This window comes from Catalinimonas alkaloidigena (assembly GCF_029504655.1).
Taxonomy (GTDB): domain Bacteria; phylum Bacteroidota; class Bacteroidia; order Cytophagales; family Cyclobacteriaceae; genus Catalinimonas; species Catalinimonas alkaloidigena.
In genome coordinates, this window is the sequence record NZ_JAQFIL010000001.1 from 1,965,828 (window position 1) to 2,427,200 (window position 461,373).

The window sequence follows — 461,373 nt, forward strand, 5'->3', positions numbered from 1 at the left end:
GTCATGAGTTGTGCGTATGGCCTTACCAGGGTGGTGTTTCTGCACTGCTGATTACGGATGGACCGGAAAGGAACACCATACAGTGGGCTTCCGACGGGATCAATTTTAATATCAAGTCGCACATAAAGTGGGGACCACCTGCCGCAGGACTGGATCAGTCAGTAGATAATGACAAAAGTCCGGTAGAAGCGCTGAAATGGGGACTTACCCACGAGTATGTGAGTAGAGACTGGCAGGTGATCAAAAGGTTTGAAGGTTTTCAGCCGTTCAGTCCCTGATTATTAACCATAAACTAATGCTAAGTATGAAAGCAGCCTATTACAAAGAAAAAGGCAAATTTGAATTGGGCGAAAGCCAGATAAAAAAACCTGCCAAAGGCGAAGTGCGCCTGGAGGTAGCCTACTGTGGTGTCTGTGGTACAGACATTCATATCTACCACGGGGTGATGGATCAGCGAGTGGCCCGACCTCAGGTGGTAGGCCACGAAGCTTCGGCTGTAGTCGCAGAAGTAGGAGAGGGAGTTTCCAACGTAAAAGTTGGTGACAACGTAGCGGTGAGGCCCCTACAGTTTGGCGAGCCTCATCCCTTTGACAAAGGTTACGCTCATGTAGGCAAAAATCTGAAATTTATCGGTATAGATGCGCCTGGAGCATTTCAGCAAAGCTGGACAGTACCTGCTTATTGTCTTCATCAGCTACCCGCAGATCTTTCTTTAAAACATGGAGCATTTATAGAGCCGCTCTCAGTTGCCTGCCATGATGTAAAGATTGGTAGGGTAAAAGAAGGAGAACGCTGCCTGGTAATAGGTGGAGGGCCTATTGGTACGCTCATCGCCTATGTGCTAAAAACTAAAAAGGCCGAAGTCATTATTTCAGAAGTGAATGAGAAACGGGTGAATATGCTACGTGAACTAGGCTTTACAGTAGTCAACCCCATTCAGGAAAATCTGAAAGAACGCATCAGCGAGCTCACCAATGAAGCTATGATAGACTGTGCCTTTGAAGTTTCCGGTTCGGCTGCAGGTGTAGATGCCATGACCGAAGTAGTGAACGTAAGAGGGCGTATCGTGATGGTGGCTATCCATGGTGGAGAAAAGAAAAAGGTAGATCTGTTTAAGTTTTTCTGGTCAGAGATCGAGCTTTTGGGCGCCAGACTCTATGAAGAAGAGGATTATGAAGAGGCAATTCAAATAGCTTCCTCAGCACAAATTCCCTTTGACAAATTAATTACCCAGGTGGATAGCCTGGATAACATACAATCCATTTTTGAAACGATAGACAATAATCCGGCAGGCATGAAATATCTGGTAGACTGTCAGGTTTAAAAAACTAATTATGAGCATAATAGATCAATTCAAACTGGAAGGAAAAACTGCACTGGTCACGGGCTGTAAGCGTGGCATCGGTAAAGCGATGGCAGTAGCCCTGGCTGAGGCCGGAGCAGATATTATAGGAGTTAGTGCCTCACTGGAAACAGAGGGCAGCGCAGTAGAAAAAGAAGTAAAAGCATTAGGCAAAAACTTCAAAGCCTATACCTGTGACTTCTCAGACCGAGATGCTCTCTACACCTTTATCAAAGCAGTAAAAGCGGATTTTCCGGCCATAGATATACTGGTGAACAACGCAGGTACCATATTACGGGCCCCCGCGGCAGAACATCCTGATGAATACTGGGATAAAGTAGTAGAGGTGAACCAGAATGCACAGTTTATCCTCAGCAGAGAACTGGGTAAAGAGATGGTAGCCCGTGGCAGTGGTAAAATTGTGTTTACCGCTTCATTGCTTACTTTTCAGGGAGGAATCACCGTTCCCGGCTATGCGGCGAGTAAAGGGGCTATCGGTCAGCTTACCATGGCTTTTGCCAATGAGTGGGCCGGTAAAGGTGTCAATGTAAATGCTATCGCGCCCGGCTATATCAGCACCGATAATACCGAAGCCTTAAGAAATAATCCTGAAAGAGCTAATGCCATCCTTTCGCGTATACCTGCAGGTCGCTGGGGAGAGGCAGAAGACTTTAAAGGACCTATTGTTTTCTTATGTTCAGAAGCATCAGCCTATATGCACGGGAGTGTAATGTTGGTTGATGGAGGTTGGATGGGGCGCTAATTAGCATCCCTCCCTATCCTTTAATCTTTTCCTAACCTAAATACCCATGTCAGATACCAAGAACTATCAGTTATATATTGATGGACAGTGGCATAGTGCCACCTCCCAAAAAAGTGAGCAGATTTTTAGCCCCAGTGATGAGTCTGTAGTAGGCTCAGTACAGGTAGCAGACGAAAGGGATGCACAACTGGCGCTGCAAGCCGCAGAAAAAGCGCAAAAAAGTTGGAAGAAGGTCCCCGCCATTGAACGGGCACGTTTGCTACGTAGCTTTGCCGCTGAGATACGTAACCAAAAAGATATGCTGGCTCGCCTGCTGGTAAGAGAGCAAGGTAAATTGCTAAAAGTAGCCCGTATGGAGGTGGAAGTTACAGCCACTTTTATAGAATATGCCTGCGACTGGGCACGCCAGATAGAAGGAGATATATTGCCTTCGGATAATTCCGGTGAGCAGATTTTGATACAGAAAATTCCTCGTGGCGTGGTGGTAGCCATTACTGCATGGAATTTTCCCCTCGCCCTGGCCGGAAGAAAAATAGGTCCCGCCCTGGTAGCTGGTAATACGGTGGTACTCAAACCTACCCAGGAAACACCACTAGCCAGTCTGGAACTGGGCAATATAGCAAGCAAGGTAGGGCTGCCCAAGGGAGTACTCAATATACTTACCGGTAAAGGTAGCGTGCTGGGCAACGCCCTGGTAGCCAACCCACTTACTAAAATGGTAACCATGACTGGTAGCACGCCTGCCGGACAACAGATTTTTCGTACTGCTGCTGAACATCTGATTCATGTACAATTAGAGTTAGGAGGTAAAGCCCCCTTTATTGTATTTGAAGATGCGGATCTGGATGCGGCAGTAGAAGGTGCATTGCATTCACGCTTTGATAATTGCGGCCAGGTTTGTACCTGCAATGAGCGCATGTATCTACACCACAGCATTTATGATGCTTTTATGGAAAAGTTTATGGCCAAGGTAAAGGCGATGAAAATTGGTGACCCTATGCAGGAGGATACTGACCTCGGCCCTAAGGTCAGCGCTAAGGAATTGCAACATATGGAAAACTTAGTAGCTCAGGCTTTAGAAGAGGGTGCTACGCTGGCATATGGTGGTAAAAAACCTCAGGGGCCACAATTTGATAAAGGGCATTGGTTTGAGCCAACTATTTTTACCGATGTAAAGCAGGAGATGACCATCGTTCATGAAGAGTCTTTCGGACCTATTCTGCCAGTCATTAAGTTCAGCAGCTTTGAAGAAGTGATGGGCTATGCCAACGACTGCGAGTACGGACTGGCTGCTATGGTGTATACCAATGACATGAACAAAATCATGCGCTGTAATGATGAGCTGGAGTTCGGTGAAATCTACATTAATCGTGGACATGGGGAGCAGCATCAGGGATTCCATAATGGCTACAAACTAAGTGGTACCGGTGGAGAAGATGGTAAATATGGTTTTGAGCAATATCTGGAAAAGAAAACTTTCTACCTCAAATACAAGACCTCATGAGCAAAATAGCTACAGTACATACCCGTTTGTTTCAGGTACCTCTGGCGGAGGTGCTAAACGATGCCAAGCATGGTGACCATACCCACTTTGAGCTGGTGACTACTACTATTACATTAGAAGATGGTAGTGAAGGTACTGGCTATACCTATACAGGAGGTAAAGGAGGACATTCCATCAAAGCCATGCTGGATTATGATATTGCTCCTGCAATTATTGGTAAAGAGGGAACGGATGTAGAAGGTATCTATGATTTTCTGGAATGGCATATCCACTATGTAGGTCGTGGAGGAATTAGCTCTTTCGCAATTTCAACAGTAGATATTGCGCTTTGGGATATCCGCTGCAAAAAAGCCAACAGCCCCCTCTGGAAAATGGCAGGAGGAGCAAATAATAGTTGCAAAGCCTATTGTGGGGGAATAGACCTTCAGTTTCCACTGGAAAAACTACTGCACAATATTCAGGGCTATCTGGATAGAGGTTTTAATGCAGTCAAAATAAAAATAGGAAGGGAAAAGCTGGAAGAAGATCTGGAAAGAATAAAAGCCGTACGCAAATTGGTAGGAGATGACATCATCTTTATGGTAGATGCCAACTACTCTATGTCGGTAGAGCAGGCTATTAAAGCTGCGCAGGCTTTTAAGCCTTATGATATTTACTGGTTTGAAGAACCCACCATCCCTGATAACTATCTGGGCTATGCCAGAATTGCAGAGGAAGGTGGCGTCTCCCTGGCAATGGGGGAGAATCTGCATACCATTTATGAATTTGGCTATGCGTTTGAACAGGCTAAGTTGTCATTTATTCAACCTGACGCTTCCAACTGTGGTGGCATTACGGGCTGGCTGAAGGTAGCTGAACTGTCTCGTAAATATAAGCTCCCCGTATGTTCACACGGCATGCAGGAGCTGCACGTAAGCCTGGTGTCTGCACAAAGCAACGCTGGTTGGCTGGAAGTGCATAGTTTCCCTATTGATGAATACACCAAACAACCGCTTCAGGTAGCTAACTACAGAGCGCAGGCTCCGGACACAGCGGGTATAGGTGTGGAGTTTGACTGGGATAAGCTGCTACCCTACGAAACAGGGCTGGGGAGTATCGGCAAAAACTTCAATGCACTTCATGTTTGATAAACCATAAGAACAAGCTAAAACTACTCACATGAAAATTGAAAAGAAGCCTTTCGGACAAATAGATGGACAAACTATAGATCAATATATACTTAGCAACAACAATGGTCTGGTGCTTGGCATAATCAATTATGGGGCTACTATCAGCTCCATCATTGTACCCTCAGCAAGGCAGGGTAGGGCAGACGTAGTATGCGGATTTAACCAAATTGATGGCTATTTATCTGAAGCATATCAAAATAATGCCCCTTATTTTGGGGCTACAGTTGGCCGCTATGCAGGGCGTATCAAAGATGCTCAGTTTGTATTGGGTGGAGAGCTTTATCAGTTGGAAGCCAACGATGGTGATAACCACCTGCATGGGGGTAAACTGGGCTTTGACAAACGCATCTGGAAGTCAGAAACTTTGGAAGAAGATGATGCTGTAGGGGTAAAAATGAGCTTAATTAGTCAGCATATGGAAGAGGGATACCCCGGACAGGTAGAGGTAAACATCTATTTTCGTATGAATGACAATAACGAAATCTCTATACGCTATCAGGCAAATACAGATAGAGTTACTCCGATTTCTTTAACCAACCACACCTATTTTAATCTGTCCGGTTTTAAAGACAATATCATGAGCCACCTGGCCTGTATAGTTTCTGATAGCTATTTACAGCCGGATGCCAGTAACGTACCAGATGGGAGTATCAGCAAAGTTGAAAATACGCCTGCTGATTTAAGAAAGCCAAAGCCGCTGGGAGTCTGCATAGATAAAATGGAGATGGGGTTTGAGCACTATTTCTTGTTTGAAAAGGACAGCAGACTGAGAGAAGTGGCCAGCTTTACAGAAGAAAAAAGTGGTAGAGGGATAAAGGTCTTTACTACAGAACCAGGTATGCTTTTTTATACCGGATACTACACCTCCGATCAGCTTCAGAGAGAGAATGGTGATCAATATGGGCAGTTTCGTGCTTTTTGCTGCGAAACATCTCGCTACATCAACGGACCAAATATAGCAAGTTCGCCAGGTTCAGTCACAACACCGGATGAGCCCTATGAGAGCGAGACAGTTTTAGCATTTGAGTGGTAAGTCATCGTTCGTGAAGATGTAAGCAGTACGATAGTCAACAATACAGAAAACTAGATTTTAAGAATAAACTAAAGATAAACAAGCATGACTCAAGGTGTAATTTGGGCAATATTTGCCGGTTTAATGCTGGGGCTTTATGCCCTGCCAGAAAAGTTTACTAAAGACTTCAAATATGAGAATACCTGGAGCCTTTTCTTTCTGCTTACCATGTTTGTAGTTCCGCTTATCGCTTCAGTAGCCTTAATAGATGGCTTCGGCGAAGTATTTGGGGCTATACCTGTAGACGTATTGCTAAACATGTCGATAGCCAGCTTCCTATGGGGTGCCGGAGTAATGATGTGGGGCAAGGCCATTAACCATATAGGGCTTTCTCTGGGCTTCTCTTTGTTCATCGGGACTATCATATTAATAGGTTCACTTTTACCCTTCTTGGTAGATGGCCTGCCGCCAGCTAATGCTTTGCTATTTATTCTCCTGGGCTTGCTTGTAGTTCTCCTGGGCATCGTAGCCAATGGCAAAGCAGGACTGATCAGAGAGCAGGATGAATTGAAAAATGCTGAACACACCAAAAGTTCTGATGGCAAAGGCTCTATGGCAACAGGTATTTTTATCGCTGTTTTTGGTGGGCTGTTGGCTACCGGCTTTAGCTATGCGAATGCGGTAGGTCGCCCATTCCTGCATGAAGCCAGTCAGGCTCAAGGCAATGCCGACTGGATTACTGCCGTAGTGGTGATGTTTCCCATATTTATCAGTGGAGGCATAGCGATGACCGCCTACTTTGCCTGGCAACTGTCACAAAAAAGAGCATGGAAATATTTCAAATCTTCTCACCTCTCCAAAAATGTGTCGCTGATACTCATTATGGCTGTTTTTCATTATGCGGCCTCCGCACTTTTTGCCTATGCGGCCTTTAGACTGGGTGAAGCCGGCAATACGGTAGGCTATGCTATTTTCAATACCGCAAGTGTGATCACTGCAATACTCAGTGGCATCATTACCAAAGAGTGGGCAAGGGCATCAAATAAGGCTAGAAGAATGCTCTATACAGGACTTTTCTGCATGGTAGTAGGGGTGGTTTTGATTGCTTATGGCAATAGTTTAATATGAAGAAAATAGCATTGAATATCGCTTCCATGTTCAGAGGAATAAAAACTGTACCAGTGGGTGGTATAGGGTTTTTTCTGGCTTTGCTATGCTATACAGATCCGGTTCTGGCACAGCATGCCAAAATCAGACCTTCACAGCCCAACATCATTTTACTGTATGCTGACGATGCGGGCTATCGTGACTTTGGCTTTCAGGGGAGTACACTTTTCAAAACGCCTAATCTGGATAAGCTGGCCAGCGAAGGAGTGAAATTTAGCCAGGCTTATATGACAGCGGCTGTCTGCGGTCCTTCCCGTGCAGGTATGATTACCGGTAGGTACCAGCAGCGCTTTGGTTTTGAAGAAAATAATGTGCCGGGCTATATGAGTGAATCTGGCCCTGATAGCCTGGAAATGGGATTGCCTACCCATCTTCCTACCATAGCGGATCATCTGAAAAGCCTGGGTTACCAAACCGCTATTTTTGGCAAATGGCATCTTGGGGGAGCAGACCGTTTTCATCCACTACGTAGAGGGTTTGATCATTTTTATGGGTTTAGAGGGGGTGCCCGAAGTTATTATGCTTATGATGAAGCCCCTGAAGATCCACAGAACAGGTTAGAAGAAGACTTTGGCAATTATGGAGAGCATGAAGGCTATCTGACTGATGTTTTGGCAGATAAAGCCAGTGAATTTATTAACACAAATAAAGAGCGTCCATTCTTTATATTTCTCTCTTTTAATGCGGTACATACACCCCTGCATGCTGAGCACTCAGATCTGGAACGCTTTCCCCAGCTTAAAGGAAAGAGAAAAGAACTGGCTGCCATGACTTATGCCCTTGACCGGGCTTGTGGTAAAGTCTTGGATACACTGAAATCACTGGGGCTGGAGGAAAATACCATAGTGGTGTTCACCAATGACAATGGAGGTCCTACAGATGCCAGCGAAGCCAATAACTACCCTCTCAGCGGCACTAAAGCCAATCACCTGGAAGGAGGCATTCGTGTACCTTGTTTGATAAAGTGGCCCGGTCAGTTGGAAAAGGGTAGTACATACGGTTACCCAGTATCCTCCCTGGATTTTCTACCCACTTTTGTGGAAGCTGCCGGGGGTAGTGCTGACACAATAGTAGGACTGGATGGGGTCAACCTGCTGCCCTATTTGCAGGCCAAAAAAGATGATAGACCTCATCAGACTTTATACTGGAAAAAAGAAAATCGTGGAGCTATCAGGGAAGCTGACTGGAAGCTGCTACGTTTTCCCGATCGGCCGGCAGAGCTGTACAATATAGCAGAAGACCCACAGGAGCAGAACAATCTGGCATACCAGTACCCGGAAAAGGTAAAAGCACTTTACAAAAAGCTGTTTGCCTGGGAGCTGGAACTGGAAAGACCTCTGTGGCAACTCAAAAGAAAGTACGAAGGCATGGCAGCCGATAGAATGGATAAATACCGAGCACCCAAAGAGTAAACGATTTAACACAATGAATATGACAATAACCTAAACACTAAAGCATATGGATGCTTACGCGCAATCTCAAAGCTACACCCTGGAGCCTCCCAGGTCTTTCTGGAAAAGACTAAAACATCTGGGTCCATCGCTTATACTCACAGCCAACATTGTGGGTTCCGGAGAGCTAATTATGACTACCTCTCTGGGCGCCAAAGCAGGCTTTGTCACCCTTTGGGTAGTGATCATCAGTTGCCTGGTAAAAGTGACAATACAGTTGGAGTTTGGTAAGCATGCTATCAGTAGTGGAGAAACTACCCTGACATCCTTCAATAAACTGCCAGGTCCGCACTGGAAGCAAGCCAGCTGGAGCATCTGGACTTGGCTCCTGATTAAAACCTTCCAGTTTATTCAGTATGGCGGTATCATAGGAGGAGTGGCATTGGCACTGAATATTGCTTTTCCTTCAATAGCAGTATGGATTTGGGCAGTAGTGGCTGGTTTGGCCACCGCTATACTAACAGCTCAGGGTAAATATGCTTTTTTTGAGAAGTTTTCCATTTTTCTGGTTGCCTCCTTTAGCCTCTACACCCTTTACTGTGTGTTTGCCCTCCAATACACCTCCTACGAACTAAGCATACTTAAGATAGCAGAAGGTTTAGAGTTTCAACTACCGCCTGAAACCATAGGCTATGCTTTAGCGGTGTTTGGCATTACCGGAGTAGGAGCCGATGAAATTATCTCTTACCCTTACTGGTGCCTGGAAAAAGGCTATGCCCGATATACCGGCCCCAATGATCATTCTCCGGAGTGGGAGAAAAGAGCCAAAGGCTGGATCAAGGTCATGTACCTGGATGGTTTGCTATCCATGTGTATCTATACCATCACTACTGCAGCTTTTTATGCGCTGGGTGCGGCAATCCTGCATGAACAGGGACAGGTACCCGAAGGTTACCAGATGATTGCGACCATATCACAAATCTATACCGAAGCACTAGGGCCGGCAGCGATGAACATATTTTTGATAGGAGCGGTGGTAACGCTATTCTCCACGCTTTTTGTAGCCAGTGCCTCGGGTACACGTATGTTTACTGATGGACTAGCTCAAATAGGCGTACTGGACTTTTATAATCCCGAACAAAGAAATCGTTGGTTCAAGATTTTAGCCTGGTTTATCCCTATCGCCTGGACGATGCTTTTTTTACTGATGAATGTCCCGCTCTTTATGATTATGGCCGGGGCTATCTCACTCACCTTGCTATTACTTTTGGTAGTTTACGCTGCCATTGTTTTCAGGTACAGAAGGTTAGATAAGGCGCTACATCCAGGTATTGTCTATGATATTTTTCTGTGGATCAGTATGCTATCTATCCTGGCAGTAGGGGTAAAATCCCTACTGAATGTATATTAAAAAAGAAATCTGATCATAACCTATTGGCTCTAAACTAAACTTGATGAAAATACAAACCTCACAAAAAACAACCTACAAGCGTTACCATATGCTGGCTCTGGTTTTTATCAGTGTCGTAATCAACTACATGGATCGTAGCAACATCTCAATAGCTGCGTTCGCCATGAGCGAAGAGTTAGGTTTTAGTTCTGTACAGATGGGGCTGGTATTTTCAGCTTTTGCATGGACTTACGCAGCGCTACAGATTCCCGGTGGTATTTTGGTAGATATGGTGAGGCCTAGAATATTATATACACTGATGCTGTCCCTCTGGTCGGCTGCTACGCTGCTTCAGGGGTTTGCCAATTCTTTTCTCAGTGTAATAGGCTTTCGTGCCAGTATAGGTGTATTTGAAGCACCGGCCTATCCGGCCAATAACAGAATTGTCACTTCCTGGTTTCCCGAAAGCGAAAGAGCTTCTGCTATCGCGATGTACACCTCCGGGCAATACATAGGATTGGCGTTTCTTACCCCAAGCCTCGTAGCTATACAAAACTACATGGGATGGAGAGGTTTGTTTGTCGTATCCGGCCTTATCGGTATGGGTTGGGCTATAGTCTGGTATCTCTTTTACCGCGACCCTCAATCCCATGCTAAAATCAGTGAGCAGGAGATGACCTATATCGCAGAAGGTGGAGGGTTAATTGATAAGAGGGAGGAGAAAAAGTTCAGGGTTAAGTTTAACTGGGCAGATTTTAAACAGGCTTTTATTTACCGAAAACTGTGGGGTATCTATCTGGGCCAATTTGCCATTGGCTCAATCTTTATTTTCTTCCTGACCTGGTTTCCGACTTATCTGGTAAAATACCGAGGCATGGACTTTCTGGAGTCAGGATTTTTAGCTTCTATCCCTTTTCTGGCAGCATTTGTTGGTGTGTTGCTGGCAGGTTTTACCTCTGACTTCCTGCTGAAAAAAGGCTACTCAAACGAAGTAGCCAGAAAACTACCCGTGCTTAGTGGTATGCTTTTATCTGTATCTATCATAGGGGCCAACTATGTAGATTCTACCTTTCTGGTGATTAGCTTTCTGGCGCTGGCTTTTTTTGGCAACGGCTTTTCTGCGATTACCTGGGTTTTTGTCTCCACAGTTGCACCAAAGCAGCTAATTGGCCTGATCGGTGGCGTATTTAACTTTATCGGAGGTTTGTCAGCAGTAATTGTCCCTATCGTCATAGGTTTTCTGGTAGAAGATGGAGACTTCAGGCCCGCGCTTTTCTTTATCGGCACCATGGCGCTGATGGGCTTTTTTAGCTATATCTTTCTGGTAGGTAAAGTAGAGAGGATTGAATTAGAAGATGATCTGTAATTAGAAGGAACCTATAAAACTACCGTGTTTTTTGAAGCACCTAAACCTAAGCATATGAAAATTACCGATATTAAAACTTATCAAACTTTTATTGGTCAAGGCAACCAACTTATTGTAAAGGTAGAAACAAGTTCAGGAATACATGGTTGGGGAGCCTCAGGGCTTACGGGCCGTGAACTGGCCGTGGTAGGAGCTATTGCACATTACAAAAACTTTTTGATAGGTAAAGACCCAAGACGAATAGGAGCTATCTGGCAGGAGCTATACCGTAGCCAGTATTTTGAAGGAGGGAGAGTATTGACTGCTGCTATCTCAGCAATTGATATAGCACTTCACGACATTAAAGGAAAAACCTTAGGCGTACCAGTTTATGAACTCTTAGGAGGGAAGCAGCGAGACTATGTAGACTGCTTTGCTTCACTCAGATTTACCAATCGCCAGCAGCTGATGGAGAAGGCCGAACTGCTGCTGAGCCAGGGCTGGAAGGTGCTTCGTCTGGCACCAGCAGAATATGAAGAAAATGAAGAGCCAGGTGTTTTTGACCCCAGAGAATCGCTGGCTACACTGGCAGAATGGCTCACAGAGCTAAGGCAAAAATCAGGAAGCAAAGTAGTAATCGGGCTGGACTATCACCATCGTCTTACAGTGGCAGAGACTGTTTCTTTCCTTCAACATATGCCTGAAGCTACGCTGGATTTTATTGAAGAACCCATTCGCGATGAAAATCCCGGGGCATACGAAAATCTGAGGACAATGGTCAGGGTGCCCTTCGCTATAGGTGAGGAGTTTTCCAGCAAATGGCAGTTTATGCCCTACCTGGAGCGCAATATCACACAGTTTGCCCGTGTAGACGTTTGCAATGTAGGTGGCATAACCGAAGCTATGAAAGTAGCTGCCCTGGCGGAGATGCACTACATAGACCTGATGCCGCATAATCCCTTAGGGCCTATTTGTACGGCTGCTTCACTTCACCTTGCTGCTGCATGTCCGAATATGAGCTGGTTGGAGGAGATTAATACACCGGCAGAAGCTGCTGGTACTAACTCTGCAGAATTTTATCCGGAACAGCCGAAGCTGGAAGGTGCACGCTATAAAGTGCCAGACCTACCGGGTTTAGGGGTAGAGTTCAATGAAGACTTGGCCGCCAAACAATCATTTGAAATGAAAGAAACTCCTCGCCTGAGAAGAAGCGATGGCTCATTTACCAATTGGTAATTTCGTATTCAATTGGGCTGGAGTTTGGAATGCCAGATCAAAGCTTTGCCTTGTGCACTTCATCAATTGTTTGTTAATTCAATTTCAGTATTGTCACTAAGCTATAAACAACCGCCTAAACACCTAATCAGATGCGAAATGTGCTTTTCATTGCCTTCATGCTGATGAACTTAAATCAGGTTTTTGCTCAAAACTCATCTATTAAGATAGAAGGAGAGTTAAAGAAGTGGCATAAGGTCACCCTGGTCTGCGAAGGCCCTGAAACCTCAGAAGATGCAGAAGAGAACCCCTTTCTTCATTATCGTTTGAATGTTCTTTTCAAGCATGCTACAAGCGGTAAAGAATATCTTATTCCTGGCTACTATGCTGCTGATGGCCATGCGGCAAATAGTGGAGCTACAGAGGGAAATAGCTGGAAAGTACATTTTGCCCCTGACGAAACGGGTGAGTGGACCTATGAAGTTTCTTTCCTCAAAGGAAAATGGGTGGCGGTAAGAGAAAAAGAAGAAGTAGGAGAAAGTGCCGGATATGTAGATCAGGCAAAAGGTACATTGAGCATTGCTGATACCGATAAAAATGGTAGAGACTTCAGAGGAAAAGGCCGGCTTAGCTATGTGGGAGAAAGGTATTTGAAGTTTGCTGAAACGGGAGAGTACTTCCTGAAATGTGGTGCCGATGCTCCTGAAAACTTTCTGGCCTATGATGGCTTTGATGGGGACTTTAAGACTGACGGACATAAAGATAATCTGGTAAAAAGTTGGGAGGCTCATCTGCAGGACTGGAATGAAGATGATCCCAGCTGGGGAGAAGATAAACGAGGGAAAGAGATTATTGGGGCACTAAACTACCTGGCTAACAAGGGCATGAATGCTGTTTCTTTCCTCACCATGAACATAGAAGGTGATGATCAGAATGTTTTTCCCTTTGTTGACTATGATACCTGGGACAGATTTGACTGCTCCAAATTAGACCAGTGGGAAATACTTTTTGAACATGCAGATCAGATAGGGCTTTTCCTGCACTTTAAAACGATGGAAGCAGAAAATCAGGGACTTCTGGACAATGGCGGTATAGGCATGTATACCAAGCTTTATTATCGTGAGCTGATCGCTCGCTTTGGGCATCATCTGGCACTAAACTGGAACCTCTGCGAAGAAACCGGCGACTGGGTAAAGTCCCCCCAAACTTTTCCTTTTTATCCTCGTGAGCGGCTGGCGCTGGCAGATTACGTAAGTTCTATAGACCCCTATCAGCATCATCTGGTTATTCATAATGGCAATTGGTTTACCCCACTTTACGGACCCGATAGTAAGTTCACCGGGGCCTCCTTACAAACCAATCGTGAAGATTTCAGAAATGTTCATACCTCTACCCTAAAAGTACTTCAGGATGCTGAAGCAGAAGGTAAAATCTGGGCAGTCGCTTGTGACGAGCCGGGTGATGCCCAGCACTCACTGCTGCCCGATGCTGAAGATCCCGTACACAATGATGCCCGCAAAAACGGATTATGGGGGGCAATGATGGCAGGTGCCTGGGGTACAGAGTGGTATTTCGGTTATGCCCATGCACACTCTGACCTCACTTGTCAGGACTATAGGTCAAGAGATCTCTTTTGGGATCAGGGCAAAGTATGCCTTGACTTTTTTAATAATAATAACATACAGGTCAACTTGATGCAATCTGCCGATGAACTGCTCAGTAGTGAAGGAGATTACTGTCTGGCTCAGCCGGGTGAAAAGTATGTTGTCTATCTCAAAAATGGAGGAGAAGCCAAACTAAATCTGGAAGATCATGAAGGGGAATACACAGTGATGTGGTACAATCCTCGTGAGGGAGGCAAAATGCTTAAAGGAAGTAAGAAGAAAATAAAAGGAGGAAGTGTGCATTCTTTAGGCCTACCGCCCAATGAGTCTGAGCAGGACTGGGCGGTGTTGATTACAAAAGATTAGAAACTGTGTGTAGTTATTCGCAAAGCACAAATAAGAAAGAGCTTATCTATAATAGTTTAGGCTGATTTATTTGAAATCCCTATCAATCTGAATTATGTAGGGAGGTGCATTTATAAGGTTTAGATACAAGGCTAACTATCCTCCTGATGAACAAACCTATCGTACATCTTCCCTCTTTCATCACTTTCCCTATGGTAAACTTTACGGAACACTAAGGGAGAATAGCCTTTTATTTTCTTGAACTGTTTGTAAAAATAAGGCAGGCTTTCATATCCACAGGAAAAGCCTATTTCAGCGACACTGGCGTTTGTTTCTATCAATAGCTTGCTTGCTCTGTTTACCCGGTATTCATTAATAAAGCTAAAAAATGGTTTTTTCATGACCCTACTGAAAAATCTGGAAAAGGAGGATTCAGTCAGGCTTACAAGTTCGGCTACATCACTAAGCGTAATCTTTTCAGTGTAGTGTGCCTCAATATAATGCTGGATAATGTCCAATCGGTGTCCTGTCTCCCATGACAAATCTGGTGAAAAATCATCACCAGATAGATGCTGATAATTACTCACCAGGCTAAGCCTCTGTAATAGCTTAAGTAATTGAATGTATTTGTTGCCCTCAGGCTTTAACATCTTCTGCATCAAGGGTAAAATTTCCTGAGCTACTACTTTGCCAAAGAAAATGCCCTTTTTAGCATTTGCCATCATCATTTGTATCCCTTGAAGATCAACCACTTCCGGAACAATGTCATGACTCCACTGTATCACTAAAGCACTAGCCTTGGAAGTACTATCATCTGAATTTTTCCATCTGTGTGGAAGGTTCTCACCTAAAAGCACCAAATCCATCGGCTGATACTCAGAGATATGATTTCCAATATACCTTATACCTTCACTTTCTAAAATGCAGGTAAGCTCACACTCAGGATGATAATGCCAGGGGGCAGAAAAATGATCTTCTTTATAGCTAAATGCAGTAACCGTACTGGCCTGGGGGTTACTGATTTTTTCAAATACCGCTTTCATAAATCATTCAAATTGTTCCATATATTAACCTGAATACATAAAGTAAGACAAAATAGAATACTTTTCTATCATAATAGCAGAAGAATGCTGTTGAGTATCTATTTATTTTTGAAATAGAAAAGACGGTCTGTAGAATTTTTTTTCATGTTTAACACTAAAGAACCAGTATATGTCAATTTTTTGTAAAGCGGCTGTTGCCAAAGGAAATGGTGATTTTAGTTTAGAAACCATAGAAGTAAAAGAGCCAGCAGAAGATGAAGTCTTGGTAAAAGTAAAAGCGGCGGGCATTTGCCATACCGATTATGATTCATTGTCCTGGGGCAAACACGTAGTAATGGGACATGAAGGTGCCGGACTGGTAATGAAAGTGGGCAATAAAGTGAAAGGTTTTGAAGAGGGTGATGCGGTCATCTTTAACTGGGCCACGCCCTGTGGTGAATGTTTCCAGTGCAGGATCAACAATTTTCATATCTGTGAACAGAATTCTCCGGTAGCCGCCGGGGCAAACGGTTATACACCAGGGCATGCCCATTTGGAGGGCACTTTATGGAATGACAAACCCATAGAGCGCTCATTTAACCTGGGTACGCTTTCGGAATATGCTTTGGTAAAGAAATCTGCTCTGGTAAAGTTTTCCAGCCAAAATATGCCTTTTCACTCAGCAAGTATTATCAGTTGTGGCGTAATGACCGGTTATGGCTCAGTAGTAAATAGCGCACAGGTGAAGGCAGGCTCAAGTGTGGTAGTTTTAGGTGCGGGAGGAGTAGGGCTTAACGTAATACAGGCAGCAAAAATTTCTGGTGCAGCCAGCATCATAGCCATTGATGTAAATCCGGCAAAGCTGGTGATGGCTGAAGAATTTGGTGCCACCAACACTATACTTGCCAATAAAGAAGATAAGAATTTGAGTGAGGCTGCTGATAAAGTAAAAGCGATGACCGAGGGAAGAGGCGCTGATTATGCTTTTGAGTGTACCGCCATCCCTGCTTTGGGCGCTGCTCCCCTGGCAATGATAAGAAATGCCGGTACAGCAGTGCAGGTAAGTGGTATAGAGCAGGAGATTACTATTGATATGAACCTGTTTGAATGGGATAAAATCTATATCAACCCTCTATACGGCAAGTGTAATCCTTTTATTGACTTTCCTAAACTGATCAAACTGTACGAAAAGGGAGATTTGCAATTAGACAAATTAGTGACCCGCCAGTATGCTATAGAGGATTTGCGGCAAGCTTTTGACGATATGCTTAGTGGCAAAAACGCAAAAGGAGTAATTACTTTCAACTGATATGTCAATCTTTAGAACTACAGAAATCTCAGATGCTGCTTATGAAAGTAATGGGCTGCGTTTCATTACCGTTAAATCACAACATCTGAAGGGGAGGGGTGATATCTGTGTTTTTGTGCCGGAGCAGACATCTCATTTGAAAAACCTCCCCCTTGTTCTGCTGCTGCATGGTGTATACGGAAGCGCATGGGTATGGACGCATAAGGGGGCAGCTCATATGACTACCCAGCAACTTATCCGAATGCAGAAAATTAGGCCTATGGTACTGGCTATGCCCTCGGATGGACTTTGGGGAGATGGGACAGCTTATCAATTGCTGGCTTCTGGTGATTATGAAAAATGGATAGTGGAAGATGTGCCTGCTGCTGTAAAAGAAAATATAGCATGCGTTTCAGATGCTTCACCTCTCTGCATTTCGGGACTTTCTATGGGAGGATTTGGTGCTTTAAGGTTAGGAGCTGCTTATCCTGATATTTTTAAAGCGATTTCTGCTCACAGTGCCATCACCGCTATAGAGCAAATGCCGCTCTTTGTGGAAGAGCCGCTTGATCTTTATCAGGAGGCAGGCCAGCAGGCAAGTAGTGTATACTTAAGCATGGAAGCTAATCAAGGCAAGCTGCCCCCCATCCGATTTGACTGTGGAAAAGATGATCTGTTGATAGAATACAATAGAGAACTGCATGCCAAGCTGACGAAGTCAGGTATTTCTCATGTGTATGAAGAGTTTGAGGGGGGGCATAGCTGGAGTTATTGGAAGCAACACCTGTCTGATACGCTCCTTTTCTTTGATCATCACCTCAATGATTAATCAGTATGCTAAAATAGCTTTGATGAGGCTAAAATAATAAAAGAGGCTCGTGCCCTTAGTTTGGGCGCCAAATGAAGACTTAGTGTTCAAAACTACGCTTAAAAGTAAATAAGATCAAGATGAAAAAAAGTGAGTTAGCTGATCCATTTAAAAGTGCCCGTCAGGAGAAGGGGTACGGAAAAATGAACGATCAGATTGATCCAGTAACCATGGTGCTGCGACTAAAAGATGTCCGCAAAACAGCGCATGATTGGAAGAAATTTACATCCGGTGCAGTACCGGGCCGTATCGTAGTGCCTTCAGAAGTAAATATTCGCGACACCCGTCAGATTCCTTTTGAAGTGGACCCTCCCATGCATGGAGCATATCGGTCTATTATTGAGCGCTGGTTTAAGCGGCCACTGGAACCTGAATATGAGGAAAAATTGAGCCAACAAATTCAAGCCATTATCAATGAAGCACTGGCAAAAGAAACTATAGAGGTAGTCAGTGAGTTTTCTCTTCCTTTACAGTCTCGTGCCTTAACCTTATTGCTCAATATTCCTTACGAAGAAGCAGAGACCTGGATTGGGTGGGGCACACATGTATTCAGAAGCGAAGGTGTAGCGCTGGATGCATCAAAAGCAAATATCCTTTATGAATACATAGACCGTCAGCTTGAGAAAGCAAGTCAGAATCCGGGAGATGATTTGTACTCCGTACTGCTCAATTCAGAAGTGGAGGGTAGGAAATTAACTGCTGAGGAAGCAAAAGGGGTGATGGTCCTGACCTTTGCCGGTGGTAGAGATACGGTGATCAATGCAGTAACTAATTCAATAGCATATTTTGCTGAGCACCCTGAGGCACTGCAGCGCCTACGTAATGAGCCGGAGATTATTGGTAAAGCTGTGGAAGAGTTGATACGTTACTTTTCTCCCTTGACTCATATGGGACGTGTGGTAACAGAAGATACACAAGTATGTGAACATGCTGTAAAGGCAGACTCCAGAGTTTCACTATGCTGGGCCTCGGCTAACCGTGACGAATCTGTTTTTGAAGACGCTGATAAAGTGGTTTTAGATCGTAAGTTAAATCCGCATGTAGGTTTTGGTTTCGGGCATCATAAATGTCTGGGGGCCACGCACACCCGGCAGATGATGAAAATATTTTTAAAAAACCTGGCCGAGAAGGTAGAGCGCATTGATATTCTTGATCTGAAAGAAAATATTGAGGATCTGGATGAATTCAAACGCAAAGTAGGCTACGATCAGATTAGTGTCAGCTTCAAAGCCCGTTAATAAAATTTGTTTTCCTTTCTGGTCATATGCTTCTGCGACCAAATAAACCAAAAGCAGGCATAATTACATTTCACTTTTTTGAACGGGTACGGATAGTACGCTAAGGTTCAATTATTCAATTAACAAATAAAGAAGTCAATCATGGCAAAAATAACTTTTATCACCAGCGATAACGAAACGATTACAGTAGAAGGAACCTCCGGCTCGGTCATGGAACTGGCAGTGCAACATGGTATACACGGTATTGATGGTGACTGCGGAGGAGTCTGCTCCTGTGCCACATGTCATGTGCATGTAGCACAGGAGCATATGCATAAAACCGGAGCAGCCAACGAAATAGAAAGAGATATGCTGGAGTTGGATGATGATGCAGACGAATACAGCAGGCTGGCTTGTCAGTTGCAGCTTGATGAAGCGCTGGATAATATAGTTTTGAGAGTTGCTAAGTGATTAGCAATACTGGAGGAGAATTATGTTGAGTAGCTAAGGATGCCATAATGTCAATAAATCCAATAGATAACAAAGTATGTGTAGTCATAGGAGCGAGTCATGCCGGTATTAACTTCGCGTTTCATTTGCGAAGAGAAGGCTGGCAGGGCGATATCATTGTTTACGATAAAGATCCTAATTTCCCATATCACAAACCTCCCTTGTCCAAAGCCTATCTGGCAAATGACGAAAGTATAGACAAGCATCTGCTCAAACCAGTAGAAAGCTATGAAAGAGACAACATCACTTTGCGACTTGGAAAGAAAGTTCGTGCCATCAATCGGGATGAAAAGCGAATTGTATTGAGCGATGGCAATAGCCAGCAATACAATAAACTGGTGATTGCTACCGGAGCAAGGCCTTTGATTCCTCCCATTGAGGGTATCAATGATGCTAACAAGGTTTTTCCATTACGAAGCATTGAAGATGTTACGCATATTCGTGAAACCCTGTCTTCAGGTAAAAGTAAACGGGTAGTGATTATTGGCGGAGGCTATATTGGCCTGGAGACTGCGGCCTCTCTAAGCAAACTTGGAGCGAAGGTAACAGTGGTCGAGCGAGAGGATCGTGTGCTGGCACGTGTCACTGCCCCTTGCATGTCAGCGTTTTTTCATGCATTGCATGCAGATAACGGGGTCAATATAGTATGCGGTAAAAAAGTGGTTTCACTACAATCTATTGATGGTGTGAAGCAAATCAATTGTGCTGACGGCTCACAGTTTGAAGCTGATATGGTCGTCATAGGGGTTGGAATACAGCTAAACCTTGAACTTGCCCAGAAGGCAGGCTTGGTAATTGAAAATGGCATAAGGGTAGATCAGTCCGCATGTACAAATGATGCAAATATATATGCGATAGGGGACTGTAGCTTTCATTATAATCCGCACTACGACCGCTTTATCCGATTGGAGTCTGTACAAAACGCTATTGATCAGGCAAAAGTAGCTGCCTCGGCTATCTGTGGAAAAGATACTGCCTATGATACCATACCCTGGTTTTGGTCAGATCAGTATGATGTTAAACTTCAATTGGTCGGACTCTCTACGGGTTATGATCAGGTGCTGGTCCGTCATGAAAATGGTGATAGTAAACGTTTCTCGGTTTGGTATTTCAAAGGTGACACGCTTTTAGCTGTTGATGCGGTAAACAATGCAAAAGCCTATGTTTTAGGAACCAAGTTTATCAAAAGTGGTCAAAAACTAGATAAGGTTAAGCTAGCCAATCCGTCAGTAGCGCTAAAACCAGCTAATATTTTGAGAGCATAATAACCTTTACTACCTGGATGCTTTTCTCAAAATCAATAGTGCATCGCCATACCTATGGATAATAATAATGCATTTCCAACCACCATCCTCTAATTTGCAGCGCAAAGCTTTGACTTGAATAATTGGCTGATAATCATCTGTTTACCTATAGTAATATATCAGGATGGGGCATTTTTTACCGTGTTTTAGCAGAGCGGTAGGAAACTAAGGATGCCTCAGTATAAACTTTTAATATATGGACAAGATAAAAAAGGGCTTATTTTTTTCTATTCTTTGCTTTCTTCTTTGCCAGGAAGGTTTTTCTCAAAAATATGAACCCAACTGGGAGTCACTGGCACAGTACCAGACCCCTGAATGGTTTGCTGACGCTAAGTTTGGCATTTTCATCCACTGGGGGCCTTATGCGGTACCAGCTTTTGGCAGTGAGTGGTATGGTTTTCATATGTACAGGTCTACGCTTACTTCGCATGTCACAGGTATACCGTCTGACAAACCCAATCCTACTTATGAATATCATAAAGAGCACTATGGTAAACCGGGTAAATTTGGCTACAAAGATTTTATTCCCCTGTTCAAAGGTGAAAAGTTTGATGCTGCCGAGTGGATTGAGCTTTTTTACAAAGCCGGAGCTAAATACGTGGTTCCGGTAGGGGAACATTGCGATGGTTTTGCCATGTACGAATCTAGCCATACCCGCTGGAATGCGGTAGACATGGGACCCAAACGTGACATCCTGGGCGAACTCGCAAAAGAAGCTCGGGCCAGAAATATGAAAATAGGCAGCTCATCTCACCTCGCTTTTGGCTGGTACTGGTGGCATTATGCCAAAGGTTATGATACGGTAGACCCTGACTATCGTGACCTGTACAATGAGCCGCATGCTTACAATGAAAAACCTACCAAAGCTTTTAAAGACCTGTGGTACAAAAGAGCTATAGAGATGATTGATAAATATCAGTTGGATCTGATGTGGTTTGATTTCGGCTTTTGCACACCAGAATATGAAGAGTATCGTAAAGAACTGCTGGCACATTATTACAATCGTGCGGAAGAGTGGAATAAGGGCGTAGTGCTGAACTATAAAAGAATACAGTATGACCCCATACCTGATGGTGTAGCCGTACTAGACCTGGAAAGGGGCAAGTTGGACAGGGTCAGGGATTTGCCCTGGCAGACAGATACCTCTATTGGCAGAAACAGTTGGTCTTATGTAGAAGACTGGGAAAACAAACCTGCCAGCGAACTGGTAGATGAGCTGGTGGATATTGTAAGTAAAAATGGAAACCTACTACTCAATATCGGGCCTAAAGCTGATGGAAGTATCCCTGAAGATCAGCAACAGACCTTACTGGACATAGGTGCCTGGCTAAAAGTGAATGGTGAAGGTATATACGGCACCCGACCCTGGCACTATTACGGTGAGGGACCCTCTCGCTCAAAATTAGGAGACCATACCGAATACAATCAAAGCGAAATGTCTGAAAAAGACATACGCTTTACGACCAAAGAAAACTTTATCTACGCATTTGTCATGGATGTACCGAAGGAGGAGATTCTGATCAGGTCAATGTCTACTGCCATAGCCTCACTACCAGATAAGATTGTTAACATCAGCCTGATGGGTACGGAAGAAAAAGTAGACTGGGAGCAGACTCATGAAGGGCTGAGCATCGCACCACCAAAAAGTGTATTGGATAAAGATTATGCTTACGGCTATAAAATTGAACTGGAAAAAGCACCCGACGGCATTTACCGTGCAGAAGAAAAAGGGGCGAATCAGTAAGCTTAAAAGTGAGTGCGGAATGAATCAAGCTGTATTCTTCATACTTTTTAATGCAAAAAACTGTATAATAGCTTTAACATCTAATCTTAACCTAAAACTATGAAACCTGTTTTTCTGACGATTCTGATTCTATTAATAAACCAGTTGGGTTATGCACAACAGCCCAATATATTGTGGATTACCATTGAAGACACATCTCCGCAGTTTATTGCTTGCTATGGCAATGAAGATGCCAGCACACCGGTCATAGATCAGTTAGCAGAAGAAGGGGTGCGATTTACCAATGCATTCTCTACTGGTACGGTTTGCTCACCGAGCCGCTCTACCATCATTACAGGTGCAAGGACCTATGCCATGGGTACCGGCAATCATAGAAGCAACTATCCCGTGCCGGATTTCATCAAAGGCTTTCCGTACTATTTAAAACAGGCGCACTATTATGTGACTAACAATAGTAAAACAGACTATAATGTAGCAAATGAAAAAGCTTTTATAGAGGAAGCCTGGCACGAAAGCTCTAATCAGGCAGGTTGGTGGAACAGAGAGCCAGGGCAGGCTTTCTTTTCTATCTTCAATTACAATGAATCACATCAGTCTCGTACCATGACCAATCCTTATGAATGGTATCGTAAGGAAGTATATGAGCAGTTGCCTGCTCAGGAAAGGATAGAGGAAGATGAATTTGACATGCCTCCCTTTTACCATGATAGCCCGGAAATGCGTAAACAGTTTGCCCGTGTATATAATAGTATTAAGCTGACTGACAACAGAGTTGGTGAGCTTTTAGACCGCTTGCGGGAAGACCAGCTGATGGACAGTACCATTATCTTTTTTTATGCAGATCACGGAGAGGGCATACCCCGGGGAAAAACGAACGGTATCAATCTAGGCTATCGGGTCCCCTTCATCGTATGGTTTCCTCCTATGTATGAGCATCTGTCACCCTGGGGCACAGGAACGGTTACCGATGAACTGGTCAGCTTTGAAGATCTGGCACCCACCATCATCAGCCTGGCAGGGGCTGAAGTTCCTGAACATATGAAAGGAAGGGTGCTTATTGGCGAAGACAGAGATGAGCCAGTAGATCAATTATTTCTCTCTTCAGACCGATCAGATAATGGTATTGATATGGTGAGAACCGTTACGGACGGCCGTTATGTGTACTCTCGTAATTATATGCCCTATATGCCACAGGCCCGCTACATCAGGTATATGGAAATTGGAGATATTAAACAGCAAATGCGAGCAGACTTAAAAGCCAATAAGCTGAATGAGCTTCAGCAAAGTTTGTTTGAAGAACGCCCTGCGGAGTTTCTATACGATATTGAAAGCGATCTGTGGGAAACTGATAATCTGGTAGAAGAAACAGAACATCAATTACGCATACGGGAGATGCGACAGGCTTTGGAAGCCAATATTCTGGCCCAGAAAGATGTGTTGTTTCTACCCGAATACGAAATCGGTCTCATCTCCCAAAGTACTACTCCCTACACCTTCAGACAGTCAGCATCAGACTATCCTTTAAAAGAAATTTATGCTGCCGCAAGTTTGTCTGGTCAGAGGGGTGAAAGTATTATGAAGCAACAGCTGGAATTGCTGAAGCATCCCAATAAAATTGTTCGCTACTGGGCAGCAATAGGCCTCAGGTCTCAGAACAAGGGAATGCTCAAAGATTGTGAAACCCAGCTCACTGAAGCTATGCAGGATGATTACCCACCTGTAGCCCTTACTGCTGCCGCCATAGTTTACGATAATTTCTCTAGTCCGGAGGCTACTGAAAAATTGAAAAGCTACTGTAAACATAAAAACAATGATCTGGCCCTGATGGCGATTAACTACTTATTATATGTTCAGAAGCCCGAGCCCTTTGTGCAGACTGTGCGCGAGGTGAAAGATAATGTAGCTATTAACTATAATGTCTCTGCTGCCAGTAAGGACTTTTTAGGTCGTCTTGGCCTCATTCCTAATACTTTTGAATATAAATAAGGTAGGTTTAGAAATAATGAGCAGCCAGCGAATCATCGCTGGCTGTTTTCTATATCTCTCAATTGAATCCAGCCTGTAAGTGGACAAAGATGCGAATAAGCGCAAACCTTTGTTCTCCAAACAAATTTTATGGTCATATGTGTTTTATACTGAAAATATTACAAATGACCGGTCTATATTCTTTATATGAAAAAATATCAGGCAGTTTATTTTGAAAATTGATCAATTGCTATGGAGTGGCTATGTGCCTTTAAATTAAAGGAGCAGTTTTGCGTTTATGATTTATTATTAACAATTTAATATTTAATAACTATGTAAAGCACCAAATTTTAAAACCTATTCTTGATTTGTAGGTATTTTATGAAATTCATCAAAACTATACTATCAGCCTACTTACTATCTTATACGCTACCTCTGTTAGCTCATGACGCATCATTGCAGTTTGAGCACCTTACCTCCGAGCAAGGCTTATCTCAAAATGATGTCAATTGTATTTTGCAGGATCAGCAGGGTTTTATGTGGTTTGGCACCCATGACGGACTAAATAAATATGACGGCTACAATATTAAGGTTTATCAAAATGATCCGGAAAATAAGCATAGCATTAGCAGCAATCTTATCTTTAGCCTTGCCGAAGACCAGTGTGGGAATATCTGGATAGGTACTACCGGTGGTGGGTTAAATAAGTTTGACTCTAACACGGAGCAGTTTACTCGTTTTAACCACAACCCTTCAGATGATAGCAGTTTATCCAGCGATTTGGTGCTGACTACCTATCATGATAGCCAGGGAAGGATTTGGGTGGGCACTCAAAACGGTTTAAACTTATACCATCAAGGAGAGGGAGACCATGAAGGCAGTTTTATCAGACTTTACCCTCACCCGGTCAATAAAACAATAAACTCTGCCAATCGTATCACTTCCATTTTTGAAGATAAATGCGGTGCCCTCTGGGTGGGCACACAGTATGGTTTAAGCAAGCTGACAGAAAACGGGAGGTGAATATAGGTTTGAAAATTATTTACCCGGCGGTTATCAATCAGGTGTAAAATCTATACAGCAGGGCAAAAATAGTAAACTGCTGGTAAGTACCGCAAACGGCCTGTATACCCTGGATACGCAGGATAATAATGGCCGATTTAAACTTGTTACTGAAGAAAGTTTTGTGACTCTCATTGAAGGAAATTATGGCGAAATGTGGGGTGGAAATGCTCATGGCGTTTACAATCTGACTTATGATGCGGAGAATGACATCCATAAAATTGACGGCCATTATGCCAATGATATTACCCGTCCGGGAAGCCTGAGCAAAAATAATGTTCGTTGCCTTTACAAAGACAAATCGGGTATCATCTGGATTGGTACTAACGGGGGAGGCGTAGATAAGCTTAATCCTTCTAAAAAAGACTTTTTGCATTTCAGTAAAAACCTCAATTCTGGCAGTCTGAGTTATAATAAGATTCGCTCAATATTTGAAGACAGCAGAGGCAACCTCTGGATTGGTACAGAAGGCGGAGGAGTAAACTACCTGGCAGCAGCCGGGCAAAGCCCCGACTATAATCAGTTTAAACATATCAATACGGTAAGCAATGTATTTGCTATTGCCGAAACTGATATTGAAAAAGAACAAAGCACCATCTGGTTTGGCTCAGAAGGTAACAATCTGAGCAGACTCAGCCGTAAAGGAAGAAGTCAGATTCTTGATATTGATTTTGGAAAAAAGTTGGGCATTAAAAACTCAGTTTTTGCCATACATCATGATCATACAGGTTCTCTATGGGTAGGCACTTACAATGGAGGCTTGTACCGTTTGGATCAGGATGAAGCTGGGGACTACCGCCTCAGCCATTTCCGTCATAGGAGTGGTAAGCAAAACAGCCTTGCTAATAACATCATTCGTTCGCTTGAGCAGGATGCTCAAGGTAACCTTTGGATAGGTACTGCCAATGGGCTAAGCATGATAAGAGAAAATGAACTGGATGCCCGGCAGCCTGACTTTATCAATTACCGCGATGTAAATAGCCAGACCCCAGGCCTTAGCCATAATTATATACTGAGTATACACGAAAGTAAAAATGGAGACCTTTGGATAGGTACTTTTGGAGGCGGACTCAACAAGCTTATCAAAAGCTCGGACGGTAATGTTCATTTTAAGGTGTACCGCGAAAAGGATGGTTTACCCAATAATGTGATCAAAAGTATACTGGAGGATGAATCGGGTAAGTTGTGGATTGCTACCAATAAGGGGCTAAGCCACTTTGATCCCCGGCAGGAGACATTTAAAAATTATGATGTTAGCGATGGTCTGCAAAGCAATGAGTTTAGTGAGCTGGCCTCATTCAAAAGAAAAGATGGACAAATGCTATTTGGAGGAGTAAATGGCTTCAATGCCTTCTATCCTGATAGTATCACCGACAACCCTTATCTACCCCAGCTGGCCATTACTGACTTTCGTATTTTTAACCGAAGTATTTTGCCGGGGGATGAAATGAATGGAAGAGTTATCCTGGATAAAACGATATCTAAAAGTACTGAACTTAACCTCAAACATGCGGAGAACAATATCTCTTTTGAGTTTTCAGCTTTGCACTTTGCTGCGCCTACCAAAAATCAATTTGCTTACAAACTGGAAGGCTTTGACGAAGACTGGACCTATACTAACTCAAGTAGACGTTTTGCCTCTTACACTAACCTGAAGCACGGAGAGTATGTACTCAAGGTGAAAGCCGCCAATAATGATGGCGTCTGGAACATAACACCACTTACACTTAAAATTAGAATTGCTCCACCATTTTGGCTGAGCTGGTGGGCTTATATCATTTACGCCATTCTGTTTGTTACCGTCATACTGTTCATCCGAAAATATACCCTGATAGGCATTAAAGAAAAACATCAGCTGGAGCTGGAGCATCTGGAAAAAGAAAAGACAGAAGAGCTACACCAGATGAAGATGCGCTTTTTCACCAATATTTCTCATGAATTTCGCACACCGCTTACGCTGATTCTTGGCCCTCTGGAGTATCTGCTAAAAGATAACCATAGTGTTAGCAAAGAGGATCAGCAGAGGCATTATACACTGATGCAAAAAAATGCCAAATTTCTTCTTCGTCTGGTTAATCAGCTGATGGATTTCAGAAAGCTGGACCAGGGCAAAATGAAACTCAAGCTGCAAAAAGAAAGTGTGAATACAGTATTAGGAGAGATTACGGAACCCTTCCAGTTTATAGCACAAAGGAAAAATATTGACTATTCCGTTAACCAGGCCAGGGAGGAGATTGAAGCCTGGGTAGATACTGATAAAGTAGAGAAAATGCTGTATAACCTGCTTTCAAACGCATTTAAATTTACACCGGAAGGGGGGAAGGTAGAAGTTAAGCTATACAGGGAGGAACCCTCCTTTAAATCTAATCTGGGCTATTATGCGATAGAGGTAAAGGATAGTGGTAGCGGTATTCCTGACGATCAGGTAAAACATATCTTTGAAAGGTTTTATCAGGTGCACGGACGCGAAAAAGCTAAACATGAGGGTAGTGGTATCGGCTTGTCATTTGTAAAAAGTCTGGTTGAGCTTCACCAGGGAAAAATATCTTTCCATACACAATGCGGACAGGGTAGCTGCTTCAAAATTTTGCTTCCTTTAGGGAAATCAGCTTTCCATAAAAGTGATTTTCTTCATAATGATGTAGAAGTTCAGGCAAATCTGCCAGTAGAAGCCTGGATTGATATAGAAGATGAGACCCGGAGGGAAGAGAGTAAGCACAAGAAAAAGCTACTCACTCTGCTTATCGTAGATGATCATGCTGATATCAGAAGGTTTGTAAGGCAGAGCTTTGCCGATGAGTTTAACATTCTGGAAGCAGAGAATGGACTGCTAGGCTTAGAAAAAGCGCGTAATTCTCATCCGGATATTGTTGTGGCAGATGTTATGATGCCTGAAATGAATGGAATAGAAATGTGCCAGACACTAAAATCAGAAACGGCTACCAGTCACATTCCTGTCATTCTGCTTACCGCCAAAAATACTGAAGACAATGAGATACAAGGTTTAAGAAATGGCGCAGACCTGTACATTGCCAAACCCTTTAATATGGAAAAGTTACAGATAACTGTAGCCAACCTGGTAAGAGGAAGAGAAGAATTAAAGAAAAAATTTACCAGGGAAGTACTGATACAGCCTTCTGAAGTTACAGTTACACCGGCCGATGAAACCTTCTTAAAGAGTGCGATAAGCCTGGTGGAAGAAAACATGGAAGACCCCGAATTTAATGTTGAGCAATTGGTAAAAGAGCTGGGCATGAGTAGAAGTAAGCTGCACCTGAAAATGAAAGCCGTTACCGGGCAGTCGTGCAGTGAGTTTATACGTACCATCCGCCTGAAACGTGCCGTTCAGCTTTTAGAAAAAAGTGAGATGTCAGTAAAAGAAGTGATGTCTTACACTGGTTTTAGTACAGCTTCCTATTTCTCAAAATGTTTTAGGAAACAGTTTGGTGTTATACCCAGCGAATATGTTAAAAGACACCTAAACAGTGAAGAAGTAGAATAATACTTGTACTCAGAATTTCATAATTTCTCACTCACACCTACCCATCTGATGTATGCCACGGATGGGTTTTTTTGATATGACTCACCTAAGTGAAGCTAAATGTATGCCTTGAAAGTCTCTAAAGGCACTTTAAACATATGTCTCCTATTTATAAACATTTGTGATATTCTGATTGCAAGTAATGATACACATTTGATAAGGCTACCGGGATTTTTCCAGGCGCCATGTGCAGTAGTAAGATGCAACAACTTAAAAACTTTTCAGTATTATGAGAAAAAAACTACGCAAACTTTGCACCCTAAAGTGGCTAAAGGTAATCATAGCTGTAGTGCTGCTGATGTGGGTACAATCATCACATGATGCTTACGCACAAAGCAGAACCGTTTCCGGTCAGGTAAAATCACTGGACGAAGGGGAGACGCTGCCGGGCGTGAACGTGCTCATCAAGGGCACTTCCAAAGGTACGGTTACAGATATAGACGGAAACTACAAAATAGAAGTAAGCGGATCAGATGCCATACTGGTATTTAGCTCAGTAGGATACGCTTCAGAAGAGGTGACAGTAGAAGCCCAAAGTACTGTCAACGTTTCACTTTCGCCAGACATTCAGTCTTTAAGTGAAGTAGTGGTAGTAGGCTACGGTACCCAGAAGAAAAAAGAAGTGACCGGTGCTGTAGGTCAGGTAGATGCGGAAACACTTAATAAAACGGCTACCTCAGATGTAGGTGCAGCCCTTCAGGGACAAATCGCTGGAGTAAATGTTCAGGCCAGTTCAGGTCAGCCCGGCTCGTCAGCCAATATCCTGATCAGGGGTTTGAGCTCAGTGACCGGAAGCAGCTCTCCCCTCTATGTAGTAGATGGTATCCCTTACAGTGGCGACCCCAATCTGAGTATCAACGAGATTGAGTCTATAGATGTACTTAAAGATGCAGCATCGGCGGCGGTTTACGGTACGCGTGGTTCAGGTGGCGTTATCCTGATTACGACTAAGAGAGGTCGTCCTGGACTTATGAATATCAGCGTAGACAGCTATTATGGCGTGCAGCGGATTACATCTGGTGTTCCCCTGCTAAATTTTGAAGAAGATTTATACGTACGCTTTTTAAACGCTTACCATAATAACGGAACAAACTTTGGTAATACCTGGACTCCGCTAGAGAATACCCCTACCGGACTTTCTAACCGTACAGACCTCACGAATGTATTGCAAAATAATGATGCACCTATTCAGAATCATAGTTTGAGCATTAGCGGGGGTAAAGAGGGGCTCAACTACAATGTGGTAGCCAGCTACTTCAGTCAGGAGGGTTTGCTTATCAACTCCGGCTATGATCGTTTCAATCTTCGCGCCAATACCAATTATGAGAAAGGCAGATGGAATGTAACGACCGGTCTTGGTTTCAGAATAGACGAGCAGGCATATGAGCCGTGGCAGTTGCTGCTGGAAGCATACAAATATCATCCTTTTCAGCAGGCTATAGACCCTGACATGGGCACAATAGAAGATGCGGGGGGCAATGGAAGTAACGAGGCTATTGGTTTGAGCAATCTGGCTGCTAAACTAAAGCAATCGGATGTTCGCAACGGTCATCATTTAAATGCTAATCTTCAGGCGGTTTATAAAATCCATGAAAACCTCAACTATACAGCTCGTGTAGGCGGTAACTTTACAGATAACACCCGGGTAAGGGTTAATCCTCTCTTCAAAGTCTATGATAGTAATGGTGATCTGGTACCCATGACGCAGCGTTCTGGGGTGTATAATTATAGTGATGAGTCTAACAGCTTCACTTTTGAAAACGCTCTAAACTTTAATAAGCAATTTGGAGATCATCAGCTGAAAATTCTGGGTGTGTACTCTATGGAGAGATATGCGTTCAGCTCCTTCTTCGCGCAGAAGTTTGACCTGGTCAGCAATGATATAGTAGTGCTCAACGGAGCTACGCTGGATCCCAATGTAGGCTCAGGAAATGGATGGAATCAGGATAGAGTAAACTCCCTGATAGGGGTATTAGGCCGTATTCAGTACGACTATAAAAGTCGCTACCTGTTAAGTGTTAGTGCTCGTCATGATGGGTCTTCCAGGTTTTCGGAAAATTACAGATGGGGTACTTTCCCTTCTGTTTCTGTAGGCTGGAATATCTCTGAAGAAAACTTCTGGACACCCCTGCAGAATGTAGCCAATGCTTTCAAGATCAGAGGTAGTTATGGTACTACAGGTAATCAAAGCTTCCTGGATTACAGCAACGCAGCTACAATCACACTCGCCAGAGATTATGTGTTTGGACCAGAGAGTGGAGATGTACTGACACTGGGAGCTATACAAACTGCTTTTGCTAACGAAAATGTAAAGTGGGAAACAACAGTACAGACCAACCTTGGGTTTGACCTCGCCTTCTTACAAAACAAACTGACCTTTACTGGGGATTTTTATAACACTGACAAAAGAGACATGCTCTTTCCGGTACTGCTTCCACCCTCTACCGGTGCAGGACAGAACGCCACTGTGGTGCTGAACGTGGGTGACATGAACAACAAAGGAATGGAGTTTTCTACCAACTATCGTCATAACGGAAAATTCTCCTGGACACTGGGCGGTACTTTTGCCAAAAACCAGAACAAAATTACCAGAATGAGCGGCGCCAATAAGACTGCGTATCTCTCTGGTAGTACAGTGGTAGATGGCGTGCCTAACGAAGACCTGATTACTGTGCTGAAAGAAGGATATGAGGCAGGATCATTCTTTGTACTGGAAACAGATGGAGTAATCAGCTCAGAAGAAGAACTGGCAGCCTATCAGGAACTGATGCCTACCGCTAAAATGGGTGATCTTAAATATATAGACGCGCTTACGGTAGACACGGATGGAGATGGTATACCAGATGCTGGAGATGGCGTTATCAACAATGATGACCGACAGTACGCTGGTAGTGGTATGCCAGAGTTTGAGCTAGGGCTAAATTTTACAGCAAACTATCGCAACTTTGATTTTTCCATGCAGTGGTATGGAGCCTTCGGGGGCGAAATTGTTAATGGAACCCGTGCTTACACATACAAATTTGGTACACACAAAGACCTGCTTTACCAGTGGTCACCTCAAAACCCAGAGTCAGAAATTCCAGCTTTTCGGGGCAGAGATCATGAGAACTACCGTGGCTATACTGACTACTGGATAGAAGATGGCACTTTTGTACGTCTGAGAACGGTATCTCTGGGTTACAACATACCTTCCAGCCTTACCGAAAGAGTAGGTATTTCAAAATTCAGAGTGTACCTGGCAGCGCAAAATCCGCTTACTATCAGCAAGTATGGTGGTTTTGATCCCGAAGTAGGCAATGACGGTCTGCAAACCCGAGGAATTGATAAGGGTAACTATCCTATCAGCACGCAATACAGAGCAGGTGTACAATTTGACTTCTAACAACACGTATTATGAGAACACTACTTCATAAAATATTGATTTTTGGCTTGTTTATAGCACTTCCTATATCTTCCTGTACCGATTTTCTGGAAGAAAGCAATCCTAACGAAATGTCTACGGATAGCTTCTGGAAAACACTTGATGATCTGGATGCAGGGCTTATAGGCGTCTACAACGCCTTTAAAAATGGTAATATACTTTCTATCGTGCCTGAATATAATCGTAGCGATATGACCTGGCCAGGATTCGGTAGACCAAATACTTCTGATCCTTATTACATTCAGGATTTTAATGCATCATCGGGTGCGCCAAATGGTAAATGGGATGCACTCTATAAGGGGATTTTCAGAGCCAATCAGGTGATCAAAGCTACCGAAGCGCTTATGCCCACCTTTGATGAAGAAGAGCAAAAAAGCCGTGCTAACATTATACTCGCGCAGGCAAAATTCTTCAGAGGGCTGTTTTACTTTTACCTGCACAACTCTTTCAATAACGGCGAAGTAATCATCTATGATTTTGTGCCACAGGATGAGTCTGAGTTCTATCAGGAGTTGAGCTCCGCAGAAGAGGTAAGAACATTCTTCGTACAGGACCTTGAGTTTGCCTATCAGAACCTTCCTCCCAAATGGACAGAAACCAAGAATCTGGGTAGAGTTACCGCTGGTTCTGCAGCTGCGGTTTTAGGTAAAAGCTATCTCTATGCGGAAGATTATAATAAAGCGGCAGAATACTTTAAAGATGTCATTGAAAACCCTGAGTATGGCTATAAACTTACAGAGAATATCGGAGACAACTTTACCACTATGAACGAACTTAATACTGAGTCCATTCTAGAGTTAAACTACTCGCTTAACTACAAAGCAGAGGTAAGCCCCTGGGCAGAAGATCAGGTCTCAAATACCTTAAACTTCAGTTTTAGTCCGGTAGGTGGCTGGAGAAGTGCCTACCCTAGCAGCTGGCTGATTATGGCCTATAAAGAAGATCCACTGGATGTAAATGATCCACGTAACTATGTAACTGACGAAGATGGTACTACGCGCCTAAGAAAGTATTCGCTACGTACCTCGTACTCAATTGCCTTGGTAGATGATCCTGACCTGGAGTATTATGGCAAAACAACCGCACAGGCGACAGCCTTTAACAATCAGGAAACCGCATATTTCCGAAAGTATACCAATTGGGATATCGTAACAAACGAAAAAGACATAGTGCCCAACCTAAGATCTGGTGTAAACGTACGTGTCATTCGCCTTGCCGATGTATATCTGATGTATGCAGAGTGTCTTATCAAAGGTATGTCAGATATAGAGGGAGCACTCACCTATATCAACCGTGTAAGGCATCGCTCGGCTCTTCAGTTATTGGGTATGGATGGTACTGGTGAGTTTCCTGCTGCTGCACATGATAACAAAACCTATAATGCGCAATCGCTGATGGATCACCTAATGTATGTGGAACGCCCACTGGAACTATCGGTAGAAGGTAATGCCATCCGCCATTTGGATATGAGAAGATGGGGCATTACAAAACAACGCTTTGAAGACCTCTCGCAGCTTAAGTACTACACAGATAATTATGAATTTGAAGATGTAGATGGGTCAACCAAAACACGATGGGGCTCTGTGTTGCAGGAGGAGTTCATAGAAACGTCCAAAGTGCTGGTAGACTACCAGCAGGCAGCGCAAAACTATGTGGAGGCAGCGCATGCCTACTGGCCCATACCTAATAGTGAATCTATCGCTAACCCTAATATTGAATAAGCAAATGCAGCTTATGCACTTATTAGCAAACAATCATCAAGAATAAAATTACGATTATGCATAAAATTATATTTGTCATATTCACTTCTTTACTCATGGCTCTGATGATGAGCTGTGAGGAAGAAGAATATGTAGAGCCTAACGATTTTTCGGACGTGGCATTCTACACCAGCCAGTTTAGAAATGAGGAGTTTGTGATTGGGGTAAACGATTATATCTCCTTTGCAGACTTATCCTACAATGCTATTGACCATAGCTGGAGTATTTCTTCTGGAAATTATTTTCTGGAAGGACCAATATCTAATTCCGATACCTTATTGCAGAAGCTAATTGTGAATGAAGGCGATACAGTCTCGTTAGAAAAAACGGTACATGTACTCTTCTCAAAAACTGGTTTACAGACCGTAAGGCTGTACAATACCTTTAAAGATTCTGTGGCCTATCGGGGTACAGATACGCTGAGTGCGAAAAAAGCAGGTGAAGTCTGGGTACTGGATACTACCTTTGTAATAGATGTGTATGATACCATAGCCCCGCTAGCATCTGTAAAACAGGAGGGTGCGGAAATAGCGATTAGTGAAGATACCATTTATGTAGAGGCAGGTACCGAACTGGAGTTTACAGATCTCACCACACAAGGGCGCCCGGATACGCGCAGCTGGAACGTGAGAGACATAGAAAACGGACAGAGTATTGCCTCTAGCAGCGATTCTGTAGCAACCCTGGTATTCAAGAAACTGGGTGTTTACAAAGCTACCTTAAACTCCAGCCGTACAGGACAGAATATACCTGCTGGCTTTGCTAGCCTCACTATCACTAATCCTATTAAAGTGATTCCTTCCAGCAAGCCTTTTGTGCTGAATGGCAATATCTACGAAGGAGAAGACCAGACTATTTATGTGCCTTACAATGGAGAGTTTCAGCCTTTCGCAGGTGAACCTTCAGACTTTACGGTAATGGTCAATGGTGCGGCTTTCAATATATCTTCAGTAAGCCTTAATAGTGATGATGCTACACTTATAGAAATTAAATTATCTGATCAGATTTATCGCTCAGATAGTATCACAGTCTCTTATGTGGGCGGTACTATTAAATCTACCGATGAACGTCTGGCACAGGCATTTTCAGATGTGCCGGTAGTGATGCATGATGTAAACCTCTTACCTGCCGGCTACGGATTTGAAGATGGCGGTGCAGCCTGGGCAGCCATGTGGGACAATGGTGCAGACTTTGAGTTTACAACCGACAAAGCTGCCAGCGGTCAGTACAGCCTCAAAATTGTTAAATCGGAAGGGCAGGCAGCCGGCAAGATAGAAAGTATCAATTCGCTTTTTAGTCTGGAAGCTGGCAAAACCTACGAAATACGTTATAAAATCTGGATGCCAGAGAGTAATACTGCTGCCAGCATGGGGATATGGCTGCTACCCAACTGGAAACAGTTTTGGGATAATCTGGCGGATAAGCCAAGAGGTGAATGGGTTACGGTAACCAAAGAATACGCACCGGCTGCTGCTGAAGACGGTCGTCGCCTGATGATTCAGATTACGGCGGATGGAGAGTATTACTTTGACGACTTCTACCTCTCCGAAAAGGATGTAAGGCCCTAATTAGTTTAGATTGTGATTGGGTTGATTATGTAGTGAAAATGAATACAGCCCTCTTCTGTAGCTGGAGAGGGTTGTTTCACTACTTATTTAGCCAGCTCACTATAAAGCAAACAGTCTTTAACTTATGATCCACCACTTTCTTAAGTTCCTTTTACTTTTATTAGTTACTGTACTAAAAACCCATGCTCAGGATCGCCCAAATTTTGTCTTTATACTAACAGATGATCAGTCTTACGGCTATATGGGCTGTACTGGTAATCCGATTGTGCAAACGCCTAATTTAGATGAATTGGCTGCTGATGGTACCTTATTTTCCAATGCGCATATCACCAGTGCGATCTGTACGCCAAGCCGGGCCAGTATTCTGTTGAGCCAGTTTGAACGTAAGCATGGAATCAACTTTAATTCCGGTACTAGTATGTCACCCGAAGCCTGGCAAAAAAGCTATCCTATGGTGATGCGTGAAAACGGATACTACACGGGCTGGATAGGCAAAAACCATGTGCCCATAGGCATAGGTGGGTACCAAAGTGGCATGATGGAACAGAGCTTTGATTTCTGGTATGCCGGTCATGGTCATCTGTCTTTTTACCCTAAAGAAAGGCATAAGATTTTTAAAAACGCACAAGCCAATACGCAGCTAGAGATAATTACCGAAGGAGTAGGGGCTTTTTTAAGTAATGAAGAAAAGCTGGATGGTGCGCTAAGTTTTGTGGAATCCAGGCCAAAAGACCAGCCCTTTATGCTGTCGGTTTGCTTTAACTTACCGCATGGAGCCAGTACCTCTACAATGCAGCAAAGAAACAGCGACGATGAAATTTACAAATCGCTTTACCGTGATGTGGATATTGCTCTTCCCAAACATTATGTAGCCAAAGAAGACATTAATACTCCTAAACTCCCTCCCTCAATCCACCATGCAGAAGACCGGCAGGAAGGTTACGATTATGTTGATAAGCCAGAGACTTTAAAAGAAAGATACATACGGCAGCTTCAGGCCATGACCGGAATAGACCGTATGCTTGGTAAGTTAAGGGAGAAATTGAAAGAAGAAGGGCTTGATAAAAATACTGTGATCATTTTTACCTCTGACCATGGTCTTTTTATGGGTCAGTTTGGTTTGGGTGGTAAGGCCTTATGCTACGAGTATACTACGCATGTGCCTATGATTATCTATGATCCTGCTATAAAGCAAAAGAACAAAGTCAATCAATCTGATGCTTTGGTCCAAAGTATAGACCTGGCACCAAGTATCATGTGTCGTGTCGGCATTCAGATCCCTGAAAGTTTTCAGGGTAAAGACCTTTACCCTCTACTGACCGGAGAGAAACAGAAGGTACGGGAGTATCTTTTTACCGAAAACCTCTGGTCCACTCAATTTGGCAACCCCCGTTGCGAATCGGTTCAGGATAAAGAATGGAAGTACATCCGGTATTATGAAAACAAAAATTTCTCAGCCAACAAAAAGATTGAGACTGCCCGACAAATGGGTATAAATATGACAAGCATGCTCTACAAAGTGCACGACCCTGATATTGCGGTTTATCGTGATTTTGTGGAAGCGCCATTGAAGGGTGAGCTACCCGTTTACGAAGAACTATTTCACCTCGCTAAGGATCCTGATGAAACTACCAATCTGGCAGATCAGCCTCAGTACCAGCAAAAGCTGGAGAGTATGAGAGCGATTTGGCAAAGAGCTATACAAGAGGCCAGAGGAGAAGGCGACCCGAAAGTATTGCGCTATACCGCTGATAGTGAAGCAGAGCGAGGCCTGAGCATTCAACCAGAATAAATGAATAATCTACATGAAGAAGCCATTAAAACTAATACTGGTGTTAATAAGTCTAACACATTTTGCTTACGCCCAAACCCCACCTCCCCCAGAAGGCTATAAGTGGGTCAAAAATGAAAAGTTCTCCGATGAATTTAACGGCGATCATTTAGATACAACAAAATGGTATGCTCGCTCCCCCTATTGGAAACATGGTAGGCCGCCTGCTACTTTCAGAGCATATGCGGTGTCTGTAAAGGATGGCAATATGCAGATTAAAAACAGTGTGCTGGAAGGAGATGACAAATATAATATCGCCGGAGGAGCAGTAGCTTCCAGAGCTAAAGATGCATATTTCGGCTATTACGAAGCACGTATGAAAGCCTCCAGCATTTCTATGTCATCTACCTTCTGGATGAAAAATAAGCCGGAAAGTAATGAGTGTCCTCGCGAGCAGCTGGAACTGGATATTGTAGAAATAGTAGGAAAGCAGAAGACAGGTGGAGACTTTCGGAATGTAATGCACTCCAACACACATATTTTTCATACGCCGTGTGAGGGTGATCAAATAGTAAAATCTAAGGGAGGGCAGTGTGCCATATCGCCCGCTGCCAACGAAGCCTACCATGTGTACGGCTGTTGGTGGATAGATGAAAATACACTGAAATTCTACCTGGATGGAGAGCATAAGTTTACGGTAAATCCCAGTACTCACTTTAGAGATAAACCATTTAACCGACCTATGTACATGCATATGGTTACGGAAACCTATAATTGGGAAACACCACCTACACCGGAAGAACTAAATAACGATGACATTAATAAGACCTATTATGATTGGGTGCGTGCCTACAAGCTGGTAAAAGAATAGTAGAGTACTGTCATGCTATGGTTTTGGATGAATGCTGTAATAGTGATCTTAAGTCACTGCCGCTTAAGATGAGGGGTCATTTCCAATAGGAGCAGTGGACATAAGTGTGGGAGAATTGAGTCAGCAAATTATATAGAGCATCTGCTCAATTTTAGAAGCAAGGCTTGAAAAGTAGAGATTTTAGTCAATACAACAATATGAGAGAACAAATACGATTTTTTAGCCTGAGTAGAACAAGTTTACTACTCCTGCTGCTTAGTCTGTACTCCTGTGCGGAAGTAGAAAACTCCAACAGTACGCAAGGCGAAACTGCTCAAAAAGCTTTTCCCTGGGATATACCCCAGCAGAAACCTGACAGACCACTTAGTAAAGCCATGGAACGTTTGTATACCAATTACCTGACGCCAAGGCCTCAGGATAATGAACTCTTTTCCAGCTTCAAATATACCCGGCTTCAGGGCTTTGATTACAATGGCGGAGATGGTACTATCTCCCGCCGAGACCCTTCCAAAATCATTAAAGAAAATGGCAAGTACTATGTTTGGTATACCCGAAGAGAAACCTCTACTCCCCCTCAGGGAGCTAAAAACGCTAATGATACCATCCCTTCTACAGATTGGGATTTGAGTGAGATTTGGTACGCAACCAGTGATGATGGTTTTCACTGGGAGGAACAGGGCGTAGCCGTACCCCGTCCTCCCAAGCCAGAAGTAGGCTGGCGTTCAGTTACCACTACAGACATCTTAAAATGGGAAGGGAAATATTATCTATACTATCAGGGTTTTATGGAGGCCAGTGGCACCAAAGGTGACCATTGTCCGGTGACCCTATCCTATGCAGATTCACCAGATGGGCCCTGGACTCCGGCTAACAAAATTATTATTCCCAACGGTGAGCCGGGCACCTGGGACCAGTATTCTATTCATGACCCATTTCCTTTAGTGTATAAGGGTAAAATCTACATCTACTACAAGGCTGCTTTTGGAGATCGCCCTGACTATCTGGTAGGAAATGGACTTGCCATGGCTGACCATCCGATGGGGCCCTTTAGTAAGCATCCTCTTAATCCTCTTTTTAATTCCGGGCATGAGACTTCTCTTTTTCCTTTCCAAGAAGGAATAGCAGCTCTGGTAATTCGTGATGGAAACGAAAACAACACCATACAGTATGCACCGGATGGGATCAACTTTGAGATTGCTGCGGTAAGCTCTTTATTGCCCGCAGCTGCAGGGCCTTACCTGCCAGATGCATTTGATTCTCAGGGAAATGGGCGAGGTATCAGTTGGGGCTTATCACATTTTACCGGTATGGGTGAGGCACAGAAAAAATACAGCATACTGGCTCGCTTTGACTGTGACCTGAGTCTGGATGTGGATGATCCGGCCATGAAAAACACCCAGATCTGGTTAGATCCAGAAGTATATTTTTCGCAGGGACTCAGTGAAAAGCAGAAAGCAGAACGAATACAATAAAGCCTTAATGATGAAGAATTAATTTTCAACCAATAGAAAAACTGTTGATAAAATAACTGACAAGTTTCATAACAAACAGACCTATGCTAAGAAAAACGTATATCATTTTTTCATTTATTCTGATTTCAGGTATTAGTATAGCCCAGAAGCTACCCAATGTCATCGTAGTCTTAGCAGATGATATTGGCTCAGGTGATTTGTCTTACTACCGCCGTATGCATTCACAGGAGGTAGCTTTGGAAACGCCTCATCTGGATGCGCTGGCCAAAAGTGGTATGGCCTTTACCAATGCCCATTCTCCAGCAGCACTGTGTGCCCCCTCCCGTTATGCTATCATGACAGGAAACAGCTGTTACCGCAGCCCTTCACCTTGGGGGGTATGGTCAGCTTATGCCAAGTCGCCTATACAAAAGGATCAGCTTACCCTGGGCAGACTTATGAAACAGGCCAATTATCATACAGCCTTTTTGGGAAAGTGGCACTTAGGAGGGAGGTACTATCGTAAGGGAAGTAATGAGCTGCTATATGAGCCAGTGGGCAAAGATCCCCAGCTGGATGTAGACATAAGCAAAATTGTAGACGACGGCCCCCAGCAGATGGGCTTTGACTATAGTATTACCTTACCAGCGGGGATACAGAACGTGCCCTACGCCGTGTACGAGAATGGAGAGTGGATGCCTTTAGAAGACTCAAGAATAGATTTGATTACACATGAGTCTATGACAAAAATTAATGCCAGCCTGGATAAGTCTGAAGGTCTGGGAGATGCTAACTGGGACCCACATATCATGGGACCATTACTGGCGGGCAAAGCAGTTAATTATATCTCCACCCATGCCAATCAGTCCCAGCCCTTCTTTATGTACTACTGCTCCCAGGCAGTACACCTGCCCCATACCCCTCCTGCTGAGCTAAATGGAGTGAAGATAGCAGGCACTACCCCTTCAGCTCACATGGATATGATTAGAGAGCTGGACGAGCAAATTGGTATGATGATCGCTGAGCTGAAAAAGCGGGGAGTGTACGAAAATACAATCTTCATTTTCACTTCAGATAACGGCGGTCTGCATGTAGATAAAAAGACTCTGGCTTCAGGGCATAAACCTAACAGTATATACCGTGGTAGCAAAAACACCCCTTACGAAGGTGGTCATCGTGTGCCCTTTATCATTTCATGGCCTGCTCAGATTAAGGCTGAACAGCAGTCATCTCAGACAGTACTTGGTCTGGATATTATGGCTACCCTGGCTGCTATTAGTGGGCAGAAAATAGAAGAAGGCCAAGCTATGGATTCTTATAACCTACTTCCAATTCTTAAAAACGACATAAATGCAGAAACGCATCCTTATCTTATGGTGCAGGGAGGCTCGCATCGGGAGGTTATGATCATTGAAAATGGCTGGAAGCTGATCATTCAGGTAGATAAAAAAGACAAAAGCGATCAGACACGTACGCCGGTAGCGCTATTTAACCTCAATGATAATCTTATAGAAGATGAGCGATATAACCTGATCAATAATAATAAATATATGAAAAAGGTGGAAGCACTTTTTGATAAGTACAATAGTACCCGTGAAAGTAAAGTATTTACCGGCAACCACTTGTAATCACTTTGGTATATGAAAAGGACATTACTTATAGACACCGACTGTCAAGTAGCAAGCAATGTTCAGCTAAATACATTTTAAGAATCATCAAACCTAATCATAAAGCAATGCAATTAAATTTATTAAAGTATCTCTCTCTGACATTTGCCCTGATAGTTGCAGGGGAAGAGGCTTTTGCCCAACAGCCAGAAAAATATGAGGAAAGTTGGGAGTCTTTGAGCAAAGTAACGCCTGCCCCGGAATGGTTTCAGGATGCTAAATTTGGAATTTACGCCCACTGGGGACCGGTATCAGCAGCTTTTGAAGGTGCAGATACTTCCAAACACTATGCGGGCTGGCATGGTATGAGAATGTATGACAATGGTCAGCTGGATAAAAACAATCCGGGCAAGCCCTCCAACAACTACATCCATCATAAGCAAAAATATGGAGACCCTACCAAATACGGCTACAAATACCTGATAGAACAGTTTGACCCTTCCGGTTTTGATGCTGCTGAGTGGGCAGAGCTTTTCAAGCAATCAGGAGCTAAATTTGCTGGCCCGGTAGCGATGCATCATGATAATTTTGCCATGTGGGATAGCAAAGCTACGCGCTGGAACGCTATGAACTACGGTGGTATAGACCCTTCTGCTGAACTCAAGACAGAAATAGAAGCCAGGGACATGAAGTTCATGGGCTCTTTCCACCATGCATTTACCTGGCAATATTTTGCCCCGGCCCACGCTTATGGAGGAGTAAGCCCTGAAGACTATGATTTATATACCGAGCCTCACCCCCTGGATTCTGATGTTACTTCCGAGCGCTTTAATAATGAGTGGTGGGCTAAGATCAAAGAGTATATGGACCTTTATCAGCCGGATTTGATCTGGTTTGACTGGTGGCTGGAAAACCTCCCTGAAGATCTGCGTCAAAAGTTTTTAGCCTATTACTACAACAAAGGCCTGGAGTGGAACAAAGAGGTAGTCGTATGTTATAAAGAAAAGACTTTTCCTGAACCTACTGCGGTGAAAGATTATGAGCGAGGAAGGCCCAACCAGCCTAAAGAACAATTTTGGCTAACAGATACCTCTCCCGGTGCCTGGTTCTATCGCTCAAATGCAAAGTTTAAATCTCCTAATGAACTGATAGATATACTGGTGGACATCGTGTCCAAAAATGGTTTAATGTTACTGAATGTACCTCCAGATCCAGATGGTAGTATTCCTCAGGAGATGAAAGACTTACTGAAAGACATGGGCAGGTGGCTGGCAGTGAATGGAGAGGCCATATATGCTACACGTCCTTATACCATTTTTGGAGAAGGGCCTACCCGTCTGCCGGAAGGAGGGCATAAGGTAGAGAAGATTGATATTAAGTATACCAATAAAGACATACGCTTCACTAAAAAATCAGATAAGGAATTCTATGCTATCATTATGGATAAGCCCTCTGGTGATATAGTCATAAAATCTTTAAGTACTCAGATTGGTGTGCTTAACTCCAAAATTGAGAAGATTGAATTAGTCGGCAGTGACGAAAAAATAGCGTGGGAAAGAAACGATGAAGGTTTAATAATCCGGTCGCCAAACAAACTCCCTTCAGACTATGCCCATGCTTTTAAAATCACGCTGGAAGGCTATACCGAAAATGATATAGGAGGAACGGTAGAAGCACATCAGTAGAGTTTCAATTTTCATCATGGTTTAACACAGATAAAGGCTGCGTCCATATAGATGCAGTCTTTTTTTGTTGCTTGCCAAAAGCACCAGGCGTTTGTTGTCATAAGCTTACATACTTTGATAATGAATAACATACTATCACAATTTAGCCGTACAAATAGGTTTTTGGCCCATTGCCTTGTGACTAAATGCTACTAAAACATATGTGATATGATAATGAACATTTGTCGTATCGTTCTACAGCAGAGTTAGTGACCTTTAGGCCTATGAAAACAAAGAATATGTGAGGTACACAATTAACGAATTCAATACATGAAACACTTTGGAATTTTAACGATAGTAGTATCTCTGGCGCTTTGGGGATGTAATGTGAAAGGCCATAAGCAGACTGAAGAACCTCTAAAATCTATGGGGTACGAGGAAAACTGGGAGTCTCTTAAGAAATACGAAGCCCCTGATTGGTTTAAAGACGCTAAGCTTGGAATTTTTATACACTGGGGACCATACGCAGTGCCGGCATTTGGTTCAGAATGGTATCCGCGCCTGATGTATCAGGATTCGGTAGTATGGAGCCCTCAGGGAGAAGTCAAAAGCACTGAGCCTTCTCATGTGTACAAGCATCATGTAGAGTATTGGGGGCATCCTTCTGAGTTTGGCTATAAAGACTTCATCCCTTTGTTCAAAGCAGAAAACTTTGATGCCGATGCATGGGTAGACCTTTTTGAAAAAGCCGGTGCTAAATATATAGTACCGGTAGCTGAGCATCATGATGCATTTGCCATGTACGACTCCAAGAATACCAAATGGAATAGCGTAAACATGGGGCCCAAAAGAGATATTCTAGGTGAACTTGCTAAAGCCAGCAAAGCCAAAGGGCTCAAATTTGGAGCTTCCTCTCACCTGGCTTTTAACTACAACTACTTCAACAAAAAGAAAGAATTTGATACTGCCAATCCGGAGTACGCTGACCTTTACAATGAAAATATGGAACCTTACTCAGAGGTGAGCAAAGAGTTTCAGAAAGTGTGGTGGAACCGTACCAAAGATATCATAGACAATTATCAGCCAGATATACTGTGGTTTGACTTCTATCTGGACAGACCGGAATTTGCAGAATACCATCCAAAACTGGCTGCCTATTATTATAACAAAGGGCTGGACTGGAACAAAGAAGTAGTATTGCAGGACAAAAATTTTGACTACCCTTCTTTTCCGGAAGGTACCATTGTACTAGATCTGGAAAGAGGAAAAATGTCAGACATTAATAAAGAACCCTGGCAGACAGATACCTCTATCGGCAAAAACTCTTGGGGTTATGTAACTAACTGGATCAGCAAAACTCCCAATACGCTGATAGATGACCTTATTGATATTGTAAGTAAAAATGGTTGTCTGCTACTCAACGTAGGCCCCAAAGCGGATGGCACTATTCCTGAAGATCAGCAGCAGGTGCTTTTAGAAATTGGCAAATGGTTAAATACGAATGGAGATGCTATCTATGGTACGCGTCCGTGGAAAATATACGGAGAAGGGCCTACCGAAGTGGCTACAGGGCACCATACCGAAGGTAAAAATCAGGAGCTGACCGCAAATGACTTCCGCTTTACCACCAAAAACGGCAAGCTATATGCCATCGCTATGGACTGGCCGGAAAATGGTGAATTGCTCATTACATCTTTGGCTGAAGGTGCTGAGCATGCAGAAAAGGTAAGCGGAACCAAACTTCTTGGAAGTAATGATAAACTTCAGTGGGAACAAACTGAAGATGGCCTGATGGTCAGGCTTCCTGAGAATAAGCCGGGTGAGCATGCATTTGCCGTTGAAGTTAGTTTTTAAATTAGGATTGTATTAGTCAAAAAAAATCTTGACAGGAAAAAATAACAAACACAATCTTTGAAGCTACTGAGATCAATCATTGTGTTATTCATCTGTTTGCATAGCCCGGGCTTGGTAAGCCTGACCCGGGCACATGCTCGCTCTTCCTAAGTACATTTATATCACTAAAATTTTACCTAAATACGATCAATAAACTCTTTAAGGTTATCCTGCTTTTCCAGTCCTAATCTTTTTCTGAGGCGGTAACGCGAGGTATTAGCACTTTCCGGAGTAATGCCCAGCAACTGTGCCATCTCTTTACCAGAAAAGTCCAGCTTAATCAAAGCGCAAATTTTAAGATCGTAAGGCTTAAGCTTAGGAAACTTCTCTTTTAATCTTTCAAAGAAGTCATTGTTCACGGAATTAAAGCGGTTTTCAAAGGCAAGCCAGTTTTGCTCTTTGTTGAGTTTAATATTAGTAATCACTCTTTTGAGCTCCGGCTCTTTACTTTCTTTATGCATATCAATTAGCTCAGTTTTTATCTCATTGAGCAATTCATCTTTGGCAATTAATTGGAGTGTAGAATTGGTTAACTCTTTATTTTTGATTTGCAGTATCTCTTTGTTCTTCTGAGTTTCCTGTTCCCTCTTTTGTTCCAGCAGGGCCTGCTTAAGTTTGTGCTTTTTTCTCATCCTGTAAATCAAGCTGACAGCGGCAAACCCTACAAAAATCAGGGAGATGATAAGTATAAGGGTTTTCAGGTACCAGATATATTCTGCCTGTTCCAGTTGTTGAACCCGCTGCGCCTGTATCAGGCTGGCCTGAGCTTCCTGAGAGGCTCGGTACTTATCCTTAATCTCTACCAGAAAACGATTGTTAGGACTTTTTATACTGTACAGCCACTCTTCCAGTTCATAAGCGGACCTTAAAAATAGCTGTGCTTCCTTCTCTTTTTCAAGTCTGCTAGTAATATCGGATAACTGCCGGTAGATGATAGGAATAAAATTCAGATGACTCAGATTTTCTTTAGCATATGCCAGGGCCTGATAATAGTGTGAAACTGCAAGTTCATGTTCCTGCATACCTGCATATAATTCACCCAGCATGCTATGGTAGACGACCAGATAAGAAGGAACGATTTCAGAAAAATCATTTTTGAGGGGCAGTAGTTGCTCCTCTGCAGTATCGTAGTTTCCGCGCATGATTTCCTGGTACCCACTTTCAGCCGCGTCAAGTTTAGCTGCAATAAGGTTAGTTGTACTAATCGCTTTACAACTGTCCAGGTAGGCTGAGGCCAAATCTAAATTCTCTTCATACCGGTAGTGTACAGCCAGTGAAAAGTAGATCTTTCGAATAAATGTGCTATCTGCCTCCTGCTTACGGACCAGTGATTTACAGATCTGTAGAGCCTTTCTGTAGTTCTCATGCGCTTTAATAGGGCGTTCGTAAATGCTATATAAAATGCCCAGACCTTCGTATACCCAGGCCTGTGAGCTTAAATGATTGGCTTCTTCGGCGAGCAGCAGGGCATCCCAGTAATTATCATAAGCACTATTAAAGTCTACTCTGTTACTATACAATTGAGAGAGCTTGATCATTTGCTGGATCGCCTGAATGGTATCCCCATCACTAAGTAGACTTTCTATGTTATCCTTCATATTTTTGATAATGCTATCCTCCAAACTTTCTTTAATAAAAGAGAGGCTGATGACATAATCTTCAGCATTTATTGGCTGTTCTTCGTCTGGAGATAATGCACTACTCAGTTGTGGGCATGCGATCAGAATAAGAGAGACCCAAAGTCTATAAATGAACTTGCGGTACATAAATGACGGTTGTTATAAAAGTAGCTTCAATTTGCTGTAAACAAAGTATTCATACAAGTCAGTCTACATGTTTTTGAACTCCGGTCTATATAGAGTCTATAGCTAAAATTAGCTGTTTTCCAGTCTTATTAATTAAGTTGGCTTTGCAAAAAATCTAATGCCAACCTATGAAGAGATTAAAAAAAAGTAGAGCACTGCTGGGCTCCATATTTTTTATCATACTCAGTATTTGCCAGCAGGCATGTGGTCCGGATCTACCCGATGAGGTAGCCATAGCTTATGAGAACTTACCGGAAAAGCTGGATTTTAATATACACGTCAAGCCTATACTATCCGATAAATGTTTTGCCTGCCACGGGCCGGACAAAGGTAAAATAGAAGCAGGTTTACAGTTGCATGCCTCCCAGACCGCTTTTGCTGAACTACCAGAAAATGAAGGTAAATATGCGATAGTACCTGGCAATTTAACAAAAAGTGAAGCTTTCCATAGAATTACCAGCGAGGAGGAAGACTTGATCATGCCGCCAAAGGACTCTAACCTCAAGCTTACGCCTACCGAAAAGGCAACGCTCATCCGCTGGATAGAAGAAGGGGCAGAATATAAACCTCACTGGTCATTTGTAAAACCTGAGAAGCCTGAAGTACCAGAGGTTAAGGAAAAAGAAAAGGTGGCTAACCCAATTGATAATTTTGTATTGGCAAGATTAGAAGCGGAAGGCCTTAACTTGTCGCCCCCAGCAGATAAATCAGTCTTGTTACGACGTTTATCTCTAGATCTTACAGGTTTACCACCTAGCCCTGCCGAGATCAAAGCGTTTATGGAAGATAAGTCGGCAAACGCTTATGAAAAACAGGTAGATCGTCTTTTGGCTTCTCCACATTATGGTGAAAAAATGGCGACCGACTGGATGGATCTTGCCCGTTATGCAGACACTTATGGCTATCAAGTAGATAGATACCGCGATATGAGTCCCTGGCGCGATTGGGTGATCAAGTCTTTTAACAAAAACTTGCCTTATGATGAGTTTGCAAGCTGGCAGATTGCTGGCGACCTGATGCCCAATCCTACACGGGAGCAAATGATAGCTACCGGTTTCAATCGCCTACATCCCCAGAACATGGAAGGTGGAATAGTAGATGAAGAATTTAGGGTAGAATATGTGGCTGACCGTACCAATGTAGTAGGGCAGGGGCTGATGGCTTTAACTTTAGGTTGTGCGAAATGCCATGACCACAAGTACGACCCTATCTCTCAGAAGAATTATTTTGAGCTCTATAGCTTTTTCAATAACCAGAATGAGACCGGACAGATCTCCTGGGACCCTAAAGACATACCAGTTCCTAATATGCTGCTACCGAGCGAAGAGGAAGAAAAGATTATTGCTTTTTTAGAAGAGCAGGAGCAAAAACAATTTGAAAAAACAAAATCGCTTGAAGATAAACTTACCCCATCTTTTGAGAAATGGCTGAGCCAGGGCAATTATAAAAATGTAAGCGCTGGCATACCTCGCAGGGGTTTGTTAGCAAAATTTGACTTTAACCAAAACCTGAAAAATGCCGCTCAGGCTTCTCACACTGCCAGGATGGATCGCCAGTTTTCTAATGATGAAATGCCTGAGTTTGGCGAAGGGAAATATGGTCAGAGTTTAAAGCTCAATGGCGATGCCTGGATGGATGCTGAACCGATAGGCGTTTTTAAACGCAATGATCCTTTTAGTATTGGCGTGTGGGTCAAAATTCCTAAAAACCTAAATGAGGGTGTGATATTTCATAAAAATCAAGGCACCAGGTTACACTCCTACAAAGGCTATCATCTTAATATCAGAGATAACAAACTGGAAGCTATGCTGGCCCATACCTGGCCGGATAATGCGATCGTAAAAGTCTCTGAACTGGAAATACCTAAAGAGGAATGGACGCATGTAATGATGACTTACGATGGCTCCAGTAAAGCATCAGGATTACAGATTTATACAAATGGCCGGCAACTAGATTGCAAAACTGAAGTTGATAACCTTTATAAAGATATTGTCTTCAATCAGCTGGAAGATCAGATTTATAAAAATCCGATAGAACCGGCGCTTCAGTTAGGAGCTCGCTGGAGAGGTAAAGGAATTGGCGGTGCTTTTGCGGATGAACTGCTGGTCTATGATCGTGAACTCTCTGCGCTGGAAGTAATGATGATCGCCAAAGATGATCAGCTGATTCAACTTGCAAAGAAAGCACCTACTCAGCTGGTGCAGGAAGAAAAAGACCAACTCAAAGAGTACTATCTCAGTAGCCGTGCTACTAAATACCAGGCAGAAGTGAAAAAGCTTGCTCAGATACGTCGTGCATTGGTAGATAGTGTGGAAAAGGTGAAAGAAGTTATGATTATGAAGGAAATGGACTCACCCAGGCAGGCCTACATTCTGGAAAGAGGAGTCTATGATGCGCATGGCGAGGAAGTGTTTCCCAATACACCTGAAAAGATATTTGCCTGGAAAGATGAGTATCCTAAAAACAGGCTTGGCCTTGCCCAATGGCTGTTTGATGAGGATCATCCCCTTACAGCCCGGGTAGCTGTAAACCGCTACTGGCAAAACTATTTTGGCCGCGGGATAGTCCGCACCACCGAAGATTTTGGTAATCAGGGAGAGCTACCTTCTCACCCGGAACTGCTGGACTGGCTGGCCGTCACTTTTAAAGAGTCTGGCTGGGATGTAAAAGCATTACAAAAGCTTATCGCCATGTCTAATACCTACCGGCAAAGTTCTGTTAGTTCGCAGGAGCTGAGAGAAAAAGATCCTCTCAATATTCTTCTGGCCCGCGGGCCCAGGGGAAGGTTGACGAGTGAAATGCTAAGGGACAATGCCTTACTGGCCAGCGGCTTATTGAATGATTCTATAGGCGGAAAAAGTGTGAAACCCTATCAGCCGGAAGGCCTTTGGACGATGAATTCTGATACCTATGTGCAGGATCATGGGGATGACCTGTATCGCCGCAGCCTGTATGTGTACTGGAAACGTACGGTGCCTCTACCTACACTGGCCACCTTTGATCAGCCTGAGCGTGTAGAATGTGCGGTACGTCGGCAAAAAACCAACACGCCTTTGCAGGCATTGGTACTGCTCAATGACCCTGCTTTTCTGGAAACGGCTAAAGTGCTGGGAGAAATCATCTGCCAGCATGAAGAACCAGCCATAGGAATTACGGAAGCGTATCAGCGACTGACCGGGAAGAAGCCACCCCAGGATGAACTTGAGCTGCTACTTGATTTGCAGGAAAAAGAGCACCGGAAATTTACAGATCACCCTGAAAAAATTAAAGGCTGGGTAGAAGCTGGGGAGTATCAGCTAAGTGATTCCCTAGACCTGAAAATGCTGGCGGCCAATGCCGTAGTCGCCAGCGTTATCTTGAACTCAGACGCAACCATAACAAAAAGATAAGTACTATGGGACACCATCATGATATTATCAGATCTAATAATCCTGAACTACAAAAGGAAGAGAACAAAATAGATCGCCGTCAGTTTCTCAACAAAACCTCTTTGGGTCTGGGGGCTTTAGCTTTAGGCTCATTGTTTAACCCTACAAGCCTGGGGGCCACAGCACAAAAAAGTTCTTTGGCTCCTATGAGTGGAGGATTAGCCGATATTCCGCACTTTGCTCCTAAGGCCAAGAAAGTTGTCTTTTTGTTTCAGAGTGGCGGCCCTTCTCAGTTTGAAACCTTTGACTACAAGCCCAGGCTGAACGAGATGTTTGGCAAAGAGCTTCCCGATAGCGTAAGGCAGGGACAAAGGCTTACGGGCATGAGTGCCAGCCAATCTTCTTTACCCATAGCGCCTTCCATCTATAAGTTTGACCAATACGGTGAGAGCCGGGCCTGGGTAAGCGAGCTGCTACCGCATACTGCCAAAGTGGTGGATGATCTGTGTTTTATTAAGTCTATGTTTACCGAGCAGATTAACCACGATCCGGCTATCACCTTTATGCAGACCGGACACCAGTTGGCTGGTCGCCCCTCCATAGGTTCCTGGCTAAGTTATGGGCTGGGTTCTATCAATCAGGATTTACCTACCTTTATCGTATTGGTGTCCAACAACTCGGGAGGACAGCCTTTGTATGCAAGGCTTTGGGGTAATGGATTTTTGCCTACCGAACATCAAGGGGTACAGTTTAGGTCGGGTAAAGATCCGGTGCTTTACCTTAACAATCCGGAAAACTATGATCATGAAGATAGAGGCCGAATGCTGGAATACCTGAAGCAGATTAACCAGCTACAGAATAGCGCCTACGGCGACCCTGAAGTGGATGCCCGTATTTCTCAGTACGAAATGGCCTATCGTATGCAGACCTCAGTGCCGGAAGTGACTGACCTGACGGATGAGCCGGATGAAGTTTTTGAAATGTACGGCAAAGACAGCAGAACGCCAGGCACCTATGCTGCCAATTGTTTGCTGGCACGTAAACTGCTGGAGAAAGACGTACGCTTCGTTCAGCTCTATCATCGGGGCTGGGACCAGCATACATTTCTACCCGGAGGCATACAGGCCAACTGCCAAAAAACAGATCAGCCTACTGCTGCTCTCATCACTGACCTCAAAAGGAGAGGACTGCTGGAAGATACGCTGGTGATATGGGGAGGAGAGTTTGGACGAACCGTCTACTCCCAGGGAAAACTTACCAAGACCAATTACGGTCGCGATCATCATCCCAAATGCTTTACCATATGGATGGCAGGTGCAGGGGTAAAATCGGGAATAAGCTACGGAGCTACTGATGACTTTAGTTATAATGTTACCGAAAACCCGGTGCACGTGCACGACTTTCATGCTACACTGCTTCACCTAATGGGCATAGATCATGAACGCTTAACCTATAAAAGTCAGGGCAGACGCTTCCGCCTGACCGATGTGCATGGGCATGTAGTTAACGATATACTAAGCTAAACCTAAACGCATGAACACAAGAAGAAACTTCCTGAAAAGGAGTAGTATAGCCGCAGGTATAGGACTGGGTATACCTATGGATTTTAACATTATCACACAAACACTACGCCCCCGTGAGGAAGAAACCATTTTGGGTCATGGTGATTATCGCTATAAAATGCAAAAAGACTGGGCACAGCTAAGCTCGGTACGCACCCCTTTACTCAACTGCCATGAGATGGTTATGGATAGCAAAGGCCGCCTGATCATGATTGGCGATCATACTGATAATAATATCCTGATTTTTGATAAGTCTGGTAAACTGCTGGACTATTGGGGTACGGCTTATCCGGGGGGACATGGCATCTGTCTTTCGGAAGAAGGTGAAGAAGATTTTCTCTTTATTACCGATTCAGGCTGGTACCTGGATAAAAACGGAAAATGGGTTAAGCATAATGGAAGAGTAAGTAAAACTACGCTGGACGGGAAAGTAGTGTTTGACATTGGACACCCTCAAACCATTGGGATTTATGAGCCTGGAGATAATTTTTGCCCCACTGAAGTTGCTATAGGTCCGCAGGGTGATATCTACATAGCCGATGGCTATGGACAGGATTATATCATACAATACTCTTCCAAAGGGGAGTACATACGCCATTGGGGAGGCCATGATAACGCCAATCCTGACCATAATCTACATAATGCGCACGGTATTGCGGTAGACTATCGTAATCCGAATCAACCTATGCTTATTTGTACCTCCAGAAGTGAAAATGCTTTCAAATTCTTTAGTCTGGAGGGTGAATACCACCATAGCATTCACCTACCCAATATGTACGTTTGCCGTGCAGTGCTGGATGATGATAATCTGTATGCTGGTGTTTGCTGGTCAAAACCCAAAGACAAAGAATTTCATTGGAAGGATCATACAGGATTTGTAACCATACTGGAAGGAGAAAAGGTAGTCTCTAACCCAGGAGGTACACTCCCTGAGTATAAGGAAGGAAAACTCTTGCCCAGCTATCAGTTAGATAGCAAACCAATATGGCATGGGCATGATGTATGCGTGGACGATGACAAAAACCTCTATATCTGCCAGTGGAATGCTAACCATACTGCACCCATCAAACTAGAAAGAGTCTGACAGCACATCATTTATTTATGTAGTTTAGGGAAAAAGCGTAGTATTATACATATGTCTTACTCTTATAAACATATGTCATGATTATTTTCACTGCAAAATTCTAGCTTTGTGAATACTCTGACAAGCGCTATGCTAAATATTGAAACAACCTAAAACTACTCATGATTTTGATTAGATTGTTTGGCCTGCTCGTAGCCTTTCTGCTTTGCAGAGAGCTTACAGCCCAGGCATCCAAACCAAACATCATTATTGTCGTCACTGATGACCAGGGCTGGTCAGATGTAGGCTTCAATGGTGCCAAAGACATTAAAACTCCTCATCTGGACCGTCTGGCAGCTGAGGGAATCATATTTTCTCAGGGCTATGTTTCTCACCCTTATTGCAGTCCTTCCCGCGCTGGCTTACTTACCGGTAGGTATCAGGCACGCTTTGGGCATGACTGTAATCCTCCGTATATAGAAAATGATGCTACTGTAGGCACACCCCTTACCGAAACCATGCTCTCTGAGGCCTTGAAAGAAAATGACTACCGTACCTGCGCCATCGGCAAGTGGCATCTGGGCGATCACTCTTCCCTACTTCCTCCCCAGAGAGGATTTGACCACTGGTTTGGATTTTCAGCAGGAGGCATGAATTACTGGGGAAGGCCTCAGGGTAAGCACAGAACCATTTACAGAAATGACAAGCCTGTAGAACCCACAGAGCTAAGCTATCTTACCGATGACTTTAGTGAAGAAGCAGTAAACTTTATTATTGAAAATAAAGAAGAGCCATTCTTCATGTATCTGGCTTATAATGCTCCTCATGCCCCTGACCAGGCTACGCAAGAGTATCTGGAGAAGACCAGGCATATTGAGTACGGGGGCAGAAGCGTGTATGCGGCGATGGTGGCAGCGGTAGATGCTGGAATAGGTAAAATTGATTCCACCTTGCAAGCACATCAGATCAAAGAAAATACGATTGTAGTCTTTTTGAGTGATAATGGGGGAAGGGCAGAGCATGCGAATAATATGCCTTATCGTGGACATAAAGGGATGCTCTTTGAAGGTGGTATCAGGGTACCTTTTTTCATCAGCTGGCCAAAGGGTATCAAAAAGACCGGGATATTTGACAAACCCGTCATCTCTCTGGATCTCTTTCCTACTTTGTTAGCAGCCAGTAATAGTCAGCCTAAGAAAGAACTGGCTCTGGATGGAGTTAATCTCTTGCCCTTCCTAAAAGATACAGACAAAGAGGCTCCCCATGATATACTCTTTTGGCGTTCAGTAGGTGGATTTGAATATGCAGTAAGGCAGGGAAAATACAAACTTTATATGAGCAGCTACAAAGACCGCACACTATTGTATAATCTGGATCAGGACCCTTTTGAGCATCAGGATGTTGCCAGCCAGCATCCCGAGATCATAGCTGAACTGGAAAAGAAATATGAGGCCTGGAATAGTGAGATGCTAGCCCCTCAGTGGTTAGACCCTCATCCGGAAAATGTGGAGAAAGAAGCGGAGCGCTGGAGACAAACCAGAGAAAAGGCCTTACCTCCTTCACCCAGAAAATAGCAAGAAGTAACAGTTTATCTGCTGCGCAAAGCTTTGACTGGAATGTGATGGCAGACTGCATTATGTTAGAACAATAATCACAACTCATCAATACACATAGAACTACTCAAACACACATGTCAACCTACATCAATTACAAACTGGGCAACTTACTACTTAGCCTGGGCTTCGTCCTTTGTTTATTCTCTTGCCAGACGCCGGAGAAAACGAGTATGGAACAAGCATCTGCTAAACCCAATGTTCTGTTCATCATGTCGGATGACCATACCACCCAGGCATTTGGTGTGTATGGCAGCCGTCTGGCTTCACTCAACCCCACCCCTGTGCTGGACGAGTTAGGAAAGCAGGGGATGGTATTTGATCAGGTATTTTGTAATAACTCTATCTGTACGCCCAGCCGCGCCAGCATCATGACCGGCCAGTATCCGCAAACCAATGGTGTATTGGATCTGGATGGCAGCCTGCCCGTAGAAAAGCAGTATCTACCCACTGAGATGAAAAAGCTGGGTTACCAAACGGCTATCATCGGTAAATGGCACCTTAAGGAAGAACCCGCCGCTTTTGACCATTATGAAGTACTGCCGGTACAGGGCAAGTATTTTGATCCTGAGTTCAGAAAACAGGGAGAAGGTAGCTGGCCCGATAACCTGGTGCAGTATGAAGGACATTCTTCCGATATCATTACCGACCTGAGCATAGAATGGCTTAAGAACCAACGCAAGGCAGATCAGCCCTTTTTTCTGATGCATCACTACAAAGCTCCGCATGATGATTTTGAGTTTGCTCCGCGCTATGCGGACTATCTGGAAGATACGCAAATTCCTGAGCCTGGCAGCCTGTACGAGCAGCCTGATTTCGGGTCTGAGGCTACCCGGGGGAAGAATGATAGTCTAATTCACCGTATAGGAACTTCAGTTTCCAACCGCCACCCTTATCGTAGTTATGTAGAACAATATGAAATTAGTAATCCCGAGACGAAGGAGGCGACCAGCAAAGCCTATCAGGAGTACCTCAAACGCTATTTACGCTGTGTGAAGGGTGTAGATGATAACCTGGGAAGATTATTTGACTATCTCAAAGAAAATGGCCTTTGGGAGAATACCATCATCATTTATACCGGGGACCAGGGCTTTATGCTGGGCGAACATGATTATATGGATAAGCGCTGGATGTACGATGAATCTATGCGTATGCCTTTTATCATGCACTATCCTCCTATGATTGAAGCTGGTAGTCGTAGTCAGGCTATCATCAATAACACTGATTTTGCCCCTACCATGCTTGCCCTTGCCGGAGGAGAGAAGCCCGGCTATATGCAGGGTAATAGTTTTGCCAGTGTGCTGGAAGGTAATGATGAGGGATTTGATCAGCAATCCACCTATTATCGCTACTGGATGCACCTGATGCACCATGATGTGCCGGCAAATTTTGGCATCAGAACAAAAGACTATAAGCTCATATTTTACTATGGTCTGCCAAGTGATATGAACACCATAGGCAAAAAAGCTATGGGCTGGCAAGACGAATCCTATACAATAGAACAGACCCCTGCGGCCTGGGAGTTTTACGATTTAAGCAAAGATCCAGAAGAGCTACACAACCGTTACAATGACCCTGCCTATCAGGAGACTATAGCAAAATTGAAAGAACAGTTACGCCAGAAGCGTGAAGCGCTGAACGAAACAGATGAAAACTTTCCTCACATTCAGGAAGTCATAGAGGCGCATTTGAACGACTAACCATATTTTTGAAAGTAGAATTGAAGCGCAAAGCTTAGGCTGGAAAGTGGAATTAAGCTTTGCTAAAATTGCATAACAGTATAAGATGGCTACAGAAACAATACAAAGACCGAAATACCAGACAGACATCAACTTTAGAAATCCTTTGTTTGACAAAGGTAGCCGGTTGGTATATGGTACTTCCGGCCTGGGTGGTGTTTGGGGGAAAGTAGATGAAGAAGAAAGTATAGCCTGTTTGCACTATGCCTTTGAACACGGCATCAGTGCATTGGACACTTCCCCTTCTTACAATAAAAGTGAAGAGTTTGTGGGTAAAGCGCTCAGCAGATGGCAGGGCGAGCACCCCTTCGTCAGTACCAAAGTAGGACGGCTACCGGCAGAAAAAGCGGATGAATGCTATGTAGACTACTCCGCGGAAAGTATGAAGAACAGCCTGATGCGTAGCCTGGACCGATTAGGTGTAGGGCAGCTTGACCTGCTTTTTCTTCATGAGCCGCATCTGGTGCCGCTGGAAAAAATAGACGAGATTTTAGATACACTCAAAGCTTTCCAGGCTGAGGGCTATACCAAACTTCTGGGTGTGGGCGGCAATCCTACCGATGCTTTTCGTCCCTATATCACCAAAGATAATTTCCAGGTAGTTTCCGGTTTTTTGAAGATGGACGCCTGTAATCTATCAGCATTTGCTAAAGACATAGCCCACTTCCGGAAGGAAGGTGTAGCCTACTATGCAGCTTCAGCCCTGCACATGGCACTGCTGGGTACCCGTTTTGAAACTTACAAAGCAGACCCTCCTAACAATGAGTGGATCACTAATCTGGATATTGAAACAGCGAAGGCAGTACATAAAATTGCTGAGCAGCATCATATGCCCTTGGCAAGTTTAGCGCAACGCTATCTCTTTTCAATTAACGAAGCCGACAGAATAGTAATGGGAGCAAGAAAGATTAGTCAGATACAGTCTACCGTAGAAGATTGGGAGCAGGGACTTTTATCTCAGGAACTTTTTGAAGAGATTACCAAAACCATTTTACACACTAGAAAAGAAGTAGCAGAAGTATGAAAACCCTGGTATTAGAAGAACCCGGACATTTTAAATATACAGAAACCTCTTTAGAAGAAAGCCTGAAGCCTGATGAAGCCCTGGTAAAAGTACACCGAATAGGCGTATGCGGAACAGATTTTCATGCCTACGGAGGCAATCAGCCTTTTTTCAGCTATCCCAGAATATTAGGTCACGAGCTGGGGGTAGAAGTGCTCAAGGTAGGTGAAGATGTAAAACATGTATCAACCGGAGATAAGTGTTCAGTAGAACCTTATATGAACAAAACACAGGATCAGGCGGTACGACGAGGGTTCACCAATTGTGGCGAAAATATTTCTGTTTTGGGCGTGCATCAGGATGGAGGCATGCGAGAGCAGTTTGTATTACCTGCCAGGTACCTACATAGTTCAAAACAGCTTTCCTACGAACAGCTAGCTGTCATTGAGCCCCTGGGTATCGGCTGCCATGCCGTCAATCGTGCTCAGGTACAACCCGAAGATTTAGTGTTGGTGGTTGGTTCAGGGCCTATTGGGCTGGCTACCACTATTTTTGCCACGGCTGCCGGAGCGAAAACGGTAGTGATGGACCTCAACGAAAGCCGGCTTAAGTTTGCTGCTGAAACAACAGATATTCACGGAACGGTAGTGGCAGGCAGAGAAGATACGCTGGATAAGCTGAGAGAACAGTTTGATGGTGATTTGCCTACCGTGGTGCTGGACGCTACCGGAAACAAGCATTCTATGGCCAAAGCCCTGGAATATGCAGCCCCTGCCGGCAAAATAGTGTTTATCGGCCTTTTTCAGGGAGATTTTTCTTTTCACGATCCTTACTTCCATAAGAAAGAACTCACGCTAATGGCAAGCCGAAATGCTTTGGCTTCTGACTTCAAACAGATTATCAGCATGATGGAAGAAGGAAAGATTAATATAGACCGCTGGATAACACACCGCAGCTCGTTTGAAGAGATGGTGGATCAGTTTGAAACCTGGCTGAAGCCCGAATCTCAGGTCATCAAAGCAGTAGTATCATTATAAGTGTACGATAAGTATCATGCAAAAAGCCCTTAAGCCCTACAAAAGATATTGCAAAACTTTAAAGCTGGTGGACGACCCACAACTAATTGAAGCGTATAAAGCGGTGCATGCTCCCGGTGCAGCCTGGCCGGAAATTACTGCAGGCATGAAGGCGGTAGGTATATTGGATATGGAAATTTACCTGCATGGCAATGTGCTTTTTATGATCATGGACACGGTGCCCGACTTTGAGCATGAGCGTGCCATGGCAGCCCTCTCCAAGATGTCCAGACAGGCGGAGTGGGAAGCTTTTGTCTCAAAATTTCAGCATAGTGAGCCCAACTCTGCGGCAAAAGATAAATGGCAGCTTATGGAAAGAATCTATGAGCTGGACCAGCAGGAAGTTTTCTTAGCAGAGAACGGACAAGTCAAAGTGTAAATTCTCATTGAGTGTACCAGTAAATCAGACACAGTAGTATGACTGTGTCTGATTTTCTCTTTAGATAAGCTGAGGCAAATCCTTCTCTATCTGTACCCATAGTTGAGGGGCAAACAGTCTGGCTGCACCCACTAATGCTGCCTCCTCCATGCTTTCTGAAATGACAACTTTTGTACTTATACCTGCCTGCTGAAGCTGTGCACCGAACTTAGGCAAAAACAGATGTGAAGCTTTAGAAATATTACCTCCTAATATTAAAGCATCAGGCATAAAGTTTTTCAGATAGGGAGTTAAAAAATCGGAGAGGTTTTGGCCAAACTCTTCAAATAAGCTCTGGCTTATAGGATTCTTTAAATCTGCAATCTCTTTTACTCCTTTTACTAACTCTCCACTCAGCTCCTGATACCTTTTTACAAACCAGCGCGTAGAAAAGTATTCGTCAGCAATTCCATTTTTATAGGGTTTGTCCCACAAAAAAGGCCCTTCATATGCATTATCGCTGCATAAGCGAGGAATAGCATTTGTAAGAAAAGCAGAGCCAAAGCCGGTACCCAAAGTAATCGCAAGCACTTTTTTGCCTTCGGCAGCATATTCCAGCCCGGCTACCCCTATGCCAAAAGCCATGGCATCATTGATAAAACGGTAGCGGCAATGAGTATACTGTAAGCTTTGGTTTAACTCCTCGGGGATGGATACTTCATACAACTGCTCATATTTTTCGTTACGTTCAAACATAGCTATACCTTTATGGTATATGAAAGGACCGGGCATAGCAAAGCCAATATTTATCTCCTCTTCTACCTCATTTTGAATCGCTTCTATGCTTTGTGCAATGGTATTACTCCATTGCTGCATAAGCACCTCTTTAGGGGCACTATTATCAAGCTTAGTGGAATAATACGTTTGTGGTATAATTTGTAGTGTGTTCAGGTCTACAGCTGCACTACAGATATGGCTACCTCCTACGTCTACCCCTATGGCAATACTTCTCTTCATACAGTTTTCATCATTAAATAAATGTGCAAAGCCGGGGTATCAGTTTGAATCACAACTACTAAATTTCTCTTCTAATGTCTATATCATACGAGAAATAGTCGGTATGATAATAGACGATATTGTACTCCACGGGTCTTTCTCCCATGTCACAAACCAGGCGCTCTCTCCTTAAAATAGGTGTGTCCGGGCTTAGCTCAAGCATCTCGCTAATTTTCTTGTCTGGACGAATAGCCCTAAGTTTTTCTTTGGAAACAGAGACTACTACATCATGTTCATTTTCCAGCAGCTCGTACAAAGGACGAGTAAAATCCTCCTTGCCATTCAGGCCCACTCTGGGATGGAAGTACGAAACCGAATAAAGAAACTTAGCCTCTTTAGAACCACGGATCTTCTCCAGGCACCAGATCTTTTTAGTGTTTGGTGCTCCCAAAGCATTATACACCTCTTTATCGGCTTCAATCTGAGAAATCTTAACCAGGTAGTTAACGACTTCAATACCCTGGTTGCGCATCTCCTTAGTAAAACTTATCCAGTTATCCAGTCGGGTGGAGATTTTCTGATTAACAACTTTAGAGCCTACTCCTTTTTTTCTTTCTACTATACCTTCCAGCACCAGCTTGTTAATAGCCTGCCTGATCGTATTTCTGGATACCCCCAGCTTTTTGGCAAGAGCAGTTTCTTTGGGTAGAAACTGCTTGCCTTTATTATACTCTTCTTTAGATACTAATTCTCTCAGGTATTTTTCTATCTGTGCGTGTAAGGGTACAGGACTTTTTGTGTCTAGCTTAAAATCCATCTTCTATTGATTGTCAAAAGTTCGGTCTGTAATAACTCCCGAAGATAGAACAATATAGTTTTATAGCCATCTGCTCCAGCACATAGAAAAATATCTATCAGTTTTATTGTTGATCTTTAGCCCATTTTTCCATCATCTGGATAGCAATGTACAATACGCCGGCAGAGCCACGAAAAGTACCTGACCCCTCTGGTTTGTTATCTATGGTATACCACTCATAAAAGCCGTCGTTTTTAACTACTCTTTCGGTCATGGGCTGAATTTGCTCGTAGGCTTCCTCTACAAAGCCATGTTTTACCAGCTGCTGAATCATTCTGCCTCCGAACCAGGTCCAGTCTCCACCATTTTGGTAACTATATACCGGATTCATAATCTGATTTGCGAAATAGCCTTCGGGGTAGGGAGGGTAAAGCGTAAGCCCGATAGAGGGTGCTCCCGCTTCTTTTACACGTTTAATCATTTCGTTTAATGAGGCTTTAATTTCCTCTTTAGAAAGAAGGCCTGCCTCAATAGCAATGGCTGTTCCGCCAAAGTAGTAGATTTCATCTTCATTAAAATCTTCCGGAAAGGGTGATCCTTCCAGATAGATATGAGGGATAAACTTCTGATCTTTTTCATCCCACAAATGCTTACGAGCGTTAGCGGCTATTTGATCACGTATGGGTTGCCACTTCTCTTTGGTCTCAGGTAAAATTTCCATAAGGTTGTCCAAGGCGATAATGAACATGGCATTATCATAAATGTCAATAGCCCGGTGGGTGTTATCGTCTATATCTACGCCCCAGCCATGTTCGGGCTGCACGTCTCCCCAGTCAGCAGTAGTAGCTCCCCAAATGAGGCCGTACTCTTCAGAATAGCGATGATTCATTAAGAAATTCATAGCTTCTTCCATTCTTTCAGCCACAGTCTGCTCTCCAATTTGCTCCTGCAAAATGCCTGTATCATCCGTAGCTATTATGTATTTGTAGACCGACTGAATCAGCGAAGTCTCCTGGTCTGTTTCTACTGTGTTTTTGTGTCCTGCATAGCGAGGTTCCAGATCAAAATAGCTAAAATCTGTTTCTTCAGCACCTACTTCCTCGGCAGGAGTGAAGCCGTCTAAAATATTACCATCATCGCCCTGCATACGGAAGAATACGAGCAGGTTTTCACGTAGTACACTGTCTGGATGTACTTTAGCGGCAAGCTCTACAAAGGTATTGTAATCTCTGATCCACACTTCACGATATCCATCACCCGCATTAAAACCCGACGCTACTATGTCCAACGCTCTTTGCTTAACATACTGAAAGTCTTTGTTTTGTAATATTTGGGTAGCCAGTGAATTACTTTCTTCCTGTTTCTTCTCTTGCGAACTACAGGCCCACATCAACAGGACCATGATGATAATACTAAACTTCTTCATGTGTTATTTTTGGTTAGACATAGAGGGGGGAATATTACTTACTCCCCAGTTTTTATTAGGCTGCTCACCCAGTGTAAAGCTCAATGTGCCACCTTCCATTAATTGGTCGCGGTAAATCCAGTTTTTATCAATCGCCTCCCCGTTCCAGCTTACCGATTGTATGTACATATTGGCATCACTCAGGTTTTTGGTTTCAATAATCAACTCCTTACCGGTGTAGTAGTCTTCATCCAGTTGTATAGTAATTTTTTCAAACATTGGACTGCCAAACTGGAAAGAGGGACGATCGGCAGTATGACCCTGCACATCAAAAAGGCCCATACTTGCTAAAACGTACCAGGAACCTAACTGCCCCTGGTCTTCATCCTGACCTACTCCGTAGCCGCGAAGAGGTTCGGTACCGTAAAAGGTGTTGCAGATTTCTCTTACCCATTTTTGAGTAAGCCAGGGCTTTCCAGAGTAGTTAAATAGCCAGGCATTGTGTAGCGAAGGCTGGTTACCATGATTATACAATTTCTCTATGCCTGAGAAACTATCTATCTCATCACTGCCACCGCCAAACTGATTTTTCTCTGCATCCAGAAACATACTTTGTAGCCGCTCATTAAAGGTCTCTTTGCCCATAAGCTCAATCAGACCTACAGGGTCATGGGGCACGTACCAGGTATATTGGTAGGCATTACCTTCCTGAAAACCCTCCCATGCTTTTAAGGGATCAAAGTCTTTGATAAACGAACCGTTTTTAAGCTTGGGACGGATGTATTTAGTTTCCTGATCAAAGAGGTTACGGTAATAGTCTGCCTGAGCCATCAGTTTTTGATAGTTGGCGCTATCACCTCTTTGCTTTGCCATCTGTGCCACAGCATAAGAGCTGAAGCTATACTCCATAGTATGTGAACCACCAAAGTTGAATACCCAACCATTAGATATCAGCGTATCCTGATAAGGGACAAAATGATCTTTTACAAAGTAGCTGAGGTCATATTTGCCATTACCTAAATCTCTGCCCCGATAATCTAACTCATTTTTGATGGCAGCTTCGTAGCCGGTTTCTACATCAAAATCACGAATTCCTACATTATAGGCCGAAGCGATGAGCAAGCCCTGAAAGTTGGTAGATACACCATTGGTAAATGTGCCTGCTGCTGCACCATCGTGTAACCATCCACGGTCTTTATAGAAGTCTATATTGGATTGGAGGTACTCACTAAAATACTTGGGATAGGCAAGCGCCCAAAGCTGACTCAAATTCCAGAAGCCGCCCCACATGCCATCGGTATTATAATGATGGTATTCCGGGTTTCCATTCTTGTCTAGCGGGGTCTTACCAATTTTATCATCAACCTGAGGAAAATCCCCATTTACGTCGCTGGAAAGGCCCCTGCCAAGCAGCGCATGATAGAGACCAGTATAAAATTTAATGCGATCTTCTTCTTTACCTCCTTCAAGGACAATTTTGTTCAACTTTTGATTCCAGGCATCTTGAGCGGCCAGCCTGGCTGCATCAAAATCTTTTCCTTCTGTCTCTGTACGTAAGTTGAGGCGAGCATTTTCTATGGAGGTGAAGCTTAAACCGGTTTGTACTTCAATAATTTCACCTTCTGTAGTATTGAAGCTGAGGTATAAGCCATTATTTACCCCTTCGGTACTGGTTTCGCCTTCAGTTTGTACAGTATCTACAAAGGTCCCTACGTTTGCAGGTTTTTTGCTGAGCCTGGCCACAAAATACATACTTACACGCTTGCCGGTATCACCAAACTTTACATACTCAGGATAGGTTACGATAGAGCCCTCAACCTCATGATCGTTAACCAGTCGGGCAGTAGCATTTATCACATCACTACTTTCGCCCTGCTTATGTCCTATATCTATAATTACATGTGCCTGCTCAGACTGCGGAAAAGTAAAGCGCTGATAGCCTACTCTTTCGGTAGCGGTGAGCTCTGCCCTGATGCCATAGTCTGAAAGTGTAACCGCATAATATCCGGGAGCAGAGGTTTCACTCGCTTTATCAAAGCGGGAGCGATAGCCAGCATCTGGATCTTCCAATGTGCCGGGTACCGTTTGTAAGTCACCTACGGTGGGCATATATACAAGTCCACCAATCTGAAACTCATGAAAATGTCCAAAACCTTCAATTGACGTATGGCGATCGTCGTAGCCATTAGGTCCCCAGCCGCCCTGGCTGTTGTAAGCATTGGTGTGCGGAGCCAGCTTTGCCATTCCAAAGGGTAAGGCAGCTGGTGTATAAAAAAACCAGCGACCGTGGACTGAACCTATCTGGGGGTCTACATACTGTGTAAGGTCAGTAGGTACATTTTCCTCTTCAGGAATTTGCTGAGAGGTACAGGCAGCCATGACTAAAACTGCCAGTACCCATAGTGAGTTGGTGATCTGCTTAAGCATATTGATTTTACTTATTTCTGGGGTAAGCTCTGAGTTCCCCAGTTTTTGTTTGGTTCTGCGCCCATCTCCAGCTCCAGCGTACCTCCTTTCAGAAGCTCTTCTGCCGGGAACCAGAAGTTGTTTAGTACTTTGCCATTGAGTTTGGCTTGTTGTACGTACTTATTCAGGCGCGAAGCATTTTTTGCTTCAATGACAAATGTATTACCTCTGCCATATCTACCACCAAGATTAATGCGTGTTTTTTCAAAAAGTGGGCTGCCGATCTCATAAATGGGATTTGCAGAGGTGCCCCCATCGGTCTGAAATAGGCCTAACGCACTCATAACAAACCACGCGCTCATCTGTCCCTGATCTTCATCTCCCAGATAGGCATTGGAAACGCCAAAGCCATAATACTTGTCTACGATATCACGGTTCCACTTTTGCGTAAGCCAGGGGCTGCCTGCCCAGTTAAACAAAAAAGAGAAATGCATAGACTGCTGGTTGCCCTGAGTTACCGGGAAGTCCCAGTAAAGTTCGTTGGGCGCATTGTAGCGCCAGCTGCTACTTTCATTAAAACCCCACTTCAGGCGATCAACAAGTTTGTCATTACCACCTACAGCTTTAGCTAATGCTGGTATATCCTGCGGTACAAAGAACGTAAGCTGCCAGGCATTACCCTCCACGTACTGGTAGTTACCAGCCGATTTGATAGGGTCAAAGTCAGGATACCAGCTTCCATCGGAATGACGTAGGCGAGCGAAACCAGAGGTGCTGTCTATGGCATTTTTCCACCAGTAGCCTCTTTCTTTAAATTCTTCGTAAATCTTTTGCTTGCCCAGACTTTTAGCCAGTTGAGAAACGGCGTAGTCATCAAAGGAATATTCCAGAGTATTAGAAAACCTGCCTTTGTTATACGGAACATACTGATGCTCTATATAGGCTGGTAGATCACGATTGCCGGCATAGCCATTGCCTACCTGCTCACCAGGCGTTGTCTGCATCTTATAAACGGCCTGTAGTGCTTTTTCTGCATCAAAATCTCGTATACCCATCTGATAAGCACCTACGATGAGCGGTATTTCATGCTCAGCTACCATTACAGGGATGTACTCCATACCTGCTGGCCCTTTGGCTAACCAGCCATTAGCATCGTACATAGCCAACTGAGATTTTACCCACTGAGAGGACCATTCGGGAGTCACCAGGTTCCAGAACTGGTTAAGGTTCCAGAAAGTATTCCAGAAGGCATCACAGCCAAGGGCTACAGCATTAGGGTCTGCTAACTTTTGAATGTTTTCGCTGGCATCTACCCAACTTCCATCTACATCACTGAAGATATTCCTGCTTACCAAGGCCCGATACATATTAGAATAGAATCTGGTTTTTTCGCGACGATCATCGGTAGTGATGACTACCCTTTCAAATAACTGATTCCATTCATTGACGTGATATGCTCGTACAGCATCAAAATCCCAGCCGAAAGCTTGAGTAATCTCAGTGTCCAGGTTGAGCTGTGCATTTTCTATGCTGACGTAAGATATGGCTGTGCGAGTTTGTACTATCTGATTCTGTTGAGTGTCAAACTCTACATAGGCAACTATATCCTGAGGATTTTGAACGTGTAACTCATCGCGGTTGGCATAGCTAACTGGAATACTGTCTTCGCTCTCTGTAACTACTACACCAAAATCTCTAATGTCCTGATCAAACTCCATAGCGAAGTGAACAGTGTATTCCTGAGCGATGTCGTCCCAGGTTTCTTGCTCCCCACCGCCTTCAATGTATTTACCACGGTAGTGTTGTTCGCCCCAGATATGTGGAGACCGCTGTTTGCTAAAACCTACTAGTTTATTTTTACCGATCACTTTAAAATAGGCTTCTTCAATATCATAACCGTACTCGGCAGGAATTTGTAGATCTACAAGAATTCTGGAGTGCTCGCTGTTTTCAGGATATGTATATCGCTGAAAACTTGCTCGGGTGGTAGAGGTTAGTTCCGCTTTGATGTTGTAATCGGTAAGCAGCACTGAATAATAGCCTAATGGAGTCTGTTCAGTAGATTTGTCTACTCGTGAACGATAGCCACTATCAGGGTCTTCAGGTGTGCCTATCTCAGTAATTAATGGGCCATTGGTAGGAAAAGTACCCAGGCCTGCCATGGTCCATTCGTGAATATGGCTGAAAGTACCTACACTTTCAAAAGTTGGCTGATACCCAGACTGCCACCCTCCCCGCTGATTGTCGGGGCTTATTTTTACCATGCTAAATGGCATCCAGGGGCCGGGCGCTATCATCCAGCGAGAGTGGCCAGTCCCTATTTTAGTATCTACATAATCTGCTAAGCTACTTGCCTGCTGAGGACTTCTTTCTATACTCCCCCGGGCTACCTCATCACCATCTAAAAAAACTGTGTAAGCACTTTCTTTTGCTTTCTTTATGACAGGCATGGGTACTTCCAGCTCGTATCTGCCTTGCTCCAGTACTTTCTCATAGATTGGTTTGTCATCCAGTTCTACACTTAGGGTAGGGGTGTTTTGTAAGTGCTGAACGTCAATTAGCAATGGTTGAATATCATTTCTCCCTTGTTTGAGTGTATAGTCAGCCGGAGCAATATTGCGAATGAAAGCATCCTTGGCTTCAACTAAGTTCGCATCCTGAGGTCCTTCCAACTTTAGTTGATCAAAGAGCAGCCAGCTTCCTTCTAAAGTGGTTATTTCTATCTCGTTACCTCCCTCACGAAGTACTTCCGAGGGTATAGGAATCTGGATTAACTGTTCCTGGGGGCTTTCAGTAATCTCTTTATAGCCCTCTTTATTAGTACCTGCTTCCAAACGGAATTTCCATGAGCGCTCATTTACACTCACTTTTAGCAGTGGTGGATTTTCCGGACTGACATCAAGCACGTCTATGAACAGCTTCCAGTCGTCTGGTGATTTACCCTTTTCCAACTCAAAAAGTATGTTAATCTCATGAGGACGAATGCCAGCCAGGACAGATGTGCCGCCCCAATAATCTATGGAGCCGGGAAGCACGTAGGGAAAGTCCTTTTTGATATCGGAGTGGGTAATGACAAAAAATTTATCTTCCCAGCCAAAATCGTTTTTAAGAAAATCCTGATAGCCAGAAGGAGAAAGGGCAAACTCATGGTGTTGGTTATCTGCTTCACCCAGACTCCAGACCACTTTATTTTGAGCAAAAGAAAAGTTAGAAATGCACAAAGTGGCTAATATGGTGTATATAATTTTATGAATCATAACGTATTGCGGACAGATATTAACATGCTTCTTCTTTCACAAATGAGACTACTACTTTGGCCGTTTGGTCACCAAGGTTGCGCAGCGTGTAGCGTTTGGCGGCAGCAGGTATAGCAAATGTCTCCGCATACTGATATGCTGCGGGATTGGCGTTTTCAACCTCCAGGCGCACCCCCTCACCTTCTACCAGCATCAGCAAGTGACATTGGCCCTGGGTTTCAATCTCCATCTCACTATCAAATTCGTAGCGGTAGATATCATAAAAGTGATCAGAGTGGGTAGGTAGATGTATTTTTTTCCAGTCACTTCCGTCTTCTACTACACTTGGTTTAGAAATTAAATTTTGCTGTACTTTTTCTCCCTGATGCTCAAAGTTAAGATTTTCAAAAGCTCGTTCTATATTGAGAGGGCGTGGGTTTCCGTCCAGGTCCAGACGCTGCCAGTCGTACATTTTAAAGGTGTAGATATAGGGTGTAGCACTTATCTCCAGCACCAGATTATCTTTACCCGAGCAGTGGATGGTTCCATGAGGAATCAGGAAGAGATCATGCTTTTTAGCCGGTAATTTCTGCACGTATTTTTCTACATTCAGTTCTTCTTTAGTCTGGTAGCTATGCTCCAGAGCAGCTTTAAATTCAGTGGATTCTATGCCTTCCTGAAATCCGAGATAAACATCTGCATTTTCTTCGGCATCCAGTATGTAGTAGGTCTCGTCCTGTGTAAAATTTTCACCAAAGTGCTTTTTGATGTAGTCAGGTTTAGGGTGGCACTGAACAGAAAGGTTGCCTCCGTCAAAGGTGTCCAGAAAGTCAAAACGGATTGGAAATTCGTCTTTAAAACGCGCTGCTGCTTTGCCCAATACATGATTTCGCTGATGAAACATCAGCATATCAAATGACACTTCTAATAGTTTGCCTTCATCCTCAAGCAGTAGACCATTTTCAGGCACAATCATTTCAAAAGACCAGGCATAATTGGGTACCTCGGAGTTCAGTCCCTTAATCTTTTCTTTTATCCACTGACCGCCCCATACACCTGGTTCAAACCAGGGGCGTACTCTAAAGTGTGTGGAAGATATATAGTCCAGACTAGCCCTAAGAGCTTTACCGCTCGTCCAACTTGGTTGGGCGGGGCGCTGCTGATCAACGATGATGTCAATATGGGGCAGCAGCTCTTTTTTTGCTTGGTTTAGCACTACCCAGTCTACAAAATAGAAATGCTTGTATGCCTGCTTGGCTGCTTTAGGTCTTGACAAACCCAGGTTAGTGATTTCTCCAGCACGCATGCGGTACTGGAGTTCGTTTTTAGGTAAGTCAAAATAGAGAAGTCGGCCTTCCAATGACGAAAGAGAGGCGCCACTTCCATAAATCAGGTTAACATTTGTGTTTTCCTTTGTCTTAAGTTGTTGTAGTTGGCTTTCATCAAACCAGTCTTTGAGTTGCAGCTTAGTTTTGAATCCGAAAATAGGATCGTCACCACCCAGATAGGGTTCTACTAGCTTTAGTATTTCGGCCTCTGGCTTCATGCAATCCTGTATGTTCATGCTATGTACCGTTTTGCCCAGCGCCTGCAATTCTTCTGTTAATGATGAAACCACTTCATTCCAGTCTACACCAGCGTAGCCTTCAAGTATTATGATGGGGTCCTTACTAATTTCTTGAGCTAGAGAATCGTATCCTATTTCAATCTTTCCATTTTTTAAAGGATGAGAGGGGTACAGATCATAAGTATCTACTGCTTTATCTTTTATCAGGGGTATTAAATGTTGGCTGGTTGCTCTCTTCATATCTCGGTGTAATTGTGTTGCATTACAAAGGTAATCATATGTTTTAAATGTCCATATGTTTAAACATATAAAATTAATAATTTATTGCTTTCTGTTCATTTCTCAGTCAAAATTTGATACGTAATAATAGGCAGATTGGCGCACTGCTTATATAATTGAGACTCAAACGACTTAGATGAAGTATAAGTCAAGCAAAGGTATGATTAAGATAAAATGAAGCTGAAAGTTAAATCAGCCTACCCTAAGCTCTGAAATAAGTTGTCATTCTCGCTTATCAATATTTTAGGTTTGTCAGCCGGGCTGACTGGACAATAGTGCCAGGTCGCTTTGTTTTACAGATCGCTGCAGATTAGATGCTGAAGAAATTCAATAAATAGAATACAAAGGGTTTGCGGGAGTCAATGGTGAATCTCGTAGAAACAATTAAATCATATAATTGCTCCTAAACTGGCTTTCATGAAAGGATTGGGATTCTCCATTTCAAATATCCTCACCACATCGTTTCTGGAAGTCAAAGCCATGAGATAACAGCTTACTATTGAATAGTGTATGTGCTTCATTGGTTACAGTCAGGGTGCAATCTGTCGTACCAGCAAGCAGGGTAGAACTGATTATCATTGAACCTTCTACCTTATGCATGGTAGAGAGAATACCCTGAATAGGGTAGATAAAACACCATTAGGAAGGTATTAAGACCATGCTTAGATATACAGAAATTTGCAAAAATCAAAATTGAAAATATTTGTACTAGTCGCAAAAGATTAACTCAATCAATATAAAATTAAACCATGAAAAATGTAATTATCTACACCTTGGCAATGGCAGCAATAGTAGCTTTTCTAAATGCCTGCCAAGAATCCACTTCAAAGGAATCCGCAGTAACTCCATCATCACTGGAAGACTCGGTAAGTTTCAAACAGCAGCAGGTCCTCAGAGGAGGCTATTTAGTAAGTGTAGGTGGCTGTAGCGATTGTCATACGCCTAAAATATTTACCGCAGAAGGCATGCAGTTTGATACCACCAGGCTTTTGTCGGGTCATCCCAATGGGGCACCGCTACCGGAGGTTGATATGAGAGCGTTGCAGCCTGGCTACTGGGTTCTTTTCAATGATCATCTGACCGCCGCAGTAGGTCCCTGGGGGCTTACATTCTCAAGAAATCTTACTCCGCACGGTACCGGGATCAAAGGTTGGAAAGAAGAAATTTTCATCAAAGCTTTGCGTACAGGCAAACATATGGGAATGGAACAAGGAAGACCTATCATGCCGCCCATGCCCTGGTTTAATGTTGCAACAGCCACAGATGAAGACTTAAAAGCTATTTATGCCTATTTGCAGTCCCTAAAGCCAATTGATAACCATGTGCCAGAGCCAATGTCTCCGGAAGAAGTAATGAAGATGACTTCTGCAAAAGCTTTGTAAACACTGAACACAGAGCTATATTCTTCACCATTGATCCTCAGATAAAATATAACGCATACATATTGTTAAACTTAAAAAAGCGCAGTCAGCGAAAATTCATTAGCCTCAATATGTATTCCTGAGTGGCGATTAATGATAGTGACTTTAGCCTGAGAGGGACAGCTATTATTCATGCAACCTCCCTATTGAGGCTTTAAAAAAGTTAACAGTAAACTAAGAGTAGCGAACTTCTGATACAGCGCTGCTGCAAAGGCTGCACAAAGAAGCAGTTTTAATACTGAATCCAAAGGGCATAGCAGGAATACAATACTGCTTACGTTGCCTACAGACGAAACACAGCAAGCTGATTTGAGAACATGCTAACAAAAGTAGTTGCGGCACAATTTGTATGCCCCTCAAATCCGTATAAGAGTGTTCCTTTTCTTTTTTCTTTATTGGGTGCATGCATCAATTTCCTTTAGCTCTCATAAATCAGGCTTCTGATTTTCTAGCATAGGGGGCTTTACGATACCATTACGAATTACAAAGTCACCGAAATGCTCCGCCTCTTCTCTTTGCTCGGCATACTGTTTAATGATGGGTTCTAATTCTTCCAGAATAGTCTTTTCATCTGCCATCTCTTTATACAAAGTATTAAGTCTGTCGCCATTGTGACTGGCACCCAGATACAGATTGTAATGTCCGGGCGCTCTGCCTACAAAGCCTATTTCACCCAGGTAGGAGCGAGCACAGCCATTAGGACAACCTGTCATACGAATATTGATGGCATCTTTTTCCAGACCGTACTTTTCCATGATCTGGTCCAGCTTATCAACCAGTGAAGGTAAATAGCGTTCTGATTCGGCAAATGCCAGTCCACAGGTGTTTAGAGCCACACATGCCATAGAGTGAAGTCTTAATCCGGTGAGTTTGGGGTGATTGAGCACGCCATATTCTGTCAGAATTTTTTCTATTTTTCTTTTATCCGCCTGGCTGACATTGCCAATGATTAAATTCTGATTACCCGTCAGACGGAAATCCCCTCTATGAATTTTAGCGATTTCTCTCAAAGCAGTTTTGAGCTGGTAGTTTTTCTCGTCGCGTACCCTGCCATGTTCCACAAAAAGCGTATAAAACCACTTGCCATTGGTCCCTTTCAGCCAGCCGTATGCATCTCCATTGGTGGTAAATTCGAATCTTCTGGCTTTTTCAAGCTTCCATCCCAACCAACGATGCAGTTTTTGCTTAAACACTTCCAACCCCATATTGTCAATGGTGTATTTCAAACGAGCGTTTTTCCTGTCCACCCGGTTCCCGTGGTCCCGTTGTAAAGTGATAACACCCTCTGCCAGCTGAATCACCTGCTCAGGCCTGACAAAGCCAATCACACTTGCCAATCTGGGATAGGTAGCATCATCACCCAAAGTATTGCCTAATCCTCCACCCACACATACATTATATCCTGTCAGCTTTCCCTCTTCCTCTATGGCTATCAAGCCAAGATCATTGGCAAAGACATCCACATCATTCCGTGGCGGGATAGCCAGTGCAATTTTAAACTTCCTGGGTAAATATGTCTCTTTGTATAGAGGCTCACGGTCTGGCGTATTTTCCACTTTCTCCCCATCCAGCCAGATTTCATAATAAGCCTTGGTTTTAGGTTTGAAATGCTCACTCAGCTTTTCTGCCTGTTCATACACCTCATCATGTGCCTGGGAGTGATACGGATTGGGGTTGCACATCACATTTCTGTTCACATCCCCACAGGTAGCGATGGTAGTCATCAGCGCCTCATTGATAGCGCTGATGGTAGACTGAAGGTTTCTTTTCAGGATGCCGTGAAACTGAAAGGACTGGCGGGTGGTAAGCTTAAGCGTATTATTGGCATATTTCTCTGCCAGCTCATCCAGGATCAGCCACTGCTGTGGCTGCGTAATCCCACCGGCTGCTCTTACCCTCACCATAAACTGGTAAAGTGGTTCCAGCTTTTGTTTTTTTCGCTCATGTTCAAGGTCGCGGTCATGTTGCTGATAAGAGCCATGAAACTTGATGAGTTTGATGTCTTCAGGAGCCAATGCGCCGGTCAAAGGGGCTTTCAGGCTATCCTGAATGGTGCCTCTCAGGTAGTTACTGTTTTTCTTAATCTGTTCTTCCTGGGAAAGATGATCTTGTTCAGCCATATCTATGACGATTGTTGTTTCTAATATTAGAAAAAGTGGAGGTGGTGCTTAGTAGACATCCGTCTGGTATCTGCCGGACAGTTGCAGGTACTTTACATATTCATCAGCCTGTTCTGAGCTTTGATGCCCATGTGTTTTGATAATGTCTTTCAGTGTTTTTTCAACATCTTTAGCCATTCTGATCGCATCCCCGCAGACATAAAAATGAGCGCCGCTTTCCAGCCAGTCGTACAACCCTTTGCCATTCTCCCACATCTTGTGCTGCACATATACCTTCTCATGCGAATCTCTGGAAAAGGCGACATCTACTTTGGTCAGCAGACCATCTTTAAGGTACTGCAGCCACTCTGTCTGGTAGAGAAAATCCGTGGTAAAATTACGGTCTCCGAAAAACAGCCATGCTTTACCGGGATTATCATTCATTTCTCTTTGTTGCATAAATGCCCTGAAAGGTGCTACGCCTGTACCAGGCCCTACCATGATGATAGGCGTTTGCTCATCTTCGGGAAGCCGGAATTTGTTGTTTTCTTCTACAAACAGTTTGACCTTATCATCTTCAAGGGTAAGCTGGTCAGCCAGGTAAGTAGAGCATAAGCCTTCTTTGGCCCTTCCGTGAGAGTGATAGCGGATTACTGAGACTAAAGCGTGTACCTCATCTTCATAGGCTTCCTGACAGGAAGCAATAGAGTACATCCGCGCCGTATTTTTCCTGAGTACCGAGATCAGTTCCTGTGGACTGAGCCTGGAGGGCGTTTCCTTAAACAGATCTATAATGTCTCTGCCATAAAGATAGTCTGAGACGCGTGAAGCTTCAGCTAAAGTATTTTCAAGTTTGCTACTCCCGGTCAGTTCAGCATATTTATTTAAAGTGAGAGCGGTTAAGGGAGTTAGCTCATAATCGTAAGTCAATGCATTTCTCAGGCTGCTCGTACCCTGGTGAGTTTCCACTTCTTCCGTACCTGAGAATTGCAAAGTCTCTAAAATGCTGTCTACCAAACGTTCGGAATTGTGAGCGTAAATGCCCAGCGCATCTCCCGGTTGATAGGTGATTCCTGAGCCTTCCAGACCAATTTCCAGATGAATGGTTTCTTTGCTTGACCCTCTGCCATTCAGCTTTACCTTATCCAAAAGCGGAGCTTCAAAAGGATTCTTCCGGTTATACTGTGGCTTCTGCTGGTGGCCACTACCATTTTGTTGAAAATTTACAGATGGAGTAGGGGAGCCGGTAGACACACTTTTTTGCAATGTCTTTAGCACAGAGTCAATCCAGGCTGAGGCATCATCTTCATAATCAATGTCACAGTCTACTCTTTTACAAATTCGCTCTGCCCCGAGCTTTTCCAGCACATGATCAAAATCTTTTCCGGTCTGGCAGAACTGTGCGTAGCCGGTATCGCCAAGTGCCAGCACAGTATACCTGAGATGGTCAAGCTTTGGCGCTCTTTTGCTGTGGAGAAAATTGTACAGTTCTTCAGCCTGCACAGGGGGCTCACCAATGCCCTGCGTGCTTACAATGATGGCGAGATTAGTGACTTTTTTGAGGTCTTTACCCTTAAACTCTGCCATGCTTTTTGTTGTAACCTTTAAAGCAGTGGATTGGGCACACTTTTCCATATGCAAGGCAAGTTTTTCTGAATTGCCAGTTTGCGTGCCATAAAGTATCAATAAGGGAACTTCATCGGAAGTGGACTTGTCTGCAAAGGCGTTTTGCTCCTGTTGCGATGCTGATTGCTGAATTGAGGCATTACTCCTTCCTGCCAGATATCCGCTTAACCATTGTATCTGCTCAGAAGATAAGCCAGAAAACGCGCTGATGAGCTTATCAAGCTGGTCCGGGCTAAATGGCCCTCCCTTAATTCCGTCTTTCCAATCCATCTTGTATGTGCTGTGTTGTTTTCATGAAGTTGATCCATCCTGAAAAGGATAATATTTTGCATATCCTATTCAGATTGGAGATGAAATAAATTTACTTATTTGGCTGAGGGGTAAATCTTAAATAGGATTTGATTTTTCTGTGCCCTTTAGGAAATTTGGCCGGAATATCCTCATCCCTGATAGCCGGGGCAATCACCACATCTTCGCCCTCTTTCCAGTCGGCAGGTGTAGCCACACTAAAGCCGGCGGTTAATTGTAAGGAGTCTATTACCCTGAGTATCTCATGGAAATTTCTACCTGTAGAAGCCGGATAGGTGATCGTAGCTTTAATTTTCTTGTCCGGTCCTATAAAGAATACTGACCTTACTGTAAGCGTTGCAGATGCATTCTCGTGTATCATACTGTAAAGTTGTGCCACATTTCTATCGGCATCTGCGATGATAGGAAAGTTGACTGTACAATGCTGAGTTTCATTGATGTCATTAATCCATGTATTATGCGAATCAAGATCGTCTACACTTACGGCCAGGACTTTGGTATTTCTCTTCTCAAACTCGCTTTTGAGCTGAGCTGTCCTTCCCAGCTCTGTGGTACAAACAGGCGTGAAATCAGCGGGATGTGAATAAAGCACGCCCCAGCCCTGACCGAGCCAGTTGTGGAAATTGATTTCTCCTTCAGTCGTTTGTGCGGTAAAATTAGGTGCTTCGTCGCCAATTTTTAAACTCATTGTATAAAGGTTTATGGTTAAAAAAATAATGATCAGCTATTCTCCTCATTGTCATCAAATCTGATTTCCTCTCTGAGAAACTTGATGAAATAATCAAAATAGGCAGGAAATTCCCGGTCTTCCATTCTTGCCAGATACTGCTGGCGGAAAAAGCCATGTTTGTTGATCTTAATGGCTTTAATATCCTGATTTTTATAGGGAGTAAGTGCCCAGTTGGCCATGACAATCACCCCCATATTGGCCTTTACCAGTTCAATGGAAGCCTCTGTCAGGGGCAGTATGATGAGGTCTTTAGGTTGTATGCCTTTGGGCGTAAGTAAGTTTCTGAAAATAGAGACGGTCTCCAGGGGCAGGGAATGAATGATCAGTTTGACATCCTCAAAATCTTCAGCTTCCACATAATTTAGCTCCGCCCAGTGGTGCTGAGATGATACCACGGCGAACATTTCGTCAGAGAAAAGTTCAGTATACTCCACTTTGTCCTTTGATTCAGGATTAGAGGTAATGGCGAGGTCCAGCTCTCCCTCCATCAATTTTTCAATGGGACGGTGAGTTGCTTCAAAAACAATTTGTACCTCAACATTAGGGAATTCATTTTTAAATTTTTTGAGTACAGCAGGCAGCCAGTGATAACTGGTGTAGCATTCTGTACTGATGCGGATCACCCCCGTCTCCCCTGAGATCAGTTTTTTAATCTCTGATTCTGTTGAGTCAATCTCCTTTAATACATGAATCGCTGTATTATACAGTTTCTTGCCTACCGGAGTCAGGATCAGCTTTTTATTACGACGGTAGAAGATAGGAGTGCCCAACTGTACTTCAGCTTCCTTCAGCTGGTAGCTGAGCGCACTTTGCGACAGGTGGAGCTTATCAATAGCACGGGTAATGCTTCCTTCTTCCACGATGGCTTTAATCAGACGTAAATACCTTATCTCCATTTCTTTTATTTGTTCAAAATTATATGCGGAACTGTTAGCAGCCTAATTTTATTGATGAAAAGCTTTCATGCTTATCATCAAGTATTTTAATACCAACTACATTTTGCACATACATTAAGTAAAGTTATTAAAAGACTTTTTTGTCTCTTTTTCAATTTATTATATTTTTGGGGGAAATTCTAATGAAAATTAAATGAGCGATAGGACTATTAAGCTTAAGGCATTAATGAAAGCGATGAATAAGCTATTCATCATTGTATTTGCCATCTGCATATTTTGCTTACCAGCCTGTAATCAAAATGAAGAAAGTCAACAGAAAAGAAAGGCGAAAGAGAAAACTGCTCTTACTTTCATCAGAAATGACGATTGTCTCAACTGTCATAATATAGAAGATAAATCTGTGGGGCCTACCTATGTGCAAATCTCGCAAAAGTACGAGGCAGACTTTAGCACTGTCAGTCGGCTGGCCAACAAAATTATTGAGGGTGGGGGAGGTATCTGGGGAAGTGAGCAGATGACCAGGCATCCATTTCTGGAGAAAAAAGATGCTAAGAAAATAGTGAGATGGATATTCTCCCTGAATGATTCTACATTGAATAAGAGTCCTGTCAGGTATCAGTCAACACTTAGGTTTTCTGAGGTTTTCAGGGATAAGAGCCAGAAGTCAAATTTAACCAATGGATTGGAGATAAATGTTTTTGCCCCTGGCGAGGGTAAAGCGTTTGACCTCGCTTATCTCAATCCGGAGGCGTTATCAGAAGATGCGGTAGCATATTCCGGAAAGGCAAGTGTCATTCATTTTACTGAGCAATTATCTTTTCAGCCGGTCTCAGCAGGTTCTTTAATTCGTGCTACTGGATATTTACATATTAAGGAAAAAGGAAAATATTTTTTTAAATTGGTTAAGGCAGGTCAGGGCAGAGTTTTTATTGATGGAGATAAAATCATTAACGAAAACGATTCTGATACCGAAGTATTAAAAGAAATATTGCCCGGCACATATCCTATCATCGTAGAATACGTGTTGCGGGAGGACAATAACATATGGTCGTTACAATGGATTACACCTGATGATGAATATTATGAAGTCATTCCCACGGAAGTGTTTTCTGTTGACATTAAATGATAGTAGGTAGAAATTTGTTGTTTAATTTGCCTACACATTATACAAACTAAAATTTATGTTTTCTAAAGCGTGTGAATACGGTATAAGGGCGGTCATTTATGTTGTAGCGAAAAGCCAGGAAGGAAAAAAAGTTGGAATTCGTGATATCAGTCAAGAAATTGACGTTCCTGAGCATTTTACCGGTAAGATACTGCAAAACCTCAGTCGTATGGACCTGATCAGTTCTGTGAAAGGCCCACACGGTGGCTTCTATATTGAAGAAGGGAAAAAAGATATCAGACTCATTGAGATAGTAAGGGCTATTGATGGGAACAAATTATTTACGGGTTGTGGGTTAGGAATAAAAGCGTGTTCAGCGCGGAGGCCCTGCCCCATTCATGATGAGTTTAAGCAAATCAGAGATTCTTTAAAAGAAATGTTGGAAAGGACTACTGTACAGGAGGTAACCGAAGATTTAGAAAAAGGCCTGGTGTTTTTGAAAAAATGACAATTTGATTTAGAAAGCAAGTGGTTCCTTACTGCTAGTCTCTTTATTGTTTAAACAACTCAACTAGCATTTACCCAAAGACTAATGTGATGCCTTAATATTTCACCTTGGCAAAAGATGAAGTCTTCTATAGCTGATTGAAGCCAAAGTAAAATGTCCATTACAGTTTAGCTTGATACCACCTTTAGTCCAACAATGGAAGATATGAGCGTTGTAAGAAATAAAAGTCTCCAAAAAGAAACGGGTTCTTTAAAAAATATAATACCTACTACAACTGTTCCGACCGCTCCAATACCGGTCCAGACAGCATAGGCAGTGCCTATGGGTAAGACCTGAGATACTTTTACAAGCAGAAACATGCTTATTCCTAAGCAAATAATAAATCCCAGGTACCAATATGTCATTTCTGCTCCTTCGCTTTCTTTGGCCTTTCCTAAACATGCAGCAAAACCTACTTCAAATAGTCCAGCTACAATCAACAAAATCCAGTTCATCTTCTACTCAATTTTTATACAGTCTTGAAGAATACGTGAATCCTGCTGAGATAGTTTGATCTATATGACTGATTTCATTATCAAAACTTCTCCCAATTTTTATTTTCACCTTCAACCCCTGGCGAAGGAAAAACCTTTTTTATTGATAGTTGGATGTAGATATCTTCTTCATTTACCAATAGATAACATCTTTAGTAGTTGATAAACTTTTCAATGTATCAATATCATCATCTAAAGTCTGATTATTTTGATGCCGAATATGAATAGGCTAATTACCTTGCAAACTTCAGCGACGATATAGTAAATATGGAGATCTGAAGGTGGTACCGCCAATCCCTGTATGTACATCTCAGCCCTGACATCCAGGCCAGGCAGCAACCAGAATGTCTGTATTACCAATAAAATGAGTGGAATTATTAAAAATATTAAGCTTGCCTGAAGAGTACCACCTGCTGAAAACATGCTGGTGATTATTGCAAAGGCAAGTACCCATTCTACCTTATTCAAAACATTAAACACCAGGCGGCCGATGCCCAGGCCGATAGGCAGACTCACTCCTGGAGCTTTAAACTTAAGCCAGGCTTCCATAAAGCTGATGGCGCAAACAAAACCTATCCAGAGATAAACTGAAGCAATTGCAAGCGGGTATTTCATGGCTGTGTTCATAGTATCGGTTTTTTTGGATTGTCCCTGTAATACTCAATTTTAAACAGAAACATCTCAGCCATTTTACCAGCCCGCCATTTAGCCTCCTCTGCTTTTTCTCCCTTAAAATGCTCATCAACAGTTTGTTCAAAAAGAGTGAGCCAACGCTTAAAGTGAGTTTTGTCAACTTCTAAGCGAGCATGGGGTACAAACGGACTACCAAAATAGGTATGCTCAGACAGCAAGACAGTCTGCCAGAATTTATACATCTTTTCCAGATGTTCCGGCCATCGGTCACCAATACGCTCATTAAAAACTGGTGCGAGTAGCATGTCATCCCGGACTTTAGCATAAAAACTATCTACCAGTTGTTTTATGTCCGTCAGTTGTGCTATTGAATTTTTTGTATCCATTAGAAAAATGATTTATAAAAATCAGGGGTCCAGTACATGATGAAATAAAATATGGCAAAACCAATAAACCCAATTACGATAGCCCACACCCAGGCAGGAATACCCTTGGGCGTTTCAGAACCAGTTACCACGAACTGATCTCTACGTTCGCTACCATAGGCATTGACCGTAATGGAGACTTTTTCGTCAACTACCTCGTTGGGCCGTAAGCCTAACACTGCTATCTCCGGGCCATTGCGTACCTCAAAGGGTATAACCTTTATCCCTTCCACATTATTGGATGATTTGGCGATAATTTTCAAGTGGTGTTTTCCATCCGGAATTTTTGTCGTATCCATCATAAACTTCACCGGAGGTTTAAATTCCGCGAAGGGAACATCCTCATCATCCAGAAATATCTTAATGACACGCTTATTTTCCAGGGTTTCAGTAAGTTTCATCTACTACAATATTTTTAATATGCCCGGGGTTCTTTTCTCCGGGTTTGATAAGAAATTTGAGACTATAAAAAAGCGTAAACGAGACGATGACAATACCTACAATGATGATCACAAAGTCCCAATCACTCTGCGGTCCTGCGCCATGCGTAATGTTCTGTAAAGGCTTAGGCTGATTCTGCTTGCATACCTCACAGGCGAGTGCCATTTGTATAGGTAGTGTAAGTATCAAAAAAAGAAATAGAATAAGCTTTCTCATTTGATTTTGTTTTTACTTTCTCCAATAATTGTTCGCTGCCGCAATGGTCTGAAACTCTATGGCAATTACCTGGGCAGAAGCGATAAGCTGAGCGGTATCTTCAGCATAGGCGGGTCTGAGTTTTTTCCTGGTTTCAGCATCTGTTTGTATAGCGGCCACAGACTTTCTGGCAAGCTTGATTGCTAACTCACGGCCTTCCATCGGTGTAGAGGTAATTAAACTCGGCAAATAATTTTCAGCATTTTCCATTGTAATTAAGGGATTTGGTTCATGACTAATTCACGGATTTTTTTCACATCGTCGGCGGTAAGCGCTGGTGCGTTATTACCCCAGCTTGAGCGTTCATGATTGGCAATGGCAGCAATTTCTTCATCACTTAGCTGATCAGCAAAGCCCGGCATTTGCGCGTACTCAGGCCTTGCGTCATAGCCTTGCAATATGATGCGTACCAACAACTCAGGGTCTTCTTTATTTACCACTGAACTGCCTGCCAAAGGAGGAAAAGCGCCGGATAAGCCGGTACCCTCAGCCTGATGGCAAGTCGCACAGGTCGACATATATAGCGATTGCCCATCGGGCAGTGTACTAGCCTGTCCTCCATCACTTGTGCCTCCAACATCTTTTAGTTTTTTGCGGGTAGAAGGGATAAAATCAACTTCCTGTTCAGTGGTTAGTGGCGCTTGTTTCAGAGATCGCAGGTAAGCGACCAGGTCCAGAGCCATTTGTGTAGGCACGATTTTTACTCCTTTTTTTGAGAACTCTTCAGGGATCGCCAAAACCTGATCATTATTGCTGGCCTCAGCTTTTTCTTCAAATAACCAGGGGTAAGATGGCATGATGGATTCCTTGACTACAATGCGAGGATTATATAAGTGCAAAAGATGCCAGTCCTCGCTGGGCTGTCGTTTCCCTATGTTGGTGAGGTCAGGTCCGGTTCTTTCACTTCCTAGTACGGAAGGTGACTGGCGCCACAGACTCATCCGTTGCTTGCTATAGTAATAATCCGAAGGAATGGAAGGCCTGTCACCCCAACTTTCATCCATCTCAATACTCCTTACCTGTTGGGTATGACAAGCCACACAACCTTCCTTAACAAAGATGTGAAGTCCATTGGTCTCGGCTTCCGACATGGGGTCCATCGTAGGTAATGGCTGCGTGTTTTCTTGTGACTGGTAAGCAGGCAATACAGCTACGCCCATACTTAAGGTTAGAAAACCCAAAAAAGATACTAATACTAAACTTCTATGATCTTTATGAAAATTAAACATATGCTTTTGGTTCAGCTTGCTTCGGTTCTTTTTTTGTTGTTACTATGGGTTTTATACCCCTTCCTTTGCTAACCATATAGTAGAAATTGTAGGCAAACAGAAGGTGGGAGATGAACATGAGTGTTCCACCTATTGCTCTCCATACCCAATACTGTCTCATCATAATCACTGATTCAATAAAGGGAGCGTTTTCTACCCAGCTCAATCCTTTGAGTGTACCACCAGCCATCAGTGAGATCATGTAGGCAAGCAAGCCAATAAGCGCAAGCCAAAAATGCGCGCCTACCAATAGCTGGGGAGGTTCTTTCGCTGTTAGTCTTGGTAAAATGGCGTATATACATGCCCACAGAATAAACGCGATAATACCGTACATGGTCATGTGAGAATGGGCTACATTAAAATCAGTAAAGTGCCAGATGTAGTTGGTAAAGCGAAATGCCTGGAAACTGCCCTGGGCAGAACCCACAAAATAGAAGATCACGCCTATTAGGAAGAAAGGGAGTACATAGCTTTTGGATATGTGGTTCCAGCTTCCCCTCATGGTCATCAGAAAATTGGTAGTTCCGGCAATGACCGGAATAAACATACCCGCACTAAATACGATGGCTACAGTCTGTAACCACCAGGGTAGTGGACTGAACACGAAGTGGTGCGTACCGATCATGGTATAAAACAGCATCTGTGTCCAGAATGCCAATACCCCCAATGAATAGGAATAAATAGGTTTGTTGAGTGCGGAGGGAAGGTAATAATAAATAAGTCCGAGAGTAAAAGTCATAAACCACATGCCCACACCCTGATGCATATAGTATCCCTGGATCACGGTTTCTCCCAGTCCATTTTGATAAATGGGTAAATATCCGATGATCACCAGTACAATTGTCCAGACCATCGCTCCCAGTATGTACCAGTTGGAAATATAAATTTCTGATATCTTTCTGGTAGCTACCGTTTTGTAGAAGTTCCAGAAATTGATGACTAGACCAAGTGCAAAAAGTGACATTACCGGCCATACGTATTCTCTATATTCCCCACCTCCATTATTGATACCTGCCATCAGGCAAATGTTCCCGATAATGACTGCAAGGTTTATGAATGCTAAAGCATACCAACCCACTGTGTGATTATATATTTTAACATTGGAGGTTCTGGATACTACAAAGTATCCCAAACCAAACATGCTAAGGGAAGTCCATCCCCAGAACACTGTATTGGTGTGCACAGGACGTAATCTTCCGAATGAAAGCCATGACATACTATCCAGTTCCGGCCAGATGAACTTCATCCCTAAGTACTGGCCTACCAATGTGCCAAATACCAGCCAAAAAACAGCTGATCCTAGATAGTAGATGATAAGCTTTTTTTGTTGCGAAGGAGTGTCAATGGCTTCGGATGCTTGCTTCTTCTCATCTACAATAGGGTTATCAGGCTTGTGGGTTACTTTATAGATTAAGCCTTTATTGTCAGCTATCTTATCATTACTACCTAACTCATCGCCTTTCAATTGATATTTCAGGGCTTTTTTTCTCTTTTCCAGTATAATATCTATTTCGTCTTGGTTGAGGTTTGCCAACTGCTCTTGCATCTGGCTTTTCTCAAACTGCTGATGTCTATTTTTTTGCCTGCTAATAAAACTATTGAGCCTTGTAAGCAGAATAAGTATGCCTACAATTATCACAATGACTACCAGCACTAAGGTCCCAATGACTCCAGGGCTGGTCATCCAATTCTCAGTATCAATGGTGTTGGCTTGCGCTAATAAATTTATTGGACTGAATGACGCAAAGATGAATGTGAAAAAACAATGCATTATTAAATATATTAAGACCTTTTTATCTTTTATAAGTTTAAATTTTTACCTTCTCAATAATGTTAAGCCAGTATGTAAGCCTGTAGTTAGTTCAAATAAACTTGTATGATTCAGCATGTATTGAAGCTCATTTCTGATGCTGGCAAATTTGTCATGTACCGGACAGGACTTAGCGACATTACATGTGACTAAGCCTAAACCACAGCCTTTACATAGCGTTTCCATCAATAGCATCTACGATTTGACTAAGACTGATTTGATTAATTTGCTTTTTTTCAATTTGAAACCCTCCACTTGGCCCCATGGCTGAATGCATAATTTTATGCTTTACCAAATGTTGAAGTATTTTAGCAGTAAACGCCAGTGGCGACCCTATTTCATGAGCAATCGCCATCAGGCTTACTCTTTTATCGTCAAGAGATTGTTCAGCAACATATATTGTTGCTCTGATACCATATTCACAAGCTTTAGGGAACATACACTCTCAAATTTGAGCCTAAGCTAAAGTTCTTATCTATATCGGACAAATTTATCCGATATTATTTTTAATGATATAAACCCACCCTGTTCTTTTTACATACAATCGTTTCAGTGGATTACTATTACCCCATCTTTTCATAGAAGGCTTTCGTTTTATATTCAATGAATTTAACCGGCTTATCTCTGAGATACTTACTTTTTTCCTGGAGCCTGAAATAAATATAGATAAAACAAAGTCCGTAAAATATGGTAAAAATGGCAAGCTCATAGGTGGGAACAATCATATTTAATGAGTTATTTGCCAGCATACTGGCACCAAAGATTACGGCAAGATTGCCTAAGCCTACCATAACCTTCCACTCCTTGATAATATGCTTGATTCTGCTAAAAATGAGAATTTGAAAAACGCCTGTTGTAATGATCCAAAACGCAATCAGTTCCCAAAGAAGATTAATTTGTACAACAGCGGTGAAAAGACTTATACTACCAATAATTACTTCTATCGCTCCTTTTCCAATAGGTGAGAATATGCTAGCTGATTTGTTAATTCTAAGGCTTAAATACCTGATGATATTGATCAATCCACTGATAAGCAGGAGTACGCCAAATGGAAATGCTAATGCATAAATTTCATCTCCCGGATAACGTAAGGCTACCAGTCCAAAGGTGATAGCGCCAACTCCTCTGTATATAAGGCCGCTTTTGTTTTTTATGAATTGTCTTTCCAGTGTCATATGATTCACCTTTAATGTTGGTTCATGAAAAAGGTTATTTGTAATCTCCAAAGAAGAATTTTGCATATTAAGGCAACGTTCTATTTCACAATTTAGTAATGCGTGGCCTGATGTAAAACGATAGATATCATACGAAAATGATGACTTTTGTCACTGGAAAACACTACTTATCTACGAATGATATAAGCCAAATAATCAGGAAGTGGTACAGCAGGTATGGTATGGAAAATTTGGCAATTTGGTATTTGATCATCTGTTGTTCATGAATTTTTTCCCCAGACAAAATAGGAAGCTGATTATAGTCTTTCATGTACGAGTGATAAATATCAATGGCAAAGGTATGCGCAAGTGTCTAAGGTTAATCAAGGAAACAACACAGCTTTGTATGTATCCGGCGATTTCAAAACAGTGCCTATACCTTTGATTACAGCATGTAGAGCATCAGTATGATGATGCACATGAAGCCTGGTTTTGCCTTCCAGCCTTTGCTTAAGACCTCTGAGCAGTGAGCCTCCACCCGTCAGGTGAATTCCATTGCCATAAATGTCACCTGCAAGTTCCGGCTCACACTCCTCTAGTGCCTGTAGGATAGCGTCTTCTATCTTGACAATGGTTCCATTCAAAATGTCTGCTACCTCAGTGTGGTTTATCCGTATGCTCACCGGAAGCCCACTCATCAGATTTTTTCCTATTACGTTACAGGCATCGGGAACATCATCTGGTACGTCTATTGCAGCACCTACATTGATCTTGAGTTGTTCCGCTACCTTGCTCCCGATAGACATATTATATTGCTTTCTGAAGTAATTTTGAATATCCTCGTCAAAAGTGTCCCCTGCTATTTTGGTAGATTGATGAGAGACTACACCAGACAGGGAGATGACCGCAATTTCAGTTACTCCCGCCCCCAATGTCTACCAAAAATTTACCATCAGCCTCCTGAATGTCCAGCCCCATGCCGATGGCAGCAGCGATGGGTTCAAAGATAAGGTATTTCCGATGAGCCTTGAATTGCTCTAATACATCACGTAGCGCCCTTCGTTCCACTTCAGTAGTATCATACGGAATCCCTGCTACCACATTATCTAAGCCATAAAAAAAGGAAGGTCTCAAATAGAGATTTTTGATGAATGACTTTACCATGCAATTGGCCGAATCGTAATCCATGATCACCCCGCCTTTTAGAGGCTTTACAATTTTAAACTGCTCACTGGCTTTGCCCAGCATATCATAGGCTTCCTGGCCCACCGCTTTCACTGCTTTGTTATTTTTATGCAATGCAATGAAGGAAGGGTGAGAGAAATATTGTTCCTCTTTCTCAGTAAAAATCGTATTACTGTTCCCTAAGTCTATTCCCAGACTATTTCCCCTTTTTAAGCTGCTGATGTTAAACATATATGTGGTAATTGATATTAAAAAACCTGTACGTCAGTAGAATGAGCACTGCAGGAGATATAATACAGTTCATGTTAATCTTACTTAACGCTATGCGTTATTTCCGGGATTAATGACCTCTAGCACCTGATACTTCCTTACTGTTCCGTGCACTTCCCATTCCACCACGTCTCCTTCATGATATCCAATTAGCGCTACGCCCAATGGGGAGAAAATTGAAATCATATTGTTTTTAGGGTTCACTTTGCTGGGTACTACTAAAGTTATCTTAACCTCTTTCCCAAGCGTGTTCTCATACAATGTAACTTCCGAATTCAGCCCAATTACACCTTCCGGTATTTTATCGCCGGCGACAATATTGGCTTCTTTCAGTTCTTCCAGAAGTCTTGAATACGAATAACTGGATAGATTTTTAGGATGGTAATTGACAAATTTTGAGATCAAATCATAATCTCTTTCGGTGACTACAATCTTTTTTGACATCTTATACACTATTTTCTTTGTAATAAATCTGTTGTGGAATGCGGAGGGCTGCTTGGGTACAAGCCTTTGCCTGGGGCTATTCTCTTAAATGAAGTTTCTCTAATTATTTGTCGGCTCCGGCTGAAATAAAACGGTTATGGTTATTCAAGAGAGAAGCGTATTCCCATCCGATAACTACCAGCTTACCATTGCGCAACTGCTCCAGATAGTAGGCGGTTTTTTTATGGCTCAAGCCATAACCATTTAGGATTCCTGTTAGGCCTCCTTCCAATGATCCCAGGGCTTTGCCATCAATTTTTTCTAATAAAAGAGAAGATAAAGAACCCGCAACGAAAATTTCTCCGATACCTGAAATATCCAGGATATGAATTTTTGCAGACGTCAGATGAGCAAAGCATGCCGAAGCCTGTCGGAAATCCATTGCTGTAAAACCGCCCACTTTACCCATGACTGAAAGGTGCTCCAGGGGAGGATGACGGTTTTTCAGCTTTCTGGTGGACTCTTCACCTTCAGCAAGCGTATTGCACACCCTGAGGTACAGATGTATCTTCCACTTATGCGCCAGACGATCATTTGAAAGCTCCTTATTCATCTTTAGTGTTTACAAAAAAACTTTTGATGGGATAAAGAAAAAGCTAATTAAGCTGAGCTAAAATGATCTATGTTTGAAGAAAGAGATGATTAATGTCACCAAAAGCCAATCGGCGAACCAGCTGGGCTGGTGGTAAAAATGGATGATTATGTTTTTACTTTTGTTAAGCGATCCTTGTCCAGAATGGTAATCTTTTTGCGATCAATAGCAATAAGCCCCTCCTCTTTGAAGTCTGCCAGTGTTCTGATCACTGTTTCTTTCACCGTTCCGATCAGTCCGGCAAGATCTTCTCTGGTTAAAGTAACTTCGGGCAAGGTGTTAGCTTGCTTGGAGGATGGTTCACTTACTCTTAAGAGTACTTCGGCCACCCTTTGCCTTACTGAAAAGTAAGATACTTGTAGCAGTTGCTCCTCTCTTTCCATCAGATTGTTGGAAAGCATTTTGATAAATTTGTTGGCTACGCTACGGTTGCTATAGAGAAACTTGAAGAAATCCTCCTGAGGAATGAGACAAACTTCAGCCTCTTCCATAGCTACGGCAGTTTCGGTATAGGTTTCTATTTCGCTCAGCAAAGGCATAAGCCCAAAGAAGTCACCTTCCTGAAAGATGCCGGTAATGAACTCCTTACCATCTTCAGTAGTCTTGAAAGTCTTGATCTTCCCTTTGCTTAAGAAATAGAGTGCTTCTGCCTTACTGCCTTCCTGAAAAATATTCTTTTTCTTTTTGTAGGCCTTGATCTTCCTTTTTTTTGAAAGGTCTTTCAGTTCTTTAAACTCACTGGCTTCCGTGTAAAACTCATTAAGCCCATGGATATTCTTAGAATACTCTTTTTTAAGCACTTCGTTTTTACGTAGCCGGCTTTCTACAGCATTAAGCAATTCCATTTCCTCAAAAGGCTTGGTCAGATAGTCATCTGCTCCCAGGTTCATTCCTTTGCGCACATCATCTTTTTCTGCCTTGGCAGTGAGGAAAATAAAAGGAATACTGGCAGTTTCCGGTTTTTTGCTGAGGATGTGCAATACACCATAACCATCCAGGCCGGGCATCATAATATCGCAGATGATCAGGTCAGGTTGATGCTCGGTGGCCTTTTCTATGCCTAGCTTTCCGCTTTCAGCAGTGATTACCTCATAGTTCGCCAATTCAAGAATATCGGCGGTGGTTTCTCTGACATCAGCATTATCTTCTATCAGTACTATTTTATGCATTTTCTTCCTGGTCTAAAGGTAGTGTTATTGTAAAAGTTGAGCCCTGCTCTATTTTGCTATCAAAAGTAATTTCACCCTTCATAAGCTCTATGTATTTCTTCACGATAGGTAAGCCTAATCCTGTGCCTTCTATATTGGTGACATTACGTGCCCTGAAAAAAAGGTTGAACAAATTCTGTTGTTCGTCTTCCGGGATACCTATTCCCTGATCCTTGATCTTCACAGTAAGCGATGTATCTTTTGTGCTGATCATCAAATCCACGGGTTTATTTTGGGGAGAATATTTAAGGGCATTGGACAAAAGGTTAAGAAAAACATTCCGGGTAAACTGCTTATCCAGATTGACATGTATGCTCTCCTGGTCAGAGGTGAGCCTCACTTCCTGTCCCGGCTTTTGTACATGTTGCAATTCCTGAACAATAATTTCCATAAACTCCATAAGGTCAAAGACTTCTTTCTTCATCTGCAGGGCTCCCTCTTCCAGCCTTCCTAAAGACAGGAACTCGTTGAGGATATCTATCAGGTTTTTTACACTGGATTTAATACGTTCTACATTTTTTAGCCTCTTTTCTTCCTTTCCAGGCTCATTCAGGCGGGCGATCAGGTTAGCAGAAGACAAAATGGTGCTCAAAGGTGTTCTGAACTCATGAGAAGCCATGGAAACAAAGCGGGATTTCAGCTCACTCAGTTCTTTTTCCTTCTTCAGCGCTTTCAGCATTTTTTTTTCCGTACTCTTCTGCTCGGAAACATTGGTAAACACGAACATCACCAGATTAACATCCGCCTGCCCTTCATCCAAGGGCATAGTGTTGACCTTATAGCTATTGGTCTTATGTTTGATCTCGTAAGAATGATGTCCTCCCTCAAAGGTTTTTTGTGCATAGCTTATCATTTGTTTCTTCCATTCAGAAGAAAAATTCTCAACCTCTTTTACAGAAAGCCCTTCCACCTTCTCTTTATTCAAAGCTATCTTTCGTAATTCTTCCCCGTCCAGAAATACGATCCGATAATCACGATTGATGACCACTATCATCACCTTGGGAAAGTAGCGGGCAATGGCCACGTATAAAGCATAGTTTTTCTTCGCCTGTGCATCCGCCTGCCGGGTTTCATGGATCTGATATTGCAGGGATAAGTTGGTTTCTACCAGCTTTTTGACCATAGCGGTTAATTCCCGGGTACGCTCCTTTACCTTTCGTTCCAGCTCTTCGGTATACGATTGCTGTTTGACTTCGGGAGAGAGAATCGCATCTACTGACATTTTTTGCTCAATTACGGTAGCTGCCCAGTCCACCCCGTTGATGATCAGTGAAATCTCATTCGTTTTCGGTGATCTGTAATCTTTGAAAAATAACAGGAACGCGCCTAAGAGTTTTCCGTTCATCCGGGAATGAATAGGCGTGACCCACCAGCCATTAGGAGAGGGATGTTTACTGTCTTTCCAGATAATTTTTTTGCTGATCGGCTCAAAAGATGAATTACTCTTGATTTCAGGCAATTGCTTGAATACAACAAGCTTGATAAGCTCTACCAAATCAGATGATAATGAAGGAGCAGCAGCGATTTGCCATTGATCGTTAGCATGATTTGCTACGAGTATGGAAAGCACAAACTCATCAGATTGCTTTTCTATCCATTTGATGATCTGTGTCAGTAACTCCTCTACAGGGGTATGCTGAGATATATTTTTCTGAAGGTTATTTTTCACAATTTCAAAGTCAGACTTAAGGTGCATTCATTTAAATGTTAAAGTGATAGAATAACTACAGACCGATGAGAATAAAATGATTTTAATCATAAAAAATGAGCGACTTACATCATTGTATGTTGTATAGTAGCCTGTTTACTTTGTAAGTAATGCTATTCATATTTTTTCTATAACCAGTTTACGTACAAAATGTACCTACTTTAATAATTTTTTACTATGGTAGAATCAATCACAACCCATAGGGATGACATCATTGGCTTTCGGATAGATGGAACAGTCAGTGAAGTGGATTTAAAACCTGTACTTATTGAATTAAGAGAAAAACTGAAGTCTTATGCAAAAGTAAGGCTTTATGTAGAATATGTTGATGCCTACGGCTTTTCTCTGGATACATTGATTGAAGAACTGGAATATAATTTTGGAGATTTGGAATGCTTTGAAAAAGCAGTAATCATAACCATAAAAGACTGGCTTAAACAGGCCGCTCAATACAGCAGTATAGTCAGTACGATACAATTGAAGAGCTTTCATTTTTCAGAAAAAGATAAGGCTGGTAGATGGATAGAGGAGTGATGCTTTTAATCCAGGTTTAGTTAGTGAGTTGCAGTATGAAGAACAATGATTCAACTTATTGCAAATGATATTTTTTGTAGTTCCTTCATCAGCTAGCTGAAAAAACCCGAAGTAATTTCGGGTTTTCTTATTTTTAAAAAAGGTATTAAAAGACTTCCTATCGTAAAGCATAATTTGTAAAGACCCAGGTGCAATTTTAATTTTTACTGTCTAAAGCGCATTAATTAGGCTCTCCAGCGGAAAGGGGTGGCAGGTGGAAGCGAAAGGCGTTAAGTATTCAAGTATTTTCCCTATCGTATCATAAGCCCCAAAGCCATCGCCTACGGATACTGGAGTAATCATCCCATACAAGAACAGACACTAAAAAAAATTAGCTGAGTAAATACGATACTAAGCATAACAAAAACTTATGACATGTTTAAGTTGATAGCTTTCGTTTGGCATACCGATAAATACTTATGTTTGGGTATTTACATTGTAAGGAGAAATGAAGAATTTTTATGACATAATACATAGCATTTGTAAACATCATGGAACAGCGGATAAAGGATATTGACTTTGGTACCTTGCTCAATAAAAAGTTTTTTCCTTCCCCCAATGCCTGGGAAGATGAAGTGCTTTATTTTATGATGCTGGACAGATTCTCTGACAAAAATGAGAAAGGTTATCTGGATAACGACGGACAATTGGTAAATCCAGGGACTACTCCTTTATTTCAGCCGGAAGATAGAGGAAATGCCACACGGACAGATGAAGACAGAAAAGCATGGGTGGAGGCAGGAAGTAAATTTGTCGGAGGCACACTGAGGGGGCTTGAGTCAAAAATAGGTTATCTTAAGCGGCTTGGAGTCACTGCTATCTGGATCAGCCCCATTTTTAAACAGCTGGTCTCTCAGCACACCTACCATGGCTATGGCATACAAAACTTCCTGGATGTAGATCCCCGTTTCGGCACTCGTGAAGATTTGATTTCTATGGTGAAAACCGCACATACACATGGGATACGCGTTATCCTGGATATTATTCTGAACCATAGCGGAGATGTGTTTGCCTATCGCCCCGAATCGTTTCGCTGTGAGATCAAAGATGATCATGACAATGTCATCGGAAAAGAAGCCTGCTGGCAAATAGATGGTACTACCTATGAGGTGGAAGGTTTTAAAGACCGTGACGGGAATCTCACATTACCGTTTGGACCTGTGCCAGCCTCAGAATTTCCCGACGGAGCCATCTGGCCGCTTGAGTTTCAGGAGCCGGCCACATTTAGTCGCCGTGGGGTGATTCGTAACTTTGACTTTGATCCTGAGTTTCGCGAAGGAGATTTTTTCACGCTCAAAGATATCAGGCTAGGGCAGGGGCCAGTAGACTATTATCAGGAATCTGCTGCATTGCTCAATCTGTGTGAGGTTTACAAGTTCTGGATTGCGCTGGCAGATATTGATGGGTTTCGTGTGGATACTGTAAAGCATATGGATGATGGGGCAAGCCGCCTTTTCACCTCAGCCATACATGAATTTACCCAAAGTATCGGAAAAGAAAATTTTTACCTTATTGCCGAAATTACCGGCGGACGGGTGAATGCATTCAGAACGCTGGAAGAAGTAGGGATGAATGCGGCCCTGGGAATTAACGATATCCCCGATAAACTGGAATACCTGGTGAAAGGCTTTCGTAACCCTGATGATTATTTCAAATTATTTCGTAACTCTTTACTGGTACAAAAAGAATCTCACGTATGGTTTAGAGATAAAGTGGTGACCTCCTTTGATGATCATGACCAGGTGCGGAAAGGACAAAACAAGGCCCGTTTCTGCTATGATGAAGGCCCCGGGCAGCACGAAAATTTCCGGATGATATTAAACGCTCTGGCTTTTAATGCGATGACTATGGGCATTCCCTGCATCTACTATGGCTCCGAGCAGGCCTTTGACGGGCACGGACGCAATGATCGCTTTATCAGAGAGTCTATGTTTGGGGGTGATTTCGGCGCTTTTCAGACTAAGGGACGGCATTTCTTCAATGAGCAAAGTCATACCTATCAGGAGCTGGCGAAAATTCTCACAATACGCAAAGAAAGTATAGTGATCAGGCGTGGGCGCCAGTTTTTACGGCCTATCTCAGGAGATGGCATCAACTTTGGCCTTCCTCAGATGGTCGGCAAAGAAATTCGTTCCGTCGTCCCCTGGTCACGTATCTTTAATAAACAAGAGGTGCTGATGGCTATCAACACAGACTATTTCCAGGCTAAAACCGCCTGGGTTACCATTGACAATGGCTTGCATGCGGAAGGAGATATGCTAACATGTATCTACTCCACCGACGCAAACCAGATTGGTTCTCAACTAAATATTGAAGCACGCAATGGTAAGGCGGTTTTGCTCACCGTTCCGGCCGCAGGCTTTGTCATTTATCAGTGATCGCAGCAGAAAGCCAGATAAATGCTGTCAGGAGTTAAGCACGTATTTTTAAGCAGCTTTTTGCATATGATAATGGTGATGCTATAAGTAATTCTGAGTTATTTTACACTGGCTGAGGCCTTTAATGCGAGCATTTTAGCAGCCTTGCCTATACGGCGATGACCAACTTTCCGGCAGCTTGTCCTCTGCCTATGATCCGTAATGCCTCTGGTACATCATCTAGTGTAAAGGACTTGTCAATCACCGGCCTCAGCTTTTCTTCCTCTACCAGTTTGCTGATCCGTTGGAGGCTCGCAGGATTAGTGCTGGCCAGTAGGTTGATCATTTTTTTCCTTTCAGTCAAATATTTCCATGGTCCCAACAAGAGTGCGCCCAGGGAGAAAGCACAGCTAACGTAAGTGCCTCCTGGTTTAAGTACCCGCTCAATCTCTTTAGGAGAACGGTTTCCTACGACATCAAAGATCAGGTCGTACTGCTTGCTGTCTTTGATAAAATCATGGAGCTTATAATCAATGACCTCGTCTGCTCCCAATTGATAGGCAATTTCCACTTTGGCAGTACTGCTCACAGCGGTAACGTGCGCACCATATGCTTTGGCAAGCTGAATGGCGTAGCTGCCCACACCACCTGAGGCACCATTGATCAGTACTTCCTGGCCTTCCTCTACCCTTCCCTGGTCGAGAAGTCCTTGTAGGGCAGTTACAGCCGCCATGGGCAATGCCGCTGATTCTTCGTAGCTAAGTTTTGATGGCTTTTTTGCCAAGCACTTTTCATCAGTGCTCACATACTCGGCAAAACTTCCGAACCCACTTCCTGACAAATCCCCAAAAACTTCATCCCCCGGACGAAAGTGAGTAATTTTACTGCCCACTCTCTCCACGATGCCGGCAACATCAGCGCCAGGTATTTTATGCTTTGGCTTGAATAAACCGGCCATCAAACGTATCGGTAAAGGTTCACCTCTCAGCAAATGCCAGTCCGCTTTATTGACAGCGGCGGCCAGTACCTTGATGAGTACCTCATGGGGGCGGGGCTCCGGACGCTTTACTTCTCTTAATTCAAGCAGGTCAGGAGAGCCATACTTTTCATAAACAATCGCTTTCATGAGGTAGTAATTTTGACGTTATTATTATACGACTTTGCCTTTCCTTTCAGTAGTAAGTACAAGCTAAGGCTAACTTCTCCCACTGCTGCAGTGATTCCAACCACCAGTACCAGCCAGGCTTCATTTCCTGGAAAGCTAAAGTCACCGAAAGTTTCCATCAGATAACCCGCTGCAGAGCCGATCAGTAATCCACCAAGCAAATTGGGAATTATGTCAGCTTGATAGATTAACACGCCCAGCAAAAAGCAATGCACGCCAAAAAATGCCCCGGCAATCAGGTAGCCATACTGATGGGCCTCCATGAAAAACAGACTCATAGCGTGAAGTTGCGGGGTAGTGAAAACTTCTAGAAAGGCTTCTCCTCCCAGGACTTCCAGCGCCAGGTAATGGTTGAGTAAGTTCAGGCTGGCGATCGCCGGATGCGCCAGTAAGCGGAATGTGGATGAGACCATCGCCAGGGTTTTGTTGTAAGGCTTGAAAATCTGATAAAGCAATACAGAGATAACCCCATCCAGCAGGAAGGCAAGCAGATCAGTTAGCAAACCCAAACGGAATAATCCCTCATTGGACAAGATGTTGGTAGCAGTAGCCCCTGCATCCGAGGGAACTACCACTGTGCCTCGTACATAGCCCTGGCTGAATCCGGCACAAATGATCACCAGTAAGTACAACAGGCCAGTTAATCTTAGCAGATTTTTGTGCTCCGGTCTTGATATTTGATTTTTCATAATCAGGTTGGTTTAGAAGATTTAATGGCTTATTCAGTAAACTCAATGAGCCTGGCACTTACCGTCACGGTTCGCTTATAGTAAAATGGAGGTACACCGCCTATGTGTTCTTCGGTAAGCACATTCGTGAGCGATCTTGAACCTGCATTCAGCTCCGCGTTTTTCAGCATGTCTGCATAGGCAGTGGCATACAATTGTTTCTTGTTTGCACTTCCAAAAATCAATACATAACTGACTTCAGCGCTTCCGCTAACCTGGCTTACCTGCTTGAAGTTGTTTCTGCCTAGTTGTACTTGTGTCGTGTTCTGGTTCTGGTTGAAAACCCAGGCTTTGTTCACTCCGCATGAGCTCAGCCCGACGATAAGTATCAGGCTCATGATTATTTTTGTTGTCTTTTTCATTTTACTACTGTGTTTTGTTCAGGAGTAAAATTGCGAGGCTGGATTAGCAATTGCTTGACCGTCTGTGCCAAAGGTTTGACATTTGAGGCCAGAAAGGATATCTCAGAGGTTTTTCCGGTAATCTGCCGGAGATTGCCCCAGCCAGCGCTTGAACGCGCGATTAAACGCACTTTGTTCTGAGAAGCCAGTCAGGAAGGCTATTTCACTTATGGATTGTCTGGAGTTCCTCAACAGGGCTACAGCCACTTCCCGCTGAATATTCTGTACCAACTCTCTAAACGACAGGCCTTTCTCCGCCAGCCTTCTTTTGAGCGTTCTGGCACTCATCCCCAGGTATTCAGCCATTTGAATAACACTGGGGATTCCACTGGGAAGTGCCTCTTCAATGAGCTTGTACAACTCACCCAATAGCCGGTCAGCGTTCGCATAAATTCCTTTTTTTTCTTCATCCAGACGTTCAAGTAAAAAACGATGAATACTCTTGTCGGCTTTTACTGTAGGGATATCGATAGCTGAGGTACTAAACTGAATGGCGTTTTCTTCCTGTCCGAAGCGAACAGGACATCTGAAAAAATCAACAAATGGCTTAGCCTCTTCAATCGTATGTTTAAAGCAAACTCCTACAGGATAGATTTCCTTATTGGTCACTTCTCTCATGATGCCACTAAGCATTACAAAGGTAGCTTCATTGGCTGTCTCTATTCCCTTACGTTGAGCATCTCTGATTAACTTGAGTTTTGTAGTACCATTCGCTTCTTCTATGCGTGCTTCTCCATGATCTGTAACGAGTATCATATATCTTTCAGCCCGGTCCAGTACGTCTTTTGCCCGCCAGCAAGTTTTCCAGGAAAGCCCCAAAGTACCGTAATCATCTGCAGTGAGCTGCTTACCCTGTCTTAAGCCAAATGCAGGTTTCAAGTGCTGATCCGCCAATTCATATACTTCAAGAAGCAATTCCATGGGGATATATTTATCTCCACACATAATTTCTTTTCTTCTCAGCTGGTGTTTGAGTAGATTCGGAGATAAGCCTTCCTCCTGACTTAAGTGGATGGCTTTTTGATAAATACTTAGTGAAACAAAAGACATTGCACGGATTTGGAGTTTATAATTTACGAATAATTGAAAATAGTAAGAATGTTTATCCGAAAAAGAAGGAAGAGGGGATAGGATCTCAATATGTGCTTTGCGTTATCCAGGCTTTCAGGGCAGCAATTTTAATGAAACAAAACACTGGTGGTGAATTCAAATCTGATGTTAAAAGTATTCCCTGCTTCATCAGCGTATCTGTTTATCCTGCTGCATAAAAATATTGAATGTTAGCCACTCAAAGTGTTTTTAGCAGTTCAATAAACTTTCCAAAACACCTATACTCAGGACTGTCTCTGTATGATGAAATTAGTGCACCAGACGTGTAAGGGGGAGTGTTCATCAAAAATACAAATCTACCATACGCTTGATTAATTTTAATAATAACGAGATAAAGAGGAGGTTTTTTTAACACATTTTGATTACATTAATTATTATTTGAAATATATATATCGGGAAGTTCCGTTAGCATTAAAAATTGGGGCCGATGATTACTATCCAAAGGGTAAGTTTTCAGTTCTTTCATTTCATTTCAGAACCAACTACTTATGAGCTGTTCCCCTTTCAGAGATTTAGGATAAATGTTGTTAAAGTCTATTTTGAACGCTTAACATCCATTTCTATTTTATTATTGCCAGGTCAGAAAATACGTAAAGCTATTCATTCAAAAATGAATGCGAGGAAACAATTAATTCACATTTTCTTAAAATAAAGATAACTTTCTGACTTGCTCAATCCAGGAAGCTATAGAGTAATATTGCCTCATTATTTGCACGCTAACTAAGCAGGTATTCACTGGTAAACCAGAATAAATTTGACTGTTGCTCACAACGCAATGATTGAATAAAAATGATGCTGGTTTTTGCTTTTTAGACAACACAGATTCTATACTTCTTAACTAAACTATACCATGAATCTTAATCTCAAAAAATCCTTATGTCTGGGTTTTTTCATAACGTCTATTTGTTATGAAGCTTTCTCAGCACCTGCTTTTGCTTGGCCAATAGGTATCTACGAAGACTCTCCTCCCGGGAGAGTTTCCAGCCTGAACTCTACTCCTGAAATCGCGGAAATTAATGGTATTGTCACCGACGAAAGCGGTGAGCCACTTGTGGGCGCAACAGTGAGCATTGAGGGCACCACCATGGGTACGATCACTAATGTGGATGGTGAATTCACTATCAATGCCAGCGAAGGTGAAGTCCTGGTAATCTCCTTTGTAGGTTATGTCACCAAAGAAGTGGTTCTAAGCAATCAGACGAACATTAGCATACAATTAGCAGCAGATGCCCGGCAGCTGGAGGATATTGTAGTGATCGCCTATGGGGAGAAAAAGAAGTCGGACATCACTGGCGCCATTTCATCAGTTGATGAGGAAGAATTCAACAAAGGCGTTGTAGTCAATCCGGGAGAGTTATTGCAGGGAAAAGTGGCCGGTGTAAACGTTTCTAATGCCAGCGGTGAGCCGGGTGCTTCCCAAAATATCGTCATCCGTGGGGTAGGCAGTTTACGCTCAGGAACAACCCCCCTCTATGTGGTGGATGGCTTTGTGCTTGACAACTCGTCTACTGGCGTTGCCAATAATCCATTGAACTTTATCAATCCTGCCGATATAGAGAGTATGGAGGTGCTCAAAGATGCTTCCGCTACCGCGCTCTATGGGTCAAGAGCATCCAACGGTGTGGTGGTAATCACTACCAAAAAGGGTAAAGTGGGTAATACAAAGATTGATTTATCCGCATCTACGGCATGGTCATCTGTTGCCAATAAAATTGATGTATTCAGTACAGATAGGTTTCGTAGGGAGGTGCCGGCCGTAGGAGGTAGTCTTGAGGATTTTGGCGCAAGCACTGACTGGCAGGATGAATTGACTCGGACAGGCCTGTCCCAGAACATTAACCTATCCCTAAGTGGAGCGGCAAGTGAGCAATTTTCATATTTTGCTTCTATAGGTTATCAGGATCAGGAAGGTGTACTCAAAAACAGTAACCTGACACGTTACTCCGCCCGACTGAATATGAACCAGCAAGCCCTGAACGGCCGCTTGAATATCGCCTATAAATTCACTGGTGCGCAAACCAACAACCTGAGGCCAGATATGACACCAATGGTGACTGATATGCTGCAACTGAATCCTACACTACCGGTTTACTCCGATGGAGAACCTACCCAGATAGAAGACATGCTCAATCCTGTGGTGCGCTATGACATCTATAAAGATGAATCCGTTAACAATCGCATCCTGGCGAATATTACCCCCTCTATTGAGATCATTGAAGGGCTTACCTACAAGATGAATTTAGGCCTGGATTACTCTACCACTACCCGCGATATCCAAAGAGAACCATATGCACAATTAGAAGGTAGTGAATTAGGAGAATTAACATCCATTAGCAAGCGAAACGAAAATAAGCTGATAGAAAATACGCTGACCTACAATCTGGATGTAGGCGGTCATAACATGAATATCCTGGCTGGTCATTCGTACCAAAAGCTGTTTGAGCATCAAAAAAGCTTCAATCTGACTGGCTTTGCTGACAATGATATTGAACCCATATACCAGGACCAGATTAGCACCCAAGAGCAACCTACGACTTTGAACTCATTTGCTACCGAAAACGAACTCCAATCTTTCTTTGGTAGGTTTGATTATAATTACCAAAGCAAATATTTACTGACAGCAACCATGCGTGCCGATGGTTCTTCTAAGTTTGGAGAAAACAATAAATACGGCTACTTCCCTTCCTTTGCTGTAGGGTGGAATATTATAGAAGAAGGCTTTTTTACTAGTCGGATTATTGATAACCTGAAGCTGCGTGCCAGTTGGGGGCAAACAGGAAATCAGGAGATACCCTCTAAGATTACCCAGGAAAGTTATACCGAGAGCCGAGTTGAAAATGATACTTACCCGCTGGACCCTAACGCTAATACGCTGGACGATTATCCTTATGGGATTATCTATACGCGCTTCGCGAATCCCGATTTGCAATGGGAGGTCTCCACACAAACTGATATAGGACTTGACTTCACACTGTTTAATTTCCGCTTAAGCGGTACGATAGATTACTTTAACAAGGTTTCAGAAAATATCCTTTTGGAAGTTGTTCCTGCCGACCCGATCCAGCCAACAGATACTTACTGGACAAACATCCCGGATATGCAGATCAAGAACTCTGGTCTGGAACTGACCCTTGATTATTACAGCGATCCTGGAAGTGATTTTACTTTCAATATCGGAGGAAACTTCTCCTACATCAACAATGAAGTAGTCAACTCTCCCTACACGGTTCTGACCAGTGGGGCCGCACAGGGGGCCGGACAGACAGGGGCTACGATCAATGGCTACATTAATAATGAACCCATAGGTGCATTTTATATGAAAGAGTTCATCGGTATAGGAGAGGATGGCCTCAACGAATTTGTAGATGTAGTGGAAGATGGTCAAAGTTTGGAGAATGACAGAAAGGTCGTGGGAACTGCCCTGGCAGATATCAACTATGGTTTTCACTTAGACTTTAAGTACAGAGGCTTTAACCTGGGACTGAACTTCAATGGTGTCGCTGGTAATAAGATATACAATCATACAGCCATGTCCCTGTTCAACAAAGGACGGTTGTCTTCAAATTTTAATGCTACTGATTTCGCGGTACAATACCCAAATGAAATCATTTCCAATTCCAATGAGGTATCTACCCGCTATCTGGAAACTGGTGACTTCTTAAGGTTAAATAACGCGACTTTGTCTTATTCGCTTACACCGGCAAATCTTGGGCTGGGAGACGCGATTAATAATATTCGCCTTTCATTGACCGGCCAAAACCTGTTCGTGATTACAGATTATACCGGCTTTGATCCTGAGGTTAATACGGGTAGTGCGATTAGTGATGTGCAGACCTTCGGCATTGACTATTTCACTTACCCCCGGGCAAGGACAATCTTAATTGGACTAAACGTATCATTCTAGAAAATCAAATGATGTGCGCTGCATTTTCATCAATCATGCCGTACTCATGCATTCAATGGCTTAGAAACTCCAAAAACATGAAAAATCAATATTTTATAAAAATACTTCTTAGTCTTTTCTTTCTCACCAGTTGGGGATGTACCTCGCTGGAAGAAGAAGTGCTTGACGAATCTTTGACCGGTTCCGGTAATGCGGAAGCGATTAGCGGAACCATTGCACCCGCATATGGCCAGATCTCATGGACATGGCGACATACAAATTACTATGGCCTGCAGCTTATCGCTTCCGATGAGGCGATCCTTCCTTATCGCGGAGGTACTGACTGGTACGATGGAGGAAAGTTTTTAGCGACTCATCAACATGAGATTACGCCGGGTAATGATCTGGTGAGTTCATCATGGAATGAGCTAACCAAAAATATCTCAAGAACGGTGGCTGCCATAGAGGTATTAAGACCTCTCTCACAAGCAGGGGACAGTGAGGCTGCCGGTGCTTTATATGAAATGATAGCCCTAAGGGCCTATCTGAATATGCTGGCGCTGGATAGCTGGGGGATCGTCTTTAAAAAGGAAAACTCTGATGAATTTTCTGATATTCTCAGAACACAGGATGCTATTGATTATATCCAAAGTGATCTGTTGTCAGTTGTAGATGTGATTAACACCGACAAAGGACCCGGTAGGTTTACGCAAAGTGCTGTATGGGGATTATTGGCTCGGCTCCATCTTAATGCCGCCGTATACCGTGATCCTTATGGAACACCTAACTTTACGCAGGAAGACATGAATAAGGTCATTGAGTATACAGATAACATTATCAATACTGGTAAATTTTCGTTGTCGCCCGAATACTTTGACTTGTTCAATGATGAAAATCATAGCAACCCTGAGCTTATATTCGCGCTTGACCAAAGAGGTGTATTAAACAGAGAGCACAGCCGCTGGGCGTATTGGTCAATTGCCGGTTCTATGTTTCCCAGACCAGAACACCCCAGTGCGGATGGTACTGATGGTCCGGCTATCACATCCGATTTTTACCAGACGTGGGTAGAGGCTTATGGGGAGGACCCTGCAGAGGCGGATGCCAGATTTTATAAGAAAAACACGGTCATTCCTGAAGAGCTGCAAGACCTTAGTGGCTTATCTCCTGAGAATGATTCAACACACTATTTCTGTGTGATGGATGTGGAGTTTGAGATGGACAGGGGTATCTTGCGTGGTGTACAGTGGGGGCCTAGAAAAGGTAACGACGGGGCGTTTTTTACTTGCGGTGAGGAGGGAATGGTGAGAATCTACCCGGTAGAACAGACCAAAGGTAACAACCCTACCGGCTATGTCATTCACACTGAAACCGTAGATTTCACCAATGAAGGCAGGCTGCATAATACTGGCTACCGGGCCTCAAAATATCAGTTTAGCCGCACCTCTCCTAATGGCAACAACTTTAGTAGTGTAGACCTGGTGATGATGCGTTTGGCAGAAATCTACCTGATGCGGGCTGAAGCGAAGCTGAGAAACGGAGATAACGCAGGTGCCCTGGCAGATGTCAATACAGTCAGGACCTCAAGAAATGCCCGTCCTGAGCAAACTCCAGCACCACTTGAGGCTATTGACCTGGACATCCTGTTTCGGGAACGGGGTTTTGAGTTGTACTGGGAAGGGTTCAGAAGAGGAGATCAGATACGTTTTGGTAAATACGAAGATACCTGGACAGAAAAAACCAACTCAGATGTTAATAAAAGGTTATTTCCAATTCCACAGAGTGCTATTGACGGCTCTTCCAATGTAGAGGGCTTTTTAGAGCAGAATCAGGGGTATTAGATAATTCATCCAGAATAAAGGGCGGTAAATCAATGATTTTACCGTCCTTTTTTGCGCTTAATAAGCTGACTGTGGAGTTAAGAAGCAGTGCTTTACAAGCTCAGGCAGGGTGAAGGGAAAGAAAAAAAAAGCGGCTGATAAACCATTGCTTGAAGGTAGAAAAACTACTATTTTTTAGAGCATTTATTTTTGTTAGTGATATTCATCTTTCTGAAAAACCTACTTTAGCTCTGGTATTCACCTTTACAAGCCAACCAATATGAAGTCCTCCCGACGAAACTTTATCAAACAAAACGCTAAACTTGGATTGAGTGCCGCATTTTCTCTGTCGGCTGGCTCCTCAGCTTTAGAGAAATTTTCAACCCAATACCCACCATTAGAAAATGAGCCAATCATTGACATCCACCAGCACGCCAATTACAGTGGGCGGGCTCATGATCAATTCATTGCTCACCAGAGGAAAATGGGAATCAGTAAAACCCTATTGCTTCCCTCCGGTCGTCCCGTAGTTACCGCTTCTACCCATGAAGGCTTTGCCAATGGGCTTCAGGCCAAAGCGGGGGGCAATGAAGTTTGTTATGCATTAACTCAGCAGTATCCCAATGAATTTTACTTTGGTGCAAACGAAGTACCCGACATCCCTGAAGCTATTGGTGAAATTGAAAAATATTTGAAACTGGGTGCCAAAGTCATAGCGGAGTCAAAATTTGGCGTGGAATGCGACGCTCCTGAAATGCAGGAGATTTATAGTTTAGCGCAGGAGTATGATGTTCCGGTACTGATGCACTGGCAGCATGAAATGTATAACTATGGATTTGACCGTTTTTATAAGATGCTGGAAAAATATCCCAGGGTTAATTTCATTGGACATGCGCAAAGCTGGTGGGCCAATATAGATAAAAATCATCGTGACCAAAGTATTTTATATCCCAAAGGAAAAGTTACCGCGGGTGGCATCACCGATAGCTTACTCAGCGACTATCCGAATATGTATGGAGATATGTCGGCAGGTTCGGGTTTGAATGCTTTACTGAGAGATGAAGAACATGCCCAAATCTTTCTCAAAAGGCATCAGGATAAGCTTCTTTACGGAAGTGACTGTAACGATGGAGTAGGGGAGGGAAAAGAATGTCAGGGCGCGCAAACTATTGCGGCCATTAAGCGACTTTCAGCCAGTAAAAGCATTGAAAGAAAGCTGCTGTATGAAAACGCCAAAAAGTTGTTTAAGCTTTGAGTCGTTTGTATATCAACCAAAGCAGATAAATACGGCGAATTTGTACTGATATTTGAATTAGCCCTTATCAAAGGCGTTGTTAGTAGTGCTAACTTTTTTTGGAACTGCCCCCTGAAGAAACGCTTGTTAAAGTCATGAATAACCTGATTTTCAGCTCATTGACGATGTGCGTAATCCCGGTCTACAGTTACCTGCCAAAGGATGGAGTACGACGTATATCATCTTCACGGATGAACATGTAGAGCATTGGGTGAATGGAGGATAAGGGATGAGCTATGTAAAAGGAGGTCAGGACTTCCTTGAAAGCGTCATGCGTACCGAGTTAGGATATATCTCTGGAGCGTTAGCACCAGGCCTTTGGACGAGTTTTAATAAGCATTCGGTCTGCTTGCTTTTTACTTTCAAAATATAGTTGTAAAATGGAAAACAAATGTATTGACTAATCATACGCTAGCATTTTACAACCTATGAAGCTTAAGAATTTTTATTTACTACTTATTTTCCTCGCAATTCATTCAACTGCCTTCTCTCAGCAGCAGGAACCAGATAAAAAACCTAACATTATATTTATTCTCACCGATGACCAGCGCTGGGACGCTCTGGGCTATGCCGGTAACGAACTGGCAAGTACACATGCTATGGACCAGTTGGCCAAAGAGGGTACTTACTTCAAAAACGCCATGGTGACTACTCCGATTTGTGCTGCCAGCCGAGCGACTTTGCTGACGGGATTGTACGAGCGTGCCCACGGCTATAATTTTCAGACCAGTACTCTAAAAGATGAATTCATGCAGCTGTCTTACCCCAAAATCTTGCGTAAGGCAGGTTACTACACCGGCTTTTATGGAAAGCTGGGCGTACGGACTGATTTGGAAGATGAGTTATTTGATACCTATGAAAGTTATGACAGAGATGTCGCTTACAAAGACAGGCGAGGCTACTATTACAAAACGCTTGGTACTGATACCGTACATCTGACCCGTTATACCGGACAACAAGCACTGGACTTTATTGAAAACGCCCCTGATCAGCCTTTTTCACTGAGCCTTAGCTTTAGCGCTCCTCATGCCCACGACCCGGCTGAAGATCAATATTTCTGGCAGGAAGAAGTGGATGACTTACTAGCAAGGACTACTATACCCCAACCTGCACTCGGTGAGGATCAGTATTTTGAAAAACTTCCTCAGGAAGTAAGAGAAGGTTTTAACCGCACAAGATGGTACTGGCGCTATGATACCCCTGAAAAATACCAACACAGTGTCAAGGGGTATTACCGCATGATTGCGGGTGTTGATCTGGAAGTAGCTAAAATCCGTGAAAAGCTGGAAGAAAAAGGGATTGCGGATAATACAATTATTATTTTGATGGGTGATAACGGTTATTTCCTGGGTGAGCGCCAACTAGCCGGCAAGTGGCTCATGTATGACAATTCTGTCCGGGTTCCCCTCATCATCTATGATCCACGTAACAAACTACATCAGGAAACTGAAGAGATGGCAATGAATGTGGATGTGCCCGCCACTATACTGGATGCGGCCGGAGTAGATGTTCCTGATTCCTGGCAGGGAAAGACGCTCTTACCCTTGGTGAATGGCGAAGCCCAAAGTCTCGGAAGAGATACCGCGCTCATTGAGCATTTGTGGGAGTTTGATAACATTCCCCCCAGTGAAGGGGTGAGGACATCCGGTTGGAAGTACTTCAGGTATGTGAATGACCAATCTATTGAGGAGCTGTATGACCTCCGTAATGACCCACAGGAAACAAAAAATCTTGCCGGAGAGAGAAAGCATCAGGATGTATTAGAAAAGCTGCGGGCTCAGTGCGATGCGTTGATCAATGAGTACCGGGATCCCACAATGGGCAAACCTGATGGGCTTACGGTAGAATTCATACGACAGCCTGAAGCGGTGGCTGTCATTGATCAGCACCCTGAATACCAATGGCAAGTGCCCGATGGGGCGGTAAAACAGTTAGGCTATCAGCTTCTGGTAGCTTCTTCTGAACAAAACATTAAAGACAATATAGGAGATATCTGGGATAGCGGTCAGGTAAGATCAAGCAAGTCATTTGATATAGAACATGGCGGAAAGCCCCTGGAAGCAGGAAAGACCTATTACTGGAAAGTCAGAATCTGGAGTGAGTTTAACCGTCTGGGCGCCTATTCAGATCCACAGCCCTTTACGTATTCCGGCAATGAACAGTCCTGGATCTCCAGCCCGAATACTTTTCAGCTGGACCGCATCAAGCCGCAAAAGATTACTTCCCTGAGCGGTGGAGGGTATCTGCTGGATTTTGGCAAAGATGCCTTTGCTACACTGGAACTGGAATATGCTGCCAGGCAGGCAGAAACCCTGAGCATACGCCTGGGTGAAGAGCTTAAAAACGGAAGAATCAACACCGAACCACAAGGAAATATCAGGTATCAGGAGGCAAAGCTTGCCGTTGACCCTAAAAAACGACACTATCAAATTGAGCTGAAAGCTGATGAGAGAAATACTAAGCCGGGTGCGGTGGCTTTGCCCGACTCTTTTCCTGTACTTCTGCCTTTCAGATATGCTGAAATTCACGATGCCAGCACCGAAATTGATGCTGAAGATGTGACCCAGCTGGCTTACCATACTTATTTTGAAGATGACCTGAGTCATTTTACGAGTTCTGATACGATCCTTAACCAGGTATGGGACCTGTGTAAATATTCTATCAAAGCGACATCTTTCGCCGGCTTGTACGTAGATGGCGATCGGGAACGTATTCCCTATGAGGCGGATGCCTACATTAATCAATTGAGTCATTACGCGGTGGACCGGGAATATCCTATCGCTCGCCGAACCATTGAGTACTTCATGGAGCATCCTACCTGGCCTACTGAGTGGCAGTTGCATGTGGCCCTGATGTTTTATCAGGATTATATGTATACTGGCAATACCGAGCTGATAGAAAAATACTATGAGGAACTTAAACATAAGACCCTGATAGAATTAGCCCGGCCTGATGGATTGATCAGTTCGGAAAAAGCTACTCCTGAGTTTATGCAAAAGCTCGGTTTCAAAGATCCGGAAATAGAAATGCGGGATATTGTAGACTGGCCACCGGCCCAGAAAGATACCGGATGGGAACTGGCAACTGAAGAGGGTGAAAGAGACGGCTTTGTCTTCATGCCTATCAATACGGTGATCAACAGCCTGTTTTACCAGAATATGCTGATCATGACGGAATTTGCTGCGTTGTTAGGAAAGACAGATGAAGCTTTGGAGTTTGAGCTCATGGCGTCAAAAGTCAAAAAGGCGGTAAACGAAAAGTTGTTTGACAAAGAAAAGGGAAGATATGTAGATGGCGAAGGTACCCCCCATGCATCGCTCCATGCCAATATGATGCCTCTGGCTTTCAATATGGTGCCTGAAGCGTACATACCTTCGGTAGTAGAATTTATCAAAAGCAGAGGTATGGCCTGTAGTGTATATGGCGCGCAATATCTGATGGATGGACTTTATCATGCTGGTGCGGAAGACTATGCGCTGGAGCTGATGACTGCTACCCACGACCGCAGCTGGTGGAATATGATCGCTATTGGCTCTACCATCACGCTGGAAGCCTGGGATATGAAGTACAAGCCCAATGCTGACTGGAACCATGCCTGGGGGGCGGTGCCCGGAAATATCATAGCCAGGAAAATGTGGGGCATTGAGCCCAAAACTCCCGGAGCGTCCATTGTGAGCATTCAGCCACAGCTCTCCAGCCTGATATCTTCTGAAATCGCAGTTCCTTTCCTGAATGGCGTGGTAAAGGCATCTTATCAAAAGCAAAACGCTCGTTTGCAGCGCTACGTGTTTGAGCTGCCTGCCAATGTCTCTGCTGAATTGATGCTGGATTATGCACCGGATGATGCGATCACCTTAAATGGAGAACCGGTAGATACTTCTTTTGGAAGCATCAGATTATCACCGGGAGTCAATACGCTGGAGTTAAGGGTTAGCTCTTTTTAAAAGATTTTCTCAGGAAAGGTAATACTGTGGAAGCTGGTCGCCTTGATGTACGTATCTCATCGGCCCTTGCGACCAGCATTCGCTTTTATTTTCTCATGATGTCAGTAAAACAGCAGCCTTTACGATTGGGATGGAACATACTGGCTATGGCCCCCGGATGACCTTCAAAAAATACAGGAAAAAGGATTGAAACTTTTGAGCACTAATGTATTGCTAATTTTAATCCTCCTGGATTCCTTGCAACAGCAATAAAGGTGTACATGCTTCAGCCTGCTTAGTGAATAATTAATGTTAGATATCAGAAGGCTTAAGTAAATACCCATCAGAGCTAACACAATTATACAGCCAGCATTTCACATCAAATTTTGGCCGTCCCTAACAAACCGTAATCAATTATTTTTTAAGGCGGAATTGGCAAGATTACGATTTTTGTCAAATTCCATCCTCAGCGTTTCAAGGACTTTCCGGTAAGCAGGGGCATCGGCTAAGTTCTGCTTTTCTTCCGGATCATTCTGATGATCATACAGTTCCTCATTATTAGGTTTAATCTGCTTGTCCCAGCGTGTATACTTCCATCTTTCCGTGGTGACAGCACCGGCATTACCTCCGTAGCTTACCGTGTAGGCAGTTGTATCACTGGCTTCTGTAGTATGATCTCTTATGATTGGTAATAAACTGTTCCCCTGAAGAATAGCAGGCTTTTGCTCAGATAAATTGCACAAATCTGCCAGGCTAGGGTAAAGGTCAATCAGCTCTACAATGGACTCAGAGGTGCTGCCATAATTATCTTCATATCCCGGAGCGGAGATAATCATAGGCACACGTACACTTCCTTCCCACAAGCTCACTTTTGACCAGCATGCATGTTCACCCAGATTGTAACCGTGATCGGAGATAAAGACCACAATAGTTTCATCGCGAATTTCTAAACGATCCAGGGTGTTTAGCAGCCTGCCCACCTGTTCGTCCATAAAACGTACACTTGCCATATAAGCTCCTATGGTTTGTTTTTGTTGGCTTTCATTCATTCCCCATATTTTTTCATTCTGTCTTCTCAGGGCTCCTTCGGGCACATTGTCCGCAACTTTTGGTGATGGTAGCTGCACCTCATCCTCCGGGTAATGTTCAAAGCAATACTCCGGTGCGATCAGGGGTACATGAGGACGGACCAGACCTACTGCCAGAAAGAATGGTGAGTCTGGCTTAAGCTTTTGCTTGTTGGTCCCGTTTTCGGCTGGTTTTGCGGCCCGGTTTTCCAGGATGGCGATGGCCTGACTGCTTGCCACATAATCAGTTTGTGTATGTTCCAGTCCGTTAGGAAGAATCATTCTGGCAAAATTAGAACCATAGTGAAGGTTATCGGGAGAGAGTAGTTCCAGCTTACCATCACTCAAAGTTTCTGGCCCCATCACATTATAAGCATAATCCCAGGAGTCAGGTTCGTCGCCTCCGGCATCACCACGTTCAATGCCTCCCGGAACACCCATATGAAAAATCTTGGATACTCTGGCGGTATAATAGCCATGCTCACGAAAGAATCCTGCAAGGGAAGGGTGGTCAGCCAGGTCGGGAGTTTCTACTTTATAACTGCCCGGCTGATCATTGTTACTAAGTACGCCATTGGTTTCCGGATAAAGGCCGCTCATCAAAGACGCTCTGGAAGGGCCACATACAGGATATTGGCAGTATGCTCTCTCAAAACGCACCCCTTCTCTGGCCAATCGGTCAAGGTTAGGCGTATGCTGATTGATGTTCATGTAGGGGCCGATACTAGTGTTTAAGTCATCCGATATGATGAAAAGCACATTGGGAGATTGAGCATAGCTTTGCAGGGCAAATAGTAGTATGAGAAAAGTGGTACCTAGCCTGGAAACCTGGTTTTTTTGGAATAGAGTAGAATTTAAGCGCATTGTCAAGCTTGTAGTTAAAAGGTGTTTGCGCAGAAAAGTATCTGAAAATGATCTTTTTTCCAAAGCTTGACCTCAACCTTTACTTCATGCATACCATTTTCAAAACCTAGGATATCACATTGCTTGGTGTAGAAAATAAATATTTGCTTTAGAAGTGTCCTTCAAGCAACCCTCACCCCAGATAGTGCTGTATTGATCATACTGTTGCTTAATATTTTTTGACCATCAATTTCCGGCACAAATTCATCCGACATATAATCTTTTATCAAACTGTTACAACCATGAGAACTCAAATGAAACTACTCAATTTCCTTCTTTTTTTATCTTTGCTATTTCTGTTCACACTGTGCAAGGATGAGGATAGAGACGATCCCACACCTGATGCATCCGGAGAGGTCAATCTGGGGTCAGCCCCTTCTCTGGGAGAATTTCTGATAGATGGAAATGGAAATACCCTGTATTATTTTACCAGGGATGTCAGTGGAGAAAGTGCCTGCGCAGGAGGTTGTGTTGATGCCTGGCCCATCTACTATTCAGAAAATCTGGAAGTAGGCTCCGGCCTGGACCAAGCTGACTTCGGTACTATCAGCAGGTCGGACGGAAGTATGCAAACCACTTATAACGGATGGCCGCTTTATTATTACTCTCCTACTGCCGACGGAAACCTGGAAGCTGCCGGGGAAACCAGTGGCGAAGGGCGCAATAATGTGTGGTTTGTGGTAAAGCCTGACTACTCTCTGATGCTGGCCAATGCGCAACTGGTGGGGCATGACGGAATAAACTACAACAGTGCGTATGCTGAGGGTGATGAAGTGACTCAATATTTTACCGATGCAGAGGGGCGCACACTTTACATATTTGTCAACGACACACGTAATACCAATAATTTCACCAATGAAGACTTTAGTAATGATCCAGTATGGCCTATTTTCTATGTGGATATTGAAGCGCTTCCCAGTACCTTAGATGAGGCTGATTTTGGTGTGATTTCGGTTTTTGGTCGTGATCAGCTTACCTACCGAGGATGGCCACTCTATTACTTTGGTCAGGATGCAGAAAGAGGAGAAAACAAAGGCGTAAGTTTTCCCCGGCCCGGAATCTGGCCTATTGCTAATCTGGACACTCCTGAAGCTGAAGAGTGATCACAGGACGAACTTATAAAATAGACCAGGCAATATCTGATCAATAAATTTGTCATAAAAGGTCTGTAGCCCTTAAACCTGTTCCGGACTACAGACTTTCTTTTCTTATTTTGACTTATCAGACACAGCCAAAGGGAGTACGGGATAAGCAGTGATCAAAGTAAATTTTTAACGATTAGAAAAAAAACGATATTTCTGCAAAGCCGTTCCTCCTGGATCATAAGTCAATGAATTTGGATAGTAATTATAAAATTAAAGACTCCTAAATAGAGCTCAGCCTTTGCTTAGTAGTCCAGCACTATTCTTAGGGTTTGTACTGCATCAGGGCTTACTATTTTTAAATAGTAAATTCCTTTCGGATATGTACTCAGGTCTATTTGTTCTGTATTGAACCTATTTATAGGTTGCCGAAGGAGAAGAATTCCCCTGGCATTAAACACTCTCCACTCCGCCTGACTGACATCATTTTCATGAACGATATTAATGATCCCCTGCGATGGAATGGGGTACACACTGACTTTCAGATGATGCTCTGCTGAAGGTAAGCTGTTGCTTTCTTTTACTTCAAAAGCGATGGAATAAGGCTGGCCCTGCTTGTCTGAAGAATATGGGGTAGCAGTAAGTGAATAACTGCCTTCCTGCCATTCTATTCCATCATAACTTCTTGAACCATCGGCTTTTCCTGTATCACCAAATAGCGCGTAAGGATATTTTCTCTCCACACTTGAATGCGTTAAAGCACCCGATAGCTCAAAATTGACTTGCTCTATATGTTGCGGTTCAGTATCCGCTCTGATGGTCAGCAGGTGATTATTGTAAGTCGATAAGTCAAGAACCTGACCATCTTTAAGTTCACAAATTTCCTGATCCAGGCTGGCGTCAATGAGGGTAAAGCGAGTGATAGAGAATTCCGGGCTGAGGGTAAAGCTTAGGCAAAATGTAGGCCCGGCAAAACCTTTTTGATAGGGTGTTATCGCAATAGTATACTGGCCAGCAGCCCAGTTTTTTCCTCGGTAATTACCTGCTGGACTATCCCCGAAGAGCGCGTAAGGAAGCTGCTTCTCTGTTTGCAAATGGCTGAGCGGACCTTGTAATTGCATCAATACAGAATCAACCTTTTGAGGAAGCGTATTGGCTCGTACACTAAGGAAAGCAGCGCTTATGTCAGTAAAGGAAATCATATCATCAGGTTGTAGCTCCTGCAGGTCACGATCGTTTTTTGAATCTAGCAATGTAAGACTTTTGAGCTGAGGAAGCGGAATACCCTCACCTTCAATTTTGACGATCCAGAAGTCAAAGAAGCCTTTGGTATTTTCACTTTTGTCGCCTGACATATCAGATCTGGAACTACCCGCCAATAGATAATTACCGTGTAGCGTACGAATCACACCCCATAGATAGTCATCGTCACTTCCTCCCAGGGTTTTGTCCCATATTTTATTTCCCTGAACATCAACTTTGACCAGCCAGTAATCTCTGCCCCCTCTGCTGTCCTCACTTTTGTCGCCGGAAGCGGCCGAAATGGAATAGCCTCCCAGCACAAAACTTCCATCCGGAGCAGGAATAGCACTCAGCAGCTCGTCCAGGGCATTTCCACCCAGGGTTTTATCCCAAAGAATATTTCCCTCCTCATTGATTTTGACCAGCCAATAATCACTCCCTCCTTTGCTGTTTTCACTTTTGTCTCCTGAGATGTCAGATGAAGAATTACCAGCCAGCAGGTATTCTCCCTGCCGATATGAATTGACAATCTCCAGCAGGTTTTCATGTCCACTTCCACCCAGGGTTTTATCCCAGATTTTATTCCCATGAGCGTCTATTTTGACCAGCCAGAAATCACTCAAACCGTTGCTATCCTCACTTTTGTCTCCTGAAGCATCAGAAATTGATTGACCGCCCAACAGATAGCTACCCTTGGCGGTAGGAACTATGCTCCACAGATATTCTTCATCGTTTCCTCCGAAGGTTTTGTCCCATATTTTGTTGCCATGCAAGTCTACCTTAACAATCCAGTAGTCCCAAATTCCTCTGCTGTTCTCACTTTTATCGCCTGAAGAATTGGAGGCTGACTGTCCGGCCAATACATATCCCGTCTTATCAGGCGAAACGCAGATATGGCGAAGCTCATCATCGCTACTACCTCCCAGTGTTTTGTCCCACTGCTTATTACCCTCTTTATCCACTTTGACGATCCAGTAGTCAACGCCACCCTTACTGTTCTCACTTTTATCTTCTGAAGCAGGGCCATCAGACGTTCCTGCCAGCAAATACCCACCATCAGTAGTGGCAATGGTTTGGTAAAGGCCATCTGACCCACTGCTACTGAAACTCTTATCCCATAATTTATTGCCATTGGCATCTGTCTTTATGAGCCAGAAACCTTGCTTATCAGTACTTTTATCGCCTGAAACCGGTGAGTCAGAGGTGCCGGTAAGTAAGTATCCGCCATCAGCGGTAGCGATGGCACTGGCAGGTGTTTCAAAGCCGCTTCCCCCCAGTGTTTTCTCCCAGACAAGGGCAGGAGCAGACATACTGTTGGTAATGCTGAATGCAAGTGCGAGGGTGTTGTATGGCTCTCCCCCATAATAGGAAGTCACGGTTATGGAATAATCCCCTGTAGGAAATATCTGACCGTAATAATCATACTGATTATCGCCAAACAAAACATAAGGAAATTTTTTCTCGCTTTGCACATGCTGTAAGGGGCCATGTAGCTTCATCACTACGGAATCCAGCTGACCGGATATATGGGCCTGTATGCTGAATTTTGCGCTGCTGATATCGGTAATGTCAATCACATCTCCTTCTTTTAGTTCATCGATAAGCTGGTCAGTTTGAGCGTTGATTAGTGACAGGCTGGTGAGGATAGGAGGCGTCTCATCCAGTAGCCTAATCACACAGAAGTCTCCGTAAAATGGCTCCTGATCATAATCAATGTTAAAGCCACCTAAAATATATCCTTCATCAGATGCTTTGGTGAGGCTGCTCAGATATTCATAGATTTCACTACCCAATGATTTATCCCAGATCTTATTGCCATGGGTGTCTAGTTTGACCACCCAGAAGTCCGTGTTCCCTTTGTTTAGCCCGGTTTTGTCACCTGAAATGGAAGATTTTGAGGAGCCTCCCAGCAGATATTCACCTTCAGGCGTGAGGAGCACATCCCTTAGTTGATCTGAGCTGTTTCCTCCCAGGGTTTTATCCCAGTTTGTTTGCCCGTTTTGATCAATGTGAACTAGCCAGAAGTCATAATCACCTTTACTATCTTCAGTCTTATCAGATGAAGCAGAAGAGTTGGAATACCCTCCCAGCAGGTATCCACCCTTTTGGTTGGATTTAATACTTGTAAGGCGGTCATCCTCACTGCCACCCAAAGTTTTATCCCATAATTTATTGCCATTCGCATCAATGTGAACTAGCCAGAAGTCATAATCACCTTTGCTATCTTCAGTCTTATCAGATGAAGCAGAAGAATTGGAATACCCTCCCAGCAGGTATCCACCAATTGAACTGGTTAAAATGCATGTCATAAGATCATTATCACTTCCACCAAATGTTTTATCCCAGATTTTATTGCCATTTGCATCAACCTTCAAAATCCAGAAATCAATACCTCCTTTATTGTTTTCGGATTTATCACCACTGGCTGATGCGCTTGAATTTCCTCCAATCAAGTACCCTCCATCAGTTGCCTGCGCCATGCTACTAAAGCCGTCAAACCCTTCACTGCCAAAGGTTTTATCCCATTCTTTATTGCCAGACTGGTCAATTTTTATGATCCAGAAATCTGATGGGCCCTTGTTGGCTTCACTTTTATCTCCTCCGGCAGCCGATTCCGAGGTGCCTCCCAGGAGAAAGCCTCCATCAGATGTGGCGATGGCTGTTTTCAGATCATCATATTCATTTCCATTAAAGATTTTGTCCCACAATGGGTTTCCCTTGCTATCAATGCGCACTATCCAATATTCAGATTCAAATCTTCCGTAGCCTAACTGATAATTATAAGTACCAGCCAATAAGTAACCGCCATCACTTGTAGCTACAACTTTGTGTAGCTCATCAGTATTTCTTCCATCGTATTTTTTTTCCCATAAAGCTGTAAGCCCTGGCATAGTGGCAATGAGTTGAAAGGCTATACTTTTTGTTTCTCCGGCTTTACCTTCCGAATAGGGAGTCACCTTGAGGTTATATGGTCCCGGGAGTAGGTTTCTGCCATTTAAGTCTCCCTGATTATCTCCAAAAAGGGCGTAAGGTAGTTTTTTTTCAGTTTGAATGTGGGTTATCTCGCCCTGCAAAACCAGCAGAACGCTATCTACTTTTTCAGGTGTAGTTGACGCAGTTATATTGAAATTACTTTCCTGCAATGCACTGATCTCAACCTCAGCACCATCCACCAATTTTGTAATCAATTTGTCTTTGTCGGCATCAAACAAGCTTAGCTCAGCTACTTTGGCATCAGCGTATGTTCCGGGAATGCTTACATTAAGGGGGGTGGAAACACTTTGATTGCCTCCCGGATCAGTGACTTTAAGCTTTACATAATAATTTCCGGGAGCGGGATACTGAAAAGGCGTTTTCATTTCCGCCACTGGGTCCAGGTCATATATACCATCGTTATCCACGTCCCATTCAAAAATCAAGGTGAGAGGAGCATTATCTGGATCGTATGATTTGCTGGCATTCAATGTCACTGCTTCATTGATATCCGGTACTGCCGGGTCAATGCGAACGAAAGGACGTGGTGCCTGATTCCCACCCCCCTGGACAAATACGGATACATTTTGGTAGGCAATATTCCCCTGCACATCGTACACTGCTATGGTGTATTCATTTTCGGTTCCGGGTGAATAATAGGAAGTTTCAAAATTTGAAGAGGCATTTTCACCATCTAACAAAACTTCAGCCACCACATTACCTTCATATCTGAGATGCGCAAAACTGAGCCCGTCATTATCTTCAGCTGCAAAAGATATATGTAGCAGACCTTTTTGCGGAACAACTGTAGCAGGAATTGAAATATGAATCGTTGGACTTGAAGTTACACTTTGATTGCGGTTAAAGTAATGGTTTACATTAAGTATCAATGATGATGAATAAGACAGCCTGGTGTAATCCTCGGGGTAAAGGTTTGGAAACAAGCTTCCTCTTATTCCTCTAAGCCCATTATATAGCAGGTTGCCGTGGAAGTTATTGTCATTGCGATAATCGTGGGGAAGGCCGAAAGCATGTCCCATTTCATGGAAAAGAGCACCCAACGCGCTTGAAGCCACCGAGCTCAGTGTATTACCTTCAAACCAGGGGAAGGTAACATCCTGCTGCATAGGATATAGCCCCAAATTAGGCAAAATCTTTCCGTGATATGGGCGATCATCAGTTATTATTGTTTTTGTAAATAATGCCAAAGCATTACTCCCTAACACTACTACCCCCGGGCTGTTACCGGTTGCATGGCTAGCCCCCAGGGCTACACTACCCACCATTGAACCATCAGGTTGCATCAGGTGTGCTTCCGGAAGCAGTATCCAAACTTCACCGGCTGTCCATACACTAATTCCTTTATTAAAGGCAGTTTGTATAGACCTATTCCATAGGTCTTCTCTGAGGTAATCATCAGTCACGTCCAGTGAAACCACATGAATTAAGGGAGTAACGCCATCAGCTTCAGTCTCTATTTCAAATGTTTTTGAACCGAAACCGTTTTTTTGCATCTGATCTTTATAATACTGCTGCCCTGTTTTTAGGGCGTACTGAAGTGCTTCAACTCCATTGTCCTGAGGGCTACGGTTAGATGGAATGAGATAAGCGATTCTAACGATAGGGTGGGCAAATTCACTGGCACTTACTTCATTAGAAATTGAGAAACTGTTGGATGTTGAATTACAGCTGGTATCCGCTGAATAGAAGGCAGGTATCTCCTGCGCAATGGTTTCCAAGGAAAATACATATGATAACATCACGCTTATCATAAGCATTGTGCTTAAATTTTTCATCACTTCAATGGGTTAAGAATTGGCTAAGCAATAGCCTAAAACTGCTATTGCTTAGTCATATGAAAACATATACTCTATTCTTTGACGACTCTTAAGGTTTGCGTACACTCATTGCTGGTAATCTTAATAAAGTACACCCCTTTAGGAAAACTACTCAAATCCATCTGATGGAACGGCTGCTCAGACAGTTGCTGAAGTAGGGTATTACCTAGCTTATCCAGCAGTTTGATTTCCAACCTGCCCTCCATGGATTCAATCCTGATGTTGAGCGTAGAGGAAGTAGGCACAGGAAAGACCCTCAAATTGCTTTCAGTCACATTATTGGCAAGCCCATCATCAGTGACAAAGAAACTGACGGTTTTGGTGACCCATGCTGCTCCCCGGGCATTGGCTTCTTCATAAGCAGTGGCAGAAAGAGTATAAGCCCCGGGAGGAAAGTTTCTGCCGAAATAGTCGTTCCCCCTGTTTCTGAAGAGAGCGTAGGGGATGGTATTCTCAATGTGTGAATAGTTGATAGGGCCACTGAGTACGGCTTTGACACTACCCACCACTTCAGGCATGGTATTCATGAGTACGGTAAGTTGGTGATTGGCAATGCTGTTGAGGTCAAATGTAGCTCCATTCTCCAGGGTAAACAGCTTAGTATCCGTTACTGCGTCATAGAGATCCAGGCTGATATCGTAAAGAGGCTGGTCACTGTCAATGAGGGTAAAGTTGACCGTTTTGGGCGTACCAGGAATACCTTCCAGTGATTCATAAGAATAGGGCGTAGCTGTGATCTGGTACTGACCAGGTAACAGTTCCTGTCCATTGTAGTTTCCTCTGGGGTCATCTCCGAAGAGGGCATAGGGATGGATATTTTCTGTCTGCCGGTATGACATGCTACCACTAAGTTGAAACGAAATGCTGCCCAGCAAAGCAGAATTAGGTATTGCTATTATCGTTAATGAGCTTGTGGATAAGTCGTTCAGGTTAATCACATCTCCCTCTTGAATTTCCTGAATCACGGTATTATTCTGAGCATTTACCAGCAGCAGTTGATCAATGGAGAGAATAGTTTCTAAATCCGGTATTTTGACGATCCAGTAGTCAGTAACTCCTTTCCTATCCTCTGATTTATCTCCTGACTTATCAGAACTTGAATTGCCGGAAAGTAGGTAACCGCCATCCGGAATATATAAAAAGTTTAATAACCTGTCACCACCATTGCCACCAATAGTAGTATCCCATTTGCGGTTACCCCTTTCGTCTATTACTACCATCCAATAGGCATTATACCCAGGGGTGTCATCACTTTTATCACCGGATACGTCTGATGTGGAAGTGCCTGCCAGCGCGTAGGTATCTTTACCAATGCGGATAATATTCCTTATATCATCATACCCATTTCCCCCAATCGTTTTGTCCCAGATTTTATTTCCCTGAGCATCAATTTTTACAACCCAATAATCATAGCTTCCTTTGCTGTCCTCGCTTTTATCTGCACCAGCGTTGGATTTGGAGTGACCTGCTAACAGAAAGCCTTCGTCAGATGTACGAACAGCACTTCTCAATACTTCGTCTATTGTTCCCCCAATCGTTTTATCCCAGATTTTATTGCCCTGTTCATCCGTTTTGACTATCCAATAGTTTGAAGAAGTATTATAATTATTTTCACTTTTATCACCGGAAGCAGGGGAATAAGAATAGCCCGCCAAAAGATATCCACCCCCGTAGGCAGGGATGGTAGTAATAAGGTTATCTGAAGAATTGCCCCCAAAAGCTTTGTCCCATATGATATTGCCACTGGCATCGGTTTTGACAAGCCAAAAGTCAGTACCCCCTTTGCTGTTCTCTTGCTTATCACCGGATATATTTGAACTGGAAACTCCAGATAAAAGATATTCCCCATTATCGGTTACGAATATGTCTCTAAGACTTTCACCAGCATCTCCACCAATGGTCTTGTCCCATAGTTTATTTCCTAATGAGTCAATTTTGATAATCCAGAAATCATAGCTTCCTTTACTGTCTTCGCTTTTATCCCCGGATACAGGGGAGTTGGAATTGCCTCCTAAGAGAAACCCTCCATCGCTAGTGGATATCAAACTTCTAAGAAAATCATCACCACTTCCTCCTAATGTTTTATCCCAGACCTTATGTCCTTCAGCATCGATTTTGACTATCCAATAATCAAAACCTTCACTGCCACCTTTACTGTCCTCACTTTTATCTCCTGAAACATCAGAGTCAGAGTACCCACCTACTAGGAAGCCACCATCAGGAGTAGGTATAGTTTCAGAAACCTCATTTCTGTTATTTCCCCCTAAAGTTCTATCCCAAATGACTTTCTGCTTAGTAGGGATTGCATTATGTTTTAGTTGAAATGTAATGCTAACAGAATCTTTCTTTTTTTCAGATGAATTTAAGTAGGCAATAGTAGTAAAAGTATATTCACCTTCAGGCCATTCCTTGCTTATGATATTGCCGTTATTATCGCCAAAGAGAACATAAGGTAATTTAGATTCGTACTGTTCGTGATTAATTGGCCCACTAATCTCTAATTTGACATTATCAACGATTTCAGGGGTGGTTTGTACCTGAATGCTTAAGAAATTACTACTTCCTAATGCTTCAAGATCAACGACATCCCCATCTTTAAGGTTATGAATTACCTGATGCTTTCCGGCATTCACCAAGCTTATACTCTTTATGAGGGGAATTTCTTCTTCTGAAAGCCTAACAGCCCAGTAGTCATTACCTCCCTTTCTATTTTCACTTTTGTCACCCGAAATATTGGAATCAGAACGACCGGCCAGCAGATACACGCCTTCTTTCACCAGCAAGCCATCATATATCCTGTCATTACCACTACCTCCTATGGTCTTGTCCCAAAGAATGTTGCCATTGCTATCAATTCTGACAGCCCAAAAATCATTACTTCCTTTGGAATTTTCGCTTTTATCACCTGACTGACTGGAATTGGAGCTTCCAGCCAGTAAGTTTCCACCATCGGGCGTAGCAATGCTGGTGTTAAGTCCATCCCTGTGATTTCCACCTATGGTACGGTCCCAGATTTTGTTGCCCTATGCATCAATTTTTACTGCCCAAAAGTCGGTTTCTCCTTTACTGTTTTCACTTTTATCACCCGAAGCAGAGGAAGAGGACCAGCCAGCCAGCATATAGCTTCCGTCAGTTTGCAAAGATGCCGCTTCCAGCCAGTCATCCTGATTCCCGCCTAATGTTTTATCCCATTGCTTATTACCCAGTGCGTCTATCTTTACTACCCAGTAGTCTCTTCCACCCCGGCTATTCTCACTTTTGTCGCCAGAAATATTAGAACTTGAGATTCCTGGTAATAAGTAGCCACCATCACTGGTAGTAAAGATCTTGATCAAGGTCTCATCACTACTGCCCCCAATGGTTTTGTCCCATTGCTTATTACCCTCACTATCTAGTTTTACCAGCCAGTAATCAAACCCCAAGCTGTTTTCACTTTTATCTCCTGAAATACCAGAGCTTGATGTGCCTCCTAAGAGATAAGAGCCGTCAGCATTCTGAGCAGCATGGTATAGATAGTCACTATTACTGCTTCCCAAAGTTCTGTCCCACTCTTTATTACCCTGAGCGTCAATTTTGATAACCCAATAATCTGCCCCGCCTTTACTGTTTTCACTTTTGTCACCTGAAGCATCAGACCTGGAATGACCTAGAATCAGATAGCCCTCATCCATTGTAGGAATCGCATTACGAAGTTCATCAAAGCCACTTCCACCATAGGTTTTGTCCCAAAGCTTGTTTCCCTGAGCATCAATATTAATAATCCAGTAATCATCTCCTCCTTTGCTGCCCTCACTTTTATCTCTCGATGCAGGCGAAGAAGACCAGCCTGCTAGTAGGAATCCCCCATCAGCTGAGGGAGCAAGTCTCATAAATTCATCATTATAACTTCCTCCCAGTGTTTTATCCCATTCAACAATAGGTTGGGCATTTACAGCAAAGGTGCCCATACTTAAGAAAATGCTAAGCGTAATTATAGTGGAGTATGCAGTGTATTTCATGATGGCTAGGTTTAAAAAAATAAATGTGGTTTGCTATGTGATACGCATCCATATGAAAACATATGATCTATTCTTTGACGACTCTTAAGGTTTTTGAATCCTTACTATCAGTGATCTTAATAAAGTACACTCCTTTAGGGAAGCTGCTCAAGTCCAACTGATGCAGTGGCTGCTCAGACACCTGCTGAAGCAGGGTATTACCCATCTTATCCAGCAGCTTGATTTCCAACCTGCCCTCCATGGATTCAATCCTGATGTTGAGCGTAGAGGAAGTAGGCACAGGAAAGACCCTCAAATTGCTTTCAGTCACATTATTGGCAAGCCCATCATCAGTGACAAAGAAACTGACAACTTTGGTGACCCATGCTGCTCCCTGGGCATTGGCTTCTTCATAAGCAGTGGCAGAAAGGGTGTAAGCCCCGGGAGGGAAGCTTCTGCCAAAGTAGTCATCCCCACTATTTCTGAAGAGGGCATAAGGTGCGGTATTCTCAATGTGTGAATAGTTGATAGGTCCACTCAGTACCGCTTTGACACTACCCACCACTTCAGGCATGGTATTCATGAGTACGGTAAGTTGGTGATTGGCAATGCTGTTGAGGTCAACTGTAGCTCCATTCTCCAGGGTAAACAGCTTAGTATCCGTTACTGCGTCATAGAGATCCAGGCTGATATCGTAAAGAGGCTGGTCATTGTCAATGAGGGTGAAGTTGACCGTTTTGGGCGTACCAGCCACCCCACCCAGCAGTTTATCGGAATAGGGTGTAGCGGTGATCTGGTACTGACCGGGTAGCAGTTCCTGCCCATTATAGATTCCCCTCGGATTATCCCCGAAGAGGGCATAAGGGGCAAGGTTTTCAGTCTGCTGGTGGTCCATTGAACCACTGAGTTCAATGTAAATACTACCGACAGTAGCAGGATAGGGGTGGGCTTCAAAATTTAAGAGTGTGGTAGGCAGCTCTTTGAGGTTAATGATATCTCCTTCGTTAATGATCTGAATCTCCTGATTGGCTTCAGCATTGATGAGGGTAATATTGCTGACAGAGAGGGGAGAGCGGTTACCTTCTAATTTGACAACCCAAAAGTCATTGCCTCCCTGGCTGTCTTCGGATTTATCTCCGGAAGCATCAGAATTTGAGTTGCCTGAGATCAGCAAGCCCCCATCATGGGTCATGGTGATATGACGGGGTTCATCATAGGCAGCTCCACCGATGGTCTTGTTCCACTGGATGTTGCCCTCCGCATTAATCTTGACCAGCCAGTAATCAAATTTACCTACCACAGCCTCGGTTTTGTCTCCATCCTTGGAGTTTGAATGTCCTGCCAAAATAAAACCACCATCATCAGTGGCAATGGAAATATTAAGAAAATCATCGTCTTCACCTCCATAAGTTTTCCTCCAAAGCTCATTGCCAAATTCATCTACTTTTATGCCTAGATAGTCTCTTGAAATATAACGACCATCAGGGTAGTCACCATCCCAGCCTCCCTCGTCCAGTCCCAGAAAAAATCCACCATTAGTAGTGACAGTGATGCTAATCATGTGAGGTAATCTCCCACCTGGGCCTCTGATCGCTTTATCCCATTCTTTATTGCCCTCAGCATCAATTTTTGAAAGCCAGAAGTCTTGATTACTATATTCACCAGGATAGATATAACCACCCATGATAAAACCACCGTCAGGAGTAGGTATAATGCTTTCAGGATAAATAATAAAATAATTGTCATAATTGGTAAACTCAAAAGCTTTGCTCCATGCAACTTCCCCCCCTTCATTGATCTTGGTAAGTACTTGAGTAAAATATCCTGCCACCAGTAAATATCCCCCATCATCAGCAGCGCTGATGAGCAGGAAAGGATCACCTTCAATGTTTTTATCCCATATTTTATTTCCCTGATTGTCTATTTTGACCAGCCAGTTACCAGTTTGCGTCGCTGATTTATTTCCTGAAGCGCCTGAGGAAGAATGTCCGGCAAGCAGGGAGCCACCATCTTCAGTGAGGAAAGCTTCCTTGAGTTCTTCTTTTTCAGTACCCCCAAAAGTTTTATCCCACAGCTTATTTCCCCGGGCATCGGTTTTGACAACCCAGTAATCTGTATCTCCTTTGCTGTCCTCACTTTTCTCCCCTGAGCGATTAGAGTCAGAAGTACCCGCGATCAGATAGCCCCCATCGGGCGTAGGAATAGCCTTTGCAGGAATATCATCCAGCATTCCACCCAGCGTTTTATCCCATTCAATATCAGGCTGGGCGATAGCAACATTCTGAATGAGTTGGAAAGAAAGAGTGGTAGGAATACTGGCTTTATCCATGAGGAAGGGCGTAGCGCTAATGGTATATTCACCTGTGGGCCATTCCCTCCCGCTGATGTTGCCATTGTCATCCCCGAAGAGGGCATAGGGTAATCTTCGTTCGGTCTGCTGATGGTTGATAGGGCCAGTGATTTCAAACTCAACCCTGTCCACGGTTTGAGGCAGGGTGTGGGCTTCTATACTGAATGCATTACTACTAAGCTCTGCCAGGTTGATGACATCACCATCTTTCAGGGCTTGAATTTCAGTATCGGACTGGGCGTCTATCAAACTCAGTTGTTTAATGAAGGTATTATCCTCACCGATGGCTTTGACTGCCCAAAAGTCATTACCCCCCCGGCTATCCTCACTTTTGTCCCCTGAAGCATTGCCTATAGAAGTACCTGCCAGGACAAAGCTACCATCCTGACTTTGGGTCATACTCTGGAAGAGGTCAGTACCCTGACTGCCGATGGTCTTATCCCATGTGGGATTACCGTTACTATCCACAATAACTGCCCAGAAGTCCATCTCTCCTTTGCTGTCCTCACTTTTATCCCCGGAAGTATCAGAGTCAGAAGTGCCACCTAGCAGGTAGCTATCCCCATTGAAAGGCAGCATGTCATAGAGTTGGTCAGCAGCATTACCTCCAATGGTCTTGTCCCAGAGGACGTTGCCACTGGCATCGGTTTTCACGAGCCAGAAGTCAGTACCCCCTTTGCTATCCTCACTTTTATCACTGGAGGCATCAGACTCAGAGTAGCCTCCCAGGAGGTAGCCCCCGTCAGGGGTAGGCAGTATACTATGTAACTCATCATCCCCACTGCCCCCGATGGTCTTGTCCCAGAGCACATTGCCCTCAGCGTCTATTTTGATGAGCCAGTAGTCATAGCCTCCTTTACTGTCTTCACTCTTGTCACCTGATGCATTGGAATTAGAGTAGCCTCCTAGTAGGAAACAGCCATCAGATGTAACAATAATATTTCCAAGATTAGAATCTCCGTTTCCTAAAAATATTTTAGTCCAAATCAAACTTCCATCACTATCCAGCTTGTTTAGTCTAATAGATGAATCAGAATCACCCCCTATTAAAAAATCACCTTCAGAAGTAGTGACAATATTCGCTATTTGATAGTAATCCACATCTAAACCTCCTATCCTAGTGTCCCAAACCAGATTACCCTCCGCGTCTGCCCGGATAATCCATAATTTATAGTTGTAAATCCCACCTAATAAAAAGCCACCATTATTAATAGCGAATAATGTTTCTAAATAATCATCTTCAATATATGATTGGTCTCTAGATGGAATTGTCCCATAAGACTGATCCCAGACTTTGTTACCAAGTGCATCTGCTTTGATAATCCAATAATCAGTTCCTCCATAGTGAATAGCATCTTTATCCCCACTAGGACCTGAGTCAGATGTTCCGCCTAACAAATATCCTCCATCAGCAGTAGGTACCACACTATGAAGTTCATCGGAGCCACTACCACCTAAGGTTCTATCCCATTGAAGAATAAGTTGAGCGTTTGCCGCAAAAGGACATAGAATCAGACTGAATATAATTATTGAATAAGCAGCGTATTTCATGATAGATAGGGTTAATTAGAGTTTATTACGGTTAGTTTTTTATGTAGCCCAGCGCTGACATCTGAGGTTGTGCAATCCACAGGCGATATACATCATCCTATCCCTTTTCTGCCATCCGTGTATTCTGACCTGATTCCTAATAATTTTTAGTCTTTTTACTCCAGCAATAGCATGCTCCACCTTAACCCTAATACTTGCAATGAGTGTATTCAGCTCTTTTTGGAAGTTGGAAAGTTCTTTTCCTTTGGGCTTCTTCTCAGGCATGTAAACTTCTACGCCTTCTGCCTTAAGGCCCAGGAAACCCAAGTCCACCCATAGACTATGCCATCGCTCGGCGATCCGATGGTCAGGAAACTTAAGTTCTGCCTGATCATACATGGATTTATCATGTACGCTACCTTCAAAAGTTTCTCCTAAGTAAATAAGCTCTCCTTCAAGGTTGGCAATCAACAGATTTTTCAAAGTATGGCACCCTTTTTTTCCGCTATAGTGATCTTTCTGAACTTGGTAATCTGGTGAACGGCCTATCCTGCGTTCCACTACATCCATAAACATAACCAATTCAACGTAGGCATAGAGGAAATTATAGAACTTATTCACTTCACGATGGGGCATTTTACCCATTTTCTTTAAAGCTTCTTCAAGTAAAAAAGATAGCTGATTTACCCATAAACTAACTTTTCCCTGACTCATAGAGAACATCACTCCATGGTATGCTTGGTTGGGATTTTCTTTCATGTAGCTAAGAATAAAAAGTAACTTATTGACCGGACCGGTCAAACTACTGTCACTTCGTTCCTGATAGCGTACCATCTTGCGACGTTGCCCTTTCATATCGTGATGACGATAATGTTCTTCAACTATTGGCGCAAAATGGTATAATAAATCCATGAATTCCTTTTGGCTTAAGCCAGTTATTGCGTTAAATTGTATAGGGCTGTTCAGTAAGCTGTTTGTTTTTGTCATAATTAATTGACAGCGAATAGCCCTTTTTCATTCCCCTGTAAAATCAACCGTAATATTCTCTAATAAATAAATGTGGTTTGCTATGTGATACTCATCCATATGAAAACATATAATCTATTCTTTGACGACTCTTAAGATTTGTGTACGCTTACTATCGGTGACTTTTATAAAGTACACCCCTTTAGGGAAGCTGCTCAAATCCAACTGCTGAAATGGCTGCTCAGACAGTTGCTGAAGCAGGGTATTACCTAGCTTATCCAGCAGCTTGATTTCCGATCTACCCTCCATGGATTCAATCCTGATGTTGAGCGTAGAGGAAGCAGGTACAGGAAAGACCCTCAAATTGCTTTCAGTCACATTATTGGCAAGCCCATCATCAGTGACAAAGAAACTGACGGTTTTGGTGACCCATGCTGCTCCCTGGGCATTGGCTTCTTCATAAGCAGTGGCAGAAAGAGTATAAGCCCCGGGAGGAAAGTTTCTGCCGAAATAGTCGTTCCCCCTATTTCTGAAGAGGGCGTAGGGGATGGTATTCTCAATGTGTGAATAGTTGATAGGTCCACTCAGTACCGCTTTCACACTACCCACCACTTCAGGCATGGTGTTGATGAGCACCGTAAGCTGGTGATTGTCAATGCTCTTAAGCTCAACCACAGCACCATTCTCCAGGGTAAATAGCCTGGTATCGGTAACCGCGTCATAGAGGTCTAAGCTGATATCGTAAAGAGGCTGGTCACTGTCAATGAGGGTAAAGCTGACCGTTTTGGGCGTACCTTCAACCCCACCCAGAAATTTATCAGCATAGGGGGTAGCTATGATCTGGTACTGACCGGCCAGCAGTCCCTGCCCATTATAGTTTCCCCTGGGGTTATCACCAAATAGGGCATAAGGGGCAATGTTTTCGGTTTGTTCGTGAGTAACCGAGCCTGATAAAGACAATTTCACACTACCGACAGTGGCAGGGTAGGTGTGGGCTTCAATATTGAAGAGGGTGGTAGTAGGTAAGTCACTGAGGTTAATGATATCTCCCTCTTTGAGGATCTGGATTTCCTGATTGGTTTCAGCATTGATGAGGGTGATGTTGCTGACAGAGAGGGGAGGGCGGTTACCTTCCAGCTTAACGACCCAGAAGTCATCGCCACCCCGGCTGTCTTCGGACTTATCTCCGGAGGCATCAGAGTTAGAGACTCCTGAGATAAGCAAGCCACCATCCCGGGTCATGGTGATATGATAAGGTTCATCATGGTCAGTTCCTCCGATGGTCTTGTCCCACAGAATGTTACCCTCAGCATCAATCTTGAGCAGCCAGTAATCGTTTGCACCTGCACTAGGCTCAGTTTTATCACCATCAGCGGAGCCGGAATGTCCTGCCAGTATAAATCCACCGTCATCAGTGGCAATAGTATTGGCCAAATTATCAGGTCCTCTACCTCCATACTCTTTTCTCCAAAGTTCATTGCCCAACTCATCTGTTTTTATGACAAAATAATCTGCCAAGGGTTTTACTGGAAAATCGTAACCATAAAAATACTCTTCAGCTCCAAGTAAGTACTCACCATCTTTGGAGATATTTATGCTGATCTTACCATAATCCCAGCTTCCGACACTATACACTTTACTCCATGCTTTGTTTCCATCAGCATCCATCTTTGCCAGCCATAAGTCATCAGGGAAATTAGTAACAAAACCTCCCAGGGCGAAACCTCCGTCTGGAGTAAGAATGATACTTTCTAAACCCATATGGATAAATGAGTTGAATTCTGGAAACTCCAGCGCTTTGCTCCAGAGCACATCACCATCCTTATCAATTTTGGTGAGCTCATATGTAAAATAGCCAGCGACAAGTAAATACCCTCCATCGTTAGCAGTGCTGATGAGCAGGAAGGGATCACCTTCAATGTTTTTATCCCAGATTTTATTTCCCTGACTGTCTATTTCGATCAGCCAGTTACCAGTTTGCGTAGCTGATTTATTTCCTGAAGCGCCTGAGGAAGAATGTCCGGCAAGCAGGGAGCCACCATCTTCAGTGAGGAAAGCTTCCTTGAGTTCTTCTTTTTCAGTACCCCCAAAAGTTTTATCCCACAGCTTATTACCCCGGGCATCGGTTTTGACAACCCAGTAATCTGTATCTCCTTTGCTGTCCTCACTTTTCTCCCCTGAGCGATTAGAGTCAGAAGTACCCGCGATCAGATAGCCCCCATCGGGCGTAGGAATAGCCTTTGCAGGAATATCATCCAGCATTCCACCCAGCGTTTTATCCCATTCAATATCAGGCTGGGCGATAGCAACATTCTGAATGAGTTGGAAAGAAAGAGTGGTAGGAATACTGGCTTTATCCATGAGGAAGGGCGTAGCGCTAATGGTATATTCACCTGTGGGCCATTCCCTTCCGCTGATGTTGCCATTGTCATCCCCGAAGAGGGCATAGGGTAATCTTCGTTCGGTCTGCTGATGGTTGATAGGGCCAGTGATTTCAAACTCAACCCTGTCCACGGTTTGAGGCAGGGTGTGGGCTTCTATACTGAATGCATTACTACTAAGCTCTGCCAGGTTGATGACATCACCATCTTTCAGGGCTTGAATTTCAGTATCGGACTGGGCGTCTATCAAACTCAGTTGTTTAATGAAGGTATTATCCTCACCGATGGCTTTGACTGCCCAAAAGTCATTACCCCCCCGGCTATCCTCACTTTTGTCCCCTGAAGCATTGCCTATAGAAGTACCTGCCAGGACAAAGCTACCGTCCTGACTTTGGGTCATACTCTGGAAGAGGTCAGTACCCTGACTGCCGATGGTCTTGTCCCATGTGGGATTACCGTTACTATCCACAATAACTGCCCAGAAGTCCATCTCTCCTTTGCTGTCCTCACTTTTATCCCCGGAAGTATCAGAGTCAGAAGTGCCACCTAGCAGGTAGCTATCCCCATTGAAAGGCAGTATTTCGTAGAGCTGATCAGTAGCACTCCCTCCAATGGTCTTGTCCCAGAGGACATTGCCACTGGCATCGGTTTTTACGAGCCAGAAGTCAGTCCCTCCTTTGCTGTCTTCAGATTTATCACTGGAGGCATCAGAGTTGGAGTATCCTCCCAGGAGGTAACCACCATCAGGAGTAGATAAGATACTATGCAGTTCATCATCCTCATTGCCACCGATGGTCTTGTCCCAGAGCACATTGCCCTCAGCGTCTGTTTTGATGAGCCAGTAGTCATAGCCCCCCTTGCTGTCTTCACTCTTATCGCCTGAGGCATCAGCGCTAGATGATAAAGCAACCAAAAAACCACCATCATCAGTTTGCAGCGCGCTACTCATTTTATTACTACGTAAACCAGCAATTGATTTAGTCCATATAGCATTACCTTCACTATCTATTTTGTATACAACTGCTCCATATTCATGACTTTCTGCAAACGCTACGAAGCTACCATCTGATAATGCAATGACTTTGTCCAATCTCTCACCATAAAAACCTGATTCCCATAAGGTATTTCCAGCTTCATCTGTTCTAATAATCTTTAAGCTATATTGGCTAAAGCCTCCAAATAAGAAGCCTCCATCATCCAGGGCTATTGCTGTATGCAAAAAATCCGAGTCACTATCCCTGTAATCGGCAGGAATATGACCATATGACTGATCCCATAGCTTATTGCCGAACGCATCAACTTTGACAATCCAGTAATCAGGCCCTCCGAGGTTTACCGCATCTTTATCACCACTGGGGCTGGAATAAGAGGTGCCCGCCAATAAATAACCTCCATCAGAAGTGGATACAACACTACTCAGTTCGTCGGTGCTACCCCCTCCTAAGGTTCTATCCCATTGAAGAATAAGTTGGGCGTTTGTAGTGAAAGGACTTAGAATCAGCATAAGACTGAATAAAACTATTGTGGCGTAGACATAATTTTTCATGAAAGGTGGGTGTTTAAATGAAAAGGTGAAAGTAATAGGGTGAGCATTACTGGTTCATCTTTTCAGGTATGGGTTGATAGTAAACAATTAGCAGGCATAGCCTGAAGATAACGAACTCCAGGGGAGCTAAGCCTGCTAAACACTTTGTTTATTGTATGCTAATCTCTTTTTTAGGGGCCTTCTTGACTTCTTCTTTTTTAGGAATGTTTAGTTTGAGAAGTCCATCTTCGTACCTGGCTTGAATATCCTCAGCTTTTACGGTTTCAGGCAAGGAAAAAGAACGGGAGAAAGCGCGGTAGTTATACTCTCTTCTGCGATAATGCTTTTTATCTTCATTACTTTCATCCTCTTTTTCCGTACTCACCGTGAGCACACCATTTTCAACATTGATATGAAAATCTTTTTTGCTCATACCGGGGACAGCCATTTCAATCATAAAAGCATCCTGTTTTTCCTTGATATTGGTAGCTGGAACGCGGGAAAGCCACCGGCTATCAGCATCAAACCAATCGTCATCAAAGAAACTGGAAAACAGTGCGGGAAAATCGCTCATGATTCTTTTAGGTTTTGTGAGCAGTTTCATGACTTTGTGATTATTTGTGAAACAAAAAATATATACCGAAAATACTAATGTTTACCACTCATTTCAATGATTTAGGTTAGGCTGTAAGGTGATTTATGTCATTGATAATGATAAAAAAATCATGAGGTTTATGAATAAGCGAAGGATCAGAATGAAAAACTCACTATGCTTTTCTAGCTGACAAAAAGTCTCATATCGAGAAGCAGGGCTGTATTATCAGCTTATTCACTTTTTTCAAACCTTCCGCTTTTCTCATGAATGCGGATACGGAAGATTACTTCTGAACTTTGAGCTTTGGTAGCTAATTTTTTGGTCTGAATGTCCCAGAGAAACAGGCTGTATACACTAATCTGGTAAGGGGAAAGGCGGTTTTTTAGTATAAGCATTCCTTCTTCGGCCTCTTCTCCATTAAGTTCTTCAAATTCGCCCTGTACAATTACACTTCTCCAGTTTGCCATATTATCAATCTCATCAACTTCAAAGCATATATTGGGGTTTCTGCGCATAATATCTACTTTGGCACCTTCCCGGGTATGGCTGTATATGTAGCCTTGATAAAAGGCATAGGCTATGGGTACAACATAGGGCTGGTCGGCTGCACAGCAACCCAGTTTACCCGATAAATTAGTGGTAAGTAGCGTGTCTATCTGATGGTCTGTAAGCTGTCCTGTCATAGGAGAAGTACTTATATTAAAATCTATAGAGTATTAGTATGTGAATATGAAGTTTGTCAGCTAAGGATACAATGACTTATATCATAATATTAAAATGCCTGATAAATATATTCTTATAAAAACACTATTGTCAAAATTACGCAAAGTGCTTATAAAAGATAGAAGGTGCTGTGAACAACATCCAGTCAACCAATAGGATAAACCCTTATAAAAATATTGTGTCAACTTAACCCTTTAAAACTTAAATTTTCAGAACCGCCGCCCCCTGTACATTGCCTGCGCGTAGGTCATTGAGTGCCTGATTTGCCTGTTTTAATGAGTATGTCTGGATTTCGGTACGTACAGGCACCTGAGGTGCTAGTTTGAGATACTCCTGCCCATCTTTTCTGCTTAAGTTGGCTACAGAGCGTATTTGCCGTTCTTCCCACAACAAGCGGTAGGGAAATGATGGTATGTCACTCATATGAATGCCTCCGCTTACCACAATGCCTCCTTTATCAATCGCCTTTAAGGCTTCTACAAGCAAAGCTCCTACCGGAGCAAAAAGTATGGCTGCATCCAGGGGTTTGGGAGGGAGAGTCTCTGAAGTTCCTGCCCACACAGCCCCGAGCTTTTTGGCAAAATCCTGCCCTTCTGTGTCACCGGGGCGGGTAAAAGCATAAACTTCCTTGCCCTGTGAAACTGCAAGTTGAGCAATAAGGTGGGCGGCGGCACCAAAGCCATAAATCCCTAGTCTCTTAAAATGATCTCCACACATGCGGTACGAACGATACCCAATCAGTCCGGCACACATCAGCGGCGCGGCATGTAAGTCGTCATAGGTCTCAGATATAGGGAAACAATATTGTTCATATGCTACCATATATTCTGCATAGCCACCGTTGATCGTATATCCGGTAAAAAGAGCGTTCTCACACAGGTTCTCTTTATCCTGCATACAATAGCGGCAATGCCCACAGGTAAACCCAAGCCAGGGAATGCCTACCCGATCTCCTTTTGCAAAGTGTATAACGTTTTCCCCGAGTGCCACCACTGTTCCTATCACTTCATGACCGGGGATCAGAGGAAGTGCGGGTTGGTTTAGTTCACCGTCTACAATATGCAGGTCGGTGCGGCAAACACCACAGGCATGAACTTTTATCAGCAGCTGAGCTGCTTTTGGCTGAGGGATAGGAAGTGTAGTAAGCTTAAGCGCTTCGCCGGCTTTTTCAAGCACCATGGCCTGCATTTGAGTAGGTAGCGGTGACATGACAGGAAAATTGATTTATATAAAAAATATACATATAAGAATTCAACTTCAACCTCAGGAAACTTCCATTTATGTAAGTGCAAAAAAGGAAGATTATCCCAGTGAAAGACTTACCTATGTCATGCGTAATGATGATCTATATCATTGATTATCTGTAGTCAATCCATGTAATTTATTTTCATAACCAAAATCTCCACGCATGAAAGCTTTATTTCTGGCGAGTCTTATGCTGTTTGCCCTATGGGTTGAAAATCCTTTGATGGAAAAATTTCAGGCGAAAGAAGAAGTTTCCATTGATAACAGGATATCACATGACCTGTATCTGGCGGGAAGCAGTATTAAGATAAATGCCCCGGTGGAGGGAGATGTGATGGCAGCCGGGGGCACAGTAATGATAAGCGATAGTATTGAACGTGATTTGGTATTGGCAGGGGGGGAGCTTATCATAGAGGGAGCAATCGGTGAGGATTTGCTGGTGATGGGAGGTAATGTGACTATTCAGCAGTCAATCATGGGTGACCTGATCGTAATGGGTGGAAATGTTAGCATCGATGAAAGTGTAAGTATTGGTCAGGACCTGATCGTAATGGCAGGGCAGGTACGTTCTGAAGCCAATGTATCGGGAAACATCCTGGCAAGGGGAGGTACACTATACTTAGGTGGCGCTTGCAAAAAAATGCTTGATGTGCAGGGAGGAAATATTGATATCAATGGAACAGTCAGGGGGGAGGCGAAACTTGCTTCCGAAACCATCAGCATAGGCAATGAAGCAAAATTCTATAGTAATGTATACTACTGGGCGGAAGATGCGGAGCATGTAGATTTCGGGCCAAGCCTGATGAATGGAGTACAGGCACAGTATGATGTTGGTCTGGAGTTGAGTGAAGAGGCTTTCTGGACCAGCAGTCCCTGGAGTTGGATCCCGCTTATGCTTGTTTACTTTGGTTCTGTGCTGCTGCTGATTTTTCTTATGCATATGTTGCTTCCCAAAGTCATGGAAAAGAGCGGTAATATCCTGCTTGCTGAGACAGCAAGGAGTTTTGGATACGGAGTACTTTACTATATCGGAGCGCCTCTGGCTATCATACTGCTGATGATGACTGTGATAGGCATCCCTTTGGGCTTGTTCTCATTATTTCTGTATATATTTAGTGTGTTGTTTAGTCTAACATTGAGTGCGGTGATCATTGCCTACTTGATTAAAGAGCATTACCATTATGCATGGAGAAGAGCCATGCTGATTGCTGTTTCCTTTGTCATTTTTATATTACTTAGAGCGCTTAGTCTGATACCTTTCTTAGGCTTTGTGATAGTGGGATTGATAGTCGGAGCAGCAGTAGGAGCGCTAATTTTATCGTTCTTCCCAGGAAAGCAAACGTCACTTACACCATCAGTTTAATACTAAAGCGAATGAATACAAAGAAAATATTAATTCTCGTTGATTTTAGCGAAGTTTCCATGTCATTGATGCGGTATGGCCTGGCCCTGTCCCGGCATCTTGGCGCTGAAGTATGGATACAATACGTATATTACATTCCCCCCAATTTTGCGGGCGAAGTTTACATACCGGTGGATGCATTAGAGAATTATAAGAAAAAAGTGCATAAACAGTTTGAAAATCTCCGCAAGGAACACGCTGAGTTTAAAAATGTGAATTTTGTCATGAACTACGGTGATTTGCTTACTGAAACCAACCGCCTGATAGAGCAGGAAGATATTGGTCTGGTGGTCATGGGAAAAAAGGGAGGAGGCTTTCTGACCAATGTCCTGGGAAGTAATACCCTAAAGATGATTGAACATGCCCGTTGTCCGGTATTGTCGGTACCCGAAGATATTGAATTTGAAGTCTTTCACCATCTTGCCCTTGCTATTGATTTAAAGGATACCAAGAGTGAAATTTTTCATTTTCTGGTAGATTTCGCCCAGGCTTTTTCTTCAAAGGTAGATATCATCCATGTGAGTGAAGCACCGGTGGCCATAGACGCGACCAAGCTACAGCCTGCTATTGAAACGGCTTTTAGCGATGTGCCCCACCAGTTTTTTCACATTCACGCGGTAGATGTAGAAAAAAGCATTGAAAAGCATATGGTAGGCAACAGTGTGGATTTACTGGTACTGCTGCCCAGGTCACACTCCTTTTTTGACAGATTATTTCAGAAGCGGATTACACGGCAGGCAGCATTTCAGAGCAAAGTGCCTCTTTTGAGCATTCATATATGAGTACAGCAGGTTACTTAATAGCATACTGTAAGATGGAAGATAAGATCGTTTACGCGAATAGCTTCACCACAAGGTATAGATGCAATATCGTAAAACCATGGCCTATCAGCATGTTCACTCCGCTGAAGGTAAGTGGCTGTTCAAGTTTTAATTAGGTAGTGCGCCCATAGGTTTATCGGTGCAATATTAAGCTGATATCATGATCCAGAAACACATCAATGCGTTGATGAGCACTTTTCTTTCGGAAAAGCAACCGCAGCATTTTTATCAGAACTTTTCTCACTTTCCTAACCTAAAGATTTTCGCCAAAAACGATGTGATTTTTAGAGAAGGAGAAGAGGCCAGATCTTCCTTTTTGCTGTGCAAAGGAGAAGTGTTTATAGTGAAACAAAAGCAAGGCGATCAGTATAGACTTATAGAAACATTAAATAGCCGGGAAATCCTGGGCTTACCTCCGATTTTGTCAAATGATGCATATACCTCTACGGCCATCGTTAAAAGCAAGGCTTACACTTTTAAAGTGCTGAAAGAAGAATTAACCCAATTTTTAGCAGAATACCCTATGTATCATCTTAAGCTGGCCAAATGCTTAAGCAAAAAAATCCTTCATTATGAGCGTATGATAGTAAGCTGATCTTTTTTTTATATCTTACTATTACATACAGCCCGAAAGACAAATGGAAAAATTTTCCTCACATAAGAAACTTCTCAATGCCTTATTTCAGTCTGCTTCAGAAGGGATTATCGTGGTGGATGAATGGGGTGACATTGTAATGGCAAATCCTACCTGCCTGCAAATGTTTGGATATACAGACACTGAGTTGATTGGTAAACCTTTAGAAATTTTAATTTCTGCAGAGCTTAAGCATGTACATTCCAGGCATAGAACGGGCTTTTTCAAGGAGCCCAAAAACAGGCCTATGGGAGAAGGAAGAATGCTACATGGCGAAAGCGCTGCCGGAAATATTTTCCCGGTAGAGGTAAGTCTGAGTCATATGGAGGTTGAAGGTGAAAAATTTGCCATTGGCTTTGTCGTAGACATCAGCGAGCGCAAAAAATCTGAATTGGCCCTGCAACAGGAAAAGGCAGTTGCTCAACGGTACCTGGATGTGGCGGCCTCCATTTTTTTGGTACTGGATACAGCAGGTAAAGTAGTGCAGATCAATCGCAAGGGCACACAGATCATGGGCTATAGTGAAGGTGAGATGAGAGGGAAAGAGTGGTTTGAGCATTTTTTGCCCGATACTGAAAAAGAAAGAGTGCGAGAAGTATTCAATAAATTGATTCATGAAAATCTGATGGTAGTAGAAAACTTTGTAAATCCGGTATTGACAAGAGACAGAGGAGAGAGGTTGATTGAGTGGCAAAACGCGCTGATACAGGATGAACAAGGCCGTGCTGTAACAATATTGAGTTCAGGAGTAGATATTACCGAAAAAAGGAAGGCTGAAAAAGATCTCATGCAAGCTTTGATTGAAGGACAGGAGGTGGAAAGAGAACGCATAGCCAAAGAACTGCATGATGGCCTAGGTCAGTCACTCACAGCCATGCGATTGAACCTGAATGCACTTGATATCCACTGTACAGAAGTGGGGCCGGATGCAAGGGCGTTATTTGAACAGCTCAAAATATTGGTATACAACACAACGCAGGATGTAAAGTCCATCGCGAAAAATCTGATGCCGGGCGTACTCAGGAATTCGGGACTGGTAGAGGGTCTGACATATCTGTGTAATTCCCTCAGCGACTTAAATGCGGTCAAAGTATACTTCCAGGCTTACCAAATGGACAAAAAGCTTGATAGCACACAAAGCATAGGCCTGTACAGGATCGCACAGGAGTTGCTCAACAATGCACTGAAACATGGTAAAGCTTCAGAGATCAATGTGCAACTGATAGGACACCAGAATAGTATCGTGTTAATGGTAGAGGACAATGGAGTAGGTTTTGAAAAAAATACTTCTTCAAAGGGGAATGGATTGGGTTTAAAGAATATTGAAACCCGGGTTAATGCTTTGAATGGCTGCTCATTGATAGACACTCATGCCAGTAAGGGCACATCAGTTACAGTAGAAATTCCGCTTTAAGAAATGAAAAAGTTATGGATAAAATCAAGATACTGCTTGTAGATGATCACAAAATGATCAGAGATGGCATCAGAGCATCATTGGCAGGGACTGCTGATATCAGTGTGGTAGAAGAAGCTGCTTCAGCCCGAGAAGCCTTGAAAAAAATTGCGCAACATCCCTCCATTGATGTAGTGGTTATGGATATTAGCCTGGGGGAGGGTGAAGATGGAATTAGCGTAACCAAGACAATTACGGAAAAATATCAGGGCGTAAATATCCTTGCCATGTCCATGCACGACGAGGAGACGCATGTAATCAAAATGCTACAGGCAGGGGCTATTGGTTATATGCTCAAAGATCAGGGAATGAGTGATCTGGTAGAAGCCATCAGAACAGTTGCTGGTGGTGAGAGTTTTTTCAGCAAAGATGTATCTGAATTATTGATGAGCCATTTTGTGCGCAAAAAGACAAAGCCCAATGCAAAAAAAGATATGGTAAACCTTACCAGGAGAGAGATAGAAGTACTAAAAAAGATCGCGGAAGAATATACAAATCAGGAGATTGCCGAAGCGTTGTTTATTAGTCCCAGAACGGTTGATACCCACAGAAGAAATCTGATACTCAAACTCAACGTAAAAAATACGGCTGGCCTCGTAAAGTACGCGATCAGCCAACAATTAATAGATATGTAAATATTGTTTTTCAGTCAAGCTTTGTTGTGCATGGACGCAGGAGGCTTTTTCTTAGGATGTGAAGTTTTTCCGTGATTGTATTTCTTAAGGTCCTGCGTAGTGCCCAGCAGTATGGCAAGTGCCCGTAACTGACTTACCTTTTCAGCAAGCAGTTTGAGTATCGCCAGAAACGGAATAAAAAGTATCATGCCACTTGCTCCCCAGAGAATTCCTCCGGCCACGATGGCTACCATAGTTACAAATGTATTGATGCGTAGTTTAAAGCTAACCGCCACCGGAAAGATAATGTTAGCTTCCAGAATCTGTACGATGACAAACACCACGATTACACCGATGGGATATAATACAGAATCATAGGTAAGCCAGGCAACAGTAATAGGAAGCAAAGCCCCCACAGTAATACCTACATATGGAATAAAAGTAAGAATGGAGGCTACAAACCCAAAGAAAAATGCCTGAGGTATGCCTATCAGCATAAGGCCTATACTATTCAACAGGCCAACGATCAAATACACCAGGGTCATTCCTTTGATGAAAGAAAAATAGGTTTGCAGTACTTCTTTGAGCACACTTTGGTAGTCTACTTTCCAGCGCTTGGGGATGATCCGTAAAACAAAAGCTACCAGCAGGTCACGGTAGTAGAGTATGAGCCCGCTAAAGACGGGTACCAGTAGTACTAATAAAGTAGATACAGAGGTATTAAGTAATGTTTTAGGTAGTTGTTGCAAAATACTTTGAGAAGCAGTAGTGAAGAAGTTACGCCACCAGTCCTGGTCCAGGGCAAAAAACTCCTCTGTGGTGACTAACAGCCTATCTAGTTGAACCCTTATTTTTCCCGATAGCTCGGGCCATTGTTCCAGAAATCCATAAAACTGCTGTACCAGCAATGCCAGTAACAATGAGAGCAGAATACAAAAAATGATCATTACAATGGTGATGGATAAAAACCGAGGTACCCGGTGGTTCTCCAACCAGTGACACGAAGGATATAGCACAAAACTAAGCAACATGGCAAAGCTTAAGGTGACCCAAAGCGCCTGCCCTACATACAGGATGACTGCTGCGAAAAATGTTATTTGAAGGATTTTTAATGATTGGTTCATTCTTATGTATCCATACCTATTAAATATAAACAAAAGCATTGAAAATGGAATGACTTATATCATCTCCGTTGCTAATTCATATCATCGTTTTAGCTGATGCAAGTGCTTAGATTGTTTCTTTAACATTCTGTGAATATGAAGAAAAAAGATACTTTACTTAATACGGCATTAGCGCAGCTTGCTAATCTCTACCAGGCAGAACTGCTGATACGGGATTTCTTAAAAGTACTTCAACATTATGCCAGCACTGATGATCTCAAATGGCAAATTTTTGGACAGCGACACCAGGTTGAAGCCAGGAATAAACGGCTTAGGGTGTTGCTTGCTTCTTTTGATCACCAAAAAAATTCAGCCAGTGGTGAGGAGGTTCATGGAATACTCCGCCATGGTTTGAAAATGATCAAACAGTTCCCACATGATGAAGACAAAGATCTGCCTGTCATTCATGTTTTAATGTTGGTTCATCATTATATGAGGTCTGCTTACAGCATCCTGGGAAGCTATTTTCTAAAATGTGGATATCCTATGGAAGCAAAGCAGGTGCAGAAATATGCCCGGGAAGAGGAAAGTGCGATTGAAGAAGATATGCGTGTACACGAGGCGATTCTACTTGATTAGCCCTTAGGTTTGAAGACTTCCAGTCAAAAGTTTAATGCTATGAAAAATATACTTATACCTACCGATTTTTCTGATTGCGCAAATGAAGCAGCGAAGGTTGCTATTAAACTTGCCGCTCAGAGTGGTGCGACACTGCGCTTTATACATCTTATGGAAACACCTTTCAACTGGCTGAGCCAGGGGGTGGATCTGGAGAAAAGGTATCCTGATGTGAGTAAGAAAGTGAGGCTTGCAAGAAACGAATTGAATAAACTGCTAGATCAGGCAGAAAAATCTTCAGTATTAGCCAAAGTAGACATAGAATACAATCAGGATTATTCTATGATCATAAAATATATTGAGATGCATGCGATTGATCTGGTCGTAATGGGCTCTCATGGGGTTAAAGGTATCAAGGAATTATTCATTGGGTCCAATACGCAGAAAATTGTGCGCCTTTCTCCCGTTCCGGTTTTGGTGATCAAACATGCTCAGCAGTCGTCTGAACTGAAACGGATTGTATTTGTCTACGACTTTGAAGAAACAGCCCATCAACATTTTCTGACCCTGGCGGATTTCGCAGCGCTTGTGGGAGCTGAAGTTGATCTGTTATTTATCAATACACCTCTTAATTTTAAAGAAAGCAAAGAGATAGAGCTTAAGCTGGAAGAGTATGCCCAGCTTAAACCCTCACAGATCGGAAATAAACGTGTTTACAATAGCTTCAGCTTTGAGAAAGGGCTGCTGGCATACTGTGCGGAAAATAGTGTGGATATGGTGGCTATGCTTACTCACGGACGAAAAGGCATTAACCGGCTGATGAACAGCAGCATTACCGAAAGAGTAATTAACCACATTAATATTCCGGTTTGGAGTTTCAATATCCAATCCGCTCATAGTTAGAAGTTACTTAGAAGTAAGCGCTGTTCAGAAATTGATGACAGGCTTGCTCATTGATCATACCAAATAGTAAGAAAATGAAACGTGTAAATAAAAAAGTTGCCCTGGTAACCGGTGGCGCATCAGGATTGGGCCGTTCCAGCGCTATCCTTCTTGCCAGAGAAGGTGCCAGGGTTGTGATAAGCGACCTTGATGATGCTGAGGGTCATAAGGTGGTGAAGCAAATACAGGAAGAAGGGGGGGAGGCAATTTTTTTTAAACAGGATGTAGCCTCCGAAGCCTCGTGGAAAGATATTATGAACGCAATCACCAGTACCTACGGTAAGCTGCACATTGTGGCCAATTCAGCCGGTATAGGAGTGGGGGGTAATGTTGAAGAGGTGAGCCTGGAAGACTGGAAAAGACTGATGAGCATCAACCTTGACGGTGTGTTTTTAGGTACCAAATATGGTATCCAAGCCATGAGAAAGCATGGGGAAGGTGGATCTATCATCAATTTTTCATCTATTGAAGGTATTATCGGTGACCCTAATTTACCGGCTTACAATGCCAGTAAAGGGGGAGTTACTTTATTCTCCAAGTCCGCAGCGCTTCACTGCGCCAAAGCGGGCTACCGCATTCGTGTCAATACTATTCATCCCGGCTATATCTGGACCCCTATGGTAGAAAATTACCTGAAAGCTCAGGGAAGTGTGGAAGAAGGGCGTAAGTTTCTTGACAGCCTGCATCCGGTAGGCCATGTAGGGGAACCGGATGACATCGGCTACGGCGTAGTTTATCTTGCCTCAGATGAATCAAAATTTGTCACTGGGTCAGCGCTGGTGATTGACGGCGGTTATACTGCGCAATAAGTAAATTGATATGGGAAAGCTTATAAAATATTTTAGAGAGATTGACCTGGACTGCCTTTCCGAGGTAGGTGGAAAAAATGCTTCCCTGGGTGAAATGTACCAAAAATTAAGTCCGAAGGGAATAGCCGTTCCCGATGGATTTGCTACAACATCAGAAGCATACTGGTATTTTATCAAAGAAAACCATCTTCAGGAACAAATCGCAGAGCTTCTAAGTGAATTAGATCATAAGACCTATTCAAACCTAAGCTTTATTGGTAAACAAATTCGCACTACGATACTGAGCGTCGGCATCCCCTCTATGCTTGAAAAGGAGATAAGGGATGGTTATGATTACCTGACCCAAAAATACGGAGCTGATGTTTCCTTCGCGGTAAGGAGTAGCGCTACGGCTGAAGATTTGCCGGAAGCGAGTTTTGCCGGACAGCAGGAATCTTACCTTAATGTAAAAGGATATGAAGCTTTGACCGATGCCTGCCAAAAATGTTATGCTTCCCTATATACAGACCGTGCCATCAAATACCGTGAGGATAACGGCTTTGCCCACGATCAGGTGGCCTTATCTGTGGGAGTACAACTGATGGTACGTGCTGATAAGTCGGCCTCCGGAGTGAATTTCACCCTGGACCCTGACTCAGGATTCCAAGAGCTTGTATTGGTAAGCGGTGCATGGGGGCTGGGTGAGAACATTGTGCAGGGCACAATTAACCCCGATGAATTTTATGTGTTTAAGCCCAGCCTGAAAAAGGGAAAGCAGCCTATTATTTCACGGAAACTAGGTAGTAAAGCTAAGACAATGGTCTACGCAAAAGGGGGAAATGGTACGGTCAACCTCTCTACTCCACCAGAAAAGCGGGAGCAGTTCGTGCTTAGTGATGCGGAAGTAATTACCCTGGCCCAATGGTCAGTTCAAATTGAGGAGCATTATGGCAGGCCCATGGACATTGAATGGGCAAAAGATGGGGTAAACGGTAAACTTTTTATCGTGCAGGCCAGACCGGAAACTGTTTTCAGCAGAGATAAGCATCTGAAGATAACTACCTATAAGCTCAAGCAAAAAGGAAAAGAACTTTGTCGCGGAATAGGACTGGGCGATAAGATAGCTGCTGGCAAGGCAAAGATACTGCATTCTCCCGCTGAAATTGACAAACTTCAGGAAGGAGAAATCCTGGTCACCAGTAAAACAAATCCCGATTGGGACCCGATACTGAAAAAGGCAGCAGGGATCATCACAGATCAGGGAGGGCGTACCAGTCATGCGGCCATTGTGGCTCGTGAAGTAGGTGCGGTAGCCGTAGTAGGAAGTGGCAACGCAACCCAGGTAATCAGGGAAGGGCAGCAAGTTACCATATCATGTGCAGAGGGTGAAACAGGGGTTATCTATGAAGGTAAACTGGAATGGGAAGAGCATGAGACTTTGATTGATGATATTGAGCTACCCCAAACCCAGGCCATGATGATACTCGGTGACCCGGATCAGGCTTTCCGTCTGTCATTTTATCCTAACCACGGTATCGGCCTCATGAGGCTGGAGTTTATCATCAACAATGCGATACAGATTCATCCGATGGCGCTGATTCAGTTTGACAAAGTGCGGGATCCTAAGGTAAGAGAAAAGATAGAAAAGCTTACGCATCATTATCCTGATAAGGCGGAATACTTTGTGCGCAGGCTTGCGGAGGCAGTGGCTGTCATTGCGGCAGCTTTCTCTCCAAAGGATGTCATTGTACGTATGTCTGACTTCAAATCAAATGAATATGCTAACCTGATTGGCGGGCAATATTTTGAGCAGCAGGAGACAAACCCCATGCTGGGATTCAGGGGAGCTTCGCGCTACTACCACCCTAACTACCAGCCTGGATTTGAACTGGAGTGCCAGGCCCTGAAAATGGTGAGGGAAAATATGGGCTTAGAAAATGTCAAGGTGATGATACCATTCTGTCGCTCTTTAGAGGAAGCAGAAAAAGTGATTGCGGTGATGGAAAGTCAGGGCTTGAAGAGGGGTGAGTTCGGACTTGAGCTGTATATGATGACAGAGATCCCAAGTAATGTGATACTGGCTGAAGAATTTGCGCACTACTTTGATGGCTTTTCTATCGGTTCCAATGATCTTACCCAACTTACGCTGGGCATAGACCGGGATTCTGATCTGCTGAGTGGCATGTTCAGTGCCAGTGACCCTGCGGTAAAGAAAATGATCAGTATGGTCATAACTTCAGCGCATAAAACCAAAACCAAGATTGGCTTATGCGGGCAGGCACCCAGCGATGACCCTACTTTTGCCCAGTTTCTGGTAGATGCAGGTATTCATAGTATTTCTTTCAATCCGGACGCGCTGATCAATGGGGTCAAAAACATGTTAGAGGCAGAAAAGAAACATAAACGATAAGCGATATATGAGCGCCTGGTTTATAAACAATTAAATATCCACTGTATCATGAGACAGATCATACGCATACTTTTCCTTTTGATTATCTTGCTGGTAATCATTGCCTTTATCTACATATATTCATGATAAAACATTATCTGTCTAGCATGTAGGAGGGGAAAATATTGGAAGCAACGCTTGGCAACAAATGAAATGCCTCCACTTCTGATAATGCTTACCCATTTATTTTTTTCTAGTTTTATGCTTGCGAAGACTCATTGTAAGAATGGGAAATTTCGCGTGATTAACGATGTCTTCCGCCAAACTCCCTTCCAGCAGGTGTAATATTCCACGCCTTCCATGCGTAGCCAATGCTATGAGTTCCGCTCCTTTTTGTTTGGCAAAATGGATGATACCTTCTTCCTCCCCGATATCACTGAAAGTATTGAGCGTATAATCTTTCAAATGATGGTCTTTGGCAAACTTCTGCAGCATATCCATCACATAGGGGTCATCCAGAAAATTACTGATCGTGTTTATTCTAACCACATGCAACTGGGCTTCAAAAGCAGTCTGAAGCTTACTCAGCGCTTTCGTAACTACACTTTCTTCGTCCAACAAAGCAGTCGCATAAACGATGTTTTTGATTTTGGAAAGGTCAACTTTGTCTTTAATTACCAGCACCGGGCAGTGGGCAAAACGAACCATTCGCTCAGCATTAGACCCCAACAAAATCTCCTTGCTGCCACTGGCCCCTTTGGAGCCCATGACTACCAAATCTGCTTCTTTTGCCAGTAATGCATTATTGATGCTGCGGTAGGGGTTTCCTACCCTGACTTCGTAAGTAATCGTTAGTCCATCCTGCTGTTTAGCAGCGGCCACTTCTCGTAAATGCTCTTCGCTTTCACGCTTTATTTTACGCAAGTATTCTACAGGTAAAACTGCTACATGGGTGACGACCGTCTCTTCATCTGTCATCGGAAATTCAAGTACATATACCAGATGAATAGTAGCGCCAAGTTTTCCTGAGAGCTGACAGGCTGCATCTAAGGCGTTGGCTGCCTGAGGAGAAAAATCAGTGGGGACGAGGATGGTTCTCATGATGATAAATGTTAAGAGATCAGAAACTTTTTCGGCTGGGCCTGATGGCCATGCTTGGCAACGATTTGTTGGACTGTAGCATCGTTTACTTCCTCATCAGAATAAATGGTCATTTCACAGGGTGTGACCTGATTGTTAAAGCTTACATCTTCTACCTCTTCAAGCGTGAGCAAGTCTGACTTGATGCTTTCAAAAGTCATTAAGGCGTTGAGGTTGATGGTAAAAACTTTTTCGTACTTTCCGGGAATATCAGGATTAGTTTTCATAGCTATTTTGAATGATGAAGTGAAATTAATGGAACAGAGGTTTGTGAAGCCAGATATTTACTTACACTCTTATGAAATATGCTTTCCAGGCCGCTATGCTTACGCGGAATAATGGCCAGTAAGTCTACCTCATGTTCTTGTAAATAATGGTTTAAGCCCTGTGCCGGGTCCTGATCTTCGGGAAATTCGTAAGTATGAGGTACATCATGAAAGAAGTGTTCCAGACTCAGCGCTTCCTCCGCATGCGCGATACCAATTTTAGAGGGCTGGGGATGTACATGTATTACCTTTAATTCAGCCTTCCATAACTTGAGCAGTTCTTTAAAGAAAAGCAATGAAGGGTGATCCTCATCAGATTGTTTCAGGTCAGTGGCAAAGGCTACCAGATGGGGCATCGGTTTTATGGTAGCTTGAGGTATTGCTAATACAGGGCAGGGCAGATGTTTCATCATTTCTAATGTGGTACTACCCAGCCAGTTAGACAACGACTCATCTATTCCATGTTTTCCCATGACTACCAACTGAATGTCTTTTTCTTTGACAATTTGTCGGATACCATCATTCGGCAAAGCCATCTTGGTGATCAAACGAAAATGTAGAGACTGAATCTCGGGGATCTTACTAATCATGTGCTGAATTTTGTTTTGCACATGTACTTCCTCTCTTTCCAACATGGCATTATCAATAAAAAAGGTAGCATCCCCCCCAATGGGCAGATGAAAAGCATGAAAAACAATAAGCTCAGGGCTTTCATCCCTGCCTGCCTTCCACTGATGGGCAAGTTTGACCGCATAACGCAGCGCCTCAAAAGCATCAGCTGAGAAATCAATGGGTGTTAAAATTTTCATAGCCTTGGTTTTTTTTAGTCTTAATCAAGTCATTAATCACTACTTAAACAATGATACAAGTCACCTCTGAATATGACTTTTAACAATCATGTAGTATTTGGTAAGCTATAACTTTAGGCATGACAAGCTATGTTGACATTTGGCAATTACTGGCTGGATTGGGCCTGTTTCTTTTCGCCATGCAGCAGTTAGAAGAAGCTCTTTCTGCGCTTGCGGGCAGGTCGTTCAAAATTTTTCTCAAAACCAGCACCAAGCACCCGCTGAAGGGTCTGTTTAGCGGAGTAATACTAACAGCGGTACTTCAGAGCAGTTCGGCAGTTTCACTCTTGTTACTGGCATTTGTAGGGGCAGGAATATTGAGTATGAATCAGGCTTTACCTGTTATTTTTGGCTCAAATTTAGGGACAACAGCTACAGGATGGCTGGTTGTCAGCCTGGGGTTTAAATTACCGGTAGAGGATATTGCATTACCCTTGATTGGTTTGGGTGGCATTGTACTGTTTTTTTTCCGCAACCAATCCGCTTACTTTAATAGCGGCAGGTTTTTACTAAGCTTTGGTGTCATTTTCTTAGGCCTGGAAATGATGAAGGTAAGCGTTGAAGTATTGGCACAAAACCTCAACTTGTCAGCCTTTGCTCAGTATGGTCACCTTGTATTTTTATTTGTAGGGGCGCTACTTACTGCCTTGATTCAATCCAGTTCAGCTACCATGGTGATAGCGCTGAGTGTACTTCATACGGGTTTACTTCCACTTTCTGCTGCCATGGCCATTGTAATCGGCTCAAATGTGGGCACGACCACTACTGTTTTTCTGGGATCTCTGGGAGGTGTGCCCGCAAAAAAACAGGTAGCTTTCGCCCACTTTCTGTTTAACCTCATTACTGCCGGCCTGGCATTACTGATATTAACCTATCTGCAGGTTCTGATTACTGATGTACTAAGCATAGAGGACCCGCTGGTAGCGCTGGTTATTTTTCATTCCTTTTTCAACCTCCTGGGGATACTGTTGTTTTTACCATTCACCCGTCCGCTAAGCCATTTCCTAGATAAAATATTTGTCGTCAAAAAAGTCAGTATCAATCAACATCTTCATCTGGTAACCGCAGAAGTACCGGAGGCTGCCATTGAAGCTTTACAAAAAGAAACATTTCGCTTGTTGAATATTGCTCTGTTCCTGAACCTTAAAGCTTTGAGAGTAACCAATGAAAAAATAAGTCATTACTTGGTAGAAAGTGAGCAAAGTCAGGCGGTGAGGATTCGTCGGCTTTCTTACCCCAAAGCCTATTTGCTGGTAAAACAACTGGAAGGAGAGATGCTGCGCTTTTACGCAGAAATCCAAAAGCAAACGCTTGATCCTGAAGAATCACAAAACCTGAGTAAACTCATGACAGTCATTCAGAATACGATGCACTCGGTGAAAGGCCTGAAAGATATAGCGCACAACATTTTGGAATTTGAAAGCAGAACATCTGAAGATTATCAGCACTTGCTGCATAATTTTCGCGATAGCACTCAGCAGTTCTATGAAGCACTTTCTGACCAGATACATGCAGAAGAGGGGAGAGCTACTTTTGAAGAACAGAGCAAGCTGATGGTGATGATACAGCAAAATTATGAGCAGCTGCTGGTTAAAATAAACGCAATTACAAATAGAAGAACATTGAACGAGGTAAGTATTTCAACCTTCTTTAATGTTAATCGGGAACTCTACTCATCGCATAAAGCAATACTGATGGGAGCAAGTGATATGATAAGCTTTCTCAGGGAAAGTGCCTTAGCTGAAAAAGATTTGTAGGAACTTAAATCTTAAACTCCTGATCCCTGGGAAGTGCAGCTCAATTTCTACGTAATTCTCGCAGATATCTGCGAGCGTTGCGTATTTCTGTAATTACGTCTTTTACGTCTGCCCTTTGTTTGAAATGATGGATATATTAAAGTACCATATTTTCATCAGCAAAAAACAACAGTGCCATGAACCCAATCTTGTCTACCCTCCCCCTCATGTATGAAACTACATTTACAAAGAGTGAAAATTTTCCCAGTATAGCTTTGTCTAAGCTTAAGAATCATTACGAGCTTACTGTGTATTCCAAAGGCCAGAAGATTTTTCATGAAGGCCATACTCCATTAGGGCTATATTATATTCAGGAAGGAAAAGTTAAACTCTACAAATACGGAAGTGATGGTAAAGTGCAAATTATTCGTATTGCCGGACAAAATGAATTTATTGGCTATACAGCATTGCTTAACCAAATGAAGTACCATATCACTGCTTCTGTAATTGAAGAAGCCACTATAGCCTTCATACCCAGCAAAGATTTTTTTGATATCATGGGCACCGACACTTCAATCGTCGGCTATTTTACCCAACTATTGTGTAATGACCTGGTGAATGTGGAGAAAAGGCTGGTAGCACAAGCTTATCAGCCGGTGCGGGGTAGGCTGGCAGAAGCATTGCTATCACTGGATAACTTATATGAAAAAGAAGATAGTGATGAAGAAAGTTTTATCAAGATCAGTCGCAGCGACCTGGCAAGCTTATTAGGTACTGCCAAAGAAACGGTCATCCGACTACTTTCTGAGTTTAAGTCAGATCAGTTGATCACCACCAATGGACGAATCATATCAGTACTCAACCCAAAAGGACTGTTACGCATCAGTCATATGTACGACTGATTAAAGTAGAGTGCCACGTTTTCATACTATTCAATGTGATTACGCATTAAGAAGCGATCACTTTTTCCTTGGTTTTCTTTACTGAGGAAACCACATCTTCCAGTATCATGTACAGACAGGGCACGAGAATAAGAATGATGGAAGTCGCGAAAACGATTCCAAACCCTAGTGATATTGCCATAGGAATCAGGTTTCTGGCCTGGCGAGAAGTTTCCAGTATGATTGGAGTAAGGCCCCCGAAAGTTGTGAGCGTGGTAAGCATAATCGGTCTGAAGCGACGTATACCGGCTTCAAAAATAGCGTCAAACACCGACTCTTCTTTGCTTTTTTTATTCGCATAATCTACCATAATCAGGGAGTCGTTCACTACCACCCCGGATAGTGCGATCACACCCATCAAGCTCACCAGTGAAAGATCATAACCCAAAAGAATATGACCAATGACGGCACCCACAATACCAAAAGGTATGGCTATCATGACGATAAGGGGTTGTATATAATTGTTAAAAGCAATTGCCAGCAGGGCGTAAATGATCATCATCGCCAATGCGAAACCACCCCAGAGGGTCTGGGTTGACTCTCTCATATCCGCCTGGCTTCCCTCAAAACTCCAGGTGATGCCCGGATAATCAGCTCTCAGTTGAGGAAGTACTTCCTGATTCAGTGATTCCAACACCTGGGTCACCGCACTGGCAGGCTCGGCATCCATGCCCACGGTAACTACCCTGCGTCCATTTCTCCTATTGATAGACGTGAACGCTTCGCGCCTCTCTACGGTCACCACATCCAATAAAGGTACTTCGGTGCTGTCCGGTGTGCGAATCAAAAAGTCTTCCAGGTTATAGATATCTCTCCGTTCTGATAGGGGAAGCTTTACCCTTACCTCCACCTCGTTATTGCCTCTCAGTTGGCGCATGGCCAGGGCACCGAAGAAGGCATTCCTGATCTGTTGCCCTACCTCAGTGGAGGTCAACCCCAGGTTACGGCCTTCAGGCAGGAGTTTAAAGTCAAGCTGTATTTTTCCTTTGTTATAGTTATCATTGACATCACGGGTGTTTGTAAACCTCTTAACTTCCGCTACAAAAGCCTGGCTGGCTTTTTCCAGCACATTGATATCTGAATGGCTGAGGTCCACACTGATGTCCTGGGCGGCACCTCCCGGTCCACGCTCTGCTTCAAAGGTGATCTGATCAACCCCGGCGATGTCACCAATTTCGTCCCTCCAAAGCTCAATGACCTGCTGAGCTGTCATATCCCGCTGGTCGGGGGGCTTCATCACAATTTCTATATCAATAAAGTTTTGTCCTCTCACATTGGTTTTAACGCCCTCTGCCACTTTATAAAGCTGATGTTCTTCAAACATCTGAAGGGTAGATCGGGTGATCTGATGGGCTACTTCGGCGGCCTGTACAGGGGTAGTACTTACCGGAAGCCTCACCGCGCCTTCTATTTCATCGGCTGCTACTTCGGGCATCAGGATGATACCCATATGGTCACTGTAACCATAACCTCCTATCACCACCAGGAGCGTAACGGCAGAGCAGAGAGTAATGTATCGGTTGGCCAGACAAACCTTAAGCAGCGGACGGTAATATTTGTCTACATATTCTTCAAAGCGTGAAGAAAAGTACCGCTGCCAGCGTCCCAGGTATTTTCCTATTTTAAAACGGTCTTTTTTTACGCTATGGGCAAGGTGGGAGGGTAAGATAAATAAAGCTTCCAGCAATGAAACTGCAAGTACCATAATGACTACCGCGGGGAGTGGCCACCAGAATTTACCCGTGGTGCCGGGAAGGAAAAGCAGAGGGACAAAAGCAATAATAGTGGTAAGAATACTGAAAACCACCGGCTTGGCAATGTCGCGCGTTCCTTTGATGGCGGCATCCATAAAACTATAACCTTGTTGCCGGTATTCATAAATATTTTCGCCTACAACGATGGCATCATCAACTACGATACCCAGCACGACCAGAAAGCCAAACATGGAAATCATATTGATGCTTACCCCGATCAGCGGTAAGAGTACCATACCCCCGATAAAGGAAATTGCCATGCCCATCATCACCCAGAAGGCAAGTTTATATTCCAGAAAAAGGGTGAGAATAAAGAGTACGATTACGATGGCAAGCAGGCCATTCTCAGTAAGTAAGCCCAAACGCTCACGATAGTCTTCTGCCCGGTTGCCTTCAATACGGTACTGAACGCCGGGAGGGAGTGAACTTTCATAATCAGCTAAAATTTGCTTAACGGTTTCCTCTATGTCCAGCGGAGACTGATCGCCTATACGATAGATAGACAACTCTATGGAAGGTTGCTGGTTAAACTGAGAGTGAAAATTTGTCTCTTCAAAGCCATCCTTGATTGCAGCAATATCTCCCAATGTAACGGTAGCCCCGGATTCAGCGGAGATGATTTCAATCTTGCTAAACTCTTCAGCCCACTGCTTACGCTCCTTCATGCGCAGCAGTATTTCTCCGCTATTAGTGGATACATCTCCGGCAGGCACATCTTCGCTGGACTGACGAATGATATTAGCAACCTGTCCCAGCGTAATGTTGTATTCACGCAAGCGGTGACGCGGAATCTCTATATGAGTCACATATTCAGGTACATTTCCAAGCTCCACCTGGGTGATATTCTCCTCATTGAGCAGGCGGTCACGGAGACGCTCGCCCAGTTTTCTCAGCGTCCAGATATCAACCTCTCCGAACAGGCCAATTTCCATGACATCTCTCTGGTTGGCCTGCAGGCGAACTTCCGGTTCTTCTATTTCATCGGGAAAAGTGACGATCCTACTAATGGCCTGATCAATGTCCTGAAAGACGTTCATTCGCTCAGCACCGGCTACCAGTTCAATCATGACCTCCCCTGAACCTTCGTTGGCGGTAGAAACGATCTCTTTAATGCCCTGTATGCCTCTTACAGCTTCTTCTACCGGCATAAGAATTCCCTGTTCAACCTCAGCCGGAGCAGCGCCCGGGTATACTACGCTTACCTCCACCATGTCCAGCTGAAACTGGGGAAATACCTCTTTCTGAATATTAGACATGGTCCAGAAGCCTCCGCCCAATAAAATAAGCATCAGTAAGTTGGCGACCAATGAGTTTTGCGCCATGTAGGCGATAGGACCACTAAACTTTTTCTCGTCTTTCTGCTTTGCGTCTTCCATCTAATGCAACCCTCCTGATTGCGATTGAGCCTGATTTTCCATGGTAGTATCGGTATTCGTCTCTTGAACAGATTCGGTTCCTGAGTCTTCAAGTCTCAGGTCTACACCTTCCGATACCGTTGCAAGATTAGTCTTTACGACCTGCTCGTTCTCACGAATCCCATCCCGGATGTAAGCGTAATTAGCATCGCTGAAAAGAATGTCTACATCACGTATCTGGAGCTTGTCTTCCTCCATTACCCATACGGTTTCTTCATCCCGTACATAATCCCGGCTGAGCCGGATTACATCTTCTATCTGCTCGGCATCAATTTGTACTTCTACAAAAGCGTTGATCATCAGCGTAGGTAGTGAGTCATTCTGGTAGGCGAGTGGATCAGGAACAGAAATTAAAACACGCGCCAGGCGGGTCTGTCCTTCTAGTGCTCCTATAAGCCGGTAAAGGTAACCGGTACGGTATTCATTCTCTCCCCAGGCTTTGCGGTCTCTTATCTTTACCATTGAGCCTCTTTCGTCTCCTGAATCGGCAAAAGTAAGCCAGCGGAGGTTAGAAACGGGGACATTCGCGACAACCCAGTATTCAACCATGCCTACCAGGCGACCTAGGTTATCGCCCATAGCCACCTGTGAGCCTTCATTTACATTTCTGCTGAGGATGTGTGCATCAAAAGGGGCTCTGATTCTGGTCCTTTGTAAATTAAGCTCAGCCTGTTTTACAGAAGCACGGGCAGCTTCAACCCTTGCTTTTACAGCATTAAGCTGAGGTTCGCGCAGTACCAGATTTTTGTTCATTTCAGCCAGTTCCTCATCTACCAGTTGATAGCCTTTTTGTGCTACATCCTGACGTCCCATTTCTATGTTTAGCTCCGAAATGGCTTGTTGCAGATCACTTTCTCTCAGCTCAAGCGTATTCCGGTAATCAGCAGGGTCAATCTGAAGCAGCATTTCACCTTTGCGAACAAACCCACCGGGAGTAAAAGCAGGCGAACGGCTGATGATCTCTCCACTTACCCTGGGGCTAAGCGTGATATCTTTAGAGGGCTGTACTGTGCCCGTAGCTACAATATTAGGTTTGAATGTGCCTTTCCTAACTTTGGTTACCTCAACCAGCATGGCTGTCTCTTTGGTAGCGCCGCTGCGTTGCGCAGTAGGTTCTGTAAGGAAAATCAAGCTGGTTACGACTCCTCCAGATATCAAGATAATCAGACAGATGAGTAGTATTTTTTTGTTGCTCATTCTTTTAAGATTCGGTTTCAAGCTCCCTTTCTGTTGTAAAGCCTCCGGCCAAAGCTCTGTAAAGCGCGATACGGTATTCCAGCAGCAAAGAGTTGGCGGTGATGAGGTCTCTGCGTAGCTGTTGTTCCTGGTTCAAAGCAGTAAGGACAGCCAGGTAATCACTTAATCCATTAAAATATTCAATTTCAAGTTGTTGGTAAGCGCGTGTGGCAAGTTCAACCTGTACCTTCAAAACTTCAATACTTTCAAGTTGTTTCCTCTCCTGTATCAAAGCGTCCTCTACTTCCTGAAAAGCCACCAGAACGGTTTGTCCGTATTCGTAGAGCCGTTGGTTCTTGACGGCCTGTGTTCTATCTACTTCAGCATTTAGTCTGCCTCCATAAAAAAGCGGAGCTACCAGATTTCCTCCCAGTGAATAGGCCCAGTCTTCCAGGAGATTATCAAAATTATTGGCCCTTAACTGTGCAGATGTTGATATGCTTAATCGGGGATATCGATTGCTGATCGCGGAGGCTACTTCCCGGTCTGATGCCTGTAACAGCTTAAACGCGCTTTGTACATCAGGACGCCTTGCCAGTAGTTCTGAGGGTATACCTGTATCGGGGAGCGGAGGTAAATCTGGTAGGCTGTCAGGTACATATTCAATTTCGTTTTGGGCAGGCATACCCAGTAAAACAGCCAACTGATGCTCCAGCACTTCTATCCTGGATTCTGTCTGGATTTTCTGTTCCCGGCTCGCTTCAACCAGCTGCTGCTGACGTAAGATGTCCACACTTCTGATCTGTCCGCTACCAAACTGTGCTTTGATAAAATCCAGTATTTTTTGATTGGTATTGATCTGTTCATCAATAAGTTCCAGTTGCTGCCATTCCGCCATGAGCTGATACCAGGTACTGGTGATTTCTGCGGAGAGTGAAATAGACGCTGCCTGATAATCGGCGAATGTAGCCTCGGCTCTGAATTTTTCCGCCTTAATTAAAGCGCTGATCCTTCCCCAGAGATCTACTTCGTAAAAGGCGGAAAGTCCTAACTGCACATTTTCACCACCCACGAAGTCTGGCTGAGGACGGTTCAGGCTGCTGCGGATTGACGCTTCAACATCGGGTAGCAGGAATGACGACTGTCGGTCCACCACCGCCTGCGCCTCTTTAAAACGAAACCAAACAGCTGTCAGATTCATGTTGGTGCCTATGGCCTGTTCTACCAGTGTATTGAGCCGCTGATCATTAAAGCTGGTCCACCATGCATCAGTTGGGACTTCTTTTCCGGTATAGGTAAAAGGTTGGGGTGTTTCTACTGGAAGTTTGGCCTGGGTCGTTTTAGGTGAACAGGCAGAAAAAAAAACTATACTCACTAAAAACATAAAAAATAATAATAAACCTGAAGTGTCAGTACGTAAAAAATGACATACTACTTTGTCAAGCTTCAGCTGTGTACTAGGTTCTATTTTCATAGTGCTTATTCAAATCATATGTCAGGCAATAGTAAATCTAACCCCTGAACACAAATGATGTTCATAATTTTGGTTGCTGATTGATAATCCTTTTTGCCTGAGCTTCTTCTGAAAATGTTTTCACTAATGTATAAACTGGATTACTCTATGTCCACAAATTGTTTATTTATAGTGATACATAAAGTAATGATATGTAAAAAACTGATTATCAAAATGTTAAACCAAATATATAAAGGAGTACTTTAACATAACTTTGAATCTGTGTTCATCTTCCAGTGTTTGCACTCACCATTATTTGAAAAAAAAATTTCAGAATAGATTTAAACATTATCATATAATTAATTAAAAGTTTTAAATTTTAATGTATAATAATGAGTTGAAATTACCAATTACACATTGGCTATGATTTTTTGCTTGAACCTATAGTACGTAAAATTTGCAGGAACCAAACTTAGAAATAAAGCAGGTATCAAAGACATTTCCTGGAGTGAGAGCTTTGGATAAAGTAAGCCTGAATATCATGAAGGGAGAAGTCCATGCCCTGTGCGGTGAGAATGGTGCCGGGAAAAGTACCTTGATGAATATTTTGTCAGGAAATCTCAAGCCTGATAGTGGTCAAATTTTGGTATCGGGTAAGGAGGTACAAATCTCAAATCAGCTGGATGCACAGGAACTGGGTATAGCCATCGTGTATCAGGAAAGAAGCCTGGTGGACTCAATCAGTGTTGCTGAAAACATATTTACGAATAATAAGCCCAGGAATCGTTATGGACTGATCAGTTACCGTAAGCTATACCAGCAAACCCAGGCGTTGTTAAGCAGCCTTAATTTATCCGACATCAGACCGGAAATGCAGGTAGGTCATTTGTCTGCTGCTATGCAGCAGATGGTTGAAATTGCCAAAGCTCTTTCACAAAACCCTTCCATACTTATCCTGGATGAGCCTACAGCCTCTATTACAGAAAATGAAACTACCATTCTATTTAAAATCATTCGCAAGCTGAGGGCGCAGGGAGTTTCGGTGATTTATATTTCGCACCGCATGGCAGAGATTTTTGAGGTTGCCGATCGGGTAAGTGTGCTTAAGGATGGAAAATACCAGGGTACAAGGCTTGTAAGTGAAACCTACATAGATGAAATCATTCGCATGATGGTGGGGCGAAAGCTGGAAAAGCAGGAGTTCCTCTCGGATGCCAAGCAGGATATTGTTTTAGAGGTGAACAGGCTGAGCAGCGCTCGCTTCAGAAATATCAGTTTCCATTTGAAGAAAGGGGAAATCCTTGCCCTCTCGGGATTAGTGGGTGCCGGAAGAACTGAAGTAGCCCGTACAATCATGGGCGCTGACCCTCTCATCGCTGGAGAAATAGTACTAGAGGGCAAAAAAGTAAAAATAGATCACCCAAAAACAGCTACAAAACTGGGTATAGGTTACCTGCCGGAAGAAAGAAAGTCCAACGGCCTGTTTCTGGACATGAGCGTAGAGGACAACATTATTTCCGCTTACTTACCTTTTGCTGCTGAAAAAGGATTCATCCAAGAGGCAAAAGTGAAAAGGACGGCTGAGGATTACATCAAAAAGCTTCGCATCATCACCCCCTCTACGCATCAGAAAGTAATGAACCTAAGTGGCGGAAATCAGCAGAAGATCGTGCTGGCCAAATGGCTTTTGCGTCAGCCCAAAGTGTTTATGGTAGATGAGCCTACACACGGTGTGGACGTGGGTGCCAAAGCGGAGATTTATGCTATCCTCAAAGAACTTACTCGTCAGGGAGTAGCCATACTCTTAATCTCTTCGGAATTATCTGAAGTACTGGCGATCAGTGATCGCATCCTGGTGATGTGGAATGGTCAGCTTACTGCTGAGCTAAGCCGTGAAGAAGCCACCGAAGAAGAGATTATGCATTATGCCTCAGGAACTAAAACGATGTTTGTCTGATCTATGAACAGAGATAAAATAACCCGACTGCTACAGGACAGAGTGTTTACCCTCTCAGTGACCATCGCCATATTATTCATTGTGTGCAGTATCATCTGGCCTGCTACCTTTCCCACCTTTGACAATATCTCACTAGTGCTGCTCAATCTTTCCATAGAATCAATTGTGGCGGTGGGAATGATGCTGTTGCTCATTTCCGGTATGTTTGACCTTTCAGTAGGCTCAGTCGTAGCATTTGCCGGAAGCATAGCCGCCTATTTAATGTATTGGTACGGCATGTATGTATCCGTAGCGATTCTGGTCGGCTTAGGTTTGGCCGGTCTGATAGGGCTGATCAATGGTTTTTTTGTAGCCAAAGTCGGGATTAACCCGCTGATACAGACATTGGCCATGATGGGTATCGTGCGGGGTTTGGCACTTATGGTGGCTGGTGCAGGAATCCAGAATCTACCTGAAGCATTCAACGCCATAGGGCAATCCAAACTCCTGGGTTTGCAAACACCTGTATGGTTTATGATAATCGTAGTTGCCATATTTAGTCTGCTGGTATCTCGCACAGTCTTTTTCCGGCAATATTATTATATCGGAGGCAATGAAAAAGCCGCCCGCCTTTCCGGTATCAGAGTAGAGAGGGTTAAGATCATTGGTTTTGTACTGATCTCCTTACTGGCTGGTTTGGCGGGTATTCTCCTGGCCTCACGCCTGGGGGCGGCATTGGCTACTTCGGGTAGAGGCATGGAATTACGCGTCATTACGGCTGTCATTCTGGGAGGGGCGAGTTTGTTGGGTGGCCAGGGTAAGATCATCGGAGCCTTATTGGGTACCATCTTTATGGGGTTAGTGAGTAACATCATGATATTGGCAAGGGTATCGGGTTATTGGCAGGAAATTGTATTGGGCCTTATCCTGATCCTGGCAGTAGCGGTAGATGTGCTGGCTCAGCGAAGAGCAGGCACTACCCCTCGTGAATATGTGAAAAGGGCCTCTGAAGTTACACCTCCAAAAGTAGAAGCATGAAAATAATACTAAGGTCAATACTCCTGCTGTTTGTTATCCTGTCGGCCTGCGATCCTAAAAAGGGGGCGCTTTATAAGCAACGTCAGCTGGAAAAGCAACAAACACCGGCAGTGGAGATCAACGAGGATGAAGAGTATGTAATGGTTACTACCATCGTCAATTTTCCGATGTATGTAAACCATGACCAGGCTGCTTTCCAGAGGTGGGGCAGAGCAAGAGGCGTAAAAACATCCATACTTGGCCCTTCCGAATGGGACGTGCAGGCGCAAATTGCTACCATAGAGCAGGTGATTGGTACAAGGCCAACTGGCTTGCTCATCAATGGCACAGACCCTGCCATTGCCGGTGCGATCAATAAGGCTGTGGAAGCCGGAATTCCTACTGTGGTGTACGATTCAGATATCCCCAACAGTGAGCGGCACGCCTTTCTGGGTACCGACTGGTATCAGATCGGTAAACTACAGGGAGAGGCCATGGTAGAACTGATAGGGGGAAAAGGGAAGGTCGCTTATATGGGTATACTGGGGATGACCAATATGGAAGCAGGCTTTCAGGGACTGCTGGATGTCCTGAAAAATTATCCTGAAATTGAAGTGGTAGGCAAATACGATGATGGTTCTGATGTTGAAGAGGCCGCACGTATCACTTCAGACCTGCTCAGCGCACATCCCGATCTGGCGGGAATCTGTGGTTTTGACGCCATGAGCGGTCCCGGTATCGGCTTATCCATAAAGGAAGCAGGGAAGGCAGGTAAGGTAAAAGTGACCACTGTGGACTGGGAACCTGAGCACATTAAGCTGGTGCAGGAGGGCGTAATAGACGTTCTGATTGGACAGAAGCGGGAGTTATTCACCTGGTACGGCGCACAGTTTCTTTTTGACATGGTGCACGATACCAATCCGCTTTCCAGCAATGATGACAAAGCAGGAATCACCAATATTCCTTATTCCGTAAATACCGGACTACTCAAAATCACCCAGGATAATATTCACCTTTTCATGGAAGATCATAGTTGAGCTTAAAATGAACAGATGTCTAGCTTACATATCGCTTTTGCTGCTGTGCTGGAATTGTAATCCGGAAAATGAAGGGCACAACAAGCAAAAGCAGGGGCCTCAGCAGTCAGGGGAAAATTACGCTGACGAAGAGTATGTGATGGTGACCACCATCGTTAATTTTCCGATGTACGTAAATCACGATCAGCATGCGTTTACCCGTTGGGGGCAGCACAGAGGGGTCAGGACTTCTATTCTAGGTCCTTCCGAATGGGATATTCAGGCGCAGATTGCGACTATTGAACAGGTAATCGGCACCCGGCCTACGGGTTTACTGATCAATGGCACTGATCCTGCCATCGCCGGCGCTATTGACAGGGCAGTTGAGGCAGGCATACCTACGGTTGTCTATGATTCAGATGTGCCGCAGAGCAAAAGGCATAGCTTTTTGGGCACCAACTGGTATGATATGGGCACACTGATGGGAGAGGAGATCGTCAGCCTGACAGGCGGCAAAGGGAAAATCGTGTATCTGGGCATATTCGGGCTTACCAATATGGAAGATGGTTACCGTGGGCTAATGGATGTAATCAGTGACTACCCGGACATCAAACTTGTGGGCCGCTACGATGATAAGGCGAATACGGAGATAGCCGCAAAACTTGCTTCAGATATTCTGGCGGCCCATCCTGACCTGTCAGCTTTTTGCGCATTTACCCCAATGAGCGGATTTGGCTGTGCCCAGACAGTAAAAGAGGCGGGGAGGGTAGGAGAAGTGAAAGTTACAACCGTAAACTATGAGCCGGAACTTCTGAAATTACTGGAAGAAGGGGTGATCCAGCAGTTGGTCTGCCAGAAGCGGGAGTTATTCACCTGGTACGGCGCGCAGTTTCTTTTTGATATGGTGCATGATACCAATCCGCTTTCTGTAAATGATGATGTAGCGGGCATCACCAACGTCCCTTATGCTGTGAACACGGGTACTTTTGCCCTGACAAAGGAAAACATGAGTGTATTTTTAGAAAAGCCTGCGGCATTCCTAAATTTTCCGGACGCACTACTTGTATATAATAAAGCCTATGAATAAGACCAAAAGATTTGCCGTAATCGGCTGTGGATTTTGGGCGCAATACCAGATTGCTGCCTGGAAAGAACTTCCTGAAGCTGAACTGATAGCCGTTTGCGATCAGGATTGCAGGAAAGCAATACAGACCGCCGAGAAGTTTGGCGCAAAAAGGTATTATACTGATGCCCGGCAACTGTTTGAAAACGAATACCTGGACTATGTAGATATCATTACCAATGTGGAAACACATGCTGAGTTCGTAAAAATGGCCGCTGAATTTGGGGTGGCCGCGATTTGCCAGAAACCCCTGGCTCCGGACTTAGAAACTGCCAAAGCGATGGTGCAGGCCTGTAATAAAGCGGAGGTGCCCTTATTTGTCCATGAGAATTTCCGCTGGCAGGCTCCCATTCGTAAGGTCAAAGAGATCATGCAAAGTGGAAAGGTAGGTGAGGTGTTTAAAGGAAAAGTGGCTTTTGTTTCGGCCTTCCCAGTCTTTGATAATCAGCCCTTTTTGGCTGAAATTGATAAGTTTATCATTGCTGACATTGGCTCCCACGTGCTGGATATCGCAAGATACCTGATGGGGGAAGTAGATAATTTGCGCTGCCTGACCAGAAGAGTAAATCCGAAAATCAAAGGAGAAGATGTAGCGACCCTGCTCATGGAAATGAGAAGTGGAGCTCATTGTTTGGTGGAAATGTCTTACGCTTCTATTTTGGAGAAGGAAGCTTTCCCGCAAACCCTCATTCTGCTTGAAGGAAGTAAAGGTTCTATCAGGCTTGAACATGATTATGTGATCAAGGTATCCTCAGAAAAAGAAGTGGAGATGATCAGAGTAGCGCCTCCGGTATATGATTGGGTCAATCTGGATTACAATCTGGTGCAATCCTGTATGGTGGAGCTCAATGGTGATTTTCTGAAGGCCTTTCAGGAAGGCAGGCTAGCTGAAATCACGGGAACGGATAACTACCGGACGATGCAGTTGGTCTATGCCGGATATGAGTCGGCAAAAAGTGGAAAGGTGGTAAAAATAAACGAGCCGGAATTTTAAAATGTGTTTCAGCGAAGGTGCTAAGCCTTCACAAATCACGACTGAACTTAATCGCTCACTCCAAATCAATAATACGCAATGCCTACAGCAAGATCATTAAAAGCCAGGTACCTGATAGAAACCGCCCATCCCCTAGAAAAAGCTGCTGAGATGATGGCAGGAGAGCAGTCTTCAGGCACCTTTGTTAAGACGCCAGGCGAAACAGAAATGCTTAAGGAGAAACATGCTGCCACCATTGAAGGCATAGAGGTATTAGAAGAGTTAGAAGAACCCGCTCTGCCCGGCAGCAGGCCCCCGCGAGGACTATTATCGCCAGTGTATCGCAGAGCCCATGTAGACCTGGCCTGGCCACTGGATAATGTAGGGGTTAATTTGTCCAACCTGATGGCTACAGTGGCAGGTAATCTGTTTGAACTATCCCCTTTTTCCGCACTTAAATTATTAGACATTACCGTTCCTGAAGCCTATAAAGAAAAATACCCAGGACCAAAATTTGGTGTCTCAGGGACGAGAAAGCTGTGTGGTGTGGAGAAGCGACCGATCATCGGCACCATTATTAAACCCAGCGTAGGCCTCAGTCCGGCAGAAACAGCTCAGCAGGTAAAGGTTTTGATAGAGGCAGGACTGGATTTTATCAAAGATGATGAGCTGATGGGGGACTCACCTCACTCACCCTTTACCAAAAGAGTAGATGCTGTAATGGAGGTTATCAATCAATACACTGAGCTTAGAGGGAAGAAACCAATGTTCGCCTTCAACCTCAGTGGAGATATAGATGATATGCTTCGTCGCCATGACTATGTGCTTGAAAAAGGGGGGACATGTGTAATGGCCAGCCTCAATTGGGTGGGTATCAGTGGAATGCATAAATTGTGTCAGCATACCCAGCTACCTATTCATGGGCATCGCAATGGTTGGGGTTTGTTTTACCGTTCAGAAGACATAGGCATAAGCTTTAAGGTTTTTCATAAAATCTTCAGTATGGCAGGTGTAGACCATATCCATACCAATGGCATCCGGAATAAATTCTGCGAGTCAGACGCATCGGTGCTTACTTCCATTCGCGCTTGTCTTGATCCCAAGGGAGGGGGCTACCCGGTGATGCCGGTGGTATCTTCCGGGCAGTGGGCAGAGCAGGCTTATGATACATATCGGCAGATACAGAGCACAGAGCTGATGTACCTCTGTGGCGGAGGAATTACCGCACATCCCGGCGGTATGGCTGCCGGAGTGAAAAGCATACAGTTGGCCTGGGAAGGTGCTACCCAGGGGAAAACCATTTATGACATGCAGGACCAAAAGGAGATTCAAGAGGCAATAGCGTTTTACGGAGAGTAATCATGACTAAAGCAGCACTTCAAAAAGGAGAGATTTTTTTAAGTTATTACGGTGATGACTTTACCGGCTCTACTGATGTAATGGAGTCTTTGGCATTAAATGGCATACCTACTGCACTATTTCTAAAAGCACCGAGTCAGGAAGAAGTAGCGTCTTTTCGGTTAAAGAATCAGATTAGCGGGTCAGCAGAGCGCCTGCAAGCGTTTGGTGTGGCGGGAATCAGTCGCAGCCTTACTCCCCTAGAGATGGATCATGAATTGCCTGGCATTTTTGAGCATATAAGTAAAGTCCCATCGCGCTTTTTTCATTACAAAACCTGTTCTACTTTTGACTCATCCCCCGGCATTGGCAATATAGGCCATGCCATTGACATTGCCTTTCGGTACTTTCCCTCGGGCATCATACCTCTCTTGATTGGTGCACCATCCCTCAACCGCTTTTGTATATTCGGAAACCTTTTTGCCAGGGTAGATGGGGTTACCTATCGCCTGGACCGTCATCCTACCATGTCACGCCATCCGGTAACACCCATGGATGAGAGTGATATCCGCCGGCACTTAGCCAAGCAGACCAAACGTAAAATCCATCATATTGACCTGCTGGCGCTTGAAAAGAGTGAGCATCTCCAAATAGACTTCATAAAAAAACTGTCCATCGAAGAAGGCGAGTATTTATTATTTGATACGTATACCGAAAAGCATTTGAGAAATGTAGGAAAGCTAATCAATCGTTTCAGCCTTGAGCAGCGTCAATTGTTGGTGGGATCTTCAGGGATTGAGTATGCACTATGCCACTATCTTCAGGAAAACGGACAATTGGAATTACCTCCCTCGCCCAAATCACCCGCTAAAGTACAGGAGCTGATCGTAGTGGGAGGAAGCTGCTCACCACCTACCAAAATACAAGTGGAATGGGCCATAGCTCAAGGCTTTGCTGATATCCGTCTAAATACTGTGAAGCTGGTCAATCCGGAGCAGGCGGAATCCGAGATAAATAGGGCAAAGCAGTTGATGTTTGAGGCGCTGGAAAGAAAACAAAGCTTAGCACTCTATACTGCCTTAGGTCCTGACGACCCTTCAATAGATGCGACAAATAAAGAAATGAGCAGGCTACAGAGAAAAGGGATTCCCAGTAGTGCGGTGCTGGCGGGAACACAGGGAAGGTTGCTCCGAGAGGTAATGGAAAAAACTGGTAAAAGAAGAGTGGTGGTAGCGGGTGGTGATACCTCCGGTTATGTTTCCAGAGCATTAGGGATTTACGCTTTGGAAACGCTTATGCCCATAGCTCCGGGGGCTCCATTGTGTACCGCTCATTCACACCATCCAGACTTTGATGGACTTGAAATCTGTCTCAAAGGGGGGCAAAACGGTAAGCAGAACTTCTTCGGATCAATTTTACATGGAAAAGGTATCAGTTAAAATATTACTCAATCAAAATTTATTAACATGAAAAAAGTAGCACTTATTGGCGCAGGAGGAAAAATGGGTTGGAGAACTACCGCTAATTTGCGGGATAACCCTGAATATGAAATGTTTTACCTGGAAGTGAGCCAGCAGGGCATTGACCGCCTGAAAGAAATCGGTATTCAGGTTTCAATACCTTCAGAAGTACTTCCCGAAGTAGATGTTGTGATACTGGCAGTACCCGATGTGGCGATCAAGAAAATTGCTGCCGACGTAGTGCCACAGCTAAAATCAGACGCTATGCTGGTTACGCTGGATCCGGCCGCTCCCTGTGCGGGCCATCTGCCGGAAAGAGAGGATGTAACCTATTTTGCTGCTCACCCATCCCATCCATCTGTATTCAACTGGGAGCCTAGTGAAAAGTCTCACTATGACTACTTTGGTGGCATAGCCGCTAAGCAGAGTATTGTATGCGCACTTATACAGGGGCCGGAAGATCAGTATGCAGTAGGTGAAAAATTATCCAGAGATATGTACAGGCCAGTGGTAAGGGCCCATCGGGTAACCATTGAACAGATGGGTATATTGGAGCCCGCCTTATCAGAGACTTTTGCCGCCGCAGTAATCACGGTGATGAAAGAAGCCGTAGACACTGTAGTTGAAAAAGGTGTGCCCAAGGAAGCTGCCTACGATTTTTTCCTGGGACATATTAATATTGAGTTAGCACTGCTGTTTGGTCAGTTGCCGGGTGGGCAGTTTTCTGATGCTGCCATGAAAGCCATTGAGCTGGGAAAGCCATTGCTATTTAAGGAAAATTGGAAAGATGTATTTGAGTGGGATAATGTGATGAAGCAGATAAAAGCAATCACGTAAATCAATGTGTTTCATAATGATTTTCTGGGCCTAACTTTTTGAGCATGTCAAATCTGAATTTTTCCAAAGAACAGAAATATTACGGAGGGAAAGAGCACCGTCCTCCTAAAATTATCCGGTTGAAAGCGGGACCCGTAAGCTGTCAGTATGAAAGTGGATATTTACGATATCTGAACGCAGGAGGAACAGAGCTACTGAGGATGATATATCCGGCGGTGAGGGATCATAATTGGGGTACAATCGCTCCCCAAATCAGTGATGAAAAGATTGTCGTTAATGAAGATCATTTTGAAATCAGCTACGATTGTCTTTACGAGGGTGGAGAGGTAGCATTTCAGGCTAAATACAGCATTAAAGGTTCAGCAGATGGAGAAGTAAGTTTTCAGATGGATGGGAGTTGTCTTCAGCCTTTCCGCAAAAACCGGATTGGCTTCAACCTGCTGCATCCGCCCGAAGCAGCCGGAGCTAAGGTGATTATCGGCCATACCAATGGAGAAGAAGATGAAGGAACATTTCCGCTACATATCAGCCCGCATCAGCCTTTTATGGATATACGGTTTATTCGCTGGCTGCAAAGTGGCTTATGGGCGAAAGTGAATTTTGAGGGGGATATTTTTGAGATGGAAGACCAGCGCAACTGGACCGATGCTTCGTTTAAAACCTACTCTACACCCTTGGCCATACCTTTTCCGGTGCGCTTAGAGAAAGGAGACAAAATAATTCAGTCCGTTAAGCTTAGCCTTGAAAGCACTGACTTTAGTAAGCATAACAGCCATGATAAGTCTGTATCCCTGAGCCTGGAAAATGAAAGGTATCCACTTCCTCAAATAGGTATCGGACAGTCATCAGAAATTAAAGCACTGACAGATAAAGACATTGCTTATTTCAATGAACTTAACTTGTCACATTACAGAGTAGACCTGCATTTGAGTCAGGCTGATCTGGAGAAAAACTGGCTGCGTGCGCTGAACGAATCCCGGCAGTTAAATTTACCATTAGCGCTGGCTTTGTATTTCAAAAAAAATACAGTGAGAGAATTGGGTGAGCTCAAGGATTTCACGGAAGACCATAAACCCGCAGTTAAACAGCTACTGGTATTTTCAGAAGATCATAAGTCCTCCCCCTCATCTATGCTAGAACAGGTTCTGCCTGACCTGAGGGACATGTTTCCGGAAGCACAAATAGGGGCAGGGACAGACTGTTTTTTCACCGAGCTGAATCGGGAAAGAGTCAATCCTGAAGGGCTTGACTTCTTAACTTACTCCATCAATCCACAGGTGCATCAGTTTGACAACCAATCCCTGGTTGAAACGCTGCAGGCACAAAGCTATACCGTGGAAAGCGCGCGCCAGTTTGCTGGTGGATTACCGATACATATTTCTCCCATAAGCCTGAAAATGCGTTTTAACCCCAATGCAACCGGCCCGGAGCCGGAATCACCAGAAGGAGAACTTCCTCTCCAGGCAGACAACCGTCAGATGTCACTATTTGCTGCGGGCTGGACTATCGGAAGTATCAAGTACCTCACAGAAAGCCGGGTATCAGCAGTAACTTATTATGAAACGCTTGGCAGAAGAGGAGTGATGCAAGGTGATCATCATGCCCTGCTACCTGAGAAATTTGCTGCTGTAAAAGGGATGGTCTTCCCAATATATTGGGTGTTCTACAAACTCTTAAAGGAAAAAGGAATCCAGATCATAAAAACACAAAGTAGTCATCCTCATCAGGTGGATGGATTAGCCTGGGAGGTCGGGAATGAGCAGTATATTCTCTTGGCAAATTATCAGGCTTTCGTGATCAGTGTGTCAATTGATAATTGGCCTGATCATTTTGAGCAAAAGGTATTAGATGAAGAAAATTTTGAAAAGATGGCGCTTCACTTTGATGATTTCATTTCCGGCGCATGGGCAGAATCAAAGCAGTTACTTAAGTTACGTCCCTATAGTATATTTCTTTTAAGAATTAATAGAAATGGTGGCTAGCGTTATTTACACCTATAAGCTCAATTGGTCCTGTGAAGGCTGTTGCTGTAGTAAACATAAAATCAACTTATACGTGGCGCTAAGAAGATGATCATTCCATTAGCGGTGAATATCTAGATTTTTTTAGCCTTTCTGATCAGCATATCTGCTACTTTAAAAAAACATTCTATTGTATATTAAGTAAGCATTAGTAGATGTTTCATTTTTTAATCAAACAAATAAATGCAAAACCTGGAAAATAAAACAGCACTGATTACCGGAGGAAGTAAAGGAATTGGCTATGGTATCGCAGCTGCCTTGATGGACAAAGGTATGAAAGTAGCCATCACCAGCCGATCACAATCGAAAGCTGATGAAGCCGCATCTGCGCTAAACAAAGCCGGTAAAGGAGAAGCTATGGGTATCGCTGCCGATGTGCGTGACCTAGCGTCGCAGCAAAAGGCGGTAGACCAACTTTTACAAAAATGGGAAAAACTGGATCTGCTGGTGGCTAATGCCGGCTTAGGTCATTTTGCCTCTATTGAGGAGATGACGGCCGAGCAGTGGAATGAAACCATAGATACTAATCTCACCGGGGTATTCTATACCATCAAGGCAGGTTTAGATGCGTTGAAGTCGTCAAAAGGATATTTTATTACGATTTCAAGCCTGGCAGGAACCAATTTTTTTCCCAACGGCTCAGCCTATAATGCCAGTAAGTTTGGGCTAACCGGCTTTACCCAATCCGTAATGCTTGACTTACGACAACATGGCATCAAGGTAACGACCATCATGCCGGGTTCAGTGGCGACTTATTTTAACAACCATCAACCCAATGAGCAGGATGCCTGGAAAATTCAGAGTGAAGATTTGGGGCAAATGGTTGTTGACTTGATGGAGATGCACCCCCGCACGCTGCCCAGTAAAGTAGAGGTACGCCCTACACAGCCGCCTAAGAAGTAAATTTCACAAGCTTAAACACCAGGGAAAGTGTGTTGACAATCATGCTTTCCCTTTTTTTGTTGAATATCAGGCTTTATAAGTTGGTTTTTCCCGACATTTTTGAGGCAGTATTAAGATAGTTACAAACAAAAAGGTGCTGTAGACAAGCACCTTTTTGTTTGTATGATCTAGATAAAACAATCAATTTTATTTACGCCCGATGCTCTGGGGTTTGGTTGGAAGCCTGCAATTCCTGAAGCTTTTTCTTGCCATAGGCCAGGCGGGTGATGGCTACGTAGAGCACTGGTACTGCAAAGATAGCTAAAAAAGTAGCTGCCAGCATCCCACCAATCACCGTCCATCCGATGGTTTGGCGAGCTACCGCACCAGCGCCACTGGCAAGAACCAGCGGAACCACCCCTAAAATAAATGCCATAGATGTCATGATAATGGGGCGAAGTCTCAACTTGACAGCCTCCAGGGTTGCCGCAATCAGCTCCATACCTGCCTCAACTCTTTCTTTAGCGAATTCCACGATCAGAATGGCATTTTTAGCCGCCAAGCCAATCAACGTGATCATCCCTATCTGTGCGTAGACGTTGTTATCCAGTTTAGGCAAAAATGTAAGCGCCAGTATTGCTCCGAAAAGGCCTAAGGGTATGGCGAAGAGTATAGAAAAAGGGACAGACCAGCTTTCGTATAATGCTGCCAGAAGTAATAGTACCAATACAATGGATATTCCGAAAATGATGATGGTACTGTTACCGGCTTTCTTTTCCTCTCTGCTGAGCCCGGAGAAATCGTAGCCAAAACCTGCCGGAAGCACTTCAGCAGCTACCTCTTCTAAAGCCTGTAGTGCCTGTCCACTGCTATAACCGGGAGCTGCACTTCCATTGATATCGGTAGAGCGGAAAAGATTGTAGTGGTTGATTACGGGTGCGTTCTCCACGATCTCATATTTGACCAGCGCGCTCAAAGGAATTGCTTTTCCCTGATGGTTCATCACATAAAACTGCTCCATATCACGGATGTCATTTCTGTATGAAGTATCAGCCTGAGCCACTACCCTGAAGTTACGTCCGTAGCGGGTGAAGTCATTGATATACTGGCTACCCATATAAGATGACATGGTATTAAAAACCTCACCCAGACCTACCCCTAACTTTTTGGCTTTTTCACGGTCTACCTCTACATGATAGCCGGGGGTTTGGGAGGTAAAGAAACTGTAGGCCATCGCTATTTCCGGCCGTTGGTTGGCAGCAGCTAAAAACTGGTCAAGCACCTGCCCGAATTCATCAATATCTCCCTCTTTTCGCTGTTCCAGAACAAAGCTAAAACCACCTGACTGTCCGAGCCCGGGGATCGCGGGAGGAGATACTACTACAATATCAGCTTCTTCTATGGAAGCAAACTTTTGCCTGAGCCTGCTCATGACCCCCTGTAGTTGTTCTGAGGGCTCAGTCCGTTCACTCCAGGGCTTCATCTGGGTAAAGAAGGTCGCACTGTTAGGCTTGAAAGAGAAATTAATACCATTCAGTCCGCCGATGGCGTTGTAATGCTCTATGGCTGGCATCTCATCTATGATCTTGGCCACCTCTTCCATGACCTCATTGGTACGTGTGGATGACGCACCTTCGGGAAGCTCTAGTGAGATAAATACCCTTCCTTCATCTTCGGTAGGAATAAAGCCGGTGGGCTTGGTCTGAAATAAGCTAAAAGCACCTACATAAATGCAGATCAGTATGATTAATACCAGTGGAGTAGCCTTGATACTTTTTTGTACGCCCACCGAATATCTTTCCGTGGTTTTATTAAACCAGCGGTTGAAGCGAAGGAAGAATTTAGCCAGACCTTTCGCCTCTTTTTCCGGTTTTGAAGGCTTAAGGATAAGCGTACAAAGAGCAGGAGTGAGGGTGAGTGCCACAAATGCGGAGATCAATACTGAAATGGCTATGGTGATGGCGAATTGCTGATACAGTCTGCCCACGATACCGGGGATAAAACCCACCGGAATAAAAACCGCTGCCAATATTAAAGCAATCGCGATAACCGGAGCGGTGATCTCCTTCATTGCCTTACGCGTGGCTTCCATAGGGGAAAGCTTTTCCTCATCAATGTTATGCTGTACAGCTTCCACCACTACTATAGCGTCATCTACCACGATACCTATCGCCAGCACAAAGCCAAAAAGCGTAAGGGTATTGATGGTAAAATCCAGTGGGATAAAAAAGATGAATGTCCCGATAATGGAAACAGGAATGGCAAGTATAGGAATCAAGGTAGCTCTCCAGCTTTGGAGGAACAGAAATACGACCAGGATTACCAGTACCAAAGCTTCCAAAAGTGTATTTACCACCTCTTCAATGGAGGTCTCTACCACAGTAGCAGTTTCCATGGAGACCACTGAATTTACGTCGGCAGGAAAGCCGGCCTCTAACTCATCTAAGGCCTGATACACGCCTTCCGCTGTTTCCAGCGCATTACTTCCCGGGGCCTGGTAGATCAGTAAGATGGAAGCGGGATTACCATCCACTATGGTTGTCCTTCCGTAGTCAAATCTGCCGAAGTCAATGCGGGCAACATCTTTCAGGTAAACAATTGAGCCATCAGAGGGGGAGGTACGGACGATGATATTTTCAAACTCTTCCTGGGTAGACAGTCGTCCGTTCACCGTAATGGGGTATTCAAATGACTGGGTGGCGAACTGTGGCATGGCGCCGACCGTTCCGGCTGCAACCTGCACATTTTGTTCCTGTATGGCAGCATTAACCTCTCTTGCGCTGATGTTATATTGTGCCAGTTTATCTGGCTTAAGCCAAAGGCGCATGCTGAAGTCCTGACCAATAGCGGTGATATCGCCTACACCGGGAACACGTAAAAGCGCGTCCCTGACGAAGATATTGGTATAATTATCCAGAAATTTGATGTCGTGCGTCCCTTTGGGGGAGTAGATGCCTACGATCATCATGATGCTGGGATTTCTTTTTCGTACTGTCAAACCTAGCCTTCTCACTGCTTCCGGCAGGCGGGGTTCAGCAATACTCACCCGGTTTTGAACATCCATGGTAGCGATGTCCACATCTGTACCAACCTCAAAGGTCACGTTCATCTGCATCTGACCGGTACTGGTATTGGTAGAGCTCACATAAGCCATTCCGGGGGTTCCGTTTATTTGCGTCTCTACAGGAGTGGCAACCGTTTGCTCCACGGTTTCCGCGTCGGCACCGGTATAAATGCCAGATACCGAAACTACCGGCGGGGTAATATCCGGATATTGCGTGACGGCAAGGTTGAGCATGGCAATGAGGCCTACCAAAACAATTACTATGGAAATAACCATGGAGGTAACAGGCCTCCTGATAAATACATCTGAAATCATATTATGCTAATCAGAAAAAGTCTTAGTCAAAAAATTACTTGCTGGCTGCTGATGAAGAAGCAGTCTCTTCTTGTTTATTGGCTATCTGTATTCTAGCGCCCTGTCGCAGGCGCTGAATTCCATCTACGACAATCTCCTGTCCTTCAAAAAGCCCTTCCCGTACGACGATAGATCTCCCAAAACGAGTCCCCAGCATTAGGTTTTGCTGCCTTACAGAGTCACTTTCAATGACCCACACATACCTTTCACCCATTTGTTCGGTTACTGCTTTGTAGGGAATCACAAGTTGCTGTCCAATGTCCTGGTTCATCACTTTGACTGTAACGGTCATGCCGGCGATCAGCTGTCGTTCAGGGTTAGGAAAGCTAAGGCGTAAATTGATGGTTCCACTTTGACGGTCCACAGCCCGGTCAATGGTGCTCAGTGTTCCCGGATAGGGGTATGTGCTACCATCACTAAGTTCTATGGTAAAGAGTGAGTCAGGCTGATCGCTTTTATTTTGCATAAGCCGGTTGAAACGCGGAATCTCTTTCTCGTTGATTACAAAATCTACGGAAATGGGATCGTCGGATGAAAGCGTATTAAGTAAAGGTTGCCCGGGAGATACCTGGGCTCCAACTCTGACTTGGGAGATACCGACGGTTCCTGAAAAAGGAGCGTTGATCACTGAATAGGTAAGGTCAGTGGAAGCACTTTCAAGCTGAGCTTTGGCAGAAGCTACCTGTGACCTGGCTGTTTCGAGGTCGGTACGGGCATAATCTAACCTTTGTGTAGCAATAGCTTCCTGCTCATTCAGCCTTTCGTACCTTTCCAGGTCTTTTTTTACTTTCTCAAGATTGGCCTTGCTGCTCTCCAGATTAGCCTGAGCCTGTTGGTATGAGGCCTGGTATTTCCTTCGGTCAATTTCGTAAAGTCTTTCCCCTTTTTTTACCTCCTGGCCATCTTCTACATAAATATTGGTGATATAGCCTGCGACCTGAGGCCGCAATTCTACCTCATTCAGAGGCACCACGGTTCCGGGATAGGTATCCGTACCAGTCACATCTTCTGAGTTTACGGTATAAGCATTGACCGAAATGGCTTGTAGATCAGCATTTTGTTGCTGTGCGCCACTTGAGTCACCACATGAGGATAATAAAACAGGAGCAGAAAAGGCTGCGATCAGCCAGTATAAGCTTCTCTTGGTTAAAATGTACATCTTAAAAATTAATTGAAGTCAATATTTCCCAATGCTTTTTGTAAGTCCAGTTTACTTGCAAGCACGTTGTATAGAGCGTTGTAATAATTGAGCTGCGCAGTTCTCAGGTCAGTCTCTGCCAGCACCAGATCCAGATAGGCTTTGATACCTTCGTCATATTGCAGCTTGATGATATCATATACCTCTTCCGCTACCTGCATATTTTCCCTGAGCGTCTGCCATTCGATGTAGTCACTCTTATAGCTTGCCAGTGCAGCCTGATAGTCAGTGTGAATCGCACTTTTTACATCCGATACATTCACTTCCAAACGCTCTTCCTGTAATTGGGCGATCTGCAGTTCCTGTATTCTTCTTGTCCCCTGGAAGATGGGAAGGCTAAGTTGCAGACCGGCAGCAGAAGTAGGATATGCCTGCTGATAGAGTTGTGACATCTCATCATTCAAATAAATCCAGTTGTAATTGGCAAATGCAGAAATGGTGGGCAGGAAGCTCCAGCGGTAATAACTTGTATTGAGCTGTAACAACTGTCTTTGTGTTTGAAGCTGCTGATATTCTACTCGCTTACTGTATTCAAGCAGCTGTGTGGTATCTATTGCGATATCCTGTGCCATAAGCTCGTAGTCATAAACAAGCTCCAGTTCTTTGTCAATAGGATAACCCATCAACTCTTTGAGGTAAGCAAATTTAACTCCCAGAGATTCCTGCGCTCTTTTCAGGTCTGCCCGGGTATTGGCCAGGGTGATGCTGGCCCTCTGGTAATCTGTCTTATCTACCAGTCCGCTACGGTATTGGCTGAGGGCATCATTGTACTGTTTTTCCTGACGGACAATGTTTTCGTCCAGAATCTGGAGTTGTTGCCTGGTAAGCAAAATATCGTAGAAGGCCTTACTGACATTTACTACAGTATTGATTTTGCTTTCCTTGGTATTTTGGTCCAACTGATCACGTGTGTAGCTGGCCGCTTTTGAAGCCAATAACACATCTCTGCTGTAAATAGTCTGATCGGCTTGCAGAATAATGTTGGAATTGTTTTTTCTTCCGATGGTGATCAGCTGATCTCCGAAGGCAGTGGTTTGTAACTTAAAATTATGCGAAGCATTATAGCGGGCTGAAATTTGAGGTAGCCAGGCAGAAAGACTTGCCTTAATTTCTCTTTCCCCGATAGCTTCATCAATGAGTGCCTGCTTTACTGCTGGTTTATGAGATAGGGCATAGTCTACACAGTACGCAAGACTGAACTCCCCGGCTACGGTATCCGCATTGATCTGAGCTTTTAAAGGAAACATTATACTCAGGAAACCCAACAGAAGTGGTACAAGATCAAAAAAAGTTTTCATGTACGATGATATTGTCAATGATTGATGCTACTGATTGGTTATTGCCTTAATACGTAGCGCTTTGAAGTCACAATGAACGGTCCCACATATCTCCTCTAACGCAGACCGAATGAATGAACAGGGGCTCATTATGATTAATCTATTGCCTAAGTAATACAAAAAGCAGCTATTCAAAATAGTATGTAAAAAGCACACATTATTGATGGGTTTACGGTATCATTCGCTTTAGGTTAATGAGTTTTTCAAAAAAAACGATCATTTTTTTAAAATAACACCAATGGCGCAGAAGAATCTATTTGATCCAATTTAAGCCTGAGTATTAATCGTTAAGCAAGTAGAATTTTACCTATGAAAAATAGCAGATAAACAGCGCAGGCCAGTCCTCAGCTAACGCTCTCTATCAGTCAAGGATTCATCTTTTTTTCAGGAGGCTGTCGCCGCCATGGTTCAATAGATGATGCTCTTGATCAGCGTGGCGATTAGACATCCTTCTTTTTATTGAGCCGGGTAGAGCGGGCATGTGCAGAGATACATCCGAATAAATATGGCTTTGATGAAAAATCACAAACCTCTGGCCTCATTGTCAAGGGGGGGGTAACCAACTCAATTAGGTTGCAACATATATCAGAAAAAAGTAGTGGCCAATACTGCCGGTGTTGAGGCTGGTCGCCAGGTTGTAACTCTGTCTCAAATCAATATTCAATCATTGTAAAGCCTCCCATGTTTGCTGAAAACCGAACGAAGAAACACTGTGTGAACTCAATTTGCTTAAAAAGTACTTAAAATGGTCATGTAACTTAAAGAGTACTTGTCTTTATATGATTTTGTGAGAAAAAGCAGTAAATACTCAAATATTCACAATATTAAGTGATAGATTTTTAATATTGTTGCAAAATAATTAAGTTGTTGAAATACTACTACAAAATCATTTTTTATAACACTACCTATACTACTTCATCAATTTGGAAGACAAACACTCAAATAATGAGCAGGAAATCATAAAAAAAATTGCTGAAGGAGATCACCATGCTTTCAGAGAAATTTATGACTGCTACAAAGATTTGCTTTACGGCTACAGTTTCAAGCTTACCAAGTCAAAATTGATGGCTGAAGAAGCGGTTCAGGAAATATTCATGAAAGTCTGGAATAACAGAAGAAAGCTTAATCCTGAGCTATCTATTAAAGCTTACCTTTACAAAATTACGCAAAACCATATCTACAATGTCTTAAGAAACGCAGCCTATAGTGACAAACTCAGAGAGCAAATTTTTTACCATCGGCTCAATTCACATTTCAGCACTGAAGATCAGGTGATCTATAATGAGCTGGAAGCTTTTAAAGACCAAGCTATTGCCTGCTTACCTGCCAGAAGGCAGATGATCTTCCGGATGAGCCGGGTACAGGGACTCAGCCATGAAGAAATTGCCGGTCAACTGGGTATTTCTCAACATACGGTCAAAGATCAGATTGTCAAGTCTCTTAAATCTATCAAAGAATACCTGAAAATACATGCGGATATTGCTGTTAGCATTACGCTCTTGGCTCAGCTTTCTTGGTAAGCTTCTGCTGACTTTATTATGCAATTGTCCATACTTTCCCCGGCCTGTGACCTTCTCAAAGGTACATGCATAAATTTTTAGTATTCTCATTATCAAATAATTGCCATAAAATAGCAGCGTTTGTTCTGGTTTTCTTTTATGAAACGGATGGAAGATGTATTGCATGAACCATTCATTCCGAAGTCAGGAGCCAGCGGGATCAGGTAACGCCAGTCCTGTTCATTTCGCCAGAGATGCAGATACTTAGCATCCCGGGGTGGAACATCCCGTGTGGAACACATAACCCTCTTGGAAATCATAGATTTTAACATTGCCAAGCATCTTTCGTCAGTTGCCACTAGGGGATGACTTGATGGCTTATTTTTCCATGACTTGTGAATATACGCTAGCTGGCTTTACTGAACGGGATCAAGAAACAAAAGAAGTCTCTAGAGTAACTGACCCTTGGGCATAATAAAAAAAAATAAAAAAATTCTCTGCCCGATCGTCCCTCCATCCTACTCATGTGTAATAGGGGTATACTTCAATCATTAAACCCCGGAGCCTTGGCTAACCCTCAATATATCAAATCATTATTCTACAAATTTCTGGAGGATAGCTGTACTCCTGATGAAATAGAGACCATCATCTACTACCTGAAAAACTCGGATGATGCCGCAGGCTTCCCTCGGATAGAGGAAGTGAGGGCAAGGTTGGGGGAGCTTCCCAGAATGAATGCTGACCGTGCTGACGAAATATTTGGTCGGATTGTTAGCAGTGAGGCTTTGTTTGCCCCATCTATTGCCGGAAAACCCAAGCCTGACTACCGTTGGCGCTACTGGAGCATTGCCGCCACTTTCCTGGGCTTTGTATTGCTATCAGGCATGTTTTATTGGTTTTATGCCTCTTCTGACTCCTTACAATATGCTACCACATTCGGGGAAACCAGAAAGATCAGTCTGCCCGATGGTACAGAAGTGATGCTCAATGCAAATTCAGAGCTTCGTCTATCTGAGTCCTGGCAGGAGCAAGACATCCGCGAAGTATGGCTGGAGGGTGAAGCTTTCTTCTCGGTAGTGCATACCCAAGATAACAGAAGGTTTCTGGTACATACTGCGGATAATTTTACAGTAGAAGTATTGGGTACACAATTTAACGTCAATAGCAGGGATGAGAAAGCAACAGTGGTACTGAACTCGGGCAAGGTAAAAGTGAAGACACAAGGGCAGGAAGGTAAGGCCCAATGGGTGATGCAACCTGGTGATCTGGTAGAATACGAACGTGAAAGCCGGCAAATCAACCAAAAAACTGTGGATACCACCCTCTATACCTCCTGGAAAGATAACCTGTTGCTATTCAAGGATACTCCTCTTGAAAAAATAGCAGGGCTGATCAAGGATAATTATGGATATGAGGTTGGGTTTGAAAACGACAGCCTGGCACATTTATATTTTACTGGTTCAAACCCTGCGGATCAACCGGAGCTATTACTCAAAACACTGGCGCGCTCTTTTGACCTCAATATAAAGAGGGAGAATGGGCGTATCACATTGGAAGAAAAGCAGAAGAACGCCCCTTAAGCCGGTATTTGCCGGAAAGCGAATAATAATACATACAACTTAAAAACTACTCAGACTATGAAACACTTTCACCGATGTATCATGTGCATCCTTTTTTTGAGTATGCTCTCCTTTGATCTTCATGCGCAGCAACTGGCATCGGCAGCGAAGCTTAACAAGGGGGATGAGCCTCAGCAAAAAGACAAGAAAGCGCTCTCAGGAGTTATCTTATCTCTGGAGTCGCGTTATAATGTACGTTTCAACTTCAACAGTCAGATTGTCAAAGATAAGTTTGTGGATACTGAATTGATGAACAGCCTTCCACATGACAGCCTGCACGTAGTATTAGATCGGCTGCTATCGCCTTTGTCCCTCGACTACGAGAAGATCAGCTCTGAGCACTATGTGATTTTTGCTGAACAGAAAGAGGAAACCGGGCTTATGCCCTTACAAAAACAACAGCTGAAGCTACTGGCAGATGGTGGAAAAATACCCAGGCAGGCACTGGTAGCTGCCCTGGACGATAGGCCCAGTCTTAGTCATGAACGGATGATGGATAAAACCATCAGCGGAAAAATTACTGACGAAGAGAGTGGTGAAGGACTTCCCGGTGTAAATGTACTGGTAAAGGAGTCCACCGTAGGTACAGTTACAGATATTGACGGTAATTACAAGCTCACCATTGACGATGATGCTAACACCCTTATATTCTCATCCATCGGCTATACTACGCAGGAAATTGATATTCAGGGACGCTCAGTGATCAATGTGCAGCTCACTCCAGACATCAAGTCCTTGGAAGAAGTAGTAGTTATCGGTTACGGTGAGCAGAAGAAGGAAAGCGTGGTAGGTTCAATTGTACAGACCTCCGGCGAAGTATTGCAGCAGTCAGGTGGGGTAAGTACCGTTGGCCAGGCCCTGACGGGTAGAGTACCTGGCGTAATCACGGTTAGTAATACCGGGATGCCTGGAGAGGAAAATCCCGAAATCTACATCCGTGGTAAGAGTACCTGGAACGGCAGCGGACAGCCTCTGGTACTGGTAGATGGGGTGGAGCGGAGCATGAACGATATCAACATCAATGATATTGAAAAGTTATCGGTACTTAAAGATGCTTCCGCTACCGCGGTATTTGGGGTAAAAGGTGCTAATGGTGTAATCCTGATTACCACCAAAAGAGGAAAAAAAGGAAAGCCTCAGCTTTCACTATCAGCAAACGCTACGGTAAAAACACCCTCTAAAATTCCTCAGAAACTGGATGCCTACCGGGCTCTGGGTGTGGTCAACGATGCCATAGAGCGTGAGGTGACAGGCATAGAAGAGTCATGGGCGGATTACACCCCCCGGGCTGTTATGGATATTTACCGCAATCCGGCGAATCAATACGAGAGAGAGCGCTATCCCGATGTAGATTGGGCTGATGTGGTGATGAAAGATTTCGCGATGGACTATAATGTCAATCTTTCCGTACGCGGAGGATCTGACTTTGCCAAGTATTTTGGTGCCATCGCCTATCAGCGGGTAGGTGATATATTTGATGGCTCCGGCTACGACAACGGAAGGAGCTATCAGCCAAATTTCAGCTACGACCGTTTCAACTACCGCAGCAACATAGATTTTGACATTACCAGTACCACCCGAGTGTCTGTAAATCTCTCTGGTCATTATGGCATACAGCGCACAATAGGTAACGGAGATATGCGACTGGTGTATTCCAGCCTTTACGGTATGGCACCCAGCCTGTTCTATCCTATTCACGAAGACGGAACTTACGGTAAAGACCCGGCAAACATCTGGGATACTACCAATCCTCTTATGATCATGACCAGTAAAGGTTCGGTACAGGAGCATAGGATACAGGTGAATACGGATTTTATTCTGGAACAAAGGTTAGACATGCTGCTTCCCGGCCTTATGTTCAGAGGGCGTCTGGCTTATGACAATAACTTTAGTGGCCAGGGTGGAGTAAGGGAAAACAATCCCGCAGGCATGGATAATGTGATCTATAAGCGTTACCTGGATAATGGTGAAGAATTATTCATCACACCTCCCGGCGATAACCAGTTTGACTATGTGATTCAGCCCTGGTACTATGATCCGCTAGAAATCTGGGCACCCAGCCGCAGGTTATTTTATCAGCTTTCACTCAACTATGACCAGACCTTCGCTGAAAAGCATAATACGACAGTACTGCTGCTCATGAACCGTGAAGAATATGCTGAGGGGTCCATGTTTCCCCGCTACCGTGAAGACTGGGTAGCCCGGGCTACTTACAATTATGACGAAAGGTACTTTCTGGATGTAAATGGAGCCTATAATGGTACCGAAAGGTTTGGACCAGGCTACCGCTTTGAGCTCTTCCCTTCCGTAGCCCTGGGCTGGATGGTTTCCAATGAAGCTTTTATGCAGTCGGCCGGATGGCTGGATATGTTCAAAATCCGTGGCTCTTATGGCGAGGTGGGGGACGATAATGTCTCTGGTCGCTGGGGGTATATTTCCCAGTGGGCTTCCGGAGGTGCGGCTTATATGAATAATTCCAACCCCTGGGGGCAGCGTTCACCCTATACATTCTATCAGGAAGATGTGATTGGCAATCCCGACCTCCACTGGGAGACCGCTACCAAAGCCAACCTGGGTTTTGACCTTACCCTCATGAACAATCTGTTTACAGCAAATTTTGACGTCTTCAAAGAAGAGCGTAACGACATTATCGTGGTTGGAGATGACAGAAGCGTACCTTCTTTCCTGGGTTTTAAAGCACCTGACCTGAACGTGGGACGCACCCGGGTACAGGGCTTTGAGCTGGCGCTGGGATTTAACCACTATGTCAATCCGGAGCTGAAGCTTTGGTCCAATGTAGCCTTTACACAGGCAAGGAGCAAAATACTTTACAGGGAAGAACCTGAGCTCAAAGACGACCACCTCAAAACAGAAGGCTTTCCCATTGGCCTCTATAAAAGACCTATCAATGGAGAACTGATGAGCAGTTGGGATGATGTGTATATGTCGGTGCCCCTGGCAAACGATATGCAGTATCGACGTCCGGGCTACTATGACATGCTAGACTTTAATGCCGATGGCCGTCATGATGGTAATACAGACAGTGCGCCTTATGGCTATCCCCAGCAGCCCATTAATACCTGGAACTGGACCCTGGGGGCCAACTACCATAATCTATCGGTGATGGTACAATTCTACGGTTCCTATAATGCTACCAAGCAGCATACTGTATGGGATTTTCACAAATTTACCCCCCTCTATTTTGAGCATAATACGGATTACTGGACGGTAGACAATCCTAATGCCGAAACGGTTTTGCCCAGTTGGAAAGGGGGAGCGGCTACCGATGGCTACCGTAATTTTTTTGACGCTTCCTATGTCCGGCTGAAAAACGCTGAGGTCGCTTACACCTTCACCGGTGGTTCAGCTAATTACAAAGTATTTGTAAATGGTAACAACCTGTTTTTGTGGTCACACCTTCCGGATGACAGGGAGAGCAACAGAAGTGGAGATAGCTATGTAAGGGGTGAATACCCCACCTTCAGGCGTTTTAATGTCGGCGTTAATGTAAACTTTTAAATAAGAGCGGTTATGAAAAACTATATAAAATTATTGAGCATGATGTGCCTCTTGTTTATGGTATCCTCATGCGAAGAATATTTGGACAAAACCATAGAGACTAATCTTGACCAGGGAGAGGTGTTTAAGAATTTTAACAATGCCCAGGGCTTTGTGGAAGAGATGTACGCGATGGTGGTCAACTACGGTACGGGCACTCACTGGCAGGCCTATATGTGCTATGGCGACGATGCAATCGGGACCCAAAACTGGCAGTTTGACTACCGCATTGACCAGGGCATGTACTGGAACTGGATCAGAACCGGAGGCAATGGAATCGGCACTTTTTTCTATAATGATAATGCCAATACCAATGATAATTACCCTTTTAACCGTGCTGGTATCTGGCAGAGTAGCTGGGCGGGTATACGCAAAGCCAATATCGCGATTCAGAATGTTGAGCTGATGGTAGACGCTACCCAGGAAGAGAAAGATGTGATTCTGGGACAGGCCTACTTTTTTCGGGGCTTTTTCCATCATGAAATCATGAAGTTCTGGGGTCGTATCCCTTACATTGACGAGCCCCTGGGTTCTGAAAAATGGCAGCTACCCCGTCCTGAAACTTTCCAGGAGACTGCCCTGGCTATTGATAAGGATTTTGAAATGGCCGCTCAACTTTTGCCGGAAGACTGGGATGAACATCCTGCCGGACAGAAAACCAAAGGTGCTAACCAGTTTCGGGCAACCAAAGCGGCTGCCTGGGCTTTTAAGGGGAAAAATCTGCTCTTTGCTGCCAGCCCTTTGATGATAGAGTCCACCGATCCTTACGAATACGATCAGGAGCTGAGCCGGATGGCAGTAGATGCATTTGCCGAGGTTCTGAGATTAGAAGATGCAGGATACCTTGCACTAGCTGATTGGGAAAACTATCAGGATGTGTTTTATTCTTATAGTGGTACTACCGGCTATGTTTATCCCGGCAGCACTGAATTTATTTTCAGCCAGTCGGGAGATGTGGGTTGGTTTCCCAGATTTCTTTCCCAGGCTTTTCAGATCGGAAGCCATTGCGAGCAGCGGGATACACAATTTCCTACACACAACTATATCCACCATAATTTCGGTATGGCCGATGGCTTATCTACCGAAGATAGTCCCAATTATGATCCTGCAAACCCCTGGGAAGGACGTGACCCCCGCCTTTACAAATGGGTAGTGTTAGACGGAGACCAGATGGTAGAAAACCTGGGCGCTGCCAGTGGCGAAAATGAAGTGCATCGCTATGCTAAGTTTTATGAAGGCGGAGCACATCGCTATCCTGCGGTAGACCTGGGTACTCGTACCGGCTATCTAAGCAAAAAGTGGTACGCCAGGTCTTTCAACTGGTTTGACAATCAGATTGGTAACTACCTTCCATTCAGGCTGCATATGCGGCTTACCGATGTCTACCTTATGTATGCCGAGGCAGCCCATGCAGCTTATGGAGCCACGCAAGCTCCATCATCATACCCTCTGACTGCCGAGCAGGCAATCAATACACTAAGAAATAGGGCAGGGGTAGCGCCGGTACAATTTACCAGCGATGCTCAGAAGTTTATGGATGAAGTTCGTCGTGAGCGTGCCGTAGAGCTGAGCTGGGAAGGCCATCGCTGGATGGATCTGAGGCGCTGGCGCCTGGGTGAGCAGGAAAAATACAAGAAAAAGACAGGGCTACGCTTTGATGAAGGACATACTTACTTTATTGAAGAAGTGCTACGTACCAAAGTATTTGACGAAAAGCACTACTGGCTGCCTTTTCCTCAGAACGATACCGAATTGTATCCGGGCTTTGAACAAAATCCGGGATGGTAATGCCCGGGATAGTAATGCCCGGTATGGAATGTCCCGTATGGAATACCCCGGATGGAATACCAAAATACAACCTAATTTATATTCAATCACTTAGTGCAAAACGACCATGATATATTCAAAAGTTTTTACCAAAACATTGTTGAGCGGATGCTTATGTATGTTTTGCCTTGCATACCAGGCATACGGACAGGCAAGCGATAATGAAGGTAAAGTGGAGAAAGTGATAGTGGAAAACAATAGCACCTCAGTCATCGCAAACGATACAATAGACCTGGGATTTACCAAGAAGGGTAGAAAGGAAATCGTAGGCGCGGTTTCTGCCATACGCCCTGAATCTTACTTGAACTATGACAATACCCAGTGGGTGAGAAATGCCCTGCTGGGACGTATCACCGGCCTGTACGGAAGTGATAATATTCGCGGCCTGGGCGACGCCATGATCGTAGTTGACGGCATACCCGGCCGATCTATTGACTTGCTTAACTCCGAAGAAATTGAGCAAATTACCGTGCTCAAAGATGCTAATGCAGTAGCCCAGTACGGTGCTATGGGCAGAAACGGCGTCATCGTAGTAACCACCAAACGGGGAAGCTCTCAATTTCGCAGGGCTAATGTAATCGTCAACTACGGGGTGCAAGCACCTGTTTCTTTGCCCAGCTACCTGGGGTCTGCTGACTACATGGGGCTTTTTAATGAAGCCCGGCTCAACGATGGACTGGATTCAGTGTTTTCACAGCAGCAGATTGATAATTTCCGCAGCGGGGAGAATCCTTATCAGTACCCTGATGTAGATTTTTATTCTGACCAGTATCTGAGGCCTCGTACCCAGTATGCCAATGTGCTGGCCGAGTTTTCCGGGGGTAGTGAGAATACCCAATATTACATTAACCTGGGTTACAACAATTCAGGTTCGCTGGTCAGACTCAACCCTGATGCCAATGCAGGATCTCATCGCTTTAACGTGAGGGGGAATATTGATTTCAAAGTCAATGATTTTATTTCCAGTAGCCTGGATGTGGTTTCAGTTGTCAGTAGCACCAAAACCGCTAAGGCTAATCTCCTGCAAGAAGGAATGACCCGTAAGCCGCATATTTTCTCACCCTTGTTGCCGGTTTCTTTAATTGATACAACCCTCAATGAGGAGCTGAGCGGGCAAGTGGAGGCTGCCAATATTTACAGTGGAAGCTTGCTGGGTGGTTCTCAGGCTTATCAGGACAACACCCCGGTAGCTGATGTGCTGGCAGGAGGTTATAATGAATATATCTCGCGCATTACCCAGGTCAATAATGCCATAGACTTTGATTTGAGCCAGCTAGCGCAGGGGTTATCGGCCAAGACCTATATCAGCTTTGACTTTTATAATACCTATGCTTTGTCGGTCAACAATACCTACTCTATCTACGAACCTACCTGGAGTAATGAAACCGGGTCTCCTCAGAGCATTGTGGCCCTCAACCGCCTGGGAGATCAGGACAGGAAAGACCTCACCGAGAATGCGAGTACCCAGAATTTTATTACCCGCTATGGTTTCTACGGCATGCTTACATACGATAAGCAGATTGGAGAAAAGCACAGCTTAAATACTTCTCTGATCGGCTTTGCCAACAATATGTACATCAGAAACCAGGCACAGCCACAAAAAAACACGCATGTGGCATTTCAGGCAGCTTACAGCTATGACAATAAACTGCTGCTTGATTTTAGCGCTGCCTACGTCAACTCAGTTAAACTTCCGGAAGGTAATCGGGGCAAGTTTTCTCCAACCCTCGGGCTGGCTTATGTAGTGTCTGAGGAGAACTTTCTGGAAAACTCAGCATGGCTCAACTATCTGAAGCTAAAAGCTTCTGCAGGAACGATCAACACCGACTACGGGATTGAAGATTATTTTTTGTACCGCGAAATTTATGAACAGAACGGGGGGGGATACAGCTGGGCTGATGGCTTTAACAATGAGTCTACCCGAATACTACAGGGCCGCAACGATAATTTTGGTTTTGAGCAGCGCAAAGATCTTAATTTAGGTTTTGAGACTATACTCTTTAACAGTCTTTGGATGGAAATGAATGCCTTCCAATCAGACATAGACAAGCAGGTGACCCGACTAAACAATCAGTATCCATCATACTATGTAGATTTTATGCCGTACAGCAATTATAACCTTGACCGCTATCAGGGTATGGAACTGGGACTCAACTACGCTGACTATCTTGGTCAGGTGAGGGTAGACATAGGTGCCAGGGGCATGTATGCCAATTCTGAAAGGATTAGGGTAGATGAGAAATATGATGACGTTTACCAGAACAGGGAAGGGCAGTCTATTGATGCTTACTGGGGCCTGGAAGACCAGGGCTTTTATGGTGCAGAGGATTTTAATGAAGAGGGCATGCTAAGAGATGGCCTGCCTATGCCGGCCTATGGCGATGTACAAGCGGGGGACATACGTTATATTGATCAGAACAAGGATGGTGTCGTCAACGACCAGGATCAGGTCAATATCGGAAGATGGAGAGCGCCCTGGACCTACAGTACCAATATGCGTCTTGAGTACAAAGGCTTCAGCCTCTTTGTATTGGGGATAGGAGAAACCGGCCATCAGAATATACTTGAAGGTGATTATTTCTGGGTAGATGGCGACGATAAATATTCAGATGTAGTGCTGAATCGTTGGACGCCTGAGACTGCCCGGACCGCTACTTTTCCCCGCCTTTCTTCACAGCAAAACAATAACAACTTCAGGAACTCTACCTTCTGGATGTATGATAATTCCTACTTCAGAATTCAGAGGGCACAGCTTACCTATAAGCTGCCGCGGGCTTGGGTGAACAATATCAACATGGAACATATCAGTGTGTATGTAGCTGGTTCTAATCTGGTAGAGTTTGCCAGACATAAGGAGAAAAGGCAACTGGCTGGCCTTAGCTCCGGGTTTTTTAGTACAATGTACCGTAGCTTTTCCGTAGGTCTGAGAGCTAAGTTTTAATCATAAATACAGCAGCAATGAAACTATTTAAATACATATTTATCATAAGCCTGGCGGGAAGTATAGCTTGCGAAGAGCTCATTGAGCCGGTAGATGAAAATGCCCTGGGTGAAGATCGTCTCAATTATGACCCCGCATTCGCAGAGGGGGTATTGATGAATGCCTATAACGATCTTATTAACCAGTATACGTTTACCGGAGTAGGCACTGATGACGCTGTAACTAATGATCTGAGCAGCGGTTTTCGCCGCATCGCGGTAGGGGAGTGGACAGCACAGTACAGCCCACCCAGCCGCTGGGGTAAGTATGAGTCCATATTTTACATCAACAAATTTATCCCTACCATTGAAAATGTGCAGTGGAAGCGTGACCCCGAGATCAACGAACTCTTTAAGCAGCGCCTCCTGGGTGAGGCGCTGGCGCTGAGAGGCTTACATCATTTATACATCCTTCGGGCGCATGCCGGAAAAGGGCGTTCAGGTGAGTTGCTGGGCATTCCTTACTTTACCGAATTTGTAGCATCAGACGGAGATTTTAATGTGCCCCGTCTTGGTTTTGAGGAGACGGTCAACGCGATTAACGCGGATTTCAATGGCGCTCTGGAGTTGCTGCCCATGGACTATACCGATGATATCGCTGGTCCACCGCCTCCATATGAAGCTTATGATCCTGATGCCTATAAATTTGTATTTGGTTCTAATAACAACCTCCGCATCAGCGGAAGGCACATCAAAGCCTATCAGGCAAAGCTTGCTCTGCTGGCTGCCAGCCCCGCTTTCCTCAACGGTGGTGGCGATTATTACCAGCAGGCTGCAAGCCAGGCCGCTGAACTTATCAATGACATCGGTGGTATCGCCGGACTGGACCCCGAGGGGCTGGAGTTTTATGATGATGATGGAGACAAGAATCTTAGCGAACTTCTCTGGAGAAGCTCGGTATACAGATCCTCCTGGTTGGAAGAAAATCAACTTCCCCCCTCGCTAAATGGTGATGGCAGGGTAAACCCTTCTCAAAGCCTGGTAGATGCCTTTCCTATGGAAAATGGCTACCCCATCACTGATCCCGCTTCAGGCTACAATGCAAGTAATCCTTACGAAGGCAGGGACCCCCGTTTGGCTAAATATATTCTCTATAATGGAAATGAGATCGGAGGTAATACCATTTATACCGGTAGAAGAGCGGGTATAGATCGTGTTGACTCTATCGCCCAGAAATCTACCCGCTCAGGTTATTACCTCAAAAAGCTGTTGAGGCCAGACGTGGTGATCAGTTCTGACGGCTCAACCACCGACCAGGAGCGTTACAATATCTTTCTGCGCTATACCGATATCTTCCTGGTATTTGCCGAGGCTGCCAATGAGTTGGGTGGGCCTGATTTTATGGTAGAGGGCATGAGTGCCCGGCAGGTGATTTCTGCTATTCGTCAGCGGGCGGGTATTGCTCAACCAGATGCTCATTTACAATCAGTCAATTCAACAGAGGCCATGCGTGCACTCATTCGTAATGAGCGAAGGTTGGAACTTTGTTTTGAAGGACACCGCTTCTGGGACATGCGGCGCTGGAAACTTGACCTTAATGAAGACATAAGCGGAGCTTTCTATAATGGCAACCAGTACGTTCCTATCGCAGTGGAGCCCCGCCAGTTTGGTGAACGAGCTTTTTACGGACCAATCCCCCAGTTTGAAACTGTGAAATTTAGCAATCTGGAACAAAACGAAGGTTGGTAATGCACTGCAAATGAAATCATATAACTTAAAACTACTTACCATGAGCTATAAAAATATCATCGCAGCATTATTGATCCTGTTGCTTGCCTCTTGTAATAACCAGGAAATCATCTATCCGGATTATGCTACCAAGGCAGGTTATTTTCCTTACCAGACCCCCATCCGTACCCTTATCCTGGGCAAGTACGAACAGGGTATCAATGAGAATGACAATGAGCAGCGTTTTGAAATCGGTATGACCATGAGTGGTGTATATGAAAATAATGAGGACCGGAGGGTACATTTTGAGCTGGATAACAGCCTTTTGGATAATGTAGCCAACGTACAGGCTTTGTCTCAGGAGTACTATACCATAGAAACCGAAAGCCCACTTACCATTCCTGCCGGCGATACCAAAGGAAGGATCACAGTCCAGTTAAACAATGCTTTTTTTAACGATTCGCTCTCCTTTGCCCCTCAGGGAGAAGTAAACTACGTGGTTCCAATACGGCTTACTCAGTTAGAAAACCTGGACACTTTACTTTCAGGTGAAAGCGTAGTGGAAAATCCTGATCCCGTTGACCCCTCACACTGGAATGTGCTGCCTCAGGACTATACGCTTTACGGCATTAAGTTCATCAACAAATACCACGGACATTATCTGCGCAGAGGTGTGGATGTGATGACAGATGCTTCTGGAAATGTAGTGGAAAACGAATATCATAGTGAGTATGTAGTAAAAGATGAAGTAGTAATGGTAAGCACTTCTGGTCATCAGTCGGTAACACTGGAAAATACAGTGAGAAGAGGTGAAAAGTCAAGTCCCGGTAACCTTCTTTTGGAATTGGTGTTTGGCAATGATGATCAGTGCAGTATTCGCAGTGCTGAAGGTGACCCTTATAATATCAGCGGCAGCGGTACATTTGTGGAAGAAGCCGATGAATGGGGCGGTAAAGCCAGGGATGTAATCTACCTGGATTATAACTATACCGATGCTGCCAACAACGAAACCCATGCGGTAAAAGATACGCTGGTCATACGTGACCGGGCAGTAACCTTTGAGGAATTTGCCATTGAACTAAACGAAAATGAGTGAATTAGCATATTCTTTGGTCCTGAAGGCTGGTAAGTACAATGGACAGCTTACTTCTAGTAGCCGGATGAATAGCTTGGCTGGTTTGACAAGTGGTTTTTCAATTTGTGTACATTCTCACTACCAGGCGGAGAAGTAATCATACCTATCAAATAAAATTCAGTTATGTTCTCTTTGGTAAAATACTAAAGTGAACATAACTTTTTATTACCAGCACTTTCTTCTTTTTACTTACATCGATGACGGCGTCTTTTTCACCTGTCAAAGAGCTTGAAAGTTTCATATGAGTATTGATCAAGCTTACCAAAAGCATACACTAGCCCCCGAGATAGGTCAGTATAACTTCAGGGAAAAAGATAAGCTTAGCGTCCCGATTCAAAAATAGCTTTTCCTAAGTCTTATACTTTTGCCCACGAATGATAAGCTTATGGCGAAAATCCCCTCCAATAATCACTAAGCGCCTCTTTACTTATTTTAATAAGAGCAGAACCAATCATGTTTGTCTCTTCTGCATCACAGGCTTTGCTTTGTGAGCTGCTTATGCTTAAATTGCTGAAGGTCAGAGATTTATTTTCGCTACCGATGGGGTGTTAATAATCACTCTTCCCGCAAATGGCTAGTCCCGGAAAAAGTGAGTGCCTGTAGATTTACAAAAGTATTATTCGGCCCCTGAGGGGGATGCGCGTAATTTTAAGTGATGGATACAGGAAAAGGTCCATACGTCTTTAAAGCCGTTAAAATGGCAGCATACCCATACTGAAAAGCAAGTTTTTTAGCTGTCAAAGGGTAGGAAGGTGGCGAAAGTATGCATCTGATCGGCGAAGTCAGCGATGAGGGGCAAGCTTCTCCTATTATTAAAGAGTGGTCATTAAGGCAGGCTAATATTTGGCCAGACAATGAATTTGATGAGGAAAGTATGATCATTCTTGTCCTGCGATAGCAAAACTTACATATACAAATAAAAATTTGATAATGTGTTTTGAATATTTACCCTTATTTTTTTAAGATTATAAAATTATTGCTTTTTAATCTGATTGAACCTCAATGAAAGACCAAACTAAGCAGGAAATTCTCGATAATTATAGCTTGGTAAAACGTTTGCGGAAGGGAGAAAGATCTGCTTTTGAAGAGGTGTTCTATAACTTTTGTACCCCACTGAAACACTTCGCTGTCCAGGAGCTTAAAAGTGAGGAACTGGCTGAAGACGCGGTACAAGAGATTTTTTGTAAACTATGGATAAAAAGAGAAAGTCTGGAGCCAACGCTTTCTATTAAAGGTTTTCTCTTCACCTGTCTTAAAAATCATATCTTAAACATTATCAGAACCCGTAAAAACGAAATTCTGAAAAACTACAGTTTTGCTAAAGCTCAACCACAGAGCTTCAATAGCACAGAGGATACTGTGATCAGCCAGGAAATTCAATCCAGGATCAACCAGGAAGTTAGCCAGCTTTCTGAGCTCAAAAAAAATATTCTTGAGTTAAGTATTTATAAAGGCCTGTCCAACGAGCAGATTGCCAACGAACTGGATGTATCTATCAATACTGTAAAAATGTATCTTAGCCAGTCATCTCGCAGGCTTCGCCAGTTGATTAGCTTACATGGCATCAAGCTGTTATTTTTTTCTCTTCTTGATATTATGCTCTAATCGGTTTTTTTAAAGCGCAAATTTTTTTTCAAATTCTTATATACGATTAAGGATTTGCTGTGTAGTATATAATAAAAAGCAAAATACTACACATGAGAAGGCCCTCATCCGATATCCTTGAACGCTATTTTGAGAATCTCTGCAGCCCTGAAGAGGCAAAACGAGTCCTTGAATGGCTGGCTACTCCTGAGGGGCAGACATATTATGCTCATCGACTGGACGAAAAAATACAATCATATGCCCAGAACTCTGATTTCCATGTCGGAAGTCAAAATGATACTTATCTGCTGAACAAAATATATCAGAAGATAGGCAGGGAAGAAAAAACGGATTCCAAGAAACCACTACTCAGATACTGGGTCGCCGCGGCTATCAGTATGTTGCTGATGAGTTCCTTGCTATTGCTTCTGCTTCAGCCAAATACGGTAGAGGTAGAAACTGCTTTTGGCGAAACCAGAGAAGTTGAACTGGGTGACGGCTCTATCGTTTTTCTGAATGCCAATTCCACTCTTAGCTACTTTCCGGATCAGCCCCGAGAAATCTGGTTGGAGGGCGAAGGTTTTTTTGAGGTACAGCATACCAGAGATGATGCTCCTTTTAAAGTGCACACAGCGGATCTGGTCGTAAGTGTGTTGGGCACTAAGTTCAATGTAAATACCCGAAGAAAAAAAACGGATGTAGTCTTAAGCACCGGTAAAGTAAGGCTGGAACTGCCCGAAAATAAGAAAGAGAAAAGTATGCTGATGGAGCCGGGGGATAAGGTAAGCTATTCGCTTGAGGAAGATAAAATTGAGAAAAAAGTTGTCAACCCTGAGTTCTATAGCTCCTGGAGAAAAGGAACAGTTGTCTTTGATCATACGCCTTTAAGAGAAGTGTTTCAGCTTATGGAAGACACCTACGGAATTAGTATTGAAATCCAGGATCAAACACTACTTAATAAGGAAATGAATGCGCAGGATGTAATAAGAGATCTGGAGGTGATGATGACCCTTGTTGAAAAGACCTTTGACATCAATTTAATCAAAGAGGATAATAAAATTTATTTGGAATAAAAAAAACTGCCAACCCAATCATATTGACCCTGAATTCGCCTTGCATTCATTTTCAGAAATCAAAGCGAACATAGTAGACATGCCAGGGTGAATAGTCAGATTGGTAGTTTAGGGATATACTGTGTTTAATTAATTCTAAAACTATGCAAATCAAACCTAAAAACAAACCTCCCCAATCCGGGAGGAGCAAATGGCTAAGTATGTTGTGTTTACTCAGCTTGGGATATATGATTTTTGTATCCAACAGTCTGGAAGCGCAAAACCTTGCTTTTAGCACTTTCAAAAATAATAATCCGAGTGAACAACGATCCAAAAAGCTTTCTGAATTTTTAAATGAGCTTGGCGACACCTATCAGATAAAATTTGTCTATGAAAGTGGACTGGTAGATGACAAAGTGGTTCTGGAGTCAGTAGGTGCTGAAGCCAGTGAAGAAAAGCAGAATAAAAGTTTAGAGGAACGTCTGGCTGAAGTACTGAAGCCTTATCAGCTAACTTACGAAAAGGTGTACGATAATTACTACATCATTCAGCGTATAAAAGATAAGGAAGAAGCTAACAACCTGATCCAGAAAATCATTGATTCTCAGGCAGAAGAAAGCGGCAAGCCTGATAACTTAGCAGTACAGCAAATTTCCCCTCAGCTAAACGCTCAGATCAAGGTATTAGAGCAGACGATTTCCGGTAAAGTAACCGACGAAAATAACGAAGGAATACCTGGAGTTAATATCGTGGTGAAAAATACAAGTAAAGGTACAGTTACTGATATTAGCGGAAACTATAGGTTAACAGTTAGCGACGATGCCAGCACTTTAGTGTTTTCTTCAGTGGGCTATTCTTCGGAAGAAGTAGAAATTGGCGGACGTTCGGTAATCAATGTTCAGATGTTACCGGATATTCAGTCTTTGTCGGAAGTAGTGGTAATCGGGTACGGTACGCAAGATAAAAGAGATGTAACCGGTGCAATCAGCTCGGTAGAAGCTAGCGAATTTGAAGGAGAACCCATCTCTAACATCACCCAGGGCTTGCAGGGAAAAGTAGCTGGTGTAAACATTACTTCTGGTAGCGGCGCACCCGGAGGAAATATGCTGGTACGTATCCGTGGTAATAGTTCTGTACTGGGTAGCAACGACCCTCTGTATGTAATAGATGGAGTGCCAATTCAGGCGAGCACAGAAGGAAGTACTAATTTGCTCTCTACGCTCAACTCAGGAGATATTGCTTCAATAGAAGTGCTTAAAGATGCATCTGCCACCTCTATTTACGGTTCTCGTGGTAGCAATGGGGTAATCCTGATCACTACCAAGCAAGGTAAAAGTGGAAAAAACCTTATAGAGTTTGAGACCTCAATGGGTGTCAGAGAGATTACCAGGCAGCTGGAAATGCTGAATAGTCGTGAGTTTGCCCAAATTGCCAATGATCGTAATATTAATGATGGACTTGATCCTATCTTTAACGAAATAGATACCCTGGCTAATATAAATACGGATTGGCAGGATGAAATCTTCCGTTCAGGTATCATTCAAAACCATACCCTGAGGTTTTCCGGTGGTAATGAAAAAACAAAGTTCTCAGTGTCTGGTAACTACTTTGACGAAGAAGGAATTATCATAGGGTCTGACTTCAAGAGAGGATCTTTACGGATGAACTTAGATCAGGAACTGACTGATAAATTCAACTTATCGTCTCGTTTGTTTATTTCACGTTCAGTAAACAATGAGGTAAGTGACAACAGCATCTTACAAAGCGCGCTCCAAGCTCCTCCATTTTTCCCTGTAAAATACGAAGACGGAACTTATGTAAGTGGCCCTACGCTCAAACAGTTTCCTTTTAGCCCAAGTACCAGTGACAACCCTGTAGCTGAAGCGGTAGAGCAACTGAATAAAAGAAGGTTTGACCGTGTACTTGGTAATGTAACTGGTAGTTATGAGCTGATGGAAGGGCTTAATTTTAATGTGTTGTTAGGAGTGGACCATGTGGGAACAAAAAGAGACCTGTACACGCCACGTATACTGGAAGCCGGCCTTCCCTCGGGTAACGGGACTAAAGGGTACTTTTCAAATACTTCTTTCCTGAATGAGAATACCATAAACTATGACAAGCAGATCGGCGAGAATGATAATTTAAACATAACAGCAGGATTTACCTGGCAAACAGAAGCCAGAGAATCACTAGTAAGTTCATCTAGCGGCTTTGTAAATGACGACTTGCAAAATGAAATACTAGGTGCCGGAGAGTCCTTTTCTGCTCCCGAAACCGAATATTCTGACTGGACTCTAATTTCATGGCTGGCTAGAGTAAACTACTCGCTTAACGATAAATATTTGTTTACAATTTCTGGTAGAGCGGATGGTTCTTCAAGATTTGGAGAGAATAATAAATGGGGGTATTTTCCTTCTGGTGCCTTTGCCTGGAGAGCTTCTGATGAAAATTTCATCAGGGATAACTTCAGCCAGATTTCTAATCTGAAATTAAGAACCAGCTACGGCTTCTCCGGTAACCAGGCTATTACGCCTTACCAGACGCTACAACAGTTCCAAGATGTTAATATGACTTTTGGTGAAGCACCAGCTACTGGCTTTGCTGCCACTAACCTTGGTAATCCCGACTTAAAATGGGAAACCACGCGTGAATTCAACGTAGGCCTGGAGTTAGGATTGTGGGAACATCGTCTGTGGCTTAATGCTGACTACTATGTAAAAAATACGGATGACCTCCTGGCAATAGTTAACATACCGCCTACTTCTGGTTTTACTTCTAGTATTCAGAATATTGGATCAACACGTAATGAAGGGGTAGAGCTACAAATCGGCGCGGACCTGATCAGAGGAACCAACCTGAACTGGGATCTGAGTGTAAATGCTTCTCATAATAGTAATACTGTTACAGAAACTGCTGGTGGTCAGGACATTATTGTGAGAGCAGTAGACATTAACGGTTCTGCTAATATTGTACGCGAAGGAGAGCCTCTTGGCGCATTCTACGGGTTAAAAACGGATGGCCTTACCGAAGATGGTATGTTCAATTATGTGGATGATAATGGTGATGGAGAGGTTAATGGAGAAGATCGTGTTATTTTGGGAAGCCCTTATGCCGACCTGTTCTATGGTATGTCTACTAATGTAAGTTATAAGAACCTTTCATTACGTGTGTCATTACAGGGAGAATTAGGCAAAACTCTTTGGAATAACAACAGGTACCTATTTATGAATTCATTCCACAGAGGTGCCAACCAGCTTAAGGAGGTATTCTATGAAAGATGGACACCTCAAAACCCTGATCCCAATGCTCCATATCCTAAGTCTACCTCCGGGCTGAATCAGGAGCCATCTGACTGGTACCTGGAAGATGCAAGTTACCTTCGTGTTCAGAACATCATGCTAAATTACAGCCTGCCTGTCTCCAGACTTAATATATCTGCATTGAGTTCTGCCAGTGTTTATTTAAGCGCTCAGAATCTGATTACAATTACAGGTTACAGCTGGTATACCCCTGACGTGAACAACTTTGGCACTGGTGATCTGAGAATTGGTATTGACCAGAGAACATATCCGGCAGCAAGAACGATTACACTAGGTTTAAAAATAGGGCTTTGATGAATAAGGCTTACAAAACTTCAATGACCATGAAAATACATACTGATATATATAAGCTCTGCTCAGTGTTTCTGCTGACAGTACTATTGTCTTCATGCGGAGAAGAACTTCTGCAGGAAGACCCGCGAACCTTTCTTTCTAAAGAAACTATATTTACTTCCAGAGAGGGAGCAATAGCAGCTACCACTGGTGTTTATAGCCCACTCAAGGGACAGAACCTTTATGGGTGGTGGCTGTTAGGCAATCTGGAAATGTTTTCTGACTATATTTACGGCAGAGGGAGCCAGTCACCTGCCGGAACCTATCAGCTGGATGCTACCAGTGTTATTCGTATAGGTAATATCTGGCGAGGAGGCTATAATGTGATCAATCGTGCCAATACCGTTATTTATGAGCTGGAAGGCAATGATATTGAAAATGTAGATGAAGAGCTCAAAAATCGTTTGATAGGTGAATCCAAATTTTTAAGAGCACTCGCCTATTTCCACCTGGTACGTCTGTTCGGCGATGTGCCGATACGTGTCACTCCAGAGACACAGGACTTTGCCATTGGTCGTTCTCCCGAATCAGAAGTATATGATCTGATTATAGAAGATTTACAATTTGGAGAGCAGAATCTGCCGGCAAGTTACTCTGCTTCAGAAATAGGCAGAGCTACCAAATGGGCGGCAAGTGGACTGCTGGCTAAAGTCTATCTTACCCGTGGACAGTGGAGTGAGGCAGCTGCTAAAGCTAAAGAAATCATGGACTCCAATGAGTTCAGCCTGGTAGAGGTTGAAGTGCCTGAAGATTTTCAGCAAATCTTTGGCCCGAGTGTACTTACGCATTCAGAGGAGATATTTTCTTTAAAGCACGATAATATTGACAATTATGACTTTCAGCCTCTTTGGTTAATGCATCGTTCAGGCTCAGGCTATTCGGTAGGAAGAAATGCACATGCCTGGTACGGTAATCTGGACTCCTGGTTAGGCGGATGGGTAGATGAGCTGGATGGCACTGACCTCAGAGCAAAAGACTGGTTGTATAACGGCCCGGAGGATGAGAAGTACCTGAGTCCTGAAATTCCTATGCTCTTTAAGAAGTTCAGAGACACTGAGTCTGAGTTTCCCAGCAATGACTTTCCGGTACTTCGCTATGCAGAAATTCTTTTAATTTATGCGGAAGCTGAAACTTTGGCCAATGGCGCACCTACCGCTGCTGCTTACGAGGCTGCTAACCAAATCAGAAGAAGAGCACATGGCAGAGACCTGAATACCGCTGATGCTGAGATAGACTTTGCAGCAGGCTTAAATGCTGAGCAGTTTCAGGAAGAACTATTGCTGGAGAGAGCTAAGGAGTTTGTGATGGAGGGTAAAAGATGGTATGACCTGCTGCGTACTGGTAAAGCGCTGGAAGTAATTGGTAATGCAGGGGCCATAAAAGCCAATATTGAGGAAAGACACCTGAAATGGCCTATCCCGGCAGAAGAGATTGACAATAATGAAGCCATGAGTCAGGATAACCAGAATCCCGGATGGTAATCCAATAATATAAAATCAGGCAATATGTCTGCAACAGCGCATACTGCCTGATTTTCATTTTTTCTGATTAAGATTTCTGAAAATATGATTTGCATGAACAACTTTCTGAAGCTAAAAGCACCATCTTTAGGATGGCTGACAGCACTTATCCTGATTTTTTGCATACACTTACCTTCCAAAGCACAGAAAAGTTCTAAGCCCAATGTGCTGATCATTTTAGCAGATGACATGGGGTATGGCGATTTGCAATCATTCAATGATGAATCTTTAGTGCCTACCCCCAATCTGGATCAACTGGCCTCAGAAGGTATTCGCCTTACCGATGCCTATTGCCCGGTATCTGTATGTTCACCCTCTCGCTATGCCCTCATGACGGGTACCTACCCCTGGAGAAGCAGAAAGAAAAAAGGGGTGATGGCCAACTATGAACCTTCCATGATAGAATCCAGCCAGCTTACTTTACCCGAGATGCTTCAGCAGGCAGGTTATCATACGGCAGGTTTTGGCAAATGGCATCTGGGTACATCATTTCCTACCCTGGACGGAGAAAAACCTGCTGGCTACGGTAAGTTTAAGGCAGAAAATAATGGAGCAAACTTAGATCTGAGCAAACCGGTACACGATGGTCCACTGGATCATGGCTTTGACCGTTGGTTAGGTTTTAGCTGTGCCAGTGAATGCTGGATACTGGACGATAACGAAATTATGGGAGCTATCGGACACGATTTGTACACCATTGAGTCTACCCCAAATAAAGATCACATTAAAGAAATACCCTTAGAAGATTACCTGCCCTACATTACTGAGCATTCTATCTCATACCTGGAAGATTACGCAAAAAGTGAGCAGGACAAGCCTTTCTTTCTTTATTATGCGCCCTATGTGCCGCATATACCCTTATCAGTTAGTCAGGAGTTCAGAGGCAAAACACCAGCCGGTTTATATGGAGACTATGTGCATGAGTTGGATCACTATGTAGGTAAGGTCTTGAAGCAACTGGATGATCTGGATCTTTCCGACAATACCATTATCATATTTGCCAGTGACAATGGCTCACAGTTTAAAGGTACCAGCAAAAAAATGGATATGACTTCTGCCAGCAATAGCCCGGCAGATAACAAAGGAGAAGTTGAAGACAAAGACGCCCATCAGCCGAATGGTAAACTCAGAGGCACCAAATGGACCCCCTGGGAAGGTGGGGTAAGAACACCTGTAATCGCTCGCTGGCCCGGTCAGTTTCCTGAAGGTGCGGTAAGCTCCGAGCTTTTTGCTCTCAATGATGTAATCGCTACACTGGCAGCTATTATTGAATACCCTTTGTCATCAGATCAGGCAGTGGATAGTTATGATCTATTGCCCGTGCTGAAAGGAGAAAAAAAACAACTTAGAAAAGAGGTAGTAATTCAAGCCAGCGATGGTACACTGGGCCTCCGGTCAGGAGACTGGAAATATATTGGAGATGGTAGGTTCAAAACCCGCTCTAAGCAAAATACGAAAGGAGAGCTTTACAATTTGTCGGAAGATATATCAGAAGCTAACAACTTATACAAAGAACAGTCAGCACTAGCAAAACAACTTGAAGAACGACTTGGCGAAATTATCAGAAGCCAGAATAGCAATCGTTAAAAAAATAACCTGCTACTCTTACGATGACCATACTGCTCAATCATTATATCTTTATTATCTTTATAAGCACTACTAAATCACTTCCTAAGTATGATACACTCAGCACTTAAGCAAATCTTATGTTTTGCACTATTCATAACGGCATTATATGCCTGCAATAGCCCTACCGCAGAAAAACAGGAGGAAAAAGGTGAAACTTACAATGCAGACGTCATCGTTTATGGTGGTACGTCTGCGGCAGTAACAGCAGCGGTACAGGTAGCTCGTATGGGCAAATCAGTAATTATGGTTTCACCGGATACCCATCTGGGAGGTTTGTCTTCGGGTGGCCTGGGATTTACTGATACCGGTAAAAAAGAGGTGATAGGGGGGTTATCCCGTGAGTTTTATCACAGAGTTTACCAGGAGTACCAGAAAGAGGACAGCTGGAAGTGGCAGAAGAAAGAAGAGTATGGAAATGTAGGTCAGGGTACGCCAGCCATTGATGGTGAAAACAGAACCATGTGGATTTTCGAGCCGCACGTAGCTGAAAAAGTATTTGAAGATTTTGTAAAAGAGTATGACATTCAGGTTTATCGTGATGAATGGCTCAACCGTGAAGGAGGGGTAACTAAAGAGACTGGAAGAATTACCAGCTTTGAAACCCTGAGCGGAAAACTATTTCAGGGCGATATGTTTATTGACGCTACCTACGAGGGCGACCTAATGGCAGAAGCTGATGTAAGCTATCATGTAGGTAGAGAAGCAAACAGTATGTATGATGAAGAATGGAATGGCGTGCAGACAAACGTCTTTCATCATGGACATCATTTTAAGTCTGACATAGATCCTTATGTAGTTCCCGGTGATTCTACTTCTGGCCTGCTGCCTTATATCTCTTCTGAGGCTCCCGGTGAAAAAGGCTCAGGCGATGACAAAATACAGGCATATTGCTTTCGTATGTGCTTATCCAACCATCCTGATAATAGAGTTCCTTTCCCCCAGCCTGAAGGTTATGATCCGGCCAACTACGAATTACTGGCCAGAGTATATGATGCGGGCTGGAACGAAACATTCAATAAGTTTGATGCCATCCCTAATCGTAAAACAGATACTAACAATCATGGTCCCTTTAGTACGGACTTTATTGGTATGAACTACGATTATCCTGAGGCTTCATACGAAAGAAGAAAAGAAATTATCAAAGAGCATGAAGATTACCAAAAAGGCTTAATGTACTACCTGGCCAATAATGAAAATGTGCCTGAAGATGTAAGGGAAGAAATGAGCCAATGGGGTCTTGCTAAAGATGAGTTTACTGATAATGGCAACTGGCCGCATCAAATCTATGTGCGGGAAGCCAGAAGAATGCAGGGTGCTTACGTAATGAGCGAGCAAGATGTGTTAATAAAAAAGGAAGTCCCTAAACCTGTAGGTATGGGCTCATATGCTTTAGATTCACATAATACCCAACGTTATATAACTGAAGAAGGCTATGTACAGAATGAAGGAGATATAGGCGTAAAGCCTCCTGAGCCATACAGCATTGCCTATGAGTCATTAGTACCTAAGAAAGAAGAGTGTGAAAACCTGCTGGTACCTGTTTGTGTTTCCAGCTCTCATATTGCTTTTGGTTCTATTCGTATGGAGCCTGTGTTTATGATTTTGGGTCAGAGCGCAGCTGCTGCGGCAGTACTGGCACTGGAGAATGAGGTAGCGGTGCAGGAGCTGGACTATGAAATACTGAAAAAGCAGTTATTAGAGGACGAACAAAAGCTTACTTTAGAAGACAGTCAACTTGCCAGTAAATAATGAAATTGGTCAAAATATTTTTTCTTTCCTTATTAGGTGTACTTACGCTAGCCTGTAATACACCTCAGAAAGCGCAGGAGAACACTGCTCAAACTTATGATATTGTCATCTATGGGGCTACTTCCGGAGGTATAGCTGCCGCTATTCAGGCTTCCCGCATGGATAAATCGGTCATTTTAATTGAGCCATACTTAAGAATAGGAGGAATGACTACCGGTGGTTTGGGACAAACCGATATCGGAAATAAAAGTGCCATTGGAGGTATTTCCCGAGAGTTTTACCAGAACATCCGCAAGTATTACGAGGACCCGGCAAACTGGGAATGGCAGGACAGGCAGGCTTATCAGGACGGCGGACAAACCCGCACCGAGGAAGGAGAAAATGCCATGTGGACTTTTGAGCCTTCGGCGGCCCTTGATGTGTATGAAGAAATGATCGCAGCTGAAAATATTGAGCTGGTAAAAGGCAAAAAGCTGAACCGGGAAGATGGCGTGACTAAAGAAGGTGCCCGCATTACTGCCATTGAAATGGAAGACGGGACGACTTACAGCGGAAAAATGTTTATTGACGCTACTTATGAAGGCGATCTGATGGCTGCTGCCGGACTGAGTTATTATGTAGGACGTGAGCCAAACAGCATGTACGGAGAGACTTATAATGGAGTCCAGATGCTGGAAGGGCATCAATTTCCGGATGGCGTTGATCCCTATGTCACTCCCGGGGATCCGGATAGTGGCTTGCTTTGGGGCATCAGCGATGCATCGCTGGCAGCGCAGGGAAGTGGTGACGATCTGGTACAAGCCTACAATTTCCGCATCTGCCTGACCAATGATGAGGAAAACAGGATTCCTGTCACCAAGCCTGAAAATTATGATAGCAGCCACTATGAGTTGCTGGCTCGTCTTTTTGAAGCACAGCCCGATATGAGGCGTATCAACCAGTACTTTATCTGGAGCCTGATGCCCAATGACAAAACGGATATTAACAACCGGGGAGGCTTCTCCACTGATATGATCAACTGGAGCCATGACTATCCTGAAGCCACCTATGCCGAGCGTGATTCCATCATCAAAGCACATGAGGATTATACCAAAGGCTTACTCTATTTTTACGCCACTGACCCTCGTGTTCCCGCTGTACTGCAGGAAGAAGTAAGTCAGTGGGGATACCCTAAAGATGAGTATCAGGAAAATGGCAACTGGTCGCCACAGCTCTATGTGCGGGAAGCCCGCAGGTTAATCGGTGAATATGTGATGACCCAGGCCAACTGCGTTGGCGAAGAAGAAATTGATGATCCGGTAGGTTTGGCAGCCTATACCATGGATTCGCATAACTGCCAGCGAATCGTGACTGGTGAAAACGGAGATTTTCAGGTAAAAAATGAAGGGAATGTGGAAGTTGGTGGTTTTCCACCTTATCCAATTTCTTATCGCTCCATCATTCCCAAGCAGGAAGAAGCTACCAATCTGCTGGTGCCGGTCTGTTTATCTGCCAGCCATATTGCTTTTGGCTCCATTCGTATGGAACCAGTATTCATGGTGCTGGGCCAGTCTGCTGCAACTGCTGCCGCGCAGGCAATAGATGCGGACGTGCCAGTACAGGAAATAGACTATAATGCTTTAAAAAATACATTGGAAGAAGACCAGCAGCGATTGAAACATGAGGGGTAAGTAGTTTTCTGCCGGTAGAAGTTCAAAGTAAATCAAACCGCGTATTTATGAGAGGCCAAATTCTTGAAAAAGAGTTTGGCTTTTTTTTAACAAATAGAAATAAAATTAAGCAGGGACATTAGGATGCTATTCATGGAAGCGGCATGGACAAGCAGCAGATGATCTGTAAAGAGAGGTTACAGGCTTTTCATATATCCCCTCCTTATAGATAAAAACTTATGGGTTGAGAAATGGATCAGGATGAAGGTCTGTTAATGGGTAACCGCTACTGATCAGCATGGAGCAACAGCCAGTGATGAAGAGGTAATTAACAGCTACAAAGTTCACCTCAACCCATCCGGTACTTATTTGATCATTGAGAAACAGAATAAGGCTACTCAGATTCAGTATTGCAGAATCCTGGATAAAAAAGGAAGTGTCATCAGGCATTGTAAATTAATACGGTAAAAGATTTTTACCTGGATATCAGCTTTCTAACATCCGGGACATATATATAATTGACTCATTTTAGCGCATGAAAAAAGCAATATTCAGATCGTAAAAAGATAGCTTTTAAGCTACAAACAGTACCGCTAAAAACTATACAGACACATCGTATCAGCGCTAATTTTATGAGAGAATTATTGTTAATATTTTTAACAATACTTCATTTATTTGCTTAATTTACTCTGATTAATAACTATTTCATCAAGCAAGCTAAAATAGTTATGAGGATACTTTTTTAAATTAAACTTTTGAGTTTGAAATATTACTTTACCAAGTGTGATATAAGGCTCTGAAGATATTTGGATTTTTTTAATAGAGATTGCTATACAACTTAAAACTTTTAAAGAATGAGAACAGCTCTACTTTTTACCTGTGGCATTTTGCTTGCCCTGGTTCATTGCCCACTTTCTAGCTATGCAGAACCTGAATCAAAATCAGCCTCCGAATATTTATTTGTTCCGACGATAAATGCTGGTCAGGAATTTAATGTTGTGGAAGGTAGCCCCACCGGCACAGTGGTGGGTACTGTTGCCGCCACAGATGCAGAGGGAATTTCGCAGTTTGCAATCATTGAGGCTGAAGCTTTAAGCACAGGTGTACCTCCTAATGATGCTCCAGTGAATGCTTTAGCTTTGTTTGATATAGATAATAATGGAACTATCACTGTCAATGATCCGACCTATCTGCTAGCGGTTGTAGGACCGGTTATTCTCACCATAGAAGTAAGCAATTCGCAGGGAGATAAAGCAACAGCTGATGTACAGATCAATATTGATGACGCCATAGTTCAGCCTTCATTGAGCCAGGGTTTGTCCTGGTCAGCGGGGACGCCCCAACCGCTTGGAAACAGCGAAGGCCAGTCTGAAATTGTGAATGGCAAATTATATTCATTCAGCGGTTTTGATATTGAAAAAAGGCCGGCTTATACCCCCACCGAAAGAGCTTATGTGTATGATCCTCAAACTGAAGCATGGACATTACTCAGCCCCATGCCTAAAATGCATCCTAATTCCGCACATGGTGGGGTGACACATGCCGGATTTACTACCGATGGTACCGACATATATTTTGCCGGAGGCTATGCTGCCAATGCTAATGGCAACGGTCAAATCTTCGGTACCAAGTACGTTTACAAATATCTCGTTGCCAGTGATACTTACGAGCGCCTGCCCGATCTGCCCATCGCCAGGTCAGCCGGAGGCCTGGAGTATATAGATGGTAAGCTTTATTATTTTGGTGGTACCAATGTAGCCCGTACTGAAGATCAGGGGGACCTCTTTGTGCTTGATTTGAACAATATGAATGGCGGATGGACGAACCTTACCGCCAGCCCCATGCCCAATCCCCGGAATCACCTGGGGTCAGCTGTGGTAGACGGGAAATTGTATGTCGTAGGTGGTCAGCATGAGCAGGATGGTGACCTGACCACACAAGACGATGTACATAGGTTTGATCCGGCAACAGGTATCTGGACAAAAGTCACAGACCTTCCGGATATTGAGGAGGTTCCCAGTAACCTAAGCCCTGGTAAAGGTCATATCACCAACTCTACATTTGTGTATGACGGTAAAATTTTTGTGCTGGGAGGTGAATATAAATTCTTAGGGCCATACTCAAAATCTGTGATGGCTTATGACCCCGCTACCGACGAATGGACAAGATACTCTGATATGCCTACCGTACGCTCTTCCGGTATAGCGGGCGTAGTCAATGGGGTTCTTTATTACTCAACAGGGAGAAATTCTTCAACCACTTATCAGGCTACCATTGGCCCTCCTACAACCCAGGAGGGAGTCTGGCTGGAAGCTGAGTGTGGGGAGGTAGGAAGCAACTGGAAAGAAGTATCTGATGAAGAAGCATCAGGTGGAAGCTATGTGGTAGTACCCAACCTGAACAGCTATAGCCCCCCTTCCGACATAGCGGCTAATCGGGTAAGGTTTAGTTTTTCTCTGGAAGATGGCGGTGATTATCATATGTTTGCCAGATTAAGAGCGCCTTCCAGTGGAGACGACTCCTTTTACATTCGCGTCAATGGAGGAAGCTGGGTGCAGTGGTGGCAAAACATCACCACGGGTAGTAGTTTTAACTGGAATGAGGTGGTGGGTAGCCCATTATCGTTAAACGCAGGTAATAATATCATAGATATAGCTTATCGTGAAAATGGCGCCCAACTGGATAAGCTGCATTTGAACCAGAGTGGCTTCACCCCGGGAGGGATAGGTGATGATGCCAGTAACTGTGATGGAAACTCAGGAAATAAGGCTCCCAGCGCGCAGTTCACCGCAGATCCTGAGTCAGGACAAGCTCCGCTGAGCGTGAATTTTGACGCAAGTGACTCCTATGATGATCAGGGAATAGTAAGTTACAGCTGGGATTTTGGTGATGGAAACGCAGGAAATGGAGAGACCGTCAGTCATACTTATGAAGAAGCAGGAGATTATACAGTTAAACTTTCCGTAGCCGATGCTGAAGGCTTGAAAAGCGAGACTACTATGAATGTCTCAGTTGAATCTCCCAACACTGCTCAGGGCATATGGCTGGAAGCAGAATGTGGTGTACTTGGTTCAAACTGGAATGAAGAAGCTTCGGGTGAAGCCTCCGGAGGGAATTATGTGACCATTCGCCCCGGACTGAACAGCCATGGCTCAGCACCAAATGCCAGCAACAGTCATGTCAGCTTTTCTTTTACAGTAGAAGAGGCAGGAACATATCAGATGCATGCCCGTGTACGTGCTCCTACAGGAAGTGATGATTCCTTCTGGGTAAGAATAGACGGAGGGAATTGGTCTCAGTGGAATATTGGCCCGCGTACCGCAGTCTTTGCCTGGCGTACCGTAGATGTTTTATCACCGGATTTCAGCGCCGGAAGTTCTCATACGCTGGATATTGCTTATCGGGAAGATGGTACAGACCTAGACAAACTTCATATAAGTGCAGATGGAGGTACCCCGACAGGCACGGGTGAAGCCGCTACCAATTGTGGTGGTGGAAGCAACCAGGCACCAACGGCAAATGCGGGAGGTGATATTACTGTCACAGACAGCGATGGAAATGGAAGTGAAAATGTGACTCTGGACGCAAGTGAGTCTTTTGATAATGATGGCACCATAACTAGTTATAGCTGGCATGTGAATGGTACAGAGGTAGCAATGGGAATTACAGCCAGTATTAATGTTCCGGTAGGCACAACTATTTGCACACTCACAGTGACTGATAACCAGGGAGCTACTGATACGGATGAGGTTACGGTAACAGTTAACCCAGCCAGCGTAGGTGGTAGTGAAATATGGCTGGAGGCAGAATGTGGTGTACTTGGTTCAAACTGGAATGAAGAAGCTTCGGGTGAAGCTTCAGGGGGTAGTTATGTGACCATTCGCCCCGGACTGAACAGCCACGGCTCAGCACCAGATGCCAGCAACAGTCATGTCAGCTTTACTTTTACGGCAGAAGAGGCAGGAACATATCAGGTGCATGCCCGTGTACGTGCTCCTTCGGGAAGTGATGATTCCTTCTGGGTACGAATAGACGGAGGGAATTGGTTTCAGTGGAATATTGGCCCGCGTACCGCAGTCTTTGCCTGGCGTACTATAGATGTATTACCACCGAATTTCAGCGCCGGTAGTTCTCATACGCTGGATATTGCTTATCGGGAAGATGGTACAGACCTAGACAAGCTTCTTATAAGCACCGATGGAAATGTTCCCAACGGATTTGGAGAGTCTGCTACCAATTGTGGAGGAGGTACAAACCAAGAAGCAGAGTTAACCTCTATCAATATATTTCCCAACGCTATGGAAGAGAGCCCTTATTTGAACGTGCATAGTACAAAAGAATTTGGAAAGACGGTGAGTGTTACTTTGCTTGACCAGGCAGGTAAAACGGTTATGGAACATGTAAGGGTGACGAGAGCTACAAATACACAGCTCACCTTAGATTTTTCAGAAATGCCTTTGGCGCAGGGTATCTACATACTTCGCATTACCGAAAACAGGAATGAGCCTCCACAAATGATAAGGTTCATCAAAAGGTAAATTTAGTTGAATAACGTCTGCTTGGAAACAACCGGGTAGACGTTATTCGCTTTTCAGGGCCTCTACCGGATTGGCTCTGGCGCTTGCAAATGTTTTGTAGCTTACCGTTAAAAATGAGATAAGTAAAAGTATCAGTCCGGGAATGAGAAATAAGTCAATGCCCAGGCCAACTTTGTAAGCATAATTCTCAAGCCAGGCTTTCCCTCCGATGATGATAGCCGGAACAGCAAGTCCAATGGCGATCAGCAGTAGTATCAGGTACTCACGAGACAAGAGTATCATCAGATGTCCTACACCAGCTCCCAGCACTTTACGGATACCAATTTCCTTAATGCGCAAAGTGGCAGAGTAGGAGACAAGTGCGAACAGCCCAATGCAGGCAATGAAGATTGCGAGTGCTGAAAAGGCTGAGAACAGATTCCTAAACTGAAGATCCGCCTGATACTGTCGGTTAAAGGCATCATCTAAGAAAAAGTATTGAAAAGGGTCGTCTGGATAAATCTGCTGATAAGCGTCTTCAATGTGAGCAATACTTTCATCAATATCCGACATATTCATTTTGATAGAAAAATAAGCACCATAATATCTATCCACTGTAAATAAGATTGGTAAATGAGTAGTTTTGAGCGAACTCCAATGTATATTTTCAACTATCCCTAATATTTTCAAGGTATCACCAAAAACCAGAAGATGCTTATTAAGTGCTTCTTCAGGTGAACCTAATCCGTAAGTTTTTACAGCTTCTTCATTGAGGATGAGCCACTCATAATTAGATATTTCAGCAGGCAATTCTCTTTTAGCAAGGTACTTCATATCATAAGTGTCAGTGATATAGGAATCTGTAAAAATTACCATTCCTTCTTTGGCAGCACTTTCTGGCTCACCCAATTTTCGGGCGTTCCAGCCCCCCATGTATCCTCTGCCGGGAATGTGACTGGTGCCGCTGATAGAAGTAATAGTATGATGCTGTAGCACTTCTGTTTCAAAAGTTTCAAACAGTGATATCAAAGCCTCTTGTCCATCCTGGATGGCTACGCGAGGTCCATTTACTATCAAAATTCTTTCCAGTTCAAAACCCAGATCCTGATCCTTCATAAAAGTGATTTGCTGGTACACCAGATAGGTGCCTGAAATGAGCAATACGGACATCAGAAATTGAAAGGCAATCAACCCTTTTCTCAGACTAAAGCCTCTTCCCGGACTGATGGTGATGAATTTGAGTACCTTGAGTGGGTTAAAAGAAGGCAACACAAAAGACGGGTAAATGCCGGAGAGTAATGTTCCAAAAAGGATGATCAGAAAAAAAGCAGCCCAAAATTCCGGGATTTGCAATACATTGAAAGTAAGCTCAATTCCAATGATGTTATTAAGCACAGGCAAAGAAAAATAGGCAATCCCAATAGCTATTGTTCCGGCGGTCAGGTTGATCATACATGATTCCACCATAAACTGACTGATTAACTGATTTTTCAATGCGCCAATAGTTTTGCGCACGCCAACTTCTTTGGCTCTTTGCATGGCATGTGCCGTTGAGAGATTAATGTAATTGACCCAGGCCATCATGAGGATGAAAAGCCCAATCATAGCAAAAAAGCGCACATTTTGTATGTTACCCGGACTGCTCGCCAGGTCTTTGGGAAAATTTGATCTCAGGTGGATATCAGTGAGTGGCTGAAGTCCGATTTTCCAGTAAGAATCAGATTTTGACAAGCCCTCGCCCACATGACGGCTAACAAGCTGGTCAAGCTTTTCATTGAGATTGTCTGCTTGAACTTCATCATTAGTTTGTATATAAGTCACAAAACGCTCCCAGTCCCAGCCATCATCATGATTTTTGAAGGGGCCGTAACGGCTAAGTAGATAATCAATGGGCAAAAGAAAATCAAACTGTAGATGAGTGTTGGCGGGTAAAGCTTCCAGCACACCACTCACAGTAAAACTTCCGCTCAATACTCCGGCACTGATCTCTATCGTTTTTCCTAGGGGATTGCTGTCGCCAAAATATTTGATTGCCATTGCTTCGGTGAGCAGAATATTGTGTTGCTCATTGAGGGAGGTTTTTGCCAGGCCTTGCTTGAGAGGAAAGCTGAACATTTCCAGAAAAGCACTGTCTACGTACCATATCCTACCTTCCTGTTCCTGATATTTTTCATCACTTTCAGGATTGATGACTGTCATGCCTATATCATCAGGGTAGACACGCACAAAAGTTTCTACTCCCGGAATTTCTGCTTTTGCCGTTGGACCAAGTCCATATGTGGTGTAAACGCCTGTACCTAAATTCTCTCCATTCCGAATGGTAGTTTGCGTAAGGCGGTAAATATTTTCCGCATCCTCATGAAACTTGTCATAGCTCAACTCAAAATGAATGTACTGATAGATCAACAGGGCAACTCCCATGCCTACCGCTAGCCCGAGAATGTTGATGGCAGAGTAGAATTTATGCCGAAGCAGAACACGGGTGCTTATGTTAAAGTAGTGTCGGAACATGGCAGGTTGGGTTAAGTATATGTGAGGGAAAGAGCGAATAAGTGAAGGACGAAAAAGTCCAATTACCTGAAAAAAATATTTCCATTGCACAAAACGAAGCTCTTCATCTTTATTTCGCTGATACATCTCTTCCAGATCTCCTACAATTTCATCATAGTAATCAGGATGGCAGAACCATCGGAAGAGGCGTTGGGCAAAGCGTTTGATCATGTATATTTGAAGTCAAACGCGATTTTGGGGATTGCCCTCCATAGCTTCAGGCGTATGTCTTTGTTTTTCTGTAAAGCCTGTTTGCCAAAGGCGGTAATGGTATAATATCGTTTGGGCTTGCCTCCTCGCTGTGCATTGAATTCACCCTCACGTGATTCCAGATATCCCTTTTTTTCCATTCTTTTTAAGGCTGCCTGTAATGCTCCCACACTCACATTTCGTTGTGCCTTTTCTTCTATCGCATCCTTGATCGCTCCGCCATAAGCCTCATCATAGAGCACCCCAACAGTAAGTAAAACGATCTCTTCAAATTCACCCATTGGATATGTTTTCATTCAGATAATTATCGTTAGTCTTAAGTCAATTATCAATCTCTTGTTTGTAGTATTGTAATAAAGAAAACAATGAGTCAATTTCCTAATTGTAGTATTGATAAATATTGATATTTTTCGTGCCTTTATCTGATACAAAAAAATAGCATCATCTATTGATAATGCTATTGTTGAGCAACATAATTCCTAAGCCTTATTTAAAGGTGTCTAATGAACCATTCCTTACTGAGGCCGATTACTTTTTCTAGAGCAGACTCCGTTTCAAAGCCTTTACCCGCATCACGAATGACTTCCATTTTTGATGAAGTGTTGAAGTGTGGCAATGATTTTTCATGCTGGACGACATTTGCATTGTCCATATCGCCACAAATAAACAAGAGCGGTATATCTATCTTCTTCAGCGCATCAAAAGCCAGATCCGGACGTCCACCTAAAGACACTAATGCATTGATTTTATTTTCTACATTAACTACTGCTTCAAGGGCAGCGGCTGTCCCACTACCATAACTTAATAAGCCGATGCTCAGATGTTCCGTTTGGGGATTTTCTCCTGCCCAGTTTCTTATATCAGTAATTCGCTCAGCCTGTTTGTAGATATCCATGGCTTCAGCAGGGGAATCAGCCTCATCCGCTGTAAGCAAGTCTACGAATAAAGTAGCAAAGCCATAATTTTGAAACCTTTCCGCGATCTTAAGAAATCGTTTGTCCTGTGTTGCTTTTCCATGTTCGTCTACAAAAAGAATGATGGCCTGACTCTCTTCGGGAATCAGGAGCTTGCCGGAAAGTACTCTGTTTTGCGAACTGATATTTATACTATCGTTAAATGAAACTGACTTTTCCATAATATGAATACTTTAAAAAATTACGAGTTTAATATTGAAATAACCTCTTCATCATTTACCTGATGAAATTCCTCATAAAACTGACTTATTGCCGAAAAATTTTCTGGACATTCTAATACAACACATTCATCTACCGCTTCACTGATTTTCTTTACGCTTTCCGGAGGTGCCACAGGGACAGCTACTACAATTTTATCAGGCTTTTGTTTTCTTAACAGTTTGATCGTAGCCATCATTGTATTTCCTGTAGCGATTCCGTCATCTACCAATATGACTGTATATCCTCCCCAGGCAAGGCAATCCTTCTTACCTGTATATTTCTCATAACGTTCACGAAGAAGCCTTCTTGTCTCTTCAGCTTTTTCGTTGAAGTATTTTTCAGGGATGCTAAGCTTGCTAATGGCAACCTCACTATCCATACTCACAGCACCCACTGCCAGTTCAGGATTTCTGGGATGACCAATTTTTTTTGTCATAACCACATCAAAAGGCACTGAAAGCTGATCAGCTATAATCTTGGCCATAAGCACCCCTCCCCGAGGAATACCTAATACAATAAGTTTATCCTTCGGTAGGTGCTTCAACTTTTGACCTAAATCAATAGCGGCTTCTTCACGGTTATTAATCATTTTCCAAAAAATTATCGTCAACTAGTTTAAAAAATGTTTTACTCTGTACATTATTATACAAGCAAGAAAGGGCTTAAGTTTACTATTTTTTGCAATAGGTCAGAAGGGATTGAGAAAATGCGCTACATTAACATTCCAAAGGCAACTATTTGAGATGTACAGTGGCGATAAATCAGTGCTTAATAATTTTTGAGATATGCTTTTTTTTAGCTGAATAGGGCCTTTTGTTTTTGGCTTACAAAGCTTGAGAATTTAAATAATGAAAACCAAAAAGTATGCAGCACGCTATTAAACAGGAAGAAAAAGAGAGTAAAGGGAGCTTTTATATTGAAAAGGAGGCAAGTCGAGTGGCAGAGATGACGTATTCCAAAGCAGGAGATGCCATGATCATCATAGATCATACCGAAGTAGATGACGCTCTGAGAGGTACAGGAACGGGAGAGGCTCTTGTAGAAGCAGCAGTAAGCTGGGCAAGAGAAAATAAGAAAAAAATTATGCCACTATGCCCTTTTGCTAACTCAGTTTTTAGGAAGAATCCCTCATATCAGGACGTATTGAAATGACATTAGTTAGTATGCTAGCTGAGCAAATTCAGTAATGTAATTTCATACTCATCACTTTTAAAGAATCAATTCTTAAGACTGTTGGTGAATACGAGCACAAATCCCTAGGCTTTTGCTACCTGCTTTTTCTGGCTTTCGGTTGCACGAATGGCTACCCAACTCATGCTGGTAATCAAGCCGATGGCTGCAATGGAGGCGATTAAAGTAGCATTGGGGTTTCTTTCCATACCAAAACCTATAATGACTGGCCCAACGGCCGAGGCAAGCACCATCAGGGTAGTGGTCATGCTTTTGATAGCACCCAGATGACGTACACCGTATATCTCAGCCCACAATGAAGCACTGGTAAGGCCACTTAAACTAGCCGTTATGCCCGCCAGTATCATATAAATCATCGCCAGCCAGGGATGATTGCCCAGTAATAAAGTCCCCAGTCCCAGAGCAATGGGCAGAAGATAAAAAATAAAGACATTGCGGGAAGAAAAACTGTCTATCAGGCTTCCGGCAATAAAATTGGTGCTGATCCGGGCTATTCCAAAGCCTACAAAACAACTGGCCATCCACTGCATGGTCCAACCTTTGGCTTCAGCCAGTAAATTCTGATGAATAAAGATGCCGGTAATAAAGAGAGGCAAAAAGATCAGGCCGGGAACCAACATATAAAACTTCCAGTCACGCAAGACCTCTTTGCGGGTAGCATTTTGAACGGCTGGTTCGTCCGTCGTTCTTTTTTGCTGCGCAGGATCAGTCTTCTGAGGCACATACTGAAAAGGGTTGTTACTTTTGACCAGCATTATAGCCGTGGGCACAAATATGATCAGCGTAGCTGCTGCGAGAATTTGCCAGGTAGAAGGCCAGCCAAAGCTTTGTATCAGATAAATGATGACTACCGGCATGAAGGACTCTGCGATAGGCAAGCCCATGCTGGAGAGGGATAAAGCTTTACCCCGGGTGAGGTCAAAATAACGAGCGATAGAAGTAGAGCCAATCAATACCATCATGCCCTGACCAAAGAAGCGCAGGACTAGCATTCCAAAAAAGAGAATCAGAGTATTAGCAGAGAAAGAAGTGAGAAGGCAGGCAAGGGATAAACCTATTCCTGTGATCACACTGAGGTTGCGCAGGCGAAACTGATCAATAAGCTTACCGGCAAAGGGGAGTATCATCGCACTGCATACCGTAGCCAGACCATATATCAGACTGAAAGAGCTGTTGGTTACTGACAGGCTATCCACAAAGTAGGGTACAAACGTACTGATCAAGAAAGTCTGGCCCATGCAGGAGAAAAAATAGTGCAGCATGCCGTAGCCTAGATAATCAGGATAGCTACGTGCCAGGCGGATGTAATTCATAAGCTCTTTTGTGGTTTGGCCTTTGGTAAAACAGTTGAAAAAAATAAATAAGCAGCTAAGCTGGCTTAAAGTTCCTAAAAATGCTCTTTAATTAAAATATTTGCAATATTTCATGCGTTTTGTTTTGAAAACCCCCTGTTTCTCCTGCTTTTTTTCCTTTCAGTGCTAATCCCAGAGGAGTATCGATAGAGATAGCAAAGTATTCCTCGCCTTCCAGAAGTAAACGTCCGGCACTGATGGCAATATACAGCTTCAGATGATTGGTAACCACCAGTGCTCCTCTGTCTACCGACTGTTTTGGCTGATCGGTACGAATCATCTGCAGGCTTTGCTGCTCATTTAATACTTCATGCATTTGTCGGCTGAGCTTTTCAGTTTCCAGTTGCATCATCGCCCTGCCGGTCTCATGCTTGTCCCCTGCGCTGCTCTTGGTTTCCTGATTGGCGGCATCCTGTGCCTCTTTCAGGGCTGTTTTGATGTCTCTCAGTCGCTTTTCTAAACTGTCTTCGCAAGCCTGATGGAGCTTTTGCTTAAGGAGTGTGGCTTTTTGCTGATTCATGGATATGGAAGTGAAATAATGTGCTACATGCTTTAACCCTGACAAAAGTATATAATTATGCTCATCAAAGTATCAAATAAAAAGGATGCAGGCTCTTATAAACAATTATGCGTCATGCCGTCAGACATCTTAACCGGAATAAAAGTTTATTTCTTGATAAGTGTGATATTTAGCATTGGCAGATGAATAATGAATTAAGGCATATGTATAAATTGATTTTTCATGAAGTCAGAAGGTCAGCAAACCGTCTTTATCAAGGCTATGGAAGCACAAAAAGGCATCCTTTACAAGATTGCCAGCGCTTATTGTCATGATGAGGAAGACAGGAAAGACCTGATACAGGAGATTATCATCCAGCTATGGCATGCCTTTCATAAATACGATAGTCGCTACAAGATGTCTACCTGGATTTACTGTATTGCCCTGAATGTATCCATTTCATTTTATAAAAAGGAAAAGAGAAGAACACAGATCCTGCATCCTATGGCTCGTGGGAGCATCATTTTTACAACTGAGAATAGTTCATCAGAGGAAATTAAGCCTGATCTCAGGAGGTTACAGCAGTATATCGCAGAACTGCGTGAAATTGACAAAGCTTTGATCATACTTCACCTGGAAGGCCATGATCATCAGGAGATTGCCGAGATAATGGGTATCACTACTAGCAATGTATCCAGCAGGATCTTAAGAATTAAAGCACGCATAAAGCAGAAGTTTCAACAGTTAAGCAAACACAAACATGAACGACATTGAACTCAACAAACTTTGGAAAAGTCAGGACGAAAAACTGGATCAGTTGCTGATGATCAACCAGGAACTCCTGAAAGAAACGATCCGCAATAAAGCCAACACGACCTTAGCCAGGGCTAAGTCTGCCAAATAACTGGGCATCATACTGGGTATAGCCTGGATACTGTTTCTGGATACGCTTTTCATCCTGGGCTGGCGGTCAGGCAGTATTTTTTTTACTGTTTCGGTAGGGGCGATTTCGCTATGTACCAAAACCGCTTTGCTCACCTATATTTATCATTTGGTGTTGATTCAAAAGGCCAGTTGTGCGGATACCATTGTGGATATGCAGCAGAAAATTGCCAAGATCAAAACTTCAAGTATACAGGTATTACGCATAGTAATATTACAATTGCCTTTCTGGACCACCTGGTATCTGAGTGTGGAAATGCTAAAGGAGCCGGAGCTTCTCTACTGGGTAGTAAATTTGACAGTGAGTGGCACTTTCGTCTTTTTTTCCATCTGGCTGTTCCATAATCTTAGCCTCAACAATATGCATAAGAAGTGGATGAAGTGGTTATTTTCCGATACTGAATGGAATGCAGTAATCAAAGCAGAAAATGTGCTGAAGCAGATTGAGGAGTATAAAAACTGCTAGCCATAATAGATATATATTGTAAATTTATATTCATCTGATAGGTGTAAAACCATAGTGTCTTGACCATCAAGCCTAATGATAAATATCTGACTATGCTGATTCTCTTCATCTTATTTTTTTCTCTTACTTATGCAAATGCACAGAAAACCCCTGTTCTGGAAGAGAAATTTGTCTCCATCGGAGGAATAGAACAATGGGTTAGTATCAAAGGGGAAGATAGGAGTAAGCCAGTAGTTTTATTCATTCACGGGGGACCGGGAAGCGTCATGAGTCCATATGCTGAGGCGGTGTATGGAAGCTGGAAAAAAGATTTTGTGCTGGTAAACTGGGACCAGCGGGGAGCGGGTAGAACTTTTGGCAAAAATGCACCTGATGAAGTCAGTGAAGACTACTGGTTGGAAAACCTTCTGACTATTGACCTGATGGTGCAAGACGGAATAGCACTTACAAAATATCTGATAGATCACTTGGGCAAACAGAAAGTGATCTTGGTCGGAACCTCCTGGGGATCTATTTTAGCGACAAAGATGGCTTTAGGTCACCCTGAACTCTTTCATATGTATGTGGGGCATGCACAGTTTGTTAGCTTTAATAAGAATCTGGAATCTGCCTATGCAAAAGTGCATCAGCTTGCTGCAAACATAGCGGATACTACTTCTCTTCAAAAGCTTGAAGCCTTAGGAAAGCCTCCTTATGCTGATGCCCGGCACATGGGGCAGTTTCTGCGCATCGTAAAGCAATATGAATATCAAAGTGCAAGTCCCGCTCCCGAAGCATGGTGGAAGCCAGCGAATAAATACGATAGTGAAAGAGACAAGCGGGACAGGTACAATGGTGATGACTATTCTTTCCTGTATTTTGCCGGACATGAAAAACTGGGCATCAAGTCTATGGCAGCGAATGTAGATTTTACCAAGGACGGGCTTTCCTTTGACATTCCCGTTTACCTTATACAAGGTGAGCACGACATATTAACTTCACCGGCACTTAACAAAGCTTACTTTGATGAGCTTAGTGCTCCACAAAAAGAATATTATCTCTTAACAGATGCGGCGCATGGCTATAATCAATCAGTAGTAGACAAACAACGTCAGGTTTTACAAGATCATTTTGACTCAAGAATTCACAATAGTAAGTGACATACAGCTATAAAAAGAGAAGTAGATGAATATGAAAAATATACAAATCAAAAGTAGCCCTGAAGTAGAATCAGTATTCAACAACTATCCTGAATTGGTGCGTGAGAAAATGATAAAGCTCCGCAAACTTGTTTTGGCGGCTGCAGAAGAGACAGCAGGGATCGCGCGAGTAGAAGAGTGCCTGAAATGGGGTGAACCCAGCTATCTCACTAAACACGGTAGCACTGTAAGGATGGACTGGAAAGAAAAAAGTCCCGATCAGTATGCTATCTATTTTAAATGCACCAGCAAACTGGTACCTACCTTTAGGGAAAGGTATCAGGATGTATTTACCTTTGAAGGTAATCGGGCCATTGTTTTCCAGATGAATGATCACTTACCGGAGGATGAGTTAAAAAAATGCATCAGCACAGCGCTAACATATCATCAGGTGAAACACTTACCCATGTTAGGATTAGCCTGGTAAAAAGCTTCTATTTAAGCGGAAGTGCGCGGTTAGTGGACTACCCTAATAATTGTACGCTTGGAAAAAAATCTAAAGCTTAAGTGGCAGTAGGTCAAAGCATGGATAAGTACAGTAAGTTAAACTGTTGCCAAACAAATATTAATCCTACAAATCAGTCGCTATGAATCTAAGGCTAATAAGAACTGCTGTAGCGATTTCCATGCTGATGCTATCATTCACCGCTTGTCATGCATGTGATGACTGCCTGGTTGCCAGCAGCAAGCGTATCCTGTTGCAGTATGAAGGGGGAAATCATCTATGGTTTGGAGAGCCACCTGCTTATTACCCAGACAGTGTGCAATTACTCTTGTCCGATCAGCAAAGCCTTCCACTGGAAAGTGATAGAACTCAGGAACTGTATAATTTGTATTGGAACGCGATTATTCTGAATATTATCTTCAATTTGAAAATGGCAGCATAGATACGCAACACTTTGCGTTGGCATAGCAAAAAAGTAAATTTGCTGTGGCATGAAGACCTATTCTGCCCAAACCTTTCTTAATAAGGAAGAGATAGATAATGCTGATTTGATCATCATAACAAAGTAAAGCCTGATACTTCTACTTAAGTAAGTAAACAGCTGCCTTGAAAAAGAGCTGTAAATCCAAATAATTTATAGCATAAGGATTAAGCGTTTGCGCCTTATCGTGGTATATTTTCTACTGATTAGGTCAGGATGTAGCAGCATATCTACGTTCTCGCTTAGGCGAAAGTCAAAATACTAGGTCACATCATTCATTGTAAAAAGTAAGAAAGTATCGTCGCTTCTTCATTTTTTTTCTGACAAGAGTAGCATATAAGTTGATAATTTCAGTCCGAACCCGGCATTCCAACACAGGCATTTCACATGTATGTCTACTCACACCAACTGAGAAAGGTCACAGCTTCACTAGTATGTTGAGTACATCTTCGTAATACTCAATGTCTTTCATAAACATAACGGGAGGTAATCATGCATCTTCTCCAATAATAAAACATCAATGAACTGCCTATTTGTTGTCATTCTGCCATGATGATGTATTGCTTTTTCTCTAATCCTTGGATATTGTCTGAGAATAACAAGTCTAAGTGCTTCACAAATTACATGCGTAATAGAGATAATATTTCATGTATCCAGCACTCAATTATAACCCCTTATTTTTGATATAAGCCAGGTAAAACGCACAGGTTCATATGGAAACGATGTCTATCCACAAACTCTTTGAAGTAGAGTCCCTGCTGCATAGGCACTCATTCTTTGCTGATTGTAGGGTGCAAAATATAATAGACTAGCAACAGTAGCTTTGTCGTTATAAAAGCAAAAGATGAAGGCCAGGCTGCTGCAAGGCACGTGTCAGGATGTATACATCAGCAATAAAAGAAGTATTCGTGGTTACATTTTTGCAAGGTGTTACACTAAGTATTAAACAATCTGGCTTGCTTTTGAATGAGCAGGTAGTAATAAACAGTCTTTTTAGTTAGGCAGTAAAAAAGATAAAGTCTGGTTAGAAAACATTATAAGACAGCGACATGGAAGAGATTAAGTTAAAATTGAGCAGGTTTTGTCATCAGTCCGAAAGCTACCGGACCAAATATACATGGTTACACGGTAACTTATTGCTGAGTAAAATTGAAAGCAATTACAGTTATCATTTATATACAGTAGATGGCTTTTTTGTAGAATTGGTTTTCAATAAAAAAAGTCAGAGTATAGAAAGTATAAATCCTACTATAAAGTACGCGAAGTTGAACAGGTATCTGGGGCAGATCAGCCTTAAAAACCTTTTGAACTAATAGTTTACTTAAGTTTATTCTCTAGGATTTCCCAAAAGTATGCTTCCATTTTTTTAGGCTTGATGGAGACATACGTCTGTACCGGACGTCCGCCATTTTCTGCGGGAGCAAGTCGCTCCTCCAGTTCGGCCGTAGTAGGATAAATCATGGCTTCCACCAGTGCAAGGTCCCACATGGTCCACTGTGCCCCGGCACTCACCTCCGCCCAGCGCCGGGCGAGTATTTTATTCACCGGATGCTCCATGCGTGCAAGTTTTTCCAGAGATTTTTGATGGCTAAACTTAAGCGTACTGCTGGTGCTGGCAGGCATCACATGAAGCTCCAGGGCTTCGTTAGTAAGCAGTTGGTCCATGGCGTTTAGATCATTGCGCACATTAAATTCATTCTTATTCCAGATACCCTCCTCAACATTGTATTGCATCCCCAGCAGGTGCACGGAGATTTTATCTGCGATTTCGGGAGCCAATTCAAGGGCAGTGGCTACATTGGTAACGGCTCCCAGACAAAGTATCGCTAATTTTTCTCCCTCAGTGGCTAGTTTGGCCTGTTCAATGATAAAGTCTGAAGCGGGAGATGCGGGTATGGGCGCCCCTTCATAATAGCCCCAGGCATAACCCAGCATTTGGCTGGCACCTTTGGGATGGGGAATATCTTCTCTACCTAAAGCTTGTAACAATTCCTCGTTCAGCTGCTGACTGATCTCCAGTGTGTTAATATTTTTGGTAGGGTAGATGTGCCAGAGGCTATCGGTGAGCAATTGGGCATTGTTGAAATGTGCTGAGCTAAGACCAATCACTTCCATGTCTTCGGATAAGATAGCCATCACTATGGCGTAGAGATCATCCATCTCATTACCAGTATCCGCGTCAATGATTACTTCTCTCTGGGCTTGTAGGCTAACAGCAAAGAAGATACTGCAAAAAGTTAAGGCAAAAATTTTAAAAAAGTACTTATTCATCTATTGGGTTGCTTATACTTTAGTCTGGCTGAAATCTGGCGAATATACCAAGTTTTGAGATGAGAGAAAAACGACTTCTAATCATGAATTACCTTATTTTTTTACGATCGGCATCTTTATAGTTTCAAACGAATGTTTAAACTTGCGTCCTTATGACCAACCCACTATATATACTGGATATTGTAGGAACTCTGGTGTTTGCTGTTAGCGGCACGATTGCTGCCAGCGAAAGGAAAATGGACCCTTTTGGTGCCGCAGTGATTGCATTTGTTACCGCCGTTGGAGGAGGAACGGTACGCGATGTATTGATAGGAAGTGTACCGGTAGGCTGGATGCTGAACCTTCATTACCTCTATGCCATCATTGCAGGTATATTTACTTACCTTCTTTCTGAAGAAGCAGATCATGAAGTTACACAAAACCATGTTTTTGTTTGATGCAATAGGGATAGGTTTATTTACCTTATTAGGCTTACAGAAAACGATCGACATTGGACTTTCTCCCATCATTGCAGTGATGATGGGAACAGTGTCAGCAGTTTTTGGAGGCGTACTGCGGGATATTTTTTCTAATCAGGTCCCCCTCATTTTCAGAAATGAAATTTACGCTACTGCTTGTATCTCCGGAGGATTATTATTTCTCTTACTGAAGTATCTGGGAATAGACGAACTCATTTGCACACTTTGCTCCATGTTATTTGTGATACTCCTACGGGTATTTGCTGTGCGGTATAAATGGTATCTGCCTACCCTTCACTGAGTTTGCCTGCCAGTTTTGTTTCTAACAAAGGCTTATCTTTGCACTATGATAACTGTCCGGAATGTAAGCCTTGTAAAACACGGCAAAAAAATATTTGAGAAGCTCAACTGGAAGATAGAAGCAGGTGAGCATTGGGTAATCTGCGGAAATAACGGAAGTGGTAAAACTTTGCTTCTGGAACTATTAGCTGGTAAAGCACAGCTTTCTGAAGGAAAGGTGGCATATGACTTTATCCATGAAGATGGGTGGCATTCATATTTTGATGCACTCCGCAATAAAATACGCTATATACCGGCACATGCAGCACACACCCTTCTGAAAAAGTATGACGGCCTCTTTTATCAGCAGCGATACTACGGTTCTTTTAATGAGGGCATTCCTTTGGTAAAAGATGTATTTGAAGAGAAACTGGAGCTTATTGATTTGCTTGATTTACCAGCAAGCTTTAGCATCACGAATTTGCTGGAGCTGCCCCTTACACGCCTTTCTAATGGTCAGTTCAAGAAAGTGCTAATCATACTTTATTTATTGCAGGGAGATGCACAACTCTTACTTTTAGACTACCCTTTTGAAGGATTAGACCATGAGAGCAGAAAGCACCTTTGTAGGTTTATTGATCATATTGCCCATGCCCAAGGGTTACAGGTGATTTTAACTGACCATTATCATGCACTGCCGGAAGTAATCAACCGCAGGTTGGTAGTCCGTGATAATATGCTTGACCAACAGGAAATGATTTCACCTTCCAAAGAAGGGGTAATTGTACCCCAAAAAAATGAACAGCGGCCATCAGGTGGAAATGCATCCGTTGTAGAAATGAAAAACTTACGTATTCAATACGGTGATAAAGTTGTGCTGAAAAATTTCAACTGGAGGGTCAATCAAGGCGATAGATGGGTACTGGCAGGTAAGAATGGTTCTGGTAAAACCACACTTTTCAGTCTGATTTATGCCGATCATCCGCTGGCTTATAGCCAAGAGGTATACCTATTTGGGAAGCGAAGAGGCAGTGGAGAATCTATTTGGGATATCAAAAAGAGAATTAATTATCTGGGGCCTGAATTGATCAGCTTCATGAATCACCGTGGGATCAGAAGTAGCGCACTGGAATATTTGACACAGCATTTTAAGACATACAATGAAAATAGGCTAACAAATTTGATTACTTATTTTGAAGCAAATTCTTTTATCCAAAAGCCGGTTCATCAACTTTCCTCAGGACAGTTACAACTTATGTTATTGATCCAATGTTTTTTGGACGAGAAAGAATTGATACTGCTGGATGAACCTTTTCAGTTTCTGGATCCCACGCAAAAAATGCTTGTGCGTAGATACATGCAGGACTATCTCAATGAAAGTAAAACTCTTATTATGGTAACACATTATCAACAGGATATCGCTGAATGGGCAGAAAACATCATGTATATATAATGTACATTGAAGGTACATCTACAGGTCCAGGATTTGATATAGAATAGAAGTTACGCAAAATCGGTTTAGAAAATAAAGATTAAGTGTAGGGAGGGTAAAATTGTGCTTGCTGTGTGGATTTTGTGCGTACATCTATTTTTTTTCCTTGATCAATAACATAGAAGAGAGATAAAGTGACATTAACGTTATCATAATCATTTCTCAAGGAAACTGCGTAACTCCTATAGAAAAAATATTTAAACAATTTTCCTCTAAGCAAGTAATACTAGTTGACATAGTAAGATTGACTTTTTTAAACTTTTAAACTAAACTTTTTAACCATGAACGATATTACCACAGCTGCCAAATCCGCTGGCAGAAAAGCTCAAGGCAATCTTCCTGAAACAGAAAAATGGGTAGAAAAACTTGCCCGTTTTGGCTATGCTTCCAAAGGCGTAATTTACATACTTATTGGGGTTTTAGCAGCTATGGCAGCTTTCGGAGCAGGAGGACAGACTTCAGGAACGCAAGGAATTTTTCAGAAAATCCTTTCACAACCTTTTGGAAAAATTCTATTGGGAATTGTTGCTGTAGGCTTTGTAGGATATGCTGTCTGGCGATTAGTTGCAGCGATTAAAGATGCTGAACATAAAGGAAATGATACAAAAGGAATTCTTTTCAGAATTGGATATGTAGCTAGTGGAGTGATTTATGGATATTTTGCTTTTCAGGCTTTTAAAATGATCTTTGGTGCTGGTGGTGGAAGCGGCTCTGGAGGTGGGGATGGACAGCAAATGTTTGTCAGTAAGCTGCTAGAGCAACCTGCCGGACAGTGGTTGGTAGGTATTGTGGCAGTAGCAGCTTTTGCAAAAGGTATATATCAAATTTACAAAGGATGGACTAATAAATTTGGTAATGATGTAAGAGATGGTGGAGTGAAGAGAGAGATCAAAGATTTGTATATGAAATTAGGTAAAGCTGGTTTTATTGCAAGAGGAGTTGTATTTGCTATAGTAGGCTTCTTCTTCTTTAAAGCGGCAATTACTGCAAGTTCTTCTCAAGCAGGAGGTACCGACAAAGTATTTAGTTTTTTAAGTTCAACAGGAGGTCCCTGGTTGATGGGACTTATAGCTATAGGTTTGGCAGGATATGGTGTATTTCAATTAGTAAAAGCCAGATATAAGCCATTTAATACCAATTAAGAAATAAAGTGCGTTCAGCTTATATACCGGAGAATGGTGATCATACTGTTTTCCGGTTTTTTTATGTCTGACCCTGATCCTTTACAGGCGTCAGATTTATTTTATTTATAGGTTACAATGCTTTGCTCAGAAAATACTAACTTATAGCTATACACCAAAGTCATAGATCTGACCCTTAGCAGAATTAGGTGCCTATTAGCAGGCCAGTTGCTGATTAAAAAAGCTTGATTTCATCATGGCTTTTTTGTGGGTAAGGGAGCACTGCTCAGGTACATAGAAATGGCCTTTGAGGCCTGATGTAATCTACCAGTGAATACAACCATACTACTGATAAGCTATGATACTCCTTAAACGACACCCCTTCCCAAGTAAATCTGTATTTCTACTTTCGCTATTGTTTCTTTTTATCCAATGTGGTGAGGATGACACGGACGACCCTGCGCCTGATCCTGAACCACCGGCAGTTACTGCCATCAATCCCAGTAGCGGACCAGTCGGTACAGAAGTTACAATCACCGGAGAAAACTTCAGCGAAAGCACTACAGGAAATACTATTCAATTTAATGGTACACCTGCCATTGCTAAATCAGCCTCTGCTACCACCTTAGTAGTTTATGTTCCCGCCGGGGCTACAACTGGCGCGCTTACCGTCACGGTAAACAATGAAACGGCTACCGGCCCGGTATTTACGGTAGAAGAAGAGGAGCCTGATAATATTTTTAACTGTGATGAAAATGAGATAAGCACATCTACCACCTGGGAGGATGTAGCTGCCGGCGATGCTGTAGATTATGTGATCAAGTGTGCAATTACGATCAACAATGACGCGCTCTTAACCATTGCTCCCGGTGTGATTATTCAGTTTGAGGGGGATGAGAGTGGCTTGTTTACCAGTGATGGTGGTGGTTTAAAAGCGGTAGGAAACGAAGATAATCCAATCAAATTTATAGGAACCTCTGCTCAGAAAGGGGTATGGAAAGGTGTTTACTTTGGCTCTACCCATCCTGAAAACAGACTGGAATACGTCGAGCTTATGCATGCAGGAAGGACGGCATCTGCCCAGTCTGATGAAAAAGGGGCAGTACAACTAAGCCGAGAAGCGAATTCGCGCGGAAGTATTGTCAACTGTATAATTGAAGATAATGATGGCTATGGTGTCTTCATTACAGAAGACAGTGAGCTGGAAGCGTTTAGTGGAAATGTAATCACTAACAATGCGCTTTCACCGGTTGGTATTTTCTTTGGTCAGTTGGGTTTATTGGATGCCACTTCTACATATGCTCCAGATAATGGTCAGGAATATATAGAGGTAAGGAGAGATGTTTTAGACACTGATGCTACCCTTTCTAGTCTGGAAGTACCCTTTAGATTTGTTGAAAACAATGCTTATTTTGTCCAAAGTGCAATGACTGTTGAGGCAGGGGCTATTCTTGAATTTGCCTCGGGCTCAGCATTACGATTGGGTAATCAAAGCTCAGACTGCAGCCTTACTACGGCTTCATTAATGGCTGTAGGTACAGAAGAGGCACCGATTACTTTCCGGGGAGCAACTGAGGGAAGTGGCAGTTGGCTGGGTATAGGTTTTAATTCATCCAGTCCAAACAACCAGTTGATTCATTGTAACATCAGTGGAGCGGGCGCAGCGAAAATATACAATGCAAGTCATGAGCCAGCTAATATAGTATTGCAGTGCGAAAGCAGAGTTAAAATCCAGAATACTACCATCTCCTGGAGTGGTAAGCATGGTATTGTCATTCACGATGAAGATGCAAGACTTGAGGAATTTGTAGATAATACTTTAACTGATAATGAGGCTTCTCCCATTGCTTTACATTTTCATCAGCTTGATCAACTGGATGCTTCAACAGTTTATGAAGAAGGAAATGTCAACCCTTACATAAATGTTATCGGAAGCGTGCTGGCAGATAATGATATGACGGTTGCCGCCCTGGAAGTGCCTTACCGCATCAGTGTAGCAAACAATGGACGTATTCCCTATGTAGAAAGAGCGCTTACCATTGAGCCGGGGGTTGTGATGGAATTTGAAACTTCTTCCGGTATTAAGCTGGGTAACCCCGGTGCTGACTGTGTTGATAATACCGGCTCATTCAACGCGGTGGGAACAGTTGAATCCCCGATCATATTCAAGGGCGTAAGCGAAGGGCAAGGGACCTGGCAAGGCATAGGCATTAATTCAAGCACCTCTCTCAATCACCTGGCTTTTTGTGAAATCTCCGGAGGAGGAGCAGGACAGATGTACAATGCCGGAGGTCAGGGTAATATTGTGATGCAGTGTGAAGCTACCCTTAAGGTTGAAAACTGCGTAATCATTGACAGTGGTGGATGGGGAATAGATTTTGTGAATAATGGAAATACTTTGGATGAGTCAGATAATACTTTTGATAACAATACCTCTGGTGATATAGCCGGGCAATAGAGCCATGTAATTTATGGCATAACACTCAAAATCTTACCAGAGAAAGCAAAGAGGTATTTTGGAAAGGCAATTCGTGTTTTGACTACTTTATTTTGGCGGCAAAAAGTATAAAAATGGAATATTTTAAAAACGAATTTGCCATGATCAACTATCTGGATGATGTTAAAACTGTTGAACTTGTCTGGAAGCAAACTACAAACAGCCAGAAATATCGTGAGATTTTTGCCAAAGGCGTAGAAGCATTGGAGAAATATCAAATTTCTAACTGGCTTTCTGATACTACAGATCAAGGCCTGGTTTCTCCTGAAGACAGAAAATGGTTAGAGTCTCATATGATACCTACTGCTGTACAAAAAGGTCTAAGAAATATAGCCGTACTCGTTTCTAAAGATGTTTTCAAGAAATATTATGTAGATAGTGTACGCAAACATGTTGAGAAATCACACCTGTGCATGCAGTATTTTGATAAGCGTGAAGATGCAATACAGTGGCTCAACGAAATTAATAATGCCAGATTAGCACAGTCAGCATAATTTAAAATTTAACTTACTACTCTTTCAATCATGTCCTCAGTATTCATTGATGCTGAGGACTTTTTTTGACGCATGAACAACGTGTTATTCCCAGGCAGCTAATGGTGATTTTTTTTGGAGTAAAAACTCTCCACTAAACTGATGCTGAGATTTTTCCGGTAATGGATGAAAAATTCCGGCTTGCACATCTCTGAACAGTCTTTCCAGTGTAAAAGCTCTGAAAAAGCTCCTGCCTCCCACGGCTTCCATAGCTTTTTCTACCGCTTTTATCGCAGATTTGGCTACCAATGACTTCCTGCACATCATGGCTTGTCCCATATGATCAGTAGGTTGGAAATCAAAGTTATTGCATAAACCAATCATATCTTTGAGCACTACCTGGGCATTAATAAGTTCGTTATTCATTTCCCCAATAAGTACTGGCATATGTGGTTTTACGCTCACATTTTTCAATGCTGTTTCTACTGCCTGTTCTGCGATGCCTACGTAAACAGACATGATAAGAGGCAGGGCTACTGTCAATACTACATTCCAGAACATATGATATTCCCCTTGGGGTCTGCTTAGCACTATGGCTGATTCGGGTACAAACACTTGGTCCAGTTTGACAGTATGTGAGCCAGTGCCTCTCATGCCCAGTGTATGCCAATTATCCATGACAAATACACCTTTGGTATGCATAGGGATAGGGAAATGAAGAACTTGCCATCCTTTTTCAGGATCCTTATAAGGAGCACTGGTCACCAATACATCACCAACACTGGCCTGACTGGCAAAGTGCTTCTCCGCACTTACTAAATATCCACCTTCAACTTTCTCCATTTTGCCATTTGATTCCAGCCAGTCACGAGCTCCAGTGCTAATAAGAGTTAGCTGCTGGTTGACCACTTTTTTCAGTACGACTTCACCCCCTTTTCCATGTTTATATTTCCAGATATTGGCTGCCAGAAGGTGCTGGTGCATGGAAAGAGCCAATGCCGTTGAGCTGTCGTAGTGAGCAATCTCTCTCAACATACTGCACATTTGGGCATGTGATAATCCTTGCCCTCCCAATGCTGTGGGAATCATCGCAGTGAAGAACTTATGCTCTTTTAAGGCTACGTAGTTTTCTTTTACAAAAGTGTCAGAAGCGTCATAACGAGCTGCTCTACTGACAAAATCTTTTCCCAGCGAATGTATTAGTTCTGTCCATTGGGTTATCGTTGCTTGTTCCTCTTTTACTGCATCCATAAAAGTATATTTTTATATGAAGAAAAAAACTTCAAGCCTGGCTGGACTTGAATACTTTGTCAAGCTAACAACTAAGAGAATAAACAGCTTTGCTGAAAAGACGAGAGTTTGTGCTGAGAAGCTTAAATTAAAGTTGCTTTATTCAGGGACTTCACCTTTTTAAAGGAAGTAGGCGTAGCACCATATTTTTCTTTGAACACCCGGGTAAAATGAGAAGGGTTTTCAAAACCACAGTCCATCAGTAGGTCGTTTATAGGCAAACTTGTGTTTTCCAATAGTGTCCGGGCATGTTCCAGGCGCTTTTGGGTGAGCCATCGCCCGGGCGAACAGCCGTATATTTCTTTGAAATCGCGTTTAAAAATACTTAAGCTTCTGCCACAAATTCTGGCAAATTGTTCCAGTGAAAGTTTGTAGGTAAAATTCGCTTCCATGATTGCCCGGATTGAAGGCTTGGTTTGAAAACAAATAGACTGCCAATAGGCATGCAACTGCCTATGCTTTGCAGAGGAAGCGAGATTAAGCAGTAACTCTTTGAACTTTAACTCAAGCAAACAGCTATCAGGCGCATCCTTCTGATAAAAATATGCATAAAGTGACTGAAAGTAAGTATCCAACGTACGATCAAGATGTACAGGAATCACATTGTCTGAAGCATCAACAACTGCTTTTGACTTTGACAGTTGATGCTTTCCAATCACTTCTTTGATAAATGAATCAGGCACAAAAATGAAAAGCGCACAAAAGTCTTCTTTAAAGAACTTATGGATGATATTAGCTCCTTTTTTGACGAAAATCATTTCACCGGCGTGGACCAGGTATTCTTTTTGACGGGTATTCCACTGCTTTTTTCCGGAGAGTACGTAGACAAAGTAATTGCAGTGTGACCAGATGTCAAATACAGATTTTTCTTCCAGGCACTTAAATTCAGTGAAGAGCATTTCCGACACTTTAAACTGACGGAAAAGAGGATTTTCACTCGCCGCTTCAAATAGATTTATCATCAATAGTAATTTACTGATAGTAAGAAGGATTAGCAAGTAGAAGTATCGGATTTTGACGTTCACCTTGCTATTGGTCTACTGCCTGGATTGATTTATCTAATTTTTAAGATACTTGGGCTTAAAAGCTTCGTTTCTCCTCTTCAAATGCTATTTTGCGAGCAAAATACCGACAAGCTAAAACAACTTACAATAAACAACATGCAGACTACAGCCAGGTATAGGCACCTATCACTTCGGATCACACTCCTCACGATATTGATTATTCATGGGTACTATTTTTCTTTCCCATTAAAAGCCCAAAGCCAGGGCGGACTGATAGTAGTTCGGGGCAAAGTGGTAGACGTAGACACAAAAGAGGCACTTCCTTATGCCACAGTGAGCCTGTTTCAGCTGCAAGACAGCAGCCTGGTAAGTGGAGGGATTACTGAAGAAAATGGTACGTTTAGCCTGGATGCTAAGGCTGGAAACTACTACCTGACCATCAACTTTATGGGCTATGCCTCAAAAAAGCTGAATGACCTAAGGCTGAATGCGGGGCTGGGACTGGTGAACCTGGGTGAAATAGCCATAGAAGCACAAACAACGGACCTGGAAGAAGTGATTGTGCAGGGTGAGAAAGATCTGGTGGAGTTAGCCTTGGATAAAAAAGTTTTCAATGTAAGCCAGGATCCGATCAATGCTGGGCGAAATGCAGCAGACATACTCGGTAATTTACCTTCAGTAACGGTAGATGGTGAAGGTAATGTGAGTTTAAGAGGAAGTGATAATGTGCAAATTCTTATTGATGGAAAACCTTCTGGCTTGTTGAGCTTTGATGGTGCCGAAGGCTTGCGGCAGTTACAGGGTGGACTGGTAGATAATGTGGAGATCATCACCAATCCTTCGGCACGTTATCAGGCTGAGGGTATGGCGGGCATCATCAATATTGTCCTCAAAAAAGAGCAGAGTAAAGGGATCAATGGTTCTTTTGATTTTACAGCAGGGCAGCCTGATAATTACGGGGCAGCCATCAACTTAAACTATCGTCGTGAAAACCTCAATTTCTTCATCAACTACGGCCTGATTTATCGTAACATTGAAAACCCTTACAATACCCTTTACCAGGAAGTATACGGTGAGGATACCACCTTTATCACCCGGCAGAAAAATATCGGCCGCCAAACTGTACTGAATAATAACATTCAGCTGGGGGCTGACTACTTCTTCAACGAAAACAATATTCTGACAACTTCTTTTACCTACCGCCACGCCAAAGGCAAGCGAAATACAGAGATAGAATATATGGATTATCTGTTTACCGATGATAATCTCCAAAGCATTACGCGCAGGTATCAGGATGAAGATGAGACAGAGCCTAACCTGGAATATTCACTTAACTATAAGCGTAATTTCGGAAGTGAAGATCATGAGCTTACTGCAATCTTAACCTATATTGATAATTGGGAAGAATCTGACCAACTCTATACCCAAAAATCTTTTACCCCTGAAAATCTGCCTAGTGGTGATCCTGATGAACTGCAGCGTTCATACAATTATGAAACAGAGAAACAACTGTTGTTGCAGGCTGACTATGTCTATCCCTTTGGTGCGGAGGGTAAATTTGAAACAGGTATACGCAATACGCTGCGGGATATTACCAATGATTTCCTGGTTACAGCGCAACAAGATGATGCATGGATACCCCTGGAAGGGCTGGATAATGATTTTTATTATGATGAAAATATTTATGCTGCCTATATGATCGTGGGCAACAAAACCGATAAATTAGGATATCAGTTAGGACTACGAGGTGAGTATACCGACCTGACTACCGAATTGCTGCAAACCGCTGAGGTAAACCAAAGGGACTATTTTAATCTCTTTCCATCGGCTCATTTTACTTATGACCTTCCCAATGAACATGCTCTGCAGCTCAGCTACAGCCGACGTCTACACCGCCCTACGTATAATGATCTTACCCCTTTTGTCACTTTCTTTGATAACCGCAATTTTTTCAGCGGTAATCCTGATCTGAACCCAGAATATACGCATTCCATTGAGGCGGGACATATCAAGTATTTTGAAACAGCGTCCATCAGTTCAGCCCTTTATTACCGTCATACAGATGATAAGATTCTGCGTATACGCGAAGTCAATGAAGAAGGGGAGTCCACTACGCGTCCTTACAATTTGGTGATGGAAGACGCATATGGTGCAGAATTCATTACCTCTTATCAACCGATCGCATGGTGGAAAATGGATCTGAATTTGAACTTTTATCGCGCTATCATTGATGGTACTAACCTGGACCAGTCTTTTGAAAGCGATACCTATACCTGGTTTGGCAGGCTAAATTCTCGTTTTACCTTATGGGGCAATACGGATCTGCAATTACGTGCCAGCTATGAAGCTCCTCAGCAAACACCTCAGGGAAGACAACTGGCAATTGCTTTTCTAGACGTCGCGATCACTCGTGACGTATTTAATAACAATGGAACACTGACCCTGAATGTTGTGGATGTGTTTAGAAGTAATCGTGATAGAAGCATCACTGAAGGAGATATTTTCTATACGCGTCGCAATTCACTACGCACTCCACGACAGATTAATCTTACGCTGAACTACCGGTTAAATCAGAGTAAAAAGACGAATGAAAAATAGGCTAAGTGGAAAAATCAGCTAGCGACTTTTGTGTGCTTCTCCACCCTCAGGGCCATAAAAAAACACCCAGGTAGAAAAATCATCACTAAAATCAAAGAAGCGATGCTTCATTCCGGCAGGAACAAAAAGAAAATCGCCGGGTGTAAAGCTTACTGTTTTGTTCTCAATTTTAAATTTTCCGCTACCAGAAATAATCACATAGATTTCGTCGCGCATATGTGGTTTTTGATGATCTACAGTATTAGGTTTGTAAATTTCAACGGAAAGACTGCCGTGTTCAAAAAGCGTCTTGAAAACCTCATCGGTCTCGTGTAAAGCAGATATGGCTTCAAATGGGGATAGTTTAAATTTTTTCATAACGAGTCATTTAAAGGACCTCCTGACGAACGTTTAATCTGTCAGTGATGATTTTCATATGAATCGCTGTGCCACACACAGCCATAAGGGACCTTACAATTACTTCATTGTAAGTGAATATTATAAAGACAGTCGTTTTGTTAATTTTAAATATTCGGAATTAAAGTGTTTCTAATACTTAATTACTTTTACTCAAGCCCTGTTTTGTAAATGTGGAAAAATCAGGGAAATTATTGATAATCGGCACTATTTTATAGATTTAGGAAAATTTGTGAGAGTGGATAGAAAAAACATACAGCAGCATAATTTACACCTAGAGCAGTCAACTGCCAACAGTATGCGGCAGTTTGAAAAAGTATATCATGAACACATTGATGCCCTCCATAATTACGGAATGAAATTTAATGCCAATCGCGAACTTATAGAAGACTGTGTTCAGGATCTTTTTGCTGATCTATGGGAAAAGAGGAATAAATTGGATACCATAGTTTCTTTACGCTCTTATCTGTTGGGAGCGCTGAGGCGTAAATTACTCAGAAAAATCTATAGTGATCGTGAATATGTGTATGATGCTGAAGAATATAGCGGTTTTTTTGAAATGCATCTGCTAAAAAATGCAGAAGCCGAAATGGCATTGGCCGAAGAGCAGCTTGTGCAAATCAATTCGGCATTTGCTAAGCTCACCGAAAAGCAGAAAGAAGTCATTTATTTGCGGTTTTATAACCAACTTAGCTATAAAGAAATTGCAGAAGTAATGGCTGTGCAAACGCGTACAGTATATAAACTTGCCTATCGGGCCATAGATATGCTGAAAGAGCAGATAAGCCCATACACACCAGCCTTACAGGCTCTGCTTTATTGGTTAATTTGTTAACAGCAACTCTTATTTTTTGTGATTTTATCAAAGTTTTCGCTGTTCTGTTTATCATTCTGCAAAAATTAATTTTTTTTACTTTTTCATGGGGCACAATGATGCATTGCTGTAACTACTCATTACAGCAACAATCTCATGAACAAAGAAAACTACGAAACTTACCAACTTAGCGATTTCATCCTGGACGAAAGCTTTCAGGCATGGGTTCAGGGAAAGCATGACCCATTCTGGGATCATTTTTTAGATGAGTATCCTGAAAAGAATAATGTGTTCAAGGAAGCGCGTCTGATGGTAGAGGCACTCAGTGTTTCTGAACAAAAACTTTCAGTAACCGAGAAAGAAAATTACCTGGCAGCCATTTACCTTAAAGCTGAACAAAGAGAAAAAAGCAGGGATAAGTCACCTTACCTTTTACCTTACTGGAAATACGCGGCCTCGCTTACTGCACTTATTCTGCTGAGTGGACTGGTTTATTATTTCTTCTTAAGCACTTCTTTTCAATATTATGAGACTGCCTATCAGGAGACGCAGCGCTTTCAGCTAGCGGATGGTACTGAGGTGGTACTTAATGCCAATTCCACACTGAAAGTACTGCCTGACCTTCAGGATAAGGATGTAAGAGAAGTCTGGCTGGATGGTGAGGCATTTTTTAAGGTAAATCAACTTATGCAGGAAGGTGATTCCAGCACTTTTGTTGTACATACCCCAAACCTTGATGTCCAGGTATTAGGTACACATTTCAATGTAAAAAGTAGAGATGGCAATACCAGAGTGATGCTGGAAGAAGGCTCAGTAAAAGTAGCGAATGTAAATACCCGTGAAAACCTGCTTATGTCACCGGGGGAAGCTATTGAGTTGAATGAGCGGGAAGGAAAAATCAAAAAAGAGTTAGCAAAAGAGTCAAAAGAGCTGGCCTGGCAGCACAACTACTTCATTTTTGAAAACGAAAGCCTGGCTGATGTAGCTGCTGAAATCTATCAATATTACGGAATTCAGGTGCGATTTGAGGAAGCTGAGATGCGCGATTACATTTTTACTGCCGAAGTATCTCGGGAGAATTTACCTCTTCTGCAAACGCTGATAGAGGAAGCTTTTGATATGCGTATCAAAAGAGAAGGAAATGCGATGATTTTTCAAAAAACTAACCAGGATTCTTTTTAAGCCTGCACGAAGATGTCGGCTATAACTTTCATATTCTAATTAAATTATTTTGTTATGAAACCCAAACTTACCAGAGTTACAGGGGCATTAGTAATAATGTTACATTTTTTTGCCCCTCCGTTAATACATGCCCAGAGTTGGGCGTCTGTCACTAATATGGACATGATAAAAATTGCTTCTCATGAAGGAGCAACTGTTGACGAAGGTTACCATGCTTCAAATGCTGATCAGCAAAACAATCCGGTATCCTTAGACAGCTTTTTATCTAAATTGGAAAAGGAATATGCGATCAGCTTTGCCTACGATGGGAATCTGGTGAAAGATAAAGAAGTGAAGCTAAAAAATGAGCAGGAGGAAAACCTGGAAAAAGTGCTGGATGAAGCCCTGACTCCGCTCAAGCTAAAATATAAAAGAGTAAGTGAGAGGCACTATATCATCCAGCAGGCATTGGAGCAAAAAGTCAATAAAATTGATACTAATTCTGGGGATGTAGACAAACCAAAAGCACCTGCATTTTTAACTTCAATGAATGCTCATGATGCACCTATAATCATGCAACAGACGATTAGCGGTGTAGTCACCGACGGTGACAACGGAGAGCCTCTTCCGGGTGTGAGTATCCTGGCTCAGGGAACTACCACAGGTACAGTCACGAATATGAATGGTGAATATCGTCTGAGTGTTGCTGATGATGTAACTACTTTGGTTTTTTCTTCTATTGGTTATACTACTGAAGAAGTTGCTATAAACAATCGCACAACCATCAATCTGGAACTGATGCCCGACATCCAGTCACTAAGTGAAGTGGTGGTGGTAGGGTATGGTACCCAGAAAAAATCTGATGTAACTGGTGCTATCGGAATGGTAAGCTCAGAAGAACTGTTGAAAGCTCCGGTAAACAACGCTTTGCAAGGATTACAGGGTAAAGTAGCAGGAGTGAACGTATTCCTCAACTCAGGCTCGCCTACCAGCAGCCCTCGTGTACTTATTCGTGGGTTAGGTACTATTAATGCTAATTCATCTCCTTTGTATGTAGTAGATGGTGTAGTGATGGAGGATATTCAATTCCTCAATCCCAATGACATCCAGAGTATGGAAGTACTCAAAGATGCTTCAGCAACTGCGATTTACGGTTCAAGAGGTGCCAATGGAGTAATATTGGTAACCACCAAAAGAGGAGCCAATACTGAAGGCTTGATCGTGGGCTATGATGGCTATGTCAGCTTCGGAACGCTTAGAAAGAAAATGGACCTGCTGAATGCTGAAGAGTGGCTGGATGTCGTAAGAATCGGTATGGAAAATACGCCCAAGTATCGTCCTGATAGTAATCCGGTTTTCACGACTAACGACCCTAACCTTTTTGATGAAAACGGAAATCCCTTGTACGATACCGACTGGCAGGAAGAGGCAACACGTACAGCTGTTTCTCACAATCACCAGTTTTCTATCCGTCAAAAAAGCGAGAAGTCTTCTTACGGTGCGTTCCTGAACTACTCTCGCATGGAGGGTACTATGCTGAACAATTACATGGAGCGTGTATATGGTAAAATTGCATACGAAGGAAACCCTAAAGATTGGTTTACTTTCGGCTTTAACTTACTGGCTAACTATACCAAAGAAAACGAATTTGACGAAGGTGGCGGATACCAGATGCCTCGTCGTACCATGATTGAAATGCCTCCTATCTTTCCGGTAAGATTTCCTGACGGAACCTATAGTAATAGCCAGATGATTTCTGATCCTTATAACCTGGAAGCCATGGCTAATCCGGTTCATGTGCTGGAAACGCAGGATAGAATCAGAAAGCGTACCCAGTTATTTGGTAATACCTACTTTGTTTTCCACCTGGCGGATGGCCTTGACCTGAGAACCCAGTTTGGTTTTGACAAGCACGACAGACTGTTCCAGAATTATAGTCCTACTGACCTGATTAATATTTCTGATCCATTAGGGACAGCCAACCAGGCCAACGAAAGAGTAATGTACTGGCAGGAAGAGACTTTCCTGAACTATAACAAAGATTTTGGTCAGCACCGTGTCAATGGGGTACTTGGTCTTAGCTGGCAGCAGCGCATACAGGACGGTTTTGGTATTACTACCCGAGGCTTTGCCGACGATTTCTTTAGGTATTATAATATGGGAGCTGCCAGCCAGCCCGATGCTCCTACCTCTTACTATGATGAGTGGACAATGAACTCTTATTTCCTGAGAGGCGGATATACTTATGCAGATAAATATATGCTGACATTGACAGGTAGAGTAGATGGTTCTTCTCGTTTCGGGGAAAACAATAAGTATGGTTTCTTCCCTTCAGTAGGTGCAGGTTGGATGCTTTCTGAAGAAGCTTTCCTGGAAAACTCTGACCTAATCAGTCAGTTAAAGTTAAGGTCTAGCTACGGTATCACCGGTAACACCGAGATTCCGATTTATCAGTCACTGGCAACAGTATCTTCAGGAACTGTATTACTTAATGGTCAGCGTGCAACCTCCAGTGTAGTCAACCGTCTGGCTAACCCTAATCTGGAGTGGGAAAAAACCAAGCAGTTTGATATTGGTTTTAACCTGGCAATGTTTGACTACAAAGTTTCGTTGGAGTTTGATTATTACTACAAGCTGACAACCGATCTGTTACTTAATAGACCGCTTCCTCAGACTACTGGTTTTAGCTCTGTGTTTGATAATATTGGTTCGGTATCTAACCGTGGTGTAGAAGTGATGTTGAACACTACCAATGTTGAGAACAACCAGTTCAGCTGGAACTCTACGCTTAACTTCAATTACAATCAGAACCGGGTTGAAAAACTGGGTGAGAATGATGAGGATATCTTCCCTGGTCCTAACTGGGTTTCAGGTAGCCAGACTATCCTAAGAGTAGGGGAGCCATTAAGTTCATTCTGGGGATATGAGCGATTAGGAACCTGGAACCTTGATGAAGCTGATGAAGCCGAAGCAGTGGGTGCTGTTCCCGGCGAAGCCAAGCGTTCAGCAGAGCAGAAAATTATTGGAAACGGCCTTCCCAAATGGACAGGTAGCTTCATCAATAATTTCCGTTACGGCAACTTTGACTTCAGCGTAGATCTGCAGTTTGTGTATGACGTTGACATTCTTCAGCAGTTCTACCACTCTACCGAAGACCGCTCAGGTATTGCCAACGGTTTGAGAACGATCCTGACCGAAGGATGGACTCCTGAAAACCAGAACACCATGGTGCAGGAAATCAGAAACCAGGCCTATGCCGGACAGAATAGCCAGGTAGATAGCCGCTGGATTGCTGATGGTTCGTACCTGAGAGGAAACCTGATTACCCTCGGCTACAACTTTGATAACGCTATGATGGAGCGTCTGAATATCGGTAGCTTGAGAGTTTATGCTAGTGTACAAAACGCATTTGTTATCAGTTCTGATGACTTTCAGGGATTAGATCCTGAAGCTACTTCTTGGGGAGGTAATCAGTGGGGACAGAATATGTTCTTCTTCCAGTACCCTCGTCCCAGAACGTATACCGTGGGCGTAAACTTTCAGTTCTAATCACAAAATTAAATAAACATGAAATGAGCATTCGTGAAGCCAAGAAATATGAAGGGAAGGAAAAATGCTCATTCTATGTGGCTTAAATAAATAAATTATAGACCCATGAAATATATATCTAAAGTATTCATGCTCATGGTCGCGGGGACGCTTTTCTACTCCTGCGACGACTTTCTGGAGGAAGCACCCAGAGATGAAATAAGCTTAAACCAGTTTTTTACTGAACCCGCACATGCTGAAAATGCGGTGAATGCATTATACCGTGTAGGTGCGCCTCAGATGTATTCCGATGGTGGCGTTTATTCCGGTAAAAGAGGAATGTACGGACCCTATTTATCCGGTTTCTTTGATAATGAGTACAAAGGTCAGGAACCATATATACAGTTTGCTCAGCAACTCACATTGAATGGTACCAACATTGACGGCTTTTCCAATGGCATCTGGTCTGACCTTTATCTGGCTATTGCCAGAGCAAATAATGCGATCAGGTATATCCCTGAAACACCGGGCTTAGCAGATGCTGACGCCAACCGCCTGATGGCAGAAGCTCGTTTCTTCCGTGCTTTTGCCTATTTCTATCTGGTGCGTTTTTATGGGGAGGTCCCTTTAATAGAAGAGCCTTACGAAGCTATTGAAGACATCTATGTAGCTAGCAGCTCAGTTGCTGATGTATATAATCTGATCGTTAGCGATTTAGAGTATGCGATTAATGAAGGAGGACTATCAGATGCAGCTATGGTCAACAATGCTTTTAGAGTAACGCAGGGAGCTGCCGCGACCTTGCTTTCAGAAGTATACCTGACCATGAGTGGGTATCCTTTGCAGGAAGACCATTATGCTGATGCTGCTGACATGGCTCGTATGGTCATCAATAGTGGTACTTACACATTGGTACAAAATGATATGGAAGGGGGAGAGATTGATTTTGAAAACTCCGCCTACAATAAGATCAGACGGGAGGAGGCTTTGGCTGAAGAATATATCTACCTGGTAGAGTATCTGGTAGGCATTGAAACTTCTACTTATCCTCAATGGTCTTACCCTGTCGCTTACGCCAGTGATGTGGAGTATGCAATTACGAACGGGGCTTACCAGCCTGTAGATGAATTTATGTGGGGATACGATCAGGAGAATGATCTACGCGCACAAAACAAGCAGTATTTCCATACCACCTTTACGCACAGTGATGGTTCCACTTCTACATTTCCTCCTACTCCCTATATCTGGCATGATGATGATGCGCTTTTCCAAACCGCTACTTCCGGTAAAGATGCGAGAGCGTTAAGCTATTCTGAGGTGCTGCTGACTGCGGCTGAATCTATTGCCCGTTCTGAGGGGGTAACCGCAGAAGCGGTTGACTACCTGGCTCAGGTGAGAGACAGAGCTTACTGGAAGCAGGACATCAGTGAGATTAGGGATGCATTAACCGGTCTTTCGGTAGATGAATTTGTAGAAGAAGTGTGGGAAGAGCGTTACCGTGAACTGGTTTTTGACTTCAAACTGTGGTTTGACATGACCAGAACCAGAACTTATCCTGAGACTTCTGAAGATGCAAATGGTGAAATTGTATTCGCACCATTGGTTGGGCACGAAAATACCTGGGGGCAGACTTTTGAGGAGAAGCATCTGTTGCTGCCTATCCCTCAGCGAGAACTCCAAAGGAATCCTCAACTACAACAAAACGAAGGATACACTGAATAAGCACATACCACTTTATGGTAGATACCGTCATCCTGATCAGGGTGACGGTATTTTGTTTACACCAGTATTTGGATATTTATCAATTCTGTAAAAAACAGTGGGCTTATCATTTTCCATACGTAGTTCAATGAATTTCATTCCCAGTCGTTCCGCCAGCTTTTGAGAAGCCATGTGGGGCTGGTCCATCGCAGCAATCAGATAGGTGAATGAAAGTTTTTCAAAAGCATAAGTAATGATCGCCTGCGCCGCTTCAGTAGCATAACCTTTAGCGGTTTGAGATTCTTTTAAAGCATAAATCAGTTGTGGTTGTGCTTCACCAAAAAAGTACCATAGTCCGGTGAAACCAATAGTTTCATCCGTGCCCGGAAGGTTTATTTTCCAAATGCCAAAGTGATCGTGCTGGAAGTGTTTTTCATTTTGCTCCAGAATCTGATGTACAGAATCAAGAGTAATGATTTCATCATCCCAGAGATATTTTCGGATAAAACTTTGGGAGTTCAAATCATGAAACAACTCGTATTCCTGCCTTTCAAAGGGAATGAGGCTAATTCTGGAGGTATTGAGTTTACAGTTCATTGCCCTGTATTGTTTGGATTGCAGCATAGAACTAAACCGTAGTATAACTCAAGTTACAGGTTTACCATCAGAAATAAAACAGTTAGTGCATGGGACAATTGGCGCTACTGCATACGTTGCTCTTATGGATAATAAAGTTCAATTTAGCGCTCAAATGAGCGAGGCTTTATCTTCAAATACATTTATTACACACTCATGAAATATATTCTGAACTTCACGAAGTTTGCGTTACTATTGCTGCTCATGCTATGGCAGGTGAATGTGGCAGTGGCACAGCAGAAAAAGCAGCCCCTTGATTATGTAAATACCCTTATGGGTACCGATTCTGAGTTTACGCTCTCTAATGGAAATACCTACCCGGCAGTAGCGCTGCCCTGGGGTATGAACTTCTGGACGCCACAAACCAGCGACATGGGTGATGGCTGGGGATATAAATATGATGATTATAAAATCAGAGGGATTAAACAAACCCATCAACCCAGCCCGTGGATCAATGATTATGCAGCATTTGCACTGATGGCCATGACCGGTCAGCCGGTTTTTGACGAAGAAGAGAGAGGAAGCTGGTTTTCACACAAAGCTGAAATAGCCAAACCTCATTACTATAAGGTTTATCTGGCTGATTATGACGTAATGGTAGAAGTGACACCCACCGAAAGAGCAGCTGTATTTCGTTTTACGTTTCCTGAAAGTGATAGCTCTTACATACTACTGGATGCTTTTAACAAAGGCTCAAAAGTCAGTATTGACAAAGCTGGAAGAAAGATAGTGGGCTACTGCAGAAATAATTCAGGAGGGGTACCCGACAACTTCCACAACTACTTTGTGGCTGAATTTAGCAAAGACTTTACACTTACTCACACCTGGGAAGATAGTGTGATGCAGGAAAATAGTACTGCTGCGGAAGGTAATCATAGCGGTGGATTTGTAGGCTTTCCTACTACCAAAGGTGAAGTGGTGACGGTGAAAGTAGCATCATCCTTCATCAGCCCTGAACAGGCTGCGCTGAACCTTAAACGCGAAGTAGGAGGCGCCGATTTTGATACCATTTTGAGCCGGGCAGAAGAAAGTTGGAACAAGGAGTTGAGTAGAATAGAAGTAGAGGGTGGTACTACTGAGCAGAAAGCTACCTTTTACTCCTGCCTATATCGGATTTTGCTTTTCCCCCGTAAGTTTTATGAGTTCAACGCGCAGGATGAAATGGTGCACTACAGTCCCTATAATGGAGAAGTATTGCCCGGCTATATGTTTACCGATAATGGCTTCTGGGATACTTTCCGTGCCGTGTTTCCTTTCTTTACATTAATGTATCCTGAATTCAATAGTAATGTGATGCAGGGGCTGGTCAATACATATAAGGAGAGCGGTTGGCTACCAGAGTGGGCTAGTCCCGGACACAGAGGAAGCATGATTGGCTCCAACTCGGCAGTGAATATCGCTGACTCCTACCTGAAAGGAATTCGTGGTTACGATATTGAAACACTTTATGAAGCCATGATCAAAAATACCAAAAGTGTGGGCCCTATCCATTCAGTAGGTCGCTATGGCGCTGATTATTATAATGAGTTAGGCTATGTTCCCTACGATGTAGGTATTAATGAAAACGCTGCAAGGTCACTTGAGTATGCCTTCGCTGACTTCAATATCGCTGAACTGGCCAAAGCTTTGGGTAAACCCCAAAAGGAGGTAGCGCTATATGAAAAGCGGGCACAAAACTATCATAAGCTTTTTGATGAAGAAACCGGCTTGATGCGGGGAAAAAACGAAGATGGCACATTCCAGCAGCCTTTCAATCCTTTCAAATGGGGGGATGCTTTTACCGAAGGTAACAGTTGGCATTACAGCTGGTCGGTCTTTCAGGATATTGAAGGCTTAAGCCAATTGATGGGCGGGCACGATGCTTTTGTGAACAAGCTGGATTCAGTTTTTACGCTTCCACCCATATTTGATGATTCTTATTATGGCTTTCCGATTCACGAAATCCGTGAAATGCAGATTGTAAATATGGGGCAGTATGCACATGGCAACCAGCCTATACAGCATATGGTTTACCTCTATAATTATGCAGGACAGCCGTGGAAGACGCAGTACCATGTGCGTAATGTGATGAACAAACTATATACACCTTATCCGGATGGTTACTGTGGTGATGAAGATAATGGTCAGACATCTGCCTGGTACGTTTTTTCTGCGATGGGATTCTATCCGGTTACTCCCGGTACTCAGCAGTATGTGCTGGGTAGTCCGGTATTTGAGCGAGTGACATTGCACCTGCCCAATGGAGAGACTTTCATAATTGATGCTGAAGGTAACGACAAGGAAACCCCATACATTGAGGAGGCCAGCCTGAATGGACAGACTTATACGCGCAATTATCTTGAACATGATAAAATATTGGAAGGCGTTACGCTTAAGCTGGAGATGAGTACACAGCCTGCTGAAGGGAGAGGTACTGAGCCCGATGATTTTCCATTCTCCATGACTAAACCCTAAACAGCAATCATATTCTGAAGAAAAAGGGTGTCCCAGTTCAGTTGACACCCTTTTCTATATAAAAATCACAATAAAATTGAATTCAGGTATCAGCTATATCATCAGATAAAAGTAAAAATTGTGTATATATTATAATCGTGAATAATAATATGCTGTGAGTTAATTTTATACTAATAAGCTATTTTATGAATTTTTAGTAAATAATTTTTACGAAAATTCATTGCAATACTTTGACCGTTAGTCTGAATCAGCTTTTTTTTTTAGTCCGTAGGGTTGTTCTTACAAACATCTTTGTATTTGCTCTGTTAAAGGGTTGAGGTCGTAGCACAAGTAATTTTTCCGGAACACTTATTCCTGATACTTGCTTACCCTTCAAGTATAATGTGGTCTTTCCGTTTTGTTTTGCTGCCCTTATTTTTAAAAATCTGAAAGTTTTTTTGGCGCTCGTAGCTGTCCCTTTCAGAATCTATTTCTAACTAAACATTCCTGATATGAGAAGTACATTTACCCGACTGTGGTTCATCCACTTTCATCATGTCCATTCATTAATAGCATCATTGCTCTTTATTACGTGCTTTGGTGTTGCCAGTCATTCGGCCATGGCACAAGACAAAACAGTAAAAGGTAGCGTCAAGGATGCCAGTAGCGGAGAAGCATTAATAGGAGTTTCTGTTGTCATACAAGGTACTTCCCAGGGTACCGTAACTGATGTAAATGGGGATTATAGAGTGCAGGTATCCTCTCCGGATGATGTATTGGTTTTTTCCTTTATAGGCTATCAGACTGTTAACGAACGCGTAGGAGAGCGTAATACCATAAACCTGGAAATGCAAGTAGATACTAAGCAGTTATCTGAAGTAGTAGTTACTGCGCTGGGTGTAGAGCGAGAAAGCAAATCGCTGGGATATACGGTACAAAAAGTAAGTGGAGAAGAGATCACCCAAGCCAGAGAGACAAATGTTATAAACGCCTTGGCAGGTAAAGTTGCGGGAGTAAATATTGTTGGAAGCTCTTCCGGGCCTACCGCATCATCCAACATCACCATTCGTGGACAGTCTTCACTGTCCGGTAATAACCAGCCACTTTTCGTAGTCAACGGTTTGCCCATTACCAATGGTCTGAACAGCCCTGGCGATGGACTGAATGGTTCTACTACCATTGACTTCGGTAATGCTGCCAGTTTGATTAATCCTGATGATATAGCGGAGATCAGCGTATTGAAAGGACCAACCGCAGCTGCGCTCTATGGTACACGAGCTGCCAATGGAGTCGTGCTGATTACTACCAAAACCGGTAAAGATGCTGAAGGCTTTGGGGTGGAAATCAATTCCAACACTTCATTTCAATCGGTGCTCCGTTGGCCTGATTACCAGAACTCCTACGGGGGTGGTGGCTACGGTAAGCGTGACTATGTAAACGGAACGCAGTATACTGGAAGCTATGATGCGTTTGGAGAAAGCTGGGGGCCTCCGATGGATGGTAGGCTGGTAAGGCAATTTGGATCCGAGGGTGAGCCGGTACCTTTCAATCCATCTCCCGATAACATAAAAAATTTCTTTCGTACCGGGCGCACATTTACCAATAACGTTGCTTTAAACTACCATAAAGATGAAGCGGACTTCCGCCTCTCTTATACCAATTTAGATCAGCAAGGGGTAGTACCTAATTCTGATCTTAGCAGAAATACTTTCTTTACCAGCGCAGGCACGCGCATTGCTGAAAAGTTAAGTGTTCGTGGAAATATGTTTTACATTGATGGACAGTCCGGAAATGTTCCCAATGCCGGTTATGATGAATCATCATCTATCATGTACGGTTGGTTGTGGTACCCAAGAAATTTACCGATCTCAAAACTAGAAGACTACTGGGAGGTTGAAGATGTACAGCAACGCAACCATGAGTCCCTCTGGACAAACAACCCCTACTTTTTGGTCAATGAAAATACCAATAGTTACCAGCGTCGGAGATTTATCGGAAACGTAAATCTTATCTATGACATCACAGACAATCTGAAAGCACGCTTCCGCACCAGTGGAGATGTGAATAATGAAAGCCGTCAGTTTCGTCGCGCGGTGTCTACCCGGGGGACTCCCGAAGAACAGGGCAGCTACCGAGAAGATGAACTTTACTTTCGCGAGACCAACCATGAGTTGCTGATTACTTATAGTGGGGGGGAGATATCAGAAAATCTGTTTACATATGAAGTATCAGTAGGTGGAAACCGGATGAAGCAAATTAGCTCCACTACCCGTAATTATGCTCCCGGCCTTACGATCCCCGGCTTATTTAACCTGGGCAATGCCCGTGGAAATATCATTACCAATCAGTTTGACCAGGAAAAGCAGATCAATAGTATTTTTGGCCTGGCCAATATCGCTTACCAAAATATGATTTTTCTGGATCTGACCGCTCGTAATGACTGGTCCAGTACGCTTCCTATAAATAATAATTCATACTTCTATCCATCAGTTTCTCTGAGTGCAGTGATTTCTGATTTGTTTGATATTTCTCCTTCATCGCCTATCGCATTCGCTAAAATCAGAGCGGGCTATGCGCAGGTGGGTGGTGATACAGATCCCTACAATATCGCAAATGTGTATGAATTTGGAAATATCTGGGGTGGTCAGCCTGTAGCAAACAAAAGTGCTTTGCTTCGTAATCCCGATCTTAAGCCCGAGACTACCTCTACTTTTGAATTAGGAACGGATATCAGGTTTTTTGATGATCGGCTAGGTATAGATTTTACCTATTATTACATCAGCAGCCGTGACCAGATTTTGCAGGTACCCCTGGCCCAAACTACTGGTTATGCAGCGCGCCTGCTCAATGCCGGTGAGATTCAGAATAAAGGAGTAGAGTTGATGTTAAGAGCTACACCTCTGGAAACCAATGCAGGCTTAAACTGGGATGTTTCTTTGAATTTTGCCAGAAACAGAAGCGAAGTAATTTCTTTAGCTGATGGGATTACCAATTATCAAATCGCGCCAGATATGTATCCCGGAGACGGTGGACAGGACCTTTCACTGGAAGCCAGGGTAGGAGAGCCTATGGGGCAATTGGTAGGACTTGACCTGCAAAGAGTTCAGGAAGGCCCTTATGCCGGAGAGGTAATCCATCAGAACGGAATCCCTTTGGTAAATACAGAAAAAGTTAGTGCCGGAACCTATCAGCCAGATTTTACTTTCGGTCTTTATAATACTTTCAACTACAAAAATTTCAGCTTTGGATTTCTGTTTGACGGACGTGTAGGGGGCAAAATCTTTAGCCGTACCCACACCATGCTGGTGAGTGGTGGCGCAATTACCAATGAAGACGATGAAAAGATCGGTAGTATACTGGAAGGTAGGGTGGAACATGAGCCTTTACAGTATGATGCAGAAGGAAACCCTCCATTGGATGAAAATGGAAATTACGTCTGGGGGCCTTTTGTTGACGAAGGTAGCTTTGTGGGTCCGGGAGTGATGAATGTAGGTACTGAGGAAAATCCTGAATATGTACCTAATGATGAGCCTGTGGCTACCCGGGATTACATCTACCGATACTATAACAATATTTTTAACAGGGATATTATTACCACAGGTACTTTTGAAAATACCTGGGTAAAGTTAAGAGAGGTGATCATATCCTATAACTTACCTGCTTCCTTTACTGACCGCATTGGTTTACAGGCTGCTTCTGTATCTCTGGTAGGACGTAATCTTCTGCTGTTTACAGATGTGCCAACCATTGATCCCGAAGCATTTTCAATCAGGGATGGAAGGATTATCCAAGGGTTTGAGAGTACCCAGTTACCTTCTACCAGAAGTTTCGGCTTCAATATTAGTATCCGTCTGTAATCAATATTTCAAATAAAAATTGACCAATATGAAATCATTTATATATATATGCTTGATAGGATTGTTAGTGATAGCTGGCGCCTGTGATGAAGGCTTTGAAGAGGTGAATTCCAATCCTAATCAACCGGAAGAAGTAGCACCTAGCGCCATTTTGCCTCAGATTATCAGGTCTTCTGTTAATGCTTCAGTGGATCAGAGTTATCTGGTAGGCAATAACATTGTGCAACTTACCGCCAAAACCTTAAGGGTAGAAGTAGATATTTACAACTGGAATGCATTTGCCAATATTACCTGGTTTCCAATGTATGAGAGCCTACGCAATGTAATTGCTTTAGAACAAATCGCGGAGGAGCAGGAGCATGACAACTATCAGGCGGTTGCGCTGATCATGAAATCCTGGATTTTTTCGGTATTGACCGATGCATATGGAGATATTCCTTATTATGAAGCCATAGCTGCTGATCAGGATATCAATTTTCCAGCGTACGATGCACAGGAAGATATTTATCTTGGAGAAGAAGGCTTGCTGGATAATTTAGCCAGGGCAAATGATTTATTAAATACAGCCGGAAAAACGATTGAAGGAGATATTCTTTATGAGGGTGATGTAGAAAAATGGATCAGGCTGGCAAATTCATTGAGATTGCGCCTGCTGGCTCGTATTTCAGAAAAAGAACCTCAATTGGCAATGCGTAACATGCAGGATATCGTAAACGCAGGGAATCATATGCAAAGCTATGAAGACAATGCAGCCCTTGAATACCTGAATGCCTTTCCTAATCAATTTCCTTTAATACCTCTCAAGACCGGTGATTTTGATGCGGTTAATATTGGGGCCAGGGTGGTAAATGTATTTAATGAACTCAATGATCCACGTCTCGCAATTTACGCACGCCCTGAAAATGCACCTATCAACGCTTCCATTGACCCTGTATATTCGGGCCTGGTCAATGGTAGTGGCGATCCTGATCAAAAGTCAAGGTTAGGTTATCCGTTTTATGATTACCCTGGTCATCAGACTGCGCCTGATAAAGCCGACGGTATCATCATGACCAATGCTGAAACACAGTTTATTCTGGCTGAGGCAGCAGAAAGAGGATGGATTACGGGTGATCCAGAGGTTTTTTATAGAGCAGGTGTGATAAGTAGTATGAATTACTGGGGAGTAAGTTTTCCTTACACTTCACCTGAGGGTGATGAAGTGACTATTAGTGATTTTGAAGACTATTACGCACAGCAAGAAGTAGATTATGCACAGGCCGAAAATAAATTACAGAGAATAGGAGAGCAAAAGTGGATTGCCATGTATTTTACAGGCTTGGAAGCCTGGTTTGACTGGAGGAGAACAGGTTTTCCTGTACTTGAGCCTACACCGAATAATGAAAACAATGATATCATTCCGATAAGGTTTATCTACCCTGGACAGGAACAAAACCTGAATAGTGAAAACTATCAGGAAGCGGTAGCTGCTCAGGGTCCTGATGATATCAATACAAAAATGTGGCTTGTTGAAGAATAAAATTAAAGTGTCGCTACCCAGAAAGTAAGAGGTAGTGACACTTCTCCGCTTTTATTTATTCGCCAACTTAAACGCCAAATTGTCAGCTTCTCAGCTAAATTTCTTGCCTCGTGCCTAAGCTTCATTTCCTGGATAGGGATGAGAAAAGTGATATTTGTGATACAGAATTACTGAAAACGATTGCACAACATTAATAATCGTAAGAATTGTAAGTATTGCGGGTTCAAGAAAAAGTAGGGAAGTGTGTTTACAAAACCCAAACTCATATTTACGTCTTAAATAAAGGTTTACGAGACGTATCACTCTCCTCATTCACCCGGTATTTATTTCACAAAATATCGCAATACTGTTGCTATACAATCAGGTAAAAGTATAAAAAAGTGAAATGCGTTTTTTAACTATTTTTTTTCAATAAAGTAGATTTAACTACATTTAAACAGTAATTGTTGGGCAAAAAAATATCATAAAAATATTTGACTTACTTGACAAAAGTCTGAGAAAAAGACTTACATTTGTTTCAGCCAGGATTTATGGCTGTGTTGTTTATTATCAAACCAGATTTTATTCACCCTCTTTACTTCCTGTCTAATAGTGCTTATTTATTAATTTCAGTATCATGAACATTTATGTAGCGAATCTTAACTATAAGGTTCAAGACGAAAATCTAAGAGAATTATTTGAAGAGTTTGGAGAGGTATCTTCTGCTAAAGTTATCAGTGACCGCGAAACTGGTCAGTCCAGAGGCTTTGGTTTTGTAGAAATGCCTGATGAAAACGACGCACTCACTGCTATCGAGGAACTTGACGGAGCTGAAGTTCAAGGTAGATCCATTAAAGTCAACAAAGCTCGTCCTAAGACAGAAGGTAATGGCGGTGGTGGTCGCAGATTTAGCAATCAAAGATACTAATTCACTATAGATCATCGCATTTGAAGCAGGCTTTTCAGCCTGCTTTTTTTTTGCAATCTATAATTGCCCGGCAAATTATTTTGTGATGAATGAGTTTGCTCAACCATAACTAAGCAATAGCCTGCAACTGAATAATACACCTATCTCAACATACCAAACTGTAGGTTTATCTAGAGTGTTACTGCCAGCTGCGCAGGATGATCAAACATTTATGTAGTATGGCGGACAAAACACATGGAGTTAAATTACAGGCTTAAATTTTTAAAAACATCATTATTAACATTAGTTCATAAAATTAGTTAGGTGAATGTTTATAGACGTTTATCTAATTTTTTGATCTGATATTTTTTTATTTAACCCATTAAAATACTTTCCAGAGTATTTATTCTTGATAAACCTGCAGATATGCGAAAGAGTACTGTCCCCCTGATTGTTGCTATAGGTTTTGCTTCTTGCTTCGCTTACTTGCTTTTCAGAACTGTACTGGAACAAAGTGACCACCCTGTTACATTTGAGCTTTTTGCCGCTTTGATTGGCGTTTCAATTACGGTATTGCTTACCAGCATTTTACTTAAGAGACAGACCGGAGCAGAGTTGAGAAAAGAAGAGAACGTAATGTTCCTTGAACTTAAGATGAAGACTTATACTGAGCTCATTGAACAACTTCAGGATATCATCTCAAAGAAAAATGTACTGGAAGAAGATATGATTGAGATAAGGCTGCTCAATCAAAAACTAACTTTTATCGGCAGTGAGGAAGTACTGGTTGCTTTCAATAGCTTTTCAAGATGTTTTGCCCGTCTCGCGTTGAAAGACGGTATTGATGATGACGATATAGATGAGCTATTAGAAGAATTAAGTGAGCTTAGTGTGTATATACGAAAAGATCTGATGAGTACTGCTCCCAGAAAGCTTGACAGTGAAGCTAAGATCAGGGAAGCAGTGAAACGAAGTAACAAAAACCTTGACATTGAGTAAACGACAGCCCCTGCCTTACATAAAGACAGGTATTTTTCAGTATTAGCTTACCCCTTCTTTGAGCAGGGAAGAATAACTCTTCTTAAACTTTTCAACCTTAGGCCTCGCGACATTGATAATGTAGGGGTTATCTGGGTTATGTTCGTAGTAATTTTGATGGTAATCCTCGGCTTCATAAAATTTATCCAAAGCACTAAGCTTCGTGACGATAGGTTCATCATATTTACCCGAATTGGATAACGTTTCCATATAAGCTTTAGCTATGTCTTGCTGTTCTGCATTATGATAAAATATCTCTGAACGGTATTGCTTACCAATATCCGGGCCTTGTCTGTTTAGCTGTGTAGGATCATGAGAAGCAAAAAACACTTCTAGCAATGTTTTGTAAGTAATGACTTCAGGGTCATAATAGATCTGAATGCTCTCTGCATAATTAGTTTGTCCGGCCGCTACTTCCTGGTAAGTAGGATTTGGTTTATCGCCCCCCGCATAACCTGAAACCACACTTTTTACCCCTTTCACTTGCTCAAACACAGCTTCCGTACACCAGAAACATCCTCCGGCAAAGGTAGCGACTCTTAATTCACTCTTCAGGGTTTCAGACAAAGCGGCAGGTTCTACGGTATAACTTGATGACTTAAGTTCACGCTGAGCTTTTTGATTGCTTACACAAGCGACCATAAGAAAGGCTGTAAATAAAAATGATATATATTTCATGGTACAATATTGTGTGGTTCCTTTTACTAACAAACCTATAGCACTGTAAAAAAGTTGTCTCCTAAAGGTAAGCAGATTTCTAATCAAACAATTGTACGCATGCTGACAATCTCAAAGAGTCTTGCTTTCTAGTGTCTGTTCAGAACACTATAAGCGGTAAGGGATACATGTAAGATACACTGTAAAAATATACTAATACATCGGTAAGTATATTTGCTCAAAATAAGCTATTGGCTCAGAATAGTTTTTGGAAAATGAACTAATGTTTATGTAAGATTTTTTGATAAAGAGAATATTTTGAGTGCTGTTTTCGGCATGTTTTAAAAATTACATAGTTCCATAAACCAGAGAAATACTACTCTTTTTTTGTGATTGCTCAAAAAATAAATTAATAAAGTGCAATTAATTATTTAACAAATATCAATAATGAGCATCATGTATTGAAAATGTAAAACTTTTGTCTTTTAAAATTCTAATGTTAGCATAATCCAAATTCCAAACACTTTCTTCATTCGTCAGTTTGCAAAAAGGAGCTACATAAAACTGTTATTATTTTCATATTTTTATTCAGAATTGTTATAGATTTAAAAATTATTACTATGTGCTTAAAGCATTTGTATGAAATATTTTATTAAGGGATGGCTGGTAGGAGTATTACTGATGTTTTCGTACAGTGTACAATCACAAAACACCCTACATTTTTCTCCACCTTCACCCTATCCCGTTGAAGTCACCATGCCCAATGGGCAGACTCTTCAAATTGTAGCGAAAGGCAATGATGAAGTGCACTGGTCTGAAACGATAGATGGTTATACAGTAATCAAAACTGAAACTGGCTACTATGAATACGCAAAGCAACAAAATGGTGAGCTCGTAGCGAGTGGGATTGTTGCCACAGACCCTGAAAAGAGGAATATGCAGCAAGCTCGTCAATTGCTGACAATCAATAAGCATTTAAACGAAGTAAATACAAACCTCACACTCAGAAGAACTCAAGATGTAATATCTTTAAGCAGCACTGAGGAGATAAAAGGGGCAGTACCTCATGAAGGTAAAGTAAAGCTTCTGGCGATATGTATAGAATATCCCGATCTTCGACATAGTGAAGAGGTAGATTATTTTTATAAACTACTGAACGAAGGCGTAGATGGAAAACCTTCATTCCGACAGTATTTCCTGGAGAACAGCTATGGAAAAATGGACCTTTCAGTTGATGTTGTGGGATGGGTACAAGCCTCTAAAAACTACAGCTATTATGGTGATGAGAATGGAAAAGGGCGCACCCGAGAATTGGTCAAGGAAGCCATACAGGCCGCGGAGGCATTAGGCGTAGATTATTCTCAATACGATAATGATGATGACAATGACGTTGATGGTGTACTGATCATACATTCAGGCCCGGGAGCAGAGGAAGGTTCAAGACGGGAGTACATATGGTCACACCGCTGGACTATTCCTTTTGAATATCATGATGATAAATTCATTTTTGATTATATGATCCAGCCCGAAACCCGAGGAGCTTCCTACGACTACTCCGTGGGTATCGGGATTTTTTGTCATGAATTTGGACATCTCCTGGGGCTACCCGATCTATACGACATAGATCTCTATAATGGACAAAGCAATGGTATAGGCAACTGGGGCCTGATGGGACTTGGTCAGTGGCTGGGAAATGAAGATTACCCCTCTGCTATGACTGCCTGGAGCAAGGAGAGTTTAGGTTGGGCAAAGGTTGAGAATATCACACAAGATCTGGGGCGTTATTCTCTCAGCGCTTCCGACCAGTCAGCCAAAATCTATCGGATTGATACTAAGCACAGTAATGAATATTTTCTACTTGAAAACCGTCAGCAAAAAGGCTTTGATCAATACCAAAGAGGCAGTGGAATAGCAATTTGGCATATCAATACCGATAAAACCAGCTTATATCCCTCCAGCAATTCAGTTAATGGAGATGAAAATCTAAAAGGAGTAGATCTGGAAGAAGCCGATGGCAATGCGGACCTGGATGGAGCGATCAACCGTTCCGATGCAGGCGACCTGTTCCCCGGGAGCTCAACGCAGCAGTCTTTTAGTGTATTCACTAATCCCACTTCCGAAAGCTATGCCCGATCTAACAATAGCACTGAAACCGGCATCAGTATAGAAGCGATAGAAGAGGCTGAAAATGGTACGATAAGCTTTCTGCACACCCGTATGTTCTCAAATAGTGGTGTAAATTGTCAAAACCCATTCGTAGCTTTTTTAGGAGAAAATACAGTCAAGAAGTCTAGCTCCTGGTTTGAATTTAGTATGCCAGAGGCAGGAAGTCTCAGGATATCCACAGAACAGGCAGGGCGACCAACTTCAGCTGAAGTATTTGCCGATTGTAATACAAGTACACCGCTGGCAGAAGCATCTTCACCCAACAATGGCAAAGAGCATGTACCCATGAATATCAAATACCTGGCTGAAGGTGAAAAAATCCTGATTCGTTGGAATAATGTAGCAGGCTATAGTCAGGCTTTCAAGTTTAACATTGAGATAGAGGGCAGTGTAAATGTACAGGATTCATTGGCCCTGATAGCAATGTACAATCAGATGGGAGGCTCTGGCTGGAGTAAAAAAGACAAATGGTTAAACGCTCCTGTAAGTAGTTGGGAAGGAGTAACGGTGAACAACGGGCGTGTGACCAGGCTTGATTTCTACAATGCGGGGCTCAAAGGAAGTTTACCAGGAGCATTTTATAGCTTAAAAGAATTACGTTCACTTACCTTTGCCGATAATTCTATTAATGGAACGCTGGATAAAAGATTTGGGCAATTGACCAAGCTGGAGGAAGTATTCATACGACAGCCAAACTTAAACGCAAATTTCCTTTCCGAGCTTTCTGCGCTGAAACAATTGAAGAGTTTGAAGCTTCAGGAGCTGAGCTTGAGTGTAGGACTGCCCCAAAATATAGATCAGTTAAGTGCACTGGAACATTTGGAAATACAAAACTCATCACTTAGCGGAGGTATACCTTCATCCATTGGCAATCTGGTTAAACTAAAAAATCTAATACTTACCAATAACAATCTTACTGGTAGTATACCAACTAGTATGGGAGGGGTGAGAGCATTACAGTTTTTCAACGCTGACAATAACCAGCTTTCTGGTACTTTACCGGCTGAGCTCGTTGAACTTCCAGTTCTGAAAACTTTATCCGTAGAAGAAAATAGACTAAGTGCCCTGCCAACAAATCTGTTCAGCTCTAATTCCCTCACAACATTGAATCTGAGTAATAACTTGATCGGTGGCGAATTGCCTAAGACTGTTATTCGCACAGCTACCGCATACATGAATATTGACCTGAGCGGAAACCAATTGACAGGAATCGTAAGTGAAAATCTCAGCAAAATAAATTACTCCAGACTTGATTTAAGTGAGAACGAACTGGAAGGTAAGTTGCCCGCCCTAAAGGTTGATACTTACATAAGTATCGCAGCAAATAACTTTACACAATTAGAAAAGCTCCAGGATATTGGCCAGAACCAATCTAATCTGATTCTATGGTGCCAATCCAATGCACTTACCTTTGAGGACCTGACCCCTAATTTAGCCTACTTATCAGGCAGCAATGCTGCGCAGCGATATAGTCCTCAGGATACCATCAAAATAGGGGTCAATGAGACAGTTAATGAAGGCGCGACAAAAAATATTGCAATTCTTGAGGATGAAGGACTTACTTCCAATCGCTACCAGTGGTATCTGAATGAGGAAAGCATTAGCAATGCAAACGGGAAGAATTTGGAAATTACGAATTTCAGTAGCAATGATGAAGGCACGTACCTGTGTAAGGTCACTAACACTCAGCTGGAAGGATTGATCCTGAATTTTGGCGGGATTCAGCTTACACTGAAGTCTAAAGAGGTACAGGTGATCGCCGTTAGTCCCATTTCACCCAAGTCGTTCGGAGATGAAGATTTTGATATAGAGGCATCATCAAATTCAGGTTTAGGTCTCACATACAGTAGAATAAGTGGTCCCATTGAACTCACAGGAAGTAAGGTTAGTATTAAGGGAGCGGGAGTTGCTAAAATATTAATCAGCCAGCCTGGAAACAGTACGTATCATGAAACTGAGCAAGTCCTGACTTTTAATATTGCCAAAGCAAGCCAGGAGATTGAAGATATTGATGTATCTCAAAAAACTTATGGAGACAGTAATTTTGTCCTGCCTGTAATAGCCAGTAGTGGTTTGCCAGTTGCCCTCAAAGTAGAAAGTGGCAATGTAGTACTTAATAATAATGAAGTTAGCATCACTGGTGCCGGAGATGTAGTCATAACAGCAAGTCAGAATGGGAGTGAGAACTACCTCGCTGCAATGCCGAAATCTATTCGTTTTAGTACTGCTAAGGCCCCCCAAAGTATTAATTTCTCCGAAATTGATGACCAGGTATATGGTAATGAACCTCTCTCCTTATCTCCGACATCTACGGCAGACCTTCCAGTGACAATTAATGTGGAAGCAGGAAATGTACAGTGGAGTGAAGGACAGGTCGTATTCTTAAGTGCGGGCAGTGTTACATTGAGAGCTTCACAGCCAGGTAATGAGAATTATCAGGCAGCAACGCCTGTATTACGTACTTTTGATGTAGCTAAAGCCGGTCAGGAGATATTTTTTGATGAGATATATGACAGAGACCTTGCCGATCCACCTTTACAGTTAGAAGCATTTAGCAGTGTAGAAGGCTTTGAAGTATACTTCAGACTGCTTGAAGGTGAGGCTGAAATTTCTGAAGCTAATTTGTTGACCGTTTACAATACCGGAAATATTACAGTGGAAGCTTATCATCCGGGTAGCAACAATTACAATGCAGCAGAACCAGTTCAGCAAAGCTTTTTTGTAAGCTCTTCAGCAAAAGAAACCCAAACTATATCTCTGAAGGCGCTGCCGGATACAGTACGCGTATTTGAAGAAGTTGAATTAGATTGGTCAGTCAGTAGTGGTTTAGAAGCTGATATCCTCATTGATGGCTCAGCAAGTCTGAATGAGCATAAGCTTACTTTTACCGCTCCGGGTTTGGTGAGAATTAGATTTGAGCAGAAAGGGAATGAGGAGTTCAACCAGGCATTTCCCGTTGAGCATACATTTGTAGTTTCTAAAGCAAGTCAAACGATCAATGTAAGTGAGCCCGGAGACATTGCGCTGAACGAGGGACAGATACAATTACAAGCGACCAGCGAAAGTGGATTACCTGTAATGTTCCGAATCATATCTGGTAATGGTAATGTGCAAGGCGATATGCTAAGGTTTGACCAGAGCGGTGAAGTTGTGATAGAAGCTTTTCAGGAGGGTAATGAGCTTTACGAGGCGGCAGAGCCTACCCGCTTTTCATTGACCATTTATGCTGAAGAGCGACAATCCCAGACAATATCGTATGAAGAAGTTACTGAAAAGACTTATGGTGATGCCCCATTCCCACTTAATTTAACTTCAACATCTGAACTACCCATTACCATTGAAACAAGTGGACCAGTTTCCCTTGCCGGACAGAAAGTTAGCATAGAAGGAGCGGGTGAAGTGACGATCAAGGCTTACCAGGCAGGCAATGATGATTATGCTCCCAGCGATACTGTTTTTCTAAGTTTCACCATAGAAAAAGCTTCTCAAAATATAGCGTTTGAAGTTGAGGTAGCAGGAGTGGATAAATATTTACTTAAAGCGCAGTCTGACGCTGGCTTACCCATCTCCTTTGAAATCGTAAAAGGTGAGGCAGAAATTATTGCTGACACTTTATTTTTTAGGGGTGATCAGGAGGTAGAAGTAGTGGCTACCCAAGCAGGTAATGAGAATTATCAAGCGGCTGAGCCAGTCACCATGATCATCAATACGGATAAAATCACCTCAATTGATAGTCCAGAAGCGGTAGAGGTCAGTGTATTTCCTAATCCTAGCCAGGGAGTATTCATATTGGACTTCGGGTCAGCTCATCAACAAAGAGTTTTAGAAATTCATACTTCTGAAGGGAAGCAGGTATATTATTCGGATGAAAGTAAAACCCCGACAGAAATAGATTTAAGTGCTCATGCACCAGGTGTTTATCTTTTGCGCGTGCAGCATAAGAATAGCAGCATGTATTATCGTCTCATCAAGAGATAATATACACCTTAACAAGATATATAGTAGGGGCGAATTAGTGACCTTTACGATCCGGGTCAACGCTGATGCCGAGCTTTTTTATCAATTTCTCAACAGTAAGCCCCTGAACGATGATAGAGAATACAACTACCACATAAGTGACAGTCAGGAAAAACTCCCTATTCATATCTGCTGTAAGCGAAAGGGCAAGCGCTATAGAAATTCCTCCTCTTAACCCACCCCAGCTCATGATGAGATCAGTATGGGGTACAAAATTCAGCCTCTCACGAAAGATTGATATTGGAACTTTGAGCACAAGATAGCGGGATATGAGCACGATCAGAATTGCCATCAAGCCTGCAATCAGGTATGTGCTTTCGTAGGAAATAATTAACAGTTCCAGGCCGATCAGCACAAATAAAACTGCGTTGAGAAAGACATCTATCAATTCCCAGAAACGGTCAAGGTAAAGCCTGGTAGTCTCTGACATAGCTGTTTCTCTGGCACTGTTTCCTATAAACAGACCTGCGGCCACTACAGCCAATGGGCCGGAAAAATGGAGCTTACTGGCTAACAGATAGCCTCCCATAACGATGGCCAAAGTGATCATAACTTCAGTCTCATAATGGTCTATGGTTCGTGTAAGATGGAAAGTCAGGTATCCGAGTGCCAGCCCTAATCCAATTCCTCCCACTACTTCTTCGGCAAATAGAATTGCTATTTCTGAGGTTGTTACATTATCCAGCCCTTTGTTGGCGATGTTGAAAAGCGTAAGAAAAATTACTACCCCTACACCATCATTAAAAAGTGATTCACCTACAAATTTAATTTCCAGTTGCTTTGGGACACCTATCTGCTTTAAAATCCCTAAAACTGCGATAGGATCCGTAGGAGAAATGAGGGCGCCAAATAGTAAACAGTGAATATAGCTAACACTGAAGCCTAGCAAATGATTTACTAAGTAAAAGAAAACTGTACCTACCAAAAAAGTAGAAACTAAAACCCCAACAGTGGCCAGTATTAGTATAGGTACTCCCTGTTCCTTAAGTCTTTCCCAATCGGTATGTAGTGCACCTGCGAATAATAAAAAACTGAGAAGTACATCAAGGATTAAATTGCTGAAGTCAATTTGGCTGATAGTGCGTTCTGCAATATTGATGATCCTGTCATCAAACAGGCCACTTATTAGAATAAGAAGTGTAAGTACAATGGCCATGATCATGAGACCAATGGTAGTAGGAAGTTTTAAAAACCGTATGTTGATATAGCCAAAAATTGATGAAATGACTATCAAGAGCGTAATAATCGTAAAAATTTCCATGCTGCGAGAATGGTTTATACATTGATGCCGCCAAAAATATCAAAATTTTTCTCATTAGCTCGTATCACTTCATTTATGATTCACTGAAGTAAGGCTAAGCAAAACAAATAAATACTGTGAATTAACCATTGTAGATTTTATTCCACAGTTTGAGATGGATTTGTTAATTGCTTGCCCCAAAAATAGTTTAGATATAAATCACTAATATTTGATTATCAGTAACTTATGCAAATAGGGCGTGTTTTTGTGCTCAACATAATACATTTTTTAACCAAAAAGCTTCAGTTATGCTTAAATGGACAGTAATATTTTTGATCGTAGCCTTAGTAGCTGCAGTACTTGGATTTGGCGGTATCGCCTCTGGTGCAGCATCAATTGCTAAGATTTTATTCTTTATTTTCTTAGTACTATTTGTGATTTCCCTGATTATGGGATTTGTGAGAAAAAACTGACATTAAAATGCCCTTGACAATATTCTTTTGTCGAGGGCTTTTTTTTAAGCTACATCAGGTTGATTTCTTGAGCACTATTTTTTGAGCGTCTTTCTGAGCAACCCGCTCGTAAAACTCCACTAATTCAGCATAGGAAGAAGAGGGGAAATTTCCTTTGTTGGCTTTAAACGTGCGCGTATAAACAATTTTACCTTGTTCTTCCTTAAACGTAATTGAATACTCTCCAAAATCTGATACTATAATAGAAGATTCCGGAATGTACTCGGGATGCATATTTTCAGGGATGAGATAGGTAATGGTATCAGTATCTACAAAAGCTTTGGTAGTCACTACATCATGCATTCTATCTTTCAAATCCGGAGGAGTTCCATCCAATTGGTTTAAGAGATTAGGGGTAAAGAAAAGTCTTGAATTACTGCTTTGCGCATATTTCTCCAGACTGATCTCTAACTTTTCCTTGATACTCGCTTTACCTTCTGCGTTTTTTATGTATTGGTATTGATTAAGGGTGAAATTTGGTATGGAAGTTTTCTGATAAATGATCATTTCCTGTTCACTCGCAGTTACTTCAAGAATTGAACTGATATGGTCATATTGCAGCCCCTGATAAGTCGTTAGTACCTCTGCTTTTCCATGGCCTTCTTCTGCCAGTGATACTACAGCACTTCTGATTTGCAAGTTTTCATCTCTGTGATACGACTTGGTTCTTCCGATTTTGCCACCATCCTCATCGATGATCAACACATCTCTATCACTTGTAAAATACCCTAGATAACCAAAGGGGATTTTCTGATCTGTACATTCCAGCCAGATCGTATCATTTTCAATGGGAACGCAGAGAATGGCATGGTTGAACTGCGTGCTGGGAAAATCTTTAAATATGGGTGAGGCTTGCGCGCCGGCTCTGATCAAAGTGTAGTAACTGTCTATTCCGGCGGTTTTTAAGAGAGCTTTGGTATAATTTGTTAAGGCTTTACAATCCCCGTAACCCACATTATCTACCGTGATAGCATCAAAAGGTTGATACCCCCCGATGCCTAACTGTATACTAACATAACGAGTTTTAGATTGCATATATTCATAAATCAAACGTATCTGTTCACGCTTGTCATCAACATGATTTATCAGTTTGAGCACTTCGTCTTGGGTGGCCTCAGGAAGGATGTCTTTACCGGCATTGAGCTTTTTGACCCAAAGGCCAAAGTTTTCCCAGCTTTCCATATTGCCGGCATAGCCTTCAAATTCAAAATCATTGGGAGCGAAATAAACAGTAGGAACGAGCTGTGAAAATTCAGGACTTAATGGCTCCTTTTTCAGAGCTGCAAAGTTTTCAAGGGTCCAGGTAGAAGTTTGTACTTCATCTGAGGTGCTGATTACAGGGTCTTCATGTATGTTGTTAACTTTGTATCGGTAACTTATGTCTTTAGGTGTCGTGATGCTAAAGACAGATTTTTCTACGGCATGTTGATCCGCACCTACCGGGTCCCAGTCAGGATAGTAAAACAAACCATCAAACTCTATCTCATAACTATATTCTATGGTGTAGGGATACTGATGACTGTTATACATATAATAAATCATGCGGTTGTCATCATAAAGTGAGTATGAGGCGTTCGAGCTGAAATCTTCCATCTCATTTTTTTTGACTTTTTTTATGACCTCACCCTTTGCGTCATAAATTGTACAGGAGATGTTTTTTACCTTGCGCTGGGGATCATAAGAGATATACAAAGGCGCAAAATTGTCTCCGTGTTGATTAAGGATAGTAATTGCTCTGTGCACTTCTAATTTCGCTTCATCTATGGCTTTAACCTTAAATGTTTCTTCTTCTAAGCGAGTTACGGCATCAGCATTGACTCTAAGTTTGTCATCCAGTTTGCTGATATTGTATTTTGGTACACTATTCGCCCAAGCCATCATGCTCAGCAATAAGAAAGGCAAACACATAATATAAATTCTCATTATTCAGACTTTTGAATTTTACGTAAAACGATTTGTTCTGCTTGCTTGGCAACGATGAGGTTATAAAACTCTCTCAGATTCGGGTATTCCTGAGCGTAAAATCTACTCTTATTGATTTCAAGCTTATTGACCACCTGTATGATATGTCCTATTTGCTTAATTTGATATATGAAGCGGGCATTACTTTCAGGTAAGGCGATGATTAAATCTTCAGGTAGCTCTTCGACCTCATAACCTTCAGGAAGGTTAAGGTTCATCATGTACATTTGTTTGTTGGTATAGGCATAATCCACAGGATACATCCTGTCTTTTAGTTTGAAGGGGTTTTCCTTGATCTGGTCAATTAATACCGGGTTGAAATAAATCAGATTACCCGCCTGTAGTATGCCATCAGTAGTAGTAATTTCAATGTCTTCTTCTAATGATTCATAAACGTCCTTCCATTTGTCAGCTGCATAGTGAGTAATATTCCAACCAGCGTTTTCTTTTTCTAGATCTTCTCTTCTTTTCTCCTCTTTTTGATGATACTTTTGTCTTAATTTGAGTGCCTGGTAGTCACTGGCCGACACCTTTATATTAGCTTCCAACTGTCTGTCTTGATTAAAAGATACATTTGCGACCATCATCATTTTGGAGTCTGCGTTATTCAACGCATCAAGATTAACCCATTTTTCACCTTGCGCTTCTGAAATAATTCTGCCCATTCCATTGAGACAACGGACAGGAAGTAAGTTGTAGGGACAATTTTGTTCAGTCGCGTCCAGCAGTAGGCTTTGTCCTTCTATATTAACCTGGACGATGACATAATTATATTGTTTAAGCATGGGATAAGAGGAAATCATCATACCATGGGAACGGGTGCTCAGGGCCACCGGCTCTGCCTGAATTCCTAAAGCTCTCAGCATCGCGATTAAAGTAAGGTTGATGTCTGCAGAATTTCCTGACTGTTCATCCAGGGTTTTCTTGCTAGTTTGTCCGGCAAACAAACTTTGTTCACCATTCCAGCGCACTTCATCCCGCATATACGAGTAGAGAATAGCCAGTTTTTTCAAATGATCTGTTACGCCCGCGCTAAGTTCATCAGCTAACTTTTTTACGGCTCCTTTCTTGTCAATGATACTTCCAAACTGCTCGGCATCAAGCAATTCTTTATCAATGTCTTCCCAGCTTGTGGTAAATATCTTCATGGTTTCACCCGGAAACTGAATGCTGGAGAGTTCAAAAGAAACCTTCATCACATAGTCATCCATGGTTGTGATATAAGGCTCCTCCACAAGTGCAGGAATATCTCTTGCAGCCCATCTTTCTGTATGTACCGTAAAATTTAATGAATGATTTTTATATTGAGTATGTACCTGAGCATCCCGAAAGCCATTTCCTCCATGTCTGGTTTTGGATGAAAAGTTGAACATGTCTGATTTATTACCTGTCTCATGTATGGTTAGCGGATAATACCCTCTCTGAAACTGCTTATAATTGAAATATTCAGGTATTGCTACGTTATACTCACTCCATATTACTGGTATTTCTTTCTGGAATTCCCAGTCTTGTAAATTGAATAAAAAATCAGATGTAATCGTATATTCATATTCAAGTACAGAGCCTACTTTAACCGCTGGCATTGTAAATTTAGCGATGTCATAATTTTCACTATACTTTTCAATAAACTCACTGCTGTTCCTCAGCTTTTCTTTCTTCTGCTTACCGTCAATCAAGTTATAGGTATAGCCTTTTACTCCAGTGATGCCTTCTTTTTCACTACCGTCACGATAAAGGGGTATTTCTACATTTGCGTGCTCATAACCATCAGATGTAAGGATTTTAATTCTTGTATGTCTGGTAAATTTCAATTTGATCCCTGAAGCTTGATTATAAATGAACCTGGTATGACCTATATCACTTAATACCACTGCCGATGCACTGCTGTCCCGAGGATACACCTCCATCAAAAGTTCTTCCTCACTGATTTTTCCAAATTTTATCTCCTGATGCTGTCCGAATAATAATAGGGGAAATGTAATAAATGTAACCAACAGTAAATAATACGCACTTTTCATTTTTATAACTTAAAACTTAATAATTATACAAATATTACATATATAATTTAATAATGAAAATTAAAATAAAAAAAGTTATATAAATATGGTTGAAATGATTGGGTGCAATGACAATTAAGAATATCCCATCATGAGGGAAAGTGTATAGCGAATAGCCTGAATCGGGATCAAAAGCGTAAGAAAAATTTACAGTAAATCAGTATTAGTTTAACTTGAGTTTGGTATTTTTGCGCGTTCAAAATCCGGCGTGAAAGTTAAATTAGGCCATAAAATATAAGTATTATGGGAAGAGCATTTGAGTATCGCAGAGCAGCCAAAGAGAAACGGTGGGACAAAATGTCAAAGGTGTTTCCTAAGCTGGCTAAAGCTATTACTGTAGCGGCAAAAGAAGGTGGTACTGATCCTGACATGAATGCCAAGCTTCGTACTGCCATTCAGAATGCAAAAGGGCAAAATATGCCCAAAGATAACATTGAAGCAGCAATCAAAAGAGCATCAGGTAAAGATGCGGATGATTATGTTGAGGTCAATTATGAAGGCAAAGGTCCCCATGGCGTGTTAGTATTTGTGGAGTGTGCCACAGATAATACAACCCGTACGGTAGCTAATGTGAAATCATATTTCAATAAGTCAGGGGGGACATTGGTGCCTACCGGCTCACTTGAATTTATGTTTAATCGCAAGGCTGTCTTTGAATTTGAAAAACCAGAAGGACTGGATGTGGAAGAACTGGAACTGGAGTTGATAGATGCAGGGCTTGAAGATATAGAGGAAGGTGAGGAAGGAATGTATTATGCTTATGCTGACTATACCAACTTCGGATCATTGTCACATGCTTTTGAAGAGAAAAAAATAGAAGTAAATAATGCTTCTCTAAAACGTTTTCCCAATACAGAAGTAGAATTTAGTGAAGAAGATATGCTCGAGATTGAAAAGCTTATTGACAAGCTTGAAGATGATGATGATGTACAGGCAGTGTATACCAATATTGCCTGACAATCTTCATCTCAAATTTTTTAGAAGCGTGGTCAATTGACCACGCTTTTTTTATTCATTTGTAGCATCAAACAAGGCTTTAAAGCTTTGCACACTTCTGTCGGTAGTGATGTCCTTACTAAAAGCTTCCAGAAAGTTGCTGTTGCCGGTCCATATGGTTTACATCATGCCTCAAAATAGCTTTACCAGTTTAGGGTTTACCTGCCGCTTAAACTCTTTATATTCTTCTCATTGTTTTACCGTAACTTCTGGTTTAAGCCAACAAAATAGAAATTCTCTATGAGGTAAAAAATCAGAAAAAGTACAGCCAAAGATTATCCATTTTCACTTAAGGTGCTTGCTGAATTCCAAAAAAATATTTTTATACCATCCCCACTTCTTCAGCTTACGGCAATTTACAAATGATGTAAAAGTTGAAAGTATCAATGGTACCTTCTATATGATGAGTAATGACTTAATTTTAAAAGCGATCATTATAACGGAAAAACCCTTCCTTATTTTGAACTTCATAAGATTTACCCTCCTCACCTTCGCAATGCGGCTCTTTAGGTGTACAAGCATTAAACCGCAAAACAGCATTATGAATAGTAGAGTGATCTTTAACAACTTTGAAAAGTTTCTATTTAGACCCTGGAGACTAAATTTAAGTTGGAATTTTAGGTAGGCCGTAACGAATTAAGCTAGCAGAAATATATCCGTAGAAAAATTTAATAAGCATGTTTAGAAGGAGCCTAAATAGTACTGATGTAAGCTACAAGTATTGGCCCATCGGTTTATCTTAAAATTAAGTATTAACTAGCTTGATAAAAATTCCTTTAGTTACTTATGATAAAGCTATTCCTTCTGGTTGTTACTTATATGGTCATGATCATTCAACTGATCACCGTATTGAGTACAGATTATAGTAAGGTTAAAGTATATGCCCAAACAGACCTGAAAATAAATCTTTTGATATTATTAGCACTGGTCTTTATGGTAGGGGTGCTCAGTAGAAAGCTGATTAAAGAAATGTTAGCTGAAAAGTAACTGACTGTGACTACACAAAAATGAAACGATTTATCTTATTGCTTAAAACTAAACGCTAGGGCTCTTTTCTGTTTTATTAGGTTCCTCTACGGATAGTATAAGAGAAAAGTAAAAAGAACTACCTTCCCCCAGCGTGCTTTCTACCCATATTTCCCCTCCGTTTTTGATCACAAAATCTTTGCACAGCATCAGACCTAAGCCGGTACCTTTCTCATTAGCAGTACCCCGGGTACTAAATGAAGTGTCACTAAATATTTTATCAAGATTATCTTTTTCAATTCCCGTTCCTGTGTCTTGAATACACATGACTGCAAAGCCATCCTGGTAAGCAAGCCGGACATAAATCTCGTCATTTGGCCTACAAAACTTTATTGCATTGGAAAGAAGGTTTTGGAGCACAATCTGAATCATGATTTCATCAGCATACACAAAAACATCATCTTGAATCTCATTGTTCAGGCTTATGTTTTTGTGTACTGCCTGATGTTGCAGTAATTCAATCTTCAGACTGGCGATTTTTTTCAGGTTAATGATTTCTGAATTAATCTCCGGACCCTCAAGCTGGTTTTTTGCCCAGTGTAATAAGTTGTCCAATAGCGTATTGGTATAGCTAACGTTCTTAATAAGTTCAGGAAGAAAAGCTTTAAATTCTTTGTTATCAATCAAGCCTCTCTGAACAAGCTCAAGGCTGCCGGAAAGAGAGTTCAATGGACTCCTTAAATCATGAGAAATGATTGAAAACAGCTTGTTTTTCAATTGGTTCAGGTCTTGGAATTTATCTGCCTGAGCAGCCATTTCTTCCTTTTGACGGTTGATTTCTTCGTTTTTAAATTGTAGTAATTTATTATCTGTTGTTTTTTGATGTTTACTGCGGTAGAGCACTATTGCCAGCATAGCGATTGCTACAAGTAATAGTGATAATATATATATAGAAGCAGTTTGTTTTTGGCGAATCTCCTTTTCAAGAATTTTTTCTTTAGAGAGCATCAAAATTTCTTTTTGCTGTTGCTCAAAGTCATGAAAGTTTATTTTCTCCTGAACATCTTCACTTTGTACACTGTCCTTATAAATGTTAAACAAACTTAGGAAGTGATAGGCACTGTCATATTGATGTGTTTTGGCGTAAACATGCGAAAGTGTTTCATAACATACAAACATTAATTCTTTCACACCAGTAGCCTCAGCTTTTTTGACGGCATCTAATGCCAGCGATTTTGCAACTTCAATACTGTCCTGAAAAAGCTTTACCTCGGCAAGCATTTGTTTGTTTCTTATAATCATTCGCTCATCGTTAAATGATTGAGATGATTTTAGGCTGGTTTTAAGGTGTTTTTCAGCCTGTAAGTATTCTTTTCTTCTAAAAAATACATCAGAATGATTAAAAGATAATATCGGCAAAATGCTCGGCCTATGCACTCTTGCGGGGGGGTGAGCTAAATTAAAATAATGGGTCGCAGAATCATAAACCCCCATCTCCAGGTAGCATTTCCCCATATTATTATAAGTAACGGCTATCCGTTCTCCATTTTGTAAGGAAATAAAAAGGGGCAGGGCTCGTCGGTAATACGATAAAGCAGCTTTATGATTCCCAGCTGCCCTGTATATAAGTCCCATACTCCCGATATTTTTAGCAATGAGGTTGTCATCCCCAATTTCATGAGCTACTTCTTTGGATTGAATGTAATACGAAAGCCCTTCTTTAAGGCTGCCTTTGGCCCAGTAGATGTTTCCTAAACAGTTAAGTGCAAGGGAATGACCTTTTGTAAAGTTGATTTGTTTGGAGAGACTGTCAATTTTTAATGCATAATGGATGGCTGAGTCAGACTCAGTGTAAATTAGCTTGTTAGCCTTTTTGTACCAATGATAAATCTTGGCGGTATCACTTTCGGTCTGATGTAGGGGGTGTCTGGTTTTCTCGATTGGAGAAGGTTGAGCCTGTAGCTTAAATTGATAACAAAATACCAAGATGAGCACAAAAATGAGCTTAATACAAGTATGGTATATAGTTTCTGAATGCATTAGGGAAAGCTTGTAAATGGCAATCAGGATTTATTCACGTATACAAATTTACTTGATGTCTACCCTCTCTATCTAATGTCTCTGTCATCTATTCAAAAATACGCAAAACTATCCAGGATAATTCGTTGAGACACTTATTGCATTGACCTGCTTCAATGAGTAAGTGTAATAAATCAATGATTTTTTTACTATTACATTCAATAAACTAAAGTAAATATTTAACCCGTATAATTATTTAGTTGTATAATGATAAATACATCTGTAAAAGTAGTAGGTTAGCCTTCAATTCTTCCATTATTTACTCAATTCTACGCTGTAATAATTTGCGTGTATTTATTCAAGCAAGGGCAAGAAAAAGTCAGGTTAAAGCGTTTGTAGGCACTTATCGTGGATTAATTAAGAGACTTATTTACTCAAAAAACTAAGGAGTTGTAAAAACAAACGCTGAGGTGTAATTACAAAATTTGACTTTTCACCTAAGTAAATCAGAAGCTGGTAAGAGCAGTTGGTCATACTAATTTTAATGCGGTAAACGTTCTTTGGGGAAATGCGTAGCGAAAGCGCTACCAATTATTAACAGGTATAGAATAAAAATTGAATGCTTTATGAAAAAGTACCCAAACTTAACAGCTATGTTAGCTATTCTCCTGCTTGCCGCATGTGATAAGAACGATGATGTCAGTGAGCTTAGTAGTGATTTTCAGCTATACATTGATTTCTGGAACCCTGATGGCAGTCATCCGGAAATTAGCTTTGATGAGAAAAATACTTCTAACGCTGTCCGTATTGATTTTGATAAAACCTTTGGAGGCTCAGCAGTAGGAAACACCTTTACAGAGGTTGAGATTGATAACTTTAGAATTATTGATAATAGCAATTACAACTACGAAATCAACAGTATCAGAGCATATGAATACCGTGATGAACTTAATGACTGGAAAGAAGATGTAGAGTTTAGAATGGAATATGAAACAATAGAGGATTTAGCGGTTGTACTGGTATTAGACAGAAGTGAGTCCCTGGGAGAGGATTTTGAGAACGTGAAACAATATGCGTCTGATTTTGTCACTCAGATTTTTGCCGAGACAGATCAGTTGCAGGTAGGAGTAGTTGATTTTGCCGATGATGTTAATATGCTCCCTCTTACCTCAAATGCCTCAGAAATCAATAATTATATCTCAAATTTAGCGCAGGGTAGGTTTACCACACTCTATGAAGCGGTGAACATGGGTATCAATGCACTGAATGATGTAAGTGCGGAAGCCAAAGCAGTTATCATTTTTACTGATGGTACTGATAACAATTCAAACCCCGAGTATAGCCCTCAGTTTTTAGCCAGTAAAATCAGGGAAAACGAAGGTAATTCTAAAATAATAAGCTTTACCATTGGATTGGAAGGCAAGGGAGGAGTGGACCGGGATGTACTCAACGCACTTAGCCTGAATGGAGGCGTGGCTACTTTTCCTAATTCGGTAAATCAACTCCAGAGGGTATTTGAAAACTTTTCCAGCGGAATAGCAAATGTCTATAAGCTTACCTATACCCGTAACCGTCAGCCTATTCCAAAAGAAAGTCCGGTTAAATTACGGTTTAATATACAGACTAAGCGTAAGTAGCCCGACAGACTAATTATTACTTTTAAAAATTAACTTATTGTCCTCGTGCGTTACAGAGACAGAGCTTGTAAGGCGTATTCATTCGCTATCTTCAACATCCTCCTTGGATTTCACAGAGAATGAAGGTTTACTTTGAATGTAAAAATTTGATGTAATATTCATGGCATCGCTTACATGAAAATAAAGCTTTTTTATTTAAAGAAATTGACCCGGCATAGGCCGGGTATTTTTTTGTATACTCAGTTGCTCATTCCAATGTTCAAGTGAAAAAAGGCCCTCAATCGCTCCTTTGTATAATTTTTCTTTGTAAAAAGAAAAATTATAACTAGCTTCTGGTGGAAACTAAATGCAGAAAGCTTAATATATTGGTAACACTTTAAGCACTTGATTTCCCTTGTACTTATGTAATTTTAATGCGAATAAAGTATTAAGTAGTATCCGAATTTAATTCATATATGCTTAAGGTCTCAAAAAACGGTTTATCTGATGTACAAGTTTGGAATCAGATGCGAACTGGCTCTGATCAGGCTTATGAGCAACTATATGATAAATTTTTTCCTTTGCTTTTTCGTTACGGGATGCAGTTTTGCCCGGAACGTGCAATGGTGAAAGATTGCCTGCAAGATTTCTTTGTAGAGCTGTACGTAGGTCGTGCTAATCTCAGTAAAGTACAGCAGGTAAAAAATTACCTTTATGTCTCTTTTCGTCATCGTATCATCCGTAAGGCCTGTGGAAAACAACTGCTGCTTGAACCGATAAGTAGCAATTACCATTTTGAAGTAAGCTTTTCTCATGAACATGCCTTAATTCGTGAACAATTAGATGAAATCCGCCAGCGAAAATTATTAAATGCTTTTAAAAAACTGAGTAGCCGGCAAAAGGAAGCGGTTTTTCTTCGCTTTTATGAAAATATGAGCTATGAGGAGATCGCTGAAATCATGAAAATGAAAAAGGTAAAATATGCCCGCACCTTAGTGTACCGAGCTATTGCAGTACTCAAAGACGGTATTAAAAATCTGGATGGCAGCCTGACCTTATACACTTTTCTTCCCTTAATGTTTTTTTTGCAATTCCCTGGTGCTAAAAAATAATTTTTAGAAAAAAAGTAAATTTTTTTGAGGGCATCTGCGACGTCCATGTCTCCTTACAGTAGAACCACTACTTTACAATTAGCCTTATGGACTACTATCACTACGATGTGGATGATTTTGCAGCAGACCCTTTATTCATCCGGTGGGTGAAACAAGCCGATGAAGATACCAATCTATTTTGGGAAAACTGGTTAGCAAAATATCCTGAGAAAGCTGACACTATTGCTCAGGCTAAAAGTATCGTAGCATTTCTTAGTTTTCATGCTGCATCACCTACCGAAGAAGAACAAAAGGAGGTCAAAAAAAAGGTGATGCAAAAAGTGAAATCCAGTAAGCATGAAGACATGAATAAGGGCTATCTGGGTATATATCTTTCGGTGGCTGCCACGATGACTTTTTTGCTGCTTGCGGGTTACTTAATGTGGCGTTTTGCTTTTTATACCCCTTATCAGGAATATATTACCGATTTTGGTGAGCAGTATGAGGTCCTGTTACCGGATAGAACTGTCGTTCAATTAAACGCGAATTCAAGCCTGAGGATAAGCAATGAATGGACTGAAAACCAGCTAAGAGAAGTATGGCTAGAAGGTGAAGCATTCTTTGATGTTGTCAAAATGCCAGATGCTGCAGACGGTCGCTTTATTGTGCATACTGAGCAACTGGACGTAGAGGTATTAGGCACTACTTTCAATGTACAGGCCCGTCATGGAGAAACGCAGGTGGTATTAAATACAGGTAAAGTTAAGTTGAATCAGCTTAGCCAGGCCGATAATGTTGAAGCTATGTTTCTGGAACCTGGTGAGATGGCAACCTTAGGCAAACAAAAGAAGCTTGTCAAAAGACAGGTTAACCCTAAAGTATATTCATCATGGAAAGAGAACCGCCTCATTTTTGAAAATGAAGATATCAGAAATATAGCACAGCGTCTGCAAGACATATATGGTTATGAAGTGAAAGTAACGAATGAGGAATGGCTTGACCTGAAATTTACCGGCTCCTGCCCAACTGATGATATTTCTATACTATTGCTGGCACTTACAGAGAGCTTTGATTTTGAAGCAAAATTAAATAACCAACAAATCATAATTCAACAACATGAGCAACCTTAGTATACCATCACCCAAAAACCTTTATCAACCCTAACCAACGCGAGTATGAAACTATTCTATCTATCAATTTACATCAGGAGGCTTCTACTGCTAGCCGCATTTAGCCTTCCGATACAACTGTTTGCCCAAAACCTGAATAGCTTAGGGCTAACCGCAGATGCAAGTTTGCCACAGGATGGAGTATCCCATAAAGTGACACTCAAAAAAGCCCTTACTAAAATCGCCAATCAGTACCAGATCAGCCTGAATTACAGCGAGGAGGAAATAACACGTCACAAGGTTTCTTCTGACATAAATTTTGAAGCCTCCGGAAATCCTGAAAAAGCTTTAAAAGATGTACTTTCCGGCTCCGGCCTTGAGTACAAGAAGATTGGAAAAATTGATTATGTGATCCGCCCTGTTAGTCCGCCTAATAGGGAAAAAGCAGTGAAGCCCAGAGACTTTTTGGTACATCTGGGAGGGCAGACTCCTCTGCCTTCTATCAATAGAGCGATACGCATCAACGTACAAGGCAAAGTAACTGGAGAAGGAGGAGAAGGCTTACCAGGTATCAACGTGCTGGAAAAAGGTACCAGTAATGGTACCATAACAGACGTTGAAGGGAATTTTTCGCTAAGTGTAGAGGGGGCATCATCTGTTTTGGTATTTAGTTCTATCGGTTACCAAAGCCAGGAAGTAGAGGTTGGAGATCGCCAGACATTTGACATCGTCTTACAAACTGATTTGAGAGAGTTGTCCGAAGTAGTCGTTACCGCCTTGGGTATTGAACGCGAAGAACGCTCGCTGGGCTACGATGTAGCCAATGTAGAAGGCGAAGAACTTCGTCAGGTATCTCAGGAAAATGTGCTAAGCTCATTAGCCGGTAGAGTTCCCGGTGTTACGATCAATCAGACCAGCGGACCAGGTTCCTCCATGAGTGTCATTATCCGAGGCGCCACTTCATTGACTACTGACAACCAACCACTTTTCGTAGTTGACGGGGTCCCCATGTCCAATAGCCTGAATAATATCTCCCAAAACGGAGATGGAAACCAGGTTGACTATGGTAATGCGATATCAGATATCAATCCCGACGACATAGAAAGTATCAACGTGCTCAAAGGACCCAGTGCGGCAGCCTTGTATGGTACACGTGCGGGTAATGGAGTCATCCTCATCACCACCAAGTCAGGAGCAAAAAATCAAAAACTGGGGGTTTCATTTTCCACTTCCAATGTGTTTGAGCAGCCTACCCGTCTGTTGGATTTCCACTACAAATACGCCAACGGACAGCGTAATGGTGTGTTCAATGAAGGTTCTGCCTATTGGGGAGGGCCCAATCTTGACGATGGCGTTACAACGGTACAATGGAACAGTCCGGTGGATGAAAACGGCGTGCCTATTCCCACTGAGTTAAAGTCTTATCCGAATGCCATGAAGGACTTTCTTCAGACTGGAGTTACTTCTAATAATAATGTCGCAGTGAGTGGAGGAAATGAAAAAGGTAGCTTCAGGGTATCCTATTCCAATATGCTTCATAAAGGCATGATTCCAAATTCTGATCTTTACAGAAATAACCTTTCTACGGATGTTGACTTTAGCATCACAGATAAGCTTACATTCCGTTCCAATGTTAATATTGGGCGTACACATTCCAACGATAGGCCAAGTACCGGTGACCGCAGGGCTAACCCCCTGGAAGCAGTATATGCTTCATCTTATGTTAATTACGATGAGATGAAGGATATCTGGGTAGATGGTCAGGAAGAGATACAACAGATCAGAACCGATGCGGGAGACAATCCTTACTTTGTTGCCTATGGCATTGAAAACGCATTTGTAAGAGATAGAATCTACGGAAACTTATCCCTGAATTACGATTTTACCGATAACTTTTCCCTCCAGGCACGCTACTCTTTAGATCGTGTCAATGAGAATAGAGAAACCAAGATTCCTTTCAGCTACAGCCGGGGAGCCAGAGGCGGGTACTTCTTAACAGATATCACATCTCAGGAATCAAATACTGATTTCCTCGCTACTTATAATACGGATGCGGGATTGTTTGACATCAACTTTTCGGTGGGCGGTAATATTATGAACCGTTACTACTTCAGTTCCAATATAGGTTCAGGAGGAAACAGAAACAATGGTTTAGTGATACCTGGAGTGTACAATGTTGGTAACATACCCTTGGATAATATTAGCGTGGGCAGCAATATTGCCGAAAAATCTATCTACAGCTTGTATGCTTTAGCATCAATAGGATTTCAGGATCAACTGTATCTGGATTTGACAGGTAGAAATGACTGGTCCAGTACTTTGCCTGAAAGCAATCGTTCTTACTTTTACCCTTCTGCTTCAGTCAGCTGGTTAGCGAATTATACCTTTGATATGCCGGAAGCTGTCTCCATGCTGAAAGTGAGAGCAGGTTGGGCGCAGGTAGGTAATGATACTGACCCGTATCGGCTTGAACCATCTTTGAGCACTGGCAATTATAATACGGTGACAACCGTGAGTGTGCCTTCCGGACTGCTGAACCCTGACTTAAAGCCAGAACAGGCTACTTCTATGGAAGCAGGCATAGATTTAAATATGTACAACAATAAAATCAGGTTCAGTGGTACTTATTACACCATCGATAACGAAAACCAGATTTTTGCTATCAACCTGCCTCAGTCTTCGGGCTTCAGTAGCAAGTTTATCAATGCAGGGCTTATCCGCAGTAAAGGATGGGAGTTTACGCTGGGTGCTACTCCAATAGAAAGAGATGGCTGGACCTGGAATGTGGATTTTAACTGGAGTAAGAACACCACAACCGTAGAAGAACTCAGTGAAAATTTAGACTTTATCACCTTATGGGGAGAAAACGGAGGGGGAGCTATCACCGGAGTAGGAGAGGAAATTGGAGATATCTATAGTGCTGGTTATGCCTATGTGAAAGATGAAAATTCTCCCTACTACCGCTGGCCGGTACTGAGTGAAAATGGAGGATGGATAGAGCTTTCCGGAAGAGAGAATATGCGTCATGTGGGTAACTTCAACCCTGACTTCCTGATGGGTATGCAGACTTCAGTAAGCTTCAAGAGATTTACGCTCGGTGCCAGTCTGGACTGGCGTAAAGGTGGAGAGTTTATGTCATTTACCTATCGTTATGGTGAGTCTGACTGGAAGTCGCAGCGTCAGTTAGACAACCTGATACCCGGTGGATTATATACTGCTGACGAGCTAATCGCCATGCTGAAATCTAATCCTGAAAAGTATATTATTCCCCAGGCAGGCAACTACCCAAGAGTAGGGGGGCATACTGCCGAGACCGGTGGTTTCCCGATAGATGCTGATGGTACTGACGGTGCTTTTGTCCCGGGTGTAATCCAAACATCTGGTGCGGATACTCCTGACGATTTCAGTGATGATGAATATGTGGAACATCTGGGCGGTCCGGGTACTAACGTATATCCAATCACCAATACCTATCCTTGGGATTTTAACGAGCAGGTTACCTTTGATGCTTCTTTTATTAAGTTGAGAGAACTTTCGCTCGCCTACCGAATTCCAGATTTAGGTAGAATCAGCAATGCTTCAATCGCGATCTATAGCAGAAATATTATGCTCTGGACAGCTGCTGATATTGGTATTGATCCTGAGCGAGCGTTTCAGGCACATAATGGTACGCAGGGAGATACTCAGAGTCAGTTCAGACAGGGTATGGAAAGACAGAACGTGATGCCCTGGAGCATGCCAATTGGTTTTAAGTTAAACTTCAACTTCTAACATGAACATTAAATCTTAAATGATGAAGAATATATTAGATATCAAAAAGACAATGATCGCACTGCTGGCACTCTTCGTCATCTCAGCATGCGATGATACGCTGAGCGAGATCAATGTAAATCCCAACGGAATTGATCCCTCTACTGCCAATCCTAACTTGCTGATGCCTGCGGTTTTAGCTCCCGCTGCACAGGATTATCTACAATTAGGTTTTGAAAACATGGCTGGCGCGGTACAGCATACACAGAAGGACGGCTGGTATTCGGCACATAACCATTACGCATGGAGTGCCTCGGACTGGAACGGTTGGTATGGCATGTTAAGAACCAACGATCTGATGGAAGAACGTGCAATAGAATTGGAATATCCCTTTTTTGAAGGTGTGGCGCTTACCATGAAATCATTTATTTATGGTAATGTCACTGACATCTGGGGGGATGCACCTTACACCAATGCGGTAAAAGGGGATGAGGGCGGTGAAGCCAATGAGTATCCTATATTTGATAGCCAGGAAGTGATTTACAACGGTATCCTGGCTGATCTTAAAACCGCCGCTGCCATCTTTGAAAATGCCGAAACCGATGTAGTCAACAGCTCGGCAGACCTTTACTTCGGAGGTGATGCGGAAATGTGGCAGCGTTTTGCGAATTCATTATTACTTAGGTATTATATGCGTGTTTCCGCAAAAATGCCGGATATGGCCCGGCAGGGCATTGAAGAGGTATACAATAGCGGCATGTATTTGCAGTCCGCTGATCAGGATGTGACACTGGATTATACCGGAGGGTCAGATGACGTATGGCCTTCAATTTATACAGATGTGGATGCGTTCACCAGATGGCAGGCCTGTGAAACCTTAGTGGATCAGATGGTAAGTACTGATGATCCCCGTATTTCTGTTTGGTTTGACCCTGTAGCAGTCCAGTGGGTAGCTGATCCGGACCTGTCAGTAGCAGTAGACAGCGTGATCAGAGCTGATGGTGAGTTTGTAGCCGATGGCTCAGTGACTTACACCTATCTGGAGTTTATGGATATGCGTGATACTAAATTCACCCGTCATTTTGATCCTGATGAGGTAACTTATGATACTGGATTGTATGTAGGTTTGCCTCCCGGATTAGTCTTGCCTGAGTCATACAATGGCAATCCTGATCCCGGTCAGGGCATTCGCAACCAGCATGTATCACAGCTCGCACCTATTTATGCCACAGCAGGTTCTCCTGGTGACATATTGAAAGCCAGAATTATTTCAGCTGCTGAAGTAAGCTTTATTCTTGCAGAAGCTGCGCTCAAAGGTTGGAACGTAGGGAGCGCGGAAGAACATTACAATAACGCCATTCAGCAGTCATTAAATACCTGGGGCAAAGGTGATGAATATGATGCCTTTATCGCCCAGCCCGGAGTTGCTTTTGACGGAACATTAGAACAACTTATTACCCAAAAATGGGTGGCTAGCTGGACAGCCGCTACTGAGGCATGGAATGATTACCGTAGAACTGGTTTCCCCGCCCTGGAGGTAGGGCCGGCTTCTGACCAACCTGTCGTTGCACTTCGTTATCCTTATGGAAATGATGAACTCAATAACAATACATCCAATGTGAACAGTGCTATTGACAGATTGGAAGTAACACAATACTCAGGCTCAGTCGGAGCTGATAGCCCCTGGTCTAAGATGTGGCTTCTTCAGGGCACCAATGCTCCCTGGTAATATCAGTTTAGAGAAATATATACACATAGAGAAGCGGAACAATCAGGTTTCGCTTCTCATGCTTTGAATGAGCTTTACATTTATTAAATTGAGGAAACCTAAACCCATATAATGATTATCAAACAAACATTTGTTCTATTACTCACTGTTCTGGCAATTGCTTCAAACCAACTACTAAAAGCGCAGCCCGGCTCCCCTTTTGTAGATAAAACTTCACCTACCTATAACCATGATCTTGCACTGAGGTTGGGCATGGATGTCAAGCTGCTTTTTCCCTCAGCAGAACCCGATAGAATCATACTGAACCTTGCTGATGACCCTTTGTCCTCTGTGGCGGTAAACTGGCGTAGCGATACTACTGTTTCTGAAGCTTATGTTGAAGTAGCTAAGGCTACACATGGGCCCCAGTTCACTCAAAATATTCGCCGGATCAATGCCAGTAGTGAAAGGTTAAGCGTTAGACCAGAAAATGAACCTGAAGTGCTTGCTCTTTATCATTCGGCAATGATGGATAATTTACAGGCTGGAGAAAAATATGTATACCGGGTAGGCTCTCCTGATCATTGGAGTGAATGGTTTCAGTTTGATCTGCCAGACCCAGAGCATGAGCCATTATCTTTTCTCTATTTTGGTGACGCTCAGAATGATGTCAAATCTATGTGGTCAAGGGTAATACGTGAAGCTTACAAAACGATGCCGGAGATTGACTTTATGTTGCATGCCGGTGACCTTATCAATGAACACAATCGTGACATAGAATGGGGAGGGTGGTTTCATGCCGGCTCATATATACATGCAACAGTTCCCAGTATCATGACGCCTGGCAATCATGAGTATGAAGATGTAGTGTTGGCGCCTCAGTGGAAACCTCAGTTTAACCTTCCTGCCAATGGACCGGTGGGACTTGAAGAAACCTGCTATCAGATTAACTTTCCAAATTTCAAGATCATCTCTCTGGATGCTGAACAGATTGACGAGTCTGAAAACTTCAGAAACGCGCAAAAGCAGTGGTTGGATTCTGTGCTTACCAATGACCCCAGAAAATGGACGGCCATCACCCTGCACTATCCCTTTTACTCCACCAAACCCAACCGTGACAATCAGGAGCTCAGGGAACATTTCAAGCCAATTGTTGATAAGCACAAGGTAGACATTGTCTTACAGGGACACGACCATGCGTATGGCAGAGGTATGGTAGAGAATGTGGCAACGGGTAGTCAGGTAGTATCTGAGTCATCGGGTACGATGTACGTCGTGTCTGTTTCCGGACCAAAAATGTATGAGGTCTCCAATGATCCCTGGATGGAAAGAAAAGCAGGATATACCCAACTTTTTCAGACCATCACCATTGAAGGAGATGAATTGCTTTATCAGGCTTTTACAGCAACGGGAGAACTATACGACGCTTTTCAATTATTGAAGGATGAAGGTAAACCCAACAAGCTGGTTAACAAAATTCCCGATACCCCTGAGAAAATTGAATAATTAAGCTAAACTTATAACATGATAGCCAAGGATAGCATATTCAATTATCCCCTTTATTTTTCACAAGATTACAACAACTGATTAAACTACAGAAACCTATGCAATGGAAATCATTTCTCTTACAACTGATGCTGTACATGCTGATTTTTGGCGCGTGCAATAGCCCTCAACAGCAAGCGCAGGACACTGAACAAACAGATGCCACCCAAATTGCAGCAGATCAAAGCTTACCTGTCAGTGATTTTATTTTTGGGGATGAACAGCCATTTCCTCAATGCCATGCCTCTACTTTGGTAAGGTTAGATGATGGTAATTTTTTGGTAGCCTGGTTTGGGGGTAAGCATGAAAAAAATGATGACGTAGGAATCTGGCTTTCTAAAGGTAGGCCGGGAAGTTGGAGCACGCCGGAAGAAGTAGCTAAAATTCGCGAAGACCCGCATTGGAATCCCGTACTTTTTAAAGATGAAAATGGTGAGGTATTTTTGTTCTTCAAAGTAGGCAAAGAAATAGATTACTGGGAGACCTGGCTGATAACCTCTACCGATGGAGGAGAAAGCTGGACCGAAGCAGAGGAGTTAGTGCCCGGAGATAAAGGAGGAAGAGGCCCGGTAAGAAATAAGCCTATCATACTGTCTAATGGTGACTGGCTGGCAGGAGCTTCGGACGAAAAAAATAAAGTGTGGAATGCTTTTGTTGACATCAGCACCGATGAGGGAAAAACCTGGGAAGCTTCTGAGTTTTTGGCACTAGACAGAGAGAATATTGCGGAAGAGGGAGTCATCCAACCTACATTGTGGGAGTCTGAACCGGGCATGGTGCACATGCTGCTCCGCAGTTCTGCAGGGATGATCTGCAGGAGTGACTCTGAAGATTATGGCAGAAGTTGGTCACCAATTTATAAAACTGATTTACCTAACCCCAATAGTGGCATAGATGTAAGCAAGTTGGATAATGGCACACTGGCGCTGGCCTACAACCGTGATGACGAAAACTGGGGAGCGAGAGCGCCATTGTCCGTTGCGCTATCTTTTGACAATGGTCAATCATGGCCACGCATGCTGGATATTGAAGAAGGTGGCGAGGAAGATGAGTTTTCCTATCCGGCAATTATCAGTTTCGGGGATACCGTAGCGGTGACCTATACCTGGCAAAGAGAGAAAATTGCCTTTTGGATGGGTACAGTGGATGAGATTCCATCCAGCCCCTTGGCATTTGAATCCCGCTGATCTATGAAAGTATCTGCGATGACAATGAAGTTGCTACTTGTTGCGATGGCATTGGGAACAGCCTGGGCGGTAAGGGGGCAATTTGGGCATGAACACGGTGCCGCATGGGCAGGAGGCATAGGTGTGTTGACAGTTTTGGTACTCGCCAAACGGGCGGACTGGTATAAAAAGTTACCCATAATAGTAGCGCTGGGGGCGATAGGCTGGGGGGTAGGAGGAATGATGAGTTATGGAATGGTTGTAGGCTACGGAAGGGGAGGAGACATGTTGAACGTAAGCTACGGTTTGCTGAGTCTGTTCATCATTGGAGGTCTCTATGGCTTCATCGGGGGAGGGATCACCGGACTTTCTCTGGCATCTACCCATGAAAAAAAAGTGTCCTGGGCATCTCTAATCACGCAGATGGTAGCTGGTGGCTATCTGATCTGGGGAATACTGATTTACCAGTTTGAATGGCTCATGACACCCCCTCGTTCTGAACTCTGGGCAGCCTGCCTGGGAGCGGCTTTGGCACTGGGGTGGTATGCCTATCGCAATCAATATCATAACAGTCTGAAAGTAGCACTATTTTCAGGATTAGGCGCGGGCTTTGGCTTTGCCTTTGGAAATTTTCTCCAGGTAGTGGGTTCCACAACTGATATTGCATTCAACTGGTGGAATGTGATGGAGTATAGCCTCGGTTTCTTTGGTGGACTCGGTATGGCTTACGGCATCTTCGCTGAAAAATGGTCTGAAAGTGCCCCTCCAGACCCATTGGCAAACCGATTAGGATGGATCTTCTTGGCCGTACTATTGCCGGTAATCAATCTCATTCAAGCTTTTGATTACGAGAAGCTTTTAGGAAGAGCAGAAAGAACAGGCGTTGCAGCGCCGGGTTCTTTGATCAACTTTCAGTACATACTTATCTGGGGAAGCCTGCTTGTATTTGGGAGCTTTCTACTCTTTTACTACCGCAAGAAAGTCAAAAATGTAAAAAGCTGGAGTGATCAGGATGGCTTACTCTTGTGCATGCTTTATCTGGCATGGTATATCATGCTAAGTAATATCATGGGAGCCAATTGGCTAAATGGGGGCGACTTAAAGGAGTATCTGTACTGGGCAAATCTGCTTCTGATTGGTCTGGGTATCAGCTTTAGTCTTAAAAAGAATGCGGAGTGGTCGGTTTCACCCCCTACTTTTCACCTTTGGTATCGCTACATCACAGGCGCTGTAGTAATTATTTTTATACTGAGTCTTATTCTGATCAATGTTCATACTGATCTGCCGGGCGCTCAAACCAGATTTGTGATATGGGAGTAGAATTCAGAGCACTAGATATTGTTACGCTGCTTATATACCTGGCAGCCATGGCAGGTTTAGGCTATTACTTTTCAAAAAAGAACAATAGCACTGAAGAATATTTTGTAGGAAACCGTTCCTTCAAAGGCTGGGTCATAGGACTATCAATGCTAAGTACATCCATCAGTTCTATAACCTTTCTGGCATTTCCGGCAGCGGCCTATACACTTGACTGGAGACAACTGATTTCTAATCTGATGCTCCCCCTGGCAGCGGTATTGGCAATTGTGGTATTTATCCCTTTTTTCCGTAGAGGAAAGCTCACTTCTGCCTTTGAATACCTGGGAGACCGTTTTGGTCCGGTCACACGTTTGTACGGTACGGTTAGTTTTTTGATTTTGCAAATCATCCGCATTGGTCAGATACTTTTTCTGGTAGCCATTCCTGTCAATCTGTTTACCGGAATCCCGATCGTAACGACCATCATGCTGGTAGGCGTGTTTATTGCCTTTTATACGGTGATCGGTGGAATAGATGCCGTGATCTGGACGGATGTCATACAGGCTATAGTACTGTGGATTGGAGGGGTTATTTGTTTAGTGCTGATGATTGATAAGCTACCTGAGGGTTTCACTCAGGTTTTTGAGATAGCTGACGCGAATCAGAAGTTTGGTACAGGTAGTATGGAATGGAACCTGAACGAGCGAACATTCTGGACAGTGGCATTACTCGGGATTTTTCACTTTTTGGCCATGTATTCCAGCGACCAGAATGTGATTCAAAGGTATGTCGCCTCCCAAAGTACGCGGGAAGCCCGTAAAGCTACCCTGATTTATTCAGTAGTGGCCTTACCAACCTGGTCCTTATTTTTCTTTATAGGTACCACTTTGTTCGCCTTTTACACCGTCTTTCCCGAAACGGTAATCAGCACAATGGAAGCAGATCAGGTCTTTCCTTATTTTATCTTGAGCCAGCTTCCGGCAGGGGTTGCCGGATTAATTATAGCAGCAGTATTGGCAGCAGGAATGTCCACACTGGACTCCAGTATCAATGCTATAGCAACGGTCACTGTGGTTGACATTCTCAAACCGTACTGGTTGAAAGGGCAGGCTGACGCTATCTACCTGAGGATGGCAAGGTACATTGCCATAGGCGTCTCACTCCTTATGATGGGGGGAGCCTTTTTCTTCAGCGTCATAGAAAAAGAAAGTATCAATGATATCAGTTGGATTGTCTCTTCGGTATTTGGAGGTTGCCTGGTAGGTTTATTTATGATAGGTTTTTTCACCACTCGCGTAGGCTACCGGGCAGTGTTATGGGCATTGCTCATTTCAGTATCAATCAATCTGTATCTGGGCATCAGCCTGACGGGCATACTGCCTGAAGCTATAAGTATTGATATACAGGCTTATTGGGTAGGAGTGATTGTTAACCTGCTTTTCATTGCCCTGGCCTATATTTTCAGTTTTTTTATTAAAAACAAAAAGGAGTTAGATGGTCTGACTGTCTGGACTACCTTGAAAGCAAAAGATATTAAAGTGAGTTAGAATATATGAAGGCAGATAATACAAATAAATTACAGGGAATTATTCCTCCTATTGCCACTCCCTTGCTAGACCAGTACACCATGGATAAAATGGGTTTGGTCAAATTACTCAAGCATGTGATTGATGGGGGAGTGCATGGGCTTTTTATGCTGGGTACTACCGGAGAAGCAGTCAGCTTAAGCTATCGGCTACGCTATGATATCATGGAGCAGTGTATCTCGGAAGTAAGAGGACAGCTACCCGTATTGGTAGGCGTAAGTGATACCAGTCTGGAAGAGGCGATAGCATTTTCAAGAAAAGCTGAAAAGGCTGGCGTAAGCGGTATAGTTGTAGCGCCGCCCTATTATTTTCCATGCGCTCAGGAGGCATTATATGAATATGTGGTGCAGCTGGCAGAGGCCATTAACATACCGACTTATATCTACAATATTCCAAGCCACAGCCCACATGTCTTTTCAGAGGATACAGTGGTCAGGTTACTGAATCATCCTCAGATCGCTGGTTATAAAGATAGTAGCTGTAGCATGATGGCCTTTCATCAAATGAAGCATAAACTGGGAGCGGGCTTTAACAAAACCTACCTGCTCGGGCCGGAAGAACTGTTAGGGGAAGCGGTGATGATGGGCGCTGATGGAGGGGTCAATGGAGGAGCGAACGCCTTCCCTCAATTGTACGTGAGCCTTTATCATGCCGCAAAAGCCGGTGACGTGCAGAAAGTAAATGCATTGCAAGAGCAGGTAATGCGCATCAGCCACACGCTTTATCAGGGAGGTAAGACCGTCATACAGGGCATTAAGTTCGCCTTAACAGAAATGGGAATTTGTCAGGATTTTGTAGCTCTTCCGCTCGCCCCATTAGATCATTTGGAAAAAGAAGCAATGCGGCAATTTCTGGAAAAATTTGAAGTAGTATTATAAATTAACATCATGGAAGAAAGTAAACTATATGCCTTGCCTGAACTCCTGATAAAGCTGGATGAAGAACGTATGGCCGGAAAAAAAATCGTATTTACCAATGGCTGCTTTGATATTCTCCATCGTGGGCATGCGACATACCTGAGGAAAGCCCGTTCATTGGGTGATTTGTTGGTTATTGGACTGAACTCCGATGCGTCGGTAAAGCGGCTCAAAGGAGAGAGTCGTCCCATCAACAATGAAGATGACCGGGCTTACATACTGGAAAGTCTGGAATGTGTAAATTATGTGGTCAAATTTGGTGAAGATACCCCCCACGAATTATTATCACAGCTCAAACCAGACATTCTGGTCAAAGGAGGAGATTATAAACTGGAAGATGTAGTGGGTAGAGAGTTTGCCATTGAGGTAGTTCTAATAGATTTCGTTGATGGCTACTCCACAACCAAGACAATTCAGCAGATGAAAGAAAAGGCTTAATACAGGAGGGCGGAAACGGGAAATTTCGGCTTCCGAGATACTGTTTCCAGATTCCAATAAAAACCTAAACCTATGATAAATCAACAATACGATCACATTTTTAAATCTATTCGTAAGCTTAACGTAGGCGTAATCGGAGACTTTGCCGTAGATGTTTACTATCCCATTGACAAAGAAACGGGAGAAATCTCATTGGAAACGGCTAAAGAAGTATACCGTGCCGGCGAATGTAGAACTTACCTGGGAGCAGCAGGCAATATTGTTAAAAACCTGAGTGTGTTGGGTGTAGCCGATATCAAAACCTTTGGTTTGCTGGCTGCCGATCTGTGGGGAAGGGAGCTTCTGTATCTGCTGAATTCCCGCAAGGTAGACACCAGCGGCATGTTGATACAGGCAGAAAACTGGCATAGCTGTGCGTACGTCAAACCCATGATGGGTAAGGAAGAAGACAACCGACTGGATTTCGGTTCTTACAACGAGCCTGATCCCGAGATGCAGGAGAAAGTGCTTAAACATTTGGAAGCACAATTGCCTGAGCTGGATTTACTCATCATCAACCAGCAGTTTGTACGCCCGCTACTGGATGAAAAAATGGTGCAGAAGCTGAATGAACTGGCCCGGCGCTTTCCCCATTGTCTCTTTATGGCTGATATGCGCAATGTAGCCACAGGCTTGAGGGGCATTCTACTCAAAGCCAATACCAAAGAGACGACCCGGCTTCTGGATAGTCTACCCATTGATGAGCGTGACGATGAGACCTGTCAAGAGAAGGCAGCTGCCCTGAGCGATCATCTGCAGGCTCCGGTATTGCTTACCAGAGGTGAAAATGGTATGATGTACTACGATGGAAAAGAAAGCTACAGCATTCCGGGAGTATGGCATGATGGGCAAACTGATCCGGTAGGGGCAGGTGATACGGCCATCAGCACTTTTGGAGTCTGCCTTGCGGCCAAAGTAAGTATTGCTGAAAGCCTAAAAATTGCGAATCTGGCCTCCGCCATTACTGTAGGAAAACTACAACAGACAGGGAGTGCTTCCCCTGAAGAGATTGTGGCGCTGGAAGAAAAGTGTACCTATGTGTATCATAATTTCTTGGCTGCGCACCCTTCCAAGGCAAAGTATTATGGAGATTCAGATATTGAAGTTGTAGAGCACTTTGCACGAGAAAAGAAGCCTCGCTATGTAGTCATGGACCATGATGGTACCATCTCCGTACTCCGTGAAGGCTGGGAAATTTTAATGCACGATATGATGCTGGACAGTATTGCCGGAAAGAAGCTTTCTTCCATGAGCCATGAAGAAAGTGCCGCGCTTTCAGCCAAAGTAAACCAGCTTATCAGCCAGACTACCGGTGCCCCTACCATTGTACAGATGCAGGGTTTAGTAGAATTAGTGCATCGTGAAGGGCACATGCACAGCGAGGATATATTAAGCGACGAGCAGTATAAAGCCAGGTTTATTAACTACCTGAATCAACACGTAGAGGAAAGGATCTTACGCTTCCAGAAAGGGGAACTGCATATTCAAAATTTTACCATCAAGGGTGTCATTCATTTCATTCAACTTCTTAAAGAAAGAGGCATTAAACTTTATCTGGCAAGTGGTACAGACGAAGAATTTGTGATTAAAGAGGCCACTGACCTGGGCTATGCTTCTGAATTTGATGGAGGCATACACGGCGCGAAGCCTGATGGAGAAAGTGCCAAACGCAAAGTGCTGAGGTATCTCAGAGAAGAATTAAAAGCTGAAGGTGAAGAGATCATTGTGATAGGGGATGGGCCCTCCGAGATCCGGGAAGGTAGAAAAGTAGGTGCCTTATGTGTAGGCATTGCTTCCGATGAGCTGAGGCGCTACGGGCTTAACCAGCACAAACGAGAAAGACTAATTCGTGCCGGTGCTCATGTCATCATTCCTGACTATGCACAGCTATCAGCATTAGAAAAGCTGCTCTTAGATCTACAGGAAAAACCCGTAAGCTCTTCCTAGTCGCTAATTGATTCCCTCATGAAACGCTCTTTATCAATAACTATCATATTTTTCTTAGGCTTTTCCTTGAAAGCCGAAGCGCAAACTTATGCCGAAAAGCTGGGGTGGGAAGCTGGGCAGAAGCTGCTCATCATGCATGTGGATGATGCCGGTATGTCCTACGACTCTAACCAGGGGGCCATACAGGCGATGGAAAAAGGCATCGCTAATTCGGTAAGTATTATGATGCCCTGTCCCTGGGCAGCCAGTTTCGTCAAGTATGCTAAAGATCATCCTGAGACTGATGCTGGCTTACACCTTACGCTTACCTCGGAGTGGAAAGATTATCGTTGGCACCCCCTGAGCGGTATACCTGCTGTTCCCGGTCTGGTAGATGGAGAAGGGGCCATGTGGCATACGGTTGAGCAGGTCGCTACCCACGCTTCTCCTGACGAAGTGGAGCAGGAAATTCGTCAGCAGGTAGAACGTGCATTAAGGCTTGGTTATCGGCCTACGCATCTGGATTCTCATATGGGGACGCTTTTTGCCACCGAAGAATTTATCCGGAGATATGTCAAAGTGGGAGTGGATTATGACATTCCGGTAATGATTCCCGGAGGACATAATACTTTGCTCAGGCAGGGGTATCGTGAGCAGGGCATACGCAGGCTCAGGGAAGCTGGTAAATATAAAGAAGGGATGGAAGTGCCTTTGCCCGAAGCGGTTTCCAAAGCTGAAACCGTAGGGGAGATGGTCTGGAAGGCTGGCTTGCCGGTACTTGATGATCTGCATACCATCAGTGGAGACTGGGCTTTACCGGAAGGAAAAGAAAAAAATGAACAAAATATTCATGAGCTGAAAGTGCAGAAGTTCAAAGAACTTTTTGAAAATATGCGGCCCGGCGTGACTATGGTCATCGTACATTGTACTGATCCTACAGAAGTATTTCCCAAAATATCAGGCTCAGGTTTGTCCCGTAAAGGCGATCTGCTGGCCATGATGGACCCCCGACTCAAGCAATACCTAAAAGATAATAATATTCAACTGACCACCTGGCGGGAGCTCAAATCAAGACGGGGCCGCCTGAATAAGTAAAACCAAATTAATTACCCCAAATAAAGTTAGTCCAATGAAAAATCTTTGCCTTATTCCAGGACTTCGGTTAGTACCGGGCTGGAACGGTTCACAAAAACTGAAAGTCAAATACCTGCTTCTAAGCATATCACTATTTCTTATAGCCAGCACTACTTATGCTGGCGAGCCTGACCTGCCCTTTGAACAAGCAGTATCCGTAAAATTTACTTTATCTGAAGATTTAGAAGGCGCCAGATTACAAAAAGTAGTGGTGGATTATGACGATGTGGTACATGTATTATCTGACCAGGGCTTACTTAGCATCATAGAAGGAGAAATGGTGAAAAACATAGGTTATCGTCCTCTGGCTGATAAAAAGCCAGTAGACATCGCCATACAGGAAGAGTCCGGTTATTTGTATTATCTGTACGAAGATCAGTGGTTGACGAATGCCCATGCTGGGATTCCTCACGGAAACCTTACTGCCGGTACTTTTGATCGTCTGGCTGTAAATCATAATGGTGCGGTCCTTTTATCAGGTCCCAAAGCGATGGCAAAGTATGCCAATGGAGAAATGAAAAAACTGAAGCATCCCGGAGAGAACATTTTAGATGTACAGACGCATCGCGGACAGTTCTATGTACTGGGTGACAAGCAATTGTACAGGCTGGAAGGAGAAAAGCTAAGCCCCCTTCACCAGGGTGATGAGGTGAGCAGCATGACCTTCAGAGAAGATGAAATCGTATTGGGGACTTCCAATGGCTATTACGGGATTTCCTGTCTGGATGGCACGCATACCTTTACGCAATTTAACAAGGTCCCAGTGCCTGAAATTACCGGACTTACTACCACTTCTGACGGTCTTTGGGCTGCTAGTGATCAGGGCGCCTATATGCGTCAGCAGGATGGAAGCTTCAGGTATTATGCATCCAGGCGCTGGCTGGATCAGGATAAGGTGATAGACATGGCTGCTGATAGTAAGGGGAATATGTATCTGCTTACTGAGACTGGACTGAATCAGGTGAAATTTAAATCTCAGACATTAGCAGAAAAAGCAGCCTATTTTGAGAATAAAATTAGAAAAAGACATATCCGCTATGGTTTTATCGCGGAAATGAGATTGTCAGAACCAGGTAATATAGCTACCGCTGAGATGATAGATACAGACAATGACGGCTTATGGTCTTCTTTTTATCTGGGAAGTCAGGTGTTCCGATATGCAGTAACCGGCGAAGAAAAAGCGAGACGTAATGCCTGGGAATGTTTTGAAGCCTTTGAAAGACTCTTATCTGTGAATCAGCTAGAAGGGTTTCCTTCCCGTACTTTTGAGCGTAAAGGGTATAAAGTATCCGATGCTGACCGCTGGCGTGATGCTCCGGAACCTGAGTGGGAGTGGAAAGGACATACCAGTAGTGATGAGTTTGTCGCTTACATCTATATAGCTTCGCTTATGGATGAATTTCTTTCTCACACAGAAAGCGAGAAAAAAAGAGTTGCGGATTTTATGGATGCCATTCTTAGCCATATCATAGAAAATGATTACTACTTTGTTGACATAGACGGTAAGCCTACCCTCTGGGGTAGATGGAACCCCGAGTACATCAATTGGTACCCCAGAACCGTAAGAGACCGCCGACTGGGAAGTCTCCACCTAATCGCTGGATTACAGCTGGGCTATGACCTCACCGGAAAAGAAATCTATAAAGAGGAAGCGTTCCGCATGATGAATGAGCATGGCTATCTCGACAACATCAAAATCGCCATGGAAGAGATCAAATCCACACCCGGTTACATTTACGAAGGGCATAATATGGGCGAGGGGGGGTGGAATCATTCCGACGATGAGATGGCTTTTCTCACGTATTGGGTGATCCACCGCCATGCTTTTAACGACACATTGAAGCAGGTGTACGAAGAATCAATCCATAATCACTGGGCAATAGAAAAACCGGAACGTAATGCGGTCTGGAATCTTATTACGCTGGCTACAGAAGGTACTTTTGATGAAGAATCTACCCTTTGGTTTCTGAAAGATTATCCGATGGACCTGGTCCGTTATACCGTCAAAAATTCTCATCGCAAAGACCTGACATTTCTGGAACCTAACTTCAGAGAGCAGATGACAAAAGAATTATTACCCCAGGCAGAAAGGCCTATCATGCGTTTCAATGCCAATCCGTTCAAGATGGACGGTGGTAGTGATGGAAAGAGAGAGCTGACCGGAGCGGAATTTCTGCTGCCCTATTGGATGGCACGTTATTACCAAATAATTGAGGGGTAAATAAAGAACAATAATTGCAAACTGAAGATTACAGATTGTCTGACTTGCGCGCATATCAGTGCTACGAAAAAGCGTGCGTTTCAAGCTCCATTAACTTCCGAATAAAGCCATGAACATCAAACTCACCATGCCTAGTTTTTTGCTAGTGTTACTATGCGTCAATTGTGATAACAGGGATGAAAATGCCTCCACTACACATAGTGAAAGCAGTGCCAAGACTGAATCCATAATCTTCCCTAACCAAACTGATCACGTACACGGCCCTACTGTGGTTGAGCTGGGGAATGGTGATTTGCTGGCCGCCTGGTTTCAGGGCTCCGGTGAACGCTGGGCTGACGACGTACGCATTATGGGAGCAAGGCTAAAGACAGGAGAGGAAGTGTGGTCAGATACTTTTATGTTGGCTGATGTCCCCGGGTTTCCCGACATCAATCCCATGATGTTTATGGATCAGCAAGACCGGCTCTGGCTGATGTGGTACACTGTGCTCGCCAATCAGTGGGAGACTTCATTGCTCAAATATCGTATCAGCGAAAATCCGGAAGTGGAAGGTGCCCCTGCCTGGAGTTGGCAGGAAGATTTACATCTGAAGCCCGGGGATAAGACCGAAAGAGGTATACAGCCAGATGATCGTTTTGTAGCTGCGGTTCATGCCCAGACAGAGGAGTACGAGCGCTACTTTAAAGATTCCATCCTTTCACACTTGCCTAAGGAAAAAGCCGAAGCTCAGCTACAGGCATGGGAAGCGTTGAAAGTAATGCGAGATAGCCTGGCCAGTGGCAAGAATATGGTAAGGGGTGGAAGAGTCTATGAGGGAGACTCATACACTTCTGCTGAATTGGGTTACCCCATCTCCCGTCGTCTTGGCTGGCAGACCAAGAACAAGCCATTCCTGATGGGCGAAAGAATCATTGTTCCTCTTTATTCTGATGGATTAGAAGCTTCCATCTTTGCCTATAGTGATGATCTGGGTAAACACTGGCATGCCAGCAATCCGGTAGTAGGTGGGATAGGTATACAACCCACCATATTGAAAAAAGAAGATGGTACGCTGGTCGCTTATTTAAGAGATAACGGACCGGAGCCTTACCGTATGCAGTATACTGTATCTTCCGATAGTGCTGAGCACTGGTCTATTCCCCGGGATGCTGAACTACCCAATCCCGGGGCAGGCTTTGATGGGGTCACATTACAAAATGGAGACTGGCTGATGGTGTATAACGACACTGAAGATGGACGACATAGCCTCGCTTTGGCATTATCACAAGATGAAGGAAAAAGCTGGCCCTACATCAGGCATCTGGAACATGATATGAGGGGAGAGCAGGCTACGCAAAGTCATTACCCTGCCATCATCCAGGGAAAGGATGGACGTATCCATATCATTTATAGCTTTCATCACAAAGATCAGGAAGATGATGCTAAAACCATTAAGTATGTGGGTGTAGATGCTGACTGGGTGAAGCAGCAAGAGTAAATGCATTGCGGCATTAACAAAATCATTAGTCATTTTTATCATATGCTTATGAGTCATAGACTATGCCTCCCTATCTTACATATTCTTTTTTATCTTATGCTGACTTCCTGTGGGCAGCAACAGGCTGATGAAACTGCACCTGTCACTCCTGCGACCGCCTTAAAAAGCTATTTGTCAACACAGGACAGTGTATTTCATTGGGAAGTCAGGGATTCATTTCAGCTTGAACAGGTACAGGCCTTTGACCTTAAGCTTACATCTCAAAAATGGAGAGAATACACCTGGGCCCATCAGCTAACGGTTTTAGTACCAAGAGAGTACCAATACGATGGGGCACTGCTGTTTATCACAGGTGGAAGCAATAATGATGAAGCGCCAAACTGGAAAAGTGAAGATGATGAAACATTACAGTCATTTAGCAGGATGGCGGCAAATAATAGTGCTATTGTGGCCATCTTAAGGCAGGTGCCTAACCAGCCGCTTTACGATGACCTGAAAGAAGATGCATTGATTTCATATACGCTGCATAGCTTTCAGGGTGATGAAGATTATAGCTGGCCGCTTTTATTTCCTATGGTCAAATCTGCGGTCAATGCCATGGATGCAGTACAGGAATTTTCAGGTAAATCGCTGCGGCATGAGATCAATCGTTTTCTGGTGTCTGGTGCCTCCAAACGTGGCTGGACCACCTGGCTCACCGGGGCCATGGATGATCGTGTGGTAGCCATAGCGCCCATGGTGATTGATGTTTTGAATATGCCAGTGAGCCTTAATTACCAGATTGAAGCCTGGAATGATTACAGCCCGCAGATTCAGGATTATGTTGAGCTGGGCATTCCCCAGCAATTCAATACCGGAAAAGGCGATACCATTACTACTATGGTAGATCCATATGCTTACAGAGAAAAGCTCGACATGCCCAAGCTGATTATCAATGGCACGAATGATGAGTACTGGCCTGTAGATGCGATCAGGAATTACCTGGACAGCATTCCCGGTGAAAACCATTTGCTTTATGTGCCCAATGCCGGACATGGTCTGGGTAATAAGAGCCTGGCTTTACAGTCACTGAGTGCCTTCTTTGGCTACACCCTTAAAAAAGCAGAGTACCCCGAGCTTGCGTGGAAAATTTCCGAGAGGGAAGAGGGAGTTAACTTTTCAGTAAGTACGACTTCTGGTAAACTGGTAGAAGCGCTTCTTTGGTCGGCGGATTCTGAAGATCGTGACTTTCGGGATGAAAAGTGGAGCAGTACAAAACTGGAAGTGGGAGACAAAACAGAATTTCTCCTACAAGAGCGTTTTCCCGCTTCAGGCTTTAAGGCTTTTTATATGGATTTGGTTTATGAGGATCCTGATGGTGGAGTGTTTACTGAAAGTAGCCGTATGTATGTGGCAGATGATGATGAAGTATTTGAGTGAAAATTTTGCTTAGGCTTAACAAAAGCAATCTCCATCTGATTATTTAAGTATGAATCAGGATGAATATCAAGCCAAGCGGGATTTTAAAAGAACGAATGAACCACAGGGTAATACCTTAAAAAAAGATGGTCACCCCCCCATTTTTGTTATCCAGAAACATGATGCCTCAACCCTGCATTATGATTTCAGGCTTGAGATTGGCGGTACCCTGAAATCATGGGCGGTACCCAAAGGTCCTAGCAATGACCCTGCTATAAAACGTATGGCCATTCCAACCGAAGATCATCCGATGGACTATGCCTGGTTTGAGGGCCCCATACCTGAGGGTGAATATGGAGGAGGCACCGTGATGATCTGGGATAAAGGGAGTTTTGACAATCTAAAAACCGATAAGGAAGGCAATAAAATTTCCCTGGAAGATAGCTACGAACAGGGTAACGTGGAGATCTTCTTAAAAGGAGAGAGGCTGCGGGGAGGTTATGCCATCATTAAAATGAAAAGCGGCCGTATGGCAGGCAACTGGCTGCTCACCAAAATGAAAGATGAGCATGCCAATCCTGACTTTGATCCTGTCAAAACAGCAAACCGAAGTGTGGTGAGTGGCAAAACGATGGAAGAGATTGCCAAAGGAATGAACTGATCACTGAAAGAACGCCCTTACGACAAGTACCGAGAGAAAAAATTCTCATGCTAGTACGGGCTACTGATGAAACCTCACAGCTTTGTCCCTGGGATTGACCGTAACACCCCCCTTATCATTTCTTCAAAACAAAATCCTGCATTTGGGTATTTTAAGATTGTACGCACACATACTTTGATTTTTTGAATTAAGCATATTCATCATGAAAAAGAGTAAACTCATCCTGAATTTTATCAAGCAGAAAACCAGCCAGCGCCCATCCAGAATCAAATGGTGGAAAGCAGGACTTTTTTTAATCGCAGTGACTGCCCTGGGTGGAATTTCGAGTAAACCATCAAACGAAGAGACAGAAGAGTTTTATGATGATGAAGTAAAACCTAAATGGGCACCGCCTGCCTGGGTATTTGGTCCGGCATGGTTCATCCTCAGCATATTCATGGTATGGGGTGGACGTCGTCTGCTCAGTACCCGTAGACATTTTCCATACCGCCAACAACTCCTGAACCTGCAGGTTATGCACTGGTTTGATTATCTGACTTTTAGAATTGTTTATTTCCGGCTGAAGAGTCCGATTTTAGCAATGCTCTGGACCAAAGGGGACGCAATCATTGCTGCCCGTAGCTTACAACTGGCCGCCAAGAGTACAGATAAAAAACTCGCAATCTCTTATATTCCTTTGACTTTGTGGACAAGCTATGCTTCTACATTGGGCTTTTTTCAGGCTCTTTATAATCCTGATCCGCTATTTGGTACCAAAGCACCACTAAAGGTTTCTCAACCTATTGAGAAAAGGCTATTGAAAAAGCGATAAAAATCAAAAAAGCACACAATACATCGTGTGCTTTATCTATTTCTAAATTGACAATTTCTATTCAAGGCTGTACGCAATCACATAATCGCCCAGTGGAGTGCCTAGCTTACCGTGTCCCCCGGCACAGATGACTACATATTGCTTGCCATTGAGTTCATAAGACATAGGCGTAGCCTGTCCACCTGCCGGAAGCTGTGCCTGCCACAGGAGTTTTCCACTTTCAGTACCAAAGGCTCTGAAATAGCTATCAACCGTAGCCGCTACAAAGGTAAGGCCGCTGGCCGTGGTTAACGCACCTCCAAAATTAATAGCCCCCCAGTTTATTGCCTCCGGATAAATTTGCGGATCGTACATTATTCCCAGCGGTACTTCCCATTTAAGTTGGCCATTATTCATATCAATCGCCAGGAGCGTACCCCAGGGTGGCTTGGTCTGCATTGTCAAACCGTCTTCACCCCTGGTGAATAGATAGTCTCTTTTTAAGACATAGGGTGTGCCTTCCTGCCTTCCGGTTTCAGCTCTCACCAAAGCAGCATTATTACTTTCCGCTTCTGCAAGGCGCTCACGGGGAATGAGCCTGATTTCGGCCACCAAACGATTGATATTGGTGACAAGTAAATTTCTGCTTGGGTCATAAGATACGCCTCCCCAGTGCACACCTCCGGCATTGGAAGGAGCCACCATGCTGCCCTGAAAACTGGGAGGGGTGAAAGAGCCATCGTTGCGAAGGGAAGCAATTCGCTCTTCTGCCGCTTTTCTTTGTTCTTCGGTAAGTCCCCAGGCATCTTCCACACTGACTTTATGTGGACCTAAGGGTAAAGGCAGTACCGGAAAAGGCTGGGTTGGGTATGTCTGCTCGCCGGGTATATCAGATTGGGGAACCGGACGCTCTTCTACCGGAAATAAAGGTTCACCTGTCTCTCTGTGGAGTAGAAAGATATGACCCATTTTGGTACCTACTGCCACTGCAGGTACATCTTCACCTTCTCTTTGCACAGTGATCAAAGCAGGTTGGGCTGCATTATCATAATCCCAGACATCATGGTGAACGGTTTGAAAACTCCATACGATCTCGCCGCTGGATGCATTGAGGGCCACAATGGAGTTTGCGTGTAAATTCTGTCCCTTACGCTCACCGCCATAATAATCGGGGCTGGGGCTGGTGGTAGGAATGAATACCAAGCCTCTCTCAGGATCAGCCGAAAGAATAGACCAGGCATTGGCCGCACCAGTCTGGGCAGCTTTATCACCCTGCCAGGTATCGTAGCCCTGATCACTTGTCTTTCGGGGAATAGGATCCCAAGTCCACAATAACTTGCCTGTCAAGACATCATAGGCGCGGACCACTCCTCTTTCGTAATCCAGTCGTTGATTGTCACCCATAGAAGAGCCTACTACTATGGTATTGCCAATGATCGCCGGAGGGGAAGTTACACTGATTGCTCCAATGCCTGCTCGCAGGTCTACCGTTCCTTTTTTTCCAAAACTCTTGACGGGTTTACCCGTGGCAGCGGAAAGAGCGATCAGGCGTCCGTCAATGGTGGCGATAAATATTCTTCTTTCATCCTGGGGTTGCACTATATCCGCTTCCGGCCAATCCTGGCTGGGCCTATCCTGGCCGGGCCAGGAGGAAACTCCTCGGGAGGTGATTTCCGAATAATCTTTTTTAAGGTTGACTTTTGGGTCATAAGTCCACTTTTCTGCGCCAGATTGAGCATCAATGGCGATTACTCTATTGCTGGGTGTGCTTAGATAAAGCGTGCCATCCACCATAATCGGAGTGGCTTCAAAAGCTGCTTTTTCAGCCGCGTAATTTTTTTTGTATTGCTTTAGCTCTCCTGTACGATAAGTCCAGGCTACTTTGAGGTTTGTTACATTCTCAGGAGAGATTTGCGTAGAAGTAGCATGACGCATGCCTCCCGGATCATTTGCGTAGGCAGGCCATTCATGCGTACCCTGCTCAGACTGTTGCGCCGATAAATTGAAAAATGGAATGATACTAATGCAAATGGATAGCAATAATACTTTTTTCATGATATAATGCATTTGAGTTGTGCTGGCTAAAGTAAGCAACCCCGTTAATAAAGAAGTCTTTTCTTATAATCTGGACGTCCCAAATGATAATACTGCACTTTTCAGCGCTGTCTGACCGCACTTTTTCGGTACTGGGTAGGAGTGAGACCGGTAAATTTTTTAAAAGCAGCCTGGAAAGTAGATTTGGAACTGAAACCGGTGTCAAAAGCGATCTGTTCAATTTTCAGATGCTGGTATACTGAATCAGTTAGCCTGCTTTTCATTTCTTCTACACGATGCTGATTGATGAAATCAGAGAAGTTAAGGCCGTACTGTTCATTGATAACCTGAGAGAGGTGATGATGAGAAATGCCTAACTGCTCAGCAAACAGAGGTAGGCTTAGCTCGCTGTTGAGAAAAGGCTTGTCATTTTTGATGGAGCTTTCCAGCTTTTGGCGGATACTCTCTGTTAATTCATGATCCAATACAGAGCGCTCATACTTTTTCGTCTGATTGCTATGATCAGTTAACAATTCTTGTAAATGGCTGATAAGATAAAAACTAAGCCCATAAAAGATGAATGAACAGCTGAGCGAAATGTAAATATCTCCGAGATCATCTTCTGATGAAAATGAAAATATGGCAACCAGCAGCATAAATACTAAAAATGTAGCCAGCATGCGGCTTAGCCAGCGTAAAGGCAGATTAGAGAGGTGCCAGACAAATTCATTCTGTTTTTGAGCATATTTGTATATCAAAAGAATACTATACAGTATATAGGGGAAGATAAAACAGATAGTAACTACATCCAGCCAGAAACCTACCAAAAATTCATATTCAGGAAAATACCAGATTTTTTCAGCAGGGATCCATTTTTCTATGGGTTTATGAAAAGCACCGGCGGTATCCTGTAGCTTATAGGCATCGGATTGCAGGTAAAAGGGTATTCTTCCGATAAACTGTGCTAGTGCAGGAAGAAAGTGGATGCCATATTTTTCTATACTAAACTTAAAATCCGGCTTAAGCAGGCTAAGGGTATATAAATATGTAAATGGCCCTAATAAAAAAACAACCGGCTCTTCCAAATTGACCAGTATCGGAAAGTACTGAATATAACCGGTATAGCTCAGGAAGATTTCCAATACAATAAATGCCAGAATGAAAAGGTTAATGCCTAGCTGGCGATTCGCTTTTCTGTTGCCTTTTTTAAGGGTAAAGAAAATGACCGCAAGGAAAAGTCCCTGGACCACACCCAGCAGATTAATTACGGCAAGCCAGTCTAAGAAAGGTTCAGGCATTGTTTGAGATAAATTGACTAGGGGCAATTTAGTACAATTTACAGTTTCATACCATGTGCAAAAGCCATAATTCAGAGCTCAATCAATACCTGACAATAGTACTTCCCATACCCATTCCTTTTGCTGACCAAATTGTTTGGAGACCTTTTTCACCAGGAAAAAAGCTTCTCCTGACTTAGAAATAACGTTTTTATTTGATTCAAGCTGCTCAAATTTTAATGAACCTGCATACTGTGCTGCTCCTGTTTTCCGTAATGGCACTGCGACTTCAATATGCTGAATACTATACTGCCCATGTTCGGTAGAAGCTTCCTCCAGTGCTGGAAGCATGTCACGAAGCATTTGCTTTTCTTCTCCCTGGAGGGAGATGCTCACCAGGCTATCTACGAATAAGCTTTGCAACTGGCGTACTGCCTGTTGGCGAAAGACAGTATCCAGGTCAGGCCGGGCAAGCAGGTTTAAGTAATCTATAAAGTCCTGAAATTTTTGAGCAGCCCTTACTTCTAACGCCATGAGTTCTTCTTCGCTAAGCTGAGAAGATGTGAAGCGAGCTTCTAAGTCTTTATATACCAGACTGTTTTCATCTATTTCAAGGCTTTCTTCCAACATTTTTTCACGATGTGTACTTGCACATGCCCCAAAGAAAAACAGTAATACCAGCAGTAAGACCGGAGGATAGATATTGTTAATAAGTTGTTGACCAAAGACTTTAATCATGACGCTCGGCTTCTATTTGCTTGAACCTTAATGTTTTTATTTTATCTCCTTCATACTGTGTTTCAAGTATCTCAATATTCCCCAGGCTTCGTATGGGCATGCTAAGCTTATCTATAAAGTTCCATTTGTTATACATTTCCATGCCAATCTGCTCGTGGTCATAAATCTGATAGATACGGGCATCTTCTCTGATCATACTATCCAGCTGAGCACGACGCTGCTTCCAGTCTTCTACCTGATCCATAGAAAAAACTTTGATCATCCAGGCGTAATCATTCGTCTTGAGCGGAATCAGCTCCTGCTTTTGCTGCTTATCAAGTTTCCTTACAATAGTATCGGTATGATAATAGGGCCCTTTGACAATAAAGTGTACTTCTTCATGATCGCTGTTGAACTGTATGCAGCCTTCATTTGTGTTTTGAATACGAAATGGTGATTCGTCTGGGGGTAATACAATGATATTCAAACTTGCGTCACGAATAGGCTGTTGGCTATAGGCATTGACAAAGCAAAACTGATAAAGCTCAGGTTCTCTGGCACTGAGATAAAAGACAGCAGCAAAAATGACGATTATGCTAATCCCTGACCAAAGGGGAAAAGCTTTAATCTTTTTTTGCAGGGATGAAGGAAAAGTAAGCGACTTTTGTTCAGCCTTAAAATGGTTCCAGTGGTGGTACCCTACTATATTGACTCAGCAGATCCAGCATGTCAATTCTTGGCAGATGCTCATGGGCAGATTTAATGTGGGTATAAAACCACTTCTCGCTTACCCTGCCGTTGACACTACGGATCAAATCTTCCTGAAGATGGCGGATTTCTTTGCCTTTCCAGGCTTCAATCTCCTGGTCTACCTCAGGAAAGGTAGTTCGCAGCTGACGGGCTATCTCCCGTTTGAGTAAGTTAAAATATGTCAGTTCTGTGTCGGACATCTGTGCTACAAATAATAACAAAAAAGAAGCATATCGGGCTTTGTAAAACGTACTTTCTGTTTGTAAAATGATTTGCAAAAGCTTTACCCTACCTTCTGTTCCGGCTGTGCATAGCAATTTTTAAGTTCAGTACATTACCAAATTCTAAAAGCTATGCCTAAAGTCAAAGTAAATTCCTTAAAAGTGATAATCATGTATCTGGTGTGGATGAGTGTGAGTGTCACAATATTTATACTACTCTTGTTGTTACTGCTTGCCTTTCAGCCTGCCCGACCAGCTAAGCCAAATAGCATCACCAGTAAACCAGGGTTAAAACTTTCATCTGTACAGGAAGCGCTAAGCCCAGCTCAGGACATATTCAAATGGCCGGCAGATACAGCGGCGGCCAGAACCCAGTGGGTTTTGCTAAGCGATGCTGTCAAAGAACATCGTTTTCAGGATGGGCTTACATCCTATGTATACTTAGCTGAAAAAGCACCTGAGCTGCACGTATCATTATACATATATGGTGAGAAGGTTTACAAAGGATTAATTGACAGTGAACCCGATATGGCAAAAAAAGAAGCTTTTACGGATAGTTTGCTTGCCTTATATGATCGGCGTATGACCTACTTTGAAGGTGTAGCCAATGTTATCAATCGTAAGTTACTTGCGGCTTACCAATATTTTAAAAACAAGCAGCATAAGTTGGATGAATTGTATGGGCTTTTTGAAAGTGCTTTTCAAAACCATGGAGCCAGTTTCACCCAGTCCAACCTGATTGCTTATATGGATGTTATCCGCATCAGTCAGAAAAATTCAGCAGTTTTAAACGATGAAGCAGTATTGAATCGCTATGATCGTGTATCTCAATTGCTCAGCCTTGCTGCTTACTCTGAAAGTGAAGTGGAAAAACAACAGGACATCCTAGATAAACTTTTGGTGGCAAGCGTAACATTGAATTGTAATTTAATTGAAGAGAAATTTAACACTCCTTTTTTAGAGCAATACCAGGATAATCTTTCACGGGCAAAAAAGGTAATAGCATTAGCACTTGCTTATGATTGTAAAGATACGGATGGTTTTTTGGAAGCTGCAGCTTTGGTATTTGAACACGAACCTACATATGGGTTAGCCAGAATGTTGGCTTTACACTATGACAAGCGAGAAGTATATAAAAAAGCAGAAAACTATTACAGTGAGGCAGTGAACTGTGCTACAGAAAAAGACAAGAAAGCTGAAATGTTACTGAACATGGCAGAACACTATCAGAGGCGGGAGCTAAAGCATGCAGCCAGAAAGGCAGCGATGAAAGCAGTAGAAGTTGATACTAACTTTAAAGCAGCCTACAAATTAATTGGTGACCTATATTTTTCAAGTTTTTATTCCTGCAAGGAAGGTGAAAGTGCTGTACTTGACCGTGCCGTGTATATCGCTGCATATCAGATGTATAAAAAGGCAGGTAGACCTGATCTGATGAAACAAGCAAGAATACAATTTCCCACCATAGAGCAAATCTTTCAGGAAGGTTATAAAGAGGGACAAATCATTAGCCTTGCTTGCTGGCTCAATGAAAGAGTGATACTGCAAGCTAGCGATCAAGTGCAATGAGAGCTCAGTCGCTGTCTTTGTAGAACAAGCACCATAGCTTTATTTTCAGAGGAATCGCAAAAAATATTATAGGCTTAAATGTTAGGAAAATCACCCTAATATGCTAAATTAATGAAGTTTAATCTATTACTGTACAAGATAGCAAACAGATTTAGGACACTGAATGATTAGGGGAGAAGCAATTTACTGTGCTCTTAATATTCATCATTTATAACCAACCTAAACTCAATTGCTATGCGTACCAAACTAACCGCCTATTTATCATTTTTTGTATTACTTTTTTCTACTGGCTGCCACGAACTGTTTGACCTTCTACACGAATTTAAATCAGAAGAGTCTGAAGTAAAAGTAAAGGAATACGCTTCAGGATTGTTAACTCCTTTTGGACTTGAGCTGGACTACCAGGGAAATGTGTGGGTGGCAGAAGCCGGAACAGGAAATAACGATGGACGAATCTCGATGATTACTTCCCAAAACCAGGTTTACCCGGTTATTGAAGGTTTTACTTCTATCATACCGCCAGATGAACCGAGTCCTATTGGTGTATCTCATCTCATTCTCGTGGGTCCCACACTTTGGTTTCTGAATATTGCGGAAGGGAGGCTATACCATGTAGATATCTCATCATTTTATCCCGGAGATGAACCTATGCAAGCCAGTGAAATAGAATCTGAAGACATTGCCACTTTTGTGCTGAATTGTGATTTAGGAGATGCTGACACCGAAGAGTCAAACCCTTACAATCTGATACTCGGGCCAGATGGTAATATCTACATTGTTGATGCCGCTGCCAATGCAATCGTTAAAAGGGAAGCCGAGACCGGAGAGTTGAGCATATTCGCTATTTTTCCCGACATCATCAATCCTACAGAAATTGGCCCGCCGGTTTTTAATTCGGTTCCTACTGGAATTGTATATGATGGAGCATATTTTTTGGTGAGCACCCTAACCGGATTTCCATTTGTAGAGAATGAAGCACTTATTTATCAGGTAGATATGGATGGCAATGTGTCGGTTTATCAGGGAGGCTTTACAACACTGGTTGACATCACGCTAGATGCCGATGCGTTCCCGGTAGTAGTTCAATACGCATTGTTTGAGCAGGGCTTTGCTCCCAGTACTGGTAAAGTGTCTGGTATAGATGAAGTAATGCTTGATGAAATCAATTATCCTTTGGGAATTAGAAGAAAAGGTAAGAATACTTACTATGTGACAAGCTCAGGAGATGGAGTTGTGCATAAAATAAGACTGAGATAAATAAAGTATCAACAAGTTGTGAATGTATAATAAAAATCCCCTTTCTGATCCAGAAAGGGGATTTTGGTTTGTTGTTTTCAAATATATATTATACTTAACTATCCTCCAATACGTGAATCAATTGAATATTTTCCTGCACCTGAAAAAAGAAATTGAATAGCGATAAAAGCAAACAAGAGGGCTTTTTCTCTTTCTCCAAAACCCTGACCTGCATGCGCTAAAAATACGGCAGTTGCCATATTAATTATGATAAGCAAAGCTACCGGACGGGTAAGCAGGCCTAAAGCCAGTAAGATGCCTCCGCCGAATTCTGCCAAAGTAGAAAACCACGCAAAGAAACTGGGTAAGCCTAGATTGCTTACCATTCCCATGAATCCCTCTGAAGGCGGGACCTTGCCTAATCCGTGTCCAAAAGCGAGAGCCAGACCGGCAAATACACGTAATATAAGCAGGCCTAAATCTGTGCCCGCTGCGTTGCTCAGGTTACTTCCGAAAAGAAACTTGTTTTTTGCCATAATGAAAGTTTGGTTAGTTGTATGTACTAAATTGATAAAAAGGCGTTTTACTATACTATTATGAGGTTCATTGTAATTTCTATTCTCCATTGGCCGGATAGGCTATCTTAAAATACAAAATATTCAATAAAAACACATTGTTAAGTGGATATGTGGTATTTGCACAGCTTTATCTAACCTACGTACAGGAATACTCAGCACATCAAATGGTTTTTTTGGTAAGTTAACTGGCTATTATCTTCAAATTCTGTGTATATTCAAACTTACTTATTTACTACAACAACCTGATTATAAGCATGAACAAGACTAATAATACTCGCAGGAAATTTATCAAGCAGAGTGCACTGGCTTCTGTTGGTGCAGGGCTTGCCACTTCTTTTTCAGCCCGCTCATACGCGAACATCTTAGGAGCAAACGATAGAGTAAACGTCGGTATTATAGGGTTCTCCAATCGTGCCAAGGGTTCACTCATACCGGCATTTATGAATCATGCCAATGAATTGAATTTCAAATTTGTAAGCGTTTCAGACCTTTGGAACCGACGCAGAGATGAATGCCAGGCTTTTTTTAAAGAAAACGCTTGGGATGAAGTAAAAGCATATCGTAATAACGAAGAATTGTACGATAGCAAAACTGTTGATGCTGTCATTATCAGTACGCCTGATTTTCAGCATGCTTTGCACGCCAAAGAGGCAGTGGAGGCTGATTGTGATGTGTATTGTGAAAAACCTTTCGGTGAGGCGATAGAAGATATTAAAGCAGGGCTGGAGGCCTGCGAACGTTCTGGAAAAGTAGTTCAGATCGGTTCTCAAAGACGTAGTGGAAGCAACTATCATGCGGCTGCCCAATTCATTAAAGATGGTAAGTTCGGAGACATCACCATGGTAGAGATGACATGGAACGTTAACCAGCCTGGCAGATGGAGGCGCCCCGACCTGGTAGCCAGCATACGTAAAGAAGATACAGATTGGAACCGTTTCCTGATGAACCGCCCCAAGGAAGCATGGGATCCCCGCAAGTATCTGGAATACCGTTTATTCTGGCCTTATTCATCAGGCATACCCGGTCAGTGGATGTCGCATCAAATTGATACCGTTCATTGGTTCAGTGGCTTAGAACACCCCCGCAGCGTGGCTGCTAATGGTGGTGTCTATGTATGGCAGGACGGACGTAAGAATGCCGATACCATGACTGCGGTCTTTGAATATGGTCCTGAAGATGATCTTTCAAAAGGCTTTCAGGTGGTGTACTCATCTCGTATGCACAATTCTGCAGGAGGTGTAAAAGAAATCTATTTTTCTAATGGGGGTACCCTGAATCTGGAAAATAATACCATTTCACCGGAGGGAGGGCTTACTGACCGACGTGCCCGAGATATGGGGATGCAGGCCAATCTCCTGCCCGAAATGTCCTTGGCAGATGCTGTGAAGGTAGAAACTTCAGCCAATACAGGTGTAGATAACATGACCTCAGCCCACATGCGTAACTGGATGGAATGTGTGCGTGACAGGAATGTGAATACCAATGCTCCGGTACGGGTTGGCTATAATCATGCGGTAGCTAATATTATGACTACTACCGCTTTGCATACTGGTAAACGGGTTACATTTGATAACAAAAGTCAGCACATCGTTCAGAGCTAACATAGCATTACGATAAACTGAGGTGAAATATACCACCTGTAGATTAAGCACGTTTTAGCACACAGACAAACCTATGCAGCATACTATGAAAATCTCGTTGACATTTTTTTTCTTTGTTTTAGCCTATGCCTTTTTTAAACATGGGATTCAATTACCGGAAGTAGCCTTAGCTGAAGAACCTACGGTTGAAGTGAAGGACAAAGTTAGTGTGGTGCACCATGAGAATGAAAAAAAGGTGACTGTCATGATGGGTGATGAGCTGTTTACTGCCTATATCTATCCTGATGATCTGGAAAAGCCGGTACTTTACCCTGTAAACGCCCCTGGAAATATTACCCTTACCCGGGGGTTTCCCCTGGAGGCTAAAGGGGGAGAAAGAGCAGACCACCCGCATCATGTAGGTATCTGGATGAATTATGGCGATGTTAATGGGTTAGATTTCTGGAACAACTCGTATAATATTCCTGAAGAAAAGAAAGATCACTACGGTAGCATTCGCCATCAAAAAGTGCTGAACACCCGGAGTGGCGATCAAGGGGTGCTACAGGTAAGTGCAGACTGGCTAAGCCCGCAGGGAGATAAGCTGCTCAACGAACAAACTACTTTTTATTTTAGAGAAGAGGGGGGGCAAAGAATAATTGACCGAGTAGTTGTGTTGACCGCGCAGGACCAAAAAGTAAACTTTCACGATAATAAAGAAGGAATGATTGCCATTCGGGTTACCCGTGCTTTAGAGTTTCCTTCTGAAAAACCTGTAAAGCTAACTGACAGTGAAGGAAAACCTATGAGTGAAGCCACACTTAATAATGAAGGGGTTAATGGCAATTACCTGAGCAGCGAAGGAGTGAGTGGTGAGCAAGTCTGGGGTACACGTGCCGAATGGATGAAACTTTATGGTAATATCGATAATGAGCCTGTAGCTATCGCAATCATTGACCACCCTCAGAATCCTGGTTATCCCACCTACTGGCATGCCCGTACCTATGGTTTGTTTGCTGCTAACCCTTTAGGACAAGAGGTGTTTTCAGAGGGTAAAGAAAAGTTGGACTTTAGTCTTGATCCTGGTGAAGATGTTACTTTCCGCTATCGTATAATCATCGCTTCCGGTGAAAAACTGACTGCAACTCAACTAAACACTTTAGCCAAAGATTTTAGTCAGGTGCTTTAGTTTTCACTTGTGGCTAAATATACTGCCTAATTGTGGTTTTATCTGTAAATATAAAGAATATCAGCTGGTCCTTAAATGTTCTTCGTAAAGCCATTCTTTAGCATCTGCTAGCGAATCAAATAACATCATTTTCCTGCCGGTGATGGAGATGATAGAATTAACCATAAGTATGCTGAGTTGACTCAGCCCATAAACAGCTGTGGCTTTTACTTTGGGGTTATTCTTTTTTACTGTCTCTTTAATAACCGACAGTAGACGGGAGTTAAAACGAGTTTCTTTGGCATTTACCAGGGAAAACATGCTTTTGTCATCAAAAGTACTGGCAATTTGCTGTACCTCTTCAAAGTAAGGAATGGCGGTATCCCCTGAGCAATTGGCGACATCAGTATAAACAATACTGATGGTTTTATATTTGATAATAGAACAATCAGGCATCAGTTTTTTTATTAATAATAAGCAGGTATAACGATAAAATGAGCGAAATTAGTTATGAAAACACACGTAGTGATATTTTATTACAGACTCATGTCAAATTGAGCTTTGAGTGCTTTTTGCGCCCGATCTCTAAAAGCCTGCTTCTATATGGATCAACATCAAGCAATGAAAAAAAAGATAGTCACCTTCGGTGAAGTATTGATGAGGTTAACCCCTGATAATTATGCAACTTTTGCTCAAACGAAGTCCCTCAGTATGGAATTTGGCGGTGGGGAAGCAAATGTGGGCATTACACTGGCTTATCTGGGAGATGAAGCCACGCACATTACGGCTTTTCCTGATAATTATCTGGGCAGGTCAGCAACACAGTTTCTCCGTCACCACTGGCTAAAAACCGATCCTATCGCTTATGTAGACGGAAGAATGGCTTTGTATTTCGTGGAAAAAGGGGCTGTACACCGCCCCAGCCGGGTAGTATATGATAGAGATGCTACCGCATTTACCCATATCAAAGCAGATACTTTTGACTGGCCTTCAATTATTATTCAAACCGACTGGTTACACTGGACTGCGATAACCCCTGCCATCGGCTCAGGACCTGCCGAGTCTCTCAGAAAAGCTTTGACTCAGGCAAGTCACTCCAAAACCAAAGTCTCCTGTGATCTAACTTATAGAGCTCAACTGTGGAAAGATGGTCGCCAGCCTCATGAGGTATTACCTGAACTGTTAAAGTATGTGCAGGTACTGATGGGTAGTCCGTATGATTTTTCCAAAGCCCTGGGTAAGGAAGAGCTTGAAAAAATGAGCTTTGAAGATGCTGCCCGTACAATCAAGGATGAATATCCTAACATTGAATTGGTTGCTGACAAAATAAGAGAAACAAAGCATGCCTCGCACTTCACCATTGAAGGCGTGATGTGGGATGGCCAGCAAAAGATCAATACTGAAGTGATAGATATTCCCCAGGTTATAGAGCGAATTGGTTCAGGCGATGCATTTGCCGCCGGGCTGATCTATGGCCTTCTTCATTATGATGATCATTTGGAAGCTTTGCGGTTTGGGGCGGCCACCTGTGCGCTCAAACATACGCTTGTCGGTGACATCTGCCCGGTAAACCTGGACGATGTGATCAGGGTAATGCGCGGCAATAAAGCCAATATCCTCCGATGATTTCTTTTTGCATACAAAGCCCCTTTTGTACTTAGTAATTTATCACTTAAAAAAAGTGAATGTCCTACATCTGATTTGGTGTACTGGTCGTATATTATTTCATTAATATTTAAATTAAAAATATAATATTATGAATATGGACATTAACCTTAGTGCGCCTTTGTTTCAGGCTGAGGATATTTTTGGAAAAAGTATTGCGCTTAGCAGTTATAAAGGAAAAAAAGTATTCATCGGTTTTTTCAGGCATGCAGGATGTCCATTTTGTAATTTGAGAGTACATACACTGACCAAATGCCATGAAGAACTACAAGCACTGGGGCTTGAAATGATCTTCTTTTTTGAGTCTAAAAAAAGTATCATGCTCCGTAGTACTTTTCACCAGGAGGTTTCACCCATTCCGTTAATTTCTGATCCTGATAAAAATTATTATGACGCTTATGGGCTTGAAAGCTCAGCAAAAAAGGCAGCACTAGGTCATCTCAAATCATTCGTAAAGTCTGCAATTCAGGCAAAGATAAATGGCTTACCCGTGCATATGATGGCTGATGGTGAGTCTATCAGTACGATGCCTGCTGAATTTCTATTGGACGAAAATCTTATCATAAGAAAACTGCACTACTCACAAGGGCTCAGTGATCGTCTGGCTTTAGACGATATCTATGCTTTTGCCAGACAGCAAAAAGGGATGACCGTTTAGGAATGAGACCAACCAAAATAAATCTTGATAGCCATTGCAAATGAATTCTGAGCTAGTAATTTGCTAAGAAAGTCGCTAAGCCAGCGGGACAAATTAGCCGAAAGAAAATTTCACAATTTTGCATTTCAGTATGGACAACTATCAGCTCAAATATCTCAGGTTATTATCAAAGCATTACCCAAACAGAGTAGAAACTGCCAAGGAAATTGTAATGCTTAGCTCCATCATGAATCTCACCAAAGGCTCGGAGATATTTTTGAGCGATGTGCATGGCGAGTTTGAAGCATTTCAGCATCTGATGCGAAATGGTTCGGGTATCATCAAGCAAAAAATAAAAGAACTTTATTCAGACCAACTTACGGAACAAGAAGTCAACCTATTGTCATCCGTAATTTACTATCCCAATGAGAAGATTGATTTGATCAAACAGCATCATGAAGACATTGCTTCTTTTTACAAGTGGGTACTCAATTATCTGATTCAGATCACTCGTAATTTTGCCTCCATCTATTCCAGCCGTAAGCTGAGAAAGCTATTGCCTGCCGGGTTCAGTGATATAATTCTGGAACTGGTAGCAGAAAGAGAAGTAGGAGAGAAGAACAATTACTATAACCACCTCCTTTCCAGTATCATCAAACTGGACCAGGCGGATAAGTTGATTGAAGAGGTTTCCAGATTTATTCAGATTTTGTCGGTACATAAAGTGCATATCATCGGTGATGTGTATGATCGGGGACCAGGAGCGGAAATTATCATGGACGAATTGCAGCGACTCCACGCTGTGGATTTTCAGTGGGGCAATCATGATATTGTATGGATGGGGGCAGCTTGCGGATCTGAAGCCTGCATGGCTAATGTTTTGCGTCTTTCATTAAGGTATGGAAATACTGATACCCTGGAAAAAGGGTACGGCATTCACCTGATGCCTCTGGCTTCTTTCGCCATTGAGCATTACAAAACAGATAAAAGCATTGTATTTGATCCCAAGGTGTCTCCCGATGATATGCTCAATGCATCCGAGCAGTGGCTCAACCGCCTGATGCACAAGGCTATTTCCATTATTCAGTTTAAGCTGGAAGGGCAGTTGATTGGAAGGAGACCTGAATTTCAACTGAATGACCGGCTCCTGCTGGATAAGATCAACTACAAAAAGGGAAGTATCAGTTTGCACAATAAAGAGCATCAGCTCAGAGACACTTTTTTACCTACGATTGACCCCAACCATCCTTACGAACTGAGTAAAGAGGAGCAGGAATTAGTCAAACGTCTGAAGACCTCATTTTTGAAGAGCAAACGGCTCCAGCAGCATGCCCAGCTGTTGTTTGAAAAAGGTAGCATGTACAAGGTTACCAATCAGAATTTGCTCTATCATGGTTGCATTCCTTTAACCAAAGAGGGGCAGTTTAAAGAAGTTGATCTGGGTAAAGGTAAAAAAAGCGGTAAGGCTTTGATGGATTTCTTTGATCAGGAAATGACTGTTGCCCGTTCAGGGAAGCCAGACACTGCAGCTAACCAATATGCAGTAGACCTGATCTGGTATTTGTGGGCAGGACCATTATCTCCACTATTCGGAAAGGATAAAATGGCCACTTTTGAGCGTTACTTTCTGGATGATACTGATGAGCAAAGGGAGGTCAAAGATCATTATTATACTTACAGAGATAAACCGGAAAGTTGTGAAATGATACTTCATGAGTTTGGCTTGAGTGGAGAAGATACTGTAATTCTTAATGGCCATGTACCTGTATCTGTTAAAAAAGGAGAAAGTCCAGTAAAAGCAGGTGGTAAACTGGTAGTGATTGATGGAGGGTTTGCCAAAGCCTACCAACAACAGACCGGCATCGCTGGATATACACTGGTGCATAACGCTCATGGAAGGCAACTGATAGCACAGCAAGCTTTTGAATCTCGCAAGAAAGCAATTATTGAAGAACTGGATATTGCTTACAGTGAAACCATTCTAAATCAATCCTCCCACAAGCAAAAAGTAAAAGACACTGAGGATGGGGAAGATATCAATGAAATGATTAATGATTTATACGATCTTCTCCATGCGTATTCAAACGGGATTATCAAAGAGAAATTTTGAGGCAATTCTTTTTTTTATTCTTTTCAAATAAGCATTTGCCCTGAATGTATAGCTGAACAGAGAATGTTTTTTAAAACATATGCGCTTTAATCATGCATATTACACTCTTTTTTTTCGTACATTAAGCTAAGATTCACAATCACTCTTTCTGCAAGAATAGCCACTGTTCATCACAATTCATATTTCATTGCTCTGTACTACGAACTTATAGGATAGGATTTATTTATACATCAACCTAATAAAGTCATGGCATTTACTGACAATTCCGATCTCTATGGTGCACTCCATGAAGAAGGGGTAAACCGAGTAGTGAAGCACATCAAACAACAACGCCCTTCCTTGTTCAATTACGGTACCGCTTTAATTCAGGCCAATCCCGAGCTATTGTGCGAACCCATTGATGCTGCTCCGGGAGTGAGTACGCTGATAACCGTACAACCACCACTGCCATTATTTGGCGCCGAACAATTGGCATTGAACTACTGCTTCCAGTTTTCAGCTTTTGATCTGGAGTTTCATCCCGGAAATGTGATCAATCTTCCGGCTGAATTAAACCCTCCTCTACCCGTACAGAGATTTGCGTTCAGGGCTAAATTGTGTGGGGGTATCGGGTGTCCCTCAAGAGAAAACCGACCGCTTATTGATTTCCTGATCAGGCAAACCAAGCTGGAAAAGAAACTTTCTATCAGGCAAAATTTTTCAGGCACACCTCAAACTGCCCGTTCTGTAGCAGATACCGGTTTGATCAGTAGTGATAGAAGTATCTCAAATTTTACTCCAATAGGAAGAGATTTTACTGACGTGATCAGGCCTGATGTTGGAGGTGTTCTGGCGCCTCCTGAACCCAGGGTAACCGTATTTCCGACCCAGAATATATCTTGTTTTTGCCTGGAGTTATTTGCCAAAGGACAAAGTACGATTAACGCTAATAATGATCAATTCAGTTTAAAGCTTGACGGGCTTGAAATTGTAGATTTAAGACCCGAAGGCTTGGAAAACAGCCTGGAATGTTACTTTCTACTGGTGGCCAATAATGTTATATTCCCCCAGGTCAACGAAGCAGTATCTTCATTACTGTTTGGTGTGTTTGAGCTGGGAGAGTTAGGCTCATTAACTTTTTCTGCTCCATCTTCAGTAGCCAATAATCCTGCAATTGAAGAAAATCAGCTGAAGTTATTTATGGATGTTGAAGATATTGATTTAAATATCCCTCCGATAGTCATCGGTGACGATGAGGATGAAAGCGAATCCCCGGAAATTACCCGAACTACCAAAAACAGAGTAAGGACCGGCCCGGCGCATATTACAGCAGCCCTGTCTGAAGATCTTTTCAGCCGTATTTTCAGGACCATACAGGATACCACTAATTTTCAGATTTCAGGTGAACGTACTATTGCAGACGGGGGATTAGGAAAAGTAGTCGCTGAATTTGATGTGAGATTTCATCTAGATAATGGTTCAGTAAATTTTGCCAACAACAATACAATCAATATTGACGAGCTGGACATCAAATGGGATAAGCTCAGCGTAAAATTTAAATTTGATATCCGGGAGATATGTACTCCTAAAGTATGTATTCCGTTTACTGATATCTGTACGCCGCAGTGGTGTATTTTTGAAAGTGATTCTGACTTTGATATTTCACTGAATATTCCAACAATATTTACTTCTGAAGTAAGCATTACCGCCAGTCCTAAGGTTTACTATGGCACTGCTCCAGTAACTCAATGGTTGCTTTATCTGGATCCGGGACCCATAGATATAGATATTATTGATGTATCTGATACCATCGGAGATATTCTGGATAATGCCATTGAGGCCATAGTAGATGCCCTTAACCTCCCCGATATCGTAGAAGATGTACTGGGTGTATTCGCTGATGTAATCCGTACATTGCTTGACATAGGTGATGATATAGGAGAATGGATCTCTGATCTGATTTTCAATACTTTTGGTATCAGTGTAGGTATTAGTGAATTGATAGCCGGTAACCTGGCTGATAAGTCACCCTTGCTTAAACTTCCTGATCCATTGGTGATCATGCCTGCCGAAAGCGGCCCGCCTGCATTACCTGCCGTGGGTGTACCTATTGAATTTTTAGGAGCAGAAGTGAATGCAGATGAGATGATACTAACCTTAGACATTAAAGAATAAAGCCATGAAACTTAAATTAAACCGTACCTTGCTTTCTCAGGTCAATTGGGACAGTGCAGCTATTAGTCCTCTGGCTTCTGTCGTTCACAGGTTTAGTGTGCCTGGTCAATACAAATTAATGATACTTGCTGGTGAGAAGTTGGATAGAATAGGAGTAATAGATCTTTTGATGGATGAAAAAGCGCCTAATGAACAGTTGAATATTAACCTGGAAGCAGTAGCTAAGGAGAAGTTTTCTAAGTCCAATCAAATCGCACACTTTGGCAACACGAATAAACCGGTAGTTTTTTATGCCTCTGGGGGTACACAAAAATATGTTGTACTTGCTTATCAGTACGATAGAGAGAAAGAAGCGAAAGTATTTGACAGTCGTCAGTTGCAGGCGGGTGATACTTTTATTGTAAACCCAATTATAAGTGGTAATTACTCATTTAGTAGCTCTCAGGGTGGTAAAGGAGAAATAATGATCAATAAAAAGTCAGGACGTTCTTTGCCTACCCAGGGAAGTGTTGTTGAATGTACTGAAGATGGGTTCAAACCTGATAAGGTAAAGAGTGATTTTTTACAACCCATTTTTTTCCAGATCAAAACAAAAAAGCCTTTGAGGATAACGATGAAGTTTGAAAAGAGGCTGGATGGCGGTGTAATCAGGAAAGTTAAAAAAACGAAAAAGCAAAAAGCGAAAAAGAAATGAGCAAGCCTATAAGGGGGATCAATTCCCCCTTATAGGTTTTTCTTCAGGCATTTCAAGAATTATCGCCGGAATATTTTGCTGTTTGTACATTTCATTAAATGTTGCCAGCTCCACATCAATAATCTTCCTGAGTGCTTGCTGATGTTCATTCCATTCAGCTATCAAGTCATTAAGTCGCTGATGGGCGCCTTCAGTGACCCGTGGATCGTGTTCATCTATTCTGCTTCTCAGGTTCAGTAGTTCGGCATTCAACTGATTAGGGAAGTTGATCACATCCTGAAAAGTTTTCTGCCTGGGCTGAATCAGATTTTCCTCCCACGCCTCTATATTAGTAATAAGCGACTTACCGCTATCCAGTAGAGCTGCGGTGCCCTCATACGCTTTCAGGAGCACAGTCAGGCTTTTGACCTGTTCTTTGACTTTGCGCATAGCATTTACAGATTCATGAATACTGATCACATTTTCCTCAATTGCATTGAGCATTTGTTGTTGACTGGCAAAATCAGCAGCCGTCACATTCAGCCGGGGATCAGGAAGAATAGTGCAGCTGACTATCTGGCTTTCCTCCCCCAGGGTAAGTCTGATTTGATACGCTCCAGGGGCAACCAGGTGTCCGCGGTAATCACCCATTACAAAGACTTTGGGCACATTGGGGATGTCATCTTTACGGAAGTCCCAGGCAAAACGGTTCACCCCGGCTTTTGCAGGAATCGGCTGCTTAGGTCCGGGGCCTCCCGGATAAGGCTGAAAATCTTCCTGCTTTTGGTTGTCCATGGTACGAATGACCTCACCACTTTTATCCAATACTTCAAGGGTAAGCATGACACTATCAGCTACTTCTTCCTGTAAGTAGTAATCTACAATGACACCATTCATGGGGTTTTCTCCTAGTCCGGGAGCTGCTTCATCAGGCACTGATGCATTTAATTTTATTGTTGGTTTAGGTTCAAACAGTTGCATTTTTAAATCGGAGAGCACACCATCACTTTGTTGCAAGGCGCCCAGGTCATCCAGTATCCAGAAGCCACGACCGGAAGTAGCAACCACCAGGTCATTATCTCTGAAAGTCATGTCATTGATTGGGCAGACCGGCAGATTAAGTTGAAAAGGATACCAGTTTTCTCCTCCATTGTAAGAGATGTACATGCCACCTTCTGTTCCGGCATAGAGCAGGTCTTTCTTTTTGGGATCTTCTCTGACCACTCTTACAAAATCTTCTTCCTCAAAACCTTGATTTATCTCCGTCCAGCTTTGCCCATTGTCAGTAGTTTTGTAAACATAAGGAGTAAAGTCGTTCATTTTATATCTTAGGAGTGTGACGTAGACCGTAGAAGGATCATGGGCTGAAACTTCTATGGCATTGATGATTCCCTCTTTGGCATCTTTTGGGGTTACATTGTGCCAGTTTTGCCCTCCGTCTCTTGTGATATGTACCAGGCCGCAATCGCTACCCGCCCAGAGAACACCTTGCTGATGAGGCGATTCTAACAAATAAGCCAGTGTATTATAGTTCTCACCCCCTGCACCTTCATTGGTAAATGGTTCTCCTCCCAGGCCCTGTTTGCTCGTATCATTTCGGGTGAGATCGGGACTGGTCTCTTCCCAGTTCAAGCCTCCATCCGTGCTTTTGAGGACTATATTGGCACCGTGATAAATGGTTTTTTTATCGTGTTGAGACATGATGATAGGTGCGTTCCAGTTGAAGCGGTACTTCATTTCTCTGGGCACCGATCCCAACCCGACTACCGGGTATGCCATCAGATCTTTGGTCATGCCGGTAGTATGGTCATAAACGGAGATATTGCCCTGATAGCTACCTCCGTAGACCAGTTGAGGGTCATCCTCATTAAAGGCTAAGAAAGCACTTTCACCACCCGACACAGCATACCAGTCTTTCCAGCCAATTCCTGCTTCAGCATTACGACTGGCAATAGCCACCGTAGAATTATCCTGCTGACCTCCGTAGACGTAATAGGGAAAGCGATTATCAGTGATGACTCTGTAAAACTGCACTGTAGGCTGGTTTTCCTGCGTTGACCAGCTCTTGCCTCCATTGAAGGAAATATTAGCTCCTCCATCATTGGCATTGATCATTTGCTGATTGTTTTCAGGGTGTATCCACAGGTCATGATTATCACCATGAGGCGTAGATACCGGTTTGAAAGTGTTGCCACCATCAATGGATTTGAGCATAGGCGCATTGAGCACATATACCGTTTCTTCGTCCTGAGGGTCGGCAAATACTTCCATGTAGTACCATGATCGGGCCTGTGTGACACGGTCATCACACACCAATGTCCACTTTTGTCCTCCATCATCGGAGCGGTAAACGCCGCCTTCCTCAGCTTCTATATTAGCCCAGATTCTATCAGGATTGGCACGTGAGACAGAGATGCCTATTTTGCCCATAAGTTCAGGCAGTCCTTCAGTAAGTTCTTCCCAACTTTCTCCCGCGTCAGTAGATTTGTAAATGCCTGAGCCTTCGCCACCAGACTTTACTTTCCAGGGGTAACGCTGATGTTCCCAGAAGGCCGCGTAAAGTATACGGGGATTGGTCATGTCCATGGTCAGGCCGGAGGCGCCGCTCTTTTCATCAACATACAACACCTTTTCCCAGCTTTCTCCACCATTGGTAGTTTTGTAGATACCTCTGTCCTCTGTAGGTCCATGCGCCGCACCCTGAGCGGCTACATACACGATATCCGGATTTTCCGGGTGAATGATGATATCAGATATATGGCGGGTTTTATCTAAACCAATATGTGCCCAAGTATTACCCGCATCAGTGGATTTGTAAACACCATCTCCATGAGTGGTCATTACGCCACGGATGGCATGCTCACCCATTCCTACATAAATCACATTGGGATCAGATTCAGCCACGGAAATATCGCCTACTGATCCGGTTTTTAATTGCCCGTCTGATATATTCTTCCAGCTTAGTCCGGCATCCTCAGTTTTCCAGATACCCCCTCCGGTACTACCCATATAATAAACCAATGGTTGCTGAATGACTCCACTTACTGCCACTGAACGTCCACCACGAAATGGCCCGATATTGCGAAATTTCAGACCTTCAAATAGCGCTGAGTCTGGATTTTTGTTGGATTTATCTTGCTGTTGCTTTTGCTGGGCAATGCACCGAAAGGGCATACAATACAAAAAGGTGAGTATACAAAATAAGGCTAGGTTTCTCATGACATAGGGGCTGTGTAGTTAAAGCGTGAAAAGTAAATAAATAAATGCTTGGATAAAAGCAGCAATGCCTAAGCCTCTACGAACTTTTAAGGATATGCTTTAAATCATGATTGGACAATAAGCTATTCATTGTTCTTACAGCAATATGTTATGTCTTTTCATTGAGAGCAGCTCTTTGAATGAGTAATAGATGTAAATTATACTTAGTTATAAATCCTTGACTATGAATGGATAAAGTGTTAAATTTTATTAACACCAAAAACCCAAAACAATGAGTGCAATCGTAAGACTTAATAAATGGGCCAATGCACATACCAATATTGGCTTTGACACGCTACGCGTACTTTTAGGGGCATTTTTGATCTACAAAGGTATTCACTTCATGACGCATACGGAGATGCTGATTGATGTATTAAATCCGGTTGATACTTTTGGCTGGACCATGATCATAGTACATTATATTAGTATGACTCACCTTTTTGGAGGCTTACTCATCATTATTGGACTGCTGACAAGAGCAAGCATATTTTTCCAACTACCCATTTTAGTCTCAGCTGTGCTACTCAACTTTGTGGGTGAGATGATTGTCATTAACCTTCTTCAAGCCTCTGCCGCACTACTGGTTTCTGTATTCTTCCTGATCTATGGCTCAGGTAAACATTCTGTTGACTATACACTGAAGATTGGTATGTAGAAGAAGGATTATCTGACGATCTACTATACAAGTTTAGCATATCACCTGATAAACACTGTTTTGCTTGAGGACTAATCCATGTTTAATTTGATATTGACAAATAATTAAATGAATGGCAAAGTCTATCCAGAGAGCGTTTAACGAGCACCTGAAAAGTTTTGAAAAGAATGAGCTTGAAGCTGAGCTAACGAAGCTGTTGAGTAGAATACCTGAAAGCGTGAACGAGGTTAAAAAGAAAGGCTATGCATCCGGTACTTAATACCGGCGCATAGCCTTCTGGTACATGAGTAGTTTTAAAAAGTGTACCTTAAACCGAGTTGTGCGCTCCATCGCGCACTGTAAATGCCAGATTGTACTACACTGTAAGGCTCTCCCGGATCATCAAAAATGAAAGCGGGTTCATTCGTTACACTGCCATTCTCTACCAGAAAGCCAACATGCTCAATGAGCGGGAAAGCTTCATCACCTACAAAGTAACGGCGCCCCCAATCCTTGTTAAGCATATTTGTAAAATTAAAAATATCCAGAGAAACCTGTAGCGCATGTCTTTGCCCACCCGAAGTATTGATAAAAAATTCCTGAGCTATTTTGAGGTCAAGAATATTCTCAAAAGGTGTACGTGAAGCATTACGCTCCACATACTGACCTCGCCTGCTGCTCAGGTATTCATCATTTTCAATAAATGCATCCAATGATGCCCATTGCTCGTCAGCTGACTTCACAATATTGCCATTTATATCTAGCTGATTGGCCAGTAATATCTCGTCCTGATTTTCTGGTACATATATAGGTATATTGCTGGTACTGTTGGTAGACTGAGAAGTCAGGTTATCATTGTCATTGTATACATAGGTGAACGGCTGACCAGACTGACCACTATAAAAGAGTGAGATAGAGGTAGCAAAATTATCAAAATACTCCTTGCGGTAATTGAGGAAAGTGGTAATCCTGGAACCAGCGCTGTAAGAAGATATAGAAAGAGGAGAGTTGTTCTTACCTTCTACACTGATAATGTTGTCCCAGTTATTGTAGTTAATAAAGCCGGTACCATCCTGTATAGATTCTGCTTTGGTATAGGAATAGGCAATTCCACCACTGAAGCCATTGCTGAACCTTTTATTCAATTGTCCGGTGATATTCCAGCTGTAACCCAGATTGGTATTTTCAACCAGTGTGATGTTGGTGTAAGTAGGGTCTATCGGATTGTCCTTATTAAAAACAGGTCGTGTATCCGCTCCTTCCAGATTGTCTTCTGATGGCCTAAGGTTCAGGCTCGTTACATTGTAGTTGTTGAGTGTTTTGGTATACAGAAACTCCAGTGTACCCACCAATCCCCCGGGTAGCTGCTGGTCTACCGCCATGCTGGTACGGAAAACCTGAGGGTATTTGAAGTCTTCCACAAAAAGGTCTACATCTCCGGAAGGGCTTGTTGAGTTAAACAGGTTTGTACGCCAGTCATCAGGGTTACTATATACCGGAATTCCATCAGGAGTGATAAAGCGCGCATTGAAATAAACACTACTGTTTAATCCATTACGGATGTACATACCTCCTGGCCATACCCAGGGAACCCGGCTGGTAAAAATGCCTATACCTCCCCTGACTTGTGTTCTCTTGTCACCGTTTACATCCCAGTTGACCCCTATTCTAGGACTCAACAGGACTTGTGTATTAGGCGTATTGCTGGCTCTCGCACCTTGCAGGTCATAAAATTCTTCAAGAAGTGGGACAGTAGTATTGTTAAATTCAGTATTTTCCAATGGCGGGTCTTCCAGGAAGATAGGAATATCAGCCCTGAGACCGATGGTTAGCTTCAGCTTACGAGTGGCCTGATATTCATCCTGCACATAAAATGCCATCTGCAATGCGTTAAAAGTAGGGCCAAGGTTAGTAGCCTCATCCCCTAAACGAATTTCAGACTGACCATCAGCCAGCTGCTCGTGGCCAAAAAGTACCTGATCCGCATTTTCGCCCGCGAGAAAACGCTCATAGCCCGAAAGTTCACCTTGTGAAAAATAGTTGTATTGGGGCGTAGAGAATATAGAAAAGAGGTTCTGAACTTTGAAGAATTCATTGTGTGTCCCAAGCGTAAATGTGTGCTTACCCTTGTAAAGATTAAAGTTGTCTGTGAGGGTAAATACATCCTGAAATACAATATTTGAATATGAGAAATTATCTGTACCCACTTCTATCTGGGCGTTAGCATCCTGCATGATAATGCTGGGAAAAGGCGCCCCGGCAATATCCCGGTCATCTCTTACTCGGGTGTAGCCAAAGATCAAATTATTGGAAGCAGACTGACCAAAATTACTTTTGAGCTCAGCAGCAAAAGAGTTGGTAGTGGAAGGGAAAATATAGCCACGATTGGCGAACGGTACGCTGACATTACTGGGGCGAGGAAAGATGTTGGTAAGCCCTTTCACATAAGAGTGACGTACAGAAAGTTTATGATCACGGTTTACGTTCCAGTCAAGCTTCAGCAGTACTTTCTCTCCATCGGTGGTCTGTGCGTTGTTCAGAAAGCCCCCGGGATCGTAGCCATAGGTGTTTATCAGTCTGTTTTGTATGGCTTCAAGATCAGATACAGTAGCATTGCCTAAATAATCCTCTGGAAAAAAGGGGCGAGGTTCTTCTCTTCTTTCAATTTCTACATTGGCAAAAAAGAAAAGCTTGTTTTTAATGATAGGCCCACCCAGTCGCGCACCGTAAGTCTGTACGCTAAACGGCGCCAGCTTTACCCGTTCAATTTCAGCATTGTCGGTAGGCGTTTTTCCGGTCAGGTTTTCGTTTCTGAGGAAGTAATACGCCGAGCCTTCAAATGTATTGGTACCGCTACGGGTTACCGCATTGATACCGCCTCCGGCAAATCCTCCCAGTGTCACATCATAAGGAGCAAGCACCACCTGTATCTGCTCCAGCGCATCAGGGCTGATAGGAGAGATGCCTGCCTGACCGCCATTGGTACCCGAGTTAGCCAGACCGAAGACATCATTGTTCACCGCTCCATCAATAAAAATCGCGTTGAAGCGATTGTTGATACCGGCAAAAGAAATACCTCCACTATTCGTGGCGGCAGAATTACCTACCAGAGCTTGTGGAGTGAGACGGGTATAGTCATTCAAACCACGCTCCACGGTGGGCATATTTGAAATAGCCTCTTCGTCAATATTGGTTTCACTACCGGTACGGTTGCCATCAAAAACACCATTGGCATTTACCACAATTTCCTCCAGTTCAGTAGAAGATTCCTCGAGCGCTATTTCAAGGTTAAGCGTCTGTCCTAGCGTCAGATAGATATTGTCTGTGGTAGAAGGCTGGTAACCTACATAATTGGTAGTAATTGAATAGGGGCCACCTACATTCAGGTTATTTAGGGTAAAGCGCCCCTCGGTATTGGTAACAGTACCATATTCAGCGCCGGTAGGAACGTGTACGGCTACAACAGTGGCACCCGGCAATGCTTCACCCGAAGAAGTTACCAGCCCTGTCATGCGCGAAGTGGTAGTCCCCTGGGCAAGTGTAGATGAGTATATTCCAAAGCTGCACATGGCCAGAGAACAAAAAAACAGTAAAGTTTTACGCATAAGGAAATGTGTTATGAAATAAGTAATAGTCAATCCATTGACCCTTTATTGGGGGAAAGCCATCCAAACTCAGAGGCATAATGATGTAAGATAAAGCTATAACAAGTGGCTAAATAAAAAGTTATTCTACAGATAACAAAACTCAGAATATATTTTTATAATAGGATCATTATTCAGAATAAATGATTAGAAATATAGTATATTTACCTATGTTTTTAACTGGTAAAATACAAATTTGAAAAATGAAAGGAATAGTAATATTTGCTGTTCTTGAGTTCAGTTTACCCCGGCTTTTTTTTAGCGTATTCAGCTTATTGAAAACAGATAATTGTATTAACTTGCCGCCTCTATAGAATACCAGAAGCACAAGTATTTGCTGACTGGCACTTTCGGTCAGCACCTAACCATTTGCATTTAGCATGAGCTTTTTTCGTTTGCGTGAAAACCAAACCCATTTTAAACAGGAGGTCATCGCTGGTCTGACGACCTTCTCTACGATGGCTTACATCATATTTGTAAATCCAGCGATACTTGCGGAAGCCGGAATGGATTTTCAGAGTGTGATGATTGCGACCTGCCTGGCTGGTGCTATAGGTTCATTGCTGACTGGTTTACTTTCAAACTATCCGTTTGCGCAGGCGCCAGGCATGGGGTTAAACGCCTTTTTTGTGTATACCGTTGTTTTTCAGTCGGGCTACAGCTGGCAGGGAGCGCTAGGCATAGTCTTCATTTCCGGAATAGTATTTATACTGCTTACCGCGACAGGGCTTCGCTCAGCCATCGCCCATGCTTTGCCCTCGTGTATATTACATGCAATACCTGCAGGGATCGGGCTTTTCATCACACTCATTGGTTTGAACAATGCACAGATCATTGATATCAATCAGGGGCCGATCATAGATATTATTCTGGGAGGCAGTTTAGAGCATAAAGAGGTATTGATAGACCAGATAAACCAGGCCCCGCCACAAATCTTACAGTTTGGAGACCTGCGCAGTCCGGCAGTAATTTTGGCGGTGGCAGGATTCATTTTGATGTCAATACTGATGATCAGAGGGCTAAAAGGTGCTATTCTGATCAGTATCGCATTAATCACCATATTAAGCCTGATGCTAGGTGTAACCCAATGGCCTGATAATCCATTGATACTAAACTTAGACCTCAGTCCTACCTTTTTTAAACTAAACTTTGGAGAATTGTTTGGCAGCAGCGATACTCCGCTGTTTTATCGGCTGATGGATTTGCTGATCATTCTGGTAGCCTTTACGATGGTTGACCTTTTTGACACATTAGGAACACTCTATGGTACTGCTGAGAAAGGTGGCTTTTTAGATAAGGAAGGAAAGCTACCCCGTATGAACAAAGCCTTGATGGCGGATGCCATCGCTACGACTTTCGGCTCACTCTTGGGAACGTCCACTACTACAACTTATATTGAAAGCGGAACCGGTATCTCGGCTGGAGGGCGAACTGGTCTAACAGCAGTTGTGGTAGCTATACTTTTCCTGCTTTGTATTTTTCTTTCTCCACTGGCAGGTTTGATACCGGCCTCAGCTACTTCACCAGCCTTGATTATGGTAGGAGTACTTATGTTGGGGGCTGTAAAAAAAATCAATTTTAGTAATTTGGAAGAAGCGGTGCCGGCGTTTTTAGTTATCGTGCTCATGCCATTCACTTATAGTATTGCCAACGGTATTGGTGCTGGATTGGTATTCTACACAATGATTAAAGCAGCTAAAGGTGACTTTAAGAGCCTTAACCCGGTTATTGTTATTATTTCTCTTCTGTTTGTACTGAAGTTTATCTTAACCTGAGCTAAAAATTGAGATTGATAAGATGTTTATGAAACAACTGTCTTATTTATTTATTGGAGTATGCTGCTCTTATTTCATTAGTAGCTGTAGCAGCCAAAGACAAGCCCTGGAGCAAAACTATAGACAACAAAGTAAGTATCTTGAAGAACGGGCAGCCTTGATTGCTCAGGATAGCTTGATGGCATTTGACGCAGGTCTGCAGCTCTCAGCTGAAGAGTTAAGGGTGAACCGGAAGCTGGTGGCACTGCGTGATCAGATGATAAGCGACTATCAGCAAGCAAACTTTTTTCCTCCGGCGCACCATTTCCTCAAATCAAAAACACATATAGAAGGCACTAAGCTTTATCAGCTTTTTCAGCGCATGCCCAAGGGAGGGATGATGCACCTGCACGGATCGGCAGGCATAGATTTTAAGTGGCTGATAGAACGTGCCGCCAATATGCGCAATTGCTATGTGTATTGGGATAAGGATACAGACACTCATGCCAAAGGCCAGCTACATTTTTATAAGGAGAATGATGCTCCTGATGGTTATTATCCAACGCAGCAGGTAGATAATTTTGAGCAGGAAATGCATAAGCTGCTGGTGTTAGATCAGGAAGTGTTGCAGGATTCATTTGATATCTGGGAAGAATTTGAACTTATTTTTCAAAGAATAGGAGGTTTTTTCAATTACCAGCCTGTCTATGCCGAATATCATAAAGTGATGTTTGACAGCCTGCTCGTGGATGGGATTCAGCATGTGGAGCTAAGAAATTTTCCGGGAGGTCTGTATGACCTTGAGCATGAAGCTGGTTCAGGCTATTATCCTCCTGATTCGGCCATACAATACCTAAAAAACGTAGAGCAGGACATTCAGCAGGAGCATCCTGAGTTTTCGTTAAAACTGATCTACACCTCACTGCGCTTCCTGCCCAGGGAAATCGTTATGCAGCATCTGGAAAATGCTTACCGGTACCGCCAGCTTTATCCTGATTTTGTGCGTGGATTTGATCTGGTAGCCAATGAAGATGATGGTCACAGCACACTTTTTTTTCTTGAAAACTGGTTGCAAATGGACTCTCTGGAAGAAGTTTATGACATAAATATGCCGCTTTACCTGCACGATGGAGAAAGTGACTGGTACACGATTCGCAACCTATATGACGCTGTATTGCTGAATAGTGAGAGAATCGGGCATGCTTTTAACCTTAATCATTATCCTACACTTCAGGAAGAAATCAAAAGAAAAGATATTTGCCTGGAAATTTGCCCCCTCAGTAATCAGATTCTGGGATATGTTGGTGACCTGAGAGTGCATCCGGCCAACTATCTGCTGCGCCGTGGTGTACAATGTACCATCAGCACGGATGACCCCGCTATTTTTGGCTATAACGGATTATCGTATGACTACTGGTCCATTTTGCTGGCATGGCAGCTGGATTTGCAGGCGATCAAAAAACTGGCGATGAACTCACTGATCTACAGCAGCCTTTCCGATGATGAGAAAGAAAAAGCTTTAGTACATTGGCAGGAGCAATGGGATGAATTTATTGGTTACGCAGACGATTTTCTGCAATAAGATATCAACTAATACTAAAAAAAACTGCTCTGTATCACTCAGAGCAGATAAACCAATGAAATTAAGATGAGAAGATATATCGCATTATTTTTACTTATTACGCTCTGGAGTTGCCATGCTCCCGAAACTGCACAAACCCCTGCAGCTGAAAGGATTCCTGTTAAAGTGGTTGTGTTAGCCATGTTTGAATTGGGAGAGGCTACCGGAGATCGTCCTGGGGAATTTCAGTACTGGGCAGAAAGGTTACCCCTAGATAGTGTAATATCTTTCCCGCAGGGCTTTCGTGACCTTCGTTACAATCCTGAAAAAGATGTATTGGGTATGGTAACCGGGATTGGCACTGCCCGGGCTGCTGCTTCTGTAATGGCCCTGGGCTTGGATGACCGTTTTGACCTTAGCAATGCGTACTGGCTGGTTGCCGGTATTGCCGGTGTAGACCCGGAAGATGCTTCCGCAGGTTCCGCAGCCTGGGCAGAGTGGGTTATAGATGGTGACCTCTCTCATGAAATTGATGCGCGTGAGATTCCCGAAGACTGGGAAACAGGCTATGTTCCCCTACGTTCGGCTACGCCCTACGAACAACCCATACCCGAAGATAATGAAGGAGCTGTGTACCATCTCAATCCAGGTTTGGTGGAGTGGGCCTATCAGCTTACAAAAGATGTGGAGTTGGTAGACAATGAAGATGTGGCTAAGCTAAGAGCACTGTATAAAGGTTTTCCTAATGCGCAAAAGCCTCCTTTTGTCCTCAAAGGTGATCAGTTGGCGGCCATGACGTACTGGCATGGTGAGCTGATGAATGCGTGGGCTAATGACTGGACAAAGTACTGGACAGAAGGGGGGGGCAACTTTGTGACTTCCGCGATGGAAGATACTGGCACGTTGCAGGCGCTTAGCTTTCTGGAACAGGCAGATAAAGTAGACATTAACAGAGTAATGGTACTGCGTACTGCCAGTAACTACACTATGCAATATGAAGGGATTACTGCTACAGAAAGCCTGAGTGGTGAAAAACTCAAAGGCAAAGGATATACGGCCTTTATTCCGGCACTGGAAGCCGCCTACCGCGTTGGGAGCACTGTTGTCAATGAGCTTACGACTAACTGGAAACAGTATCAATCAGAAATTCCTGCTGAGTAGTTTTGTAGTCCTTGTTTGGTTCTTTGTTTTGTAGTGCTTAGCTCTAGGTGTTATGGATACGATTTTTGAATACTGCATTTACGCTCAGTATTTTAGTTCCACATGCGTATATTCAGTAAAGTAATAAGGTCGCTGGTAACAATAACACAAAGAACACTATTGCCCGGAACTATAACACTAAGAACTATAAAAATCAAACACTACTAAACGTGAAACAGATTAACTGGGGAATTATTGGCGTAGGCGATGTCGCTGAACTAAAAAGTGGACCGGCCTTCCAGAAAGCTGAAGGGTCTAATCTACTGGCTGTGATGCGTAGGAATGCCGAAAAAGCCAAAGATTTTGCTGACCGCCATCAGGTGCCACATTGGTATGACGATGCTGAAAAGCTGATTGCTAATCCTGAGATCAATGCAATTTATGTGGCGACACCCCCTTCTTCCCATGAAGGTTATGCCATTCAGGCACTGCGCGCCGGTAAAGATGTGTATCTGGAAAAGCCCATGGCACCTAGCTTAGCGGCTTGTGACAGAATCATTGAGGAAGTAGAGAAAAGCGGAAAAAAGCTGTCTGTAGCTCATTACCGCCGGGCACTCCCTGCTTTTATGAAGGTCAAAGCACTCCTGGATGCGGGGGCTATCGGAGACGTCCGTTTTGCCCAGATTCAGATTTTTCAGCCTGCCAAAAGTAAAATCATCGCTCAGACTGAAAGCAACTGGAGAGTACAACCTGACATATCAGGGGGTGGACTTTTTCATGATATTGCTCCTCATCAGATGGATCTCATGTACCACTACTTCGGAAAACCCCTTGGCATAAGCGGTTATTCAACGAACCAGGCGGGGATGTATCCGGCAGACGATATCGTTTCAGCAGAGATACGCTTTCCTAAAGGTGTTATATTCAAGGGATTATGGTCTTTTGCGTGTCCTGAATCAGCTGAAAGAGAAGGCTGTGAGATCGTGGGTTCGAAAGGTAGTATCACCTTTTCATTTTATGGTGAGAAAATTCACCTCAACACCGACAAGAAAGAAACGTTTACCTTTGAGAATCCGGAAAATATTCAGCTGCCTATGATCAAAAAAGTTAATCACTTCTTTCGCGGAGAAGGTAAAAACCCCTGTGCTGCGGAAGAAGGTAGATTAGTCATGAAGATGCTGAATACTGCTACTTCAAAAAAACAATCATAAATACTGCGCTTGTTCTTTTCTTTCCACGTAAAACGAACTGATTTTCTTGCCTTATCTTCTATGTATAAGTTTGCAAATAAAGAAGATAACTATTTAAGTTAGCGACTGTTAGAGTATTTTACCCATTTTTTAATACAAAGAACATCTTAATTAATTAGTAATTTTTTAATATCATGGACCAGTTTTTTACGGATGAATTTTGGCAAAAAGTGTATGAAAGAAGCAGCAGCTGGGTAATTGAAACGGTACCCGCACTTCTTTTGATCTTTGTTTTACTATTCATTTCCCTGGCGCTGTATCGTTTTTTGGTAGGCAAAATTAAAAAAATCATCCTTAAGCGTACTCAGGCCAGTCACCACGAGAGCAAAGATGAAAAAGAAAAAAGAGTCAATACGCTAATCAACATCCTGCGTCAGGCAGGAGGTATAGTGATCTGGATTATATTCATTCTGATACTACTTAGAGAAGTTAATCTGGATATTGGCCCTATTCTGGCAAGTGCCGGTATTGTAGGCCTGGCAGTAGGTTTTGGTGCACAGGAACTCGTAAGGGATTTCATATCCGGTTTTTTTATGTTGCTGGAAAATCAGGTACGTGCCGGTGATGTTGCTGTGATCAATGGACAAGGTGGTTTGGTAGAAGAAATTGCTTTGAGAACCATCACTCTGAGAGACTTTTCAGGAGTAGTACACATCTTTCAAAATGGTAAAATTAATACCCTGGCTAATATGACCAAAGATTGGTCTGCTTCGGTCTTTGATGTTGGTGTAGCTTACAAAGAAAATACCGACCGGGTGAAGGAAGTGATGATGAAGGTTGGCAATGAAATGAATAGAGATGATGCTTTTAAAGACCTTATCAATGAACCCCTGGAAATATTTGGCGTGGATGCCTGGGGGGATAGTGCTGTGGTCATTAAAGCGCGCTTCAAGACTAAGCCGGGCAAGCAGTGGACAGTAGGCAGGGAGTATAAAGGAAGGCTGAAGAAAGCTTTTGATCAGGAAGGCATTGAAATACCGTTCCCTCACCGAACTATCTATTGGGGGGACGAGATTAACCCGCTCAAACTTAAAATGGACAATCAGGAAAAACAGGCTGATAAGGAGAAAGAAAAAGAATAGGTACAAAAGGCCCGGTTACAGGGTCTTTTTTGTCTCTTCTTGTAGGTATACTTTGAGTAGCGAGAATATACTACTAGGCTTTCTCGTCTGGCTTAACTAACATTCTTACATATTGACTTTCTTTGCTTTGAACCTACCACTGTGAGGTAAGTACATGATATAATGAGCTCTTTTTGTTCCGGTAACAACCGTAATTTCCATTCAAAGTGTACATTCAGTGATGTAAACGTCAATATATTTGATCCAAGGGCTTCATTTCATTTCCGCGCAAAAATCAATGGCTTTAATGCAGCTCATTGTGTCTACTGGACAGCGGTGGGAAGTGTAGAATTACAATAGCTAATCGGAGTGGAAGTGAGGGTTGCAATAAGAGGGTCTGTCTTTATATTTTCTTAAGTGGAGTATATAGGTAAACAGTGGCCTCATTTGTATGATTATCTCTACGAATTGCAAAAGCTCAAGATGGCTGGAGTTGATGGATTAGAAAGAGGGAAGCTTTTTTGCTTAATGGAATAGTAAATAAAGTTACCTTCATAAACATGCAACTTGGAATCAGTTCATATACCTATACCTGGTCGGTGGGTGTGCCGGGTAATCTGCCGCAAAAAAGACTGGATGCCTTTGGCTTAATAGACAAAGCAAAGCAAGTTGGCGTTCCTCTGGTTCAGATCGCCGATAACCTTTCATTGCATAGCTTGTCTATGGTACAGTTAGGTGCACTTGCTAGGCATGCTTCCGGCTCTGAGATAGCTTTGGAGGTGGGTACACGAGGACTAACAGAGGAAAATTTCTATGTTTATCTTAACATAGCAAAAAAGCTACAATCCCCCATTTTAAGGATGGTAGTGGACACTCAGGATTATTATCCGGCTGTAGAGGAGATTATATCCATCGTTAAAGATTTCGTTCCTGCTTTAAAAGATAGAAATATCACTCTTGCTATAGAAAACCACGACCGATTTAAAGCCCGGGAGTTTGCTCAGATAATAGAAGGAGTTGGTAGCGAGTATGTAGGCATCTGTCTGGATTCAGTAAACTCTATGGGCGCTGGTGAAGGAATTGAGACTGTGGTAAACATCCTGGGGCCATATACAGTCAATTTGCATATCAAAGACTTTATTGTGGAGCGGGTGCATCATATGATGGGCTTCACCATTGAAGGTAAACCGGCAGGGCAGGGTATGCTGCCTATAGAGGATATGGTTAAGACCCTAAGTACCTATAAAAGATGTGAGAGCGCAATCCTGGAACTGTGGACCCCTCCTGAAAAAGAATTGGAACAGACCATGGCCAAAGAAGAAAACTGGACCAAAGAGAGTGTGACTTACCTCAAAGACTTGTTTAGGAATATCAAAAAATAAGCAAACAAATGAGGCTCAGTCACATGACTCATCTTATCGATCCTTTTTTAGTGGATCATGCCCCCAGTTCATCAGGCTGTAGCGCCATTTGCTGTCTTCAATATCACTCTTGGGTTTTTGAGCCAGATGACGATTGACATAGCCTACTACCTTTTGCATATGCTGGTACTGGCTGCCTGTAAGCTGATCTTTATTAGTGCGTTTAATATCAATAATCTTTCTGCCAGATTTGTGGCCTACTGCCTCTCCATCTCCACTATCCGCTCCTACTGATTTGGATTCTTCAGTGTCCAGCCATTCTTCTAACTCAGAAGGTGACATATTTACTACATCCTTGAACTCCTGATATGTATCTTCTTTTTCCTCTTCTTTCATAAGCACTAAGCATTTTCTATTTCACTTTGAAGCTTAAGTACATGCGTACCGTCGCTTTGTTCTATGTATACGGCAGGATTGTCCTGTGAGCCATTGCGTGTAATTTCCTTACCTTTAATCTTACGGGTGGTCTTTTCGGTAAAAACACTTTCCACTTTTCCCTCAGCCCAGTTATCTCCCCATTTCCATTTAACTTTATTTCCTTCTTTCATAATGTTAATTTAGTTATTTGAATTACCAACAGGTCTTCAACTTTTTTGTTAAATAATTAGTAATTATTGTTACACAAAATGAGCCTATTTCATCAGGTAATATGATAAAAAAAAGACTGCTAGCTGAGGAAGTAGCAGTCTTTGAGGTTGAAGTTATTTCTTAAATGGTGTTGATGCTGACTACATATCAGCACTGCCCATTGCGTAACGGATGCCGCCCATAAGATGTTGCAGGAACATAGGGTCGGAGAAGGACTCATCAGTATGTCCGGAACCCGTATAGAAGGCACGACCTCCATCAAAGTCTTTATACCATGCGATTGGGTGATAGTCACCGTTGGTACCTCCTTCATAAGTAGTCTCATCCAGCATGATCAGATCTTTATTCTGCTCAGTATTGATATCTTTATAATTGTACCATTCATCAGACCTTTCCCAGTCAGTGGGAAGAGCCTCGGTGGATGGATGATTAGCATCCACTACATGCAGGGTAGCCTCACGTACGTTGGGGTTACCGGGATGGCCGTCGAAATATGCGCCTACCAGTTTTCCGTACCAGGGCCATTCATATTCAGTATCTGCGGCAGAATGTAAGCCTACATATCCACCTCCCGTCTGTATGTACTGTTCCATCGCCGACTGTTGTTCAGCATTCAGAATATCACCCGTAGTGTTCAGAAAGATGATTGCAGCATATGCTTTGAGGTTATCCGGTGTAAAAATGGTAGAGTCTTCACTGCTCTCTACGGAGAAATTATTTTCCTGTCCCAGCTTCTTAATTGCCTCTATCCCTGGCTCAATGGACTTGTGACGGAAACCATTGGTTTTGGAAAATACCAGTACTTTCGTCTGTTCCTGGTCAAGACTTTCTTCATCCTGAGCTGTTTCCTGTTGCTCATTTGAGGTAGCAGAAGAGCAGGCGGCAATGAACACAATCAGACAGAAGCAGCAGAAATTGTATATGCTTTTTTTCATAAGTAGTTTTGATTAAGTTGTGTGTCTATTTTAATACAGGGCATAATATAGTGCTTATCATGGCAATATAACAAATGTGCAGACTGATCAATCTTTCTTTACTCAAGTTGTTAAGCCAGACATGCCACTCAGAACAAATTTCAGTGTGGTAGATCCAGTAAGCGGTTATAAATCACCTGCCCAGCGAATGGCATTTCCTAATAACGTTATATAATCTTCTTCCTGAAATGCTGCCCCCTGGTGCCCAAGGGCAGAGTAAAATGCCTTGCCTTGACCTACTGTTTTGTACCAGACAATAGGATGATCATCTCCCATGCCCCAGTCTTTGTCAGTAGCCAGAAAACCCATATTGCCGCTGGGGTTGATGTTACTTTCGTCTAACATATAGAGCACCTGGGCACCATTATTTCGGGGATTGTCATAGAACATATACCACTCATCCGCATGCAACCAAGATTGGGGTAAATCCTTACTTAAGTCTGTGATGGAAAGATTGGTTTCCAGATTCAACTCTGCTTCCTGTATCTGAGGGGCAATAGGGTGGTGAGAGAAATGTGCGCCTATTACCTTGTTTTCGTACCATTCCCATTGGTGTGAGTTGTCTCCGGCAGCATGAATACCTACAAAGCCTCCGCCATTTTCCAGAAACGCTTTGAAATGTTGACGTTGTTCTTCGTTCAGCACTTTGCCACTTACGTTGTTCCAGATCACTACCTCAAAACGAGATAATTGCTCAGGGTTGAATACCGCACCATTATCGGTGTCATACAGGCTCCATCCGTTCACTTTCGCTATTTGTCTGAAGGCAGGGCGTGATGCTTCAATGGCTTCTCCATGCCGGAAGCCATTGGTTTTAGAGAAGAGGAGTACTGCAGGGCTTTTCAGGTCAGCAGGCAATTCAGGTGCGGTTGTCTCATAAAAGTTAAACCCATAACGAACTTTGTAGATGAACGCTCCTAAACCAAGCGCTGCCACCAGTGCGATGCTCAGCACAGTAAAGGCGCTAATTTTCAAAATTTTTCTGATATTCATGCTAAATCATATTTATGCTTTTGATCAACCCAATGATGATTTAATATAGCTTCCCCTTTAAAAATAATAAACAAATGATGAAACAGTAGAGAGCGTAGCTACATTTCCCTGCAAAATACAGTCGCTTGGCTGCAAAAAGCTTGGGAATAATGAATGGTTAGTGAATAATGAAGACTAATTCATCATTGGTTATGCTTCAATTTTCATCAATATGTTTAAAAACTGCCTGCTTATAGCACTCAGAAATTTTCGGAAGCATAAGGCTTTCACTGCTATCAATACCATTGGGCTGGCTTTGGGTCTGAGTTGCAGTCTGTTTAGGTCTTTCGGGCCTGGCTACATTTACAGTGAAAGAACGCACCAAATAAATTGGTATTCGTTAAGTATTAGTTGCCTCTGTATTATTTCCCTTATCCAAAGATTACATTAAACTGATTATCATTGCGCTGCTCATCGCTATTCCTGTTGCCAATTATTTTCTGAAGGAGTGGCTGAACAATTTCGCCTACAAGATAGAGGTGAAATGGTGGTTGCTTGTGCTTCCCAGCCTATTGGTACTACTGGTAGCCATGCTCAGCATTAGTAGTCAAACGCTGAAAGCCGCCAGACAAAATCCGGTGGATAGTTTGAAATATGAATGAATCATAATAGTGAGAGAAAAAGGTTATTCTTATTAATATGATGTTCCATTCCTTTTAAAAATGAGTAGTTGTTAACATTTACAGTAGTTATATTCTAATAATTTGATATTTATCAAAACTTTATATTGTATTTGCAGTCAATCAGCTAAGAGGTAATTAGTTGTTTCTGGCTTTGTGTAACTAATCATTACTATTTTTTCACTGCCAGTCTGCAATCAATATTTTTTCAACTTTAATTTTTTTGACTTATGAGAAGCTCAAGCATATGTTGCCTAATACTGATGTGTTTACTTTTTAATGCTCATGCAAGTGATTTACCCAAAAGGGACTGGAATTGGGGTAAAATTTTGCTGAAAGAAGGGAATGTGTTAGAAGGTGAAATTCAGCACGATCTTGACCAGAATGTTGTATTACTCAAAAAGGAAGGAGTGGTAAAAGCTTTTAGTGTATACAATGTCAATTATTTTAAGGTCATTGATGAAGATAGGGGAATGATACGTAACTTTTATAGTATGCCTTATGAGCAAAATGGTCATGAAAGACTGATGTTTTTTGAACTGGTATTTGAGGACGGCTTTGTATTATTTAGTAGAGAATCAAAGGTAGCAAAGAAGCATGCGCAGCTCAAAAAAGTACCCTATGTGCAGGATGGTACTTACGACAGCAGTTTAGTGAAGGTCAGTAACTATTATTTGTTTATGCCTGATGGTACTTTTCAAGCAATTCATACTGATTTCAGCAGTATTGTGGATTCTTTATCTTTAAATAAAGAGGAAAAAAAAGAAATGCGTCAGTTTATCCTTCAAAACGACCTGGATCTAAACGATCGTTCTGATTTTATAAAGGTGCTATACGAAATGGTATAAATCCAAGCGTGAATGACAAATACCTGCAGGTAAATGCCTGCAGGCTGCTTCCGCTAAAAATAGATGTATACAGGTATTTTAGCATCTAAAGCAATTTTACGACCCAGATTACCTACAAATATTTTTTCAAAAATAGCCTGAATGCTGGGCAAAAATATCATCTGTATTTTGTATTTCTCTACATGCTCAGTGATCTGGCTGATCAGTTCTTTGTAGGTATCAAAAGTAGACTGCTCTGTTTGTTCTGGCTTAAAGTCACCCATTACAGAAGATGGATCGTCAGATGAAGCTGTTTTAGCTTGTTGATATTTTGTCTGAAGAAGATAGGCCTTGGCATCAATTTTCTTTAAAAGTGAGCCCAAATGTTTAAAGGCAGGCACATCTGTGCGAGCATCAGTAAAGTCGTTGACTACTAATATATTCTTTATCGGCTGATAGCTATTATTCTCAGGAATGAGGATGGAAGAAGCTTTTCCCTTTTGTGCTATTTTTGTTGAAATACTCCCTACGTTAAAATCTAGCTTATCATCATCGTGAGTAAGCATGCTGATCAAATCATATTTATCTTCTTTAAGCATTTTGTTAAAACCCTCCATCACCGGCCCGGTCTCTGACCTGGACTCAATCGTAAGCTCACTGGCAGTATTGTGTTTGCTGTTGATATTGTCCAGAGTATTTTTCAGACCATTATCAGAATTTTCTACTTCTTCTGCTTTGATAGCATCATTAAAAAGAATCAGTTTTGCCTTGTCTTTAAGACCTAGGTCAATGGCGTATTGCAATGCCAGTTCTGAATTTTCTGAAAAGTCGGTAGGCACTAAAATTTTTTCCATGTTCAGGTTTGAGTTCTTAGAGTTAAATGGCGCTAATATAAGAAGCCAGAGTCATTTTTGTAAACCCCAAACGGTTTTGAGTGACGAAAAAGTGGAACGGGGTCTTGGAAAGCCAAACAAGGGCTAAGCATAACTTGCTTTGCCCTCTCTGACCTGTTTTAGTTTTTGGAAGAGTTCTTTCTCTTCTTCACTTAGGTTTTTGGGTAGCTGCACCTGTACTTTTGCATACAAATTACCCTTTCTCTGAGGTTGTTCGTAATGTGGCATGCCCAACCCTTTTAGCCTAAGCACTTTTCCATTTTCTGTTCCTGCCTCAATGGGAACATTAATTTTACCTTTAAGCGTATCAACCTGTACTTTACCTCCTAAGACAGCTGTATAAAGGTCTACATTGAGGTCGGCATAGAGGTCGTCTCCTTTTCTTTCAAAGTTTTTGCTGGACTTTACATTAACGTGCAAGTACAGATCTCCTGATGGACCTCCATGGGGGCTTGGTGCACCCTTTCCTTTGATCCTCAAAGTTTTACCATCTTCCAGGCCAGGCTTCAGTTTCATCCTGATTTTCTGGCCGTTTACATGGATCAGATGCGTAGCGCCATGATATGCTTCTTCCAGGCTGATACTGATCTTAGCCTCCAGGTCTTGTCCTTTCATTGCCTGCTGGTAACCATAAGGGTCACGCTGGGTGCGACCTCCGCTACGATTTCCTCCGACCCCCCCAAAAAAACTTTCAAAGAAGTCAGAGAAACCACCATTGCCGAAGAGGTCATTCAGGTCACCTTCAAAATGTACGCTGGATCCTTGTGGTCTGCCTCCAAAATTTGACCAGCCGGGATCAGGTCCATACTGCTGATAGTGTTTCCAGTTTGCCCCCAGTTCATCATACCGCTTACGTTTTTCCGGGTCTTTTAGTACTTCATAGGCTTCAGCAATATCTTTAAATTTATCTTCCGCAGACTTATCATCCGGGTTCTTGTCGGGGTGGTACTTTACTGCCAGCTTTCGATACGCTTTCTTAATAGCATCCTGCGTGGCACTTTTCTCAACCCCAAGTATTTTATAATAGTCTTTATAATCCATGATCAGCTATTAAGTTTATTTAAAAAGCGTTACAATCCTATTTTCAGTGCAAAAAAAAGGCGGGAAATGATCCCGCCTCAATTCTTTACGCAATTTCTATCATTCGGGCCGGTTTTTCTTTTGCCTCTTCCCGCTTAGGTACATTCAGATAAAGAACACCATTTTTCGTATTTGGCAGCGACTTGATCTCCATCTACCTGGTTTTTAGGTAAGCGGAAGCTACGCTGGAATGAATGGTAGTGAAACTCTCTGCGGGTATAGTTTCCTTCTTTATCTTTCTCATCTTTTTTGTCTTCCTGCTTTGCAGAAATTGTCAAGACATCATTGTTAATTTCTACTTTAAAGTCTTCCTTTTTCATGCCGGGTACTGCGACCTCAAGCGCAAACCCTTCTTTATTTTCTTTTACGTTAACTGCTGGGACAGTACCTCTTACGGCATGGCCTTCGTTGCCAAACCATTGATCAAGTTCTTTAGTAAAGTTATCATCAAAGAATCTTGGAAACCAGTTATTATATCTTGCTAGTGTCATTTTGTTAATATTTTTAGTGATTAATCTATCATTTACATCTAGCATTATACAAACTGAATACCAAGTGCTAAAACAGGGTCTTTCAAAGAAAATTTATGACATAATGTCGCAAAATTAAGAATTTCATTAATTTTTCATGACAAAGTGGCTTAGTTGTATTTTTATATCCCGCCAAAGCTCGTATTATTGGCAGTTCTTAAAAAGGGTTAATCTGAGTATTACACCATATTAATTTGCTATGAAATTCATCTCTTGGGTTAAAAAGAAGAATTCTACTGATTTGGAAGAAGACAATGGTAAGCTTGGAACTTTTGGTGGTGTATTTGTCCCTTCCCTGCTTACCATTCTGGGAGTAATTATGTATCTCCGTTTCGGATGGGTAGTAGGGAATGTAGGTTTGTTTGGTACCCTGATCATCGTGACATTATCTACCAGCATTACTTTTCTCACGGCTCTTTCCATTGCAGCAATTTCTACGGATCAGGTAGTAAAAACCGGTGGTGCCTATTATATGATCAGCCGGTCATTGGGGATTGAAACCGGTGGGGCGGTGGGTATCCCCCTTTTCCTAGCACAGGCCTTATCAGTAGCTTTATATGTGATTGGTTTTGCCGAGAGTTTAACAGAAGTTTTTCCTGCATTCAATATTAAGGTAGTAGGTATAGTGGTCACAGTACTGATTTCATTGCTAGCCCTTTATTCTACCCAGGCTACGATCAAAACACAGTATTTTATTCTGGCGGCTATCGCCCTGTCACTTATCTCCTTGCTATTGGGTAAGCCACTGGAAGATACTCAGATAGAAATGTGGGGAGCTCCTGCACATCGCAGTGAAAATTTCTGGGTGGTATTCGCAGTATTTTTTCCTGCGGTGACAGGTATCATGGCGGGTGTTAACCTATCAGGAGATCTGAAAAACCCGTCAAAGTCTATTCCTAAAGGTACTTTTATGGCAGTAGGAGTGGGCTACATCATTTACATGCTGCTTCCGATCATTCTGGCAGGCAGAGCCGATGCCACAACATTACTTACTGAACCTTTGATCATGCGACGCCTTGCCTGGTGGGGTGATGCTATATTGCTGGGAGTTTGGGGTGCTACATTATCCAGCGCGGTAGGGAGCTTATTAGGCGCACCACGCATCCTGCAGGCTCTTGCCAGTGATAGAGTATTACCTCACTATTTACAGTGGCTCGGAAGAGGAAATGGAAAATACAACATACCTCGTGCGGGCACCTTACTTACTATGGTATTAGCGATAGTCGCCGTCTATCTTGGAAACCTGGATATTATCGCACCTGTGCTCAGTATGTTTTTCCTGACTACCTACGGCGTACTCAATATTGCAGCTGGGGTTGAGAATTTGTTGGGAAGCCCCTCATTCAGGCCTAGTTTCAGGGTGCATTGGTTTTTCTCATTTCTCGGTGCCATCGGGTGTTTAGCAGTAATGTTTCTGATCAATGCTACAGCTACCGTAGTAGCAGCATTTTTTGTTTCAATGATATTTATCTGGCTGAAAAGGAGAGGTATTCAGACTGCTTTTGGAGATGTACGCAGAGGGGTGTGGCTGGCCATCGCTCGCTCTGCTTTGCTCAGGGTAAATAAAGTAGCTGACCCAAAAAACTGGAGACCTAACATACTTATCCTTTCAGGAGCACCTACAAAAAGATGGCATCTAATCACATTGGGAGCCGATTTCACCGGAGGACAGGCCCTCATGACGGTTTCTACAGTGATCAAAGCTCCTGATGTTGCTTTTGAACGCCTTCAGAAAATGGAGGACAACATTCGTGAATTTTTACAAAGCCGTAGAATTCAGGCCCTGGTACGGGTTGTCAATGCTGAAGACCCTTTTGTTGGAGGTGAAAGGTTGGTAAGTATGTATGGTATCGGAGGGCTAGTACCGAATACAGTTATGTTAGGTGATACCCAGGAGATGGAGCATCATCAGCCATATTGTGATATGATCAGGCACTTTTATCAGGCACGAAGAAACGTAATCATTGTAAGGGCAGAAGAAGACGCCAGTTTTGGAGATAGGAAGAGAATAGACCTATGGTGGGGGGGGTTGAACAAGAATGGTGGATTGATGTTGCTCATGGCTTATTTGCTACAGAATAGCTTAAACTGGCAACATGCTGATGTAGTTGTAAAGATGGTCGTTTCTGATGAAAGCGCGGTTGACAAAACACGTAAAAACATTGATGACATATTACATAATATGCGGGTAAAGTTTGAACGGCAGGTTATTGTATCTAATGGGCGATCCTTCTGGGAAATATTAAAGCATGAATCTGATCAGGCAGATTTGGTAATGTTAGGTTTGGCAGAGCCTAATGAAGATTTTTTAACGTATTATGAAAGCCTGAGCGAAAAGACAGCCCATCTGCCACCTACTGTATTTGTCCTGGCAGCACAGGAACTGGATTTCAAGGATGTATTGCTCTAAACTATTTAGCAGCTCAATATGCTTAGAGAATAATAAATGAGATAGAGAGCTACTTCAATCTTTTGCCTTTTTCGTACGTTCAACTACTTTTAAAACAGTGATGGCTGAAATTCTTGAGAGGAAAATATATGAGTAACGGATGGAAGGGATAAGCTCAATTATTGCTGAAAATACCATAGATAATACTAGTAAAGACTATCCAGGTGGATAAAATCAGAATAATTTTCAAATAGTTCTTTTTCCTCGTGAGCAAGTACTTCACAGATTTGATTGATGCGTACATCATACCAAATTTCTGCATAGAAGTTTTCAAGCTGAAATAAACCTACCAGATAGGGAAAAGATTGTCGCCTCATGATCAGTTGTCCATGTTCAAAAGCAAACTTCTCTTTGTAGTTGAGTGCCAGTAAGTTAAAATCCTGAATGCTTAACATTTTTAGCCTAACGATTTGCATTGGTATTTCACAAATAAATGGCTAAAACAGTTTATTATTTTTGTAATTAAGTTGTAAATGTGCCTAAAGTAATAAAATAAGCGAATTGACAATTATATGAAGAGTGACTAAGATTAAAGTTGATCTAGTGCTTTCAGTTCTTCTTCAAACCCGCCGGATAGGATAGGAAATCTGCACCATGTTTTGGGATCTACATTGAAGTCGTCTATATGAAAAGCAGGTGCCACCCTTTCCCGTTTCCATTGGTTTCTCGCCCAAAGCCTGAAAAACTTCTTAATGTGGCACTTTAAAAGTTCATTTTCTTCCAGTTTTAATACCTTCAGATTTTGATAAACTTCTGTAGGAGGTAACCAATACCTAATAGCCTGCCGCTCTATTTCCATAAGCACTTGATAAGGCATCAGGTCGTTCTCATCAGTTTGAGTTTGTTCCAGAGGCCTGAGTTCAGCAGTAGGGTTGAGGCTATTTACCAGGGATAAACCCGGATAATTAAGCTTTTTATTAGCCCATTTGAGCCAGTGAAGAATAAAAAATTTATCTACTGCGGCAATTGGAGCGATGCTTCCGCTGGTATCACCATCCATAGTAGTGTAACCTACATCAGCCTCACTGCGGTTGTTGGTCGCAATTAGAAGTGCTCCTTTAATATTCGCCAGCATCCAGATGCCCGGAATCCTAACTCTGGCCTGAATGTTCTGCAGGGCAATGTCGTCATCATCCCAGTTCAGATTTCTGGATAAACAGTTTTCTATTGTTTTACGGTAATTAGCTACTTCTTCATCCACTGTCCATGCATAGAACGTTGCTCCTATAGATTCGGCTAGTGTTTTAGCAGCCATGAAAGTATCTTCAGATGAATTTACCGTGCCTTGATAAGCCGTGAAAAGTAGAGTTTGCGTAATTTTTTTTGAAATATGCTCCTCTTCTTCAAGCTCCTTGAGTTCAAGTGCTTCTATCAGCTGAGGCAAAGCAAGTTTGTGTAAGAATTTTTCATACCCCAACTCTTTTACTCCTCTTCTGATCATTTCTGCCACCAAAACGGAACAACTTGAAGAATCAGCACCTCCGCTGAGGGAAATGACAAATCCCTTTGAACGACTTTTCCGCATGTAGTCAAAGAGCGCCAGCGTTTCAGCACGAGTGAATTCAATCTCTTTTTCTTTACTGTCTTGTGTAGGCGTAGATTCTGAATTAGAGGAAGCTTCAAAATCTATCAAACTGGACAGTACATTGACATTTTCAAATGAAAATCTACGATTTTTTTTCAGCAGTTTACCGTGTTGAGCAATAAGTATCTCTCCGTCAAAAATGATTCTCCCTGACTCATTCCCCAACATATTTGCGAATACATAACTACATTTAAGCTCATCAGAAACAGGAATCACCAAATTTTCTCTGAAATCAGATTTACCAAAAGAAAAATGACTTGCACTTGGATTGAGAATTAGATTGACTCCTTTCTTTGCATGACGATAAGCCGGTCTTTGATCTTTCCGCCAGGCATCTTCACAAATCTCAAAGCCTATTTTGATACCATGTAATTGATAAACTACATCACCAAAGTGATATTCTTTGCCATCTACTTGAATCTTTTCAAGGCGGTCGGCTGGCCATTGGGTAAACCAGCGGGGTTCATAATGTACTCCATCTTCAGCCAGAAATTGTTTTGCAGTAAAACCTACAATTTCGCAGTCATGGATAAGGCAGGCCACATTATAATTTCTTCCTTCAAACTTCATGGGTAAGCCCACTGCTACAGTGATATTACGACAAAGCGATTTGATATCAAGTAGTTGTTTTAAAGATTGTTCATACAACCACTCACTCAAAAATAAGTCTTCACATCCATACCCACATATTGTAAGCTCAGGTAAACAGAGAATATCAACATTTCCCTCTTTAGCGAGTTCAATGGCGTGGGCAATGTTGGTGAAGTTATTTTTCCAATCAATAGGAACCTGGTTAAGCGTGGCTCCCGCAACTCTTAATTTTGTCATGAGAAATGGGTTTGAAGGTCAGGCTTAAGCAAACAAACTAATCGTCTTCTGCGTCAGTAACAAGGATTTCCAGTGCTTTTTGTGAAGCATGCTGTTCAGCCTTTTTCTTACTTAAACCACTACCGGTGCATATAGGATTCCCATCTATAAAAATTTGTGCAATAAATTCTTTGAACTGAGTATCTCCTTGGGTATCAATAATCTCAAAACGAATGTCTTTGTTCGTTTTTTGGGCCCATTCTATGATAGTACTTTTAAAGTTTGGATTGGTATTGATGATCTGGTCAAGATCAAAGTGGGGGATAAGAAGTCTTTTTACAATGAAATTTTTACAGTAGGCATAGCCTTTATCCAGATAGACCGCACCGACAAGCGCTTCTAACGTATCGCCATCAATGGATTTATGACTGAGCTTACTCTTTCCGTTTAGAAGTACATTTGACTGATCAAATACAATAATATTACTCACACCAATTTTTTTGGCGACAGCGTTAAGTGATTCCCGGTTGACAATTCTGGAACGTATGTCAGTAAGAAACCCCTCATCCTTATAGGGATATTTTTTAAAGAGGTATTCGGCAACTACTGTGCTTAAAATTGAGTCACCCAGATATTCTAGCCTTTCATTTGATTCTTTGAGACCAAACATATTTTTTTTAGCGACAGAAATATGTTTGGTAGCCAGACGGTAAAGCTCCAGATTAAAGGGATAGCTACCCACAATTCTTTTGATAGCTTCAATTAATTGTTTATCCTCAGCAGGGTATGAACGGACAAGCTTCAATACCCTAGTGGGTAGTATCGTTAAGAGCAATGTAGAAAAAACATTTTTTAACCTGCGTAAGACAGGTAACACTAGGCTTCAAATTTTCTGAATACTACGGATGTATTGTGGCCTCCAAAACCAAATGTGTTACTAATGGCTGTATTGACCTTCTTTTCCTGAGCTTTATTAAATGTCAGGTTCAGCTTGGCATCAATATTTTCATCATCAGTAAAATGATTGATGGTAGGAGGAACCAAATTATGCTGAATGGCCAGAATAGTAGCCACTGATTCTATAGCACCGGCTGCACCCAATAGATGACCAGTCATGGATTTGGTAGAGCTGATATTTAGTTGATAAGCGTGCTCACCAAATACATCTTTGATAGCGTTGACCTCACTGATATCCCCTAAGGAAGTAGATGTACCATGCACATTGATATAATCAACCTCTTCAGGGTTAATCCCTGCATCTTTGAGAGCTAGCTGCATTACCTGCTTAACACCCACCCCTTCCGGATGAGGTGCTGTAATATGATAAGCGTCACCAGTCATGCCATTGCCAATAATCTCGGCATAAATTTTGGCGCCTCTGGCTTTGGCATGCTCATAATCTTCCAGAATAAGCGCTCCTGCCCCTTCTCCTAAAACAAAACCATCGCGGTCTTTATCAAAAGGCCTTGAGGCTGATTCGGGAGAATCATTTCGTTCAGAAAGGGCTTTCATGGCACCAAACCCGCCAACACCCGCTTCACATACTGCAGCTTCAGAACCACCGGTGACGATCATATCAGCTTTACCTAATTTAATATAGGTATAAGAATCAATGATGGCATGTGTGGCAGAAGCACAGGCAGAAACTGTAGCGAAGTTAGGGCCTCTGAAGCCATATTTAATAGATATATGACCTGGAGTGATATCCACGATCATTTTCGGGATGAAGAAAGGGTTGAAACGAGGAGTACCATCCCCCTGAGAGAAATAAGAAACTTCTTCCTGAAAAGTTTTGAGACCACCAATACCTGAACCCCATATGACACCCACCCGGTCAGAGTCAAGTTTGTCTACCTCAACTCCGGAATCACGGATGGCCTCATCAGCAGCAACCATTCCGTACTGCGTACAAGGATCCATCTTACGAGCCTCTTTTCTATCAAAAAAGTTATTAGCGTCAAAGTCTTTGAGTTCACAGGCAAACTTGGTTCTGAATTTCTCTGCATCAAATCTGGTGATGAGAGCAGACCCACTTACTCCTTCAGATAAACCCTGCCAATATTCCTGAACAGTATTTCCAACCGGGGTAAGTGCGCCTAGTCCTGTAACTACAACTCTCCTTGAATTCATAAAAAGGGGATAGCTTCTATAAAATTATTTCTTTACGTTCTCTTCCAGGTAAGATATAGCCTGACCTACAGTTGCAATGTTTTCAGCCTGATCGTCAGGAATAGAAATGTTAAATTCTTTTTCAAATTCCATGATCAGTTCAACAGTGTCCAGAGAGTCGGCACCCAGATCGTTGGTGAAGCTTGCTTCAGGAGTCACCTCTGACTCTTCTACTCCAAGCTTGTCAATAATAATACCTTTTACTTTTTGCGCTATTTCAGACATTTTTTTAGGATTTTTGAGTTAACGGCGCAAAGTAAAGAAATTTAGGTGAATAAAGTCAAACTTATTTTTTTGATTCTTTATTTTATCCCAAGCGCCAAAAATAGTTAAATTGCCCTCAGTATTTTAAGAACTTTATGTTTGAATCTGAATAAAACATGACCATAAGCCGCGAACTACAAGTAAGCATACCCTGTGATTTTGATTTGCTAGGCATAGTTACTCCGGCTAGGGAATATAAACTGGCTTGGTCACTTAACCAAAGCTTAGGGCTTAAGTTAGCAAAATCTCAGGATTTAGTCATTAATTTTGTAAATGATCGCTGTATTATCATTTCAAATTTTGTTTTTGCCACAAGCCATTGCACATTTAGGCTCTTAAAAAACAAAGCATTATCTGGTAGTGCTTCAGATTTTTTGCTTCCCGAGTTAAAGAATCTAGACTATTTTCTACTCATTAAGAATGAAAGTGATACCTTTGAACTCGATAGCTATGTCAGTCGCCTGCCAACAATAGATGCTGTGCAGTCATTTACAACTATCAACGTTAACAATCTAGATAATAAAGAAAACCTTCTCTTTTAATATGGATAGTAATATCGTATTCAATAAAACCAAAATAGTAGCTACTGTAGGTCCTGCTTGTAATTCTAAAGAGATGCTTACCGAACTGGTGAGGTCAGGAGTGGATGTATTCCGTCTTAATTTTTCTCATGGTACCCATGAAGATCATAAAAAAGTGATCCACTTTATTCGGGAGATCAACAAAGAATTAGGTACCAATGTGTGTATCCTTCAAGATTTACAGGGTCCTAAGATCCGTGTGAATATGGTAGAAAATGACGAGGTCCAGATTGAGGCCGGACAGGAATTAATCATTACCTGTAAGGAAGACATGCTGGGCACCAGTAAAAAAGTAAGCACATCTTATGAGAGCCTTTCTTCGGATGTAAGCATAGGTGATACCATCCTGATAGATGATGGTAAACTAGAATTTAAAGTAAGTAAAGTTGAAGGGCACGATGTACACACTACCGTAATCTATGGAGGGCCTCTAAAATCCAGGAAAGGAATTAACCTACCCGATACTAACGTTTCTGCTCCTTCACTGACAGAAAAAGACAAAACAGATCTTGCGTTTGGGCTGGAACATGATGTAGACTGGATCGCGCTTTCTTTTGTCAGAAGGGCTGATGATATCTACAATCTTAAAGATATGATTCAGGCTAAAGGTAAGAGAATCAGGGTGATATCTAAAATAGAGAAACCGGAGGCAATTCGTAATATTGACGAGATTGTTGCTGCTACTGATGGCTTGATGGTAGCCCGAGGTGATCTGGGTGTGGAGATAGCGATGGAAGATGTGCCTATGGTACAAAAGATGCTCGTAAACAAATGCAATATGGCATCAAAACCAGTCATAATTGCTACCCAGATGATGGAGAGTATGATTGAAAACCCTCGCCCTACGCGTGCCGAAACCAATGACGTGGCCAATGGTGTATTGGATGGTGCTGATGCAATTATGTTATCTGCTGAGACTGCTTCGGGTAAATATCCTGTCCAGGCCGTGAAAAGTATGGTGAAAACGATTTTGGCAGTAGAAAACAGTTCAGAAGTGGTATATGATAAACTCTCCCATATTGATACCAGTTCTCCGACATTTTACAATGATCATCTGGTACTCACTGCTTGTAAACTGAGTAAACAAGTAAACGCAAGAGCGATTATCGGAATGACTAAATCCGGCTATACCGGCTTCCGCCTCTCAGGTCATCGCCCAAAAGCAGATATTTTTATCTTTACAGCGAATCGCGAGCTCTTGAATGAGATTAACCTGTATTGGGGATTAAGAGGTTTTTACTATGATAAGATGAGTTCAACGGATGAGACATTTGATGATCTTGAGCACTTGCTAAAAGAGAAAGGTCATTTACATCAGGGTGATGTGGTAGTAAATACTGCAAGTATGCCTCTTCATTGGGAAGACCGGACCAATATGTTGAAAATACAGATTGTAAAATAAATGCCTTTAGGAACTCGGGTATCTGAGAATATTTTACTGTTATCCGAGTTCATGATTTGATCCCCACCGCCCAAAATGAAAATCACCTCAGATTTATACAGCAGTTCCTTGGCCTTATTTACCGATTTTTATCAATTGACCATGGCCAATGGATACTGGAAATCAGGTATCGCTGAAAAGGAAGCAGTATTTAATTTATTTTTCAGAAAAAACCCTTTCAACGGTGGGTTTACCATTAATTGTGGCCTGGAGTATATCATTGACTATGTCAAAAATTTTCAGTTTACAGAGGAAGACCTATCCTATCTGGCAACTATCAATGGTCGCGAAGGTAAACCATTGTTTGAAGATGATTTCCTGAAGTATTTAGGTGACCTAAAACTTCAGGTAGATATTGATGCCATTCCAGAAGGGATGGCAGTATTTCCTCACGAACCGATTGTCAGAGTTAAAGGGCCTATTCTTCAATGCCAGCTACTTGAATCTCCCTTACTCAACATTATTAATTTTCAGTCCTTAATTGCTACCAAAGCAGCGCGAATATTTAATGTGGCGAAGGGTGACCCAGTGATGGAATTTGGTTTGCGGCGTGCTCATGGTATTGACGGTGCCCTGGCGGCTAGCAGAGCCTCTTATATAGGGGGCTGTTCATCAACTTCAAATGTTTTAGCAGGTAAACTTTTTGGTATTCCGGTGAGTGGTACCCATGCTCATAGTTGGGTAATGGCTTTTGGAGATGAACCTACTGCATTTAAGGCTTATGCTGAAGCCATGCCAGATAACTGTATCTTATTGGTAGATACTTACAATACGATTGAAGGCATTAAGCATGCGATCAAAGTAGGAGAGATGCTGAAAAAGAAGGGTAAAAAGCTCAGTGGTATTCGTATTGACTCAGGTGACTTAGCCTACTTTAGTATACAAGCCAGACAAATGCTGGATGAAGCTGGATTTGATGAAACCACAATAGTCGCAAGTAATGACCTTGATGAAAATATTATTAGCAGTTTAAGAACTCAGGATGCTAAAATCGGAATATGGGGAATAGGTACCAAGCTGGTGACAGCCTATGACCAGCCTGCTTTAGGGGCAGTATATAAGCTGTCCGCCATAAAGAACAACAAAAATAAATGGGAGTATAAAATCAAGCTATCTGAACAGGCTATTAAAGTAAACAACCCCGGAATTCAGCAGGTGAGAAGATTTTACAGTGGTAACGAAAAAGGGGAAAAAGTGCCTATGGCCGATATGCTTTATGATATTAATACCCCGCTCAAAGAAAAGCTCAAGATCATTGATCCCATGGATCTTACCCGACGCAAAATTATCAAGACAGAGGGACTAAATTATGACGAACTGCTCATACCAGTGTTTGAGAAAGGAAAACAAGTATATCAATCTCCAAACATTCATAAGATCAGGCAGCAAACTATTGATAGTTTGAATGAAATCCCTTCAGGCGTAAAACGTTTGGTGAACCCTCACAGCTATCCTGTAGGCTTAGAAGAGAAACTTTATAAGCTCAAGACGGACCTCATCCTCAAGCTCAGAAACCTCAATGACGATGATAGTGAATGAGCAATGATGAATTAGTAGATTCTTTAAAAAATTATATTTTTTCAACAATCTGAGGGGAAAATTGGGTACTAATTCCCCACATTTTTTTCAGAAAACTCACTTTTACAGCTGAATTTAGTGTTGGCATGCATTTTTTATAGTATTTGGTGTATCACATCAAATCTCTAAAGTCTATGAAAGCCCAAATCAGAAATTTAGCCATCGTCTCAGCCTTAAGTATTGGATTGTTTTCTTGTGAGAATAAAGAAATGCAAGAAAAAATCTCCCGATTATCAAGCGAAAACCAGCAGTTGGAACAAAAATTTGCCAGCAAAGACTCTTCGCTAATAAATTTTATTGAATCCTTTGCAGAGATTGAAAGCAACCTGAGCGACATTCGTGAGCGTGAAATGAACATACAGCTCAACAAAGAGAAGAACCTTTCTACGGAAGATTTGAAGCTTAGAATCAGAGAGGATGTTGAAGAAATCAACCGTTTGCTTATTGAAAATAGAGAAAAGATAGCTTCACTAAATGCTCAGCTTAAATATTCAGGCAGACAAAATGCAAAGCTCAAAGCTTCAATGAATGAATTGCAGGAAAGCCTAACTGCTAAGATAGAAGCAAAGGAAACTGAAATTGGCACTTTAACAGAAGAGCTTGCCAGTATGAAGATTAAAGTAGATGAGTTGAACACAAATTTAGCGAGTCTGAAAGATGTAAATGATCAAAAGGAGCAAACAATAATATCAAAAGTAGAAGAGCTGAATACCGCTTATTTTGTAACAGGTACTTTTAAGCAATTGAGAGATAATCAGGTATTGAGCAAGGAAGGTGGTTTCTTGGGTCTGGGTAGAACCGAAGTGCTGAAAGATAATTTCAATAAGCAGCAGTTCAATCAGATTGATATTCGTCAAACGCTACAATTTCCTGTTGAAGGCGAAGAAATAGAACTTGTTACCAGTCATCCTACAGACTCTTACAGCTTGGAAAAAAATGATGAAGAGAAGCTGAATCTTGTAGTTTCTGATCCTGAAAAGTTTTGGGAATCTTCAAAGTACCTGGTAATGGTAGTTAAGTAAATAAAACCAGCTGATTAAGCCGTCCCGCATTGTGGGGCGGTTTTCTTCAAATTATTTTTTTAAACTAATTTAACTTTTTAATCTCATGAACACGATATTGATAACCCCAAGAAATGTGGCTGAACTGAATTTGCTAATGGAAGTAATTCAGAAGATGGAAATAGAAAGTTGCATCTTATCAGAGGAAGAGAAAGAAGATATTACTACTGCCCTGATGATGAGGGAGGCAGAAAGGGAAGAAGGAATGGCCATCACTGAAAAATTACAAATGAAATAAACTATTTAAATATTGATAAGCCGGTTTTAAGACCGGCTTTTTTCATTACGGGCCAAAAAACTTTACACTTACTGTTGATCCACTGTCTATCTTAAATTCTTTTACCTCAGTATATTTGCTGCCAAATGATCTTTCAGCTCGGAACACCATTTTGTAGTTACCTGGTTGTAATGCCATGGTAAAGCGAGTTTCGTCAGCGTTAAGATCATATACCCATTCCTGAAACCCGTTTTCATGGACTTTGTAGATACTTCCATAGCCTTTGGTAACGATGTTAGCGTTTAGCACCCCTGGTCCTGGTATGGTTAGATTAGTGGTTTGACCGTATTCAATTTTTACATCTTTGAAATATGTTTTCGGTAAAGTAAGTACTTCTATATCGTAGGTGCCTGCCAAATATTTTTCAGCGCTGGCAACGCTTTGCACATTCAATATTTCTTGTTTCCCATGCTGCCTGATGAGTGCGTTCACCCCTTTGTCGTATTCTGTGTGACCTCTCTGTGAGAGCTGTAATGAACCCTGTGGTGATTTGATAGGAAGTACATTGTGCTTGCCTCCTTCAAAAATAACATTTCGCTTTATGACCGGAGGTATGGTGTTGACAACCACATCATAAGAAAGCACCGCATCCAGGACTACTGAATCAGGTCTGCCCTGCGCATCCCGATAGTGCACAAAATCGTAAATAGGTGCCTTCGTAAAATTGTTGTAAAAAGTGACGTTTACGTTGGTCTCTGTTGGTTGATTGTCAGTGCCAAGTAGTTCTACACTTACAGTGGTGGTTTCCAGTGACTGCTTTAAGATATCATCCAACACTAGCCGGAAATCATTAACATTTTTTGCATCAAAATACTGACCTACACAGGCAAATTCATCCCGGTAGTCATTATCCATTCCGAGGCCAATCACAAATGGTTTGAGGAAAATATTCTTTTCCTGGAGGGAGAGGGAGACGGCACAAGGATCTCCCCCACAAGACTCTATACCATCTGTAATAATAATAATAAGGTTGCGGTATTCAGGGTCATTCGTAAAATCATTGGCTGCCTGTTCCAGTGAATAAGCAATGGGAGTTACTCCCGAAGGCTGTATTTGTCTGAGTTTTGCGATAAGTCGGTCATGATTGGCTGGTGCGAAAGGTACTTCCAGCTTGCTGTCCTGACAGTTTTTGTAGCGAAGATTATACTGATGTCCGTATACTCGCAGTGCCAGCTCAAGGTCTTGATCTACTTTAAGGGAGTCTACAAGTTCTACCAGCATGGCTTTGGCAATGTCCATACGTACACTGTTTTCCCAGTTAGCGTACATACTGCCGGAGGCATCAAGTAAAAATAGCAGACGGGTTTTTTCAGGTGGTCTCTGAATCTGAACTTGGGCCCTTACTAAGCCAACGCTTGTCAGAAAAAACAATAGCAGAATATATCTCTTCACAATCTTATTTTTCAGTAAATCAAAACCTTAAACTAGCCTGCAAAAAGCCTATGGCTAAGTAACGGACATCAGGTATAAGTTCTTTTATTAATCCTTTACTTTAGGCAAACCATTGAAATTTGATGATTTACCTGTAGAAACTTCAAAAGAAATTATTTTAGTATCTGGGCGGTATGCTCTTTGGTTTTTACTTTTTCTATGATGTCTTCTATTTTACCGTCTTCATCAATTAAAAAAGTAGTTCTCGCAGTGCCCATATACTTTTTGCCATACATTGACTTTTCTTTCCATACGCCGTAGGCCTGATTAATATTAGTGTCTTCGTCGGCAATTAGGGTGAAAGGTAATTCCTGTTTTTCGGCAAATTTCTGATGTGATTTTACCCCATCTTTACTTACTCCAATTACTTCATAGCCAGCTTTTTGAAGATTGCTGTAATTATCCCTCAGGTTACAAGCCTGAGCCGTACAACCTGAAGTGTTATCTTTGGGATAGAAATAAAGGACAACTTTTTTCCCACGAAAATCAGATAACTTAACAGTTTCATCTTTTTGATTCTTAGCTTCAAAATCAGGAGCCTGGTCGCCTACTTTTAGTGACATGTTTCTTTTTAGTTAGGTGATAAATTATTTTCATGTGCAAGTTAGAAAGAATAGAGAAAAGTAAACATATAATGAAGAGCTGAAACCTACTCTTGGTCTGCAACGTTTTTTTTGCAAGTTTTGAAGCTTCCTTTACAGAATTCACTTCTTCACTTTTTAATATTAGAATGCAATGATGGACAATCCGGTAATAATATTTGGCGCAGGTGGCTTAGGAAAAGCTACATTAGAAATATTTCAGGAAAACGAAGTAGTAGTTTACTGTTTTCTGGATGACGATAAACGTTTGCATGGACAGGAAATAGCAGAAATCGGTATTCTGGGAAGCATGGATGATCATGGATACACAAAGTTTATTGGTAAAAAATGTGACGCTTTTGTGGCACTAGATGACCGTGAGCTTCGTAAAGGCGTATTCAAAATGTTAAATGATCGTCGTAAGGTGATGCCGATAAATGCGGTTCATCCCAAAGCTATGATTTCTGGAAACGCCTATATTTCTTATGGTCTTTTCGCGAATGCCGGAGTAGTCATAGGTAGCTTTGCCAAAGTGGGAATAGGATGTATTCTGCATACCAATTCGGTGGTAGATTATGAAGCACAGCTTGGTGATCATGTACAGGTCGGTGCCGGCAGTGTTATACATGCCGGTGCGAAAGTAGAAGATAATGTGTTTATTGGTGCAGGAGTAACCATAGCCGCTCCGCTGGAAATAGGAAAAGGAGCACGCATCGGTGCTGGCTCGGTCGTCGTGGAAAACGTGAAGGCAGGTGCCACAGTGTTTGGAAACCCTGCAAAAGAAGTATAATACCTTGAAAGATCACGCTCCATCCTCCGAAATCATCCTGAACGCTGATGGGAGTATTTACCATCTGGGCTTACGACCCGAACATCTTACGGACTTCATCATTACAGTTGGTGACCCTGAGCGGGTAGCTGAAGTAAGTAAATACTTTGATAGTATTGATGTAATGATCAATAAGCGGGAATTTGTTTCGCACATAGGTAGACTGGGTAAAAAAAACATCATGGTTATCAGCAGCGGTATGGGCACAGATAATGTAGAAATACTGCTTACTGAATTAGATATTTTGGCCAATGTCAATCTGAGCAATCTCAACCCTAATGCTGAACATCGTACATTAACGATTATTCGTGTAGGTACATCAGGTGCATTACGGAAAGATGTTCCCTTGGATTCTTTGCTAATGAGTGACTACGCATTTGGATTAGATACTCTGATGCATTTTTACGGCAATAAAAAAAATATGCTTTATAGCGAACATGCCCGGCAACTGCAGCAGCATATGGAACTTTCCTTTGAACCATATTGTGAACGGGCTAACGAAACTTTAAAGTCCTTGTTGACACAAGAGTTATTGACAGGAAACACCCTTACCTGCCCGGGCTTTTATGCTCCTCAGGGTCGTAGAGTTAAATTACCTCTGCAGTTTGAAAACTATCATGAAAAACTGAAGAGTTTTAGCTTTGATGGGGGTAAATTGACAAATTTTGAGATGGAGACAGCTGGCTACTATGCATTAGGCAAGGCTTTAGGACATAAGGTATTGAGCACCAACGCAATTGTAGCAAATCGGGAAACACAAAAGTTTTCTGTCCATTCTTCCAAAACCATTGATAAGCTGATACGTACAGTATTGAGTAAAATCTCAGGTTTGGATTAAATTTCCATGAAATCTAATTTAACGAATTGTCGTTTGGAGAACATATCCTTACTGAGCATTTGCCGTTAGATATAAAAGTAAATAATTTAGAAACAATTAAAATATAATTTGATATGAGTAAACCCGTTGAACTTACCGATTCTAATTTTGACGAAATGATCAACGCAGGCGATAAGCCGGTTTTAGTTGATTTTTGGGCAGAATGGTGTGGACCATGTAAAATGATTGCTCCCGTTGTAAATGAGTTAGCTGAAGACTATGATGGGAAAGCAGTAATCGGTAAGGTAGATGTAGATTCAAATCCAAGTATCTCAGCTAAGTATGGAATTCGTAGTATTCCTACTTTATTGGTATTTAAAAATGGAGAAATTGTTGATAAGCAGGTAGGTGCTGTTAATAAAGGAGTATTAGCCCAAAAGCTTGACGCACAACTTGCATAATAATAAAAGGACAAATCATTTTGTTTTTCCTTGCTTATTTGATTCTTCAAAATTCTATTGTATTTTTGAATTATAAGTAATCAATAACTACTTTTATTGTATGATTGGTAGCCTTTCAAAGACAAACAGTAAACTTACAGCAGCACAGCGTCGTGCTTGCTGGTTTTGGTGTTGTATGTTGTCTTTCAACCTGGAAGGCTTACTATGTACTATTAACAATACTTCAGATAATAAACCTTAGTATTTTATTTACAAAGGTTCAGCTACATAGATTACAAGCCTTCCCCACTTAATTTAGGGAAGGCTTTTTTTATGATTCAAAAATCTCAAAATTAATATCCATGCAAAGTTTCCGTACAGAAATTGAAAATCCAGTCGTTGAAAAAGACATCATTGAGCTGGAAAAAAAGATCAGGTTGTTTCGTGTAGGTAATATTGATGAAGATCGCTTTCGCAGCCTGCGGTTAGCCAGAGGAGTGTATGGGCAGCGCCAGCAGGGCGTACAAATGGTGAGAATCAAAATTCCTTTTGGTAGACTTACTGTCCCTCAGATTCGGCGTGTCGCTGATATAGCAGATGAGTATGCCAATAGTAACATCCACCTTACTACACGACAAGACATACAAATTCACTTTGTAAGCCTGGATAGAACACCCGAGCTTTGGTCTGAATTAGAGCAGGATAAGTTGACATTAAGAGAAGCTTGTGGAAATACTGTGCGGAATGTAACGGCTTCAGCTAAGGCAGGCATTGATCCTAATGAACCTTTTGATGTATCACCTTATGCACAGTCAATTTTTGAATATTTCCTCCGTAATCCGGTTTGTCAGGAAATGGGGCGTAAATTTAAAATCGCGCTCTCATCCAGCCAAGAAGATTCTGCCTTTACATTTATCCATGATATCGGTCTAATTCCCAAGGTCAAAGAAGTGGATGGAAAGGAGATAAGAGGCTTCAAAGTACTCATTGGCGGAGGTTTGGGAGCTCAGCCCCATATGGCTGAAGTGGCCTCAGAATTCATGGAAGAGGATAAAGTTATTCCGTTTACCGAATCAGTATTAAGAGTATTTGACAGACATGGAGAGCGTAATAAGCGGGGAAGAGCGAGAATGAAATTCTTAATGAAGAGTATTGGCGCTGAAGAATTGATCAGGTTAGCTGGTGAAGAGCAAAAAAGCTTGAGAGCTCAATCCGTCAAAGTAGACAGAGATTTGATCCCTGAACAGGTGCTTCCAAAAAATAATGATTTTGGCCCAGCTACTATTTCTGATGAGCGTAAATACGCGCTTTGGAAAACTACCAATGTGTTTCCTCAAAAACAGGAAGGGTATTATGGAGTTCATATCAAACTGCCATTAGGAAATATCCTTTCCGATAAAGCCCGTAAATTTGCTGATATCGTAGAAAAATACGCAGCGGATGATGTGCGTATCACGGTGAACCAGGGCTTCCTGTTGAAGTTTCTGACAGAAGATGCACTACCACACCTCTTTAATGCCCTGCATGAAATTGATCTGGCCGAACCCGGCTTTGACAGTACTGCTGATGTGACTGCCTGTCCGGGAACTGATACGTGTAATCTGGGGATTTCAAATAGTACGGGTGCCTCAAATCGTATTGAGCAACTGATACGTGCCGAGTACCCAGAACTGGTTAAGAACAATGACATTAAAATCAAAATTAGTGGCTGCCCTAATTCATGCGGACAACATGGTATTGCAAGCATTGGCTTTCATGGTAGTTCTATGAAAGATAAAAATAAAAATGTATTACCGGCACTACAGGTACTGTTGGGTGGCGGCGTAGATGGCAATGGTGAAGGGCGTATTGCTGAAAAAATAACGAAAGTACCCAGTAAAAAAGTAGATGAAACCATGCGGGTACTACTGGATGATTACGAAGAAAATGGGAATGATGGAGAGTATTACGCTGATTACTATCTGCGTCAGGGTAAAATGTATTTCTACCATCTTTTAAAGCCATTGACTGATTTGGAGAGCCTGAGTCCTGAAGATTATAAAGATTGGAAGCATGAGCATGAAGAAGAGGCTTTTAAGGTAGAAGCAGGAGTTGGTGAATGTGCGGGCGTGGTGATTGACCTTATTCAGACACTCATTGTGGAAGCAGAAGAGAAATTGGAAAGTGCTTTAGAGAATTATCAGGGAGGAAACTATGCAGATGCTATTTACAATGCATACAGTGGATTTGTGATAGGAGCTAAGAGTCTTCTTTTGTCTGATGATAAAAACCCCAACAATCAGATGAATATTATCAAAGAATTTGATAAGCACTATGTAGAAAGTGGTAAAGTGAATTTAGATTCTTCTTTTGAAGCGTTAGTTCTACAGATAAGAGACTATGAACCTACAGAGGCTTTTGCAAAAAACTATATTGCAGCTTCTGAATCCTTTTTGACTTTGGTAAAAAAGCTTCGCGAGCAGCAGTTAAACAGCAAGGTACATGCTTAATCAAGAATATGTAAAACCTCGTTTATCATTGGTTGGTGCAGGCCCCGGAGACCCTGAGTTAATCACACTTAAGGGTATTCGGGCCTTAGAAACCGCAGATGTAGTGCTCTATGATGCGCTCGCAAATGATGAACTTCTCAAGTATGTTCCTGAAAATGTTCCACGTATTTATGTTGGGAAACGAGCAGGTAGCCACAGAGTTGCTCAGGAAGATATCAATAGGCTGATAGTAAGCTGTGCACGTCAGTATGGTCATGTAGTGCGTCTTAAAGGAGGTGATCCTTATATTTTTGGTAGAGGACATGAAGAGCAAATCTATGCTGAACAAGCAGGTATAGCCGTATCGCTGGTACCTGGTATCAGTAGTGTTAATGCTGTGCCTGCATTACAATCCATACCACTAACGCGTAGAGGGCTGAGTGAAAGTTTTTGGGTAATTACTGGTACTACTCGTAAAGGCACTATTTCCAATGATGTAAGGCTGGCTGCACAATCTTCAGCTACCATCGTCATTCTAATGGGCATGTCTCGGATTGAGGAAATTCAACAGACTTTTTTAAGTTTTGGTAAAGCTGATACTCCGGTTGCAATAATTCAAAATGGCTCTATGCCTGATGAGAGGGTAGGAGTATCAAATGTTCGTGAGATGAAAACAATGGCTGCTGAAACCGGGCTGGCTTCACCCGCAGTGATTATCATTGGGGAGGTTGTTGCTTTGCATCCTGCTCACATTGCTGAAGCAGTAAAAAGAGAGCTTGCCCTTAAGGCAGAAATGCATTCCTGATAACTGATTAACCAATTTTTTTTAAAACTAAATATTTGCTGTGTACAGTTAGCAAAACTGTATACATACAACAGCTATGCATAGCCAAATTTTGAATTTTTAAGTGTTATAAACTTAGCTGATAAACCTATAAATCTCAGATTCATGATAAGTTGGGAAAATAATTTATTTGATCTAAAGCATCAGGATCACATAGATCGTTTGAATGCTATTTTTCGCTCAATGTCTCCGGAAGAAAGGATTAAAGCTATGTATAGCAATAAGTCACTAATGGAGAAAAATGTCATCCTGACTTCTTCTTTTGGCACTACAGCAGTTTATCTTTTGCACCTTTATTTCAAAATGAATATTAAGCAGGAGGTATATTTTCTGGATACGTCATTTCATTTTGATGAAACCTTGATGTATAAGCATAAGCTTACTCAAATGTTTGATTTGAATGTAAAAGAATTATTTCCGGAAGACTGGAAAAATAAATTTACCAGAGAAAATGAAGTGTGGAAAACTGACCCTGACCTGTGCTGCTCGGTAAACAAAGTTGAACCTATGTTGCAGATCAAGCAGAAGGCAGATATTTGGGTCTCAGGCTTAATGAGCTGGCAAAATGATCACCGCCAGAATCTGGATATCTTTCAATGGAAAGAGGGGACACTTAAGTTTTATCCCATTATAGATGTGAAAGAAGATGAGGTGAAAAATTATTTGGCAAAATGGTCATTACCAGTTCATCCACTAAAACCTCTAGGTTATGAATCGATCGGCTGTAAACATTGTACTTTTAAAGGTAGGGGTAGGGCAGGACGCTGGTCGGGGAATGCCAAAACCGAATGTGGATTGCATCAGTAGCCTGACAATAAATTTAAAAAACAGGCAGGTTAATCATCTGGCCTGCCTTACGATTTACGATCGGTTCTAATGCACGGTAGACTTTGCAATGGCCTGCTTCAGGTCTGCTTTGATATCCTCAGTGTGTTCTAAACCAACAGATAAACGAATGAGCCCCGGTGTAATGCCTACAACAGCCCTTTCTTCATCAGAAAGTTTAGAATGAGTTGTAGAAGCAGGATGAGTACAAATGCTACGGGTATCACCTAAGTTGGCAGTAAGTGAGAGCATTTTTAGCGCGTTTAAAAAACGCTTTCCTCTATCTAGTCCACCTTTTAATTCAAAAGTAAGAATACCTCCTCCTAGTCGCATTTGTTTTTTTGCGAGTTCATATTGAGGGTGAGAGGGCAGTAACGGATACTTTACACTTTCTACTTCCTCCTGCTCTTCCAGCCAGCTTGCCAAATCCAGTGCATTGGCACAGTGTTTTTCCATGCGTACCGCCAGTGTCTCCAGACTTTTGGATAGAATCCATCCATTAAAGGGGGACATGGCTGGGCCGGTATGTCTTGCCATAAATTTGACTTCTTTTATGAGCTCTTTACTTCCTAACACCGCTCCACCTATCGTCCTTCCCTGACCATCTATGAATTTGGTAACCGAATGAGTAACAATATGGGCGCCCCATTGAAGTGGGTTTTGTAAGTAAGGTGTAGCAAAACAGTTGTCAACGTTCAGCAAAAGCTTGTATTTTTCCGCCAACTTTCCCAACCACTCCAAATCCAGCAAATCCAAACCGGGATTAGAAGGTGTTTCCACAAAGATCATCTTGGTATTATCCCTAATCTGGGCTTCCCATTCTTCAGGATGATGAATGTCAACATAAGTATGGGAGATTCCCCAACGGGGTAGTAGTTGCGTCAGGATTTGGTGGGTAGAGCCAAATAAAGAGCGTGAAGCCAGCACGTGATCACCAGTTTTTAAAAAAGAGGCAATACTGATAAACATAGCGGCCATACCCGATGCGGTAGCTATGCCTGCTTCTGCACCTTCTAACGCGCACAGTTTCTCAATAAACTCATCATTATTGGGATTTGAGAAGCGGGTATAAATATTACCTTGAATTTCGTCAGCAAACATGGCACGAGCCTGTTCTGCGTCTTCAAATACAAAACTGGAGGTAGCAAATATTGGCACGCTGTGCTCACGATGTTGAGACCGCTCAGCCTGAGTTCTGATGGCTTCTGTCTCAAAATGACGTTTATGATCTGCCATAGTGATTTGGTTATGATTTTACCTGAAAGCTATATGATATTTCGGCAGTTTTTTCTAATATTTTAGCAACAGAGCAGTATTTGTCAAGAGAAAGGTCAATGGCTCTTTTAACCTTACTTTCATCAAGGTTTCCATGAAAGATGTATTCAAGGTGAATCGTTTTAAAAAGTGATGGTGTTTCTCCTTCGTAGCGCGTAGCTTTAATATTTACATCAATGTCATGAACCTGCTGTCTCTGCTTTTTTAGAATATCTAATATGTCTATGGTGCTGCATCCACCAATTCCGGAAAGCAATAACTGCATAGGGCGCATTCCTTTATTTTGTCCTCCTACATCGGGGCTGGAGTCCATGTGAATGCTGACGCCATTCTCATTTGTGGCTTCCATATGAAAAGCATCGTTTAGCCTTTTAATTTTTATCTGCATTCCAACAAAAATTTAACTTACTTTGAAGGTGTACGTAAATTGTAAGAAGGCAAATTAATTCTAAACTAAGCAATAACAAAATTCAGCTATGAAAGAAATCACTGTACAAGAATTAAAAAAGATGCAGGATGCTAAAGAGAGTTTTCAGTTTATTGATGTAAGAGAACCATATGAGTATGAAGAAGCTAATTTGGGAGCAGAGTTAATTCCATTAGGAGATGTTCCTAGTAGTGTAGATAAGTTTAAAAAAGACCAGAAAGTGGTAGTGCATTGCCGAAGTGGTAAACGGAGTGCAAATGCTATCAAGTTTCTGGAAGATAACTATCAGTACAATAACCTCTATAATCTAAAAGGAGGAATACTAGCGTATCAACAGGAGATAGAAGACTAAGCTTATTTATTCAGGAATTAGTTCTTTGCCTTTATCTGGTTTGAAAAAAGGAATATTACCAGTAGGTTCAAGCTGGGTACTATCTTGAACCTGCTGGCTTGGTAGGACATTGTTTTTATCAATTGCTGTATTGCGAGCATTAATAAAGAGTTCTTTTATTTTATCAAAGCTCTCCACGTGCATCAAACTAATACCCTGATTGGTGTAATTTGTTGCTCCAACACCACTCAACAGGCTATTAAAATTATTTTTATTATAAACTTTTACCCGGTACTTGCCATTCTGTGTAAGTAGGTATTCCAGCGTTACGTCTCCGATTACACTGGCTGCATCAGCTTCGTTATTTACGTTTGTAAATCCTCCATCTCGTGTTACCCTTAAGCGGCCATCTAAAAAAGTGTAAGAAAGTCTTAACTGAAATGTGTTAAATCTATCTTCATCAAAAGACCCCAGATCTACATCAATTTCAAGGTTCTCATCTACCTGGCTTAGCCAATAGCTGAACTGGTTGGAAAGAAATTCACTTACGCTACTGCTCACGAAGTTACCACTGCCTTCAAATGACCCGAGCTCGGAGAAACGTCTGAGCACAATAAGGCTAAAAACCTGTCTTTTTAACTCTTCTTCACCATAAAGCGCATTATTTTTTAAGGTCTCCACTGCTGCCTGTAGCTGAACATTATTTTCCGGATAGTTCTGAACATCAATGGCAAAATCAATATTGGGTGACATAAGATCCCCGGTGAGATCCATATTTACAATCGCGTCATATCGGCGCCTTATTTCATCAGAAGTCTCTTCATCACTGATATTGATCAGAGGCTCAAGAGATGCTAACTGCTGGTAGGTAGCCGTAATATCTACAATACCCCCATAGGGGTCACCCAGCCAGGAAATAGTGCTGCCGGGCTGAATCTTGAATTCCTTATTGATGATATTGTATAACGTAAAATTATAGCCCCCCTCCAGGAATGAGATATCTCCAAACATACTGAACTCTCCTGCTGATGAGAGAAGTAATTGTAACTGCCCATCACCTCTTCCACGGATGATATCACCGGTTTTGATATCAAAAATCAGTTCGCCATAAGCATCAGGCGAGATATCAATTTCCAGGTCAAGGTTTACGCCTGTAGGGTTAATTTTGTCGACGCCTGACTCATTCTTAATACTATCTTTAAAATTTACAAAGCTTATGAAGTCCGATTGCTGCACATCTTCAATACTTTCCATAGGAATAAAAATCTTGGTCCCTTTTTCAGTAGTGACCCGGGCAGAGATGTTCATATTCTCGATCGCTCCTAATAAATTCACCTTTCCGGTAGCATAACCTTTTCCATAAAAAAGGTCATTGTCTTTAAGGCCGGTATTGAGTACAGCCACATTATCAAGGTCTCCGGTCAGGTCAATGACAAAATTGGTAAAGCCATCATGGAAAAAGCCTCCATTGAATACCGCTTTATTATTTCGTTGGTCAAATAGCGCAAGGTCTTTTACACCTATTGTGTTTTCGTCAAAAAAGATGCCTCCATCAAAAGTATAACTGGTATTCAGGTAGTTGATTTTGATACTTCCATCCTGAATATTTCCCTGCCCCATAAGGATGGGATACTGCAAACTACCTGAAATACTAAACTCACCATCGGCTGTTCCGCCAAACTCAGAGAAAAATTCGTCAAAATAAGGCTCCAGAATGTTGATATTCATATTCTGAAATGTGGCCTTCATATTAAGAGGATCGTTGATTAAGCGGGGCTTGTAGCCGCCGTTTAAAGATATGATGCGCTCACCATCCCGGTTCACCATTAAGTTCAGCCTGAGCTCTTTATTGATATTATCCCAATCTGCCAAAGTGATGATTTTACCTACTGCAAAATTGTTGATGCTAAAATCACCAATAGAAAACTCGCTGTCAAGTACAAGTTGCCGGGTGCTATCGGATGCGGATTCAAAAACGTTTTGGATATCCATAAACCCGTTCACTTCTCCCTGATAGTTCCTTTTGAGGAGCGGACTAAGATTATCCACCTGAAAGTTATCAACTTTTAAAGTCAGCATTTTCTCAGGATCTTCAGATAATGAGCCAAATAACGCAATTTCCTGTAGCCCTTCATCATGGGATTCATTAAATAGAGAAAAGCTGTTAAAAACTAGTTCTTTGTCTGAGTAAACGATTTTATTGCTGTCAGAAAAATACCAGGGATGATCTAAGACAAGTAAGTCAGAAGGGTTAAAAATAACCTCGGTAGTATCATTAAGAAAACGTAATTCACCGGAGATAGCAGCATGATTATTCGTATACTCTTGCTTTACATTTTGCTGAAAATCAATGTGGTCATCACTCCAGATGGCTTCAAAGATAAAGTTCTCCGTATTTAAATTTAATTCATCTTTGTCAATCTCCTGTCTTTCAGACTCCAGATAAACCATCGCAAGAATTTCAGTGCTGTCTGCAATTTTTGAAGTGGAAATATCAACAGTATTATCTAACAAGATACTGTTAGCATACTTGATGGTGTCTATTTTACTGTGCAGGGTAATAATATTAGTATATCCTCCCGTAAATTTGCCATTCAGACGGGTGTTATTTGAAATGCTAAGTTGCGGATCAAATAATTGTAATAGCGGGTTAATATCATCAAGAGAAATATCATAGTTCAGCTCATACTTATCATTCCGGTAGGATTCAATAGGCTTCACCTGTTTGCTACTATAATATGCCTGTAAGTCCTCAGCATTATTGGTGAAGATCAAGCGATACTCTTTGACCAGCTCTTCCACATCATTTACTAAATAAGAAAAATCATAATCCCCTCTGAGGTTAGCGTCAAACTTATCCGAGTAAAGGCTAAATATCCTTTCATTTTGGTCTTTAATGGAAGTAAATGATAATGTGTCTATCGCAAGGTTTCTGTTTTCATAGCTAACAAACAGCTTTCTGAAAGAAGCATTACCAACCAGATCATCAACTTTAAATCCTTTGGTATTAGTGGATAGCTCAGTCCTGATAAAAATTTCTTCTTCTGTAAGATTTAGCGTTTTTAGAAAAGCAGTGTCCAGCTTTGCCTGAAGCACTATGTCCTCTTTACCATTCCTCAGGTCAAGCGTACCATTGAGTGAGAATTTGAGGTTAGGGTCCTGTATATCCAGTTTCCCTTCAAAAAAAGATTTTGCGAAATGAGCATTGGTGGATATGTTCTTGTAACGATAATGATTTATCCCCAAATACTTGAAATTAGCATCCAGTTGGAAATCAGCATCATCAATGCTTAAGCCATTTCCGTTAATCGTGCCTTTGAAAGTAGTTTTTTGAAAAAGTCCGGGCTCAGGACTAAATGCAGCCAGATTAAAATCTGTAAGGGCCAGGCTTCCGGAATAAATAGGCTGTTCAGCAAGCTTTAGGTTGATGTCAGAAGCAATATTACCTAGGGCTGTTTCAGCACTACCATTCGCAACAAAATCGTTAGGAAACCCTAAAAACTCCCCTCGGAATTTAATATCACCAAATTTACGAACGTTTAGATAAGTTTGCTGATCGTTGATATACTGCTCAAGGTCACGAGTATCAATTAATGCATCTGAAAGCTCCAGGTTTATAAACGTTTCTTTGAAGTTTGGTAAGCCATTGAAACTTGCATCTCCGGCCAGGTGACTTCTGGCACCATAGTCCAGAATAAAATCACGGGCGGTAAAGTTTCTAACCTCTCCATCAAACTTTCCACTGATTGTATAAAACTCATCAAAACGATGCATGGAAGGTGCGAAGAGCGCTAAGTCACGTGAATATATTTCAGACTGTTTGATATTAGCATTGATGGTGATGCTATCGTTGAAATAGCTCAAATCTTCTTTGCCATCATAATTAAATACCACTGAATCTCTTATCGTACTATTTCCAGCGTACAGATCAAAATTCTGGAAGGTCATGGATTGATTTGTGTAGCGATAAAAGCCAATAAAGTCATGAATAGTAAAATCATTGACTGGCTCGTAACACCTTAGCGTATTTATCATAAGTTCCAGTGTATCTGCTACGACTCTGAAATCTTCTACATCACCTTGAATATTTTCTAGCTTAAAGTGGTTGTAATCAAATGCATCTGTGATAGGAGGCCTCTCAAGATCAGAATAGCTGAACTTTAAATCCCTAAGGTGAACATCTGAAATTGTGAAAACAGGAGGAGATGAAGATCTTTTTTTACCTCTTTTTCTGAAAATGCTCCTTACATTTTCAATAAACCGGGTCATGTTAAGTGTACTATCTACCGGACTTTTGATCAGGTTTACCTGTCCACCCTGTAAGTGGGCCTCACTCAGGAATATATTTTGACCATCAGTGAAGGTCCTTATGTCAAAGTCAATCGCGATCTCATCCACATAAATCATCGGGATTTTATCATCATCCACTACGACTATGCTATCCAATACTATGGTATCAAACCATTTAATATTAACGTTTTTGATAGATGTTTGAAAGCCAGTTCTTTCTGTAATAATACTGGCAAGTTTGTGCACGATTCTGGTTTGGAAATAGGGGATTTGGACGGTAGCTACAAGCAAAGCTAACGCTATAAACAAGCTTGCACTAAACCATATAATAGTCTTGACAGCTTTTCGTTGAGTTGTACTCTTATTTATTGTTTCTTTACCCAAATTTTCCAGTAAATATGAATGAATCCCTGCTAAACCTTAAAGAAACTGACACAGTTAACATATTGGCAGTAGAATCATCCTGCGATGATACCTCTGCTGCTGTAATACAAAACGGGAAGATATTAAGCAACATTGTAGCTTCTCAATCAGTTCATGAAAAATATGGTGGAGTAGTGCCTGAATTAGCCTCCAGAGCTCATCAACAACACATCGTACCTGTAGTACACCAAGCTCTTTCTAACGCAAATATAACAAAAAGTATGCTTAATGGTGTAGCATTTACCCGAGGACCAGGATTATTAGGCTCACTGTTGGTAGGAGCATCGTTCATTAAGTCAATGGCTTATGCTTTGGATATACCACTTTTGGCAGTAGATCATATGCAGGCGCATATTTTAGCTCATTTTATTGATGCACCCAAGCCCAGTTTCCCTTTCATCTGTCTTACTGTCAGTGGTGGACATACTCAGATCGTGCAGGTGAACAGTTTTTTGGACATGGAAATCCTTGGAGAGACTCAGGATGATGCGGTGGGAGAGGCCTTTGATAAATGTGCAAAACTAATGGGTTTGCCTTATCCCGGAGGCCCGTATATTGACAGACTTGCTCAGGAAGGTGATCCTGACAAATTTACTTTTCCTATGACCAATATGCCGGATTTGCAGTATTCTTTTAGCGGCATCAAGACTGCTTTTCTCAATTTTTTAAAAAAGCATGAAAATAAAAACGCTGACTTTATTGAAAACAATAAAGCAGATATAGCCGCTAGCATTCAAAAAACGCTGATTGCTATGTTGATGGAAAAACTAGAAAGCGCAGCAACCCAAACTGGTATTTGCGAAATTGCGATTGCCGGAGGAGTTTCAGCCAACCAGGGGTTAAGAGCAAAGCTGGATGAGCTATCCAAAGAAAAAGGCTGGACTATTTATTTGCCCAAACTGGAATACTGTACCGATAATGCTGCCATGATTGCTATTACTGCACATTATCTTTTGCTGGCAGGTAATGAGGCGAGTTTACGTATAGATCCCGATGCGCGTCTTCATTTTATGCGTTATTGAGGCTTTTATGCAATAACAAATCCTGAGGTAGTACTTCCATCAAATTCGGAAAAGTCAGGTAAGCTTTTGGTAATGCTATTGCAGTGAAATAAGGTAAGGTATTGATCACCTCAAATAGCCCTTTTCTAATTTTATTCCGGTCTTCAGTACTTAACTTTTCCTGTTGATTTTTTAGCAAAAGTTTAACAAGATGCGGATGCTGGTTTAACGCTTGGATCAGTGACTCCTCCTGTTCTTTGAGCATGAGTGAAATTCTGTTAAGTAAATGCGTTCCTAAAGCTTTGATCTTGTCTTCGTCCTGCATTTGAATCTGCTGCCAATACTCCACAATAAAACTTTCTACAGCAATCATACTGCTCTGAAAAGTCATATAATCCAGTTTGAGCTTTTTCCTAAGTTTATCCAGAAATTCCTGCTCTGCCTGATTGACTTCTCTGTCGGCACAAACTGTGAGTATTGCCAGTTCCAATAAGTGCTTCTTCATGACCTGAGATTGAGCCGTGGTAATTTCAAGCGCTGAAATGTTCAGGCCTTTGTCAATCAACTCAAGCGTATTCTTATGCGTTTCTTCGTCAAATTGTGCTACTTCCAGATAACTTTGGATGAGTTGTTTTTCTTCTTTTTCTAACGTTTTATTGGCATAGGCTGCTGCTAATATGGTTTTAAAAATGAGTAGCCTGTCTTCCCGGTGGTTTTGAAGTAGTTGTTCAGCAGCATGATCAGTTCTAAAAGCGTGAAGCCATTGACCGAAGTACAATACATCCAGAAACAAAAGGCTACTTCTGAAAAACTGTCCCCAGAAATTTGAAGCTTGGGCATCATCTCCTACTCTCATACCAATGAGGTATTCGGATAACTCCAAGCCCTTCTTATCTCGTCTGAAAAAGCCTGAGGTATGTGTGGTAAATAAATTGGGATATACCGCCCGGTAAAATTTTCCAATAAAAATTGCTGACTCCAGTAAAGCATCCGCAACATCTAACCTTTGACTAATCTGCTGATAGCGGGGCGAAATCAGACCGCTATGGAGAAAACTTTCAGTGAGTATGATTTTGGTTTTGTCCTGCATGGGCATCTTTTCGGTTCGCAATGCCCTCAAAAAAGATTTATAGTTGATTGGAATGTTGGCTGGATGCCCATAAAGGAAACCGGTAGGTTGCAATAACTCATAAAGAATAGTTTCTGGCTCATGCGCATTTTCTATCTCCATGAGCCTGTCATATTCCTTTTTTAAGGTATAGTTATTTCTCAGATGAAGGTATTGTTTTAACCAGCCTTTTTTACGAAAATCCATAACATTTTTTTGTACAATATATGTTATTCTTTCAGTATTTAAGATTATTGCCGCGCTGAGACTATTTGCTTAATGTAAGCTCAACCCAATAACATGAGTAAGGGATGTAAATCTTTGAATAAAGTCTTAGCTTAGGAGGATTGTTTGAATCTTATGAATTTCAAATTTATTTTAAAAAAGTTATTGTTATATTAAAAGATTGATAAGATAGTGTATGGCACAAAACGATAAACAACGATTTTCAAATAAGATAAATATTAATAATCGTAAAGCACGTTACGAGTATCATTTTCTGGACAAATATGTAGCAGGAATACAGTTGACAGGAACAGAAATAAAGTCTATCCGAGAAGGAAAAGTAAATCTTCAGGAGGGATATTGTTATATGAAGAAGGGGGAGCTTTTTGTGAAACAAATGCACATTACACCCTACAAACAGGGAACGCATTATAATCATGAAGCTGATCGTGAAAGAAAATTATTACTTAAAAAAAAGGAACTGGATAAAATAGAGTCCAAGACTAATGAAAAAGGCCTGACGCTGGTGCCAACCCGTCTGTTTATCAATGACAGAGGGCTTGCCAAGCTTGAAATTGCTTTAGCAAAAGGTAAAAAACTCTACGATAAGCGAGAAGATATTAAAAAGAAAGATGTGAAACGGGAGTTAGACCGGATGAAGATTTAGTAGATATATTATGTGAGAATAAAGGTCGTACTATCATTACAAAGTTAATATAAAGCTTTTAACAAAACTGAGTTCAATGAATCGTACAGTGTTACTCCTGAATCAGGATTATAGCCCCTTAGCCATTTGCTCAATGGAGCGTGCCTTTATTCTTGTATTTTTAAACAAAGCTGAACTTTTAACTGAAGTGGAAAACGATTTGCTGCATACCGTAGATCAGTCATTTCCTATGCCCGCCGTAATCCGGCTCTATAGATATGTTCGTATTCCTTATAGAGGTGTTGTGCTCACGCGCCAAAACATTTTCAGAAGAGATCGTTTTAGTTGCCAATACTGTGGTACTACTAAAAATCTGACTTTAGATCATGTAGTACCTCGTTCTAAGGGTGGCCAGACAAGTTGGGGTAACCTGGTAACCGCCTGTCGCAGATGTAATACCAACAAAGGAGATCGTTCCCCAGAAGCAGCGGGACTCAAACTGCTCAAAAAACCACATAAGCCAACCTACATCATGTTCCTCCGTGATTATTCCGGAGCTATGCGTAAAGAGTGGCAACCTTTTCTGAATTACGCCTCTTGATCATACTCATACATATTCAATAAGCAGACACTTCGTATTATCGGTATTGTTTTTGGTACTATTTATATAATTAGTTATGATTTTGCGTGGATAGCGCAAGCTTCAGAATAGTACCCAATTTTAATATCAATGCTTATGAAGTTGAATTTATCTCGTTTCTGTATGACCAGCCAGCTGAGTATTTTGGCTTTGGTCTTATTATTTCCAATGTATTCCTGCAGTGAGGAAGATTCTGTTTCAGATAATGAAGATGCTCAATCTGAACAACTGATCTACGATGAAGCTCTTGCTGACGACCTTTTTCAAGATATGGATGATATCAGTATGGAAGCTGCCACCTATTCTGAAAATGCTAGAGTCAATAATAGTTCATTATTTTCTTTGGCTTGTTTAAGCAGAACTGTAGCGAATGATAATAAAAGCTTATCCCAATTGGTTACGCTGACTTTTGATGAGGGGTGTGTGGATTCTCAGGGTAGAGTCAGAAGTGGAAAAATTATCATTAATCGTTCTATTAATGTGCAAGCGGCAAGTTATACGGTAAGTACAACTTTTGAAGATTTTTATGTTAATGATTATCAACTAGTAGGAACAAGGATAATTGTATTCTCCACCAATGCTGCGCAAAAAATTACAGCGACCATCACACTTGAAAATGGTAAGATTATTCTGCCTGATGGAAGCGTAATTACCAGAAACGCCACTTATACTAAGCAGATTGACCGGGAGGCCGGAGAAATTAGCCTTACGGGTAGTGCTGAAGGAGTTAATCGCAAGGGGGTAAGCTACATTTCCACAATTTCTACTCCATTAATCTATCAATCAGAATGTGCCTTGGAGGGCATTTTTATGGCTAGTGCTGGTAAAAAAACGATAACACGCCCGGGCAAAAGAACATTGGAACTTGACTACGGAGATGGCATATGTGATCGCACCATAACATTAATCGCCGACGGAATTGACCGCACCATTGAAGTTACTTTTAGTGAGTAAAACTTTATTGTAAAGTACAAAACCCTTTGTATTTGGCATACAGAGGGTTTTTTATGCAAGTAAACTTCAAATTTATCAGTTCAGTACTTCCTTCACTTTATCCGCGGCATCTTTAAGCAGAATGGCTGACTTAACTTTAAGGCCTGACTCTTCAATAATTTTAGCCCCTTCCTCAGCATTGGTACCTTGCAGGCGTACAATTATGGGCACCTCTATATTTCCTATATTTTTATAGGCTTCTACCACGCCATTGGCTACACGGTCACAACGAACGATACCACCAAAAATGTTGATTAAGATGGCTTTCACATTAGGATCTTTCAAAATTAATACGAAAACCTGCTTCAACTGTCTGGGCATTTGCTCCACCCCCAACATCCAGGAAGTTAGCAGGTTCACCACCCGAAAGTTTGATAATATCCATAGTGGCCATGGCCAGTCCTGCACCATTTACCATACAACCTACATTACCATCCAGCTTGATATAATTAAGTCCTGATTTACTGGCTTCTACCTCTAATTCATCCTCTTCAGAAATATCTCTGAGTTCTGCCAGGTCAGAATGCCGATAAAGTGCATTATCATCAAGGTTTACTTTGGCATCTACGGCTAATATTTTATCGTCAGAGGTTTTTAATACCGGATTAATCTCAAACATAGATGCATCCATACCCATATAGGCTTTATAAAGGGCATTGATGAATTTTACCATTTCTTTCAGTGCTTTTCCCTCAAGGCCTAGCGCAAAAGCTACTTTTCTTGCCTGGAAGGGTTGAAGGCCTATGGCCGGGTCAATCCATTCTTTGATTATTGCATCAGGATTTTTTTCAGCTACCTCTTCTATTTCTACACCACCTTCTGTTGAAGCAATGATGACATTACTTCCTTTGGCACGGTCTAGTGTAATGCTTAGGTAGTATTCTTTGATACTGGGATCATCAGGGGAAGGATAATAAACATCCTGCGCAACCAGTACTTTATTTACTTTTTTTCCTGCCGGACCAGTTTGAATGGTTTCTAGAGTACCTCCCAGGATATCTTTCACTTTCTCTTCAACACTATCTAACTTGCTCACTACCACACCTTTAGAGCCGGTTTCTTTCACAGCTCCTTTGCCACGACCACCTGCGTGTATTTGTGCTTTTACAACAAAAAAATTGGTGCCTGTTTCGTCCTGCAATCGCTTAGCAGCTTCTTTAGTTTGTTCTAACTTATCTACTACGATGCCTTCTTGTACTTGCACCCCATACTGCTTGAGTATGTTTTTGGCTTGATATTCGTGTATATTCATGCTTGGAAATTTTTCACGAATCTATCAAATTTTAGTTTTATACTCAAAAATAAATAGCTAATGACACATTCTTTAGCTTAAAAAATGAACTTTGGGTATTACGACAATAATTAACTTAATTTCCAGCTTTAATTAATTTGTGTATTCAGTTTGAAAGTAAACGCTTGACCAATCATGCTTAAGGCAGAACGCATTGTAAAAAGTTACGGTAAACTTAAAGTACTAAAATCAATAGATTTAGTCATTGATCAGGGAAGGATAGTATCTATCGTTGGTGCTTCAGGTGCGGGGAAGAGCACTTTATTGCATATACTAGGTACATTGGATAAACCGGACGAAGGCAGAGTATGGCTGGGAGATATTGAGTTATCTAAGCTTAAGGGTAATGATTTAGCATTATACAGAAACCAGAATATTGGTTTTATATTTCAATTTCATAATCTAATGCCTGAGTTTACTGCTTTAGAAAATGTTTGTATACCTGGATATCTGGCAGGAAAAAAAAGTGATCGTGAAATAGTAAGTAGGGGCAGAGAGCTGTTGAATCTTCTGGGGCTTAAAGAAAGGCTTGATCATAAACCCAATGAGATGTCGGGAGGTGAGCAGCAACGTACGGCAGTTGCACGTGCCTTGATGAACAATCCAGCAGTAGTTTTTGCTGATGAACCTAGTGGCAACCTTGACTCCCATACGGCTGAAGAACTTCACCAGCTTTTCTTTCGTCTCCGGGATGAAATAGGTCAAACTTTTGTCATCGTAACTCATAATGAAGAACTTGCTGATATGGCAGATGAAAAATTTGAAATCAAAGATGGGGTGATTTTTACGGAATAATCGTAAGCCACATTGTTGTGAGTTTTTTCTATTTGTAGCTGTATAGCATAAAAATCTTCCAGGAGAAGTGATTTTAGGCTTATTAATTTGTCCTGTATCCGTTCAGGTTGGCATTACGCATGGCTGCGAAAAGTCACCTAACTTGTATTATTCCTCTTACATTTCATAAGAATCCAAAAATAATTCAAAGAGAAAATATTATATTTTTTGCTGGATAAGATCAGGCAAGTTTTATCGTTAATACTCGCCAAAAATTGTAATATTTAGATCAGTAAATATTAGAAGTATACGGAAAAAAGTACATGCTAGAATAGTAAGTTTTGGTAACTAATTTTAAAGCGAATTTACGATTCAAGCATAATTTGCCATAGCCCGTCTGAATTAGGTTGAATCGGCATTATTAAATGTATGTCTGCTAGGTGAGAAAAATGGTTCAATAGTAAAACCTCTATAAATATAATTAATCTAATAAATAATATAATCCCAAAATAGAATTGCTGCTTACAATAAATCAATAAAAACTTTGAAAATCACCAATTTGCAAACTATTTTAATAAAAAAGCTTAAATATATTGTATATCATTTTTCATAGATATATTAAGGTGTAAATTTGGAGCTGTAAAATACTTAAAGTGTGACTTATGGATACTATGGGAAAGTCAATTTTGGTAGTTGAAGATGAAGAGAATTTAAGGGGGTTGCTTTCTAAAATTTTAAGTCTTGAGGGTTTTAAAATACTTGAAGCAGGTGATGTAACTACAGCAAAAGACATTTTGCTTTCTGAGACAATACATTTGGTAGTGACCGATGTAATGCTACCGGACATTAATGGAATAGAATTTACAAAATATATCAAAAAAGAATATCCGCTTACTGAAGTGGTAGTGCTTACTGCTTTTGGTAATGTGAAAGATGGGGTAAAAGCCATGAAGCTAGGTGCTTTCGATTACCTCACTAAAGGTGATGGTGACGATATGCTACCCTTGATTGCCAAGAAAGCGATAGAGAAATCTATTCTACACCGTCAGGTACAGGAAATGGATTTTAGAACCGATTCTCGTTCAAGCTTTAAGAAAATCATAGGAAAATCCCGCCCTGTTAAAAAAATGATTGAGCTTGCTAAGAAAGTCGCTGTTACTGATACGACAGTGCTTTTACTTGGTGAAACCGGTACAGGAAAAGAGTTACTCGCAGAAGCTATTCATCTTGCAAGCCGGAGGCGTAAGGGGCCGTTTGTGACAATTAACTGTGCGGCTATTCCTAAAGATTTACAGGAGTCTGAGCTGTTTGGCCATAAAAAAGGTGCGTTTACAGGTGCTACCATGGATAAGAAAGGTTACTTTGAAGTAGCTGACCGTGGAACCATCTTCTTAGATGAACTCGGAGAGATGAGTCAGGAACTTCAGGCTAAGTTACTTCGTGCACTAGAGAATAAAACATTTAACAGAGTAGGAGACACCAATCCTATACCTGTGGATATCAGGATCATTGCGGCTACCAATAGGGATTTACTGGATGAGAATAACAGTGAGTTTCGCAGAGATCTTTATTACAGGCTAAGTACTTTTGCGATTGAATTACCCCCTTTAAGACAGCGTCCTGAGGATTTGGAGCTGATTGCTTTTCACTTTTTAAAAGCTTATGCTGAACAGGTGAATAAAGAAATTATAAAAATTGAGCCTGAATTCATGTATTACCTCAGGCGTTATCACTGGCCTGGCAACGTAAGAGAACTAAAAAATGTCATTGAGAGAGCTGTAATACTTTCTGATGGACGTGAACTTACTGTAGATACGCTGCCAAATGAAGTTTTGGCTGCTTCTCACCAAGAAATTCAGAGTCCAAAGAATGAAGTGATGCATGAAGAAAATGCATATTCTACCTATGAATCTGAACCCTCAGGTGACAATATTGATTTGAAGACAGTAGAGCAAGAACATATTCTGCGGGTATTAACTATGGTAAACGGGAATAAATCTGAAGCAGCGAAAAGACTAGACATTGGTCTGGCCACCCTTTATCGTAAGCTTAAAGAGTATAATGTGGGGTAATGATGTTTCATAATGAGGATTTTTTTTCATTATGACAAGCTTACCTTCTGCTATTATCACTTTTTCCTAAATTTTAACCATTCGTCTAATTATTGTGAGTTCTTCTGGAAAAAGCATTTTGCAAAAAATTGTTGCGCTGACTTCTTTTTATCAGAAGATGAAAATAAGAACCCAAATCTTTTCGGGATTTCTCCTTGTGCTCTTTTTGACACTAATCTTAGCAGTGGTAACCATATATTATCTGGGTAATCTGGGGACTGCTTCTACTAAAATTCTGGAAGATAATTACAGATCAGTCAAGGCATCTGAGCAGATATTAATCTCTTTGTCCAAAATGGATCAGATCTTGACAAAAGTTTGCCTTGGCCAAAATTATAACGATTCTTCTCTGATCACTATCCTAGATAAGGAAAAACAAATTCTTAATAATAATCTGGCCATTTGCCGGCAGAATGCTTCAAACCAAAAAGAAGTTATGCTTGTAAGTCAAATGGAAGATGAGTATGCCAGTTATATTCATCATGTTAACGATTTTAAGACAACAGTTGACAGGGTGGGGCTTTATTTTACTGTGCTTCAAAGGCTCAATGAAGTAATCAGAGAGAACTGTGTTGAGCTGGTTACGCTCAATCATAAAGATTTAAGTGCAAAAGACGATTATGCTCAGGCGTTGTATTTCAGGTCCAAGATCTATGTTTTTCTGATCATGGTTTTAGTATTAATGATTGTTGGATGGACAGTGTATAAAGTACCTCATGAGATTGTAAAGCCATTAACTAAGATTACTGAAAAGATCAAACGTATTTCTCAGGGTGAGTATCAGCAGGAAATAAAAGTTGATTCAAGCAGTGAGTTAGGGGACCTTGCGCTAGCATTCAATGATATGTCAGTTCGTTTACAGGAATTTGAAAAGCTAAACATTGAGGAAGTACAGATTCAGAAAAGTAGGATGGAATCTATCATCAGAAGTATGAATGATGGACTGATTATTCTTGATGAGCAGGAGGAGATTATTTTAGTAAATGAGACAAGCTCAAGTCTCATTGATATGGAAGAAAGTGAGCTGATTGGAAAAAAATTGTGGGAGCTTGCCGAGGAGAATGATGTATTGCAGGAGCTTGAAGCTTCTCTCAGCAAAAAAGATTATAAGCCGGCGTCCATACAAGAGACTCACAGCTTTTTAAAAATCCATAAAGAAGATGGTAAGAATGCATTCTTTACCAAGGAGATTTACAAAGTCTATAGTAAAGACACCTCTGTCAGAAAATTTCTCGGTCATATTATTACGCTCAAAGACATAACTTCATTCAAAGAATCAGATGAAGCAAAGTCAAATTTCATTGCGGTAGTATCTCATGAGCTTAAGACGCCTCTTTCAGCACTGAATATGAGTTTGATGTTGTTAAGCAATACTCGTTTTGGTGCGCTAAATGAAGAACAGAGTAAAACAGTAAATTCAATGAAGCGAGAGGTACAGCGACTGGTAAATATGGTCACAGAATTACTAGATCTCTCAAAAGTTGAAAATGGGCGTATCACTTTAGAAAAAGAACTGATCAATCCTTCAATTTTGATGGAGTATGCGGTTGCACCTGTTGAGGTAAAATTCAAGCAGAAAGATGTGCTGATCGTTAAGAAAATAGATGAGAGTCTGCCGGATATTTGTATTGATCCTGAAAAGATATCCTGGGTACTCATTAATTTAATGACCAATTCACTTCGCTACTCTCCTGAAGGGGGCAAAATAATTTTAGAAGCCAGAAAAGTAGATGGCATGGTAGAATTTTCAGTGAAAGACTATGGTCCCGGCATTTCTAAAGAAAACCTAAAAAGAGTTTTCAACAAATTTGTGCAGTTAAACACTAACGGAAAGAAAAATAAGCATGGCTTAGGGTTGGGATTAGCCATCTCCAAAGAAGTGGTAGATGCCCATGGCGGTCAGATTCATGTGGAGAGCGAATTAGGAGCGTGGAGCAGGTTCTACTTTCAGGTACCTATTAAAGCCGACGCTGATGATAAAGAGTTGTTATTCAATCAGCGAAAGCAACACAAACCGATTCAAATCAGTTAAGACTTTAAAATTTCCATATACGAATTATCGTAAACAGTTCCATGTTTTGAAAAGGTTTACCAAAGGCGCTAAACTCTTAGTGTCTTTTTTTATTTATTAATAGCATGTTGATAACATCAGCGATTCAAGAATAAGATGCAAATAAGTAAGGGGGTTAAGTACATGTTGCTCGCTACTTTCCTTTTTGCCTGTATGAATGTGTTAGTCAAATGGGTGACACAAATACCGGCAGTGGAAGTAGTTTTTTTTCGATCTGTAATATCACTTGTTCTGAGCTACAGTATACTTAAAGCAAAAGGTATTCATATCTGGGGAAATAATAAACCACTTTTGATTGCCAGGGGGGCCTCTGGAGCAGTAGGCTTGGTATTGTACTTTGTAATCATACAGCAAATACCACTGGCTACCGCGGTTACTCTTCAGTTTTTAGCACCAATAGTGACGGCGATATTGGGAGTTCTCATATTAGGTGAACGATTCAGGTTCTGGCAGGGCATTTTCTTTGTCCTGTCTTTCTGCGGAATTTTGATCGTGAATGGTTTTGATGCCAGGGTAGAAATCATACATATCCTGATGGGGATTATGGCTGCTTTAGGGGCAGGAATGGCTTACACCATCATACGCAAACTGAAAAAAAGCGAACATCCGCTAGTGATCGTCATGTACTTTCCTCTGGTCACAGTGCCTATCACAGGTGCTTATTCAGCCTGGAACTGGGTAATGCCACAAGGTATTGAGTGGCTTACGCTACTGGGTATTGGATTACTCACCCAGTTTGCTCAGTATTTCCTGACCAAATCTTTTCAGGAGGAGGAAATTAACAAAGTAGCGAGCCTTAAGTACTTAAATATTATCTATGCTTTATGCTTTGGCTATATTTTCTTTGGTGAAACTTTTAATATTTACACCTATCTGGGAATGATGCTCGTAGTGGGAGGAGTAATTCTTAATATCTGGTATAAACAAAAAATAAGTAAAGCTGAAAAAGAGATGGTTTCGCTAAAACATACAGCCTAGTAGAATATGAAATTTGAATTACAAGTAAATGATCAGAAGTCCAAGGCAAGGGCAGGGGTACTGTATACTGATCACGGGTTAATACATACACCTATTTTTATGCCTGTAGGAACGGCAGGAACCGTGAAAGCGGTACATCAGAGAGAGCTGAAAGAGGATATCAATGCGGACATTATTCTTGCTAATACATATCACTTATATCTTAGACCTGGCCTTCAACTGCTCGAGAATGCAGGTGGTCTGCATAAATTTAATGGCTGGGATGGCCCCATACTGACCGACAGTGGCGGTTATCAGGTGTATTCGTTGGCAGAAAACCGTAAAATTGAAGAAAAGGGAGTTACTTTTCAGTCTCATATAGACGGTTCAAAGCATTTTTTTACGCCTGAAAGTGTGATGGATATACAGCGAAGCATAGGCGCAGACATTATCATGGCATTTGATGAATGCACGCCTTATCCCTGCGAATATGAGTACGCAAAATCATCCCTGGCCATGACGCACCGCTGGCTCAAGCGCTGTTGTGCGCGTTTTGATGCTACTGAAGCCAAGTACGGTTTTGAACAGACACTCTTTCCAATCGTACAGGGAAGTGTCTATAGAGATCTTCGCAAGGAGTCAGCAGAGTTTGTTGCGGGTTGTGAGAGAGATGGCTATGCTATTGGAGGATTAGCAGTGGGTGAACCAGCTGAAATGATGTATGAAATGACAGAACTGGTTTGTGATATATTACCAACGGATAAGCCGCGTTATCTTATGGGTGTGGGTACACCGGCAAATATTCTCGAATCTATTGCCCAGGGAGTGGATATGTTTGACTGTGTAATGCCTACCAGAAATGCCCGCAATGGTATGTTGTTTACTACCCAGGGAATTATTAATATCAGGAACGAAAAATGGAAAGATGAACTTACTCCTATTGACGCAGCATTAGGTGGGTATGTAAGTACACATTATTCCAAAGCTTACCTAAGGCATCTCATTCATTCAAAAGAAATATTAGGAGCGCAGATTGCGAGTGTTCACAATCTTACTTTCTATCTCTGGCTGGTTCGTCAGGCAAGAGAACATATTCAGGCTGGTGATTTTTCCATTTGGAAAAATAGTATGGTAAACAAACTAATGACCAGACTTTGACGTGCTTATAAGTACATGAAGATACTAGACGTATATATTATCAAGAAGTTCTTAGGCACTTTCTTCTTTGTCGTCTTACTACTGGTCGCAGTAGTCAGTGTGATAGACTATACTGAGAAGAATGATGACTTTATGGAGCATCAACTGAATGCCATGCAAATCATGGCTTATTATGTTGATTTTATACCCTATGTAGCTAGTCTCATCACTCCCATTACAGTATTTATTGCTGTTGTTTTTGTTACTTCTAAACTTGCCGGCAATACAGAAATTATTGCAATACTGAGTAGTGGTGTGAGCTTTCGAAGAATGCTTGTTCCCTATATGATCGGTGCATTATTTATTGCAGCAATAAGCTTTTGGCTAAATGGCTGGGTGATCCCCAATGCTAATAAGGACAGGATCGCTTTTGAACTTAAATATGTTAAAAGTCCATTTGACTACAGTGAGCGTAACATCCATATGAAAATATCTCCTGAGGCATACGCGTATATGGAGAGTTATAATAACAATGCTGACGTTGGCTACCGATTTACTTTAGAGAAAATTGAAGGGAATCAGATGCTGGAAAAGATTACTGCCAGAAGAATAGAATGGGATTCCGCTACCTCTAAGTGGAGATTGAGACAATGGAAAAAGCATGTATTTAATGGCATGGATGAGTCTATCAATACTGGAGATGAAATGGATACAACACTTAACATCCATCCAAAAGACTTTGGAAGTACCTATGGAATGTACGAAACCTTAACCTTACCTGAGCTGAACAGCCACATTGAGATATTAAAAGAAAGAGGGGCTAACGATATTCCACTGTATCGGGTGGAAAAGTATATTCGTTACATGTCACCCTTTACCGCTATCATATTGACTTTCATTGGCGTTATTATGTCTGCTAAAAAAGCCAGAGGTGGCTCAGGTTTTCAAATAGCTTTGGGTTTTGGTATTGCTTTTCTGTTTATCATCTTCTTCATTTTTTCCCGAAGTATTGCAGAAGCAAATTCTATGAATCCCATCATAGCGGTATGGATTCCCAATATCATTTTTACAGGTGTTGGGGTGATACTTTATAAATTTGTACCTCGTTAATGGCTGGACAGGTAAAACATTATATCCATCTCCATTTTGTAGTGTTGATTTGGGGTTTTACGGCTATACTAGGACTGTTTATTACGATACCTGCAGTAGAAATCGTATTGTATCGTACATTATTAGCCACAGTCGCTTTGGCTGTTTTATTGCTTCTTTGGAGAAAGCCATTACAACTGGAGAACAGAGCCATGATTCAAATCATGCTAACCGGCTGTCTTATTGGTGCTCATTGGATATTATTTTTTGGTTCAGCCCGGGTTTCCACAGCTTCTGTATGTCTGGCAGGCATGGCTACTAGCTCCCTCTGGACAAGTTTTATTGAACCCTTCTTTTACCGCAAAAAAATAAAGCTTTATGAAGTTGGTTTAGGTCTCATGGTCATATTTGGACTGTATCTCATTTTCAGCTTTGAATTTAATCATGCATTAGGGCTTATTATGGCAGTTGCCTCAGCCTTCTTAGCTTCTCTTTTTACAGTGATCAATAGTAAGTTTACCAAGCAGTATTATCACTACACCATCACTTTTTATGAGATGGGAGGAGCATTTTTGTTCACTTTATTATTTCTGCCTTTTTATTCAAAATACATAAGTGAGGGCGGGCTGGTGTATTGGCAGCCCACTGCAATGGACTGGGTTTACCTGACAGTGCTTGCACTGCTTTGTACCGTTTATGCTTATTCAGCTTCTGTTGGATTGATGAAAAATGTATCGGCTTATGCGGTTAACCTGACTACCAATATGGAACCTGTGTACGGAATACTCTTAGCACTAATATTACTGGGTGACAAAGAACAGATGACACCTGGTTTTTATGCCGGAACGGGAATTATATTAGCATCTGTTATTGCTTATCCTATCATCAGAAGATATCAGCGGAGAAAGTCAGCAAAAGCAGAGCTTAGCCATAGCTAATGTTACTGATATACACGCAAGCTTAAATCTCCTAATACTAGCTTTTTGTCTACCCACGGGTTTCCCTGACAGCGAATACTGGCATCGCCAAGTGAGGTTAAGAAGAGCTGATCACTTATATTAAGCTCAAATACGTTATCGCCGAACGCATGTATTTTACCCTTTGCGCAAGAAAGGCTGAGTAATGAAACTTTGTGGTCCCCGAATGCTTTAAGTTTGATCTGATCTACTTCGCCCCGCTCAATAGTGAGATTGTTATCACCATACAATGAGGTTTTGAGCTTTTGCACGTAGATGGATTTAAAATTAATATGATTATCTCCGTAAGACTTTAATATGAATTTTTCTCTGTCAAGCTCTCCTGTATGATACACTTCATTATCGCCTTTCACAACAAGCTTCTCCAATTCCTTATAGCTTAGGATAAGCTGTACATCAGCATTTGGGTATTGATTATACTTACAGCCATTTTTACACCCATTCAGGTAAATTTTCAACTTTTTTCCTTTTACTTCAACAATTATATCTTCTGGATTTACATTAATATAATCAATTGTAAGCTGCTGGCTGCTTCCTTGATAAAGTTGGATGTTTATGCCATCAGAAATGATGACTTGGGAAAAGGGCACTGCAATTACCTGCTTCAGCGTACGAGCTTCCGCTGAACAAAACATAGTTAGCAGTAAGGCGAAGGATGAGAACGAATGATAAAAAGTAAGCATAATTAGTGTAGTTTTAGAAGAGATGCATTATGTAGCAAGGAGGTTGCATCAGCATTCTAAAAAAAAAATCCCGACAATTTCTGTCGGGATAACGCTATTATTTTTTCTTAGACCTGCTTCTACCTTTTTTTTCCGGTGCTTTTTCTGCCAGTTCCAGGCACTCCTCCAGGGTGAGTTCTGAAGGCTCTTTGTCTTTTGGAATTTTGACGTTCTTTTTACCCACCTTGATGTAAGGGCCATAGCGGCCTTTAAGTACCTGTACTTCTTCATTTTCATCAAAAACTTTGATGTATTTTTCCGCATCCGCTTTTCTTTTGGCCTCAATCAGCTCAATAGCTCTATCAATATCTATAGCCATAGGATCTTCATCCTTTGGTATAGAGGCAAATAGGTTTTTGTGCCGTACATAAGGTCCAAAACGACCAATATTAGCCGTTATGGTCTCTCCTTCAAACTCACCAACTTCTCTAGGTAGTTTGAATAATTCAAGTGCCTCTTCCAGGGTAATGGTTTCAATAAACTGACCTTTTCTCAGACTGGCGAACTTTGGTTTTTCTTCAGCATCCATTTCACCCAACTGGACCATAGGGCCAAATTTTCCCAGGCGTGCGATCACTGGTAAGCCTGTTTTGGGGTCTTCTCCCAGAAGACGATCATTTTTAACCTGAGACCTGTCTATCTGCTCAGAACTTTCTACTTTAGAATGGAAACGTTGATAAAATTCATCTAACATCTGTACCCACTCTTTTTTACCCTGGGCAATTTCATCAAATTCTTTTTCTACCCGAGCTGTAAAAGAGTAATCAATTACATTGTCAAAATATTCAACCAGAAAATCATTGACTACCATCGCGATATCAGTAGGAAAAAGCTTTTTCTTTTCCGTACCGGTAATTTCGGTAAGCTTCTGCTGGTCTATTTTGTCACCCTTTTTGATCAGGGTAAGCTCTTTGTATTCTCTTTCTGTACCCGCACGATCTTCTTTAAGGATATAGCCTCGCTTTTGAACAGTAGAGATAGTAGGTGCGTAAGTAGAGGGTCTGCCTATGCTCATTTCTTCCAGTTTTTTTACGAGGCTAGCCTCCGTATAGCGGGGAGGATGACGCGTAAAGCCCTGTCTGGCCTTCATAAAATCAAGTGTTAGCTTCTGACCTTCGGTAAGGGGAGGAAGCATACCTTTACGGTCCTCATCATTTTCTTCATCGTCAGTAGATTCTATGTAAACCTTCAAAAAACCATCAAACTTGACCACTTCACCAGTTGCAGAAAGTGAATCCGGCAGGCCTTGGGCTGATGAAGGATTTTTATAATCAATCGCGATGGTAACTAAGGTACGCTCAATCTGAGCCTCAGCCATTTGAGAAGCGATAGCCCTTTTCCAGATCAGTTCATAAAGCCTTTGCTCATTACGGTCTTTACCGGCTTCATTGGTTGAGAAGTCCGTGGGACGTATGGCTTCGTGCGCTTCCTGAGCAGAATCTGACTTGGTTTTAAAAGTACGTGTGTGTAAATAACCGTCTCCGAAGGTAGCTTTTATTTCTTTAGAGGCACCCTGTAATGCTTCCTCAGATAAATTAGTAGAATCAGTTCGCATATAGCTGATCTTACCTGCCTCATAAAGTCGCTGTGCCAGCGTCATGGTTTGAGAAACGGAGAATCCAAGTTTACGGGCAGCTTCTTGCTGAAGCGTAGAAGTAGTAAATGGGGGAGAAGGTGATTTTTTTACAGGTTTCTTCTCCAGCTTTTTAATGTGGAAGTCTGCATCACGGCATGCTTCCAGAAAAGCTAGTGCTTCCTCTTCAGTATCAAATTTTTTGGGAAGTTCAGCCTTAAGCATACTGTTTTTATCTACGATAAATTCGGCGCTAACTTTATAAGAAGATTTGGACTCAAACTCCGTAATTTCACGCTCACGCTCTACCACAAGCCTTACAGCCACGGACTGTACACGCCCGGCAGAGAGGCCTCTCTTTATCTTTTTCCAGAGTACAGGAGAAAGTTCAAACCCTACGAGACGATCCAGGATTCGTCTTGCCTGTTGCGCATTGACAAGGTCTAGGTCAATGCCCCTGGGGGTCTGAATAGCATTTAAAATCGCGGTTTTTGTAATTTCTCTGAAGACAATGCGGCGTGTTTTCTCGTCTTTAAGCTTCAACTCTTCTTTGAGGTGCCATGAAATAGCTTCTCCTTCACGGTCATCATCACTCGCCAGATAGATAAGATCAGAATCTTTTACTAATTTTTTCAGCTGCGAGATAACTTCTTTTTTATCAGAAGAAACTGTATAAGTAGGTTTGAAACCATTATTGATGTCAATAGCTTTATCATCTTTTGGCAGATCTCGTATATGTCCGTAGCTTGAAGCGACAACATAATCTTTACCTAAATATCCTTCTATGGTTTTCGCTTTCGCCGGTGATTCTACGATTACTAAGTTCTTGGGCATCTTATGCTTACTTTATGGTCGGTTTAGAAATAAGTACGAACAGGCGTAATAAATAATTATTGAGATAAACTACATTTTAACTACTTTTTAAACAACACATTGCAATATTCGCTGCAAATAAAAGGAATTGTTTTTTCATTAACATATACTTCTACAAATGGTTAAGAAATTGTTTTTAGGGCGCCATGCCGAGTCTGCTGAAGCAGTAGCTGGTATCAAAGATATAGAAAGAGATCTTACTGCCAAAGGGTATCGCGACGCTCCCCGTGTAGGGAAATACCTGTTTGAACAAAATTTACTACCCGATACAGTAATCAGCAGCAGTGCTCAACGTGCTAAGGCTACCGCAGAACTTATGGCAGAGCAATTGAAATATGAATTGCACAAAATTAATTTTTCAGATGATCTATATAATGCTTCTGTGCGCACCCTGCTCAAGGTGGTGAATGAAGAACAAAGTACATGTAATCACCTCATACTGCTTGCTCACAACCCTGCAATCTCCTACTTGGCCGAATATCTCAGCAACGAAAATATAGGAAGCATAGTAGCAGGGGGTATGATTATTCTGAACTTTGATATAGGTAGCTGGGAAGAAGTTTCCGAAGGTAATGGTGAATTCTATATGTACATTCAACCCGATCAGATTATTTTTTAACCATTCAGTCTTATGATTATAGAGTTACTTGTGAATGCGGTAGCGGTATTTTTAGCTGCTTACTTACTTCAAGGCGTTGAAGTAAAAAGTTTCTGGAGCGCTATTCTTACTGCTGTCGTACTGGCCATCGTAAATGCAGTCATCAAGCCTATTATGATTTTCCTTACTATTCCGGTTACGATAATCACCTTTGGCTTATTTTTACTGGTAATCAACGCACTCATGCTAATGCTGGTGGATGCGATACTTCCCGGTCTAAAAATTAAAAACTTCTGGTGGGCACTCATCTTTGGGATTGTTCTCTCAATCATTAATGCGATTTTGTCCTGGATTATCTTATAATGAAAAGTGGATAGCGATAAGTTTATTTTTCTAGCCCGAAATTTAGTAAGGGGAATAATTTGGCTTACAGTATTGGTGGGGGCCTTTTATGTGATTAAAAAATATGTGGATGTAGATTACTTACTATGGCTCAAACCCATATATGATGAGCCTTATTTGGTATATGCTATTTACACTGTTTCTGAGGTGCTTTTTGGAATCATACCCCCTGAAATATTTATGATTTGGGGGCTTAGAAGCAGCAACCTTAATACATATATTGAAGTTGTAATTCTCCTTACATTGATTTCTTTTCTGGCCGGAGTGATCGGTTTTTTGATAGGTAAGTACCTGGAGCATACCCAGTTTTTTAAGCTTTTTAAGAAAAAAGTATTCGGTAAGTATGAAAAATACTTATATCACTATGGTGCTTTTATCATCATTGTAGCTGCACTAACGCCACTGCCCTTTTCAGGCGTAAGTATGTTGGTGGGAAGTGTAGAATTCCCCCTTCGTAAGTACGCCATATTTGCCCAGGCTCGTTTTATCAGGTTTTTAGTATATTCATACGTGATCTGGGAAGTAAATATGTTATAGTTAAACTTTCTTGTATTCTGCTAGTTTACTCAGCATCCTTTAAACTTTGTGAGTCTGCTCTGTGAAAAGAATCCTGCTAAGCAACCTGATCAACAAACTTCATGTATAGTTCTGAGAGCAGTATCCATCATGATTGTCAGGAAGGCTACAATTTGATCTTTATATCATTTATATCAATAGATATTTGTGTAATATCAATGTAGTATGATAACAATTAATTACTATATTTAAATAACTGCGAATAATCTATATCTATTAAACTATGAAGGCTACTTTCTCTATTGCGATTCTCTCATTGCTCTTTTTAGCAAGTTGCATGGGTTATAAAGAGTTTCCTGTTGAATCTGACTACAGTTATGAAGGAGATTTTAAAAAGTATAAGACTTTTAATTTTCTCGATACCAGAAGCTCAGGTCCGGATTCCAGCATCCAAAATCATATCATAGAAGAATCTATCAAAGCAAGGATGGAATTACAGGGTTATGATTACTCAGAAGAAGCTCCACGTTTGCTGGTTTCATATAAGATATTTTATGATAGTTTATTCTTTACAGGTTATGAACAGCCCGATTTAGAAATGTTTATTGAATATGAAGAGTCAATAGACAAAGACATGGATCCAGTAAAATATAACCTGCGACAAGGTACACTTTTAGTGCTTATCTATGATCGTGAGCGGAAAAAATCAATATGGCAAGGGTATGCATCTGGTGTTTTCGGTAACCAATACTTTAATGACAAACGTTATCTTCAGGGGGCAGTAAGGTCAATCTTTGATCAGTACAAAGTATTTGCTGAAGGTTTTGTGGTAGAAAAGAAAAAGTTACGGTAACACTTCTACTTCGCTATGGCACAATATTGATTTTCAGAATTTTACCGGATCATATACGTTCCGGTTTTTTTATGTAAGTACCAAAAACTAAAATGACACACAGGAACCATTCCCTTATTCTTTTAAAAATTCAGACGCAAAAAGCCGCTTAAGTAGCGGCTAAACAATTATGAGATTGAAAATAGTTGGTTCATTTAGCCTCAACGTATTTCAAAATTTGTTTTACCTATGATGTAATCGTCTGTATAAATTTCAATAGTGTGTCGACCTTCAGCATAATCACTTCCTTTTTCATAAAGAAATGTTAGTTCTTGTTGGGTATTATCAAAAAGGATCTCTTGCTTTTGCGTGAAGAAAACTTCTTTGCCATCCTTCATGAAAGTGCCTGCCCCCTTAGCTACATCAAAAATCACATTACCGTCTGGGTCAATCACACGTACCATGATATCTTTACCTTCTACTGGAGCCACATCATTTTTCGCCAGATTAAATTTTAGCTGTAACTGTTCAATTTGATTGTTACGATAGCGGTCTCTTTCTTTGGCATTCCCCCGACCATTAATTCCCATGACGCTGATGTTCTCAGCTTTTAGCATTGAAGCTACTTCTACCTTTTCAGAAAGCTGCTCATTATTAGTTTTTACTTCACTGATGGTTTTATTTAACACTCTCTGATCTTCCTTGAGCTCAGTGTTTTCCGCATATAAAGCTTCATTAAGCTCTTTTAATTCGGCGATTTCAGCGTCTTTTTTGATAAGCAGTTCCCGATAACCTTCTACACGATTTCTGATTTGATCATAACGTTTTTGAGCTAACTGCCCCTCGTTCTGTAACTGTTCTTTTTCCTGCTCCAACGTTTCTCTAATTAACCGTAGTTCTTCTACATCCTCACCTAGCTTTTGTAACTCTTCAATCTTTAGGTTAAGCTCGTTACTCATGGATTCCAGCTTGTTGTAGGTTTCTTCCAGTTCCTCTTTACTACTTTGTAGCTCAGTACCCATTTCCTGATTGTTTTGGTAATAAAGGAAAAGCGTAACTACGTTTACCAGAAGCAACAGGCCAATAACAGTGATTAAAATAGTTCTATTTTTGGATCGTTGTTGCTCAGTCTGATTCGTTGACATAAATTGATATAGTTATTTGTTCTTTAATGTGTAAAAATAGTAAAATATTTCTTTCATACTTATGTTAGACAAGCTTGATGAAGATTACTGGTCTCAGCGATACCGAAATGAACAAACAGGCTGGGATATTGGCCAATTATCTCCACCGCTCAAACATTATATTGATCAAATTAGTCAAAAAAGCCTATCAATTTTGATACCCGGTAGTGGTAACGCTTATGAGGCAGCCTATCTGATGGAAAAAGGTTTCTACAATACCCATATTTTGGATATATCAGAATGGCCTTTAAACCAATTTAAAAAGCAAAGCCCTGATTTTCCTGCAAATCAAGTGCTTCATAAAGATTTTTTTGCATTAGAAGGTTCATTTGATTTGATATTTGAACAGACATTTTTCTGCGCTTTAAAACCAGATTTGAGGCCTCAATATGTAGAAAAAATGCTCAATTTGCTAAAAGGTGGCGGTAAACTGGTAGGCTTACTCTTTGACGATCCTCTGTATGATGATCATCCTCCATTTGGCGGAAGCAAAGGAGAGTACCTCGCACTATTCCGACCCCACTTTGATATTCATACATTTGAAAAGAGTTACAATTCAATCAAAGCCCGTCGGGGAAGGGAGCTTTTTATGATATTGCAAAAGCCTAAAAACTGAGCAGATAGTGTTGCTTTTTTTTAAGTGGTGTGAAGAAAAGGAGGCCCGCATCAAATATATCCAGGCTAAGCCTTACCTCAGCTTGCTTATACAGCTCTTTCCAGGCTTTTTGCATCCCTGAAGACCAATAAATGTCATCTAAAACAAAAATGCTCCGTTCATGTGATTTCTCCTTCAACCATTCGTAATAGTTGAGCGTAGGTTGATACCTGTGATTTGCATCCATATAAGCGAAATCAACAGAATCACATTCAGATAAAATCAATGGTAAGGTATCATCTATATTGCCTTCTATAAGATGAATATTCTTAATTTTCCATGTTTTAAATAGCTTGCGAGCTAAATGGGCTGTCTCAGGGCATCCTTCAAAGGTGTAGATTGTTGCGCTGGGATTAGCAGCTGATAAATATAATGTGGTAATTCCCAGACTGGCTCCCAATTCAATAATGATGTTTGGTTTTTGGTCTGATATAAGTCTGTAGAGCAAGCGACAAAATTTAGCATCGCCTAGGCTATAAGATGCAATGCTGCTCACCTGACGCCTATTATTTTGCGATACTCGTGATTGTGCCCCGGGAGATTTTACAGTAATCGTATTTTTATCCTTTAAAAAAATGCTACGGAAGTTTTCAATCTCCTTGAATATCTGCTCATGCTGATCTTGCTTCACCAGTTCTGTATAAAAACGATATACAAAGGGTGCATGCAGAGAATGTTTATCTACTGCATGAAGCCAGTGATATAAATAACCTTTTACTAATGAATAAGGAATCAATCAGTTAGATCGGTAGGGAGCGAGCATGCTGAAGGCAGGAATAGCGGCCTGGAAGTTTTTGCCGTCCACAACTCTTTCCATGAGGTAAGTGCCATGCATTTTTCCAATGCCTGATTTTAAATTACATCCGGAAACATATTGGTGAGTGTCTCCGGGTTCCAGTACGGGCTGCTTTCCAACCACACCTTCTCCTTCAACCTCACGAACAGGGTAACCAGCATCAGCGATATACCAATGCCTTCTCAATAACTTTACTGTATGTTCACTGTTGTTCTCTATGGTAATGTGATAAGTAAAAACATAATGGTTTTGTGCGGGACTTGAATAGTCTGGCTGATATTCAGTAAATACTGTTACTTTAACACCCTCTGTTACTTCTGTTACCATTTGTGCAATTTCTTTCTTTTTTTACGACTAAATATAGCTAATAGTTTAAAATAACCTAAAATCTGATTTAATTCTTTATTTGATGGATGTAAAAATTGCCCCCTCCTGGAAAAAACACCTTAATGATGAATTTACTAAGCCTTACTTTATGAGCTTAGTAGAGTTTGTAAAGGATGAATATGGTAAACATACTGTATATCCTCCCGGAAAAGAAATCTTCCGAGCCTTTGATCTCACTGACTTTGACAATGTAAAGGTAGTCATCCTTGGTCAGGACCCTTATCATGGGCCAAATCAGGCAAACGGTTTGGCTTTTTCCGTGCGTGATGGTTTGAAAATGCCTCCTTCTCTGGTCAACATATTCAAAGAGATCAAGCAAGAGTATGGCAAGGAGTTTCCTCCCTCGGGTAATCTGGAAAGATGGGCAAAGCAAGGGGTACTACTTTTAAATGCTACGCTCACAGTAAGAGCACGTCAGGCAGGGTCACACCAAAAAAAAGGGTGGGAAGAGTTTACAGATTCTGTGATTAAACATATTTCTGAGGAAAAAGAGAATGTGGTATTTATGTTATGGGGAGCTTATGCACAAAAAAAAGGTGAAATCATAGACGAAACTAGGCATCTGGTACTTAAATCACCCCATCCTTCCCCTTTCTCCGCTGACAGGGGTTTTTTTGGGAATGATCACTTTAAAAAGGCAAATGCATTTCTTAAAGAGAAAGGTAAAGAAGAAATAGATTGGTAAGAGTTTAGCTATAAGATTTTGGAATTAGGGATTAGAAATATATTTCTCCAACCCCTAAATCCAAAATTCCTTTATTCTATCAAATTAAACAGCCTGCTCCAACGGATTTTATCTATGAAGCTAGCATTCGGGTCTACTGATAACCAGATAAAGAAGGCTTTACCAACGATATGATCTTCAGGAACAAATCCCCAGAAACGTGAATCTTCTGAATTATGACGGTTGTCACCCATCATAAAATAGTAATTTTGTTTAAAAGTATATTCATTTACTTCTTGCCCATCAATATATAGCTTACCATCACGGTTTTCTACATTTTCATTTCCTTCATAATGTTCAATGACGGTAGCATATTTAGCAATATTACCTTCGTCTAAAGTTACAGTCATACCTTCTGCAGGAACCTCCAGGGGGCCAAAGAAATCGGCATTCCAGGGGAAGAGGCTGGCATCAGGATAAATTCTGGGATTTACCTGATCTTCGTTATAGGCAGCTGAATGTACAGCATTTACAAAGGGTAGCTTGGCAAATTCGTCCGCAATCTCAGGTGTACATAATACAATGTAACCGCCCTGTGTAAGGTTATATTCCCAAACTTCAAAATTGTCAAAAACACGATCGTTGATCACCTCATCAGTGGCAATAAAATACCTGAACTGTGCTCCCTCGGGGGCTTCAACAGTTTGTCCATTCACTACTACCTGGCGATCCTGCACTTCAATGACATCTCCGGGAATTCCTATGCATCGTTTGATATAGTTAGTTTTAAGATCAGTAGGATGCTGAAACTCAACAGGATAATTAAATACTACCACATCATTTCTTTTCACTTCAGTAAAGCCTGGAAGACGAAATTGTGGAAGCTGAATCCAGTCCACATAGGAAGGAATATCAGTACCCCAAATGGTTTGGTGAGTCAAAGGAACCTGTAATGGAGTCTTGGGGGTTCTGGCACCGTAATGCATTTTACTCACAAAAAGAAAGTCTCCCACCAGCAAAGACTTTTCCATGGAAGGGGTGGGAATGGTAAATGCTTCTAAAAACAGCCAACGAATAATAGTGGCTGCCACGACAGCAAAAACGATCGCATCCACCCATTCTCTGGTTTTGGATTTAGGGTGCTGATGTTTCCTGTTGTCTGCAGTATCTTCCGTAGTATTTTTTTCTTTTTTCTTGAGAAATGTCGCCATAAGAGTTGATTCAGAACGAACTATAATATTTCAGACTAACGCTGATTTAAAATTAATAATGCCTCTAAAGTTAAATAATTAAAATTTGATGAAATCATTCATACTTAAAATTCCCTTTTTGTTTTGAAGCCATTCAGCCACTAAAACAGCTCCTAACGCAAAGCCTTCTCTACCATGAGCGGTATGTTTGATTTCAATATCATCAATTTCAGAATGGTAAGTCACCACATGTGTGCCGGGCACATCACCTTCCCTTTTAGAAGTTATAGGTAAATTTTGCTCAGGTAAATTCTCATACTCACCTTTCAAGTACCAATCATTGATTTGGGAGAGTTCTTTGAGCATCCCCTCAGCAAGCGTAATCGCAGTTCCACTGGGAGCATCTTTTTTCTGAGTATGATGCACTTCTACCATAGAGGGTTGATAGTCAGGGTAGGCGTTCATCATCTTGGCCAAAAACTCATTGAGCTTGAAGAAAATATTTACACCAATGCTAAAATTTGAGGCATAGAAAAATGTTCCATTTTGCTCAATGCAATAATCTTCAATAGCGGGCTTCTCTTTGAGCCAGCCGGTAGTGCCTGAAACCACAGGGATATTATTTTTTAAGCAGTAGCGGATGTTTGTTGGTGCAGCTTCAGCTTGGGTAAACTCTATAGCCACATCTATATTTTGCGGTGACAATTGGCTTAGAATATCATCCCGATGATCAACGTCAACTTTTTCAATGATTTGATGGCCCCGGTTGATAGCTATTTTTTCTATAGTCTTCCCCATCTTGCCGTATCCGAGGATAAGAATATTCATATTTATTGTATTTTTAGTTTCAATGAAAACCCAAAGGCTGGCACAAAATTACCTCCCCCACCAGCGTAAGTGAGAAATTGCCCGACAGAAGGCTGCATGTCCATACTCAGTTCTTCGCTTACATCAAACTCAATCAGGTGCGCATCTACGATTGCTTCCATTATTTGTAATGCATAAGCACCCGCCATAAGTATGTAGGTAAAGTCCCGGTCTCTACGGGTTTGTTCTACTCCCGAGGAAATGTTAAAACGTAACCCATTTAGCGGGTTTTCTTCTGGTAAATCATTTTCCTCGGCAATATTGGCTCTTCTGAATAACAGATAACGATCATGATGCCATGTCGCTACCCAACCCAAAGTAATAAAAGTGCCATAGACTATGGGTAATTTCCAGACCGATCCATTGTAAATCTGGCCTAAACCAGGTAGTGCTGCAGCATAAAGTGCCGCTTTGTGTGGAATTTTCTTTTGGTTACGATCACTAAAAACAATCACTGAGTCAGGTGAGAGATCTTTATCTTTCTGATCCGTTCCGATTAAAGCTTGATCGTTTAATTCAATCGTATCTTTTAAAATAACAGTCTTATTAGACTCTTCCTCTACCTGGGCTAAACCGTTAGAAATATTAGCCAAAACCAAAAAAAAAGCAGCAATGCAAAAAGTGCTAATTTTAAGTGCCATAAAGCCTACATTTCTAAAAGGTCCAGAATTCTGTTAAGGTCATCAGCCGAAACGTAGGGGATTTTTATCTCTCCTTTATTCTTACCACTGGAACGTATCTGTACACGTGTACCGAAATGAGAAGATAACTTTGTCTGTAATTGACGTATCTGGTAAGCTGCTTCAGGATTCTCTTCTTCTTTGGAAGGCTTTTCTTTTTTTCTGGGAATGGATAGCTCCCTTACCAAAGCTTCAACTTTTCTTACGGAAAGGTCATCGTTTACCGTTTTTTCAAAAATATGGAGCTGCTGGTCTACATTATCTACATTGATGATGGCACGGGCATGCCCCATAGAAATACGGTTATCACGCAATGCCGCTTGAATATCGGGAGGAAGTTTAAGTAAACGGAGATAGTTATTTACCGTAGAGCGGTTTTTACCTACTCTTTCACCTAACTGTTCCTGACGAAGGTCACATTCAGAAATCAACCTTTGGTAACTCAGTGCGATTTCAATGGAGTTCAGGTTTTCACGCTGAATATTTTCAATCAAAGCCATTTCCAGCATCTGCTGGTCATTGGCAGATCTGATGTAGGCAGGTATTTCGTTCAGCCCAGCGATTTTGGAGGCCTGTACGCGACGCTCTCCTGAAATGATCTGATAGCGATCATTGCCCATCTGGCGTACTGTGATGGGTTGTATGATACCCTGGACTTTTATTGACTCGGCTAACTCTTCCAGTGCGTCCTGATCAAAATCTGTTCTGGGCTGAAAAGGGTTAACATCTATTTTGTCTAATGCGATTTCGTTTATACTACTTACTTCCTTAACTGCCTGTTCTTTACGGCTTGAGTCGGAATCCTCTAATAAGGCTCCAAGTCCACGGCCTAATGCGTTTTTTCTCTTGGGATTTTTACCAGTCATCTTTTTACTATTCATTCCTCTTCACTAAACAATACTAAATGGTGATTCCGTTTTTCTCTAAAATTTCTCTTGCTAAGTTTAAATAGCTGGCTGCACCCTTGCTTTCGGCATCATGTGCGATTGTAGGTATGCCAAAACTCGGGGATTCGCTCAGCTTGATATTTCTTGGTATCAACGTTTTGAAAACCATATGTTGAAAATGGTTGCTTACTTCTTCTACTACCTGGTTGGAAAGCCTCAATCGTACATCGTACATCGTAAGTAAAATGCCCTCAATTTCCAGTCCGGTATTAAGCCTGGTCTGAATGATTTTGATCGTATTAAGAAGTTTCCCCAAACCTTCAAGCGCATAGTATTCACACTGTACGGGAATGATGACTGAATTGGCAGCAGTCAACGCATTGATCGTGATCAAACCCAATGAGGGTGAACAGTCAATGATGATAAAATCGTACTCCTCTTTGATAGGCACAAGCGCTTCGCGCATCCGGGTTTCCCTGCTATCTAAGCCAACCATTTCTATTTCAGCACCAACCAAATCAATATGTGAGGGCAGCAGGTAAAGGTAGTTGGTCTCAGTACTGACGATAGTATCTCTAACATCAATATCGTCTACCATGCATTCATAAATACTGTTTTCAATTTCCTTGGGGTTAAAACCTAAACCAGATGTAGAATTTGCTTGCGGATCAGCATCAACCACCAAAGTTTTGTACTCTAGTGCCGCCAGACTGGCCGCTAAGTTAATAGCACTAGTTGTTTTTCCTACCCCTCCTTTTTGATTAGCGATTGCTATAATTTTGCCCATTGAACGTGTTGGCTAGGTTAGTAAAATGAATAATATGAGTGATATATTAACTTTATTTCTTTAATTTGTACTTAATCAATTGATAGGCAAAGTTTTTTGCCTTCATCAGGGAAAATATTTGTAAATATAATATTCCACCTACTATGGTTTTCAGTACTTAATTTGTTGCTAATTTATTTATTTCGGGACTGAAAATACATGTGATCAGTCACAAATATAAAAGTTTAATTCTTAAAAAATAACCAAAGTTTTCAGTCCTCATTTGGGTTTACATAGGATCAATTCCAACTGGGTTTAATACTGTTTTTTGGTTACTATACTTTTTAACTGATGCATCTTATCCGTGTTACCGACAATGAGTTAGCCAGGGAATTTGTACAACTTCCCTATCGACTACATGGCCAGGCTAAGTGGTTTGCCAGGTCTCAACAAAAACATCTTTTGAAGCTAATCAAAAGAAAAGCTCCTTTTTTTCATCAGGGGGGGGATGCTGAATTCTGGATTTTAACAAATTTTCGTGGTGAGACGATCGGTAGGGTAGCGGCTTTTGTAATAAATGACGCTTCTAAGGGATATATAGGTCTCTTTGATTGTATCAACCACCTGAAAGCAGCTTCCTTATTGTTTGACCAGTGCAAAACCTGGCTACAAAAATTTGAGATCAGGGCCATGGAAGGACCTTTCAGCACACTTCCATTTCAGGTTGAAGGATTATCCATGGACAATAAATTGCAACAATCTGTTCCCTTTGTGAATATTCAGTCAATATTTTTCACAGATCTGTTTGAGTTCTATGGTTTCAAGAACCATCAAACCCATAAATTATTACGTTTTCAAGGAGGTGAAAAACTATTAAGTATTCAGCAAAGCATTAATGCGCTTGAAGATAAAGATTATGAAATCTTAAAAGTTGATAAAGCTAATCTCCCTTATGCTGCCGAAGGTATTTCCTTCATTTATAATCACAGCAACCATCAACAAGCTTTCTTATCAGAAGAAGATTTATCGCATTGGTTACGCTTGTTATTTAGCCTGAATACCCCTCCTTTGATCTGGCTGGTATACCATGATCAGCAAGCCATCGCTGTAAGTATCAATGTATTTGTTGATACCCCAAAAGAAATAAATGAAAAAGAAAAATCCTCATTCTGGCATCAAATAACAGCAAGGTTTGTACCTAAACATAAATCATTACTTAATCTTGAATTTATCGTCTTGCCTGAGTATCAGAACCAGGAAATAGAAAAAGGGCTGCTTACATTATTGGATGAGACAACATCAGCCGACCCCCACTGTATCTGTGATCAGTTTCTAATCTTAGATGAGCATATTAACAATATCAAATCATTGATATCAGATGGAGTAGTCATAGATAAATTTGTGAAGTTCAAGTATAAATTTGATCAAGAACCATTGATTGATACTTTTGCAAAGACTAAAATTATTTCGCCCGAATAAAGGGATTTTTTTCATTTGCAAAACCATAATATATGAGCTTATTATCAATTGGAAGTGTCGCTTTTGACCAGATTGAAACTCCGTTTGGCAAGTCAGACAAAATTATCGGAGGTTCTGGTACATACATCGCGTTGGCTTCATCATACTTTACAGACAAAACTAAGCTGGTAGGCGTGGTAGGAGAGGACTTCCGGCAGGAAGACCTGGATATGATGCAGCAACACGGCATAGATACAGAAGGTATACAGATAAAGAAGGGAGAAAAGTCATTTTTCTGGTCAGGGCGATATCATGCGGACCTAAACACGCGCGATACCTTGATTACAGAACTAAATGTATTAGGGGAGTTTGATCCTGTTATTCCCGAAAGTTATCAGGATTGCGAATATCTGATGTTAGGTAACTTAACGCCGGCTGTCCAAAAAACTGTCATAGAACGCCTACAAAAACGTCCGAAGCTCATAGCGATGGATACCATGAATTTTTGGATGGAAGACATGTTCATCAAAGAACTCAAAGAAGTGATGACCATGGTAGACGTGATGTCAATTAATGATGAAGAAGCTCGTTTGCTATCAGGTGAATATTCTTTGGTAAAGGCTGCTCAGAAGATTCGTAAAATGGGCCCTAAATATCTTATCATCAAAAAAGGTGAGCACGGAGCCCTGCTTTTCAGCGATGATCAAATCTTTTTTGCACCTGCGCTCCCTCTGGAAGAGGTGTTTGACCCTACAGGTGCGGGTGATACCTTTGCAGGTGGTTTTATTGGCCATTTGGCTAGCACCGATGACATAAGCTTTGAAAACATGAAGAGAGCAGTGATTTATGGTTCTGCTATGGCTTCATTTTGTGTTGAAAAATTTGGTCCTGAGAGATTAATTGGTTTGAAAGCCGAAGACCTGGAAGAAAGGGTGCAGGAATTTATCAACCTTGTCCAGTTTGAAATTGAATACCGTTAATTTTATCAGAATTAGTTTTATGAAAACTAAAGGTGGCTTGTCCACCTTTTTTTATTTTTTCTACATTTGGGTTTACTTTACTGACTTTATAATTCAAGGAAGTGTCTGACGAGAATAAAATATTTATCCTCTATTTCTGAACACATTTTTAGATTATTGATTATTATCATGTGTCAAGGATATGACTATTTTTTATGATACAAGAAGAAAACACTATCGTTTCTAAGGCGAACAACATCGAAGAAGTTCGTATTGAAAGTAAATACCAAGCGGTCAGAAACCAAACCGAAAAACTTTGTAAGCCCTTAAAAACTGAGGATTACGTAGTGCAGCCCATTCAGGATGTTAGTCCTCCCAAATGGCATTTGGCCCACACCACCTGGTTTTTTGAACAGTTTATTCTTAAGCCTTACAAAAAGGATTATCAGATTTTTAATGATGCCTATAATTACATTTTCAATAGTTACTATGAAAGTATGGGGGAGAAGATGCTCCGCGATCACCGCGGAAATATGACCCGTCCAAGTACTGAAGATGTATATCAATTCAGAGCTTATGTTGACCAGCAAATGTTAGAACTGATCAACAGCTCGCAGTTCAATGCAGAACTTGAGAAACTTACGGAGCTAGGGTTAAACCATGAGCAGCAGCATCAGGAACTATTAATTACCGATATCAAATATATTTTAGGTAGCAATCCACTATTCCCTGTTTATCAACAAAAACCTGAAGGTCATCACACTCCTTTAGCAACAGCACAGCAAGAGTATATAGAGGTTAGAGAGGGGGTGTATACCATCGGTTACCAGGGAAAAGGTTTTCACTATGATAATGAAGAAGGGCAACATCAGGCCTACCTACATAATTTCAGAATCTTAAACAGGCTCGTAACCAACAGGGAATACCTGGCTTTTATGGATGCTGGAGGGTATGAAAATTATGACCTATGGCTGGCGGATGGAAGGGATTTTGTCCGTCAACATCATATCAATGCACCACAATACTGGCATAAAATAGAGGGCAACTGGTTTCAATACACCTTACATGGATTGAAGAAAGTAGATTTAGATGCTCCAGTTACCCATGTAAGCCATTATGAGGCTGATGCTTTTGCACGCTGGCAGGGTAAACGCCTGCCAACGGAACAAGAATGGGAAACAGTGAGTCACTTAGCAAGATATCACCAAAACCTGCATGTTCTTCACCAAGCAAATTTTGTTGAGTCAAATTTATTTCATCCCCAGGCCCTTCAGGCAGACACGACTACCGAAACACCTGCACAGATGATGGGAGATGTATGGGAGTGGACCCAGAGTGCTTATCTTCCTTACCCATTCTATAAAAGAGTAGAAGGTGCTTTAGGAGAATATAATGGCAAATTTATGAGCAGTCAGGTTGTATTAAGAGGCGGATCTTGCGCTACTCCTGAAAGTCATATCAGGACTACTTATCGTAATTTTTTTCAGCCGGATAAAAGATGGCAGTTTACCGGCATCCGTTTAGCAGAATATTTTTAGATGAACACATCGAACAACATTTTGAACCCAAATCATGAAAGCTCCGAAGGGGCGGAGAAGCCTGCTTATGATAAAGCATTTGCAGAAGATGTAAGGGCAGGGCTTCAGTCTGAACCTAAATACCTTTCTTCCAAATACCTCTATGACAAAAAAGGAGATGCCATATTCCAGCAGATTATGGATATGGAGGAATACTATCCTACCCGCTGTGAGTACGAAATATTTGAGCTGCACAAAACTGAGATGCTAAAAAATTTTACTGAGGAGGTAAAGCATTTTGACCTGATAGAGTTTGGCGCAGGAGATGGGATGAAAACCAAAGTCCTGTTAAGGCATTTTCTCGAGCAGAAAGCCGATTTCAATTATGTGCCTATTGATATCTCTGCCAACATCGTGGACACCCTGACGAATGATCTTAATGATAATATGCCTGGTTTAACTGTTCAGGGTATAGTGGATGACTATTTCAGGGCATTTGACAAACTAGCGCCTAGTAAAGAAAATACCAGAAAAGTTGTTCTGTTTTTAGGAGCAAATATTGGAAATTTTGACCATCAGGAAAGTATCGCATTTCTAAAAAAAGTAGCTTCATATTTTATCCCCGGCGACAGGCTGGTGATTGGATTTGACTTAAAAAAAGATCCACAGCGAATTCTGGATGCTTACTTTGATAGACATGATATTACCAAATCATTTAAGCTAAACTTATTAGAAAGGATCAATAGGGAATTGGGAGGGAATTTTAAGCCTGATAATTTCCAATATTTTCCTATCTATGACCCTATTGAAGGTGCTATCAGAAGTCATCTGGTAAGTAAAACAGTTCAGGAGGTCTATATCAAGGCGCTGGATGAAAGTTTCCATTTTGATGCCTGGGAAGCCATGTTCATGGAGCGCTCGCAGAAGTATAGCCTTCAAGAAATCCATCAAATGGCGGAATCCGCTGGTTTTCGCTGTATCCATAATTTTTACGATAGCAGAGAATATTTCACTGACTCACTGTGGACACTGGCCTAACAGTCATAAATTCGCAAAAAAAAGTACAATGTTAGTAAGAAGACCTCGTAGAAACCGCAAATCTGCTGTAGTGCGCAGCATGGTGCAGGAAAGTAAAGTTAGTATAGAAGATTTAATCTTACCGCTTTTCCTGATTGAAGGTGAAAATAAAAAGGTAGAAGTAGCTTCCATGCCGGGAATTTACAGGTTTAGCAGTGACCTTCTTATGGAAGAAATACAATCCTGTATTGATTTGGGGATAAAAACATTCGCACCATTTCCTTCAATTAGTGATGCGCTAAAAAATCCTATGGCCACTGAAAGCCATAACCCGCAAGGTTTGTATATTTCTACAGTCCGTAAAATCAAAGAAAATTTTCCAGAAGTTAGCCTGATTACGGATGTCGCCATGGATCCTTATAGCTCTGACGGTCATGATGGAATCGTTAAGAATGGTAAAATTCTTAATGACGAAACACTAGAAATATTAGGGAAAATGGCTTTAGCCCAAGCAGAAGCAGGGACTGATATTTTAGGGCCATCTGACATGATGGATGGCAGGGTAGGCTATTTACGAAATGTGCTGGATGAGCATGGATTTACGGAAGTGTCTATTATGTCTTACACCGCCAAATACGCCAGCGCCTTCTACGGGCCATTTCGAGATGCCTTGAACTCAGCTCCCAAAGCGGGTGATAAAAAAACCTATCAGATGAATCCGGCCAATAGGGCAGAAGCATTGATAGAGGCGGATCTTGATGTAGAGGAAGGAGCTGATATGATGATGGTGAAGCCTGCCATTCCATACCTGGATGTGATCAGGCTGTTGAAAGATCATTATGCTTTACCCATTGCTGCTTACCATGTAAGCGGGGAATATGCTATGATTAAAGCTGCTGCAGAGAAAGGTTGGGTTGATGAAGAAAATTGCATGGCAGAGGCGCTGACCTGTATCAAAAGAGCAGGTGCGGATATCATCCTTACTTATTTTGCCAAAGATTTTGCCTTCTGGCTTAAGCAGCAATAAATTTCCGGGAGATTTTAGAATGCCTAGCAGAATACACTCTTTAGTTTGATGTTTTTTTATTTTTCCTATCAACTTATTGTAAATTGCGCCATCATTCACCAAAAAAGGCAAAAAGTTGAAAGGAGAGCTCACAACCGTACAGACCGCCCTTGATCTGGGCTTGTTAGAAGAAGAATATCAAAAAATTAATGAAATATTAGGACGCACGCCAAACTTCACCGAGCTAAGTATTTTCGCAGTAATGTGGTCGGAGCACTGTTCTTACAAAAACTCTATTGTCTGGCTCAAAAAATTACCAAAATCATCTGAAAGAATGCTGGCCGAAGCTGGAGAAGAAAATGCAGGCCTGGTAGACATTGGCGATGGTTTGGCCTGTAGTTTCAAGATTGAATCTCATAATCACCCTTCGGCTATAGAACCTTACCAGGGAGCAGCTACCGGTGTGGGGGGCATTAACCGTGATATTTTTACCATGGGGGCTCGTCCGATCGCGCAGCTGAACTCTTTACGATTTGGAGATTTAAGTAATAAAAAGACCCAGTGGCTGCTAAAGGGGGTGGTTAAAGGCATTGGAGATTATGGAAATGCATTTGGAATCCCAACGGTAGGCGGAGAACTTTATTTTGATCCCTGTTATCAGGTTAACCCATTAGTAAATGCTTTCTCTGCTGGAATCGTAGAAACAGATAAAACCGCTTCAGCAATTTCTTATGGAGTAGGTAATCCTGTGTTTATCGTTGGTTCAGCCACTGGTAAGGATGGTATTCACGGAGCGGCTTTTGCTTCTAAAGACATTAGTGAAGACTCTTTAAATGATTTGCCTTCAGTACAGGTAGGGGATCCTTTCCAGGAAAAACTATTGCTTGAAGCGAGTTTAGAGGTAATTGCTTCCGGAGCCGTGGTTGGTATTCAGGATATGGGCGCAGCAGGGATTATTTGTTCTACTTCAGAAATGAGTGCTAAAGGAGCACATGGCATGGACATCTGGTTGGACAAGGTGCCACTGAGGCAAGAAGGTATGCTGCCGTTTGAAATTTTACTTTCTGAGTCTCAGGAGAGAATGTTGATTGTGGTGAACAAAGGCAGAGAACAGGAAGTACTGGATATTTTCCAAAAATGGGATTTAAACTGTGCCCAGATAGGAGAGGTAACAGATAATAAAAAGCTACAGTTTTTTCAGGATGGAGAATTAGTAGCGGATGTACCTGCTCATGATCTTGTACTGGGTGGGGGCGCACCGGTCTACCACAGAGAATATAAAGAGCCTGCCTATTTTGAAGCGCACAAGAAATTTAACCCTGAAACTATTCCCCAGCCCAATTATGCGGAAGTTGCTAAATTTTTACTGAGTCATCCTAACATTGCTTCACGACAGTGGGTAGCTGAGCAGTACGACTCCATGATTGGGACCAGCACTACTACTACCAATGCTCCTTCAGATGCTCCTGTAGTACGAATCAAAGGTACTTCAAAAGCTATAGCTGTCACTGTGGATTGTAATGGCCGCTATGTGCATGCCAATCCGGAAGAAGGTTGTGCGATAGCAGTCGCGGAGTCAGCCAGGAATATTGTGTGTGCAGGAGGTGAGCCGGTAGCCATAACCAACTGCCTTAACTTTGGAAATCCCTATAACCCTGAAGTTTACTGGCAATTTGTGAAAGCTATTATGGGTATGAAGAAAGCCTGTGAAAAGTTTAATACTCCCGTGACCGGAGGAAATGTGAGTTTTTACAATCAGTCCAATGATGGCGGTGCGGTATTCCCTACTCCGGTCATAGGTATGCTGGGCCTGCTTGATCACTATGACAAGAAGATGACAATGCATTTTAAAAATGAGAATGATCAGCTGTATCTCATCGGCCAGGTCAATGACGATATAGCCTGTTCAGAGTATCTTTATAGTTATTGCGGTATAAAGTCATCACCTGCTCCTTATTTTGATTTAGAAGAGGAATATAATACGCAAGAGGCCATAAAAACACTTGTTAATACAAAGCTTATTGCGTCTGCACATGATATTTCTGATGGTGGACTGTTTATCGCATTAGCAGAATCAGCTATCTCGGGCAAGCTAGGCTTTTCTATTCATACTGATGCCAATATTAGAAAAGATGCTTTTTTGTTCGGTGAAGGACAAGGACGTGTGCTGGTAAGTGTGACTGATAGCAATGTTGAAAAATTTGAATCCACACTTTCATCCTTATCTGTTCCATTTACTTCTATAGGAAAAGTAAAAATCGAAACCTTTGAAATAGATCAAGAACACATTATGGATTTAAATGAAGCCAATAAATTATATAATAGTACATTGGCTTCATTTTTGAGATAATCCATCTATAATATGTGATTTTTTTATGTATTTATTACAACCCTATTGCTTCGCTGACTTTCAGGTTCAATAAAAGAAAATTCACTACATTCTGTGTTTTATTGATAAATATTGTACAAATACAATTAATAATTAACTTTTTGTAAGTTTAATTATATCATTATTTAAATAATTATGGAAATAATGTGATTTTTTAAGTCAAATAATTTTCATATGAACATTTTATGATTATTTTTGTATAGAATAGATAAGAATAATTAAATATTTTATTACTTGTGTATAATTTTTCCCGGATGAAAAAAAGAAATTACTCACTTTGGTGTGGAGCTTTAGTAATCTTGAGTTTGTTACTTAATGGGTGTTATTCTAAAAAAGAACTTGTGTATCTGCAAAATAGTGAGTTTAACAATGAGTATCCGACAACAATAAAAAACAGACGACCGGAGTATAGGATTCAAATTAATGATGTATTACAAATTGATGTTAGAAACCCGGATCCTACAACTACGGCCTTGTTTTCAAAAAACAACGGTCAATTAGTAAATGGGAATGTAAACCCTGCATATCTTTATTTAGCAGGATATTCAGTGGATGACAGAGGATTCATCAATATTCCTATCGTTGGGACGGTAAAAGTGGATGGGCTAACTGTTAATGAAGCTGAGACATTAGTACAGACTGAAATTGATAAGTATTTAAACAATGCATCGGTAGAAGTAAAATTAGTAAGTTTTAAGATTTCAGTTTTAGGTGAAGTAAAAAGTCCTGGATATTATTTGATTTACAATGGCCAAGCTAATATTCTTGAAGCATTGGCAATGGCAGGTGACATCACTCAGTTCGGTAGCAGAGATGATATTAAACTTATTCGTCAGACCAGTGATGGGTCTGAAGTTATTATGTTAGACTTGAGAGATTCGGAATTGATGAACTCAAAATACTTCTTTTTGTTACCAAATGATGTACTGTATGTTGAACCCAATAAAGAGCAACTTAAAAGATCAAATTTAGAACCATTGACAATTGTTTTCTCAGCGCTTACGACTCTCGCTTTATTTGTAAACGCATATGTAAATATCAGAAACAATACTCCTTGATAACAAATATTCTTAACGATGGAAAATATTAAAAAAGTAAATGAAGGTAGTGCAGATATTTTACCATTACTTTATAAAATAAAGTCTAAATGGTACTGGTTCGTTTTGAGCACTTTAGCTTTTCTTACCATTGCCGTCATTTATAGCCAGTTTTCAGAGAAGCGTTATGCTGTTCAAGGAAGTATTCTTTTTGAAGACAGAGAGCGTGGATCTACAGAAGTAGGCGAACTTTTAAATGAAGGAAACAGAACGAATGCAAGAGATGAAGGAAAGATCGCTCTAACGAACGAAATAGCAAAACTTACTTCTGATAGGATGATAAGTGCAGCATTGGAAGACCTTGATTTCAAAGTGTCATATTTTACAATTGAAAAATTCTGGCCATCTTTCATGAAGGAGTCCTGGTTAAATGAAAGGTACAGTGATTTTCCGTTTAAGATTAAAATTGATAGCGCTGAATTTCAACTCGTAGGTGTACCATTATATGTATCATTTGTGTCAGAGGATGTTGTGAAGATAGAGGCGCATGGAGAAGAAGTTAGAGCTTATAATTTTTCAACTAACGAATATTCGGGAATTATTCCTGAGATATCATTCTCAGAAAATGTAAAGCTAGGAGAAAGTTTAAAATCTAAGTATTTAAATATAGTAATTGAGGTTGATCCTAATTCAATGTTGAGTCAGGAGGATTATGACTTGGCATTTAAAATTAATTCCCATAAAGCATTAGTTGAGCGTTATAAAAATAAGTTGTCAGCTACACCAGTTGATGAGACAAATCAGAATGCAAGAGTTGTAAACCTTAATATGGAAATTAATATTCCATCTAAAGGAGAGGCATTCATCAACTCACTTATTGATGCCTATGCTGGTAATGTGTTAGCCAAAAAGAATCTTAAAGGAGAAAATTCAATTGAATTTATCAACAAAAGAATTGCTGTGCTGTCTGATTCTTTGAAAAAGGCAGAATTAGCCTTACAACAATTTAAGTCTTCCTCAAGTCTCTTGGATGTAGATTATGCCAAAAACAGCTTATACAATCGTTTAGATAGACTGGAACAGGAAAAAGCTACAGTAGATGATCAATTGTCGTATTATAGGAACACACTTAATTCATTAAATAGCGAATCTCAGGCAGATAAAATAGTAGCTCCAGCTGCAGTGGGTATATCTGACCCTATATTTAATCAATTGGTTAACAACTATATTCAGCTGAGTACCCGTTTACAACAGATGAAGTATAACGCAACTGACTCTAACCCATTGGTAACCCAGTTGGAAAGAGACGTTGCAGATTTGAGACAAGCAATAAAAGATAATATTTCTGGTATTATTTCATCATTGTCTACAACACAAAGCAGGCTTAACCGAGAAATTTATCAAGCCCGGTCTGAAGCAAATTCATTACCTCAAAATGAGAGACAACTCACAGTATTAGAGCGTGATTATCAGTATTATCAGCAGAAGTATAATGCAATGATGGAAAAGAAAGCTGAAGCTGAAGTTGTTCTAGCTACTAATACTACGAATGTAGAGACCATTGAACGTGCTGAAGTTAAGGGGAATGGTCCGGTTTGGCCTAAACCAGCTTTGTTCATGTTCGCTGCAATTATTTTAGGACTTAGTTTTCCTCTAGCGTTCATCGTAGTATCAGATTACTTGGATAATAGGGTTAGCGATAAAGATGAACTTGAAAACAAGACTAAGGTTCCTTTACTTGGCATGATTGCGAATGGGCCAAAAGATGCAGGAGTTGTGCTTAAAAAATATCCTAATTCAGCTATTGCAGAATCTTTCAAGTTTGTAAGGATCAATTTACAATATTTCCATCAGGAGGGTAATGATCATGTTGTCGGAATTACCTCTTCTATCAGTGGAGAAGGTAAAACTTTCTGCTCGGCAAATTTAGCGGCTACATTCGCTGACTCCGGAAAAAGAACTTTGCTTATTTGTGGCGACTTGAGAAAACCGCGTATTCATGAATATTTTGATTTAAAAGGACCTGGACTAACGGATTATCTACAGGAATTTGCTACTCTTGATAATGTAATACAGCCTACTGAATTTCGTAATCTTGATATAATTGCGCCTGGTTCACCGCAAGACGATCCGACTAAACTATTTGAATCATCCAATACGCAAAAGCTATTTGATGCTTTGAAGCAACGTTATGATAAAATAATTGTTGAGACACCTCCCATCGGTTATGTCGCTGATTATTTTGTGTTAATTAAACATTTTGATATTAATTTATTTGTTGTCCGTTATAAGTATACCAACAAAAATATTTTAGTAGGAATCAATGATTTGTATAAGAATAACAAAATCAAAAACCTTTATCTATTGTTTAATGACGTAAAGCATAGCGGAGAGTACGGTTATGGTTACTTGAGTAATGATAAAGGATATTATACCAAGACAAAGAAAAAAGCCTTAAAGAATCCATTTTCTTAAATTACTAAGGGGAAGTATATTATATAATATAAATATTCCCCTATTTTTTTATTCAATTTTAAATATAAATATTTAAATATTTTTTATGATAATTTTGCATTGTCTTTATCCATAATGTCTATACCAATGAAGCATGATATTTTTGATAATGTCTTATACATCGCTCCGCATTATAAGTATTGGAAAGGTGGAATTTCAGCGGTAATCACTGAGTATAAAAGGTCAATCAAAAACTTTCATTATTTACCAAGCACCACTTCTTCTAATATTTTTTTAACGGCTCTATCTTTCCCTTTTATTATCCTAATCTTTTCATTTAGGCTCTTAGTAAGTAAAAAAATTAAAATTGTACATATACACGGAGCTTCAAAAGGTAGCTTCTACAGAAAATTTGTGTTTTTTCTAATAGCAAAAAAATTCTTCAGTAAAAAAGTTGTTTATCATATCCATGGTGCAGGATATCATCTTTTTTATGGCAGTGCCTCTCCATTTATAAAGAAAAGGGTCAGGCGAATAATCAATCAATCTGACTGTTTGATTGTCCTCTCAGCATGGTGGAAAGACTTTTTTGAAAACGAATTTAACCCTCCTCATATCAAAATTGTACCTAACATTGTTGCAAAACCTTCAAAAATAGTTTTAAATTCTAAACCATATTTAGATGAATTTAATACTCAAGAAAAAATTATCAATTTACTGTTCCTCGGAAGAATCGGAGATAGAAAAGGTATTTTTGATTTACTCAAAGTACTCACTGATAATAAAAGCTTTTTTGAGACTAGGTGTCGTCTAAGAGTAGGAGGAGATGGTGAGGTTGATAAATTATTAGAGTATATTAAGATTCATAATTTAACAGAGATAGTTGAGTATATTGGATTTGTTCAAGGAGAGAAAAAAAACTTAATTCTGAGAGAATCTGATATTTACGTACTACCATCTTACAATGAAGGTCTACCAATATCAATTCTTGAGGCAATGTCATATGCAAAGCCAATAATTTCTACTACTGTAGGAGGGATACCTGAAATTGTACATGATCGATATAATGGAACTTTATTTGAACCAGGTAATCTAGAAGAATTAAAGACCGCTTTAATAGAATTGATCGATGATTCAAATTTATTAGAAACATATGGTAAAAATTCTTACGAATTAGTTAAGGATAAACACTTTCCTGATAGTGTAAAAGAAATATTGTTGGAGCTTTATGATGAGTTGATATGAAAAGGTTATACAAGCAGTTTATTAGAAATACTCTTAAAAATAATCTCTTTTTCTGGTATCGCTTACAGAGACTTAAGAGGGTTCACAGTGAGTTAGACTTAGAAGAACTGCTAGTGTTACAAAATGATAAGTTTCTAAAGTTAGTAAAGTATGCGTACGCAAACTCATCATTTTATAGAAGCTTTTATCAGCAACATGGTGTAGATATAAACACCATTAAAAATATTTCTGATTTAAATAAGCTTCCAATTATCACTAAAGATCATATAAGACAGAATGTAGAAAACATTTTAATAGGTATTAAATCATTCCATAAAACTGCTTTCACAAGCGGCACATCGGGAACACCCCTTAAAGTTTATAGAAGTTACAGCTCTATTATTGAAGAAGAGGCATATATTTGGTGTCATAGAGAAAAGTTTGGCCATAAGGTCGGAATGAAAGCCGTGGCATTAAGAGCAGACCTTGATAGGAATATTTTTATGGAGTTAGATCCATTTTCTCATACTAAACTATTAAGCAGCTACCGTTTGAGTGAAAAAACTGCCGAAGATTATTATGAAGAAATTGCTTCTTACAAACCTAATGCGATATATGCTTTCCCCAGTTCTGTTGAGATACTAGCTAATTTTTTGTTAGAAAAAAACAAATTCCTTGATGTGCCTCTCATTTTTACGTCTTCAGAAACTTTATATGAGTTTCAAAGAGAAAAGATTCAAAAGGTATTTAATGCTAGAGTCGTTGATTGGTATGGTAACGCAGAACGAAGCATAGCACTGGAAGAAAATAAAGAAGGTATATACAATGAGTTGCCACTTTATTCAATTAACGAATACCAAGATGACCATATTCTTACAACAGGTCTAATTAATTTCTCGTTTCCATTGATTCGTTATCAAGTAAATGATGTATTGATACCAGATCAAAATTCGGGTAAAGTTCGGCAAATTATTGGAAGAGTAGATGACGCAATTGAGTTACCAGATGGTACAAAAGTTGTAAGGTTAGGATTAGTATTTAAAGGTCTTAATGGAATTGATTTTGCGCAAATTATTCAAAATACGCGTACTAATATTCAAATTAATGTTGTGCCTTCTAAGTCTTACGAGCAGAAGACTAAATTTAAGATTTTAGATAAAATTAAATTGTTCATAGGTAATGAAATTGAAATCAAAGTTTCGACCGTGACTGAAAAAGAGATTATCAAAACAGAAAGAGGAAAGTATAAATTGGTTATCAATAATATAAACTCATCAGAGCAAAGAACTGCTTCGGTGATTTAAACAATGCTTCATTTTTTAATTTGTAATGACTCAGCCTATTAATTTTCGTTTATTTTTGCTTTCATCCGTAGCTTAAAAATTAGCTATCCATACACTACTCCAACCTATTTTTAATTCTATTTCTCAAAAAAAGTATTTGAAGATTACTTAAAATTTTAAGTTTAGATCAGAATGAAAAAAATCATAGTAAGAAGTAGACAAAATGTTTTTCGTCACGAAACTGAAATATTAGTTGGTCGGTATGGTTTTCAAGAAATTAATAATGGTGAAACATCTAAAGGGATAAAGACTAGAAAAGAGTTAATTTTATTTTTTTTGAGTGATGTTTTATTCGTCATACGAAATATAAAAAAAATATCTCATGCTGATGTAATAGTAGTTACGGGTTTCAATGCATTGACGATCAAATTACTTATTAAATTAGGAATCATAAAATATAAAAAATTACTCTGGTTTGGCTTTTTTATACATTCAGATTTAGCCCATAAAATTTTCAAGGTAGTACTGAACGCTCTTAGTTTAAAGCATGAAGTAATGGTTCTCAATTCAATGTATGAAATCCCTTTATATGCTGAGAGGTTGGGTATACCTGAGAGAAAGCTAGCTTATTTAAAACTGGGAGACTGGAAAAATCCCGTTGAGTTGTTTGACCCTGATTATGTCCCTCCATTTGAGGATTATTTTTTTGCAGGAGGTTTCACCAATAGAAACTACAAAACGCTCATTGAGGCATTCAGACACATTGATAAAAACCTTATCATTGTGGGTTCTCAACTCAATGAAGATCTTAAATCGCTAGAGCATATCCCCAGTAATATTATCATAAAGAAAGACATCGACAAGACCGAATTTGAATCTTTAGTGGTGCATTCAAAAGTATGTATCCTTCCTATGAAGGATCCTGATGCAGGTGCTTCCGGACATATGGTATTGCTTGCTTACATGAGGCACAAAAAACCAATTCTTGCTTCTAATTTTCCTGCGATTAGAGAATATATCGTTAATAACAAGTCCGGAATATTGTACGATGATCCTGAAAATGACATTCCAAAAATTATAGAAAAGATTGATCGTGGAGAGTATGACTTAAACTGTTTCGTGGAAGAGGCGTTTAAAGCCTATGAAGAAGAGTTTAATGCAAAAGCATTAGAAGAAAATCTTATAAAAATAGTAGAATCAAACTTATAGTTTCTAATGGGTCATAAAATATTAGTACTCACTCCCGATTTACGTGTGCCGGGTGGGGTAAGCAATTATTACGAAGCATTAGGTCTACATTCCAACGATGGTGTAGATTATTTTTTCGTGAGTAACGACAAAAAAGAGTATTTAGGAAGTTTTTTCTGGAGATTAATCAAGAACTATTATTTGTTTATCAATATCCTAATCAAAAAGGATATTAATCTGGTTCATATCAATCCATCACTAAACTTCAAATCCTATCTAAGAGACTCTTTGTTCCTCATGATAGCACATTTCTTTAATAAAAAAACCTTAGTTTTTTTTCATGGGTGGTCTGATGAGTTTGAGAATAAAATACAAAAGCGTTACATCTATAAACTAATTTTTTCTAAATCATTTGGAAGGTGTAAACACATCATTGTACTAAGCAATTACTTTAAAGAAAAATTAATTTCTCTTGGGTGTGACCCTAAAAAAACAAAGTTCTGGATTGAGAGTACGGTAGCCGACACTTCTTTTTTAGAAGGTTTTTCTATAGAAGACAAGTTAATTGATTATAGGAAAAGTGATAAGATCAAGGTTTTATTTTTATCTCGTATTGTGAAAGAAAAAGGTGTATTTATAGCATTGGAAGCCTTTGAAAGTTTACAAAAAGAAATAAAAGACAAACAGTTGGAGTTAATTATCGCTGGTGATGGTAGCGCTTTAGAAGAGGCAAAAGAAATGGTTAAAACAAGAAATATTTCTAATGTCACTTTTACGGGCTATATAAAAGGCGACAAAAAGAAAAAAATTCTTCATGATGCTCATATATTTTTGTTTCCGACTTATTATGGCGAAGGAATGCCCACAAACATTTTAGAGGCAATGCTTTATGGAATGCCAATCGTGTCCAGATATAATGCCGGAATCGCTGATGCGGTAAACCATGGTGATAATGGCTTACTTACGGATAGTAAAGATTCAGAAGAATTTGCCGAAATGTTAATGTCATATCTTTCTGACGATGACCACTATGATAAAACTGTCAGACTGAATCATAAAAAGGCGCTTGAGAATTTTTCTTCAGAAATAGTAAAACAGAGAATACTCAATATATATAACAATATTACCACTGAAGGGCGTACTAAGAATATTTCTGTTTAAGGTATATTCAATTCTGTTTAAGTAATGCTAAAGTGTTTTAATTATTCTATACTTATGAGCATTTTGTATTTATCTGTAAGACTAAAATTTTTATCATCAGGATTGACAAAGATCTCATTAATTTTGGCTGTAATGTCCTTTCCCTTAGAATAATTACCTGAAGCGGTGCCAGAGAGCAGGATATTATTTTTACCATCCACATTCTTTTTAGTGGTGTTTGTAGAGACCACGATATCCCCCTTCTTGCCTTGCAGGATGTTGTTGTAGATCTTAACATTATAATCCTGGCTACCGTCAGTCCAGACCCTAATACCCGCATCACCGGCATTGACTACAGTGTTGTTATAGACTTCCCACTGCTGAATAGGCCCACTGACTACAATACCATGGCCTTTCACATCGTAGACTACATTTCCGTAAACCTTACCACTGGAGCCACTATTGGTTTGAATACCATTATGGCTTCCATCATTATTTACTTTGTTGTAGAGGTTATAGACCGTGTTATAACGGATGGTAATATTGGTAGACTGATGGCCTTTAATGATATCAGCACGGGTTAATCCCCCAGCCTTGATACCCTGCCCGGAAGTAGCAGGTTGCAGCGGACTATGTACAGTATTGTACTCTGCGATCACATTATCAGCAGAAAACAGGTCAATTCCATCATCATAATAGCCATAGATTTCATTTTTTCTGATGATAAGACCGAAGTATTTTCCTCTCTGCGCACTAATACCATCCCCATCACTGGTAGCCCTGTTATCAGCACAGACATTATTTTCAATTAACCCACCTCTGACTTCATGCGTCCCATCGTAGGGAAAACCAGAAGATCGGATGTTCCAGCGAAATCCAGTGATAAAGTTATTGAGCAAAAAAGGAGAGACGACAGTCTTATTATTTCCATCATTTTTACCATAGTTGATGCCATGATGGGGACTGCCAATCCCCTCAATTCTACAGTTGGCCACAACAGTATACTTACTACTTCCCATAATATATACCCCGGTTTCACCATTTCCTCTGACTTTAAGGTGCAGGTTATCAATGAGGACGAAGTCTCGATCCTCTACCGTAAAGATATCTCTGGAGTCATGCTGCAGAACAGGTTTAGGGCCGTTACCATAAGCTGAGAAAGAGAGGTAGTTGTCAGCCGTACCGGACTTAGCAATAATGACAGAAGTATTGGCAAAGCTATCGCCTCTCTTCAAGAGGATATAGTCTCCGGGCTGGGCAAGGCTCTGGGCTTTATCAATGGTACGAAGGGGAGCTTGTGGTGAGTTCCCTTTGAAGCCATCATTGCCTGAGGTAGAGACAAACCATTGATTACCCTTCCCGTGATAGGCCCTGGCCTGATTGTCAACAGAGAAATTATTGTAGGCAGGAAGCCTTCCACTACTACTACTGGCATCCGAGAGTTCGGGCCAGTGCAGCAGAGAGAACTCATCATCGGGGAGGACAAAATCGGTGAGCGAGAAGATGAGTTGATTGGATCCACTTCCTCCGAGAATGCTTTTGATACGTGCAGCTCCACCGACCAGTCTGAAGCCATCGGCATTGGAAACATGTACATTCTCACTGAAGCTCACTTCTAAAAAGTTGCTTCTTCCATCTAATATTTTTGCTTCTCTAATCTGAGGTTGTGAATAGGCAGATCCCGTCAATAAAAAACAGCAAAATGCAACAGTATATCTGAATAATAAATATTTCAATTTATAGAATATCAATACGTCAGGTTTTAAAACATATGATATACTTTTTTGAGATAAAAAAAAGCGATCTTCCTAAAAAAGATCGCTTTTAGTAGCAAAGAAATAGCCTGATTACTGTTTTAACAAGTTGGTTTTATAAATCAGCTTTCCTTCAGAGTAGAGTAACAAAATGTATTTACCTCTTTGTAATTGTAAACCCGATAAATCTACCTCAAACGAATTATTGAGTTGAGACGATGATTTACTGAATACTTTATGCCCTTGCATGTCAATTAGCGCAATGCTTATATCACTTAAAAAGAGATTAGCGCTTATTGTGAACTTTTGATGTACAGGGTTCGGATATGCCAAAACTGACAGTTTATTGTTTGCTAATTCCTCATTGAGCGTTGTTACTTCTGTAACAGCCTGAGTGCTCAGGTGTTTTTGAGAAGAAATAGTTCTCAGGTTGGTATTCGTAAACAGCATATTATCAGGAATAGCCTGTTTATTGATTCCAGGCCCTTGGAACCATACATCCAGCGTTTCTCCCCCATATCCTTCAAAGTAAGAGACAGTAATTTTGTGTAAACCTTTATCAAGGGTAACAGTGCCGGCAACTTCCTGGGCAGGTCTTAATCCGTCATTATCAACTACCAATGCATCATCAATGAAAAGTTGGCTACCGTCATCAGAGTTGGTAAAGAAGGTATACTTCCCCGCTTGATCAATCTGAATCATAGCCTCAAAGCGGAAGGCGAAATAATCATCATTCTGTCTGGGTTCAAGGGAGAAGTTAGCAAGTGTGCCTGATTTTACGGCAGTGAGTTTAGAGAAGTCAGGTATTTGTTTCCAATCACCTTCATAATAGTGATAATTTACACCCTTAGTCAGTGAAGGCTGTTCTGGCTCAGGCTGAGCAGGGATATCATCATTGCTGACAAAGAGCTCACTGTCTTTGATAGTTCTTTTGTCCCCTGAAGGTGTTTTGATCTTCACAATCAACGTTTCCCCTCCACTTTTTTCAAAGAAAGAAAGATTGATAGGGTGGAGGCCTTTTTTAAGTCCAATGGTCCCTGACCTTTCTCTGGAGGAGTGTGTACCATCATTATCAACGATGAGCTGATCATGGATGTAGAGCATAGAACCATCATCAGAAGTAGTGAAGAATTCGTATTCACCATCTTCGGGAACATTGATGAAAGCCGTGTAGAAGAAGCCGAACTCATCATTTCTTTCTCTGGCCTCAATGTTGAAATTATCGTTTAATTCAGACTTGATAGGAGCCAGTTGTTTAAAGTTGGGAGTAGCAGACCAGCTACCTTCATAGTAGTGAGCGATAACTCCGGATGTGGTATTGTCCACAGTAACTGGCGCATGGTAATCTGTTGGCTCTGGATTTGGAAGTGGCTCTGAACCCTTTAAATATAGAAGGTGATTGGGAATAGCCTGTTTATTGATTCCAGGCCCTTGGAACCATACATCCAGCGTTTCCCCCCCATATCCTTCAAAGTAAGAGACAGTAATTTTGTGTAAACCTTTATCAAGGGTAACAGTGCCGGCAACTTCCTGGGCAGGTCTTAATCCGTCATTATCAACTACCAATGCATCATCAATGAAAAGCTGGCTACCGTCATCAGAGTTGGTAAAGAAGGTATACTTCCCCGCTTGATCAATCTGAATCATAGCCTCAAAGCGGAAGGCGAAATAATCATCATTCTGTCTGGGTTCAAGGGAGAAGTTAGCAAGTGTGCCTGATTTTACGGCAGTGAGTTTAGAGAAGTCAGGTATTTGTTTCCAATCACCTTCATAATAGTGATAATTTACACCCTTAGTCAGTGAAGGCTGTTCTGGCTCAGGCTGAGCAGGGATATCATCATTGCTGACAAAGAGCTCACTGTCTTTGATAGTTCTTTTGTCCCCTGAAGGTGTTTTGATCTTCACAATCAACGTTTCCCCTCCACTTTTTTCAAAGAAAGAAAGATTGATAGGGTGGAGGCCTTTTTTAAGTCCAATGGTCCCTGACCTTTCTCTGGAGGAGTGTGTACCATCATTATCAACGATGAGCTGATCATGGATGTAGAGCATAGAACCATCATCAGAAGTAGTGAAGAATTCGTATTCACCATCTTCGGGAACATTGATGAAAGCCGTGTAGAAGAAGCCGAACTCATCATTTCTTTCTCTGGCCTCAATGTTGAAATTATCGTTTAATTCAGACTTGATAGGAGCCAGTTGTTTAAAGTTGGGAGTAGCAGACCAGCTACCTTCATAGTAGTGAGCGATAACTCCGGATGTGGTATTGTCCACAGTAACTGCTGATAACAAATCCACCGGCTCAGGATCTGGACTTGGATCAGGCTCAGGGCTTTCTGGTGATTCAGGTATGTTTACAACCTCTCCATTGGTATACTCATAGGCACCTATATCAGGAAGATTATTGATGGAAGTGCCCATTCTATCTTTTGTATATTCAGAAATAGCAACCCCTTTATCTTTTATAGATGAGTGGTTTTTAACATTATAATTATCCTTACTGGGATCAATCAGAATCTCATTAATTTTGGCTGTAATGTCCTTTCCCTTAGAATAATTACCTGAAGCGGTGCCAGAGAGCAGGATATTATTTTTACCATCCACATTCTTTTTAGTGGTGTTTGTAGAGACCACGATATCCCCCTTCTTGCCTTGCAGGATGTTGTTGTAGATCTTAACATTATAATCCTGGCTACCGTCAGTCCAGACCCTAATACCCGCATCACCGGCATTGACTACAGTGTTGTTATAGACTTCCCACTGCTGAATAGGCCCACTGACTACAATACCATGGCCTTTCACATCGTAGACTACATTTCCGTAAACCTTACCACTGGAGCCACTATTGGTTTGAATACCATTATGGCTTCCATCATTATTTACTTTGTTGTAGAGGTTATAGACCGTGTTATAACGGATGGTAATATTGGTAGACTGATGGCCTTTAATGATATCAGCACGGGTTAATCCCCCAGCCTTGATACCCTGCCCGGAAGTAGCAGGTTGCAGCGGACTATGTACAGTATTGTACTCTGCGATCACATTATCAGCAGAAAACAGGTCAATTCCATCATCATAATAGCCATAGATTTCATTTTTTCTGATGATAAGACCGAAGTATTTTCCTCTCTGCGCACTAATACCATCCCCATCACTGGTAGCCCTGTTATCAGCACAGACATTATTTTCAATTAACCCACCTCTGACTTCATGCGTCCCATCGTAGGGAAAACCAGAAGATCGGATGTTCCAGCGAAATCCAGTGATAAAGTTATTGAGCAAAAAAGGAGAGACGACAGTCTTATTATTTCCATCATTTTTACCATAGTTGATGCCATGATGGGGACTGCCAATCCCCTCAATTCTACAGTTGGCCACAACAGTATACTTACTACTTCCCATAATATATACCCCGGTTTCACCATTTCCTCTGACTTTAAGGTGCAGGTTATCAATGAGGACGAAGTCTCGATCCTCTACCGTAAAGATATCTCTGGAGTCATGCTGCAGAACAGGTTTAGGGCCGTTACCATAAGCTGAGAAAGAGAGGTAGTTGTCAGCCGTACCGGACTTAGCAATAATGACAGAAGTATTGGCAAAGCTATCGCCTCTCTTCAAGAGGATATAGTCTCCGGGCTGGGCAAGGCTCTGGGCTTTATCAATGGTACGAAGGGGAGCTTGTGGTGAGTTCCCTTTGAAGCCATCATTGCCTGAGGTAGAGACAAACCATTGATTGCCCTTCCCGTGATAGGCCCTGGCCTGATTGTCAACAGAGAAATTATTGTAGGCAGGAAGCCTTCCACTACTACTACTGGCATCCGAGAGTTCGGGCCAGTGCAGCAGAGAGAACTCATCATCGGGGAGGACAAAATCGGTGAGCGAGAAGATGAGTTGATTGGATCCACTTCCTCCGAGAAGGCTTTTGATACGTGCAGCTCCACCGACCAGTCTGAAGCCATCGGCATTGGAAACATGTACATTCTCACTGAAGCTCACTTCTAAAAAGTTGCTTCTTCCATCTAATATTTTTGCACTGGTTATAGAAGGTTGTGCTAAACCTGAAATAGAAAGTTGAACCAGAAATATTAATGTTAATAATACTTTGTAGCTCTGTAAAATACGCTGCATATCAATTATCATTTAGTAATACACTTCATTTGAAGAGATTACTATCAAGCAAAGAGCCATTAGCACAGATTTATTTAAGGGGAAATCTAAGGGCAGCTTTTAGCGATGCATGTTTTACAAGAGAGTAGTAAGCTTAAATGCTAGAAAGTAGGGGAATGAAGCATCAGAGGCTAGCTTCAATTACAGCTGATATTATTCATTCATAATAATGCTGTCTTATTCATTAACGTTAAGGAATATTATTACGCTGTAAGAATATAGAATAATTCATAACCAATTGTACAATAGCTTCAATCCCCCGAAAAAGTACTATTAAGCAAAAGGGTTTGGTATAATCTTAAAATGATAAACTCATTAAAAGAAGATTTTCAGTTTGAAATGGCTCTTATAGGAGAAATAGAAAGGACTAAGTAGTGAATGATGTATACTTTGATTTTTTATAATTATAACAGCTAAAAGAATAATTATTTAAATACTCATAAATTCATTGTCTAAATTGATAAAATTTTATAGTAATAAAATAATATTTTTTGTTATTTTTTTGTTATTTTTTATATTTATCAGTGTCAACTAATACAATTGAAGATAAAAAGCATATTTTAAGTATTTGATGAAATTTTATAAATAAAAAGTTATGTTAGTGAACTAAACCCCTTCATTTGTATAATTAGAATTAATTCTTCACAGAGAAAATAGGCCTGCTGAGACTGTTCACTTGAAAATATTTCTGTAGCATAATATAATCCATTAACTCTTCGAAAATGAAAAGCTTTTTCTCAAACTACCTGCTTAGATATAATTATTTATTTAAAGCGAGGCTAAAGGCAATTAAAACACTTCATTAAACCGATGCGCTCAAATTGCAAGAGCTAAGTAATGTCCGGTTTCTAAGACTGCTCAATAAGGCATATTCACAGTCAGCTTTTTACAAAAAATATTATGATGACTATGGAATAGATATACAGAAAATCAAGAGTTTAGATGACCTGAATATCCTTCCGGTAATTAGAAAGGAGCATATCAGGAAGTATTGCAATGAGTTTTTAACCTCCGGAAAATCTTTTTTAACTAAAGGTTATACCAGTGGTACCTCTGGCACACCATTGACAGTATTCCGTAATTACGGTGCTGTGATAGAGGAAAACGCATACTTATGGGCGTAAAGGAGTCTTGTTGGACATGAACCAGGGATGAGAGCGATCTCTCTAAGAGGAGATTTAGATGCTTTAAACAGAGAATGTTTTGATAAATTTACCAATACACTCTATTTATCAAGCTTCAGTTTAAAGGAGAGAAACGCACAGTGGTATTATGAGAAAATCAAAGTATTCAGGCCCAATGCGATCTATGCCTATCCCAGCTCTATGGAAACCTTGTGTAATATGTTTCAATCTATCAATAAATCATTTCCGGTTAACTATGTGTTCACATCTTCAGAGACTTTATATGAATTTCAAAGAAATAAAATAAGCCAAGTTTTTTGTAGTAAAGTATATGATTGGTACGGAAATGCAGAAAGAACTATTGCATTGGAACAAATTGAGCAACAAAAATATTATGAAGCTCCACTCTATTCAATTAATCAATATGAAGATAATCGGATACTGACAACTGGACTCATTAACGATCACTTCCCATTGATAAGGTATGAAGCGGATGATGTAATCAATTTCGGTTATGATGAAAATAGTCATAAAAGTAATATTCTGGGGATAGAAGGCAGAAAAGATGATCTACTCACATTTTATGATGGTACTAAGGTGGGACGTATGAGCGGAGCCCTAAAGGGTGTAGAAAATATTAAGTTTACACAACTTGTTCAATCAAATCCAAATTCATTTATCGTAAACGTAGTGCCATGCAAAAACTTTACGCATGAAGATCAAAACCTTTTAAGAGCCAAAATAAGTAGTAAGGTAGGGGAGATCCCATTTGAAATAAAACTAGTTGATGAAAACGAAATCATCCAAACGAAAGCTGGTAAGTATAAATTGATTGTCAATAAGTGTAAAAATGAAATTAGCAATTCATTGACTGCTACCTTCAGTTGATGAATTTTTTGTTCTACAACCACCATCTTTTGAATATAATTAGAGGAAAGCGCTCGTTTTTTTACTCATAGCAAATGTTTGCGTGCTAATCCTTGATTCCTATGGATTAAATAATGGTCCATCCTATAATTCATTTAAGTATCACGTTAATAATAATATTTTTAGAGCTGATCAATAATAAGCAGCAATAAAAATAATTAATACAACTTTTATTGGACTTATAATTAGCGAAACGACTTATGCGATCATTGACAATTATCACTATTTTCAAAATGATGCACTATTGTTATCATTCTTATAAAACACAAAAAAGAGAAACCCAGCATTAGATAATTGTCTGCAATTTTTTTGAGTAGTTATATCTAGATTAATTATTCTTTTTGTCTCTAACCCACATGAAATTTCAAAAAAATTCTTAGATAAAGCATAATTGTATTCCTTTCATATTTTTTGCATTAAGTTAAGAAGTAGGACTAAAACATGTTTTCGAATCGTATGGCTAAGATTTTGAGAAATGATTCTTGGTCAAGTCAAATTACAAATACGAAAACATGAGAAAAGAATTTACTACACTTCGGTTAACAATATTTTTTTTATTTTTTAGCTTTTCTGTCTATGCTCAAACTACTTATTATGTATCAAACTCGGGAAATGATAGTAATAGTGGGACATCAACTTCCTCAGCATGGAAAACAGTAAGAAAAGTGAATGACGCTAATTTGCGTCCAGGTGACAAGGTGTTATTCAATAGAGGTGATCGCTGGAATGAAGAACTTTTACCTGGCACAAGTGGATCATCTGGAAGGTTGATTACTTTTGGCGCTTATGGCTCGGGCAACATGCCTATTATCAGTCCTAGAGGAGGAGATTATGCGATTAACATAAGGATTAAAAGCTATATCAGAGTTGAAAACATCCATGCAATTGCTCCTCCGGGTAGAAGTGGTATAGCTGTAAGAGGTAATGCAGTTGGTAACGAAATTTTTAACTGTAAAGTGCAAGGTAGTGACGGTAATAGCGGGATTGTTTATGCCGGTTTGTTAGAAGGTGGAATGAGTAGTGCTACAAAAGTAGTTGGAAATGAGGTTTCAGGTTTTTTCCAGTGTATATATGGTCATGGGGGGATGAGAGTTGGAGGAATAGTAGAAAATAATACTGTATCGAATGCCACTGATGATGGTATTGTTGCTAGATACGGAGACTTCAATGGCCTTGTAATTAGGAATAATAAGATCACAAAATGGAGAGATGATGGTATCGATCTTTTTGGCGGTAATGATATTATAATAGAATATAATGATATTTCCACACTTCCATCAGGGTCTATAGTTGCAGGAAATGGTATTAAAGCAGGTGCAGGCAGAGTTACCAGCGAAGATGTAATTGTTAGATATAATAAAGTATATAATCTCAGACATTCATCTTCAAGCTTACAGGTTGGTATCACTACGAATGGAGGTGATAAAATGAAAATTTACGGGAACCTGATATACGACGTAAAAGGTGAAGCCATTTCAATACCCTCTTCAAGTACAGATATAGATATATACAACAATACAGCATTGAGCCTTGAGAAACAGGCTGTTTACATTGGCAATACGAGTGGTATATCTTTAAAGAATAATATTTTATGGGGGCGAAACGGTGATCTCAATGTTAATACTTCAATAAGTGCCAGTAGTAATTTGCTAATCTCAGGAACAAGCGAAAGTCGTTACAATAGCAGTGGAGACGTAAGAGCCTCGGCTTCCGAAGTTTTCTCAAATCACGGCTCTGATAATTATAAGCTAAAATCTAGCTCTCCCGCAATTGATCAGGGTATCAATATTTCTGGCTTTGCTGAAGGCATTGCTGGTGTATCTATTTCTGGGAAAACAGATATAGGTGCTTTTCAGTACGGAAGCGCTTCAAATACTACGGACAATCCTCCAACGGTCAGTTTAGGTGCTGATAAAACATATACGTTACCGCAAAACCAAATTGTAATTGATGCCAATGTAAATGATGATGGCAGAATCTCATCTTATGATTGGAATAAAACATCAGGACCCGGCGTAAGTATGAATGAAGACGGGTATGAAAAACTTACTCTTACAAATTTATCTGTTGGAACCTATAAGTTTAAACTTTCTGTAGAAGATGACAAGGGGCAGGATGGATCAGATGAAATTACTATCACTGTAAATAGCTCTGATAGTGGAGAACCTACCCCTGATCCGGAACCAGTAGATGATGTGGCAAATGGTCTGAATTATGAATACTATGAAGGCTCTTGGAGAAGCATTCCGAACTTTGATAATATGCAAGCTAAGAAAACAGGTACCGTTTCAAATTTCTCACTTGATCCTAGAAACAGGGATGAAAACTTTGGTTTTGCTTATAAGGGTTATATAAAGATAGAAAATAGCGGAAGTTATACCTTCTACACTAGCTCAGATGATGGAAGTGAGTTGTATATCAACGATTCAAAAATCGTAGACAATGATGGAGTGCATCCCGCAAGAGAAAGATCAGGTACTGTAAATCTTTCTTCCGGATATCATGAAATTGAAGTCATGTTTTTTGAAAGAACTGCGGGTCAGGTATTAGAAGTTAGATATAGTGGCCCCGGTATTTCCAAGCGATTGATTCCTTCTAATGTGTTATTTAGAGAAGAAGGTGATGAAGATCCTACACCTGAACCAGCACCTGAACCAGGAGATGATGTAGCTAACGGATTAAATTATGAATATTATGAAGGTAGCTGGACAAACATTCCTAACTTTGATAATATGCAGGCCCGGAAGACAGGCACCGTTTCAAATTTCTCACTTGATCCTAGAAACAGGGAAGAAAACTTTGGTTTTGCATATAAGGGCTATATAAAGGTAGAAAATAGTGGAAGTTATACTTTCTATACTACTTCAGACGATGGAAGCGAATTATTTATTAATGGATCAAAAGTCGTAGATAACGATGGAACGCATGGTCCTCGTGAGCGTTCCGGTTCAATTTCCCTCTCTTCTGGATATCATGCAATAGAAGTGATGTTCTTTGAAAGAACAAGAGGACAAGTTTTAGAAGTTAGGTATAGCGGTCCTGGAGTTTCGAAAAAATTGATTCCTTCAAATGTATTATTTAGAGAAGTGGATAGCGCTCCTAGTCCAGCACCTGAACCAGGGGATGATGTAGCCAACGGATTAAATTATGAATATTATGAAGGTAGTTGGTCAAATATTCCGAATTACGACAATATGCAGGCTCGTAAAACAGGAACAGTTTCAAATTTTACACTTTCGCCAAGAGAGAGAGGAGAACGATTTGGCTTTGCTTACAAAGGCTTCATAAAGATAGAAAATAGCGGAAGTTATACCTTCTATACTACGTCAGATGATGGTAGTGAACTATACATCAATGGGTCTAAGGTTGTTGATAATGATGGTACGCATGGCCCACGCGAGCGATCTGGTTCTATAACCCTTAGTTCAGGTTATCATGCGATAGAAGTTGACTTTTTTGAAAATGTATCGGGTCAGGTATTAGAAGTTAGATATAGTGGTCCTGGTACTTCAAAAAGACTAATTCCATCTAATGTACTGTATACCAATAGTCCTGAAAATGCAAGAGTTAGTACTTCTGCGAAAAGCAAGACAACAGCAATTGAGTCACTTGATGATGAACTTGCCAGCGAAGTACATGAGGATGAAATAATAAGTATCTATCCCGTCCCTTTTGATGAATACATCAATATTGAACTAAGTTCAAGCACGAATTCTGAGTATGAAATAAGCCTATTTAATATTACTGGAAGCGCTGTATTTCAAGAAACATTTACCTTGAGTGCAGGGTATCAGGGATTAAAACTAGAAACATACAACATTGATACCCCTGGTATTTATATTTTAAGTATCTATCAAAATGGGGAACTGGTTGATAGTAGAAGAGTTGTAAAACAATAAATTTTATGGATGAAAAAAAGCGGTAGGAATAACCTTACCGCTTTTTTTATGTCAACTGAGTAAGTCAAATGTATTTATTTGGTAATAGTAGTTTTAGCTTCTTTTTTTGAGTACTTCGGGATTTTTTTTGAACGCAGCTCACTGATAAAATTTATGATGTTCTGTGATTGAACATGGTAATCAAAATTGTTTGAAGCTATTTCATATCCATTTTCACTAATTCTTTTTGCCAGATTGACATCTGATAACACTTTAATCAGGTTAGAGGCTAGTGCCTCTTTATCATTTGGATCTGACAACAAAGCGGATATTTCATGCGTTAAATAGTTTTTTAATTCGCCTGTAGAAGTGGTTACTACTGGAGAACCAGAAGCTAGGTATTCAGCGGTTTTACTGGGAAAACAGTATTCAGCCTGAATGCTATCAGGCTTGTATAACATAAGAGCACTGGCATTCCTGAAGATTGAAACCAATTTTTTCCGGCTTATAAAACCCGTAAAAATAACTTTATCCTGAATTTTTAATTCTTTAATGATTTCATCTGCTTTTTCTTTGGTTTGTTGCCTTTGTGCTTTACCGATAATATAAAACTTTAGTTCAGGAAATTTTCGACTGGCTTGAGCAAAAGCTTCAAGTTGGGTATACAAACCATCTTTATCCTGAGAAAGGTTACCTGCATAGGCTACATAGGACTCCTTATTGGCTGGTATACTTGTAAATTCCTGACAATCAACTAGTACTGGTATTAATGCATAAGATACTTTGTCTCCAATTTGTTCCTCATAAAAACTTTTTAGATTATTAGAAATAACAATCAAGCCATCATACAATGAAATTAGTCTTTTAATGTAGAACTTTTGAAACCAGCGACTACTCCTAATTGACCCACTTGTATTAAATACAAATGGGTATTCATTGCATTCTGTTAGATATACTAATTTGGAAATGTTTGCTATAAATCTGAAAAAAAGTATGTGAAAAGGTTCAGTGCTGATAAGTATTAAAGCATGGCTGTGTCTTCTGTCTCTAAATAATTGGATGCCTGCATTGAATACTCCCCAAATATCGTGTAACCTTCTTCCAATGAAGCTTGTACTTCTTTTAGTGCGGTTTGCAGTATAATGGTAAGTGATGCCTTCATTGTGACCTTTTACTTTATCATTTTTAAGGTAACTATTTTCGGAAGGAGGTATAGGTATAAAAATGTCTACCTCATGGCCTGCTTCTACCATACCTTTGGCATACAGATGAACCCGGTTTGTGGAAGCAAACCCTATGGGATAGGGTTGTTTTAATACTATCTTTATTCTCATTTTTATTAAGTCTAATCAAGTAAATCACGAAAGTTATATACTATACTTTTCAGAAAGTTGGGTTATAGTTTCAAACTCATCATCACTGAGGCTTTTTTTCCAGTTATTGTCAATTCGGATGTTTAGCTCTCCTCTATAGCGCATTGGGTTACCTTCTACCAGATGGTAATCTCTTGTATTGATTTGATAATCTAATGAGGGCAGTTCTATACCTAAAAAGTTAGCTATCTTTTTTCTTAATAATGAAGGGTTCTCGCACAAGTCTTCATAAATAACATCCATGTAATTTATACTAGGATTGTTTTCTATGATTTTATACACTGTTTTATAGAAACCATATCTTGCCTTAAGGCTGTTTTCGGGGGACAAGCCTCGCTTAATATAAGAGTTAGCAAAACGTAGTGAGTCTCTCTTGTTTACAATAAGGTAGGTGTCCTCAGGTCTATAGGTATGCAGAAAAGGAAAGCGCGCTATGTCTTTACTTGAGTCCACTACGAATTGTTTTCCAGTAACTTTCTCAATGGCGTCAAAAAGTTTCCAATTATTTTTAATTCTGCCAAGTTGAGACTGATAAATGAGCTTGGCTAGCCAATGCAAATTAGGATGAGCAAGACTTTTTTTGTACAAGCCATTGTATGCATAGTCTTTGGTTGTCATTTTATAAGTTGCCTCATGACCAATTAACATACTAATGGGAAACCTGTCAGGTTGTGCAAAAATGTCGAAACCTGCCTCGGCACTTAATTCTTCAACAACCTGTGTCCAGACTTCGCATTGATCAAATGGGTTAAGGCAACTACAAATATTTTGATTTTCAACAGATTTTTCTGCTAAGTTTTTGTGTGCAAGTTGCCAGGGAAGTCTTCTGACTTCTCCAGTAGAAAAAACGCCAGGGATAGACCCAATCAGTAGGTCTAAGAGTGTCGAACCTGAATGACCGGTGGATATTATATATACTAATTTTGACATAAGTTATCAGCTTCTAATATATTTTTTGTATTGAAAATATAACGTAATTAAGTATACTGTGTTTGAAATGATGAGGGTAAGACAGGCACCATCAATTCCAAAATATTTGACAAGCAATACAAACCCCAGAATGTTAATTCCACCTCTAACGAATGAGGCATTTCTAAGTTCTTTCCCTCTTCCATGTGAGCTTAAAAACCTGTTAATGAAAAAGCAGAATCCCTGAATTACGTAAGATAGCGACACTAAGCGAACGTAAGGTAGTACCGGAAGATATTCGTCAGAGTAGACAAACAGAATTACATACTTCACAATAATGTTGAAAGCGACCAAGGCTACTAAGGATACACCTATGGTGGCAAGCACAGTTTTAACCGGAATACTCTTTGAATTTGCAAACTTTTTAAATGATGTGGTACCTATAGTTTGAGGTATCATCATCAAAGGGGTTGCAATGGTATTTGAAAGTGCAAAATAGCCAACACTGACATTATCAAGAAAATAACTAATGGTAAACGCACTCAAATGCTGACTGCCGTTGCTGGCGAGAGATCCAATATAAATAGGGAAGCCATGTTTGGCATTTTCTTCTTTGATCACCTTGAAGCTACTCTTCAAATTCTTGAATTTGGGTTTCATGCTGATGTAGACATAAGGAAGAAAAATAGCTATTGCCAGCAGGTGGATAAGAAGAGATAATTCTAAAGTGAGTGTAGAAAAATATCCAATCAGAAAAGTAGGTATGATATATAAAATTTTCTGTGATAATCTATAGGCAGATAAGTCATAAATTCTATTGTCACCTTCTAAAAGGCGTTCCAGAATTTCTTTGAAAGGAAAAAAGAAGACAACAGGTAATAGTAATCTTATCGTGCGACCTAAACCATTGTCGTAGATCCCTTCCTGTATATAGGAGGCGATTAATACAACAATCATAAACAACAGACAAGTAGCTCCTGATACTGTAAAAATCCCTCCTAATAACTCTTTTTTCTGGCTTTGAAATTGATTCAGTGCTACCAGTCTACCGGCAGTATTAAATGCCCCTCCGGTAAGCAAGATCAATATAAATCCCCATAAAGATTGAATAAATTTATAATCACCATAAGCTTCAGGACCAAGCAATCTTGTATTGATAATACTTACCACTACACCCAAAACGATTACCAATACATTTGAGCCTAAGAGTGAGAAAATCTGACGACCAGATTTTGAGTTGACCTTTTTCCAGGCTTTCTCAAGCGTAGTTTTTGTTGGCATAGGAGTTTTCTAATTTGATCTGATTTTCTCTGTTTTTTAGCATAATAGCTGCAGAGATAGCTATGATGATGCCAAAATTTGTCTCTAATCCCAATCCCAAGGTGAGGTTTGCGATGATATATCCTATACCCAGATAAAATGGAATATAATATTCAGCATTGCCTGTAATATTCTTCAAATGCAGATAGTATTTGGGAAATGCAATTAAAAATATAAGTAGAAAAATGACCGCGGGTAATCCATTAAAGAATAATACCTCAAGAAAAAGGTTGTGCCATCCACCTCTTTCTCCTAGGGCCCATGCCTGATTTCCAGTTACCTCATACATTGCATTGTAATAAACAGGACTCTCAGTTCCGCCGTAACCAAAAATGATTCCGTGTATATCGCTGAAGCTGACTTCTATCGCTTTTTGATACAGTTCAAAACGTAGTTCCATGGTACCCTCATCCATCATTCTTTCCTGTGCCACTGATGACTCCATAACACCACTACCCAATATCAAGAAGATAGCAAAAACACCAATAATCGCAGAGAGCGTTATTACTAATACCTTAAGTTTTAAATTTACGTTGCTGGCATATATGATTGCATGGGCAACAAAGAAAGCAGTGACCACATAACCCATTCTCATAAAGGCTATAAATATGCCTATCAAAAATAGTGTGCTAAGTATCCTTTTCTTTATCCCTGTGAAATCAGTAAAAGAAATCCAAACTAAAGCACAAAAAACAACATATGAATGGATATAATCGTCACGAAATACCCCAGTAGATCTGAGGAGTCCCCCAAAAGCAGAGCGACTATAATCGGGGTAAACTCTAAAAAAAGATTGGTCCCCTACCAGCTGATAGATAGCAACTAAAGTTGAAATTACAGCAACACTAACCAGTGAAAGTTTTACAGCCTGCTTCATACCCTCATCTGCACCTCTTTTTACAGCAAAATAGATGACCACAAAAGCCCCCACTGTGGTAATGGCAACAAACAACTTAGCAGGATCAGACCGGGAATAGATGGTGTAAGAAATACAGGAAAGTACAGTAAAAGCAATAACATAAGTCTCATAACGAGGTTGAACCCTATATTCTGATTCGGCAATCTTTTTTTTGTATTGCTTAATAAAAGGATCAACAATGAGAAATACGACCGAAAATAAAAACAGTACCCTCAGAGGCTGCAAATCAAATGCGCCACCTACACTGATTTTCAATCCTTCCATGTTGGCTACGTCTCCGACAAATAGCCAAAAACATACTAAGAATGTGAGTAAAGGATATTCTGGCTTAGCTTTTTTGACAAAAAAAATTGACAGGCAAAAGCTTAATGCCATATAAATATAAAAGTAAGATGCCATTTTGTATTAACTTACCAAATACTAGTGATTATTTGTACCAAATTTAAACATTTAAAGTTTAAATAGAAATTTAAACATAAAATATATAATAAAATTTAATTATTTATTGTTATGTAATAAAATAGGATTTTTTTACTTTTGTATAGTACCATTACTTTAGCAAAATTCATGAAAGTTTTAACAATTACAGATTCTTTTCATACCGGAGGCAAAGAAAGAAGGTTAATTGAACTCCTGAAAGGGCTGATCAAAAGAAATATTGAGTGTGAATTGATCGTACTGTCAGATGTAGTTCAGTATGAAGAGTTATATGACCTGGGCATACCGATACATTTTTTGAAAAGGACTTATAAAAAGGACATAAGTATTTTTAAAAAAATCTATAGCATAATAAAAAAATCAGATCCTGATATCGTACAGAGTTGGGCAACAATGGCTTCAATCTACGTTACTCCCATTGTAAAACTCCTTAATATCAAATTTGTAAATGCGACTATCGCAGATGCCCCAAGTCATAAAAGTTTTTTTGATCAAAGCATGCTCAGAAAAAAAGTGACATTCCCTTTTTCTCATGCCATTGTTGGTAACTCAATGGCAGGCTTAAAAGCCTATAATGCTCCATTGACTAAAAGTTATGCATTCCATAATGGCTTTGATTTAAGAAGGATAGGGAATCTAATACCAAAAGAAGATATTAGACAAAAGTTTAATATCAAAACAAAGTTTGTTGTAGGAATGGTTGGTAAATTTGAAGATCGCAAAGACTACACGACGTATATTAATGCAGCAGTTAAAATTGTTCAGGAAAGAAATGACATCACATTTTTGGCAATAGGAGACGGTAATAACTTGAAAAATACCCAAAAATTGGTAGATGAAAAATTAAGAGATAGAATTATTTTTACGGGCAGGCAAACAAAGGTGGAATCGATTATTAACCTGTTTGACATTGGTGTACTTACCACTAATGATAAATTGCATGGAGAAGGTATTTCTAATGCTATCCTTGAGTATATGGTTCTTGCGAAGCCTGTGGTTGCAAGTAAAGGAGGAGGAACGTCTGAAATAATAGAAGATCAAAAAACAGGTTTCATCATCCGACCTTATGATGTTGAAGAATTAGTAAGAAAAATAGCTCTTTTAATTGAAGATGAAACACTTAGATTAAAGATGGGAGAGGCTAGCGCTCAAAGAATTCATGAGCATTTCAGTTTAGAAAAAATGACTGATTCTTATCTTAATTTATATAAATCATTAGTCAAAGTGCATGCTTGATGAATATTTTTTGAACAGTTATGTATGACATAATTATTTAATCTGATATAACATGTGCTTTGATTATAACTATTAGAGGTTATTCTTAATTCTTTTATAGAGACATGCACCGCTCCGGAAGGGGGTAATCTCTGTTTGAGAATCATGTATACTCAAATAACCTGTTCTGATTTGTATTTGAACCAATAAATTATTTAAGCAAACCATACTTTATTTTTATGTCACTTTCCTGGTATTTCTACCGCCTTCGTACGATGTCTTTACCAGAAATTTTTTTCCGTACACAACAATTCTGGCAAAAGAAAAAAGAAAAAAAACAGCCAACAGAAGGATTACCAGTAGATATAGACCTGCTCAGTTTACCACAAAAAATCCTGCCATTTACTGAAGTTAATATAAAGATTGACAAGCAGGAAATTGATATTTTTGGCCAGCGTTTTCACTATGACGAACCCATTGACTGGCACCTTGATATTTCATCTGGTAAGAAGTTCCCTATGGCTTTCGCCAAGGATATCAATATAAGAACTGAAGAATTTGGAAGTGCCAAGCATGTATGGGAGGTAAACCGCATGCAATTTCTTAGCCTGATAGCACTACAGTACAGAACCAGTGGAGACAGCAAATACCTACAACAGTTTCAGGTGATAATGGATTCATGGATTGAGTCAAACCCGTATTTACAAGGAGTAAACTGGTATAGTAATATTGAAGTAAATATCCGCTTAATTGTATGGTTCTTTTGCTGGGAAATTTTGGACGTTAACCGTCTGATAGAAGAAAAAGCTGACTTCAGGAAATTTGTTGAGGAGTCTTGGATTCCAAGCATTTATCAGCACATGAGGTACAGCTTTCAAAACCCCTCCAAATATTCTTCAGCCAACAACCACCTGATCAGTGAACATGCTGGCCTTTTTATAGCTTCTTGCTTCTGGAAATTTGAAGAATCTGAAACATGGCGGTTGCATGCCCAGGCAGGTCTTGAGCAGGAAATTGTTTTGCAGCATTCAGAGCAGGGAGTGAACAAAGAAGAAGCTGCTGAATACATTCAGTTCATCACTGACTTTTTTCTCATACCCTATGTAGTAGGCCTAAATAGTGGGCATCAATTTTCATCTCAGTATAGAGATCAATTGGCTAATATCTGTGAGTATATTTATCAGATGATGGATATAAAAGGTAACATTGTGTACTATGGTGATGAAGATGATGGTAAAGTGGTGATCCTAGACCCTGACTTACACTTTGATAATTTTAAATCAATACTTACCTCAGGAGTAATTTTATTTAATAAACCAGCATGGAGGTTACAAGATAATGGCTTTGACACCAAAAATATGCTTCTCTTCGGAGAAGAAGGTAAAGCAAAGTATGAACAAATTTCGGAAAGCAAAGAGAATTGTGATTCAAAGTTTTACATTCATGAAGGCCATTTTATTCTCCGTAAACAAAACAGAAAAGAAAGCAAAGAAATGTTTGTTCATTTCGATGCCGCACCCTTAGGATTTCTTTCTATCGCTGCTCACGGACATTCCGATGCATTGTCTTTTGTACTCCATGTTGACGGATATCCTATTATTACCGATTCCGGTACCTATACCTATCATACTGAAGCCGATTGGCGTAATTACTTTATTGGTGCCTTAGCGCACAATACCATCAGGGTAGATCAAGTAGATCAGGCCATGAGTGCAGGGCCTACGATGTGGCTGAAGCACTACAAAACGCGAGTGCTTGCTCAGGAAAGTAATGTGGTCAATGATATGGTTTATGCCAGCCACAATGGTTATCAAAAAAATGGCGTAGTCCACAAAAGAAGGCTTGAGCTAAATAAAGAAATAGAGGAATTGCACATCACGGATGAGCTAATAGTTAAAAATAAAAAGTCTCACCTGATAGAAATGCCCTTACATTTACACCCTGGCGTGAGTGTGGAACAAATCAGTAGCCATAAAATAATTTTGAAGCATCAAACTGCAAGAACAGTAGAACTTAATTTACCAGCTGGAATGAGTACCGAACTTATAAAAGGAAGTGTTGATCCTATTTTAGGATGGTATTCTCCTTCTTTTCAAATCAAAGAGCCAACCACTGTCATTTACAGTAAATCGGATATCAGAAGTACAACTGAATTTTCTACTATTATAAGAGTCCTCAATAGTTAGGCTTAGAGAAACACTACCAGTCTTGCATAAAAGTCCCTACTAGGCTGTATATTAGCTCTAGCTTTAACAAATTAGGCCACATCTCATTGATATAGTTTATTATCATCTGTAATTTGGCTTCGTTTTTTGCATATTGCATCGTGCTTTGAATAAAATTATTTTAGGCAAATAAATATTCCTAACTAAATCTATGGCAGAAGTTATAAGAATGCCCAAGATGAGCGACACCATGGAAGAGGGTGTAATTGCTTCTTGGCAGAAAAAAGTAGGCGATAAAGTCGAATCAGGAGACATACTCGCCGAAGTAGAAACCGATAAAGCAACTATGGAGCTAGAGTCTTTTGAAGATGGCACATTGCTATATATCGGAGTTAAAGAAAATGAAGCTGTACCGGTAGATGGGGTTATCGCGATTATAGGTGAAGAAGGAGAGGAAATTGACAGCTTATTAAAACAAATTGAAAGTGGGAGTTCAACAGCGCCTGATAAAGAAGAGGAGACTGATCAAGCTGATGTAAGCGAAGAGGGAGAAGATGAAGAGGTGGACACTTCTGATGTCAATGCTACAGTAGTCACCATGCCCAAGATGAGTGATACGATGACAGAAGGAGTAATTGCTTCCTGGCTCAAAAAAGTTGGCGATAAAGTAGAGTCAGGAGATATTCTGGCTGAAGTAGAAACGGATAAAGCCACTATGGAACTGGAGTCTTATGAAGATGGGATTTTACTCTATGTAGGCGTTGAAGAAGGAGGAGCAGTTGAGATTGATGGTGTGATCGCTGTAATAGGAGAAGAAGGCGCGGATTATGAAAAGCTCCTAAAGGCAAATAAATCTAAGAAAAAAGGGGGTGAAGAGCCAAAAGAAGAAAAGAGTAGTTCTTCCAATGGTCAGGATAAGGCTGAGGAAAAAGATGCACCTGCTTATACCCCAACTCATGCTGAAGAATCCAGCTTACCTTCATCATCAGATGGTGGTAGAGTAAAGGCTTCACCTTTAGCCAAGAAAATGGCTGAAGACAAAGGGTATGACATCTCCAAAATACCAGGAACGGGTGAGAACGGTAGAGTTGTCAAAAAAGATATTGAAAGCTATAAGCCTTCTAAGTCACAGCCTGTAGCTCAACCCGATGCTGCTCAAAAAGATACTGCGAAGCAAGCTGCTCCTGTGAAGCTTCCTGAAGTGGTAGGAGAAGAACGTTACGAAGAAGTCAATGTATCTCAGATGCGTAAAACCATCGCGCGTAGATTGGCCGAAAGTAAGTTTACTGCGCCTCATTTTTACCTTACCATGGAAATTGACATGGAAAAGGCAATTGCTGCGCGGAAGAGTATGAATGAAATTGCACAGGTAAAGATTTCTTTCAATGACATAGTGGTGAAAGCAGTGGCTGCGGCTCTGCGTCAACATCCTAAAGTAAATGTGTCATGGCGCGGAGATAAGATGCGTTTTAACCAACATATCAATATAGGAATAGCGGTAGCAGTTGAGGAAGGGCTACTGGTACCGGTAGTTCGCTTTGCCGATAATAAAACGATCTCTCATATCTCGGCTGAGGTGAAAGATCTAGCCAATAAAGCGAAAAACAAGCAGCTCCAACCTAAAGATTGGGAAGGTAGTACTTTCACGATTTCTAATCTGGGTATGTTTGGCATTGAGGAGTTTACCGCAATCGTCAATCCACCGGATGCTTGTATCCTGGCAGTAGGGGGTATCAAAGAAACACCAGTAGTGAAAAACGGACAGATCGTTCCCGGTAATGTTATGAAAGTAACACTTTCGTGTGATCACCGCGCCGTAGACGGAGCTTTGGGTGCAGCATTTTTACAAACTTTTAAAGCTTATATGGAAGATCCGATCAGGATTCTAGTATAATTAGAAATTGCTAAAAAGGCTTTGCAAATTTTTGCTGAGCCTTTTTCTTAAATTATTTTTTATGATGCCAAAAGTAAAATCAACTACAGTATTAGCAGTCATTCATAATGGCAAAGTTGCTATAGGAGCAGATGGTCAGGCTACAATGGGAAACACGGTTGCCAAAGGCAATGTGAAGAAAATCAGGAAATTGCAGGAAGGTAAAATCATTACCGGCTTTGCTGGTTCTACTGCCGATGCGTTCACACTTATTGGAAGATTTGACGAGAAACTTGGTGCCTACAGTGGAAATATGAAAAGAGCCGCGATAGAACTGGCTAAAGATTGGCGGACGGATCGTTACCTTAGGCGTTTGGAGGCCATGATGATTGTTTGTGACCAGGATGAGATTTTGGTGATTTCTGGTAATGGTGATGTTTTGGAGCCAGACAATGGGATTGCCGCGATTGGTTCGGGAAGCATGTATGCTCAGTCCGCTGCCATGGCTATGAAAAAACACGCGCCACAGCTATCCGCTAAAGAAATTGTTACCGATGCTTTGCATATCGCAGCTGATATATGCATATACACCAATCATAATCTGGTGATAGAGGAAGTAGAGTAATTATCTATATTCACTAAGTATACTGAACTGCTGATCTTTAATACGATCAGCAGTTTTTTTATTAAAAAACTATTCGGCTACCACAATAATAAATTCGCCTATTCTACTTGTCGAAATAAAAATGACAAATTGATTTCCCCAATTTCATTTTTTAGGTATTTAAAAAAAGCATACAAAAAAATTATTACACCCAGCATCTCCAAGGTTTCTTCTACTATATATTCCAGCGGGTAATAGACACTTACGCCAACCATCGTAGATCCTATACTTTCCATCACCATTCCTCCTCCTACAAATACAATGGATGCAATGACAAGCAACTTTTTGTATAAAGCAGGGAGGTGCAGTAGAAAAGGTAAATAAAAGTATGCAAGAATCAGCAGTAGTATTGAAAAAGGTAACACCCAGATGAAGCCACCAATGGTATCTTCCACACCAAGAAATATAGAGGTATACCTTCCTACTCTTTCATGTATGCTTGCTAACTCATCAGCTCCTAAGAAGAAAAAAACAAAAGATATAAAAAACCAGTGTTTGTAAAATCTGCTTCCTCTGTCTTTAGCCAGGCTGATCAATAATACTACACAGCCGGTAAACATCAGATTAATACCTGAAAATAATGAAGGAAAATTATTTTCCTCGTTTAAATCTATGAAAGTAATGATCTTAGGCTGTATTCCTTCATACAATAGAAATTGCTGAAGCAGATTTAGTAATAGAAGCGCTGCCACAATAATCAATTCAATCTTTATAATGCTGGCTGGATTGATGTTAAGCGAAACTGTTTTGTTGTGTTTCGTAGTTAAAGACATGGACGGTATAAATTATGACATTCAAAAAAATAAGGTGCGTATTTCACAATAAGCACGATTAAAAAATACATTTTACTAAATATTTAAAAAATAAGCATTAACAAGAAGTTTTATGGCTGTTTTTTTAATGAAATCGGGATATGAATATTGATTCAATAAGCAAACTTTTAACTGATAAATTGACTCAAAGTTTACCTGGTTGGGAAGCTCAGATCAGGATGTCAACCCAGATGCATAAAAATGCCAGGCTTAAACCTCCTAAATATAGTAAGCAGGCGGCAGTACTTATGCTGCTCTTTTATCATGATGATCAATTATGGATGCCGTTAATTCAGCGGCCAATATATGATGGAGTGCATAGCGGACAGATGGCATTGCCAGGAGGTAAGTATGAAGCCCAGGATAAAGACCTGTTAACTACTGCATTGCGTGAAACACATGAAGAAATTGGCGTAAAAGTAGAACGCGATTATGTCATTGGACAACTTTCAGAGTTATACATTCCCCCAAGTAATATTACTGTTTCACCCTTTTTAGCCATAATCCCTGATAAACCATCATATATACCTGATCCTCTTGAAGTAGCAAACATCACGGAAGTAGGCCTCAAAGCCCTGCAATCACCCGAGAACTATTCAGAAAAAGAGGTCAAAATTCATAACGGGCAAATATTAAAGGCCCCTTCCTATCAGATTGCAGGAAAAACAATCTGGGGCGCTACTGCAATGATGTTAAGTGAATTGTTATTTTTATTTGATGAGTTAGACTAGCTCAAAACAGTTTGTTAAATTTAGTGTTAACTTTGATGGATTTCTGTCATTTTTTAAGCTGTTGATTTTTTAACCTTATTATAAGTACATCTATCTTGGAATACTACCTGCAATCCTCTGAGCATACATTTGAAGAACTGAGTTCCTCACCAGAGGGGATTTCTGAAAGCGAAGCAAAAAGTCGTTTAGAAAAAAATGGTTTGAATGAGCTTGATACCGAAACAAAGATCAACAAGCTCAAAATACTAATAAACCAGTTTAAGTCCTTCATTATCTACATCATGTTGTTCGCACTGGTGTTATCACTGATACTTGGAGAATACTCTGATGCCATAGTCATTGCTGCTATACTGATTGCAAATGCCATCATTGGATATTATCAGGAAGTAAGTGCCCAGGAATCTTTACAGGCATTGAAGGAGATGGGAGTGGTAAAAGCGAATGTCGTTAGGGATGGAAAAACCAAAGAGATTGATTCAAAATATCTGGTAAAAGGGGATGTGGTGTATTTGGAAGCAGGTGATAAGGTGCCCGCGGATGTGCGTATTTTTGAAGCTAAAGAACTTAAAGTAGAAGAGTCCGCCCTTACTGGCGAAAGTCTGGCAGTAGAAAAAAGTTCAGAGAAGCTGGAAGATGAACTTCAAATAGGTGATCAATCTAATATGATGTTCTCCTCTACCAATGTACAAAGTGGTACTGCCCGTGCGGTAGTGGTCAGAACGGGTATGGAAACTGAGATCGGAAAGATTACCGAGATGGTAAAAACTTCCGAGAAACAGCTTACCCCTTTACAGAAGCGATTGGACAGGTTTGGCAAACGCCTGGGCTATGCTGTAATCGGCATATGTATAATTGTACTGGCAGTGATCGGTATCCGCGATTACATTGAAAATGGCTTTTCATGGAATGCGATCCTTGATGCATTGCTCGTTGCCGCTGCGCTGGCAGTAGCGGCTGTACCCTCGGGTTTGCCTGCAGTAGTGACGATTGCCTTGAGTGCAGGAGTAAAAAAACTATTGCAGCGTAAAGCACTGGTACGTGAACTATCATCTGTAGAAACGCTAGGCTCCTGTAATGTGATCTGTTCAGATAAAACTGGAACGATCACCCAAAATCAGATGACGGTAAAAAAAGCCTGGACGCTGGAAAGCGAAGCAGAAATTGAAGGGTCTGGATATGAGCCGGAAGGCGAAGTAAAAGAAAATGTATCTGAACTGCTCTTTGAAATAGGAAAGGTATGTAACAATTCATCGATAGGAAAAGAGGAAGGTGAATGGAAAATATCCGGTGATCCTACAGAAGCAGCATTATTGGTGTCAGCTGATAAAGCCAGGGCAAATGGCCAGGTAAAACGTTTGGATGAAATTCCTTTTAACTCCGACCGTAAAAGGATGAGTGTGCTCATCAACAAAGACGGAAAAGAATATGTATATACCAAAGGTGCACCTGATCAGATTCTGGAGGTATGTTCGCATGCGCTTAGAGGAGAAGAGCGAGTAGACTTAGATGAAGAGGTTAAGAACACCATATTAGAACAGGTAGACAATTTTTCTAAGCAGGCCCTAAGGGTGCTCGCTTTTGCTTACAAAGAAAAGAACGGAGAGTTTAAAGAAGATGGGCTCACTTTTGTCGGCTTACAGGCGATGATTGACCCTCCCAGACCTGATGTAGTTGACTCTATTAAAATTACGAAGAAGGCTGGAATCAGAGTAATCATGATCACGGGTGATTATAAAGAAACGGCCAGTGCTATCGGAGAAGACGTAGGAATTGAAGGAGAAGTAATTACCGGATCTGAGCTGGGTAATATGTCTGATGAAGAGTTGGAATCGCATCTGGAAAAAGGAGCATGCGTCTTTGCCAGAGTTATTCCGGAACATAAACAAAAAATTATTGCTGCCCTGCAAAGGAATGGCAATGTGGTTGCGATGACAGGAGATGGCGTTAATGATGCTCCCGCACTTAAAAAGGCAAACATAGGGGTTGCAGTGGGTTCAGGAACTGATGTTGCAAAAGAAGCCTCTGATTTTGTATTGATGGATGACTCATTCACCAATATCGTACATGCTGTGGAAGAGGGGAGGGGTATTTATGATAATATCCAGAAGGCGATTATGCACTTATTATCTGGTAACCTCTCTGAAGTATTAATCATATTCACCGCTACCCTATTAGGGTGGAGTCTGCCCCTTACTGCTATCATGCTGCTCTGGATCAATCTGATTTCTGATGGTGCCCCTGCTTTGGCGTTAGCAGTAGACCCTTATGGTGATGATATTATGGAGAGAAAGCCCAAGAAAGGAAGCTCCGGGATCTTACCTAAACCCGAATTGATTCTTACCTGTATTTTGGCTGTGATCTCTACGATCGGTGCTCTGGTGCTGTTTTATTGGGCTGGCGGAAATGACAAAGAACAGTTACAACTGGCGCAGACTACCGCTTTTACCTATGTCGTTATCTCTGAGTTTATATTACTATTGGCAGTCAGGAGTTATTTTTCCATTCCTATATTTACAAATAAATGGTTATGGTTAGGGGTTGGCGTAAGCTTAGTACTTCAGGTAATACTGATCTATGTTCCAGCGGTGAGAGATATCTTTGAACTTGAAATGCTGGGAAGTAGAGAATGGATGGCCATAGCAATCACTTTAGGAGCAGTCGCAGTATTATCCTTTATTACCAAAACGATTATCAAGAAGAAAACAAAAGGCTAATTTGCACTTGAGGTTAAGCAAGAAAGGTGTTAAACTTGATATCTGACAAATAAGGATCTAACTGCTTATTGTCTGTAAAAGAGACAATATCACCGATATAGTCATATTTACTGTTGTACCATATCTCGACGAAGAATCTACCATTGTGGTACAGGTTGATCCTAAACCGCTTATGTTGTTCGTAATGAAAGCGGGTAGCTAAAAAAGTGCAGCGGTTCCATACATATTTGCACTTTTTTTCTCGGGGTAATTTTTCAAATTCGTGATTTGTCATTTTCCTCAACCTCAATTACTTAAACTCATTTCAATCGCTATTATTTTTTTGCAGCATACTCAAATCTAATTTAAATTAATTTACAGTGAAACTCAATGAATTTTATTGTTGAATTAACGATTAAAAGGGCAACCGATATAGCTGCCCTTTTTGCTTATCATATGGGTACTAAATAAAACTATTCTGCTATTCTGCTAATGCTGAATGTAAAACCTTCTTCAAATTGGAATACCTCATGTTCTTTCATCCAGTTCAGATACTTTTGGTAGTATCGATCTGAAAGTTTTTCCTCATTGAGAAACAGGCCCTGACTGGAAAGTTTAAAAGTGTATTTTTCTCCTTCACGTATCAGATCATCTTTCTTTAATTCGTTTTCCAACGCTCTGTTTGCCTTTTCAAACTGGCTTTCCTGTACCTGAAATCTTTCTTCCTGAATTCTCATCAATTCTTCATCCTGCTCAATTTGTTTTCTAAATTGCTCCTCCTCTAATCTGAACTGCTCTTCCTGTTGAAGCATTTGCTTTTCTAACATTCTTTCCTGCACCTCCATCCGTTGTTCAAACGCCATTTCATGCTCTTTCATCTCCTGCGCTTTTTCTTCCATAAATTCGCGGATCAATACTTCTTTCTCTCGCATGAGCTTCTCAAATTCCTTTTCTTTTTTTCTCATGGATGCCTCAAGTTCTCTTAATCTTTTCTCAATAGAGGTATCCTGAACATAAAGTCGATAGTTGTTAGTATGAGTATCTAATCTATGAAGGGATGAATCTAATTGAGCCAGAGCCTGGGGCAGCGAATCATTAAGGGTACGAATGTCAATGGTTGAATCAAAGCCGAAGGAATAATCAAATTTGGGAATGTTGTCTAGAATTGCTGAAATATCCATCACAATGTCAGGAATAGAGTCTAATGGATTTAAATTCATCAGCACAGAATCAATATTTGGAAATGCATGAATCTGATTAGCTATAGATGTCGCAATTTTGACCTGTCGTAATGAATCATGAGATAAATGAAGATCAGCATGTATATGCGTTGTAAATGGATGGACTGGCATTTGTGGTTTTGTAGTATTAGGTAGTGTATCATGCTTGTTTTCAGATACATCAATATTTAAGTCTACATCAATCTCTTCATCTATATTTATGCCTTTTGATATTTCCAGCCCGGGATCAGGCTTAATGTCTACGTCGTTTTCAATATCAAGATTAACGGCAGTATCCTGCATGCTGATTGGGTTTGGAAAATTAGCCCATTCCAGGGCTTTGTGGACTTTTTCTCCATAACGATACGCTATACTGTCCCCACTTGTGCTCAGCAGTAGTAAGATTGCGGCTACCACGCTAACGGATATAAAACGAGCCATTGGGTTTTCACCTTTTTTACCAGGTTCCAGTATCCTTTCAATTCTAAGCAGAAGACTGCTTTTCCCTCCATTGACAGCTAATGCTATATTTCTCTGGAGAAGCTTTACCTCTTCTACACTTGCCAGTGCCTTAGCATAAGTGAGTGAGTTACCGCATATGCTTACAGCCAGATCATCACAGCATTTTTCTCTTTCCTCACGGATAACGCTGTTAATCCACCAGATCGCCGGATGGAAAAAGAAAATGATTTCAAATAAGGATTGAAGAATGTTAATCCAGTAGTCTTTTCTGTATACATGCGCGATTTCGTGGGCAATAATCGCTTCTATTTGATCTTCAGGTAGTTTGCTCATCATTGAGGCAGGAATGAGTATGATTGGTCTTAAGTGCCCCAGCATGATAGGAACCCTGGCCATATGCGACACCAGCACTTTTACATTTTGCTCAAGTCCAAGATGCTCTGTCATACAGTGAACCTTCTTTTCCCATTCCTTCGTAAGCGGTGATATCCATTTTTTCTTGAGGGTCTGTATGTAGATCAGTGAACCTGCAAATTTTAAGGAAAAGAGCAAAACCCCCAATATCCATCCCATGACAATCCAGTGCAGGTGTGTATTTACATATGATTTCGCCTGATCTACTAAGGATGAAAGTTGCCGCCTTTGGCTTTCAACTTCAGCTGTTGCTGCATTTTCATAGGTGGTCTGGAAAGGTTGTGTGCTCATACCACTTCCTAAGTAAATTTCATCTTGTAAATTTTTTAGTTCAGGCTGATGATGAAAATAGAGGTCTAAAAATGTAGTGCCTGAAAGTATACCTGTAATGAGCAGAGCGGTAACTTCTAAAAAATATTTGATATTTGGACTTATCTTATTGGAAAAGGCAAGGATGAGGTACAGGCAAAGCGCAATCAGCGTGGATTGCCACAGGCTGTGGAGCAAAGTCCAGCCCAATGCATTGATCAAATGATCTAAAGTTGCTTGATTCATTTTTTCACCTCCTTCAAGTTTATTGATGAGTGCTTTAATTTTTTGTAAATCTTCTTTGGAAGTTTTTTTATTACCCAGGGTCTGCATCACCAGACTCATTGCTGAGCCCCCAAACGCACTTTCCATGAAACGGTCCAGTAGCATTTGCTGGGTTTGCTTTTGGGGTAGCCGGGCGTGATAAATATGACTGCGGCTTTCCTCATCGCGGCTGAGCATACCTTTCTGTACCATGTTCTGCATATTTTTCAAGGTTGTGGTATAGCCGGTGTCACGTTTCACGGCCAGTTTTTCATGAACTTCTCTTACAGTGGCAGGACCTGACTGCCATAATACCTGTAATATCTCCAACTCAGCTTCAGTCGGCTTGGGGGGTACTTTTCCTTTTTCCTTCATGTTAGTACGATTTATATCGTACTTCAATTATATACGAAAAGCATCGTATTTACAAATTTATCTACGATAATTATCGTAGATATGATTAGTATTTTTTACAACTATTTGAAAATGAGTTGATTAATTATTTGTTGGTATCTTTTAGATAATTAGCTTAATTCGCACTTTGGCACGCTTTACCTAATTTTTTTGAGTGCTATCCATGAATAATTGATAAACAAAAAGCCAATAATGAAGAAAAACAGTATTTATTTCCTGACCATAGTCTTGAGTATCCTGATAGCAGGCTGTTCGGTTTTTAAAGCACCCTCTTCCAAAAAAGATGAAAGTAGCGAGAATGCTGCTGCCAAAGAGGAGGAAAAAAAAGGTGATTTTACAGCTTATGATGAAGTGATCACTGAAAAAGCACAAACAGATAGTGGGTTATTTATCATACATAAAGTTGAAGAAAACTATTATTTTGAGCTTCCTGACACTCTCCTGGAGCGTGAAATTTTACTCGTCAGCAGGATTTCAGGGCTCACACCCAACCTGAGTTTTGGCGGTGCCGGAATGAAAGCCCGTTCCCAACAGGTGATCCGCTTTCAACGAAAAGACAAGCAAATCCTTTTGCGTCATGTATCTTATACCAATGTGGCTGATATGGAGCAACCTATCTATCAATCGGTCAAAAACAACAACTTTGAGCCGGTTATTCAAAGTTTTAAAATTCAGACCATAGCCGAAGATTCCAGTACGGTAGTAATAGAGGCAGATGATTTTTTTACCTCTGATATTCCCCTCATCAGTGCGCTCAACGATTCCCAACGCAAGAAGTTTAAAGTGAAGAGACTGGACGGAAGCCGTAGTTTTGTACAGCACATGCGTAGCTACCCAAAGAATGTGGAAGTGCGCCACGTACTAACCTATGAAGCCGATGCGCCTCCCGCCGATGCGGAAGCAGGCACGCTATCATTGGAAATGAATCAGTCAATGATCGTTTTGCCAGATGAACCTATGATGCCTCGCCTGGCAGATAATAGAGTCGGCTATTTCAGTATAGAGCAGTATGATTATGGAATGAATAAGCAAAAAGCCTTTCAAAGGGAATATATCACCAAATGGCAACTGGTTCCTAAAGACAAAGAAGCTTATGCGCGTGGAGAACTGGTTGAGCCTGTAAAACCCATCGTGTATTACCTTGATCCTGCCACTCCAATGGAATGGAGACCCTATCTGAAGCAAGGGATAGAAGACTGGCAGAAAGCTTTTGAAAATGCTGGTTTTAAGAATGCGATCATCGCAAAAGATCCACCCAGTGAGGAAGAAGATCCTGAATTTTCTCCTGAAGACGTGCGCTATTCTGTTATTCGTTACATTACTACGCCTATCCAGAATGCGCAGGGACCGCATGTCCATGATCCTCGCACCGGAGAGATATTAGAGAGTGATATTTTGTGGTATCATAATGTAATGAACCTCTTGCGCAACTGGTACCTGGTTCAGACCGCAGCCGCTAATCCTGAGGCACGTAATGTAGAATTTAGCGAGGAGCTCATGGGGCAACTTATACGTTTCGTAGCTGCGCACGAAGTAGGGCATACCCTGGGCCTTCCTCATAACTGGGGTTACCAGCTACGCCTATCCGGTAGATTCATTGCGTTCACCTGAATTTACTGCTACGCACGGTACGGCACCTTCAATTATGGATTATGCACGCTTCAATTATGTAGCACAACCCGGCGATGGAGTAACTAACTTCTTTCCTGCTATTGGCGAATATGACGAGTGGGCTATTAAATGGGGATATACGTATTTTCCTGATAAAGATTCTCCTGAAGCGGTGGAGGAGGTTTTGGATGAATGGGTGAAAGAAAAAGCAGATGACCCGGCTTATTTTTACGGACGTCAATCAGGCGCTAAAATAGATCCACGTTCACAAAATGAAGATTTGGGAAATGATGCAGTTAAAGCGAGTGAATACGGCTTAGCAAATTTAAAGCGGATAATGCCAGATCTGATGGAATGGACTTTTCGTGAAAACGAAACCTATGAAGAGCTGCAAGAAATATACGAGCAGCTAATTGGACAGTGGTATCGCTATATGGGGCATGTCACCAAAAATGTAGGAGGAGTCTATGAAAACTACAAAACTTACGATCAGGAAGGTCCCGTTTATGAGCCTGTGTCGGAGGAAAAGCAGAAAGCAGCAATGAATTTTTTAACTGAAAATGCCTTTGCTACCCCGGAGTGGATGATCAATGAGGAAATACTGAGCAGAATAGAGCATGCAGGGATACTGGACAGGATCAGAAAGTTTCAGGAGAATGTGTTGAATGACCTGATGCATCCGCAAAGGCTTGCCCGTCTGTTAGAGGGAGAAGCACTTTATGGGGATGGTACCTATAGCGCCCTTACAATGATGGATGATCTGAGAGAAGGAGTGTGGTCCGAAATCTACCGTGGCCAAAATATCGATCCTTACCGAAGAAACCTTCAGAGAGCCTATCTGGAGAGAATGGAGTATTTGTCGGATAATGAATTGGGTAGTATGTCCGACAATTTTAAGGAGTATTATGGCTGGACAGAGGTAGACGTAAGTCAATCCGATATCAGGGCTATAGTGAGAGAAGCGTTAAATATGCTACAGAATGATGTAGGCGTAGCCCTTCGTAGAAATACCAATCGGGAGACCAGTATTCATCTGGAAGATGTGCTTTACCGTATTGAGAAAATACTTGACAAAGAGGAATAGATACTATTCTTACCGCCTTAAAAAAGCTGAAAGGTTACGGGCTTCGCTCGTAACCTTTAATTTATTTTGTTTGGGAAAAGGTGAGTACGTAAGTGCTGTTTCATTGATGCTTTTGATCGCTTGAGGGTCATTTTCATCAAACAGCCAGATTCCGACTATCTCCTTACCCTCACGCCTTAGGGTAGCGCCAACAAGCGTATATTGAGAATCTACTTCAACCTTTTGTGCGGCTACATTAGTAGGTAGCACTTCACCATTAAGGTTTAGGCTTACAGCTTCTATTTGAAAATCAGTAGGAGCAATAATTTTGGTAGAGTCAAAGTCCTCGCACGCACTTACCAAAAATACCAGTACAATGATTGAGAAAAATCGCGACATAACACAAGAGTTTTTATAATCAACGTAAGTGTCTGGATTCTGTTATGCTATTCTGTAATAATGAGGTACAAGAGATGATTAATGAGTAAAGCCTTCATTTTTCATTGCTCATTAACCATCATTCAATACTTATCATTCGTATCTGAGAGATTCAGTGGGATTCGTCAAAGCAGCCCTAATGGTATGTACCGATACCGTAAGCAGCGCCAGCATTAGCACGAATACCAATGGCAGGATGAGTAACCACCAACTGATATCTATGCGAAAAGCATAGTTTTGCAGCCACTGATGCATCATCCAATAGGCAAAAGGAAGGGCTAAAATTCCCGCGATAAAGATCAGTTTTAAGAAGTCCTTGGAAAGCAAAGTGAGTATACTGCTTACTGATGCCCCCATCACTTTACGGATACCGATCTCCTTGCTACGCTGTACAGCGGTAAAAGAGGATAAGCCTAATAATCCCAGGCAGGCAATCAAAATAGCCAGCACAGAAAATATGCTGAAAATTCTGCCAAAACGCTCGTCTGCCTGATACTGACGGTTGAAGTAAGTATCAAGAAAATAGTAGTTAAAAGGGTTGTTAGGTAATACTTCTTCCCAACTAGCTTTCAGGAATGCTAAAATGCTGTTAACAGAGGCACTTTGTGAAGGATCAATTTGCACGATGTAGTTACCATCAAAAAGCTCGTTAAAAAAAGCAATAGGTTCATAGTTGTTCTGCAAAGCATTTTGATGGAAATCAGGAACGATACCGATGATCTCATAAGAAGTGACTCCCCAGAAATTTATGACACCAAAATTTTCACCAATGGCTTCTTCCGCTGAGCCAAAGTCAAGTAGTCGTAAAGCAGCCTGATTGAGTATTACCTTGTGATGATTCTGTTCCTCAACTTCTGAAAAATTTCTGCCTGCCAATAGTTTGATATCCATAGTAGGAAAATAATTGGCGTCTATGCTGATATCCCTGATTTCTTTCACATTTTCTTCATCCCTTCCTACCATTCTGGTTTCACGTTCCGTTTCCCCAGGGACATAGCTGGCAGCACTCACTTCTTTTATAAAAGGGTTAGTTAGCACAGCATTGCGCAAATTTTGGACCGTTTGAGCAAAAGAAATCTCCTGGCCCATCACATTGGCACCTTCAATCACCAGTCTTTGTGAAGTATCAAAGCCTAGTGCCTGTGTTCTCATAAACGAAATCTGACCGTAGATCACAATGGTAGCAATGATTAGGGTCATTGAAATGGCAAACTGAAAAACTACCAGCACTTTTCTTATATTAAGCCCTTTTCTCGGTGAAATGAGCTGGTTTTTTAACACAAATGCTGGGCGGAAGGACGAAAGTATCATTGCCGGATATATGCCAATCAGTAAAGTACTGAATATAAATATCGCGACAATCACTATCCAGAATGTACCTTGCTCTAAGGAAAATAGGCTAAAGGCAATGTCACTCAATTGATTAAAATAGGGAGTACTCAGCTGGATCAGTGTAACAGCCAACACCAGGGCAACTGCGTTAATGATGCCTACCTCTAATAAAAACTGACCTAAAAGTTGAACCTTTTTGGCACCCACCACTTTTCTTAGCCCTACTTCTCGTGCACGACCTACTGCACGAGCAGTTGAAAGGTTTACATAATTGATCCAGGCTATGCCGAGGGTAAATAAAGCAATTATCCCCATTGCATATACCCAATTTATATTGCCGGTAGCGGTCGGCTCATTCATCAGTGCTGAATGCAGGTGAATGTCACGGATAGGCTGTAATCGATAAACTTCAGACATATTTTCTGCTTTATTCCTGCTTTCGATCATTTCAGTAAGCTGTTGCCCTATTTTATCTGCATTCATCTGCGTATTAAGCACCAAATAAGTGTAGCTAGTATTTGGTCCCCAGGTAGTTTCAAACATGCTTAGCCGCTGTTCTTCAGGGATTTCTTCAGGTAAGAAGTATGGCAGCGTTGCATGAGAAAAAATAATATCGTAATCCAGGTGAGAGTTTTGCGGAATATCTTTAAAAACACCTACTACTTCAAAAATAACTTCTCCTTCCCTGGTAGAATTAAAGGCAGTCAGTAACTTATTCAATGCTTCGGTTTGCCAGCCGTCTCCAAAATATTTTTGCGCCGAAGATTGTGACATGATCACCTGATGGGGTTTTGAAAGCAGGGAGTCACCTAGTTTTGCTAGCAGATTCAGAGAAAAATACCGGACAAAACCAGGGTCAGCAAAAATTATTTTTTCTTCTTTGAAGGTAAGTGGATCAGCTGAATCCTTGGGTTGATAGATCAGCGTACTGCTTTTGGACCAGTAAGACAGCCGGAAATAATCTTCAATCCCAGGAATTTCATTGATCACAGCAGGTCCTAAAGCAGAAACTGTGAAAGCATTTTTTGATTCAAGCTCTCCATCCTGATATCGGTCTACACCTACGCGATATATGTTTTTCCCTTCTTCCTGAAAAGTATCATAATTCAATTCAAATTGTACGTATTGAAAAATAAGCACAAAAGCAGCGATTCCTGTTGCCAGTCCAAAGATGTTAATGAATGAAAAACCTTTGTTTTTAATCAGGTTTCTCCAGGCGGTTGTAAAGTAGTTCCTGAGCATTGTAGTTACTGATTAGGAATTGATGACAAATGACTGATGATTAATGAATAGGGGGCAATGTTTAGTCATTATTCATATCGCAGAGATTCTGCCGGGTTTGCCAGCGCTGCTTTAATGGTTTGAAAACTGATGGTGAAGATGGCGATCAGCAGTACGGTACCCCCGGAAATCAGCAGCAAATCAAAGGACACATTGAAATGATAGGCAAATTCATTTAGCCACTCCTGGGTAGCCCACCAGGCAAAAGGAGCCGCGAGAACAAAAGCGATACCTACCAGCCGGAGAAACTTTCGGGAGATAAGCCAGGTAATTTGGCCTACACCCGCACCCAATACCTTTCGGATGCCGACTTCTTTGATCCTTTGTTCTACGGAAAGGTTGATGAGTCCAAAGAGTCCCAGGCAGGCGATCACAATAGCCAGAAAGGCAGCAATACTGATAATCTCACCGGTTTTAGTGTCAGCCCGGTAAAGCTCTTCAAATTTATCATCCAGGAAATGATATTCCAACGGGTTAGCAGGATCAAAAGTCTGGGTGACTTCCTCAATGGCCGCGATCGTCTGCTGTAAGTCTTCCGTACCAATTTGCAAGGTGTAGTAATCAATAGGGTAGTGGGGGTTCCGATAATAAGTAATTAATGAGGGTGTCACTTTTTTGTGTACAGACTGAAAGTGTACGTCTTTAAAGACCCCAATCACTTCGGCTACGAAGGGTTGATCTAGTTCGTCCTGATTAAAATGGCTAAACTCAATGACCTTCCCTACGGGATCAGTCAGTCCCATTGTTTTTACTGCGGTTTCGTTAATCAGAATTTTGGCTGAATCAGCAGGTATGTGCCTGAAATTCCGTCCTTCGGTCAGTTGAATGTCATAAGTAGGGAGAAAATCCTCATCACCCGCAAAGTATAGAAATTCAATCAGGCTACGCTCTTTTTTAGCACTAATGGTAGAGAGCCACTTCCATTCACCGGGCACTCTCGTGCTAGCAGTGACACTTTTTACGTTGGGCAGATCCTGAAAAGTAGCTTTCACAGTTTCATACTTCTCCCGCAAAACCTGGCTGTTAATGTCTACAGTCACCAGTTGTTCACGATCATAACCCAGATCAGTATTGCGTATAAAATGCATTTGCCGGTAGTTGACTATGGTGGCCGTGATCATGATGATGGCAAAGGCAAATTGTGCTACCACCAATAGCTGGCGTAATGAAGTATTTTCCCGAGTTGTTACATTTTGTTTTAGGATTATTGATGGTTTGATGCGGGACAGATAAAAAGCAGGGTATGTGCCTGCTAATAATCCTGAGATGATCCCGACTCCTAACAGTATGAGCACAATAGAACTACTGAAGAGGTTGAGCTCCAGGGTTTTATCAGTTAAATTATTGAAATAGGGCATCAACAGCTGCACAAAAGTCACCGCCAGTATGAGGGTAATCAAAACAATTAAGATTGATTCACCTATAAACTGATACATCAGTTGTCTGCGGCTGGCACCTACCGTTTTTCTTAAACCCACCTCTTTAAAGCGTTTCATGGCTCGTGCAGTGGAGAGGTTAACATAATTGATGAAGGCGATGAGCAAAATCAACAGTCCTATGCCTCCAAAAATATACACATACGTGATATCAGCATGAACGATATAATCGTTGTCTAAATGCTGTGAGTGAAAATGGATATCAGAGAGTGCTTGTAAGCTATATTGATTGTTTTGGAATTCCGATGTTCTGTTGGCATTGGCAAGGTTAGTCAACTGATCAGCAACAGCTTCAGGATTTGCATCTTCATTGAGAAGCAGATAAGTGGCAAATTCATTTGAGCTCCAGTCATTTTCAAGAAAATTTCTGATCTGGTCAAATTTAGACAGACTTACCAGGGAAAAGAATAGTGACGGTCTGAAGTGAGCATTGGAAGGAAAGTCCTCTATCACTCCTGTGACTGTTATCTCATCTTCAAACTGGCTGGCGTACATACTTTTGCCTAGTGGCGATTCATCGCCAAAATATTTTTTAGCAAGTGATTCAGTAAGCACTACAGAAAATGGTTGGTTCAGCGCAGTTTCCGCGTTTCCTTCAATAATTTTGCTGTCAAAAACCTTGAAATAAGAGGAGTCAGCCACTAAAAAGTTTTCGTAGGCACGAAACTCATCATACCCTAAAGTTAGTCTTCCGAAGACATTCAGACGGACGATATCATCTACTTCAGGAAGATTTGCCAAAGCCGCCGGGCCCAGCCTGGTGGCAGCACCCACTACCTGACGTTCCCCATTTTCATCATAGATCGTTTCCGTAATCCTGTAAATCCGGTCAGCCTTGCTATGATATTGGTCAAAACTTAGTTCATCAATTACATACAGCGCGATGAAAATAACCGCGATAAAGCCTAGAGAAAACCCTAGCAGGTTTACCGCAGAAAACACTTTATGCTTCAGCAGATTACGAAAAGCGATTTTGAGGTAGTTCTTGAGCATACTGTCAATGATTATTGAGAAATGAATAATGACTGCATTGATTAGTGCCATGTCTGCATCAATCATTATTCAATAATCATTAAAAAAGCTATGCCAAAGCTGATAACAAAGCGCTGTAGCTATATTTTAAATTATTTTGTTCGGTATTGTTTCATTTTAATACGGTAAGATGTTCCAGAATGAAACAGTTTAAAAAATTACTTCCCCTTTAAATCAAGGTTTTGTACAATGCTGGAGCTTTTTTTCTCCTGTTTTACTACCTTTCGTGAGATTTCTCCCAACATCTTAATAGCTTTGATGATGTAGTCACCTTTGTTTAGCATAATACAATCTGCCTGATCAGCCATGGCTGCATCAGTAATCTCGGCACGTTTGGGTATGCCTTTTTTAGCTACGCCCTCTAGTACCTGGGTAGCCCAGACATTGGGAATATGAGCAGCCTGGCATAACCACAAAATTTCTTCCTGTAAGACTGACATACGCTCCCATCCGATCTCTACCGCCAGGTCACCTCGGGCAATCATGACCCCAAGCGGATAATGCTGTAAGGCACGAAGCAGCAGCCATGGCAGTTGGTTAACAGCTTCTTCGGTTTCTATTTTCAACATGATACCTATATTTTTGGCTCCTCTCTGCTGCAGTTCGTGTAGAAAATCAGAAACATCTTCCGGCCTACGTACAAACGATAGATTGACGATATCGGCATGTTTTACCACAAAATCCAGGTCCTGCTTATCCTTTTCTGTCAGGCCGCTGATTTGAAGATCCGTCTCAGGAAAGTTGATGCCTTTGTTTTCTTTGAGCGAACGTTTACCGTTTTTGGCGTGGGTAATTTCTACATGCAATTCATCTTCAGAGGTTTTGCGTACTATTCCTTCAATTTTACCATCATCAAAACGGATAGCCTGGTCTTTTTTGACGCTTTTGAAAACCTCAGGCAGCGTACATGAAATATGGGCAGGAGAAGTCAGTTGCCCCTGCTCATCGTAGCGGGCAGGCTCCCCTTCCTGTTTATTTTTATGCAGGATCAGAGTATCACCTTTTTTAAGAGAGATTTTTTGTCGGCTGGAAGGTAGCTTACCAACATTAATACTGGCAATTTTTTTCCTATCCTGCCAATGCTCAAGACTGAGCCCGGTTTCTATAAAGACTTCTTCCTCAAAAGAAATGATGGCTCCCTGATCATCTATCTCAACGACTTTGGCTTCTTGCTTCACATTGCGGGTATCTTCAAAGCGTATGCGATCTCCTGCATGAAGCTGCGCAAGCCAATCCTGCTCAACAGGTACCTGTAAAAAGTCTTCACTGGTATCTATTTCAGTTACCAGCTTCAATAAAGCCGGAGAAATAGTTTCTCCTCGCTTATCTCGTTCCGGCTTGATCTGAATCAGCCTTGGCCCTTTCTGAATACTACCTGTCCGGATCTTAGGGCCGCCCAGATCCATCAGAATTTTACACGGCTTTTTCAGTTCTTTGCTGGCCGTATGCACATGCGCAATGATACTTTTCCAGATATCAGCATCATCTTTCGCACAGTTAATACGGGCACAATCCATACCTGCAGCTAACATAGCATGCACCAGCGCATAGTCGTCGGCCATATCAGTATCCATAGTGACCATGATATAAGCTCTTTTGGGCTGAGACTCTGATCCTAGCAGCGCTTTTCTATTTCTTTTCCTCAATGCCTTACCCTCACGGATAGTTATCAGTGGTCTAGCCTCTTGATATGAACGCTCCTGATAGTGGTGTAAAATACTTTGCACAGCGCTTATATTAGCCAGCACATGGCTTTCGGCATGTTGCAGTGAGGAAATACCCAGCTCAGAGAGGCCATCCTGATATGCACTGATATCTTTATTTCTTAAGGCCAGATAATGAAGAAGATTTCGGGCACTATCTTGTGCGTCAGGACTTACTTTCTCTATCTGCTCAGCATAACGACTTTCAAGTTCGCGGGCAAAATTTTCTATATCTGATAGTCCTTGACTCAGTTCCTGCAATATTGACTGATCCATATAAATAAAAAATGGGCTACTGTTTTAAAAAATATTTGTCTATTCAACTCACAGCTTTATAGGGATGTTGTGATGAATATTAAGATTTTTATGAAAAAATAATCCTCTTTTCATTTGGTATTATTTTGTGCCTATATCAAGTATATTGAGGAAAAGAGGACTTTCCAATTTCTTTGAAAAAATGAAAAGTCCTGCTCACCTTTTACTTGCTTGCCATCAGGTTACAGGATTCTACCATGCGGATAAACTCCTGGCGGTAGCCTTCTTTGTCACCACCTTTGGCTCCTTGTGCCAACCTTGCTATAGCATCATAAGTTAGGTCACCTTTGTACTCTGAATCGCGCAGCAGCATCCCGAAGCCAGCGACGGCTGCTGCAAAGCGGAAATTATCACTGGTGTCCTCTAATCGTACAGTACGGTCCAGTAAAGGTTGTTCTATCAACTGGCTTTTACTGCCATCGGGGCTTTTGTAGCGCAGCTTTAATATTAGCATTTCATCTGACTGTCTGGCATTGGATTTTACTTTTTGCTCCTGGTATTTAAGCGGTTCAACAGAAGGCACATCTTCTTCACTATCCGCAGGAATGATTTCATACATGGCTGTCACAGTATGTCCTGAACCCAGCTCACCCGCATCTTTTTTGTCATTATTGAAGTCTTCATTCTTGAGCGCACGGTTTTCATAGCCGAGTAGCCGGTAGGCTTTCACCTTGGTGGGATTGAATTCAAGCTGTAGCTTGACATCCTTGGCAATGGTGAATAAAGTGCCACCAAACTCATTGACCAACACCTTCTTGGCTTCCTGGATATTGTCAATGTAAGCATAGTTCCCATTGCCCTTATCAGCCAGGATTTCCATTTTTGAATCTTTGTAATTGCCCATGCCAAAGCCCAGCACAGTCAGGAACACTCCATCTTCCCGCTTCTGTTCAATAAGCCGTTCCATGCCCGCATCACTGGACTCCCCCACATTAAAATCCCCATCGGTAGCCAGGATGACACGGTTATTTCCATCTTCCTGAAAGTTCTCTTTTGCTATTGTATAGGCCAGTTTAATGCCCGCGCCACCGGCAGTAGAGCCCCCTGCCTGCAACTGATCCAGCGCCAGCATGATCTTTTCTTTCTGGCTGGCTGGGGTTGAAGGAAGTACCATACCGGCAGCTCCGGCATACACCACAATGGCTACTCTGTCCTCTGGCCGCATCTGCTTGACCAGCATACGGAAAGCGCTTTTTAGCAGTGGTAGTTTGCTAGGCGCATTCATAGAGCCGGATACATCTATCAGGAACACCAGGTTAGAAGGGGGCAGGTCTTCAGTTGGAATCTGCTTGCCCTGCAAACCAATGTGTACCAACTGATGCTCCTCATTCCAGGGACAGGCTGAGAGTTCGGTTGCTATCGCAAAAGGAGTGTTACCTTTAGGTTGAGCATAGTCATAAGTAAAGTAGTTGACCATTTCTTCTATGCGCACCGCATCTTTGGGTGGCATCTGTCCCTGATCAATGAAACGGCGGATATTGCTGTAGGAGGCAGCATCCACGTCTATAGAAAAAGTAGAAAGGGCATTATGCTTTACTTCCAGGAAGTCATTCTCGTGGATGGTCGCATAGTTTTCGGTATTGTGTTGCGGAATAGGTTCTTCCTGCGGTGCATGAAATGAGTGCGCATAATCAGCTTCTTCCATCCTTACATTCTGACTCATCTTAGCCTGCTGCTGCCTTCCGTATGTGGTAACTACTACTTCTGACAAAGACTGCACATCTGCCTTTAGGCTTACATTGACTTTTTTACGTTGCTTTATATTCACTTCCTCTGTGGCAAAACCGATAGAAGAAAAGATTAATGTCTCCTGGCCAGTAGTGACTTCCAACTGAAATTTCCCCTCTAAATCAGTAATAGTACCTGAATCTGTACCTTTGATCAGCACATTGACTCCCGGCAGCGGGCTGCCATCTTCAGCAGAAGTGACAATTCCAGTTACAGTGTAAGCAGTACTGAGCCGATGGGTAAAAGCCATCAGGACCAGTGCGATGAATATAAAAATATACTTTTTCATAATATTATTTGTTTTTTAGTAAGATGTTCAGGCAGTGGAGATTCCATAAAGCGAGAGAAATAATTTTTTTTCAGCATGATTTATGGAAAATGAAGAGAGTTAGCATCTTACTGATGTAACTGACCAAAGAGGCAGTCTAAACTTTGTATGAGAAATTAGCCTACTGCTCAATTAGTACTGGTGTTTATGTTTTTGAAAAGACTTACTTCACGTGTGGTTCCGGATGATGCGAGTTTGCTACGAAAGTATGCACACACGGGTGATTTGGTGTATCTGGGCGATTTGTACAGTCGCTATACCCACCTGGTATATGGAGTATGTCTGAAATACCTCAAAGATGAAGAGGCCAGTAAGGATGCGGTAATGCAGCTATTTGAAAAGCTGACGATAAGTCTGAAAGAGACTCAGGTCAGGGAGTTTAAAAGCTGGTTGTTTACCGTCACCAAAAATCATTGTCTTATGCAGTTAAGGGCGCAGCAAAAGCATCAACTGGATCGCTTAGACCCTTTGCATGAAAATGGCTATGGAGCTCCTTCTGAAGCTACAATAGAACAAAGTTTGGAAGAACTGCCGGTTGATCGCTGGAGCCTGATAGAGAAAGGGCTGCCAACTTTGCCTGTGGAACAACAGGAATGTATTCGCCTGTTTTATCTGGAACAGAAGTCTTATCAGGAAGTAGCGGATTTAACGGGCTATCAGTTGAAGAAGGTAAAGAGCTATTTACAAAATGGTAAACGTAATCTGAAAATTTTTGTGGAAAAGAACCATGAGTAAGCTACATAAAGATAGCGACCTGCTGAGGACAGAACTGATGAAAAAGTTCAGGGATGGGACTTTGTCTGCTGAAGAGGAAGCATATCTGCATGCTTTGAAATCAGCCGAACCTTTTATAGCTGATGCGCTGGAAGGAACTTTTGTCCTGGAGGATGGAGATCGTTTTGCTGATGGAGTAGAAGAGCTACAAGGCCGCATTCTGGAAAGAGCAAAAACTACAAAAGGTCATAAGGTTTACTGGTTGCCTGTTGCGGCCTCACTGGCAGTATTATTAGGTTTGTTCTATGTGGTCTATACTTTTCTGCTGCCCTCAGATACGTCTGGCCTGAGCAGGCAGGAGGAAGTTCCTTCGGCAACAGTACCGGAAGAAAACGCTGAGAAGGAATCAGAACTCTCTCCGCTAAGCCAGCTCCCGCCTGAGGATTTGACCGATTCGCAAGAGGTAAATGAAGAAAAATTGCCACAGACTTTGGCTTTGGTAGAGCCTTCAGCGATGTCAGCATACTCAGGGAGTGATGATGAAGACTCTTTTTCTGCTTCTCCTTCTTATCCGTCTGAATCTTATGGAGGCCGACAATCATTAAAGGAGGTAGAACCAAAAGCTTATGATGAGAATTTCACCTTATCTCAGGGAATACAAAACAGCCAGGAAGAAGGAAAAACAAAAGCTGATCCGGAGAATATGAGTCGTTCAGGTAGGCCTTCATCTGCTGCCCTACAGGCTATGCATGAGGGCTGGAAAACCATCAGCGGGAGAGTCATTGATCAGGAAAATAAAAATCCTCTCCCCGGCGTAAATGTGCTGGTTAAAGAAACTACTATCGGTAGCATTACTGATGTAGAAGGGCGCTTTGTCATTGACTTCCCTCAGGATTATAACAAACTGGTCATTTCATCAATTGGCTACCAAACCACTGAAGTAAATGTAAATCAACAGGATACTTTAGCAGTGTCTTTAGAGCAGGACATGCAGTCATTAAGTGAAGTAGTTACGATGGGGTTTGGAAGTGAAAGAGAAGAAGTTTCAGTCACTTCGGCCAAACCGCTTAAGGGCATGCAAGCCTATAGAAAATACCTGAGCGACCACCAAAGATACCCTGAAGACTGGAAGGAGGGAGATAAAGGGGTAGTAAAACTATCCTTTACAGTGTTTCCAAATGGAAAGCCAGGCGACATTATGGTTGAAAAAAGCGCAGGAGACTGGCTGGACCAGGAAGCCATACGACTGCTAGAGGAAGGCCCTGCCTGGGAGCCTGCTACCCGCGATGGAGTAGCCATAAGCCAGGAAGTGAAGTTGAGAGTCAAGTTTAAAAAGTAAGGCCGGTTATGGAATTGCTATAACTTCAATATCACCAAACGTAAGATCGGTATTGTGGGCAATCAGTAGAGCGCTACCCGACTGTAGATTATCATCGGCAACTTCTCTTGCTACAAAATCCCAGTGTGAAGGCTCAGGCCGTTGAGCTTCCCAAAGTTTTACACTATAGCGAGTGGTTGAGTCATTCAGATTTTTTACCTGATGTTTCATCCTGTACTTTGTATTCAGTTGGATGCTGCGAAGCCCACAGCTATCTTCTGCATAGAGGTTTTCTCCATCAAAAATACGCCATCTACAACTATCCAGTTGTGTGGTAAGTCTGAATTCTGATGTGGCCCCCAGAGGATACCATTTGACATGGGGCTGATGCTCATCCAGGTCATGGCCTGGCCAGCGGGTGGCGATGGCTGCATGACTTACCCCAAATGTAGGTGGACCTTTTTGGCGTGGACTGAAATCATGAAATATCACGGATGTACTTACTTCATAATCTTGCCAGCTATCGTCACCGATTGCGATCACCCTGTCATAATAAGGTTCTTCAGTGCGTAGGCCTGCTTTTGTGAGTTTCCATTTTCCGTCGACAATTTGCACCGCTTCCTGTAAGTGCTCAACACTATCCCAATGAATGTGGTAAGGCAGCGGCCAGGCTTGCTTAGGGTGAAGGTACAGGCTTAAATCGAGAGAGACCTCATTGCCCAGGCTATCCTGGACAAATACCGTGACATAATTTTTTCCCTCTAGCAATGAATCTATAGGAATGTCCAGGTTGAAATCTCCCTTTTTGGCCAATCTACGTTTATCAGTTCCCAGGCTAAATACACGCTCTGTTTCTCCATTGATACGATAAAAAGCTTGATCAATCCCTTTATCACTGTTAATGTTTCCCAGTATGTTAGCCCATCTTTGCGGATAGCCCTTCTGACCGAAATGCTGAGTCTCACCATATCATAGTGTTATGACTGGTTTTGGGGAATTGTAGTGGCAGGCAGTAAGTATGAACAAAAGAAAAGCTCTAATGAAAGTCCTCATGGCGCGCCTTCATTGATCCAAATGTCCAGACGAGGAGCTTTCCAGGTATAGGGTTTGCCTAACACATCATAGTCACCATCACCATCCAGGTCAGCAATTCTACCCTCATGTACGCCAAAACCGGTGGCGATAACCTCTTCATGAAAACTGCCTTTTCCATCGCCCAGCAGTAGCCTGGTTTTGGCATCGGGATTTCCCTCACCAAAACGCATTTCGGCAGTAAAGAGATCAAGCTGCCCATCCTGATTGAAATCGCCTACCTCAAGGGTATGACCGTTGTCTACTTTTTCAAGGATGGCTTTCCTTTTCCAGGTACCTTCATTCCATTCGTAGAGCATCATAGGGGCTACACCATCGCCAACCACTAATATGACTTCCGGTCTCCCCCCTTCAATAAATTGTCCGGCTGCTGCACGGGTAAAAGTATAGCTGGCATCAATGATGTTTTCCTGATAGCTATCATTGGAAAAGGTAAAATACCTTCCACCACCGATGATATCTTCAATTCCGTCCTGGTCTATATCTGCTTTGGCCAAACCTTCGTGTTCATGGGTGGCTTTCCAGGACGGATAACCTTCCTGGCCCAGTTGCTCCATTTCACTATCTGTACTGTAAGTATAAATCTTTTGGATAGGCCACTCTTCAGCAGTTTTTGGGTTAGATGGAATTTCTGCCAGAAATAGCGTTTGTGCCTGCTGGTTCCAAAACACCAGCTCCTGCGCTCCATCACCGTCAAAGTCACCGAAAAGCTGGTCGTGATGTTTGTTCTTACCGGACTTTTTGATGGTGTAGCGCTTCCAGCTTTGGCTGAAATCTGGATAGGGATTTTCCCACCACCAGACTTCATTACTTCGGCTTTCACCCCCAAAGACAATATCCTGGTCGCCATCACCGTCAATATCCAGGTGAGCAGAACCTGCTTCTATACGAAGAGCCTCATCCTCAATAATTTGTCTTTCCCAACGCTCACCTTGTTTCTTGTACCACACCACTGAAGGGGCCTGTGTCCTTTCGGTAATTACAAAGTCCAGCACACCATCTTTATCCAGGTCACATACTAAAGAGGCAGTTTGCTGATTGCCGGTGTTAGGTATTTCTAAATCACCATTTTCAGTAGAATAGTGTTTCCACTGATTTTTCAGTATGACAGTGTCAAGAGCGTTTAAAGTAAATTGAGGTTCATCAGCATAGACTGATTGATGAAGAGCGTTATCTGGCAAAAAGAAGTTTGAGCTTGTGTTTTTTGTGAGAAAAGGTAGTAAGAGAAACAGCAAAAAAATATGTCTGGTATGCATGAGTAGTAGGATGTAAGTGTTTTACTAAAACTAATCATTGTGTCATATTGAAACAAACTTTACCTTCATCCATGGATAAAAAGGAAGGCAAAATTCTCATTATAGACGATGATCAGGCGGTGCTGTATACTGCCAAAATGATTCTGAAACAACTTTTCACCCAGGTCAGAACAGAAAGCCATCCTTCCCAAATAATGCCTCTGCTGGAAAAAGAACATTTTGATGTGATACTGCTGGATATGAATTTTGTCCAGGGAAAAACCAGCGGGCAGGAGGGCTTGTTCTGGATCAAAGAGATGTTGAAAGTAGATGAGAAGGCGCAGATAGTCGTTACCACCGCTTATGGAGACATTGATTTAGCAGTCAATGCCATGAAAGAGGGTGCGGTAGACTTTCTGACCAAACCCTGGGAAAAAGAAAGACTGGCTGCTACGATAGTGTCACATTACCACAGACATCGTTCGGAGCAGGAGGTCAGCCAGCTGAAGCACCGTGAACAGGCGCTGAGCCAGGATTTGGAAAGCTCTTTTCAGGAGATCATAAGCCAATCTGAGGCAATGGATCAGATTTTTGATACCATCAAGAAAGTCTCAGTCACGGATGCCAATGTGCTGATACTAGGAGAAAACGGAACGGGAAAAGAGCTGGTAGCCAGAGCCATTCACCGCTCATCTCCGAGAGCACCTCAAGCCTTTATCAAAGTAGACTTAGGTGCAGTGACAGAAACCTTATTTGAATCCGAGTTATTTGGTCATGCCAAGGGAGCATTTACCGGAGCGGTGGAAGACAGAGCCGGTAGGTTTGAAATTGCTTCCGGAGGAACCTTGTTCCTGGATGAGATCGGCAATCTTTCACTGCCCCTACAAGCCAAGCTTTTGACAGCCTTGCAGAGTAAGCAAATCGTAAGGGTAGGTACAAACAAGCCATTGCAAATTGATGTGAGACTGATCAGTGCTACCAATATGCAATTGTATGAGCTGGCAGAGCAAGAGCATCCCGGCTTTCGTCAGGATTTGCTTTATCGTATCAATACAGTTGAAATTCAGCTTCCTCCCTTACGGAAAAGGCAGGAAGATATATCGGTGCTTGTGCATTATTTCTTAGACCTGTATGGCAGAAAGTATCAAAAGCCTGCACTCAAAATTAATGAGCGCAGCATGAAGCATTTGCGACAGTATCACTGGCCAGGCAATGTACGTGAATTACAACATGCGGTGGAAAGGGCTGTGATCATGAGTGATTCTTCAACTTTGGATGTAGAAGATTTTCTTTTGTCAAAAAAAAGACAAGCGACAGGCGCTACGCTGAAGTCATCCTATAATCTGGAAGAAGTAGAAAAACAGACGATTTCAGAAGCGATACGGAAACATAGCGGAAACCTTAGCCAGGCCTCAAAGGAGTTGGGTATGGGACGGAGCACACTCTACCGTAAAATGAAGAAGTATGGCCTGTAGTAGTCTTAAGGTGTGTAATGGCTATTATTGGTTGATACGGGAAAATTTTTAAAAACTGCAATGTTTTTTTCCAAAGCAGATATCCATCTTATCACTAAGAACTCTAACTCCAGGAACCTTTTCCCTTAGAACACTATGCAAAAAACGATATTCAGGACGCAAATATTTATACGGCTGTTGCTTATCATAGCTATCGGCTTCAGCATAATGTATGTACTGACCGAGACGCACTTCTGGTTGGTATCTATGTGGTTAGGTTTATTGTTGCTCATACTCTTTTTTGAACTGATTCGTTTTATTGAACGAACTCATCTTGAAATGGAAAACCTGGTGATTGCCATCCGACAGGGTGATTTTTCCAATACATATTATAAGCACCCAGCTCTGAAAGGGCATATGCTGAGTCATGCGTTCAATCAGCTGGTAAGCACTTTTCAGCAGCTCAGACAGGAGAAAGAAAGCAACCATCATTACTTCCAGAATATTGTAGAACAAGTTTCCGTGGCTTTGATATGTGTGGATCAGCAAGGAAAAGTGCAACTTGTTAATCTTGCTGCCAAACAACTTTTGAAGAGGCCAGTGCTTAGACATCTGGAAGATGTACAAGCAATAGATAGTGAGCTATATCATACAATCAAGAATATTCAAGCAGGAGAAAAAGCATTAATCCGGGTCATTATTCAGCAACAGCTTTTACATATTTTGTTGCAGGCCACTGAATTCAAAATGCAAGGCAAAGAATTTAAGTTGCTCTCTATACAGGATTTTCGCGCCGAGCTGGAAGAGCAGGAAGTGGCCTCCTGGCAAAAACTGATAAGAGTCCTTACGCATGAGATCATGAATTCAGTGATTCCAATTTCAAACCTTACAGGAATGGTGAGTGAGATGCTGATTCATATAGATGAAGATAATGGCTTGAAGTTGAACGTTCTGAATGATAGTGAAGTGATAGACTTACATGGAAGCCTGCTTACAATTGAGGAAAGAACAAATGGGTTGATTAACTTTGTAAAAGCCTACAAAAGCCTTACTCAAGTTGCTCAACCTCAGTTTCGTTCAGTTAAAGTGGGTATGCTAATAGAAAGGTTACATGCCTTGTTAAAGCCAAAGCTGCATGAGAAAAATATTACCTGGAATAAGAAGGTGGAACCCGCGAATTTAGAGATAAAAGCAGATTTTGAACTTATAGAGCAGGTCCTGATTAACCTGGTAAACAACGCAATATATGCACTTCAAAAGGTTAAAAATCCCGAAATAGATGTCTATGCTTTTGTCAATGAAAAGAATCAGAAAATAATTCAGGTGATTGATAATGGAATAGGTATTGAACGAGAACTGGTAGAGCAGATTTTTATCCCTTTCTTTACTACAAAGAAAAACGGCTCCGGAATAGGATTAAGCCTTTCAAGACAAATCATGCGCCTGCATAAAGGAAATATCAGTGTTCAATCTATTATCGGCGGGGGAACAGTGTTCACGCTGAGTTTCTGATATTGATGCTTCTGTATTAAATTTTACATTCCGTTAAATTTCTCCTAAGCTAAGTTCTGAATTAAATAATTTGAGCTCTTTATCATCCTTTTAACAGAACAGCATATCTGATGCATTGTCTTTGAGTTATGATGATGATCTATCATTTGTAGCGTCTCTTACAAAGATTTTTTACCCTGACGAAACTCAATTTTTAAACTTTCTTCTGTTAAAAAATGCTCGGCAGAAATAAGCGCATTGGAAGGGCTGATGCTCGTTTCCGTATTGCTTTTCATTTTACAATCTAAAAAAAATAAAAGCAGCAGTGCTTACAAGATCTCAAAGGCAATCCTTCTGTTTTTCTGTCTGCCTTCTTCCGTATCGTTGCTGGTGATAGGCTTGGACTGACCGTATCCTCTGGATTGTAGCCTTTCCTCAGAAATTCCAGCATCAACCAGATAGTCATGTACTGCTTTAGCTCGCTTGGCTGAAAGCTCCAAATTATAATCAGCACTTCCCTGATTATCGGTGTGTCCATTGATAGCAATACTTATTTCAGAATTCTCTTCAAGAAAACGCACCACTTTGTTGAGTTCCGGTTTAGAGATTTCTTTGATTTCGTACTTATCCACATCAAAAAAGATATTATTCAACACCGTCTCCTTACCCTTGGCAATAGGTTGTAGATAAATATCTATATGTTTTGGCTCTTGTAGGTTTGTATTTCCTTTTACCGTGTAATTAAATGCCAGACTCTGAAACAAATAGCCTTCACGGTCTACATACAGCGCATACTCAGAACCTTCAGTCAATACCATCAGGTACTCACCATTCTTAGGATCAGAATTTACATCAGCAACTTTTTTTTGCTTATTCAGGTCCATCAGCTCTACCGTGGCGCCCAGCGGCTTTTTGGTTACGGCATCATAAACAATACCTTCAACATAACTACTCCGATTGGTAACTCTTATCTCTTCGGGGATTACAAAAGTATAAATTAAGCTGCTGACGTAATGATCACCCTGTCTATTCTCATTGGAGTAGTAGGCATCTTTCCCATTAGCAGTAATGAAAAGTGAGGCCTGATCTTCTTTGGTATTGATAGGATAACCAAGGTTTTTGGGAGGTGACCAGCTGTTTTCATTTTTTTCAGCAACATAAAGGTCAAACTTCCCAAAGCCAGGAAGCCCATCGGAAGCGAAATAGAGTGTCTGTCCATTAACATGAATAAAAGGAGACACTTCATCACGTGGTGTGTTAATTTCTTTGCCAAGATTTACTGCTTTACACCAGTCGCCTTCTTCATTACGATAAGTCACATAAATATCTCTTCGGCCGATTCCACCTTTTCTGTCAGATACAAAATACAATGTATTTCCATCGGCTGAAAGTGAAGGCTGCGACTCCCAGGAGCTGGCATTTACCTGATTGCCTAAATTTTTCGGCATTGTCCATTCATCACCAATTTTATAGCTTATGTAGAGGTCACAGCTTCCGAAGCCGCTTCTGTCCTGGCAGGCAGTATAAATCAGCGTTCTTCCATCCGCGGATATGGTACAGGTCCCCTCATTTGCACGGGTATTGATGTTGTCTGACAATAGCTCAGGCTTTGACCATTGACCATCATCCTGCTTTTTACTTATATAGATGTCTTCATCATACTGGGGACGAGAGCCTCTTCTTCCTGTGAAGATCATACTTTTCTGGTCAACTGTGAGTACTGGGAAATACTGCAATCCAAGCTGGTTAACTCCACCAGTTACCACTTTGGGTTGGAAATCAACTGGCTTGTTAATGTTTTCTTGTGTAAATTTAATGTTTGTCAAAAGATATCGTGCATCATCCTGCATCAACTTATGGGCGTTCTTTAGATTAATGACATGTTGTGCCAACTCTTCTGCTTCATCATACTCGCCAATTTCAAAGTATATTTCGGCGAGCAACACATGTGCTTCTGAGAACTTAGGATTGTTATATTCAGATTTGACCACTTTTTGGAGATGATGCTTCATGTTATTTTCATCACCCATAGACTTAAAAATCTTGCTCATTCTCAGATGGGCTTCAGCAAAGCCTCCATCTTTTCTTACCGCAGCACTCAAAAGTTCCAGCGCAGGACCATATTGCCTACGTATAAAATAATTGGTAGACTCAACATAATATTTAATCGCTTTCTTTGAGTTAGTAGTATACTCTTGTGTCCTTTGTGCGAGTAATACCTGGCCCATGAGGAGAAAAACAAGAACTAACAAAATTTGGCCATTTTTCATAATTAAGCATTTATTGCTTGAGGATTGAACGATTTTGAAGCGTAAACAGTGCCAATGCGCTGGGAATTCACTAATTTTAAAGCTTCTGCAACTTTCTATTTCAAATACACAATCTCAACTTATTTAATGCTATAACCTGTCATGACACAAAGAAGATCATTTTTAAAGAAAATATCTGCTGCTACATTTGGAATAGGTAATCTGGCTGCTTTAAGACCGGTATTTGGGTATTCTGTGAACAGGCAAGCCAAGAAACCTGTAGTGGTCTCTACCTGGCGGCATGGATTGGCTGCCAACGAAGGTGCCTGGCAAATACTTTCAGCGGGAGGCAGTGCCTTAGATGCAGTAGAAGCAGGGGTGAAAGTCACTGAGGCTGAAGATAACCTGAGCGTAGGCTATGGTGGGTTACCTGATCGTGATGGGCGGGTAACTTTGGATGCCTGCATCATGGATGAAAAGGGGGAGTGCGGTGCTGTAGCTTGCCTGGAGGAGATCATGCATCCGGTATCTGTGGCCAGATTAGTCATGGAAAAGACTCCCCACGTAATGCTGGTAGGTGAAGGGGCCCAGCAATTTGCATTAGATCAGGGCTTTGAGAAACAAAATCTGCTCACTGAAAAAGCAGAAAAAGCCTGGAAGGAATGGTTGGTAGAGGCCGAGTATAAACCCATTATCAACATAGAGAATCATGATACAATAGGCATGCTTGCTCTGGATGAAGCAGGAAACTTATCAGGAGCCTGTACTACCAGCGGCTTGGCTTACAAAATGCATGGCAGAGTCGGTGACTCACCTATCATAGGGGCAGGCTTATATGTAGACAATGAGGTAGGGGCAGCTACTGCTACTGGTATGGGAGAAGCCATTATCAAAATATGTGGTGCACATTTGATTGTAGAACTGATGCGTCAGGGTTACACCCCTCAGGAGGCATGCGAGGTAGCGATCAAGCGTATTTCTAAGCAGAAAAATGCCAAAGATATCCAGATTGGATTTCTGGCACTTGGTAAAAACGGAGAGGTTGGTTCATATGCTTTACACAAAGGCTTTGATTACGCCATGTATGCAGGAGATAAAAATACCATGACAGATGTGGGCAGTTTTTACCGATAATTTACCAATGATTTCTACGATAATTGTGTTAACAAAGCGGTAAACAAATTTTATCATGTACTTTTTCTTGAAACAATTATCAGCCAGGTACTGCGTAACCTTAATAATAGCTGGTCTCAGCTTCTCATGTTCTCAACAGGAGCAGCATCAGATTCCAGCACTCCCGGACTTTGACCCTTCATACTACGATTACGGTTTAACTGTGGTCAATGAGATTATTGATGAAGATCCGGATAATGCCGAAGCTTATTACCGCAGGGCGGAATTGCTGTTGAAGCAAAATAAATTAAATAATGCATTGGCCAGTATCAGGAAAGCTTTAGAACTGAATGACAAAGATCCACTTTATCACCTTATCAGTGCTAAAGTACACTTGCAAAAAGGGCAAAACCGAGAAGCATTTAGCGATGCCAAAGCTTCCCTAAAGTATGGAGGAGCATCAGTTGAGTTATATGAAATACTGGCGCAGGCCAGCCTGAATAGTAATTATTTCACTGATGCAATGCTTTATAGTGATAGTGCCTTAGCATTAGCGCCAAACAACCCGTATAACTATCTGATGAAAGGTAAGGCACTGGCCTCAAGAAAAGATACAGCTGCCGCGGAGCCTCAATTACTAAAGAGCTTAGAACTGGGTGCTGAGAAAGCTGATGTCTACGAGGCTTTGGTAGAAATGTACATGAATACGCAAGATTACAATAAAGCACGTAGATACATGGACAAAAATCTGGCTTATCAGAAGGGTGAGGTGAGTGACCGAATATTATTTCAGCAAGCTAAAATCTTGCAGAGAGTTGGAAATATAGACAGCGCAAGTACCATCCTTTATCAGATAAAAGATGAGGGTAATGTTGATCTCTTTTCCCTGAATAAGGAATTAATGCACCTGTATTATCAAAAAAACTGGTATGACTCTGCCGATTTTTATGCCGATCAGATGCTTACCTTCCGCCCTAATGATAAAGAAGCGCTTATTACTCAAGCTAGAATCTACAATAACAGAAGAAATTATCAGCAGTCTATCGCAAAGTATGAAGAGATTTTAGAAAAAGACTCCTTACAACAGCAAGAGCTGTATAAATTAGCAAGCGATGAACTAGATTATCTCCGAAGAAAAGTTGCATATTTGTGGCAAAAGCAGCAAGAGGAACAATTTGAGAAAATGAAAAAAGGATTGGCGCCTTTGCAGCCAATCACGCCGGACGAACCAGAGAATAAGTAAGCGTAAATTTTATATGAGTAAAGAAATTAAGATTACACTACCTGACGGATCACAGAGAGAATACCCCCGAGGAGTTAGTGGATTAGAAATAGCACAAAGTATTAGCGAAGGCTTGGCGCGTAATGTATTGGCAGCCAAAGTTAATGGAGAAGTTTGGGATGCCAGCCGTTCAATTGAGCAAGATGCAGAAGTTCAGTTATTAACCTGGAAAGATACTGAAGGTAAATCTACTTTTTGGCATTCTTCTGCTCACCTTATGGCTGAAGCATTGGAGGGACTTTATCCTGGAATCAAGTTTGGCATTGGCCCACCTATTGAAAACGGTTATTATTATGACGTAGATTTTGGTGACAGAGAATTCAGCTCAGATGAACTGGAGAAAATCGAGCAGAAGATGTTGGAGCTTGCAAGGGAAAAAAATGTGTATGAGCGCATACCTATATCCAAAGAATCCGCGGTAAATTATTATAAAGATAAAGGTGATGAATATAAACTTGACCTGCTGGACAGGTTAGAGGATGGTAGTATCACTTTCTATAAGCAGGGAAGTTTTACTGACCTTTGCCGTGGACCACATATCCCCAACACCGGCTTTATCAAAGCAGTAAAGTTACTGAATGTAGCTGGCGCTTACTGGAAAGGAGATGAAAATAACAAACAGCTTACCCGTATTTATGGGATCACATTTCCCAAGCAGAAAGAGCTGAAAGAATATCTGGAAATGCTGGAGGAAGCCAAGAAGCGAGATCACCGTAAGCTTGGTAAAGAATTGGAACTTTTCACATTTTCTGAAAAAGTCGGGGCTGGACTTCCCCTTTGGTTACCAAAGGGAGTACTGCTGCGTGAAAGATTAGAAAACTTCCTGAAGAAAGCCCAGCGTAAAGCTGGATATGAGCAGGTCATATCTCCGCATATTGGGCAGAAGCAATTGTATGTGACTTCAGGTCATTATGAGAAGTATGGGCAGGATTCATTCAGGCCGATTACTACCCCTCACGAGGATGAGGAATTTTTGCTTAAACCTATGAACTGCCCTCACCATTGTGAAATTTATAAGAGTAAGCCCCATTCCTATAAAGAGTTACCAATACGTTATGCGGAGTTCGGTACGGTCTATCGCTATGAGCAAAGTGGTGAATTACATGGTTTGACGCGCGTGAGAGGTTTTACTCAGGACGATGCCCATATCTTTTGCCGTCCCGATCAGGTTAAAGACGAGTTCAAAAAAGTCATTGACCTGGTCATGTATGTGTTTGGCTCTTTGGGGTTTGAGAATTACACTGCACAAATCTCTTTACGTGATCAGGAAGATCATTCTAAATACATTGGTAGTGATGAAAACTGGCAGATCTCTGAGCGGGCAATCGTAGAAGCAGCAGAAGAAAAGAACCTGAATACAATTACTGAATATGGTGAGGCTGCTTTTTACGGGCCAAAATTAGATTTTATGGTTAAAGATGCCCTAGGGCGTCAGTGGCAGCTAGGAACCATTCAGGTGGATTATACTTTACCAGAGCGCTTTGACCTGACTTACACTGGAGCTGACAATCAAAAACATCGTCCGGTAATGATTCACCGGGCTCCCTTTGGCTCAATGGAGCGCTTTGTCGCTATATTGCTGGAGCATACTGGTGGGAACCTTCCTTTATGGCTGGCGCCTGAGCAAGTCACAATACTGCCTATCTCTGAAAAATATGCTGAATATGCTGAACAGGTCCTCCAAAAACTGGCGGAGTACGATATCAGAGGTATCATTGATCACCGGGATGAAAAAATTGGCAGAAAGATCAGAGATGCTGAAGTAAATAAAATCCCTTACATGCTTATTGTAGGTGAAAAAGAGCAGGAAGAGCAGGCTGTTTCGGCCCGAAAACATGGTGATGGTGACATCGGAAGTTTTGGTTTTGATGAGTTTGTAGGTTATTTTCAAAGTCAATCAAATAAAAACTAAGTTCCATTAAGGCTTAAAATCAAGTAGTAGTGAAACTTTATTCACCGTATTTTGTATTATTTAATAGTTATTGCTTTTTGATAATAGTAAATATTACTAGATATTTGCAAAAATAGATTTATAACAAACCAAAGGAGGTAGAAAATTAGCAAATTTAAGAAAAGAGGATTTGTCAGAAGGACGGAAGAGCCTTACAAAATAAACGAAAAGATCAGAGCACAATTCGTCCGTGTTGTTGGCGACAATGCTGACAACGAGATTCATGATATTGATACTGCCGTTAAAATGGCCAGAGATCAAAATCTGGATCTGGTTGAGATTTCACCTAAAGCAGATCCACCGGTCTGTAAGATCATTGATTATTCTAAGTTCAAATACGAACAAAAGAAGAAGCAAAAGGAAATTAAGCAGAAATCTCAAAAAACGGTTGTCAAAGAAATTCGTTTCGGGCCCAATACCGATGATCATGACTTCCAGTTCAAGCTTAACCATGCCAAAGGCTTTCTGAAAGACGGAGCTAAAGTAAAAGCATATGTACACTTTGTTGGTCGTACTATTGTTTTTAAAGAAAGAGGTGAAATGCTTCTTTTGAAATTTGCTCAGGAATTGGAAGACTTAGGTAAGGTAGAAGAAATGCCTAAACTGGTTGGGAAACGCATGACGGTTATGATGGCACCCAAACCTCAAAAAGCCAAAAGCTAATATACCTTAGAGATTTCTATCATAATTAATCATATAAATACATAACAATGCCGAAAGTGAAAACCAAGTCAGGCGCTAAAAAGCGTTTTAAACTGACTGGGACCGGGAAAATTAAGCGTAAGCATGCTTTTAAGAGTCACATCCTGACAAAAAAAGGAACCAAACGTAAGCGTAATCTGACCCATACAGGTTTGGTGCATAAGTCTGATGAGTCTCGTATTAAGGATATGCTTAACATTTAATAAACCATTAGGTTTTTTTGTTCACCAGAGGTTTGGTTACAAGTGCTGAGAAGCCACCATATCTCAAAAACGTTTAACTAAGAAATGCCAAGATCAGTAAATCACGTCGCTTCAAGAGCGAGAAGAAAGAAAGTCCTGAAACAGGCCAAAGGGTACTGGGGACGCAGAAGCAATGTTTGGACAGTAGCTAAGAATGCTGTTGATAAAGCTGGGGTTTATGCCTATCGTGACCGCAAAGCTAAGAAGAGAGAAATCCGTCAATTGTGGATACAAAGAATTAATGCAGGGGTAAGAGCCTATGGCATGTCTTACTCTCAGTTCATGGGAGCCCTGAAAACGAATGGCATTGATTTAAATCGCAAAGTTCTTGCAGATTTAGCAATGAACCAACCGGATGCTTTCAAGGCAATCGTTGATAAAGTGAAGTAACATATTACATTACTATCAGTTATAATAAGCCCTAGCTAGTTTAGGGCTTTTTTTATGTGTTATTTTATTTATGGGAATAAGATCAACTTTAAGTAAACCTTTTGCTGCGTATATAGTAAAGCAGCAAATGCAGTGGAGTAAGCAAGCTGAAAAGGCACAGGAGAAAATACTGAAATATCTTGTCGAGAAAGGGAAAAATACCCAATTCGGGAAAGATCATTATTTCAAGGATATCCGTACCTATGAAGATTTTAGAGAGTCAGTACCAATAAGAGATTACGAAGCCTTATCACCTTATATTAAAAAAATACTGAAAGGTGATAAAGATGTACTATGGAAGGGAAAGCCAGCGTACTTTGCTAAAACTTCAGGTACTACATCTGGTACCAAATACATTCCAATCACCAAAGAATCCATACCTAATCATATCAATTCTGCGAGAAATGCCTTACTGAGCTATGTGCATGAAACGGGAAAATCAGAATTTCTGGATAGGAAACTGATTTTTCTATCAGGTAGCCCGGTACTGGATGAAAAAGCAGGAATTCCTACTGGTCGGCTGTCCGGTCTTGTAAATCACCATGTACCTGCCTATCTGAGGACCAATCAGCTACCTTCATATGCCACCAACTGTATAGAAGACTGGGAAAAAAAGCTGGATAAGATCGTGGATGAAACAATCACTCAGGATATGTCGCTGATTTCTGGTATACCTCCCTGGGTACAGATGTATTTTGAGTGGATTATTGAAAGAACCGGTAAGCCGGTAGGAGAAGTGTTCCCCAATTTTTCGGTATTTGTATATGGTGGGGTAAATTTTGCCCCTTACCGCAAAAAAATATTTGAATCTGTAGGAAGGCCAATAGATTCAATTGAGACATATCCTGCCTCGGAAGGTTTTATTGCTTATCAGGATTCTCAAGAAGAAGAAGGGTTATTGCTGTTAGTAGATTCAGGTATTTTTTATGAGTTTATCCCAGCTGATCAGGTGCATCAGGAAAACCCACCCAGGTTAAGCATTCATGAGGTAGAAATAGGAGTTAACTATGCATTGGTGATAAACAGCAACGCTGGTCTGTGGGGTTATTCTATAGGAGATACCGTTAAATTTGTTTCAAAGTATCCGCATCGTTTGATTGTATCCGGAAGAATTAAACATTTTATTTCCGCATTTGGAGAGCATGTAATAGGAGAAGAAGTAGAGAAAGCCATGCAACTTACCTGTGAAAAATATTCTGAAACAGAAATTGTAGAATTTACAGTCGCACCACAGGTCAATCCTGAAAGCGGTTTACCCCTGCATGAATGGTTCGTGGAATTTTCTCAGTCCCCTCATGATTTGGAGGGTTTTGAAAAAGAGCTAAATTTACACCTGCAAAAATTAAATTCTTATTATGACGACCTGATTTCAGGTAATATCTTAAGAGGTTTAAAAGTTATTCCTTTGCAGCCCAGCGCCTTCAGAGAGTACATGAAAAGCCAGGGGAAACTGGGTGGACAAAATAAGGTTCCGCGTTTGGCTAATGACCGTAAGATTGCAGATTTATTGATTGATTTTAAAATAAAATAAGCCTTGTAGAATGATTAAAGATGATGAGGAAAAGAGGCATATAGCCATTTTAGGCTCAACCGGATCAATCGGAACACAGGCTTTAGAGGTAATCCATGCTTATCCAGAAAAGTTTGCTGTAGAGGTGCTTACGGCGAATACAAATGCTGACCTGCTGATTGAGCAAAGTATTCAGTATCAGCCCAATGCAGTGGTCATCGTAGAGGAAGCTTTATATAAATATGTAAAAGAATCTCTGCAGCAATACCCTATAAAAGTATATGCTGGAATCAACGCACTTGCTCAGGTTGTAGAAATACAACAGATTGATATTGTTCTTACGGCTACGGTTGGTTACGCAGGATTGCTTCCTACTATACGAGCGATAGCTGCTGGTAAACATATCGCCCTGGCTAACAAGGAAACTTTAGTGGTAGCAGGAGAACTGATTACTCAACTCGCTGCTCAGAAGGGCGTTAATTTGTATCCGGTTGACTCTGAACATTCCGCTATATTTCAGTGTCTAATAGGTGAATTCCATAATCCTATTGAAAAAATAATTCTCACGGCATCAGGTGGTCCGTTCCGGGGAAAAGCCAGGGACTATTTAAAGTCTGTAACAAAAAAGGAGGCACTTAAGCACCCCAATTGGGATATGGGAGCAAAAGTTACAATAGATTCGGCTTCCCTTATGAATAAAGGCCTTGAAGTGATAGAGGCCAAGTGGTTGTTTGGATTAAAAACAGAGCAGATAGAAGTAGTAGTACACCCTCAGTCCATTATTCATTCGCTCGTTCAGTTTCAGGACTCATCCATCAAAGCTCAAATGGGATTGCCTGATATGCGGGTACCCATTCAGTTTGCCCTGAGTTATCCAGAAAGACTACCTGCCGATTTTCCACGTTTCAACTTTATGGATTACCCTTCATTGACATTTGAAAAAGCAGATACTGACACCTTCCGGAATCTAGCACTGGCATTTGAGGCCATGGAGCGAAAAGGAAATATGCCCTGTATCCTTAATGCTGCTAATGAAATTGCTGTCGCTGAATTTTTAAGAGATAATATTGGTTTTCTAGACATGTCTGACATAGTTGCCCGTTGTATGGAGCAAGTTCCTTATATTGCGCAGCCTGTGTACGACGACTATGTGGAAACAGACAAATTAACAAGAATAAGAGCTCAAGAATTAATCAAATAACAATTAATGGAAGCATTAGTGATGGCCGCCCAACTATTATTGGGCTTGTCAATATTAGTAGGATTGCATGAACTGGGCCACTTAGTGGCCGCCAAGGTGTTTGGAATGAGAGTAGAGCAATACTACATTGGTTTCCCTCCTAAAATCTTTGGATTCAGGTATGGTGAAACAGAGTATAATTTAGGTGCGATCCCGCTTGGTGGTTTTGTCAAAATCTCCGGCATGGTAGATGAGTCCCTGGACACTGAAAAACTAAGTGAAGAACCTAAAGAATGGGAGTTTAGAGCTAAGCCAGCCTGGCAGAGACTTATTGTAATGATGGGGGGGATCATAGTAAATGTCATTACCGGCATCGTCATCTTTATTCTGATTACCTATCAATATGGGGAGTCTTATGTGCCAAAAGAGGAGATATTAGAACACGGTATTGTTGCCTATGCTCTGGGAAAAGAAATAGGTCTTGAAACTGGAGACAAAATTGTAAAAGTAAACGGCCAAGATTACAAGGGATTTCCTGATTT

Annotated in this window: 339 protein-coding genes and 1 pseudogene (2 of these 340 running past the window's edge); 213 read left to right on the forward strand and 127 right to left on the reverse strand. The window is 41.9% G+C overall.

Annotation, left to right across the window (positions count from 1 at the left end; genetic code table 11):
* From OKW21_RS08240 to OKW21_RS08295, 12 genes are all read left to right on the forward strand, one after another.
* Window positions 1-278 carry the end of a glycoside hydrolase family 117 protein gene (locus OKW21_RS08240; RefSeq protein WP_277478938.1) on the forward strand. 898 nt of this gene lie to the left of the window's left edge, so 278 of the gene's 1,176 nt are visible here — the last part of the coding sequence; its start codon lies beyond the left edge, outside the window; the stop codon is at window positions 276-278.
* A 26-nt stretch (window positions 279-304) separates the two neighbouring features.
* Complete coding sequence (locus OKW21_RS08245) at window positions 305-1,324, forward strand: zinc-dependent alcohol dehydrogenase (RefSeq protein ID WP_277478939.1); 1,020 nt, start codon at window positions 305-307, stop codon at window positions 1,322-1,324.
* Between the two features lie 10 nt (window positions 1,325-1,334).
* Window positions 1,335-2,105, forward strand: coding sequence for an SDR family NAD(P)-dependent oxidoreductase (locus tag OKW21_RS08250; RefSeq protein ID WP_420870098.1), 771 nt, complete (start codon window positions 1,335-1,337; stop codon window positions 2,103-2,105).
* Window positions 2,106-2,151: 46 nt separating this feature from the next.
* Entirely contained in the window at window positions 2,152-3,609 is a 1,458-nt protein-coding gene (gene aldA, locus OKW21_RS08255; protein ID WP_277478940.1) for an aldehyde dehydrogenase, read from the forward strand.
* Complete coding sequence (locus tag OKW21_RS08260; protein WP_277478941.1) at window positions 3,606-4,736, forward strand: mandelate racemase/muconate lactonizing enzyme family protein; 1,131 nt, start codon at window positions 3,606-3,608, stop codon at window positions 4,734-4,736. The genes aldA and OKW21_RS08260 overlap by 4 nt, the downstream gene beginning before the upstream one ends.
* A gap of 31 nt (window positions 4,737-4,767) precedes the next feature.
* On the forward strand, window positions 4,768-5,811 hold the full coding sequence (locus OKW21_RS08265; RefSeq protein WP_277478942.1) for an aldose epimerase family protein: 1,044 nt from the start codon (window positions 4,768-4,770) through the stop codon (window positions 5,809-5,811).
* A gap of 84 nt (window positions 5,812-5,895) precedes the next feature.
* The gene (locus OKW21_RS08270) at window positions 5,896-6,918 is read left to right on the forward strand and encodes an L-rhamnose/proton symporter RhaT (protein WP_277478943.1); all 1,023 of its coding nucleotides are present in this window, start codon (window positions 5,896-5,898) and stop codon (window positions 6,916-6,918) included.
* Window positions 6,915-8,369, forward strand: coding sequence for a sulfatase (locus tag OKW21_RS08275; RefSeq protein ID WP_277478944.1), 1,455 nt, complete (start codon window positions 6,915-6,917; stop codon window positions 8,367-8,369). Before OKW21_RS08270 ends, OKW21_RS08275 begins: the two co-directional genes overlap by 4 nt.
* A gap of 46 nt (window positions 8,370-8,415) precedes the next feature.
* Window positions 8,416-9,759 (forward strand): Nramp family divalent metal transporter, encoded by a 1,344-nt coding sequence (locus OKW21_RS08280; RefSeq protein ID WP_277478945.1) that lies wholly within the window; start codon window positions 8,416-8,418, stop codon window positions 9,757-9,759.
* 43 nt (window positions 9,760-9,802) lie between these two features.
* The gene (locus OKW21_RS08285) at window positions 9,803-11,104 is read left to right on the forward strand and encodes an MFS transporter (RefSeq protein ID WP_277478946.1); all 1,302 of its coding nucleotides are present in this window, start codon (window positions 9,803-9,805) and stop codon (window positions 11,102-11,104) included.
* Window positions 11,105-11,158: 54 nt separating this feature from the next.
* The gene (locus OKW21_RS08290; RefSeq protein WP_277478947.1) at window positions 11,159-12,319 is read left to right on the forward strand and encodes a mandelate racemase/muconate lactonizing enzyme family protein; all 1,161 of its coding nucleotides are present in this window, start codon (window positions 11,159-11,161) and stop codon (window positions 12,317-12,319) included.
* A gap of 131 nt (window positions 12,320-12,450) precedes the next feature.
* Window positions 12,451-14,268, forward strand: coding sequence for a DUF5060 domain-containing protein (locus tag OKW21_RS08295; protein WP_277478948.1), 1,818 nt, complete (start codon window positions 12,451-12,453; stop codon window positions 14,266-14,268).
* A gap of 131 nt (window positions 14,269-14,399) precedes the next feature.
* Here OKW21_RS08295 and OKW21_RS08300 read toward each other — a convergent pair whose 3' ends face one another.
* Window positions 14,400-15,290: an AraC family transcriptional regulator gene (locus OKW21_RS08300; protein WP_277478949.1), complete on the reverse strand. Its 891-nt coding sequence runs from the start codon at window positions 15,288-15,290 to the stop codon at window positions 14,400-14,402.
* A 169-nt stretch (window positions 15,291-15,459) separates the two neighbouring features.
* Here OKW21_RS08300 and OKW21_RS08305 point away from each other — a divergent pair, with 169 nt between their 5' ends.
* From OKW21_RS08305 to OKW21_RS08390, 18 genes are all read left to right on the forward strand, one after another.
* A complete protein-coding gene (locus tag OKW21_RS08305) occupies window positions 15,460-16,578 on the forward strand; it encodes an alcohol dehydrogenase catalytic domain-containing protein (protein WP_277478950.1) in 1,119 nt (372 codons plus the stop codon).
* 1 nt (window position 16,579) lies between these two features.
* A complete protein-coding gene (locus OKW21_RS08310; RefSeq protein WP_277478951.1) occupies window positions 16,580-17,386 on the forward strand; it encodes an alpha/beta hydrolase in 807 nt (268 codons plus the stop codon).
* Window positions 17,387-17,505: 119 nt separating this feature from the next.
* A complete protein-coding gene (locus OKW21_RS08315; RefSeq protein WP_277478952.1) occupies window positions 17,506-18,663 on the forward strand; it encodes a cytochrome P450 in 1,158 nt (385 codons plus the stop codon).
* Window positions 18,664-18,804: 141 nt separating this feature from the next.
* Window positions 18,805-19,113 (forward strand): 2Fe-2S iron-sulfur cluster-binding protein, encoded by a 309-nt coding sequence (locus OKW21_RS08320; protein WP_277478953.1) that lies wholly within the window; start codon window positions 18,805-18,807, stop codon window positions 19,111-19,113.
* A 47-nt stretch (window positions 19,114-19,160) separates the two neighbouring features.
* Complete coding sequence (locus OKW21_RS08325) at window positions 19,161-20,417, forward strand: NAD(P)/FAD-dependent oxidoreductase (RefSeq protein WP_277478954.1); 1,257 nt, start codon at window positions 19,161-19,163, stop codon at window positions 20,415-20,417.
* A gap of 235 nt (window positions 20,418-20,652) precedes the next feature.
* Complete coding sequence (locus tag OKW21_RS08330) at window positions 20,653-22,200, forward strand: alpha-L-fucosidase (RefSeq protein ID WP_277478955.1); 1,548 nt, start codon at window positions 20,653-20,655, stop codon at window positions 22,198-22,200.
* Window positions 22,201-22,299: 99 nt separating this feature from the next.
* A complete protein-coding gene (locus OKW21_RS08335; RefSeq protein WP_277478956.1) occupies window positions 22,300-24,186 on the forward strand; it encodes a sulfatase-like hydrolase/transferase in 1,887 nt (628 codons plus the stop codon).
* 360 nt (window positions 24,187-24,546) lie between these two features.
* On the forward strand, window positions 24,547-25,188 hold the full coding sequence (locus OKW21_RS08340) for a ligand-binding sensor domain-containing protein (RefSeq protein ID WP_277478957.1): 642 nt from the start codon (window positions 24,547-24,549) through the stop codon (window positions 25,186-25,188).
* Window positions 25,189-25,351: 163 nt separating this feature from the next.
* Window positions 25,352-28,729 carry a hybrid sensor histidine kinase/response regulator transcription factor gene (locus tag OKW21_RS08345; protein WP_277478958.1) on the forward strand — a complete coding sequence of 1,126 codons (3,378 nt, stop codon included), beginning with the start codon at window positions 25,352-25,354 and terminating at the stop codon, window positions 28,727-28,729.
* A gap of 268 nt (window positions 28,730-28,997) precedes the next feature.
* Complete coding sequence (locus OKW21_RS08350; RefSeq protein ID WP_277478959.1) at window positions 28,998-32,150, forward strand: SusC/RagA family TonB-linked outer membrane protein; 3,153 nt, start codon at window positions 28,998-29,000, stop codon at window positions 32,148-32,150.
* An 11-nt stretch (window positions 32,151-32,161) separates the two neighbouring features.
* Window positions 32,162-33,910 (forward strand): RagB/SusD family nutrient uptake outer membrane protein, encoded by a 1,749-nt coding sequence (locus OKW21_RS08355; protein WP_277478960.1) that lies wholly within the window; start codon window positions 32,162-32,164, stop codon window positions 33,908-33,910.
* A gap of 56 nt (window positions 33,911-33,966) precedes the next feature.
* A complete protein-coding gene (locus OKW21_RS08360) occupies window positions 33,967-35,517 on the forward strand; it encodes a carbohydrate binding domain-containing protein (RefSeq protein ID WP_277478961.1) in 1,551 nt (516 codons plus the stop codon).
* A 124-nt stretch (window positions 35,518-35,641) separates the two neighbouring features.
* Window positions 35,642-37,309, forward strand: a complete 1,668-nt coding sequence (locus OKW21_RS08365; RefSeq protein ID WP_277478962.1) for a sulfatase-like hydrolase/transferase — start codon at window positions 35,642-35,644, stop codon at window positions 37,307-37,309.
* A gap of 13 nt (window positions 37,310-37,322) precedes the next feature.
* Window positions 37,323-38,159 (forward strand): family 16 glycosylhydrolase, encoded by an 837-nt coding sequence (locus OKW21_RS08370; protein WP_277478963.1) that lies wholly within the window; start codon window positions 37,323-37,325, stop codon window positions 38,157-38,159.
* 197 nt (window positions 38,160-38,356) lie between these two features.
* The gene (locus OKW21_RS08375) at window positions 38,357-39,631 is read left to right on the forward strand and encodes a glycoside hydrolase family 117 protein (protein WP_277478964.1); all 1,275 of its coding nucleotides are present in this window, start codon (window positions 38,357-38,359) and stop codon (window positions 39,629-39,631) included.
* Between the two features lie 83 nt (window positions 39,632-39,714).
* Window positions 39,715-41,238: a sulfatase family protein gene (locus OKW21_RS08380; RefSeq protein ID WP_277478965.1), complete on the forward strand. Its 1,524-nt coding sequence runs from the start codon at window positions 39,715-39,717 to the stop codon at window positions 41,236-41,238.
* A 107-nt stretch (window positions 41,239-41,345) separates the two neighbouring features.
* Window positions 41,346-42,902, forward strand: coding sequence for an alpha-L-fucosidase (locus OKW21_RS08385; RefSeq protein WP_277478966.1), 1,557 nt, complete (start codon window positions 41,346-41,348; stop codon window positions 42,900-42,902).
* Between the two features lie 309 nt (window positions 42,903-43,211).
* Window positions 43,212-44,735: an alpha-L-fucosidase gene (locus OKW21_RS08390; RefSeq protein WP_277478967.1), complete on the forward strand. Its 1,524-nt coding sequence runs from the start codon at window positions 43,212-43,214 to the stop codon at window positions 44,733-44,735.
* Window positions 44,736-44,911: 176 nt separating this feature from the next.
* Here the strand turns inward: OKW21_RS08390 and OKW21_RS08395 are convergent, their stop codons facing one another.
* Complete coding sequence (locus OKW21_RS08395; protein ID WP_277478968.1) at window positions 44,912-46,540, reverse strand: hypothetical protein; 1,629 nt, start codon at window positions 46,538-46,540, stop codon at window positions 44,912-44,914.
* A 167-nt stretch (window positions 46,541-46,707) separates the two neighbouring features.
* Here OKW21_RS08395 and OKW21_RS08400 point away from each other — a divergent pair, with 167 nt between their 5' ends.
* From OKW21_RS08400 to OKW21_RS08435, 8 genes are all read left to right on the forward strand, one after another.
* A complete protein-coding gene (locus OKW21_RS08400; RefSeq protein ID WP_277478969.1) occupies window positions 46,708-49,968 on the forward strand; it encodes a DUF1553 domain-containing protein in 3,261 nt (1,086 codons plus the stop codon).
* Window positions 49,969-49,973: 5 nt separating this feature from the next.
* Window positions 49,974-51,470 (forward strand): DUF1501 domain-containing protein, encoded by a 1,497-nt coding sequence (locus OKW21_RS08405; RefSeq protein ID WP_277478970.1) that lies wholly within the window; start codon window positions 49,974-49,976, stop codon window positions 51,468-51,470.
* Between the two features lie 10 nt (window positions 51,471-51,480).
* Window positions 51,481-52,593, forward strand: a complete 1,113-nt coding sequence (locus OKW21_RS08410) for an NHL repeat-containing protein (protein WP_277478971.1) — start codon at window positions 51,481-51,483, stop codon at window positions 52,591-52,593.
* Window positions 52,594-52,754: 161 nt separating this feature from the next.
* Window positions 52,755-54,146: a sulfatase-like hydrolase/transferase gene (locus OKW21_RS08415; protein WP_277478972.1), complete on the forward strand. Its 1,392-nt coding sequence runs from the start codon at window positions 52,755-52,757 to the stop codon at window positions 54,144-54,146.
* 116 nt (window positions 54,147-54,262) lie between these two features.
* On the forward strand, window positions 54,263-55,885 hold the full coding sequence (locus tag OKW21_RS08420) for a sulfatase family protein (protein ID WP_277478973.1): 1,623 nt from the start codon (window positions 54,263-54,265) through the stop codon (window positions 55,883-55,885).
* A gap of 85 nt (window positions 55,886-55,970) precedes the next feature.
* Window positions 55,971-56,948 (forward strand): aldo/keto reductase, encoded by a 978-nt coding sequence (locus OKW21_RS08425; RefSeq protein ID WP_277478974.1) that lies wholly within the window; start codon window positions 55,971-55,973, stop codon window positions 56,946-56,948.
* Window positions 56,945-57,964 carry a zinc-binding alcohol dehydrogenase family protein gene (locus OKW21_RS08430; protein WP_277478975.1) on the forward strand — a complete coding sequence of 340 codons (1,020 nt, stop codon included), beginning with the start codon at window positions 56,945-56,947 and terminating at the stop codon, window positions 57,962-57,964. The genes OKW21_RS08425 and OKW21_RS08430 overlap by 4 nt, the downstream gene beginning before the upstream one ends.
* A 16-nt stretch (window positions 57,965-57,980) precedes the next feature.
* Window positions 57,981-58,382 (forward strand): L-rhamnose mutarotase, encoded by a 402-nt coding sequence (locus tag OKW21_RS08435; RefSeq protein WP_277478976.1) that lies wholly within the window; start codon window positions 57,981-57,983, stop codon window positions 58,380-58,382.
* Between the two features lie 60 nt (window positions 58,383-58,442).
* On the opposite strand, the gene OKW21_RS08440 is transcribed toward OKW21_RS08435, so the two are convergent.
* The 7 genes from OKW21_RS08440 to OKW21_RS08470 form a co-directional block, all read right to left on the reverse strand.
* Window positions 58,443-59,378, reverse strand: a complete 936-nt coding sequence (locus tag OKW21_RS08440; RefSeq protein ID WP_277478977.1) for an ROK family protein — start codon at window positions 59,376-59,378, stop codon at window positions 58,443-58,445.
* A gap of 58 nt (window positions 59,379-59,436) precedes the next feature.
* Window positions 59,437-60,174: a GntR family transcriptional regulator gene (locus tag OKW21_RS08445; RefSeq protein ID WP_277478978.1), complete on the reverse strand. Its 738-nt coding sequence runs from the start codon at window positions 60,172-60,174 to the stop codon at window positions 59,437-59,439.
* 103 nt (window positions 60,175-60,277) lie between these two features.
* On the reverse strand, window positions 60,278-61,579 hold the full coding sequence (locus OKW21_RS08450; RefSeq protein WP_277478979.1) for a glucosidase family protein: 1,302 nt from the start codon (window positions 61,577-61,579) through the stop codon (window positions 60,278-60,280).
* A gap of 3 nt (window positions 61,580-61,582) precedes the next feature.
* On the reverse strand, window positions 61,583-63,985 hold the full coding sequence (locus OKW21_RS08455) for a GH92 family glycosyl hydrolase (protein ID WP_277478980.1): 2,403 nt from the start codon (window positions 63,983-63,985) through the stop codon (window positions 61,583-61,585).
* A gap of 11 nt (window positions 63,986-63,996) precedes the next feature.
* Window positions 63,997-67,221 (reverse strand): GH92 family glycosyl hydrolase, encoded by a 3,225-nt coding sequence (locus tag OKW21_RS08460; RefSeq protein ID WP_277478981.1) that lies wholly within the window; start codon window positions 67,219-67,221, stop codon window positions 63,997-63,999.
* A gap of 19 nt (window positions 67,222-67,240) precedes the next feature.
* Complete coding sequence (locus OKW21_RS08465; RefSeq protein ID WP_277478982.1) at window positions 67,241-69,007, reverse strand: class I mannose-6-phosphate isomerase; 1,767 nt, start codon at window positions 69,005-69,007, stop codon at window positions 67,241-67,243.
* A 480-nt stretch (window positions 69,008-69,487) separates the two neighbouring features.
* Window positions 69,488-69,646 carry a hypothetical protein gene (locus OKW21_RS08470; RefSeq protein ID WP_277478983.1) on the reverse strand — a complete coding sequence of 53 codons (159 nt, stop codon included), beginning with the start codon at window positions 69,644-69,646 and terminating at the stop codon, window positions 69,488-69,490.
* A 149-nt stretch (window positions 69,647-69,795) separates the two neighbouring features.
* Between OKW21_RS08470 and OKW21_RS08475 the strand changes: the two genes are divergently transcribed.
* A complete protein-coding gene (locus OKW21_RS08475) occupies window positions 69,796-70,428 on the forward strand; it encodes a c-type cytochrome (protein ID WP_277478984.1) in 633 nt (210 codons plus the stop codon).
* A 464-nt stretch (window positions 70,429-70,892) separates the two neighbouring features.
* Here the strand turns inward: OKW21_RS08475 and cysI are convergent, their stop codons facing one another.
* The 4 genes from cysI to OKW21_RS08495 form a co-directional block, all read right to left on the reverse strand.
* Window positions 70,893-72,587 carry an assimilatory sulfite reductase (NADPH) hemoprotein subunit gene (cysI, locus tag OKW21_RS08480; RefSeq protein ID WP_277478985.1) on the reverse strand — a complete coding sequence of 565 codons (1,695 nt, stop codon included), beginning with the start codon at window positions 72,585-72,587 and terminating at the stop codon, window positions 70,893-70,895.
* Between the two features lie 48 nt (window positions 72,588-72,635).
* Window positions 72,636-74,462 (reverse strand): assimilatory sulfite reductase (NADPH) flavoprotein subunit, encoded by a 1,827-nt coding sequence (locus OKW21_RS08485; RefSeq protein ID WP_277478986.1) that lies wholly within the window; start codon window positions 74,460-74,462, stop codon window positions 72,636-72,638.
* 91 nt (window positions 74,463-74,553) lie between these two features.
* Window positions 74,554-75,189, reverse strand: a complete 636-nt coding sequence (locus tag OKW21_RS08490; protein WP_277478987.1) for a peroxiredoxin — start codon at window positions 75,187-75,189, stop codon at window positions 74,554-74,556.
* 32 nt (window positions 75,190-75,221) lie between these two features.
* A complete protein-coding gene (locus tag OKW21_RS08495) occupies window positions 75,222-76,127 on the reverse strand; it encodes a LysR family transcriptional regulator (protein ID WP_277478988.1) in 906 nt (301 codons plus the stop codon).
* 235 nt (window positions 76,128-76,362) lie between these two features.
* On the opposite strand from OKW21_RS08495, the gene OKW21_RS08500 reads away from it, so the two are divergent.
* A complete protein-coding gene (locus OKW21_RS08500; protein WP_277478989.1) occupies window positions 76,363-77,253 on the forward strand; it encodes a PA14 domain-containing protein in 891 nt (296 codons plus the stop codon).
* Between the two features lie 55 nt (window positions 77,254-77,308).
* On the forward strand, window positions 77,309-77,740 hold the full coding sequence (locus OKW21_RS08505; protein WP_277478990.1) for an RrF2 family transcriptional regulator: 432 nt from the start codon (window positions 77,309-77,311) through the stop codon (window positions 77,738-77,740).
* Window positions 77,741-77,907: 167 nt separating this feature from the next.
* On the opposite strand, the gene OKW21_RS08510 is transcribed toward OKW21_RS08505, so the two are convergent.
* The 16 genes from OKW21_RS08510 to OKW21_RS08585 form a co-directional block, all read right to left on the reverse strand.
* Window positions 77,908-78,234, reverse strand: coding sequence for a DMT family transporter (locus OKW21_RS08510; RefSeq protein WP_277478991.1), 327 nt, complete (start codon window positions 78,232-78,234; stop codon window positions 77,908-77,910).
* 231 nt (window positions 78,235-78,465) lie between these two features.
* The gene (locus OKW21_RS08515; RefSeq protein WP_277478992.1) at window positions 78,466-78,900 is read right to left on the reverse strand and encodes a hypothetical protein; all 435 of its coding nucleotides are present in this window, start codon (window positions 78,898-78,900) and stop codon (window positions 78,466-78,468) included.
* Complete coding sequence (locus tag OKW21_RS08520; protein ID WP_277478993.1) at window positions 78,897-79,292, reverse strand: group III truncated hemoglobin; 396 nt, start codon at window positions 79,290-79,292, stop codon at window positions 78,897-78,899. Before OKW21_RS08520 ends, OKW21_RS08515 begins: the two co-directional genes overlap by 4 nt.
* On the reverse strand, window positions 79,292-79,732 hold the full coding sequence (locus OKW21_RS08525) for a cytochrome C (protein ID WP_277478994.1): 441 nt from the start codon (window positions 79,730-79,732) through the stop codon (window positions 79,292-79,294). Before OKW21_RS08525 ends, OKW21_RS08520 begins: the two co-directional genes overlap by 1 nt.
* Window positions 79,719-79,988 carry a hypothetical protein gene (locus tag OKW21_RS08530; RefSeq protein WP_277478995.1) on the reverse strand — a complete coding sequence of 90 codons (270 nt, stop codon included), beginning with the start codon at window positions 79,986-79,988 and terminating at the stop codon, window positions 79,719-79,721. The genes OKW21_RS08525 and OKW21_RS08530 overlap by 14 nt, the downstream gene beginning before the upstream one ends.
* A gap of 12 nt (window positions 79,989-80,000) precedes the next feature.
* Entirely contained in the window at window positions 80,001-80,237 is a 237-nt protein-coding gene (locus OKW21_RS08535) for a hexameric tyrosine-coordinated heme protein (protein ID WP_277478996.1), read from the reverse strand.
* A 5-nt stretch (window positions 80,238-80,242) separates the two neighbouring features.
* Window positions 80,243-81,256, reverse strand: coding sequence for a cbb3-type cytochrome c oxidase subunit II (locus OKW21_RS08540; RefSeq protein WP_277478997.1), 1,014 nt, complete (start codon window positions 81,254-81,256; stop codon window positions 80,243-80,245).
* Window positions 81,249-83,066 (reverse strand): cbb3-type cytochrome c oxidase subunit I, encoded by a 1,818-nt coding sequence (locus tag OKW21_RS08545; RefSeq protein WP_277478998.1) that lies wholly within the window; start codon window positions 83,064-83,066, stop codon window positions 81,249-81,251. Before OKW21_RS08545 ends, OKW21_RS08540 begins: the two co-directional genes overlap by 8 nt.
* A gap of 208 nt (window positions 83,067-83,274) precedes the next feature.
* Window positions 83,275-83,544, reverse strand: coding sequence for an RrF2 family transcriptional regulator (locus tag OKW21_RS32520; protein WP_338130035.1), 270 nt, complete (start codon window positions 83,542-83,544; stop codon window positions 83,275-83,277).
* 124 nt (window positions 83,545-83,668) lie between these two features.
* Window positions 83,669-84,280, reverse strand: coding sequence for an HdeD family acid-resistance protein (locus OKW21_RS08555; protein ID WP_277478999.1), 612 nt, complete (start codon window positions 84,278-84,280; stop codon window positions 83,669-83,671).
* Between the two features lie 362 nt (window positions 84,281-84,642).
* Entirely contained in the window at window positions 84,643-85,191 is a 549-nt protein-coding gene (locus OKW21_RS08560; RefSeq protein ID WP_277479000.1) for a rod shape-determining protein, read from the reverse strand.
* Entirely contained in the window at window positions 85,172-85,675 is a 504-nt protein-coding gene (locus OKW21_RS08565; RefSeq protein ID WP_277479001.1) for a rod shape-determining protein, read from the reverse strand. The genes OKW21_RS08560 and OKW21_RS08565 overlap by 20 nt, the downstream gene beginning before the upstream one ends.
* A 90-nt stretch (window positions 85,676-85,765) precedes the next feature.
* Window positions 85,766-86,158, reverse strand: coding sequence for a GreA/GreB family elongation factor (locus OKW21_RS08570; RefSeq protein WP_277479002.1), 393 nt, complete (start codon window positions 86,156-86,158; stop codon window positions 85,766-85,768).
* Between the two features lie 103 nt (window positions 86,159-86,261).
* Complete coding sequence (locus tag OKW21_RS08575; protein ID WP_277479003.1) at window positions 86,262-86,750, reverse strand: hypothetical protein; 489 nt, start codon at window positions 86,748-86,750, stop codon at window positions 86,262-86,264.
* A 146-nt stretch (window positions 86,751-86,896) separates the two neighbouring features.
* Window positions 86,897-87,958 carry a response regulator gene (locus OKW21_RS08580; RefSeq protein ID WP_277479004.1) on the reverse strand — a complete coding sequence of 354 codons (1,062 nt, stop codon included), beginning with the start codon at window positions 87,956-87,958 and terminating at the stop codon, window positions 86,897-86,899.
* Window positions 87,951-89,693: a sensor histidine kinase gene (locus OKW21_RS08585; RefSeq protein ID WP_277479005.1), complete on the reverse strand. Its 1,743-nt coding sequence runs from the start codon at window positions 89,691-89,693 to the stop codon at window positions 87,951-87,953. Before OKW21_RS08585 ends, OKW21_RS08580 begins: the two co-directional genes overlap by 8 nt.
* A gap of 189 nt (window positions 89,694-89,882) precedes the next feature.
* Between OKW21_RS08585 and OKW21_RS08590 the strand changes: the two genes are divergently transcribed.
* Together OKW21_RS08590 and OKW21_RS08595 are read left to right on the forward strand one after the other, a co-directional pair.
* Window positions 89,883-90,239, forward strand: a complete 357-nt coding sequence (locus tag OKW21_RS08590) for a SpoIIAA family protein (protein ID WP_277479006.1) — start codon at window positions 89,883-89,885, stop codon at window positions 90,237-90,239.
* Window positions 90,240-90,769: 530 nt separating this feature from the next.
* Window positions 90,770-92,656: an alpha-amylase family glycosyl hydrolase gene (locus OKW21_RS08595; protein WP_277479007.1), complete on the forward strand. Its 1,887-nt coding sequence runs from the start codon at window positions 90,770-90,772 to the stop codon at window positions 92,654-92,656.
* Window positions 92,657-92,804: 148 nt separating this feature from the next.
* Here the strand turns inward: OKW21_RS08595 and OKW21_RS08600 are convergent, their stop codons facing one another.
* The 4 genes from OKW21_RS08600 to OKW21_RS08615 form a co-directional block, all read right to left on the reverse strand.
* A complete protein-coding gene (locus tag OKW21_RS08600; protein ID WP_277479008.1) occupies window positions 92,805-93,761 on the reverse strand; it encodes an NAD(P)-dependent alcohol dehydrogenase in 957 nt (318 codons plus the stop codon).
* On the reverse strand, window positions 93,758-94,489 hold the full coding sequence (locus OKW21_RS08605) for a DUF4386 domain-containing protein (RefSeq protein ID WP_277479009.1): 732 nt from the start codon (window positions 94,487-94,489) through the stop codon (window positions 93,758-93,760). Before OKW21_RS08605 ends, OKW21_RS08600 begins: the two co-directional genes overlap by 4 nt.
* Before the next feature lie 29 nt (window positions 94,490-94,518).
* Window positions 94,519-94,890 carry a DUF6567 family protein gene (locus OKW21_RS08610; protein WP_277479010.1) on the reverse strand — a complete coding sequence of 124 codons (372 nt, stop codon included), beginning with the start codon at window positions 94,888-94,890 and terminating at the stop codon, window positions 94,519-94,521.
* A 102-nt stretch (window positions 94,891-94,992) separates the two neighbouring features.
* Window positions 94,993-95,979: an AraC family transcriptional regulator gene (locus tag OKW21_RS08615; protein WP_277479011.1), complete on the reverse strand. Its 987-nt coding sequence runs from the start codon at window positions 95,977-95,979 to the stop codon at window positions 94,993-94,995.
* A 910-nt stretch (window positions 95,980-96,889) separates the two neighbouring features.
* Between OKW21_RS08615 and OKW21_RS08620 the strand changes: the two genes are divergently transcribed.
* The 4 genes from OKW21_RS08620 to OKW21_RS08635 all read left to right on the forward strand — a co-directional run bounded on the left by OKW21_RS08620 (window position 96,890) and on the right by OKW21_RS08635 (window position 106,980).
* The gene (locus OKW21_RS08620) at window positions 96,890-99,943 is read left to right on the forward strand and encodes a SusC/RagA family TonB-linked outer membrane protein (RefSeq protein WP_277479012.1); all 3,054 of its coding nucleotides are present in this window, start codon (window positions 96,890-96,892) and stop codon (window positions 99,941-99,943) included.
* 77 nt (window positions 99,944-100,020) lie between these two features.
* Entirely contained in the window at window positions 100,021-101,763 is a 1,743-nt protein-coding gene (locus tag OKW21_RS08625; protein ID WP_277479013.1) for a RagB/SusD family nutrient uptake outer membrane protein, read from the forward strand.
* 259 nt (window positions 101,764-102,022) lie between these two features.
* Window positions 102,023-102,997 carry an amidohydrolase family protein gene (locus OKW21_RS08630; protein WP_277479014.1) on the forward strand — a complete coding sequence of 325 codons (975 nt, stop codon included), beginning with the start codon at window positions 102,023-102,025 and terminating at the stop codon, window positions 102,995-102,997.
* 467 nt (window positions 102,998-103,464) lie between these two features.
* On the forward strand, window positions 103,465-106,980 hold the full coding sequence (locus OKW21_RS08635) for a sulfatase-like hydrolase/transferase (RefSeq protein WP_277479015.1): 3,516 nt from the start codon (window positions 103,465-103,467) through the stop codon (window positions 106,978-106,980).
* Between the two features lie 389 nt (window positions 106,981-107,369).
* Here the strand turns inward: OKW21_RS08635 and OKW21_RS08640 are convergent, their stop codons facing one another.
* A complete protein-coding gene (locus OKW21_RS08640; RefSeq protein WP_277479016.1) occupies window positions 107,370-108,890 on the reverse strand; it encodes a sulfatase in 1,521 nt (506 codons plus the stop codon).
* Window positions 108,891-109,171: 281 nt separating this feature from the next.
* Here OKW21_RS08640 and OKW21_RS08645 point away from each other — a divergent pair, with 281 nt between their 5' ends.
* Complete coding sequence (locus OKW21_RS08645; protein WP_277479017.1) at window positions 109,172-110,032, forward strand: COG4315 family predicted lipoprotein; 861 nt, start codon at window positions 109,172-109,174, stop codon at window positions 110,030-110,032.
* A gap of 284 nt (window positions 110,033-110,316) precedes the next feature.
* Here OKW21_RS08645 and OKW21_RS08650 read toward each other — a convergent pair whose 3' ends face one another.
* The 9 genes from OKW21_RS08650 to OKW21_RS08690 all read right to left on the reverse strand — a co-directional run bounded on the left by OKW21_RS08650 (window position 110,317) and on the right by OKW21_RS08690 (window position 131,320).
* Window positions 110,317-116,022 (reverse strand): T9SS type A sorting domain-containing protein, encoded by a 5,706-nt coding sequence (locus OKW21_RS08650; RefSeq protein WP_277479018.1) that lies wholly within the window; start codon window positions 116,020-116,022, stop codon window positions 110,317-110,319.
* A gap of 74 nt (window positions 116,023-116,096) precedes the next feature.
* Window positions 116,097-118,841, reverse strand: coding sequence for a T9SS type A sorting domain-containing protein (locus OKW21_RS08655; protein ID WP_277487636.1), 2,745 nt, complete (start codon window positions 118,839-118,841; stop codon window positions 116,097-116,099).
* 246 nt (window positions 118,842-119,087) lie between these two features.
* Entirely contained in the window at window positions 119,088-120,062 is a 975-nt protein-coding gene (locus OKW21_RS08660; RefSeq protein ID WP_277479019.1) for a hypothetical protein, read from the reverse strand.
* A gap of 67 nt (window positions 120,063-120,129) precedes the next feature.
* Window positions 120,130-123,942: a T9SS type A sorting domain-containing protein gene (locus OKW21_RS08665; protein ID WP_277479020.1), complete on the reverse strand. Its 3,813-nt coding sequence runs from the start codon at window positions 123,940-123,942 to the stop codon at window positions 120,130-120,132.
* Window positions 123,943-123,981: 39 nt separating this feature from the next.
* Entirely contained in the window at window positions 123,982-124,833 is an 852-nt protein-coding gene (locus tag OKW21_RS08670) for an HARBI1 family protein (protein WP_277478775.1), read from the reverse strand.
* Window positions 124,834-125,022: 189 nt separating this feature from the next.
* Window positions 125,023-128,814, reverse strand: coding sequence for a T9SS type A sorting domain-containing protein (locus OKW21_RS08675; protein WP_277479021.1), 3,792 nt, complete (start codon window positions 128,812-128,814; stop codon window positions 125,023-125,025).
* Window positions 128,815-128,962: 148 nt separating this feature from the next.
* Window positions 128,963-129,397, reverse strand: a complete 435-nt coding sequence (locus tag OKW21_RS08680) for an Hsp20/alpha crystallin family protein (protein ID WP_277479022.1) — start codon at window positions 129,395-129,397, stop codon at window positions 128,963-128,965.
* A gap of 221 nt (window positions 129,398-129,618) precedes the next feature.
* Window positions 129,619-130,071, reverse strand: a complete 453-nt coding sequence (locus OKW21_RS08685; protein ID WP_277479023.1) for a pyridoxamine 5'-phosphate oxidase family protein — start codon at window positions 130,069-130,071, stop codon at window positions 129,619-129,621.
* Between the two features lie 241 nt (window positions 130,072-130,312).
* Entirely contained in the window at window positions 130,313-131,320 is a 1,008-nt protein-coding gene (locus tag OKW21_RS08690; protein ID WP_277479024.1) for a zinc-dependent alcohol dehydrogenase family protein, read from the reverse strand.
* A gap of 199 nt (window positions 131,321-131,519) precedes the next feature.
* Between OKW21_RS08690 and OKW21_RS08695 the strand changes: the two genes are divergently transcribed.
* The 5 genes from OKW21_RS08695 to OKW21_RS08715 all read left to right on the forward strand — a co-directional run bounded on the left by OKW21_RS08695 (window position 131,520) and on the right by OKW21_RS08715 (window position 136,301).
* Complete coding sequence (locus OKW21_RS08695) at window positions 131,520-132,719, forward strand: bactofilin family protein (protein ID WP_277479025.1); 1,200 nt, start codon at window positions 131,520-131,522, stop codon at window positions 132,717-132,719.
* An 11-nt stretch (window positions 132,720-132,730) separates the two neighbouring features.
* The gene (locus OKW21_RS08700) at window positions 132,731-133,540 is read left to right on the forward strand and encodes a universal stress protein (protein WP_277479026.1); all 810 of its coding nucleotides are present in this window, start codon (window positions 132,731-132,733) and stop codon (window positions 133,538-133,540) included.
* Between the two features lie 199 nt (window positions 133,541-133,739).
* Window positions 133,740-134,174: a Crp/Fnr family transcriptional regulator gene (locus OKW21_RS08705; RefSeq protein WP_277479027.1), complete on the forward strand. Its 435-nt coding sequence runs from the start codon at window positions 133,740-133,742 to the stop codon at window positions 134,172-134,174.
* A 43-nt stretch (window positions 134,175-134,217) separates the two neighbouring features.
* Window positions 134,218-135,627 (forward strand): PAS domain-containing sensor histidine kinase, encoded by a 1,410-nt coding sequence (locus tag OKW21_RS08710; RefSeq protein ID WP_277479028.1) that lies wholly within the window; start codon window positions 134,218-134,220, stop codon window positions 135,625-135,627.
* A gap of 14 nt (window positions 135,628-135,641) precedes the next feature.
* Window positions 135,642-136,301, forward strand: coding sequence for a response regulator (locus OKW21_RS08715; RefSeq protein ID WP_277479029.1), 660 nt, complete (start codon window positions 135,642-135,644; stop codon window positions 136,299-136,301).
* Window positions 136,302-136,315: 14 nt separating this feature from the next.
* Here OKW21_RS08715 and OKW21_RS08720 read toward each other — a convergent pair whose 3' ends face one another.
* Entirely contained in the window at window positions 136,316-137,404 is a 1,089-nt protein-coding gene (locus OKW21_RS08720; RefSeq protein WP_277479030.1) for an AI-2E family transporter, read from the reverse strand.
* Between the two features lie 135 nt (window positions 137,405-137,539).
* On the opposite strand from OKW21_RS08720, the gene OKW21_RS08725 reads away from it, so the two are divergent.
* The 4 genes from OKW21_RS08725 (at window position 137,540) to ppsA (ending at window position 142,141) form a co-directional block, all read left to right on the forward strand.
* Window positions 137,540-138,022 (forward strand): DUF892 family protein, encoded by a 483-nt coding sequence (locus OKW21_RS08725; RefSeq protein ID WP_277479031.1) that lies wholly within the window; start codon window positions 137,540-137,542, stop codon window positions 138,020-138,022.
* Window positions 138,023-138,061: 39 nt separating this feature from the next.
* Window positions 138,062-138,904, forward strand: coding sequence for a universal stress protein (locus OKW21_RS08730; RefSeq protein WP_277479032.1), 843 nt, complete (start codon window positions 138,062-138,064; stop codon window positions 138,902-138,904).
* A gap of 74 nt (window positions 138,905-138,978) precedes the next feature.
* Window positions 138,979-139,752, forward strand: coding sequence for an SDR family oxidoreductase (locus OKW21_RS08735; RefSeq protein ID WP_277479033.1), 774 nt, complete (start codon window positions 138,979-138,981; stop codon window positions 139,750-139,752).
* 10 nt (window positions 139,753-139,762) lie between these two features.
* Entirely contained in the window at window positions 139,763-142,141 is a 2,379-nt protein-coding gene (gene ppsA / locus OKW21_RS08740; RefSeq protein ID WP_277479034.1) for a phosphoenolpyruvate synthase, read from the forward strand.
* A gap of 222 nt (window positions 142,142-142,363) precedes the next feature.
* Here the strand turns inward: ppsA and OKW21_RS08745 are convergent, their stop codons facing one another.
* From OKW21_RS08745 to OKW21_RS08755, 3 genes are read right to left on the reverse strand one after another with little or no spacing between them, the layout of a single operon-like run.
* Window positions 142,364-143,221, reverse strand: a complete 858-nt coding sequence (locus tag OKW21_RS08745) for a universal stress protein (protein ID WP_277479035.1) — start codon at window positions 143,219-143,221, stop codon at window positions 142,364-142,366.
* Between the two features lie 11 nt (window positions 143,222-143,232).
* A complete protein-coding gene (locus OKW21_RS08750; protein WP_277479036.1) occupies window positions 143,233-143,487 on the reverse strand; it encodes a hypothetical protein in 255 nt (84 codons plus the stop codon).
* Between the two features lie 2 nt (window positions 143,488-143,489).
* Window positions 143,490-144,335: a universal stress protein gene (locus OKW21_RS08755; RefSeq protein ID WP_277479037.1), complete on the reverse strand. Its 846-nt coding sequence runs from the start codon at window positions 144,333-144,335 to the stop codon at window positions 143,490-143,492.
* Window positions 144,336-144,454: 119 nt separating this feature from the next.
* Here OKW21_RS08755 and OKW21_RS08760 point away from each other — a divergent pair, with 119 nt between their 5' ends.
* Complete coding sequence (locus tag OKW21_RS08760; RefSeq protein WP_277479038.1) at window positions 144,455-146,131, forward strand: Na/Pi cotransporter family protein; 1,677 nt, start codon at window positions 144,455-144,457, stop codon at window positions 146,129-146,131.
* A gap of 176 nt (window positions 146,132-146,307) precedes the next feature.
* Window positions 146,308-147,012, forward strand: a complete 705-nt coding sequence (locus OKW21_RS08765; RefSeq protein WP_277479039.1) for a Crp/Fnr family transcriptional regulator — start codon at window positions 146,308-146,310, stop codon at window positions 147,010-147,012.
* Window positions 147,013-147,058: 46 nt separating this feature from the next.
* On the opposite strand, the gene OKW21_RS08770 is transcribed toward OKW21_RS08765, so the two are convergent.
* The 3 genes from OKW21_RS08770 to OKW21_RS08780 are packed head-to-tail and all read right to left on the reverse strand — an operon-like array spanning window position 147,059 to window position 152,870.
* A complete protein-coding gene (locus OKW21_RS08770) occupies window positions 147,059-150,181 on the reverse strand; it encodes an efflux RND transporter permease subunit (protein ID WP_277479040.1) in 3,123 nt (1,040 codons plus the stop codon).
* Window positions 150,182-151,417, reverse strand: coding sequence for an efflux RND transporter periplasmic adaptor subunit (locus OKW21_RS08775; RefSeq protein ID WP_277479041.1), 1,236 nt, complete (start codon window positions 151,415-151,417; stop codon window positions 150,182-150,184).
* Between the two features lie 4 nt (window positions 151,418-151,421).
* The gene (locus OKW21_RS08780; RefSeq protein ID WP_277479042.1) at window positions 151,422-152,870 is read right to left on the reverse strand and encodes an efflux transporter outer membrane subunit; all 1,449 of its coding nucleotides are present in this window, start codon (window positions 152,868-152,870) and stop codon (window positions 151,422-151,424) included.
* 487 nt (window positions 152,871-153,357) lie between these two features.
* Here OKW21_RS08780 and OKW21_RS08785 point away from each other — a divergent pair, with 487 nt between their 5' ends.
* From OKW21_RS08785 to OKW21_RS08830, 10 genes are all read left to right on the forward strand, one after another.
* Window positions 153,358-154,806, forward strand: a complete 1,449-nt coding sequence (locus OKW21_RS08785; RefSeq protein ID WP_277487638.1) for a sugar ABC transporter ATP-binding protein — start codon at window positions 153,358-153,360, stop codon at window positions 154,804-154,806.
* A gap of 3 nt (window positions 154,807-154,809) precedes the next feature.
* Window positions 154,810-155,823 carry an ABC transporter permease gene (locus OKW21_RS08790; RefSeq protein WP_277479043.1) on the forward strand — a complete coding sequence of 338 codons (1,014 nt, stop codon included), beginning with the start codon at window positions 154,810-154,812 and terminating at the stop codon, window positions 155,821-155,823.
* On the forward strand, window positions 155,820-156,839 hold the full coding sequence (locus OKW21_RS08795; protein WP_277479044.1) for a substrate-binding domain-containing protein: 1,020 nt from the start codon (window positions 155,820-155,822) through the stop codon (window positions 156,837-156,839). Before OKW21_RS08790 ends, OKW21_RS08795 begins: the two co-directional genes overlap by 4 nt.
* A gap of 7 nt (window positions 156,840-156,846) precedes the next feature.
* Entirely contained in the window at window positions 156,847-157,905 is a 1,059-nt protein-coding gene (locus tag OKW21_RS08800) for a substrate-binding domain-containing protein (protein WP_277479045.1), read from the forward strand.
* The gene (locus OKW21_RS08805; RefSeq protein ID WP_277479046.1) at window positions 157,898-158,935 is read left to right on the forward strand and encodes a Gfo/Idh/MocA family protein; all 1,038 of its coding nucleotides are present in this window, start codon (window positions 157,898-157,900) and stop codon (window positions 158,933-158,935) included. Before OKW21_RS08800 ends, OKW21_RS08805 begins: the two co-directional genes overlap by 8 nt.
* A gap of 78 nt (window positions 158,936-159,013) precedes the next feature.
* Window positions 159,014-160,273, forward strand: a complete 1,260-nt coding sequence (locus tag OKW21_RS08810; protein ID WP_277479047.1) for a ribulose-bisphosphate carboxylase large subunit family protein — start codon at window positions 159,014-159,016, stop codon at window positions 160,271-160,273.
* A 2-nt stretch (window positions 160,274-160,275) separates the two neighbouring features.
* The gene (locus tag OKW21_RS08815; protein WP_277479048.1) at window positions 160,276-161,691 is read left to right on the forward strand and encodes a four-carbon acid sugar kinase family protein; all 1,416 of its coding nucleotides are present in this window, start codon (window positions 160,276-160,278) and stop codon (window positions 161,689-161,691) included.
* Window positions 161,692-161,718: 27 nt separating this feature from the next.
* A complete protein-coding gene (locus tag OKW21_RS08820; protein ID WP_277479049.1) occupies window positions 161,719-162,549 on the forward strand; it encodes a phosphogluconate dehydrogenase C-terminal domain-containing protein in 831 nt (276 codons plus the stop codon).
* Window positions 162,550-162,593: 44 nt separating this feature from the next.
* The gene (locus tag OKW21_RS08825; RefSeq protein ID WP_277479050.1) at window positions 162,594-164,531 is read left to right on the forward strand and encodes a D-apionate lactonase family protein; all 1,938 of its coding nucleotides are present in this window, start codon (window positions 162,594-162,596) and stop codon (window positions 164,529-164,531) included.
* 222 nt (window positions 164,532-164,753) lie between these two features.
* Window positions 164,754-165,473: an SDR family oxidoreductase gene (locus OKW21_RS08830; protein WP_277479051.1), complete on the forward strand. Its 720-nt coding sequence runs from the start codon at window positions 164,754-164,756 to the stop codon at window positions 165,471-165,473.
* Between the two features lie 190 nt (window positions 165,474-165,663).
* Here the strand turns inward: OKW21_RS08830 and OKW21_RS08835 are convergent, their stop codons facing one another.
* The 3 genes from OKW21_RS08835 to OKW21_RS08845 are packed head-to-tail and all read right to left on the reverse strand — an operon-like array spanning window position 165,664 to window position 171,366.
* Entirely contained in the window at window positions 165,664-168,831 is a 3,168-nt protein-coding gene (locus OKW21_RS08835; RefSeq protein ID WP_277479052.1) for an efflux RND transporter permease subunit, read from the reverse strand.
* 34 nt (window positions 168,832-168,865) lie between these two features.
* Window positions 168,866-170,029 (reverse strand): efflux RND transporter periplasmic adaptor subunit, encoded by a 1,164-nt coding sequence (locus OKW21_RS08840; RefSeq protein ID WP_277479053.1) that lies wholly within the window; start codon window positions 170,027-170,029, stop codon window positions 168,866-168,868.
* A gap of 8 nt (window positions 170,030-170,037) precedes the next feature.
* Complete coding sequence (locus OKW21_RS08845; protein WP_277479054.1) at window positions 170,038-171,366, reverse strand: TolC family protein; 1,329 nt, start codon at window positions 171,364-171,366, stop codon at window positions 170,038-170,040.
* Between the two features lie 962 nt (window positions 171,367-172,328).
* Between OKW21_RS08845 and OKW21_RS08850 the strand changes: the two genes are divergently transcribed.
* Window positions 172,329-172,925, forward strand: a complete 597-nt coding sequence (locus tag OKW21_RS08850; protein WP_277479055.1) for an RNA polymerase sigma factor — start codon at window positions 172,329-172,331, stop codon at window positions 172,923-172,925.
* A 92-nt stretch (window positions 172,926-173,017) separates the two neighbouring features.
* Here the strand turns inward: OKW21_RS08850 and OKW21_RS08855 are convergent, their stop codons facing one another.
* Window positions 173,018-173,206, reverse strand: coding sequence for a hypothetical protein (locus OKW21_RS08855; protein WP_277479056.1), 189 nt, complete (start codon window positions 173,204-173,206; stop codon window positions 173,018-173,020).
* Window positions 173,207-173,470: 264 nt separating this feature from the next.
* Here OKW21_RS08855 and OKW21_RS08860 point away from each other — a divergent pair, with 264 nt between their 5' ends.
* The 13 genes from OKW21_RS08860 to OKW21_RS08920 all read left to right on the forward strand — a co-directional run bounded on the left by OKW21_RS08860 (window position 173,471) and on the right by OKW21_RS08920 (window position 198,547).
* Window positions 173,471-174,484 (forward strand): FecR family protein, encoded by a 1,014-nt coding sequence (locus OKW21_RS08860; RefSeq protein WP_277479057.1) that lies wholly within the window; start codon window positions 173,471-173,473, stop codon window positions 174,482-174,484.
* 57 nt (window positions 174,485-174,541) lie between these two features.
* Window positions 174,542-178,042, forward strand: coding sequence for a SusC/RagA family TonB-linked outer membrane protein (locus OKW21_RS08865; RefSeq protein WP_277479058.1), 3,501 nt, complete (start codon window positions 174,542-174,544; stop codon window positions 178,040-178,042).
* A gap of 12 nt (window positions 178,043-178,054) precedes the next feature.
* A complete protein-coding gene (locus tag OKW21_RS08870) occupies window positions 178,055-179,869 on the forward strand; it encodes a RagB/SusD family nutrient uptake outer membrane protein (RefSeq protein WP_277479059.1) in 1,815 nt (604 codons plus the stop codon).
* A 157-nt stretch (window positions 179,870-180,026) separates the two neighbouring features.
* Window positions 180,027-182,849 carry a SusC/RagA family TonB-linked outer membrane protein gene (locus OKW21_RS08875; RefSeq protein WP_277479060.1) on the forward strand — a complete coding sequence of 941 codons (2,823 nt, stop codon included), beginning with the start codon at window positions 180,027-180,029 and terminating at the stop codon, window positions 182,847-182,849.
* A gap of 17 nt (window positions 182,850-182,866) precedes the next feature.
* Entirely contained in the window at window positions 182,867-184,576 is a 1,710-nt protein-coding gene (locus OKW21_RS08880; protein ID WP_277479061.1) for a RagB/SusD family nutrient uptake outer membrane protein, read from the forward strand.
* A gap of 40 nt (window positions 184,577-184,616) precedes the next feature.
* Entirely contained in the window at window positions 184,617-185,651 is a 1,035-nt protein-coding gene (locus tag OKW21_RS08885; protein ID WP_277479062.1) for a DUF5627 domain-containing protein, read from the forward strand.
* A gap of 1,041 nt (window positions 185,652-186,692) precedes the next feature.
* A complete protein-coding gene (locus tag OKW21_RS08890; protein WP_277479063.1) occupies window positions 186,693-187,295 on the forward strand; it encodes an RNA polymerase sigma factor in 603 nt (200 codons plus the stop codon).
* Window positions 187,296-187,387: 92 nt separating this feature from the next.
* Window positions 187,388-188,347, forward strand: a complete 960-nt coding sequence (locus OKW21_RS08895; protein WP_277479064.1) for a FecR family protein — start codon at window positions 187,388-187,390, stop codon at window positions 188,345-188,347.
* A gap of 143 nt (window positions 188,348-188,490) precedes the next feature.
* The gene (locus OKW21_RS08900) at window positions 188,491-191,940 is read left to right on the forward strand and encodes a SusC/RagA family TonB-linked outer membrane protein (protein ID WP_277479065.1); all 3,450 of its coding nucleotides are present in this window, start codon (window positions 188,491-188,493) and stop codon (window positions 191,938-191,940) included.
* A 29-nt stretch (window positions 191,941-191,969) separates the two neighbouring features.
* Window positions 191,970-193,460, forward strand: a complete 1,491-nt coding sequence (locus OKW21_RS08905) for a RagB/SusD family nutrient uptake outer membrane protein (protein ID WP_277479066.1) — start codon at window positions 191,970-191,972, stop codon at window positions 193,458-193,460.
* A 93-nt stretch (window positions 193,461-193,553) separates the two neighbouring features.
* On the forward strand, window positions 193,554-195,086 hold the full coding sequence (locus tag OKW21_RS08910) for a sulfatase family protein (protein ID WP_277479067.1): 1,533 nt from the start codon (window positions 193,554-193,556) through the stop codon (window positions 195,084-195,086).
* A gap of 90 nt (window positions 195,087-195,176) precedes the next feature.
* Window positions 195,177-196,877, forward strand: a complete 1,701-nt coding sequence (locus OKW21_RS08915; RefSeq protein ID WP_277479068.1) for an FAD-dependent oxidoreductase — start codon at window positions 195,177-195,179, stop codon at window positions 196,875-196,877.
* Window positions 196,877-198,547 carry an FAD-dependent oxidoreductase gene (locus OKW21_RS08920; RefSeq protein ID WP_277479069.1) on the forward strand — a complete coding sequence of 557 codons (1,671 nt, stop codon included), beginning with the start codon at window positions 196,877-196,879 and terminating at the stop codon, window positions 198,545-198,547. The genes OKW21_RS08915 and OKW21_RS08920 overlap by 1 nt, the downstream gene beginning before the upstream one ends.
* Window positions 198,548-198,763: 216 nt before the next feature.
* Here the strand turns inward: OKW21_RS08920 and OKW21_RS08925 are convergent, their stop codons facing one another.
* Window positions 198,764-198,976, reverse strand: coding sequence for a hypothetical protein (locus tag OKW21_RS08925; protein ID WP_277479070.1), 213 nt, complete (start codon window positions 198,974-198,976; stop codon window positions 198,764-198,766).
* Window positions 198,977-199,380: 404 nt separating this feature from the next.
* On the opposite strand from OKW21_RS08925, the gene OKW21_RS08930 reads away from it, so the two are divergent.
* On the forward strand, window positions 199,381-203,064 hold the full coding sequence (locus OKW21_RS08930) for a Kelch repeat-containing protein (protein WP_277479071.1): 3,684 nt from the start codon (window positions 199,381-199,383) through the stop codon (window positions 203,062-203,064).
* A 42-nt stretch (window positions 203,065-203,106) separates the two neighbouring features.
* Here OKW21_RS08930 and OKW21_RS08935 read toward each other — a convergent pair whose 3' ends face one another.
* From OKW21_RS08935 to OKW21_RS08950, 4 genes are all read right to left on the reverse strand, one after another.
* The gene (locus OKW21_RS08935) at window positions 203,107-205,764 is read right to left on the reverse strand and encodes an ABC transporter permease (protein WP_277479072.1); all 2,658 of its coding nucleotides are present in this window, start codon (window positions 205,762-205,764) and stop codon (window positions 203,107-203,109) included.
* Entirely contained in the window at window positions 205,761-206,099 is a 339-nt protein-coding gene (locus tag OKW21_RS08940; protein WP_277479073.1) for a PadR family transcriptional regulator, read from the reverse strand. Before OKW21_RS08940 ends, OKW21_RS08935 begins: the two co-directional genes overlap by 4 nt.
* 194 nt (window positions 206,100-206,293) lie before the next feature.
* A complete protein-coding gene (locus OKW21_RS08945; protein WP_277479074.1) occupies window positions 206,294-206,938 on the reverse strand; it encodes a dienelactone hydrolase family protein in 645 nt (214 codons plus the stop codon).
* A gap of 20 nt (window positions 206,939-206,958) precedes the next feature.
* Window positions 206,959-207,567 carry a phosphoribosyltransferase gene (locus OKW21_RS08950; protein WP_277479075.1) on the reverse strand — a complete coding sequence of 203 codons (609 nt, stop codon included), beginning with the start codon at window positions 207,565-207,567 and terminating at the stop codon, window positions 206,959-206,961.
* A 275-nt stretch (window positions 207,568-207,842) separates the two neighbouring features.
* Between OKW21_RS08950 and OKW21_RS08955 the strand changes: the two genes are divergently transcribed.
* On the forward strand, window positions 207,843-208,130 hold the full coding sequence (locus OKW21_RS08955; RefSeq protein WP_277479076.1) for a GNAT family N-acetyltransferase: 288 nt from the start codon (window positions 207,843-207,845) through the stop codon (window positions 208,128-208,130).
* 104 nt (window positions 208,131-208,234) lie between these two features.
* Here the strand turns inward: OKW21_RS08955 and OKW21_RS08960 are convergent, their stop codons facing one another.
* The gene (locus OKW21_RS08960) at window positions 208,235-209,482 is read right to left on the reverse strand and encodes an MFS transporter (RefSeq protein WP_277479077.1); all 1,248 of its coding nucleotides are present in this window, start codon (window positions 209,480-209,482) and stop codon (window positions 208,235-208,237) included.
* Between the two features lie 91 nt (window positions 209,483-209,573).
* A complete protein-coding gene (locus tag OKW21_RS08965; RefSeq protein WP_277479078.1) occupies window positions 209,574-210,041 on the reverse strand; it encodes a 3-oxoacyl-ACP synthase in 468 nt (155 codons plus the stop codon).
* Window positions 210,042-210,263: 222 nt separating this feature from the next.
* Here OKW21_RS08965 and OKW21_RS08970 point away from each other — a divergent pair, with 222 nt between their 5' ends.
* The 6 genes from OKW21_RS08970 (at window position 210,264) to OKW21_RS08995 (ending at window position 213,493) form a co-directional block, all read left to right on the forward strand.
* A complete protein-coding gene (locus OKW21_RS08970) occupies window positions 210,264-210,794 on the forward strand; it encodes an RNA polymerase sigma factor (protein WP_277479079.1) in 531 nt (176 codons plus the stop codon).
* Entirely contained in the window at window positions 210,781-210,924 is a 144-nt protein-coding gene (locus OKW21_RS08975; RefSeq protein ID WP_277479080.1) for a hypothetical protein, read from the forward strand. Before OKW21_RS08970 ends, OKW21_RS08975 begins: the two co-directional genes overlap by 14 nt.
* Before the next feature lie 126 nt (window positions 210,925-211,050).
* Window positions 211,051-211,428: a hypothetical protein gene (locus tag OKW21_RS08980; RefSeq protein ID WP_277479081.1), complete on the forward strand. Its 378-nt coding sequence runs from the start codon at window positions 211,051-211,053 to the stop codon at window positions 211,426-211,428.
* A gap of 59 nt (window positions 211,429-211,487) precedes the next feature.
* Window positions 211,488-212,567: an alpha/beta hydrolase gene (locus tag OKW21_RS08985; RefSeq protein WP_277479082.1), complete on the forward strand. Its 1,080-nt coding sequence runs from the start codon at window positions 211,488-211,490 to the stop codon at window positions 212,565-212,567.
* A gap of 31 nt (window positions 212,568-212,598) precedes the next feature.
* A complete protein-coding gene (locus OKW21_RS08990; protein ID WP_277479083.1) occupies window positions 212,599-213,033 on the forward strand; it encodes a DUF1801 domain-containing protein in 435 nt (144 codons plus the stop codon).
* 160 nt (window positions 213,034-213,193) lie between these two features.
* Window positions 213,194-213,493 (forward strand): hypothetical protein, encoded by a 300-nt coding sequence (locus OKW21_RS08995; RefSeq protein WP_277479084.1) that lies wholly within the window; start codon window positions 213,194-213,196, stop codon window positions 213,491-213,493.
* A 1,356-nt stretch (window positions 213,494-214,849) separates the two neighbouring features.
* Here the strand turns inward: OKW21_RS08995 and OKW21_RS09000 are convergent.
* Complete coding sequence (locus OKW21_RS09000; protein ID WP_277479085.1) at window positions 214,850-215,803, reverse strand: nucleoside hydrolase; 954 nt, start codon at window positions 215,801-215,803, stop codon at window positions 214,850-214,852.
* A gap of 152 nt (window positions 215,804-215,955) precedes the next feature.
* On the opposite strand from OKW21_RS09000, the gene OKW21_RS09005 reads away from it, so the two are divergent.
* The 6 genes from OKW21_RS09005 (at window position 215,956) to OKW21_RS09030 (ending at window position 222,144) form a co-directional block, all read left to right on the forward strand.
* Complete coding sequence (locus OKW21_RS09005) at window positions 215,956-216,240, forward strand: trimeric intracellular cation channel family protein (RefSeq protein WP_277479086.1); 285 nt, start codon at window positions 215,956-215,958, stop codon at window positions 216,238-216,240.
* The gene (locus OKW21_RS09010; RefSeq protein WP_277479087.1) at window positions 216,209-216,562 is read left to right on the forward strand and encodes a trimeric intracellular cation channel family protein; all 354 of its coding nucleotides are present in this window, start codon (window positions 216,209-216,211) and stop codon (window positions 216,560-216,562) included. Before OKW21_RS09005 ends, OKW21_RS09010 begins: the two co-directional genes overlap by 32 nt.
* Window positions 216,563-216,607: 45 nt before the next feature.
* Window positions 216,608-217,993: an ATP-binding cassette domain-containing protein gene (locus OKW21_RS09015; RefSeq protein WP_277479088.1), complete on the forward strand. Its 1,386-nt coding sequence runs from the start codon at window positions 216,608-216,610 to the stop codon at window positions 217,991-217,993.
* Between the two features lie 320 nt (window positions 217,994-218,313).
* Window positions 218,314-219,174: a DUF1206 domain-containing protein gene (locus tag OKW21_RS09020; RefSeq protein ID WP_277479089.1), complete on the forward strand. Its 861-nt coding sequence runs from the start codon at window positions 218,314-218,316 to the stop codon at window positions 219,172-219,174.
* Between the two features lie 337 nt (window positions 219,175-219,511).
* The gene (locus OKW21_RS09025; RefSeq protein ID WP_277479090.1) at window positions 219,512-221,611 is read left to right on the forward strand and encodes an IPT/TIG domain-containing protein; all 2,100 of its coding nucleotides are present in this window, start codon (window positions 219,512-219,514) and stop codon (window positions 221,609-221,611) included.
* A gap of 113 nt (window positions 221,612-221,724) precedes the next feature.
* Entirely contained in the window at window positions 221,725-222,144 is a 420-nt protein-coding gene (locus tag OKW21_RS09030) for an STAS/SEC14 domain-containing protein (protein ID WP_277479091.1), read from the forward strand.
* 84 nt (window positions 222,145-222,228) lie between these two features.
* Here the strand turns inward: OKW21_RS09030 and OKW21_RS09035 are convergent, their stop codons facing one another.
* Together OKW21_RS09035 and OKW21_RS09040 are read right to left on the reverse strand one after the other, a co-directional pair.
* On the reverse strand, window positions 222,229-223,374 hold the full coding sequence (locus tag OKW21_RS09035; RefSeq protein ID WP_277479092.1) for an acyl-CoA dehydrogenase family protein: 1,146 nt from the start codon (window positions 223,372-223,374) through the stop codon (window positions 222,229-222,231).
* A 122-nt stretch (window positions 223,375-223,496) separates the two neighbouring features.
* Window positions 223,497-224,375, reverse strand: a complete 879-nt coding sequence (locus OKW21_RS09040; RefSeq protein ID WP_277479093.1) for an AraC family transcriptional regulator — start codon at window positions 224,373-224,375, stop codon at window positions 223,497-223,499.
* 198 nt (window positions 224,376-224,573) lie between these two features.
* On the opposite strand from OKW21_RS09040, the gene OKW21_RS09045 reads away from it, so the two are divergent.
* Window positions 224,574-227,015, forward strand: a complete 2,442-nt coding sequence (locus tag OKW21_RS09045; protein ID WP_277479094.1) for a TonB-dependent receptor — start codon at window positions 224,574-224,576, stop codon at window positions 227,013-227,015.
* A gap of 18 nt (window positions 227,016-227,033) precedes the next feature.
* On the opposite strand, the gene OKW21_RS09050 is transcribed toward OKW21_RS09045, so the two are convergent.
* A complete protein-coding gene (locus tag OKW21_RS09050; protein ID WP_277479095.1) occupies window positions 227,034-227,372 on the reverse strand; it encodes a cupin domain-containing protein in 339 nt (112 codons plus the stop codon).
* A 277-nt stretch (window positions 227,373-227,649) separates the two neighbouring features.
* Between OKW21_RS09050 and OKW21_RS09055 the strand changes: the two genes are divergently transcribed.
* From OKW21_RS09055 to OKW21_RS09070, 4 genes are all read left to right on the forward strand, one after another.
* The gene (locus OKW21_RS09055) at window positions 227,650-228,246 is read left to right on the forward strand and encodes an RNA polymerase sigma factor (RefSeq protein ID WP_277479096.1); all 597 of its coding nucleotides are present in this window, start codon (window positions 227,650-227,652) and stop codon (window positions 228,244-228,246) included.
* A 135-nt stretch (window positions 228,247-228,381) separates the two neighbouring features.
* Entirely contained in the window at window positions 228,382-229,407 is a 1,026-nt protein-coding gene (locus OKW21_RS09060) for a FecR family protein (protein ID WP_277479097.1), read from the forward strand.
* Between the two features lie 54 nt (window positions 229,408-229,461).
* A complete protein-coding gene (locus OKW21_RS09065; RefSeq protein WP_277479098.1) occupies window positions 229,462-232,935 on the forward strand; it encodes a SusC/RagA family TonB-linked outer membrane protein in 3,474 nt (1,157 codons plus the stop codon).
* Between the two features lie 105 nt (window positions 232,936-233,040).
* Window positions 233,041-234,636: a RagB/SusD family nutrient uptake outer membrane protein gene (locus OKW21_RS09070; RefSeq protein WP_277479099.1), complete on the forward strand. Its 1,596-nt coding sequence runs from the start codon at window positions 233,041-233,043 to the stop codon at window positions 234,634-234,636.
* A 36-nt stretch (window positions 234,637-234,672) separates the two neighbouring features.
* On the opposite strand, the gene OKW21_RS09075 is transcribed toward OKW21_RS09070, so the two are convergent.
* Window positions 234,673-235,212 (reverse strand): GNAT family N-acetyltransferase, encoded by a 540-nt coding sequence (locus OKW21_RS09075; RefSeq protein ID WP_277479100.1) that lies wholly within the window; start codon window positions 235,210-235,212, stop codon window positions 234,673-234,675.
* Between the two features lie 195 nt (window positions 235,213-235,407).
* On the opposite strand from OKW21_RS09075, the gene OKW21_RS09080 reads away from it, so the two are divergent.
* The 5 genes from OKW21_RS09080 (at window position 235,408) to OKW21_RS09100 (ending at window position 244,945) form a co-directional block, all read left to right on the forward strand.
* A complete protein-coding gene (locus tag OKW21_RS09080) occupies window positions 235,408-237,705 on the forward strand; it encodes a GH92 family glycosyl hydrolase (protein WP_277479101.1) in 2,298 nt (765 codons plus the stop codon).
* A gap of 491 nt (window positions 237,706-238,196) precedes the next feature.
* Window positions 238,197-241,541 (forward strand): SusC/RagA family TonB-linked outer membrane protein, encoded by a 3,345-nt coding sequence (locus OKW21_RS09085; protein ID WP_277479102.1) that lies wholly within the window; start codon window positions 238,197-238,199, stop codon window positions 241,539-241,541.
* A gap of 28 nt (window positions 241,542-241,569) precedes the next feature.
* The gene (locus OKW21_RS09090) at window positions 241,570-243,060 is read left to right on the forward strand and encodes a SusD/RagB family nutrient-binding outer membrane lipoprotein (protein ID WP_277479103.1); all 1,491 of its coding nucleotides are present in this window, start codon (window positions 241,570-241,572) and stop codon (window positions 243,058-243,060) included.
* A 616-nt stretch (window positions 243,061-243,676) separates the two neighbouring features.
* The gene (locus OKW21_RS09095; protein ID WP_277479104.1) at window positions 243,677-243,967 is read left to right on the forward strand and encodes an RNA recognition motif domain-containing protein; all 291 of its coding nucleotides are present in this window, start codon (window positions 243,677-243,679) and stop codon (window positions 243,965-243,967) included.
* A gap of 405 nt (window positions 243,968-244,372) precedes the next feature.
* Window positions 244,373-244,945 (forward strand): hypothetical protein, encoded by a 573-nt coding sequence (locus OKW21_RS09100; protein ID WP_277479105.1) that lies wholly within the window; start codon window positions 244,373-244,375, stop codon window positions 244,943-244,945.
* Window positions 244,946-244,987: 42 nt separating this feature from the next.
* Here OKW21_RS09100 and msrA read toward each other — a convergent pair whose 3' ends face one another.
* Complete coding sequence (gene msrA / locus OKW21_RS09105; RefSeq protein ID WP_277479106.1) at window positions 244,988-245,662, reverse strand: peptide-methionine (S)-S-oxide reductase MsrA; 675 nt, start codon at window positions 245,660-245,662, stop codon at window positions 244,988-244,990.
* A gap of 618 nt (window positions 245,663-246,280) precedes the next feature.
* On the opposite strand from msrA, the gene OKW21_RS09110 reads away from it, so the two are divergent.
* Window positions 246,281-251,785: a M6 family metalloprotease domain-containing protein gene (locus OKW21_RS09110; protein ID WP_277479107.1), complete on the forward strand. Its 5,505-nt coding sequence runs from the start codon at window positions 246,281-246,283 to the stop codon at window positions 251,783-251,785.
* Window positions 251,786-251,819: 34 nt separating this feature from the next.
* Here the strand turns inward: OKW21_RS09110 and OKW21_RS09115 are convergent, their stop codons facing one another.
* Window positions 251,820-253,085: a cation:proton antiporter gene (locus OKW21_RS09115; protein ID WP_277479108.1), complete on the reverse strand. Its 1,266-nt coding sequence runs from the start codon at window positions 253,083-253,085 to the stop codon at window positions 251,820-251,822.
* 287 nt (window positions 253,086-253,372) lie between these two features.
* Here OKW21_RS09115 and OKW21_RS09120 point away from each other — a divergent pair, with 287 nt between their 5' ends.
* The gene (locus OKW21_RS09120; protein WP_277479109.1) at window positions 253,373-253,537 is read left to right on the forward strand and encodes a DUF1328 domain-containing protein; all 165 of its coding nucleotides are present in this window, start codon (window positions 253,373-253,375) and stop codon (window positions 253,535-253,537) included.
* Window positions 253,538-253,591: 54 nt separating this feature from the next.
* Here the strand turns inward: OKW21_RS09120 and OKW21_RS09125 are convergent, their stop codons facing one another.
* A complete protein-coding gene (locus tag OKW21_RS09125) occupies window positions 253,592-255,499 on the reverse strand; it encodes a DUF3857 domain-containing protein (protein WP_277479110.1) in 1,908 nt (635 codons plus the stop codon).
* Window positions 255,499-257,556: a transglutaminase domain-containing protein gene (locus OKW21_RS09130; protein WP_277479111.1), complete on the reverse strand. Its 2,058-nt coding sequence runs from the start codon at window positions 257,554-257,556 to the stop codon at window positions 255,499-255,501. Before OKW21_RS09130 ends, OKW21_RS09125 begins: the two co-directional genes overlap by 1 nt.
* A 282-nt stretch (window positions 257,557-257,838) precedes the next feature.
* On the opposite strand from OKW21_RS09130, the gene OKW21_RS09135 reads away from it, so the two are divergent.
* Window positions 257,839-258,552 carry a YebC/PmpR family DNA-binding transcriptional regulator gene (locus OKW21_RS09135; RefSeq protein ID WP_277479112.1) on the forward strand — a complete coding sequence of 238 codons (714 nt, stop codon included), beginning with the start codon at window positions 257,839-257,841 and terminating at the stop codon, window positions 258,550-258,552.
* Window positions 258,553-259,377: 825 nt separating this feature from the next.
* Window positions 259,378-259,578, forward strand: coding sequence for a hypothetical protein (locus tag OKW21_RS09140; protein ID WP_277479113.1), 201 nt, complete (start codon window positions 259,378-259,380; stop codon window positions 259,576-259,578).
* 48 nt (window positions 259,579-259,626) lie between these two features.
* On the opposite strand, the gene OKW21_RS09145 is transcribed toward OKW21_RS09140, so the two are convergent.
* The gene (locus OKW21_RS09145; protein ID WP_277479114.1) at window positions 259,627-261,552 is read right to left on the reverse strand and encodes a tetratricopeptide repeat-containing sensor histidine kinase; all 1,926 of its coding nucleotides are present in this window, start codon (window positions 261,550-261,552) and stop codon (window positions 259,627-259,629) included.
* A gap of 650 nt (window positions 261,553-262,202) precedes the next feature.
* Between OKW21_RS09145 and OKW21_RS09150 the strand changes: the two genes are divergently transcribed.
* From OKW21_RS09150 to OKW21_RS09235, 18 genes are all read left to right on the forward strand, one after another.
* On the forward strand, window positions 262,203-263,213 hold the full coding sequence (locus OKW21_RS09150; protein ID WP_277479115.1) for a vWA domain-containing protein: 1,011 nt from the start codon (window positions 262,203-262,205) through the stop codon (window positions 263,211-263,213).
* A 506-nt stretch (window positions 263,214-263,719) separates the two neighbouring features.
* A complete protein-coding gene (locus tag OKW21_RS09155) occupies window positions 263,720-264,304 on the forward strand; it encodes an RNA polymerase sigma factor (RefSeq protein WP_277479116.1) in 585 nt (194 codons plus the stop codon).
* Window positions 264,305-264,390: 86 nt separating this feature from the next.
* Window positions 264,391-265,413, forward strand: coding sequence for a FecR family protein (locus OKW21_RS09160; RefSeq protein WP_277479117.1), 1,023 nt, complete (start codon window positions 264,391-264,393; stop codon window positions 265,411-265,413).
* A 45-nt stretch (window positions 265,414-265,458) separates the two neighbouring features.
* Window positions 265,459-269,163, forward strand: a complete 3,705-nt coding sequence (locus OKW21_RS09165; RefSeq protein WP_277479118.1) for a SusC/RagA family TonB-linked outer membrane protein — start codon at window positions 265,459-265,461, stop codon at window positions 269,161-269,163.
* A 22-nt stretch (window positions 269,164-269,185) separates the two neighbouring features.
* Window positions 269,186-270,871, forward strand: coding sequence for a SusD/RagB family nutrient-binding outer membrane lipoprotein (locus OKW21_RS09170; protein ID WP_277479119.1), 1,686 nt, complete (start codon window positions 269,186-269,188; stop codon window positions 270,869-270,871).
* 111 nt (window positions 270,872-270,982) lie between these two features.
* Complete coding sequence (locus OKW21_RS09175) at window positions 270,983-272,356, forward strand: purple acid phosphatase family protein (RefSeq protein WP_277479120.1); 1,374 nt, start codon at window positions 270,983-270,985, stop codon at window positions 272,354-272,356.
* A 98-nt stretch (window positions 272,357-272,454) separates the two neighbouring features.
* Complete coding sequence (locus tag OKW21_RS09180) at window positions 272,455-273,582, forward strand: sialidase family protein (protein WP_277479121.1); 1,128 nt, start codon at window positions 272,455-272,457, stop codon at window positions 273,580-273,582.
* Between the two features lie 3 nt (window positions 273,583-273,585).
* The gene (locus tag OKW21_RS09185) at window positions 273,586-274,881 is read left to right on the forward strand and encodes a hypothetical protein (RefSeq protein WP_277479122.1); all 1,296 of its coding nucleotides are present in this window, start codon (window positions 273,586-273,588) and stop codon (window positions 274,879-274,881) included.
* Window positions 274,872-276,407, forward strand: coding sequence for a sodium:solute symporter family protein (locus OKW21_RS09190; RefSeq protein ID WP_277479123.1), 1,536 nt, complete (start codon window positions 274,872-274,874; stop codon window positions 276,405-276,407). Before OKW21_RS09185 ends, OKW21_RS09190 begins: the two co-directional genes overlap by 10 nt.
* A gap of 5 nt (window positions 276,408-276,412) precedes the next feature.
* On the forward strand, window positions 276,413-277,324 hold the full coding sequence (locus OKW21_RS09195; protein WP_277479124.1) for a dihydrodipicolinate synthase family protein: 912 nt from the start codon (window positions 276,413-276,415) through the stop codon (window positions 277,322-277,324).
* Between the two features lie 9 nt (window positions 277,325-277,333).
* Window positions 277,334-277,801, forward strand: a complete 468-nt coding sequence (rfaE2, locus tag OKW21_RS09200; protein WP_277479125.1) for a D-glycero-beta-D-manno-heptose 1-phosphate adenylyltransferase — start codon at window positions 277,334-277,336, stop codon at window positions 277,799-277,801.
* A 72-nt stretch (window positions 277,802-277,873) separates the two neighbouring features.
* Entirely contained in the window at window positions 277,874-279,787 is a 1,914-nt protein-coding gene (locus OKW21_RS09205; RefSeq protein ID WP_277479126.1) for a PfkB family carbohydrate kinase, read from the forward strand.
* A gap of 18 nt (window positions 279,788-279,805) precedes the next feature.
* On the forward strand, window positions 279,806-280,861 hold the full coding sequence (locus OKW21_RS09210; RefSeq protein ID WP_277479127.1) for a polysaccharide deacetylase family protein: 1,056 nt from the start codon (window positions 279,806-279,808) through the stop codon (window positions 280,859-280,861).
* 34 nt (window positions 280,862-280,895) lie between these two features.
* Entirely contained in the window at window positions 280,896-283,121 is a 2,226-nt protein-coding gene (locus tag OKW21_RS09215; protein WP_277479128.1) for a hypothetical protein, read from the forward strand.
* Window positions 283,122-283,230: 109 nt separating this feature from the next.
* Window positions 283,231-284,598, forward strand: coding sequence for a sialidase family protein (locus tag OKW21_RS09220; protein ID WP_277479129.1), 1,368 nt, complete (start codon window positions 283,231-283,233; stop codon window positions 284,596-284,598).
* 48 nt (window positions 284,599-284,646) lie between these two features.
* Complete coding sequence (locus OKW21_RS09225) at window positions 284,647-286,017, forward strand: PhoPQ-activated pathogenicity-related family protein (RefSeq protein ID WP_277479130.1); 1,371 nt, start codon at window positions 284,647-284,649, stop codon at window positions 286,015-286,017.
* Window positions 286,018-286,066: 49 nt separating this feature from the next.
* Window positions 286,067-286,657 carry a DNA polymerase ligase N-terminal domain-containing protein gene (locus tag OKW21_RS09230; protein ID WP_277479131.1) on the forward strand — a complete coding sequence of 197 codons (591 nt, stop codon included), beginning with the start codon at window positions 286,067-286,069 and terminating at the stop codon, window positions 286,655-286,657.
* A 202-nt stretch (window positions 286,658-286,859) separates the two neighbouring features.
* A complete protein-coding gene (locus OKW21_RS09235) occupies window positions 286,860-287,468 on the forward strand; it encodes a TspO/MBR family protein (protein ID WP_277479132.1) in 609 nt (202 codons plus the stop codon).
* A 57-nt stretch (window positions 287,469-287,525) separates the two neighbouring features.
* On the opposite strand, the gene OKW21_RS09240 is transcribed toward OKW21_RS09235, so the two are convergent.
* From OKW21_RS09240 to OKW21_RS09260, 5 genes are all read right to left on the reverse strand, one after another.
* Window positions 287,526-289,502, reverse strand: coding sequence for a pyrroloquinoline quinone-dependent dehydrogenase (locus OKW21_RS09240; protein WP_277479133.1), 1,977 nt, complete (start codon window positions 289,500-289,502; stop codon window positions 287,526-287,528).
* A gap of 101 nt (window positions 289,503-289,603) precedes the next feature.
* Complete coding sequence (locus OKW21_RS09245; RefSeq protein WP_277479134.1) at window positions 289,604-290,779, reverse strand: helix-turn-helix domain-containing protein; 1,176 nt, start codon at window positions 290,777-290,779, stop codon at window positions 289,604-289,606.
* A gap of 78 nt (window positions 290,780-290,857) precedes the next feature.
* The gene (locus OKW21_RS09250) at window positions 290,858-291,496 is read right to left on the reverse strand and encodes a hypothetical protein (RefSeq protein ID WP_277479135.1); all 639 of its coding nucleotides are present in this window, start codon (window positions 291,494-291,496) and stop codon (window positions 290,858-290,860) included.
* Window positions 291,489-291,962 carry a hypothetical protein gene (locus OKW21_RS09255; protein WP_277479136.1) on the reverse strand — a complete coding sequence of 158 codons (474 nt, stop codon included), beginning with the start codon at window positions 291,960-291,962 and terminating at the stop codon, window positions 291,489-291,491. The genes OKW21_RS09250 and OKW21_RS09255 overlap by 8 nt, the downstream gene beginning before the upstream one ends.
* Window positions 291,963-292,149: 187 nt before the next feature.
* Entirely contained in the window at window positions 292,150-292,503 is a 354-nt protein-coding gene (locus tag OKW21_RS09260; protein WP_277479137.1) for a hypothetical protein, read from the reverse strand.
* 75 nt (window positions 292,504-292,578) lie between these two features.
* On the opposite strand from OKW21_RS09260, the gene OKW21_RS09265 reads away from it, so the two are divergent.
* Both OKW21_RS09265 and OKW21_RS09270 read left to right on the forward strand, forming a co-directional pair.
* Window positions 292,579-294,015, forward strand: coding sequence for a hypothetical protein (locus OKW21_RS09265; protein WP_277479138.1), 1,437 nt, complete (start codon window positions 292,579-292,581; stop codon window positions 294,013-294,015).
* A gap of 234 nt (window positions 294,016-294,249) precedes the next feature.
* Window positions 294,250-295,272: a ScyD/ScyE family protein gene (locus OKW21_RS09270; RefSeq protein WP_277479139.1), complete on the forward strand. Its 1,023-nt coding sequence runs from the start codon at window positions 294,250-294,252 to the stop codon at window positions 295,270-295,272.
* A gap of 98 nt (window positions 295,273-295,370) precedes the next feature.
* Here the strand turns inward: OKW21_RS09270 and OKW21_RS09275 are convergent, their stop codons facing one another.
* Complete coding sequence (locus OKW21_RS09275; protein WP_277479140.1) at window positions 295,371-295,787, reverse strand: DoxX family protein; 417 nt, start codon at window positions 295,785-295,787, stop codon at window positions 295,371-295,373.
* A 296-nt stretch (window positions 295,788-296,083) separates the two neighbouring features.
* On the opposite strand from OKW21_RS09275, the gene OKW21_RS09280 reads away from it, so the two are divergent.
* The gene (locus OKW21_RS09280; RefSeq protein WP_277479141.1) at window positions 296,084-297,430 is read left to right on the forward strand and encodes a Gfo/Idh/MocA family protein; all 1,347 of its coding nucleotides are present in this window, start codon (window positions 296,084-296,086) and stop codon (window positions 297,428-297,430) included.
* An 85-nt stretch (window positions 297,431-297,515) separates the two neighbouring features.
* Window positions 297,516-298,598: a DUF6807 domain-containing protein gene (locus OKW21_RS09285; RefSeq protein ID WP_277479142.1), complete on the forward strand. Its 1,083-nt coding sequence runs from the start codon at window positions 297,516-297,518 to the stop codon at window positions 298,596-298,598.
* A gap of 60 nt (window positions 298,599-298,658) precedes the next feature.
* Here the strand turns inward: OKW21_RS09285 and OKW21_RS09290 are convergent, their stop codons facing one another.
* Complete coding sequence (locus tag OKW21_RS09290; protein ID WP_277479143.1) at window positions 298,659-299,033, reverse strand: hypothetical protein; 375 nt, start codon at window positions 299,031-299,033, stop codon at window positions 298,659-298,661.
* A gap of 165 nt (window positions 299,034-299,198) precedes the next feature.
* Here OKW21_RS09290 and OKW21_RS09295 point away from each other — a divergent pair, with 165 nt between their 5' ends.
* The 5 genes from OKW21_RS09295 (at window position 299,199) to OKW21_RS09315 (ending at window position 305,837) form a co-directional block, all read left to right on the forward strand.
* Window positions 299,199-300,203, forward strand: coding sequence for a sugar kinase (locus tag OKW21_RS09295; RefSeq protein WP_277479144.1), 1,005 nt, complete (start codon window positions 299,199-299,201; stop codon window positions 300,201-300,203).
* A gap of 130 nt (window positions 300,204-300,333) precedes the next feature.
* Window positions 300,334-300,900, forward strand: coding sequence for a redoxin domain-containing protein (locus OKW21_RS09300; RefSeq protein ID WP_277479145.1), 567 nt, complete (start codon window positions 300,334-300,336; stop codon window positions 300,898-300,900).
* Window positions 300,901-301,030: 130 nt separating this feature from the next.
* Window positions 301,031-302,989, forward strand: a complete 1,959-nt coding sequence (locus OKW21_RS09305; RefSeq protein WP_277479146.1) for a fructose-1,6-bisphosphatase — start codon at window positions 301,031-301,033, stop codon at window positions 302,987-302,989.
* 246 nt (window positions 302,990-303,235) lie between these two features.
* Window positions 303,236-305,143 carry a hypothetical protein gene (locus OKW21_RS09310; protein ID WP_277479147.1) on the forward strand — a complete coding sequence of 636 codons (1,908 nt, stop codon included), beginning with the start codon at window positions 303,236-303,238 and terminating at the stop codon, window positions 305,141-305,143.
* 4 nt (window positions 305,144-305,147) lie between these two features.
* Window positions 305,148-305,837, forward strand: a complete 690-nt coding sequence (locus OKW21_RS09315) for a hypothetical protein (RefSeq protein WP_277479148.1) — start codon at window positions 305,148-305,150, stop codon at window positions 305,835-305,837.
* An 18-nt stretch (window positions 305,838-305,855) separates the two neighbouring features.
* On the opposite strand, the gene OKW21_RS09320 is transcribed toward OKW21_RS09315, so the two are convergent.
* Window positions 305,856-308,990, reverse strand: a complete 3,135-nt coding sequence (locus OKW21_RS09320; protein WP_277479149.1) for a VPS10 domain-containing protein — start codon at window positions 308,988-308,990, stop codon at window positions 305,856-305,858.
* Between the two features lie 316 nt (window positions 308,991-309,306).
* Between OKW21_RS09320 and OKW21_RS09325 the strand changes: the two genes are divergently transcribed.
* Both OKW21_RS09325 and OKW21_RS09330 read left to right on the forward strand, forming a co-directional pair.
* A complete protein-coding gene (locus tag OKW21_RS09325; protein WP_277479150.1) occupies window positions 309,307-309,729 on the forward strand; it encodes a DoxX family membrane protein in 423 nt (140 codons plus the stop codon).
* Between the two features lie 112 nt (window positions 309,730-309,841).
* Complete coding sequence (locus OKW21_RS09330; protein WP_277479151.1) at window positions 309,842-309,988, forward strand: hypothetical protein; 147 nt, start codon at window positions 309,842-309,844, stop codon at window positions 309,986-309,988.
* Window positions 309,989-310,022: 34 nt separating this feature from the next.
* Here the strand turns inward: OKW21_RS09330 and OKW21_RS09335 are convergent, their stop codons facing one another.
* Window positions 310,023-313,313: a TonB-dependent receptor gene (locus OKW21_RS09335; RefSeq protein WP_277479152.1), complete on the reverse strand. Its 3,291-nt coding sequence runs from the start codon at window positions 313,311-313,313 to the stop codon at window positions 310,023-310,025.
* 419 nt (window positions 313,314-313,732) lie between these two features.
* On the opposite strand from OKW21_RS09335, the gene OKW21_RS09340 reads away from it, so the two are divergent.
* The 6 genes from OKW21_RS09340 (at window position 313,733) to OKW21_RS09365 (ending at window position 321,500) form a co-directional block, all read left to right on the forward strand.
* A complete protein-coding gene (locus tag OKW21_RS09340; protein WP_277479153.1) occupies window positions 313,733-315,127 on the forward strand; it encodes an NCS2 family permease in 1,395 nt (464 codons plus the stop codon).
* 28 nt (window positions 315,128-315,155) lie between these two features.
* Window positions 315,156-316,688 carry a hypothetical protein gene (locus OKW21_RS09345; protein WP_277479154.1) on the forward strand — a complete coding sequence of 511 codons (1,533 nt, stop codon included), beginning with the start codon at window positions 315,156-315,158 and terminating at the stop codon, window positions 316,686-316,688.
* A gap of 66 nt (window positions 316,689-316,754) precedes the next feature.
* Window positions 316,755-317,828, forward strand: coding sequence for a purine nucleoside permease (locus tag OKW21_RS09350; protein ID WP_277479155.1), 1,074 nt, complete (start codon window positions 316,755-316,757; stop codon window positions 317,826-317,828).
* A gap of 209 nt (window positions 317,829-318,037) precedes the next feature.
* Window positions 318,038-319,018, forward strand: coding sequence for a Gfo/Idh/MocA family protein (locus OKW21_RS09355; RefSeq protein ID WP_277479156.1), 981 nt, complete (start codon window positions 318,038-318,040; stop codon window positions 319,016-319,018).
* Between the two features lie 173 nt (window positions 319,019-319,191).
* Entirely contained in the window at window positions 319,192-320,139 is a 948-nt protein-coding gene (locus OKW21_RS09360; protein WP_277479157.1) for a mechanosensitive ion channel family protein, read from the forward strand.
* A gap of 539 nt (window positions 320,140-320,678) precedes the next feature.
* Window positions 320,679-321,500 (forward strand): sugar phosphate isomerase/epimerase family protein, encoded by an 822-nt coding sequence (locus OKW21_RS09365; protein WP_277479158.1) that lies wholly within the window; start codon window positions 320,679-320,681, stop codon window positions 321,498-321,500.
* Between the two features lie 33 nt (window positions 321,501-321,533).
* On the opposite strand, the gene OKW21_RS09370 is transcribed toward OKW21_RS09365, so the two are convergent.
* The 4 genes from OKW21_RS09370 to OKW21_RS09385 all read right to left on the reverse strand — a co-directional run bounded on the left by OKW21_RS09370 (window position 321,534) and on the right by OKW21_RS09385 (window position 324,094).
* Window positions 321,534-321,875 (reverse strand): DUF3140 domain-containing protein, encoded by a 342-nt coding sequence (locus OKW21_RS09370; protein WP_277479159.1) that lies wholly within the window; start codon window positions 321,873-321,875, stop codon window positions 321,534-321,536.
* A 5-nt stretch (window positions 321,876-321,880) separates the two neighbouring features.
* Complete coding sequence (locus OKW21_RS09375) at window positions 321,881-322,087, reverse strand: hypervirulence associated TUDOR domain-containing protein (protein WP_277479160.1); 207 nt, start codon at window positions 322,085-322,087, stop codon at window positions 321,881-321,883.
* A 180-nt stretch (window positions 322,088-322,267) separates the two neighbouring features.
* Entirely contained in the window at window positions 322,268-323,062 is a 795-nt protein-coding gene (locus tag OKW21_RS09380; protein ID WP_277479161.1) for a ThuA domain-containing protein, read from the reverse strand.
* A gap of 165 nt (window positions 323,063-323,227) precedes the next feature.
* A complete protein-coding gene (locus OKW21_RS09385; RefSeq protein ID WP_277479162.1) occupies window positions 323,228-324,094 on the reverse strand; it encodes a ThuA domain-containing protein in 867 nt (288 codons plus the stop codon).
* A 922-nt stretch (window positions 324,095-325,016) separates the two neighbouring features.
* Between OKW21_RS09385 and OKW21_RS09390 the strand changes: the two genes are divergently transcribed.
* Window positions 325,017-325,601 carry a hypothetical protein gene (locus tag OKW21_RS09390; protein ID WP_277479163.1) on the forward strand — a complete coding sequence of 195 codons (585 nt, stop codon included), beginning with the start codon at window positions 325,017-325,019 and terminating at the stop codon, window positions 325,599-325,601.
* A gap of 53 nt (window positions 325,602-325,654) precedes the next feature.
* On the opposite strand, the gene OKW21_RS09395 is transcribed toward OKW21_RS09390, so the two are convergent.
* The 4 genes from OKW21_RS09395 to OKW21_RS09405 all read right to left on the reverse strand — a co-directional run bounded on the left by OKW21_RS09395 (window position 325,655) and on the right by OKW21_RS09405 (window position 328,044).
* Entirely contained in the window at window positions 325,655-326,434 is a 780-nt protein-coding gene (locus OKW21_RS09395; protein ID WP_277479164.1) for a universal stress protein, read from the reverse strand.
* 123 nt (window positions 326,435-326,557) lie between these two features.
* Window positions 326,558-327,514 (reverse strand): DnaJ C-terminal domain-containing protein, encoded by a 957-nt coding sequence (locus OKW21_RS09400; protein WP_277479165.1) that lies wholly within the window; start codon window positions 327,512-327,514, stop codon window positions 326,558-326,560.
* 85 nt (window positions 327,515-327,599) lie between these two features.
* On the reverse strand, window positions 327,600-327,692 hold the full coding sequence (locus OKW21_RS32705) for an Hsp20/alpha crystallin family protein (RefSeq protein ID WP_420870137.1): 93 nt from the start codon (window positions 327,690-327,692) through the stop codon (window positions 327,600-327,602).
* A complete protein-coding gene (locus tag OKW21_RS09405; protein ID WP_277479166.1) occupies window positions 327,649-328,044 on the reverse strand; it encodes an Hsp20/alpha crystallin family protein in 396 nt (131 codons plus the stop codon). The genes OKW21_RS32705 and OKW21_RS09405 overlap by 44 nt, the downstream gene beginning before the upstream one ends.
* Before the next feature lie 238 nt (window positions 328,045-328,282).
* Between OKW21_RS09405 and OKW21_RS09410 the strand changes: the two genes are divergently transcribed.
* On the forward strand, window positions 328,283-330,493 hold the full coding sequence (locus OKW21_RS09410; RefSeq protein WP_277479167.1) for an APC family permease: 2,211 nt from the start codon (window positions 328,283-328,285) through the stop codon (window positions 330,491-330,493).
* Between the two features lie 185 nt (window positions 330,494-330,678).
* Here OKW21_RS09410 and OKW21_RS09415 read toward each other — a convergent pair whose 3' ends face one another.
* From OKW21_RS09415 to OKW21_RS09435, 5 genes are all read right to left on the reverse strand, one after another.
* Entirely contained in the window at window positions 330,679-330,927 is a 249-nt protein-coding gene (locus OKW21_RS09415; RefSeq protein WP_277479168.1) for a hypothetical protein, read from the reverse strand.
* A 134-nt stretch (window positions 330,928-331,061) separates the two neighbouring features.
* Window positions 331,062-332,945, reverse strand: coding sequence for an NAD(+) synthase (gene nadE / locus OKW21_RS09420; protein ID WP_277479169.1), 1,884 nt, complete (start codon window positions 332,943-332,945; stop codon window positions 331,062-331,064).
* 37 nt (window positions 332,946-332,982) lie between these two features.
* Window positions 332,983-333,729, reverse strand: a complete 747-nt coding sequence (rnc, locus tag OKW21_RS09425; protein WP_277479170.1) for a ribonuclease III — start codon at window positions 333,727-333,729, stop codon at window positions 332,983-332,985.
* A 71-nt stretch (window positions 333,730-333,800) separates the two neighbouring features.
* Window positions 333,801-335,054, reverse strand: coding sequence for a beta-ketoacyl-ACP synthase II (gene fabF, locus OKW21_RS09430; protein ID WP_277479171.1), 1,254 nt, complete (start codon window positions 335,052-335,054; stop codon window positions 333,801-333,803).
* A gap of 24 nt (window positions 335,055-335,078) precedes the next feature.
* Window positions 335,079-335,318 (reverse strand): acyl carrier protein, encoded by a 240-nt coding sequence (locus OKW21_RS09435; RefSeq protein ID WP_277479172.1) that lies wholly within the window; start codon window positions 335,316-335,318, stop codon window positions 335,079-335,081.
* Window positions 335,319-335,473: 155 nt separating this feature from the next.
* Here OKW21_RS09435 and OKW21_RS09440 point away from each other — a divergent pair, with 155 nt between their 5' ends.
* From OKW21_RS09440 to OKW21_RS09460, 5 genes are all read left to right on the forward strand, one after another.
* Window positions 335,474-335,899: an IPExxxVDY family protein gene (locus OKW21_RS09440; protein WP_277479173.1), complete on the forward strand. Its 426-nt coding sequence runs from the start codon at window positions 335,474-335,476 to the stop codon at window positions 335,897-335,899.
* A gap of 1 nt (window position 335,900) precedes the next feature.
* A complete protein-coding gene (gene pyk / locus OKW21_RS09445) occupies window positions 335,901-337,340 on the forward strand; it encodes a pyruvate kinase (RefSeq protein WP_277479174.1) in 1,440 nt (479 codons plus the stop codon).
* Between the two features lie 75 nt (window positions 337,341-337,415).
* Complete coding sequence (locus tag OKW21_RS09450; RefSeq protein WP_277479175.1) at window positions 337,416-338,918, forward strand: nicotinate phosphoribosyltransferase; 1,503 nt, start codon at window positions 337,416-337,418, stop codon at window positions 338,916-338,918.
* Between the two features lie 173 nt (window positions 338,919-339,091).
* Window positions 339,092-339,979, forward strand: coding sequence for a Cbp1 family collagen-binding glycoprotein adhesin (locus OKW21_RS09455; protein ID WP_277479176.1), 888 nt, complete (start codon window positions 339,092-339,094; stop codon window positions 339,977-339,979).
* Between the two features lie 85 nt (window positions 339,980-340,064).
* A complete protein-coding gene (locus OKW21_RS09460) occupies window positions 340,065-340,256 on the forward strand; it encodes a hypothetical protein (RefSeq protein ID WP_277479177.1) in 192 nt (63 codons plus the stop codon).
* A gap of 45 nt (window positions 340,257-340,301) precedes the next feature.
* On the opposite strand, the gene OKW21_RS09465 is transcribed toward OKW21_RS09460, so the two are convergent.
* Together OKW21_RS09465 and bcp are read right to left on the reverse strand one after the other, a co-directional pair.
* Entirely contained in the window at window positions 340,302-341,687 is a 1,386-nt protein-coding gene (locus OKW21_RS09465; RefSeq protein ID WP_277479178.1) for a vWA domain-containing protein, read from the reverse strand.
* Window positions 341,688-341,839: 152 nt separating this feature from the next.
* Window positions 341,840-342,289 (reverse strand): thioredoxin-dependent thiol peroxidase, encoded by a 450-nt coding sequence (gene bcp, locus OKW21_RS09470; protein ID WP_277479179.1) that lies wholly within the window; start codon window positions 342,287-342,289, stop codon window positions 341,840-341,842.
* Window positions 342,290-342,461: 172 nt separating this feature from the next.
* On the opposite strand from bcp, the gene OKW21_RS09475 reads away from it, so the two are divergent.
* The 6 genes from OKW21_RS09475 to OKW21_RS09500 all read left to right on the forward strand — a co-directional run bounded on the left by OKW21_RS09475 (window position 342,462) and on the right by OKW21_RS09500 (window position 348,512).
* On the forward strand, window positions 342,462-343,097 hold the full coding sequence (locus tag OKW21_RS09475) for a NeuD/PglB/VioB family sugar acetyltransferase (protein WP_338130037.1): 636 nt from the start codon (window positions 342,462-342,464) through the stop codon (window positions 343,095-343,097).
* 4 nt (window positions 343,098-343,101) lie between these two features.
* Entirely contained in the window at window positions 343,102-343,974 is an 873-nt protein-coding gene (locus OKW21_RS09480; protein ID WP_277479180.1) for a nucleoside phosphorylase, read from the forward strand.
* 113 nt (window positions 343,975-344,087) lie between these two features.
* The gene (trxA, locus tag OKW21_RS09485; protein ID WP_277479181.1) at window positions 344,088-344,414 is read left to right on the forward strand and encodes a thioredoxin; all 327 of its coding nucleotides are present in this window, start codon (window positions 344,088-344,090) and stop codon (window positions 344,412-344,414) included.
* A gap of 341 nt (window positions 344,415-344,755) precedes the next feature.
* Window positions 344,756-346,882, forward strand: coding sequence for a nitrite reductase (locus OKW21_RS09490; RefSeq protein WP_277479182.1), 2,127 nt, complete (start codon window positions 344,756-344,758; stop codon window positions 346,880-346,882).
* Window positions 346,875-347,666: a uroporphyrinogen-III C-methyltransferase gene (gene cobA, locus OKW21_RS09495; protein ID WP_277479183.1), complete on the forward strand. Its 792-nt coding sequence runs from the start codon at window positions 346,875-346,877 to the stop codon at window positions 347,664-347,666. Before OKW21_RS09490 ends, cobA begins: the two co-directional genes overlap by 8 nt.
* A 144-nt stretch (window positions 347,667-347,810) precedes the next feature.
* The gene (locus OKW21_RS09500) at window positions 347,811-348,512 is read left to right on the forward strand and encodes a phosphoadenylyl-sulfate reductase (protein ID WP_277479184.1); all 702 of its coding nucleotides are present in this window, start codon (window positions 347,811-347,813) and stop codon (window positions 348,510-348,512) included.
* Between the two features lie 66 nt (window positions 348,513-348,578).
* On the opposite strand, the gene OKW21_RS09505 is transcribed toward OKW21_RS09500, so the two are convergent.
* Both OKW21_RS09505 and OKW21_RS09510 read right to left on the reverse strand, forming a co-directional pair.
* Window positions 348,579-349,766, reverse strand: coding sequence for a trans-sulfuration enzyme family protein (locus tag OKW21_RS09505; protein WP_277479185.1), 1,188 nt, complete (start codon window positions 349,764-349,766; stop codon window positions 348,579-348,581).
* 10 nt (window positions 349,767-349,776) lie between these two features.
* Window positions 349,777-350,193, reverse strand: coding sequence for an OsmC family protein (locus tag OKW21_RS09510; protein WP_277479186.1), 417 nt, complete (start codon window positions 350,191-350,193; stop codon window positions 349,777-349,779).
* Between the two features lie 88 nt (window positions 350,194-350,281).
* On the opposite strand from OKW21_RS09510, the gene OKW21_RS09515 reads away from it, so the two are divergent.
* Window positions 350,282-350,584, forward strand: a complete 303-nt coding sequence (locus tag OKW21_RS09515) for a rhodanese-like domain-containing protein (protein ID WP_277479187.1) — start codon at window positions 350,282-350,284, stop codon at window positions 350,582-350,584.
* Window positions 350,585-350,590: 6 nt separating this feature from the next.
* Here the strand turns inward: OKW21_RS09515 and OKW21_RS09520 are convergent, their stop codons facing one another.
* On the reverse strand, window positions 350,591-355,099 hold the full coding sequence (locus OKW21_RS09520; protein WP_277479188.1) for a translocation/assembly module TamB domain-containing protein: 4,509 nt from the start codon (window positions 355,097-355,099) through the stop codon (window positions 350,591-350,593).
* Between the two features lie 152 nt (window positions 355,100-355,251).
* Here OKW21_RS09520 and tsaD point away from each other — a divergent pair, with 152 nt between their 5' ends.
* The gene (gene tsaD, locus OKW21_RS09525) at window positions 355,252-356,298 is read left to right on the forward strand and encodes a tRNA (adenosine(37)-N6)-threonylcarbamoyltransferase complex transferase subunit TsaD (RefSeq protein ID WP_277479189.1); all 1,047 of its coding nucleotides are present in this window, start codon (window positions 355,252-355,254) and stop codon (window positions 356,296-356,298) included.
* Here the strand turns inward: tsaD and OKW21_RS09530 are convergent.
* Entirely contained in the window at window positions 356,285-357,592 is a 1,308-nt protein-coding gene (locus tag OKW21_RS09530; RefSeq protein WP_277479190.1) for a DUF533 domain-containing protein, read from the reverse strand. The genes tsaD and OKW21_RS09530 overlap by 14 nt on opposite strands.
* A 214-nt stretch (window positions 357,593-357,806) precedes the next feature.
* Between OKW21_RS09530 and smpB the strand changes: the two genes are divergently transcribed.
* From smpB to OKW21_RS09545, 3 genes are all read left to right on the forward strand, one after another.
* Window positions 357,807-358,277, forward strand: a complete 471-nt coding sequence (smpB, locus tag OKW21_RS09535) for an SsrA-binding protein SmpB (protein ID WP_277479191.1) — start codon at window positions 357,807-357,809, stop codon at window positions 358,275-358,277.
* Window positions 358,278-358,353: 76 nt separating this feature from the next.
* Window positions 358,354-358,857, forward strand: a complete 504-nt coding sequence (locus OKW21_RS09540; protein ID WP_277479192.1) for an HNH endonuclease — start codon at window positions 358,354-358,356, stop codon at window positions 358,855-358,857.
* A gap of 135 nt (window positions 358,858-358,992) precedes the next feature.
* A complete protein-coding gene (locus OKW21_RS09545; protein WP_277479193.1) occupies window positions 358,993-359,850 on the forward strand; it encodes a hypothetical protein in 858 nt (285 codons plus the stop codon).
* A gap of 75 nt (window positions 359,851-359,925) precedes the next feature.
* Here the strand turns inward: OKW21_RS09545 and sucC are convergent.
* Window positions 359,926-361,141, reverse strand: a pseudogene (gene sucC / locus OKW21_RS09550) (ADP-forming succinate--CoA ligase subunit beta).
* 174 nt (window positions 361,142-361,315) lie between these two features.
* Here sucC and OKW21_RS09555 point away from each other — a divergent pair.
* From OKW21_RS09555 to OKW21_RS09585, 7 genes are all read left to right on the forward strand, one after another.
* Complete coding sequence (locus OKW21_RS09555) at window positions 361,316-361,975, forward strand: ABC transporter ATP-binding protein (protein WP_277479194.1); 660 nt, start codon at window positions 361,316-361,318, stop codon at window positions 361,973-361,975.
* A 641-nt stretch (window positions 361,976-362,616) separates the two neighbouring features.
* On the forward strand, window positions 362,617-364,026 hold the full coding sequence (locus tag OKW21_RS09560) for a sigma-54-dependent transcriptional regulator (RefSeq protein ID WP_338130038.1): 1,410 nt from the start codon (window positions 362,617-362,619) through the stop codon (window positions 364,024-364,026).
* 223 nt (window positions 364,027-364,249) lie between these two features.
* On the forward strand, window positions 364,250-366,097 hold the full coding sequence (locus OKW21_RS09565; RefSeq protein ID WP_277479195.1) for a sensor histidine kinase: 1,848 nt from the start codon (window positions 364,250-364,252) through the stop codon (window positions 366,095-366,097).
* Between the two features lie 135 nt (window positions 366,098-366,232).
* Window positions 366,233-367,114: a DMT family transporter gene (locus tag OKW21_RS09570; protein ID WP_277479196.1), complete on the forward strand. Its 882-nt coding sequence runs from the start codon at window positions 366,233-366,235 to the stop codon at window positions 367,112-367,114.
* Between the two features lie 6 nt (window positions 367,115-367,120).
* On the forward strand, window positions 367,121-368,251 hold the full coding sequence (tgt, locus tag OKW21_RS09575) for a tRNA guanosine(34) transglycosylase Tgt (protein WP_277479197.1): 1,131 nt from the start codon (window positions 367,121-367,123) through the stop codon (window positions 368,249-368,251).
* 15 nt (window positions 368,252-368,266) lie between these two features.
* The gene (locus tag OKW21_RS09580; protein ID WP_277479198.1) at window positions 368,267-369,340 is read left to right on the forward strand and encodes an LptF/LptG family permease; all 1,074 of its coding nucleotides are present in this window, start codon (window positions 368,267-368,269) and stop codon (window positions 369,338-369,340) included.
* The gene (locus OKW21_RS09585; protein WP_277479199.1) at window positions 369,340-370,257 is read left to right on the forward strand and encodes a DMT family transporter; all 918 of its coding nucleotides are present in this window, start codon (window positions 369,340-369,342) and stop codon (window positions 370,255-370,257) included. Before OKW21_RS09580 ends, OKW21_RS09585 begins: the two co-directional genes overlap by 1 nt.
* 2 nt (window positions 370,258-370,259) lie before the next feature.
* Here OKW21_RS09585 and OKW21_RS09590 read toward each other — a convergent pair whose 3' ends face one another.
* On the reverse strand, window positions 370,260-370,979 hold the full coding sequence (locus OKW21_RS09590) for a GIN domain-containing protein (RefSeq protein ID WP_277479200.1): 720 nt from the start codon (window positions 370,977-370,979) through the stop codon (window positions 370,260-370,262).
* Between the two features lie 97 nt (window positions 370,980-371,076).
* The gene (topA, locus tag OKW21_RS09595; RefSeq protein WP_277479201.1) at window positions 371,077-373,425 is read right to left on the reverse strand and encodes a type I DNA topoisomerase; all 2,349 of its coding nucleotides are present in this window, start codon (window positions 373,423-373,425) and stop codon (window positions 371,077-371,079) included.
* A gap of 157 nt (window positions 373,426-373,582) precedes the next feature.
* Here topA and OKW21_RS09600 point away from each other — a divergent pair, with 157 nt between their 5' ends.
* The 4 genes from OKW21_RS09600 to OKW21_RS09615 all read left to right on the forward strand — a co-directional run bounded on the left by OKW21_RS09600 (window position 373,583) and on the right by OKW21_RS09615 (window position 375,833).
* Window positions 373,583-374,083 (forward strand): SixA phosphatase family protein, encoded by a 501-nt coding sequence (locus OKW21_RS09600; protein ID WP_277479202.1) that lies wholly within the window; start codon window positions 373,583-373,585, stop codon window positions 374,081-374,083.
* A gap of 12 nt (window positions 374,084-374,095) precedes the next feature.
* Complete coding sequence (locus OKW21_RS09605; protein WP_277479203.1) at window positions 374,096-374,425, forward strand: phage holin family protein; 330 nt, start codon at window positions 374,096-374,098, stop codon at window positions 374,423-374,425.
* Between the two features lie 105 nt (window positions 374,426-374,530).
* Entirely contained in the window at window positions 374,531-375,001 is a 471-nt protein-coding gene (locus tag OKW21_RS09610) for a VTT domain-containing protein (RefSeq protein ID WP_277479204.1), read from the forward strand.
* A gap of 262 nt (window positions 375,002-375,263) precedes the next feature.
* Entirely contained in the window at window positions 375,264-375,833 is a 570-nt protein-coding gene (locus OKW21_RS09615) for a DUF4136 domain-containing protein (protein WP_277479205.1), read from the forward strand.
* 200 nt (window positions 375,834-376,033) lie between these two features.
* On the opposite strand, the gene OKW21_RS09620 is transcribed toward OKW21_RS09615, so the two are convergent.
* Window positions 376,034-376,957, reverse strand: coding sequence for a chromosome segregation protein SMC (locus OKW21_RS09620; RefSeq protein ID WP_277479206.1), 924 nt, complete (start codon window positions 376,955-376,957; stop codon window positions 376,034-376,036).
* 61 nt (window positions 376,958-377,018) lie between these two features.
* Between OKW21_RS09620 and OKW21_RS09625 the strand changes: the two genes are divergently transcribed.
* Window positions 377,019-377,612, forward strand: a complete 594-nt coding sequence (locus tag OKW21_RS09625) for a methyltransferase domain-containing protein (RefSeq protein WP_277479207.1) — start codon at window positions 377,019-377,021, stop codon at window positions 377,610-377,612.
* Here the strand turns inward: OKW21_RS09625 and OKW21_RS09630 are convergent.
* Window positions 377,602-378,387, reverse strand: a complete 786-nt coding sequence (locus OKW21_RS09630) for an O-methyltransferase (protein WP_277479208.1) — start codon at window positions 378,385-378,387, stop codon at window positions 377,602-377,604. The genes OKW21_RS09625 and OKW21_RS09630 overlap by 11 nt on opposite strands.
* A complete protein-coding gene (apaG, locus tag OKW21_RS09635; protein ID WP_277479209.1) occupies window positions 378,388-378,774 on the reverse strand; it encodes a Co2+/Mg2+ efflux protein ApaG in 387 nt (128 codons plus the stop codon).
* A gap of 82 nt (window positions 378,775-378,856) precedes the next feature.
* Here apaG and ung point away from each other — a divergent pair, with 82 nt between their 5' ends.
* Window positions 378,857-379,519 (forward strand): uracil-DNA glycosylase, encoded by a 663-nt coding sequence (ung, locus tag OKW21_RS09640; RefSeq protein WP_277479210.1) that lies wholly within the window; start codon window positions 378,857-378,859, stop codon window positions 379,517-379,519.
* Between the two features lie 71 nt (window positions 379,520-379,590).
* Here ung and lepB read toward each other — a convergent pair whose 3' ends face one another.
* The 5 genes from lepB to OKW21_RS09665 all read right to left on the reverse strand — a co-directional run bounded on the left by lepB (window position 379,591) and on the right by OKW21_RS09665 (window position 383,909).
* Window positions 379,591-380,709, reverse strand: a complete 1,119-nt coding sequence (lepB, locus tag OKW21_RS09645; RefSeq protein ID WP_277479211.1) for a signal peptidase I — start codon at window positions 380,707-380,709, stop codon at window positions 379,591-379,593.
* A 78-nt stretch (window positions 380,710-380,787) separates the two neighbouring features.
* On the reverse strand, window positions 380,788-381,516 hold the full coding sequence (gene dapB / locus OKW21_RS09650) for a 4-hydroxy-tetrahydrodipicolinate reductase (RefSeq protein ID WP_277479212.1): 729 nt from the start codon (window positions 381,514-381,516) through the stop codon (window positions 380,788-380,790).
* 2 nt (window positions 381,517-381,518) lie between these two features.
* Window positions 381,519-382,196 (reverse strand): DUF5683 domain-containing protein, encoded by a 678-nt coding sequence (locus tag OKW21_RS09655; RefSeq protein ID WP_277479213.1) that lies wholly within the window; start codon window positions 382,194-382,196, stop codon window positions 381,519-381,521.
* Window positions 382,197-382,201: 5 nt separating this feature from the next.
* A complete protein-coding gene (locus tag OKW21_RS09660) occupies window positions 382,202-383,116 on the reverse strand; it encodes a ParB/RepB/Spo0J family partition protein (protein WP_277479214.1) in 915 nt (304 codons plus the stop codon).
* Window positions 383,117-383,135: 19 nt separating this feature from the next.
* Entirely contained in the window at window positions 383,136-383,909 is a 774-nt protein-coding gene (locus OKW21_RS09665; protein ID WP_277479215.1) for a ParA family protein, read from the reverse strand.
* 330 nt (window positions 383,910-384,239) lie between these two features.
* Between OKW21_RS09665 and OKW21_RS09670 the strand changes: the two genes are divergently transcribed.
* The 12 genes from OKW21_RS09670 (at window position 384,240) to OKW21_RS09725 (ending at window position 400,581) form a co-directional block, all read left to right on the forward strand.
* Window positions 384,240-385,367 carry a hypothetical protein gene (locus OKW21_RS09670; protein ID WP_277479216.1) on the forward strand — a complete coding sequence of 376 codons (1,128 nt, stop codon included), beginning with the start codon at window positions 384,240-384,242 and terminating at the stop codon, window positions 385,365-385,367.
* A 32-nt stretch (window positions 385,368-385,399) separates the two neighbouring features.
* Window positions 385,400-386,326 (forward strand): PfkB family carbohydrate kinase, encoded by a 927-nt coding sequence (locus OKW21_RS09675; RefSeq protein ID WP_277479217.1) that lies wholly within the window; start codon window positions 385,400-385,402, stop codon window positions 386,324-386,326.
* Window positions 386,327-386,520: 194 nt separating this feature from the next.
* The gene (egtB, locus tag OKW21_RS09680) at window positions 386,521-387,843 is read left to right on the forward strand and encodes an ergothioneine biosynthesis protein EgtB (RefSeq protein WP_277479218.1); all 1,323 of its coding nucleotides are present in this window, start codon (window positions 386,521-386,523) and stop codon (window positions 387,841-387,843) included.
* Window positions 387,844-388,860 carry an L-histidine N(alpha)-methyltransferase gene (egtD, locus tag OKW21_RS09685; protein WP_277479219.1) on the forward strand — a complete coding sequence of 339 codons (1,017 nt, stop codon included), beginning with the start codon at window positions 387,844-387,846 and terminating at the stop codon, window positions 388,858-388,860.
* Window positions 388,861-388,888: 28 nt separating this feature from the next.
* Window positions 388,889-389,866: a porphobilinogen synthase gene (gene hemB / locus OKW21_RS09690; RefSeq protein WP_277479220.1), complete on the forward strand. Its 978-nt coding sequence runs from the start codon at window positions 388,889-388,891 to the stop codon at window positions 389,864-389,866.
* A gap of 115 nt (window positions 389,867-389,981) precedes the next feature.
* The gene (gene purL, locus OKW21_RS09695) at window positions 389,982-392,195 is read left to right on the forward strand and encodes a phosphoribosylformylglycinamidine synthase subunit PurL (protein ID WP_277479221.1); all 2,214 of its coding nucleotides are present in this window, start codon (window positions 389,982-389,984) and stop codon (window positions 392,193-392,195) included.
* A gap of 293 nt (window positions 392,196-392,488) precedes the next feature.
* Window positions 392,489-393,292, forward strand: a complete 804-nt coding sequence (locus OKW21_RS09700) for a polysaccharide biosynthesis/export family protein (RefSeq protein WP_277479222.1) — start codon at window positions 392,489-392,491, stop codon at window positions 393,290-393,292.
* 18 nt (window positions 393,293-393,310) lie between these two features.
* A complete protein-coding gene (locus OKW21_RS09705; RefSeq protein WP_277479223.1) occupies window positions 393,311-395,746 on the forward strand; it encodes a GumC family protein in 2,436 nt (811 codons plus the stop codon).
* 126 nt (window positions 395,747-395,872) lie between these two features.
* Window positions 395,873-396,970, forward strand: a complete 1,098-nt coding sequence (locus OKW21_RS09710; protein ID WP_277479224.1) for a glycosyltransferase family 4 protein — start codon at window positions 395,873-395,875, stop codon at window positions 396,968-396,970.
* Window positions 396,967-398,253, forward strand: a complete 1,287-nt coding sequence (locus tag OKW21_RS09715) for a phenylacetate--CoA ligase family protein (RefSeq protein WP_277479225.1) — start codon at window positions 396,967-396,969, stop codon at window positions 398,251-398,253. Before OKW21_RS09710 ends, OKW21_RS09715 begins: the two co-directional genes overlap by 4 nt.
* A 171-nt stretch (window positions 398,254-398,424) precedes the next feature.
* Window positions 398,425-399,441: a glycosyltransferase gene (locus OKW21_RS09720; protein WP_277479226.1), complete on the forward strand. Its 1,017-nt coding sequence runs from the start codon at window positions 398,425-398,427 to the stop codon at window positions 399,439-399,441.
* Between the two features lie 6 nt (window positions 399,442-399,447).
* Window positions 399,448-400,581 (forward strand): glycosyltransferase family 4 protein, encoded by a 1,134-nt coding sequence (locus OKW21_RS09725; protein ID WP_277479227.1) that lies wholly within the window; start codon window positions 399,448-399,450, stop codon window positions 400,579-400,581.
* Between the two features lie 41 nt (window positions 400,582-400,622).
* Here OKW21_RS09725 and OKW21_RS09730 read toward each other — a convergent pair whose 3' ends face one another.
* Window positions 400,623-402,248: a right-handed parallel beta-helix repeat-containing protein gene (locus tag OKW21_RS09730; protein WP_277479228.1), complete on the reverse strand. Its 1,626-nt coding sequence runs from the start codon at window positions 402,246-402,248 to the stop codon at window positions 400,623-400,625.
* A 159-nt stretch (window positions 402,249-402,407) separates the two neighbouring features.
* Window positions 402,408-406,439 carry a PA14 domain-containing protein gene (locus tag OKW21_RS09735; RefSeq protein ID WP_277479229.1) on the reverse strand — a complete coding sequence of 1,344 codons (4,032 nt, stop codon included), beginning with the start codon at window positions 406,437-406,439 and terminating at the stop codon, window positions 402,408-402,410.
* Between the two features lie 860 nt (window positions 406,440-407,299).
* Between OKW21_RS09735 and OKW21_RS09740 the strand changes: the two genes are divergently transcribed.
* From OKW21_RS09740 to OKW21_RS09750, 3 genes are all read left to right on the forward strand, one after another.
* The gene (locus tag OKW21_RS09740) at window positions 407,300-407,602 is read left to right on the forward strand and encodes a phenylacetate--CoA ligase family protein (RefSeq protein ID WP_277479230.1); all 303 of its coding nucleotides are present in this window, start codon (window positions 407,300-407,302) and stop codon (window positions 407,600-407,602) included.
* A gap of 219 nt (window positions 407,603-407,821) precedes the next feature.
* The gene (locus OKW21_RS09745; RefSeq protein WP_277479231.1) at window positions 407,822-408,490 is read left to right on the forward strand and encodes a hypothetical protein; all 669 of its coding nucleotides are present in this window, start codon (window positions 407,822-407,824) and stop codon (window positions 408,488-408,490) included.
* Between the two features lie 551 nt (window positions 408,491-409,041).
* Window positions 409,042-412,428, forward strand: coding sequence for a PA14 domain-containing protein (locus OKW21_RS09750; RefSeq protein WP_277479232.1), 3,387 nt, complete (start codon window positions 409,042-409,044; stop codon window positions 412,426-412,428).
* 74 nt (window positions 412,429-412,502) lie between these two features.
* Here the strand turns inward: OKW21_RS09750 and OKW21_RS09755 are convergent, their stop codons facing one another.
* From OKW21_RS09755 to OKW21_RS09770, 4 genes are read right to left on the reverse strand one after another with little or no spacing between them, the layout of a single operon-like run.
* The gene (locus tag OKW21_RS09755) at window positions 412,503-413,741 is read right to left on the reverse strand and encodes a glycosyltransferase family 4 protein (RefSeq protein ID WP_277479233.1); all 1,239 of its coding nucleotides are present in this window, start codon (window positions 413,739-413,741) and stop codon (window positions 412,503-412,505) included.
* A gap of 33 nt (window positions 413,742-413,774) precedes the next feature.
* Window positions 413,775-414,710, reverse strand: coding sequence for a sulfotransferase (locus tag OKW21_RS09760; RefSeq protein WP_277479234.1), 936 nt, complete (start codon window positions 414,708-414,710; stop codon window positions 413,775-413,777).
* Between the two features lie 6 nt (window positions 414,711-414,716).
* Window positions 414,717-415,970 carry a lipopolysaccharide biosynthesis protein gene (locus OKW21_RS09765; RefSeq protein ID WP_277479235.1) on the reverse strand — a complete coding sequence of 418 codons (1,254 nt, stop codon included), beginning with the start codon at window positions 415,968-415,970 and terminating at the stop codon, window positions 414,717-414,719.
* The gene (locus OKW21_RS09770) at window positions 415,948-417,192 is read right to left on the reverse strand and encodes an O-antigen ligase family protein (protein WP_277479236.1); all 1,245 of its coding nucleotides are present in this window, start codon (window positions 417,190-417,192) and stop codon (window positions 415,948-415,950) included. Before OKW21_RS09770 ends, OKW21_RS09765 begins: the two co-directional genes overlap by 23 nt.
* 303 nt (window positions 417,193-417,495) lie before the next feature.
* On the opposite strand from OKW21_RS09770, the gene OKW21_RS09775 reads away from it, so the two are divergent.
* The 4 genes from OKW21_RS09775 to hslV all read left to right on the forward strand — a co-directional run bounded on the left by OKW21_RS09775 (window position 417,496) and on the right by hslV (window position 423,244).
* Window positions 417,496-418,602, forward strand: coding sequence for a glycosyltransferase (locus tag OKW21_RS09775; protein WP_277479237.1), 1,107 nt, complete (start codon window positions 417,496-417,498; stop codon window positions 418,600-418,602).
* A 218-nt stretch (window positions 418,603-418,820) separates the two neighbouring features.
* Complete coding sequence (locus tag OKW21_RS09780; RefSeq protein WP_277479238.1) at window positions 418,821-420,767, forward strand: alginate lyase family protein; 1,947 nt, start codon at window positions 418,821-418,823, stop codon at window positions 420,765-420,767.
* A gap of 190 nt (window positions 420,768-420,957) precedes the next feature.
* A complete protein-coding gene (locus OKW21_RS09785; protein ID WP_277479239.1) occupies window positions 420,958-422,640 on the forward strand; it encodes a pyruvate dehydrogenase complex dihydrolipoamide acetyltransferase in 1,683 nt (560 codons plus the stop codon).
* A 64-nt stretch (window positions 422,641-422,704) separates the two neighbouring features.
* Window positions 422,705-423,244: an ATP-dependent protease subunit HslV gene (gene hslV, locus OKW21_RS09790; RefSeq protein ID WP_277487643.1), complete on the forward strand. Its 540-nt coding sequence runs from the start codon at window positions 422,705-422,707 to the stop codon at window positions 423,242-423,244.
* A 98-nt stretch (window positions 423,245-423,342) separates the two neighbouring features.
* On the opposite strand, the gene OKW21_RS09795 is transcribed toward hslV, so the two are convergent.
* On the reverse strand, window positions 423,343-424,056 hold the full coding sequence (locus OKW21_RS09795; RefSeq protein WP_277479240.1) for a hypothetical protein: 714 nt from the start codon (window positions 424,054-424,056) through the stop codon (window positions 423,343-423,345).
* Between the two features lie 179 nt (window positions 424,057-424,235).
* Between OKW21_RS09795 and OKW21_RS09800 the strand changes: the two genes are divergently transcribed.
* On the forward strand, window positions 424,236-424,826 hold the full coding sequence (locus OKW21_RS09800) for an NUDIX hydrolase (protein ID WP_277479241.1): 591 nt from the start codon (window positions 424,236-424,238) through the stop codon (window positions 424,824-424,826).
* 95 nt (window positions 424,827-424,921) lie between these two features.
* The gene (locus tag OKW21_RS09805) at window positions 424,922-427,540 is read left to right on the forward strand and encodes a cation-translocating P-type ATPase (protein ID WP_277479242.1); all 2,619 of its coding nucleotides are present in this window, start codon (window positions 424,922-424,924) and stop codon (window positions 427,538-427,540) included.
* Between the two features lie 13 nt (window positions 427,541-427,553).
* Here OKW21_RS09805 and OKW21_RS09810 read toward each other — a convergent pair whose 3' ends face one another.
* Both OKW21_RS09810 and OKW21_RS09815 read right to left on the reverse strand, forming a co-directional pair.
* On the reverse strand, window positions 427,554-427,814 hold the full coding sequence (locus tag OKW21_RS09810; RefSeq protein WP_277479243.1) for a hypothetical protein: 261 nt from the start codon (window positions 427,812-427,814) through the stop codon (window positions 427,554-427,556).
* Between the two features lie 178 nt (window positions 427,815-427,992).
* A complete protein-coding gene (locus OKW21_RS09815; RefSeq protein WP_338130039.1) occupies window positions 427,993-430,563 on the reverse strand; it encodes a M56 family metallopeptidase in 2,571 nt (856 codons plus the stop codon).
* 231 nt (window positions 430,564-430,794) lie between these two features.
* On the opposite strand from OKW21_RS09815, the gene OKW21_RS09825 reads away from it, so the two are divergent.
* The gene (locus tag OKW21_RS09825; protein ID WP_277479244.1) at window positions 430,795-432,213 is read left to right on the forward strand and encodes a zinc-dependent metalloprotease; all 1,419 of its coding nucleotides are present in this window, start codon (window positions 430,795-430,797) and stop codon (window positions 432,211-432,213) included.
* Window positions 432,200-433,297, forward strand: coding sequence for a zinc-dependent metalloprotease (locus OKW21_RS09830; RefSeq protein WP_277479245.1), 1,098 nt, complete (start codon window positions 432,200-432,202; stop codon window positions 433,295-433,297). Before OKW21_RS09825 ends, OKW21_RS09830 begins: the two co-directional genes overlap by 14 nt.
* A gap of 9 nt (window positions 433,298-433,306) precedes the next feature.
* On the opposite strand, the gene OKW21_RS09835 is transcribed toward OKW21_RS09830, so the two are convergent.
* From OKW21_RS09835 to OKW21_RS09855, 5 genes are all read right to left on the reverse strand, one after another.
* A complete protein-coding gene (locus OKW21_RS09835; RefSeq protein ID WP_277479246.1) occupies window positions 433,307-433,675 on the reverse strand; it encodes a hypothetical protein in 369 nt (122 codons plus the stop codon).
* A gap of 132 nt (window positions 433,676-433,807) precedes the next feature.
* Entirely contained in the window at window positions 433,808-436,288 is a 2,481-nt protein-coding gene (locus OKW21_RS09840) for an ABC transporter permease (RefSeq protein WP_277479247.1), read from the reverse strand.
* Window positions 436,289-436,356: 68 nt separating this feature from the next.
* Window positions 436,357-438,822 carry an ABC transporter permease gene (locus tag OKW21_RS09845; RefSeq protein WP_277479248.1) on the reverse strand — a complete coding sequence of 822 codons (2,466 nt, stop codon included), beginning with the start codon at window positions 438,820-438,822 and terminating at the stop codon, window positions 436,357-436,359.
* 131 nt (window positions 438,823-438,953) lie between these two features.
* Window positions 438,954-440,774: a pyruvate kinase gene (locus OKW21_RS09850; RefSeq protein ID WP_277479249.1), complete on the reverse strand. Its 1,821-nt coding sequence runs from the start codon at window positions 440,772-440,774 to the stop codon at window positions 438,954-438,956.
* 202 nt (window positions 440,775-440,976) lie between these two features.
* Entirely contained in the window at window positions 440,977-442,830 is a 1,854-nt protein-coding gene (locus OKW21_RS09855) for a vWA domain-containing protein (RefSeq protein WP_277479250.1), read from the reverse strand.
* 186 nt (window positions 442,831-443,016) lie between these two features.
* Here OKW21_RS09855 and OKW21_RS09860 point away from each other — a divergent pair, with 186 nt between their 5' ends.
* Both OKW21_RS09860 and OKW21_RS09865 read left to right on the forward strand, forming a co-directional pair.
* Entirely contained in the window at window positions 443,017-443,604 is a 588-nt protein-coding gene (locus OKW21_RS09860; protein WP_277479251.1) for an RNA polymerase sigma factor, read from the forward strand.
* Window positions 443,597-444,922, forward strand: coding sequence for an energy transducer TonB (locus OKW21_RS09865; protein WP_277479252.1), 1,326 nt, complete (start codon window positions 443,597-443,599; stop codon window positions 444,920-444,922). Before OKW21_RS09860 ends, OKW21_RS09865 begins: the two co-directional genes overlap by 8 nt.
* A 6-nt stretch (window positions 444,923-444,928) precedes the next feature.
* Here the strand turns inward: OKW21_RS09865 and OKW21_RS09870 are convergent, their stop codons facing one another.
* Together OKW21_RS09870 and OKW21_RS09875 are read right to left on the reverse strand one after the other, a co-directional pair.
* Entirely contained in the window at window positions 444,929-445,714 is a 786-nt protein-coding gene (locus OKW21_RS09870) for a hypothetical protein (protein ID WP_277479253.1), read from the reverse strand.
* Between the two features lie 236 nt (window positions 445,715-445,950).
* Window positions 445,951-447,174 carry an FG-GAP repeat domain-containing protein gene (locus OKW21_RS09875; RefSeq protein ID WP_277479254.1) on the reverse strand — a complete coding sequence of 408 codons (1,224 nt, stop codon included), beginning with the start codon at window positions 447,172-447,174 and terminating at the stop codon, window positions 445,951-445,953.
* 146 nt (window positions 447,175-447,320) lie between these two features.
* Here OKW21_RS09875 and OKW21_RS09880 point away from each other — a divergent pair, with 146 nt between their 5' ends.
* Together OKW21_RS09880 and OKW21_RS09885 are read left to right on the forward strand one after the other, a co-directional pair.
* On the forward strand, window positions 447,321-448,703 hold the full coding sequence (locus OKW21_RS09880; RefSeq protein ID WP_277479255.1) for a sigma-54-dependent transcriptional regulator: 1,383 nt from the start codon (window positions 447,321-447,323) through the stop codon (window positions 448,701-448,703).
* 135 nt (window positions 448,704-448,838) lie between these two features.
* Entirely contained in the window at window positions 448,839-450,194 is a 1,356-nt protein-coding gene (locus OKW21_RS09885) for a sensor histidine kinase (RefSeq protein ID WP_277479256.1), read from the forward strand.
* 308 nt (window positions 450,195-450,502) lie between these two features.
* Here OKW21_RS09885 and OKW21_RS09890 read toward each other — a convergent pair whose 3' ends face one another.
* Window positions 450,503-452,443 (reverse strand): OmpA family protein, encoded by a 1,941-nt coding sequence (locus OKW21_RS09890; RefSeq protein WP_277479257.1) that lies wholly within the window; start codon window positions 452,441-452,443, stop codon window positions 450,503-450,505.
* A gap of 141 nt (window positions 452,444-452,584) precedes the next feature.
* Here OKW21_RS09890 and OKW21_RS09895 point away from each other — a divergent pair, with 141 nt between their 5' ends.
* From OKW21_RS09895 to rseP, 9 genes are all read left to right on the forward strand, one after another.
* Complete coding sequence (locus OKW21_RS09895) at window positions 452,585-453,556, forward strand: isoaspartyl peptidase/L-asparaginase family protein (RefSeq protein ID WP_277479258.1); 972 nt, start codon at window positions 452,585-452,587, stop codon at window positions 453,554-453,556.
* Between the two features lie 55 nt (window positions 453,557-453,611).
* Window positions 453,612-454,778: a tetratricopeptide repeat protein gene (locus tag OKW21_RS09900; RefSeq protein ID WP_277479259.1), complete on the forward strand. Its 1,167-nt coding sequence runs from the start codon at window positions 453,612-453,614 to the stop codon at window positions 454,776-454,778.
* 13 nt (window positions 454,779-454,791) lie between these two features.
* Window positions 454,792-456,729 (forward strand): threonine--tRNA ligase, encoded by a 1,938-nt coding sequence (gene thrS, locus OKW21_RS09905; RefSeq protein WP_277479260.1) that lies wholly within the window; start codon window positions 454,792-454,794, stop codon window positions 456,727-456,729.
* 144 nt (window positions 456,730-456,873) lie between these two features.
* Window positions 456,874-457,431 carry a translation initiation factor IF-3 gene (infC, locus tag OKW21_RS09910; protein ID WP_277487648.1) on the forward strand — a complete coding sequence of 186 codons (558 nt, stop codon included), beginning with the start codon at window positions 456,874-456,876 and terminating at the stop codon, window positions 457,429-457,431.
* Between the two features lie 47 nt (window positions 457,432-457,478).
* On the forward strand, window positions 457,479-457,673 hold the full coding sequence (gene rpmI / locus OKW21_RS09915) for a 50S ribosomal protein L35 (RefSeq protein ID WP_277479261.1): 195 nt from the start codon (window positions 457,479-457,481) through the stop codon (window positions 457,671-457,673).
* Window positions 457,674-457,757: 84 nt separating this feature from the next.
* Entirely contained in the window at window positions 457,758-458,102 is a 345-nt protein-coding gene (gene rplT, locus OKW21_RS09920; RefSeq protein ID WP_277479262.1) for a 50S ribosomal protein L20, read from the forward strand.
* A gap of 70 nt (window positions 458,103-458,172) precedes the next feature.
* The gene (locus tag OKW21_RS09925; RefSeq protein WP_277479263.1) at window positions 458,173-459,672 is read left to right on the forward strand and encodes a GH3 auxin-responsive promoter family protein; all 1,500 of its coding nucleotides are present in this window, start codon (window positions 458,173-458,175) and stop codon (window positions 459,670-459,672) included.
* Between the two features lie 10 nt (window positions 459,673-459,682).
* Complete coding sequence (locus tag OKW21_RS09930) at window positions 459,683-460,852, forward strand: 1-deoxy-D-xylulose-5-phosphate reductoisomerase (RefSeq protein ID WP_277479264.1); 1,170 nt, start codon at window positions 459,683-459,685, stop codon at window positions 460,850-460,852.
* Between the two features lie 6 nt (window positions 460,853-460,858).
* Window positions 460,859-461,373: the 5' end (the start) of an RIP metalloprotease RseP gene (gene rseP / locus OKW21_RS09935; protein WP_277479265.1), read on the forward strand. Its footprint extends 829 nt past the window's final position; 515 of the gene's 1,344 nt are visible here — the first part of the coding sequence; its start codon is at window positions 460,859-460,861; its stop codon lies off the right edge, out of view.

Excerpts from the sequence above, each read along its gene's own strand:
- OKW21_RS08245 (WP_277478939.1), top strand. The coding sequence starts at position 305 with ATGAAAGCAGCCTATTACAAAGAAAAAGGCAAATTTGAATTGGGCGAA.
- OKW21_RS08250 (WP_420870098.1), top strand. The coding sequence starts at position 1,335 with ATGAGCATAATAGATCAATTCAAACTGGAAGGAAAAACTGCACTGGTC.
- aldA (WP_277478940.1), top strand. The coding sequence starts at position 2,152 with ATGTCAGATACCAAGAACTATCAGTTATATATTGATGGACAGTGGCAT.
- OKW21_RS08260 (WP_277478941.1), top strand. The coding sequence starts at position 3,606 with ATGAGCAAAATAGCTACAGTACATACCCGTTTGTTTCAGGTACCTCTG.
- OKW21_RS08265 (WP_277478942.1), top strand. The coding sequence starts at position 4,768 with ATGAAAATTGAAAAGAAGCCTTTCGGACAAATAGATGGACAAACTATA.
- OKW21_RS08270 (WP_277478943.1), top strand. The coding sequence starts at position 5,896 with ATGACTCAAGGTGTAATTTGGGCAATATTTGCCGGTTTAATGCTGGGG.
- OKW21_RS08275 (WP_277478944.1), top strand. The coding sequence starts at position 6,915 with ATGAAGAAAATAGCATTGAATATCGCTTCCATGTTCAGAGGAATAAAA.
- OKW21_RS08280 (WP_277478945.1), top strand. The coding sequence starts at position 8,416 with ATGGATGCTTACGCGCAATCTCAAAGCTACACCCTGGAGCCTCCCAGG.
- OKW21_RS08285 (WP_277478946.1), top strand. The coding sequence starts at position 9,803 with ATGAAAATACAAACCTCACAAAAAACAACCTACAAGCGTTACCATATG.
- OKW21_RS08290 (WP_277478947.1), top strand. The coding sequence starts at position 11,159 with ATGAAAATTACCGATATTAAAACTTATCAAACTTTTATTGGTCAAGGC.
- OKW21_RS08295 (WP_277478948.1), top strand. The coding sequence starts at position 12,451 with ATGCGAAATGTGCTTTTCATTGCCTTCATGCTGATGAACTTAAATCAG.
- OKW21_RS08300 (WP_277478949.1), bottom strand. The coding sequence starts at position 15,290 with ATGAAAGCGGTATTTGAAAAAATCAGTAACCCCCAGGCCAGTACGGTT.
- OKW21_RS08305 (WP_277478950.1), top strand. The coding sequence starts at position 15,460 with ATGTCAATTTTTTGTAAAGCGGCTGTTGCCAAAGGAAATGGTGATTTT.
- OKW21_RS08310 (WP_277478951.1), top strand. The coding sequence starts at position 16,580 with ATGTCAATCTTTAGAACTACAGAAATCTCAGATGCTGCTTATGAAAGT.
- OKW21_RS08315 (WP_277478952.1), top strand. The coding sequence starts at position 17,506 with ATGAAAAAAAGTGAGTTAGCTGATCCATTTAAAAGTGCCCGTCAGGAG.
- OKW21_RS08320 (WP_277478953.1), top strand. The coding sequence starts at position 18,805 with ATGGCAAAAATAACTTTTATCACCAGCGATAACGAAACGATTACAGTA.
- OKW21_RS08325 (WP_277478954.1), top strand. The coding sequence starts at position 19,161 with ATGTCAATAAATCCAATAGATAACAAAGTATGTGTAGTCATAGGAGCG.
- OKW21_RS08330 (WP_277478955.1), top strand. The coding sequence starts at position 20,653 with ATGGACAAGATAAAAAAGGGCTTATTTTTTTCTATTCTTTGCTTTCTT.
- OKW21_RS08335 (WP_277478956.1), top strand. The coding sequence starts at position 22,300 with ATGAAACCTGTTTTTCTGACGATTCTGATTCTATTAATAAACCAGTTG.
- OKW21_RS08340 (WP_277478957.1), top strand. The coding sequence starts at position 24,547 with ATGAAATTCATCAAAACTATACTATCAGCCTACTTACTATCTTATACG.
- OKW21_RS08350 (WP_277478959.1), top strand. The coding sequence starts at position 28,998 with ATGAGAAAAAAACTACGCAAACTTTGCACCCTAAAGTGGCTAAAGGTA.
- OKW21_RS08355 (WP_277478960.1), top strand. The coding sequence starts at position 32,162 with ATGAGAACACTACTTCATAAAATATTGATTTTTGGCTTGTTTATAGCA.
- OKW21_RS08360 (WP_277478961.1), top strand. The coding sequence starts at position 33,967 with ATGCATAAAATTATATTTGTCATATTCACTTCTTTACTCATGGCTCTG.
- OKW21_RS08365 (WP_277478962.1), top strand. The coding sequence starts at position 35,642 with ATGATCCACCACTTTCTTAAGTTCCTTTTACTTTTATTAGTTACTGTA.
- OKW21_RS08370 (WP_277478963.1), top strand. The coding sequence starts at position 37,323 with ATGAAGAAGCCATTAAAACTAATACTGGTGTTAATAAGTCTAACACAT.
- OKW21_RS08375 (WP_277478964.1), top strand. The coding sequence starts at position 38,357 with ATGAGAGAACAAATACGATTTTTTAGCCTGAGTAGAACAAGTTTACTA.
- OKW21_RS08380 (WP_277478965.1), top strand. The coding sequence starts at position 39,715 with ATGCTAAGAAAAACGTATATCATTTTTTCATTTATTCTGATTTCAGGT.
- OKW21_RS08385 (WP_277478966.1), top strand. The coding sequence starts at position 41,346 with ATGCAATTAAATTTATTAAAGTATCTCTCTCTGACATTTGCCCTGATA.
- OKW21_RS08390 (WP_277478967.1), top strand. The coding sequence starts at position 43,212 with ATGAAACACTTTGGAATTTTAACGATAGTAGTATCTCTGGCGCTTTGG.
- OKW21_RS08395 (WP_277478968.1), bottom strand. The coding sequence starts at position 46,540 with ATGTACCGCAAGTTCATTTATAGACTTTGGGTCTCTCTTATTCTGATC.
- OKW21_RS08400 (WP_277478969.1), top strand. The coding sequence starts at position 46,708 with ATGAAGAGATTAAAAAAAAGTAGAGCACTGCTGGGCTCCATATTTTTT.
- OKW21_RS08405 (WP_277478970.1), top strand. The coding sequence starts at position 49,974 with ATGGGACACCATCATGATATTATCAGATCTAATAATCCTGAACTACAA.
- OKW21_RS08410 (WP_277478971.1), top strand. The coding sequence starts at position 51,481 with ATGAACACAAGAAGAAACTTCCTGAAAAGGAGTAGTATAGCCGCAGGT.
- OKW21_RS08415 (WP_277478972.1), top strand. The coding sequence starts at position 52,755 with ATGATTTTGATTAGATTGTTTGGCCTGCTCGTAGCCTTTCTGCTTTGC.
- OKW21_RS08420 (WP_277478973.1), top strand. The coding sequence starts at position 54,263 with ATGTCAACCTACATCAATTACAAACTGGGCAACTTACTACTTAGCCTG.
- OKW21_RS08425 (WP_277478974.1), top strand. The coding sequence starts at position 55,971 with ATGGCTACAGAAACAATACAAAGACCGAAATACCAGACAGACATCAAC.
- OKW21_RS08430 (WP_277478975.1), top strand. The coding sequence starts at position 56,945 with ATGAAAACCCTGGTATTAGAAGAACCCGGACATTTTAAATATACAGAA.
- OKW21_RS08435 (WP_277478976.1), top strand. The coding sequence starts at position 57,981 with ATGCAAAAAGCCCTTAAGCCCTACAAAAGATATTGCAAAACTTTAAAG.
- OKW21_RS08440 (WP_277478977.1), bottom strand. The coding sequence starts at position 59,378 with ATGAAGAGAAGTATTGCCATAGGGGTAGACGTAGGAGGTAGCCATATC.
- OKW21_RS08445 (WP_277478978.1), bottom strand. The coding sequence starts at position 60,174 with ATGGATTTTAAGCTAGACACAAAAAGTCCTGTACCCTTACACGCACAG.
- OKW21_RS08450 (WP_277478979.1), bottom strand. The coding sequence starts at position 61,579 with ATGAAGAAGTTTAGTATTATCATCATGGTCCTGTTGATGTGGGCCTGT.
- OKW21_RS08455 (WP_277478980.1), bottom strand. The coding sequence starts at position 63,985 with ATGCTTAAGCAGATCACCAACTCACTATGGGTACTGGCAGTTTTAGTC.
- OKW21_RS08460 (WP_277478981.1), bottom strand. The coding sequence starts at position 67,221 with ATGATTCATAAAATTATATACACCATATTAGCCACTTTGTGCATTTCT.
- OKW21_RS08465 (WP_277478982.1), bottom strand. The coding sequence starts at position 69,007 with ATGAAGAGAGCAACCAGCCAACATTTAATACCCCTGATAAAAGATAAA.
- OKW21_RS08470 (WP_277478983.1), bottom strand. The coding sequence starts at position 69,646 with ATGCATAAGGTAGAAGGTTCAATGATAATCAGTTCTACCCTGCTTGCT.
- OKW21_RS08475 (WP_277478984.1), top strand. The coding sequence starts at position 69,796 with ATGAAAAATGTAATTATCTACACCTTGGCAATGGCAGCAATAGTAGCT.
- cysI (WP_277478985.1), bottom strand. The coding sequence starts at position 72,587 with ATGGCTGAACAAGATCATCTTTCCCAGGAAGAACAGATTAAGAAAAAC.
- OKW21_RS08485 (WP_277478986.1), bottom strand. The coding sequence starts at position 74,462 with ATGGATTGGAAAGACGGAATTAAGGGAGGGCCATTTAGCCCGGACCAG.
- OKW21_RS08490 (WP_277478987.1), bottom strand. The coding sequence starts at position 75,189 with ATGAGTTTAAAAATTGGCGACGAAGCACCTAATTTTACCGCACAAACG.
- OKW21_RS08495 (WP_277478988.1), bottom strand. The coding sequence starts at position 76,127 with ATGGAGATAAGGTATTTACGTCTGATTAAAGCCATCGTGGAAGAAGGA.
- OKW21_RS08500 (WP_277478989.1), top strand. The coding sequence starts at position 76,363 with ATGAATAAGCTATTCATCATTGTATTTGCCATCTGCATATTTTGCTTA.
- OKW21_RS08505 (WP_277478990.1), top strand. The coding sequence starts at position 77,309 with ATGTTTTCTAAAGCGTGTGAATACGGTATAAGGGCGGTCATTTATGTT.
- OKW21_RS08510 (WP_277478991.1), bottom strand. The coding sequence starts at position 78,234 with ATGAACTGGATTTTGTTGATTGTAGCTGGACTATTTGAAGTAGGTTTT.
- OKW21_RS08515 (WP_277478992.1), bottom strand. The coding sequence starts at position 78,900 with ATGAACACAGCCATGAAATACCCGCTTGCAATTGCTTCAGTTTATCTC.
- OKW21_RS08520 (WP_277478993.1), bottom strand. The coding sequence starts at position 79,292 with ATGGATACAAAAAATTCAATAGCACAACTGACGGACATAAAACAACTG.
- OKW21_RS08525 (WP_277478994.1), bottom strand. The coding sequence starts at position 79,732 with ATGAAACTTACTGAAACCCTGGAAAATAAGCGTGTCATTAAGATATTT.
- OKW21_RS08530 (WP_277478995.1), bottom strand. The coding sequence starts at position 79,988 with ATGAGAAAGCTTATTCTATTTCTTTTTTTGATACTTACACTACCTATA.
- OKW21_RS08535 (WP_277478996.1), bottom strand. The coding sequence starts at position 80,237 with ATGGAAAATGCTGAAAATTATTTGCCGAGTTTAATTACCTCTACACCG.
- OKW21_RS08540 (WP_277478997.1), bottom strand. The coding sequence starts at position 81,256 with ATGTTTAATTTTCATAAAGATCATAGAAGTTTAGTATTAGTATCTTTT.
- OKW21_RS08545 (WP_277478998.1), bottom strand. The coding sequence starts at position 83,066 with ATGCATTGTTTTTTCACATTCATCTTTGCGTCATTCAGTCCAATAAAT.
- OKW21_RS32520 (WP_338130035.1), bottom strand. The coding sequence starts at position 83,544 with ATGTTCCCTAAAGCTTGTGAATATGGTATCAGAGCAACAATATATGTT.
- OKW21_RS08555 (WP_277478999.1), bottom strand. The coding sequence starts at position 84,280 with ATGACACTGGAAAGACAATTCATAAAAAACAAAAGCGGCCTTATATAC.
- OKW21_RS08565 (WP_277479001.1), bottom strand. The coding sequence starts at position 85,675 with ATGTTTAACATCAGCAGCTTAAAAAGGGGAAATAGTCTGGGAATAGAC.
- OKW21_RS08570 (WP_277479002.1), bottom strand. The coding sequence starts at position 86,158 with ATGTCAAAAAAGATTGTAGTCACCGAAAGAGATTATGATTTGATCTCA.
- OKW21_RS08575 (WP_277479003.1), bottom strand. The coding sequence starts at position 86,750 with ATGAATAAGGAGCTTTCAAATGATCGTCTGGCGCATAAGTGGAAGATA.
- OKW21_RS08580 (WP_277479004.1), bottom strand. The coding sequence starts at position 87,958 with ATGCATAAAATAGTACTGATAGAAGATAATGCTGATGTCAGAGAAACC.
- OKW21_RS08585 (WP_277479005.1), bottom strand. The coding sequence starts at position 89,693 with ATGCACCTTAAGTCTGACTTTGAAATTGTGAAAAATAACCTTCAGAAA.
- OKW21_RS08590 (WP_277479006.1), top strand. The coding sequence starts at position 89,883 with ATGGTAGAATCAATCACAACCCATAGGGATGACATCATTGGCTTTCGG.
- OKW21_RS08595 (WP_277479007.1), top strand. The coding sequence starts at position 90,770 with ATGGAACAGCGGATAAAGGATATTGACTTTGGTACCTTGCTCAATAAA.
- OKW21_RS08600 (WP_277479008.1), bottom strand. The coding sequence starts at position 93,761 with ATGAAAGCGATTGTTTATGAAAAGTATGGCTCTCCTGACCTGCTTGAA.
- OKW21_RS08605 (WP_277479009.1), bottom strand. The coding sequence starts at position 94,489 with ATGAAAAATCAAATATCAAGACCGGAGCACAAAAATCTGCTAAGATTA.
- OKW21_RS08610 (WP_277479010.1), bottom strand. The coding sequence starts at position 94,890 with ATGAAAAAGACAACAAAAATAATCATGAGCCTGATACTTATCGTCGGG.
- OKW21_RS08615 (WP_277479011.1), bottom strand. The coding sequence starts at position 95,979 with ATGTCTTTTGTTTCACTAAGTATTTATCAAAAAGCCATCCACTTAAGT.
- OKW21_RS08620 (WP_277479012.1), top strand. The coding sequence starts at position 96,890 with ATGAATCTTAATCTCAAAAAATCCTTATGTCTGGGTTTTTTCATAACG.
- OKW21_RS08625 (WP_277479013.1), top strand. The coding sequence starts at position 100,021 with ATGAAAAATCAATATTTTATAAAAATACTTCTTAGTCTTTTCTTTCTC.
- OKW21_RS08630 (WP_277479014.1), top strand. The coding sequence starts at position 102,023 with ATGAAGTCCTCCCGACGAAACTTTATCAAACAAAACGCTAAACTTGGA.
- OKW21_RS08635 (WP_277479015.1), top strand. The coding sequence starts at position 103,465 with ATGAAGCTTAAGAATTTTTATTTACTACTTATTTTCCTCGCAATTCAT.
- OKW21_RS08640 (WP_277479016.1), bottom strand. The coding sequence starts at position 108,890 with ATGCGCTTAAATTCTACTCTATTCCAAAAAAACCAGGTTTCCAGGCTA.
- OKW21_RS08645 (WP_277479017.1), top strand. The coding sequence starts at position 109,172 with ATGAGAACTCAAATGAAACTACTCAATTTCCTTCTTTTTTTATCTTTG.
- OKW21_RS08650 (WP_277479018.1), bottom strand. The coding sequence starts at position 116,022 with ATGAAAAATTTAAGCACAATGCTTATGATAAGCGTGATGTTATCATAT.
- OKW21_RS08660 (WP_277479019.1), bottom strand. The coding sequence starts at position 120,062 with ATGAAATACACTGCATACTCCACTATAATTACGCTTAGCATTTTCTTA.
- OKW21_RS08665 (WP_277479020.1), bottom strand. The coding sequence starts at position 123,942 with ATGAAATACGCTGCTTATTCAATAATTATATTCAGTCTGATTCTATGT.
- OKW21_RS08670 (WP_277478775.1), bottom strand. The coding sequence starts at position 124,833 with ATGGATTTATTATACCATTTTGCGCCAATAGTTGAAGAACATTATCGT.
- OKW21_RS08675 (WP_277479021.1), bottom strand. The coding sequence starts at position 128,814 with ATGAAAAATTATGTCTACGCCACAATAGTTTTATTCAGTCTTATGCTG.
- OKW21_RS08680 (WP_277479022.1), bottom strand. The coding sequence starts at position 129,397 with ATGAAACTGCTCACAAAACCTAAAAGAATCATGAGCGATTTTCCCGCA.
- OKW21_RS08685 (WP_277479023.1), bottom strand. The coding sequence starts at position 130,071 with ATGACAGGACAGCTTACAGACCATCAGATAGACACGCTACTTACCACT.
- OKW21_RS08690 (WP_277479024.1), bottom strand. The coding sequence starts at position 131,320 with ATGTCACCGCTACCTACTCAAATGCAGGCCATGGTGCTTGAAAAAGCC.
- OKW21_RS08695 (WP_277479025.1), top strand. The coding sequence starts at position 131,520 with ATGAAAGCTTTATTTCTGGCGAGTCTTATGCTGTTTGCCCTATGGGTT.
- OKW21_RS08700 (WP_277479026.1), top strand. The coding sequence starts at position 132,731 with ATGAATACAAAGAAAATATTAATTCTCGTTGATTTTAGCGAAGTTTCC.
- OKW21_RS08705 (WP_277479027.1), top strand. The coding sequence starts at position 133,740 with ATGATCCAGAAACACATCAATGCGTTGATGAGCACTTTTCTTTCGGAA.
- OKW21_RS08710 (WP_277479028.1), top strand. The coding sequence starts at position 134,218 with ATGGAAAAATTTTCCTCACATAAGAAACTTCTCAATGCCTTATTTCAG.
- OKW21_RS08715 (WP_277479029.1), top strand. The coding sequence starts at position 135,642 with ATGGATAAAATCAAGATACTGCTTGTAGATGATCACAAAATGATCAGA.
- OKW21_RS08720 (WP_277479030.1), bottom strand. The coding sequence starts at position 137,404 with ATGAACCAATCATTAAAAATCCTTCAAATAACATTTTTCGCAGCAGTC.
- OKW21_RS08725 (WP_277479031.1), top strand. The coding sequence starts at position 137,540 with ATGAAGAAAAAAGATACTTTACTTAATACGGCATTAGCGCAGCTTGCT.
- OKW21_RS08730 (WP_277479032.1), top strand. The coding sequence starts at position 138,062 with ATGAAAAATATACTTATACCTACCGATTTTTCTGATTGCGCAAATGAA.
- OKW21_RS08735 (WP_277479033.1), top strand. The coding sequence starts at position 138,979 with ATGAAACGTGTAAATAAAAAAGTTGCCCTGGTAACCGGTGGCGCATCA.
- ppsA (WP_277479034.1), top strand. The coding sequence starts at position 139,763 with ATGGGAAAGCTTATAAAATATTTTAGAGAGATTGACCTGGACTGCCTT.
- OKW21_RS08745 (WP_277479035.1), bottom strand. The coding sequence starts at position 143,221 with ATGAGAACCATCCTCGTCCCCACTGATTTTTCTCCTCAGGCAGCCAAC.
- OKW21_RS08750 (WP_277479036.1), bottom strand. The coding sequence starts at position 143,487 with ATGAAAACTAATCCTGATATTCCCGGAAAGTACGAAAAAGTTTTTACC.
- OKW21_RS08755 (WP_277479037.1), bottom strand. The coding sequence starts at position 144,335 with ATGAAAATTTTAACACCCATTGATTTCTCAGCTGATGCTTTTGAGGCG.
- OKW21_RS08760 (WP_277479038.1), top strand. The coding sequence starts at position 144,455 with ATGACAAGCTATGTTGACATTTGGCAATTACTGGCTGGATTGGGCCTG.
- OKW21_RS08765 (WP_277479039.1), top strand. The coding sequence starts at position 146,308 with ATGAACCCAATCTTGTCTACCCTCCCCCTCATGTATGAAACTACATTT.
- OKW21_RS08770 (WP_277479040.1), bottom strand. The coding sequence starts at position 150,181 with ATGGAAGACGCAAAGCAGAAAGACGAGAAAAAGTTTAGTGGTCCTATC.
- OKW21_RS08775 (WP_277479041.1), bottom strand. The coding sequence starts at position 151,417 with ATGAGCAACAAAAAAATACTACTCATCTGTCTGATTATCTTGATATCT.
- OKW21_RS08780 (WP_277479042.1), bottom strand. The coding sequence starts at position 152,870 with ATGAAAATAGAACCTAGTACACAGCTGAAGCTTGACAAAGTAGTATGT.
- OKW21_RS08790 (WP_277479043.1), top strand. The coding sequence starts at position 154,810 with ATGAACAGAGATAAAATAACCCGACTGCTACAGGACAGAGTGTTTACC.
- OKW21_RS08795 (WP_277479044.1), top strand. The coding sequence starts at position 155,820 with ATGAAAATAATACTAAGGTCAATACTCCTGCTGTTTGTTATCCTGTCG.
- OKW21_RS08800 (WP_277479045.1), top strand. The coding sequence starts at position 156,847 with ATGAACAGATGTCTAGCTTACATATCGCTTTTGCTGCTGTGCTGGAAT.
- OKW21_RS08805 (WP_277479046.1), top strand. The coding sequence starts at position 157,898 with ATGAATAAGACCAAAAGATTTGCCGTAATCGGCTGTGGATTTTGGGCG.
- OKW21_RS08810 (WP_277479047.1), top strand. The coding sequence starts at position 159,014 with ATGCCTACAGCAAGATCATTAAAAGCCAGGTACCTGATAGAAACCGCC.
- OKW21_RS08815 (WP_277479048.1), top strand. The coding sequence starts at position 160,276 with ATGACTAAAGCAGCACTTCAAAAAGGAGAGATTTTTTTAAGTTATTAC.
- OKW21_RS08820 (WP_277479049.1), top strand. The coding sequence starts at position 161,719 with ATGAAAAAAGTAGCACTTATTGGCGCAGGAGGAAAAATGGGTTGGAGA.
- OKW21_RS08825 (WP_277479050.1), top strand. The coding sequence starts at position 162,594 with ATGTCAAATCTGAATTTTTCCAAAGAACAGAAATATTACGGAGGGAAA.
- OKW21_RS08830 (WP_277479051.1), top strand. The coding sequence starts at position 164,754 with ATGCAAAACCTGGAAAATAAAACAGCACTGATTACCGGAGGAAGTAAA.
- OKW21_RS08835 (WP_277479052.1), bottom strand. The coding sequence starts at position 168,831 with ATGATTTCAGATGTATTTATCAGGAGGCCTGTTACCTCCATGGTTATT.
- OKW21_RS08840 (WP_277479053.1), bottom strand. The coding sequence starts at position 170,029 with ATGTACATTTTAACCAAGAGAAGCTTATACTGGCTGATCGCAGCCTTT.
- OKW21_RS08845 (WP_277479054.1), bottom strand. The coding sequence starts at position 171,366 with ATGAAAACTTTTTTTGATCTTGTACCACTTCTGTTGGGTTTCCTGAGT.
- OKW21_RS08855 (WP_277479056.1), bottom strand. The coding sequence starts at position 173,206 with ATGTGTTCCACACGGGATGTTCCACCCCGGGATGCTAAGTATCTGCAT.
- OKW21_RS08865 (WP_277479058.1), top strand. The coding sequence starts at position 174,542 with ATGAAACACTTTCACCGATGTATCATGTGCATCCTTTTTTTGAGTATG.
- OKW21_RS08870 (WP_277479059.1), top strand. The coding sequence starts at position 178,055 with ATGAAAAACTATATAAAATTATTGAGCATGATGTGCCTCTTGTTTATG.
- OKW21_RS08875 (WP_277479060.1), top strand. The coding sequence starts at position 180,027 with ATGTTTTGCCTTGCATACCAGGCATACGGACAGGCAAGCGATAATGAA.
- OKW21_RS08880 (WP_277479061.1), top strand. The coding sequence starts at position 182,867 with ATGAAACTATTTAAATACATATTTATCATAAGCCTGGCGGGAAGTATA.
- OKW21_RS08885 (WP_277479062.1), top strand. The coding sequence starts at position 184,617 with ATGAGCTATAAAAATATCATCGCAGCATTATTGATCCTGTTGCTTGCC.
- OKW21_RS08890 (WP_277479063.1), top strand. The coding sequence starts at position 186,693 with ATGAAAGACCAAACTAAGCAGGAAATTCTCGATAATTATAGCTTGGTA.
- OKW21_RS08895 (WP_277479064.1), top strand. The coding sequence starts at position 187,388 with ATGAGAAGGCCCTCATCCGATATCCTTGAACGCTATTTTGAGAATCTC.
- OKW21_RS08900 (WP_277479065.1), top strand. The coding sequence starts at position 188,491 with ATGCAAATCAAACCTAAAAACAAACCTCCCCAATCCGGGAGGAGCAAA.
- OKW21_RS08905 (WP_277479066.1), top strand. The coding sequence starts at position 191,970 with ATGAAAATACATACTGATATATATAAGCTCTGCTCAGTGTTTCTGCTG.
- OKW21_RS08910 (WP_277479067.1), top strand. The coding sequence starts at position 193,554 with ATGAACAACTTTCTGAAGCTAAAAGCACCATCTTTAGGATGGCTGACA.
- OKW21_RS08915 (WP_277479068.1), top strand. The coding sequence starts at position 195,177 with ATGATACACTCAGCACTTAAGCAAATCTTATGTTTTGCACTATTCATA.
- OKW21_RS08920 (WP_277479069.1), top strand. The coding sequence starts at position 196,877 with ATGAAATTGGTCAAAATATTTTTTCTTTCCTTATTAGGTGTACTTACG.
- OKW21_RS08925 (WP_277479070.1), bottom strand. The coding sequence starts at position 198,976 with ATGCCTGATGACACTTCCTTTTTTATCCAGGATTCTGCAATACTGAAT.
- OKW21_RS08930 (WP_277479071.1), top strand. The coding sequence starts at position 199,381 with ATGAGAACAGCTCTACTTTTTACCTGTGGCATTTTGCTTGCCCTGGTT.
- OKW21_RS08935 (WP_277479072.1), bottom strand. The coding sequence starts at position 205,764 with ATGATCAAACGCTTTGCCCAACGCCTCTTCCGATGGTTCTGCCATCCT.
- OKW21_RS08940 (WP_277479073.1), bottom strand. The coding sequence starts at position 206,099 with ATGAAAACATATCCAATGGGTGAATTTGAAGAGATCGTTTTACTTACT.
- OKW21_RS08945 (WP_277479074.1), bottom strand. The coding sequence starts at position 206,938 with ATGGAAAAGTCAGTTTCATTTAACGATAGTATAAATATCAGTTCGCAA.
- OKW21_RS08950 (WP_277479075.1), bottom strand. The coding sequence starts at position 207,567 with ATGATTAATAACCGTGAAGAAGCCGCTATTGATTTAGGTCAAAAGTTG.
- OKW21_RS08955 (WP_277479076.1), top strand. The coding sequence starts at position 207,843 with ATGCAGCACGCTATTAAACAGGAAGAAAAAGAGAGTAAAGGGAGCTTT.
- OKW21_RS08960 (WP_277479077.1), bottom strand. The coding sequence starts at position 209,482 with ATGAATTACATCCGCCTGGCACGTAGCTATCCTGATTATCTAGGCTAC.
- OKW21_RS08965 (WP_277479078.1), bottom strand. The coding sequence starts at position 210,041 with ATGAATCAGCAAAAAGCCACACTCCTTAAGCAAAAGCTCCATCAGGCT.
- OKW21_RS08970 (WP_277479079.1), top strand. The coding sequence starts at position 210,264 with ATGAAGTCAGAAGGTCAGCAAACCGTCTTTATCAAGGCTATGGAAGCA.
- OKW21_RS08975 (WP_277479080.1), top strand. The coding sequence starts at position 210,781 with ATGAACGACATTGAACTCAACAAACTTTGGAAAAGTCAGGACGAAAAA.
- OKW21_RS08990 (WP_277479083.1), top strand. The coding sequence starts at position 212,599 with ATGAAAAATATACAAATCAAAAGTAGCCCTGAAGTAGAATCAGTATTC.
- OKW21_RS08995 (WP_277479084.1), top strand. The coding sequence starts at position 213,194 with ATGAATCTAAGGCTAATAAGAACTGCTGTAGCGATTTCCATGCTGATG.
- OKW21_RS09000 (WP_277479085.1), bottom strand. The coding sequence starts at position 215,803 with ATGAATAAGTACTTTTTTAAAATTTTTGCCTTAACTTTTTGCAGTATC.
- OKW21_RS09005 (WP_277479086.1), top strand. The coding sequence starts at position 215,956 with ATGACCAACCCACTATATATACTGGATATTGTAGGAACTCTGGTGTTT.
- OKW21_RS09010 (WP_277479087.1), top strand. The coding sequence starts at position 216,209 with ATGAAGTTACACAAAACCATGTTTTTGTTTGATGCAATAGGGATAGGT.
- OKW21_RS09015 (WP_277479088.1), top strand. The coding sequence starts at position 216,608 with ATGATAACTGTCCGGAATGTAAGCCTTGTAAAACACGGCAAAAAAATA.
- OKW21_RS09020 (WP_277479089.1), top strand. The coding sequence starts at position 218,314 with ATGAACGATATTACCACAGCTGCCAAATCCGCTGGCAGAAAAGCTCAA.
- OKW21_RS09025 (WP_277479090.1), top strand. The coding sequence starts at position 219,512 with ATGATACTCCTTAAACGACACCCCTTCCCAAGTAAATCTGTATTTCTA.
- OKW21_RS09030 (WP_277479091.1), top strand. The coding sequence starts at position 221,725 with ATGGAATATTTTAAAAACGAATTTGCCATGATCAACTATCTGGATGAT.
- OKW21_RS09035 (WP_277479092.1), bottom strand. The coding sequence starts at position 223,374 with ATGGATGCAGTAAAAGAGGAACAAGCAACGATAACCCAATGGACAGAA.
- OKW21_RS09040 (WP_277479093.1), bottom strand. The coding sequence starts at position 224,375 with ATGATAAATCTATTTGAAGCGGCGAGTGAAAATCCTCTTTTCCGTCAG.
- OKW21_RS09045 (WP_277479094.1), top strand. The coding sequence starts at position 224,574 with ATGCAGACTACAGCCAGGTATAGGCACCTATCACTTCGGATCACACTC.
- OKW21_RS09050 (WP_277479095.1), bottom strand. The coding sequence starts at position 227,372 with ATGAAAAAATTTAAACTATCCCCATTTGAAGCCATATCTGCTTTACAC.
- OKW21_RS09060 (WP_277479097.1), top strand. The coding sequence starts at position 228,382 with ATGAACAAAGAAAACTACGAAACTTACCAACTTAGCGATTTCATCCTG.
- OKW21_RS09065 (WP_277479098.1), top strand. The coding sequence starts at position 229,462 with ATGAAACCCAAACTTACCAGAGTTACAGGGGCATTAGTAATAATGTTA.
- OKW21_RS09070 (WP_277479099.1), top strand. The coding sequence starts at position 233,041 with ATGAAATATATATCTAAAGTATTCATGCTCATGGTCGCGGGGACGCTT.
- OKW21_RS09075 (WP_277479100.1), bottom strand. The coding sequence starts at position 235,212 with ATGAACTGTAAACTCAATACCTCCAGAATTAGCCTCATTCCCTTTGAA.
- OKW21_RS09080 (WP_277479101.1), top strand. The coding sequence starts at position 235,408 with ATGAAATATATTCTGAACTTCACGAAGTTTGCGTTACTATTGCTGCTC.
- OKW21_RS09085 (WP_277479102.1), top strand. The coding sequence starts at position 238,197 with ATGAGAAGTACATTTACCCGACTGTGGTTCATCCACTTTCATCATGTC.
- OKW21_RS09090 (WP_277479103.1), top strand. The coding sequence starts at position 241,570 with ATGAAATCATTTATATATATATGCTTGATAGGATTGTTAGTGATAGCT.
- OKW21_RS09095 (WP_277479104.1), top strand. The coding sequence starts at position 243,677 with ATGAACATTTATGTAGCGAATCTTAACTATAAGGTTCAAGACGAAAAT.
- OKW21_RS09100 (WP_277479105.1), top strand. The coding sequence starts at position 244,373 with ATGCGAAAGAGTACTGTCCCCCTGATTGTTGCTATAGGTTTTGCTTCT.
- msrA (WP_277479106.1), bottom strand. The coding sequence starts at position 245,662 with ATGAAATATATATCATTTTTATTTACAGCCTTTCTTATGGTCGCTTGT.
- OKW21_RS09110 (WP_277479107.1), top strand. The coding sequence starts at position 246,281 with ATGAAATATTTTATTAAGGGATGGCTGGTAGGAGTATTACTGATGTTT.
- OKW21_RS09115 (WP_277479108.1), bottom strand. The coding sequence starts at position 253,085 with ATGGAAATTTTTACGATTATTACGCTCTTGATAGTCATTTCATCAATT.
- OKW21_RS09120 (WP_277479109.1), top strand. The coding sequence starts at position 253,373 with ATGCTTAAATGGACAGTAATATTTTTGATCGTAGCCTTAGTAGCTGCA.
- OKW21_RS09125 (WP_277479110.1), bottom strand. The coding sequence starts at position 255,499 with ATGAGAATTTATATTATGTGTTTGCCTTTCTTATTGCTGAGCATGATG.
- OKW21_RS09130 (WP_277479111.1), bottom strand. The coding sequence starts at position 257,556 with ATGAAAAGTGCGTATTATTTACTGTTGGTTACATTTATTACATTTCCC.
- OKW21_RS09135 (WP_277479112.1), top strand. The coding sequence starts at position 257,839 with ATGGGAAGAGCATTTGAGTATCGCAGAGCAGCCAAAGAGAAACGGTGG.
- OKW21_RS09140 (WP_277479113.1), top strand. The coding sequence starts at position 259,378 with ATGATAAAGCTATTCCTTCTGGTTGTTACTTATATGGTCATGATCATT.
- OKW21_RS09150 (WP_277479115.1), top strand. The coding sequence starts at position 262,203 with ATGAAAAAGTACCCAAACTTAACAGCTATGTTAGCTATTCTCCTGCTT.
- OKW21_RS09155 (WP_277479116.1), top strand. The coding sequence starts at position 263,720 with ATGCGAACTGGCTCTGATCAGGCTTATGAGCAACTATATGATAAATTT.
- OKW21_RS09160 (WP_277479117.1), top strand. The coding sequence starts at position 264,391 with ATGGACTACTATCACTACGATGTGGATGATTTTGCAGCAGACCCTTTA.
- OKW21_RS09165 (WP_277479118.1), top strand. The coding sequence starts at position 265,459 with ATGAAACTATTCTATCTATCAATTTACATCAGGAGGCTTCTACTGCTA.
- OKW21_RS09170 (WP_277479119.1), top strand. The coding sequence starts at position 269,186 with ATGAAGAATATATTAGATATCAAAAAGACAATGATCGCACTGCTGGCA.
- OKW21_RS09175 (WP_277479120.1), top strand. The coding sequence starts at position 270,983 with ATGATTATCAAACAAACATTTGTTCTATTACTCACTGTTCTGGCAATT.
- OKW21_RS09180 (WP_277479121.1), top strand. The coding sequence starts at position 272,455 with ATGCAATGGAAATCATTTCTCTTACAACTGATGCTGTACATGCTGATT.
- OKW21_RS09185 (WP_277479122.1), top strand. The coding sequence starts at position 273,586 with ATGAAAGTATCTGCGATGACAATGAAGTTGCTACTTGTTGCGATGGCA.
- OKW21_RS09190 (WP_277479123.1), top strand. The coding sequence starts at position 274,872 with ATGGGAGTAGAATTCAGAGCACTAGATATTGTTACGCTGCTTATATAC.
- OKW21_RS09195 (WP_277479124.1), top strand. The coding sequence starts at position 276,413 with ATGAAGGCAGATAATACAAATAAATTACAGGGAATTATTCCTCCTATT.
- rfaE2 (WP_277479125.1), top strand. The coding sequence starts at position 277,334 with ATGGAAGAAAGTAAACTATATGCCTTGCCTGAACTCCTGATAAAGCTG.
- OKW21_RS09205 (WP_277479126.1), top strand. The coding sequence starts at position 277,874 with ATGATAAATCAACAATACGATCACATTTTTAAATCTATTCGTAAGCTT.
- OKW21_RS09210 (WP_277479127.1), top strand. The coding sequence starts at position 279,806 with ATGAAACGCTCTTTATCAATAACTATCATATTTTTCTTAGGCTTTTCC.
- OKW21_RS09215 (WP_277479128.1), top strand. The coding sequence starts at position 280,896 with ATGAAAAATCTTTGCCTTATTCCAGGACTTCGGTTAGTACCGGGCTGG.
- OKW21_RS09220 (WP_277479129.1), top strand. The coding sequence starts at position 283,231 with ATGAACATCAAACTCACCATGCCTAGTTTTTTGCTAGTGTTACTATGC.
- OKW21_RS09225 (WP_277479130.1), top strand. The coding sequence starts at position 284,647 with ATGAGTCATAGACTATGCCTCCCTATCTTACATATTCTTTTTTATCTT.
- OKW21_RS09230 (WP_277479131.1), top strand. The coding sequence starts at position 286,067 with ATGAATCAGGATGAATATCAAGCCAAGCGGGATTTTAAAAGAACGAAT.
- OKW21_RS09235 (WP_277479132.1), top strand. The coding sequence starts at position 286,860 with ATGAAAAAGAGTAAACTCATCCTGAATTTTATCAAGCAGAAAACCAGC.
- OKW21_RS09240 (WP_277479133.1), bottom strand. The coding sequence starts at position 289,502 with ATGAAAAAAGTATTATTGCTATCCATTTGCATTAGTATCATTCCATTT.
- OKW21_RS09245 (WP_277479134.1), bottom strand. The coding sequence starts at position 290,779 with ATGCCTGAACCTTTCTTAGACTGGCTTGCCGTAATTAATCTGCTGGGT.
- OKW21_RS09250 (WP_277479135.1), bottom strand. The coding sequence starts at position 291,496 with ATGATTAAAGTCTTTGGTCAACAACTTATTAACAATATCTATCCTCCG.
- OKW21_RS09265 (WP_277479138.1), top strand. The coding sequence starts at position 292,579 with ATGCCTAAAGTCAAAGTAAATTCCTTAAAAGTGATAATCATGTATCTG.
- OKW21_RS09270 (WP_277479139.1), top strand. The coding sequence starts at position 294,250 with ATGCGTACCAAACTAACCGCCTATTTATCATTTTTTGTATTACTTTTT.
- OKW21_RS09275 (WP_277479140.1), bottom strand. The coding sequence starts at position 295,787 with ATGGCAAAAAACAAGTTTCTTTTCGGAAGTAACCTGAGCAACGCAGCG.
- OKW21_RS09280 (WP_277479141.1), top strand. The coding sequence starts at position 296,084 with ATGAACAAGACTAATAATACTCGCAGGAAATTTATCAAGCAGAGTGCA.
- OKW21_RS09285 (WP_277479142.1), top strand. The coding sequence starts at position 297,516 with ATGAAAATCTCGTTGACATTTTTTTTCTTTGTTTTAGCCTATGCCTTT.
- OKW21_RS09290 (WP_277479143.1), bottom strand. The coding sequence starts at position 299,033 with ATGCCTGATTGTTCTATTATCAAATATAAAACCATCAGTATTGTTTAT.
- OKW21_RS09295 (WP_277479144.1), top strand. The coding sequence starts at position 299,199 with ATGAAAAAAAAGATAGTCACCTTCGGTGAAGTATTGATGAGGTTAACC.
- OKW21_RS09300 (WP_277479145.1), top strand. The coding sequence starts at position 300,334 with ATGAATATGGACATTAACCTTAGTGCGCCTTTGTTTCAGGCTGAGGAT.
- OKW21_RS09305 (WP_277479146.1), top strand. The coding sequence starts at position 301,031 with ATGGACAACTATCAGCTCAAATATCTCAGGTTATTATCAAAGCATTAC.
- OKW21_RS09310 (WP_277479147.1), top strand. The coding sequence starts at position 303,236 with ATGGCATTTACTGACAATTCCGATCTCTATGGTGCACTCCATGAAGAA.
- OKW21_RS09315 (WP_277479148.1), top strand. The coding sequence starts at position 305,148 with ATGAAACTTAAATTAAACCGTACCTTGCTTTCTCAGGTCAATTGGGAC.
- OKW21_RS09320 (WP_277479149.1), bottom strand. The coding sequence starts at position 308,990 with ATGCCCTTTCGGTGCATTGCCCAGCAAAAGCAACAGCAAGATAAATCC.
- OKW21_RS09325 (WP_277479150.1), top strand. The coding sequence starts at position 309,307 with ATGAGTGCAATCGTAAGACTTAATAAATGGGCCAATGCACATACCAAT.
- OKW21_RS09330 (WP_277479151.1), top strand. The coding sequence starts at position 309,842 with ATGGCAAAGTCTATCCAGAGAGCGTTTAACGAGCACCTGAAAAGTTTT.
- OKW21_RS09335 (WP_277479152.1), bottom strand. The coding sequence starts at position 313,313 with ATGCGTAAAACTTTACTGTTTTTTTGTTCTCTGGCCATGTGCAGCTTT.
- OKW21_RS09340 (WP_277479153.1), top strand. The coding sequence starts at position 313,733 with ATGAGCTTTTTTCGTTTGCGTGAAAACCAAACCCATTTTAAACAGGAG.
- OKW21_RS09345 (WP_277479154.1), top strand. The coding sequence starts at position 315,156 with ATGAAACAACTGTCTTATTTATTTATTGGAGTATGCTGCTCTTATTTC.
- OKW21_RS09350 (WP_277479155.1), top strand. The coding sequence starts at position 316,755 with ATGAGAAGATATATCGCATTATTTTTACTTATTACGCTCTGGAGTTGC.
- OKW21_RS09360 (WP_277479157.1), top strand. The coding sequence starts at position 319,192 with ATGGACCAGTTTTTTACGGATGAATTTTGGCAAAAAGTGTATGAAAGA.
- OKW21_RS09365 (WP_277479158.1), top strand. The coding sequence starts at position 320,679 with ATGCAACTTGGAATCAGTTCATATACCTATACCTGGTCGGTGGGTGTG.
- OKW21_RS09370 (WP_277479159.1), bottom strand. The coding sequence starts at position 321,875 with ATGAAAGAAGAGGAAAAAGAAGATACATATCAGGAGTTCAAGGATGTA.
- OKW21_RS09375 (WP_277479160.1), bottom strand. The coding sequence starts at position 322,087 with ATGAAAGAAGGAAATAAAGTTAAATGGAAATGGGGAGATAACTGGGCT.
- OKW21_RS09380 (WP_277479161.1), bottom strand. The coding sequence starts at position 323,062 with ATGAAAAAAAGCATATACAATTTCTGCTGCTTCTGTCTGATTGTGTTC.
- OKW21_RS09385 (WP_277479162.1), bottom strand. The coding sequence starts at position 324,094 with ATGAATATCAGAAAAATTTTGAAAATTAGCGCCTTTACTGTGCTGAGC.
- OKW21_RS09390 (WP_277479163.1), top strand. The coding sequence starts at position 325,017 with ATGTGTTTACTTTTTAATGCTCATGCAAGTGATTTACCCAAAAGGGAC.
- OKW21_RS09395 (WP_277479164.1), bottom strand. The coding sequence starts at position 326,434 with ATGGAAAAAATTTTAGTGCCTACCGACTTTTCAGAAAATTCAGAACTG.
- OKW21_RS09400 (WP_277479165.1), bottom strand. The coding sequence starts at position 327,514 with ATGGATTATAAAGACTATTATAAAATACTTGGGGTTGAGAAAAGTGCC.
- OKW21_RS09405 (WP_277479166.1), bottom strand. The coding sequence starts at position 328,044 with ATGACACTAGCAAGATATAATAACTGGTTTCCAAGATTCTTTGATGAT.
- OKW21_RS09410 (WP_277479167.1), top strand. The coding sequence starts at position 328,283 with ATGAAATTCATCTCTTGGGTTAAAAAGAAGAATTCTACTGATTTGGAA.
- OKW21_RS09415 (WP_277479168.1), bottom strand. The coding sequence starts at position 330,927 with ATGTTAAGCATTCAGGATTTTAACTTACTGGCACTCAACTACAAAGAG.
- nadE (WP_277479169.1), bottom strand. The coding sequence starts at position 332,945 with ATGACAAAATTAAGAGTTGCGGGAGCCACGCTTAACCAGGTTCCTATT.
- fabF (WP_277479171.1), bottom strand. The coding sequence starts at position 335,054 with ATGAATTCAAGGAGAGTTGTAGTTACAGGACTAGGCGCACTTACCCCG.
- OKW21_RS09435 (WP_277479172.1), bottom strand. The coding sequence starts at position 335,318 with ATGTCTGAAATAGCGCAAAAAGTAAAAGGTATTATTATTGACAAGCTT.
- OKW21_RS09440 (WP_277479173.1), top strand. The coding sequence starts at position 335,474 with ATGACCATAAGCCGCGAACTACAAGTAAGCATACCCTGTGATTTTGAT.
- pyk (WP_277479174.1), top strand. The coding sequence starts at position 335,901 with ATGGATAGTAATATCGTATTCAATAAAACCAAAATAGTAGCTACTGTA.
- OKW21_RS09450 (WP_277479175.1), top strand. The coding sequence starts at position 337,416 with ATGAAAATCACCTCAGATTTATACAGCAGTTCCTTGGCCTTATTTACC.
- OKW21_RS09455 (WP_277479176.1), top strand. The coding sequence starts at position 339,092 with ATGAAAGCCCAAATCAGAAATTTAGCCATCGTCTCAGCCTTAAGTATT.
- OKW21_RS09460 (WP_277479177.1), top strand. The coding sequence starts at position 340,065 with ATGAACACGATATTGATAACCCCAAGAAATGTGGCTGAACTGAATTTG.
- bcp (WP_277479179.1), bottom strand. The coding sequence starts at position 342,289 with ATGTCACTAAAAGTAGGCGACCAGGCTCCTGATTTTGAAGCTAAGAAT.
- OKW21_RS09475 (WP_338130037.1), top strand. The coding sequence starts at position 342,462 with ATGATGGACAATCCGGTAATAATATTTGGCGCAGGTGGCTTAGGAAAA.
- trxA (WP_277479181.1), top strand. The coding sequence starts at position 344,088 with ATGAGTAAACCCGTTGAACTTACCGATTCTAATTTTGACGAAATGATC.
- OKW21_RS09490 (WP_277479182.1), top strand. The coding sequence starts at position 344,756 with ATGCAAAGTTTCCGTACAGAAATTGAAAATCCAGTCGTTGAAAAAGAC.
- cobA (WP_277479183.1), top strand. The coding sequence starts at position 346,875 with ATGCTTAATCAAGAATATGTAAAACCTCGTTTATCATTGGTTGGTGCA.
- OKW21_RS09500 (WP_277479184.1), top strand. The coding sequence starts at position 347,811 with ATGATAAGTTGGGAAAATAATTTATTTGATCTAAAGCATCAGGATCAC.
- OKW21_RS09505 (WP_277479185.1), bottom strand. The coding sequence starts at position 349,766 with ATGGCAGATCATAAACGTCATTTTGAGACAGAAGCCATCAGAACTCAG.
- OKW21_RS09510 (WP_277479186.1), bottom strand. The coding sequence starts at position 350,193 with ATGCAGATAAAAATTAAAAGGCTAAACGATGCTTTTCATATGGAAGCC.
- OKW21_RS09515 (WP_277479187.1), top strand. The coding sequence starts at position 350,282 with ATGAAAGAAATCACTGTACAAGAATTAAAAAAGATGCAGGATGCTAAA.
- tsaD (WP_277479189.1), top strand. The coding sequence starts at position 355,252 with ATGAATGAATCCCTGCTAAACCTTAAAGAAACTGACACAGTTAACATA.
- OKW21_RS09530 (WP_277479190.1), bottom strand. The coding sequence starts at position 357,592 with ATGGATTTTCGTAAAAAAGGCTGGTTAAAACAATACCTTCATCTGAGA.
- smpB (WP_277479191.1), top strand. The coding sequence starts at position 357,807 with ATGGCACAAAACGATAAACAACGATTTTCAAATAAGATAAATATTAAT.
- OKW21_RS09540 (WP_277479192.1), top strand. The coding sequence starts at position 358,354 with ATGAATCGTACAGTGTTACTCCTGAATCAGGATTATAGCCCCTTAGCC.
- OKW21_RS09545 (WP_277479193.1), top strand. The coding sequence starts at position 358,993 with ATGAAGTTGAATTTATCTCGTTTCTGTATGACCAGCCAGCTGAGTATT.
- OKW21_RS09555 (WP_277479194.1), top strand. The coding sequence starts at position 361,316 with ATGCTTAAGGCAGAACGCATTGTAAAAAGTTACGGTAAACTTAAAGTA.
- OKW21_RS09560 (WP_338130038.1), top strand. The coding sequence starts at position 362,617 with ATGGATACTATGGGAAAGTCAATTTTGGTAGTTGAAGATGAAGAGAAT.
- OKW21_RS09570 (WP_277479196.1), top strand. The coding sequence starts at position 366,233 with ATGCAAATAAGTAAGGGGGTTAAGTACATGTTGCTCGCTACTTTCCTT.
- tgt (WP_277479197.1), top strand. The coding sequence starts at position 367,121 with ATGAAATTTGAATTACAAGTAAATGATCAGAAGTCCAAGGCAAGGGCA.
- OKW21_RS09580 (WP_277479198.1), top strand. The coding sequence starts at position 368,267 with ATGAAGATACTAGACGTATATATTATCAAGAAGTTCTTAGGCACTTTC.
- OKW21_RS09585 (WP_277479199.1), top strand. The coding sequence starts at position 369,340 with ATGGCTGGACAGGTAAAACATTATATCCATCTCCATTTTGTAGTGTTG.
- OKW21_RS09590 (WP_277479200.1), bottom strand. The coding sequence starts at position 370,979 with ATGCTTACTTTTTATCATTCGTTCTCATCCTTCGCCTTACTGCTAACT.
- topA (WP_277479201.1), bottom strand. The coding sequence starts at position 373,425 with ATGCCCAAGAACTTAGTAATCGTAGAATCACCGGCGAAAGCGAAAACC.
- OKW21_RS09600 (WP_277479202.1), top strand. The coding sequence starts at position 373,583 with ATGGTTAAGAAATTGTTTTTAGGGCGCCATGCCGAGTCTGCTGAAGCA.
- OKW21_RS09605 (WP_277479203.1), top strand. The coding sequence starts at position 374,096 with ATGATTATAGAGTTACTTGTGAATGCGGTAGCGGTATTTTTAGCTGCT.
- OKW21_RS09615 (WP_277479205.1), top strand. The coding sequence starts at position 375,264 with ATGAAGGCTACTTTCTCTATTGCGATTCTCTCATTGCTCTTTTTAGCA.
- OKW21_RS09620 (WP_277479206.1), bottom strand. The coding sequence starts at position 376,957 with ATGTCAACGAATCAGACTGAGCAACAACGATCCAAAAATAGAACTATT.
- OKW21_RS09625 (WP_277479207.1), top strand. The coding sequence starts at position 377,019 with ATGTTAGACAAGCTTGATGAAGATTACTGGTCTCAGCGATACCGAAAT.
- apaG (WP_277479209.1), bottom strand. The coding sequence starts at position 378,774 with ATGGTAACAGAAGTAACAGAGGGTGTTAAAGTAACAGTATTTACTGAA.
- ung (WP_277479210.1), top strand. The coding sequence starts at position 378,857 with ATGGATGTAAAAATTGCCCCCTCCTGGAAAAAACACCTTAATGATGAA.
- lepB (WP_277479211.1), bottom strand. The coding sequence starts at position 380,709 with ATGGCGACATTTCTCAAGAAAAAAGAAAAAAATACTACGGAAGATACT.
- dapB (WP_277479212.1), bottom strand. The coding sequence starts at position 381,516 with ATGAATATTCTTATCCTCGGATACGGCAAGATGGGGAAGACTATAGAA.
- OKW21_RS09655 (WP_277479213.1), bottom strand. The coding sequence starts at position 382,196 with ATGGCACTTAAAATTAGCACTTTTTGCATTGCTGCTTTTTTTTTGGTT.
- OKW21_RS09660 (WP_277479214.1), bottom strand. The coding sequence starts at position 383,116 with ATGAATAGTAAAAAGATGACTGGTAAAAATCCCAAGAGAAAAAACGCA.
- OKW21_RS09665 (WP_277479215.1), bottom strand. The coding sequence starts at position 383,909 with ATGGGCAAAATTATAGCAATCGCTAATCAAAAAGGAGGGGTAGGAAAA.
- OKW21_RS09670 (WP_277479216.1), top strand. The coding sequence starts at position 384,240 with ATGCATCTTATCCGTGTTACCGACAATGAGTTAGCCAGGGAATTTGTA.
- OKW21_RS09675 (WP_277479217.1), top strand. The coding sequence starts at position 385,400 with ATGAGCTTATTATCAATTGGAAGTGTCGCTTTTGACCAGATTGAAACT.
- egtB (WP_277479218.1), top strand. The coding sequence starts at position 386,521 with ATGATACAAGAAGAAAACACTATCGTTTCTAAGGCGAACAACATCGAA.
- egtD (WP_277479219.1), top strand. The coding sequence starts at position 387,844 with ATGAACACATCGAACAACATTTTGAACCCAAATCATGAAAGCTCCGAA.
- hemB (WP_277479220.1), top strand. The coding sequence starts at position 388,889 with ATGTTAGTAAGAAGACCTCGTAGAAACCGCAAATCTGCTGTAGTGCGC.
- OKW21_RS09700 (WP_277479222.1), top strand. The coding sequence starts at position 392,489 with ATGAAAAAAAGAAATTACTCACTTTGGTGTGGAGCTTTAGTAATCTTG.
- OKW21_RS09705 (WP_277479223.1), top strand. The coding sequence starts at position 393,311 with ATGGAAAATATTAAAAAAGTAAATGAAGGTAGTGCAGATATTTTACCA.
- OKW21_RS09710 (WP_277479224.1), top strand. The coding sequence starts at position 395,873 with ATGAAGCATGATATTTTTGATAATGTCTTATACATCGCTCCGCATTAT.
- OKW21_RS09715 (WP_277479225.1), top strand. The coding sequence starts at position 396,967 with ATGAAAAGGTTATACAAGCAGTTTATTAGAAATACTCTTAAAAATAAT.
- OKW21_RS09720 (WP_277479226.1), top strand. The coding sequence starts at position 398,425 with ATGAAAAAAATCATAGTAAGAAGTAGACAAAATGTTTTTCGTCACGAA.
- OKW21_RS09725 (WP_277479227.1), top strand. The coding sequence starts at position 399,448 with ATGGGTCATAAAATATTAGTACTCACTCCCGATTTACGTGTGCCGGGT.
- OKW21_RS09735 (WP_277479229.1), bottom strand. The coding sequence starts at position 406,439 with ATGCAGCGTATTTTACAGAGCTACAAAGTATTATTAACATTAATATTT.
- OKW21_RS09745 (WP_277479231.1), top strand. The coding sequence starts at position 407,822 with ATGTTTCAATCTATCAATAAATCATTTCCGGTTAACTATGTGTTCACA.
- OKW21_RS09750 (WP_277479232.1), top strand. The coding sequence starts at position 409,042 with ATGAGAAAAGAATTTACTACACTTCGGTTAACAATATTTTTTTTATTT.
- OKW21_RS09755 (WP_277479233.1), bottom strand. The coding sequence starts at position 413,741 with ATGAGAATAAAGATAGTATTAAAACAACCCTATCCCATAGGGTTTGCT.
- OKW21_RS09760 (WP_277479234.1), bottom strand. The coding sequence starts at position 414,710 with ATGTCAAAATTAGTATATATAATATCCACCGGTCATTCAGGTTCGACA.
- OKW21_RS09765 (WP_277479235.1), bottom strand. The coding sequence starts at position 415,970 with ATGCCAACAAAAACTACGCTTGAGAAAGCCTGGAAAAAGGTCAACTCA.
- OKW21_RS09770 (WP_277479236.1), bottom strand. The coding sequence starts at position 417,192 with ATGGAAGGATTGAAAATCAGTGTAGGTGGCGCATTTGATTTGCAGCCT.
- OKW21_RS09775 (WP_277479237.1), top strand. The coding sequence starts at position 417,496 with ATGAAAGTTTTAACAATTACAGATTCTTTTCATACCGGAGGCAAAGAA.
- OKW21_RS09780 (WP_277479238.1), top strand. The coding sequence starts at position 418,821 with ATGTCACTTTCCTGGTATTTCTACCGCCTTCGTACGATGTCTTTACCA.
- OKW21_RS09785 (WP_277479239.1), top strand. The coding sequence starts at position 420,958 with ATGGCAGAAGTTATAAGAATGCCCAAGATGAGCGACACCATGGAAGAG.
- hslV (WP_277487643.1), top strand. The coding sequence starts at position 422,705 with ATGCCAAAAGTAAAATCAACTACAGTATTAGCAGTCATTCATAATGGC.
- OKW21_RS09795 (WP_277479240.1), bottom strand. The coding sequence starts at position 424,056 with ATGTCTTTAACTACGAAACACAACAAAACAGTTTCGCTTAACATCAAT.
- OKW21_RS09810 (WP_277479243.1), bottom strand. The coding sequence starts at position 427,814 with ATGACAAATCACGAATTTGAAAAATTACCCCGAGAAAAAAAGTGCAAA.
- OKW21_RS09815 (WP_338130039.1), bottom strand. The coding sequence starts at position 430,563 with ATGAAGGAAAAAGGAAAAGTACCCCCCAAGCCGACTGAAGCTGAGTTG.
- OKW21_RS09825 (WP_277479244.1), top strand. The coding sequence starts at position 430,795 with ATGAAGAAAAACAGTATTTATTTCCTGACCATAGTCTTGAGTATCCTG.
- OKW21_RS09835 (WP_277479246.1), bottom strand. The coding sequence starts at position 433,675 with ATGTCGCGATTTTTCTCAATCATTGTACTGGTATTTTTGGTAAGTGCG.
- OKW21_RS09840 (WP_277479247.1), bottom strand. The coding sequence starts at position 436,288 with ATGCTCAGGAACTACTTTACAACCGCCTGGAGAAACCTGATTAAAAAC.
- OKW21_RS09845 (WP_277479248.1), bottom strand. The coding sequence starts at position 438,822 with ATGATTGATGCAGACATGGCACTAATCAATGCAGTCATTATTCATTTC.
- OKW21_RS09850 (WP_277479249.1), bottom strand. The coding sequence starts at position 440,774 with ATGGATCAGTCAATATTGCAGGAACTGAGTCAAGGACTATCAGATATA.
- OKW21_RS09855 (WP_277479250.1), bottom strand. The coding sequence starts at position 442,830 with ATGAAAAAGTATATTTTTATATTCATCGCACTGGTCCTGATGGCTTTT.
- OKW21_RS09860 (WP_277479251.1), top strand. The coding sequence starts at position 443,017 with ATGTTTTTGAAAAGACTTACTTCACGTGTGGTTCCGGATGATGCGAGT.
- OKW21_RS09865 (WP_277479252.1), top strand. The coding sequence starts at position 443,597 with ATGAGTAAGCTACATAAAGATAGCGACCTGCTGAGGACAGAACTGATG.
- OKW21_RS09880 (WP_277479255.1), top strand. The coding sequence starts at position 447,321 with ATGGATAAAAAGGAAGGCAAAATTCTCATTATAGACGATGATCAGGCG.
- OKW21_RS09885 (WP_277479256.1), top strand. The coding sequence starts at position 448,839 with ATGCAAAAAACGATATTCAGGACGCAAATATTTATACGGCTGTTGCTT.
- OKW21_RS09890 (WP_277479257.1), bottom strand. The coding sequence starts at position 452,443 with ATGAAAAATGGCCAAATTTTGTTAGTTCTTGTTTTTCTCCTCATGGGC.
- OKW21_RS09895 (WP_277479258.1), top strand. The coding sequence starts at position 452,585 with ATGACACAAAGAAGATCATTTTTAAAGAAAATATCTGCTGCTACATTT.
- OKW21_RS09900 (WP_277479259.1), top strand. The coding sequence starts at position 453,612 with ATGTACTTTTTCTTGAAACAATTATCAGCCAGGTACTGCGTAACCTTA.
- thrS (WP_277479260.1), top strand. The coding sequence starts at position 454,792 with ATGAGTAAAGAAATTAAGATTACACTACCTGACGGATCACAGAGAGAA.
- rpmI (WP_277479261.1), top strand. The coding sequence starts at position 457,479 with ATGCCGAAAGTGAAAACCAAGTCAGGCGCTAAAAAGCGTTTTAAACTG.
- rplT (WP_277479262.1), top strand. The coding sequence starts at position 457,758 with ATGCCAAGATCAGTAAATCACGTCGCTTCAAGAGCGAGAAGAAAGAAA.
- OKW21_RS09925 (WP_277479263.1), top strand. The coding sequence starts at position 458,173 with ATGGGAATAAGATCAACTTTAAGTAAACCTTTTGCTGCGTATATAGTA.
- OKW21_RS09930 (WP_277479264.1), top strand. The coding sequence starts at position 459,683 with ATGATTAAAGATGATGAGGAAAAGAGGCATATAGCCATTTTAGGCTCA.